The organism is Actinomadura graeca, from assembly GCF_019175365.1.
GTDB lineage: Bacteria > Actinomycetota > Actinomycetes > Streptosporangiales > Streptosporangiaceae > Spirillospora > Spirillospora graeca.
In genome coordinates this window covers 2,492,946-2,954,318 of sequence record NZ_CP059572.1, presented here as the reverse complement: position 1 = coordinate 2,954,318, position 461,373 = coordinate 2,492,946, and the positions used below count along the sequence as shown (strand labels likewise).

353 protein-coding genes, 1 tRNA gene, 1 pseudogene, 1 CRISPR repeat array and 2 riboswitches (1 of these 358 cut by a window edge) are annotated in these 461,373 nt (G+C 72.4%); of the genes and pseudogenes, 213 read left to right on the top strand and 142 right to left on the bottom strand.

The window, feature by feature from the left end:
* Positions 1-269 precede the first annotated feature (269 nt).
* Positions 270-662: a hypothetical protein gene (locus AGRA3207_RS13030; protein ID WP_231334881.1), complete on the top strand. Its 393-nt coding sequence runs from the start codon at positions 270-272 to the stop codon at positions 660-662.
* Between the two features lie 364 nt (positions 663-1,026).
* Here AGRA3207_RS13030 and bcp read toward each other — a convergent pair whose 3' ends face one another.
* Positions 1,027-1,494 carry a thioredoxin-dependent thiol peroxidase gene (gene bcp, locus AGRA3207_RS13025; RefSeq protein ID WP_231334880.1) on the bottom strand — a complete coding sequence of 156 codons (468 nt, stop codon included), beginning with the start codon at positions 1,492-1,494 and terminating at the stop codon, positions 1,027-1,029.
* A 133-nt stretch (positions 1,495-1,627) separates the two neighbouring features.
* Here bcp and AGRA3207_RS13020 point away from each other — a divergent pair, with 133 nt between their 5' ends.
* Positions 1,628-1,939, top strand: coding sequence for a DUF3618 domain-containing protein (locus AGRA3207_RS13020; protein ID WP_231334879.1), 312 nt, complete (start codon positions 1,628-1,630; stop codon positions 1,937-1,939).
* Here the strand turns inward: AGRA3207_RS13020 and AGRA3207_RS13015 are convergent.
* From AGRA3207_RS13015 to AGRA3207_RS12990, 6 genes are all read right to left on the bottom strand, one after another.
* Positions 1,890-2,165, bottom strand: coding sequence for a zf-HC2 domain-containing protein (locus AGRA3207_RS13015; RefSeq protein WP_231334878.1), 276 nt, complete (start codon positions 2,163-2,165; stop codon positions 1,890-1,892). The genes AGRA3207_RS13020 and AGRA3207_RS13015 overlap by 50 nt on opposite strands.
* Before the next feature lie 31 nt (positions 2,166-2,196).
* Complete coding sequence (locus AGRA3207_RS13010; RefSeq protein WP_231334877.1) at positions 2,197-2,865, bottom strand: SIMPL domain-containing protein; 669 nt, start codon at positions 2,863-2,865, stop codon at positions 2,197-2,199.
* A 25-nt stretch (positions 2,866-2,890) separates the two neighbouring features.
* Positions 2,891-4,075 (bottom strand): amino acid deaminase/aldolase, encoded by a 1,185-nt coding sequence (locus AGRA3207_RS13005; protein ID WP_231336279.1) that lies wholly within the window; start codon positions 4,073-4,075, stop codon positions 2,891-2,893.
* Between the two features lie 55 nt (positions 4,076-4,130).
* Positions 4,131-5,066 (bottom strand): CE1 family esterase, encoded by a 936-nt coding sequence (locus AGRA3207_RS13000; RefSeq protein WP_231334876.1) that lies wholly within the window; start codon positions 5,064-5,066, stop codon positions 4,131-4,133.
* 63 nt (positions 5,067-5,129) lie between these two features.
* A complete protein-coding gene (locus AGRA3207_RS12995) occupies positions 5,130-5,450 on the bottom strand; it encodes a DMT family transporter (RefSeq protein WP_231334875.1) in 321 nt (106 codons plus the stop codon).
* Positions 5,450-6,097, bottom strand: a complete 648-nt coding sequence (locus AGRA3207_RS12990) for an FMN-dependent NADH-azoreductase (protein ID WP_231334874.1) — start codon at positions 6,095-6,097, stop codon at positions 5,450-5,452. The genes AGRA3207_RS12995 and AGRA3207_RS12990 overlap by 1 nt, the downstream gene beginning before the upstream one ends.
* A 109-nt stretch (positions 6,098-6,206) precedes the next feature.
* Here AGRA3207_RS12990 and AGRA3207_RS12985 point away from each other — a divergent pair, with 109 nt between their 5' ends.
* From AGRA3207_RS12985 to AGRA3207_RS12970, 4 genes are all read left to right on the top strand, one after another.
* Entirely contained in the window at positions 6,207-6,818 is a 612-nt protein-coding gene (locus AGRA3207_RS12985; RefSeq protein ID WP_231334873.1) for a TetR/AcrR family transcriptional regulator, read from the top strand.
* Between the two features lie 177 nt (positions 6,819-6,995).
* Complete coding sequence (gene purU, locus AGRA3207_RS12980) at positions 6,996-7,862, top strand: formyltetrahydrofolate deformylase (RefSeq protein ID WP_231334872.1); 867 nt, start codon at positions 6,996-6,998, stop codon at positions 7,860-7,862.
* A gap of 143 nt (positions 7,863-8,005) precedes the next feature.
* Positions 8,006-8,620, top strand: coding sequence for a DUF6286 domain-containing protein (locus tag AGRA3207_RS12975; RefSeq protein ID WP_231334871.1), 615 nt, complete (start codon positions 8,006-8,008; stop codon positions 8,618-8,620).
* A 21-nt stretch (positions 8,621-8,641) separates the two neighbouring features.
* Complete coding sequence (locus AGRA3207_RS12970) at positions 8,642-9,217, top strand: hypothetical protein (RefSeq protein ID WP_231334870.1); 576 nt, start codon at positions 8,642-8,644, stop codon at positions 9,215-9,217.
* A gap of 115 nt (positions 9,218-9,332) precedes the next feature.
* On the opposite strand, the gene AGRA3207_RS12965 is transcribed toward AGRA3207_RS12970, so the two are convergent.
* Positions 9,333-10,808 carry a cation:dicarboxylate symporter family transporter gene (locus AGRA3207_RS12965; protein ID WP_231334869.1) on the bottom strand — a complete coding sequence of 492 codons (1,476 nt, stop codon included), beginning with the start codon at positions 10,806-10,808 and terminating at the stop codon, positions 9,333-9,335.
* 271 nt (positions 10,809-11,079) lie between these two features.
* Between AGRA3207_RS12965 and AGRA3207_RS12960 the strand changes: the two genes are divergently transcribed.
* From AGRA3207_RS12960 to AGRA3207_RS12915, 10 genes are all read left to right on the top strand, one after another.
* Complete coding sequence (locus tag AGRA3207_RS12960; protein ID WP_231334868.1) at positions 11,080-12,705, top strand: sensor histidine kinase; 1,626 nt, start codon at positions 11,080-11,082, stop codon at positions 12,703-12,705.
* Positions 12,702-13,373: a response regulator transcription factor gene (locus AGRA3207_RS12955; protein ID WP_231334867.1), complete on the top strand. Its 672-nt coding sequence runs from the start codon at positions 12,702-12,704 to the stop codon at positions 13,371-13,373. Before AGRA3207_RS12960 ends, AGRA3207_RS12955 begins: the two co-directional genes overlap by 4 nt.
* A 61-nt stretch (positions 13,374-13,434) precedes the next feature.
* Positions 13,435-13,596: a hypothetical protein gene (locus AGRA3207_RS12950; RefSeq protein ID WP_231334866.1), complete on the top strand. Its 162-nt coding sequence runs from the start codon at positions 13,435-13,437 to the stop codon at positions 13,594-13,596.
* 209 nt (positions 13,597-13,805) lie between these two features.
* Positions 13,806-14,264 carry an Asp23/Gls24 family envelope stress response protein gene (locus AGRA3207_RS12945; protein ID WP_231334865.1) on the top strand — a complete coding sequence of 153 codons (459 nt, stop codon included), beginning with the start codon at positions 13,806-13,808 and terminating at the stop codon, positions 14,262-14,264.
* Entirely contained in the window at positions 14,261-14,569 is a 309-nt protein-coding gene (locus AGRA3207_RS12940; RefSeq protein ID WP_231334864.1) for a hypothetical protein, read from the top strand. The genes AGRA3207_RS12945 and AGRA3207_RS12940 overlap by 4 nt, the downstream gene beginning before the upstream one ends.
* Positions 14,570-14,576: 7 nt before the next feature.
* Complete coding sequence (locus AGRA3207_RS12935) at positions 14,577-14,780, top strand: hypothetical protein (RefSeq protein ID WP_420830883.1); 204 nt, start codon at positions 14,577-14,579, stop codon at positions 14,778-14,780.
* A complete protein-coding gene (locus AGRA3207_RS12930; RefSeq protein WP_231334863.1) occupies positions 14,777-15,163 on the top strand; it encodes an Asp23/Gls24 family envelope stress response protein in 387 nt (128 codons plus the stop codon). The genes AGRA3207_RS12935 and AGRA3207_RS12930 overlap by 4 nt, the downstream gene beginning before the upstream one ends.
* Positions 15,160-15,726, top strand: coding sequence for a DUF6286 domain-containing protein (locus tag AGRA3207_RS12925; RefSeq protein ID WP_231334862.1), 567 nt, complete (start codon positions 15,160-15,162; stop codon positions 15,724-15,726). The genes AGRA3207_RS12930 and AGRA3207_RS12925 overlap by 4 nt, the downstream gene beginning before the upstream one ends.
* Positions 15,726-16,286 carry an alkaline shock response membrane anchor protein AmaP gene (locus AGRA3207_RS12920; protein WP_231334861.1) on the top strand — a complete coding sequence of 187 codons (561 nt, stop codon included), beginning with the start codon at positions 15,726-15,728 and terminating at the stop codon, positions 16,284-16,286. Before AGRA3207_RS12925 ends, AGRA3207_RS12920 begins: the two co-directional genes overlap by 1 nt.
* Before the next feature lie 382 nt (positions 16,287-16,668).
* On the top strand, positions 16,669-16,812 hold the full coding sequence (locus tag AGRA3207_RS12915) for a hypothetical protein (RefSeq protein WP_231334860.1): 144 nt from the start codon (positions 16,669-16,671) through the stop codon (positions 16,810-16,812).
* 360 nt (positions 16,813-17,172) lie between these two features.
* Here the strand turns inward: AGRA3207_RS12915 and AGRA3207_RS12910 are convergent, their stop codons facing one another.
* From AGRA3207_RS12910 to fxlM, 5 genes are all read right to left on the bottom strand, one after another.
* Positions 17,173-17,943: a thiopeptide-type bacteriocin biosynthesis protein gene (locus AGRA3207_RS12910; RefSeq protein WP_231334859.1), complete on the bottom strand. Its 771-nt coding sequence runs from the start codon at positions 17,941-17,943 to the stop codon at positions 17,173-17,175.
* 14 nt (positions 17,944-17,957) lie between these two features.
* Positions 17,958-19,034, bottom strand: coding sequence for a lanthionine synthetase C family protein (locus AGRA3207_RS12905; protein ID WP_231334858.1), 1,077 nt, complete (start codon positions 19,032-19,034; stop codon positions 17,958-17,960).
* On the bottom strand, positions 19,031-21,826 hold the full coding sequence (locus AGRA3207_RS12900) for a lantibiotic dehydratase (protein ID WP_231334857.1): 2,796 nt from the start codon (positions 21,824-21,826) through the stop codon (positions 19,031-19,033). Before AGRA3207_RS12900 ends, AGRA3207_RS12905 begins: the two co-directional genes overlap by 4 nt.
* A gap of 109 nt (positions 21,827-21,935) precedes the next feature.
* On the bottom strand, positions 21,936-22,097 hold the full coding sequence (gene fxlA, locus AGRA3207_RS12895; RefSeq protein ID WP_231334856.1) for an FxLD family lanthipeptide: 162 nt from the start codon (positions 22,095-22,097) through the stop codon (positions 21,936-21,938).
* A gap of 16 nt (positions 22,098-22,113) precedes the next feature.
* Positions 22,114-23,379 (bottom strand): methyltransferase, FxLD system, encoded by a 1,266-nt coding sequence (gene fxlM, locus AGRA3207_RS12890; RefSeq protein WP_231334855.1) that lies wholly within the window; start codon positions 23,377-23,379, stop codon positions 22,114-22,116.
* 1,369 nt (positions 23,380-24,748) lie between these two features.
* Here fxlM and AGRA3207_RS12885 point away from each other — a divergent pair.
* The 7 genes from AGRA3207_RS12885 to AGRA3207_RS12855 all read left to right on the top strand — a co-directional run bounded on the left by AGRA3207_RS12885 (position 24,749) and on the right by AGRA3207_RS12855 (position 33,019).
* Complete coding sequence (locus AGRA3207_RS12885; RefSeq protein WP_231334854.1) at positions 24,749-25,954, top strand: helix-turn-helix domain-containing protein; 1,206 nt, start codon at positions 24,749-24,751, stop codon at positions 25,952-25,954.
* Between the two features lie 90 nt (positions 25,955-26,044).
* The gene (locus AGRA3207_RS12880; protein WP_231334853.1) at positions 26,045-27,259 is read left to right on the top strand and encodes a helix-turn-helix domain-containing protein; all 1,215 of its coding nucleotides are present in this window, start codon (positions 26,045-26,047) and stop codon (positions 27,257-27,259) included.
* A gap of 622 nt (positions 27,260-27,881) precedes the next feature.
* Positions 27,882-29,096 carry a helix-turn-helix domain-containing protein gene (locus AGRA3207_RS12875; RefSeq protein ID WP_231334852.1) on the top strand — a complete coding sequence of 405 codons (1,215 nt, stop codon included), beginning with the start codon at positions 27,882-27,884 and terminating at the stop codon, positions 29,094-29,096.
* A gap of 92 nt (positions 29,097-29,188) precedes the next feature.
* Complete coding sequence (locus AGRA3207_RS12870; RefSeq protein ID WP_231334851.1) at positions 29,189-30,406, top strand: helix-turn-helix domain-containing protein; 1,218 nt, start codon at positions 29,189-29,191, stop codon at positions 30,404-30,406.
* Positions 30,407-30,994: 588 nt separating this feature from the next.
* Positions 30,995-31,180: a hypothetical protein gene (locus AGRA3207_RS12865; protein WP_231334850.1), complete on the top strand. Its 186-nt coding sequence runs from the start codon at positions 30,995-30,997 to the stop codon at positions 31,178-31,180.
* 190 nt (positions 31,181-31,370) lie between these two features.
* A complete protein-coding gene (locus AGRA3207_RS12860) occupies positions 31,371-32,534 on the top strand; it encodes a thiolase family protein (RefSeq protein ID WP_231334849.1) in 1,164 nt (387 codons plus the stop codon).
* 38 nt (positions 32,535-32,572) lie between these two features.
* Entirely contained in the window at positions 32,573-33,019 is a 447-nt protein-coding gene (locus AGRA3207_RS12855; protein ID WP_231334848.1) for a winged helix-turn-helix transcriptional regulator, read from the top strand.
* A 3-nt stretch (positions 33,020-33,022) separates the two neighbouring features.
* Here AGRA3207_RS12855 and AGRA3207_RS12850 read toward each other — a convergent pair whose 3' ends face one another.
* The 4 genes from AGRA3207_RS12850 to gcvT are packed head-to-tail and all read right to left on the bottom strand — an operon-like array spanning position 33,023 to position 37,228.
* Positions 33,023-34,396 carry an L-serine ammonia-lyase gene (locus AGRA3207_RS12850; RefSeq protein ID WP_231334847.1) on the bottom strand — a complete coding sequence of 458 codons (1,374 nt, stop codon included), beginning with the start codon at positions 34,394-34,396 and terminating at the stop codon, positions 33,023-33,025.
* 52 nt (positions 34,397-34,448) lie between these two features.
* Positions 34,449-35,711 carry a serine hydroxymethyltransferase gene (locus tag AGRA3207_RS12845; protein ID WP_420830910.1) on the bottom strand — a complete coding sequence of 421 codons (1,263 nt, stop codon included), beginning with the start codon at positions 35,709-35,711 and terminating at the stop codon, positions 34,449-34,451.
* Entirely contained in the window at positions 35,708-36,112 is a 405-nt protein-coding gene (gene gcvH / locus AGRA3207_RS12840; RefSeq protein ID WP_231334845.1) for a glycine cleavage system protein GcvH, read from the bottom strand. Before gcvH ends, AGRA3207_RS12845 begins: the two co-directional genes overlap by 4 nt.
* Before the next feature lie 21 nt (positions 36,113-36,133).
* The gene (gcvT, locus tag AGRA3207_RS12835) at positions 36,134-37,228 is read right to left on the bottom strand and encodes a glycine cleavage system aminomethyltransferase GcvT (protein WP_231334844.1); all 1,095 of its coding nucleotides are present in this window, start codon (positions 37,226-37,228) and stop codon (positions 36,134-36,136) included.
* A gap of 75 nt (positions 37,229-37,303) precedes the next feature.
* Positions 37,304-37,394: riboswitch (glycine riboswitch) on the bottom strand.
* A 4-nt stretch (positions 37,395-37,398) separates the two neighbouring features.
* Positions 37,399-37,494, bottom strand: a riboswitch (glycine riboswitch).
* A 237-nt stretch (positions 37,495-37,731) separates the two neighbouring features.
* Here gcvT and AGRA3207_RS12830 point away from each other — a divergent pair.
* Positions 37,732-39,030 carry a M50 family metallopeptidase gene (locus AGRA3207_RS12830; protein ID WP_231334843.1) on the top strand — a complete coding sequence of 433 codons (1,299 nt, stop codon included), beginning with the start codon at positions 37,732-37,734 and terminating at the stop codon, positions 39,028-39,030.
* Here AGRA3207_RS12830 and cds1 read toward each other — a convergent pair whose 3' ends face one another.
* Positions 39,031-40,134 (bottom strand): L-cysteine desulfhydrase Cds1, encoded by a 1,104-nt coding sequence (cds1, locus tag AGRA3207_RS12825; RefSeq protein WP_231334842.1) that lies wholly within the window; start codon positions 40,132-40,134, stop codon positions 39,031-39,033.
* 91 nt (positions 40,135-40,225) lie between these two features.
* On the opposite strand from cds1, the gene AGRA3207_RS12820 reads away from it, so the two are divergent.
* Complete coding sequence (locus tag AGRA3207_RS12820) at positions 40,226-41,134, top strand: hypothetical protein (protein WP_231334841.1); 909 nt, start codon at positions 40,226-40,228, stop codon at positions 41,132-41,134.
* A 15-nt stretch (positions 41,135-41,149) separates the two neighbouring features.
* On the opposite strand, the gene AGRA3207_RS12815 is transcribed toward AGRA3207_RS12820, so the two are convergent.
* A complete protein-coding gene (locus AGRA3207_RS12815; RefSeq protein ID WP_231334840.1) occupies positions 41,150-42,727 on the bottom strand; it encodes an ATP-dependent DNA ligase in 1,578 nt (525 codons plus the stop codon).
* Between the two features lie 121 nt (positions 42,728-42,848).
* Here AGRA3207_RS12815 and AGRA3207_RS12810 point away from each other — a divergent pair, with 121 nt between their 5' ends.
* Positions 42,849-43,631 carry a hypothetical protein gene (locus tag AGRA3207_RS12810; RefSeq protein WP_231334839.1) on the top strand — a complete coding sequence of 261 codons (783 nt, stop codon included), beginning with the start codon at positions 42,849-42,851 and terminating at the stop codon, positions 43,629-43,631.
* A gap of 424 nt (positions 43,632-44,055) precedes the next feature.
* On the opposite strand, the gene AGRA3207_RS12805 is transcribed toward AGRA3207_RS12810, so the two are convergent.
* Positions 44,056-44,919, bottom strand: coding sequence for an SDR family NAD(P)-dependent oxidoreductase (locus tag AGRA3207_RS12805; protein WP_231334838.1), 864 nt, complete (start codon positions 44,917-44,919; stop codon positions 44,056-44,058).
* A gap of 62 nt (positions 44,920-44,981) precedes the next feature.
* Complete coding sequence (locus tag AGRA3207_RS12800; RefSeq protein ID WP_231334837.1) at positions 44,982-45,602, bottom strand: TetR/AcrR family transcriptional regulator; 621 nt, start codon at positions 45,600-45,602, stop codon at positions 44,982-44,984.
* 82 nt (positions 45,603-45,684) lie between these two features.
* On the opposite strand from AGRA3207_RS12800, the gene AGRA3207_RS12795 reads away from it, so the two are divergent.
* Entirely contained in the window at positions 45,685-47,145 is a 1,461-nt protein-coding gene (locus AGRA3207_RS12795; RefSeq protein ID WP_231334836.1) for a flavin-containing monooxygenase, read from the top strand.
* 59 nt (positions 47,146-47,204) lie between these two features.
* Here AGRA3207_RS12795 and AGRA3207_RS12790 read toward each other — a convergent pair whose 3' ends face one another.
* Positions 47,205-47,852 (bottom strand): TetR/AcrR family transcriptional regulator, encoded by a 648-nt coding sequence (locus AGRA3207_RS12790; RefSeq protein ID WP_231334835.1) that lies wholly within the window; start codon positions 47,850-47,852, stop codon positions 47,205-47,207.
* An 81-nt stretch (positions 47,853-47,933) separates the two neighbouring features.
* Entirely contained in the window at positions 47,934-48,728 is a 795-nt protein-coding gene (locus AGRA3207_RS12785; RefSeq protein WP_231334834.1) for an NAD-dependent epimerase/dehydratase family protein, read from the bottom strand.
* A gap of 134 nt (positions 48,729-48,862) precedes the next feature.
* On the opposite strand from AGRA3207_RS12785, the gene AGRA3207_RS12780 reads away from it, so the two are divergent.
* Positions 48,863-49,582 carry a hypothetical protein gene (locus AGRA3207_RS12780; protein ID WP_231334833.1) on the top strand — a complete coding sequence of 240 codons (720 nt, stop codon included), beginning with the start codon at positions 48,863-48,865 and terminating at the stop codon, positions 49,580-49,582.
* Here AGRA3207_RS12780 and AGRA3207_RS12775 read toward each other — a convergent pair.
* The 3 genes from AGRA3207_RS12775 to AGRA3207_RS12765 form a co-directional block, all read right to left on the bottom strand.
* A complete protein-coding gene (locus AGRA3207_RS12775; RefSeq protein WP_231334832.1) occupies positions 49,579-50,277 on the bottom strand; it encodes a TetR/AcrR family transcriptional regulator in 699 nt (232 codons plus the stop codon). The two genes, AGRA3207_RS12780 and AGRA3207_RS12775, sit on opposite strands and share 4 nt — an antisense overlap.
* A gap of 55 nt (positions 50,278-50,332) precedes the next feature.
* Positions 50,333-51,085, bottom strand: a complete 753-nt coding sequence (locus AGRA3207_RS12770) for an aggregation-promoting factor C-terminal-like domain-containing protein (protein WP_231334831.1) — start codon at positions 51,083-51,085, stop codon at positions 50,333-50,335.
* Between the two features lie 228 nt (positions 51,086-51,313).
* The gene (locus AGRA3207_RS12765) at positions 51,314-51,850 is read right to left on the bottom strand and encodes a MarR family winged helix-turn-helix transcriptional regulator (protein WP_231334830.1); all 537 of its coding nucleotides are present in this window, start codon (positions 51,848-51,850) and stop codon (positions 51,314-51,316) included.
* Positions 51,851-52,058: 208 nt separating this feature from the next.
* Between AGRA3207_RS12765 and AGRA3207_RS12760 the strand changes: the two genes are divergently transcribed.
* The 11 genes from AGRA3207_RS12760 to AGRA3207_RS12710 all read left to right on the top strand — a co-directional run bounded on the left by AGRA3207_RS12760 (position 52,059) and on the right by AGRA3207_RS12710 (position 63,726).
* Entirely contained in the window at positions 52,059-52,862 is an 804-nt protein-coding gene (locus tag AGRA3207_RS12760; protein WP_231334829.1) for an MlaE family ABC transporter permease, read from the top strand.
* The gene (locus tag AGRA3207_RS12755; protein ID WP_231334828.1) at positions 52,862-53,716 is read left to right on the top strand and encodes an ABC transporter permease; all 855 of its coding nucleotides are present in this window, start codon (positions 52,862-52,864) and stop codon (positions 53,714-53,716) included. The genes AGRA3207_RS12760 and AGRA3207_RS12755 overlap by 1 nt, the downstream gene beginning before the upstream one ends.
* The gene (locus AGRA3207_RS12750; protein ID WP_231334827.1) at positions 53,713-54,744 is read left to right on the top strand and encodes an MCE family protein; all 1,032 of its coding nucleotides are present in this window, start codon (positions 53,713-53,715) and stop codon (positions 54,742-54,744) included. The genes AGRA3207_RS12755 and AGRA3207_RS12750 overlap by 4 nt, the downstream gene beginning before the upstream one ends.
* Entirely contained in the window at positions 54,741-55,820 is a 1,080-nt protein-coding gene (locus AGRA3207_RS12745) for an MCE family protein (RefSeq protein ID WP_231334826.1), read from the top strand. The genes AGRA3207_RS12750 and AGRA3207_RS12745 overlap by 4 nt, the downstream gene beginning before the upstream one ends.
* Complete coding sequence (locus AGRA3207_RS12740) at positions 55,820-56,842, top strand: MCE family protein (protein ID WP_231334825.1); 1,023 nt, start codon at positions 55,820-55,822, stop codon at positions 56,840-56,842. The genes AGRA3207_RS12745 and AGRA3207_RS12740 overlap by 1 nt, the downstream gene beginning before the upstream one ends.
* Positions 56,842-57,918: an MCE family protein gene (locus AGRA3207_RS12735; protein WP_231334824.1), complete on the top strand. Its 1,077-nt coding sequence runs from the start codon at positions 56,842-56,844 to the stop codon at positions 57,916-57,918. The genes AGRA3207_RS12740 and AGRA3207_RS12735 overlap by 1 nt, the downstream gene beginning before the upstream one ends.
* The gene (locus tag AGRA3207_RS12730; protein WP_231334823.1) at positions 57,915-58,955 is read left to right on the top strand and encodes an MCE family protein; all 1,041 of its coding nucleotides are present in this window, start codon (positions 57,915-57,917) and stop codon (positions 58,953-58,955) included. Before AGRA3207_RS12735 ends, AGRA3207_RS12730 begins: the two co-directional genes overlap by 4 nt.
* On the top strand, positions 58,952-60,241 hold the full coding sequence (locus AGRA3207_RS12725; RefSeq protein WP_231334822.1) for an MCE family protein: 1,290 nt from the start codon (positions 58,952-58,954) through the stop codon (positions 60,239-60,241). Before AGRA3207_RS12730 ends, AGRA3207_RS12725 begins: the two co-directional genes overlap by 4 nt.
* Before the next feature lie 22 nt (positions 60,242-60,263).
* A complete protein-coding gene (locus AGRA3207_RS12720) occupies positions 60,264-61,139 on the top strand; it encodes a hypothetical protein (protein ID WP_231334821.1) in 876 nt (291 codons plus the stop codon).
* A 104-nt stretch (positions 61,140-61,243) separates the two neighbouring features.
* The gene (locus tag AGRA3207_RS12715) at positions 61,244-61,723 is read left to right on the top strand and encodes a MarR family winged helix-turn-helix transcriptional regulator (protein WP_231334820.1); all 480 of its coding nucleotides are present in this window, start codon (positions 61,244-61,246) and stop codon (positions 61,721-61,723) included.
* 269 nt (positions 61,724-61,992) lie between these two features.
* Positions 61,993-63,726: a hypothetical protein gene (locus AGRA3207_RS12710; protein WP_231334819.1), complete on the top strand. Its 1,734-nt coding sequence runs from the start codon at positions 61,993-61,995 to the stop codon at positions 63,724-63,726.
* A gap of 62 nt (positions 63,727-63,788) precedes the next feature.
* Here AGRA3207_RS12710 and AGRA3207_RS12705 read toward each other — a convergent pair whose 3' ends face one another.
* The 4 genes from AGRA3207_RS12705 to rpsD all read right to left on the bottom strand — a co-directional run bounded on the left by AGRA3207_RS12705 (position 63,789) and on the right by rpsD (position 66,867).
* Positions 63,789-64,961 (bottom strand): hypothetical protein, encoded by a 1,173-nt coding sequence (locus AGRA3207_RS12705; protein ID WP_231334818.1) that lies wholly within the window; start codon positions 64,959-64,961, stop codon positions 63,789-63,791.
* Positions 64,954-65,535, bottom strand: a complete 582-nt coding sequence (locus tag AGRA3207_RS12700) for an RNA polymerase sigma factor (protein WP_231334817.1) — start codon at positions 65,533-65,535, stop codon at positions 64,954-64,956. Before AGRA3207_RS12700 ends, AGRA3207_RS12705 begins: the two co-directional genes overlap by 8 nt.
* A 141-nt stretch (positions 65,536-65,676) precedes the next feature.
* The gene (locus tag AGRA3207_RS12695; RefSeq protein WP_231334816.1) at positions 65,677-66,165 is read right to left on the bottom strand and encodes a GNAT family N-acetyltransferase; all 489 of its coding nucleotides are present in this window, start codon (positions 66,163-66,165) and stop codon (positions 65,677-65,679) included.
* 96 nt (positions 66,166-66,261) lie between these two features.
* Positions 66,262-66,867 carry a 30S ribosomal protein S4 gene (gene rpsD / locus AGRA3207_RS12690; protein ID WP_231334815.1) on the bottom strand — a complete coding sequence of 202 codons (606 nt, stop codon included), beginning with the start codon at positions 66,865-66,867 and terminating at the stop codon, positions 66,262-66,264.
* Between the two features lie 67 nt (positions 66,868-66,934).
* Between rpsD and AGRA3207_RS12685 the strand changes: the two genes are divergently transcribed.
* Together AGRA3207_RS12685 and AGRA3207_RS12680 are read left to right on the top strand one after the other, a co-directional pair.
* Complete coding sequence (locus AGRA3207_RS12685; protein ID WP_231334814.1) at positions 66,935-67,723, top strand: DUF2470 domain-containing protein; 789 nt, start codon at positions 66,935-66,937, stop codon at positions 67,721-67,723.
* A gap of 323 nt (positions 67,724-68,046) precedes the next feature.
* The gene (locus AGRA3207_RS12680) at positions 68,047-69,249 is read left to right on the top strand and encodes a trans-sulfuration enzyme family protein (RefSeq protein WP_231334813.1); all 1,203 of its coding nucleotides are present in this window, start codon (positions 68,047-68,049) and stop codon (positions 69,247-69,249) included.
* Here AGRA3207_RS12680 and AGRA3207_RS12675 read toward each other — a convergent pair.
* Positions 69,246-70,412, bottom strand: a complete 1,167-nt coding sequence (locus tag AGRA3207_RS12675) for a DUF5925 domain-containing protein (protein WP_231334812.1) — start codon at positions 70,410-70,412, stop codon at positions 69,246-69,248. The genes AGRA3207_RS12680 and AGRA3207_RS12675 overlap by 4 nt on opposite strands.
* A gap of 50 nt (positions 70,413-70,462) precedes the next feature.
* Complete coding sequence (locus AGRA3207_RS12670) at positions 70,463-71,227, bottom strand: lysophospholipid acyltransferase family protein (protein WP_231334811.1); 765 nt, start codon at positions 71,225-71,227, stop codon at positions 70,463-70,465.
* A 122-nt stretch (positions 71,228-71,349) separates the two neighbouring features.
* On the opposite strand from AGRA3207_RS12670, the gene AGRA3207_RS12665 reads away from it, so the two are divergent.
* Positions 71,350-72,207, top strand: coding sequence for a hypothetical protein (locus tag AGRA3207_RS12665; RefSeq protein ID WP_231334810.1), 858 nt, complete (start codon positions 71,350-71,352; stop codon positions 72,205-72,207).
* A gap of 35 nt (positions 72,208-72,242) precedes the next feature.
* On the opposite strand, the gene AGRA3207_RS12660 is transcribed toward AGRA3207_RS12665, so the two are convergent.
* Positions 72,243-72,920 carry a uracil-DNA glycosylase gene (locus AGRA3207_RS12660; protein WP_231334809.1) on the bottom strand — a complete coding sequence of 226 codons (678 nt, stop codon included), beginning with the start codon at positions 72,918-72,920 and terminating at the stop codon, positions 72,243-72,245.
* Between the two features lie 243 nt (positions 72,921-73,163).
* Here AGRA3207_RS12660 and AGRA3207_RS12655 point away from each other — a divergent pair, with 243 nt between their 5' ends.
* A complete protein-coding gene (locus AGRA3207_RS12655) occupies positions 73,164-74,651 on the top strand; it encodes a WS/DGAT/MGAT family O-acyltransferase (RefSeq protein WP_231334808.1) in 1,488 nt (495 codons plus the stop codon).
* On the opposite strand, the gene AGRA3207_RS12650 is transcribed toward AGRA3207_RS12655, so the two are convergent.
* Positions 74,638-75,693, bottom strand: coding sequence for a hypothetical protein (locus tag AGRA3207_RS12650; protein WP_231334807.1), 1,056 nt, complete (start codon positions 75,691-75,693; stop codon positions 74,638-74,640). The two genes, AGRA3207_RS12655 and AGRA3207_RS12650, sit on opposite strands and share 14 nt — an antisense overlap.
* A 161-nt stretch (positions 75,694-75,854) precedes the next feature.
* Here AGRA3207_RS12650 and AGRA3207_RS12645 point away from each other — a divergent pair, with 161 nt between their 5' ends.
* From AGRA3207_RS12645 to AGRA3207_RS12630, 4 genes are all read left to right on the top strand, one after another.
* A complete protein-coding gene (locus AGRA3207_RS12645) occupies positions 75,855-76,190 on the top strand; it encodes a hypothetical protein (protein ID WP_231334806.1) in 336 nt (111 codons plus the stop codon).
* 190 nt (positions 76,191-76,380) lie between these two features.
* On the top strand, positions 76,381-76,662 hold the full coding sequence (locus AGRA3207_RS12640; RefSeq protein WP_231334805.1) for a peptidoglycan-binding domain-containing protein: 282 nt from the start codon (positions 76,381-76,383) through the stop codon (positions 76,660-76,662).
* Positions 76,663-76,787: 125 nt separating this feature from the next.
* On the top strand, positions 76,788-77,357 hold the full coding sequence (locus AGRA3207_RS12635; RefSeq protein ID WP_231334804.1) for a helix-turn-helix domain-containing protein: 570 nt from the start codon (positions 76,788-76,790) through the stop codon (positions 77,355-77,357).
* 16 nt (positions 77,358-77,373) lie between these two features.
* Positions 77,374-78,669, top strand: coding sequence for an MFS transporter (locus tag AGRA3207_RS12630; RefSeq protein ID WP_231334803.1), 1,296 nt, complete (start codon positions 77,374-77,376; stop codon positions 78,667-78,669).
* Here the strand turns inward: AGRA3207_RS12630 and ddaH are convergent, their stop codons facing one another.
* The 3 genes from ddaH to AGRA3207_RS12615 all read right to left on the bottom strand — a co-directional run bounded on the left by ddaH (position 78,670) and on the right by AGRA3207_RS12615 (position 80,495).
* Positions 78,670-79,506: a dimethylargininase gene (gene ddaH, locus AGRA3207_RS12625; protein ID WP_420830909.1), complete on the bottom strand. Its 837-nt coding sequence runs from the start codon at positions 79,504-79,506 to the stop codon at positions 78,670-78,672.
* 153 nt (positions 79,507-79,659) lie between these two features.
* Complete coding sequence (locus AGRA3207_RS12620) at positions 79,660-79,992, bottom strand: hypothetical protein (RefSeq protein WP_231334801.1); 333 nt, start codon at positions 79,990-79,992, stop codon at positions 79,660-79,662.
* A 23-nt stretch (positions 79,993-80,015) separates the two neighbouring features.
* Positions 80,016-80,495, bottom strand: a complete 480-nt coding sequence (locus AGRA3207_RS12615; protein WP_231334800.1) for an ATP-binding protein — start codon at positions 80,493-80,495, stop codon at positions 80,016-80,018.
* Between the two features lie 247 nt (positions 80,496-80,742).
* Between AGRA3207_RS12615 and AGRA3207_RS12610 the strand changes: the two genes are divergently transcribed.
* From AGRA3207_RS12610 to AGRA3207_RS12600, 3 genes are all read left to right on the top strand, one after another.
* Positions 80,743-82,068: an XRE family transcriptional regulator gene (locus tag AGRA3207_RS12610; protein ID WP_231334799.1), complete on the top strand. Its 1,326-nt coding sequence runs from the start codon at positions 80,743-80,745 to the stop codon at positions 82,066-82,068.
* Between the two features lie 133 nt (positions 82,069-82,201).
* The gene (locus AGRA3207_RS12605) at positions 82,202-83,194 is read left to right on the top strand and encodes an XRE family transcriptional regulator (protein ID WP_231334798.1); all 993 of its coding nucleotides are present in this window, start codon (positions 82,202-82,204) and stop codon (positions 83,192-83,194) included.
* Positions 83,195-83,345: 151 nt separating this feature from the next.
* Entirely contained in the window at positions 83,346-84,338 is a 993-nt protein-coding gene (locus AGRA3207_RS12600) for an XRE family transcriptional regulator (protein ID WP_231334797.1), read from the top strand.
* Between the two features lie 413 nt (positions 84,339-84,751).
* Here the strand turns inward: AGRA3207_RS12600 and AGRA3207_RS12595 are convergent, their stop codons facing one another.
* The 5 genes from AGRA3207_RS12595 to gntA all read right to left on the bottom strand — a co-directional run bounded on the left by AGRA3207_RS12595 (position 84,752) and on the right by gntA (position 90,253).
* Positions 84,752-85,552 carry a hypothetical protein gene (locus AGRA3207_RS12595; RefSeq protein ID WP_231334796.1) on the bottom strand — a complete coding sequence of 267 codons (801 nt, stop codon included), beginning with the start codon at positions 85,550-85,552 and terminating at the stop codon, positions 84,752-84,754.
* A gap of 59 nt (positions 85,553-85,611) precedes the next feature.
* Entirely contained in the window at positions 85,612-86,562 is a 951-nt protein-coding gene (locus AGRA3207_RS12590) for a hypothetical protein (protein WP_231334795.1), read from the bottom strand.
* A 389-nt stretch (positions 86,563-86,951) separates the two neighbouring features.
* A complete protein-coding gene (locus tag AGRA3207_RS12585) occupies positions 86,952-88,205 on the bottom strand; it encodes an MFS transporter (RefSeq protein ID WP_231334794.1) in 1,254 nt (417 codons plus the stop codon).
* A 54-nt stretch (positions 88,206-88,259) separates the two neighbouring features.
* Positions 88,260-89,501, bottom strand: a complete 1,242-nt coding sequence (locus AGRA3207_RS12580) for an ATP-grasp domain-containing protein (protein WP_231334793.1) — start codon at positions 89,499-89,501, stop codon at positions 88,260-88,262.
* Positions 89,498-90,253, bottom strand: a complete 756-nt coding sequence (gene gntA, locus AGRA3207_RS12575) for a guanitoxin biosynthesis heme-dependent pre-guanitoxin N-hydroxylase GntA (RefSeq protein ID WP_231334792.1) — start codon at positions 90,251-90,253, stop codon at positions 89,498-89,500. The genes AGRA3207_RS12580 and gntA overlap by 4 nt, the downstream gene beginning before the upstream one ends.
* Before the next feature lie 1,005 nt (positions 90,254-91,258).
* Here gntA and AGRA3207_RS12570 point away from each other — a divergent pair.
* Complete coding sequence (locus AGRA3207_RS12570) at positions 91,259-91,723, top strand: hypothetical protein (RefSeq protein WP_231334791.1); 465 nt, start codon at positions 91,259-91,261, stop codon at positions 91,721-91,723.
* 455 nt (positions 91,724-92,178) lie between these two features.
* Here AGRA3207_RS12570 and AGRA3207_RS12565 read toward each other — a convergent pair whose 3' ends face one another.
* Both AGRA3207_RS12565 and lpdA read right to left on the bottom strand, forming a co-directional pair.
* On the bottom strand, positions 92,179-92,910 hold the full coding sequence (locus tag AGRA3207_RS12565; RefSeq protein ID WP_231334790.1) for a dienelactone hydrolase family protein: 732 nt from the start codon (positions 92,908-92,910) through the stop codon (positions 92,179-92,181).
* A 607-nt stretch (positions 92,911-93,517) separates the two neighbouring features.
* Entirely contained in the window at positions 93,518-94,921 is a 1,404-nt protein-coding gene (gene lpdA, locus AGRA3207_RS12560) for a dihydrolipoyl dehydrogenase (protein ID WP_231334789.1), read from the bottom strand.
* A 479-nt stretch (positions 94,922-95,400) separates the two neighbouring features.
* Here lpdA and AGRA3207_RS12555 point away from each other — a divergent pair, with 479 nt between their 5' ends.
* Both AGRA3207_RS12555 and AGRA3207_RS12550 read left to right on the top strand, forming a co-directional pair.
* Positions 95,401-96,051 (top strand): hypothetical protein, encoded by a 651-nt coding sequence (locus AGRA3207_RS12555; RefSeq protein ID WP_231334788.1) that lies wholly within the window; start codon positions 95,401-95,403, stop codon positions 96,049-96,051.
* Between the two features lie 130 nt (positions 96,052-96,181).
* Entirely contained in the window at positions 96,182-97,573 is a 1,392-nt protein-coding gene (locus AGRA3207_RS12550) for an MFS transporter (protein WP_231334787.1), read from the top strand.
* Positions 97,574-97,601: 28 nt separating this feature from the next.
* Here the strand turns inward: AGRA3207_RS12550 and AGRA3207_RS12545 are convergent, their stop codons facing one another.
* A complete protein-coding gene (locus AGRA3207_RS12545; protein ID WP_231334786.1) occupies positions 97,602-97,949 on the bottom strand; it encodes an ArsR/SmtB family transcription factor in 348 nt (115 codons plus the stop codon).
* 354 nt (positions 97,950-98,303) lie between these two features.
* Between AGRA3207_RS12545 and AGRA3207_RS12540 the strand changes: the two genes are divergently transcribed.
* The 3 genes from AGRA3207_RS12540 (at position 98,304) to AGRA3207_RS12530 (ending at position 102,673) form a co-directional block, all read left to right on the top strand.
* Positions 98,304-99,695, top strand: a complete 1,392-nt coding sequence (locus tag AGRA3207_RS12540; RefSeq protein ID WP_231334785.1) for a family 2B encapsulin nanocompartment shell protein — start codon at positions 98,304-98,306, stop codon at positions 99,693-99,695.
* 565 nt (positions 99,696-100,260) lie between these two features.
* Positions 100,261-101,631, top strand: coding sequence for a family 2B encapsulin nanocompartment shell protein (locus AGRA3207_RS12535; protein WP_231334784.1), 1,371 nt, complete (start codon positions 100,261-100,263; stop codon positions 101,629-101,631).
* A 16-nt stretch (positions 101,632-101,647) separates the two neighbouring features.
* On the top strand, positions 101,648-102,673 hold the full coding sequence (locus AGRA3207_RS12530) for a family 2 encapsulin nanocompartment cargo protein polyprenyl transferase (RefSeq protein WP_231334783.1): 1,026 nt from the start codon (positions 101,648-101,650) through the stop codon (positions 102,671-102,673).
* Between the two features lie 563 nt (positions 102,674-103,236).
* Here the strand turns inward: AGRA3207_RS12530 and AGRA3207_RS12525 are convergent.
* Entirely contained in the window at positions 103,237-103,563 is a 327-nt protein-coding gene (locus AGRA3207_RS12525) for a hypothetical protein (protein WP_231334782.1), read from the bottom strand.
* Positions 103,564-103,777: 214 nt separating this feature from the next.
* On the opposite strand from AGRA3207_RS12525, the gene AGRA3207_RS12520 reads away from it, so the two are divergent.
* On the top strand, positions 103,778-104,029 hold the full coding sequence (locus tag AGRA3207_RS12520) for a hypothetical protein (RefSeq protein ID WP_231334781.1): 252 nt from the start codon (positions 103,778-103,780) through the stop codon (positions 104,027-104,029).
* 276 nt (positions 104,030-104,305) lie between these two features.
* Here AGRA3207_RS12520 and AGRA3207_RS12515 read toward each other — a convergent pair whose 3' ends face one another.
* Together AGRA3207_RS12515 and AGRA3207_RS12510 are read right to left on the bottom strand one after the other, a co-directional pair.
* Positions 104,306-106,036 carry a glycoside hydrolase family 3 protein gene (locus AGRA3207_RS12515; RefSeq protein WP_231334780.1) on the bottom strand — a complete coding sequence of 577 codons (1,731 nt, stop codon included), beginning with the start codon at positions 106,034-106,036 and terminating at the stop codon, positions 104,306-104,308.
* 92 nt (positions 106,037-106,128) lie between these two features.
* Positions 106,129-107,319 (bottom strand): ABC transporter substrate-binding protein, encoded by a 1,191-nt coding sequence (locus tag AGRA3207_RS12510; RefSeq protein ID WP_231334779.1) that lies wholly within the window; start codon positions 107,317-107,319, stop codon positions 106,129-106,131.
* A gap of 323 nt (positions 107,320-107,642) precedes the next feature.
* Here AGRA3207_RS12510 and AGRA3207_RS12505 point away from each other — a divergent pair, with 323 nt between their 5' ends.
* The 5 genes from AGRA3207_RS12505 to AGRA3207_RS12485 all read left to right on the top strand — a co-directional run bounded on the left by AGRA3207_RS12505 (position 107,643) and on the right by AGRA3207_RS12485 (position 113,431).
* Complete coding sequence (locus tag AGRA3207_RS12505) at positions 107,643-110,153, top strand: sensor histidine kinase (RefSeq protein ID WP_231334778.1); 2,511 nt, start codon at positions 107,643-107,645, stop codon at positions 110,151-110,153.
* 6 nt (positions 110,154-110,159) lie between these two features.
* Positions 110,160-110,537, top strand: a complete 378-nt coding sequence (locus AGRA3207_RS12500) for a DUF742 domain-containing protein (RefSeq protein WP_231334777.1) — start codon at positions 110,160-110,162, stop codon at positions 110,535-110,537.
* Positions 110,538-110,646: 109 nt separating this feature from the next.
* Entirely contained in the window at positions 110,647-111,204 is a 558-nt protein-coding gene (locus tag AGRA3207_RS12495; protein WP_231336277.1) for a GTP-binding protein, read from the top strand.
* A gap of 43 nt (positions 111,205-111,247) precedes the next feature.
* Entirely contained in the window at positions 111,248-112,318 is a 1,071-nt protein-coding gene (gene galT, locus AGRA3207_RS12490; protein ID WP_231334776.1) for a galactose-1-phosphate uridylyltransferase, read from the top strand.
* 159 nt (positions 112,319-112,477) lie between these two features.
* Positions 112,478-113,431 carry a WD40 repeat domain-containing protein gene (locus AGRA3207_RS12485; RefSeq protein ID WP_231334775.1) on the top strand — a complete coding sequence of 318 codons (954 nt, stop codon included), beginning with the start codon at positions 112,478-112,480 and terminating at the stop codon, positions 113,429-113,431.
* A 76-nt stretch (positions 113,432-113,507) separates the two neighbouring features.
* Here the strand turns inward: AGRA3207_RS12485 and AGRA3207_RS12480 are convergent, their stop codons facing one another.
* Positions 113,508-113,651 (bottom strand): hypothetical protein, encoded by a 144-nt coding sequence (locus tag AGRA3207_RS12480; protein ID WP_231334774.1) that lies wholly within the window; start codon positions 113,649-113,651, stop codon positions 113,508-113,510.
* 174 nt (positions 113,652-113,825) lie between these two features.
* The gene (locus AGRA3207_RS12475; RefSeq protein WP_231334773.1) at positions 113,826-115,979 is read right to left on the bottom strand and encodes a terpene synthase family protein; all 2,154 of its coding nucleotides are present in this window, start codon (positions 115,977-115,979) and stop codon (positions 113,826-113,828) included.
* 124 nt (positions 115,980-116,103) lie between these two features.
* Here AGRA3207_RS12475 and AGRA3207_RS12470 point away from each other — a divergent pair, with 124 nt between their 5' ends.
* The 9 genes from AGRA3207_RS12470 to AGRA3207_RS12430 all read left to right on the top strand — a co-directional run bounded on the left by AGRA3207_RS12470 (position 116,104) and on the right by AGRA3207_RS12430 (position 126,790).
* Entirely contained in the window at positions 116,104-116,478 is a 375-nt protein-coding gene (locus AGRA3207_RS12470; protein WP_231334772.1) for a phage holin family protein, read from the top strand.
* Between the two features lie 196 nt (positions 116,479-116,674).
* Positions 116,675-117,232, top strand: coding sequence for a 2Fe-2S iron-sulfur cluster-binding protein (locus AGRA3207_RS12465; RefSeq protein WP_231334771.1), 558 nt, complete (start codon positions 116,675-116,677; stop codon positions 117,230-117,232).
* Positions 117,229-118,203 (top strand): FAD binding domain-containing protein, encoded by a 975-nt coding sequence (locus AGRA3207_RS12460; RefSeq protein WP_231334770.1) that lies wholly within the window; start codon positions 117,229-117,231, stop codon positions 118,201-118,203. The genes AGRA3207_RS12465 and AGRA3207_RS12460 overlap by 4 nt, the downstream gene beginning before the upstream one ends.
* The gene (locus tag AGRA3207_RS12455; protein ID WP_231334769.1) at positions 118,200-120,257 is read left to right on the top strand and encodes a xanthine dehydrogenase family protein molybdopterin-binding subunit; all 2,058 of its coding nucleotides are present in this window, start codon (positions 118,200-118,202) and stop codon (positions 120,255-120,257) included. Before AGRA3207_RS12460 ends, AGRA3207_RS12455 begins: the two co-directional genes overlap by 4 nt.
* 91 nt (positions 120,258-120,348) lie before the next feature.
* Positions 120,349-122,298, top strand: coding sequence for an nSTAND1 domain-containing NTPase (locus AGRA3207_RS12450; protein WP_231334768.1), 1,950 nt, complete (start codon positions 120,349-120,351; stop codon positions 122,296-122,298).
* Positions 122,299-122,418: 120 nt separating this feature from the next.
* Positions 122,419-122,892: an STAS domain-containing protein gene (locus AGRA3207_RS12445; protein WP_231334767.1), complete on the top strand. Its 474-nt coding sequence runs from the start codon at positions 122,419-122,421 to the stop codon at positions 122,890-122,892.
* Between the two features lie 118 nt (positions 122,893-123,010).
* Positions 123,011-124,081: an ADP-ribosylglycohydrolase family protein gene (locus AGRA3207_RS12440; RefSeq protein ID WP_231334766.1), complete on the top strand. Its 1,071-nt coding sequence runs from the start codon at positions 123,011-123,013 to the stop codon at positions 124,079-124,081.
* 63 nt (positions 124,082-124,144) lie between these two features.
* A complete protein-coding gene (locus AGRA3207_RS12435; protein WP_231334765.1) occupies positions 124,145-125,542 on the top strand; it encodes an SPFH domain-containing protein in 1,398 nt (465 codons plus the stop codon).
* Positions 125,543-125,812: 270 nt separating this feature from the next.
* Positions 125,813-126,790 carry a LysR family transcriptional regulator gene (locus AGRA3207_RS12430; protein WP_231334764.1) on the top strand — a complete coding sequence of 326 codons (978 nt, stop codon included), beginning with the start codon at positions 125,813-125,815 and terminating at the stop codon, positions 126,788-126,790.
* Positions 126,791-126,879: 89 nt separating this feature from the next.
* Here the strand turns inward: AGRA3207_RS12430 and AGRA3207_RS12425 are convergent, their stop codons facing one another.
* From AGRA3207_RS12425 to AGRA3207_RS12410, 4 genes are all read right to left on the bottom strand, one after another.
* The gene (locus tag AGRA3207_RS12425) at positions 126,880-127,692 is read right to left on the bottom strand and encodes a hypothetical protein (RefSeq protein WP_231334763.1); all 813 of its coding nucleotides are present in this window, start codon (positions 127,690-127,692) and stop codon (positions 126,880-126,882) included.
* Entirely contained in the window at positions 127,689-128,261 is a 573-nt protein-coding gene (locus AGRA3207_RS12420; protein WP_231334762.1) for a papain-like cysteine protease family protein, read from the bottom strand. The genes AGRA3207_RS12425 and AGRA3207_RS12420 overlap by 4 nt, the downstream gene beginning before the upstream one ends.
* Positions 128,262-128,492: 231 nt before the next feature.
* The gene (locus AGRA3207_RS12415; RefSeq protein ID WP_231334761.1) at positions 128,493-129,764 is read right to left on the bottom strand and encodes a sensor histidine kinase; all 1,272 of its coding nucleotides are present in this window, start codon (positions 129,762-129,764) and stop codon (positions 128,493-128,495) included.
* Positions 129,761-130,417: a response regulator transcription factor gene (locus AGRA3207_RS12410; RefSeq protein ID WP_231334760.1), complete on the bottom strand. Its 657-nt coding sequence runs from the start codon at positions 130,415-130,417 to the stop codon at positions 129,761-129,763. Before AGRA3207_RS12410 ends, AGRA3207_RS12415 begins: the two co-directional genes overlap by 4 nt.
* A 183-nt stretch (positions 130,418-130,600) precedes the next feature.
* On the opposite strand from AGRA3207_RS12410, the gene AGRA3207_RS12405 reads away from it, so the two are divergent.
* From AGRA3207_RS12405 to AGRA3207_RS12385, 5 genes are read left to right on the top strand one after another with little or no spacing between them, the layout of a single operon-like run.
* Entirely contained in the window at positions 130,601-131,113 is a 513-nt protein-coding gene (locus AGRA3207_RS12405) for a hypothetical protein (protein ID WP_231334759.1), read from the top strand.
* Between the two features lie 14 nt (positions 131,114-131,127).
* Positions 131,128-132,177, top strand: a complete 1,050-nt coding sequence (locus AGRA3207_RS12400; RefSeq protein WP_231334758.1) for a peptidoglycan-binding protein — start codon at positions 131,128-131,130, stop codon at positions 132,175-132,177.
* On the top strand, positions 132,174-132,869 hold the full coding sequence (locus tag AGRA3207_RS12395; RefSeq protein ID WP_231334757.1) for an ABC transporter ATP-binding protein: 696 nt from the start codon (positions 132,174-132,176) through the stop codon (positions 132,867-132,869). The genes AGRA3207_RS12400 and AGRA3207_RS12395 overlap by 4 nt, the downstream gene beginning before the upstream one ends.
* Positions 132,869-134,101 carry an ABC transporter permease gene (locus AGRA3207_RS12390; RefSeq protein WP_231334756.1) on the top strand — a complete coding sequence of 411 codons (1,233 nt, stop codon included), beginning with the start codon at positions 132,869-132,871 and terminating at the stop codon, positions 134,099-134,101. The genes AGRA3207_RS12395 and AGRA3207_RS12390 overlap by 1 nt, the downstream gene beginning before the upstream one ends.
* A 47-nt stretch (positions 134,102-134,148) precedes the next feature.
* Positions 134,149-134,727, top strand: coding sequence for an antibiotic biosynthesis monooxygenase (locus tag AGRA3207_RS12385; protein WP_231334755.1), 579 nt, complete (start codon positions 134,149-134,151; stop codon positions 134,725-134,727).
* A 4-nt stretch (positions 134,728-134,731) separates the two neighbouring features.
* Here the strand turns inward: AGRA3207_RS12385 and AGRA3207_RS12380 are convergent, their stop codons facing one another.
* From AGRA3207_RS12380 to AGRA3207_RS12370, 3 genes are all read right to left on the bottom strand, one after another.
* Complete coding sequence (locus AGRA3207_RS12380) at positions 134,732-136,612, bottom strand: choline/carnitine O-acyltransferase (protein ID WP_231334754.1); 1,881 nt, start codon at positions 136,610-136,612, stop codon at positions 134,732-134,734.
* 36 nt (positions 136,613-136,648) lie between these two features.
* Positions 136,649-137,455: a class I SAM-dependent methyltransferase gene (locus AGRA3207_RS12375; protein ID WP_231334753.1), complete on the bottom strand. Its 807-nt coding sequence runs from the start codon at positions 137,453-137,455 to the stop codon at positions 136,649-136,651.
* A gap of 71 nt (positions 137,456-137,526) precedes the next feature.
* The gene (locus tag AGRA3207_RS12370) at positions 137,527-138,294 is read right to left on the bottom strand and encodes a HalD/BesD family halogenase (protein ID WP_231334752.1); all 768 of its coding nucleotides are present in this window, start codon (positions 138,292-138,294) and stop codon (positions 137,527-137,529) included.
* Positions 138,295-138,737: 443 nt separating this feature from the next.
* On the opposite strand from AGRA3207_RS12370, the gene AGRA3207_RS12365 reads away from it, so the two are divergent.
* A complete protein-coding gene (locus AGRA3207_RS12365) occupies positions 138,738-140,567 on the top strand; it encodes a serine/threonine-protein kinase (RefSeq protein WP_231334751.1) in 1,830 nt (609 codons plus the stop codon).
* A gap of 143 nt (positions 140,568-140,710) precedes the next feature.
* Positions 140,711-141,949 (top strand): PP2C family protein-serine/threonine phosphatase, encoded by a 1,239-nt coding sequence (locus AGRA3207_RS12360; protein ID WP_231334750.1) that lies wholly within the window; start codon positions 140,711-140,713, stop codon positions 141,947-141,949.
* A 101-nt stretch (positions 141,950-142,050) separates the two neighbouring features.
* On the opposite strand, the gene AGRA3207_RS12355 is transcribed toward AGRA3207_RS12360, so the two are convergent.
* The 3 genes from AGRA3207_RS12355 to AGRA3207_RS12345 form a co-directional block, all read right to left on the bottom strand.
* Complete coding sequence (locus tag AGRA3207_RS12355) at positions 142,051-143,400, bottom strand: hypothetical protein (RefSeq protein WP_231334749.1); 1,350 nt, start codon at positions 143,398-143,400, stop codon at positions 142,051-142,053.
* On the bottom strand, positions 143,397-143,651 hold the full coding sequence (locus AGRA3207_RS12350) for a hypothetical protein (protein ID WP_231334748.1): 255 nt from the start codon (positions 143,649-143,651) through the stop codon (positions 143,397-143,399). The genes AGRA3207_RS12355 and AGRA3207_RS12350 overlap by 4 nt, the downstream gene beginning before the upstream one ends.
* A gap of 99 nt (positions 143,652-143,750) precedes the next feature.
* A complete protein-coding gene (locus AGRA3207_RS12345; protein ID WP_231334747.1) occupies positions 143,751-144,044 on the bottom strand; it encodes a hypothetical protein in 294 nt (97 codons plus the stop codon).
* A 283-nt stretch (positions 144,045-144,327) separates the two neighbouring features.
* Here AGRA3207_RS12345 and AGRA3207_RS12340 point away from each other — a divergent pair, with 283 nt between their 5' ends.
* Entirely contained in the window at positions 144,328-144,864 is a 537-nt protein-coding gene (locus tag AGRA3207_RS12340; RefSeq protein WP_231334746.1) for a ferritin-like domain-containing protein, read from the top strand.
* Between the two features lie 49 nt (positions 144,865-144,913).
* Complete coding sequence (locus AGRA3207_RS12335) at positions 144,914-145,882, top strand: TIGR03557 family F420-dependent LLM class oxidoreductase (RefSeq protein ID WP_231334745.1); 969 nt, start codon at positions 144,914-144,916, stop codon at positions 145,880-145,882.
* Positions 145,883-146,134: 252 nt separating this feature from the next.
* On the opposite strand, the gene AGRA3207_RS12330 is transcribed toward AGRA3207_RS12335, so the two are convergent.
* Positions 146,135-149,809 (bottom strand): caspase, EACC1-associated type, encoded by a 3,675-nt coding sequence (locus AGRA3207_RS12330; RefSeq protein WP_231334744.1) that lies wholly within the window; start codon positions 149,807-149,809, stop codon positions 146,135-146,137.
* Positions 149,806-150,195 (bottom strand): effector-associated constant component EACC1, encoded by a 390-nt coding sequence (locus tag AGRA3207_RS12325; RefSeq protein ID WP_231334743.1) that lies wholly within the window; start codon positions 150,193-150,195, stop codon positions 149,806-149,808. The genes AGRA3207_RS12330 and AGRA3207_RS12325 overlap by 4 nt, the downstream gene beginning before the upstream one ends.
* A gap of 310 nt (positions 150,196-150,505) precedes the next feature.
* Here AGRA3207_RS12325 and AGRA3207_RS12320 point away from each other — a divergent pair, with 310 nt between their 5' ends.
* The 3 genes from AGRA3207_RS12320 (at position 150,506) to AGRA3207_RS12310 (ending at position 153,248) form a co-directional block, all read left to right on the top strand.
* Positions 150,506-151,753, top strand: coding sequence for an alpha/beta hydrolase (locus AGRA3207_RS12320; RefSeq protein ID WP_231334742.1), 1,248 nt, complete (start codon positions 150,506-150,508; stop codon positions 151,751-151,753).
* Positions 151,754-151,797: 44 nt separating this feature from the next.
* Entirely contained in the window at positions 151,798-152,307 is a 510-nt protein-coding gene (locus tag AGRA3207_RS12315) for a hypothetical protein (protein WP_231334741.1), read from the top strand.
* Positions 152,308-152,393: 86 nt separating this feature from the next.
* Entirely contained in the window at positions 152,394-153,248 is an 855-nt protein-coding gene (locus tag AGRA3207_RS12310; RefSeq protein WP_231334740.1) for a VOC family protein, read from the top strand.
* Positions 153,249-153,317: 69 nt separating this feature from the next.
* On the opposite strand, the gene AGRA3207_RS12305 is transcribed toward AGRA3207_RS12310, so the two are convergent.
* Positions 153,318-154,148 (bottom strand): helix-turn-helix domain-containing protein, encoded by an 831-nt coding sequence (locus AGRA3207_RS12305; protein ID WP_231334739.1) that lies wholly within the window; start codon positions 154,146-154,148, stop codon positions 153,318-153,320.
* Between the two features lie 273 nt (positions 154,149-154,421).
* On the opposite strand from AGRA3207_RS12305, the gene AGRA3207_RS12300 reads away from it, so the two are divergent.
* The 3 genes from AGRA3207_RS12300 to AGRA3207_RS12290 all read left to right on the top strand — a co-directional run bounded on the left by AGRA3207_RS12300 (position 154,422) and on the right by AGRA3207_RS12290 (position 158,736).
* Positions 154,422-156,029: a carboxylesterase/lipase family protein gene (locus AGRA3207_RS12300; protein ID WP_231334738.1), complete on the top strand. Its 1,608-nt coding sequence runs from the start codon at positions 154,422-154,424 to the stop codon at positions 156,027-156,029.
* An 89-nt stretch (positions 156,030-156,118) separates the two neighbouring features.
* The gene (locus AGRA3207_RS12295; RefSeq protein ID WP_231334737.1) at positions 156,119-157,105 is read left to right on the top strand and encodes a LytR/AlgR family response regulator transcription factor; all 987 of its coding nucleotides are present in this window, start codon (positions 156,119-156,121) and stop codon (positions 157,103-157,105) included.
* Positions 157,106-157,146: 41 nt separating this feature from the next.
* A complete protein-coding gene (locus AGRA3207_RS12290) occupies positions 157,147-158,736 on the top strand; it encodes an outer membrane protein assembly factor BamB family protein (protein WP_231334736.1) in 1,590 nt (529 codons plus the stop codon).
* A 214-nt stretch (positions 158,737-158,950) separates the two neighbouring features.
* Here AGRA3207_RS12290 and AGRA3207_RS12285 read toward each other — a convergent pair whose 3' ends face one another.
* The 3 genes from AGRA3207_RS12285 to AGRA3207_RS12275 form a co-directional block, all read right to left on the bottom strand.
* A complete protein-coding gene (locus tag AGRA3207_RS12285) occupies positions 158,951-161,617 on the bottom strand; it encodes a glycosyl hydrolase family 28-related protein (RefSeq protein WP_231334735.1) in 2,667 nt (888 codons plus the stop codon).
* Positions 161,618-161,774: 157 nt separating this feature from the next.
* Positions 161,775-162,290, bottom strand: a complete 516-nt coding sequence (locus tag AGRA3207_RS12280; RefSeq protein WP_231334734.1) for a cupin domain-containing protein — start codon at positions 162,288-162,290, stop codon at positions 161,775-161,777.
* 49 nt (positions 162,291-162,339) lie between these two features.
* Complete coding sequence (locus tag AGRA3207_RS12275; protein ID WP_231334733.1) at positions 162,340-163,182, bottom strand: SAM-dependent methyltransferase; 843 nt, start codon at positions 163,180-163,182, stop codon at positions 162,340-162,342.
* Between the two features lie 250 nt (positions 163,183-163,432).
* Between AGRA3207_RS12275 and AGRA3207_RS12270 the strand changes: the two genes are divergently transcribed.
* The 3 genes from AGRA3207_RS12270 to AGRA3207_RS12260 all read left to right on the top strand — a co-directional run bounded on the left by AGRA3207_RS12270 (position 163,433) and on the right by AGRA3207_RS12260 (position 166,390).
* Entirely contained in the window at positions 163,433-163,762 is a 330-nt protein-coding gene (locus tag AGRA3207_RS12270) for a hypothetical protein (RefSeq protein WP_231334732.1), read from the top strand.
* Positions 163,763-163,901: 139 nt separating this feature from the next.
* Positions 163,902-165,854 carry a hypothetical protein gene (locus AGRA3207_RS12265; protein ID WP_231334731.1) on the top strand — a complete coding sequence of 651 codons (1,953 nt, stop codon included), beginning with the start codon at positions 163,902-163,904 and terminating at the stop codon, positions 165,852-165,854.
* The gene (locus AGRA3207_RS12260; protein ID WP_231334730.1) at positions 165,851-166,390 is read left to right on the top strand and encodes a hypothetical protein; all 540 of its coding nucleotides are present in this window, start codon (positions 165,851-165,853) and stop codon (positions 166,388-166,390) included. Before AGRA3207_RS12265 ends, AGRA3207_RS12260 begins: the two co-directional genes overlap by 4 nt.
* Before the next feature lie 4 nt (positions 166,391-166,394).
* On the opposite strand, the gene AGRA3207_RS12255 is transcribed toward AGRA3207_RS12260, so the two are convergent.
* Positions 166,395-167,135 (bottom strand): TetR/AcrR family transcriptional regulator, encoded by a 741-nt coding sequence (locus AGRA3207_RS12255; RefSeq protein ID WP_231334729.1) that lies wholly within the window; start codon positions 167,133-167,135, stop codon positions 166,395-166,397.
* A 111-nt stretch (positions 167,136-167,246) separates the two neighbouring features.
* Between AGRA3207_RS12255 and AGRA3207_RS12250 the strand changes: the two genes are divergently transcribed.
* Positions 167,247-168,782 carry an MFS transporter gene (locus tag AGRA3207_RS12250; protein ID WP_231334728.1) on the top strand — a complete coding sequence of 512 codons (1,536 nt, stop codon included), beginning with the start codon at positions 167,247-167,249 and terminating at the stop codon, positions 168,780-168,782.
* A 36-nt stretch (positions 168,783-168,818) separates the two neighbouring features.
* Here the strand turns inward: AGRA3207_RS12250 and AGRA3207_RS12245 are convergent, their stop codons facing one another.
* Both AGRA3207_RS12245 and AGRA3207_RS12240 read right to left on the bottom strand, forming a co-directional pair.
* Positions 168,819-169,646: a pentapeptide repeat-containing protein gene (locus tag AGRA3207_RS12245; protein ID WP_231334727.1), complete on the bottom strand. Its 828-nt coding sequence runs from the start codon at positions 169,644-169,646 to the stop codon at positions 168,819-168,821.
* 121 nt (positions 169,647-169,767) lie between these two features.
* Positions 169,768-170,397 (bottom strand): DUF4360 domain-containing protein, encoded by a 630-nt coding sequence (locus tag AGRA3207_RS12240; protein WP_231334726.1) that lies wholly within the window; start codon positions 170,395-170,397, stop codon positions 169,768-169,770.
* Between the two features lie 1,350 nt (positions 170,398-171,747).
* Between AGRA3207_RS12240 and cas3 the strand changes: the two genes are divergently transcribed.
* Genes cas3 through cas7c form a run of 4 tightly spaced genes read left to right on the top strand, consistent with a single transcriptional unit; the run spans position 171,748 to position 177,289 of the window.
* Positions 171,748-173,937: a CRISPR-associated helicase Cas3' gene (cas3, locus tag AGRA3207_RS12235; RefSeq protein ID WP_231334725.1), complete on the top strand. Its 2,190-nt coding sequence runs from the start codon at positions 171,748-171,750 to the stop codon at positions 173,935-173,937.
* Positions 173,934-174,617 (top strand): type I-C CRISPR-associated protein Cas5c, encoded by a 684-nt coding sequence (cas5c, locus tag AGRA3207_RS12230; protein ID WP_231334724.1) that lies wholly within the window; start codon positions 173,934-173,936, stop codon positions 174,615-174,617. The genes cas3 and cas5c overlap by 4 nt, the downstream gene beginning before the upstream one ends.
* 3 nt (positions 174,618-174,620) lie before the next feature.
* Positions 174,621-176,399 (top strand): type I-C CRISPR-associated protein Cas8c/Csd1, encoded by a 1,779-nt coding sequence (gene cas8c / locus AGRA3207_RS12225; RefSeq protein ID WP_231334723.1) that lies wholly within the window; start codon positions 174,621-174,623, stop codon positions 176,397-176,399.
* Positions 176,400-176,413: 14 nt separating this feature from the next.
* Positions 176,414-177,289: a type I-C CRISPR-associated protein Cas7/Csd2 gene (gene cas7c / locus AGRA3207_RS12220; protein WP_231334722.1), complete on the top strand. Its 876-nt coding sequence runs from the start codon at positions 176,414-176,416 to the stop codon at positions 177,287-177,289.
* A gap of 222 nt (positions 177,290-177,511) precedes the next feature.
* Here cas7c and AGRA3207_RS12215 read toward each other — a convergent pair whose 3' ends face one another.
* Positions 177,512-178,093, bottom strand: a complete 582-nt coding sequence (locus tag AGRA3207_RS12215) for a CGNR zinc finger domain-containing protein (protein WP_231334721.1) — start codon at positions 178,091-178,093, stop codon at positions 177,512-177,514.
* Between the two features lie 119 nt (positions 178,094-178,212).
* Between AGRA3207_RS12215 and AGRA3207_RS12210 the strand changes: the two genes are divergently transcribed.
* Positions 178,213-178,674: a VOC family protein gene (locus AGRA3207_RS12210; protein WP_231334720.1), complete on the top strand. Its 462-nt coding sequence runs from the start codon at positions 178,213-178,215 to the stop codon at positions 178,672-178,674.
* Between the two features lie 29 nt (positions 178,675-178,703).
* Positions 178,704-179,603 carry a pyridoxamine 5'-phosphate oxidase family protein gene (locus AGRA3207_RS12205; RefSeq protein WP_231334719.1) on the top strand — a complete coding sequence of 300 codons (900 nt, stop codon included), beginning with the start codon at positions 178,704-178,706 and terminating at the stop codon, positions 179,601-179,603.
* Between the two features lie 1,081 nt (positions 179,604-180,684).
* Here AGRA3207_RS12205 and AGRA3207_RS12200 read toward each other — a convergent pair.
* From AGRA3207_RS12200 to AGRA3207_RS12165, 8 genes are all read right to left on the bottom strand, one after another.
* Positions 180,685-181,134 (bottom strand): NUDIX hydrolase, encoded by a 450-nt coding sequence (locus AGRA3207_RS12200; protein ID WP_231334718.1) that lies wholly within the window; start codon positions 181,132-181,134, stop codon positions 180,685-180,687.
* 93 nt (positions 181,135-181,227) lie between these two features.
* Positions 181,228-181,596, bottom strand: a complete 369-nt coding sequence (locus AGRA3207_RS12195; RefSeq protein ID WP_338028297.1) for a DUF6879 family protein — start codon at positions 181,594-181,596, stop codon at positions 181,228-181,230.
* A 67-nt stretch (positions 181,597-181,663) separates the two neighbouring features.
* Positions 181,664-181,960 carry a hypothetical protein gene (locus tag AGRA3207_RS12190; RefSeq protein ID WP_231334716.1) on the bottom strand — a complete coding sequence of 99 codons (297 nt, stop codon included), beginning with the start codon at positions 181,958-181,960 and terminating at the stop codon, positions 181,664-181,666.
* A 793-nt stretch (positions 181,961-182,753) separates the two neighbouring features.
* On the bottom strand, positions 182,754-182,915 hold the full coding sequence (locus tag AGRA3207_RS12185; protein WP_231334715.1) for a hypothetical protein: 162 nt from the start codon (positions 182,913-182,915) through the stop codon (positions 182,754-182,756).
* Between the two features lie 314 nt (positions 182,916-183,229).
* The gene (locus AGRA3207_RS12180; RefSeq protein WP_231334714.1) at positions 183,230-183,541 is read right to left on the bottom strand and encodes a hypothetical protein; all 312 of its coding nucleotides are present in this window, start codon (positions 183,539-183,541) and stop codon (positions 183,230-183,232) included.
* Positions 183,542-183,628: 87 nt separating this feature from the next.
* Positions 183,629-184,066, bottom strand: coding sequence for a hypothetical protein (locus AGRA3207_RS12175; RefSeq protein WP_231334713.1), 438 nt, complete (start codon positions 184,064-184,066; stop codon positions 183,629-183,631).
* The gene (locus AGRA3207_RS12170) at positions 184,063-184,488 is read right to left on the bottom strand and encodes a hypothetical protein (protein ID WP_231334712.1); all 426 of its coding nucleotides are present in this window, start codon (positions 184,486-184,488) and stop codon (positions 184,063-184,065) included. The genes AGRA3207_RS12175 and AGRA3207_RS12170 overlap by 4 nt, the downstream gene beginning before the upstream one ends.
* Positions 184,485-184,748, bottom strand: a complete 264-nt coding sequence (locus tag AGRA3207_RS12165; protein WP_231334711.1) for a hypothetical protein — start codon at positions 184,746-184,748, stop codon at positions 184,485-184,487. The genes AGRA3207_RS12170 and AGRA3207_RS12165 overlap by 4 nt, the downstream gene beginning before the upstream one ends.
* A 524-nt stretch (positions 184,749-185,272) precedes the next feature.
* Between AGRA3207_RS12165 and AGRA3207_RS12160 the strand changes: the two genes are divergently transcribed.
* Together AGRA3207_RS12160 and AGRA3207_RS12155 are read left to right on the top strand one after the other, a co-directional pair.
* Positions 185,273-186,601, top strand: coding sequence for an NsdA family TPR-like regulatory protein (locus tag AGRA3207_RS12160; protein ID WP_231334710.1), 1,329 nt, complete (start codon positions 185,273-185,275; stop codon positions 186,599-186,601).
* Positions 186,602-186,642: 41 nt separating this feature from the next.
* A complete protein-coding gene (locus tag AGRA3207_RS12155) occupies positions 186,643-187,170 on the top strand; it encodes an NUDIX domain-containing protein (RefSeq protein ID WP_231334709.1) in 528 nt (175 codons plus the stop codon).
* A 974-nt stretch (positions 187,171-188,144) separates the two neighbouring features.
* Positions 188,145-189,291: direct repeats of the CRISPR family, unit length 37 nt; unit sequence GTGGCGCCCGCCTTCGCTGGCGGGCGAGGATCGCAAC.
* A 145-nt stretch (positions 189,292-189,436) separates the two neighbouring features.
* Here AGRA3207_RS12155 and AGRA3207_RS12150 read toward each other — a convergent pair.
* The 3 genes from AGRA3207_RS12150 to AGRA3207_RS12140 form a co-directional block, all read right to left on the bottom strand.
* A complete protein-coding gene (locus AGRA3207_RS12150) occupies positions 189,437-190,816 on the bottom strand; it encodes a hypothetical protein (protein WP_231334708.1) in 1,380 nt (459 codons plus the stop codon).
* 178 nt (positions 190,817-190,994) lie between these two features.
* On the bottom strand, positions 190,995-192,035 hold the full coding sequence (locus AGRA3207_RS12145; protein WP_231334707.1) for a methyltransferase domain-containing protein: 1,041 nt from the start codon (positions 192,033-192,035) through the stop codon (positions 190,995-190,997).
* 151 nt (positions 192,036-192,186) lie between these two features.
* The gene (locus AGRA3207_RS12140) at positions 192,187-193,113 is read right to left on the bottom strand and encodes a DUF5954 family protein (RefSeq protein WP_231334706.1); all 927 of its coding nucleotides are present in this window, start codon (positions 193,111-193,113) and stop codon (positions 192,187-192,189) included.
* Between the two features lie 201 nt (positions 193,114-193,314).
* Between AGRA3207_RS12140 and AGRA3207_RS12135 the strand changes: the two genes are divergently transcribed.
* Positions 193,315-194,319, top strand: coding sequence for a glycosyltransferase family 2 protein (locus tag AGRA3207_RS12135; protein ID WP_231334705.1), 1,005 nt, complete (start codon positions 193,315-193,317; stop codon positions 194,317-194,319).
* Between the two features lie 2 nt (positions 194,320-194,321).
* Here AGRA3207_RS12135 and AGRA3207_RS12130 read toward each other — a convergent pair whose 3' ends face one another.
* Entirely contained in the window at positions 194,322-195,155 is an 834-nt protein-coding gene (locus AGRA3207_RS12130) for a glycosyltransferase family 2 protein (protein ID WP_231334704.1), read from the bottom strand.
* A gap of 44 nt (positions 195,156-195,199) precedes the next feature.
* On the opposite strand from AGRA3207_RS12130, the gene AGRA3207_RS12125 reads away from it, so the two are divergent.
* The 11 genes from AGRA3207_RS12125 (at position 195,200) to AGRA3207_RS12075 (ending at position 210,690) form a co-directional block, all read left to right on the top strand.
* Entirely contained in the window at positions 195,200-195,811 is a 612-nt protein-coding gene (locus AGRA3207_RS12125) for an acyltransferase (RefSeq protein ID WP_231334703.1), read from the top strand.
* A gap of 202 nt (positions 195,812-196,013) precedes the next feature.
* Positions 196,014-200,873: a DUF4082 domain-containing protein gene (locus AGRA3207_RS12120; protein ID WP_231334702.1), complete on the top strand. Its 4,860-nt coding sequence runs from the start codon at positions 196,014-196,016 to the stop codon at positions 200,871-200,873.
* Between the two features lie 16 nt (positions 200,874-200,889).
* The gene (locus AGRA3207_RS12115) at positions 200,890-201,945 is read left to right on the top strand and encodes a Gfo/Idh/MocA family protein (RefSeq protein WP_231334701.1); all 1,056 of its coding nucleotides are present in this window, start codon (positions 200,890-200,892) and stop codon (positions 201,943-201,945) included.
* The gene (locus tag AGRA3207_RS12110; RefSeq protein WP_231334700.1) at positions 201,942-202,973 is read left to right on the top strand and encodes an NAD-dependent epimerase/dehydratase family protein; all 1,032 of its coding nucleotides are present in this window, start codon (positions 201,942-201,944) and stop codon (positions 202,971-202,973) included. The genes AGRA3207_RS12115 and AGRA3207_RS12110 overlap by 4 nt, the downstream gene beginning before the upstream one ends.
* Positions 202,970-204,160 carry a glycosyltransferase gene (locus AGRA3207_RS39800; protein ID WP_273700032.1) on the top strand — a complete coding sequence of 397 codons (1,191 nt, stop codon included), beginning with the start codon at positions 202,970-202,972 and terminating at the stop codon, positions 204,158-204,160. Before AGRA3207_RS12110 ends, AGRA3207_RS39800 begins: the two co-directional genes overlap by 4 nt.
* On the top strand, positions 204,157-205,275 hold the full coding sequence (locus AGRA3207_RS12100; RefSeq protein WP_231334699.1) for a DegT/DnrJ/EryC1/StrS family aminotransferase: 1,119 nt from the start codon (positions 204,157-204,159) through the stop codon (positions 205,273-205,275). The genes AGRA3207_RS39800 and AGRA3207_RS12100 overlap by 4 nt, the downstream gene beginning before the upstream one ends.
* Entirely contained in the window at positions 205,272-206,495 is a 1,224-nt protein-coding gene (locus tag AGRA3207_RS12095; RefSeq protein WP_231334698.1) for a glycosyltransferase family 4 protein, read from the top strand. Before AGRA3207_RS12100 ends, AGRA3207_RS12095 begins: the two co-directional genes overlap by 4 nt.
* Entirely contained in the window at positions 206,492-207,949 is a 1,458-nt protein-coding gene (locus tag AGRA3207_RS12090) for a lipopolysaccharide biosynthesis protein (RefSeq protein WP_231334697.1), read from the top strand. Before AGRA3207_RS12095 ends, AGRA3207_RS12090 begins: the two co-directional genes overlap by 4 nt.
* Positions 207,942-208,604, top strand: a complete 663-nt coding sequence (locus tag AGRA3207_RS12085) for an acetyltransferase (protein ID WP_231334696.1) — start codon at positions 207,942-207,944, stop codon at positions 208,602-208,604. Before AGRA3207_RS12090 ends, AGRA3207_RS12085 begins: the two co-directional genes overlap by 8 nt.
* Positions 208,601-209,707 (top strand): DegT/DnrJ/EryC1/StrS family aminotransferase, encoded by a 1,107-nt coding sequence (locus AGRA3207_RS12080; protein ID WP_231334695.1) that lies wholly within the window; start codon positions 208,601-208,603, stop codon positions 209,705-209,707. The genes AGRA3207_RS12085 and AGRA3207_RS12080 overlap by 4 nt, the downstream gene beginning before the upstream one ends.
* A gap of 14 nt (positions 209,708-209,721) precedes the next feature.
* Entirely contained in the window at positions 209,722-210,690 is a 969-nt protein-coding gene (locus AGRA3207_RS12075; protein ID WP_231334694.1) for a right-handed parallel beta-helix repeat-containing protein, read from the top strand.
* Here the strand turns inward: AGRA3207_RS12075 and AGRA3207_RS12070 are convergent.
* Both AGRA3207_RS12070 and AGRA3207_RS12065 read right to left on the bottom strand, forming a co-directional pair.
* Positions 210,681-212,057 carry an O-antigen ligase family protein gene (locus AGRA3207_RS12070; protein ID WP_231334693.1) on the bottom strand — a complete coding sequence of 459 codons (1,377 nt, stop codon included), beginning with the start codon at positions 212,055-212,057 and terminating at the stop codon, positions 210,681-210,683. The two genes, AGRA3207_RS12075 and AGRA3207_RS12070, sit on opposite strands and share 10 nt — an antisense overlap.
* A gap of 7 nt (positions 212,058-212,064) precedes the next feature.
* Positions 212,065-213,237 (bottom strand): hypothetical protein, encoded by a 1,173-nt coding sequence (locus AGRA3207_RS12065; RefSeq protein WP_231334692.1) that lies wholly within the window; start codon positions 213,235-213,237, stop codon positions 212,065-212,067.
* Positions 213,238-213,376: 139 nt separating this feature from the next.
* Here AGRA3207_RS12065 and AGRA3207_RS12060 point away from each other — a divergent pair, with 139 nt between their 5' ends.
* Entirely contained in the window at positions 213,377-214,006 is a 630-nt protein-coding gene (locus tag AGRA3207_RS12060) for a hypothetical protein (RefSeq protein WP_231334691.1), read from the top strand.
* On the opposite strand, the gene AGRA3207_RS12055 is transcribed toward AGRA3207_RS12060, so the two are convergent.
* The 4 genes from AGRA3207_RS12055 to AGRA3207_RS12040 form a co-directional block, all read right to left on the bottom strand.
* Positions 213,957-214,772 carry a WecB/TagA/CpsF family glycosyltransferase gene (locus tag AGRA3207_RS12055; RefSeq protein ID WP_231334690.1) on the bottom strand — a complete coding sequence of 272 codons (816 nt, stop codon included), beginning with the start codon at positions 214,770-214,772 and terminating at the stop codon, positions 213,957-213,959. The genes AGRA3207_RS12060 and AGRA3207_RS12055 overlap by 50 nt on opposite strands.
* Positions 214,773-214,774: 2 nt before the next feature.
* Positions 214,775-215,962 carry a hypothetical protein gene (locus AGRA3207_RS12050; RefSeq protein WP_231334689.1) on the bottom strand — a complete coding sequence of 396 codons (1,188 nt, stop codon included), beginning with the start codon at positions 215,960-215,962 and terminating at the stop codon, positions 214,775-214,777.
* The gene (locus AGRA3207_RS12045) at positions 215,959-216,501 is read right to left on the bottom strand and encodes a class I SAM-dependent methyltransferase (protein ID WP_231334688.1); all 543 of its coding nucleotides are present in this window, start codon (positions 216,499-216,501) and stop codon (positions 215,959-215,961) included. Before AGRA3207_RS12045 ends, AGRA3207_RS12050 begins: the two co-directional genes overlap by 4 nt.
* Positions 216,502-216,847: 346 nt before the next feature.
* Complete coding sequence (locus AGRA3207_RS12040) at positions 216,848-217,876, bottom strand: TolB family protein (RefSeq protein ID WP_231334687.1); 1,029 nt, start codon at positions 217,874-217,876, stop codon at positions 216,848-216,850.
* Positions 217,877-218,233: 357 nt separating this feature from the next.
* On the opposite strand from AGRA3207_RS12040, the gene AGRA3207_RS12035 reads away from it, so the two are divergent.
* From AGRA3207_RS12035 to AGRA3207_RS12025, 3 genes are read left to right on the top strand one after another with little or no spacing between them, the layout of a single operon-like run.
* Complete coding sequence (locus AGRA3207_RS12035; protein WP_420830882.1) at positions 218,234-219,556, top strand: sugar transferase; 1,323 nt, start codon at positions 218,234-218,236, stop codon at positions 219,554-219,556.
* A 44-nt stretch (positions 219,557-219,600) separates the two neighbouring features.
* Positions 219,601-220,677 carry a non-hydrolyzing UDP-N-acetylglucosamine 2-epimerase gene (gene wecB / locus AGRA3207_RS12030; RefSeq protein WP_231334685.1) on the top strand — a complete coding sequence of 359 codons (1,077 nt, stop codon included), beginning with the start codon at positions 219,601-219,603 and terminating at the stop codon, positions 220,675-220,677.
* A 2-nt stretch (positions 220,678-220,679) separates the two neighbouring features.
* Positions 220,680-221,939 (top strand): nucleotide sugar dehydrogenase, encoded by a 1,260-nt coding sequence (locus tag AGRA3207_RS12025; protein ID WP_231334684.1) that lies wholly within the window; start codon positions 220,680-220,682, stop codon positions 221,937-221,939.
* Between the two features lie 22 nt (positions 221,940-221,961).
* Here the strand turns inward: AGRA3207_RS12025 and AGRA3207_RS12020 are convergent, their stop codons facing one another.
* From AGRA3207_RS12020 to AGRA3207_RS12005, 4 genes are all read right to left on the bottom strand, one after another.
* Positions 221,962-222,420 (bottom strand): universal stress protein, encoded by a 459-nt coding sequence (locus tag AGRA3207_RS12020; protein WP_231334683.1) that lies wholly within the window; start codon positions 222,418-222,420, stop codon positions 221,962-221,964.
* Positions 222,421-222,423: 3 nt separating this feature from the next.
* Complete coding sequence (locus tag AGRA3207_RS12015; protein ID WP_231334682.1) at positions 222,424-223,080, bottom strand: response regulator; 657 nt, start codon at positions 223,078-223,080, stop codon at positions 222,424-222,426.
* Positions 223,059-223,862: a sensor histidine kinase gene (locus AGRA3207_RS12010; RefSeq protein WP_231334681.1), complete on the bottom strand. Its 804-nt coding sequence runs from the start codon at positions 223,860-223,862 to the stop codon at positions 223,059-223,061. Before AGRA3207_RS12010 ends, AGRA3207_RS12015 begins: the two co-directional genes overlap by 22 nt.
* Before the next feature lie 358 nt (positions 223,863-224,220).
* Positions 224,221-225,648 (bottom strand): sensor histidine kinase, encoded by a 1,428-nt coding sequence (locus tag AGRA3207_RS12005; RefSeq protein ID WP_231334680.1) that lies wholly within the window; start codon positions 225,646-225,648, stop codon positions 224,221-224,223.
* Positions 225,649-225,780: 132 nt separating this feature from the next.
* Between AGRA3207_RS12005 and AGRA3207_RS12000 the strand changes: the two genes are divergently transcribed.
* Entirely contained in the window at positions 225,781-227,943 is a 2,163-nt protein-coding gene (locus AGRA3207_RS12000) for an MMPL family transporter (protein ID WP_231334679.1), read from the top strand.
* Positions 227,944-228,057: 114 nt separating this feature from the next.
* Here AGRA3207_RS12000 and AGRA3207_RS11995 read toward each other — a convergent pair whose 3' ends face one another.
* Complete coding sequence (locus AGRA3207_RS11995; protein ID WP_231334678.1) at positions 228,058-228,768, bottom strand: response regulator transcription factor; 711 nt, start codon at positions 228,766-228,768, stop codon at positions 228,058-228,060.
* Positions 228,769-229,010: 242 nt separating this feature from the next.
* Between AGRA3207_RS11995 and AGRA3207_RS11990 the strand changes: the two genes are divergently transcribed.
* The 17 genes from AGRA3207_RS11990 to AGRA3207_RS11905 all read left to right on the top strand — a co-directional run bounded on the left by AGRA3207_RS11990 (position 229,011) and on the right by AGRA3207_RS11905 (position 243,254).
* Positions 229,011-229,754: an SDR family NAD(P)-dependent oxidoreductase gene (locus AGRA3207_RS11990; protein ID WP_231334677.1), complete on the top strand. Its 744-nt coding sequence runs from the start codon at positions 229,011-229,013 to the stop codon at positions 229,752-229,754.
* The gene (locus tag AGRA3207_RS11985; protein WP_231334676.1) at positions 229,754-230,092 is read left to right on the top strand and encodes an antibiotic biosynthesis monooxygenase family protein; all 339 of its coding nucleotides are present in this window, start codon (positions 229,754-229,756) and stop codon (positions 230,090-230,092) included. Before AGRA3207_RS11990 ends, AGRA3207_RS11985 begins: the two co-directional genes overlap by 1 nt.
* A complete protein-coding gene (locus tag AGRA3207_RS11980; RefSeq protein ID WP_231334675.1) occupies positions 230,089-230,412 on the top strand; it encodes an antibiotic biosynthesis monooxygenase family protein in 324 nt (107 codons plus the stop codon). The genes AGRA3207_RS11985 and AGRA3207_RS11980 overlap by 4 nt, the downstream gene beginning before the upstream one ends.
* A complete protein-coding gene (locus AGRA3207_RS11975) occupies positions 230,409-231,629 on the top strand; it encodes an FAD-dependent monooxygenase (RefSeq protein WP_231334674.1) in 1,221 nt (406 codons plus the stop codon). The genes AGRA3207_RS11980 and AGRA3207_RS11975 overlap by 4 nt, the downstream gene beginning before the upstream one ends.
* Before the next feature lie 13 nt (positions 231,630-231,642).
* Positions 231,643-232,101 (top strand): anthrone oxygenase family protein, encoded by a 459-nt coding sequence (locus AGRA3207_RS11970; RefSeq protein ID WP_231334673.1) that lies wholly within the window; start codon positions 231,643-231,645, stop codon positions 232,099-232,101.
* A gap of 33 nt (positions 232,102-232,134) precedes the next feature.
* On the top strand, positions 232,135-232,497 hold the full coding sequence (locus AGRA3207_RS11965) for a SchA/CurD-like domain-containing protein (protein ID WP_231334672.1): 363 nt from the start codon (positions 232,135-232,137) through the stop codon (positions 232,495-232,497).
* Positions 232,494-233,462 carry an amidohydrolase family protein gene (locus AGRA3207_RS11960; protein WP_231334671.1) on the top strand — a complete coding sequence of 323 codons (969 nt, stop codon included), beginning with the start codon at positions 232,494-232,496 and terminating at the stop codon, positions 233,460-233,462. Before AGRA3207_RS11965 ends, AGRA3207_RS11960 begins: the two co-directional genes overlap by 4 nt.
* A gap of 230 nt (positions 233,463-233,692) precedes the next feature.
* Positions 233,693-233,995, top strand: coding sequence for a TcmI family type II polyketide cyclase (locus tag AGRA3207_RS11955; RefSeq protein ID WP_231334670.1), 303 nt, complete (start codon positions 233,693-233,695; stop codon positions 233,993-233,995).
* Positions 233,974-235,701, top strand: coding sequence for an acetyl-CoA carboxylase carboxyltransferase subunit alpha (locus AGRA3207_RS11950; RefSeq protein ID WP_231334669.1), 1,728 nt, complete (start codon positions 233,974-233,976; stop codon positions 235,699-235,701). Before AGRA3207_RS11955 ends, AGRA3207_RS11950 begins: the two co-directional genes overlap by 22 nt.
* Entirely contained in the window at positions 235,694-236,239 is a 546-nt protein-coding gene (locus tag AGRA3207_RS11945; protein WP_231334668.1) for an acetyl-CoA carboxylase biotin carboxyl carrier protein, read from the top strand. The genes AGRA3207_RS11950 and AGRA3207_RS11945 overlap by 8 nt, the downstream gene beginning before the upstream one ends.
* Positions 236,236-237,636 carry an acetyl-CoA carboxylase biotin carboxylase subunit gene (locus AGRA3207_RS11940; protein ID WP_231334667.1) on the top strand — a complete coding sequence of 467 codons (1,401 nt, stop codon included), beginning with the start codon at positions 236,236-236,238 and terminating at the stop codon, positions 237,634-237,636. The genes AGRA3207_RS11945 and AGRA3207_RS11940 overlap by 4 nt, the downstream gene beginning before the upstream one ends.
* Positions 237,627-237,875 carry an acyl carrier protein gene (locus AGRA3207_RS11935; RefSeq protein ID WP_231334666.1) on the top strand — a complete coding sequence of 83 codons (249 nt, stop codon included), beginning with the start codon at positions 237,627-237,629 and terminating at the stop codon, positions 237,873-237,875. The genes AGRA3207_RS11940 and AGRA3207_RS11935 overlap by 10 nt, the downstream gene beginning before the upstream one ends.
* 38 nt (positions 237,876-237,913) lie before the next feature.
* Positions 237,914-238,747 (top strand): cupin domain-containing protein, encoded by an 834-nt coding sequence (locus AGRA3207_RS39795; RefSeq protein WP_273700031.1) that lies wholly within the window; start codon positions 237,914-237,916, stop codon positions 238,745-238,747.
* Positions 238,744-240,000, top strand: a complete 1,257-nt coding sequence (locus AGRA3207_RS11920) for a beta-ketoacyl-[acyl-carrier-protein] synthase family protein (RefSeq protein WP_231334665.1) — start codon at positions 238,744-238,746, stop codon at positions 239,998-240,000. Before AGRA3207_RS39795 ends, AGRA3207_RS11920 begins: the two co-directional genes overlap by 4 nt.
* Positions 239,997-241,223, top strand: a complete 1,227-nt coding sequence (locus tag AGRA3207_RS11915; protein WP_231334664.1) for a beta-ketoacyl synthase N-terminal-like domain-containing protein — start codon at positions 239,997-239,999, stop codon at positions 241,221-241,223. Before AGRA3207_RS11920 ends, AGRA3207_RS11915 begins: the two co-directional genes overlap by 4 nt.
* Before the next feature lie 13 nt (positions 241,224-241,236).
* Positions 241,237-242,607 (top strand): alpha/beta hydrolase family protein, encoded by a 1,371-nt coding sequence (locus AGRA3207_RS11910; protein ID WP_231334663.1) that lies wholly within the window; start codon positions 241,237-241,239, stop codon positions 242,605-242,607.
* A complete protein-coding gene (locus tag AGRA3207_RS11905) occupies positions 242,607-243,254 on the top strand; it encodes an NAD(P)-dependent oxidoreductase (RefSeq protein WP_231334662.1) in 648 nt (215 codons plus the stop codon). Before AGRA3207_RS11910 ends, AGRA3207_RS11905 begins: the two co-directional genes overlap by 1 nt.
* Before the next feature lie 165 nt (positions 243,255-243,419).
* Here AGRA3207_RS11905 and AGRA3207_RS11900 read toward each other — a convergent pair whose 3' ends face one another.
* Complete coding sequence (locus AGRA3207_RS11900; protein WP_231334661.1) at positions 243,420-244,064, bottom strand: superoxide dismutase family protein; 645 nt, start codon at positions 244,062-244,064, stop codon at positions 243,420-243,422.
* A 230-nt stretch (positions 244,065-244,294) separates the two neighbouring features.
* Between AGRA3207_RS11900 and AGRA3207_RS11895 the strand changes: the two genes are divergently transcribed.
* The gene (locus AGRA3207_RS11895) at positions 244,295-244,816 is read left to right on the top strand and encodes a DoxX family membrane protein (protein ID WP_231334660.1); all 522 of its coding nucleotides are present in this window, start codon (positions 244,295-244,297) and stop codon (positions 244,814-244,816) included.
* Between the two features lie 48 nt (positions 244,817-244,864).
* On the opposite strand, the gene AGRA3207_RS11890 is transcribed toward AGRA3207_RS11895, so the two are convergent.
* From AGRA3207_RS11890 to AGRA3207_RS11860, 7 genes are all read right to left on the bottom strand, one after another.
* Positions 244,865-245,827, bottom strand: coding sequence for an NAD(P)H-dependent flavin oxidoreductase (locus tag AGRA3207_RS11890; RefSeq protein ID WP_231334659.1), 963 nt, complete (start codon positions 245,825-245,827; stop codon positions 244,865-244,867).
* Positions 245,824-247,434 carry an AMP-binding protein gene (locus AGRA3207_RS11885; protein ID WP_231334658.1) on the bottom strand — a complete coding sequence of 537 codons (1,611 nt, stop codon included), beginning with the start codon at positions 247,432-247,434 and terminating at the stop codon, positions 245,824-245,826. Before AGRA3207_RS11885 ends, AGRA3207_RS11890 begins: the two co-directional genes overlap by 4 nt.
* Positions 247,431-248,306, bottom strand: a complete 876-nt coding sequence (locus AGRA3207_RS11880) for an enoyl-CoA hydratase/isomerase family protein (protein WP_231334657.1) — start codon at positions 248,304-248,306, stop codon at positions 247,431-247,433. Before AGRA3207_RS11880 ends, AGRA3207_RS11885 begins: the two co-directional genes overlap by 4 nt.
* A gap of 2 nt (positions 248,307-248,308) precedes the next feature.
* Positions 248,309-249,496, bottom strand: coding sequence for a CaiB/BaiF CoA transferase family protein (locus tag AGRA3207_RS11875; protein ID WP_231334656.1), 1,188 nt, complete (start codon positions 249,494-249,496; stop codon positions 248,309-248,311).
* Positions 249,493-250,248, bottom strand: a complete 756-nt coding sequence (locus AGRA3207_RS11870) for an enoyl-CoA hydratase/isomerase family protein (protein ID WP_231334655.1) — start codon at positions 250,246-250,248, stop codon at positions 249,493-249,495. Before AGRA3207_RS11870 ends, AGRA3207_RS11875 begins: the two co-directional genes overlap by 4 nt.
* Positions 250,241-251,185: a hydroxymethylglutaryl-CoA lyase gene (locus tag AGRA3207_RS11865; RefSeq protein WP_231334654.1), complete on the bottom strand. Its 945-nt coding sequence runs from the start codon at positions 251,183-251,185 to the stop codon at positions 250,241-250,243. Before AGRA3207_RS11865 ends, AGRA3207_RS11870 begins: the two co-directional genes overlap by 8 nt.
* Positions 251,186-251,291: 106 nt before the next feature.
* Entirely contained in the window at positions 251,292-251,783 is a 492-nt protein-coding gene (locus AGRA3207_RS11860) for a MarR family winged helix-turn-helix transcriptional regulator (protein ID WP_231334653.1), read from the bottom strand.
* A gap of 183 nt (positions 251,784-251,966) precedes the next feature.
* Between AGRA3207_RS11860 and AGRA3207_RS11855 the strand changes: the two genes are divergently transcribed.
* The 12 genes from AGRA3207_RS11855 (at position 251,967) to AGRA3207_RS11800 (ending at position 271,088) form a co-directional block, all read left to right on the top strand.
* Positions 251,967-253,430, top strand: coding sequence for an NAD-dependent succinate-semialdehyde dehydrogenase (locus AGRA3207_RS11855; RefSeq protein WP_231334652.1), 1,464 nt, complete (start codon positions 251,967-251,969; stop codon positions 253,428-253,430).
* Between the two features lie 10 nt (positions 253,431-253,440).
* On the top strand, positions 253,441-254,757 hold the full coding sequence (locus AGRA3207_RS11850) for an aminotransferase family protein (RefSeq protein ID WP_231334651.1): 1,317 nt from the start codon (positions 253,441-253,443) through the stop codon (positions 254,755-254,757).
* Between the two features lie 48 nt (positions 254,758-254,805).
* Positions 254,806-255,855 carry an ABC transporter substrate-binding protein gene (locus tag AGRA3207_RS11845; RefSeq protein ID WP_231334650.1) on the top strand — a complete coding sequence of 350 codons (1,050 nt, stop codon included), beginning with the start codon at positions 254,806-254,808 and terminating at the stop codon, positions 255,853-255,855.
* A gap of 8 nt (positions 255,856-255,863) precedes the next feature.
* Positions 255,864-256,742, top strand: a complete 879-nt coding sequence (locus AGRA3207_RS11840; RefSeq protein WP_231334649.1) for an ABC transporter permease — start codon at positions 255,864-255,866, stop codon at positions 256,740-256,742.
* Positions 256,735-257,598 (top strand): ABC transporter permease, encoded by an 864-nt coding sequence (locus AGRA3207_RS11835; protein WP_231334648.1) that lies wholly within the window; start codon positions 256,735-256,737, stop codon positions 257,596-257,598. The genes AGRA3207_RS11840 and AGRA3207_RS11835 overlap by 8 nt, the downstream gene beginning before the upstream one ends.
* Positions 257,598-258,737, top strand: coding sequence for an ABC transporter ATP-binding protein (locus tag AGRA3207_RS11830; RefSeq protein ID WP_231334647.1), 1,140 nt, complete (start codon positions 257,598-257,600; stop codon positions 258,735-258,737). Before AGRA3207_RS11835 ends, AGRA3207_RS11830 begins: the two co-directional genes overlap by 1 nt.
* A 58-nt stretch (positions 258,738-258,795) precedes the next feature.
* Positions 258,796-261,798 (top strand): aminotransferase class III-fold pyridoxal phosphate-dependent enzyme, encoded by a 3,003-nt coding sequence (locus tag AGRA3207_RS11825; RefSeq protein WP_231334646.1) that lies wholly within the window; start codon positions 258,796-258,798, stop codon positions 261,796-261,798.
* Positions 261,799-263,445: an amidohydrolase gene (locus AGRA3207_RS11820; RefSeq protein WP_231334645.1), complete on the top strand. Its 1,647-nt coding sequence runs from the start codon at positions 261,799-261,801 to the stop codon at positions 263,443-263,445.
* Between the two features lie 152 nt (positions 263,446-263,597).
* Positions 263,598-264,275, top strand: coding sequence for a nucleotide exchange factor GrpE (gene grpE, locus AGRA3207_RS11815; protein WP_231334644.1), 678 nt, complete (start codon positions 263,598-263,600; stop codon positions 264,273-264,275).
* The gene (locus AGRA3207_RS11810; RefSeq protein ID WP_231334643.1) at positions 264,272-265,942 is read left to right on the top strand and encodes an Hsp70 family protein; all 1,671 of its coding nucleotides are present in this window, start codon (positions 264,272-264,274) and stop codon (positions 265,940-265,942) included. Before grpE ends, AGRA3207_RS11810 begins: the two co-directional genes overlap by 4 nt.
* Entirely contained in the window at positions 265,939-268,062 is a 2,124-nt protein-coding gene (locus AGRA3207_RS11805) for an Hsp70 family protein (RefSeq protein ID WP_231334642.1), read from the top strand. The genes AGRA3207_RS11810 and AGRA3207_RS11805 overlap by 4 nt, the downstream gene beginning before the upstream one ends.
* A complete protein-coding gene (locus tag AGRA3207_RS11800; protein WP_231334641.1) occupies positions 268,059-271,088 on the top strand; it encodes a fibronectin type III domain-containing protein in 3,030 nt (1,009 codons plus the stop codon). Before AGRA3207_RS11805 ends, AGRA3207_RS11800 begins: the two co-directional genes overlap by 4 nt.
* Here AGRA3207_RS11800 and AGRA3207_RS11795 read toward each other — a convergent pair.
* The 4 genes from AGRA3207_RS11795 to AGRA3207_RS11780 form a co-directional block, all read right to left on the bottom strand.
* Positions 271,078-271,578, bottom strand: a complete 501-nt coding sequence (locus AGRA3207_RS11795; RefSeq protein ID WP_231334640.1) for a hypothetical protein — start codon at positions 271,576-271,578, stop codon at positions 271,078-271,080. The two genes, AGRA3207_RS11800 and AGRA3207_RS11795, sit on opposite strands and share 11 nt — an antisense overlap.
* A gap of 1 nt (position 271,579) precedes the next feature.
* Complete coding sequence (locus AGRA3207_RS11790; protein WP_231334639.1) at positions 271,580-273,295, bottom strand: hypothetical protein; 1,716 nt, start codon at positions 273,293-273,295, stop codon at positions 271,580-271,582.
* Between the two features lie 189 nt (positions 273,296-273,484).
* The gene (locus AGRA3207_RS11785; RefSeq protein ID WP_231334638.1) at positions 273,485-277,555 is read right to left on the bottom strand and encodes a tetratricopeptide repeat protein; all 4,071 of its coding nucleotides are present in this window, start codon (positions 277,553-277,555) and stop codon (positions 273,485-273,487) included.
* 203 nt (positions 277,556-277,758) lie between these two features.
* Positions 277,759-278,178 (bottom strand): hypothetical protein, encoded by a 420-nt coding sequence (locus tag AGRA3207_RS11780; RefSeq protein ID WP_231334637.1) that lies wholly within the window; start codon positions 278,176-278,178, stop codon positions 277,759-277,761.
* 211 nt (positions 278,179-278,389) lie between these two features.
* On the opposite strand from AGRA3207_RS11780, the gene AGRA3207_RS11775 reads away from it, so the two are divergent.
* A complete protein-coding gene (locus tag AGRA3207_RS11775) occupies positions 278,390-280,357 on the top strand; it encodes an ATP-binding protein (RefSeq protein WP_231334636.1) in 1,968 nt (655 codons plus the stop codon).
* Positions 280,358-280,672: 315 nt separating this feature from the next.
* A complete protein-coding gene (locus AGRA3207_RS11770; protein WP_231334635.1) occupies positions 280,673-281,251 on the top strand; it encodes an LOG family protein in 579 nt (192 codons plus the stop codon).
* Between the two features lie 162 nt (positions 281,252-281,413).
* On the opposite strand, the gene AGRA3207_RS11765 is transcribed toward AGRA3207_RS11770, so the two are convergent.
* From AGRA3207_RS11765 to AGRA3207_RS40225, 5 genes and pseudogenes are all read right to left on the bottom strand, one after another.
* A complete protein-coding gene (locus AGRA3207_RS11765) occupies positions 281,414-282,409 on the bottom strand; it encodes an XRE family transcriptional regulator (protein WP_231334634.1) in 996 nt (331 codons plus the stop codon).
* Positions 282,410-282,878: 469 nt separating this feature from the next.
* On the bottom strand, positions 282,879-283,427 hold the full coding sequence (locus AGRA3207_RS11760; RefSeq protein ID WP_231334633.1) for a UTRA domain-containing protein: 549 nt from the start codon (positions 283,425-283,427) through the stop codon (positions 282,879-282,881).
* A gap of 103 nt (positions 283,428-283,530) precedes the next feature.
* Complete coding sequence (locus AGRA3207_RS11755; protein ID WP_231334632.1) at positions 283,531-283,854, bottom strand: hypothetical protein; 324 nt, start codon at positions 283,852-283,854, stop codon at positions 283,531-283,533.
* A 378-nt stretch (positions 283,855-284,232) separates the two neighbouring features.
* Positions 284,233-285,117, bottom strand: a complete 885-nt coding sequence (locus AGRA3207_RS11750; RefSeq protein WP_231334631.1) for an XRE family transcriptional regulator — start codon at positions 285,115-285,117, stop codon at positions 284,233-284,235.
* A 255-nt stretch (positions 285,118-285,372) separates the two neighbouring features.
* A pseudogene (locus AGRA3207_RS40225) lies at positions 285,373-285,522 on the bottom strand (helix-turn-helix domain-containing protein); the annotation flags it as partial.
* 275 nt (positions 285,523-285,797) lie between these two features.
* Between AGRA3207_RS40225 and AGRA3207_RS11745 the strand changes: the two are divergent.
* The 5 genes from AGRA3207_RS11745 (at position 285,798) to AGRA3207_RS11725 (ending at position 288,172) form a co-directional block, all read left to right on the top strand.
* The gene (locus AGRA3207_RS11745; RefSeq protein WP_231334630.1) at positions 285,798-286,160 is read left to right on the top strand and encodes an ATP-binding protein; all 363 of its coding nucleotides are present in this window, start codon (positions 285,798-285,800) and stop codon (positions 286,158-286,160) included.
* Positions 286,157-286,396 carry a hypothetical protein gene (locus AGRA3207_RS11740; protein WP_231334629.1) on the top strand — a complete coding sequence of 80 codons (240 nt, stop codon included), beginning with the start codon at positions 286,157-286,159 and terminating at the stop codon, positions 286,394-286,396. Before AGRA3207_RS11745 ends, AGRA3207_RS11740 begins: the two co-directional genes overlap by 4 nt.
* The gene (locus AGRA3207_RS11735) at positions 286,383-286,949 is read left to right on the top strand and encodes a MerR family transcriptional regulator (RefSeq protein WP_231334628.1); all 567 of its coding nucleotides are present in this window, start codon (positions 286,383-286,385) and stop codon (positions 286,947-286,949) included. The genes AGRA3207_RS11740 and AGRA3207_RS11735 overlap by 14 nt, the downstream gene beginning before the upstream one ends.
* Before the next feature lie 222 nt (positions 286,950-287,171).
* Complete coding sequence (locus tag AGRA3207_RS11730; RefSeq protein ID WP_231334627.1) at positions 287,172-287,525, top strand: hypothetical protein; 354 nt, start codon at positions 287,172-287,174, stop codon at positions 287,523-287,525.
* A 146-nt stretch (positions 287,526-287,671) separates the two neighbouring features.
* The gene (locus AGRA3207_RS11725) at positions 287,672-288,172 is read left to right on the top strand and encodes a hypothetical protein (RefSeq protein WP_231334626.1); all 501 of its coding nucleotides are present in this window, start codon (positions 287,672-287,674) and stop codon (positions 288,170-288,172) included.
* A 167-nt stretch (positions 288,173-288,339) separates the two neighbouring features.
* Here AGRA3207_RS11725 and AGRA3207_RS11720 read toward each other — a convergent pair whose 3' ends face one another.
* A complete protein-coding gene (locus tag AGRA3207_RS11720; RefSeq protein WP_231334625.1) occupies positions 288,340-289,479 on the bottom strand; it encodes a PQQ-dependent sugar dehydrogenase in 1,140 nt (379 codons plus the stop codon).
* A gap of 647 nt (positions 289,480-290,126) precedes the next feature.
* Here AGRA3207_RS11720 and dpgA point away from each other — a divergent pair.
* The 6 genes from dpgA to AGRA3207_RS11690 all read left to right on the top strand — a co-directional run bounded on the left by dpgA (position 290,127) and on the right by AGRA3207_RS11690 (position 296,940).
* The gene (gene dpgA / locus AGRA3207_RS11715) at positions 290,127-291,296 is read left to right on the top strand and encodes a 3,5-dihydroxyphenylacetyl-CoA synthase DpgA (protein ID WP_231334624.1); all 1,170 of its coding nucleotides are present in this window, start codon (positions 290,127-290,129) and stop codon (positions 291,294-291,296) included.
* Positions 291,293-292,012: an enoyl-CoA-hydratase DpgB gene (dpgB, locus tag AGRA3207_RS11710; RefSeq protein ID WP_231334623.1), complete on the top strand. Its 720-nt coding sequence runs from the start codon at positions 291,293-291,295 to the stop codon at positions 292,010-292,012. The genes dpgA and dpgB overlap by 4 nt, the downstream gene beginning before the upstream one ends.
* Positions 292,009-293,322, top strand: coding sequence for a (3,5-dihydroxyphenyl)acetyl-CoA 1,2-dioxygenase DpgC (gene dpgC, locus AGRA3207_RS11705; protein WP_231334622.1), 1,314 nt, complete (start codon positions 292,009-292,011; stop codon positions 293,320-293,322). The genes dpgB and dpgC overlap by 4 nt, the downstream gene beginning before the upstream one ends.
* Positions 293,323-293,338: 16 nt before the next feature.
* On the top strand, positions 293,339-294,145 hold the full coding sequence (dpgD, locus tag AGRA3207_RS11700; protein ID WP_231334621.1) for an enoyl-CoA-hydratase DpgD: 807 nt from the start codon (positions 293,339-293,341) through the stop codon (positions 294,143-294,145).
* A 656-nt stretch (positions 294,146-294,801) separates the two neighbouring features.
* Positions 294,802-295,704: a ParB/RepB/Spo0J family partition protein gene (locus AGRA3207_RS11695; protein ID WP_476692279.1), complete on the top strand. Its 903-nt coding sequence runs from the start codon at positions 294,802-294,804 to the stop codon at positions 295,702-295,704.
* Positions 295,705-295,941: 237 nt separating this feature from the next.
* On the top strand, positions 295,942-296,940 hold the full coding sequence (locus AGRA3207_RS11690) for a VOC family protein (protein ID WP_231334619.1): 999 nt from the start codon (positions 295,942-295,944) through the stop codon (positions 296,938-296,940).
* A 70-nt stretch (positions 296,941-297,010) separates the two neighbouring features.
* Here AGRA3207_RS11690 and AGRA3207_RS11685 read toward each other — a convergent pair.
* Positions 297,011-297,083 (bottom strand) — tRNA-Leu (locus tag AGRA3207_RS11685).
* Positions 297,084-297,320: 237 nt separating this feature from the next.
* On the opposite strand from AGRA3207_RS11685, the gene AGRA3207_RS11680 reads away from it, so the two are divergent.
* From AGRA3207_RS11680 to AGRA3207_RS11670, 3 genes are all read left to right on the top strand, one after another.
* A complete protein-coding gene (locus tag AGRA3207_RS11680) occupies positions 297,321-299,783 on the top strand; it encodes an aminotransferase class I/II-fold pyridoxal phosphate-dependent enzyme (RefSeq protein WP_231334618.1) in 2,463 nt (820 codons plus the stop codon).
* Between the two features lie 336 nt (positions 299,784-300,119).
* A complete protein-coding gene (locus AGRA3207_RS11675) occupies positions 300,120-301,067 on the top strand; it encodes a ParB N-terminal domain-containing protein (protein WP_231334617.1) in 948 nt (315 codons plus the stop codon).
* 242 nt (positions 301,068-301,309) lie between these two features.
* The gene (locus tag AGRA3207_RS11670; RefSeq protein ID WP_231334616.1) at positions 301,310-301,777 is read left to right on the top strand and encodes a cold-shock protein; all 468 of its coding nucleotides are present in this window, start codon (positions 301,310-301,312) and stop codon (positions 301,775-301,777) included.
* A 203-nt stretch (positions 301,778-301,980) separates the two neighbouring features.
* On the opposite strand, the gene htpG is transcribed toward AGRA3207_RS11670, so the two are convergent.
* The 3 genes from htpG to AGRA3207_RS11655 form a co-directional block, all read right to left on the bottom strand.
* The gene (gene htpG / locus AGRA3207_RS11665) at positions 301,981-304,041 is read right to left on the bottom strand and encodes a molecular chaperone HtpG (RefSeq protein WP_231334615.1); all 2,061 of its coding nucleotides are present in this window, start codon (positions 304,039-304,041) and stop codon (positions 301,981-301,983) included.
* A 118-nt stretch (positions 304,042-304,159) separates the two neighbouring features.
* Positions 304,160-306,100, bottom strand: coding sequence for an ABC transporter ATP-binding protein (locus AGRA3207_RS11660; RefSeq protein ID WP_231334614.1), 1,941 nt, complete (start codon positions 306,098-306,100; stop codon positions 304,160-304,162).
* A gap of 96 nt (positions 306,101-306,196) precedes the next feature.
* Complete coding sequence (locus AGRA3207_RS11655) at positions 306,197-306,532, bottom strand: acyl carrier protein (protein ID WP_231334613.1); 336 nt, start codon at positions 306,530-306,532, stop codon at positions 306,197-306,199.
* A 267-nt stretch (positions 306,533-306,799) separates the two neighbouring features.
* Here AGRA3207_RS11655 and AGRA3207_RS11650 point away from each other — a divergent pair, with 267 nt between their 5' ends.
* Entirely contained in the window at positions 306,800-313,309 is a 6,510-nt protein-coding gene (locus AGRA3207_RS11650) for a non-ribosomal peptide synthetase (protein WP_231334612.1), read from the top strand.
* Positions 313,310-313,531: 222 nt separating this feature from the next.
* Here the strand turns inward: AGRA3207_RS11650 and AGRA3207_RS11645 are convergent, their stop codons facing one another.
* The 3 genes from AGRA3207_RS11645 to AGRA3207_RS11635 all read right to left on the bottom strand — a co-directional run bounded on the left by AGRA3207_RS11645 (position 313,532) and on the right by AGRA3207_RS11635 (position 315,386).
* Positions 313,532-314,017 (bottom strand): hypothetical protein, encoded by a 486-nt coding sequence (locus AGRA3207_RS11645; protein ID WP_231334611.1) that lies wholly within the window; start codon positions 314,015-314,017, stop codon positions 313,532-313,534.
* A 59-nt stretch (positions 314,018-314,076) separates the two neighbouring features.
* The gene (locus AGRA3207_RS11640; protein WP_231334610.1) at positions 314,077-315,054 is read right to left on the bottom strand and encodes a TauD/TfdA family dioxygenase; all 978 of its coding nucleotides are present in this window, start codon (positions 315,052-315,054) and stop codon (positions 314,077-314,079) included.
* 119 nt (positions 315,055-315,173) lie between these two features.
* Complete coding sequence (locus AGRA3207_RS11635) at positions 315,174-315,386, bottom strand: MbtH family protein (protein ID WP_231334609.1); 213 nt, start codon at positions 315,384-315,386, stop codon at positions 315,174-315,176.
* Positions 315,387-315,751: 365 nt separating this feature from the next.
* On the opposite strand from AGRA3207_RS11635, the gene AGRA3207_RS11630 reads away from it, so the two are divergent.
* The 4 genes from AGRA3207_RS11630 (at position 315,752) to AGRA3207_RS11615 (ending at position 380,448) form a co-directional block, all read left to right on the top strand.
* Positions 315,752-317,344, top strand: a complete 1,593-nt coding sequence (locus tag AGRA3207_RS11630) for an MBL fold metallo-hydrolase (RefSeq protein ID WP_231334608.1) — start codon at positions 315,752-315,754, stop codon at positions 317,342-317,344.
* 12 nt (positions 317,345-317,356) lie between these two features.
* Positions 317,357-318,160, top strand: a complete 804-nt coding sequence (locus tag AGRA3207_RS11625) for an alpha/beta fold hydrolase (protein WP_231334607.1) — start codon at positions 317,357-317,359, stop codon at positions 318,158-318,160.
* Between the two features lie 219 nt (positions 318,161-318,379).
* Positions 318,380-353,911 carry a non-ribosomal peptide synthetase gene (locus AGRA3207_RS11620; RefSeq protein ID WP_273700030.1) on the top strand — a complete coding sequence of 11,844 codons (35,532 nt, stop codon included), beginning with the start codon at positions 318,380-318,382 and terminating at the stop codon, positions 353,909-353,911.
* Positions 353,911-380,448: a non-ribosomal peptide synthetase gene (locus AGRA3207_RS11615; RefSeq protein ID WP_273700059.1), complete on the top strand. Its 26,538-nt coding sequence runs from the start codon at positions 353,911-353,913 to the stop codon at positions 380,446-380,448. The genes AGRA3207_RS11620 and AGRA3207_RS11615 overlap by 1 nt, the downstream gene beginning before the upstream one ends.
* A 66-nt stretch (positions 380,449-380,514) precedes the next feature.
* Here AGRA3207_RS11615 and AGRA3207_RS11610 read toward each other — a convergent pair whose 3' ends face one another.
* From AGRA3207_RS11610 to AGRA3207_RS11595, 4 genes are all read right to left on the bottom strand, one after another.
* Positions 380,515-381,471 carry a cyclase family protein gene (locus tag AGRA3207_RS11610; protein ID WP_231334606.1) on the bottom strand — a complete coding sequence of 319 codons (957 nt, stop codon included), beginning with the start codon at positions 381,469-381,471 and terminating at the stop codon, positions 380,515-380,517.
* 231 nt (positions 381,472-381,702) lie between these two features.
* Positions 381,703-381,924, bottom strand: a complete 222-nt coding sequence (locus AGRA3207_RS11605; protein ID WP_231334605.1) for a helix-turn-helix domain-containing protein — start codon at positions 381,922-381,924, stop codon at positions 381,703-381,705.
* Positions 381,924-382,409, bottom strand: coding sequence for a DUF2975 domain-containing protein (locus tag AGRA3207_RS11600; RefSeq protein ID WP_231334604.1), 486 nt, complete (start codon positions 382,407-382,409; stop codon positions 381,924-381,926). Before AGRA3207_RS11600 ends, AGRA3207_RS11605 begins: the two co-directional genes overlap by 1 nt.
* Before the next feature lie 93 nt (positions 382,410-382,502).
* Positions 382,503-383,795, bottom strand: a complete 1,293-nt coding sequence (locus AGRA3207_RS11595; protein ID WP_231334603.1) for a serine hydrolase domain-containing protein — start codon at positions 383,793-383,795, stop codon at positions 382,503-382,505.
* A 289-nt stretch (positions 383,796-384,084) separates the two neighbouring features.
* On the opposite strand from AGRA3207_RS11595, the gene AGRA3207_RS11590 reads away from it, so the two are divergent.
* Positions 384,085-384,894 carry a methyltransferase domain-containing protein gene (locus AGRA3207_RS11590; RefSeq protein WP_231334602.1) on the top strand — a complete coding sequence of 270 codons (810 nt, stop codon included), beginning with the start codon at positions 384,085-384,087 and terminating at the stop codon, positions 384,892-384,894.
* Positions 384,895-384,989: 95 nt separating this feature from the next.
* On the opposite strand, the gene AGRA3207_RS11585 is transcribed toward AGRA3207_RS11590, so the two are convergent.
* Together AGRA3207_RS11585 and AGRA3207_RS11580 are read right to left on the bottom strand one after the other, a co-directional pair.
* Positions 384,990-386,219 carry a sensor histidine kinase gene (locus AGRA3207_RS11585; protein WP_231334601.1) on the bottom strand — a complete coding sequence of 410 codons (1,230 nt, stop codon included), beginning with the start codon at positions 386,217-386,219 and terminating at the stop codon, positions 384,990-384,992.
* Positions 386,216-386,869, bottom strand: coding sequence for a response regulator transcription factor (locus tag AGRA3207_RS11580; protein WP_231334600.1), 654 nt, complete (start codon positions 386,867-386,869; stop codon positions 386,216-386,218). Before AGRA3207_RS11580 ends, AGRA3207_RS11585 begins: the two co-directional genes overlap by 4 nt.
* A gap of 123 nt (positions 386,870-386,992) precedes the next feature.
* Here AGRA3207_RS11580 and AGRA3207_RS11575 point away from each other — a divergent pair, with 123 nt between their 5' ends.
* The 7 genes from AGRA3207_RS11575 (at position 386,993) to AGRA3207_RS11545 (ending at position 394,408) form a co-directional block, all read left to right on the top strand.
* A complete protein-coding gene (locus AGRA3207_RS11575; protein WP_231334599.1) occupies positions 386,993-388,120 on the top strand; it encodes a peptidoglycan-binding protein in 1,128 nt (375 codons plus the stop codon).
* The gene (locus AGRA3207_RS11570) at positions 388,117-388,821 is read left to right on the top strand and encodes an ABC transporter ATP-binding protein (protein WP_231334598.1); all 705 of its coding nucleotides are present in this window, start codon (positions 388,117-388,119) and stop codon (positions 388,819-388,821) included. The genes AGRA3207_RS11575 and AGRA3207_RS11570 overlap by 4 nt, the downstream gene beginning before the upstream one ends.
* Positions 388,818-390,011, top strand: coding sequence for an ABC transporter permease (locus tag AGRA3207_RS11565; RefSeq protein WP_231334597.1), 1,194 nt, complete (start codon positions 388,818-388,820; stop codon positions 390,009-390,011). Before AGRA3207_RS11570 ends, AGRA3207_RS11565 begins: the two co-directional genes overlap by 4 nt.
* A 139-nt stretch (positions 390,012-390,150) precedes the next feature.
* Positions 390,151-390,807, top strand: a complete 657-nt coding sequence (locus AGRA3207_RS11560; RefSeq protein ID WP_231334596.1) for an SIMPL domain-containing protein — start codon at positions 390,151-390,153, stop codon at positions 390,805-390,807.
* A 214-nt stretch (positions 390,808-391,021) separates the two neighbouring features.
* The gene (locus AGRA3207_RS11555) at positions 391,022-392,185 is read left to right on the top strand and encodes an alkaline phosphatase PhoX (RefSeq protein ID WP_231334595.1); all 1,164 of its coding nucleotides are present in this window, start codon (positions 391,022-391,024) and stop codon (positions 392,183-392,185) included.
* 441 nt (positions 392,186-392,626) lie between these two features.
* Positions 392,627-392,785 carry a hypothetical protein gene (locus AGRA3207_RS11550; protein WP_231334594.1) on the top strand — a complete coding sequence of 53 codons (159 nt, stop codon included), beginning with the start codon at positions 392,627-392,629 and terminating at the stop codon, positions 392,783-392,785.
* A gap of 738 nt (positions 392,786-393,523) precedes the next feature.
* Positions 393,524-394,408 (top strand): hypothetical protein, encoded by an 885-nt coding sequence (locus AGRA3207_RS11545; RefSeq protein WP_231334593.1) that lies wholly within the window; start codon positions 393,524-393,526, stop codon positions 394,406-394,408.
* A 12-nt stretch (positions 394,409-394,420) separates the two neighbouring features.
* Here AGRA3207_RS11545 and AGRA3207_RS11540 read toward each other — a convergent pair whose 3' ends face one another.
* Positions 394,421-396,037, bottom strand: a complete 1,617-nt coding sequence (locus AGRA3207_RS11540; RefSeq protein ID WP_231334592.1) for a PucR family transcriptional regulator — start codon at positions 396,035-396,037, stop codon at positions 394,421-394,423.
* Between the two features lie 186 nt (positions 396,038-396,223).
* Between AGRA3207_RS11540 and AGRA3207_RS39790 the strand changes: the two genes are divergently transcribed.
* From AGRA3207_RS39790 to AGRA3207_RS11525, 3 genes are read left to right on the top strand one after another with little or no spacing between them, the layout of a single operon-like run.
* A complete protein-coding gene (locus tag AGRA3207_RS39790) occupies positions 396,224-397,513 on the top strand; it encodes a hypothetical protein (RefSeq protein ID WP_273700029.1) in 1,290 nt (429 codons plus the stop codon).
* Positions 397,510-399,150 carry an amidohydrolase gene (locus AGRA3207_RS11530; RefSeq protein WP_231334591.1) on the top strand — a complete coding sequence of 547 codons (1,641 nt, stop codon included), beginning with the start codon at positions 397,510-397,512 and terminating at the stop codon, positions 399,148-399,150. Before AGRA3207_RS39790 ends, AGRA3207_RS11530 begins: the two co-directional genes overlap by 4 nt.
* 37 nt (positions 399,151-399,187) lie before the next feature.
* Positions 399,188-400,546, top strand: coding sequence for an amidase (locus tag AGRA3207_RS11525; protein ID WP_231334590.1), 1,359 nt, complete (start codon positions 399,188-399,190; stop codon positions 400,544-400,546).
* A 70-nt stretch (positions 400,547-400,616) separates the two neighbouring features.
* Here AGRA3207_RS11525 and AGRA3207_RS11520 read toward each other — a convergent pair whose 3' ends face one another.
* Positions 400,617-402,236, bottom strand: a complete 1,620-nt coding sequence (locus tag AGRA3207_RS11520; protein WP_231334589.1) for a carboxylesterase/lipase family protein — start codon at positions 402,234-402,236, stop codon at positions 400,617-400,619.
* Positions 402,237-402,545: 309 nt separating this feature from the next.
* Between AGRA3207_RS11520 and AGRA3207_RS11515 the strand changes: the two genes are divergently transcribed.
* Positions 402,546-403,724: a 4-hydroxybenzoate 3-monooxygenase gene (locus AGRA3207_RS11515; protein WP_231334588.1), complete on the top strand. Its 1,179-nt coding sequence runs from the start codon at positions 402,546-402,548 to the stop codon at positions 403,722-403,724.
* 89 nt (positions 403,725-403,813) lie between these two features.
* Here the strand turns inward: AGRA3207_RS11515 and AGRA3207_RS11510 are convergent, their stop codons facing one another.
* Positions 403,814-405,736, bottom strand: a complete 1,923-nt coding sequence (locus tag AGRA3207_RS11510; protein ID WP_231334587.1) for a substrate-binding domain-containing protein — start codon at positions 405,734-405,736, stop codon at positions 403,814-403,816.
* Between the two features lie 288 nt (positions 405,737-406,024).
* On the opposite strand from AGRA3207_RS11510, the gene AGRA3207_RS11505 reads away from it, so the two are divergent.
* The 3 genes from AGRA3207_RS11505 to AGRA3207_RS11495 all read left to right on the top strand — a co-directional run bounded on the left by AGRA3207_RS11505 (position 406,025) and on the right by AGRA3207_RS11495 (position 408,931).
* Positions 406,025-406,507, top strand: a complete 483-nt coding sequence (locus AGRA3207_RS11505) for a luciferase domain-containing protein (RefSeq protein WP_231334586.1) — start codon at positions 406,025-406,027, stop codon at positions 406,505-406,507.
* A 160-nt stretch (positions 406,508-406,667) separates the two neighbouring features.
* Positions 406,668-407,495, top strand: a complete 828-nt coding sequence (locus AGRA3207_RS11500; protein WP_231334585.1) for an SAM-dependent methyltransferase — start codon at positions 406,668-406,670, stop codon at positions 407,493-407,495.
* Between the two features lie 98 nt (positions 407,496-407,593).
* Positions 407,594-408,931, top strand: a complete 1,338-nt coding sequence (locus AGRA3207_RS11495; protein WP_231334584.1) for a condensation domain-containing protein — start codon at positions 407,594-407,596, stop codon at positions 408,929-408,931.
* On the opposite strand, the gene AGRA3207_RS11490 is transcribed toward AGRA3207_RS11495, so the two are convergent.
* Genes AGRA3207_RS11490 through AGRA3207_RS11440 form a run of 11 tightly spaced genes read right to left on the bottom strand, consistent with a single transcriptional unit; the run spans position 408,912 to position 420,083 of the window.
* On the bottom strand, positions 408,912-409,802 hold the full coding sequence (locus AGRA3207_RS11490) for an SAM-dependent methyltransferase (protein WP_231334583.1): 891 nt from the start codon (positions 409,800-409,802) through the stop codon (positions 408,912-408,914). The two genes, AGRA3207_RS11495 and AGRA3207_RS11490, sit on opposite strands and share 20 nt — an antisense overlap.
* Before the next feature lie 13 nt (positions 409,803-409,815).
* Positions 409,816-411,432: an AMP-binding protein gene (locus tag AGRA3207_RS11485; RefSeq protein ID WP_231334582.1), complete on the bottom strand. Its 1,617-nt coding sequence runs from the start codon at positions 411,430-411,432 to the stop codon at positions 409,816-409,818.
* A gap of 57 nt (positions 411,433-411,489) precedes the next feature.
* Positions 411,490-412,485, bottom strand: a complete 996-nt coding sequence (locus AGRA3207_RS11480; RefSeq protein WP_231334581.1) for an acyl-CoA desaturase — start codon at positions 412,483-412,485, stop codon at positions 411,490-411,492.
* Complete coding sequence (locus tag AGRA3207_RS11475; protein ID WP_231334580.1) at positions 412,482-413,891, bottom strand: MFS transporter; 1,410 nt, start codon at positions 413,889-413,891, stop codon at positions 412,482-412,484. Before AGRA3207_RS11475 ends, AGRA3207_RS11480 begins: the two co-directional genes overlap by 4 nt.
* A gap of 2 nt (positions 413,892-413,893) precedes the next feature.
* Entirely contained in the window at positions 413,894-415,153 is a 1,260-nt protein-coding gene (locus AGRA3207_RS11470) for an aspartate aminotransferase family protein (RefSeq protein ID WP_231334579.1), read from the bottom strand.
* Positions 415,141-416,754: an AMP-binding protein gene (locus AGRA3207_RS11465; RefSeq protein WP_231334578.1), complete on the bottom strand. Its 1,614-nt coding sequence runs from the start codon at positions 416,752-416,754 to the stop codon at positions 415,141-415,143. Before AGRA3207_RS11465 ends, AGRA3207_RS11470 begins: the two co-directional genes overlap by 13 nt.
* The gene (locus AGRA3207_RS11460) at positions 416,744-417,010 is read right to left on the bottom strand and encodes a phosphopantetheine-binding protein (protein ID WP_231334577.1); all 267 of its coding nucleotides are present in this window, start codon (positions 417,008-417,010) and stop codon (positions 416,744-416,746) included. Before AGRA3207_RS11460 ends, AGRA3207_RS11465 begins: the two co-directional genes overlap by 11 nt.
* Positions 417,007-417,969 carry an alpha/beta hydrolase gene (locus AGRA3207_RS11455; protein WP_231334576.1) on the bottom strand — a complete coding sequence of 321 codons (963 nt, stop codon included), beginning with the start codon at positions 417,967-417,969 and terminating at the stop codon, positions 417,007-417,009. The genes AGRA3207_RS11460 and AGRA3207_RS11455 overlap by 4 nt, the downstream gene beginning before the upstream one ends.
* Positions 417,966-418,751, bottom strand: a complete 786-nt coding sequence (locus AGRA3207_RS11450; RefSeq protein WP_231334575.1) for a hypothetical protein — start codon at positions 418,749-418,751, stop codon at positions 417,966-417,968. The genes AGRA3207_RS11455 and AGRA3207_RS11450 overlap by 4 nt, the downstream gene beginning before the upstream one ends.
* Positions 418,748-419,848, bottom strand: a complete 1,101-nt coding sequence (locus AGRA3207_RS11445) for a ferritin-like domain-containing protein (protein ID WP_231334574.1) — start codon at positions 419,846-419,848, stop codon at positions 418,748-418,750. The genes AGRA3207_RS11450 and AGRA3207_RS11445 overlap by 4 nt, the downstream gene beginning before the upstream one ends.
* 10 nt (positions 419,849-419,858) lie before the next feature.
* Complete coding sequence (locus AGRA3207_RS11440) at positions 419,859-420,083, bottom strand: acyl carrier protein (RefSeq protein WP_231334573.1); 225 nt, start codon at positions 420,081-420,083, stop codon at positions 419,859-419,861.
* 250 nt (positions 420,084-420,333) lie between these two features.
* On the opposite strand from AGRA3207_RS11440, the gene AGRA3207_RS11435 reads away from it, so the two are divergent.
* The 5 genes from AGRA3207_RS11435 to AGRA3207_RS11415 are packed head-to-tail and all read left to right on the top strand — an operon-like array spanning position 420,334 to position 423,708.
* Positions 420,334-420,921: a GNAT family N-acetyltransferase gene (locus AGRA3207_RS11435; protein WP_231334572.1), complete on the top strand. Its 588-nt coding sequence runs from the start codon at positions 420,334-420,336 to the stop codon at positions 420,919-420,921.
* Entirely contained in the window at positions 420,918-422,639 is a 1,722-nt protein-coding gene (locus AGRA3207_RS11430) for a hypothetical protein (protein WP_231334571.1), read from the top strand. The genes AGRA3207_RS11435 and AGRA3207_RS11430 overlap by 4 nt, the downstream gene beginning before the upstream one ends.
* On the top strand, positions 422,639-422,881 hold the full coding sequence (locus tag AGRA3207_RS11425) for a Rieske 2Fe-2S domain-containing protein (protein WP_231334570.1): 243 nt from the start codon (positions 422,639-422,641) through the stop codon (positions 422,879-422,881). Before AGRA3207_RS11430 ends, AGRA3207_RS11425 begins: the two co-directional genes overlap by 1 nt.
* Positions 422,882-422,905: 24 nt before the next feature.
* Positions 422,906-423,157 (top strand): indolepyruvate ferredoxin oxidoreductase subunit alpha, encoded by a 252-nt coding sequence (locus tag AGRA3207_RS11420; protein WP_420830881.1) that lies wholly within the window; start codon positions 422,906-422,908, stop codon positions 423,155-423,157.
* A complete protein-coding gene (locus AGRA3207_RS11415) occupies positions 423,154-423,708 on the top strand; it encodes a cupin domain-containing protein (RefSeq protein ID WP_231334568.1) in 555 nt (184 codons plus the stop codon). Before AGRA3207_RS11420 ends, AGRA3207_RS11415 begins: the two co-directional genes overlap by 4 nt.
* Positions 423,709-423,768: 60 nt before the next feature.
* Here AGRA3207_RS11415 and AGRA3207_RS11410 read toward each other — a convergent pair whose 3' ends face one another.
* Positions 423,769-424,446 carry an AfsR/SARP family transcriptional regulator gene (locus AGRA3207_RS11410; RefSeq protein WP_231334567.1) on the bottom strand — a complete coding sequence of 226 codons (678 nt, stop codon included), beginning with the start codon at positions 424,444-424,446 and terminating at the stop codon, positions 423,769-423,771.
* Positions 424,447-424,848: 402 nt separating this feature from the next.
* Positions 424,849-427,980 carry an AfsR/SARP family transcriptional regulator gene (locus AGRA3207_RS11405; RefSeq protein WP_231334566.1) on the bottom strand — a complete coding sequence of 1,044 codons (3,132 nt, stop codon included), beginning with the start codon at positions 427,978-427,980 and terminating at the stop codon, positions 424,849-424,851.
* Between the two features lie 299 nt (positions 427,981-428,279).
* On the opposite strand from AGRA3207_RS11405, the gene AGRA3207_RS11400 reads away from it, so the two are divergent.
* The 7 genes from AGRA3207_RS11400 (at position 428,280) to AGRA3207_RS11370 (ending at position 436,925) form a co-directional block, all read left to right on the top strand.
* Positions 428,280-429,467, top strand: a complete 1,188-nt coding sequence (locus AGRA3207_RS11400) for a hypothetical protein (RefSeq protein ID WP_231334565.1) — start codon at positions 428,280-428,282, stop codon at positions 429,465-429,467.
* 338 nt (positions 429,468-429,805) lie between these two features.
* Positions 429,806-430,546, top strand: coding sequence for a hypothetical protein (locus AGRA3207_RS11395; RefSeq protein ID WP_231334564.1), 741 nt, complete (start codon positions 429,806-429,808; stop codon positions 430,544-430,546).
* Positions 430,547-430,559: 13 nt separating this feature from the next.
* On the top strand, positions 430,560-431,789 hold the full coding sequence (locus AGRA3207_RS11390) for a copper amine oxidase (RefSeq protein ID WP_231334563.1): 1,230 nt from the start codon (positions 430,560-430,562) through the stop codon (positions 431,787-431,789).
* A 433-nt stretch (positions 431,790-432,222) separates the two neighbouring features.
* Positions 432,223-433,692, top strand: coding sequence for a peptidase inhibitor family I36 protein (locus tag AGRA3207_RS11385; protein WP_231334562.1), 1,470 nt, complete (start codon positions 432,223-432,225; stop codon positions 433,690-433,692).
* 1 nt (position 433,693) lies between these two features.
* On the top strand, positions 433,694-434,308 hold the full coding sequence (locus tag AGRA3207_RS11380) for a helix-turn-helix transcriptional regulator (RefSeq protein WP_231334561.1): 615 nt from the start codon (positions 433,694-433,696) through the stop codon (positions 434,306-434,308).
* Complete coding sequence (locus tag AGRA3207_RS11375) at positions 434,308-434,922, top strand: Pvc16 family protein (RefSeq protein WP_231334560.1); 615 nt, start codon at positions 434,308-434,310, stop codon at positions 434,920-434,922. Before AGRA3207_RS11380 ends, AGRA3207_RS11375 begins: the two co-directional genes overlap by 1 nt.
* Positions 434,919-436,925 carry an ATP-binding protein gene (locus AGRA3207_RS11370; protein ID WP_231334559.1) on the top strand — a complete coding sequence of 669 codons (2,007 nt, stop codon included), beginning with the start codon at positions 434,919-434,921 and terminating at the stop codon, positions 436,923-436,925. The genes AGRA3207_RS11375 and AGRA3207_RS11370 overlap by 4 nt, the downstream gene beginning before the upstream one ends.
* 94 nt (positions 436,926-437,019) lie before the next feature.
* On the opposite strand, the gene AGRA3207_RS11365 is transcribed toward AGRA3207_RS11370, so the two are convergent.
* A complete protein-coding gene (locus AGRA3207_RS11365; protein ID WP_231334558.1) occupies positions 437,020-438,498 on the bottom strand; it encodes a COG1470 family protein in 1,479 nt (492 codons plus the stop codon).
* Between the two features lie 293 nt (positions 438,499-438,791).
* On the opposite strand from AGRA3207_RS11365, the gene AGRA3207_RS11360 reads away from it, so the two are divergent.
* From AGRA3207_RS11360 to AGRA3207_RS11345, 4 genes are read left to right on the top strand one after another with little or no spacing between them, the layout of a single operon-like run.
* Complete coding sequence (locus AGRA3207_RS11360; protein WP_231334557.1) at positions 438,792-440,348, top strand: phage tail sheath family protein; 1,557 nt, start codon at positions 438,792-438,794, stop codon at positions 440,346-440,348.
* Positions 440,349-440,389: 41 nt separating this feature from the next.
* Entirely contained in the window at positions 440,390-440,842 is a 453-nt protein-coding gene (locus AGRA3207_RS11355) for a phage tail protein (RefSeq protein ID WP_231334556.1), read from the top strand.
* 35 nt (positions 440,843-440,877) lie between these two features.
* Positions 440,878-441,246 (top strand): hypothetical protein, encoded by a 369-nt coding sequence (locus AGRA3207_RS11350; protein ID WP_231334555.1) that lies wholly within the window; start codon positions 440,878-440,880, stop codon positions 441,244-441,246.
* The gene (locus tag AGRA3207_RS11345) at positions 441,243-441,386 is read left to right on the top strand and encodes a DUF6760 family protein (RefSeq protein WP_231334554.1); all 144 of its coding nucleotides are present in this window, start codon (positions 441,243-441,245) and stop codon (positions 441,384-441,386) included. Before AGRA3207_RS11350 ends, AGRA3207_RS11345 begins: the two co-directional genes overlap by 4 nt.
* Positions 441,387-441,613: 227 nt before the next feature.
* Here AGRA3207_RS11345 and AGRA3207_RS11340 read toward each other — a convergent pair whose 3' ends face one another.
* Positions 441,614-441,787: a hypothetical protein gene (locus AGRA3207_RS11340; protein WP_231334553.1), complete on the bottom strand. Its 174-nt coding sequence runs from the start codon at positions 441,785-441,787 to the stop codon at positions 441,614-441,616.
* A gap of 1,025 nt (positions 441,788-442,812) precedes the next feature.
* On the opposite strand from AGRA3207_RS11340, the gene AGRA3207_RS11335 reads away from it, so the two are divergent.
* The 16 genes from AGRA3207_RS11335 to AGRA3207_RS11260 form a co-directional block, all read left to right on the top strand.
* Entirely contained in the window at positions 442,813-443,295 is a 483-nt protein-coding gene (locus tag AGRA3207_RS11335) for a hypothetical protein (RefSeq protein ID WP_231334552.1), read from the top strand.
* Between the two features lie 1,958 nt (positions 443,296-445,253).
* Positions 445,254-445,391: a hypothetical protein gene (locus tag AGRA3207_RS11330; protein WP_231334551.1), complete on the top strand. Its 138-nt coding sequence runs from the start codon at positions 445,254-445,256 to the stop codon at positions 445,389-445,391.
* Between the two features lie 10 nt (positions 445,392-445,401).
* Entirely contained in the window at positions 445,402-445,827 is a 426-nt protein-coding gene (locus AGRA3207_RS11325; RefSeq protein ID WP_231334550.1) for a phage tail protein, read from the top strand.
* Positions 445,827-446,543, top strand: a complete 717-nt coding sequence (locus AGRA3207_RS11320) for a CIS tube protein (protein ID WP_231334549.1) — start codon at positions 445,827-445,829, stop codon at positions 446,541-446,543. The genes AGRA3207_RS11325 and AGRA3207_RS11320 overlap by 1 nt, the downstream gene beginning before the upstream one ends.
* Positions 446,540-448,324: a VgrG-related protein gene (locus AGRA3207_RS11315; RefSeq protein ID WP_231334548.1), complete on the top strand. Its 1,785-nt coding sequence runs from the start codon at positions 446,540-446,542 to the stop codon at positions 448,322-448,324. Before AGRA3207_RS11320 ends, AGRA3207_RS11315 begins: the two co-directional genes overlap by 4 nt.
* A gap of 13 nt (positions 448,325-448,337) precedes the next feature.
* Positions 448,338-448,760, top strand: a complete 423-nt coding sequence (locus AGRA3207_RS11310) for a GPW/gp25 family protein (RefSeq protein WP_231334547.1) — start codon at positions 448,338-448,340, stop codon at positions 448,758-448,760.
* Positions 448,760-450,712 carry a putative baseplate assembly protein gene (locus AGRA3207_RS11305; protein ID WP_231334546.1) on the top strand — a complete coding sequence of 651 codons (1,953 nt, stop codon included), beginning with the start codon at positions 448,760-448,762 and terminating at the stop codon, positions 450,710-450,712. The genes AGRA3207_RS11310 and AGRA3207_RS11305 overlap by 1 nt, the downstream gene beginning before the upstream one ends.
* Positions 450,709-451,260 (top strand): phage tail protein, encoded by a 552-nt coding sequence (locus AGRA3207_RS11300; protein WP_273700028.1) that lies wholly within the window; start codon positions 450,709-450,711, stop codon positions 451,258-451,260. Before AGRA3207_RS11305 ends, AGRA3207_RS11300 begins: the two co-directional genes overlap by 4 nt.
* The gene (locus AGRA3207_RS11295; RefSeq protein ID WP_231334545.1) at positions 451,257-452,510 is read left to right on the top strand and encodes an NADase-type glycan-binding domain-containing protein; all 1,254 of its coding nucleotides are present in this window, start codon (positions 451,257-451,259) and stop codon (positions 452,508-452,510) included. Before AGRA3207_RS11300 ends, AGRA3207_RS11295 begins: the two co-directional genes overlap by 4 nt.
* A 343-nt stretch (positions 452,511-452,853) precedes the next feature.
* On the top strand, positions 452,854-454,938 hold the full coding sequence (locus AGRA3207_RS11290) for an FAD-dependent monooxygenase (RefSeq protein ID WP_231334544.1): 2,085 nt from the start codon (positions 452,854-452,856) through the stop codon (positions 454,936-454,938).
* Positions 454,939-454,961: 23 nt separating this feature from the next.
* Entirely contained in the window at positions 454,962-456,497 is a 1,536-nt protein-coding gene (locus AGRA3207_RS11285) for an AMP-binding protein (protein ID WP_231334543.1), read from the top strand.
* Positions 456,494-457,939 carry an MFS transporter gene (locus AGRA3207_RS11280; protein WP_231334542.1) on the top strand — a complete coding sequence of 482 codons (1,446 nt, stop codon included), beginning with the start codon at positions 456,494-456,496 and terminating at the stop codon, positions 457,937-457,939. Before AGRA3207_RS11285 ends, AGRA3207_RS11280 begins: the two co-directional genes overlap by 4 nt.
* Before the next feature lie 20 nt (positions 457,940-457,959).
* Positions 457,960-458,415 (top strand): PaaI family thioesterase, encoded by a 456-nt coding sequence (locus AGRA3207_RS11275; RefSeq protein WP_231334541.1) that lies wholly within the window; start codon positions 457,960-457,962, stop codon positions 458,413-458,415.
* Between the two features lie 73 nt (positions 458,416-458,488).
* Positions 458,489-458,734: an acyl carrier protein gene (locus AGRA3207_RS11270; RefSeq protein ID WP_231334540.1), complete on the top strand. Its 246-nt coding sequence runs from the start codon at positions 458,489-458,491 to the stop codon at positions 458,732-458,734.
* Complete coding sequence (locus AGRA3207_RS11265) at positions 458,731-460,299, top strand: class I adenylate-forming enzyme family protein (protein ID WP_231334539.1); 1,569 nt, start codon at positions 458,731-458,733, stop codon at positions 460,297-460,299. The genes AGRA3207_RS11270 and AGRA3207_RS11265 overlap by 4 nt, the downstream gene beginning before the upstream one ends.
* Positions 460,296-461,373 carry the 5' portion of a beta-ketoacyl-[acyl-carrier-protein] synthase family protein gene (locus AGRA3207_RS11260; RefSeq protein WP_231334538.1) on the top strand. The gene runs 134 nt beyond the window's last position, so the window shows 1,078 of its 1,212 coding nt (coding positions 1-1,078); it begins with the start codon at positions 460,296-460,298; its stop codon lies off the right edge, out of view. Before AGRA3207_RS11265 ends, AGRA3207_RS11260 begins: the two co-directional genes overlap by 4 nt.

Below are 461,373 nucleotides of genomic sequence, written 5' to 3'. Positions count from 1 at the left end.
ATGTACCGGTGCTGCCCCGCCCCCGTGGCGCTGGGGCCCGTTGATACTCCACCGCCCGTCCGGCGGCGCTGACGAAGTGTCATGAGGCACACGTGGTCCAGCGCGGTACCTGTGGACTCTGTTACCTGACCACCGATCTGTGGATGGCGAGCGGTACGCGTCGGCGTCACCCAGGAGTTACTAGCTGTTCATCACCTATGACAGCTAGTAATTAAAGTGCCCTACGGGCCGAGCCCCCCGATTCCGGGGACGACTGGGAAGGATCCCGCATGTCCGCACTTCGCTTCACCACGAAACTGCTCGCCACAGCGGCGGCCGCCGCCACCGCCGTCACGCTCCCGGCCGGCGCCGCCCTGGCCGACAGCGACGCCCCTTACGCCCGGGCCGCGGCCTCCGTCCGCGCCAACGGAACCCTGGAGCACGGCAAGAACATCGTCTCCAGCTACAAGGCGGGCACCGGCAGCTACTGCGTCCAGGTCGGCAGCGACATCAAGCTGGGCAACGCCGTGGTCCTGGCCACTCCAGGAAGCTCGCGGGCCATTCTCGGGGTCGTCGCGGGCCCGACCGGCACCTGCCATAGCAGGACCGACACCGTGACGGTCTACTCCTGGGCCTACAACGCGGCCATGCTGGACACCTCCTTCCACCTCAGCATCCCCTGACGCTGATGCGTATGCGGGCAGGGCAGGCGATCTGCGGATCTGCCGCAGCTGGTTTGACCACTGCCCGGATGTGATTCCCGGGGCTGCGGCAGACCGCGGCCAAAACGACAATCGACCGGCGTAGGAACGGAGCGTCTCGTTATTGGGCCTGGTGGGGGCGACGGTGACGGGCACGGGACCGGCCCGGCCGCATCACCGTCCCCCTCCAGGCGACCCGTCATCGGGAGACGTCCGGCCCGAAGACGACGAGAGGCCGCCGGTCGTGCTCGGTCCGGAGGTGTCGAGTCGTACGCCCGGTCGGGCGGGTTCGAGTTCCCCGCCCGCACGCAGGAGCGCCGCGTCCCGAAAACCCCCGGCGTTCCCCCTAGACGGCGAGGTCCCGGCGGAGGCGCTCTACGTGGCCGGTGGCCTTCACGTTGTAGTACGCCTTCTCGACCTTGCCCTCCGGGTCGATGATGAAGGTGGAGCGGATCACGCCGACGACCACCTTGCCGTACAGCTTCTTCTCACCGTACGCGCCGTAGGCCCGCAGGACCTCGGTGCCGGGGTCGGACAGGAGGGGGAAGCTGAGGCCCTCCTTCTCGCGGAACTTGGCGAGCTTGGCGGGCGCGTCGGGGGAGACGCCGACGACGGTGGCGCCGGCGGCCTCCAGGTCGGCGAGGCTGCTCTGGAAGTCGACCGACTCCTTCGTGCAGCCGGGCGTCATGGCCGCCGGGTAGAAGTAGAGGATCACGCGCTTCCCGCGCAGCGAGGCCAGCGACACCGGGGAGGCGTCCGCGTCGGGAAGCTCGAAATCGGGGGCGACGTCGCCCGGCTGAAGCCGCTCGGACACCCTGTTCCGCCTTTCGCTCGGTTGGTGGATCCAACGGTACCGCTCGGGACGGTGGCCGGTGCGGACGGGCGCCGCGGGGGAAGACCTGCAAGACTGTTCGGATCATGCGTCGCCCGACACGATAGGACACGGCATGGCTGACAGGGCCCGCGACCCGGAGGCGCTGGAGCGGGAGATCGAGCGGACCCGGCTGGAGCTCGCCCGCACGATCGACGAGCTCGCCGACCGGGTCAACCCGCGGAACGTCGCGCACCGCGGTGCCGAACGGCTGAAGGAGGAGGCCGCCCAGGTCGTGCGGGCCGCCCGGTCGATCGTGCAGGACGACGGCGACGACGGCGAGGGCGGGCCGGGTCAGCTCGACAAGCGGCTGCTGCTCGCGGGGGTCGGCGCGGCGGTCACCGTGACCGCCCTCGTCCTCTGGCGCCGTAGGCGCAGACGCCGCTGAGCCTGGTCGACCGCTCGGCGGCGCGTGTCCCCCGTGTGGCGGTCCGCCGTACCGGGAGGGTCCGCGCGAGCACGTCGGCGACGCCGCGCAGCTCGGCCAGCTCGGCGCGGCACCGCGGGCAGCCGGTCAGGTGGTCCGACAGCGCGTCGGCCTCGGCGCCGGCGAGCCGCCCGAGGGCGTAGACGCCGAGGCCGAGACGGTAGGCGCCGCAGTCCGTTGGTCCCACGTCCTCAGTACGGGGACGGGCGCGGGCCCGTTCAGTCCAGCGCGGGCGCGGTGGCGGTGAAGCGGGCCTCCACGGCGGCGCGGACGATCTGTGAAGCCGGTTGCAGGTCGATCGCCTCGGGCTGGTCCGGGGCCGAGCCGGGCACGGCGCCGTACGCGGCGGCCAGCGTGACCGGCCCTCCGGCGTCGGTGCTGGTGAGGCCCTCGTCCGCGAGCTCGACGAGGCCGGTGAGGCGGGCGCCGAGCGCCTCGGCGTAGCTGCGGGCGCGGGCCACGGCCTCGTGCGCGGCCTGGCGGGCGGCCCGCGCGTAGACCTCGCTGTCGCGGCGCAGCGCCCACTCGGGGCCGTTGACGGCGGTGCGCTCCAGGTCGCCGAGCCGCGTCACCAGCTCGCCGAGCACCGCGAAGTCGCTCACCGTGACCTTGATCCAGGTGGTGCCCTGGTAGGCGCGGACGTCGCCCTCGCGGCGGCGGTGCCGCAGCAGCGGGGTGATGGACAGGCCGCCGGTCTCCAGCTTCTCGACCGCGTCGCCGTAGGACCTGACGAGGTCCAGGCACTGCTGGTTGCGCTCGACGAGCCGGTCCAGCGCGGCGCGCCTGTCGTTCTCCTGCGACTGGACGTACACCGACAACCGGGCGATCTCCGGCTCGACCTCAAGGACGGCCTCGCCGCGGACACTGATCAGGGGAGTGTCGCTCATGCGCCCCAACCTAGCCGCCCGGGCGTCAGAGGAACGTGTGGCCTTCGCCGCGGTAGGTGGGGACGGTCCGGACGAACCGGTCGCCGTCGATGAGGTGCAGCGCGGCGAACCGCTCGCACAGCTCGCCGGCCTTGGTGTGCCGGAACCAGACGCGGTCGCCGAGGTCCAGCAGGTCGGCGGCGCGGCCGAGCAGCGGGGTCTGCACCTCGCCCGCGCCCTCGTCGGGGTCGTAGCCCAGCCCGGCCGGGAGGTAGGGCTGGGGCAGCCGGGCGTCGTCGGCGGGGCCGGAGGCGAGGTAGCCGCCGCCGAGGCAGGTGACGGTGCCGGGGCGGGGGCGGCGGACGACGGGCAGCGCGAACAGCGCGGCGGGCCGTCCGGTGAAGCCCGAGTACTGGTCGAACAGGTGCGGGTGGTAGAGCCCCGACCCGGCGGCGACCTCGGTGACGGCGCGCTCGGCGGCGGTCGACTCGACGCTGCCGGTGCCGCCGCCGTTGACGAACTCCAGGTCGGTGAGGTCGCGGACGGCCTGGACGATCGCGGCGCGGCGCCGGGCCAGCTCGATCCTGGACCGGCGCTGCATGGCGCGGATGGCGAGCGCGCGGGCGGGACGGCCGGGCGGGAGGTCCCCGACCCCGGCGATCTGCGACTCGTAGGCCATCAGCCCGACGAGGGCGAGGGACGGGCGCGCGAGGATCCGCTCGACGAGGGCGCGGACGTCCGCGGGCGTGTGCAGCGGGGAGCGCAGGGCGCCGATCCTGACGCGGCCGCCGAGCGGGCGGTAGGAGGCGTCGATGTCGATGCACACCCGGATCGGGTGGGCGCCGGCGGCGTCCTCGATCAGGTCCAGGTGCGCGGGGGAGTCGGCGGTCAGCGTGATCGCGCGGGCGGCGGCGGGGTCCGCGGCGAGGGCGGCCAGCGCCGTGCGGTCGGTGGTGGGGTAGGCGACGAGGACGTCGCCGGTCACCTTCTCCCGAACCAGCCAGAGCGCCTCGGGGAGGGTGAACGCCATGATCCCGGCGAACCCGTCCATGGCGAGGACCTCGTCGAGGACGGCGCGGCAGCGCACCGACTTGCTCGCCACCCGGATGGGCTTTCCGGCGGCGCGGCGGACGAGCCCGGCGGCGTTCGCGCGGAGGGCGGCCAGGTCGACGACGGCGAGCGGCGCCTCAAGGCCGCGGGTCGCGGTGTCGTAGCGGTCCCGGAGGGTCATGGCGGTCACCCCGCCAGCCTAGCGGTAAATATGAAAAGATCTCATATCTTGGCGGTCAGCGGTCACGCGGGTGCGCGGCGAAGAAGTCCCACAGCGCCGCGGCCGCCCCGGACGGCCAGGAGTGCCCCCCGCCGTCGATCCGGCAGAAGACCACCTCCGCGCCGCCGCGCCCCTTGCCCGTGCCGCCGCACTCGGCGCCGCGGACGCGGGAGCGCACCCTCCGGTCCGGTGCGGGCAGGCCCCCGACCTTGCGCCAGAAGCCGACGGCGGACGACACGGGCGGGAACGGCCGCCCGTCGTCGATGTCGCGCCGTCCCCCGCCGTCGAACGGGACGCTCCGGTCGGCCGTCCCGTGGAAGATCATCACCGAGACGGGGCGGCGCGGGTCGCAGCGGGTCGCCAGCGCCCCCTCGACCACCCCGATCGCCGCGACCTCGGCGGGCCGCTCGCAGGCCAGCCGGTAGGCCATCCCCGCGCCGTTGGAGAATCCGGCGACGTACACGCGGCGCGGGTCGGCGAGCCCCGCGCGGGTCAGCTCGCCGATCATGCGGCTCAGGAAGCCGACGTCGTCGACGTGCCCGATCTTCGCCGGGCCGCAGCAGTCCCCGGCGTTCCAGGTCGTCATGAACCCGTCGGGGTAGGCGGCCAGGAAGCCCTTCCCGTCGGCGAGGGCGTCGAAGCCGGTCAGCTCGCGCATCCGCCCCATGGTGGCGAGCCCGCCGTGCAGCGCGACGACGAGCGCGGGCGGGTCGGCGGGCCTGCCGTCCCGCCACTTCCCGTCCGCCACCGCGGGCGGCACGTGCAGCAGGTACTCGCGGTGCCCGATGGTGCCGACGTCCAGCTTCCGCTTGTGCGTACCCGCGCCTGTCGGGATGCCGTCGATCTCGGCGGGCCGCCCGCCGTCCGGCCGTCCGGCGCCCCCGGATCCCGGGCCCTCGCAGCCCGCCAGGACGAGGCCGCCCGCCAGCGCCAGGCACAGGAGTCGCCGCATCGCAGAACGGTAACCCCGGCGGCCGCCGCCGGGCTACCCGCCGGTAGGACGAGGGGGCCGCCGTCACTCCGGATTGGTGGCGCGGGCGAGGACGATCCCGGCGATGATCAGGCCGAGCGCCGCCGCCCGTCCCGCCGTGACCGGGTCCTTCTGCACCACGACGCCGAGCGCGATGGCGCCGACCGCGCCGATCCCGGTGAACACCGCGTACGCGGTGCCGACCGGCAGCGTGCGCATCGCGTGCGACAGCAGGTAGATCGAGAGGGCGCCGAGCGCGAAGCAGGCGAGCGTGGGCAGCGGGCGGGTGAAGTTCTCCGTCGGGCGGATGCTCTGCGAGAAGGCGATCTCGACGAGCCCCGCCAGCCCGAGCACGGCCCAGCCCATCAGTACCCGCCCCCGAGCGTGCGCGCCGTCCGCAGCGCGTCCGCGTACGACTGCTCGTGGACGGCCCGCAGCCGCTCCAGCGCCGGGTCGAGGCGGCTGTTGACCAGCTCGGCGGCCACCGCCGCCACGTCCTGCACCCCGAAATGCCCGGCGATGAAGTCGCGCAGGAACCGCTCCTGGTGGTCGTAGGGCTCGCGGGGCGCGCCGGGCTTGTACGAGCCGCCGCGCGCGGAGGCGATGACGAACCGCCGCCCGGCCAGCGACATCCGCGGGAACGTGACCTGGTCGATCCACGCCTTGAGCGACGCGGGGACGGAGAAGTTGTACATCGGCGTGGCGATGAGGACGACGTCGGCGGCGACCAGCTCGTCCAGCAGCGGCTCGACGATCCCCCACGCCTCGGCCTGGGCCGGCGTCCGGACCGCCTCCTTGTACCGGGCGATCTCGGTGATCTCGTGGGCCAGGACGTGGTCGCACAGCTCCGTCCACGCCTCGCCGATGAAGGGGACGGGATCGGCCGCCAGGTCGCGGTGGACGTAGCGGCCCTCCGGGTTCGCCTCCCGCCAGGCGCCGGCGAAGGCGTCCCCGAGCTCCCGGCTCACGGAACGGCGGCGGGCGCTGGAGTCCAGGTGCAGCAGCGTGGTCATGGATCCTCCCCATTCAAGTGGACATGATGTCCGGTTAGTGCCGTCGCCGACTCTAGCCTGCATGTGGACGGCTTGTCCACTTATCGGAGTGTCGGTTACAGTCGGCGGGATGGAACGCCGCACCGACCTGCTCACCGGCCGTCCGGCGGGCGGAGGCGCCCGCCCGCGGGAGCGCGCCGACGCCGCCCGCAACCGGATCCGGGTCCTCGACGCCGCGGCCGAGCTCTTCGCCGCGGGCGACCCGCGCGCCGTCACCATGGACGACATCGCCAAGGCGGCGGGCGTCGGGCGCGGCACGCTCTACCGCCGCTACCCCGACACCACCTCCATCGCCCTCGCCCTGCTGGACGAGCACGAGCGCCGCCTCCAGGAGCGGCTGCTGCGCGGTGACCCGCCCCTCGGCCCCGGCGCGCCGCCGGACGAGCGCCTCGCCGCCTTCTACGCGGCCATGGTCGAGCTGCTCGAAGGCCACATCGACCTCGTCCTCGGCGCCGAGGCGGGCGGGACGCGGCTGACGACCGGCGCGTACGGGTTCTGGCGGGCCCACGTCCGGATGCTGCTGGCCGCCGCGGGCGTCCCCGGGCCGGACACGCTCGCCGACGTCCTCCTCGCCCCCCTCGCGTCCGAGCTCTACGCCCACCAGCGCGCCCAGGGCCGTACCCCCGCGGAGATCACCGCCGCCCTCACCGGGCTCGCGCGGGCGGTACTCGCCGGGCGATAGGCCCGGATATGGCCGCCGCGACCGGAAGGCCGGTGCCGCCGGCGGCGCGGAACGGGCGCGGGAGGACGTGCGGCCACGTAAGCTCGTACCACTCCTCCCGGGCTTCCACCGGGCTCTGAGCTGCGGCTCCGTGCCCGGCCGACCCGGGCCCACCACCGACCGCGCGAGAGGGACACCGTGAACGACTATGTGCTGACCCTGTCGTGCCCCGACCGGCCGGGCATCGTCGCCGCCGTCTCCGGGCTGCTGGCCGAGCGCGGGTGCAACATCCTGGAGAGCCAGCAGTTCAGCGACCGCGAGTCCGACACGTTCTTCATGCGCGTGCAGTTCACGGGGGCGCCCGGCCCGGGCGGCGGCGCGGTCGCCGGCGCCGACGAGCTGCGCGGCGCGGTCGCGTCCCTGGCGTCCGACCTCGGGCTCCAGTGGCACCTGCACGACCTCGCGTCCCGCCCGCGCATGATGATCATGGTGTCGAAGGGCGGGCACTGCCTGAACGACCTGCTCTACCGGCAGCGGTCCGGGCTGCTCGACATCGACATCGCCGCCGTCGTGTCCAACCACCCGGACCTGCGGCCGCTCACCCAGTCGTACGGGATCGACTACCACCATCTCCCGGTGGGCACGGGCGGCAAGGCGGCGCAGGAGGCCGAGATCCTCACCCTGGTCGAGCACTACCGCGTCGACCTCGTCGTCCTCGCCCGCTACATGCAGATCCTCTCCGACGGCTTCTGCGCCAAGCTCCCCGGCAAGATCATCAACATCCACCACTCGTTCCTGCCGAGCTTCAAGGGCGCCCGCCCCTACCACCAGGCGCACGCCCGCGGCGTCAAGGTGATCGGCGCGACCGCCCACTACGTCACCGCCGACCTGGACGAGGGTCCGATCATCGAGCAGGAGGTCGCGCGCGTCGACCACGCCCACAGCCCCGAGGAACTGGTGGCCGTCGGACGCGACGTGGAGTGCCTGGCGCTGGCCCGCGCCGTCCGCTGGCACGCCGAGCACCGCGTCCTGCTCAACGGCGACCGGACGGTCGTCTTCCGCTGAACGTCTTCCGCTGAACCGGGCCCCGCCCCGCGTGGATCCGGCGGCGGATGTGCCGGATGTCGGCATGGCGTGTTTCACTCCGCGTGACGATGCCTCACCATGGGTAGCGATGTCCGGACGTGCCGATGCCCACGGGGGTGGCGATGGCCGAATCTCTGGTCAGAGACCTGATCCACGAGACGCAGAGCAGGCAGCAGGCGCGGCGGCTCGCCGCACGGGAGCTCCGGCCGCGCCGGATCGTCGCGGGGCTGGCCGCCGCGCTGCTGGTGACCGTCGCCGGAGGGGCCGCCGCGATCGAGCTGCTGGCCGCCGCGATCGGCTCCGGCGTCCATCCCGTCCCGGGCGCCGGGCGCGCGGTGGACGTCCTCGGGCGGCTGCCGTGGCGGCATCCCGGCGTGCGGGCGGGCGCCGTCGTGCTCGCGGTCACGGGGCTCGCGCTGCTGCTGGCGGCGGTGCCGGGCCGGATGCGCGGCGTGCCGCTGGACGGCGCGGACCCGCGCCTCGCGGGCGTGCTCGGCCGCACCGCGCTCCGCCGCTCCCTCGCGGACGCGGCGCTCGGCGTCCCCGGGATCGAGCGCGCCCGGGTCCGGGGGGCGGGCCTGTTCCGCCGCCGGGTCCTCGTCCGCGCCGCGACCCGCTACCGCAACCCGGCGAACATGGAGGAGCTCGTCCACCGCGCGGTCGACGAGCGGCTCGACGGCATCGAGCCGATGTACCGGCCGCCCGTCGACGTCCGGCTGAGCTGGCGGAAGGACTGACATGCCGGCGGAGGGACTGACATGAGGGCCGTGCTGGCGGTGACCGGGGCGGCGCTGTTCACCTGCGGGGCCGCCGCGCTCGTGCTCGGCCTCGGGGGTTTCGACGGGCTGCCGGGCGTGCCGGGCGGTCTCGCGGCGCGCCCGGCGCTCGATCCGGCGCTCGCCCGGTTCGCGGGCGGCAGCGACTGGTTCCTGCCGGCCGCCGCGGCGGTCACCGAGCTGCTGTCGCTCGCGGGGCAGATCTGGCTGGTGGTCCAGGCCCGCGCGCTCGTCCAGCGGTGGCGGCCCGACCTCGACCCGCGGACCCGTGACCTCGCCCGCACCGCCGCCGCGGACCTGGCGCGCGACGCCGCGGCGCTGCCGGGCGTCAGCGAGCCGCGCGTCCGCCTCACCGGCTCGCTCACCCGGCCGCGGCTGCTGGTGACCGTGACGTGCGACGGCGGCGCCGTCCTCGGCGAGGTGTACGGGGAGCTGGGCGCGGGGCCGGTGGAGCGGTACCGCCGGGCCGTCGGGATGCCCGATCTGCCGGCGGTGGTCCGGCTCCGCCCGGAGTTCCCCCGGCCGCGCCGCCGGGGGCCGCGGATGGAGACCGCCTAGCGCCGGGAGCGGGGGGCACCGGCGCTAGGCGGTCGGCTCATGGCGGGCGGCTCATGGCGGTCGGCTCGCCGCGCGGCCCGTGGCGCGGGCCGTCGCGTGGCCGTCGCGCCGCGGGTCAGGCGGCCGCGGTGGCCCTCCCGTCCGCCCGTCCGCCGGACGTGCCGTCCGGCGCGGTCGTGTCGTCCAGCAGGGTGGACTCGTTGAAGGGGTCCTGCCCGGACAGGACGTGCGCGGCCCTCGCGGCGTCGAACCCGCCCGTCCAGTGGCCGATCACCACGGTGGCGACGGCGTTGCCCGCGAAGTTGGTCAGCGCGCGCGCCTCGGACATGAAGCGGTCGATGCCGACGATGAACCCGACGCCGTCCACCAGCGAGGGCTTGTGCGACTGGAGGCCGCCCGCGAGGGTGGCGAGCCCGGCGCCGCTGACGCCCGCCGCGCCCTTGGACGCGATGATCATGAAGAGCAGCAGCGGGATCTGCGCGCCGAGCGACAGCGGCTCGTCCTGCGCGGACGCGATGAACAGCGTCGCCATCGTCAGGTAGATCGCGGTGCCGTCGAGGTTGAAGGAGTACCCGGTCGGGACGGTGATGCCGACGACCGGGCGGGCGACCCCGAGGTGCTCCATCTTGGCGATCAGCCGCGGCAGCGCCGACTCCGACGACGAGGTCGACAGGATCAGCAGGAACTCGCGGGCGAGGTAGCGCAGCAGCGGCAGGATGCCGATCCGCGCGGTCAGCCACAGCACCGGGCCCAGCACGGCGAACACGAACACCACGCAGGTGAGGTAGAACCCGAGCATGATCACCGCGAGGCTGCGCAGCGCGGACCAGCCGCTGGAGCCGACCACGGCGGCGATGGCGCCGAACGCGCCGGCGGGCGCCGCCCACATGATCATCGCCAGGATCCGGAACACCAGCCGCTGCGCGTGCCCGACGGCCTTCAGGATCGGCTCGCCCGCGGGCCCGAGGCTCTGGAGCGCGAACCCGGCGAGCAGCGCCACGAGCAGGGTCTGGAGCACCTGGCCGCCGGTCAGCGCCGACACCAGCGTGGACGGGATGATCCCGAGCAGGAAGTCGGTGGTGCCCTCGGCGTCCTCGGCCTGCTCGTGGGCGGCGGCGACGGCGGACGGGTCCAGGTGGACGCCCGCGCCGGGGTGCAGGACGTTGCCGACCGCGAGGCCGATGGCGAGCGCGAACGTCGACATCACGAGGAAGTAGGCGATCGTGACCAGGCCGACCCGGCCGACCTTCGCCGCCTGCGCGACCGAGCCGATGCCGAGCACGATCGTGCAGAAGATGATCGGCGAGATCATCATCTTGATCAGGTTGACGAACGCGGTGCCGAGCGGCTTGAGCTCGACGGCGGCGTCGGGCGCGGCGATCCCCGTCGCCACGCCGAGCACGACGGCCACGACGACGGCGAGGTAGAGGTAGTGCACGCGGTCGGCCCGTCCGGAGCCGGTGCGTCCGGAGCCGGTGCGCGGGGAGCCGGTGCTTGGAGGGCCGGTGCGCGGGGAGCGGGGGGAGCCCGGACGAGGGTGATCGGGACGGGAGGGGTCCGGTGTGGCGGCGCTATCGGACACGTCGGACACGTCGGTCTTCCTGTGTTCGGGCCACCCGTCTGGGATCCGCGCCGCTGGCGGGCGCGCGGATCCCAGACGGGCCTGCGGCTTGGCAGACGCCCATGCGCCGGCGGGGGACAAGCGCATGCACACTTCGGGCGCCTGCGCCAGTGGAGGCCGCGCAGGGGTGAAAGCATGGTCGGCGGGCTTGCTGTGCATCAGTGACTATGCGCGGTCCTGTGACCGTGGTCACGCTTGTGTACATTTCGTTCACGACGTGGTGGAGACGAGAGGTTCGAGAGTGCGGCGTCCCGCATGGACGGTGCCCGACCGCTGGAGCCTGGCGCGGCAGCTGCTCGCGCTCCAGGCGGTCATCGTCGGGCTGCTCGTGGTGGTCGGCGTGACGCTGGCCTACCTCGACGCGGGCAGGACGGTCGACGACCGGGCCACGCAGACGGTGACGGTGGTCGCCGCGACCATCGCCGACGCGCCCGACGTCCGCGGCGCGCTCACCAAGCGCTCCCCCAGCCGGGTGCTCCAGCCGTACGCCGAGCGGGTCCGCCGCGACACCGGTGTGGACTTCATCACGATCATGAGCCCGGAGGGGATCCGCTACACCCATCCGAACCCGGCCAGAATCGGCCAGCGGTTCATCGGCAACACCGCGCCCGCGCTCGCGGGGCACGCGTTCACCGAGACCTACACCGGCACGCTGGGCCCGTCCGTCCGCACCGTCACGCCCGTCTTCGGGAAGGGGCGCCGGGTGGTGGCGCTGGTCGCGGTCGGCATCACGATCGAGGCGATGTCGGCGGAGCTGCGCCAGCGCCTGGTCCTGCTGGTCGCCATCGCCGCGGCGGTGCTGGGGGCGGGCATGGCCGGCACCTACCTGGTGTCCGCGCGCCTGCGCCGGCAGACCCGGGGCGTCGCGCCCGGCGAGCTGCGCGAGATGTTCGAGTACTACGAGGCCATCCTGCACTCGGTCCGCGAGGGGCTGGTGCTGCTCGACCGCTCGGGACGGGTCGTGCTGTGCAACGACGCCGCCCGCGACCTGCTCGGCCTGCCCGCCGACCCGCGGGGGCGCCCGGTCGCCACGCTCGGGCTGCCGCAGGAGCTGGCCGCGGCGCTCGCCTCCTCCGAGCCGAGGCCGGACGAGATCCACATCGGCGACACCCGCGTCCTGGTGGTCAACACCTCGCCCGTCCGGTCGCGGGACCGCGCGATGGGCAACGTGGTCACCCTGCGCGACCACACCGAGCTCCAGGGCCTGACCGGCGAGCTGGACACGGTCCGCGGGTTCGCCGAGTCGCTGCGCTCGCACGCGCACGAGGCCGCGAACCGGCTGCACACGGTGGTGTCGCTGGTCGAGCTCGGGCGTCCCGAGCAGGCCGTCGGGTTCGCCACCGCCGAGCTGGAGACCGCGCAGCGGCTCACCGACCGCGTCGTCGGGTCGGTGACCGAGCCGGTGCTGGCCGCGCTGCTGCTCGGCAAGTCCGCCGAGGCGTCCGAGCGCGGCGTGGAGTTCGTGATCACCGACGACACGGCGGTCGAGGGCGCCGTCGAGGCCCGCGACCTCGTCACGATCCTCGGCAACCTCATCGACAACGCGGTCGAGGCCGCCATCGAGGGCGGGCACATCCGCCCGCCGCGCGTCTCCGTCACGGCGCGCGCGGAGGGGCGCGAGCTCGTGCTGGAGGTCTCCGACAGCGGGCGGGGCGTCGATCCCGGCGCCGTGCCGGAGATGTTCCGGCGCGGCTGGACGACCAAGTCGTCCGGCGGGCCGGTCGGGCACGGGCTCGGGCTCGCGCTGGCGGGCCAGGCCGTCCGCAGGCACGGCGGCACCATCGAGGTGCGCACCGGCGCGGGCCGCGACGCGGGCGCGGTGTTCACCGTCAGGCTCCCTCTGGATCGGCGAACGGAGCCGCGATGATCAGAGTCCTGGTGGTGGAGGACGACCCGGTGGCCGCCGAGGCGCACCGCACCTACGTCGAGCGCGTCGCCGGGTTCACGGTCGCCGGGGTGGTGCACTCCGGCGCGGACGCGCTGCGGTTCTGCGAGCGCAACGGCGTCGACGTCGTCCTGCTCGACTTCTACCTGCCCGACACCCACGGCCTCACCGTCTGCCGCGCGCTGCGCGCCGGCGGGAGCGATGTGGACGTGATCGCCGTGACGTCGGCGCGGGACCTCGCGGTGATCCGCACGGCGGTGTCGGTCGGGGTCGTCCAGTACCTGCTGAAGCCGTTCACGTTCGCGTCACTGCGCGACAAGCTCGACCAGTACGCCCGGTTCCGCGAGCAGGCGGCCCGCACCGGCCAGGTCGCCGGGCAGGCCGACGTGGACGGCATGCTCGCCACGCTCCGCACCCCCGGTCAGCTGTCCCTGCCCAAGGGGATGAGCGGGGAGACGCTCCAGGCCGTCACCGAGGCCCTCGCGGGCGCGCCGGACGGGCTGTCGGCCGCTGCCGCCGCCGACCTCACCGGGGTCTCCCGCGTCACCGCGCGCCGCTATCTGGAGTACCTGGCGGAGAACGGGCTGGCGCGCCGCCGTCCCCACTACGGCCAGATCGGGCGGCCCGAGGTCCGTTTCTACCCCGGGTAGACGATCACCGGCCGGGGTACCTATGGGACGAACGATTCGTCAGTGACACGGGGGAGTTGTCGTGAACGACAAGGCGGACCGCGAGACGGAACGGGTTCGGGCCGAGGCCGTGGAGCCGGAGGGCGAGAACCGGAGCGAGGCCCGCACGAGGAAGAGGCCCGGGGACGACAAGCGGAAGCTGAGCGACGCCGCCAGGAAGATGCGGGCGATGTTCGAGAAGTGAGCCGCGATCCCGGCCGGGGAGGGGCCCGCTGAGGTCCCGTCCTCCTGGCCGGACGTCCGGCGGGGCCGCCTCGGCTTCGTCCCGCCGGACGGGGGGCCGCTTCCGAACGGGCCGGTCGTTACCGGGCAAAGCGGTGTTGACCTGATGTTTGGTTTCTTTCCGCTCCCTCCGAGCATTTAACGCACAGCGCATGAGCATCGGGGGGTGCCGTGAACGAGGAGCGGAAGAGCACGGGGGCCGGGGCCGCACCGGCACCGGGGGGAAGCACGGGCGGCGGGCTCGTCACGTCCGGCGGCAAGACGCACATCGCCGACGGCGTGGTCGCCAAGATCGCGAGCAGGGCCGCCAGCGACGTCGGCGGCGTGCACTCGATGGGCGACGGCGGCGCCTTCGGCAACGTCCGGGAGCGGCTGCCCGGCGCGGCGGGCGCCAACCGCGGGGTGTCCGTCCAGGTCGGCGAGCGGCAGGCCGCGGTCGATCTCGACCTGGTCGTGGACTACGGGGTGTCCATCCCCGAGCTGGCCAACGCGGTGCGCGACAACGTCATCGGCGAGGTCCAGCACATGTGCGGGCTGGAGGTCGTCGAGGTCAACATCGACGTGGAGGACATCTACGTCCAGGGCGAGAACGAGCGCGAGTCCGACTCCGACCAGCCCCGGGTGCGATGACCGCGCCCGCGCGGGCGCCGGGCGAGGAGCGCGCCGCCGCCAGGTCGCAGGCCGAGCGCATCGCCGACGCGGCCCTGTCCTGCCCCGACGTCCCGTCGCTCACCGCCGGGCCGATGGCCCGCATCGTGACCTACCGGGCCGGGCTGCCGTTCACCGGTGTGGCCGTCCACCCGGACCGCGTCGAGGTGGGCATCGTCGCCCGCGCGAGCCGCCCGTTCCCCGAGACGGCCGAGGACGTCCGGCGCCTCGTCCGTCCCGTCGTCGGCGACCTGCCGATCGACGTCCTCGTCGGTGACATGGAATGAGGCGATCATGATGAGACTCCAGTTGTGGCCCCTCGTCGGGCTCGCCTTCGGCACCGCCCTCGGCTTCGCGGGCGCGTTCGGCGGCTTCGGCGCCTTCTTCATCGTCCTGTTCCTGGGCGCCCTCGGCTTCCTCGTCGGCCGCGCCGTGGAGGGCGACCTGGACATCGGCCAGCTGCTGTCGCCGCGGAACACCGGCAAGCGCCCGCGATGACGGACACCGAGCAGGAGGACGCGCCCGCCGCCGCCCTGGACACGGGACGCGGGAAGACGACCATCAGCGACCGGGCGGTGGCGCGGATCGTCTCGAAGGTGGTGGACGAGGTCGAGGACACCGGCGGGCTCGCGCGGACCGTCCTCGGCGTGCCGGTGCCGGGACGCCGCCCGGCCGCGACCGACGTCCGGGTGGACGCCGGGATCGTCACCGTCAAGATGGCGATGTCGGTCGCCTACCCGAAGCCGGTGCGGACGGTGGCCCACAGCGTCCGCGAGGGCGTGCGCGGGCGGGTGGAGAGGCTGACCGGGCTGTCCGTCCGGCAGGTGGACATCGAGGTCGCCGAGCTGCGCCGCCCGGTCAGTGAGAGGACCGTGTCGTGATCGCGCGGGCCGACCGGGCGGCGCGGCACGCGTTCCGCCCCCGCAGGGTGTGGCCCGCGCTGATCGCCGCGCTGCTGCTGACCGCCGCCGGTGTGATCACCGCCATCGAGATCGTCTCCGCGTGGGCCGGGAGCCCGGCGCACATCGTCCCCTACGGGAGGGTCCGGGACTGGGCGGAGGACACCGCCTGGGAGGACACCGCCTTCCTCGCGGCCGCCGCCGGGCTCACGCTGCTCGGGCTGCTGTTCCTGCTGGCCGGGCTGCTGCCGGGCCGGACCCGCGTCGTCCCGCTGCACGGCGACGACCCGTCGCTGCTGATGGGCGTGACCCGGCGCGGCCTGAAGGGCGCCGTCGCCTCGGCCGCCGGGGACGCCCCGGGCGTGTCCGGCGTGCGCCGGGTGAAGCTGCGCCGCCGCCGCGTGCGGGTGGTCGCCGAGACGCCCGTCCGCGAGTCCGCGGACCTCGGCGGCCGCGTCGGCGCGGCCGTCGGCGAACGCCTCGACCGGCTCCGGCCGGTGCCCGACCGCTCGGTGTCGGTGCGGGTCAAGCTGCGGGAGGGCTGATGGACCGCCGTCCCGCCCACCTCAACCGGACCGGCCTGATCCTCTTCGGCCTGCTCCTGGCACTCCCGGGCGCCGCGGCGCTCGCACGCGGCCTCGGCGCCTTCGGCGACCGCCGGGCGTCGTCCGCGGTGCTCAGCGACCGGGTGCGCGACTACGCGGGCGACCACTCGTGGTTCTGGCCCGCCGTGACGGCCGCGGCCGTCGTGCTCGCCCTGCTGGGGCTCGCCTGGCTGCTGGCCCAGGCACGTTCGTCCAGGCTGCACGCCCTCCGGCTGGAACCGGAACCCCGCGAAGGCGGCACGCGCCTCCCGGCCAAGGCGGTGACCGACGCGCTGGAGGCGGAGATCGGGGACTACCCGGGCGTCCGGAACGTCCGCGCGCGCCTGCTCGGCACGTCCGGAAGGCCGAGGCTGCGCCTGAACGTCGCCTACGGCCGCCACGCCGACCTCTCCGACCTGCGGCACCGCATCACGGACGAGGCGCTCCGCCGCCTGTGCACCGCCCTGGAACGCGAAGAGGTCCCGGCGGTCGTCCGCCTCCGCCTCGTCTCCGACGAGTAGGACACGATTGACAACACCTTTGATGCTATTTGGGCGCCTATATCGCCTTACATGGCTAGTGTCCGAAGTGACCCTGACGTCAAGCCCAGCGAGGAGGCGGCTTTGGCCGACCATCAGACCCGGGCGGCTCCACCGAAGGGGCTCTTCGACGCATGGAGGGAACCAAGACACCACGGCACGGGCCCCTGAGCAGCCCGAACGACATCGCGCAGCATCGCGCGGGACCATCCGATTCGAAGTGACGAAGTACCCCGGATGAGCCCCGCCCCGGTGCTGCGCGGTGCTGTGAACGGCGAAAGGCTCGTCAGTGACCTGTCGAAGGCAGCGCAGCGTCACCACCAGGCCATGGCCGCGTCCGCCCTTGCCCCTTAGTGTCGCTTCCGTGTCCCAGGAGCGAGACCGCCGTCCCCGCAAATGCGCCGCCGGCGGCCACTACGCCGAGGTCAACGGCCAGAGCAACGAGACGGCCCGCGTCGAGCGCCCGTGGGTGACGTGCACCGCCTGCGGCGGGGGAGGGGCGGTCTGATGGACGACTGGGATGCCCCCGCCTGCAAGCACTGCCGCGGCATCCGGCGGCTGGTGATGACCGGCCGCGCGTCCTGGATTGAGGTGGGCTGCTGGCACTGCGAAGGCACCGGCAACCGCGACGGCACAACCGACCCGCCCGCCCCACCGGACCCAGCCGCCCCGCGTCCTCCCCTGGGGCAACACGCCGCCGTCACCGAGTCGGGCCTGTGCCCGGCATGCCTGGGCGCGGGCGAGGTCGTGAGCCTCCAGGAAGGAATGCGCGGCCGAGCCCCCTGCCCCCGCTGCACTACTCCACCCCCATGACATAGGCCAGCTCACTCCCGGCCAGCATGATGTGGGGCACTGATCGAAGTGCGGGTCAGTGAGGGGGGAGGGTCGCTTCTTTTGCGGCCTGTGCGAGTGCCGCCTGTGCGGGGCCGGTGATGCCGATCCGGTTCCAGTGAAAGATCACGTGGAGGGTGGTCACAGCGCGGATCCCCCGTGTGAGCCGGCCGCTTTCTCGCAGGGCTCTCAGTTGTCTGCCTGTCTTCTCGAATGCGGTGAGCCAGTCGTTTCCGATGTCGGCCGGCCGGGGCCTGCCGAGGAGGAGCCGCCGGACGTCGTCGGTGAAGGAGGCCCAGGTGTCGGGGGCTGGTGGTGCGCCGCGCAGGGCGGAGCGTTGTTCGGCGATGCGGGCCCACACGTCGCCTTGCTCACCGAGTTCCAGGCCCGAGGCCCGCATGAGTGCGGTGAGCAGGATCAGTGACCGTTCTCTGCGGTCGCTGGGCGCGCCGTTGAGGAACGTGAGGACGTGACGGCTGTCGGCGTGGAACAGGTCGTGCGTGCTGTCCATGCTGGCGGGGCCGCCGAAGGCGTGGATTTCGGGCTCGTAGATTTCGCTGGTCCAAGCGACGCCCTGGGTGAGCAGAGAACGGACCGAGCGGTCGCCGGGTTCTGCGGGAAGGTAGCGGACGCGCCAGCGGTCCTTGCGGACGAAGAACCACGAGGTGATGAGGCCATCGGCCTCGGCGGCGGGAAGGATCCGCGCCAGGTGGGCGGCGGCCTGCCGTTCACGCTCACGGGCGTCCTTGCCGGGGAAGGCGATGTTCACCTGGTTCCAGGAAGAGCGTTCGCAGGGGATCTCGTCCATGATCTGGCCCTTCGTCAGCACAGCAGGAGGCAGGCGTCCCAGGAGGTCGTGTTTCCCGCGACGGTCACCTCGGCTCCGGCCGTCCCGTCGAGGAAACCGGGTGCCTCGTCGGGTGCGGGGGTGGTTTGCCGGTGCAGGTTCAGCAGTGGGGAGAGGGGGATCGGCGTGCGTGCGTCGGCGACGATTCGCCGTGCGATCGCCACGAGCCCACCTGTTCCGTGGCAGAGGCCGCGGCAGGTGAGGCGGGCCAACTGCCCGGGGTCGTTCACGCACGCCGCGAATGCCGCTTCGGCCTTGAGCCGGCGCGCGGTATCGCCGAGGGCGCGGGCGGCGAGTTGCTGGGCTCGGGCGATGCCTGGAGTGCCGTAGCACCACGACGGCCGCAAGGGGCCCTGTTGCCGGGTGGTGCCCCGATGTAACTCGTCCAGCGTGATGATCTCCGGCCACCACGCGTGGCCGCGGTCGGTCTGACGTTCCCAGTGATCAAGCCACTGGCAGATGCGGACGAGGGCCGCTGGCTGTCCGTCGGCTTGGACGCCATCGCTCATCGTCAGTGCCATCAGCGCGAGGGGCCCGGCGATACCGTGAGCCATCCCGTGGTTGCCGTGGCCTCCGGCGGGACCGGGCTTGGCGTATTCGGGGCCGGTCGGGCACCACCAGCCGGGGAGCCCGTCGAGCGGCTCGGTGAGCCGGACCAGGTAGGCCAGCACCTCACCGAGCAGGCCGAGAGCGCCGATGCGGCGAAGGGCGACGCCGAGTCCGGTCAGCCCGCGGATGAGATCGAATTCGGCGTAGACGGGGCGCCGGCGTTGGTCGATGCGCCGGTGGGCGGCTTCCAGGCGACGGCGCGTCACCGTCGCGGTCCCTGCGGCGGTGACGGCCTTGGCGTGGGCGAGGCCTGCCTGGTCGGACGCGGCGAGAACGAACGCGAGGGCGGGCGCGCCGTAGTAGAGGCTGGCTCCGGCGGCGATGCTCACGCCTTCGGAGGCCGCCTCCTGCAGTGCTGCGTACGCGGCTTCCCAGTCGCCGGTTTCCAGGTGGAGGAGGGCGATGCCGGCGGCTCCGTCGGCAAGGTTCTGCCCTCTGCTCATAACGCCCTGCTTGTGGAGCCTCGGTCGCGGCGTCCGGTGTGGCGGTCGCTGTTGGCGATGGCGCGGGCCAGCCGGAGGCAGTGCCATTCGGACGAGGTGTCGATGCCGATCATCCGGGCGTGGTGCAGGTGCAGCAGGTCGGCCAGGATTTGGTCGGTGTCCAGTCCGTCGCAGTGGGCGAGCGCTCGGTAGGTGGCCAGCGTCCCCGCTAACTCCGCGTCGTGGTCTGGGTAGGCGCGGATGCGGGCGAGCTGGGCTGGATCCAAGCGTGACCCGGTGCGGTGCGGCACGTGATCGACGAGCCACTGCGCGCCGTCGCCGCCGGTGAACCCCTGAGCGATAGCGATCATCCCAGCGGCTGTGGCGGCCTCCCGATCACCCGCCAGCCGCCCGAGGACGGCGCGGGAGTCGGCGGCGAAGACCGCTTCGGCCGCGGTCAGGGTCGGGCCGGTTCCGTGGCGGGTCTCAGGCCGGTAGGTGGCCAGGGCATAGTCGGCCATCAATCCGTCGTGGTGCAGCTGATCGGCCCAGAGGGCGAGGTCCTGGGCGGTGCCCGCGAATCGGCTCGTGTCGCACAGCGGTATCCGGAGGCGTAGGTGGGGTGCCGGGTCGGGGTAGCGCAAGAACCACCAGCCTGCGGGGAGTTCCGGGAGACGGGCGAGGATGTCGGTGAGGACGGCCTGGGATCGGCCGAAGAGCCGGGCGTCCAGCCACCGCGACCGTCCGGGACGGTGCTGGAGGGTGCTGACGGGACGGGCGGGCCGGGCGGGTCGCCGCGGGCCCGGCGGCGTCGAGGTGAGGGTGAGCAGGAGCTCGGCCGGTCTGCCGCCGATCCAGCCGGACGATGCGGCGGCCTCGGTGAGGGCGGCGCCACGGTGCCGGTGAAGGTGGCCGCGCAGTACCGCCAGGTGGGCGGGCTCGTCCAGATCCAGACGTAGCCGCATGTCGTCGAATCCCCGGCTCTGACTGATCAGCACCTCGCGCGGCACCTCATGCCGTTCGCGGTACCGCTGCCACGCGGCCCGCCAGTGCGGCCACGGCGCGGCGCGGCCGGGCAACTCGGCCTTGGAGACGGCCCAGCGGGCCGGGTGCAGGACTGAGCGGCCCCGCCGGATCCTCGGGAGGAAGGGCAAGCCGCTCGCGTGCCCCCAATCGAACCGGGCGCACGGGGCGGTCCACGCCGTCCAGATCTCGGTCAGGAATCGGACCAGGGGCTGCTGGGCGTTCGGCAGCCGCACGCAATTGAGCAGCAACGGTTCGACCGGTCGGCCGGTGATGCGGGATACCAGCCACAGCCGCTGCCCGTCACCGGCCACTGCCAGGTCTGCGAGGGTCAAGGGCGGATCGGGGTGGAAGTCCCCGACGGGCAGGACGGGGAGCAGCTCGGGCGCGCGGGCGACGGTGGCCAGGCGGGCTCTGAGCGGAGGTCCCGACAGTTGGACGGTGTCCGCGCCGGCCATGGCGGTGGGCAGGTCCGCGTAGACATCGCGGAAGCGCTCCAACTCCTCTGAAGTAAGCAGGTGCAGGAACCGGGCGGCCGAGACGCCGGCGTGGCGGGCACCGCTCACCACGGTCAAGATGAACGCGCCCCGGTCCAGGTCGTGGAGCGTGCGGGCGGCGAGGGTGAAGCGGAGTTCGGTGTGGGGGATCGGTGGCCGGTCGTCGTCGCCGCGCAGCGACGCGATCAGATCGTCATCGAGGACGACCTCTGTGCAGCCGCCTAACGCCGATCGCTGGGCGAGGTCGGCGAGGAGCGCGTCGCGGGACGTGAAATCCGCGGAGGCACGATGATGTGAGCCCCGGTACCCGGCGGGAAACCCGAGGATCGTCACCACTTCGCCCAGCGGCACGGCTGCGCCCGGCCCCCACCGTTCGATGAACGCGCGATGGTAGGCGGCCCAGCCGGGCAGGCGCGGCGCCACCGCGGTGAGCGCGCCCGCCGCGTCCTCGGCTGCGGCCACCACCGCGGGAGGCAGGGTCGCCGAGCAGCCGACACGCAGGTCGACCGCGATCCGGTCGCCAGGGTCGGGCAGATCCATGTGGCGGCTCAGATGCGCGGACGGGTCGGTCACGGTCATCGGCGCCCGGATCGCCGATAGCAGCACCCCGGCGTCCACCAGTGCGGCCAGTAGCCGCTCGGCCTCGGCCATACCGCCTGGCAGAGTGTCGGCGACCCTGGCGGTCAGGTCCCCGAACGGGATCGCGGAGACGGCCGTCTCGACCGCCGTTCGCACCGGAGCGGTCAACTCGATCTCAACGTCCCACAGCCTGTCGTGCTCGGTGCGGGCGCACGGCAGCACCCACCTGCCACCACGGGCGTATCCGAGGGAGTTCGTCATCACCGCGACCGTGCGCAGCACCGGTAGTGTCCGCTCGGCCAGCGCGGTTCGCTCGGCGATGAAACCGTCGTCGGGACGGGTCACGGCATGATGCCGCCCGCTCCAGCGGACCGACGCGCGTGAGCCGAGCTCGACGGGCGCCACACCGGCGAAATACCCGAACGGGGTCGCCCGGGTCGTCCACCTCAGCAGGTAACGGACCGTGGCCTCCACCAGGCGCCGCAGCCGGCGTGTCCTGACCGGTTCGCCAGCCAGAGCGCGCGTGATCTGGGCCGCGAACTCGGGAGCGGCAACTGTGACGGTCGTCGCGAACCCCGGCAGCGTCCACGCCTCCCGCAGCCACTCCAGCCACTGTCCGGGCCGGTCGGCGGACAGGTCAGGCCAAGCGGGCAAGACCAGATCATCGGAGTAGGCGGCGGCCCTGATGAAGGCCACGTCCGCCGCGTGGAACACGGGTCGCTCACCGTACCGAAGGTTGGAAGGGCAGCCGTGCGACAGGCCGGGACCCGGCCCTCAGCACGCGAGGCCGCGGGTAGCAAGCCCCGCCAGGGTGAGTCGGGCGTCAGCGCCTGTACGTGTCGACCTCGTCGGCGTTGGTGGTGCAGGCGTCCGAGCCGGTGTTGCCTGAGCCGCAATCGTCATCGGTGCTGGTGGCGTGGCCGCTCATGGTGTCCCCAGAGTCGACCAGACGGACGTTCAGCTGGTACTGCTCATCGTGCTCCATCAGGGGCTTTCCCTTCTCATCGAGAGGTGACGGTGGGGAAGTTCAGAACCATGCGGCTGTGCGGCTTGTCCAGGACGGTCCCGCCCGGCAGGTCGCCCTCGGGAGTGCGTGCCGGCAGGACGTTCAGAATCGGGGATGGACCGTCGGCCTCCAGCCACGCACGCATGTGCTCGACCATCTGCCCGGCCGCCGCAGCGGCGCGGGGCCCGTGGGCGATCGCGCCCAGATCAAACAATCTGCCGGTCCAGCGCAGTGCTGACCGGTAGGAGAACGCGCCCCCATCGAGGATGGCGGGGGCTCCGAACCGCCACGACGGCGCGACGATGCCGGACTCGACGGCCGCCGCCTGCGCCGTCAGAACCACGAACTCACCCGCCTCGGCGGCGAGGCGGGCGGCCAGCCACAGATCCAGGTCGGACAGCACGGTGCGGGGCGGGAGGCTCACACCGGCCCATGCCTGCTCGCGGGGCTGGGTGAGCAAGTCGGCGGCCATGCCACCCAGCGCCTCTGGGGCCATGTGTCGGCCCTCATCGAGCCGCAGGTGGACACCAGGGGCGATATCGACGTACCGCATCCGGTGGGCTCCGTCGCCCTGCATCGAGACGAACCCGCACTGGCGGTGGCTGTGACTGGCCAGCCGGTTCCCCGAGCGTTGCAGCGCCCACGACCGGGTCATCCCGAATGTGCGCAGCGGGACCACCAGCACGCCATCTGGGGTGAGCTGTTCACGCCACACCGCCGGGATGTCCCAGGCCGCTGCGGTGACGATGATCAGGTCGTAATGGCGGCCCGGTTCGACCGGGTGCTCGGCGTCCGCGCACACAATGGTGACGTCGTTGTAACCTGCCCGCTTAAGGCAGGAGGCCGTCCGATCGGTCACCTCGGGGTCGATGTCGACGGTCGTGACCGACCCTGCCGACCCGACGAGTTCCCGTAATAGCGACGCGTTGTAGCCGCCGCTCCCGATCTCCAGAACATCGCGGCCCTCCAGGCCGCCGAGCGCGTCGACCGCCTGACCGAGCATTTCCGCGATCAAGTACGGCGCCGACACCGAGCCGGTGGTCTCTTCACCGCGCCTGCTGGTGATGACCGCGGTGTTCGCGTACGCCTTTTCGAGCGGGACGCCTGGAGTGAACACCTCGCGGGGAACCTTCCGCATCGCCCGCTCCACAACGGCGGGCATCTTCAGGCCCTTGGCCGTGTGGTCGACGATGATCGTGTCGACAAGGGCGTTACGGAGCTCCTCGGCCCGTTCGGCGCTGCTCGCGGTGTCCACGCCCACGACACCTCCTGGGGACGGTGAGAACCGGTTTGTGAACCGGCCACGATGCGATGTCATCGCGGGAGAGCTTCCTTGCCGTACCCGACCACATGCGGCGCGGCCAGAAGGGATCTTCGAGGGTGCTGGATCCGGTCGGTCATGGCGCTCTTCGATGACGACGGTCGTCTTAGCTTCCGGTGAAGTCGGACTGAAGTCGACCTAGGAGCCGCCACATGTTTTGCTCTCTGCCGACACTGCCCGGCGAACGATGAGACGTGACAGTCGATCATCGCCGCCGAGACCTGCTCCGAGGACTGGGGCTGGGAATCCACACCTTCGCTCGGTTCGTCGAGTGAACGGCCTTGAGTAGCCGAATCATCGATGATCTCGGCTTCACATGTGACCCAGTGAACCCGGTGGCCTCTCATCCGAACGGCAGCGCCCCCGGCGGCTGGCAGCGACCATGGGCAAGTTTGGCAGAGGAACGTCAGCACAATCAACGATCTTGTCGGTGCCTTCGGCGCAGTCGCAGTACCCGCGTCGACTTCCGATGAACGGACCCAAGATCTGTCTCGTGATCCTAAATTGTGCATAATTCTCCCTGACCGACATGCCAGCATAAGCATGGATCTCAGCGCTAGTCTGGTTGGCAAAGGTCACGTCCGTCCGCAGCCTCCAGCTGGCTCGACGCTATCCACATTGTGACCCTTGCCGCTGAGGTTATCCACGATTGCACCTCGCAAGGTTGGCCGTACCCTCGCTGGCCTAGATCGGCCTGGCCCAGGCATCTTCGAGCTCGGCGGCTCGGCGATCCGGCCTTGCGCTTGGGACGTGATTGATGAATTGTCGACCGGTTGATTTCGTGGTATGTGCGGGCCAGGGCGCCTTTGGGGTCATTCGGTCGTTCTTCGGGCTCACGAGAGACCGTGAACCTTGTGGGGTGCAGGCGATTACAGACTCACTATGTGCGATCAAGGTGAGCGACCAGCGGTGCGAACTGACGGGCCGAGGGTCGGCGAAGCGGAAGGTCCATTGATCAAATGCCACGTGCTCCAGTTGTCACTGTTAATGACCTTTGTTCATTGGTCAAGAACACCAGCCGGAGGCGGGCAGAGGGTAAGGAGAGGTGGGATCCATGCCGGGTACTGAGGAACCGCCACCACGACGGTCATCGTCGGCACCGTCTCCTTCGGTGTCTGCGGTGGGGCGTCAGGCGGTCGGCGCGGTGCCCGTTGACGGGTCTAATACGGCGCTTTTGGAGGGTCCTGGGTGCGTCGCCATGGATGGGCCTTGACTGAGGAAGTAGTGCTGCTCGTGCAACGGCCCTGACGAGGTAGGGCCTTGCGCCGTAGCCTGTGGTTGTCGAGACGCTCTGGAAGGGTGCAGGCCGATGTATGACGAGGCCACCATCGGGGCCCGACTCCGGGCGCTGCGCCGCTGGCGCGGGATGACGCTGGACCAGCTCGCCGGGCAGGCGGGGCTCAGCAAGAGTTTCCTGTCCCGGGCCGAGCGTGGCCATCGAGCGCTCGATCGCCGCTCGCACATCTCCGCCCTCGCAAGGGTGCTCCGTGTCTCGGAGACCGATTTGGTGGGCGCTCCGCACCTGACCACCGACCCGGCTCAAGCCGAGCCGCACACTACGGTCCCCGCCATCCGCGCTGCGCTGACGACCAATACCCTGACCGCACCGGTGGCCGACCGGGCGCGCCCCTTGCCCGAGCTGGTCGCCGAAGTGGTGCGGATCGACCGTCAGAACCATCTCGTCGAGGTCGGACGGGAGCTGCCCGCGGTCATCGACGAGCTGCACGTGCACGCGTGCGCCCCCGCCGATGAGGCCGCTCATCGGGTCGCGCTTGAGGCGCTGATCGAGGCGTTCCAGAGGGCCGTCTTCACCAGCAAGGATCTCGGATACAGCGACCTCGCCCATATCGCTGCGATGCGCGCAGCCGAGGTGGCGGGCATCCTCGACACCCCCGTCACCACCGGCAAGGCCGCGTCACTGCGCATCCACACGATGCCCACGACCACCCGAGAGCTGAGCCTCACCGCGGCCGAGGACGCGGCGGACGCCCTTGAACCTCACGTCCACGACGACCTCGGCGTGCAGGTGCTGGGGATGCTGACGCTGGCGGCCGCCCTCATGGCCACGGTGCTCTACAAATACGACCGGGCGGAGCACTGGCTCGATCAGGCCGCGGAACTCGCCGCATGTACAGCCGACGACCCCGGCGGGAACTGGGGGGCGTTCTCCCTGACGAACGTCGGTGTCTGGAAGGTCAGCCTGGCGACCGAGCGCGGCGAAAGCGGGAGGGCGTTGCTCGACGTGGCCAAGGCCGTCGACGAGGAGAAGCTGATCCCACGTCGGGGGCGTCACGCCACGTTCCTCGCCGATGTCGGCCGTGGGCTGGCACGCGAGCCTCGTTCGCAGCGCGACGCCATGCAGTGGCTCCGCCGCGCGGAAGCCGTCGCACCCCACAAGATCCGCAACTCGATGCCCGTCCGGGAGACGGTCGGGGCGATGCTGGCCCGTGCCGCGGACGCCGCCGGTGGTCGTGAGCTGCGCGGGATGGCGGCGCGGATGGGCGTCCCGCATTGATGATCTCGCGGGCCGTCGCAAGCGGCCTTACGAGAACGGCAGCGCGCCGTAGCCTGTGGTTGTCGAGACGCTCTGGAAGGGTGCAGGCCGATGTATGACGAGGCCACCGTCGGGGCCCGACTCCGGGAGTTGCGCCGCTGGCGCGGAATGTCCATGCAGACGCTCGCCGATCTGGCCGGGCTCAGTCAGGGACATCTGTCCAAGCTGGAGAACGGGAAGGTCGCGCTCGACCGCCGGTCCCATATCGCCGGCCTCGCCGCGGCGCTGAGGGTATCGGAGGTCGATCTGGTCGGCGGTCCGCACCTCACACCTGATCCGGTGCAGTCGGCTCCGCACGGTCACATCCCCGCCTTACGCGCAACCCTTCAGGCGAACGCCCTCATGTTGCCGACGACGGATTGGGCCCGGCCGTTGGCGGATCTGACCGCCGCAGTGCTGGACGAACTGGAGCCGCTGCGGCGGGCCTGCGACTATACGGCGATCGGTGAGCGACTTCCCGACGTCCTGGACGAACTGCACGTCCATACTGCCGACCCGCACGACGAGCAGGCACAGCGGATCGCGCTGCGCGCCCTCGTCGAGGCGTGCGTCTGCGCGACCTTCACCGCCAAGAACCTCGGGTACCCCGACCTCGCCTACGCCGCCGCAGCCCGTGCGGCGGAGGCCGCGCACCGCTTGGACGAGCCCGTGCAGGTGGGCAAGGCCGCCTTCCTGAAGGTGCAGACCATGCCGAAGACGTCGCAAGAGCGGACACGCCTGATGGCCGGGCACGCAGCGGACGCCCTGGAGCCGTATGCCGGTCGGCCGGGAGCGCTGGAGACGCTCGGCATGCTGACCCTCTCCGCGTCGCTCGCCGCCGCGACGCTGCGCGACAAGGCGGGCGCTGAGCACTGGCTTGCCGAGGCGGCGCGCCTGGCGAAGCGCGTGCCGGACGAGCCCATGACGAACTGGCAGTCCTTCAGCACCACGAACGTGGGCGTCTGGCGGGTCACGATCGAGGTCGAGCAAGGCGCCGCAGGGGCGGCGGTCCTGGAACTGACGAAAGGGATCGACGAGGCGAAGCTGGGGCGGTCGAGCCGCAAGGCTTCGTTCTTCGCCGACGTCGGCTGCGGGCTGGCCCGGGACCGGCGGACGCAACGCGAGGCCCTGCACTGGTTCGGCCGGGCCGAGAAGGTGGCGCCGCAGCGGATCCGCAACAGCCCCACCGTCCGCGAGGCCGTCGCGGTCATGCTGGCGCAGGCGAAATCCGTGGCTGTCGGCCGTGACCTGCGGAGGATGGCGGCCCGGATGGGCATCCCGCACTGACATTCATCTCTGCATAACCCTCTGTCATCACACGATTACCGTCCTGTCTCATGGAAGCGACGACGGCCGCGCATTTGGAACGGTTAGGGACTGAGCTGCGGGAGCGTGGGTGGCACGCCACTGTGTGCACCGGGGCTGGTGGTAGGCAGGCGCTCAATGACGAGATCGTGGCTGATGAGGCCGTCTTCCGGTGGGGCTGGGGGCAGGGCATCGGCCCGCTGACGGAGACGCCGGGTGTCGCCGATCGCATCATGCACGTCTTGCGTGGGGCGGGCGTATGAGCGTGGGCGCGGTGTCGCGGGCGCGATAGGACGCCGCATCCACTCAACTGTCGTGCAGCTGGACGCCTGGGCGGACTGGGAGGCACCCGCGAGCGAGGCTGCGCGACCGGCACGGGTCTCCTGCCGAGGCGGTGATGGATCCGTGCTCGCCGCCCGGCCGACACCGCCCCCGTCGGCCGGGCGGCTTCTTGCTCCGGCGCGTCCGGCAGGACGGGGTGCCCGGGGCGCCACCATGGAGGAGCCCTCGGCTGAGGGAGAACTGCTCATTTGACGGTCCTGACGAGAACGGCAGCGCGCCGTAGCCTGAGGTCGTCGAGACACTCCGGAAGGGTGCGAGGCCGATGTACGACGAGACGACCATCGGTGTCCGACTACGAGCGCTGCGCCGCTGGCGCGGGATGTCCATGCAGGCCCTCGCCGATCTGGCCGGCCTCAGCCAGGGGTTTCTGTCCAAGGTGGAGAACGGCAAGGTCGCGCTCGACCGCCGGTCCCATATCGCCGCCCTCGCCACGGCGTTGAAAGTGTCGGAGGTCGATCTGGTCGGCGGTCCGCACCTCACTCCCGACCCGGTCCAGTCGGCGCCACATGCCGCCGTTCCCGCGCTGCGGGCAGCGATCCAGACCAACTGGATCGGAGACGCGGCGGTCGAGCGGGCGCGTTCGCTGGCCGAGTTGCTCGCCGAGATCCGGTCGCTCGACGCGGTATTCCACTCCTGCGACTACCTCGCGCTCGGCGCACGCCTGCCCAGCGTCATCGACGAGCTGCACTGGCACATCGCGGAACCGGTGGACGAGGCCACGGAGCGCGGCGCGCTGACCGCGCTCGTCGAGGCTTACATGTACGCCACGTTCCGGACCAAGGACCTCGGCTACGCCGACCTGGCTCACCAGGCGGCGTCGCGTGCGATGGAGGCGGCCCGGCTGACCGGCGATCCGGTGACCGTGGGCAAGGCCGCCTATCTGCGGGTGCAGACCATGCCCCGCGAGTCCTCGTGGAGCCGAGCGCAGGTCACCGCCGAGCGGGCGGCGGGGGTGCTGGAGCCGCACGCGACCGAACCGCTGGGCCTTCAGGTGCTCGGCATGCTGAGCCTGTCGGCGGCGATGGCATCGGCGGTGCAGCACAAGACGGCTGCGGCTGAGGGCTGGATGGGCGAGGCCCGAACGCTTGCCGCCCGCGTGCCCGACGACCCGGAAAACTGGTCGGCGTTCTCCGCCACGAACGTCGGCGTCTGGGACGTCGCCATCGGCGTCGAGGTCGGTCAGAGCGGGGGCGCCGTCCTGCGACTCGCCGAGGCGGTCGACGAGGAGACGATCAGCGTGAGGCGGTCTCGGCATGCGGCATTCCTCGCCGACGTCGGCCGGGGCCTGGCACGGGACCCGGGCTGCCAGCGGGAGGCCACCGGGTGGCTACGCCGGGCGGAGGCGGTCGCACCGCAGAGGATCCGCAACTCGACCGCGGTCCATGAGACCGTCGGCGTGATGCTCGCCCAGGCCAAGGCCGCTGCCGTCGGTCGTGAGCTGCGCGGGATGGCCGCGCGGATGGGCGTCCCGCATTAGTGATCTCACGGGCCCTCGCCTAGCAGCCTGACGAGATGCGAACGCGCGCCGTAGCCGAGGTTGTCGAGACGCTCTGGAAGGATGCGGGGCCAATGCATGACGAGGCCACCGTCGGGGCCCGACTCCGGGAGTTGCGCCGCTGGCGCGGAATGACGCTGGACCAGCTCGCCGGGCAGGCGGGGCTGAGTAAGAGTTTTCTGTCCCGGGCCGAGCGTGGCCATCGCGCGCTCGATCGTCGTTCGCACATCTCCGCTCTGGCGTCCGCGCTGCGGGTGTCGGAGACCGACCTTGTCGGCGGGCCCCATCTTGGTGCCGACCCGCTTCAGGCCGACCCGCATACCGTGGTCCCCGCGATCCGGGTCGCCCTCCAGACCAACACCCTTGCCGCGCCTGGCGTCGAGCGCGCCCGGCCGATCGAGGACCTGGTCACCGAGATGCACCGCATCGAGCCCTACCACCAGGCATGCGACTATCTGGAGGTCGGAAGGTCGCTGCCGTGGCTGCTGGACGAACTCCATCACCACGCCTGCGATCCCGCCGACGAGGCGGTCTACCGGACCGCACTGGAGACCCTCGTGGACGCGTGTGTCGCCGCGACGTTCACGTGCAAGGACCTCGGTTATCCCGATCTGGCGCACCTGGCCGCCGTCCGGGCCGAGGAGGCCGCGGGGATCCTGGACGATCCGGTGCGGCGTGGGCAGGCCGACTTTCTTCGCGTCCACACCATGCCGCGGGCGGGCTCGTGGGACCGGACGCTCCTCGCCGCCGAGCGCGCCGCTGATCGCCTGGAGCCGCACGCGGATGGTGGGAGCGGACGTGAGGTCCTCGGCATGCTGACCCTGTCGGCCTCGCTCGCGGCGGCGGTGAACCGCGACCCGGACCGCGCCGTCGACTGGATCGGCGAGGCTTCACGCCTGGCCGCGCGGCTGCCGGACACTCCCGACGACAACTGGATGAGTTTCTCGGCGACGAACGTCGGGGTGTGGAACGTCGCCGTGAACGTGGAGTGCGGGCAGCGTGGCGGCGCCGTCCTCGATCTGGCCCGCGAAGTGGATGAGTCCAAGCTCGTGCACAAGAGCGGTCGGCACGCGGCCTTCCTCGCCGACGTGGGCCGTGGGCTGGCCCAGGAATCCAAGACCAGAGCCGAGGCGGTGCGGTGGCTGTACCGCGCAGAGGCCACCGCCCCGCAGTGGATCCGCAATAGCAAGCCGGTACGCGAGACCGTCGCCGTCCTGCTGAAGCAGGCCCGAGCAGCCGCCGGAGGCCGTGAGCTGCGCGGAATGGCCGCGCGGATGGGCGTCCCCCACTAGTGATTTCGCAGTCTGTTGTCACTTGGCAACCCAGCGTGTTCAGTGGCCCATACCGTTCTGACCCATGGAAGCGACGACGGCCGCGCATTTGGAGCGGTTAGGGACCGAGCTGCGGGAGCGTGGGTGGCACGCCACTGTGTGCACCGGGGCTGGTGGTAGGCAGGCGCTGCATGTCTGCAACCCCCGCGCGCCTGGGCTCAATGACGAGATCGTGGCTGATGAGGCCGTCTTCCGGTGGGGCTGGGGGCAGGGCATCGGCCCGCTGACGGAGACGCCGGGTGTCGCCGATCGCATCATGCACGTCTTGCGTGGGGCGGGCGTATGAGCGTGGGCGCGGTGTCGAGGGCGCGATAGGACGCCGTGCCCACCCCTTCGTCGCATCGCTGGACGCCCGGGTGGAGTGGAAGCCCCCGTGGGCGAGGCTGTGCGACCGGCACGAGCGCTCTGGCGGCACCGGCGCCTCGTGTCCGCCGCCCGGCCGGCATCACGTTGTACCCGCCCCCGCCGGCCGGGCGGCCCTTCTGCGACGCGGCGGTGCGTGCTTCTTCCCGTGCCACGCGCCGCCGCGTCCAGGACGGGAGGTGACCGGTGCCTTTAGGTCCCGAGCGTGCCCGGCGCCTTGGTGAGGCGCTGGCCGCCTACAACCTCGTCCTGGACAACATGCTGACCGCCCGCCGCCACTTCCAGGGCGAGCGCGTCGAGTCGTCCGGGATTCGGGTGTGGGGCGACATCGTCGAGCGTGCCGCCGCCCGGCAGCGTGAGGCCGAGCGGTAGAAGCCGGGGCGGCGCCGCCGGGGCAGGTGACCACCGGCGGCGCCGCCCCACCCAGCGGCATTGTGCTCAGACGGCGCTGACCCGGTGGGCGGCGATGGCGGTGCGCCCGTCGGTGTTGCCGAGAGGGGAGGGTTGTTTTCTCGAACTTGCTCAGCGCATACTGAGTTGGAAATACAGACGGAGGTGGGTCGTGCGGGACGCGGTGATCGTGGAGGCGGTGCGGACTCCGGTGGGACGGGGCAAGCCGGACGGGGCGCTGCACGCCGGGCATCCGGCGGACCTGCTGGCGCGGACGCTGGCGGTGCTCGTCGAGCGGGCGGGGATCGACCCGGCGCTGGTGGACGACGTCATCGGCGGCGTCGTGACCCAGGCAGGGGAGCAGGGGGCCAACATCACGCGGACGGCCGTCCTCGCCGCCGGGTTCCCCGAGCACGTGCCCGCCATGACGGTCGACCGGCAGTGCGGGTCCTCGCAGCAGGCGCTGCACATCGCCGCGCAGGGCGTGCAGAGCGGCGCGTACGACGTCGCCATCGCGTGCGGGGTGGAGTCGATGTCGCGGGTGCCGATGGGGTCGGCCGTGCCTCCCGGTGTCGATCCGTACGGGACGATGCTCGCCGAGCGGTATCCGGGCGGGCTCGTGCGGCAGGGCATCAGCGCGGAGCTGATCGCGGCGCGGTGGGACCTGCCGCGTGAGGAGCTCGACGCGTACGCGTACGAGTCGCACCAGCGGGCCGCGGGGGCGTGGAAGAACGGCGAGTTCGACCGGGAGGTCGCCTGGACGGGGTGGCGGGACGAGTCCGTCCGCCCGGGGACGTCGCCGGAGGCCCTCGCGGGGCTCCCGCCCGCCTACCGGGACGAGCGGGTCGCGGAGCGGTTCCCCGAGATCGGCTGGCGGATCACCGCGGGCAACGCCTCCCCGGTCAACGACGGCGCCGCCGCGGTGCTGGTCGTGGCCGCGGACGTCGCCCGGCGGCTCGGGCTGCGTCCGCGGGCCCGGTTCCACGGGTTCGCGGTGACCGGCGACGACCCGCTGCTGATGCTCACCGCGATCATTCCCGCCACCGGGAAGGTGCTGGCGCGCTCCGGCCTGGACCTGGACGACATCGACCTGTTCGAGGTGAACGAGGCGTTCGCGCCGGTCGTCCTGGCCTGGCAGCGCGAGACCGGCGCCGACCTCGCGCGGGTGAACGTGCGCGGCGGCGCCATCGCCATCGGCCACCCGCTGGGCGCCAGCGGCGCGCGCCTCATGACGACGCTGCTGCACGCCCTGGAGGACCGCGGGGGACGGTTCGGGCTCCAGACCATGTGCGAGGCCGGGGGGCTCGCCAACGCGACGGTGATCGAGCGGCTGTGACGGTGAGCGGGGCGGGTCCGGCGGCTAGGCTTCCCGGTATGCCGAAGGACGCCGATCCGCGCGAGTGCTCCATCGCCGACACCCTGGACCTGGTCGGCGAGCGCTGGAGTCTGCTGGCGATCCGCGAGCTCAGCTATGGTGTGCGGCGCTTCGACCAGATCGTCCACAACACGGGCGCGTCCCGCGACATCCTCACGGCGCGGCTGCGCAAGCTGGAGTCCCACGGGGTCATCCGCCGCGAGCGCTACAGCGACCATCCCGTCCGGCACGAGTACCACCTGACTGCGGCGGGCGCGGAGCTGTGCGACGTCCTGCTCGTGCTGATGCGGTGGGGCGACCGCCACCTGCATCCCGACGACCCGCCCGTCCGGTGGCAGCACTCCTGCGGCGAGACGGTCAGCCCGCAGGTGGTCTGCCGCCACTGCGGCAAGGAGGCGCGGGAGGGCGCCCACTCCCCGACGGGACGGGGCGCCCGCGTCGGCTGACCGTCAGCACTCGATGACGTTGACGGCGAGGCCGCCGCGTGAGGTCTCCTTGTACTTGTCGAGCATGTCGCGGCCGGTGTCGCGCATCGTCTTGATCGCCTTGTCGAGCGAGACGAAGTGGCGGCCGTCGCCGCGCAGCGAGATGCGGGCGGCGCTGATGGCCTTGATCGCCCCGATCGCGTTGCGCTCGATGCAGGGGACCTGGACGAGGCCGCCGACGGGGTCGCAGGTGAGGCCGAGGTTGTGCTCGATGCCGATCTCGGCGGCGTTCTCGACCTGCTCGGGGGTGCCGCCGAGGACCTCGGTGAGCCCGGCGGCGGCCATCGAGCACGCGGAGCCCACCTCGCCCTGGCAGCCGACCTCGGCGCCGGAGATCGAGGCGTTCTGCTTGAACAGCACGCCGATCGCGCCCGCGGTGAGCAGGAACCGGACCACGCCCTCGTCGTCGCGGCCGGGGACGAACCGGTCGTAGTAGTGCAGGACGGCGGGGACGATGCCCGCCGCGCCGTTGGTGGGGGCGGTGACGATGCGGCCTCCGGCGGCGTTCTCCTCGTTGACGGCCAGCGCGAAGAGGGTGACCCAGTCCATGGCGTGGAGGGGGTCGGACGCCTTCTCGGCGGACAGCTGGCGGTGCAGCTGCGGCGCGCGGCGGCGGACCTTGAGGCCGCCCGGCAGGAGCCCCTCGCGGGTGCAGCCGCGGGTCACGCAGGCGCGCATCACCTCCCAGAGCCCCAGCAGGCCGTCGCGGATCTCCTGGGACGAGCGGCCGAACGCCTTCTCGTTCTCCAGCATCAGCGCCGAGATGGACAGGCCCGTCTCGTGGCAGCGTTCGAGGAGCTCGGCGGCGGTGTCGAACCGGTGGGGCAGGACGGTGTCGTCCGGTTTGATGCGGTCGGCGCCGGTGGCGTTCTCGTCGACGATGAAGCCGCCGCCGACCGAGTAGTACACCTTGGCGCGGATCTCCTCGCCGGACTCGCCGAGGGCGGCGAACCGCATCCCGTTGGGGTGGCCCGGCAGTGACTCCTTGCGCTCGAAGACGAGGTGGTCGTTCACCACGAAGGGGACCTCGTGGTCGCCGAAGAGGCTGATGACGCCGCGTTCGCGCATCGCGGCCAGGCGCTCGTCCACCTTGTCCACGTCGACGAGCTCGGGCTTGTCGCCTTCGAGGCCCAGCATGACGGCCTTGTCGCTGCCGTGGCCCTTCCCGGTGAGGCCGAGGGAGCCGTAGAGGACCACCCGCACGGACGCGGTCTTCGCCAGGAGCCCGTCCTCGTGCAGGCCGCGCGCGAAACGGTGCGCCGCCGCCATGGGGCCGCCGGTGTGGGAGGACGAGGGGCCGATGCCGATCTTGAAGAGGTCGAAAACGCTGATGGCCATGGCTACCTCCGTGTGGCGCCCCCTCCGCGGGCGCGGAGGGGGCGGAGGGCGCTTACAGGTCCGGGTACAGAGGGTGCGCGTCGGCGAGCGCCTTCACCCGGGCCGCGAGCGCGTCACGGTCGGGGGAGGGCTGCAGGGCGAGCGCGATCACGTCCGCGACCTCGGTGAAGTCCGCGGCGGTGAAGCCGCGGGTGGCGAGGGCGGGGGTGCCGATCCGCAGGCCCGAGGTGACCATCGGGGGACGCGGGTCGTTCGGGACGGCGTTGCGGTTGACGGTGATGCCGATGCCGTGCAGCAGGTCCTCGGCGTCGCGTCCGGTCAGCTCGGAGCCGACCAGGTCGACCAGGACGAGGTGCACGTCGGTGCCGCCGGTCAGCACCTTGACACCGGCCTTCGCCGCGTCCTCGGCGAGCAGGCGCGCGGCGAGGATCCGCGCGCCCTCGACGGTGGCGGCCTGCCGCACCCGGAACTCCTCCGACGCGGCGATCTTGAGGGCGACCGCCTTGGCGGCGATCACGTGCTCCAGCGGGCCGCCCTGCATACCGGGGAACACCGCGGAGTTGATCTTCTTGCCGTACTCCTCGCGGGCGAGGATCAGGCCGCCGCGCGGTCCGCCGAGCGTCTTGTGGGTGGTGGTCGTGACGATGTCCGCATGCGGGACGGGGGAGGGGTGCAGCCCTGCGGCGACCAGCCCGGCGAAGTGCGCCATGTCGACCATGAGCAGCGCGCCGGCCGAGTCGGCGATCTCGCGGAAGGCCGCGAAGTCGAGCTGCCGCGGGTACGCCGACCAGCCCGCCACGATCATCTTCGGGCGGTGCTCGGCGGCGAGCGCGGCGACCTCGTCCATGTCGACCAGGCCGTCACCGGCGCGGACGTGGTAGGGCACCACGTTCAGCACCTTGCCGGAGTAGTTCAGCCGCATCCCGTGGGTGAGGTGCCCGCCGTGGGCCAGGTCGAGGCCGAGGATCGTGTCGCCCTGCTGGAGCAGGGCGAAGTAGACGGCGGTGTTGGCCTGGGCGCCGCTGTGCGGCTGGACGTTGGCGTGCTCGGCGCCGAACAGGGCCTTGGCGCGGTCGATGGCGAGCTGCTCGGTGACGTCGACGTGCTCGCAGCCGCCGTAGTAGCGCCGGCCGGGGTACCCCTCGGCGTACTTGTTGGTCAGGACGGAGCCCTGCGCCTCCAGGACGGAGACGGGCGCGAAGTTCTCCGACGCGATCATCTCCAGCGTGCCCTGCTGGCGGCGCAGCTCGGCGTCCAGTGCCGCGGCGACCTCGGGGTCGGCCGTGGCGAGCGGGTCGTGTAGGCCCACGGTCAGCCCTCCTCGATCAGCTTGCCGTACTCGGCGGCGTCGAGCAGGTCGCCCGGCTCGCCCGAGACGCGGACCTTGAAGATCCACCCCTCGCCGTACGGGTCGTCGTTGATGATCTTCGGCTCGTCCACGACCGCGGCGTTGACGGCCGTGATCTCGCCGCTGACCGGGGCGTACAGGTCGCTGACGGACTTGGTGGACTCCACCTCGCCGCAGGGCTCGCCCGCCTCGACGGCGTCACCCTCGGAGGAGTGCAGCTCGAGGTAGACGATCTCGCCGAGGGCGTCGGCGGCGTGCGCGGTGATGCCGACGGTGACGATGCCGTCCTCGGGGACCTGCTGGGCGGGGCCGAGACCGGCGACCCACTCGTGCTCTTCGCTGTAGCGGAGCTGCTCCGGAACGCTCACGTTTCTTCTCTCTCCAGGGTTTCAGGAACGCTTGTAGAACGGCAGGGCGACCACGTCGACCGGCTCGTGCCTGCCGCGGACGTCCACGGCGAGGCCGTCCTCCCCGACACCGCTGTCGAGGTAGGCCATGGCGATCGGCCTGCCCAGTGTGGGCGACGGGGCGCCGCTCGTCACGACACCGCACGGCGTGCCGTCCGACGTGACGACCTGGTACCCCTTGCGCGGCGCCCGGCGCCCCCGGGCCACCAGGCCCACGAGCCTACGGCCCGGGGGCGTCTGCGCCTGCGCCGCCAGGGCGGCCTTCCCGACGAAGTCGCCGGGCTTGTCCAGCTTGACGACGCGGCCGAGGCCCGCCTCGAAGGGGGTCGTCTCGGCGGTCAGCTCGTTGCCGTACAGCGGCATTCCCGCCTCAAGGCGGAGCGTGTCGCGCGCCGACAGGCCGGCGGGGACGACACCGCCGGCCTTCGCCAGCGCCTCCCACAGCCGGACGGCGTCGGAGGCGTCGACGAACAGCTCGAAGCCGTCCTCGCCGGTGTAGCCGGTGCGGGCGACGAGCGCGTCGATGCCGGCGACCGCGGCCGCGAGGATCGCGTAGTACTTCAGCCCGGCCAGCGGCGCGTCGGTGAAGCCCTCCAGGATCGCCTGGGAGCGGGGGCCCTGGAGGGCGATCAGCGCGTAGTCGCCGGAGCGGTCCCGCACGGCGGCGTCGAAGCCCGCGGCCCGCTCGGTCAGGGCGTCGAGGACGACCGCGGTGTTCGCGGCGTTCGCGACGACCATCCACGTCTCGTCGGCCAGCCGGTAGACGATGAGGTCGTCCAGGACGCCGCCGTCGGGCGCGCAGATCATCGTGTAGCGGGCCTTGCCGACCGCCATCGGCGACAGGTTGCCGACCAGCGCGTGGTCGAGCGCGGCGCCCGCGCCCGGCCCGGCGAGGAAGATCTCCCCCATGTGGGACAGGTCGAACAGCCCGGCGCCCTGCCGGACGGCCTGGTGCTCGGCGGTCTCGCTCGCGTAGCGCAGCGGCATCAGATAGCCCGCGAAGTCGACGAGGTTGGCGCCGAGATCCTGGTGGACGTCGTGCAGCGGCGTCTTTCTGGCGGTGGAATCGGCGGACATGGGTTCGGCTCCTTCGTCGCGGGCGCGCGTGGACCCATCGTCCCACCCGCGCACCGGGCGTTTCCGGTGCCTCCCCCTCTGTCATCGGCGCCTGAGAGCTTCACCCGCGCCGTGCGCCGCGGGCTTGCACCTTCGGCGGGGGACGGACGTCCCCGCTTTCCAGAGGTCGCCTGGTCCGTGCGGTCCGTGGGCCTGAGAGGTTCCGGGGAGGATTTGCTCCTTCGGCGTCCCCCGCTGGCGGCCGGGGACTCTCCCGCACGGGATCATCGGCTCCGGCCAGGCTAGCAGCGGCCCAGCTCCGCGACCAGCGGGGCGGGTGCGCCCGGTCGCGGACGAAGGGGCCGCCCACGGCGCCGGAGCGCGATTGCGGGCCGTCCGGTAAGGACGGTCCGCCGCGTCCCATGATCACGTCAAGACTCAACGAAACGCACGCCCGTGACGTACCCTTTGGGGACTGCTGGATACCACCCCCCGGTGCGGGGTGCACGACCGGAGGGGCATGCATGGGCTGGCTGGCGGGAGTGCTGATCCTGTTCTTCGGCCTGCTCGCGTCCATCGCGCTGCACGAGCTCGGGCACTTCTCGTTCGCCAAGCTGTTCCGGGTCCGGACGACCCAGTTCATGGTCGGGTTCGGGCCCACGATGTGGTCCCGGCGCAAGGGCGAGACCGAGTACGGGCTGAAGTGGATCCCGCTCGGCGGCTACATCCGCATGATCGGGATGCTGCCGCCCCGCAAGGGCGACGCCCCGGGCCAGGTCAGGCGGATCAGCACCGGGCCCTGGCAGGGCCTCATCGAGTCCGCGCGCGGCGCGGCGCTGGAGGAGGTCAGGCCCGGCGACGAGGACCGCGTGTTCTACGCCAAGAAGTGGTGGCAGAAACTGCTGATCATGTTCGGCGGCCCCGCCATGAACCTGATCCTGGCCGTGGTCTTCTTCGCGATCCTGCTGATGGGCCTCGGCGTGCAGCGCGCGCAGCCGGTGATCCAGGAGGTCTCGCCCTGCATGGTCCCGGCGAGCCAGTCACGGCTCGACAGCTGCCCCGCGGACGCGGCGCCGACCCCCGCGCAGCAGGTCGGGCTGAAGGCCGGCGACCGGATCGTGTCCTACGACGGCAGGCGCGTCGATGACTACGCCCAGCTCCAGAAGCAGATCCGCGACTCCGCCGGGCGCACGGTCCCGATGGTCGTCGACCGCGGCGGCCAGAAGATCTCGCTGAACGTGCCGATCACCCGTAACAAGATGCGCGACCTCGACAACGAGAACAAGATCGTGGACGTGGGGTTCCTCGGCATCACCCCCGCCAGCGCGCTGGAGCGGCAGGGGCCCGGAGCGGTCGCGAGCACGATGGGCGACCTCACCAAGCACACCGCGGGCGCGCTGGTGCGGATGCCGCAGAAGATGGTCGGCATCTGGAACGCCGCGTTCAGCGGGGAGAAGCGCGACCCCAACGGCCCGATCGGTGTCGTCGGCGTCAGCCGGATCGGCGGGGACGTGGCCGCCTCCGACAAGCTCACCGGCGGCGAGAAGGTCTCCTACTTCGTGATGCTGCTCGGCTCGCTGAACCTCGCGGTCGGGCTGTTCAACCTCGTCCCGCTGCTGCCGCTGGACGGCGGGCACATCGCGGGCGCGCTCCTGGAAGCGATCAAGAAGGGGCTCGCGCGGGTGTTCCGACGCCCCGACCCGGGCTACGTCGACGTCGCCAAGGCCCTGCCCGTCACCTACGTGATGGCCGCCGTGCTGATCGTCATGGGCGGGCTGCTGATCTACGCCGACCTGGTCAACCCGATCCGCTTCTCCGGCTGATCAGAGAAGGTCCGTCGGGGGCATCTCGCCGGTCTTCAGGAAGCACTCCAGCGCCGCCAGGTAGGGGCCGATGTCCAGGCCCTGCCCCTCCAGCCACGCGTCCGAGCCGTAGGTCCCCGCGTACCGCTCGCCGCCGTCGCAGATCAGCGTGACCACGCTGCCGCGCTCCCCGTCCAGCCGCATCCGCGCGATCAGCTCCGCCGCGCCCCACATCGCCGTGCCGGTGGAGCCGCCGACGCTGCGGCCGGTGACCTCGGCCGTCCAGCGCATCGCCGCGACGGACGCCGCGTCCGGCACCTGGATCATCCGGTCGATCACCGTCGGCAGGAAGGACGGCTCGACGCGCGGGCGGCCGATGCCCTCGATCCGCGAGCCCGCCGCCGTCCGGGACGGGTCGCCGTCGGCGAACGAGCCGAAGAACGCCGAGCCCTCCGGGTCGACGACGGCGAGGCGCGTCTGGAACCGCCGGTACCGGGCGTACCGGCCGATGGTGGCGGACGTGCCGCCGGTGCCCGCGCCGACCACGACCCAGGACGGCTCGGGGAACCGCTCCAGCCGCAGCTGCTCGAAGATCGACTCGGCGATGTTGTTGTTGCCGCGCCAGTCCGTCGCCCGCTCGGCGTAGGTGAACTGGTCCATGAAGTGCCCGCCGCACCGGGCCGCGAGCCGCCGCGACTCGTCGTAGATCGCGGACGGGTCGTCCACCAGATGGCAGTGCCCGCCGTGGAACTCGATCAGCCCGATCTTCTCGGGACTCGTCCCCGCCGGCATCACCGCGACGAACGGCAGGCCGAGCAGCCGCGCGAAGTACGCCTCCGACACCGCCGTGGACCCGCTGGACGCCTCGATGATCGTCGTGCCCTCGCGGATCCAGCCGTTCGCCAGCGCGTACAGGAACAGCGACCGCGCCAGCCGGTGCTTCAGCGACCCGGTCGGGTGCACCGACTCGTCCTTCAGGTACAGGTCGATGCACCACTCGGGCGGCAGGGGGAACACGTGCAGGTGCGTGTCGGCGCTGCGGTTGGCGTCGGCCTCGACCTTGCGGATCGCCTCGGAGATCCACGCGCGGCACGCGGGATCGCAGCGGTCCACGGTGCGGCTCACGGCGGCATTCCCCCTCGATCACGGACTGATCACCGGTATCCCTACGATATCCCCGCATGTCACAGGGCATGATGGGGCCCACGGGGGGTAGATGATCGACCTTTTCAGGCAGCGCATCGTGGACACCGGACGGCTGCCGCTGTTCGGCTTCTTCGTCGCGTTCATCGTCACGTTCGTCCTGACGCGGGTGAACGTGCGGCTCATCAGGGCGAACGTCCGCTGGTGGTTCCGCAACGTCACCACCGGCGACCTGCACATCCACCACGTGGTGTTCGGCGTCGTGCTGATGCTCGTGGGGGGCGTGTCGAGTCTCGCCGTCCCCGACCCCTATGTCGGCCTCGACCTGCTCTCGGCCGTGGTGTTCGGGATGGGCTCCGCCCTCGTCCTGGACGAGTTCGCCCTGATCCTGCACCTCAGCGACGTCTACTGGACGGAGAAGGGCCGCACGTCCCTGGACGCCGTGTTCGTCGCCATCGCCGTCACCGGCCTGCTGCTCCTCGGCATCCGCCCGCTCGGGTTCGAGGGCGTCACCCCCGACCCGGGCGACTCGACGCTCACCGGCCTGTACGCCGCCTCACTCGCCATCAACCTCGCGCTCGCCGTCCTCACGCTGCTCAAGGGCAAGATCTGGACGGGCCTGATCGGGCTGTTCGTGCCCGCGCTGCTGATCCTCGGCGCCATCAGGCTGGCGCGCCCCGGCTCGCCCTGGGCCCGCTGGCGGTACACGCCGGGCTCGCGCAAGCACACCCGCGCCGTCCGCAACGAGGAGCGGTTCCGGCGGCCCCTCATCCGCGCCAAGATCTGGGTGCAGGAGTTCATCGCCGGACGCCACGACCTCATCCCGCCCGAGCTCCGCCAGCGCGGCACCGCGGCCGAGCGCACCCGCCGCCGCAAGGCCGCCCGCGCCCAGCGCAAGGCCGTCTCCCGTGCCCGCCGCCGCGCGTTCTCCGGCCAGCGCCGGAAGAACACCGTCCATTTCCCCAGAAGCCGCCGGAAGTAGCCGCCGCCCGAGCGGTCAGCCGCCGGACGGGTCGGTCTCGGACGGCTCGGTCTCGGCCGGAAGGGTCGGAGACACCGACCGGACCGTGTCGATGGTGTCGGCCTCGGCGGCGGACTTGTCGGGGCGGTAGCGCAGGACGCGGGCGAAGCGCAGGGCGATGCCCCCGGGGTAGCGGGGGCTGTGCTGGACGCCGTCGAAGGCGATCTCGACGACGAGCTCGGGACGGACGTGGACGGTCCAGGCGTCCTCGCGGACGGCCAGCTCGCGGAGCCGCTTCGTCTGCCAGGCGAGCAGCTCGTCGGTGAGGCCCTTGAAGGTCTTGCCGAGCATGACGAAACCGCCGGTCGCGGGGTCGCGGGCGCCGAGGTGCAGGTTGGACAGCAGGCCCCGGCGGCGGCCGTGGCCCCACTCGACCGCGAGGACCACCAGGTCGAGGGTGTGCCGGGGCTTGACCTTGATCCAGCCCGCGCCGCGCCGCCCGGCGGTGTAGGGCGTGTCGAGCGACTTGACCATGACGCCCTCATGGCCCCGCGCGACGGCCTCGTCGAAGACCTCCTTCGCGCGCGCCGGGTCGCCGGTGACGACGCGCGGCATGCGCAGCTCCGCCGGGACGACGCGGGCCAGCGCGGCGTCCCGCTCGGCGCCGGGCGCGTCGAGGAGGTCGGTGCCGTCGAGGTGCAGGACGTCGAACAGGAACACCGCGAGCGGCACCGGCGTGACGTTCCTGGCCGTCCTGGTGGCGGTCCGCGCGGCGGTGACCTGGAACGGGTGCGGGTGCCCGTCCGGGCGCAGCGCGATCAGCTCACCGTCGAACACCGCGTCGCGGACGGGCAGCCCGCGCACCGCCCCGGTCACCTCGGGCAGCCGGGCGGTGATCTCGTCGAGCGTCCGGGTGAAGATCCGGACCTCGCCGCCGGAGACGTGCACCTGCGCGCGGATGCCGTCGAGCTTCCACTCCACGGCGACGTCGGTGCCGGACCCGGCGGTGAGCTTGCCGAACGCCTCGTCCAGCGACGGGGCCGCCGCCGCCAGCATCGGCTTGATCGGGCGCCCGACCTCCAGGGTGAAGGCGTCCAGCCCGGCGGTGCCCTCGGCCAGCGCCGCGGCGGCGACCGGGCCGAGCGAGCCGCGCAGCATGACCGCGCGCCGGACCCGCGCCGCCGGGACCTCCGCCGCGGCGGCTATCGCCTCGGCCATCACGCCGTCCAGCGCGCCCTGCCGCAGCTCGCCCGCCAGCAGCCGGATGAGGAAGTCCTGCTCGGGACGGGTGGCGCGGCCGAGCACCGCGGCGAGCAGCTCGCGCCGCCGGGCCACCGACCCCGGCCCGGACACGCCGCCGATCCCGGTGAACGCCGCGTCCACCTCCAGGACGGTCAGGGACGCCCCGGACGCGGGCGGCGGCACGTCGCGCAGCGCCGCGTAGCCCACGCCGATCTGCCGCTGGGGCAGCTCACCGGACAGGTAGGCGACCACGACGGCCGCCTCGCCCGGTTCCGCCGCGCGCAGGCACCCGGCGAGGGCGGCCACCTTGGCCTTGCGGCCCGGGGTGCCCGCCACCGCCGCCGACGTCGCGGCCAGCTCGGCGATGCGCACCCTCCCATTGTGACCACCCGGTCTGACAATTGATCCCGCCGGGGGGTTGGTCGGCGGCGGCACGCCTGACTACCGTGACGGTGAGGGCCATGAGAGCGGTCGGAGGAGTGAGGAGCGGGGTGTGGGGCTTCCGCGTCCGCAGGAGTCGTTCGAGCGCCCGTACTCGGCGCCGGATCCGCCGTCCGCGGCCCGCCGGCCGAAGCTGCTGGCGCTGCTCGTCGCGCTCGTCTCGTTCGCCGTGGCCGCCGTCGTGGTGTTCCTGGTGATGCCCATGGGCGGGGACGGGAAGCAGGCCCGCACACCGCCCCGCGACCTGACCGGCGGGACGCCGGACGCCTCGTCCGAGCCCACCTCAGGCGCCTCGTCGGAGCCCACGCCGGGGGAGTCGCCCGCGCCGGGTCCGACGCCGGCCCAGCCGATTACCTCGCTGCCCAAGGCGTGCGGGACGGTGTCGAAGGGCACCATCGGCCAGATCATCCCGGGCGCGCGGCCGCGGGAGAGCGCCAACTCGACACTGACCACGTGCACGTACTCCGCGACGGGGCGGGCGTTCCGCTGGCTGCGCGTCGAGGCCCACCTGTATGCCCCGGGCAACTCCGACGACCCGGTCAAGGACGCCCAGAGCTATTACGAGACGCAGTGGACGCAGGCGCACAACGCCCCGCTGGTGCGGACCATCAGGCTGGAGCCGCAGGCGGGCATCGGCGACCAGGCGTACCGGTGGTTCAAGGCCGACAAGGGGCAGCCGACGGTCGTCGGGCAGGTGACGGCCCGGTTCCGCAACGCGGTCGTCACGGTCAGCTACAGCGAGGACGCGCCGCGGGGCGGGCAGGACGGGCGGGAGCGGTCGTGCCTGGCCAACGCGGCGCGGGTCGCCCGGGAGACTTTGGGTGCACTGCGCTGACCCATTTCTGACCTGAATCGGCCGATCATGGCATAATTTCTGTCAACAGCTCCTAAGGTGATGACGGAAAAAAGGGGAGGAGTGCGCCGGTCATGCTCCCGCTCCATGATCGGTGATCGGCGTGCGAGTGCCTGGGAGGAGGAGGTCGACACAGTGACCGTGCCATCGGTTGGAGTGTCCTGGGTGAGGTGAAAAGCCCAGGTCAGAACAGGCTCTCACCTGCGGGCCGCGAAGTGGACCCCGCTTCGCGGCCCTTTCCGTCTCCCCCGGGCGGGCCATCGCGTCCGCGATTTACCGCCCTCCGTCGAACAGATTTAACAATTGACGTATGCGAGATCGTATATATGAAGTTCGACATCGTGACAAAAGGCGGGGGAGGAAAACCCGGCCACCGTTCCGCGGCCCGTCCGGCGGCCGGGAGTGCCTAACCCTGAGGTATTGGAATTCTGGCCAGCAGGCGCAAGGACGATGGCGACACCCGTGACAGCGTGTGCAGCAGGCGGCCCTCGAAGTTGACCGGGACCACGGCCCGGTTCTTGATGATGGCGCCGACGATGTGCTCGGCGACCTTCTCGGGCGGATAGTGACGCAGCGCGAGGGCCTTGTTGCCGCGCCGGCGGACCCGCTCGCGTCCGTCCTCGTCGATGCCCACATAGGTCGCGTGGTCGACGATGCCCGTCCCGGAGAAGCCCGGGCAGACGGCGGTGACGCCGATCCGCGACCCGGCCAGCTCGGCGCGCAGGCACTGGCTCAGCATCAGGACGGCGGCCTTGGTGGTGCAGTAGGCGGGCAGGGCGCGCCAGGGGGCGTACGCGGCGGCCGACGCGATGTTGACGATGTGCCCGCCGAGGTTGGGCTTGTCGGGCTTGTTGGGCAGGGCCTCCACGCGGTCCGCCATCTGCTTGCCGAACAGGCGCGAGCCGTGGACGACGCCCCAGAGGTTCACGCCGAGGATGCGCTCCCAGTCGGCGACGGCCGTGTCGAGGAACGGCCCCGCGACGGCGATCCCGGCGTTGTTGACCACGATGTCGGGCACCCGGTGCGCGTCCTTCACCTCGGCCGCGAACCTCTCCATCTGGGCGGCGTCCGACACGTCCACCCGGTAGGCGGCGCCGCCCGGGCCGACCGACTTGGCGAGCGTGACGGTGCGTTCCGCGGCGGGCAGGTCGACGTCGGCCGCGACCACCGTCGCGCCGCGCCCGGCCAGTGCCAGCGCGGTGGCCCGGCCGAGCCCGCCGCCTGCTCCGGTGACGACGGCGAGCGCTCCGTCGAAGTGCGCGAGGGGCATGGACACCTCCGTGAGTGCGATGATCCAGTGTTTACTACAACCCCGGTCACTCGAACCACGACCTAGGGTGCCGAGACGTAGAGGCTCAGGCCGTTCCAGCAGAAGTCGGTCATGTAGCGCGCCGCGTCCTCCGCCGAGACCTCGGGGCGATGCGTGCACCACTGCGCCAGCCGCTCGCTCGCGCCGATGATGATCTCGGTGAACGCCTCGACGGCGTCCCGCGGCGCCGATGGCGCGAACGTCGTGAGCACCCCCGCGATGAGCGTGCTCTGCTGCCGCCGCGTCGCCTCGATCGCCTCCAGGGTCTGCGGGGACGCGGCGAACGGCTCGCGCAGGAGCATGTCGAAGGACTTGCTGTGGGCGTCGATGAACGAGAAGTAGGCGACCATCCCGCGCCACAGGATGTCCTCGGGCGCCGTCGCCCCGGCCATGGCCTTCTGGGTGACGTCGAGCAGCTCGGCCTTCGACCGGGTGATGCAGGCCAGGAGCAGGCCGTCCTTGGAGCCGAAGTACTCGTACAGCATCGGCTTGGACACCCCGCAGCGTTCGGCGATCTCGTCCATCGAGGCGGCCTGGTAGCCGCGGTCCCCGAAGACCTCCTCCGCCACGTCGAGCATCTGCCGTTCGCGCTCGGCCCGGGACATCCGCCGCCGGCGGGGCGGTGGCGATGTGGCGCCACTCACAGGAGATCCTCCCTGTTGGACCTACCGTCAGTAACCTACTGCCGGTAACTTACCAGGAGTAGGTTACGTGGAAGGACGGGTCATGGGCGAGCGCACCGCGTCGATCGTCATCATCGGCTCCGGTTTCGCCGGCCTCGGCATGGCGATCCGGCTCAAGGAATCGGGTTTCCACGACTTCGTGGTGCTGGAGAAGAGCGAGGCCCTCGGCGGGACGTGGCACGACAACACCTACCCCGGCTGCGCCTGCGACGTCCCCTCGCACATGTACTCCTTCTCGTTCGAGCTGAACCCCGGCTGGTCGCGGATGTTCGCGCCGCAGCCGGAGATCCGCTCCTACATGGAGCGCACCGCCGACAAGTACCGCGTCCGCGAGCACATCCGCTTCGGCAGCGCCGTCGACGCCATGGAGTACGACAACGGCGCCCGCCGCTGGAACGTCACCCTCGCGGACGGGACGGTCCTCACCCCGAAGGCCGTCGTCTCCGGCATCGGTGCCCTGCACATCCCCTCCTACCCGGATCTGCCCGGCATCGAGCGGTTCCAGGGGACCACCTTCCACTCCGCCGAGTGGGACCACTCCTACGACCTCACCGGCAAGCGCGTCGCCGTCATCGGGACGGGCGCGTCCGCGATCCAGTTCGTCCCGCGGATCGCCGGGCAGGTGGAGGAGCTCGTCCTGTTCCAGCGGACGCCGCCGTGGATCCAGCCCAAGCCGGACCGGCCCATCCCCGCGTCCCTCCGCAAGGTGTTCGAGAGGGTCCCCGGTGCCGCGCGCGCGTTCCGCAACGGCATCTACTGGGCACTGGAAGCGCGCGCGGTCGGCTTCACCATCGACCCGCGCCTGTCCCTCCCGCAGGAGAAGCTCGCCCGCTGGCACATCGCCAACCAGATCTCCGACCCCGTCCTGCGCGCCAAGGTGACGCCCGGCTACACCATCGGCTGCAAGCGCGTCCTGCTGTCCAACGACTACTATCCGGCGCTCGCCCGCCCCAACGTCGAGGTGGAGACCTCCGGCATCGCCGAGGTCCGCGAGAACTCCGTCGTCACCGAGGACGGACGCGAGCACGAGGTCGACTGCGTCATCTACGGCACCGGCTTCAAGGTGACCGACGCGCTCACCGACCTGCGCGTCACCGGCCGCGGCGGCGTCAAGCTCCAGGAGATCTGGGCGGACGGCATCGAGGCGCACCGGGGCACCACGATCCCGGGGATGCCCAACTTCTTCATGCTGCTCGGCCCGAACACCGGCCTCGGCCACAACTCGGTCGTCTTCATGATCGAGGTGCAGATCCGGCACGTCCTCAGCTGCCTGCGCCTCCTCCAGAAACGCGGCGCCGACGCGATCGAGCCCAGGCCCGAGGCGTCCCGCCGCTTCAACGACCGGATCCACAAGCGCCTGCGCCGCGCCGTCTGGAGCGAGGGCGGCTGCCAGAGCTGGTACCTGGACGAGCACGGCGTCAACCGCACCCTCTGGCCAGGCCACACCTTCGAGTTCTGGTCCGCCACCCGCAAGGCCGACCCCGACGAGTACACCTTCTCCTAGCCGCGTCCGCCTCATGGCCGGTCAGGACGGCGACGCGCGGCCCCAGGACCGCGCGTGGGTCACTTGGCCGGGGCGAACATCGGCTTGACGCCGGCGACGATCTGGCGGATCACGGGCCGCTGCTCGGCGGGCGTGCGGCCCCGCAGGTCGTGGATGGGGTCGAGGCCGTCGTAGTAGGGGGCGAGCGCCAGGAACGGCAGCAGGGTCAGGATCAGCGTGGCGAGGACGTCGAGGTCGGCGTCGTCGCGGATGTCGCCGTGCTCCTGCCACAGCCGCAGCGTCGGGTGGATGACCTGGAGGTAGTGCTGGTTGGCGGTGTCGCGGACGACGGAGCGGACGCCGTTGTCCAGCTCGAAGTTCGTCGCGGCGGTGACGGCCCGCTCCAGCGGATGGTCGGCCATGTACTCGGTCCAGTCGCACAGGACGTCGAACAGCCACTCGTCGAAGGGCTGGTCGAAGTCCAGCCGGGAGATGCGCCGCTCCATCTCCTCGCGGACGCCCCGGGACGCCTCGTCGCACACGAACGCGAAGAACTCCAGCTTGTCGCTGAAGTACTGGAAGAGCGAGCCCTTGGCGATGCCCGCCTCGCGGGCGATGGTGTTCAGGCTGCCGGTGGAGTACCCGTGCTCGCCGAACTCGCGCATCGCCACCTCGAGGACCCGCTCGCGTTTGGCGACGTTGAGCCGGAACCACGTGGACGTCGGCATGAACCCCTTCGACTTTCCGTCAGGAAGCGGTAACCCACAGGTCAGGATAACGGTCCGGGGCGTCCCGTGTGACCTGAAACATCACCCGCGTCCGGCCGCCCCGGGCAGGTGCCGGAGCGTGAACCCGGCCGACGCGAAGCCTCCGCCCTGCGGGGTGCCGACGGCGACGAACGTGTCGGGCAGGCCGTAGGAGGCGGCGTCGTCGAGCGGCTCGTAGCCGAGGCGTGTGTCCAGCTCCCAGAAGCGGCGCGCGTTGGCCGACACCGCGTAGGCGGCGAGGAAGCCGGGCGACGGGACGGTCAGCGCCGCCTGCACGAAACCGGCGCAGTCGCGATGGCTGAGCCAGGTCGCCAGATGGCGCGGCTCGGACGGGTGGAGTTCGAGGCTGCCGATGCGCAGGCACACCACGTCCAGGCCGAACTTGTCGGCGTAGAGTCGGCCGAGGGCCTCGACGGCGACCTTGCTGGCGCCGTACATGCCGTCCGGCCGGGGCGGCATGGCGGGGGAGACGCTCTCGGTGGAGGGGTAGCAGCCGGTGACGCGATTGCTGCTGGCGAGGACGACCCGGGGGACCCCGGCGAGCCGGGCGGCCTCCAGGATGCGGTGGGTGCCGAGGATGTTGCCCTCGACCAGGTCGGGGAACGGCGCCTCGTCGGGCACCCCGGCGAGGTGGACGATCGCGTCCGCGCCCTCGGCGATGCGCACCGCGTCGGGCAGGCCGAGGTCGGTCCGGTGGACGGTCTCGTTCGGCGCCTCGACGTGCAGCGGCGCACGGTCGGCGAGCACGAGCCCGGCCGCCGCGTCGCGCAGCGGGGTCCGCAGCGCGGTGCCGACCCGGCCCGCGGCACCGGTGAGGACGATCGTTCCCAGGAGCATGCCGTCAGTCTCTCGTACGCGAGAATGGCTCCCGGAGGGTGACTGTTAACTGACAATCCGTCCGGCTGGGGTTGAACCGTCCAATCAATGCATGTTTCCTTTTTGTGACATACCGGATGGCGGAGGTGACGGCGGTGCGAGCAGCATCGGGCGGCAGGGTACTCGCGGGGGCCGGTGTGGCGGCCGTCCTCGCCGTCTCCGGGGCGGCGCCCGTGGTCGCCGAACCCACCCCTACATCCAGCCCGGCGGAACCGTCCCCCACACCGACGGAAACGTCGAAACCCACGCCCACCCCTACGCCGACACCTACCCCCACTCCTACGCCGACTCCCACGCCGACTCCCACCGCGACCCCGACGGCGACGAAGCCGCCGAGCAAGTCCCCCGGCAAGAAGCCCACCAAGTCGCCGACCAAGGCGCCCAGCAAGACGCCCAGTAAGACGCCTGGCAAGACGCCGAGCAAGACGCCCGCCAAGAAGCCGGGCAAGTCCCAGGACAAGACGCCCGGCAAGCAGCCCGCCGGTGTCCCGGCGCCGAGCGCGCTCCCGTCCGGCGTGAACGCGGGCCCGATGCCGGCCGCCGCGTTGAGGCCCGCGAGCACCGGCTCCCTCCCGGAGGCGAGGGGACCGCAGGTCGCGCCGCCGGTCGCCGCGCCGCGCGTCGCGTCCCAGCCGATGGCGCCGGTGCCGATGTCCAACCTGCGCCACGTCCCCGGCCGGGAGCCCGTCGTCGACGAGCTGACCGCGCTGCACGCCGGGGCGCTCGCAGGGCTCGGGTCCTCGGTGACGCTGCTGCTGTTCCGGCTGCGTCTCGTCCGCCGCGCGAGAAGCCGCCACACCCACCGGCCTGGCTAGCCCGCCAGGCGGATGAGGATGCGGCACACCTCGTCGATGATCTCGGCGGCGTCGGTGCCGCCCTCGGCGGTCGCGATCTCCCGTCCGGCCTCGCCGATCACGGTGGTGAGCACCAGGCTCAGCACCTGGCCCGCGCGTCCCGCCTCGGCCGGGCCGGACGCGCCGTGCAGCAGCCGGGTGTTCTGCGCGATCCACCGCTGCGCGCGGCTGCGCCGCATCAGCGACGAACCGGGCGGGCCCTCCCCGCCGTGGAACAGCCGCGCCGCCTCACGCCGCTCCCAGCACACCCGCAGGTACGCGCGGGCGCCCGCGATGAACAGCGCGATCGGGTCGGTCTCGCCGTCCCTGCGCGCGTCGGCGACGGCCTGCGCCGCGCTGCGCTCCTGCTCGGCGGTGAGGTCCTCCCACAGCGCCACGTACAGCCCGGCCTTGCCGCCGTAGTGGTGGTAGAGGCTGCCGACGCTGATGCCGGACCGCTCGACGATCTCGGCGATGCCCGCGCCGTCGTACCCCCGGTCGGCGAAGACGCGCTGGGCGGCGCGCAGCAGCGCCTGCCGGGTGGCGTCGGCGCGCGCCCACTGGCGCCCTCCGCCGGTCCCGGTGCCCACGCCTCCGCCGGTCCCGGTCCCGCCGCCGGGACCGCCTGCCGTGCCGTCGTCCCGGTCGTCGTCGGGGCGCCGTCCGTTCGTCCGCATCCCGCCATCGTGTCAGGTCAGGGGTGGTGGACGCCGCCCGGCACCGGCCGGCGGCTCAGTACCAGTTGTGCGCCTGCCACCAGGACCAGGCGCCGCACGGGTCCTTGTAGCGGGCCTTGATGTAGCCGAGGCCCCAGGCGATCTGGGTGGGGGAACTGGTGCGCCAGTCCGCGCCGGCGCTGGCCAGCTTGGAGCCGGGCAGTGCCTGTGGGATGCCGTACGCGCCGCTGGAGGGGTTGACGGCCCGCTCGTTCCAGCCGCTCTCGTGGTTCCAGAGCGTCAGCAGGGACGGCCAGCAGCGGCCCCAGCCCTTGAGCGCGTTCATCTTCTTGCCGTACGCCTTGTTCTGCCCGGCGCTGGGGTTGGACTTGGCGAGCCGCTCGCGTTCCTGCTCGGCCTTGAGCTTGGCGCGCGCCGCCGCGTCGCGCTTGGCCTTCTCCTTCAGTGCCTTGAGCTCGCGGACGTGCTGCTCGTAGGCGCGCTTCTTGGCGGCCGCGATCGAGTCCGCCGCGATCGGGTCCATGTCGGAGCCGGTCAGCTTCGCCAGCATGTCGTTGGCGGACAGGCCCTCCGCGGCCATCTTCGGCGGCTCGTTGGTCCCGCCCATCCGGTTCAAGTCCACCAGGACGAGCGCCGCCGCGAGCCCGCAGATGGCGACGATGGTGATGGTGACGTTGCTGGTGAGCACCCGCCGCAGCCGCCGCCGCGGGACGGGCGGGGGCCCGCCCCCGTACGGGTCGCGCGACGCGTGCGGGCCGTACGGATCGGGCGGATCACCGGAGCCGGACGCCGAACGCGGGGGCGGCACCCGGCCGTCGCCGCGTCCCGTCCGGGCGCGTTCCCCGCTCCGCCTCCGTCCGGATCCTCGCCGATCGGAACGGGTGCGCTTCGAGGGGGCCGGGGGTCGACCGCGTGTGCCGTGGCTCTGTGGCATAGGAGAAGACTGCCTTATCGGCCGGGATTGGTGTCGTCTCGGACGATGTACGTGCGCCAGGTGGCCCGTGGTTCACGCTCCGGCACGTCCGGGGCCCGGATTCTAGAGCTCCACGTCGCCGGCCGCCAGCCTCGCCGGCTGGAGCGCCTCGAACAGCGCGCGGTACATGCCGCCGAGCCCGGCGAGCGCGCCGTCCGGCGCTTCGAGGGCCTCGTTCGCCGCACCCGCGCGTTCGCGCCCGCCGGGGGTGATGGCGACGAGGGTCGCGCGGCGGTCGCGGGGGTGCCGGGCGCGGGTGACGAGCCCCGCCGCCTCCAGCTGGTCGACGGTGAGCTTCACCGTCGTCGGATGCATCATCAGGATCCGGGCAAGGGTGCTCAGCCGGGCGTGCCCGTTCGCGGTGAGGGCGAGGGTGGTGAGAAGGAAGTACCCGGTGCGGCCTAGACCGAGCCTTTCCAGCTCGGCGTCCAGCCCCTTCTTGAGAAGCTGCTGGAGCCGCCCGACCGAGCAGATCGCCATGAACGGCCACGGCCCGCCCGGCAGGCCCTGCCCTTCCCAGCGGTCCCTGATGCCTGTGACCAGCGGGTCCACGCTGCCTGCCGTGTCCGCGCCGGTGTCGTGTCGAGCCTGGGTGTGCACGTGATGATCGTAACCGCGGAAAGGAACGATGTAAGTACTCGCTTTTTAGAGCTTCCTGCCCTAGAGTGCTCCAGATCACACGTGGGGCCGGTGTCGCCGGGAGGGCGGCCGGGGCCGCGTGTGATCGATCGGATGAGGGCCGACGTCCGAGCACGGAGGAGGCTGGAATGGCCCTTCGCCCCACCCTCGCCGGGGAGGTCCCCGGCTGATGATGCCGAGCCTGGCCAGGGCCCCGGGCCTGGCGCGCAGACGGGTCGAGCGCTCGCTCGACGAGACCGGCCTGCTGTGCGTCACCTTCCTCGAAGGGTTACGCCGGACCTGGGACGTGCGACGGTGGTGGGGCGAGTTCGTCGGGCAGTGCTGGTTCCTGGTGCGGGTGACGGGCCTCCCGGTGATGCTCATCGCGGTCCCGCTCGGCGCCACCATCTCCCTCCAGGTCGGCGACATCGCCCGGCAGCTCGGCGCGCAGTCGGGCACCGGCGCGCTCCTGGTCGCCGCCATGGTCCAGCAGGTGGCGCCGCTCGCCGCCGCGCTCCTGGTCTCCGGCGTCGGGGGCTCGGCGATCACGTCCGACATGGGCGCCCGCAACATCCGCGACGAGCTCGCCGCCCTGGAGGTCATGGGCATCAACCCGGTCCACCGCCTGGTCACGCCACGGCTGTGGGCCGCCAGCACCGTCTCCGCGCTGCTCTGCCCGGTGGTGATCATGGCGGGCGTGCTCGGCGGCTACTACTTCAACGTCATCGGGCAAGGCGTCAGCCCCGGCGCGTTCTTCGACGGCGCCACCGCGCTGCTCCGGTTCCCGGACCTGCTGATCACGCTGTTCAAGGCGTGGGTGTTCGGCTTCATCGCCGCCGCCGTCGCCTGCCACACGGGTATGACCTGCGGCCACGGGCCCGTCGGCGTGGGCCGCGCGGTCAACCGGGCGGTGGTGGTCACCTCGGTCGTCGTGTTCGCCGTGAACTACGTCCTCACGATGATCTACCAGGTCCTGGTCCCGCCGAGGTCGTGATGGCCGCCTCCGCCCCCGCCCGCATGCTGGGCCGCGCCCTGCGGGGCCGGGCCGCGGGCCTCACCGCGTCCACCGGCCTGCCGGTCTTCCTCGGCCGTGTCCTGTACCACCTGCTGGTCGACATCATCATCCGGCGCAGGTACGGCCGGACCCTCGCCCGGCAGGTCAGCGACATCACGGTGGGCGTGGGCGCGCTGGTGATCGGCGGCGGGATGATCTTCGTGATCGCCACGATGTCGCTGGCCACCGGCGCGATGGTGGGGCTCCAGGGCTATCCCGGGCTGGAGCGCATCGGCGCGGAGGCGTTCACCGGGCTCGTCGCGAGCTACTCCAACGTCCGCGAGGTCACCCCGATCATCGCGGGGGTGGCGCTGGTCGCGCAGGTCGGCACCGGGTTCACCGCGGAGATCGGCGCGATGCGGATCTCCGAGGAGATCGACGCGCTGGAGGTCATGGGCGTCAATTCGCTGGCGTACCTGGTGTGCACGCGGGTCGCCGCCGGGGTCGTCGCGCTGGTGCCGCTCTACCTGGTGTCGCTGTTCATGGCGTTCTTCGCCACCCGGTTCATCACGATCCGGTACTTCGGGCTCTCGCCCGGCGTCTACGACTACTACTTCCACCTCTACCTGCCGCCGATCGACGTGTTCTACAGCGTCGTCAAGGTCGCGGTGTTCGCGTTCATCGTCATGTTCGTCCACTGCTACCGCGGCTTCTACGCCTCGGGCGGCCCGGTCGGCGTGGGCGTCGCAGCGGGACGCGCGATCCGGGAGTCCACCATCCTGATGATCTTGATGAACCTCGTCCTGTCCTACGTCTTCTGGGGTCACGGCGGCACGGCGGGGCTGACCGGATGAGCGACGAGACGATCTCCGCGCGGGCCCGGCTGCTCTTCGGGCTGGCCGGCACCGGGGTCATCGCCGCCGCCGCGGCCCTCGTCGCGGTCGGCGCGGCGCCGTCGCACCCCGGCTCGACCCACTACGACGCGACGTTCGGACGGGCCGGCCAGGGCCTGGACCCCGGCAGGTCGGACGTGAAGATCCGCGGCATCGCGGTCGGCGCCGTCGACGCGCTGCGGCTCGGGCGGGACGGACGCGTCACCGTCCGGTTCCGGCTCGACCGGGGCGTGCGGATCCCGGGCACGACCGTCGCGACCATCGAGCCGGTGTCGGTGTTCGGGCCGAAGGACCTCGCGCTGGACCTCGGCGAAGACGAGGCGACCGGCCCGTTCCTCCGGGACGGCGGGCACGTCGCCCGCACGCGCGACCCCCGGGAGCCGTCCGACGCGGCCTGGCCCGCCTACCGCCTGACCAGGGCCATCGACCCCGACGACGTGGCCACGGTCCTGCGCGTCTTCGCGGCCGGCCTCTCCGGGCAGGGTCCCGCGCTGCGACGCACCGTCGACAACGGCGCCGTCGTCGTCGACGCGACGTGGCGCGACCGGCAGGCGATCCGGGCGCTGCTGGACGACATCAACGGCCTGTCCGGCACGCTCGCCGACCGCGGCGGCACCCTCACCCGGCTCACCGCCGACTTCAACCGGCTCTCGGCCGTCATCACCGCGAGGCCCGACCAGGTCGGCCGGCTGCTCGACCGGTCCGCTGAGCTGGGCGAGCGGGTCGGCGGCACCCTCCGGCGGGAGGGCGCGGACCTCGGCAGGATCATCGACGGCGCGGGCGACGCGGCGGCGGTGCTGAACGGCCGCCGCCGCGACATCCCCGTCCTGCTGGACGGCCTGAACGGCTTCTTCGCACTGCTCGCACGGATCATCCGCGTGTCCGGCCCGGAGGGCACGCTGATCGCGCAGGTCGTCAGCACGCTGCCGCTGGGGCTGTGCGAGATCTTCGTCGACGTGTGCCCGTCCCCGCCCGGAGGCCCGCGGTGAGCCCGCGTGCGGGCGCGGGGTCCGCGCGCGGACCCGGGTACCCGACGCTCCTGAAGTTCCTGGCGTTCGTGGCGGTGACCGGGCTGCTCACCTTCTTCATCGGCCAGCAGATCCTCGGCACCGCCTTCCACGGCCGGTACCGGCTGACCGCGACGTTCGACGACGTCACCGGGCTCGTCGAGGGCGACGCGGTGAAGGTCGCGGGCGCCCCGGTCGGGCGGGTGAGCGGCATCGAGGTCGTCCTCGGCAGGGCCGTCGTGCGGATGGACGTCGACGACGGCGTCCGGCTGCCCGACGACTCCACCGCGGCGATCCGCTGGCGCGACGTCATGGGCCGGCGGGTCGTGTACCTGGAGCCGGGACGGAGCCGGGGCAGGCTCGGCGACGGCGGCCGCGTCCCGCGCACCCGCTCGGCGGTGGACCTCGGCGACATCGTCGACAGCCTCGGCCCGCTCACCCGCAACCTCGACCCGGACCAGATCAACAGGATCCTCCTCGCGTTCTCGCAGGCGCTGGACGGCAACGAGCGGAACATCGGGCGGCTCACCGACGACCTCGACGCGCTCCTCCGGACCTTCGCGGCGCGCCGCGAGACGATCCGGAAAATGATCGGCGACTACGAGACGATCGGCCGCGCGGTCGCCACGCGGGACCGGCAGATCGCCGACAGCGTCACGAACCTGGAGTCGCTGAGCCGGGTGTTCGCGGGCAACCGGCGGCTGCTGGAGGACGCCGTCGTGGAGATCTCCGGTGTCACCACGAACCTCGACCGGGTGCTCGGCGGGAACGACGCGCAGCTCGCCCGCATCATCGCCAACCTCGCGCGGCTCAGCGGGACGTTCCGGCTGAACGTCGACCGGCTGGAGCGGATGGTGCGGAACCTTCCCCTGACGCTGCGGCAGCTGTTCGCCTCCGCGAACGGCGGCCACTTCCTGCGGTCCAACGCGCTGTGCATCAACCTCGCCCAGGGGCCGTGCCCGTTCCCGATGCGGCTGCCGAGGTCGCCGGGCGCGGGACGGCCGTCCGGGCCCGACCTCGCCAGGCTCAAGGCGATGCTCGCGGGAGGCGGCCGCTGATGGCGCTCGGATCGCTGCGGGACGCCGACCACCGGGTCGTCGCGATCGTCACGGTGGCCGTCCTCGCCGCCGCGTGCGCGGGGGCGTTCGCCGTCGGGCGGTTCCACCTGCTCGACCGCGGCTACACCATGAGCGGCGAGTTCACCGACACGGCCGGGCTGAAGAAGGGCCAGGACGTGCGGGTCGCCGGGGTGCGGGCGGGCCGCGTCACCTCCGTCCGGCCCGACTTCGCGCACGGGCGGGTCGTCATCACCTGGCACGTCGACGCCGGGATCGACCTCGGCCCCGCCACCCGCGCGGAGATCCGGACGACGACGCTGCTCGGCGGCCGGTACCTGCGGCTGAGCGGGCCGGTCGCCCGCCCCTACATGGCGAGCGTGCCGGAGCCGCGGCGGCGGATCCCGCCGACGCGTACCGGCGTCCCGTTCACCGTCCCGGACGCGCTGGAGGGCACGCAGCACGTCGTCGGCAGGCTGGACAAGAAGAGCGTCGACCGGCTGCTCACCGAGGTCGCCCGGATCAAGGCGCCGGGGTCGGCGAAGCTGCGCAGCGTCCTGGCCGACGTCCAGAGCCTCTCGCGGATGCTGAACGACAGCCATCCCGACGTGCAGAGACTGATCGAGGACAGCAGGACGATCACCGGGACGCTCGCGGGCAAGGACGACGAGCTCCGCGGCATCATCGACTCCAGCCAGGTGCTGCTGCGGACGCTGGTCGAGCGGCGGGACGAGCTGGCCGCGACGATCGGGAAGGGCAGCCGCACCGTCCGGACCCTGTCCGACGTGATCTCCCGCAACCAGCGGCGCCTCGACGACCTGCTGGACGACCTGCACCTGCTCACCACCAGGCTGGCGCCGAACATGGACGCGCTCAACACCGACTTCTCGCTCCTCGGACCCACGTTCCAGCAGGTCGCGACCCTCAAGGGCAACGGGCCCTGGATCGAGGGGATGCTGACCGGGCTCGGCCCGATCCAGCCGCCCGGCCCGATCTCCACGCGCCGCCCGCCGGGAGGCGGCTGATGCGCGGGTTCCGTTCCGGCAAGGGGAGGACGAGGGCGGCCGTCCCGGCACCCGGCCTCGCCCTCGCGGTGTTCCTCTCAGCGTCTCTCGCGGTGTCCCTCGGCGGCTGCTCCCTCGTGCCGTCCGGAGGCGGCGAGCGCACGATGGTGGTGTACGTGCCGAAGGCCCGCTCCTTCTACAAGGAGTCGAGGGTCAAGGTCATGGGCGCGGACGTCGGGCTCGTCGACGACGTCCGGAGCGAGGGCGACAAGATCAGGGTGACGTTCCACATCCGCCGCGACGTCCCGCTGCCGAAGGGCGTGCAGGCGTCGATCGTCCCGCTGAACCTGGTGGGGGAGCGGAACCTGGTGCTGCATCCGGTGTGGCGGCCGGGGCAGCCGAAGGAGACCTCCGACACCATCCCGATCGAGCGCACGCACGTGCCCGTCGAGGTGGACGACGCGCTCAGCTCGTTCACGCAGCTCGCCCGCGCGCTCGACCCGCAGACGACGCGGACGGCGCTGGACCGCGCCGCCGGCACCGTGCGGGGCAACGGCGGCGAGTTCAACGCCACGCTGGAGCAGGGCGCGCGGCTGGTCGAGAACGTCGCCGGGCAGGACCGGGAGCTCATCCAGGTCGCGCGGAACCTCGACCGGCTGGCCGGGGTGGTGCGCGGGCGGGAGCGGATCCTCGGCACGATGATCCGTGACTTCGGGCAGGCGGCCCGGGTGCTCGCGTCCGAGCGCGGCGATCTCCAGCGGCTCGTCACCGGGATCCTGGACCTGTCCCGGAACGGCGGGAAGCTGCTCGACAGGTACAAGGGGCGGCTTCCCCACGACCTGGCCGTGCTGACGCGGACCGCGCTGATGCTGAAGGGCGATTCCGCCCAGATCGCCCAGCTCCTGGACGCGCTGCCCGGCGTCAGCGAGGCGTTCATCGGCGGCTACGACCCGAAGGACAAGGCGCTGCACATCCGCTTCGCCACCGATGCGTTCCTGCGGACGTGGCTCAAGGGCCTGACGAAGGACGACGGGGTCGGCTGCCCCCTGCCCGCGCCCAACTCCAACTGCCCCTGGCAGAACGGAGGAGGCCGATGAAACGGGTCCTCGCGCTCGCCGCCGCCGTCGCCCTGGCCGTCCCGGGCTGCTCCTACAAGACGGCGGGCGCGCCCAAGGGCGACCTGACGCTGACGGCAACGTTCGACGACGCGCAGGGCCTCGTCGCCGGGCACAGCGTGAAGATGTCCGACATCACGGTCGGCAGCGTCACGAAGGTGGAGCTGGACGGCTACCGGGCGAGGACGACCCTGTCGATCGAGGACGGCGTCCGGGTCCCCCGCGGCACCAGCGCGGAGATCAGGGTGACGTCGCTGCTCGGCGAGAACTACGTGGAGTTGCGGCTGCCGCCCGGCGGGATGGACCGGGGCCCGTTCCTGGCGAAGGGCGCGGCGATCGCGGGCACGTCCGTGCAGCCGGCGTTCGAGCAGGTCGTCGGGCAGGCCGGGCCGCTGATCAAGGCGCTGGCCGGGGACGACGCCGCGACCGTCGTCAACGCCGGCGCCACCGCCCTGGACGGCGAGGGCCCGAGGCTGAACACGACGATCGCCAAGGCCGCCGACCTGCTGAGGATGTTCGCCGAGCAGCGCCGCGAGCTGGGCGAGTCCGTCGACCGCTTCGCCCGGCTCGGCCGGTCCCTCGCCGCCGGGGACGCCACGCTGCACGAGGCGCCCGCCCGGCTGGCGCGCACCACGCGGCTGCTCGACGACGACAAGGAGAAGATCCTCAGGACGGCCGACCGGCTCACCCGGATGGCCGCCCAGCTGAACGACAAGGTCCTGGAGGGACGCGTCCTGCGGTTCCGGAGGCTGCTGGACGACGTCGACCCCGTCCTCCAGGAGCTCGGCGGCAACCGCAGGCGGCTCACGGACCTGGTGAACGGCCTGGTCTCCTTCACCGACAAGCTGCCGCGCGCCAGCTACGACGGCCAGATCCTGCTCTACCCGCTCCTGCGCATCGTCTGGCCGGACGGCACGCCGGTCCTCCCCGGCGCGCCCCCCGCGAAGAACGGGCCCAGGGCGCCGGGCGGCCTGGAGGGCGCCCTGCCGGATCTGGACCGGCTCCTGGGGCGACGATGACGGGACGGGTGGCGGTCAACCTCGCGGTCTTCGCCGCGCTCGCCGTGACGATGGTGGTCTGGGCGTTCGGCAACGTCGTCCGGTTCGACTTCATCGACCGGCCGTACCACGTCACGGTCGAGTTCGCGTCCTCGCCGGGCCTGCACCCGGGCTTCGAGGCCGACTACCTCGGCCTGCGCGTCGGCAAGATCGACTCGGTTCGGCTGGAGCGGGGGCGGGTCATCGTCCGGCTGGACATCGAACGCGGCGTGCGGATCCCCCGGAACGCCACTGCCGCCGCCGCCCGCAAGTCCGCGGTCGGCGAGCCGGTCGTGGAGCTGTCCCCCGGCCCGGGCGGGGCGGGCGCGCCGCCGCTCGGACCCGGCGCCCGCATCCCGGTGTCGCGGACGACGGTCCCGCCCAAGTACGGCGACCTGTTCGGCTCGGTCGTGGACGCGCTCAAGGCCGTCGACCCCGGCGACGCCAGGATCCTCACCCACGAGCTGGCCGCGGGGTGGGCGGGCCGCGAGAACTCCCTCCGGAAGATCGTCGACGGGGGCGACCAGCTCACCGGCACCTTCGCCGCGAACACCGAGCTGCTCGACAGGCTCACCCGCGACCTCGGCCGCGTCACCCGCGTCCTGAACCGCAACCGCGCCGCGCTCGGCTCGGGCGTGGACGACCTCGCCGCGCTCGTCACCGCCCTCGCCCAGGTCCGCGGGCGGATCGCCGACCTGCTCGACGAGGGCCCCGGCCTGCTCTCCACCGTCGACACGCTCCTGGCGAGGACGGGCCCGGACGTCGAATGCGCCGTGGACGCCCTCGGCAACTGGGGCCTGCGCAAACACGATCCCGACGTCCTGGCCGACCTGCGCAGGACGCTCGCGCTGGCGCCGCAGCTCAAGACCGTCCTGGACAACGTCATCGGGATGGACCAGGGGCGGCCCATCCTCAACGTCGTGTTCCTCGTGACGCTGAGGAAGCTCGCGACACTGGAGTACAAGTACCCCCTCCCGCAGCCGGGCGTGACCAGGACGCCCACATGCGCGGGCGGACGCATGCCCGCCCAGACCGCGCAGAAGCCCTACAAGGCCAGGAACCCGGGCGACACGATCCCCACCCACGACCCGTCGGTCGGCGGGCGGGACGTCCGCGCCGGGAAGGCCGCGAACAGCGGCGGGGAGCCCGCGGGCGGACCACCGGCGTGGCTGGTGTACGTCCCCCCGGTCATCGCCCTGCTGGTGCTGATCAGGGTCGCGACGGGCTCGGTGCCCGTGGTGTCCCGCCTCCGCCGGAAGAAGGACTGACCCCGACCCGAGGAGTACCGACGTGACAGCCAGGACCGGCAAGGACGAGGCCGAGGCGGTCCCCGACACGCAGCAGGAGCCCGCCGCCGCGGAGGAAACCGCCGCCGCGGAGGAGCCGCCGGCGCGTCCCGCCAAACGCAGGCGCCGGGTGCGGGTCATCGAGGTCATCGACGACGAGGACCTCGACGAGGTCCTGGAAGCCCTGGACGCCGAGGACGAGGAACCGCCCGCGCCTGCTCGTAAGCCCTTGCCCGCTCGCAAGCCCGCGGCCGCCCCCAAGCCCCGTCCCGTCCCTGCGAAGGACGAACCCGCGGAACGCCGCCCGGGGCTCCTCGGCCTGGGCCCTGCGCAGGCCGCCGCCGTCGCCGTGGTCGTGGCGCTGCTGGCCAGCGTGGCGATCTGGCAGTGGCGCAGCGCGAGCGGCCTGTCCTCGGAACAGGCCGACCGGGACGCGGTCGAGAAGGTCGCCCGCGCCTACGGCGACGTGGCGTTCAACTACAACGCCGCGAACTACCGGTCGCAGAGCGCCAAGGCCGAGGCCCTGATGGCCGGCGACCTCCTGGAAAGCTTCAAGGGCGACACCGTGGCGAGCCTGGCGGGCGCGTTCAAGACCGACCCCCAGGTCGGCCTCACGTCCCGGACCGACCAGGTCTTCGTGGGCGGCGTGGACGGCCGGTTCGCCACCGCCGTGGTGATGGTCGACGTCGGCTACAAGACCAAGGACGGCTCCGTCTCCTCGCCGTCCACCCTGCTGCGGCTGGCCCTCGCCAAGATCGGCGGCAAGTGGAAGATCACCCGGCAGTACCCGTCCGGCGTCAACGACCAGAACCGGGACCAGGAGGGACGGCTCCCGGCCGTCCCGTCGGCGACCCCCAAGACCGGCAAAACGGGCGATTAACGGGTCACGGACGGCCGATCGGCCCCCGCGCGGGCGGAAGCCGTGCGGGATGTCGCGCGTTGCACGGATGACGGGGCAGGTAGAAGGCGGGGATGATGTCGGCGGTGACGGAACACGACGGCGCGGTGGTGCCGGACGAGCTGGTCAGGGAGTTCGGGGAGCTGCTGGCCGCCGCCGAGCTGCTGGAGCGGATCGCGGGCCGCGAGCTGGAGCGGCGCTGCGGCATCCGCCATGCCGTCTTCGAGGTGCTGCTGCGCCTGTCCCGCGAGGGCGAACGTTCGTGCTCGATGGGCGGCCTGGCCGGTGAGCTGATCCTCACCAGCGGGGGCATGACACGGCTGGTCGACCGCATGCAGGAGGCCGGTCTCGTCCGCCGCGAGCCCGCCCCCGGCGACCGCCGCCGCCAGATGGTGGCCCTGACCGACGCGGGCCGCGCCAAGCTGGACGAGGCCCTCCAGGTCCACGCCGAGACCCTCCGCCGCCACTTCGCCGCCCCCCTCACCACCGAGCAGCGCCACGTCCTGGTGGACGCCCTCAGCACCCTCCGCACCACCGCCCGCCAAGAACTAGGCGACCTCCACTGACCGAGCCGTCCCAGCCCGCCGCACGGCCGATCGGCACCAGGGGATATCGGAGTGGTGACGGCCCGTCACGCGGCGCATTCCCCATTCGGACAGTGTGATCCCGGCTTCTCCATCTCGCAGTAAAAGTCAAGAGTGATCCATGTCTCAAAAAGGGACGATCTCGGAAACTTGCCTGGAACTCTGCCCAAGGTGAAACTTTATTCAGCCTTTACAGAATGGCAGGAAGGAGCTTCCCGCACTCCCAGTGCCATCGCGAGAAGAGGGGGAATGTGAGCTACAGCGGAACACATTCAGCCTGGCGTACCACCATCGCACTTCCGGTCGTCATCGCCTGCGTGGCGGCGCTTTTCACAGTGCTGTCGGGGGTGCCCGGACCTGCCGCCACCGCCCACGCGGACACGGCCGACGCCCAGTTCCACACCATCACACCGTTCGTGCTGGCGGACACGCGCAACGGGACGGGCGGGGTCCCCGTCGCCAAACTGCCGCCGGGAGCCACGATCACCTTCCAGGCGGCAGGGGCGGGCGCCATTCCGGCGACCGGGGTCTCCGCGGTCGTGACCAACCTGTCGGTCTACGGCGCGAACGCATTCGGCTGGATCAACGCCTATCCCTCCGATGAGCCGACGACGGTCAGCACCCTGACTTACGCCGCCAACGAAACTACCAATACGGAAGACTTTACGAAACTGACCGGTACCGGCCAGATCACCGTGAAGAACAACGGCAGCGGGACGGTCGATATCGCCGTCAGCGCCCGGGGATACTTCCTCGACGCCGCGTCCTCCACCGCCGGAAACGAGTATTACCCCGTCGACACGGCCTTTCTGTACGACACACGGGTCGGCAAGGTCACGGGATCGCCCGCCCACGCCGCCGCGCCCATTCCGGCGAACTCCTCGGTGACCGTCGATGTCGCCGGGCAGCTGGGCATCCCCGCTACCGGCGCCACCGCGGTCGCTCTCAACGTGGCCGCCCTCAACCAGACGGCGCAGGGCGCGCTGACGGTGCGCCCCTCGGACCAGACCGACACCAATCTTCCGGTGGTCAACTACAACCCGAGCGAGACCGACAGCAGCTTCGTGGTGACGCAGCTCACCGCGACCGGGAAGCTCATCTTCCGCAACAGCGGCACCGGCCCGGTGGACCTCGCGGTCAGCGTGCGCGGCTACTTCAAGGGGGCGGCCGACGGAGACGGCTCGACCTACACGCCGACCGCCACGACACTTCTCCTCGACACCATCGCGGGCCTCAATACCAGCGGGGGGAGCACGGCGGCCGTCGCGGCGGGCCAGACGCTCACCTTCGACGCGATCGACGCCGCCGGTCTCGGCAGCGTGGACCAGAACAACCCCGTCCTGGCTCTGAACATCGATGCGCGGCAGCCGACGCACCAGGGATGGCTGGCCGTCTACCCGACCGAGGACGGCGACCCGCTCGTCAACAGTGTCAACTTCGACAACGGCGGTGAGAGCACCAACGGGTTCGACCTGGTCAAGCCGGACTCGCACGGCAAGATCTCCATCACGAACCACAGCGGCGGCACCGTCCACCTCCAGGTCTCCCTGCGGGGATACTTCACGATCCCCGCACCGGCCGAGGAGACCACCGAAGGCATCGACGACGAATCGAACGAGGTCCCGGACGGCGGCGCCTCCGCCGACGGGGGCCGTTACATCGACATCGTCAGCATCGTCCTCTGGCAGCAGCGCGGCGAGGGATGGGGCTGGCTGTACTGGGCCGGCTCGGCGCCCTACAGGGTCTCCACCAAGTTCACCGTTCAGGACGAGAGTGCAGATAGTTACTGCATTGCGATGGTCATCTACGGGGATGGAAAGAACCTGACCAACAAGGAATGGGCCATCTGTGGCGCGGCGAACCATAGGACGCTGAACTACACGCTCAGCCGTCGGCTCTACAACGCCAAGATCAGGCTCTGCCGGGCCAAGTGGAGCAAGAGCATCGGAAACTACAAGTACAGCGGCTGCACGGCACCCGAATAGCCGCATGAAGCATCTGTCCGCCCGGTTCCCGCCCTTCGCAGGGAGGGAACCGGGCGGCTCGTCTATTCGACCGGGCTTTCCTCGACCCCGGTCTCGATGGGGGAGGAGGACTTCGGCAGGAGTTCGGCGACGGGAGTCGTGGTCCAGTCCGCGTTGCGTATCACCTCGTAGTACCAGCGGACACCCGAGGGGAGACCGGCGTTCAGCCGTCCCGGGGTGGCGATGATCTGCTGGCTGGCGATGAGCCTCCCGTTTCGCGGGTCGATGATGAGCTGGATGTCCAGGGTCCCCGACTCCTCGGACACCTCGCGCATCGACACGCCTTGTCCGCTGCGTCCCATGGCGTCGGTCGTGGTGACGGCCCGGACGTTCTTCAGGCTCGCGAGAAGCCGGTAGGTCGCGATCCGCACCTTGTCGCTGACCGGTGCGTCCACCAGCAGGAAAGAGGCGCTCCTGAAAAGGTAGAGCTCCGGGTCGGGTAGCCGCTTGTGGTCGAATCGGGTGGCGTAGTTCAGCAGCCATGCCCGCAGTTCGGCGGGGTCGGTGGGAAGCCGGCGTGCCGTGTCGTCGCTGAAATCCAGCACCGGCCCTCCGCCCATTTCGGGGCCGACTGACGCGCCGGGCGAGTCGATGTGCAGGTCTTCGGCTTCCGGCCGTAGGTCGGTCTTCCATTCCGTCCGCGCGGCGGGCGTCGCCGGGCGCACCCTCAGCCGATCGCCGGGCCATTCGAGATGCCGTGTCGGGTGGGAGGAACCGTCGGCGGTGAACGGCTTCCGGGTCGAGGCGAGGAGGAAATCGTCTCGTTCGACCTCCATCGGGTAGGTGACGCCGGCCCGGTAGGGCGACTTCGCCATGACGGTCCCGCCGACGGCGGCACGCCGGTACCACAGCTGCCCGTCCCCGGCGTTGCGCGCGCGTGCGTCGGCCGCGGCGAGAAGGAACGTCGCGGCGGGCCCGCTGTATCCGGCCAGCGGCTCCGGAGAGTAGAGCGGACGAGTGTGCCACGACCAGAATCCCCAGCCGCCCGCGACCAGCGCGGCGGCCGTCGCCCCCGCGATGAGGGACACCCGCCATCTGGCCGCCCGCGGCCGCACGTTCTTCAGGCGGCCCCGTCGGGGCTTCGCGGTCGAGCCCATCTCGGAGATCAGCGCACTGCGCGCCGCGGCGGTCGTCTCCGCCGACGGTGGCCTGGTCGCGGTGTGCAGCCCGGCGATCCGGTCATCGAGGTCACGCATGGATCCCTCCCTCGTCGGGTGACGTCGTCGCCGTGTCCGGCAGTGCCGCCTTGACCTGGCGTCGTGCACGATTGAGACGCGAGCAGACGGTGCCGTAGGCGATCCCCAGCGCCTGTGCGACCTCGGTGTAGCTCAGGTCGCCCAGGGCGACGAGGAGCAGGACGTCCCTGTCGCCGTGTCCGAGCGCGGCCAGCGCCTCGCTCAGCGGTCCGTCCACGGCGTGATCGCCACCGGGTGCCCGGTCGTCGCGCTTTTCCGCCGGGGCCCGCGCCTGGAGACGCGTGATGGCCTTGTACTTCCGCATCTCGCTTCGCCGGTGCCGGCTCACGAGCTTGGTCGCGATGCCGTACAGCCACGGCCGCGCCGATCCGCTCTCCGGCTGGAACCTGACGCGGGACCGGAACGCGACCAGGAACGTCTCGGCCGCGATGTCGTCGGCGATGTCCGGGCCGAGCCGCCGGTCCACGTACCGGTGGATCTCCGCGTAGTACCGGTCGAAGATCGCCGCGAAGTCCTCCGGCCGCCGCCACGAGCCGACGATGGTCTCGGCGTCCGGTGGCGGCTCCGCGGTCACATCCGATCCATGACTGACCCACTGCCGATCATCGACACTCCTTGCGAGGCTACGGGGGTTGGGCACACTGGTGATTGCCCGCTGCGCCCTCGATCCTTCTCGCTGGGCGCGCCTCGGCGGCCGGTGTGAGGCACGTCACGCTCAGAGGCGCTGGTACATGATGTGGAGGCCGACGTAGCCGTGGGTGGGGTGGAGGTAGCCCTCCGGCAGGGTCGTCATCACCTCGAAGCCGAGTGACTTCCACAGGGCCACCGCGCGGGTGTTGGTCTCCACGACGGCGTTGAACTGCATGGCCCGGAAGCCGTCCCCGCGCGCCTGCTCCAGGACGTGCCGGCCGAGCGCGCGTCCGACGCCGCGTCCCGAATGCCGGGGGTCCACCATGAAGCTCGCACCGGCGATGTGCGCCGCGCCGCCCATGTGGTTCTGGACGCTGTTGGCCGTTCCCAGGACGGTCCCGCACTCGTCCACGGCGACGAACGTCCGGCCCGGCGGCTTGGGGAACCAGAACTCCTTCGCGAGGTCCTCGGGGGTGTCGCGGTCCCAGGAGAAGGTCTCGCCCGTGCGGACGATGCCCTCCATGAACGCCCATATCGACGGCCAGTCGCGGGACGTCGCCTCTCGGATCACCATGCCCGCCAGCATGGGTCGGCGCGGTCGGCGCGGCAACCGGAATTCCGGGCGCCGCGCCCGACGTGCCCGGCCGGGGCGATGCGCTTCCCGTCGCCGTCAGCGGGAGTAGTGCTCCACGACGAGCTGCTCGTCGCAGATGACGGGGATCTCTCTGCGCTCCGGCAGGCGGGCGAAGCGCGCCGCGAGCGCGTCGTGCCGCACCTCCAGGTACGGCGGGACCGTCTCGGTGTGCCCGCCGGCGGCCGCGACCTGGAACGGGACCATCGCGCGGCTGCGCTCGGCGACCGTGATGACGTCGCCCGGGCGGAGCCGGTAGGACGGGCGGTCCACGCGCCGGCCGTTGACCAGCACGTGGCGGTGCACGACGAACTGGCGGGCCTGGTAGATCGTCCGGGCGAAGCCGGAGCGCAGGACGAGCGCGTCCAGGCGGCGCTCCAGGTCCACGATCAGCGCCTCGCCGGTCTTGCCCTCGACCTTGGCGGCCTTCGCGAAGGCGTTGCGCAGCTGCGCCTCGCGGATGTTGTACTGCGCGCGCAGCCGCTGCTTCTCCCGCAGCCGGACCTTGTAGTCCGACTCCTGCTTGCGGGCACGGCCGTGCACGCCCGGCGGGTAGGGGCGGGCCTCGAAGTACTTGACGCTCTTCGGGGTCAGCGGGATGCCGAGCGCTCGGGACAGCCGCACCTTGGGCCGGGACTTGTTCATTCCGCTCCTCAATGGTTAGGTGATCCTAAGTTAGGTAAGCCTAACCTGAGACGTCAAGGAGGTCAGGGTGCAGGCGGAGACGACGGAGGGGCAGGCGGGCGGGCCCGGCGCGGCCGAGCGCGCGCGCACGCTCGCCTATGGCATCGCGGACGGCGTCCTGGTCGCGCCGGGAGTCCCCCACGCGCCCGTCCCGGCGCACACGACGGACCGCGACGGCCGGCCGCTGCTGCTCGTCCGCGCGGACTCGCCGATCGTGGCCGCGCTGACGGGGGAGCCGGACCTGCCCGCGACGCTGCGCGTGGCCGACGTCTCCCCGGTCGCGCTGCCCGACCGGGTCCGCGGGCGGGCCTGGCTGCACGGCTGGCTCACCGAGCTGCCCGCGGGGGAGCTGCGCGCCGCCGCGATCCGGCTGTCGCGGCCGCATCCGCGTCCCGAGCTGCTCGACCTCGCCGACGGCGACCGCGACGACCGTGAATGGACGGTGCTGGCCCTGGAGGTCGCGCAGGTCGAGGTCCAGGACGCGTGGGGCGGCGCCACCGTCGAACCCGAGGAGTACGCCGCCGCCGCGCCGGACCCGTTCGTCGCCATCGAGGCGGGCATCCTCACCCATCTCGACTCCTGCCACCGCGAGGAGCTCACGCGGCTGCTGCCCGAGGCCGTCGCGGCCGAGGACGCACCGGCGCCCGCCGTCCGGCCGCTGGCCCTGGACCGCTACGGGATGTGGCTGCGCTGCTCCGCGGCACCGTCGCAGGCACCCGGCTCGTTCGATCTGCGCCTCGCCTTCGCGAAGCCTGTCAGTGATCTCCACCAGCTTCGGTGCGTGTACCGGCACCTGTTCGCCCACGCCACCCCGTAGCCCCTAAGGGTGCGGGTACGGGGAACCGGCCCGGAAGCCAGTGATCCCCCGGATGGTGGAACCACCTCCCGGCGGGCGATGCTCATGACTGCCGGTCGCGGGACGCCGAAGCGCAGCGTCCGGAACGGGACCTGATCGCCGGCCCGCCCTCGCGGGGTGGGTGGGCCGGTGACGGGGACCGTACCGGACGGGAGGGCATCGGCGACCCCGGCCGGGCCGGTGGTCCGGCCGCGGTGTTGAAACACTGACGCGGGGGGCGTGGTCCGGGCCACTGGTCGCGATTGGATATGCCCGCCCGGGGGAACACATCGCAGGCTGGGAGCATGACCCGACAGCACCCGCACGACCGCGACGTCCATCCGCAGACCCGGGCCGTCCACCCGCAGGTGATCACGCCCGCCACGAGCCGGCCCCTCGGGGTGCCGATCTACCAGGGACACCTGTTCGGGTTCGACAGCGCCGACACGCTCGCCCAGTCCTTCGCTTCGCCGGACGAGGCGTTCATGTACGCCCGCACGGGCAACCCGACCGTCCGCTCCTTCGAGCGGGCCGCCGCGGAGCTGGAGGGCGGCGCGGGCGCGCACGCCACCGCGTCCGGCATGGGCGCCGTGAACGCCGTCCTGATGGCGCTGCTGCGCTCCGGCGACCACGTCATCGCGCAGAGCTCCCTGTACGGCGGGTCGTACGCGCTGCTGCACGACCTCGCCGACCGGTGGGGCGTCGAGCTGACCCACATCCCCGGGGACGACCCGGACGAGGCGCGCGCGGCCCTGCGCCCGAACACCCGGCTGCTCTACCTGGAGACCATCTCCAACCCGGTCACGCACGTGACCGACATCCCGGCGTTCGCCGGCGCCGTCCGAGACGCGGGCGTGCTGACCGTCGTGGACAACACCTTCGCGCCGCTGTTGTGCAGGCCCATCGAGCACGGCGCCGACGTCGTCGTGCACTCGGTGACCAAGTTCATCGGCGGGCACGGCGACCTCATCGGGGGCGCCGCCGTGTTCGCGGACGCCGACGTCCACCGGCGCGTGTGGAAGCACGCGGTCGAGCTCGGCGCCACCGCCGACCCGTTCGCCGCGTGGCTCGCGATCCGCGGGCTCGCCACGCTGCCGATGCGCGTCGCCCGGCAGAGCGCGAGCGCCCTGGACATCGCCCGGCGCCTCGCCGCGCACCCGGCCGTCGCCCGCGTCCACTACCCGGGACTTCCCGGCCATCCGCAGCACGACCTGGCGCGGCGGCTGCTGCCGGACGGGAGCGGCGGCGTCATGGCGTTCGACCCCGCCGGCGGGCGGGAGGCCGGACGGGTCTTCACTGAGGCCGTCCGGCTCATCGCGCTCGGCCCGTCGCTCGGCGCGGCCGCCACGCTCGTCATGCACCCGGCGAGCACCTCCCACCGGCAGCTGGACGCCGCGTCGCTCGCCGCCGCGGGGGTCGGCGAGGGCACCGTCCGGCTGTCGGTGGGCCTGGAGCATCCCGACGACCTGTGGGCCGACATCGAGCAGGCCCTCTCCAAGGCCGCCTAGAGGTAGAAGCCGGTGGCGGTGGCGGGCGCCGCGCCGCCCTCCGGACGCTTCTCTCCCTTGCGGAGCGCGGCCAGCTCCGCCAGCGTCGCACCGTCCGGGCCGATCTCGTCCGCCGCCGCACCGGCGCCGGCGGTGTCCGGCTCCGCCAGCCAGGCGGTCGCCTCGTCCCTGGTCAGCGGGCCGACCTCGATCTGCGCCAGGCACCGCCCGGGACGGACGACGGCCGGGTGCAGCATCGCGAGGTCCTCGTTGGTGGTGATGGCCACCAGCACGTCCCGGCCCTGCCCGAGCATCCCGTCGGTGAGGTTGAGCAGCCGCGACAGGCCCTGGCCCGTCGACTGCTTGGCCTCGCCGCGGATCAGCTCGTCGCAGTCCTCCAGGATGAGCAGCCGCCAGCGGCGGGCCTCGTCCTCGTCGTCGCCGACCGCGACCTCCATCAGGTAGCTGGGCGTGCCGAACAGCGCCTCGGGGTCGAGGACGCAGTCGGCCTGGCACCAGCCGTTCCAGGCGCGGGCGAGCGCCCGCAGCGCGGTGGTCTTGCCGGTGCCGGGCGGGCCGTGCAGCAGCAGGAGCCTCCCCGACACCTGCTCGCGGGTGAGGTTCATCACCTCGTCCAGCGCGTCCGCGACGGGCGCGGTGTAGTTGCGGCGGATGTCGGCCCACGAGTCGGCGGAGATGGCGCGCTCGGTGCGGACGGGCCCGTGCGAGCCCATGTGCCAGAACCCCATCTCGACGTTGGTCTCGTCGGTCTTCGGCGGCTCCGTCGCGTCCTTGACCGACTCCTCCAGGACGCTCTCGGCCAGCTCGTCGGACACCGCCGACACCGCGAGGTAGGCGGCGCCGTTCTTCCACCGGTTCGTCAGCAGCGTCCAGCCGTCGCCCTCGGCCAGCACCGATTCCTTGCCCTTCTCGTGGGCGACGCGCACCAGCCGCGCCCCGTCCGGGCGGAGCGGCGCGTCCGCGCGGACGTGCTCCAGCCGCGTGGACCGCGACCACGGCTGCTCCCCGGACGCGAACGGCCGCAGCGACAGCACGTCCATCACGTCCGCGGGCGAGTTGTTGTCGCTGAGGTTGAAGACCACGGGCACGGGCGAGCCCGCCTCGATGTCGGTCACGCTCTCCCGAGGCTCGATGAGGTGCAGGACGTCCTGCGGCATGGTCATGACGTCGATGATCAGACGCGGCGCGCGGCGGCGTCCACCGAATTAGCCGTTCAGGCCCCGGACCCCCGGGCCGCCTTGCGGGCCTCGGCCTCCTGGAGGTCGAGCTTCTCGGCCTCGCCGGGCGTCGGCGCCGATCCGCCCAGGTAGGCGGGCTGCCACCACGTCTCGCCCGGGCGCGGCACGTCGGGGTACTCGCGCTGCGCCTTCTCCAGCAGCGCCGACATCGCGGCCCGCAGGTCGCGGGTGACCTGGTCGTAGTCGTCGCCGCGCTTGGGGTACAGCGGCTCACCGACGAGGACCGCCACCGGGACGTTGCGCTGGAGCAGCCGACGCTTGCGGCCCTTCGTCCACATCCGCTGCGGGCCCCACACCGCGACGGGGATCAGCGGCACCTTCCCCGCCACCGCCATCCGCACCGCGCCGCTCTTGATGTCCTTCACCGTGAACGAGCGGCTGATCGTCGCCTCGGCGAACACGCCGACGATCTCCCCGCTCTTGAGCGCCTTCAGCGCCGCCGCGTACGACGACGCGCCCGCCTCCCGGTCCACCGGGATGTGATGCATCCCGCGCATCAGCGGCCCGCCCACCCGGCTGTCGAAGATCTCCTTCTTGGCCATGAACCGCACCAGCCGCCCGGCCGGGTACGCGGCGAGCCCCGCGAAGATGAAGTCCAGGTAGCTGACGTGGTTGCTGACCAGCACCGCGCCGCCGGTGCGGGGGATCTGGTCGGTCCCCTCCAGACGGACCCTGATGTTCAGGGCCTTGAACACTCCGAGAGCCGTCTTGATCACCGGCGGGTACACGATTTCGGACATGGAAGCACCGTACTTGAGCCACCCCTGATCAGCGAGCGGGGCGCAGGATCGCGATGGATCACACAACCGGCCGGAACTCTGAGAAGGTTGGGGGGTGACGTGATCGGTGAAAGGGGATGAGCATGGAACCGTTGGACGCCGCGGCGGACGTGCACGCGCTCATCCGTGACGTGCTCCCGGACCTCGCGCCGACCGCCTGGTTCGACTCCGGCACCTCGGAGGTGGTGCTGCCCGTCGGGAGGTCGGAGGCGCGCGCCTCCAGCTGGACGGTGCTGGAGCGCTGCGCCCGCGAGCCGCGCTCGGCCTGGCCGAAGGTCGTGGACGAATGGGTCCGCGAGGTCGGCGACCGCGCGTTCCTCGCCGTCGGCGAGATGGAGCTGTTCGGCGACGTCCGCGAGCTGCTGCGGCTGCGGATCGTCCCGAAGCTCGCCCCCCGCGACCGCGAGGGCCTGGTCGTGGTGCCCGCCGGCGACCACTTCGACGCGATGGTGATGATCGAGCACCCCCGCTACGGCGGCCCCCTCACCAAGGCCCGCGCCGGCCTCCTCGGCCTCCGCAAGCTCGGCTACGTGATGACCAACACCCACGACCGCGAGCTGGCCGACGTCGCCGTCCGCGATCAGCCGCTGCTCCCGGGACGCAACGTCCGCGTCGTCACCAAGCCGGGCAGCCGCTACGTGTCGGCGCTTCTCAGCGAGGTCGACCAGTTCCTCCCGGGGCCCAACCGCCATGGCGCCCTGGTCGGCGTCCCCTGCCACAGCACGCTCCTGCTCTACCCCATCACCTCGACGGCCGTCCGCGAGGTGCTCCCCGTCTTCGCCGACGTCGTCCAGGAGATGCACGAGGCCGCCGACGACCCCTGCGCCCCCGGCGTCTACTGGAGTCACGGTGAGCGCCGCCTGACCCCCCTCCCCGCCACCAGCCTCCCGGAGGGCTCCGACGAGTTCGCCGCCCTCCTCCGCCGCCTCCCGCGCGATTAGGACCCGGGGCTGGGCTAGGGGACTTTCCAGTCGACTTAGGGGAGTTTCCAGTCGACGGGGTGGGCGCCCTGTTGTTCGAGGAGCTGGTTCGCGCGGCTGAAGGGCCGGGATCCGAAGAAGCCGCTGTCGGCGGAGTAGGGGCTCGGGTGGGGTGACTCGATGCAGGGGACGCCGCCGAGCATCGGCCTGAGGTTGCGGGCGTTGCGCCCCCAGAGGATGGCCACCAGGGGACGGCCGCGGGCTGCGAGGGCGCGGATGGCCTGCTCGGTGACCTCTTCCCAGCCCTTGTCGCGGTGCGAGTTGGGCTTGCCCGGCATCACGGTGAGGGCCCGGTTGAGCAGCAGCACGCCCTGCTCGGCCCAGGGGGTGAGGTCGCCGTTGGACGGCTGGGGATGGCCGAGGTCGTCGCAGTACTCGCGGAAGATGTTGATCAGGCTGGCGGGGAGCGGGCGGACGTCCGGGGCCACCGAGAAGCTGAGGCCGACGGGGTGGCCGGGCGTCGGATAGGGGTCCTGCCCGACGATCAGGACGCGCACATCGTCGAAGGGCTGGGTGAACGCCCTGAGGATGAGGTTCCCGGCGGGGAGGTAGCGGCGCCCGGCGGCGACCTCGGCGCGCAGCCAGTCGCCCGCGGCGGCGATCGTCCCGGCGACGGGCGCCAGCGCCGTCGCCCAGCCCGCCTCGACGATCTCGGAGAGTGGTCGTGCGGTCATGGAGGACCACCCTAACGGGGTGATCTTGCCGCCGTTCCCTGATCGGGCCTGTGAAGTTCCCTGACCGCATGAGGCCGGAAGAGTGACGGAAATTTTCAAGGTCATCCGAAATTTGTGGATTAACAGGGTGAAACGCCTCGTTAAGTCGGCGTAACTTCTGGGCCCAGCCGTTGACCGTCCGCAGCAGCACCACATACCACCTAGAAAGGTAGGACAGGAACAAAGCCACCGGACGGGACGAGAATGAGCCAGCTGACCACCGTGGACGCCACCTTCCTCAACGCCGAGACCGGCAGCACCCTCGCCCACATCGCGGGCCTGTGCGTTCTCGACACGTCCTCCCATCCGGGCGGGAGGCTCACCGCCGAGCAGGTGACCGAGCTGGTCAGGGCCCGCGCGCACCTCGCCCCGCTCCCGCTGCGGCGGCGGCTCGTCCAGGTGCCGCTCGGCCTGGACCTCCCCTACTGGGAGGACGACCCGGACTTCGACCCCGCGCGCCACGTCCACGAGATCGAGCTGTCCCCGCCAGCGGACGGGACGCGGCTCGCCGACGTCGTGGCGCTCCTGCACGAGCAGCCGCTCGACCGGTCGCGTCCGCTGTGGGAGATGGTGCTCATCCACGGGCTGGAGGGCGGGCGGACGGCGCTCTACGCGAAGGTGCACCACGCGGCCGTCGACGGGGTGATGGCCGCCGAGGCGCTCGCCGCGCTGCTGGACCTGTCTCCCGAACCGCGCGATCTGCCCTCGGACGAGCCCGCTCCCGCGCGCGCCCCCGCGACGGCCGACATGCTCGGCGCGGGGTTGCTGAAGGCGGTGACGTACCCCATCCGGACGGCCGTGTCCGTGGCGCGCACCGTCCCGCAGCTGGACGACATCCCGGGCATCGCGGCCCTTCCGGGTGTCGGGCCGCTGGCGTCGGCGGTGCAGGGCGTCCTGCGCCGCGGCGGCGTGCCCCGCGCGCCCCGGCCGAGCGCGCCGTCCACCCTCTTCAACCGGCCGATCGGCCCGCACCGCTCGGTGGCGTGGGGCGGGCTGCCGCTGGCAGAGATCAAGGAGATCCGGCGGGCGCTCGGCGGCAGCGTCAACGACGTCGTCATGGCGCTGTGCGCGGCGGCGCTGCGCCAGTGGCTGGACAAGCGCGGCGACCTGCCGGGCCGTCCGCTCGTGGCCGGTGTCCCGGTGTCGCTGCGCCGCGGGGCGTCCGGCGGGGCGTCCGGCGGGGCCTCCGGCGGCGCGTCCGGCGGGGCCTCCGGATCGGGGAACCAGGTGTCGCTCATGACCGTGCCGCTGGCCACCCACGTGCCCGACCCGGCGGACCGCTTCGCGGCGGTCCGGCGCGATATGGACCTGGCCAAGCGCCGGTTCACGATGTCCTCGGGGGACTGGGTGCGGGAGGTCAGCGGGCTCCTGCCCGCGCCGGTCGCCGGGCCCGCCACCCGTCTCGCCCTGCGCGCGGCCCCGTCCCTCCCGCTGCGTCCCCTCAACCTGATCGTCTCGAACGTGCCGGGCCCGCAGTTCCCGCTGTACATGTGCGGCGCCCGGGTGCTCTCCTACCACCCGCTCTCACTCGTCAGCGACCTCAGCGGCGGCCTCAACATCACCGTGTTCTCCTACGACGGCACGGTGGACGTCGGCGTCGTCGCCTGCCGCGACCTCGTCCCCGACCCCGGGGAGATCGTCGACCATCTCGTGGACGCGCTGGACGAGATGAAGGCGCTCACCCGGGCGTGATCCCCAGGGCCGCCCGATGCCGCCACGCCAGCCGGAGCGCGGCGGCACCGGCGGGCTGCATGGGCTCGGGGACCGTCCCGTCGAACGGCGCGGTCGAGACCGTCCCCTCGTCGTTGACGTCGACGAGCCCGCCGAACAGCGCGCCGAACGCCGCGTCCTCGAACACCACGGCGGTGAGGAGGTCCAGGGCGAGCGTCAGCGGATCGACGCCCAGGCCGAGGAAGTAGGCACGGACTGCGTCGGACGCCCGGGCGGCGGTCAGGTCCCTGTGGAACGGCCACTCGTCCTGGACGAATCCGGGCGGATAGTCCTCGCCCGCACCGAGGAGCTCCTCGGCGTACTCGCGGACCATGCACCGCCACAGGTCGAGGTCCCGGTGCCCGTCGTCCCGGCGCTCGCCGTCCAGGGGTTGGAAGACCCCCACGGGCATGACCTGGTGGAGCCCGCCCGCGTGCGCGACCTTCGCCGGGTCACGCCAGTGCAAGACGTAGGAGCCGGACACGGTGACGGTCAGCGTGGTGATCGCGGTCAGCGCCGCGCGCTGCCCCAGGTCACAGGGGTCACCGATCCGTTCCCGCAGCGGCAAGCCGTCGCGGTCGCCGTCGCCGTCGGTGGCGTCGTCAGTGGCGGTGGCGGCGAGTTCGTGGGCCACGGCCTCGCCCACGTTGACGCCGTCGAAGTAGCGGGCCGGGCCGAACCGCAGCACCGGTGGTGCCGCGCCGATCAGGCGGTAGCTCGGACGGTCCTCGAAGACGGCGGGCGGGGCGAGCGCCGCCATGGCCTCGGCGTACGTCCGGTGACCGCGGGGGAGCCCGTCGGACGGGCCCGCGACGGCGGCCGGGGCGGGATCGGCGTCCCATTCCAGCCGGACGTCCTCCAGCGGGATCGGAGCCGCCGGGATCCAGCCTTCCCGGCACATCAGCGGCGTGCCCTCGACGCGCGGCACGCCGGGGTACAGGCCGGTCGCGATCCGCCCGAGGCGGTCACGCCCGGAGTTCAGCGCGGCCCGCCTCTGCTGCCACTCCCGCTCGCTGGTCCCCATGCCGATCACTCTCATCGTTGCCGAGAAATCGCTGATTCCTGACCTGGACGGAACTGAACACTCACGGGGACGCCACCCCCCTCGCCCGGCGACGCCGAGGAACAAACTGAAGAGTATCGGAGAAGATAAAGGACCGTCACCCCTTAGGAAAGGGCGCTCCCATGACGATTTACCCGACCGTCCGTCCCTTATCGGCGGCTCTGCTCGCCGGAACAATGATCGCCGTCTTCGGCCCGGCGTCCGGCACCGCGAGCGCCGGGACGGCGACCGTCGGCACGGTGTCCGCCGGTGCCGCCGCCGTCCCCGCTTCGCCCTCGCAGCGCGGGGAGTGCGCGTTCGGGGTGCCCCCGGGGTATCGATCCGTCACCTTGCTCTTCACCTGCGGGTGGTGCGATCTCACCGGTCAGGCCGGTGTGACCAACGGTGACTGGCGGGAGTACCGGTGTGTGCCCAAGTCCGTCGGCCTGGACCTCTTCTACGAGCTCTGGGTCCGCTGAGCCGCGCGCGGGGGCGACCCACACGGAATATGTGCGAGCGGCGCCGGTGAAAAGCCATTGAACTTTCATCGCAAAGCGTTCGCTTTAAGGGGAGGGGTGCACTTTTACCCCCTACTTCCCTGTGGGGTGTTGTGGGATCGACCTGGCCTTATGGATTCTGGGATAAGAAGTCGTTCGAGGAGTGATTGACATGACTGAAGCAAGTGCCACAGAAGCCACAACGGGTCATGCGCCGCCCTACCCCGGTCACCCGCTCAAGCAGCCGCCGCCGACGAAGGGCGAGCAGGTGCGCACCTGGCAGAAGCAGATGGTCAAGCGTGGGTTCGACCTCAAGGTCGACGGCATCTACGGGCCGAAGTCCGAGGACGACGCCAGGGACCTTCAGAAGATGGCAGGTCTGAAAATCGACGGGAAGGTCGGAGAGAAGACCTGGAAGTGCACCTGGGAGTGCAACATCACACTGCCGAAGTAGCGCTCCCCGGAGGCGTGCCGGTGCCCCCGTGCCGGCACGCCCGCGCTTGCGCCGGACAGGTACGGGCCTGGCCTTCATCACCTTCCTGATTTGACAAACGACATTGCCGTTCCTGCAATGAACGCATGGACACGACGGAGGATGTGCTCGCCGGTGTCGGGCCGAGGCTCCGGCGGCTGCGGCAAGAACGGGACGTGACGTTGGCCACGCTCGCCGAGGCCACCGGGATCTCGGTCAGCACCTTGTCCCGGCTGGAGTCGGGCAAGCGGCGCCCCAGCCTGGAACTGCTGCTGCCGCTCGCGCAGGCGCACCAGGTGCCGCTGGACGAACTGGTCGGCGCCCCGGCGGTCGGCGACCCGCGGATCAGGCCGCGGGCGCAGCGGCGGGGCGACATGATCGTGCTGCCGCTGACCCGCCGTCCCGGCGGCGTGCAGGCGTTCAAGATGATCGTCCCGGAGCGGGCCGAGACCGACCCGCGGACCCACGAGGGCTATGACTGGCTGTACGTGCTGAACGGGCGGCTGCGGCTCATCCTGGCCGGGCGCGACATGGTGCTGGAGCCGGGCGAGGCCGCCGAGTTCGACACCCGGCTGCCGCACTGGTTCGGCGGCGCGGGCGGGCCGGTCGAGCTGCTCAGCCTGTTCGGCCCGCAGGGGGAACGGATGCACCTGCGCGCGGCCCCCCGAGGCAGATGACATAACTTAGTTATCCGTGCAAACCGTCCAAAACCCCCAGGTCTCCCGGGAGGCACGGAAACAGGGCGCCGCGCCCCTCGCCTGGGCGCTGTGGTCCGTGGGCGTCCTCGCCTACGTCGCGGCGATCCTGCATAGGACGTCCCTCGGCGTCGCCGGGCTCGACGCCGTGCACCGCTTCGACGCGTCCGCCGGGATGCTCGCGTCCTTCACCGTCCTGCAACTGCTGGTCTACGCGGGACTCCAAATCCCCGTCGGCCTCATGCTCGACCGCGTCGGCCCGCGCCGCATGATCGCCGGGGGCGCGCTGCTGATGGCGGCGGGGCAGGCGCTGATGGCCGTCTCCACCGGCATCGGCGGCGCGGTCGCCGCCCGCGTCATGGTCGGCGCGGGCGACGCGATGACGTTCATCAGCGTGCTCGCGATCGTCGCGTCCTGGTTCCCCGGACGGCAGGTCCCCGTCGTCACGCAGCTCACCGGGCTCCTCGGCCAGCTCGGGCAGGTGCTCAGCGCCGTCCCGCTCGCGGCGCTCCTGCACGGCCCCGGGTGGGGCGCCGCCTACGGCTCCGCCGCCGCGCTCGGCACCCTCATCGGCGTCCTCGCCCTCGCCGTTCTGCGGGACGCGCCGCGCACCACCCGGCCCGCGCCGCCGTCCCTCCGCGAGATCGGCCGCGACGTGCGCGCCGCCTGGCGCCGTCCGGGAACCCGGCTCGGCCTCTGGACGCACTTCGTCACCCAGTTCTCGTCCAACACGTTCGCGCTGATGTGGGGATTTCCGTACCTGGTGTCCGGCCAGGGCATGAGCCCCGCCGCGGCGTCCACCCTGCTGACCCTGTTCGTCCTGGCCAACGTCGTGTCCGGGCCCCTCGTCGGCAGGCTCGTCGCCCGCCGTCCGCTGCGGCGGTCCCGGCTCGTCCTCGGCATCGTCGCGGTCAACGTCGCGGCCTGGGCGGTCACCCTCGCGTGGCCGCCGCCCGCCCCGTCCTGGCTGCTCGTCCTGCTCGTCCTCTGCGTCGCGCTGGGCGGCCCCGGCGCGATGATCGGCTTCGACTACGCCCGCACGTTCAACCCGCCCGGGAAGCAGGGCACCGCGACCGGCATCGTCAACGTGGGCGGATTCACCGCCGCCCTGGTCACGATCCTGCTCATCGGCCTCGTCCTGGACGCCCTGTCGCCCGGCCGGGACTTCACCCCGGGCGCGTTCCGCGCGGCCTGGACCGTCCAGATCCCCATCTGGACGATCGGCGTCGCGGGCGTCCTGCGCACCCGCCACCTGGTCCGCCGCGAGCGCGCGGCGGACCAGGCCGTCAGCTGATCACGGACGGAGCTCCAGCGTGCAGCACTTGGGCCCGCCGCCCGCCTTGCGCAACTCCGACAGATCGACGGGAACGGGCTCGTATCCGTGGCCCCGCAGCGTGCCGATCAGCTCCACCGCCCCGGCGTCGACGACGACGTTGCGCCCGTCGCACACGGCGTTGAGCCCGAGCACCGCCGCGTCCCGCTCCCCGGCGAGGACCGCGTCCGGGAACAGTCTCTCCAGCACCGCGCGGCTGCCCGGCGAGAACGCGCCGGGGTAGTACGCCACATTGTCGCCACCGAGCGGGAACAAGGCCGTGTCCAGGTGGTAGAAGCGCGGATCGACCAGCCGCAGCGTCACTACGGGCCGTCCGAGGAACTCCTGCGCCTCCTGGTGGGCGGCGATGTCCGTCCGGAAGCCCGTCCCGGCCAGGATCACGTGGTCCAGCGTGAGGAAGTCGCCCTCGCCCTCGTTGGTGTGCTCCGGCTCCAGCACCTCGGCGAACCCGTTGCCCCTGAGCCAGTCCGCGTACGCGGGGCCCTCCGCCCGCCGCTGCGGATACCGGAACCGCGCGCCGTACGCGCGTCCGCCGACGACCAGCGCGCCGTTCGCCGCGAACACCATGTCGGGCAGCCCCGCGATCGGATCGATCAGGCTCACCTCGTGACCCAGCGCGACGTACGCGGCCCGCAGCGCCTCCCACTGCTCCACGGCCCGCCCCGCGTCGGCGCCCGCCGCCGGATCCATCCACGGGTTGATCGCGTACGTGACGGCGAAGTGCTCGGGACGGCACATCAGGTAATGCCGCCGCAGCGCGGTCCGCGCGGGGACGGTGCTCGGCTCCATGGCCGGCATGACGGACATGCGTGTCTCCAGGAGTGTCCGAAGAAGAGGGAACGATCGCAAGCCTAAGAAGAGAACCGCTGTAAACCAATGCGCCGAACTTGCGCTGAGCTGGTATTTCGTTGCTTCTTCAAGGCTCTTCGCGAGGATTCGTTGCACACGGCGTCACCGCTGCCTGGACGCCGACAGCGCCCTCGCGATGAGCGGCGTGAGAAGGACGCAGATCCCCTCCTCGGCCCGCGCCGGCTCGGAGCACGGGGCCAGCAGGACGCCCGTCGAGGACCGGAACCACGGACCCCGGTTCCCCGTGGCGTCCGAGACGAGCGTCACCACGACGCCCTCGCCCACCGTCGGCGCCCGCAGGTCGGTGACCCGCAGCACGGGCAGCGTGCCCACGCGGGTCAGGGAGACCGCCCACCCGTGGGCCTTGAGGACGTCCGCCAGCCGCGCGAGGTACAGGTCCGCGCGGATCGAGGGCGCGTGGACGGGACCGCGCACGTCACGCCTGCGATGGCGGGCCATCACCGGCCTCTGGCCAGCAGGACCAACACCGCGCGGCCGCACCCGTGGATCAGCCGCCGACCCGCCCGCCGGCCGCCGCGCGTCACGTCCTGCGTCCACCAAACGGTCTTGCCCCCGCCCGGCCCCGGCCGCCACCCCCACCGGCCCGCGCACGCCGCGACCACGATCAGGCCCCGGTGCCCCTCGTCGTTCTCCCCGGCCGCCCCGAGCCGGGGACATCCCGGCTCGGGGTCGGTCACGTCCACCCTGAGCCGCCCGCCCGTCACACGCACCCGGACCCTCACCACCCCGCCGTCCCGCAGCTCGCGCCGCACATGCCGCACGGCGTTGGTGACGACCTCGGACACCAGCAGCACCACGTCGTCCGCGTCGGCCTCCGCCACGCCCCACCGGTCCAGCAGGCCCGCGACGGCCCGCCGCGCCGCCCGCGGCGTCCGCTCGTCCAAAGGCCACACATATATCTGGCTTTTCGGACGCACCCCGGCAATGTCCGGCCGCCGCAACGGCCGGGCTTTCCGATCGCCCACGATCCGGCCTCCGCTTTCTGGATCAAGAACCCGGCCCGGTGCCGAATAAGCACCGAACCCCGCTCGGCTTCAAAGGACGGGCGAGAATTCCCGTCTTTACTCAGTGAAATCGAGTGCGCACGGACCGAGAAAGGCGACACTGGCGGTGTGAGAGGGGTCCCGGGTCCCCTCCGTCTCCCCGGCCGAAGGGCGTCAACCGATGACTGACCAGCAGCTTCCCGCCTGGGCCGTCCGCATCCGCCGCGAACGGCTCGCCCGCGGCTGGGGCCCGTTCAAGACGGCCCGCCGCATGTACGCCGCCGTCGGTATCGATCATCCCGACACGAGCCAGGTCAAGCACCTGGCAAGGCAGAACAACCGCCACGAGAAAGGCGAGGTCTTCCCCGCCGACTGGGGCCACGCCTACGCGATCGTGTTCGAATTGACAGAAAAGGAGCTGTTCGGACAGGAGTCCATCGATCAGGCCATGGGTACCGTATCGGGAAGCCATGCTCCCGACGACAGGGACCACGACGTGAAACGCCGCGCCGCACTCCGGTTGTTCACCGCAACCAGCGCCGGGACCGCCGTCCCGGCCGGGGTCATGGAGGAGATCTTCTCCGGTGTCGATCGGGCCCTCGACCACACCGTGAACGTGGACGAGTGGGACCAGGCCGTCCACGAGTACGGACAGCGAATCACGGCCAGGTCGGCCGGTGCGCTGATCCAAAATCTGGTGGCCGACGTCATTACCGTCGGACAGCTACTCGAACGGACACACGTGCCCTCGGACCGCGCCGGGCTCATGCGGGTCAGCGCAGGGTTGTCGGGCCTCCTGGCCGTCGAACTCGATGATGTCGGAGATGATCGTGCCGCGCGTATCTCCTGGAACATCGCCCGCCGGGCGGCGGACGCCTCAGGTAACCGTGACGTGCGGGTATGGATACGCGGCAGAGCGGCACAGGCTGGCTATCGGGTCGAGCGGTCTGATCAGGCTGTCATCAACCTGACCGACGAGGCCATTAGGATCGCCGATGGCAGGCCATCGGCGGGACTTGCCCGGGCCCACGCGGCGCGGGCCTGCCTCGCGGCTGAGCGTGGGGATGGTGAAGGCGCGCTCGCCGCGATCGAGAAGACAAGGGAGACGTTCGAAACCCTTCCGCAGGGAACGGACGGACAGACCACCCTTTCCTTCAGTGAGAGCCAACTGCTTGGGGCGGAGACCTTCGTCTTCGTCCATTTGGGGGATAAACGAGCTTCAGCAGCGCTTGAGCATGCATTGGCCCTCTACCCGCCGAAGGCCCAGACGTCGATCACCAGCCTGCAGATGATGCGGGCGGCGTCCTTGGTGAAGGCGAGGGACATCGACTCTGGCCTCCAACATGCGGTCACGGTCATCCAGGATCGCCGCGATGCTGTGAAGGCAGGCACCAGGCTTTTGGCGCGCCAAATCCTGCACATGCTCCCCGACCAGGCACGCGCGCTCCCAGCGGCCCGCGAGCTCCGCGCCCTCATGTCCGCCGCGCCGGCCCCAAAAGGCCTGTGACGAGCTGTTATAGGGATGGGCTACATCGCGGTAGTCATCAGGGAGCAGAAGACGGACTCGTGGGCCAGTAACTGCGGGCTTGACGGTCGGTACCGTAACTTCGAACCCTGTTCCCGGTGGTGGGGAAGTCGACGTGAAACGGCGTGCCGCACTCCAATCGGTCGCTGCGCTGGGAGCTGGCGCCGTCGTCTCGGTGAGCCTGTCCAGCGAATCCTTCTCCGGTGTCCACAAGGTTCTGGATCACACCGTAGACGTGGACGAGTGGGACCAGGCCGTCCACGAGTACGGACAGCGGATCATGACCCAGCCGACCGGGGCCCTCGTCAACAATTTGACCGCTGACATCCTACGCGTGAGTCAGTGTCTTGATCGAACGCAGGACCTGCGTGATCGCGCCGGGCTCATGCGGGTCAGTGCCGGGTTGTCGGGCCTCCTGGCCATTGAAATGGGTGACGTGGGCGATACGAGGGCCGCTCGGGTCTCGTGGTCCGCCGCGCGCCACGCGGCGGACGCATCGGGTGACTGCGCGCTCAGAGTCTGGGTTCGTGGCAGAGCGGCCGAGGATGCCCACTGGGCAGGCCGAACTGATCAAGTAGTCACCGACCTCGCGGATGAAGCCATCGGCATCGCCGCGGGGAAACCTTCCCCCGGCCTGGCCCGCGCCCACGCGGCGCGGGCCGCCGTGGCGGCGAGCAGAGGCGACGACAAGAGTGCAATAGCCTCCATCAGGAGGATCAACGAGACATTCGAGCGACTCTCGCGTCCGACGGATGAGCAAAGCGTCCTCTCCTATCGCGAGAGCCAGTTGCGCTGGGCGGAGTCCTTCGTCTTCACGCGCTTGGGCGATCGTCGGGCTGAGTCGGTGCTCGCACAAGCCTTGGCGCTTTACCCGGTAGACGCTCAAGGGCCGATCACCAACCTGAAGCTCATGCAGGCCGCAGCGCTCGTGAGAGAGGGGGACGCTGATTCCGGGCTACGACATGCGGTCACGATCATCCAGCATCGTCCCGACGCGGTGACCGCAGGCACCAGACTCCTTGCGAGGCAGATCCTCCGAGCGCTTCCCGATCGAGGCCGGACGCTTCCCGCGGCCCGCGAGCTCCGCGCACTGACGTCCGTCGCCTGAGTGTCGAAGGTGCCGTGACGCCTTATGACTGGGGCGGACTACATTGCGGTAGTCATCTGGGAGCGGAAGGCGGGCCGTTTGGTCAGAGCCTACGGACTTGATGGTCGGTACCGTGAGTCCGAGCCCTGTTACCGACAGTGGGACGGATGACGTGAAACGGCGTGCCGCGCTCCAGTTCGTCACTGCTCTAGGCGCCGGCGTCGCAGTCCTTCCCGGCGTATTGGATAAGGTCCGTTTCAGCGCCGACAAGCATTTTGATCGCGCCGTGGGCTTGGACGATTGGGAGCAGGCCGTCCACGAGTACGGGCAACGGGTCATGGGAAGGCCCGCCGGGTCCTTGCTCAACGATTTGGCGACGGACGTCATCGCAGTGGGGCGGCGGCTCGACCGGCCGCACGCGCCCTTGGAGCGAGCGGGGCTGCTGCGGACCAGCGCCGGACTATCGGGCCTGATGGCCATCGAGCTGGGTGATATAGGTGACACGCGTGCCGCACGGGTCTCCTGGAGCATTGCGCGCCGTGCGGCAGACGCCTCAGGTGACAAGGTTCTGCGGGTCTGGGTTCGGGGCAGAGCCGCACAGGACGCTTACTGGGGGCAGCGGTCTGACCAGATCGTCTCCGACCTGACGGATGAGGCCATCGGCATCGCTGGGGGGAAGCCGTCTGCCGGACTGGCCCGAGCGTATGCCGCTCGGGCCTATCTGGCGGCAGGGCAGGGCAACCGCAACGAGGCGCTCGCGTCCATCGAGAAGACCAAGGAGACGTTCGAGCGGCTGACACAGGGAACGGACGGGCCAACGGTCCTGACCTACCGCGAGAGCCAATTGCGGTGGGCGGAGTCCTATGTTTTCACCCGTCTGGGGGACGATCGAGGAATGACGGCACTCACGCGTGCCTTGGATCTCTTCCCGCCGGACGCCAGAGGGGCGGTCGCCAACCTGAACCTGATGCGGGCGGCCGCTCTGGTGAAGGCACGGGACGTCGATGCCGGGCTCCACCATGCGGTCACCACCGCTCAGAAGCTCTCCGAATCGACGACCGTCCGCACACGGCTTCTGACCGGCCAGATTCTCCGCGCACTACCCGACCAGGTGCGCGGGCTTCCGGCGGCCCACGATCTGCGCGCCCTCACATCCGTCGCCTGAGCGTTGGAGGCGCGGTACGCCGTACATCCCGGTAGTCATCGGGAATCGGAAGGCGGACTGTTTGGCCAGGGTCTGCGGATCTGATGGTCGTCGGTACCGTGACTCTGAACCTCGTTCCCGATCGCGGGGGACGACGAAAGGGAAACGGCGTGCCGCGCTGCGTTTGTTCGCGGCGATCCGTCCCGGAAGAGCGTCCGGCGCAAGCCCGTGCAGGATCCCTTCTGGCATGGACGAGGGTGGCGATCGCCAGGGCTTGCTCCGCTCCTCTGACTCTCTCGCGGTAGACCGCCGGTAACCGGCGATCGTCCCCTCGAACCGTCGCAAGTCCACTATGTCGCTCGGCGCAATTCCGCGCACAGGTCGTCCGCATACTCATCACCTGCCCACGGCGCTCACACCGGGCGCCACAGTGGTCACCGGGCCAGCAAGCTGTGCGCGAGCCGGTCAAGGGGCTCGGCCAGGGCACCGATGTCAGCGTGGCGGCGTAGCTGGACGCACACGCACAACTGCGCGATACGCCCATCGGGGGAGTCCAGTACGTGCCGGTATCGCCGGTGGACATCTGCGGCCATCTCCGCGGCCAGCAGGCTCGTGCAGTACAGCGTCGCCGCGTCCGCGCCGGCCGGGGCCAGGCCCCAATGCTCCCAATCCAGCAGGTACGGCGTGCCTGCGGTGACGTTCGTCCACCGCAGGTCGCCGTGCTGGGTGACCCATCGCCGGACCGTCGAGGGGACGTCGGGGCCGTAGGCGTTCCGCATCGCCGCAGTGATCTGCTGCTGCGTGCGGGGAACACGAGTGGTGTCGTAGGCCGCCAGACGGTTCAGTGACTCGTCCAGGCTCCGCCACCATCCTGGGCCGAGGTGCAGTGCGCGGGCCTGCGCTGGGGTGAGTTGCTCGTGGCTGGAGCAGACCGGCTCGTCGACCAGTTCCCACAGCTCGGCCCGTACCACCTGACCGGCGTCGTCCCGCGGCCTCCACGTACCCCAGGTCAGAAGCTCGGGACGGCGTAGCCCGGCCAGCGTGGGCGCCGCTATCGGACCGTCCCAGATCGGACCGTGCGCCCGACTATCGGGCAGTGCGAGGACGCGCAACCAGCGCGGAACACCGTCTTCGACGACGCGGCCGCTTCGGGTCCGGTCGGCGACACCGCGCACCGTCTCGCCATCCGGCCGCGCCGTCAGGAGACGGGCAGCCCGGTCGAACTGGACACTCATCCACCAGGCACGGTCGACTCCAATGCTCCGGTCAGGCACCGGCGCTGCGGTCGGCTCGGTCACGGGCGGCAGATGTCCTGTTCGGTGTGGGCGCGGCGGGCATCCAGAGTCTCGCAGCGCAGCACCATCCGGTAGCGGACGCCGCGCCGCCGGTACACCGGAAGCGGCGGTCCCGCCAGCTCGTCGCCGGGCCGCAGCCACCCCGAATGCCCCGCCCGGTACGACAGCAGGACGCTGCCGTCGCTGAGTGTGTAGCGGGCGGGGAAGAACACCCCTGCCCGCGCGTCCAGCACCCACAGGCCGGTGAGCGGCTCGGGCGCCTGGGCGGTGTACTCGCCGCGCACCAGCGCCGCAGTGATGGCGTGCTCGCCCACCAGGTACCGAGGGTCGAACGTGACCTGGCTGCCCGGCAGCCGGAAATGCGGGGTGTGCGGATGGTCCAGGTGCCGAGGCGGCGTCGCGCCCGCCGCGCGGGCGTGGACGCGCCGCGACGCCGCCCACCCATAGATGACCACGTCGAGGTCTCCCTGCGCGGCACGATCCTTGTAGGCCGCCGAACCGTACACGCCGATCTTGGCGGAGCAGATGCCGGCGCTGGCCGCGAGCTCGTCCAACGCCGTCGAGTGCTCGGCGAGCAGCGCGGGGTCCCGGGTGGACACCGTTGCCACGAGTGTGGCCGGGTCGATACGGGCGATGCGGCCGAGCGCGGGCACCAGCGCGCCGGGCTGCCGCGCGGCGACGAGGGGAGCGTACGCGTCGTAGGACATGTTCAGGGTGCGCAACCAGTCCCGGCCCGAGAATGCGACCCGCGCCGCCTTTGCGGTCGCATCCCCGGCGTCGACGACGTAGCCGACGAGGCCGTATGAGCTCCCGTCCACGCTCGCGACCTTCGCCGCGAGCAGCCCGCCGCGTGTCAGCACCATCGAGCACGACGGCAGGTCCTCATGCGGCGGCGGCCGCCGCCACAGACGCCCGCAGAGATCCGGCCCGACGTCCACACAAATGTCCATACGATCCCTCCGGTCGGACCTCAGTGTGAGTGCCCCATCACCCCACGTCAACGATAATGCCGACGGCCTGGGCTGCCGAGCCTCCCGGTCAGCGTCGATGACCCGAGTCGCCCAGCTCCGCGTCTCGAACTCTCGGACATCGTCCTCGCTTACGCCCAGGTGTAACGCCGGTTCCGAGCATCCGGTAGGGCATGATCAAGGGCTAGGCAGTGAGCCGACGACGATGCTTCCGATGAACGCCGTCGGCGATGGCGACGTTGCGACGTCTGCGGCGATTTGTGGATCAGTGCCGCCCGCTGGCACGCGCAGTACCGCTCGCTCACCCCCGTCTCTCCTGTGCGGTGACGGCGTTTTTCCTCGTCGGTGACCCACGCAGTCGCCTTTTACTCTTAGGGGACCAAGGCGCGTGCCTTTCTCTTCTCCTCCAGCGGGTGGAGGTCCGGGCACGCTGCTACCAGCGGACGTAGGCGCCGCATCAGCAGGGCGAGTGAGACGAGGGTGACCAGGCCGATCGTCGGGATGACGATTCCCAGGGGCACCCGTCCGTCGGCCGCGGCGAGGATCAGCCCGACGAGCGGTACCGGGGCGAAGTTCAGCATGTGAATCGCCGCGACCGTCCGGCCGAACTCGTCGGGTCTGACCACCGTGATCCGGACGATCCTGATCACGACGGTGAACATCGAGTCGCCGATCATGAAGACGGCCACGAGACCGGCGAACACCCAGAACAGCGAGGCCGATGTCAGCAGGGTGAACACGACCGCCTGGGTGAGCGACGCGGCCGCGGCCACCGCCAGCAGGCCGAACCTGCGGATCAGGCGGTTCATCGCGGGCATCGCCGCCATCGCGGCGATCCCGGCCACCGTGTACATGGTGCCGAGGACGCCCTCGGAATGCCCGTACGACCGGACGACCAGGTCCGGCGCGGCCGTCTGGATGGCGCCCAGCAGCAGGTTGACCAGCATCGTCGCCACCACGATCCCCAGCAGCACGGGGATCCGCCCGATCGTCCGGAGACCCGTCGCCAGTTCGCCCGCCAGGCTGGAGAGAGAGCCGCTGATGGGGCGGTCCGGCTTCTCGGTCCTTCTCCCTTCGGGGAGGCTGAAGGCGATCGCCAGGCTTACGAAGAAGAGCATCGTGATGACCAAAGCGGTCCAGACCGTGTCGAGGAGGACCAGCCCGCCGCCGATGGCCGGTGCTAGGAGCAACGCGCCTTGCTCCAGGGAACCCAGCAGGCTCTGGGCACCGGGCATGATCTCGGGGGGGATCAGACGTCCCGCCAGTTTCTCCCCCGCCACGAGGGTCTGCTCGCAGCAGACCCCCGCGACGACGGAGAAGACGATGACGGTGGCGCCGGCCTCGTCAGGGAACAGGATGATCGCGAGGACGCCCGCGAGCCCGGCCATGCACCTGACCAGATCGTTGACCACGTAGAAGGCGGTCACATCGAAACGGTCGGCGAGCAGCCCGCCGACCGGCAGGGCGATCAGCCGGGGCGCCCATTGCGCCGTCAGGGCGATGCCCGACCACGCGAGGCTTCCCGTGAGCTTGAAGGCGAGGACGGGCACCAGGAAGAGCAGCAACTGATCGGCCAGCCAACCGATCGCCCTCAGCGCGTAGTAGCGAGAGCGAGGACCGCGCATGGACGGCTCCAGAAACGGTGTGAATTCGCGGACAGGTCGACTTGCCGGACGGGCTCAGATGACACGGATCGCGTCTCCGAGCTCCCGCCATGTCCGCTCCGCTTGCCGGGCGGAGTCCGCGGTGAAGATGGCGTAGCCGATCCGTCCCCGGAAGTCCTCCAGCGAAGGAATGTCATCGCCCGGACGGAAGCTCAGGCCCGTCTCGACGACATCGGGGCGCGCACCCAGTTCCGCCCAGCCTTCGAGCCTGGTGAAACTGCGTTTCCCGTTCGCGTCGAAGAACCTGATGCCGGCGCACTTCGCCTGCGCCGTGCCGAAGGCGTCGGCGGATTCCGGTGGGAGACCGAGGTAGCAGGCCACCATGACCCGCGACAGGGAAACGCCCGTGGCCATCTCGATCAGATCCGTGATCCGGTCACCCGGCAGCCTGGCCCCGATCTCGATCAGGATCGGCCCATCGGCGGAGAGCCGCAGTTCGCAGTGGAAAGGACCGAACGAGATCTGCAGCGCCTCCAGCACCTGCCGCACATACCGCTCCACCTGGTCGATGACCTCGGGTGACGCGTTCTCGGACGAGACGATGTGCCCCAGCTCGACGAAGTAGGGCTCGGGACCGAGGAATTTCCGGGTAAGCGAGCAGAGCGAGACACGGCCGTCCAGGACATATCCGTCCGCGCTGTATTCCGGGCCGCAGACGTATTCTTCGACCACGACATGGGAACCGGCCGTGCGTCCGAGATCCAGCCGCCGATCGTGCTCCATCCGCAGATAGGACCACCGCAGCTCCGACAGGTCGTCGGCTCGGCTGACATGGACGCTTCCCGAGGAGTCGACCGGTTTGAGGACGCAGGGAAATCCCACCTCCGCGGCGGCCTTCTCCAATTCGTCGACCGAACGGGCCTCCGCGAAGCGGGGGACCCGCACTCCCATCGCCGCGGCCCGGCTGCGCATCAGCGCCTTGTTCCTCACCCATGCCGCCGTCTCCGGCGACAGGGAGGTCACTCCCAGCCGGTGGCCGACACGAGCGGCCGCGGGAATGCCGAGCTCGACCCCGGGCAGGACCGCGTCCAGCGGCAACGCCCGATCGACCGCCCGCACGAGCGCTTCCTCGTCGTTGGTCTCCACCACCAGGACCTGGTCCGCGAGGTCACGGAGCCCATCGGAGAGGAGCCGGTCCCCGCTGTCGGCGGAGGCCACCACGACCTGCGCGCCGAGGGCACGGCAGTCCTCGACGAGCCTCGTGCCGGACGAGACGGGCTCGACGATCAGGATCCGTGGCGGACGCTCGCCCATCATCGGTCGCCCCCAAGGCTCCCGTGCTCGAACGGGCATTTCCAGTCCTCCTCGACTGCACGGCCCGAGTACTGCCGTGCTTCGGATTGCTCGCCGAATTCGGCGAGATTCGGATTGACGGAACCCTGCAACCGCATCTCGCGCTGACGGATGCGACGCTGCAGCCCGTCGTAAAGGCCGCTCTCCTTGAGGCGGTGGAACTGACGGTGCGAGTTGAACGCCATCGCCGGCTTGGAGAACCGTCGCGAGACGCGGGAGGCGCCGGGGTGCAGGCCCACGACGAAGAAGGGGTGACCGGCGACGCTGAAGGCGAAGGTGGCCGAATCCGGGTCGGAATCGACCCCCTGCGCCCACGGGTACCGGCTCCGGTCGAATTCGCGGAGCGCGGACAACTGGGCCCACAACGCCGCCTCGAACTGATCCTCCGTCAGCCCGCCGGGCCCGTCGAAGACGGCGACGAACGTGGTGAAGTTCTCACTCTCGGTGAGGGTTTCCGTGACGAAATGCTCCAACCCGCGATGCAGCTCCGGAACGGTCCGTTGTTCCCCCAGGCCACCGACCGCGACCTCGGTGACCAGCCCCCGGCGTTCCGCCGCCTTCGCACCGAGGCAGGAGAACTCCGAGCCTCTGATCCAGCCCGCGATAGCGGATTCGGCGGCACCGGCAGATCTATGTGTTTTCGGCTGACGCATGAAGTCATCCCCCGAAGACGGCCCGCCATCGGCACTGTCACACTGAAGGGTCCAGCCCCCCACGCGTTCCTCCTACAGAACCGGGACGAGGATGTATTGCAGGACGAAGTCGCCCTGGGTCATGGAAACCAGCCGATGGGCGGCAGCGACCTCAGGAATTCCGGCCGGAGGCACCAAGCCATAGCCGTCGCCGCGACAATGGGCACCGTCACGGCGCCCGCCGCAGAGTGCTTCCCCACTGGTGACTGCGTGGGCCTGCCTTCCTGATGTGAAGGGGGAAGCCGGCTGGTTTTGCGGGGTATTCGTCATGCGACCGTGCCTGGATGACAACTAATTTTCGGGAGCCCCCGTGGACGTGGATGAGCAGGGCAAGCCGTCCACGGGCGCGGGCAGCGGCTCACGGCCCAGTCGACCGGGGTCATCGTCGACGAGATGACCGCCGGCCCTCGGCGGAGTCACTCCTTGATCGCATGCCCGTTCCGCGTGATCGCGCCGGACTCGTCCGGCTCGGCCTCGTGAACCGCGCGCCGTCGCGTCCGTCGCCCCTCGAATCCCTCCCCGGAGGTCGTGAGGCGGCGAGACGGGCGTGCGCGCCCGGGGCGGACACCCGCCGGGATGCCCCGGGGCCGGATCCTCTGCGCTCGCCGAACCGGGCTGGACGCTTCCGGCGGCACGCAAGTTCAACGGCCTCACGTCCGTCGCCTCATCCTCCTGAGCACCAAATGCGTTGCCTCATGTCCCTTATCGGTGGCGATGGTCGGCCGGTTTTCCAGAGTCCACTCCGCCCCGTGATCACTTGTGAGTCCGGCGTAGGCGAATCGGTGCCGGGAACGGCCCCCGCCGCCATTGGGCGCGAATGGAAAAATTGGACTGTTCAGACAGGGGTCAGTGGACCCATGCGCGGGTACCGTTGCTCCAAGCCCTGCTCCCAACAGTGGTGACGGCCATGTAGAACGCTGCGCTGCGCTCCCATTACCGGCTTCTCGCGGATTGCAGGTCCATCGGTCCGCGACTTTGTCATGCCCCGTTTCGTGCGCAATTCGGCGTGCCCGCAGAAAGGGAGAGAACATGCTGGTCAGGCGGATTCTGTTCGTGTCGCTCGCGGCTCTTGCGGCGGGTATAGGCGTGGTACCCGCCGGGTCGGCCCTGGCCGATGAGGTGATCACGTCCAGCTTCGACACGATGGAGCCGCGTCCGGGTACGACGGTGAACTTGAAGGTGACCTTCAAGAATCCGGAGACCTACGATGTCATGTTCACGTTCCTGACGGTGAACATGACCTACGACACCATCACCGATGGCACGAAGTTCAAGAAAGGGGAGTGCACAGGCGAGATCGTCGATTGCGACCACTACACCACGCCGATCCCTCCCGGCGCGACGCGCACCTTGACGATGCCCATCCAGATCGAGGCCGACTCTCCCTGCGGCACGAACATCAACCTCGGATTCTTCTTCTACAACTACCGTGAGTCCGCGGCAGGTGCCTTCGACCTCGTCGCGTATTCACCCGTCGCCACCGTCATCTGCTGACGTCCCACGGCGGTCCGGCCGGGCCCCTGGAATCCCCGGCGGAGACCCCTTGACAGCGGGCCCGGCCTGGCCGGTGCCGACCAGGCCGGGCCCGCTCCTCGTAGTTGGGCAAGCGGGAGGGGATGTTCGGGCACACCGCACGGTGAGGTGAGAGGAAAGGCGCTGAAGGTGACGGCCTTGCCTGCGGTCAGCGTGACGGGTCCGTCTAGGCGGGTGTGCAGGAGTAGCAGGAGGACGTCGTCGACGAGGTGCTCGACGAAGCGCCCCGCCATGCCGACCGCCTGCTTTCGTTGCGCTACGGTTGCTTATCGAAAGTGGTCCGTGTCGGCGCGAGAGGTCGATCACGGCCCGCTGCCCATGGCCCGGCCTCTGCAGATATACCGCCCCGACCGGGGAGGTAGCGGCCGTGGCCGGTACCGCCGCGATCGGGGCGGCGAGGCATCTGGGGGCTGACCTTACTTCAGGTGCCGGTTGAAGAACGCGGTTGCGGCGTCTCCCTCGAACTGCGGGACGCCGGTGTGCCCGCCCATGTTGGCGTGCAGCGTCTTCTCCTTGGCGCCGAAGGCGTCGAACAGGTCCAGGGCCGCTTGACGGTCGTTTCCTTCGTCGTCCCACTGCAACAGGACGTGCAGGGGAATGGTGACCTGGCGGGCGTCCTCGAATGTGGCGCGAGGTACGAAACTTCCCGCGAACAGAACGGCGGCCGCTATACGCGGCTCGACGAGCGCGAGCCGGACACCAATGGCGATGACTCCGCCCGAGAAGCCGACCGGGCCGCCTATCCCGGGCAGTGAAAGAAGGGCGTCCAAGGTGGCCTGCCATTCCGGAACCGCCGTGTCGACCAGGGGCAGGACGAGCCGGTCGATGATCTCTTCGTCGACCGGCCCCCCGGCCTCCAGCGCCCGGCGCAGGTCGGCGCGGGCCTGCTCGGCTGCGGCGGAGCGCGGCCGGTCACCGACCCCGGGGAGTTCGGTGGTGGCCGCGGCGAAGCCGTGCTCCGCCGAGTGCCGGGCGCGGGCCGTCAGCCGGGGGCGCATCTTGTCCAGCCCGCCGGGGTGGCCCAGCAGGATCAACGGGGCCGGTGCGGATGCGGACGCGGGCGTCCACAGGATTCCGGGGATCTCGCCGAGGGTGAATTCGCGTTCGAGGACGCCGTCGTCGAGGCGCTGCTCGGAGGTGAATTGCATGGTCGTGCCTTTCGGGAGTGCTCTGGTCGGCGCTCCCGGACGACCTACCGCCCGACCGTGGCCCCAGAGGGGAGCACCCATGTCGATACTGCGTTCACGGGTACCACCTCCTCGTTCTCTTGCACGGCCTCCGGAAAGGTAGCAGTGGTCACCGTGGTCCGCCAACAGGTTTGTGCGGAGGCCCCGTGGGCGGATGCCGCCGAGCCGCTCGCAGCCGGAACGGGCGGTGTTCGAGGGACGCCTGGCGAAGGCGTCGCGTCCGGGCTCTGTGCGTGTTCACGCGGTGGAAACACGCGCTCGTGTTTCCTGGTCCGCGACCGGGGAGGGCCTCCGGGGCGGCGGCAGAAGGCGAGACCAGGTATGGCGTTCGCGTGGGTGGATAACGACCCTGACGCACTCTTCAAGGACGGGAGGTTCGGGCGGTTCGGGTTCGAGACGCTCGCCGATTTCACGCTGGAGTTCGTCAAGCGTTCGCGCTCACCTTCGACTTCGTCAATATGGACCTCTGCCTTTCCCGCAAATAGGCGGCCGACGGCGTGTGGAGAAGGGAAGGAGAGCGGTCTGACAACGCCGTGGCGTGTCCGCCGGGGCGGACACGCCACCGGGGTCAGAGGTTGATCATGTGGCCGGCGAGGCCGTGGACGGCCTCCTTGACGGCCTCGCCCAGGGTGGGGTGGGCGTGGACGTTGCGGGCCACCTCGTGGACGGTGAGGTCCCACTGCTGGGCCAGGGTCAGCTGGGGGAGCAGCTCGGTCACCTCGGGGCCGATCAGGTGGGCGCCGAGGATCTCGCCGTACTTGGCGTCGCTGATCACCTTGACGAAGCCGTCGCCCTCGCCCATGCCGAGCGCCTTGCCGTTGGCGCTGTAGGGGAACTTGGCCGTCTTGACGTCGAAGCCCTGCTCCTTGGCCTGCGCCTCCGTCCAGCCGAAGCTCGCGACCTGCGGCTGGCAGTACGTGGCGCGGGGGATCATCACGTAGTCGAGCTCCATCGTCTCGGCGTCCGCGATGGTCTCGGCGGCGACGATGCCCATGGCCTCGGCCGCGTGCGCCAGCATCAGCTTCGCGGTGACGTCGCCGATGGCGTAGATGTGCGGGACGGACGTCCGGCAGCGGCCGTCCACGTCGATCGCGCCCCGGTCGGTCAGCGCCACGCCGGTCTTCTCCAGGCCGTAGCCCTCCACGTTCGGCTGGAAGCCGATCGCCTGGAGCACCTTGTCGGTCTCGATGACCTGCTGGGCGCCGTCCTTGCCGGTGACGGTGACCTTGACCTTCTCGCCCGAGTCGTCGATCGCGTCCACGCGGGTGGAGGTCAGGACGTCCACGCCGAGCTTGCGGTAGCGCTTGGCCAGCTCCTTGGAGACGTCCGCGTCCTCGTTCGGGACCATCCGGTCGAGGAACTCGACGATCGTGACCTTCACGCCGTAGTTGTGCAGGACGTACGCGAACTCGACGCCGATGGCGCCCGCGCCCGCGATGACGATGCTCTCCGGCAGCTCCGAGCTGAGGATCTGCTCCTCGTAGGTGACGACCCGGTCCGACAGGGACGTACCGGGCAGCAGCCTGGTGTGCGCCCCGGCGGCGATGATGCAGTGGTCGAACGTCACCGTCTCGCCGGACCCGTCCGGCCGGGCGACCTGGAGGGTGTTCGGGTCGGTGAACGTCCCGCGCCCGTCGAAGGACGTGATCTTGTTCTTCTTCATCAGGAACTGGACGCCCTTGACGAGCTTGTCCGAGACCTGGCGGCTGCGCCGGTACGCCTCGCCGTAGTCGAAGGACACCTGCCCCTCGACCTTGATCCCGTACGTCTTCTGCTCCTGGGTGAAGATGTGCGCCAGCTCGGCGTTGCGCAGCAGCGCCTTCGAGGGGATGCAGCCCACGTTCAGGCACACCCCGCCCCAGTACCTCTCCTCGATGATCGCCGTCTTCAGCCCGAGCTGCGCCGACCGGATCGCGGCGACATATCCACCCGGGCCCGCGCCCAGGACCACGACGTCAAAGTGTTCGCTCATATCCATGGACGATATTCGGCGGCGCCCCGTGCTCGCATCCCGGGGCCGCAGCGGTACACGCCGGGGTCGTGGCGAGGCCGCGCTCGGGTCGTGGCGGGGCCGCGCCCGGGTCGTGGCGGCGCGTCTCGGGGACGCGGCGGAGGGCGCTTCGGGTCGCCGGTCACATCCTGTTAGGGTTTCGAGCGGTCTCCCGCCGGTGACTTTCAGCGGGGAAGGGGCGGCGCGCGCGGCGCGCCCCGGGCCGGAAGGCGCACGGGCTTCCGGCGCCCCTGCCCGGGCGGACGGCGCGTCTCCCGAACACGGCGCCGGTCCCCGGAGAGCACAATGCCGCCCCGAGGACGGGGCCGGTTCAGAGCACGGGCCGCTTCCGAACACGGGGCGTTTCAAATCAGGGGGCGGTTCGGAACACAGGGCCCCGCCGCGATCGTTGTCGGCAGATCGGCCCGTTCCGTCATGAGGGAAAGCGGAGGAGAAGGCGAGTGAGGATCCCGAAGCGCGTCAACGCCGTCCTGGACTGGATGGAGAAGCACTTCGTCGCGCTCGCGGTGGTCGTCGTACTGATCGCCGTCGCCCTGGTGGCCACGCTCGCGCCGCCGGTCATCGGGCTGCCGGCCGCCGGATTCATCGTCGGCCTCGCCGCCGGAGGGTTCCCCGTGCACGTCCGGATGAGCCGGCGGGTGACGCGCACCCGCGCCGAGGTGGACGACCTGCTCCGCGAGAACGGCGCGCTCCGGCACCGCAACACCGTCCTCGCCAGCGGGGTGATCACCCGGGAGGCGCAGGAGACCCAGGCGCTCGTCGCCATCCCCGAGGCCGAGCACATCCTGGACGGCGACCCGCAGCGCACCGCCCGCCTGCCCCAGCTCACGGACGAACTCCTGAACAGCGTCGTCGCGGTCGCGGAGCCCGTCCCCGTACCCGTCGAGCCCGAGCCTGAGCCCGAGCCTGAGCCCGAGCCTGAGCCTGAGCCCGAGCCTGAGCCCGAGCCCGAGCCCGAGCCTGAGCCCGTCTTCGACGCCGCTGCCGACGACGACGAGAAGGACGCCGACGCCCTCGTCGATGAGAAGGAAGAGGACGAGAAGGAAGAGAAAGAGGACGAGGACACCGCGGCGAAACGTCGCGAGGCTTAGCGGTAGAGGCGCCGCCCCAGCACTGTGCTCCGCAGGGCGATCGGACCGTCGGTGCTCCATGGTGTCACCGGTCCGATCCGTCGCGTTACCTTCGTCGATCTTCGGGCAGACCGGAAGCCGGAGGTGGCGGATGAACGCTGATTCCGGCGCGGATCCGAGGCCGGCCCAGGCGGGGGCCGGGACGGAGGCGGGCGAGGCGGACCTGCCGGCGGTGCACAAGGCCGTCGTCGCGTCCGCCATGGGCAACTGCATCGAGTGGTTCGACTTCGGCGTGTTCAGCGCCGGGGTCATGACCTCGATCATCGGGACGGTGTTCTTCCCGCCCGACGAGTCGGGCAGCGCGACCCTGCGCTCCTTCGCGCTGATCGCGGCGGCCTTCCTCGCCCGTCCGTTCGGCGGGCTGTTCTTCGGCCCGATGGGCGACCGGCTCGGCCGCAAGAAGGTCCTGGCCGTCACGATCCTGCTGATGTCCGGCTCGACGTTCGTCATCGGGATCCTGCCCGGTTACGGCACGATCGGGGTCGCGGCGCCGCTGCTGCTGCTCGCGGTACGGCTGACGCAGGGGTTCTCGACGGGCGGCGAGTACGGCGGCGCGGCGACGATGATCGCCGAGTACGCGCCGACCAACCGGCGCGGGTTCTTCGGCAGCTTCCTGGAACTGGGCACGCTGACCGGCTACATCATGGGCGCCGGGCTCGTCCTGCTGGTGGACCTCGCGCTCTCGGACGACCAGATGCACGGCTGGGGCTGGCGCATCCCGTTCCTGATCGCGCTGCCGCTCGGCCTCGTCGGGCTCTACGTCCGCACGCGGATCGAGGACACCCCGTCGTTCCAGCACATGGAGGAGCGGGGCGAGAAGCTCCGGTCGCCGCTCAAAGAGACCCTGGAGCACCATTGGCGGCCGATCCTCATGCTGATCGGGATCGTCGTGCTGCTGAACGTCGCGGACTACACGCTGCTGACGTTCATGCCGTCCTACCTCGTCGACTTCCTGCACATGGACGACGTGACGGCGCAGCTGATCACCATCGGGGTGGAGGCGGCGATGATCGTGGTGATCGTGCCGCTCGGCGCGCTGTCGGACCGGATCGGCCGCAAGCCGCTGCTGGCCACAGCCGCCGTCGGCTACATCGTGCTGGCCTGGCCCGCGTTCGCGCTGATGCAGACGAACCACCCGGCGGGCGTGGCGGCGGGCTACGCGATCATCGGCGGGCTGCTGGTGCTGATCCTGGCGGTGATCGGGGCGACGTTCCCGGCGATGTTCCCGACGCGGGTGCGGTACGGGGCGTTCGCGATCGGCTACAACGTCTCCACATCGCTGTTCGGCGGGACCGCGGCCGTCCTGGTGGGGTCGCTCATCAAGGCGACGGGCTCCAACTACGTCCCGGCCTACTATCTGATCCTGGTGGCGGTCGTGGCGCTGGTCCCGATCGTCATGATCCCCGAGACGGCCCGGGTGCCGATCGACAAGATCGGGACGAAGGAGGCCCCGGAACCGGCGGGTTCCGGGGCGCGTTCCTAAGCCCTCCTGATGCGGGCGCCCGCCCGGGTCAGTCCACGACGTCGAGACGCCCTTCCCGGACGTCGAGATGTTCTTCTGCGGCGTCGAGATGTTCCTCTAGGGCGTCCAGGCGGGAGGCCCAGGCGCGCCGGTACTTGGACAGCCAGGCGTCCATCTCGACCAGCGGCTCCAGCCGCACCTCGTAGACGCGCCGCTGTGCCTCCTGCCGCGCCCGGACCAGACCGGCGTCGCGCAGCACCCTCAGATGCTTGGACGTCCCGGGCTGGCTGAGGCCGATCCGCTCGACGAGTTCCCCCACCGGGCGGGGCCGCTCCAGGAGGAGGTCGAGAATGCGGCGGCGGGCCGGCTCGGCGAGCACGGTGAACGGGGAGGGCATGGAACTGATGATAACCCGCCATTCATATATCTCATCGGGCATGTTCGATGGCGCCCCCAGTGGGCTCGCGATCATGTTCATGCAGGTGGGGGGCTTGTGGGGCGAGTGGGATTGAAGACGACTTTCGTCCGCTATCGCGCCGAGGTTGGTCTTGTGTAGCGAAAAGGCAAAGAAGAGGTGAGGGAGATCGCCCGTTGCGATCAAGCGATTACCGTGTGTAGCGTCACCTCTGGCAAGGCGATCGGCCGCAACGGAACGGCATCGTCGAACATCGGTGCTTTCTCCTTTGCCTCCTCCTCGTCTTTCGTGCGGCACATTCCTGGAAGAAACCGGCGATGAATCGGTGGTGTGGACGTGACGGATCAGCAGTTGAGCCTCGGTACCGCGGCGGCACGGAACCTGGCGACCACGACCAAGTCCGTGCCCCAGATGCAGGGCATCAGCTCGCGGTGGCTGCTGAAGTTGCTCCCCTGGGTGCAGGCGTCCGGCGGTGCCTACCGCGTCAACAGGCGCCTCACCTACACGGTCGGTGACGGCCGGGTGACGTTCGTGACCACCGGTGCCGACGTCCGGGTCATCCCCCGTGAGCTGGGCGAGCTGCCGCCGCTGCGAGGCTACGACGACGACCTCGCGCTCGACGCGCTCGCGGGCCGCTTCACCCAGCACGAGTACGAACCCGGGGACGTCATCGTCGAGCGCGGCCGCCCGATCGACCAGGTGATCCTCGTCGTGCACGGCAAGCTCAGCAAGGTCGGCGCCGGCGAGTTCGGCACCGAGGCCGTCCACGGGACGCTCGCCGACGGCGACTTCTTCGGCGAGCGCACCCTCGTCGGCGGTGACGAGCCCGGCGAGTGGGAGCACACCGTCAAGGCCGTGACGGCGGTGACGATCCTCAGCATGAGCGAAGCCGACTTCCAGGAGACCCTCGGCCAGTCCGCCTCCCTCCAGGCCCACCTCGAAGAGTTCCGCAACAGCCCCGACCGCGCCGTGAACCCGTACGGCGAGGCGGCGATCGAGCTGGCGTCCGGGCACGACGGCGAACCCGTCCTGCCGGGGACGTTCGTCGACTACGAGGGCGCCCCGCGCGAATACGAGCTGAGCGTCGCGCAGACCGTGCTGCGCGTCCACACACGGGTCGCCGACCTCTACAACGAGCCGATGGACCAGATCGAGCAGCAGCTCCGGCTGACGATCGAGGCGCTGCGCGAGCGCCAGGAGGACGAGCTCGTCAACAACCGCGACTTCGGGCTTCTACACAACACGGACCTGTCCCAGCGCATCCACACCCGCAGCGGCCCTCCCACCCCCGACGACCTGGACGAGCTGCTCACCGTCGTCTGGAAGGACCCCGCGTTCTTCCTCGCCCACCCGAAGGCCATCGCCGCGTTCGGACGCGAATGCAGCGCGCGCGGCATCTACCCCGAAAGTGTGGACGTCGGCGGCAACAAGGTCCCGGCCTGGCGCGGCGTGCCGATCTTCCCCTCCAACAAGATCCCCGTCAGCAAGACCAAGACCAGCTCGATCCTGCTGATGCGCACCGGTGAGGCGTCCCAGGGCGTGATCGGCCTCCACCAGATCGGCCTGCCCGACGAGTACCAGCCCGGGCTGTCGGTCCGCTTCATGGGCATCGACGACAAGGCCCTCCTGTCCTACCTGGTCAGCGCCTACTACTCGGCCGCCGTGCTCGTGCCCGACGCGCTGGGGATGCTGGAGTCCGTCGAGATCGCGCACGGCGGAGCGGCGTAGTGCAGGCGTTCGACCCCCCTGGGTCCTCCACCCCCCACCCCGCGTGGCCGGACCCGCATGCCGACCGGGCCCACAGGCATGTGTGGGCCTGGCCGCATGAGGTGGGCACCTCGGGCCCGGACGACCCCGGGCCCGGGACAGGGGACGAGAACGACGCCCACGACTTGAGTGTGCCCACCGCCTCCCCCCACCCCGACGCCCCCGGTACCGGCCCTGACCGCGTGATCGACCGGTACGCGGGAACGTCGCCCTTCGACCACTCTGCAGAGAGGTACAAGCGGCCCCGCGCTCTCGCCGGGGCCGACGGGTGCCTCGCGCGGCTCCCCGCCTTCATGCCTGTGGAGGCGGGGGCCGCCCCCGGCCCGTCCGTTCTGGAGGCGATCAACGCCCCGCACGGCGCCCGTGGTGTCCTGGGCCGTCCTCGGCTCCGGGCCCCCGCCGCGACACCGCCTGCGGACACGTCAGGCATTCCCACCATCCTGCTGGTGGCCGGTCCGGCCGGGCCGGGCGCCTCGGCCGCCCGTCCCAGGCCGTCCCGCCGGCCGAACCACGGAGGCAGCCGCCCATGACCGAACAGCAGTTGAGCCTCAGCACCTCCGCGGCGCGCAACCTCGCGACGACGACCAAGTCCGTCCCGCAGATGCAGGGCATCACGCCGCGGTGGCTGCTGTCGGTGCTGCCCTGGGTGCACGTGGAGGCGGGCACCTACCGGGTCAACCGCAGGCTGACCTACCGGCTCGGCGACGGGCGGGTGCCGTTCGTCAACGACGGCGCCGACGTGCGGGTGGCCCCGCCCGGCCTGACGGAACTGCCCGCCCTGCGCGGCATCGACGACACCGAGATCCTGGACGCGCTCGCCGGGCGGTTCGTCCAGCGCGAGTACGACACCGGCGAGGCGATCGCGGAGGCGGGCCGTCCCGTCGACCACGTGTACCTGATCGCCCACGGCAAGGTGGCTCCGACCGCCGCCGGGCGGTATGACGCCGCCGTCGAATACGACGTCCTGGACGGCGGGCAGTTCTTCGGCGACCGGGCGCTGCTCGGCGCGGCCGGCGAGTGGGAGCACACGTACCGCGCCATCACCCCCTGCACGGTCCTGGCGCTGCCCCAGGAGGCGATCGACGAGCTGACCGGCCGTTTCGACTCCCTGCGCGGCCACCTGGAGCGGTACCGCGACGCGCCCGTCCCGCCGCGGACCCGGCATGGCGAGGCCGCGATCGAACTGGCGTCCGGGCACGACGGCGAACCCGTCCTGCCCGGCACGTTCGTCGACTATGAGCCGTCGCCCCGCGAATACGAGATGGCCGTCACCCAGACGCGGCTGCGCGTCCACACCCGCGTCGCCGACCTGTACAACAACCCGATGAACCAGCTGGAGCAGCAGCTCCGCCTCATCATCGAGGAGGTCAGGGAGCGGCAGGAGCACGAGCTGATCAACAACCGTGACTTCGGCCTGCTGCACAACTGCGACGTGCAGCAGCGCATCCAGACGCGCGGCGGCCCGCCCACCCCCGCCGACATGGACGGGCTGCTCGCCCGCCGCCGCAAGACGAGGCTCTTCCTGGCCCACCCCCGGACCATCGCCGCGTTCGGCCGCGAGTGCACCCGGCGCGGCGTGTACTTCTCCGGCGTCGAGCGGGACGGCCGCCGCCTTCCCGCCTGGCGCGGCGTGCCCATCTACCCGTGCGACAAGATCCCGATCAGCCCGCGGGGGACCAGCTCGATCCTCGCGCTGCGCACCGGCGCGGACGACCAGGGGGTCGTCGGCCTGCGCCAGACCGGCGTCCCCGACGAGGTCCAGCCCGGCCTGTCGGTGCGGTTCACCGGCATCGACGACCGGGCGATCTCGACCTATCAGGTCAGCGCCTACTACTCCGCCGCGGTGCTGGTGCCCAACGCCCTCGGCGTGATGGAGAACGTCGAGATCGCCCGCTGACGAGAAGGACGACGACATGTCCGTGGAGACCTCCGCCCGCTCCGGCCGGGACATCCTCGACTGGAGCCGCAGCCTGGTCGACCCCGCGCTCCGGCATGCCGTCGACGGCATGCCCGGCACGATGCGCGGCATCGCCGCGTTCCACTTCGGCTGGCGGGACGAGCGGGGCCGCCCCATCGCCGGGTCGGGCGGCAAGGCCGTCCGCCCCGCGCTGACGCTGCTGGCGGCCGAGGCCGTCGGCGGCACCGCGGACGCCGCCCTGCCCGCCGCCGTCGCGGTCGAGCTGGCGCACAACTTCTCCCTCCTGCACGACGACGTGATGGACGGCGACCTCACCCGCCGCCACCGCCCGACCGCCTGGACCGTCTTCGGCCGGAACGCCGCGATCCTCGCCGGGGACGCCCTGCTGGCCGGTGCCGTCGAGGCCCTCGCCGGCGGCTGCGCCCCCGCCGCGGGCGTCCGCGTGCTGAGCCGCGCCGTCCTCGACCTGGTCGAGGGCCAGTGCGCCGACGTCGCGTTCGAGAGCCGCTCCGACGTCACGCTCGACGAATGCCTGACCATGGCCGCCCGCAAGACCGGTGCGCTGCTCGGCGGCGCCTGCGCGCTCGGGGCCGTCCACGGCGGCGCCGACCCCGCCCGCACCGCCCGGTACCGGGCGTTCGGCGAACGGGTCGGCCTGGCGTTCCAGCTGGTGGACGACCTGCTCGGCATCTGGGGCGACCCCGAGGTGACGGGCAAACCCGTCCACAGCGACCTGCGCAACCGCAAGAAGTCCCTGCCGGTGGTCGCGGCCCTCGCCTCCGGCACCCCCGCGGGCGACGAACTGGCCGCGCTCTACCTGCGCGACGCCCCCCTCACCGGCGACGACCCCGACCGCGCCGCCGCGCTGATCGACGCGGCCGGCGGCCGGAGCTGGGCGTCCGCCCGCGCGGACATCCTCCTCACCGAGGCCCTCGCCGAACTGGACGCCGGCGAGCCCACCCCCACCGCCGCGGCCGAACTGAGAACCCTCGCCCACCTCATGACCCACCGCGACCACTGACCCCGCACGGCCCAGACGCGCCCCCGCCCTGACCTACCGACCCCGACGGCCCGGTGCCGACCTGCCTCCCGGCGGCCGGCCCGTGGCGGCCAACTTGTCTTCTGCCCCGGACAGGGCGAGGAGGGCACGCCACCCGCGTCGACCAATCCCGCGCAGCCTCCGGCGCCTTCACCCGCAAACGGGGGGCCGCCGAGAGACCGCACGTTCCGCCCACCCGCAACGCCCGGCGCGACGACCCGACGCCGAGCCGACGGATGTCTTGCCTGCGGTTCCCCGCGGTCGTGCGTGGCCGCCTGCTGCCTGGCCGTCGTGTCCGTCGCCGGGACGTCACGCCATCGTCAGGGCGTCGTGTTCGGCGTCAGGACGTGTCGCCCGGCGTCGGGTCGTCGCGGACGCAGCGCGGACGCAGCGCGGACGTCGTGGTCTGCGACGGGTCGTCGCGCCGGGTGTCGGGGCGGTGCGGATGTTGCGCGGCCGTCGTTCCCGGAGACGAAGTGGGCTGGAACGTCGACGGCCCCCGGGGGTGCGTCCTCCGCGCCGGTCCCGGGGGCCGTCGGGGGTTCCTACTTGAACGCCTCGCGGCAGGCGGCGATGGCGTGGTACTGGCCCACTCCGATGTGGATCAGCATGTCCCGGCACTGCGCCCCTCGGGCCGGGCCGTTGTTCGGGTTGGCCGCCCAGGTGCAGGCATGGGTGGACCTCGGTCCGACGGTGTAGCCCTGCGACCTCAGGTACGCCTGGCAGTGAGCGACGTTGGCGTGTGCCGGAGCCGCCGCGATCAGCGGTACCGCGGCGGCGGCCAGCACGACGCCGGTCACACGCATGGCGGCCTTGCGCGTTCGCCGTGTGGTCTGCTTGCCGGCCGTCGCGAGCGGGACACGAAGGTGCATGTGTTCCTCCGAACGTGGTGATCAGAGCGTGAGGGATACGGTCTGTAATCGCCTCCGTGCACAACCGTGAACCGCCCGGTGCCCCGGGCGCATGGGGCACACGCCCCATCGCCGCCTGAGGGCGAGGGCGGGGCATCGGCGCGATGTGATGGCGGACGGCCGCCTGAGGAGACCGGCCCGAGGTCGATCGTATGTTCGAGTAGAGTGTCGTGTCGTGCAGGCGAACCCGGCGGGGCCCACCCGCGAACACGTGCCTTTCCTGTGCCCGCGGGGGCACCGGCTGGAGCCCGGCCGGGTCATCGTCGGCTGGTCGCCGTGCACGTGCCCGCCGTGCTCCGGGCGCGGGCGGGGGCTGCGGGGGCACCGCACGTACCTGTGCCTGGACTGCCGGGACCAGCACGTGACGAGCAAGTGCTACCAGCCGCACCACGTTCCGGCCGAGGGCACCGCCTACCGGTGGCCGTGACTCAGTACGGCAGGATGCGGCCGGACGGCGTCCTGAGGTCGAGGTCCACGGGTCTCTCCCGGCGGACGGTGGGGCGTTTGCGGACTCTGATGCGGGTCTGGCGTTCCATGGCGTCCTCCTCAGTGTGGTGTACGGCACCATCACCCTGATTCGCCTAACGCCACCCTTGCGGATACCTCCGACAGCGCGCATCCCGCCATGGGCGTGCATGCGTCTCAGCCTTCCGGCGCGGGTCCGGGGGTCGGTGTACGCCCAGCGAGGTAGGGGACGGCGCGGTCAGTAGGACAGGCCGTGGCCGTAGGGGTAGAGGCCGGCGATGGTGACGGGGAGACGCCCGCCGGGTCGCCTGCCGAAGACGACCTCGGCGGCCGCCTTGTGCATGGTCAGGTCGACGCGCTGGATCCGGGCGGTCGTCCCGTAGGTGGCGATGTAGGCGGGGACGTCCGGGTAGGAGGCGATGTCGTAGGGGAGGCCGATGCCGATCGCGGCGACGGGTTTCCCGGTGGCCTGGAGGGCGCGGACGAGCTTCGCCTGACCGGCGGGCAGCGGGCCGGAGGAGTAGGTGGCGACGAGGATCCGGTCGGCGTCCCCGGCGCGGCGGACGGCGTCGGCGATCTCGGCGTCGGTGGGCGCGGTGGTGGCGGACTGCCAGGCGGTCACCGGGCCGTGGGACGCGGCGTCCACGGCCTTGGCGAACGGCTCGACCTGGGCGGCGCCCGCGACGAGTGTGCGTGCGCCGGAGGCGGGGTCGAAGGGGAGCGTGCCGCGCTCGTTCTTGACGAGGGTGGTCCCGGCGACGCCCATCGCGAGGGCGCGGCGCTGGAACGCGGCGTTCCCGGAGAGGCGCCCGGCGGCCCGGGGATCGACGTACCGGGCGCCCGCCACGTCGTATTCGCACTTCAGCGCAAGGACGCGGCGCACCGACTCGTCCACCCGCGCCTCGGTCAGCCTGCCGTCGCGCAGCGCGTCGAGCAGCGCGTCCACGGCGTCCACGTGCGTGGAGTACTCGCCGGTCGACATGATGACGTCGGCGCCCGCGTTCACCGCCATCACGGTCGCCTCGCGGGTGCCCCAGTTCTTGGCGATCGCGTCCATGTCCATGGCGTCGGTGACGATGAGCCCCGTGAAGCCCATCTCGTTGCGGAGGACGCCGGTCAGCACCTTCGGGGAGAGGGTGGCGGGCAGGTCCGGGTCGACGGCCTTCACGACGACGTGCGCGGTCATGATCGAGTCGACGCCGGCGGCGATGGCGGCGCGGAACGGGGGCAGGTGGACGCGGTCCAGCGTCGCGCGGTCGTAGTCGACGCTGGGCAGGCCGAGGTGGCTGTCGGTCTTGGTGTCGCCGTGGCCGGGGAAGTGCTTGGGCGTCGCGATGAGGCCGGCGCGGTGGTAGGCCCGCACCTGCGTCTCGACGAGGTCCCGGACGAGGTCCGTCCGCTCCCCGAACGACCGGACGCCGATGATCGGGTTGGCGGGGTTGGTGTTGACGTCGGCGACCGGCGCGTAGTTCCAGTGGAAGCCCATCGCGCGGGCCTCGGCCGCGGTGATGACCGCCGCCTCCCGCGCGTACCGGGGGTCGCGCGCGGCGCCGAGGCCCATGGCGTTGGGCAGGGGCGTGGTGCCCTCGCGGACGTTGTGGGTCGTCCCGAACTCGAAGTCGCCCGACATCAGCACCGGCAGCCCCAGCCGGGTGTCCCGCGCCCACCGCTGCACCTGGTTGGAGTAGCGGGCGGCGAGACCCGGGGTCCGCGGCTCGGACGTGATGACCGAGCCGATCTTCAGGTCCTGGAGGGAGCGGCGCGTCAGGTCGTCGGGCATGCCGTCCGGGCCGTCATGGGTCACGGCCATGACCATCTGGCCGACCTTCTCCTCGGCGGTCATCCCGGCGAGGCGGGCTTCGCACGGCCGCGGTCCCGCCTGCGTGTCCGCGCCGGCCGCGGGGGCCGCCGCGAGTCCGAGTGCCACGGTGGTGATGCCGGACACCACGATCCGCCGTCCGATCCTCATGCCGCCTCCAAAGCCGGTCGCCTTCTGGTCTAGACCAGTTGACGCGGGCTCCGAAAGCAAGGGGGAAACCTGCCAAGATCGGCGGGTTCGGATCAGCCTTTGATCTCCGTCCAGGCGCGGGCCCAGCGGGCGTACTCCACGCATGCGCCGCCTCGGTCGTCGCCGCAGTCCTTGACCGGCGTCCGCCAGAACGCCAGGCGCCCGTAGAACGCCGGGTCGCCCACGTGGTAGGTCGAGCAGAAGCCCTTGGGGGTGTGGGCGCACGCCTTCGGGTTGGCCGGGGCCTCGCCGAACCACTGGGCGACCTGGGCCTGGACGCGCGGCGTGGTGATCCAGCCCATCCACTTGTACATGCAGTGGGGATGCTTCGCCCGGGACGCGATCATCCAGGTGTCGGACCAGCCGGTGGCGCCCTCGGACGGGAGCGTGGTGGCGACCGGCGCCTTCTCCGCCAGCGCCATGTTCGCCGTCACCTGCCAGGCGGTCCCGGCGTAGTTGTCGGCGCTCTTGAACGACTGGAGCTCGTCGAGGTAGTTGGCCCAGTACTGGTTGACGTTGGGGCGCTGGCGCTTGAGCAGGTCGACCGCGGCGTCGAACTGCTCGTCGTCCAGGGCGTAGACGTCGCGGATCTTCAGGTCGGGCCGGTGGGCCTTCAGGTAGAGCGCGGCGTCGGCGATGTAGATGGGGGAGTCGTAGGCGACGACGTGCCCGGCGGCGGGGGAGTCCTTCTCCCAGACGACGTCCCATGAGGTGGGGCGCTGCTGGAGCTTGTCGGTGCGGTACATCAGCATGTTCGCGCCGTAGCCGTGCGGGACGCCGTACATCCGGCCGTCGACGGAGTTGTACGGCTGGTTCTTCAGGTAGGGGGCGATGTCCCCGTATCCACTGATCAGGCCGGTGTTGACGGGGGCGACGGTGCCGCCGTAGATGAGCCGCAGGCTGGCATCGCCGGAGGCGGACACGCCGTCGTAGCGGCCCGTCTTCATCAGCTCGACCATCGAGTCGGACGTGTCGGCGACCTTCGCCTGGACGCGGCAGCCGGTGGCCCGGGTGAACGGCGTGACCCAGTCGACCTGTTCGTCGGTCGACCCGTTCTCGGCGTAGCCCGCCCACACGACGAGATCGAGGCGGCCCTCTCCGGCGCCGACGTCCTGCTGCATCGGGACGTCCGGAACGACGACCGCCTTGTCCGTTTTGTCGTTACATCCGGCCACCGCGGCGGCCACGAGCGCGGAGGCGGCGAGGGCGAGCGCAGGGCGGGAGCGGGGCCCGGTCCAGGTCACACGCGGGTCCCTTCTTGGTTTGAAATTTTCCGCATTTTCGGACACTGATGATCTGCTCTGCTTTCGCGTACGGATGATCACGTAGGGGGATGGTAGGGGTATTTCGGGCATCCACGTATACATAATGTGATGATCTGGAAACTGTCGACACGTGGTGGCGCGCGGTCCTAGGCTCTCCTGCATCCCCCGCCCCCGTCCACCCGCCGAGTGAAGGTTTTCACGAAGTGCCAAATCGAGGCCGCCCCATGGACTCAGACCCCGGCCGCAGGAGAGCGGGCCCGAAAGCCAAACGATTCAGATCCATCAGATTCAAGGTCGTCCTGATGGTCACCGTCTCGGTGATCTCACTGGGTGTGCTGTGGGCTTTCGCGGCGAGCATCGCGCTCGGCGAAGGGCTCAACCTCCGGCACGTCGAGACCGTCCAGGACCACTACGGCTACCCGTCCGGCGCCCTTGGCAGCGCCTTGCAGAACGAGCGCCGATTGTCGCTGGTGTACCTCGGCGGCCACGCCGAGGGCGACCGCGCCGCGATGGAGTCGGGGCGGCTCGTCACCGACCGGCAGGCCGCGCTGTTCCGCTCCCTCGTCCGCGACCCCGGCGCCCGGGACGCGGCGCCCCCGCCGACCCGCCGGTTCGCCGACAAGATCCTCGGTGCGCTGGACGCGCTGGCGGGCGGCCGCCGCTCCATCGACTCCGGCGCGACCGGCAGGGCCCGCGCGTTCGCCGACTACAGCGCGCTGCTCGCCGACGTCGGCTCCCTGCAGGGCTCGCTCGCCACCCTCGACCACTCCGAGGTCGCCAAGGACGCCCGCAACCAGGCATCGCTGACCCGCGCCCGCGAGACGCTCGCGCAGGAGGACGCGCTGCTCGCCGGGGCCCTCGCCGCCGGCCGGATGACCCCCGCCGAGCACGCCCAGTTCGTCAAGCTCGTCGGGACGCAGCGCTCGCTGTACGAGTTCGTGGCGGCGGAGCTGCGCCCCTCCGACCTGGCCTACTACGGGCGTATCGCCGAAATGCCCGAGTACGGGCGGCTCCGCTCGCTGGAGGACCGGTTCGTCGGGTCCGCTCGCCTGGTCAAGGCCGGTGGCGCGCCCGGCACCCTGTGGAAGACCACCGCCGACTCCAACCTCACCCGGCTGCGCGGCCTGGAGCTCGCGGTGTCCGCCGGCGCCGAGCGGCGCGCCGAGCCGATCGCGGACGGCATCATCCTGCGGGTGGTGCTCGCGGGCGTGCTCGGCCTGGTCGCCGTGGCGGCGTCCCTCGTCATCGCGGTCTGGGTCGCCCGCTCGGTCATCCGGGACCTGGCCCGGCTGCGCCGCGAGGCGATCGACCTGGCCGACGCGCGGCTGCCCGGGGTGGTCCGCCGGCTGCGCCGCGGCGAGGAGGTCGACGTGGCCGCCGAGGCGCCGCCGCTGGCGTTCGGCGCCCGCGAGATCGACCAGGTCGGCGAGGCGTTCAACGCCGCCCGCCGCACCGCGATCCAGAGCGCGGTCGAGGAGGCGGCGCTGCGCCGCAGCGTCAGCGACGTGTTCGTCAACCTCGCGCGGCGCAGCCAGACGCTGCTGCACCGCCAGCTCAAGCTGCTGGACGCGATGGAGCGCCGCATCGAGGCCCCCGACGACCTGGAGGACCTGTTCCGCGTCGACCACCTCGCCACCCGCATGCGCCGGCACGCCGAGGGCCTGATCATCCTGTCCGGGCAGCCGCCCGGCCGGGGCTGGCGCAGCCCGGTCGCGATCGTGGACGTGGCGCGGGCCGCCGCGTCCGAGGTCGAGGACTACACTCGCGTCAACGTGACGCCGATGGGCCGCGCCGCGGTCGTCGGCCCGGCCGTCGCCGACGTCATCCACCTGCTCGCCGAGCTGATCGAGAACGCCACCGCGTTCTCGCCGCCGCACACCACCGTGCAGGTGCAGGGGCAGGCCGTCTCGCACGGCTTCACGCTGGAGGTCGAGGACCGCGGCCTCAGCATGGACGAGGCGGGCCTCGCCGCCGCCAACGAGCGGCTCGCCACCGCCGCCGAGTTCGACCTGTCCGACAGCGCGCAGCTCGGGCTGTTCGTCGTCGGGCGGCTCGCGCGCAGGCACGGGATCAGGGTCACGCTGCGGACCTCGCCGTACGGCGGGATGACCGCGATCGTGCTGCTGCCGGCGGCCCTCGTCGTCCGCGCCGAGGGCGAGGAGCCGCCCGCCGACGCGCGCGTGCTCACCACCCGCCGCGCCGAGGAGGCGCTCGTCCCCGCCGGCGCGATCGCCGCCGACCGGGGGCACGCCGTGCCGTCCGAGGGCGGGCAGGGCGGCTCGGTGCTGCGGCTCCCCGCCGGACGGCACGCCGCCGCCGGCCCCGTGGGGTCCCCGCCGGCCGGGCCTCGGCGGGACGGCGGCTGGTCCGACGGGCCGCCGCCGGACGGCGCGTCCGCGGCGACGGGCCCGCGGCCGGTGTTCCAGGAACCCCTGCACGGGCCGCCTCCGGCGCACCGGGACGTGCCCTCGGCCTGGGGCGGGCCGCCGGCCTGGGGCGGGCCGCCGGGGCCCGGTCCTGTCAACGGGACGGAGCAGGGCCCGCCGTCCACGCCGCAGCGGCTCCCGCGATCACCTCGCGAGGTGAGGCGGCGGCCCCCCGGCGCCGCCGCGGCCGACCGGCCGGCGCTCCCGAAGCGCGTCAAGCAGGAGAACCTCGCCTCGCAGCTGCGGGAGGAGCCAGCCGCCCCCGCGGCCCCGGCCGCCCCGCCGCGCGCGGACCGCTCGCCCGAGGAAGTGCGGGCCATGATGTCGTCGATCCAGCAGGGCACCCGGCGCGGACGCGCCGAGTCCCTCGACACCGAGGACTCGTGACGGGCGATGAACGGTCCTGGCAGCGAATGGATCGATGAGGACGCCGGGCCGATCGTGCGGTCGTACGCGCTCACGCGCGGGCGCGCCCGGCCGTCCACCGGCGAGCCCTTCGACATGATCACGATCATCGCGACCTCGGCGCGGCCCCGCTCGGGGCCGCCGGGCATCGGCCCCGAGCATCTGGAGATCCTGGAGATGTGCCTCCAGCCGCAGCCCGTCGCCGAGATCGCGGCCCGGATGGGGCTGCCGCTGGTCGTCGTCCGCGTCCTGCTCGGCGACCTGCTGCACCATCGGCTCATCGCCGTGACCCGTCCCCAGCCGGAGAGCACGCTCTCCACGGAACACCTGCTCAGGGAAGTGCTCCATGGACTCCAGGCCCTCTGACCCCGGCGCGGCCGCCGCGGGCCCCGCCCCGGCCGCGGATCCCGCCGTGGCCGGAGACCCGGCCACGGACCCGGGCGCCGTCGCGGACCCGGCCGCCGTGCCGGTCGCGATGAAGATCCTCATCGCCGGCGGGTTCGGGGTCGGCAAGACGACGCTCGTCGGCGCCGTCAGCGAGATCCGCCCCCTCCAGACCGAGGAGCTGCTCACCGACCGGGGCACCGGCGTCGACGACATCGAGGGCGTCGAGCGGAAGACGACCACCACGGTCGCGATGGACTTCGGCCGCATCACGATCCGTGACGGGCTCGTCCTCTACCTGTTCGGCACGCCCGGGCAGGACCGCTTCTGGTTCATGTGGGACGAGCTGTCCGTCGGCGCGCTCGGCGCCGTCGTCCTCGCCGACACCCGCCGCCTCGCCGACAGCTTCCCCGCCGTCGACTACTTCGAGAACCGGCGGCTGCCGTTCGTCGTCGGCGTGAACCGCTTCGACGACGGCTATGACTACACCGGCGACGAGATCCGGGAGGCGCTCGACCTCGGCGAGGGCATCCCGGTGGTCGTGTGCGACGTGCGGGAGCGCGCGTCCGGGAAGGAGCTGCTCACCACCCTCATGCGGCACGTCCTCTCCGCCCGCCGCGCGCGGAGCCGCGACGTCCCGGCCGTCTAGGCTGGGCGGGACCGACGGCGGCGGAGGTGATGTGCTCTCCAAGGTGACGCGCACGCGCGCGCGGCTGTCGGACGGCCGCGAGATCGTCTACTACGACGAGCGGCCGGGCCGGATGCCGGTGCCCGACCCGCGCGGCCTCCCGCCCGTCGAGCCGCTGTGCGAGACGCGGCGCGACCCGCTGACCGGCGACCACGTGACGATCACCGCGCACCGCAACGCCCGGACGTTCCTGCCGCCCGCCGGGGAGTGCCCGCTGTGCCCCGGCGGCCCCGCCTCGGAGATCCCCGACGCCCGCTACGACGTCGCGGTGTTCGAGAACCGCTTCCCGGCCTTCGACGCCCGCACCCCCGGGGTCCCGCCGGCCGTGGACGGCGCGGCGGTGTTCGAGCGGGCCCGCGGCGCGGGACGCTGCGAGGTGGTGTGCTTCACCGACGACCACTCCGCGATCCTGCCGCGGCTGCCGGTGTCCCGGTTCCGCACCCTCGTGGAGGCGTGGGCGGACCGCACCGCCGACCTGTCCGCGCTGCCCGGCGTCGCGCAGGTGTTCGTCTTCGAGAACCGCGGCGTCGAGATCGGCGTCACCCTGCACCACCCGCACGGGCAGATCTACGGCTACCCGTTCGTCACCCCGCGCACCGGGCGGATGCTGGAGCAGGCGGCCCGGCACCGCGCGTCCACCGGCGGCGAGCTGTTCGGCGACGTCCTCGCGGCGGAGCGGGCGGGCGCCCGGGTCGTCCTGCCGGGCGAGCACTGGACGGCCTTCGTCCCCGCCGCCGCGCGCTGGCCCGTCGAGGTGCATCTGATGCCGCACCGGCACGTCCCCGACCTGGTCGCCCTCACCGACGCGGAGCGCGAGGAGGTGGCCGCGCTGTACAAGGAGCTCTTGCGCCGCTGCGACGCCCTCTACGACACGCCGCTCCCGTACGTCGCGGCCTGGCACCAGGCCCCGATCGGCGAGGGCCGGGGCCTCGTCCGCCTGCACCTGGAGCTGTTCTCCGTCCGCCGCGCCGCCGACAGGATCAAGTACCTGGCGGGCTCGGAGTCGGGCATGGCCGCCTGGATCAACGACGTCCCGCCGGAGCGGCAGGCGGCGCGGCTGCGTGACGTGGGCTGACCGAGGCCGGGCCGCGTGCGCCCCCTCCCGCGTGCGGGTGTCGTCGAAACCTAGGCGAACGGAGTGACACCCCGCCGCCTGCACGGCGTCCGCCGCGGCCCGGCGGCTTTTCCGGCACAAGCCAGAACGATCGCGAACCGGTGCCCTAACCTCCCACGCATGCTCCAAAGCGTGCCGGCCGGCCCGTCGGCGCCCGGAATGTTCGACGGTGTCGCCGTGACGGCGGCCGGGACACCCCGCGCCTTCACCTCCCAGGCCGGGACGGGGGCGAACCTCGGCCAGGCGTGGGACCTCGCGTCCGGCGCGCCCGCCGGCCCACCCGTCCCGGACTTCCCCGACGACCGCGCCGACTGGGCGTTCGGCCTCCCGGACGGGGCGCCCGTCGTCGCGTGGACGCGCCGCGACCGCATCCACGTCCACGACCTGCGCACCGGGGGCGAGGTCACCCTCGAACCGGACCGTTCCGCCCCTCCCGACCTGGTGGGGCTGTCCGCCCATCGCGGGCGGGGCGCCGTCGTCGCCGTCTTCGGCCCGGCGCACGACGCCGAGGTCGTCGTGTGGGACGCCGCCACCGGGGACCGACTGGCCGAGTTCGGCGTGTGGCTCGGGCACTCGTCGGCCATCGGCCGCCGCCTGCTGCCGGTGGCGGGCCCCCTGGTCGCCCTCATCCGCGACACCGGACGCGCGGACGGCGCCGACGGCGCGGCCGGCTGTTCCGTCGGCGTCCTGGACGTCGAGCGCGGGGAGGAGGTGGCCTGCCCGCCGTCGCTCGGCTCAGGCCGCGCGGCGTTCGCGGAGTGCCCGGGCGGGCCCGTCCTCGTCCAGCCCGGCTCGACGGGCCTGGTCGCCCGCCACCTCGACGGCACGCGGTTCGCCGTGCTGCCCGCCCCGCTCGCCTGCGACCAGGTCGCCGCCGCGTCGGCGTCCGGCCGCCTTCTCGCCGCCGCCGGCGTCTCCGGCGGCACCGTCCTGGTCTGGGACGCCGCGGACCCGGGCCGTCCCCGGCGCATCCGGATCCCCGCCCCCGTCAACGACCTGGCCCTGTCCCCGGACGGCACGCTCGCCGCCGCCACCGACGACGGCCTGTACACGGTCCGGCCCGGCGACTGGTGACGCTCCCGAAGTGGCCTCGTCCACGCAAAACGCCGGGGCCCGTCCGGAATACGGACGGGCCCCGGCGAAGCCGCGGTCAACGAGCGGCGAGTTCGTCCTCGGCCGCCGAGGACTCCGCGTCGGCGGGCCGTCCCGCGTGGTCGGCGTCGGAGTCGGCCTGCCGCCGCGACGGCCAGGCGTCGAGCTTCGTGCGACGAGGGTTCGCCAGAGGGTTGTCCATTGCTGCTGCTGTCCTCCCGTAATCCAGACGGCGGTTCCGGATCGCGCGGCATCCGGCCCGCCCGAAAAGGAGATCTTCCCCGATGACCCACCCGGTTTAGCAACTTGGTCTAGACCTGGGCTCTTCGACCAGTGATAACGCGGGCATCCATCGTTCCATTCCGGGTCGCGCGGCCTACCGCCCGGAGAAGAGGCGGAGCGCGGAAGTGCCCAGGCCGGTGGGCTTCAGGCGGTGCGACAGCGCCGTCGGGGACCGGCGTTCGTCGTAGCGGCGGGTCTCGTGGTGCCACTTGTGGACGCCGGCCATCCAGTCGCGGAGCTCGCCGGCGTAGGCGGCCAGCGCGGCGCGGACCGCGCCGTCGAGGCCGAGCTCGTCGGCCAGGGCGGGGAGCTCGTGCGCGACGAGGTCCTCGAACTGGCGGCGGCGGGCCGTCATCAGGTCGTTGACGATGGGCAGGGCCTCGTCGCGGCCGCAGCCGAGGAAGTGCTCCACCGCGAGGACGCCGTTGCTGAGCTCTCCTTCGTACTCCAGTTCCTTCTGATAGGAGAAGACGTCGTTGAGCAGGCAGCCGTAGTCCATGACGGACGCCTCGATCTCGCGCAGGATCCGGGTGCGGAAGACGTGCTCGGGCACCGCGGCGGCGCGTTCGATGCGCGCGAGGGACAGGGTGAGCTCGGAGCCGAAGGTCCGGCGGCGCATCTCCAGATAGTCGACCGGGTCGGGCACGCGGGACTGGAGGTGGTTGCCCAGCTCCCACAGCCAGCTCTCGACCATGTGCTCGACGGCCTGCCGGAACTCGCGGCGTCCCCGCCGGTCCATGGGGGACGCGGTGCGGTGCCACAGGTCGGCGAGGCCCGCCTCGAAGGGGTTCTCCGGGACGGGGGTGGCGCCGCAGTCCAGTGGCATGAAGGCGGGGACGCGGGCGTGGAACCGCTTGGCGCCCGGGATGTCGCGGTCGCGGTGGAAGACGGCGGGGAAGTAGTCGTCGCCCCAGGTGCCCCAGGCCAGCCACTGGGTGCCGAGGTCGAGCGCCTCCGCGCCGGCGTCGGGGACGAGCGAGGCGGCGCAGACGGCGAAGTCGAATCCCGCGAGCAGCTCGGGCGTCCAAAGGGGGGCCGGGTGGCGCGGCTGCGGCCCGTACATGCCCATCTCGCGGCACCAGGCGTCGACGTTCCGGCGGGCCCGGCCGAGGTGCGCGTTCACGCGGGCGGTGTAGGGCATGTCGAACGCGGGCAGCGGTGTCGGGCCCACCCGCCGGAAGGGGACGTGCGGGCGGCTGAACCTGGCGGACCGGAGCAGGCCGGGGATGCGGCCCGCGGACATGCCGCGGGGGACCGCCTTGTTCATGTAGCGGCTGGAGCGCAGATGCCATTCGTGGCCGCCGGACTGCCAGTCCTGGAGGCCCTTGACGTAGGCGGAGACGTCCGCGCGCTCGGCCGCGTCCAGCCCGTGCTCCTCGTACAGCGCGGGCAGCTCGGCGAGCGCGGTGTTCTCGAACTGGCGCAGGCGCGAGGTCAGCAGGTCGTTGACGGTGTCGGCGGCGGCCTGCGGCGTGAGGCCGAGGAACTGCTCGACGACGAGGACGCTGTTGTTGATCTCGCCCTCGGACTCGGTCTCGCGCTGGTAGGAGAAGATGTCGTTGCGCAGGTGCACGCCGTCGGAGAACGTGTCCTTCAGGACGCGCAGCGGGCGCGTCCCCACCAGGCGCCCGGGGACCTCGGCCCCGGCGGCGTGCTCGACGAGGTCCGCCGACCAGGGCGCGCCGCCGACCTTGCGCCGCATCTCGACGTACTCGACCGGGTTCGGGACGCGGCCGCCGGTGATGTTGGCCAGCTCCCACAGCGACTCGCGGAGCAGGTTGCCGGTGCTCTCGGCGAACCGGCGCCGCCACGCGGCGGAGCGGGAGGGGACGGTGCGGGCCCACAGGTCGGCCAGCCCGCGCTCGACGGCGTTGGCGGGGTCCGGCGGCGCGTCCGCCATGAACAGGGGGAGCCGGTCGAGGTACATCCTCGCGCCCGTCTGGTCCTGGGTCCGCTTGAAGACCTCCAGGAAGTGGTCGTCGAAGTAGAACACCCACACGTACCAGTCGGTGATGAGGTCGAGTTCGGCGGCGTCGCAGTCGGGGTGGGTGTAGGCGCACAGGAGGGCATAGTCCATGGCGGCGAGCGCGGGCCCGTCCCAGATCTCGGGGGTGCCCGGATCGCGCGTGTCGTCGAGCATGCCCATCGCGCGGGCCCACGCCGTGCTGTGCGCCCGTGCCCCCTCCAGGTGCGGGTTCAGCCGGGCCGGATACGGAACGTAGAAATCGGGCAGCTCGAACGGTTGCATCGGAGCGGTCCGGCCTTTCGTCGCGAGGGGCGTCTGCTTCCGCAACGTACAGCAAGAGCAAAGTGACCAAGGGTGACAACGTCCTGGCCCGAATCCTTTGCCTCATGGTGGGTAAAGCGTGGTCATGACGGAGTCACGCGAGGCGGCCAGGGTCGAGGACGACCCGGTGTCGCAGAACCTCGCGCTCGTCCGGCACGTGGTCGAGGCGGCGCAGGAGGAGATGCTGGCCAAGGCCAGGCAGCGCATTCCCGCGGTGCGGCTGGGAGCGCTGGCGGGGGCACTCGGGCTGTGCGCCACGGCCGCGACATACCGGATGAACGTGCAGTTGCTGGAGCGGAAGCTTCCGCCCGAGCTGGCGTCCTTCGTCACGGCGCTGGCGTACGGCGGCGGGGCGGGCGCGGCGGCGCTCGCGGCGTCCCGCAAGTGGCGCGGGCTGCCCGCGCCGCTGCCGACCGAGACGGTGCGCAAGGTCACCGAGATCCTCACCGACGACGACTGAACGCCCGCGGGCTGACCGCTACCGGTCGTCGCGCCAAAAGGGGACGGCAGGGCCAACCACCAACACAGGCGTACACTCCGGACATAGCGGCCGGACCCTCGGCCGCGCGGGTCATCGCCCCCTGCCCGGGGCCCGCGTCCGGCCCCCGCCCCGTGGGGGCCGGGTGCCGTCCGTGATCCGGGGTAGGGATCGCCTCATGGACTCCGAAGCCACCCCGGTGCACGCCGACATCACCCTCACCGTGAACGGGCGGGAGCACCGGCTCAACGTCGACACCCGCGCGTCCCTCCTGGACGTGCTGCGCGAGGACCTCGGGCTGACCGGCTCGAAGAAGGGCTGTGACCACGGGCAGTGCGGCGCGTGCACGCTCCTGCTGGACGGGAGGCGCGCGAACGGCTGCCTCGCGCTGGCGGTCGCCCATGACGGCGCCGAGATCGTCACCGTGGAAGGGCTCGCGCGGGGCGGGCGGCTCAGCCCCGTCCAGGAGGCGTTCGTCGAGCACGACGGTTTCCAGTGCGGCTACTGCACGCCCGGCCAGCTCTGCTCCGCGACGGCCGTCCTCGACGAGGCGGAACGCGGCTGGCCCAGCGCGGTGACCCGGGACCTCGGCTCCGACCCCGACCTGGACGACGAGGAGATCCGGGAGCGGATGAGCGGCAACCTGTGCCGGTGCGGCGCGTACGTGGGCATCGTCGCCGCGGTCAAGGACGCGGCGGCGCGCGGCAAGGCGGCCAAGGAGGCGGCGGAAGCATGAGGCCCTTCGCGTACGAGCGCGCCACGAGTGTGGAGGACGCCCTGGCCCGGCACGGTGACGGGGCCCTCTACCTCGGCGGCGGGACCAACCTGGTGGACCTGATGCGGCTGGGCGTGGAGGAACCGTCCCGGCTCGTGGACGTCACGCACCTGCCCTACGACCAGATCCAGCTGAAGCCGGACGGCGGCCTCGTCATCGGCGCGACGGTGAGCAACAGCGACCTCGCCGCGGACCGGACGGTGCGCGAGGGGCATCCCGTCCTGGCGCAGGCCGTCCTCGCGGGCGCGTCCGGCCAGATCCGCAATCTCGCGACGGTCGGCGGCAACCTTCTGCAACGCACCCGCTGCTCCTACTTCCAGGACGCCTCGAAGCCGTGCAACAAGAGGGACCCCGGCAGCGGATGCCCGGCCAGGGAGGGCGAGCACCACAACCTCGCGATCCTGGGCCATTCGGAGGCGTGCGTGGCGACGCACCCGTCCGACATGGCGGTGGCCTTGGCCGCGCTGGACGCGGAGGTCCAGGTCCAAGGGCGCGCAGGAGAGCGGAGCATCCCGTTCGAGGACTTCCACCGGCTCCCGGGCGGCGAGCCGCAGCGGGACACCACCCTCGCGCCGGGCGAGCTGGTCACGGCCGTGGAGGTGCCGCCGCTGGAGATGCCGTCCCGCTACCGCAAGGTCAGGGAACGCGCGTCGTTCGCGTTCGCCCTCGTCTCGATCGCCGCCGCGCTGCGCGTGGAGGACGGCCGGGTGGAGGACGTCCGCATCGCTTTGGGCGGCGTGGCGCACAAGCCGTGGCGGGCCAGACGCGCCGAGGACGCGCTGCGCGGGGCGCCGGCGACGGAGGAGTCGTTCCTGCGCGCCGCGGAGGCCGAACTGGACACGGCCGAGCCGCTGCGCGACAACGCCTACAAGGTGCCGCTGGCGCGCAACCTGATCGTCCGGACGCTGATCGAGCTGGGGGAGGGCACATGACGGACCGGCTGGAGAGCCGCGAGAAGGTCACCGGGGAAGCGCGCTACGCGGCCGAGTACCCCGTCGAGGGCGTCGCCTACGCGGCGGCCGTCCAGGCGGGCGTCGGCCGCGGCGAGGTCGTCTCCGTCGGCACGGACGAGGCGTCCCGGCTCCCCGGCGTGCTGGCCGTGCTGTCGTGCGAGAACGCGCCCCGGCTGAACGGCGTGGACGACGGGGAACTCGCCCTCTTCCAGTCCCGGAAGGTCTCCTACCGCGGCCAGTTCGTCGCGGCGGTCGTCGCCGAGACGCTGGAGACGGCGAGGGAGGCGGCCAGGCTCGTCCGCGTCGACTACAGGTCCGAGCCCCCGGACGTGCGGCTCGGCGCCGACCGTCCCGACCTGTACGAACCCGGCTCGGTCAACCCCGGCTTCCCCGCCGACACCGGCAAGGGCGATCCCGATGGCGCGTTCGCGAGGTCGGCCGTCCGCGTGGACGCCACCTACACGACCCCCGCCGAGCACAACAACCCGATGGAGCCGCACGCCACGATCGCCCTGTGGGACGAGGACGGAACCCTCACCCTCTACGACTCTAACCAGGGCTCGTCGATCGTCCAGACCACGCTCGCCAAGGTTTTCGGCCTGGACAAGGACCGGGTGCGCGTCGTGGCGCCGCACGTGGGAGGCGGATTCGGCGCCAAGGGGACGCCCAGGCCGAACGCCGTCCTCGCGGCGATGGCCGCGCGCGCCGCCGGGCGTCCCGTGAAGTTCGCCGTGCCCCGGCAGCAGATGTTCGCCACCACCGGCTACCGGACACCGACCATCCAGCGGGTCCGGCTCGGCGCCGACGCCGACGGCCGGCTCAACGCGATCCTCCACGACGCGATCGGGCAGACGTCCGTCGTCCGGGAGTTCGCCGAGCAGACCGCGACGCCCACCCGCGTGATGTACCGGGCCGAGCACCGCCGGACGTCGCACCGGCTGGTGCGCCTGAACGTCCCCACGCCGTCCTGGATGCGGGCGCCCGGCGAGACGCCCGGCATGTTCGCGCTCGAATCGGCGATGGACGAGCTGGCCGTCGCGGCCGGGATCGACCCGGTGGAGCTGCGCGTCCGCAACGACACCGACCGGGACCCCGAGAGCGGCGTGCCGTTCAGCTCCCGCAACCTCGTCGCGTGCCTGCGCGAGGGCGCCGGCCGGTTCGGCTGGGCGGCGCGCGACCCGGAGCCCGGCGTGCGCAGGCAGGGCCGCAGGCTCCTCGGGACGGGCGTCGCCGCGGCCACCTATCCCGCCTACATGCAGCCCAACCGGGCGACCGCCCGCGCCGAGCCCGACGGCACGTTCACCGTCCGGATCGCCGCGGCCGACATCGGCACCGGCGCCCGCACCGCGCTCACGCTGATCGCGGCGGAGGCGCTCAAGGCGGACCTCGACCGGGTCCGGGTGGAGATCGGCGACAGCGCGTTCCCGCGGGCGTCCGTCGCGGGCGGCTCCGCCGGGACGTCCAGCTGGGGGACGGCCGTGGTCCGCGCCTGCGAGGCGCTGCTCGGCAGGATGAACGGCACCGTCCCGCCCGGGGGCCTGGAGGCGTCGGCCGACACCGGCGACGAGGTCAAGGGGCGGGAGGAGTACGCGCGGCACGCGTTCGGCGCGCAGTTCGCCGACGTCGAGGTGGACGTCGACACCGGCGAGGTCCGCGTCCGCCGGATGCTCGGCGTGTTCGCGGCCGGGCGGATCATCAACCCGAAGACGGCCCGGTCCCAGTTCATCGGCGGCATGACGATGGGCCTCGGCATGGCGCTGCTGGAGGAGAGCGTCATGGACGCCGAGTTCGGCGACTACCTCACCCGCGACCTCGCCCAGTACCACGTCCCGGCCTGCGCGGACGTGCGCGACATCGACGCGGTCTGGGTGGAGGAGTCCGACCCGCACCTGAACCCCATGGGCACCAAGGGCATCGGGGAGATCGGCATCGTCGGGGCCGCCGCGGCGGTCGCGAACGCCGTCCACCACGCCACCGGCGTCCGTGTCCGCGACCTGCCCATCACCCCGTCCCGGCTTCTCCCCGAGCTCTGAGGAACGACCGGCGAAAGGGGCGGCGAGTCGGTTATCATCCACTCTCCGGAACGTCGAGCGCACCCCCGCCGCCGGTGACCGAGGACCGTCGTTGACCACACAGATAGAGGCGCGACCCCCGTTCATGGGAGCGCGCCCCTTCGCCGCGTGCGACGAGCGGCGGTTCTTCGGGCGGACGGGCGAGACCGGCGCGCTGGCCGGGCTCTGGGAGGACCACCGGCTGACGATCCTGCACGGCCCGCCCGGCGTCGGGAAGACGTCGCTGCTGAGCGCCGGCGTCATCCCGAGGCTGAGGGCGGGCAACGCGCGGGTGCTTCCGGTGGGCCGCGCGGCCTACCGGCCGACGCTCCCCATGGGCTACCAGCCCGACCCGAACCCCTACGTGCTGACGCTGCTGCGCGGCTGGGACCCCGCCGAGGCCGTCCGCCGCCGTCCCGGCCTCTCGCTCGCCGAGTTCCTGCACGACTACACCGCCCGCGGCCGGGACGGCGGCCGCGCGCCCACGTTCGCCGTCATCGACCAGGCCGAGCTGGTGCTGCGCGTGTCCCGGGCGCACGAGGACCGCAGGCGCCGCTTCCTGCGGCAGCTCCGCGACGCGCTCGTGTCCCGCCCGGACGCGCGCATCCTCCTCGCCGTCCGCACCGAGGACATGGGCGAGGTGGCCCGGCTCTGCGCGGGGCTGGGCGACGTGCCGGTCGCCGAGTTCCCGCTGGACCCGCTCGGACCGGGGGCACTCACCGAGGTCGTCCGGCGCACGCTCGGCGTCACGGGCCGGGAGCCCGCCGCGGACGAGCCGCGGCGGCTCGTCGACGAACTGCGCGCCGGGCCGGGGCGGGGCGGCGGCGCGGGGCCGTCCGCGGACCTCACGCTCCTCCAGGTCGCGGGCACCCGCCTGTGGGGCGGTGAGTCCGCCGAGGACACGCCCCCGGAGCGGCTGCGAGCCGAAGTGGACCGGGCCATCGGAGACTACTGCGCGGGCGTGCTGTCGGAGACGGCGGCCGTCCACGACGTCCCGCGCGGCCAGGTGGCCGCGTGGATGCGCGACCTCGCCCGCTCCGGCGTGACCATGCCGTCCGGGCGGGCCGGGGCGGTGATGCGCACGCTGGAGGACCGGCACCTCGTCCGGCCCCGTCCCGCGGGCGGCGCGACCGTCTACGAGCTGCAGCATCCCCGGCTCGCGGGGCCGCTGCTCGGCCTCGGCCGCTGGCCCGATCCCGACCTCGGCGTGCCCGGCCACCTGCGCGCCGCCGCGGTGGCCTTCGCCGACGGCGACCTCGACCTGGCCGCCGACCACGCCCGGCGGGCCGCGGGGGCCTGCGACCCGGACGGCACGCGGCAGGCCGCCGAGGTCGAGACGTTCCTCGCGGACATCGCCTACGAGCGGGCGGCGGCGCATCCGTGCCCGCACGCCGCGCTGGCCGAGGCGGAGCACCGCTACCGCACCGCCGCCGCCATGCGCGAGGCGCTCGGCGACGGCACGGCCGCCGGTCGCCTGTACGCCGCGGCCGGGCGCGGCCGGCTCCGGCGCGACGGGAAGGGCACGGCGCTGGAGGAGTTCCAGGTCGCGAGCGTGCGCCTGCCCCACGACCCGACGATCCGGATCGGGCTCGCGGAGGCGCTGTGGCAGGCGGGCCAGCCGCGGTACGCGATCGACCGGCTGAACGAGGTCATCGACCGCGACGGCGCGATCCCGGAGGCGCTGCGGCTGCGCGGGGAGATCCGCGCCGACCAGGGCCTCGCCGAGTCGGCGCTGCGGGACTTCGCCCGGATGGGCGACCGGACGCCTTCCCCGTCCACCGCGGCCGCGCTCGCGCTCGCGCTGGCCACGCTGTCGCGGACCGAGGCGGCGATGCGCGAGCTGGACGGCGCCGACGTGGACGGCACCGACGACGGGCCGGTGCTGCTGCGCGCCGCCCGCGTGCGGCAGCTGAGCGGCGACGCCGAGGGCGCGGTCCGGCTCGCCGACCGGGCCGTCTCCGCCCGGCATCCGTCGCTGCCGCCCCACCAGGTCCCCGCGGCCGAACGGCTGCGCCGCCCCTGACCGTCAGCGGACGACGTGGTCAGGTCCGTCCGTCATGGCTGAACAAGCTGGGCTTGGAACGCTCCCTATTGTTGCCGGACGTCGGTTTTCCGCGCGCGGGCCTCCAGAAGGTGGGCACAGATGAGAACCTGGCCTGGACGGAGCGCCGCCAGGGCGCCACGGCCGGAGGGCGAGGAGCGGATGACGGTCTGGCGGATCACCGGCGGTGAGGGCGGCCCGGTGCCGCGACCGGCTCCCCGGTACGACCGGCTCGAACTCGACACCGCGCTCCTGCGCATCGCGTCCGCGAGCGGGTCCTCGTGGCTCCGGCTCACCGGCGACGTCGACGTCTCCAACGCCCCCGCCCTCTCCCGCGCGCTGCGGGCGGCGGAGGCCCGCGCCCCCGGCGACGTCCACCTCGACCTGGCCGGCGTCGATTTCATCGACGTGGCCGGGCTGCGCGCGATCACCAAGGCCGCCCGCGACCTGGACGAACGCGAGTGCATGCTCGTCCTGCACTCGGTCTCCCCGCACCTGGACAAGCTGGTGCGGCTCATCGGCTGGGACGCCACCCCGGGCCTGCTCACCCACTGCAGGGCCCGCCAGTCCCCGTGACGGCGGCGCGCCCGGTGACGGCGGTGCGCCCGGAAAGTTGCGAATCGGTCGCCGGTGGCCGCGGGGCACGACCGAAATCCACGGCGGACGCGGGGCGGGGTTCACTAGGCTAACCGGCATGCCGGAACTGTCCGAATACCCCGACCCGGAACGGCTGCTCGGATGCCTGCTCGGCGGGGCGATCGGGGACGCGCTCGGCGCCCCCCTCGAAGGGCTCTCGCTGGACGTCATCCGCGACCGGTACGGCCCGGACGGTCCCGGCGGCTTCGTGGCGGAGCGGTTCGGGGCGGGCGCGGTCACCGATGACACGCAGCTCACGATGTTCACCGCGTACGCGCTGGTCCAGGCGTCCGCGCGGGCCAGGGCGAAGGGCATCGGGGGCGCCGCGCCCGGCATGCTCCAGGTCGCGTACCTGACCTGGCTGCGGGGCCAGGGGGAGGAGTTCCCCGAGCAGGACATGGTGGGCGGCGGCTGGCTCGTCCAGGAGCGGGCGCTGATGACGAGGCGCGGGCCGGGACGGTCCACCCTCGGCGCCCTGCGGAAGGCCGCGGAGCGGCGGCGGCCGGGAGTGCCGCTCGGCACCGTCGGCGAGCCCATCAACGACTCGAAGGGATGCGGCGGCGTCATGCGGGCCGCGCCGTGCGGGTTCGGGTTCTCCGAGGCCGCGCACGCGTTCGACATGGGCTGCCAGGCCGCCGCGATCACCCACGGCCATCCGAGCGGATACCTGCCCGCCGGGGTCCTCGCCGCCATGGTGTGGGCACTGCTGCGCGGCGCCGAGGTCCGCGACGCCCTGGAACTCGCCCGCGGGCACCTCCAGGGACGTCCCGGCAACGGCGAGACGGCGGACGCGCTGGCCAGAGCCGTGCGGCTCGCCGGTGAGGGCCCGGCGACGCCGGAGCGGCTCCAGACGCTCGGCGGCGGCTGGACCGGCGAGGAGGCCATCGCCATCGCCGTGTACGCCGCGCTCGCCCCCGGCGGGGCCGGCGCGCGGGTGCGGCTCGCCGTCACCCACGGCGGGGACAGCGACTCCACCGGCGCCATCTGCGGCAACATCCTCGGCGCCCGCCACGGTGCCGGGGCCTTCCCCCAGGCGTGGCGGGACGGGGTGGAGGTCCGCGAGGCCGTGGAGCGGCTCGCCGCGATGTGCTCCGCCGAGTGCGGCCCGAACCCCCCGGACACGCGGTGACCACCTCCGGGTGAGCCCCCCGAGCAACGATCCGCCCAGCGAGAACCCGGCAGTGAGGAACCCATGAGCAGCCCGGACAAGGGGAACACGTATCTGGAGAAGGTCGTCGCGCAGCAGGCGGTGCTGGAGGACGACCTGCGCTCTTCCCGCCGCCCCGCGGCGCCGGCCCCGCCCGGCGCCATGCCGCCCCCGCCGCCCAGCCCGATCGCCAAGCGCAGCCGGGCGCTCGGCGCGCCGCCCGGCGAGGTGTCCCGCCCCGGGCACGTGGAGGTGCGGATCAGCGGGTTCTGGCGGTGGAAGAACGTCCTGGTCCCGCCGAACGCGTTCGTCGTGCACACCCGGCGCGGGCGGGTGGAGCCGCTGCACGTCGGGCTCGGCGTGTCGTTCCGGTTCAACCCGTCCACCGACTCGTTCCTGGTGGTGCCGGGCGCCACGCAGACGATCCTGATCAACGCGTACTGCATCTGCCGCGAGCTGCAGGGCGTGCTCGTCCAGGGCTACGTCCAGTGGATCATCCAGGATTTCGGCACCGCCTACCGCAAGCTGGACTTCGGCGCCGAGGACGACCCGATGCGGCTGGTGAACGTCCAGCTCAGGGAGCAGGCCGAGGCGGCGATCAAGGACAAGGTCTCGACCATGGGCGTCCGGGACGTCCTGAGCGACAAGCAGCCGATCATCGAGGAGCTGACGGCCCGGCTGCGCGCGGTCGCCGAGGGGCAGGACAACGGCGACCAGGGTCTCGGCCTGCGCATCGTCACGGTCCAGATCAAGGAGGCGGTGGTCAGCTCGTCGCGCCTCTGGGAGAACCTCCAGAAGCCCTACCGCGCGGAGCAGGGCCAGATCGCCCGGCTCGCCGAGCTGGAGGCGCAGGAGGTCGTCGAGCAGCGCGAGATGGCCGCCGCGCGGATCAAGGAGACGCAGCGGCTGGAGCACGAGCGGGAGCTGGCCGAGCTGCGGGCCCGCAACGAGGCGGAGCTGTTCGACACCGAGGTCGCGGAGCGGCTGCGCCGCACCAAGCGCGAGCACGACGACTCCCGCGAGGTCGCCGAGCTGCAGACCGAGACCACGCGGCACGCGCTGCGGATGGAGCGGGAGCGGCACCAGGAGGAGGCCGAGACGGGACGGCTGCGCGCCGAGCGCGAGCAGGAGCTCAGGCGCATGGAGCTGGACGCGGAGCTGGCGATGTCCGCCGCGCGCGCCCGCTCGCGGCACGAGCAGGAGCTGCTGGAGCTGGAGCGGGAGCGGGCCCGCGCGGAGGTGGAGAACGGGCGCACCCCGGCCGCGCTGCAGGGGCAGCTCGTCCGCACGCTCCCGGAGATCATGTCCCGGCTGCCCAAGCCGGACGAGCTGCGGACCGTCACCGTCAACGGCGCCGACCAGGCGAGCGTCGCCGGGCTCGTCACCCAGCTCGCCGCCGTGATCACCGCGCTCCGCGCCGCCGCCGGGGCGCCCGGCGAGTGACGGCCGGAGAAATCTGGGAGAGGGGGCTGCCACGGTGTGGCAGGGGGAGCGGCGATCGCCGTGGAGTGAACCGAGGGTGAAGAGGCAGGTCACGGGGTCTGTGTGAACCGGGAGGCGGGCGCGCTCGCCCGGCTTCCCGACAGTGCCGGACGTAACCGGCGCACGGGAAGTAACCGGAATGGCACGCATTTCTATTCTGCGAGGGCCTCCGCGGGGTTAATATTCGCTTGATTCCAGTCGACGGGGCAGAGGCACGGTCAGGAGACGCGCGTGGATCTCGGTCCCCATCACCTCAGGATGATCGAGGCCGTCGCCGCGACGGGCAGCATCAGCAAGGCCGCGGCCCGGCTCAACCTGACCCAGCCCGCGGTGAGCACGATGCTCCGCAGGGTCGAGGGTCACCTCGGCGTGCAGCTTTTCGTCCGCTCCCCGGAGGGGGTGGTGCCGACGCCGGTCGGCGAAGAGGTGGCGACGCGGGCCCGCGCCGCGCTGGCCTGCATCGACGACCTCAACGCGGCGCTCGCGCACCGGCGCAGCGATCCCTCGCCCCTGCCGCTGCTGCGGATCGGGGTGCAGGCGTGCCCGCCGCTGACGGGGCTGAGCGACCACCTTGACGGGCTGGCCCCCGGGGCGCGGCTCCAGTTGCGCGTCGACCAGGGGGGCGGGCGCATCCCGGCGCTCCTCGCGTCGGGCGCGCTGGACATCGGGCTGTTCCAGGAGCCGGTGGACTACACGGCCCCGGTGCTGGAGGGCCTCGAACGGCTCGTCCTGGTGGAGTGCGAGCCCGCCCTCGTCGGCATGTCGACCGCCAGCCCGCTCGCGGCGTCCCCGACCATCGACCTGGCGGACCTGGCCGATCAGGACTGGCTGGACGATCCGCTCGACGACGGCCCGTGGCCGGCGTACTTCCGCGGGGTGTGCGCCGGCGCCGGCTTCCAGCCGCGCGTGCGGTTCTGGTCCACCGACTGGCAGATCGCCACGTCGCTCATCCGGTCGGGGCGCGCGATCGGCATCTATCAGCCGACCGCGGCCCCGCGCGACGGGATGGCCTTCCGTCGCATAACCGGCGACCCGCTGGGGCAACGGGTCGTCCTGGTGTGGCGGCCGGAGGTGGAGCAGGCGGCGGGCCGCCTGCGGGGATACTTCAACGACGTCTACATGGATCTCGTCCGCGCCCAGCGCGTCTACGGCGAATGGTGGGACGAGCATCCCGAGGCACACCCGGCTTTGCCGGTCGCCACGTCCTGAAGCGCTCCACCCCGGCCACCTGGGCCAGGGGGGGGCGGCGGGTCCCGGGGCAGCGGTCCCCGGGACCCGCACGTTCATCGGCCGGACCCTCAGCCCTGCACCCGGCGGCGCCGGGCGACGACGATGCCGGCCGCCGCCGCCGCGGCGCCACCGGCGCCCAGTGCCATCAGGGCCGGTGCCGGGCCCCGATCCGGCGCCGGCTTGCTGACGCCGGTCGAGGGCGAGTAGCCGCCCAGCTGCCCGGACTTCTGGTACTGCGAGCCCGGGAGTTTGTCGGCGTACCGCGTGTGGACCATGCGCTGGTACGCCGCCACCGTCACGCCCGACTTTCCGACAGACGAGACGGCGGTGTCATTGAGCCCGGTGACCCGGCCATCGGCCAGGCGGTACCAGGCGTGGATCTGCGGTTCGGTGAACACCGTGCCACCCGCCGCCTTTGCCGGGTACACGGCCTCGTCCAGGCCGGACGCGATGTTCCACACGTTCCAGCTCTTGCCGCTCTTGCTCAGCCACATGGTGGCCTGCTGGCCGGTCGCCGACTTCGCGCCGACGGCCATGTAGGCGAACGTCGCGACGGGCGCGTTGGCCTCGCCCTTCACGAACGCCGGGCTGAGCGAGTAGACGGCCTGGGCGGAGCCTTCGAGGCGGGGGGCCTTGGCCGCGGCCTGGGCCTTGGTGACGGTCTTGTCCGTGACCAGCTGGCCCTGCTGCTGCCGCTCGTAGCGGACGAAGAAGGAGCCCAGCTGCTGCTGGACCGCCTGCGACGACGCGGCCTTGGTGGCGGCCGCCGAGTCGGAGGGCGCGGGGCCCGCCGCCATCGCGTTGCCGCCCATGAACATCGTCACGCCGAGACCGGCCGTGAGGGCCGCCGCGGAGAGCTTCACAGTGCTACGCATCGTCACGCCCCCACCTTGTAGAGAGCCTGTCCCCAGCGGAACTGACTGTTGTTGGTGTAGCTGCTGTGCGACATCTCCGAGTAGCGGGGGCTCGCGGGCCACGGGTCGCCGTAGGCCAGCGTCTGGCCGGTGTAGCCGTAGATGACCTGGGCGTGTCCGCCGCCGGCCGTCCAGTAGATGCCGGTCTCGATCGGGCGCTTGCCGTCGATCTCTTCCTTCACGGCGTTGTAGGAGAGCGGGTTGCTCACCTGACCGACGGAGAGGCCGAGCTTACGGAAGGCCGTCTGGTCCCATTCGAGCTGACCGGGCTGGTTCGGGCACTGGGTGCCCGCGGTGCGGTTCCGCGCGAGGTTGCAGAACTCGTTCTGGCTGACGTTGCCCTTACCGTGGAACTTGGCGATCGTCAGGCCGCTCGCGGCCCAGCACCACTGGTTCTGTTCCTGGACCTCCTGATTGATCTTCAGGTTGTCCGCTGAGGCGATCCCGGGGGACGCCGCGACGGTGGCTGCTGCCAGCCCCGCGACTCCGCACGCGATGCGCCAACGTGCCCGGGCGGGTCGGGTACGCGTTGCCATTCGCTTCCGCCTATTCTCCCGGCCTTGCGGCATGGAACCTCACGCACGGGGATCAGGGAGCAATTCCCCACCGGTGCCGGGGGAATTCCGGGTGGGGTGGCCCGTGCGAGAGATCGAAGGAACGCCATAACAGTCTCATTTGCCGCAAAAGCCAGGTAATGCCAGCAGGGCATAAGCGGGGTGAATGGCCCAACGACGGGTAAACGCCGCAGGTCAGGCGATCAAGACGGGCTACGGCGACGGCAGGCGGACGGTCACGCGCAGCCCGCCGTCCCGTCCGGGGTCGGCGGTGACGGTCCCGCCGTGCGCGCGGACGATCGACTGCACGATCGACAGCCCGAGCCCCGCGCCCTTGGCGGTGACGACCCGGTCGGAGCCGAGCCGGCGGAACGGCTCGAACAGCGCCGGGATCTCGTACGGCGGGACGGCCCGGCCGGAGTTCACCACCTCCAGGACGGCCCGCCCGCCGCCGGTGCGGCTGCGGACCCGGACCCAGCCGCCCGGGCCGGAGTTGTGCCGGATGCCGTTCTCGACCAGGTTCTGCACGACCCGTTCGAGCAGGAGCGCGTCACCGGACGTGACGGCCTCGCCCGGCTCCGCCCGGACGTCCACCCCGGCCTCCTCCGCCTCCGCGGCGGTCTGCGCCGCCACGTGCCCGACGACGTCGGCGAGGTCCACCGGCGCCCGGCCGGTGATCTCGTTCTCGGACCGGGCGAGCAGCAGCAGCCCCGCGATCAGGCGCTCGTGCCGCGCGTTGATCTGCAGCAGCGTCTCGCCGAGCTGCAGGACGTCCGCGGACGCCGACCGGCGGTGCATGGCGACCTCGACCAGCGCCCGGCCGAGCGTGAGCGGGGTGCGCAGCTCGTGCGAGGCGTTCGCGACGAAGCGGCGCTGCCCGTCGAAGGACCGGTCGAGCCGCTCGACCATCGTGTCGAAGGTGTCGGCGAGCCGCTTGACCTCGTCGTCGGGCCCGCTCAGCGCGATCCGCTCGTGCAGCCCGCGGTCGGCGGCGGGCGCCACCGCGATCCGCCGCGCCGTCTCGGTCACCCGGTGCAGCGGCGCGAGGACCTGCCCCGCGATCAGCCAGCCGAAGCCCGCCGCGACGCCGCCGACGAGCAGCAGCGCGATCGACCCCTGCGTGATCAGCGAGGTCGTCGCGGCCTCGCGCACGTCCTTGCGCTGCCCTTTCATCCAGCCTTCCAGGTCGTCGATGGCCCCGGGCCCCTCCTGGCCGGACGGTGTCGTCCCGGCCGGGACGGGCCGCCCGGTGCCCCCCGTCCCGCCGGTGTTCCCGGTGTTCCCGGTGCTTCCGGTGGCGCCCGGCGAGGGCAGGGAGGTCCGCGCGAGCACCTTCGTACCCTCGCGGGACATCTGCTGGTCGAACAGCGCGTAGGTGACACCGAGCAGGACGAGGCCCGCGACGAGGAACAGCCCGCCGTAGGTGAGCGTCAGCCGGGCCCGGAGCGACGGGTGGCGCAGCGTGATCCGCCGAGGTCCGATCATGGGATCCGGTACCCCGCCCCCTTGACGGTCTCGACGACCGGCGGCTCGGCGAGCTTGCGGCGCAGCTTCAGGACGGCCAGCCGCACCGCGCCGGTGAACGGGTCGGCGTGCTCGTCCCACGCCTTCTCCAGCAGCCGCTCCGCGGAGACGACCGCGCCGTCCGCGAGCAGCAGCTCGGTGAGCACGGCGAACTCCTTCTTCGCCAGCGGCACGTACCGGCCGTCCCGGAAGACCTCGCGGCGTGCCGGGTCCAGGGTGATCCCGGCGCGGCGCAGCACCGGCGGCGCGGCGGGGCGCGCCCGCCGGCCGAGCGCGAGGACGCGGGCCGCCAGCTCCGGGAACGCGAACGGCTTGGTGAGGTAGTCGTCGGCGCCGAGCCCGAGCCCCGCGACCCGGTCGGTGATCTCGGCGGCGGCGGTGAGCATCAGCACCCGCGCCGCCCCGTCCCCGCGGACCAGCTCGCGGCAGACGTCGTCGCCGTGCACGAGCGGCAGGTCCCGGTCCAGCACGACGACGTCGTAGTCGTGGACGCCGGCGCGCTCCAGGGCCGCCGCCCCGTCGTAGGCCAGGTCGACGGCGTGCGCGTCGTCGCGCAGCCACTCCGCTATCGCGTCGGCGAGCAGCCGCTCGTCCTCCACCACCAGTACCCGCATCTCTGTCCTCCCGGTGCACGGTCCTCACACGTGCCCTGACCGGCGATGCTGCCTTACGGGCCGTTTCCTCGCCGTTAGGAGATCCGGGCGGCGGCGCGGAAACGCGGGGGAAACGCGCCGTCGCGTTGCATCGCCTTCCGTCCGGCCGGAACCGATCGGCCGGGGACGAGAGGAGACGGTCGGATGCGACTGCGGATCCTGGCGGCACTGCCGCTGGTGGCGGGCCTGGCGCTCACCGGATGCGGCTCGGACGACGGCGACGGCGGGAAGGTGGCCTCGGTCAAGGGCGCCGGAAAGAGCGGGCCTGCCGCCGCCAAGAGCCTGAGCCCCGACGAGATGGGCGTCAAGTTCGCCCAGTGCATGCGGCAGAACGGCATCCCGATGGAGGACCCGAAGCCCGGCGGCGGCGTCCAGCTCAGGCTCGACGGGCGGACCAAGAAGGAGACGGTCGACAAGGCGATGCAGGCGTGCCGCCAGTACGACCCGCAGGCGAACGGAGCCGGGAAGGACGACCCGAAGCGCCAGGAGCGGGGCCGCGAGTTCGCCGAGTGCATGCGCGAGAACGGCGTGGAGAAGTTCGCCGACCCCAAGCCCGGCCAGCAGGGGATCATGATCGACGGCAACGTCGCCGAGGACCCCGAGTTCAAGGCGGCCCAGGAGAAGTGCCAAGAGATCATGGCGGGCGGCCGCAAGTGAGGGGCCGCCGGCGGGTGGCCGTCGCCGCCGCGGTGGTCGTCGCGGTCGGCGGTGGCGGCACCGTCGCGGCGCTCGGGTCGGGCGGCGGTTCCGGCGGCGGCGCCGCGTCCGCGCTGCCGCCCAACACCACGAGGGTGGCGCGGCAGACGCTCAAGGACACCCAGACCGAGGACGGCCGGCTCGGCTACGGCCCGTCCTCGACCGCGACGAGCCGGCTGCGGGGCACGATCACCTGGGTCCCCGAGAGCGGCGACGAGATCACCCGGGGCCGCCCGCTGTACGAGGTGGACGGCGACCCGGTCATGCTGATGTACGGGTCGCGGCCCTCCTACCGCCCGCTGCGGGCGGGGACGGAGGGCGCGGACGTCCGCCGGTTCGAGAAGAACCTGGCCGCGCTCGGCTACGACGGGTTCACCGTCGACGGCGCCTACACCTCCGCGACCGCGGACGCCGTCCGGGAATGGCAGGACGTCCACGGGCTGGCGGAGACGGGCGTCGTCGAGCTGGGACGGGTCGTGTTCGCTCCGGGTCCCGTCCGGGTGGACGGGCTGCAGGCAGGCGCGGGCGACCCGACCGGCCCCGGGCAGAAGGTGCTCACCTACACCGGCACCGACAAGGCCGTGACGGTGGAGCTGGAGACCACCGACCAGCGGATGGCGAAGAAGGGCGCGGCGGTCGAGGTCACGCTCCCCGGCGACGAGACCGTCCCCGGGAAGATCGACGAGGTGTCCACGGTGGTCGAGCCGGGGTCGGCGCAGGGCGAGGACCCGACGACGAAGGTGGAGGTGACCGTGTGGCTGAGGTCGCGGAAGGCGCGCAAGGCCGCCGCCGCGTACGCGCTCGCGGCGGTGGACGTCACCTTCACCGCCGGGCAGCGCGGGAACGTGCTGACCGTGCCGGTGGCGGCGCTGGTGGCGCTGGAGGAAGGCGGCTTCGGCGTGGAGGTCGTCAAGGACGGCGCCTCGTCCTACGCGGCGGTCACGACCGGGCTGTTCGCGGACGGGAAGGTGGAGGTCTCCGGCCAGGGGATCGCCGAGGGCACCGTCGTGGGGATCCCCAAATGATCACTTTGCGGGAGGTGACGAAGCTGTACCCGGGCGGTGTCCGCGCCCTCGCGGGCGTGTCGCTGCACGTCGAGGCGGGGGAGCTGGCCGCGATCGTCGGGCCGTCCGGCTCGGGCAAGTCGACGATGCTCAACGTCCTCGGCACCCTGGACCGGCCGACGTCGGGCGAGGTCCGCATCGACGGGCATGACGTCGGCCGGCTCTCCGACGCCGGGCTGTCGGCGCTGCGCGCGAGCCGGATCGGCTTCGTGTTCCAGCAGTTCCACCTGGCGCCGGGCACGCGGGCGCTGGACAACGTCGCCGACGGGCTGCTGTACACCGGGCTGCGGCCGGCGGCGCGGCGGCGGCGCGCCGCCGAGGCGCTGGACCGGGTCGGGCTCGGGCACCGGATGGGCCACGAGCCGCACGAGCTGTCGGGCGGCGAGCGGCAGCGCGTCGCCATCGCCCGCGCCGTCGCGGGGGAGCCGCCGCTGCTGCTCGCCGACGAGCCGACCGGCGCCCTCGACTCGGCGTCGGGGGACGGGGTGATGGCGCTGCTGCGCGGGCTGCACGCCGCCGGCACCACCGTCGTGATCATCACGCACGACCGGGAGATCGCCGCGAGCCTGCCCCGCCAGGTCCGGATGCGGGACGGGCTGGTCGTCTCCGATTCCACGCAGGCGTCCGGCGCCACGCCGACGGAGGTGCGGTGATGGCGGCCTCCGTCCCGTCCGCTCCGGCGGCCGGCGAGGGGCTGCGGCCGGCCCGGCTGTCGCCGCGCGACGTGCTCAAGGTCGGCGCGGTGGGGCTGCGGACCCGTCCGATGCGGGCGTTCCTGTCCGCGCTCGGCATCGCGATCGGGATCGCGGCGATGGTCGCGGTGGTCGGCGTCTCCTCGTCCTCGCGGGCCGACCTCGACCGTGCGCTCGCCGCGCTCGGCACCAACCTGCTGACGGTCGCGCCCGGCAGCACCCTCACCGGCGGGAAGGCCCAGCTGCCCCTTGAGTCCGAAAGCATGGTGGGACGTATCGGACCGGTCCGGGAGGTGTCGGCGGTCGGCCTGGTCGACGAGGCCAAGGTCTACCGGACCGGCAAGGTCCCCGAGACCGACACCAACGGCATCGCCACCTACGCCGCCCGCACCGACCTGCGCGACGCCACCGGCGCCGAGCTCCGCAGCGGGACGTGGCTGAACGCCGCCACGGGCACCTTCCCCGCGACGGTGCTCGGGTCCTCGGCGGCGGAACGGCTCGGGATCGGCCACGCGGGACCGGACGTCCAGGTGCTCGTCGGCGGGAAGTGGTTCACGGTCGTCGGCATTCTGAAGCCGGCGCCGCTGGCCCCCGAGCTGGACGCCGCCGCGCTCGTCGGGTGGCCGGCGGCGACGTCCCGGCTCGGCTTCGACGGGCATCCGACGACCATCTACACCCGGTCGCGGGACGCGAGCGTCGAGCAGGTCCAGAGCGTGCTCGGCGCGACCGCCAACCCGGAGGCGCCCAACGAGGTGGAGGTGTCGCGCCCGTCGGACGCGCTGGCGGCGCGGAAGGCGGCGGGCGAGGCGTTCACCGGGCTCCTGCTCGGGCTCGGCGCGGTCGCGTTGCTCGTCGGCGGCGTCGGGGTGGCCAACACCATGGTCATCTCGGTGCTGGAGCGGCGCTCGGAGATCGGGCTGCGCCGGTCGCTGGGCGCGACGCGCGGGCAGGTCCGCACGCAGTTCCTGGCGGAGTCCCTGCTGCTGTCGGCGCTGGGCGGCGCGGGCGGCGCCCTGCTCGGAGCGCTGGTGACCGGCGTCTACGCCCTCTACCAGGGCTGGCCGGTCGTCATCCCGGCGTGGGCCGTCCTCGGCGGCGTCGCCGCCACCCTGCTCATCGGCGCGGCGGCGGGACTGTACCCGGCGATCCGCGCGTCCCGTCTCAGCCCCACCGAGGCGCTGTCGGCCTCCTGAGCGGCACGCCCGTGCATGGACATGGTGTTTCGGGTGAGAGATCCGGTATGCCGGAAAATGAGGAATCCGAGCCCGTTACGGTCGTGTTCACCTGGGACGTCAAGCCAGGGCGCGAGAACGACTTCGAAGAGTGGGCGGAGGGCATCCACCGGACGGCGAAACGTCACTCGGGCCACGAGGGGGCGACCTGGCTGCGCGCCGAGGGGTCCAGGCACCGGTACTACACCGTCCTGAACTTCGCCGATCAGGAGCGGCTCGACCGGTGGCTGGACTCCCCGGAGCGCAAGGCGTGGCTCGACCGGGTCGACGGGATCGCCCGCGAGCACCGGCAGGGCACCAGCGGCATGGAGACCTGGTTCAGCCTCCCCGGCGAGGCCGTGCCGGCACCCTCCAAGATCAAGATGATCATCGTGACGTTCGGCGCGGTCTACCCGCTCAGCCTCGTGTTCCAGGGGCTCCTCGCCCCGCAGACGCAGGCGTGGCCGCTCGCGCTGCGTGCCCTGACCTTCCCGGTGATCATGGTTCCGCTGCTCACCCTGCTGGTCATGCCGGGGCTGAGCCGGATGTTCCGCCGCTGGCTCTACCCGCCGGGCCGGTCCCAGCGCCCCGCCCGTCCGGGCCGCTGACCCCTCACGCCTTCGGCTCCAGCAGCTCCTGGAGCTCCCGGATCGCCACGCGCAGCTCGCGCGCGAAGTCGTGCATCGCGTCCGCGACGGGCGCGGGGGTGCTGAGGTAGACGTTGAAGCTGTCCGGCAGCAGGACGTAGGCGACGCCGATGCACTGCTCGCTCGTCGACCCGAACCCGAAGTACCGGATGCTGGCCGACGGTGCGGAGCTGGTGCTCAGGTAGTCGTCGCGCATCGTCACCCAGCCGGGCGAGTCGAACAGCGGCAGCGGGCCCGTCACCCCGAGCTCCGCGCCCCGCCTCTTCTGGATCAGCTGGAGCTCCCAGAGGTGCTGCTCGGGCGCCTCGCCGGCCTGGCACTGCTTCGCGCGCCGGACGTGCGCCAGCGCCGCCTCGCGGAAGGCGGCCGCGCGGCCCGCCGCGTCCGCCGCCGGATCGTCCATGGCCGCCACGAAGCGCAGCACCTCCGGGGTGACGACGCGCATCGCCTCGGTGCGGCCGTTGCGGTACTGGCGGGTCGCGATCGACTCGTAGGTCGTGCCGACCAGGCCCTTCGCGCGCTTGTGCGCCAGCTGGTAGGCCATCTGCACGAACGCGTCCGGGGACATGCCGAGCGCCTTGGCGCGCGCGGCGCCGAAGTCGTCGAACCCCACGGCGCGCGTCGCGGTCGCGGCGGCGTAGGCGGCGAAGGACGCGGCGGCGTCCCGGATGTCGGCGCGCAGGCCGTCGTCGAGGACGAACCGGACCGGCTCCGTCACCGGCAGCCCCTGGGGCCGCGCACCGGACTCGCGGGACTGCCGCTCCGCGGGCGTCCCGAGTACCGCGTCGACGAAGGAGAGGACCGTCGTGCCGTCCAGCTCGCAGTGCTCGACGTTGATCCCGGCGCGGCCGTCGCCGAACACGACGAACGACACCGCCTTGTCGAACCACCGCCCGGCACCGTCGCCGTACAGGAGCTGGTCGCACGCCTCCTGCGTGTCCGCGGGCGCGAAGTCCTCCAGGCAGACGCAGAACAGCGCCGTCTCGACCTCCTCCAGCGCGGCCCTGTTCCCGGGGTCGAGGGCCAGGAGCGCCTCCCGGCTCGCCGCCCACTCCGCGCGGGCCTTGGTGGTGAGATGCCCGACGGACGGCTCCAGCGCCGGCTCCGCCTTCGTGATCGCGCTCAGGGCGCTCTGGAGCTCGTCGAGGGTGTGCGGCCGCCCGTCCGGGCCCACCACGTCCATCCGGATCATGTTGCCGCGGAAGAACACGAGGATGTGCCGGGCCGTGGACGGGCCGGGCTCGTCCGCCGAGTACGGCGCGCGCACGGTGTCCTGCTCGGCGCCCGGGATGCGCGTCGTGGAGAACAGGAACCGGTTCTGCTCCATCGACAGCGGGCGGCCGCGCTGGACGGCGGGCGGGATCTCCTCGGCGTCCAGCCGCAGCTTGTAGGCCACGGCCCCGGCGATGAGCCCGGCGGCCCGCTCCACCTGGTCCTCGCCGGTGTCCTCGAAGAGGAAGAAGAAGTTCGCGTTCAGCGCGATCCGGTCGCGGCGGCCCAGGTACCGGTAGGGCCAGAACGTGTCGAGCCAGCTGCGGACGCCCTCGCCCGCCTCGTAGCGTTCGAGGGCGGCGTGCAGCGTGCGGCCCGGCCCGCCTGGGCGCAGGAACGAGGCCAGCGCCGCCCGGGTCCGCTCCAGCCCGGCGGCCGAGAGCAGCGGCGCGCACCACTCCAGGAACCGCTCGCCGGTCGCGTCGAGCGAGGGGAGCGGCACGCGCGGCAGCCCGTCGTCGTTGCCGAAGGTGCGGGGGGAGGGCTGCCGCTGCGCGGTCTCCCCGGGGTCCTCCCCGGCGGCCTCACCGCTGCCCTTCTCCGCCGTCCCTCCGTTGCTGTGGCTCGTGTTCACTGCGTCCCTCGATCTCTGGGGTTCCGGTGCGGCCTCTCAGCCGGGCCGCGAAATGTAGAGCTGCGCGTACAGCCAGCCGCCGGTCTCCAGGCCGCTCGGATCGACGCCGACGTCCGACAGCCGGTCCAGGACAAGGGCCTTCTCCTCCAGGGTGGCGAACCGCCGCTGCCGGAACAGGCCGTCGCGGCGGACGGTCCGGTATCCCGCCTCGGCGAGGCGGTCGGCGACCGGGTCGAACGGGAACATGCGCAGTACGAAATGCGCCATCCACGGCCGCCGCGCGCCGCGCGACTCGATGATGCGGGAAATGGTCTTCTCCGTGACGTATCCGAGGCAGCCGGTGGAGATGACGAGATCGGTTTCGGCGATCCGTTCGCGTTGTTCGCCGGTCGGGTCGCCGTCCTCCAGATCCGCGTGGACGGCGCCGTCCAGGAATCCCGCCTCAAGGGCATACGAAAGGGCGTTGTCGGAGGCGTCCAAGCCGAGGAACCGGACGCGGTTCGCAGGTTCACCGGAACGGACCAGCTCCCGGTCGAGGGCCAGCAGGGTTCCGCGCGTCTGCCCGTGCGCGGCGGGCCCACTGTAGCGATCGTAGAGCTGGGCCATGGTCGCGCCGTATTTGAGCAGGGCCGCATTGATACCGTAGGAGCAGCCGATATCGAGAACGGTGGGAGCTGTGATGCCGTGTGCCTCGCGATATTCCGTGATGAGCCGTGAGAAGTGCGGTTTGGCCAGTTCTGGAATGTTGTAGTCGAGGTCGCGCAGCGTGGTGAAGTACGCGCGGGGATCGGGCCGCGTGTAGATGTGGCCGAGGGAGATCTTGCCGGTCGTGTCGACGCGCACGGTCGCGTTCCTTCCTGGCGGGGCGAAGGGTGGATCGACGTGGCTCGGACGCTCAGGTCGTCGGCGGCCCCCTAGTCCAGCAGCGCGTCGACCCGGACGGCACGCCCCTCGGCCGCCAGGTGCTCGGGCAGCACGCGGCCGAAGAGCTGCCGCGTGCGCTCCACGCTGCCGATGACCCCCGGGCGCTCGCTGTAGGCGAGGATCGCCGTGTGCCGTGCCCTCCCGCCGCGCACCGGGGTCACCCGGTGCAGCGAGTAGCGGCCCTTGAACAGCTGGAGGTCCCCCGGGCGCAGCGCCAGCCGCCGCACCAGATGCCCGCCGTGCCCGGTCAGGACGCTCCGGACGTCCGCGAAGTTCTCCGCCTCCGCCGACCTGATGTTCGGGCAGTACTCGAACACGCCGCCGCCGTCCGGCTCCTGCGTCACCACGGTCACCGTGAACTCGTTGGTGTCGAAGTGCCAGGGGTGCCCCATCCCCGGGGCGACGACGTTGAGGCACAGCCCCGACAGCGGGTCGCCGAGCTCGTGCACCCGCACCAGCCCGAAGCAGCTCGCGACGAAATGCTGGAACAGCGGGCTCGAATACAGCCGCTGCACGATGAAGTCGGCGGGAATGTCGTCGCGCGCCACGAAGGCGTTACCGCGCTTCACGGTGATACGCCCGGGATGATCGTCCGGCAATGGAGAACGCACATCGATGTTGTAGGCGTTGACCGTTTCCACGTCGTAATGCGCCAGCGGCGCGACCTTCGCGCATTCTTCTCGCAAGGCGCCGAGCAAGGAAGGGGCGATGAAGTCGGGCAGCACGCTGCATCCGGAATCGGCCAGGTCGTCACGCACGCGGGAAACGGCACTCGCCCACGCGGCCCCCTCCGGTTCCGCGAGCGGATACCGAGCCGCGTTGATCATCTGTTCGACCGCCCGAGCCTGCGCCGCGACCATGAAGATCCTTCCGCGTGAGCGAACCTCAACCGGGTTTTAGCACAGTCCTCCGGACAATTCACGGTGGTGTTCTCGGACACGGCCCTTCGCGCACGGATAAGCCGCGCCCGTGACCTGTGACTTCGAACGTTCCCGCGCGGACGGCCGGTCTCCTCGCGCGTTCACGGGATGTGTCCCATCTCACGCGCCCGCCACGGGACGCCGCCGTCCCGTCACACGGCGGCGTCCCCGGCGCGGCGGTGCCCGCGTCCGAAGACTGATCGACTTTCTGCGAACCTTCCCTTACGCGGCGGCGTCACCCTCTGGTGGAATGCCTGGTCGAGGACGAATGAGGGGCGGACGTGGCGGACTGGCGGCTGTCGGAGTTCATCGAGGTGCGCGAACTCGGGCGCGGGGCGCAGGGACGGGTCGTCCTCGCCCACCACGCCGAGTCGCGCACACCCGTCGCGATCAAGTACCTGGCGCGCGGCGACGCGCAGGCCCTCGCCGGGCTGCGCGCCGAGGCGCAGATGCTCGGGCGGCTGACCAGCCCGTACGTCGCGCGGCTGTACCGGTTCGTGGAGAGCGGGCACGGCGCCGCCATCGTCATGGAGGCCGTCAACGGGGCGTCCCTGAAGGCCGTCCTCGCCGAGCACGGGGCACTGGCACCGGAGGCGGCGCTGCTCGTGCTGAAGGGGTCGCTGCTCGGCCTCGCGGCGGCGCACTCGGTCGGCGTCGTCCACCGCGACTACAAGCCCGCCAACGTCGTCGTCCAGCCGGACGGGCTCAGCAAGCTCGTCGACTTCGGCGTGGCCGTCCTCGCGGGACAGGGGTCGTTCGCCGGGACGCCCGCCTACATGGCTCCGGAGCAGTGGCGCGGCGAGCCCGCCACCCCGGCCACCGACGTCTACGCCGCCACCTGCGTGTTCGTCGAGTGCGTCACCGGGCGGCGGCCCTACGCGGGCGACGGGCGGGCGGAGCTGCGGGACCGGCACCTGACCGCGCCGGCCGACGTCGCGGACGTGCCCGGGCCGCTGCGCCCGCTCGTCCTCCAGGGCATGGCGAAGGGCCCGGAGGAGCGGCCGCCGGGCGCGGCGGCGTTCGTCGCGCAGCTGGAGAGCGCGGCCGTCGACGCGTACGGGACGGACTGGGAGCAGCGGGGCGTGCGCACGCTCGCCGCCGCGGCGGTCGCGCTGGCCGCGCTGTTCCCGCTCGGCGCGCTCACCGTCGCCCCGGGCGCGGCGGGCGCCGCGGGCGCGGCCGGTGTCGGCTCGGCGGGCGCCGGCTCGGCGGGCGCGGGCACGGCGGGGGCGGGCTCGGCCGCGGGAGGCGGCATGGGGACCGCAGGGACCGCCGGGACGGGCGTCGGCAAGGGCTTCCTCGCCACCGCCGTCGGCAAGGGCACCGTCGCGGTGGCCGGCGCCGCCGTCGTCGCGACGTCCGCCACCGCAGCCGTCTACGCGGCCAAGGACTCCCCGCGCAAGGATCCGCCGCCCGTGGCGCTCGTCAACGTCGCGTCCCAGACCCAGACGATCGGCGACGTCCAGGTCCAGAACGCGAAGTACGTGACCGTCGGCGGCCTCGGCGACCCCGCCCTGGAAAAGCGCGTCAACCAGACGCTCCGCGCGCCGCTGGACCGGCTCATCCAGATCGGGACGAGCAGCGCCGCCCAGTCCCGGTGCGCGGGCAAGCCCACCAAGGTCCTCACCCAGGCGCAGGCGGGGCTGCGCGGCCCGCGGCTGGTGTCCGTCCGCTACTTCATGCTCTCCGACTGGTGCCAGCAGGCGGACGGATCGCCCGGCGGCGAGGTCGTCACCGTCGACCTGCGCACCGGCCGGCGGCTCACCGCCACCGACGTCTTCCGTCCCGACGCGCTGACGTCCGCGGGCGTGGCCCGGCTCCAGTCGCTCGTCACCCAGCGCGACACCGGACGGGCGCGGCGGTGGGCGGACTGCTCGCCGGGCGGCAGGTTCACGCGGGCCGACTTCTTCCCCGTGAAGTCCCAGGTACGCACGATCAAGGGGATGGAGGTCGACCCGCCGCGCCTCAGCGCCTTCCTGACCCCCGCCGAGTTCCGGCTGTCGTGGCTGCACGGGGGCAGCGACGGCTGCGGCGACCTGGACTTCGGCGCCTCCTACGCGAGTGTCCGTCCGCTGCTGAAGCCGGAGATCGCGGCGCTGCTGCCCCGGTGACCGGCCGCCCGCCGCCCCGGGCGACGCCCCTGGACGCCGCGGTCCGGGCGGGCCGGCCGGAGGCGCGCCGGTGATGGGGGCGCCGTGCTGGGTAGGGGTCCTCAGCGAGGCCCGTGACCGGCGGACGCGACAGGGGAAGGGCGATGGGGCAGGGCCGCGGTGAGCGGATGCTGGGAAGGCTGCTGGCGGCGAGCCACCTGATGGCGCTGGAACAGCTTCCGACGGTGGTGGCCGAGCACGCCGCCCGCGCCGGGATAGACGACGTGCTGATCTACGTCGTCGACCTTCAGCAGTCCGTCCTGCGCCTGCTGGGGGCCCGCGACTCCGCCCGCGACTTCGCCCGCGACGAGGAGCCGGAGCTCCGCGTCGACGGGACGCTGGCCGGCCGCGCCTTCCAGAACGTGCAGGTCGTGACCGGCCAGTCCTCCGACGGCGGCACCCGCCAGTGCTGGGTGCCGATCCTCGACGGGACCGAGCGGATCGGCGTGCTCCGCGTCAGGCTCCGCCGCGACGACGCCGAGGCGCTCCGGGACGCCGAGGACCTGGCCGGCCTGATCGCGCTGATCATCGTCAGCAAGGGGCCGTCCAGCGACTCCTTCGCCCGGCTGGTCCGGCGGCATGACATGACGGTGTCGGCGGAGATGCAGTGGCGGCTGATGCCGCCGATGACCTTCGCCACCGACCGGGTGGTCATCGGCGCGGCGCTGGAACCCGCCTACAAGCTCGGCGGGGACACCTTCGATTACGCGCTCGCGGGCGACATCGTCCGCCTCGGCGTCTACGACGCCATGGGCCACGACACCTCCGCGGGCCTGACGTCCAACCTCGCGGTCGCCGCCTGCCGCAACAGCCGCGTCCAGGGCGCCGGCCTGACAGAGGCCGGACGGGCGATCGAGGAGGTGCTGATGGAGCAGGACTCCTCCGGCCGGTTCGTCACCGCCGTGCTCGCGGACCTGGACCTCGGCACGGGCATCCTGACCTGGGTCAACTACGGCCACCCCGCGCCGGTCGTGATCCGCGGGGGCCGCTGGGTGGCCACCCTGGACAGCTCCCCGGGCACGCCGCTCGGCACCGGTCTCGGCATCGAACCGGAGACCTGCCGTGAGCAGCTCGAACCCGGCGACCGCCTGCTGCTCTACACCGACGGGATCGTCGAGGCGCGCGACCCGGAGAAGCAGGAGTTCGGGCTCCAGCGCTTCGTGGACTTCATCATCCGCCACAACGCCGACGGCCTGCCCGTCCCCGAGACGCTGCGGCGGCTCATCGCCGGGATCCTGGAGCACCACGCCGGGCGCCTGGACGACGACGCCACCGTCCTCGTCCTGGAGTGGCGCGGCCCGGCACCGCCCGGCAGTGCCGCGGAAAGATTGGCGCGGCTGTAACGATCTTTTTGCCCGCCCTTGTGCGAACACGCGCCGGACGCCTCTCCCCGGGGCGTCCGGCGCGTGCCCGCACCGCGATCGGATGTTCCGCGTTCCGTGCCCTACCGGGCATCGGGGACCGGCTCGGTGGCGGGCCCCTGGATGTAGCGGACGGCCAGCCGGACCAGCAGGCGCCCGAGCTGGAAGAAGATCAGCGCCAGCCCGACGAGCGGGAGCGCGAGCAGCAGGATCTGCAGGCCCGAGGTGATCAGGTCGAGCGCGCCCGCCCCGGCCGAGGCGGCCGTCCACAGCCGCTGCATCATCCACCAGTCCTTGGCCACCAGGTTGGGGACCTGCATCGTGATCAATCCGAGCTGGAAGAGCAGCACCGGGATGATGGTCAGGACCCAGAGGGTGACGAACAGCTGCGGCCAGCGCTTGAGGTCCTGGAGACGCTCGTCCGCGGGGCGCCTGAGGACGGCCCGGCGCAGGATCGGCCCGATGTACTTGAACAGGTCCGGCACGCCGACCAGGTCGGACATGATGTAGTACCCGTCGAACCGCAGCGTCGGCAGGAGCTGCTGGATGATCTCGATGTTCACGTACAGCACGGCGACCAGCAGCGGCTCGTAGCCCGTCCGCAGGTACAGCAGGGTCAGCGCGACGATGAAGATGCCGTTGAAGTAGACGCCCGCGAGGTCCGCGCGGAGCCGCCCCCCGCGCCCGAGGCGGTAGGACTCGGTGATGTCGGTGTAGAACGCCGGCCAGACCAGGTAGATCCCGCAGCCCATGACACCGGGGCGGACGCCGCCGTAGCGGCAGGCCGTCGCGTGCCCGATCTCGTGGAACGCGCACGACGCGACGCCCAGGGCCATGATGAGCAGGATGCTCTCGGGGTTGTAGATCACGTGCTGGAGGGCGTTCACCAGTGACCGGGTGGTGAGCAGCCACGCCTCGCTCACCAGGATCGCCGCCACCGCGAGGATCAGCATCACCGGCCGGAACAGCCAGCCGAACACGCCGCCGATGAACCAGGTGACCGACTCGGGGAACACTGCGAGCTTGAACCGCAGCGCGAGGAACGGGTCGGCCCTGACCAGCGGCGGTGAGGTGCCGTCGCTGTAGGTCGTGACGCCGAGCGGCGCGAGCTTGCGGTCGACGAGGTAGACGACCTGCTCGCCGGTGAGCCGGGCGCCGGCCTGCTCGCTGACGGTGGCGGCCACCCGGTCGAGCGCCGTCTCGACGTCGGTCCCGGCGAGGTGCCGGTGCTCGTGCAGGGCCTTCGCGACGAGGAACAGCAGGGGCGGGAGCCGCACGAGCTGCCGGTTGGGCAGGCAGACCAGCTGGGGTTGTTCGCGGTACCCGGAGTTCTTGAACTCACCGACGAACTCGGTGCCCTCCACGAGGGCGGGAAGGGTGAGGGCGGAGGGAGGCTCGGCGCCGTCCACGCCCGGTGTCGCCGTCGTGCTCATGAGTGGTGCTGCACCACGGTTCCGGGGACGCAGGTCAGGGAGGAGTACGCCGGCTGGGCGAACAGGCCCGTCCCGAGCAGCCCAGTGGTCCCCGGGGAGCTGGTCGCCTGGCAGGCGTAGACGATCGTGGTGTCGGACCCGCCGCCGTCGGTGGTGGTGGCGGCCGACAGCAGCAGCCTCTGGGGGAGGACCTCGGGGACGAGCCCGTCGAGATCCGCGTAGCTGAGCGTGCGTGGGTGTGTGTGGCGCATCGGTTCGCTTTCGCGTCGTCCGGAAAGAGGGGGAAGGGCTGGCGGGAGAACGCCAGCCCTTCCCAAGCGGGCCGGAGCCCGCGGTCATGCCCGATCGGATCAGTGACCCGAGACCACCGAGCTGCTCGCGCAGGTGAAGGAGGTGCTGGGGTTCTCCGAGCTGAGGCCCAGGGCCCCGATGAGCCCACCCTGCGAGTGGTTGATGTTGCTCTGGCAGTTCGGCACGACGGCGGTGGTGCCGCCGTGGCCGTGGCCGCCGCCACCGTGGTTGAAGTTGAGGTTCTCGTTGTCGTTGTCGCTGCCGCCGCCGACGAGCAGCGTCGACAGGACGGCGCGCTCGGGCAGGATCTCGCCGGCCAGCTTGTCGAGCTCGGTGTAGCTGAAGGACTTCATGTGGTTCCTTTTCTTCCTTGTCACGCCCGGATCTCAAGGTGGATACCGGATGTCCCATCCCCCGCCCCGGGTCGAAGCGAGGTAGCTCTACGTATAGCAGATGTGACGGACGGTGGCCATATTCGGGTGGCGGGACGCGCCGTGTCGGGCGCCGCGACGCCCGATGCGGTGGGGGTTGAGGGCCTGCCATGCCCTTTTCGGCACCGCCCGCACCGTTCGCGGGCGCATGGCCCGTCCCCAGTGGGTAGGCACTGGTCGCAGCGGATTGATCAGGAGGCACGGTATGTCCGACAGCAGCTTCAGCATCGACGTCGCGGCGATCCGGCAGCGGGCCCGCCAGAAGATGGCCGACGGCCCGGTGACCGAGGGCTACCGCAGGAGCACGGGGGAGGTCATCGGCGTCCTCAACGACGTCCTGGCCACCGAGATCGTCTGCTGGATGCGCTACAGCCGGCACGCGATCAGCGCGACGGGGATCGACCGGGCCCAGGTCGCGGCGGAGTTCGCCGAGCATGCCGACGAGGAGCGCGACCACGCCATGCGCGCCGCCGAGCGCATCAGCCAGCTCGGCGGCGACCCCGACTTCGACCCCAAGACCATCGCCGAGCGCGCGCACACGACCTACGAGACGTTCGACGACGGTGACCTGCGCGGGATGCTGGAGGAGAACCTCGTCGCCGAGCGGATCGTGATCGAGTCCTACCAGGAGATCATCCGCTGGCTCGGCGACGGCGACGTCACCACGCGCCGGCTGATGGAGCACATCCTCGCCGAGGAGGAGGAGCACGCCGACGACATCATGGACCTGCTGGGCAACTGACCTGGCGTGTCGTGAGGGTTCGCCGCGGACCGGCGGGTATGCGGCCATCATGGAATTCGGATACACACTGCTCTGCGAGCAGACACCACCGAAACAGCTCGTCACCGACCTGGTGGAGGCGGAGGAGTCGGGGTTCGGCTTCTCGGTCATCTCCGACCACTACTTCCCGTGGCTGGAGGATCTGGGCCACTCGGCCTACGCCTGGTCGGTGCTCGGCGCCCTGGCCCAGGCGACCGACCGCATCCCGCTGATGACCTTCGTGACCTGCCCGACCATGCGCTACCACCCCGCCGTGGTGGCGCAGAAGGCCGCGACCATGGGGGTGCTGTCGGACGGGCGCTTCACGCTCGGGCTCGGCGCGGGCGAGAACCTCAACGAGCACGTCATCGGCCGGGGATGGCCCTCCGTGGACGTCCGGCACGAGATGCTCACCGAGGCCGTGGAGATCATCAAGGCGCTGTTCGGCGGCGACTACGTCAACTACCGGGGACGGCACTTCACCGTCGACTCCGCCAAGCTGTACGACCTGCCCGAGCAGCCCGTGCCCATCGGGATGGCCGCCGCCGCCCCCCGCGCCGGCCGCCTCGCCGCGCGGCACGCCGACGCGTTCATCTCCGACCAGCCCGTCGGTGACGTCGTCCGCCTGTTCGCCGAGGAGGGCGGCGCGGGCAAGCCGGTCTACGGCCAGATCCCCGTCGCCTACGGCACCGACCACGAAGAGGCGAAGGAGCGCGCCTACCGCACGTGGAAGTTCTCCGCCCCGGGCTGGAAGGTGATGTCGGAGCTGCCCGGCCCGGTCAACTTCGAGGCGGCGTCCGGCACCGTCCGCCCGGACGACATCGCCGAGTCCGTCCCCTGCGGCAACGACCTCGGCCGCTACATCGAGGCCGTCCGCGAATGGGCCGACGCGGGCTTCACCCACATCTCGTTCTGCCAGTCCGGAGCCGAGCACCAGAAGGACTTCCGCACCTGGGCGGAGTACGACCTCCTCCCCGCCCTCCGCGAGCGCTTCCCCTGAGAGGGACGCGTCCGAAAGAGCCGTTGGCAGCTAGACCTGGAAGCGACATGGTTCGGAGAGCGCGACTTCGGCGCCTCGCAAGTCGGCAAGCCGGGCGGACAGCGTCGCCTCGGCAAGGCGATCCGGCAGGGCCTCGTTGAACTTGAGTCCCCGCAAGGCGTTGATGTCGACCGAGGGGAGGCAGAGGCGCTCACGGGCTTCGGAGCGGGCGGCCTTCCAAGCACCGGGCGCGGCTTCGCCGCGGATCTCGGATCAGTGCTCGAACAGCCTCCACGCCGGCAGGCGGACGGCGCGGCCGTGCCCGGTGTCGACCAGGTCGCGGCGGCGCAGGATCAGGCGGAGGTGGCGGGCGGGGTCGGTGTTCGGGGCCGCGCCGGGATCGAGCAGGACGGAGATGGAGTCCGTGTCCGTGCGGACCACGGCGTCCACAAGGTGACCGTTCGCGGTCAGTCCCAGCTCGACGGTCCCATCCGGATGCCGACCGGACAACGTCTTGTAGAGGCGGGCCAGCATGTCCGGGTCCTGCTCGGACGCGGCCGTCTCCTCGGATCTGGACGAGGCGAGCAGGGCGGCTCCCAGACCCGCCCGGCGTTGCCACAGCCCGGCGTCGCCGACGACGATCAAGTGGGAGCGGGCGCGGGTGACCGCGACGTTCCACAGGTTCAGCCGGCTCTCGGCCCAGCGGATGGTGCCGGAGCGCATGCCCCTGCCCGCGACCAGGGAGAAGATCATGACGTCGCGTTCGCCGCCCTGGAAGGTGTGCACGGTGCCGACCCGGACGCGGTCCCGGCCGACGCGTCGTTGAATGGCGTCGGCCTGTGCCTTGAACGGGGTCACCACACCGATGGTGGCGTCGGGCGGCAGCTGCCCCAGCAGGTAGGCGACGGAGTCCACCACTTTGCCGATCTCGGTGCGGTTGACCCATGAGGAGCCCTGGCGCTCGGCCTGGCCCGGGACGTCGGACCAGAGGAGGGCCGGGCGGCCGGGCAGGGCGGGACGGCCGCGCACGTCGGTCAGAATGTTCAGCCCGCCCCCGTAGAAGCGCTCGTTGGCGAAGGCTGCGATCTTCGGGTGGCAGCGGAAGTGCTCGTCGAGCAGGAGACTGCCGCCGGTGGCGCGTTCGGCGGCGTGGAAGGCGGAGTGTCGCCGGAAGGCCAGGCGGTACTTCTCCAGCCACTCCGGGCGCAGGCCATGCTCGCTCCGGAGCATCGCCTCGCGTTGGGCCCCCACCATGGTGATGTGCGGTAGCTGCATGACGTCGCCGATGATCAGCGCGCGCCGGGCACGGAACAGCAGGGGGAGGACCTGCGGGATACCGCATTGGCTGGCCTCATCGATGATGACGAGGTCGAACAGTGCGGCGTTCGGTGGGAAGCGGCGTGCGGAGAGGCAGGTCACGGCCCAGCCGGGCACGGCGTGCAGGGCCTGGGCGAGGGCGGACCAGTCCGAGCCGTTCGCGGCCTGTGCCTTGATGAGAGCGGTGATGAGCGCGCGCCTGTCGCGGGCGGAGGTGCGCACGGTACTGGAGAGAAGGGCGGAGGAGGCGTCCTGCACGCCGGTCTCGGCGGCGGAGAGCGCCGCCGCGAGGGCATCGTCGTCGAAGGCGGCCGCCATCCGCGCCATCTCGTCCCGCCAGCCGGCCTCGGCCCGGCCGAAGCCCGCGAGTGCGGCACAGGCGGAGGCCGTGCCTGCCGGGGGAACCGGCACGCCGACGCGGCGCAGCAGCCGGGCGCGGCGCCATTCGCCGAAGAACCTGGCCGAGGCGGCCTGTTCGGCTCGCCGGGCCAGGTCGGGTGGGACATGGCCGGTGAGCCGGTCGACCGCGACTCCCAGTGCGGCGGCGTGCCGTTCCCGGGCCTGCCCGTGCTCAAGGAGCCTTCGTTCCGCCGTTGCCCTGCGGGCGAGGTCCGCGCGCGCGGCCGCCATTGCCTCTTCCGCGACCGTGAGGCGGACGCGCGCCGTCTCCGGGTTGCACTCGGGCGGCGCGACCGAATGCAGTGCCTGGAGCGCGGCTGGCTCCGTCCTGCCCTTGTGCTCGGACGACCCCGTGCGGACGAGGCTGCCCGGGACGAGCTTTTCGCACCGCTCCCACACCTCGTCCACGGCACGGTTGTTGGTCGATGCCACCAAGACCTTCTCCCCGGCGGCCTCGGCGGTGGCGACCAGGTTCGCGACCAACTGGCTCTTGCCGGTGCCAGGCGGGCCGGTCGCCACCGTGAGGCGGTGTGTCATGGCCGACACCAGGACCTTCTGCTGGGACTCGTTGCAGGGGAGCGGCGTCACCAGCCGGACACTCTCCTGCGCGCGCATGGGAGGCGGCTCGGCCCGTTCTCGGGCATCGGGTGAGAGGGCGGCCAAGGCGGTGGTCGTGATCTGGCCGGCCTTCTCCTCGATGGCGTCCAAGTCCTTGAGCAGCTTCTTGGTGGCCACGATGTCGCGCGGGACGAGGAACAGGACGGAGGCGTTGCGGGCGCCATCGCCGGGGCTGGTGATGTCGATCTGTCCGGCGAGTGCGTCGGGGCGGGGCTCCTGGACGCAGGGCAGCTCGTACTCCTGGGTCAGCAGGTGCCGCACGTCCACCGCCATGCGGTCGTGCTGGCCCGCATGCCATGAGGGCTGGTAGGTCGCAGCGAGATCCTCGGCCGCCTCCTCACCGAGCTTTTCCTTGGCGAGCTGCGGATGGGGCAAGACGGGACCGTACGGCCTGAGGCGTATCTCGTCCCCGTCGACCACGGGCTCGACCGCGCGGATCAGCAGCGGCGCGAACCTCGTCGTCCCCCGATGCCGCGTGCCGGCGGCGCCTTGCAGGACCACGGCGGGGTAACCCGCCCACAATTCGGCGCCGCCCTCCTCGACGGCCTTGATCAGTGGCGCGGCCTTCGCGGGCATGGGGATGCAGAGGTCCTCGTCGAGCTCCCCGGAGAGCAGGCGCTCGGCACCCTCCAGGCATACGTAGGAACGGTGGTCGGTGACCGACAGCAGCGGCGGCTCGCTCACGTCCGAGAGGACACAGTCGCGGTAGTACCCCAGAAGATCCTTCCACCTTGGCTGGGAACGCGGGGACGTGTTCGGCGGCGTACGCGGTGTCCTGCCGTCGGCGACGACTCCGGGTGCTGTGGTGCGGGTTAGCGGCGCGAGCTGGGGGGCTGTACCCAGTGGGCAGCCGGCGATGACGATCCGGTCGTCGACGCCCTGGGCCGAGTGAACCGGGACCTGCTTGGAGCCGGTCGTCCGCATCCGCCGGTTGACGTACTCGAACAGATCGGCGACGGAGACCTCTCCGGTCCCGTCCCGGCCGACCTTCCCCGTCCGCAGGGCCTGGACCACCTCGTGAGTGAAAACCGATGGCTCGGGACCCTCCGGGCGATCGGCACCCGAATAGGAATCCTCGCCTGCCCTGGACGAGGAGAGTACGTACACGCCGCGGCTCGTGAGCAAGGCGGCTTCACCGGATTTGGCCGTCGGCGGGGGGACCGTGTCCGTTGTGCGCAAGCCGACGGCGAAGCCGCCGCTGCGGCAACAGTCGATCATCACGACCTTCTGTGGCGCCGCGCACTGCTCGAGCAATTCGTTGACGAACCCCGCGCTCACCGCCGTCTCGGCGACGTGGTCGAAGTCGGTGTCCACGGCGATGAAGTGGAACTGGCCGCCGGCTTGGACGAGCCGCGCCCCATGGCCCGATACGTAGAGCAGGGCCAACTCGTCCTCGCCGCAGTCGTCGAGGAACTCGGCGATCTCGTAGCGCATCTGGTCGCCGGTGAGATCGATCGCCGACCTGACTTCGAGGAACGCACCGATGTTCCGGTGCTCCAAGACCTGCTGCATCTGCCAGACGTCCGCGCGTGCGGACGGCAGCTTGGCGAAGCGGGCGTCCTCATGGTTCTCGTTGCCGATCAGCAGCGCCCTCCGGCGCGTCGGCGCGCTCACTCCGTCCTGTTCCGGCGGTCGATCCGGTCGAGGAACTCGCGGACCAGCCGCTCTTGCGCATCGTCCGGGCGCCCGGTGAGGGTGACCTGGTCATCGCCGTAGGAGATCTCGACCCTGCGGTGCCGTTCCCGGGTACTCCACTCCTTGATCAGAGTGATCAGTACCTGGGACGCCGGCCTGGCGGTCGCGGCGCCGAGCACCCACAGCGCCACCTCGCCCCCCGCGCCCTTGCGCCCCTCGCGGTCAGGGCCGGCCTCCTCCAGGAAGCCGGTCTCCAGCGCCGGGGATTCGAGCAGCTCGGCGTGAAGATCTCGGGTGAGGCGCTCCTGCCGCAGGGTGTCGCCGTTCGTGAGTACCTTCAGGTGCCATTTCTGCTGCTCACCCATTGCTTCCGCCCTCTTCGATCCTTGCTGATTACGGCTTTCTGTTGATTCAGCACACTCCGTAGCTGATTGTTTCGCAACAGATGGTTTGCGGAGGCTGACTCCGGTAGTTGGAGCGTGGCCGCAGTCGGCCATGCGTGGCGCCGAGGTCGGAGGCCACCGCGGCGAAAATTGAAGATCATCCCGAAGGATTGCGGGGTGTCGGGCGCTATTGCACTGTTTGGCAATACTTGCGGGTAGGGCCTACGGGACAGTAGTTTCGACGGGCGTCTGGAGTGTCTGGCCGGGGCCGGCCCGACCGGCTGGAGAGCCCATGAAGAAGCGCACGGACAGGAAGATCGCCATCGCGGGCTCCGCGGCCGCGGCCGTCCTGCTGCCCGCCGTGATGGTGGGGCTCGTCCAGTCCGGTGTGGGGACCCCGGCCGGGAGGAACGAGGCGGCCGGGCAGAACGAGACGGTCCCCTCCTTCGGGCCGCTGGACGAGCCGGACCGCCCCGGGGCGCCGTCGCCGTCGCGTTCGGCGTTGCCGAAGCTGCCGGCCCGCGCGTTGAAGACGAACCCGTTCCAGACGGGCGGCGGCGCGCCGCTGCCGACCGATCCCGACCGCGACGTGGGACAGCACGGCAGGAAGCCGCACCTGCCGGGCGGCGTCCGGCCCGGGAAGTACAAGAAGGCCGACGACGGCGCGACCATCACCGGCGTGAAGAAGGTGAACGCCGCGCAGTTCGATGTGTCGATCGCCTCCCCGGCGCTGGGCGCCACCGTGCGGACGCGGGTGATGGTGCCGAAGGGGTGGAAGGCGTCGTCCGCGCGCACGTGGCCGGTCGTGTACGCCTACCACGGCGGCAACAACCGGTACACGTCCTGGACGAAGGACTCCGACATCGAGCGGGTGGCGGGCCCGTACGACGCCATGGTCGTCATGCCCGAGGGCGGCTGGAACGGCTCGTACACCAACTGGTGGAACGGCGGGCGGGGCGGCATCCCCGCGTGGGAGGACTTCCACATCGGCGAGGTGATCCCGCTGATGGAGCGCAACTTCCGGGCGGGCACGCGCCGGGCCGCGATCGGGCTGTCGTCCGGCGGGCAGGGCGCCGTCACCTATGCCGAGCGGCACCCGGGGGTGTTCCGGTACGTCGCGTCCTACAGCGGGCCCCTCAACATCACCGCGCCCGGCATGCCGGCGATCCTGACCGTGATGAACAGGGACGCGGGCACCGCGATCTGGGGCGACCCGATCGCCGACCACGAGAACTGGCGCGCGCACGACGCGGCGGTCATGGTGTCCAGGCTGAGGGGCACCGGCGTCTACGTCTCGTCGGGTGACGGCCGGCCCGGGCCCTACGACCCGCCCGGCACGGTGCCCTGGCACGCGGGGCGGATCGGCGAGCAGCTGTCCGGCGTCATGAACGGCAACTTCGTCCGGGCCGCGCGGGACGCGGGCATCCCGATCACCGCGAACATGTACGGTCCGGGCATGCACAACTGGAAGTACTGGAAACGCGAGCTCGCCAGGAGCTGGCCCGCCATCGCCGCCTCCGTCGGCGCCCGCAGATCCTGAACGGGTTCGCGAGGCGGGAGTTCCAGCTGGTCCTGCTGCGGCGCATGGCCGACTACCAGCCCGCCATGGCGGAGGACGCGGCCCGCGCGCTCGGCGCGTCCCGCACGGAGATGCGCGAGGTGAACGCCCGCTGGCAGCGGATCCGGCGGTCGCGGACGTTCCCGCGCGGGCGGCGCCGGTACGAGGCCGTCCTCGGCCCGGCGGCGGACGTGGAGCGGCGGGCCGTCGGCGACGTGTCCTGCGAGGTGGCGTGGTGGCCGCCGCTGCCGCTGTGGCCCGGGCTGCGCTTCGAGATCGTGATGGCGCCGGACGGGTCGGTGATGCAGGAGTGGCTCGTCCGCGACGCGGGTGTGCCGGTGCCGCGGCTGGAGTCCGCCGCCGACCTCGTCCCGTGGTCGTGCGTCATCGGCGACCTGGAGGCGCGCTTCGGGACGGTGGCCCACCAGGACGGCGACGCGCCCGGCCGCTGGCACGTCACGTTCACCACACCGGACGGTTCGTCCTATGTCGCCCATTTTGTGTGGGGTCTGCTGCAGGCCGTGGCCGCCGTCTGATTTGGCCGATGATTGGAAGAGCGGGACCGCTGCTATTGCGTCCGCCTTCGTAGCGTGGTGTCCATGTGCGCTCTGGAGGACCGCCCATGCCCACGGTGACCGGGTATCTCGCGGGTGACCCGTGCTGGGCGGATCTGGCCACCCCGGACCTCGGCGCGTCCATGGCCTTCTACTGCGAGCTGTTCGGCTGGAGCTCCTACACCCTGACCGTCGGGACGCTCGGCGACTACGAGATGTTCACCCTGGGCGGGACGCAGGGGCCCGCGGTGGCGGGCATGCAGGTCCTGGACGACGACACCCAGCCGCCCTCGTGGACGTGCTACGTCCACGCGGACGACACCGACCTCACCCACCGGGCCGTGTTGGACGCGGGCGGGGGCACGCTCATCGAGCCCACGTCCGTCGCCAACCTCGGGCGCATGGCGGTGTGCGCGGACACGCAGGGCGCGGACTTCGGGATCTGGGAGGGATGGGACCTGCCGGGCGCCGATGTGACCGACGAGCCCTCGGCGATGTGCTGGTTCGAGCTGTGCTGCGTGGACACCGGGGAGGCCAAGCGCTTCTACGACGAGGTCTTCGCCTGGAAGGGCGTCGACCGCGTCTACGACCGCTGGAGCGCGTCCGAGCAGGGCTACCACCCGGCCGTCTACACCGACTGGATGCACGGCGACCGTCCGGTGGGGGGCATGTTCTTCATGGACGAGCTGTGGCCCGAGCGCAGGCCCGCGTACTGGATCCCCTACTTCTGGGTCGCCGACTGCGACGCCTCCGCCGCCGCGGCCCTCGACCTCGGCGGCGAGATCGCGATCCCCCCGAACGACGCCGTGCACGGCCGGTTCAGCATCCTGACCGACCCCACCGGCGCCCGCGTCGGCATCTTCACCCCGAGCGCGGCCGTCCTGGAAGACGTCCGGACACGCCCGCGCCACATGGAGCCCTAGCGGGAGCCGCCCCCTCCGGCCCTGTGACGCGTTCGCCGATCTCGGTGAGCACCATCGCGCCCGCGCAGGTCAGAGGTAGCCGTTCATGGCTGTGCGGATCATGTCGCGGGTGTCGGCGGGGGAGAGCGCCACGTCCTCGATGAGGGACCAGGTGCGGGACAGGTCGCGGCCCGCCAGGTCGATGCCGAGGGCGGTGTGGACGAAGGAGATCTTGTCCTTGATGATGGGGAACTCCAGCACGTCGAAGGAGCCCTGGAGACCGGCGTGGGCACCGGCGTCGAAGGGGATGACGCGGACGCTCGCGTGCTCGTCCTCGGACATCTCCAGCAGATGGGCGCACTGCCCGTGCAGGACGTCCGGCGGCCCGTTGCGCAGTGCGGCCTCGCAGAAGATGACGTCGAGGGTGCGGGGGCGGCCGCCGGGCCGGTGCCGCTGCCGGTGGTCGAGCAGCTCCCATTCCTCGTCCGCGTCGACCTCGGGGATGCTGTGCTCGAAGCCGAGCCGGGCGTACCGCTCGGACCGGACCAGCTCGGGCATCACCGGGATGCCGTAGGTGTGCACGACCGTCGCCTCGGACTCCAGCGTGTACAGGTCGCGGACCAGCGCCTTCAGCCGTGCCGCGTGCGGGGCGAGCCACGGCGGACCGGACGGGCGGGACGCCAGGTCGATCACCACGGTCCGCATGGCGTGCGGCGGGACCCCGTAGCCGTCCAGCACCTCGCGGGCCTGCTCAGGGGTGACCCGCTCGAATCCGGTCTCCAGCCGGATGAGCCAGTCCGCGTCACGGCCGAGCCGTGCCGCCGCGGCGTCGTAGGACAGTTCGAACGCCTCGCGGATCTGCCGGAAGTGCAGACCCAGCCTCCTGGCGTTGATGTTCGGTGCGCGATAGTCGACCGGCATGCCTCTATCGTGCGCCACCGGCGGACGCTCTGCGCACCGAATCGGTAACACCGCGTGAGTGGATCTCATCCGGAGGGAGGCGCCGCGAGACCGATCCGTGGCGCCTCCGGCGCGCCAATGGTCCATTCGGAACCCGCCCGGCGGTGCCGTTCGGCGGTGCCAGCGTGCCGGTTGGCGAGTGGATGGTGCCGCTCGTCCGCAGGCGCCCTGGCCGGGAACGGCCGCCCGGCTTACGTTTCGGGCCTCTGATGTCGGGTGTGAAAGGCGTTCATCATGAAGCCGAAAAGGTGGCGGCTGGTACTGGCCGCCGTCGCGTCGGCCGGAGCGGCCACGGTGGCGTTCGCGGTGTCGGCGCCCGCGGACGGGACGGAGCTTCGGGCGCCCGCCTGCGCGGACGGCACGGTCGTGCAGACCGATCGCGGGCCGGTGTGCGGCCTGACCGCGGACGGCCTCAGCTCATGGCTCGGCGTGCCGTACGCGGCGCCGCCCGTGGGCGCGCTCCGGTGGGAGCCGCCCGCGCCGGCCCCGCAGTGGACGGAGACGCGCCAGGCGACGGAGCGGGGCAGCCAGTGCCCGCAGCCGCAGGGCCTCGGGCCGGGGTCGGTCAACGAGGACTGCCTGAAGCTGAACATCGTCCGGCCGCAGAAGGTCGACGCGCCGCTGCCGGTGATGGTCGAGCTGCACGGCGGCGGGTTCCGCCTCGGCGGGCCGTCCGACGGGACGCATCTCGTCAAGAACGGCGGCGTCCTGCACGTCGGGGTCGGCTACCGGCTCGGGCTCTTCGGATTCCTGGCGCATTCGGGATTCGGGAAGAACGCGGGCAACTACGCGATCCAGGACCAGCAGGCCGCGCTCAGGTGGATTCAGGCCAATATCGCGAAGTTCGGCGGCGACCCGAAGAACGTGACCATTTACGGTGCGTCCGCCGGTGGGTCGAGCGTCTGCGCCCACACCGCTTCGCCGACGTCCAAGGGACTATTCCACAAGGGCATCGCGCAGAGCGGTGAGTACAACTCGCTGCGCGGCGTCGACACCATGTGGCAGCCACAGGACTGCAAGGCGAAACTGCCCACCGAAGCGGAGGCCCAGGCCGCCGGCGAGCGTTTCGCCAAAGCGCTCGGATGCGCGGACGCGGCATGTCTGCGCGCACTTCCCGTGCAGAAGCTGCTCGACCAGGGCGGCAATGGGATCGGCCCCGACCGCGGCACGCAAGGGCCCGTGGTGGACGGCAGGACCCTTCCCCTCGCGCCCGGTGAGGCATTCGCCAAGGGCCAGGTCAACAACGTCTCCATCATGCACGGGGTCGACCGCGACGAGGTGCAGCTGAGATTGGCGAACACGCCGGCGGAGTACCAGGCGCTGGTCCGTGAGCAGTACGGGAACGTCGCCGACGAGGTGCTCAAGCTGTACCCCCTTGAGCGGTTCCCCGACCCGGCGCCGTTCATCGCCACCCGGACGATCGTCGCCGATTCCAACTCCGTGTGCCCCGCGCTGCTCAACGACAAGCGCCTGGCGCGTCATATTCCGGTGTTCGCCTACCAGAACGACAACCCGGACCCGCCGCCGATGTTCTTCGTCGACGCGACGAAGCCGAACGGCTCGTATCACATCAACGAGGCCATGTTCCTGTCGCCCTTCCCGAACGGCCCTGCGCTCACCGCCAACCAGAAGGCGTTCGGCGTTCAGGTGACGGCGCAATGGACCGGTTTCGCGCGAACCGGAAATCCGACGGTGGACGGAACGCCGCTCTGGTCGCGGTTCACCGACACCGACAACGCGGTGATGTCGCTCGTTCCCGCAGGTGACAGCCAGCTTACGCGGGAGATCGCCGAGCAGCACCACTGCGGATTCTGGGACCGCTACACCCCCTTCAAGCGCTGAATTGTCGGGGAACGTCCAATGTTTTGCCCTACGTGCCAGAGCAGCGGCGGCCCATTGAACAGTGGCGGGCGCATGGATTCCATGAGTGCATGCACGCCACAGTGGTCGCCGGCGCGTGCGGCCTCGCCGCGATGATCATCGGCATGCGGTCCGCCGCCCGCCACCGCCCTCCCGCCCCGCCTCCGGGCGGGAGGGCCGCGCCCCGCCCAGCGGTCAGGTTCGCGCCCGTGCCGGCGCACCAGCGCCGCGAGCCCGCCTGGACCGCGGGGTCCGACGCGAACCGGGACGCGGCGCTGCTCGCCGTCCGCGGTGTCGCACGGGCGGCGGACGCGCTGCGCGGCGGGCCGGCGGCCGGAGGACCCGAGGCGGCCGCGCGGCATCTGCGGCTGGCCCTCGGCTGCGCCGCTGTGGCGCTGACGGACGGTGCGCGCCCGCTGGCCTGGGACGGGGCGGGCGCGCATCACGCCGCCGACGCCGTCGAGCACATCCGCACCGGTGAGGTGCGCTGCGAGGACCCCCGCTGCCCGGTGCGCCAGGTGGTGGCCGTGCCGCTAGGCGACGGGACCCTCGCGGCGTACGGACCGCCGGTGACCCGCGATGTGCTCGGCGACGTCGCGCGGCTCCTCGCACCGGAGCGGCGGCCCCGGCCGCCGGTGTCCGAGCAGCGGACCCGGCCGCCCGGACGGCCGCCGGAGCGCACGCCGATCCGCCCGCCGGGACGGCCGGCGGCGGGCGCCGAGGTGATCCCGGCAGCGGTGGGCGGCGTCATCCGCTTCGTCCGGCGTTCGGACGTGCGGTACGCCGAGGCGCACGGCGATTACGCGCGGCTCTACACGCAGGCGGGCAGCCACCTCGTGCGGGTCTCGCTCGCGGCGCTGGAGGAGGCGTGGGGCGACGCCGGCTTCGTGCGCATCCACCGGTCGCATCTGGTCGCCCTCGCCCATGTCGACGAGATGGTCCTGGACCACGGACGGTGCACGCTGCGCGTCGGAGGCGCGCGGCTGACCGTCAGCCGGCGCAACACGGGCGCGCTCCGCGACCGGCTGGTCCGCAACGTCCGGCCGGGCCCGCTCTGAGCGTCCGGCCGGGGCTCCCCGCCAAGTGAAAGGGATCGACGATGCAACCGATGGGACGCGGCCGCCTGCTCAAGGCGGCCGCCGCACTCGCCGTGGCGTGTACCGCCGTGGCGTCGAGCGTGACCGGCGCGTCGGGTGAACCGGCGTCCGGGGACTGGCCGACCTGGACGAAGGACCCGCGGGGCTCCCGATACAACCCGCAGGAACGCACGATCACGCCCGAGAACGTCGGCGGGCTGAAGGTGAAGTGGGCGTTCGGTTTCCCCCGGCAGTCCGGGCCGCCGCACAGCCAGCCCGCCGTGATCGGCGACACCATCTACTTCGGCGGGCCGAACGGGCTGTTCTACGCCCGCGACGCCAAGACCGGCGCGGAGAAGTGGCAGTTCGACCTGTCCACCGTCGGCACCGGGTTCGCGCAGGTGCGCGACGGCGCCTCGGTGGCGGACGGACGGGTGTACTTCGGCGACACCCGCGGCTACCTCTTCTCGCTGGAGCAGGCCACCGGCAAGCTCGCCTGGTCGCAGCGGATCGACGACCACGTCAGCGCCGGTGTGACCAGCTCCCCGCACGTGTTCGGCGGCCGGGTGTACGTCGGCGTGTCGAGCGGCGAGAACCTGATGGGCAAGGACCACGCCTGCTGCACGTTCCGCGGCCACCTCGACGCGCTGGACGCCAAGACCGGCAAGCTCGAATGGCGTTACTACACCGTCCCCGAGCCGAAGCAGGACGGGACGTGGCCTAACGGCGTGCCCCGCTACGTGCCGTCCGGCGCCGGGGTGTGGAGCTCGCCCGTCATCGACCCGGACACCAAGACGGTGTACGTCGGTACCGGGCAGAACTACAGCGGCAGCGGCGGTGACTTCGACTCCGTCCTCGCGCTGGATGCCGAGACCGGCAAGGCCCGGTGGACGCGCAAGATGACCGACGTCGACACCTGGCGCCGGGAATGCAGCAGCCCCACCCCCGAGGACCAGAAGTACTGCCCGAACCTGCCCGACGGCACGGCCCTGGACTTCGACCTCGGCGCCACCGGGAACCTCTTCACCGCGGACGGCAAGCGGCTGATCGGCATCGGCCAGAAGGCCGGCGTCTACCACGTCCTGGAGGCCGACACCGGCAAGATCGTGTGGCAGCGGCAGCTGTCCACGCCGCGGCCGGGCGGCGGGCTCAGCGGCATCCAGTGGGGGAGCAGCTTCGACGGCCAGCGCCTCTACATCGCGACGTACCAGGGCAACCCCGGCACCCTGTACGCCCTCGACCCGGCCAACGGCCACGTCATCTGGACGACCCCCAACCCGGCGGACGGCTGCACCACCGGCGGCGCGGCCCAGTACCCGAACGTGTGCAAGCTCGGGCACCCGACCGCGGTGACCACCACGCCCGGCCTGGTGTGGGTCGGCAGCATGGACGGCAAGGTGCGCGCCTACTCCGCCACCGACGGCAAGGTCCTGTGGGCCCACGACACGATCGCGGACGTGCAGACCGTCAACGCCGGCGTCGCCCGCGGAGGATCCATCTCCGGCGGCGGCGGTGTGGTCGTCTCCGGCGGCATGGCGTACGTGTTGACGGGCGACATGTTCACCCCCTACCCGAACGACAAGGGCTACGCGCTCCTGGCCCTCGGCCAGTAACAGCCCGTGGCTCCTCCGGTGACCGGTGACCCAGTGCCCTCGTGACCCGGTGTTCCGGCAGTTCCCCAAGACCGGGCGGCCCGCTGAAGAAGCTCTCCCAACAGGCGGGCCGCCCACTCTTGTCCGGGTTCGTACCGCCGCCACTCTTGTCCGGCGTCGTGCCGCCGTCCACTCTTGTCCGGCGTCTTGTCGCCGTCCTCCCCGTTCGGCTGGATCAAGACGGGCTCAGTCCTTCCGTTGCCCGGAGCTTGACCGTGTAGGCCAGGGTCAGGCCGCGGGGCGGTGTGCATTTCACGGCGGCGTCCGTGCCCGATCGGATGATCTCCGGAGGATCCCACCCGTCCGGCACCGAACCGTCGTCGGAGCCGAACGCGTCGACCACCCGCGGTTCGGACGACCACGGGGTGACCGTTCCGCCGATGTTGCTCAGGCCCTGTTCGATGACCCAGGTCGCGGCGCGGCCCGTCGTGTCGGCCGCCATGACCTCGGCGCGGTAGCGGCTTATGCCCGCAGCCACGGGGACGGCGGCCAGCGTGATCCCGCTGGACGTCGTGCCGCTGCCCTGGGTCTCGCGTTCGCGGGCACCGATGCGTCCGGTCGCGGTGTCGAAGGCGAACACCCAGTCGCGGCCGCCCAGCCACTGGGTCTGGCCGCCGTCGGTGGTGGACACGCAGCCGCCGAGGTGGGACACCCTGTGCGCGTCCTGGGGCGGCGTCCACGGTGTGTCGAAACCGGTGGTGCAGCCGATGATGCGGACCGGTGCCGGGCCCCGGCGTCCGCTGAAGACGATGTTCGCGCGCGTGCTCACGCTCGGGACGAACTCGCAGTTCATGAACGTCGACGCGGTGGGAAGCTCCAAGGGCGGCTTGGGCGGCTCCTGGCCGACGAGGAGCACCGAGTTGTCGATGATCACCGGCGGGCAGTCGAGCCGGTCGAGGAAGCCGGTCTCCAGCACCGAGTTCTCCAGGGTGAAGTGGTGCAGATCGGACGTCGCCACCGCGCACCGCCAGGTCTGCGGGTGGCCCTGGGTCCCCTCGGAGCTGATGCTCACCCCGACGCCGTGGAACGAGCCGTACGGCGCCGCCGAGGTCAGCATGATCGGCATGATCGAGCGGTGGCCGCCGATGTACCAGTCGCGGGCGGTGACGCCGACGGCGTCGGTCGCCACGAAGTCGTACTGGGTGCCGATGATCTGCAACCGGCCGACCCTGGCGAGCCCGCTGCCGCCCAGCGCGAGGCCGAGCCGGGTCGCGCTGACGTAGAGGTGCTCGATCTCGGAGAGGTAGGAGTTGTTCCGCAGCCTCATCCCGTCGCGTGCGGCGGTGACGCGGAGATGGCCGAACACCGAGCCGTTCGAGAGCTGCCCGTGGATCCCCGCGCCGAAGGGGCACTGGAACTCCAGGCGCCGGACCGTCGTGAACGACCCGGCGACGGGCGCCCCGGCCCACTGGTACATCAGATAGACCGGTGTGGGGTCCGCGGACGGGCCGCCCGGCCGGTACCAGGTCGAGCCGACGGTGAACGCGTCGACGTCGCGGTCGAAGTTGATCAGCATCCTGGTGTACAGGGGCTTGTCCGGGTCGGCGGGATTCGGCCGGACGTTGGTGCGGAAGTCGGCGGGGAACTTCGCCGTGGGCGCGGTGAGCTCGCGCGACGTGGCGTCCCGGTCGATCACGAAGTCGCTGATCCGGATGGAGTCGATGCGGCCGCTGAACGGGCGTGTGAAGTCCGCGTACTCCGGCCAGCGCTGCTGGCTTCTGGCGCCGAGGTAGATGCCTTCTTCGACGGGCATGGTCAGCTTCGCGCCGGGTGGAGGACGATGCGCCGCCGGTGGCTCGGCGGGTTGCAGGACTGTGCCGGGCGGCCCGGCGTAGAGGTCGAGGTGGGTGCCGTCCCAGACGAGGGAGAGGTGGAACGTCTGCCCGACGGGGAACCCGCGGGGATGGGTGATGCCGTAGTCCTCGCCGTTGAGCCGGGCGGTGGCGGTGACGGTGATCTGCCCCGTCCCCGAATCGCCGAGGAACATGCCGAACGCGCAGGTGGCCGCCTCGCTGTTCAGCCGCCGTCCCGAACTGGAGATGACCGGCTCACCGCCGCCGCCGGGGAGCGCCTCGGGGCGCACCGTGCACGAGACCGAGAAGGACGCCGCGCCGTCCAGGTCGTCGAACGCCGGGCTGTCCCGCAGGTTGATGGTGCTCCTGTTGTCCTTGCTGAGGAGACCGGCCTTGCCCGGTCCGGTGAGCAGGGCGTCGGACGTGGGCAGGTGCCCCAGCGACCCCGGCGAGATGCACAGCGCGGGGCCGTGCCCGGCGAAGAACCTGATGGTGGTGGTGTGCTCGCTCGCGCCGAGCAGCTCGATCTTGCCCCTCTCGCGGTCGATGACCAGCGGGCGGCGTATCCGGTAGTAACCCGCCGGGAAGTAGACGACCCCGGGCTGCAGCGGGTGAAGGGAGCGCATGGCACGCGTGATGGCGTCCCAGTCGTCGCTCTGGTCGTCGCCCTTGGCGCCGAAGTCGAGGACGTTCGCGAAGTCGTGTTTCGGCGCGACGGTCACGTTCCCCTGTGCGTCGCACTCGCCGACGATGAACGCGCCTCGCGACACCGGGAACTCGCGCGCGCACCGGCCCTGCCCGTCGGCCACCACGGCGGCCGGCAGCCCGGCACCGAGTCCGGCGGTCTGAGCGGGCACGACCTCCGTCTGCGCGAAATAGCGCACCGTCCCGCCCGCCGCCGCGGCGGTGGCCGCGACACCGGTGACCATCGTGCCCGCGGTGAGCGCTGCGGGCACCGCCTTGGTCAGCGTCGCCGGTTCCTGCGGATCCAATGCGGAGCAGAGCACGTCACCTGCGCGGACCTCGACCGCGACGACCGCCGTCTCCATGGACCCTCCCGCCTCGGGTAGGGCGGCCGGCGCGGTGTGCGCGTGACCGGTGGGCTCCCAGTGCCTGGAGCGACCACCCTAACAGGACTCTATGTAGCTGAATGGTGACATCTTGCGGTCGCCGGGGGAGGGGTCCTGGGGCGGTGGCGCCCCGGCGTCAGACCATGTACTGGTCGTGCCGGCCGTAGATGTCGGCCCACTCCTCCTCGCTCGGCGTGCGCCCGGACGCGGCGATCTCCGCCAGCTCCTCGAAGTACCCCTCGCGCGGCGCGCCGGGCGTGAAGAGCAGCAGCATCGAGGCGGGCTCGCCGGACTCGTTGCGGAACCCGTGCACGCCGCCCTCCGGGACGAACAGGAAGTCGCCCGGCACGGTGTCCTTCCAGCCCGTCCCGTCGTGGAGCCTGACCGTGCCGGACAGGATGTAGAACGACTCGGTGATCGTCCGGTGGAAGTGCGGCATCGGCCCCGACGGCTCCGCGCCCATCTCCCACCGGTACAGCCCGAACGCCCCGTTCGTGGTGCCGCCCGTCCCCAGGTAGGTGACGCGCGTGCCGCTGTGGACGCGGCCGGCGTCGCTCGCCCCGATGTCCAGGTCGGGCGGGGTGCCGGCGGGCCGGAGCACGGCGCTGCTCTCCCCGCCGTCGCCGAGGTAGCGCGGTTCCGGATACGACATGATCTCCCCCTTACGTTGCCAGGAATCCTAGATCAGCGCCTGGGAGGGATCAGGGGAGCCGCGCGACCCCGCAGAAGGCGTCCACCCGCGGCGGCTCCCCGAACGGCGAGGGCTCCGCGCGCCAGCGCGACACCGGGACGACGCCCGGCTCGACCAGCTCCATCCCGTCGAAGTACGCGGTGATCCGCTCGGGCGGGCGCAGGTGGTAGGCGGTCCCGCCGGCCTCCACGTAGCGGGCGATGGCGCGGGCGCGGGCCGTCTCGTCCACACCGCCGCCGTCGTTCCCCCCGTCGTCGCCGCTTTCGGATTCGTCGCCCCGCGCGCCGAAGACGTCGGTGCCGTCGTTGATGACCACGAAGCTGCCCGGCGAGAGCGCCGCCACCAGCCTCGCGAGGACGCCCTCGGGGTCCTCGTCGTCGGAGAGGTGGCCGAGGATGCCGAGCAGCAGCAGCGCCACCGGACGGGAGAGGTCGAGCGTGCTCCCGGCCCTGGCGATGATCGCGTCCGGGTCGCGGATGTCGGCGTCGAGGTAGGCCGTGACGCCCTCCGGGGTCGAGGTCAGCAGGGCGCGGGCGTGCGTGAGCACCAGCGGGTCGTTGTCGACGTACACGATCCGCGCGTCCGGCGCGACACGCTGGGCGACCTCGTGGGTGTTGTCGACGGTCGGCAGCCCGGTGCCGATGTCGAGGAACTGGCGCACCCCCGCCTCGCCCGCGAGGTACCGGACGGCCCGTCCGAGGAAGGCCCGCGAGTGCCGGGCGATATCGACCTGACCCGGGAAGATCTGGACGAACGCGTCGCCGACCGCGCGGTCGATCGGATAGTTCTCCTTACCGTTCAGCCAGTAATTCCAGATCCGCGCGGAATGCGGAACGGACGAGTCGATCTCCATGGGGGCCTCCGGCGGCCGTCGGGGATCTCCATCCTCGCGTGCCCGGCGGCCCGGACGGCACGAATGGCCGCGGGCGGACGGCCGGGCCCCCGAAGCGCCGGCTTGGGGCCCTAGGGCCCTAGGGCCGCGACGCCGCCGTTCCTACCTTTCTTACATGGGCGCGATCACGAATGGCGCCCGGCCGGAAAAGGGACCGCGATGGGCCGACGCCCTCCCCTTCGATCTCGGCAACGGCAAAGGAGATTCCGACATGTCCTTCCTCGCGCGATGCGCCGCGAGCGCCCTGGCGGTGGTCGTCCTCACCGCGGGCGGCTCCCAGGCGTGGGGCTACACCGCCAAGTACGGCGCCAACCGTGCCTACACCAAGAACAAGGACCGGCAGGTCGTCATCTGCGACGGCAGCCAGAACAAGGCCGACGTCAAGGTGCAGTACGAGCGCAGCAGCGGCAACGGCGGGTCCAAGTGGAACCGCGGCGACCGCGGCTGCAGCGAGACCGGGCCCGGCAAGACGATCACCCAGATCCGGGTCTGCGAGGCGCACTGGGGGCCCGACCCCTGCGGCCGCTGGAAGTACCGGTAACCCGCAGGAACGCACGTCACGCAGGTCATCCGCGTCACGCAGGTCATCGCGTCGCGCAGGTCATCCGCGTCACGCAAGGAACGCCCGGTGCCCGCGCCGACCGGCGGGGCACCGGGCCACCCCACCTCGAGGAGGCACCGTGGACGCCGTCCCGCGCGGGCTCCGCTTCCTGGCCCTGGTCCTGGCGTCGGCCGCGCTCGCGCTCGCCGCGTCGGCGGGGCTCGCGGTCGCCGCGTCCTACGACGGCCGCGCGGACCGCGACCGCCAGCGCAGCCCCCGGCTCGCCGTCCGGCATCCGGACGAGCAGGTCACCGCGCTGTGGTCGGGACGCTTCGACGCCGTCGGCGACCGCCAGCACTCGGTGGTCCACGTCGTCCCGCTGGTGTCGGACGCGGCGCCGCCGCCGGGGCTGTCACGCTGGCCGGCGCCCGGGGAGGCCATGCTGTCCCCGGCGCTCGCCGAGGCCGGACGGGACGAGCGGATCACCACCCGGTACGGGCGGTTCGCCGGGCTCATCGGGCCGAAGGGCCTGGCGTCCCCGTCCGAGCGGCTCGCCTACGTCCGCCCGGCGGCGGACACCGGCGGGCACTGGCAGCGGATCACCGGCTTCGGGGACCCCGCGGCGGTGCGGTTCGGCGAGTCCATCACCGTCGGGCCCGTCGGCGAACCGCTCGCTGCGGTCGCCCTCCTCATCGGCCTCCCGGCCGCCGCCCTGCTGGTGGTGGCGGTCCGGACGCCGGGACCGGCGCGCCGGCACCCGGTGGCGATCGGCACCGCGCTCGGCCTCCTCCCGGCCATGGTGGCGCTGGTGACCGACCTCCGGGTGCCGGGGACGGGACACGTCCTGTCGGCCGCCCACCTGCGCGGGGCGGCGTGGCCACTGCCGTTCGTCGCGGTGGGCGTCCCGCTGCTGGTCGCCGGCGCGGGGGCGACGCGCCGGGTTCCCCGGCCGACCGTCCGGCCGGGGGCGCGCCGCGCCGCCTGGCCGGCCGGGGGCTCGGCGCTCGTCGCCCTCACCGCCGGGGCCGCCGGGCAGTCCCGCGCCGCCATCGCCCTCTTCACGCTGGGCGCGGCGGGCGTCCTCGCCGCGCTGCCCTGGGCGGCGGGCGGGCTGGCGGGGCTGCTGCGCACCCGTCCCGTGATCATGACGAGGCTCACCGCCGCCGCGCTCCTCGGGCTCGCCCCGGCCGCGCTGCTCGCGGTGTGGGCCGGCCATCCGGGCGACCAGGCCGCCCAGGCGCGGCGGACCTTCGCCCGGGTCGGCACCTCCGTCCAGCTCGTGGACGCCCGAGGGCTGACCGCCGACCGGATCGCCGCGTTCTCCCGGAGGCTCCCGCCCGGGCCGCGCCTGCTCACCCTGCGCGAGGACGGGAGCGGGGACCCGGTGCTGCGGGGCGGCTGCCCGGCGCTGCGGGACCTGGGCCTCGGCTGCCCGTCCGCGCCGTCCGCCATCCCGGCCGGGCACGCCGCCGACCCCCGCCTCCAGGAGTTCCTCTTCTGGGCCGGCGGCCCCGGCGGCGCGCTGGTCCAGCGCGACGACGCCCGCGCCGACGCCCGCGCCGACGCCCGCGCCGACGCCCGCGCCGACGGCCGCACCGACGGCCGCGCCCCCGAGCCCGACGCGCTCGTGGTGGTGACGGACGTCCGCGACCCCGTCCCGGAGTGGGTGGTCAAGGCCGCCGCGTACGCGACCCTCCCCTCGGACGTGAAGGTCGAATCCCTCGGCGCGGAGTGGCGCACGTCCGGCGGCCCCGGCCCCTGGGTGACGGTCCTCGCGCTGCCCGGCACGGTCGTCGCGCTCCTCGCCGGGCTGGTCGGAGCGGCGGCGGCGCTGCCGCACCCCGCCGACGTCCGGCGGCTGGCCGTCCCCATGCTGCCGGCCACCACCGTCGCCGCCGCCGCGGCGTGGTGGCTCGCGGGCCTGCTCAACGGCCGCCTCGGCGGAGGCGGCACACCCCCCTGGCCGATCCTCGCGGGCGGCGTGGCCTCGGCCGCCGTCCTCGCCCTGCTCGCCACATGCCTCGGCGAGCTCCACCGCAGGGTCTCCCGGCCGCCGGGAGCCCGCACCCATGAGAGGAAGACCCCCCGATGAACCTCAGGACCAAGCTGGCCGGAGGCGTCCTCGCCGCGACCGCCGCCGTCTCCTCGGGCACCGCGCTCACGGCCGCCGCGGCGCAGGCCGAACCCGCCCAGCCCGGACCCGTCCAGGCCGCGCCCGTCCAGGCCGCGCCCGCCGCCGCGACGCGGGTCCAGGCGCCCGACCAGACGATCACCGTGGCCGGTTTCAACTGCGAGGGGAAGAGCCCGCAGCGCATCCTCGCGAGGTACGGCCACGTGAGCACCAAGTACGGATACCCGGTCGCCCTGCGCTGCGGCAATTCGAGCTGGGGCTACAAGCACTTCTACAAGCGCTGGAGCAACAATTTCGAATCGCACCTGGAGCGGACGCTGAACTATCCGACGGCGGTCAAGCAGGGCGGCAACAAAGTGATCGTCTGCCGCAAGGTCAGTCGCAGCGGCGCGAAGAAATGGTTCAAGGTCGTCCACACCACCTTCTACAGCAAAAAGGAGATCGGCATCATCACGGCGGTCTGGGAGAGCAAGACCGGCACCTGCGAGAAGTGGTGACCTCTCACCCAGAGGCGGCGGAGCGTCCGAGCCAGGACTCCAGGCCGTCGAGCACGCGCTCCAGGCCGAACTCGAAGCCGGCGTCCAGGTTCTTCCCCATGCTGACGTCGCCGTTGTCCCGCCACCACGCGGCGAAGTCGGGATAGTCGGCGCCGATGCGCGCCACGTAGTCCCGCATCTGCTCGATCATGTCGTCCGCCGGCCTGCCCGTCCGGGCGGTCATCCTCCGCATGGCCGCCTCGGACGTGGCGGTGCCGATGGCGTGCGACATCAGCAGCGAGCTGGCCCACGCGATCTCCTGGCCGGTGAACCCGGCCGCGGACAGCACCCCGATGGCGCGGTCGCTCGCGCGCATCGCGTTGGGCCCGATGTTGGGCTGGACGCCGAGGAGCCCGAGCGTCCACGGGTGCCGCAGCATCATCGCCCGCATCGCGCGCGCGAACCCGGCCGCCGCCTCCCGCCACCCCGCCTCGGAGGCGGCGGGGAACTCCAGTTCGCCCATGATCTGGTCGACGGCGAGCTCCAGCAGCTCGTCCTTGTTGGCGACGTAGAAGTACAGGGACGTCGCGCCCGCGCTGATCGTCGCGCCGAGGCGGCGCATGCTGAGCCCGTCCAGGCCCTCGGCGTCGAGCAGCTCGACGGCCGCCGACACGATCTCCTCGCGGCTGAGCTGCGGCCTTCCCCGCCGTGACCGGGGCGGACGCACCCAGACCGAGTCGGCGATGGGGTCGGTGTCGCGGGACATGCGGGTCCTCGGGGCAGACGGAGGCGTGGCCCCCCAGCCTACCGTCTTGCGAACACTGTTCGAAGATTAGTACAGTGTGCGAAAATTCGCCCGCTGTACCAATGGAGTGCCATGTCGGCCCCGCACCCCCGCCGGTGGTGGATCCTCGGCGTCCTCTGCCTGAGCCTGCTCGTCGTCGTCATCGACAACACCGTCCTCAACGTCGCGATCCCGTCGCTGATCCGCGACCTGCACGCGAGCAACTCCGACATCCAGTGGATCCTGGACGCCTACATCGTGGTGTTCGCGGGCCTGCTGCTCACCGCGGGCGCGCTGTCCGACCGTTTCGGCCGCCGCCGGGGCCTGGTCATCGGGCTGATCGTGTTCGGCGGTGCCTCGGTGCCCGCCGCGCTCGCCGACTCGCCCAGCCAGCTCATCGCGGCGCGCGCGCTCATGGGAGTGGGTGGCGCGTTCCTCATGCCGGGCACGCTGTCGATCCTCACCACGGTCTTCGACGACAAGGAGCGCAAGAAGGCCATCGCCATCTGGAGCTCGGTCCTCATGCTCGGCGCGCTCGGCGGCCCCATCGCCGGCGGCCTGCTGCTGGAGCACTTCTGGTGGGGGTCGGTGTTCCTCATCAACGTCCCGATCACCGTCCTCGCCGTGATCGCCGCGATCGTCGTCATCCCGGAGTCGCGGGGCCCTGCGGCCCGTCCCGACCTGGTGGGCGCGCTGCTGTCGACCGTCGGCATGACGGCCCTGGTGTGGAGCGTCATCTTCATCCCGCGGGACGGCACCGGATCCGCGCAGGTGCGCGTCGGGTTCGCCGCCGCCATCCTGGCGCTGGCCGGGTTCGCCTTCTGGGAGCGGCGCGTCCGCGAGCCCATGCTCCCGGTGAAGCTGTTCCGCGACCGCGACTTCACCGGCGCGAGCCTGTCGATCGTGCTCCTGTCGTTCTCGTCCGCCGGCCTGATGCTCGCGCTCACCCAGTACCTCCAGTTCGTCCTCGGATACGGCCCGATGAGGACGGGCGTAGCGCTCATCCCGCTGCTGGTCGCCGCGATGGCCTTCAACGGCGTCGGCGTCGTCGTGGACAAGAGGTTCGGCGCCCGCGTGGCCCTCGCGAGCGGCCTCGCGCTCCTCGGCGGCGGCTTCGGGCTGCTCGCGACCCTCTCCCCGGGCGACGGCTACCCCCGTCTCGTCCTCGCGCTCGTGGTGCTGGGCGTCGGCAGCGGCATCGCGGGCCCGGCGGCATACGGGACGCTGCTCGGCGCCCTCCCGCCCGAGCGCGCGGGCGTCGGCTCGGCCGTGAACGACACCGTCCAGCAGGTGGGCCAGGCGCTCAGCGTCGCCGTCCTCGGCAGCGTCCTCACCGCCGCCTACACCGACGCCATACCGGACGACGTCACGGGCACCGCCCGCGAGTCCATCGGCGACGCCCTGGCCATCGCGGCGGCGAGGCACGACCCGGCCCTGGCGTCCACCGCGAAAGACGCCTTCGTCGACGCGATGTCCCTGACCGCGATCGCCGGCGTCTTCGGAGGCATCGCCGCCGCCGTCCTGGCCTACACCGTCCTCCGCCCACCCGCGCCCCTCATCTCCGTCTCGGCCTCGGCCTCGGCCGAGCCGGAGACCGCGCCGAACGCGGAGGAGCACACCACCCCCTGACGCGCCACGCCCGTCCACCGCGGCCTGCGGGGCTCCTCAGCTTCGCACCTGGTACAGCTCCGGTGTTCGCGCCGTCACCATCGACCGATGAAAGATCCTGGTCGCCCAGCCCTCCGGCCACACCGTCCCCGCTCCGGCCGATGACATCGGCCGTGACCAGAACATTTCCGCGAGGACGGCGCCGTCCAGGGACGCGCCGTCCAGATTCGCCGCAGCCAGATTCGCGCGGGTCAGGTCCGCGCGGGTCAGGTCCGTCCCCGAAAGGTCCGCGCTGTGCAGGTTCGCGCGCGCCAGCCTCGCGCCGTGCAGGTTCGCGCCGGCGAGGCGCGCCCAGACCAGCGTCGCCTCGCGCAGATCCGCACCGACCAGGTTCGCGCGGTTCAGGCGTGCGCCGCTCAGGTTCGTATTGACCAGCTTCGCATTGATCAAGGTCGCGCCGTCAAGGTTCGCGCCGTCCAGGGACGCGTGGGACAAGGTGGCACCGTTCAGATTCGCCTCGCCCAGGTCCGGGCTGTTCACGGACGGGCCCGTCGGATCTGAGTCGACCGGGCTCGCGTGGGTCAGATCCGCGCCGGTCAGGTCTGCGCCCCGCATGTTCGTGTCGATCAGCCGCGCGTTGACCAGCCGCGCTCCGACCAGGTTGGCGCCGCTCAGCCGCGTGCCACTGAGATCCGCCTCCGTCAGGTTGGCGCCGCTCAGGTTGGCGCCGCTCAGCTCCGCGCCGACCAGAAGAGCGCTGGTCAGATCGGCAGCGTTCAGGTTCGCGTGACTCAGGTCCACACCGGTCAGGTCCACGCGCCTCAGATCCGCGTAGGGGTGGAGCCGGTCGCGGGTGATGCCGGGTGCGATCTCGATCTCATCCACCGGCCGCCGCCTGCCTCGTCCACGCCTGCATACGACCAACCGTAGAACCCCGCGTCGTCACCCTGTCCAAAGCAGCCGCAGATCGATACCGGTCTGCGGCTCGCCCAGCGGGGGCCGACCGTCAGCAGCGCTCCCAGTGGAAGTGATAGCTACTACCCGGGTTGCGGTCGATGTCGTCCAGAGCCATGTAGCTGACCGTGGACGGGTCGGACGCGCCCTCATCGGCCTTCAGTTCGGTGAAAAGCCTGTTGGTGCTGGGCTTGTCGCACGGCTTGATACGAACTTCGGATATATCGCTCTTATCTGACAATTGCCATGATCCGCGGTACGGGCCGCGAGCCAGGTGCTTTGCCCCCTCGGGCAGGTCCTCGCCCAAGAAGGCGAAAGACGACCTCATCGAGGCGGAGGCGCCGTCTTCCAACTCGCCGGATCCCCTGTGTTCGACCTTGATGATGCCGTAAGTGAACTCCGGCGGATGTGAGACCTTCACGTCGACCCAGCAGTTCTTATGGGAGTCCCTAGGCGTCTGATCTCGACCGGCCGTCACGATGTACTCGGCGTAGTGGACGGTGAAGGACTCAACGTTCGAGCCGAGCCAAACACGCCCTGGCAGGCACCCCGAGCCGTAGAGGGCCGCCACCTCGACAGAGACGCTCCCGGGCGGCGGGACGTCCGGGTCCGCGGCGGCGGGGGAGGGGTTCAGCAGGAAAGCGGCACCCAGCACCGCGATCGTCGAACGTCCAGCGTTCATCATGCGAGCCTTCCAGGTGAGATGAAGTCCGTGCCAAGGCACGGCGACGACGATCCTGGCGGGCCCGCGAAACCCATCATTATGCTAAAACCGAAAAAGAGGACTCGTCAATGTCTATCTCCTTCTGTCCTTAGTCAATTTCAACTTTGTGACGAGTTCCGGAAGTCTCCTGGTGAGTGCCCATATCGCACTCTGGTGGACGTCCATTTCAGGGGCACTGCTAATTCGGCACCGGTGACGCGGTCGTGGACTGGACCTGCAACGGCCACGCCCACCAGACATGGGAAACCTGCTGACCAGGTGACCGGCGCCCCACCAGTCGGCGGCCCTAGGCAAGATTCTCTCCAGGAGCCCTACCGTGGGTGCTGGGAGCAGCGTGAAGAGCGGCCCCGACGCCTCGCTCCAGCCGCCCGTCCGACCGGCCCGTGCCCGGTCAAGAAGCGCGTGGAGATCTGTCTTGCGGGGGTTGTGGCGGTGCCCACCTCGGACGCCTGCAAAATCGCTCGTCCAGCATCGGGGCACGGCTCGCCTTCCACGCGAACGGCGTTGGCGGCGGACTTGGTCGTGCTGGAAGCGGACCTCGGGTAGGCACGGGGAAGAAGGAAGCCTGCGAGCGAGAATTGCAACGTCCAGGCGCCGCACGTCGGTGACGACCTCGGCTGGGCGGCGTCCTCCCTCGCCGACGGGCGGGGACAGCGATGCTGTTACGTCGCGAGGGCACCGTCTCTGGGGTCGTGGCGCTCGCCATCACCAGCAGGCCCAGATCAGAGTGTGCCTTGACTCCCAGAAAACGCTGCGTTGTTGTAGGTGACCGATGTGGCCATTTGATCACTTTGATGCACACGGTGATCGTGAGTAACAGTGCGCACAGGCGACCGGTGCGGGGTGTGTCTCTAAGGGTGTCTGCGACCGTCTGCTCAAGCTCGTCCGCCAGTCGGTCCGAGTTGATCACGTCGGGCTCACCTTCGCGGGGAATGTCGCTGAGAGTTCATCCTTGCCGCTCTTGGGCGCGTCTGTGCCCTTGTAGATCCTCAAAGTTGTCTCGCTAGGGAGCTCGGCGATACTTTGGAACAACACAGCATGTGTTGCCATGTCTGAGTTGGGAGGAAATCGCCCTCGTTGAGCATGGTGATCGCTGTGTCCGTCGGCGCTCTGCTTTGAGCTGGGCGAGGGTCGCAATCATGGGCTGGTGGTCCGCGAGCGTGTGGCTTGGGCGTGTCTGCCTGAGCCATACGGCTCTCGCCTCTCTGGCGCAAGCTGGCCAGCGTCTTCCGATGACGGTGCGGTGAATGTCGGTCCCAAGTCGTATGGTCTCGTTGCGTCGGCCGTACGAGACCTTGGGAGCAGGTTGTGGACCATGAATTATGGGCACATAGTGCGAACCCTGCGGGTGTTCGTCATGGGCTCGTAGATCATTTACGTGGCACAGCCGCCCGTGCGGTCAAGTTCGCTTCGGTGTTCGGGGCGGGAGAGCTGGCTGGCGGTTTGGGCATTTTGCACGATATAGGCAAGTCAGTGTGTGTCTGGCAGGAAGGTCTGAAATGGGCTGAAAGCCGCGGTAGTCGGGTCGTCGATGCAGGTGGGGCCAGCATCGATCACAAGCTGGCTGGTACGTGGTTAGCGGTTCGCAAGGCGAATCTCGGGCCCTTCGCGTTATCGATTCTGGGACATCACGGCGGTCTTTCGTCGCGCCGAGCCTTGAAGGACGCAATGTCTTCTGCCGAGGCGGAGGCGGCTGATCGCGTGCAAGAGGCGGTGCGTCGGGTCTCTGGCCTGATCCCAGAAATTCTGGACGACCGGAGATCGGCTGTCCCTGCCTGGGGCTGCTCCAGTGATGATCCCTATGCGGCCGAGCTTCTGTTGCGCATGACCTTCAGCGCCCTTGTCGATGCGGACTTCCTGGACACCGAGTCACATTTTACGGGCGAGCGGTCGGCCGTGCCTTCGCTGGCTTCGATGGTGGAGACGTTCGAAGGGGCTCGGGACAGCTACCTGGGAGATACGCGTTCACCAATCGATCTGATCCGTTCGGAGGTCTATGACCAGGCGGTTCAGGCAGCCGGAGGTCCGGTCGGCATCTTTCCGTTCCCGGCGCCGACCGGGGCGGGCAAGACCATCGCGGCCGGCGGATTCGCGGCGCATCACGCGGCGCGGCATGGCCTGCGGCGTGTGATCGTGGCGGTCCCGTTCCTGTCAATCACCGAGCAGAACGCACAGGTGTACCGCACGTTGTTCGGCGCTGACAACGTGTTGGAGCACCACAGTGGTGTAAACCTGGACGAACTCCCGGCGGCCTTGCGTTGGCAACGGCTTGCTGCGGAGAACTGGGATGCACCGGTGGTCGTGACCACGACGGTGCGCCTGTTCGAGTCGCTGTTCAGCCGCAAGCCGTCGGCGATGCGGAAGCTGCATCGGCTCGCAGGAGCGGTCATCGTCCTCGACGAAGTCCAGTCGCTACCGGACGGCATGTTGCCGCCGATCCTGTCGGCGCTGCGTACCCTGACCGAGCACTTCGGGACGAGTGTGCTGCTGGCTTCGGCGACGCAGCCGGAGTTCTTCTCACTGGGGGTGTTCGCGGGCCTCCAGGCACGCTCCGTGATCGTTGAGCCGAAGCCGCTGTACAAAGGTCTGCGGCGAGTGAAGTACGAGTGGCGGATCGACCCCAGGCCCACGTTCGCGCAGGTGGCAGAGGAGGCCGCGCAGAAGCCGCAGGTGCTGGCGATCGTCAACACCACCAAGGATGCAGCCACTCTCCACGAGTATCTGGAGAAGATGATCGGGGAGGACGTTCTGCACCTGTCGACGCGGATGGCGGGTGGGCATCGGCGGAGTGTGCTGCGAGAGATCCGGTCCCGCTTGAACGAAGGACTACCTGTCACCGTCGTCAGTACCCAGCTGGTGGAGGCGGGGGTCGACTTGGACTTCCCGGTGGTGTTCCGCGCATTCGCGCCAGCCGAAGCATTGCAGCAGGCAGCGGGACGATCCAACCGCAACGGCCTGCTCGCTTTCGGCCGTGTGATCGTGTTCGACCCGGCGGACGGCAGTGTCACTGGTGCGCGCCGGGTATATGGCGCCGCGCTCGACACGACTCGGGTTTTCTTCGGCCCTGGACTGGCCGACCCTGATGATCTGGATGCTCTCAGTGCCTATTACCAGGCGCGATACGCCTTGAAGGACATCGAGAAGGTCGGTCCTGGGGCGGAGATCCAGCGTTATCGAGCCGAGTTTGACTTCCCCGAGGTGGCCGAGCGCTTCAAGCTGGTCGATGAGCAGACCGTCCCGGTGCTTGTTCCTTACGGTGACGACGCCGAGCGGGAGCGTCTTCGTGGATTGCTGATGAGCCCTGGTGGTGCGGATCCGTGGGTGTTTCGCAAGCTTCAGCCGTATTTGGCGACTCTGCCGCGAAGGCGGGCTGCTCAGGCCGTGAAGGAGGGGCTGGCCACCGAACTGCTGGGTGGTCTGATCGAATGGCATGGCGAATATCACCGGCGCCGCGGTGTCGAATTCACCGATCCGAGCGGAGAGGACTTCGTCTGGTGAGCTCTCACCCCTACTACCCCAATTCCCCTCTGACGGTGGAAGTGAGCGGAGAGTTCGCCTGCTTCACCCGCCCGGAGTTGAAGGCGGAGCGGTTCAGTTATGAAGTGATGACTCCGTCCGCCGCCCGTGGTGTCCTCGAATCGATCTTCTGGCGTCCAGAGTTCGAGTATGTGATCGTGAAGATCGAGATCCTCAAGCCGATCGCCTGGTTCTCGATACGCCGCAACGAGGTCAAGTCACTCGCCTCTGACGAGTGGATCCGGCGGATGATGGCGGACACCTCGGTGCGCTACGACGTCGAGACCGACCGGGACCAGCGCAACACGATCGCGCTCCGCGATGTCGCCTACCGGATCTTCGCGCAGGTTCGGCTGCGCCCGCAGGCGACGGGTAATGAGGTCAAGTACCGCGAGCAGTTCCGACGCCGCGTGGACAAAGGCGCATGCTTCTCCCAGCCGTTCCTAGGGACCCGCGAGTTCTCAGCGCGCTTTGGGAAGGCCAGCCGCCTTGAGCCGATCCGCGAGACGCGTGCTCTCGGTCCGATGCTCCACAGCATCCACTACCAGGATGGCAAGGAGACCTACCACTGGTTCATGGCCGAGCTGAGCAACGGAGTGCTGGAAGTACCGCCCCGGGGCCTCGAACTCCCCGCCGCAGGCCCTGCCGGCTCCAGGAGTTGAGCGATGCTGATCCAGCGACTGGTCGAGCATGCCGCAACGACGGACGGCACCGCGGCTCCTCGATATCACCGCAGCCGCGCCGTCCGATGGACGGTTCGGATAGACGAACACGGAACCGGGTCACTTATCGATCGGGCTGACTCGAACAACAAGGCGGGCGCCCAGGAGGCCACTCCCTATCTCACCCGCACCAGCGGGATCGCGGCGATGCTGCTGGTCGACACCTTGGAATACGTCTTCGGGATACCCAAGGATGAGACGGATAAGGCTAAGAAGGCAGCCCAACGACGCAACGACGCGTACTTGACGATGCTGCACGAATGGCGCGACGCTACCGCTGATCCGGTGGCGGCGACAGTCTGTGACTTCTTCGATGCGAAGCGTCATATCACGCTTGCGGCCCAGCTACCTGCCGCTGCCGCTGCGTCCGAGATCGTTGCGATCATGGTCGGGAACGAATTCGTACATCGGCGTTCGTCGGCCATTGATCACTGGAGTGGAGTGGCGCGTCGGCGGAAGGGTTCGGGGGACGAGGGGATCTGCCTCGCGTGCGGCTCGATTGGGCCTCTGCTCAAGACCGTGCCAGACATGGTCAAGAGTTCCTTAATCCCAGTCGGCATCGATACCTCCGGGCGCTCGAAACGCGGTCGCGATGCCGCGCTCATTTCAGTTAACACGGGAGCACAAGGCCGTGGGGGCGTGCTGCAATTGGCCAACACTCCCCTCTGTGAGACGTGCGGCTCCCAAGCCATGGCCGCACTGAACCATCTCCTCGGCAACGAGCGGCATCGACGTCGTGGCGATGACAGCGTTCTCACCTGGTGGCTCCGCGAACCGGCCGAGTTCGATCTGATGGTGATCGACAGACCGGAATTGGCAGACGTCAAGGCGCTGCTGAATGAGGTCAGTAACGCGAGGCCCGGCACTTCTGTAGACCACAACGCCTTCCACGCTCTCACCCTGTCGGCCAACCAAAGCCGGATCGTGGTCCGCGACTGGATGGACATACCAGTCCACGACATCAGAGCCCGCCTCGCGGCCTGGTTCAACGACCACGGCTCGACCGATCACTGGGCCGATGGCGTGCACTACGTCCCGCTCTGGAAACTCGTCCGGGCCAGCGGCCGTTGGAACCGCTCCGCCCAGCAGTACGTCCCTGGAAGCGTCGCGCATGGTCTTGAACGGGACCTACTTCGTGCCGCGCTCCACGGAGTCCCGCCACCGCCGCACCTTGTTCCCCGACTGTTGCACCGCATCCGGAACGACCACCACGTCGATCTTCCCCGGGTCGCCCTGCTCCGGCTTGCGCTGACCCGGCCTCCCTACAAGGAGAACGTCATGTCCGGCCTCGACGAGACCGAAGACGACCCCGCATATGTGTGGGGACGGATTTTTGCTGTGCTAGAAGCGATCCAGCGCCGCGCCCTGCCCGATGTCAACGCCACCATCCGCGACCGCTGGTTCGGGCTGGCTATGACTCAGCCCGGAGCGACGCTGTGCATGCTGAGCCGCAATGCAATTGGGCACATCAAGAAGCTCGTCGGTAAGGATGAGACCCGCGCCGCCGGTCGCGCCCTCGACGCGCGGCTAGCGGACCTCATCAACCCCCTCAACTCGAAAACAGGGCTGCCCTCACATCTGGACGTTCGTGGTCAGGTGCGATTCATCATCGGCTACAACCACCAGCGCTCGGCCGACCTATCCGCTGCGCGGGCGGCCAATGCGGCCAAGAAGGCCAAAGAGGGCGATGGCTCCGCCGACGGGCCGTCCGCAGATCAGTGACCAAGGAGATCTTCATGACTGACGCAGTACATCTCAACCCCGAGCGCAAGCACGACTTCGCTCTCCTCTTCGACGTCAAAGACGGCAACCCCAACGGGGACCCGGATGCCGGTGGTATGCCGCGTACCGATCCCGAGACCATGCAGGGCCTGGTCACCGACGTCGCCATCAAGCGAAAGATTCGCAACATGGTGGCCCTTCTCGGCAAGGACAAGCCCGGTTACGACATCTACGTCGAGGCCGGGGTTTCCTTGAATTCTCAGCACGAACGCGCCTACACCGCCCTCGGCATCACAAAGACCAAGGAGAAGAGCAAGGACGTCTCCGCCGAGACCCGGGCGCGAGAATGGATGTGCAAGACCTTCTTCGATGTTCGGGCGTTCGGTGCCGTCATGACAACGGGCAGCCAGCAAGCCGGTCGAGTCCAGGGGCCGGTCCAGTTCACCTTTTCTCGGTCCATCGACCCGGTCATCCCCCAGGAGCACGGCATCACCCGCGTCACCCGCACCAAGACTGAGGACACCAAAGAGACAGAAATGGGAGGCAAGCACGCCGTCCCCTACGGCCTCTACCTCGGGTACGGACACTTCAGTGCGCCGCTCGCGGCCCGTACTGGCGTGAGCGGGGACGACCTCGCCATGCTGTGGCGCTCCATGGAGCTGATGTTCGAGCACGACCGCGCCTCCACCCGCGGTGAGATGGCGCTGCGCGGCCTCTATGTCTTCACGCACGCCGATGGCTTCGGGTCCGCGCCGGCCCACACCCTTTTCGATCTCATCACCGTCCGATCCCAGGTCGACGGCCCCACCCGAAGCTTCGGCGACTACAGCGTCAAGATCGTCGAGGAGGCGATTCCCCAGCAGGTGACCCTCACTCGAATCATCGGATGACACCCGAACCGGACCGTACTCCCGCTCTCGGCGCCCAGGTTCCTGCTGCAGTGTCCGAATGCTCGGCATCGCTCAGCCGCTCCCGCACGATGATGCACTGATCATGTAGCAAACCTGGTATCTCAGCGGCTGACCGGTCCGCACGCTCGGCGGTGTGACGTCGATTCCAACATCGGTGAGCGCGGATCGTCGCTTCTGGAGCTGGGTATCGCGGTGGCCGGTTCAGTTCGGCGGCTGGACGTTTGTTCTCGTCCGGTCATAGTGGCGGGCGGCTTTGGCGCGATTGCCGCAGATGGCCATGGAGCACCAACGGCGGGTGCCGTTCTTGGTCGTGTCGTGGAAGTGCAGCACGCAGGCGGGGTGCGCGCAGGACTTGACGCGGTCGGGGCTAGCAGTCATGAGCCGCAGGTAATCGGTGGCGGCCAGCCAGGACGGGAGCCAGGCGGGCGAGTCGGTTCGCGGGTGCTCTTCCGAACCGTCGGGGCCGAGCCGGTAGTGCAGCGCGCCATGTTCGAGGACCCGGTTGAGCGCGTCCATCGTTTCGGGGGAGGGCGCCTGATCGAGAAGCGCCAAGAGGATCTCGCGGGTCTGCACAGTTGCGTCGAGCGTCTCCCGGTCGGCCGCCGCCTGATCGTCCAGCCCGGCCGAACGCAGCCAGATGGCCAGACCGCCGGTGGAGTCGAGCAGGTCGCGGAGGACGCCGTCGTGGACCCACCGCGTATTGAGCAGGTCGAGGAACAGCGGCTCCCCGACGAGCGGACGGGGATCCACAACCTCCTGCTGCGACGGATGCTCTGACTGCACACCGCGAGTCTACCCGGCTATCACGTCTTAGCCGGTTGACGATCATGCCTTAACCGCTTATCTTCAAATAGCCAGTTAGGACGATGCCGGGCGGGATAGCCCCGGGTTGCGAGGTAGCCATGGAAACGTCCACCATCAAGGCTCTTCAGACGGGACACGTCGGACTGAACGTGACCGATCTGGACCGGTCACTGTCCTTCTACCTGCGCGTCTTCGGGCTCGACGTCCAAGCCGAAGGCAAGGAGCCCGATCGCCGCTGGGCCTTTCTGGGGCGCGACGGGCGGCTGCTGCTGACCCTGTGGCAGCAGAGCGACGCCCCGTTCGCGACCGGATCGGCGGGCCTGCACCACCTGTCGTTCCAGGTCGAGTCGATCGAGGAGGTCCAGGCCGCCGAACGGGTGCTGCGTGACCTGGACGCCGAGTTCGCCCACGACGGCGTCGTACCGCACGGCGAGGGCGTCTCGTCCGGCGGGATCTTCTTCACCGACCCCGACGGGATCCGCCTGGAGATCTACGCGCCCACCGGCGCCGACACCGCGCCGGCTCCCAGCGGAGCGGCGCCGACCTGCGGCTTCTTCTAACCTCACCGGTCTATCGAAAGGAGGCCGCTGTGGCGGCCGACGTCTACCACCAAGGCGAGCGAGCCGCCCGGCGGCGTGCCGGCCTGGGCGATCAGGGTGAGGTGTCCGCCGGCGCCGTCCGCGCGCAGATCCCCGAGGTGGCGCAGAGGTTCCTGCTTCAGCAGCCGATGCTGGTGCTCGGCGCCGCCGATGACCAGGAGCGGATGTGGGCCACCCTGCTCACGGGACGGCCCGGTTTCCTGCGCGCCGAGAACGGCGGCATTCTCACCGTCGAATCTCGCCCCGGGCCCGGTGACCCGCTGCACGACCGGCTTTCCAGGCCCGCTCCGGTCGGCATGCTCGCCATCGAGCCCGCCCGGCACCGCCGGATGCGCATGAACGGACGTGCCGTCCCGACCGCGCATGGCATTCGCGTCACACTCGATCAGGTGTATTCAAATTGCTCTAAGTACATTCAAAAGCGCGAACAGAAATGGGTGCCGACTACCGCGGCCCAGCCGAAACGCACCCGCGCGCTGACCGGCGACCAGGAGCGGTGGATCACCGGCGCCGACACCTTCTTTATAGCCACCGCTGACCGCGATGGCAATGCCGACGCCTCCCACCGCGGCGGCAACCCCGGATTCGTCCAGGTGATGTCACCGACTTTGCTGCGCTGGCCTGACTACGTCGGCAACGCCATGTTTAACACCCTGGGGAACCTGGAGATCCATCCCCAAGCCGGACTGCTGTTCTGCGATTGGCGAACCGGCGCCGTTCTGCACCTGTCTGGCACCGCGCGTACCGACTGGGACCCTGCGCACGCTGCGGCGGTGCCCGGCGCCCAGCGGCTGGTCGAGTTCACCGTCACCGAGGTGATCGAAATTCTCGGCGCCAGTCCACTGCGCTGGAGTGAGCCTGTCGTGTCCCGTTTCAATCCGCCTGCGTAGCCCGTCAACGAACCCGTGTGAGGCTCGCCGTCCACAACGGCGTCATTGTGGGGGTAGACGGGAGGGCAGGAGCGCGCTCAGCGTCGTCGGCCGTCTCATCGGCTACTACCAGGGGTGTGCTGAGCCGGTGGAGGATTGAGGTCGGTGACGGTGGTGCTGGCGATGGCGGTTCGTCCTTCCCGCTTGTCGGCTCCGTGGACACCGCAAGAGCTTGAACGACACAATCATCTCCAGGTCACCTCCTCCTCCCTGGCCGTTAGGCTCACACCGTGCCAAGGGCCACTGGATCTCCGTCGCCGTCGGTATCGCAATGCTTCGGAACCCCAATAAACATATGATTCCTGGGAGGTTCCGACTGCTTTTGGAGTGCTTTGCCGGTTTTGTGAACTTCAGGAAGATGTTGCGCAGAACATGTTCAGTAGTTCCTGCCGGTCAAGTGCCGTGGCGCCCGCCTTCACCGGTGGACGAGGATCGCAACTGGATCACCTGGTACTTGTCGGAGACCACGCCGAGGTGGCGCCCGCCTTCACCGGTGCACGAGGATCGCAACCTGATCACCAGCCGGCTGCGGGAGGGCTGGCACGACATGTGGCGCCCGCCTTCACCGGTGGACGAGGATCGCAACGTCACGATCGGCGGCCGTGACCTGCCGGTGCTGACGGGTGGCGTCCGCCTTCACCGGTGGACAAGGATCGCAACTGCAACCCCGAGGACGGGTGTCGCTCACGCGGTGGCGTCCGCCTTCAATGACGGGCGAGGACCACGTCTTACCGGCAGGCCCACCCGGCCGCCGCCTCACGGCCGCACGCCCGCCACAAAGTTGCCTGCTCCAAGCAGGCCACGTAAAGGCCGAGGCACCGCAGCGGTATGTCCGCGAGGACCGCACCCGCGGCGCCGCCGGAAGCCGCGTCTAGGGGCTCGACCTGTGCAGCGTGGAGGCCACGCCGACGCCATCACGCCATCGAACGCGATGGAACCCGTTCAACATGCCGCCCGCTGCGACAAGTGCGAACACCACGCCACCTGCGCCGCCGCTTACGACGCCCAAGGTCTCCGCGAACTGGTGCACGGCGTCCAATCCCTAGCATCGCGCGGCGGCCACGGGAACGGTCACGTTGTCGATGGAGCCGCCGATGTGTGCGGCTCCCCAGTGCGCCAGCTTGGCGGCCAGCTTCGGCGTGGGGGCCTCGCTGACGGGCCGCCAGCCGTAGCCTTCGACCTCTTCTGCCTGGAGCACCACCTTGGGCCCCTGGACCCAGAGAGCCCAACGAAAGTCGGCGTGCCAGTGTTCGGGTTCGTCCTTGGCTGGGTTGGCGGGGATCGTGTGCACGTCGATGTCGACCGGGGTCACGTCGTGGCCGGGTGGGGCGACCGCGCCATGCCAGGAGATCCCGGTCTCCTCCTCCAGTTCACGCAGCGCCGCGTAAGGCAACGTGTCGTCGCCCGGCTCCAGGTGCCCGCCGGGCAGGAGCCACCGCTGAAGCGCGATGTGCTGGATGAGCAGCAGGCGCCGGGTGCCGTCGATGACCACCGCACCACATGTGGCGTGACATCGGCCAACCGCTGCCGGGCGGCTTGCGCGGACGACGAGGGCGAGGTGGTCACAGGATCGGCTGAGCGGTGGTTAGGGGCGGTAATCCGCGTGGTCGATCCCGCGACCCCAGGCCGCCGCCACAGCATCGACACAGCGAGACACGATCGCCGGGTGCGTGCTTGCTTGGGAGCCGACCGGCTCACCGTCCGGGGCGAAGAAGTAGAACAGGGCGGTCTCGTCATCGACCAGCCACAGGTCACAGCCTGGGAGCAACAGATCCCACGTACGTGCGCGGGAAAGCCACCTAATTCGTTCGCCGCCCGCGACGTTTACGCGCTCAGTCACCGCGTGCTCGAAACGGATGTAGTCGCTTACCGGCTCGGACACGACCCGCACGCGTCGCACGTCCAGTCCGCGGGCTACCGCATTGCGGACCGTGTCCGTCCAAGGCGAGTACAGCCGGTAGGTCTCCTCCGGCTCACCTTTCTGTCACGCCAGGTAGGCCGGATCGTTCGGCAGATAGACGTCACGCAGCTCCAGCTTCAGAGCCGACCGCTTGCACACCTTCAACAGGTCGCTGAACGACTTCGGGGTGGGCTGCGAGGAACTCACGGGCGGCCTCCATGATGATCGCCGCCATGTGCGGCGGCAGGGCGACGACGGCCTCCCCGGGCAACATCGGGCTGTGCGAGGTGCTCTCGTCCAGGAGCTTGGGTTCAGTCACCTTGTCACCTTGGAAGTAGATCCGCTCAGGCGCCGGATGCCAGAACACCGCCGGACACTGATCCGTCTTGTTGCCTTTGCCGTAGAACCGTAAAGCCATCAGCCCCTCCACGGGTGGGGGTTCGCCTTGGGGTGCCCATCAAGCGTTGCCTGCCCGCGCGGGGCCGCAAGAGGGATGCGAACGCTCTGTCATCCGAGTGTCGGTACCGGTCCGACGGTGGTGTGACCATTACACCCGCCGCTGCGCAGCCACGTTGATCCGTGGACACCCCGGTTTGCGTTTACGTGAGCCCTCGGCAGCTCCAGCCCGGCCCGGGGCCAGCCCGGCGGTAACTGTGGATAGCCGTGGGGCGATGACGGCCGGTGGCGTGGCGTCCGCCCTCGCCAGCGGACGAGGATCGCGACGAGGTGATCTCCATCGACCTCGCCGCACTCTTGGGGGCGTCCGCCTTCGCAGGCGGGCGAGGAATGTAGCAAGGTCAGACGGTTTAGGATGGCAAGCGGGTTATCGGGTCCATCACTCCAGGTCAACCATTCCTTCCTGGCCGTTAGGCTCACACCGCGCCAAGGGACACTGGAAGTCCGTCGCCGTCGGTATCTCGATGCTTCGGAACCTTCAATGGACATAGGATTCCTGGGCGGTTCCGAACTTCTTTTGGGGTACTTTGCCGGTCCTGTGAACTTCAGGACGATGGTTCGTGGAACACGCTCAGTAGTTGTTGCAGGTCAAGTCCGGTGGCGTCCGCCCTCACAGGCGGACGAGGATCGCAACTCTGTGTCCTCCACCACCCCCACCACGTGGCCGAAGATGGCGTCCGCCCTCACCGGCGGACGAGGATCGCAACGCCATAGAGGCGATCTTCGCGCCAATCTCCTCTGGGTGGCGTCCGCCCTCAGCGGCGGAGCGCTACGGCCGATGAGGTGGCGTCCGGACGCCCCGCCGCTCGCGACTCCAGGTAGGTCAGCGCGTGATCGGGATCGGCGAACGCCGTCCCGCCGATCAGTGCCAGCGCCACCGGTTCCGGGGACAGCGGAGCGAACGGGGTGGCGTACACGGCGCCGTGAACCAGGGCGGGCCACCAGCGCTCGACCTTGCTCTTGGCAATCCAAGTCGACTGAGGAGGTCGTCACCGACAAGGTGGGCGAAGATCGCCAAGTTCATGATGTTTGGTGTGCGGGCGCACCTCAATGGTGGATCGCCGGCCTCAGGAGGCGGCGCGGCCAACCGCAGCGGTTGGTATCGCGGCCGCGCCGCCCCCGGCACTATTCGCGCCCGTAGGACGTCTCGTCCGACTCGGGCACGAGGATCCCTGACATCAGGCCATGGCCCCGGGCGGATGCTCACCCGGCCGCCCCGAGGCCATGGGGTCTAGCGCTGGAGTCGCCGGACGACGTCCAGGTGCAGATTGGGCAGGTGCGCCGGGACGAACAGGCGGCGGACCCGGCCGTGCAGGATGCCGCGCCACCACCGCGGGTCGTCCTCCTCGGAGTAGGCGGCGCCCACTACATCCCCGGTACGGGCGTCCACGACGATGATCATCGTGGTGTCGCCGATGACCTCGTAGCCGCCGCTCACCGGGCCTGCTCCTGCGGGAGGGTCGCGCGGCGGCGGGAGGAGGGGTCCTCCCGCCGCGACGCCGTCGTACGGCTGGCTGCGGCCCCGCTCTGCGGCGTCGGCCATACGACCATCGGGTAGACGTGTCGGGGGGTGCCCAGCAGCCACCACCACGTCCAGGCTCCCGCTACCGGGTCTTCCAGGGGTCCGGCCTCATAGACGCGCACCAGTGCCCCCTGCGGTGACGGGGGCCGCGCCGCGCGGCGCCGGGACCGGGGCCTGGGGGTGGTGGCCCGGCCGGGCGCCGCGCGACGGCCCGGGTGAGCAGGCCGCGACGGCCCGGGCCCCGTGCCCGGTGGGAAGGGGCGGCGCGGCTGCTGCGGCGCCGCCCCCGGCTCCTGGCACGCCGCCGCCCCGCGCGGCGATGCTTTCCAGCAGCTGCTCGACCTGTTCGGCCAGGTCGTCCAGGGTCACGCCCTCGACCAGCCGGTAGCCCACGTCGTTCCAGGGCCAGGGCACCAGCGCCCAGTAGCGGCCGGTGGCCTCGCCGCGCCAGTGCCGCACCCGGCCCGGGAACCGCGTCGGCGCCTGATGGCCGGACGTCAGGGCGAGCGGGGTGAACGGGGCGTCCGGCGGGATCGGCGCGCTCACGACGAGCCCGCCTTCGCGGCGTCGGCGACGTCCTGCACCGCGCGGTCCATGCCGGTGACGGGCCCGATCTCCTCGCCCATCGCCCACCTGAACACCGCGCGCCCGCAGATGACGATCAGCTCCCGCTCGTCCGGCCCGGTGACGATCAAGTTGGCCTGGTAGGTGCGGACGGTGACGCCGCGCTCGCCCAGCCTGGCGGCCAGCGTCCGCACCGCCAGCCGGTGGTCGCGGTCCTGCGCCGCCTCCAGCAGTTTCCGAAGCACCAGGAGGCTGTCGGCGTAAGTCGCGACGATCCCGCCGTGGTCCGGCGCCGGCGGACGGCCGGCCTGCCAGTCGATGCCGAGCGCGTCGTCACTGCCCTCGATCTGCCAGCCGGGGAACTCCCCGCCCATCGCGCGGATGACCGCCTCGTGCCCGCTCACCACGCGGGCCTCCCGTCGGCCTCGGCGTCGGTGACCTCGCGCAGGTTCTCGCGCAGCCCCTCGGCGGTGTCGGCGTCCAACTCGCTCGCCGGCCGCCCCCCGAAGGGGCCGCGTCCCTCGGTACGCCCGGTCGGCCGCGTCGCCCACCACCGGCCGGTGTCGGTGGTGTGGATGATCGACCAGCCCGGGAACTCCTCCCGCAACGCCGCCTTCCACTCCCGTACGGCGTCCGCTCCCGGCGGCTGCTGTACCTTGCCCATAGCCGAAGTGCCTTTCGGTCAGGCCCCGGCCGGTGGGTGAGATCACCGCGTCCGGAGCCGCCCTATTGATTGCTGCGTTTGCGGGTCACGTGACCCGCACGACTGCTGTCTCGCTGGTTCGAGGATCCGAGCGGCGAGGATCTCCTGCTCATCAAGCTGAGCGCGTAGCCCCCGCCTCGGTAGCCGCGCGAGGTGTGTGAACCAGGCCCGCGCATCTCTGACTTGGTCAGGAACCTGAGGCGTGTCGCCTAGAGTGTCTGAGCTTCTCCTGGCCGGCCTTCCGCTGGCCGGCCTTCCGCCCAGAGCGACCACCCCGTGCGTCGGATGTCTCGTCGAGAAGCAGCCATGTCCTCCCTCCAAATCGGGGGTGGATCCAGGAAAGCCGCTTCTAGTGCCAGCGGGCAGGTGTGAACCGAGGTGCTCCCTGACACGCGTTTCACACGGGGTGTGAAACAAAATTCGGCGAGCGCTTCAACACGCACAGAGGTCGCTCCTACACTGCCGGTGACGAGGGAAGGTATGTCGTGGCAGAGGCCAACTTGCTTCTAGACGCCCTGATCGACGAGGCCGGCATGTCCTACGCCGGTCTGGCCAGTCGCTTAAACCAGGGCCGCTCCACCCGCTACGACCATGCCTCTGTGCGACGCTGGGTGCGAGACAACGCCATCCCGCGTGGCGAGGCGCCTCGCCTTATCTGCCAAGTGTTGGGCTCGGCGGTCGGCCGGACGCTCACCTTCGCCGACATCGGCATGGACCGTGGCGGTTACCGAGACCTCTCGGATACGCCACTCCGGGCGGCGATCGACCAGGCCACCGCGCTGTGGCGCGGGGACCACCTTCGCAGCGACGCGGTCGAGCGGACTCGGCCTCTCGTCGGCCCCGCCTCGACGGCCCCTGTCTTTGCATGGGAGAACCCACCCGATGACACCGATGTGTCACATCACGGGCCGCGCGCTGTCGGCCGAAGCGATGTGGCACGGGTGCGTGCCGCCCGCGACCGCTACGAACAGATGTACCGCCGGGTCGGCGGCATCCCGGTACGGCCTCGGATCGTCGCCTACCTGCACGACCAGGTCGGACCACTAATCCGTGGTGGCTACAGCGACAGCACCGGCCGCGAGCTGCTACGCGCAACCGGCGGACTCGTCGCACTCGCCGGCATCTCCGCCTACGACGCCGACCGCCAGGCCCTTGCGCAGCGGTATTTGCTGTTCGCGCTGCGGATGGCCAAAGCTTCAGGACGCCGTGGGTTCGGAGGTTACTGCCTGGCCCTGCTGGCGAACCAGGCGATGTACCAGGGTGAGTATCGACGCGTCCTCCAGTACGCCCAGACGGCGCTGCGCGGCGCTCATGGTCATTTGTCCCCCGCCCTGGCCGTGGACCTGCACACGTTGCAGGCCAGGGCATATGCGCGGATTGGCGATACCTCCAGTAGTCACCAGCACATGACGAAGGCAGAGCAGATCCAGATCAGGCCGGAGGACGAGCCGCCGGAGACCGGCTACGTCCAGCCCGGCCTGGTGGAGACCCAGCACGCCGATGTCCTGCGTCGCCTTGGGGACCTGGCTGCCGCGCAGACCTACGCGGAAGAGTCGGTTCGAGCCTCGGAAGGGACGCATCTGCGGGGGCAGGCGCACCGGCTCGCGACCCTCGCGCACGTCCAGGGGGAGCGCGGCAACGCCGAGGGGGCCGCCGCGACCGGGCATCGAATGCTGGACCTCACCGAGGGTATGGAGTCTGGCCGTATCCATGACCGCGTGACCGGCCTCGCTCGCGCGCTCGCCCCCTATGACACTAGTGACGTACGCGCCTTTCGGGGACGCGCCCAGCTTCAGACACAAAGCGAGCAGTAGCGTACGAGCGAGCCGCGCCATCGAAATGAGGGAGCTCGCCTGTGCGCTGGAAGGTCCACTCCGAAAAGCCGCTCTACACCGATCCGTGGCTCGACATACGCCTCGCCGACGTAGAGATCACCGGTGGACGGCATCTGGAGCACCGGGTCATCCGGTCCCGCACCGGCGGCGCAGGCGCCGTTGTGCTGGACGCTCAGCGGCGAGTGCTCCTGGAGTGGCGGCACCGCTTCATCACCGACGCCTGGAGCTGGGAGATACCGATCGGCGGGATCCGCAACGAGGAGACTCCCGCGGCCGCCGCTGCGCGTGAGGTCGAGGAAGAGACCGGCTGGCGTCCCGGCCCCCTGCATCCCTTGACGGTCGTGCATCCCACACCAGGGATCTCCGACTCCCGGCACCACATCTTCTGGTCCGCCAGCGCCACCCACGTCGGTCCTCCAGCCGAGGATTGGGAGGCCGAACGCATCGAGTGGATTCCGCTTAAAGAGATCTCCGGCCTCGTCGAGGCCGGAGAGATCGTCAGCGGCACCAGCATGGCGGCCCTGCTGTTCGCCGCCACACGCCTGTAGCCCGGCAGGCGAAAGTATTTCGGGGCCTGCCAACCGCATCCCCAAGAGTTCCCGAAGCCATCCCGGCAGGGCACATCCAGGGCACTTCAACCCGGGGCCTCGCATGGCAGACACCTATCCACCGCAACTCTGCTCACTGGCGCCGTTCTGCACCTGTCCGGCACCGCGCGTGCCGACTGGGACCCTGCGCACGCTGCGGCGGTGCCCGGCGCCCAGCGGCTGGTCGAGTTCACCGTCACCGAGGTCATCGAGATTCTCGGCGCCAGTCCACTGCGCTGGAGTGAGCCTGTCGTGTCCCGTTTCAATCCGCCTGCGTAGCCCGTCAACGAACCCGTGTGAGGCTCGCCGTTCACAACGGGGTCATTGTGGAGGTGGACGGGAGGGCAGGAGCGCGCTCAGCGTCGTCGGCCGTCTCATCGGCTACTACCAGGGGTGTGCTGAGCCGGTGGAGGATTGAGGTCGGTGACGGTGGTGCTGGCGATGGCGGTTCGTCCTTCCTGCTTGTCGGCTCCGTGGACACCGCAAGAGCTTGAACGACACAATCATCTCCAGGTCACCTCCTCCTCCCTGGCCGTTAGGCTCACACCGTGCCAAGGGCCACTGGACCTCAGTCGCCGTCGGTATCGCAATGCTTCGGAACCTCCAATGGACATAAGATCCCTGGGAGGTTTCGAACTGCTTTTGAGGCACTTTGCCGGTTTTGTGAACTTCAGAACGGTGTTGTATGGAGTGCGTTCGGTAGTTCTTGCAGGTCAAATGCCGTGGCGCCCGCCTTCGCTGGCGGGCGAGGATCGCAACACTTGGCACCCTGCCCAAGGCACACCGGGCACGTGTGGCGCCCGCCTTCGCTGGCGGGCGAGGATCGCAACTTGAGTGAGAGGTGGGATTATCGTCCGGGGGAGCAGTGGCGCCCGCCTCGCTGGCGGGCGAGGATCGCAACCCGCACCCACGTGATGCCGTGGACGGTCACTCCCGGTGGCGCCCGCCTTCGCTGGCGGGCGAGGATCGCAACCTGCGGGGGATCTATCTCCTGGTGGAGGCGACGGGGTGGCGCCCGCCTTCGCTGGCGGGCGAGGATCGCAACGCCAGGTACGCCGCCGCCCGATGCGGATCGGCCACCGGTGGCGCCCGCCTTCGCTGGCGGGCGAGGATCGCAACCTGATCAGCTCCTGGATTTCGGGGGTGGCGTAACTGAGTGGCGCCCGCCTTCGCTGGCGGGCGAGGATCGCAACGCCCACGGTGACCAAGCGCGCGGTCACGCAGGGGCAGTGGCGCCCGCCTTCGCTGGCGGGCGAGGATCGCAACGCCGACACCGACCTGTCGACGGTCGTCCCGCCGGGCGCCGGTGGCGCCCGCCTTCGCTGGCGGGCGAGGATCGCAACTCCACCAGCATCAGCACCACTGCCTGCCCGTCGTCCAGTGGCGCCCGCCTTCGCTGGCGGGCGAGGATCGCAACCTCGTCACCGAGGTGGAGAGTCGGTGGCAGGTCGCGGGGTGGCGCCCGCCTTCGCTGGCGGGCGAGGATCGCAACGTGGCGGCGGGGGGTGGCCTGCTGGCGTGGCTGGCCTTGTGGCGCCCGCCTTCGCTGGCGGGCGAGGATCGCAACTTCTTCGAGCCGCTGGAGAGCGGCGGCCGCGAGGGTGGCGCCCGCCTTCGCTGGCGGGCGAGGATCGCAACGGCGCGTTGCAGGGCCAAGGTCGGCTCCGGGCCCAGCGTGGCGCCCGCCTTCGCTGGCGGGCGAGGATCGCAACTTCGTGCGGGTCGGGTCATGGTAGCGGCCGTGTGGGGGTGGCGCCCGCCTTCGCTGGCGGGCGAGGATCGCAACCGCTCCGAGGGTGCGGCTCGGACCCGGGCGGACGAGTGGTGGCGCCCGCCTTCGCTGGCGGGCGAGGATCGCAACCGCACAGCCGATCTCGCAGGCCGGACACGGCCGCCAGTGGCGCCCGCCTTCGCTGGCGGGCGAGGATCGCAACCATTGGTCTATGGGGATGGGCTTGAACTGACGCAGGGTGGCGCCCGCCTTCGCTGGCGGGCGAGGATCGCAACGGGTTCAAGACCACCGGCGTCGGCAAGTACGCCGACCTGTGGCGCCCGCCTTCGCTGGTGGGCGAGGATCGCAATCGCAATACCGGCCGGTGCGTCCCAATGGTCGTCAACAGGTGGCGTCCGCCTTTCCCCCGCGGGCGAGAATCGCACTATGAGAATGCGGTTGAGGACGGTACCCGCGAATGCAGTGGCGCCTGACTTCTAGCCGCCCCCCGGTTGACTACGCGTGCCCTGCCGTGTGGACGGTGTCATGCTGGTTGGGGCGGTTTTGGTTGAGGAGGGCGTGGAGGTCTTGTGCGGCGGGGCGGGTGCGTTGTTCGCGTGGGATGGCTTGCAGGATCGCTCGGCCGGTGTCGTTGATCATGTGGCTTTGCTGGGTGGACGGGAGGGCGTCGAGGATTTGCGTGGCCTGGCGGGCGCCGGTGTCGGTTCCGCCGTTGACGACGGTGCATAGCGCCTCGTGAAGCCGGACGTTGGCGCCGTATTGGTAGTCGCGGGTCCGTGACAGGACGAGCTCACGGGCCGCGTCCGCCTTGGCCTGGTCTCCCTCGTGTGCGTAAACCCAGCTCTCGGCGAATGGTGCCTGACTTCCCGTTGCGAGTCCGGGGAGGATGCTGGTGCGGGCGTCGTCGCCTTCGTATCCGACGAAGGTGTTCAACGCCTGCTTAGCCTCAGTGAGCCTGCCGAGTCGGGCCAACGCCTTGGCCCTGGTACCTGAGAGGTCGGCCAGCCAGAAGGACGGGGTGGCACCTGCGATCCGCTCCGCGTCCTCGATGAGACAGAGCACCCCCTCCATATCGCGCTGGCCGTAGAGCCCGTAGGCGGCCTCCTCGCAGCGGACCATCAACCGCAGGTCGAGGTCGCCGGACATATCGGCTGCAGAGCGCGCTGTTCGGGACCAGTGGATCGCGGCGCCCTGGTCGCCGAGACGGGTGAGCGCGTTCGCGTGGAGTATCGACAGCGCGGCGATGACCCGCCGTAGGTCTGTTGCATCATCATTTCCGTCGTGCAACTGACGCTGGGCGGCGATGAGGTCGATCATGAGACTGGTGCTGACATGTGCGGGCGCCCGGGTGCGGAGGGCGTGCAGGTGGTCGGAGACCGTCAGGTGCCAGTCGTGAAGGTCGCGCGATTCGCTGTCGAGCGCTTGGGCGAGCAGTTGCCGGACGGGTTCTCCGGTGGAGCCGAACGCACCGGCGCCGATGCCAAGTGCGGCCAGTTGCATGAGGGCGCGACGCTCCATCTCGTCGTCTCCCGCGTGGAGGGGGGTTGATATCTCCACGTTTACGTCTGCTTGGGCGAGTGTGTCCAGCTTCTTCTTGTTGAGTCTTTCGGACTGCCGCGGGGGTGGTTCGGGGTAGAGTTCGTGCAGGGGGATGCCGAAGGTCTCGGCGTAGACCGGGGCCCAGGTGCCGGGGTAGTTCTCGCCGTTCTCCCAGCGCAGGATCTGGCGGTACATGTTCCTGACCCGGCTGAGGGAGGGGTTCTCGACGCCGACGGTGCGCAGGAGCTGGCGGGCCATGTCGAAGGGGCCCCAGCCCCGCAGTTCGCGCTCCTCCTGGAGCCGGATGGCCCAGGCGGGACGTTGTGTCTTGAGCATGTGGACCTCTGCCTTCTGCCATGCGACGGTCCGGGGGTGCTTGGGACACCCCCTTCGGATGTCAACTCATTGTCCGCGTTCTGTCACGCATTGTGCAGGGCTTTGGTTCAAGTCGCACGCATATGGAGGGGCGGCTCCTCGATGTCCTCGGCTGAGTGCTTGAGGTGCGGCGTGTGGTTCAGGGCACTGGGGTGTCTGGTGAATTCAGCCAGATGGTCTGTGTTTCGGGGGTCACCGTCAGGCCGAATCGCGTGGGTTTCGGCTTTCCGGCGTAGAGCCACCACGCGTGGGCCTGCTGGAGCTCGTCCCAGAGTCGGCGCGGGCCGTGCTGGCGCACGACGTGTTCACCGGACGAGGGGGTGAAGGCCGCCCAGGACCCGGTCAGGTGATGCGACAGCCGGTAGGTCTCACCACCGTCGCGGTTCCTTGTCCTGCCGTCGGTCACGCCGGGGAGCGCTGCTCCCACCGCGAACCTGGCGTCCGAGCCCGGTGTGAAGACCTCATGGGGGAATTCGCTCGCGGTGCTCTGGGTGTAGTCGCCGTCCCGCTCGTCGTCGAGCCATGGCACATGCCTTGGCCGCTGCTCCCGTAGGCGCATGAAGGAAACGGGCCTGGTGAACCGGCCGGTGGCGGTGCCGTCGGCAAGGACGGTCAGGGGGAGCAGAACGCCGCCCGAGTAGAGATCACTGCCCCACGGCATCAGGATCCGGGCGTGAGTGACGCTCTGCGCCACCCAGGCATAGGGGACGTCCCGCACCGAGGCCGTCACGATGACCCGGTCGTACAGTGCGTTCTCCGGACTGCCGAGGGCGCCGTCTCCGGTGATCACCGTCACCGGGAACCCTGCTTTCTCCAGCGCGCGCCCGGCGTGGTCCGCGATCTCCGGATCGACCTCGATCGTCGTCACGTTGCGGGCGCCGGTGATCCTCGCGAGCATCGCCGCGTTGTAGCCGGTTCCCGTGCCGATCTCCAGCACGCGCATCCCCGGTTCCAGGTCGAGCGCATCGATCATGTGCCGCATGATCGACGGAGCACTGCTGGAACTCGTCGGCTGCGCGCCCATTTCCGCAGCGCCGTCGTCCACCTGCGTGACGATCGGGTCATCGCTGTCACAGAGGCGGGCCCACCCTTCCGGGTCGTCCTCGCGGTGGAGAGGGATCATCCAGCCGTCGGCAGAACGGACCCACACCGTGTCCGGGATGAACTGCCGCCGATTCATGCCTCTCCAGTCCCTCCGCACCCCGGGCAACTTCTTGTTTCCTGGCTTCGGCTGTCCTTGCCATCCGAATCGACGACGATCGTGCCAGACCCGCCACAGCGTCGACAGGTCTCCTTCGTGCTGTGCTTTCCCATGACCGGAGCCTCTTTCTTCAGTCGGAGGGGCGGGGGGCTTCGGGGCCGTCTTTGCCGAGGCGGAGCATTCTGGAGATGCGCAGGATGCGGAACTCGCGGTCCATGATCGTGAAGGTGTGGTCGGTGGTGGCCTCGATGTGCTTGGACGCCTCCGCCCACCGGGCGCGTTCGGCCGGTGGGACGGGGTCGCCCTGGAACTCGCGGAGGCGGGGGAGGACGTCGCAGAAGTGGCGGGCCAGGCGGCGGCGGGCCTCCTCGGGGCGGTCGCCGCCGGTGAGGGGGCGCCAGGTGTCGCCCTCGACCTCCACCACCGTGAAGGAGGGCGGGAGCAGGACGACGCCGGGGTGGGTGAGGATGGCGTGGTGGGTCTCGGTCCGGGCGGCGTCGGAGGCGGTGCTGGGGAGGGCGGTGAAGCCGACGAGGTTGAGTCGCAGCTGGGCCTCCCAGTGGCCGGCGGGGGCGCGGGGGTCGATGAGGTGGCCGGCGAGGGGGTCGTCGCCGCGGAGGGTGTCGTCGCAGCCGCGGGGTGGTTCCATCGTGCGGTCGCCGATCAGCGCGAAGCGCTCCATGCGGATCACGCGGTAGCGGCGGTCGCCGATCTCCCATTCGTCCTTGGGGAGCTGCTCGCCGTCCTCGGGGTCGAGCCGGTCGGCGGCGGCGCGCATGGCGTGGGCGGTGGGGTCCTCCCCGAGGTCCGCCGCGTCCCGCCTGAGGTCGAACGCGAGGGAGTAGCGGGCGGAGGACGGGTCGGACGAGCCGGACGAGCCGATCCGCCATTCGGTGCCGGTCTGCACGGCGTGGCCGAAGTCGGGGGAGCCGGCCGGGAGGAGCTTGGGGTAGTCCCGGATCCGCTCACCGAGCTCGATGTCCCGCAGTGCCGCGCCGGGGTCGAGGTCGGCGACCACGTTGATGTGGTCGTAGCCGGGCATCAGGGGGAAGGGCATGACCCATCCTGGACACACCGGGGGCGCGCCGAGCGGGGAGTCCGGGGATCTGCGGACGGAATCTCCGCAGCTCAGATGGACATGAGGCGATAAGTTACGACAAGGTTGGTCACTCTGACCACGACCGGTCAGCATCCGGGTCGCGGCGGGTGCGATGGTGCACGCTGTCAACCAGCTTTGGACGGTCCGGGGGAGGATGCGGTGCGGCCCGATCTCAGCGGTACCACGTTCCTCGGCGCGGACGCCCCCGTGCCGGAGGGCGAGGGCGTCTCGATCATCGTCCTGACCTACCGCAGCGCCCGCTACATCGGCGACTGCGTGGCGGCGCTGCGGCACGCGGCCGGGCGGTATCCGGCGGAGCTGATCATCGTCGACAACGACTCGGGCGACGAGACGCCGGACGTGGCGCGGGCGGCGGCGCCGGACGCGCGGGTCATCGAGACCGGCCACAACGGCGGGTTCGCGCACGGCTGCCATGCCGGCGCCGAGCGCGCCCGGTTCCCCTGGCTGATGTTCGTCAACCCCGACACCGTGCCCGCGCCCGGCAGCGTCGAGGCGCTGCTGGACTGCGCGCGCTCGGACCCGGCGATCGGGATCGCGGGCGGGCGGTGCGTCGGGCGCGACGGCTCGGCCGATCCGCGGTCGTGGTGGGGGAGGCCCGGGCTGTGGCCCGCGTTCTGCTTCGCGTTCATGCTGTCGTCGGTGTTCCCGGGCAACCGGATCTTCGACCCCGAGTCGCCGCGGCCCTGGACGGGGGAGGACCAGGTCCGGCGCGTCCCGGTCGTCACCGGCGGGTTCATGCTCGTCTCGCGGCGGGCCTGGGACGAGACCGGCGGGTTCGACAAGGGCTTCTTCATGTACGCCGAGGACGCCGACCTGTGCCTGCGGGCCGCGGCCCGCGGCTACCGGCCGACGGTCACCGGGCGGGGCGTCTACCAGCACGACGTGGGCGGGTCGTCCAGCAGCATCGGCAAGCTGGTGCTGCTGTTCACCGGCAAGGCCACCCTGCTGCGCCGGCACCTTCCGCCCGGCCTCGCCCAGGCCGCCGTCGGCCTGCTCGCGCTCGGCGTCCTCGCGCGGGCGACGCTCAGCCGCCTGCTGTCGGCGCGGCCGGAGCGGCAGGGGCGGGCGACCGCGCGGGGCGAGGACTGGCGCCGCCTGTGGGCGGCACGGCGGGAGTGGCTGCCCGGGTGGCCGCGGCGGTGAGGTCAGGTGCGGCTGCTCTCGTCCCGCTGCCAGGTGCCGTAGTCGCCCTTGCGGCGGGACCTCCGGGCGCGGGCCAGGACCGTCACCGACAGGAAGACGGCCATGTGCGGGGCGAGGCGCGGCTCGTGCCGGACCATCGCGACGAGGTCGGACGGGCGGGTGCGGGCCGATCCGCCGGGCTGGCCGAGCTCGGCCTCCTCCAGCTGCTCGACGCCCGCGGCGGCGCGCTCCCTGCGGCGCAGCAGGTCACCGAGGGTGCGCGGGGGGTGCACGACGACGACGGCGGAGTCGACGACGGCCCGCTCGGAGGCGCCGAAGGCCAGCGAGGACGCCAGGTCGTCGGCGATCACGCGGGGGAGCGCGGCGAGCCGGGCGTGGCCCGCCTCGGTGACGCCGACGACGCCGCGGCCGAACAGCCCGCGGCGCACCTCGGGCAGCCGCGTCCACACCCGGTAGTAGGAGCGGACGGGCCAGGCCCGGCCCGTCATGTCCAGGCGGCGGGACGGCGCCGCCGCGGCCACTTCCGGCCGGTCGAGGGCCTGCGCGAGCGCCCGCACGTCGGCGGTGCGCAGCTCCACGTCGGCGTCGACGTACAGGCGGGGGAAGCCGCGGGCGGCCTCGTCGCCGAGCCGCAGCGCCGCCGCCTTGGACGCCTCCGGCGACTCCACCACCCGGACCGGAGGGCCGTAGGAGCCCGCGACCTGGGCGGTCTCGTCGGTGCAGCCGTTCGGCACCACCACGATGTCGAACTCGCCGGGCTCGGCGGCCTCCAGCAGCCCGTCCAGCAGGCGGCCGATGACGCGGGCCTCGTTGTGCGCGGGGATCACGATGCTCACCACAACGGCAGAGTATGAACCAGTCACCTTCCGGAGGCACCTTGATGGGCGAAGCCCGCATCCTTCCCAGCGCGGACGTCGACGAGCGCGCGACCCTCGGCGGCGGCACCACGATCTGGCATCTGGCGCAGGTGCGCGAGGACGCGGTCCTCGGCCGTGACTGCATCGTGGGGCGCGGCGCCTACGTCGGCCCGGGGGTCCGCATCGGCGACCGGGTCAAGCTCCAGAACCACGCGCTGGTCTACGAGCCCGCGGTGCTGGAGGACGGGGTGTTCATCGGGCCCGCCGCCGTGCTGACCAACGACCTGTACCCGCGCTCGGCGGACGTGGACGGCGGCCTCAAGCGCCCCGGCGACTGGGACGCGCTCGGCGTCACGGTCCGGGAGGGCGCCTCGGTCGGCGCGCGGGCCGTCGTCGTCGCCGGGCGGACGATCGGCCGCCACGCCCTCGTGGGCGCGGGCGCGGTGGTCACCCGGGACGTCCCGGATTTCGCGCTCGTGGTGGGCAGCCCCGCGAAGCGGATCGGATGGGTCGGCCGCGCCGGGGAGCCGCTGAAGCCCGAAGGCGACGGCCGATGGCGCTGCCCGCGCACCGGAGAGGAGTACGCCGAAAAGGACGGAGCCTCCGGCGGACGCCTGATCTTGCTGAACAGGTGACGCAGGTGTACCGCCGAGGCCACCACCGGCCAATCCGGCATCGCCCCGTGCGGCCCACCTTATAGTCGGAGTGCTTTCGCCGGGCCGGCTATTTGCCGGCCTGTTTCATCGAAAGCGGGCCGGGGGTCTCGTTCAGGGGAGCCCCGGTTCTTGTGGCGGGGGCGGAGCCTTGAGGGGCACTAATGGTCTGGTCGAGGGTGTCGTGAATCGGGGCGGGAAGCAGCGGGCGAGCCGGGTGACGGTGCTGTTGCTGCTCGTGTCCGGGCTGGTGGTGACGGGGCTGGCCGCGCTGGGCCAGCCGGCCGTGCTGGCGGCCGCCGGTCCGTGCGACAGCGGCGGAAATCCGATCGCGTGCGAGAATTCCAAGCCTGGTTCGCCGTCGTCGGAGTGGGAGAAGATCTCCGGTGGCGGGCAGACCATCGAAGGTTTCTCAGCGAACTTCAGTGTCAATGTCGGTCAGCAGGTCCAGTTCAAAGTGAACACGCCCGCGAGCCGGTACTCGATCGACATTTACCGGATGGGCTATTACGGCGGCAACGGCGCGCGGAAGGTCGCCTCGGTGACGCCCTCGGCCGCGCTGCCGCAGCGCCAGCCGTCCTGTCTCACCGACGATGCCACCGGTCTCATCGACTGCGGCAACTGGGGCGTGTCGGCGAGCTGGCAGGTTCCGGGCGACGCGGTGTCCGGCGTCTACTTCGCGCACATCTCCCGCACCGACGGGGCCAACGACGACAACCACATCATGTTCGTCGTCCGCAACGACGCGAGCCATTCCGACGTGCTGTTCAAGACGTCCGACACGACCTGGCAGGCGTACAACAGGTGGGGCGGCAACAGCCTGTACTTCGGTGACAGCACCGCCGCGCCGGGACGGGCCGTCAAGGTCAGCTACAACCGCCCGTTCGACACGCGCGAGGGCACCCCGTGGGGGCGTGACTTCGTCTTCGCCAACGAGTACCCGATGATCCGCTTCCTGGAGTCGAACGGGTACGACGTCAGCTACATGGCCGGCGCCGACGCCGACCAGCGCGGCCCGCTGCTGAAGAACCACAAGACGTTCCTGTCGGTCGGGCACGACGAGTACTGGTCGGGCGCCGAGCGCGCCAACGTGGAGGCCGCCCGCGACGCGGGCGTCCACCTGGCCTTCTTCAGCGGCAACGAGGTGTTCTGGAAGACGCGCTGGGAGAACGGCACCGGCGGCGCCGCCTACCGGACGCTGGTGACCTACAAGGAGACCCGCGCCAACGCCAAGACCGACCCGACGAGCACGTGGACGGGCAGCTGGCGCGATCCCCGGTTCAGCCCGCCCTCGGACGGAGGACGTCCCGAGAACGGGCTGACCGGCACGATCTGGACGGTGAACTGCTGCGGCGTGGCGCTCAAGGTCCCCGAGGCGGACGGCAAGATGCGGCTCTGGCGCGGCACACCCGTCGCGGAGCAGGCGTCGGGGACGACGATGACGCTCGCCGACCAGACCGTCGGGTACGAGTGGGACGAGGACCTCGACAACGGCGCCCGCCCGGCGGGCCTGTTCCGGATGTCGACGACGACGGCGGACGTCCCCGAGAAGCTCATCGACTACGGCCTCAACGTCGCGCCGGGCAGGGCGACGCACTCCCTGACGATGTACCGGGCGCCGAGCGGCGCGCTGGTGTTCGGCGCGGGGACGGTCCAGTGGTCGTGGGGGCTGGACGCCGAGCACGACAAGCCGTCCGAGGCGCCCTCGTCGCCCGACCCGCGGATCCAGCAGGCGACGATCAACCTGTTCGCCGACATGGGCGTGCAGCCGTACCAGCTCCTCGACAGCAGCCTGAAGCGCGCGACGGCCTCGACCGACCACACCGCGCCGGTGTCCACGGTCTCCTCGCCGGTGGCGAACACGCAGATCGTGAACGGCCGGACGGTGACCGTCACCGGGACGGCCACCGACGGCGGCGGCGGGCGGGTCGCCGGAGTCGAGGTGTCCACCGACAACGGCGCGTCGTGGCATCCCGCGACCGGCCGGGCGAGCTGGACCTACAAGTGGGACGCGACCGGCAACGGCCCGGTGGCGATCAAGACGCGCGCGGTGGACGACAGCGGCAACATCGAGACCCCGGGCGCCGGGACGGCGGTGGCCGTGGGCTGCCCCTGCCGCCTGTTCGGGGACTCGGTCGTCCCGGCGACGCCCGCCGACAGCGACACGGTGTCGCTGGAGGCCGGGGTGAAGTTCAAGTCGGCGGTGTCCGGCTGGGTGACCGGCGTCCGGTTCTACAAGGGCACCGGCAACACCGGGACGCACACCGGGACCCTGTGGAAGGCCGACGGCACGAAGCTGGCCTCCACGACCTTCACCGACGAGACCGCGACGGGCTGGCAGACGGCCATGTTCCCGATCGCGGTGCAGATCGACGCGGGCGCGACGTACGTGGTGTCCTACTTCGCGCCGAACGGCCACTACGCGGCCGACGGCAACTTCTTCGCGATCAACGCGCTCGAACGTCCGCCGCTGACCGCGCCGAAGGCGGAGCCGGACGCCGGGAACGGCGTCTACCGGTCGGGCAGCAGCGGCTTCCCCACCTCGACCTACAGCGGCGGCAACTACTACGTGGACCCGCTGTTCGTCACGGTCAAGCCGCCGGACACGATGGCGCCCACCGTCGTGGACAACACCCCGTACGCGGGCTCGTCCAGCGTCAAGACCTCGACGAAGCCGACGGTGACGTTCAGTGAGCCCGTGCAGGCCGGGAGCCCGGTCTTCACCCTGAAGAACGGCACCTCGACCGTCGCGGGGACGGCGAGCCTGGACGCCTCCAGGACCGTCCTGACCTTCACGCCGTCCGCGCAGCTGCCCGACAACACCAAGCTCACGGTGACCGTCACCGGGGGCAAGGACGACGCGGGCAACACCATGCAGGACTTCACCTACTCGTTCACGACGGCCAAGCCGACACCGCAGCCGGGCGCGTGCCCGTGCAGCATCTGGAACGACTCCACGACGCCCGCGGTCGAGGGCGTCAACGACCCCAACGAGCTGGAGCTCGGAGTCCGGTTCACCGCCGACGCCGACGGGTTCGTCAAGGGCGTCCGCTTCTACAAGGGACGCAACAACGACGGGACCCACATCGGCACCCTGTGGACGGCGGGCGGGCAGCAGCTCGCGTCCGCGACGTTCTCCAATGAGTCCACGCTCGGCTGGCAGGACGTCACGTTCTCCACACCAGTCCACGTCACCGCCGGGACGACGTACGTCGCGTCCTACCACACGACCAAGGGCTGGTATTCGGCGAACTACGGCGGCCTGAGCAGCGCGGTCGACAACCCGCCGCTGAAGGCGCTCGCCAGCAGCGACGGCGGGAACGGCGTCTACAAGTACGGCGCGCGCGGATTCCCGAACCAGACGTCCGGCGCGACGAACTACTGGGTGGACGTCGTCTACGACCCGCCGCCGGACACGACGGCCCCGTCCGTCACCGCCAAGCGGCCCGGCAGCGACGCCACCAGCGTCCCCACCGGGAGCAAGATCACCGCGACGTTCAACGAGCCGGTCCGGTCCGGGTCGCCGGTGTTCACCGTGGCGGGTCCCGGCGGGCAGGCCGTCTCCGGCACGGTGGCGCTCGACTCGTCCGGGCGGGTGGCGACGTTCACGCCGTCCTCCGGGCTGGCGGCGGCGACCACCTACACCGCGAGCGTCAGCGGCGCCAAGGACATCGCGGGCAACACGATGTCCGGCACCACGCAGTGGTCGTTCACCACGTCGGGCTCGTGCCCGTGCACGCTGTTCCCCAGCGACGCGGCGCCCGCGACCCCCTCGTCCGGTGACGGCAACTCCCTCGAAGCGGGCGTGAAGTTCACCGCCGACCAGAACGGCTGGATCTCCGGCGTCCGCTTCTACAAGGGCCCGGGGAACACCGGGACGCACACCGGATCCCTGTGGAAGACGGACGGCACCCGTCTCGCCACCGGGACGTTCACCGGCGAGACCACGTCCGGCTGGCAGCGGCTGACGTTCTCCGCTCCGGTGCCGGTGAGCGCCGGCGTCACCTACGTCGCCTCCTACTTCGCACCGAAGGGCAACTACTCGGCCGACGGCGGCTTCTTCGGCAACGCCTACGACAACGCGCCGCTGCACGCCCCGTCCAACGACGCCGCGAGCGGCAACGGGGTCTACGTCTACAGCGCGACCTCGCGGTTCCCGAACCAGACGTACGGCGCCGCGAACTACTGGGTGGACCCGGTGTTCTCGGTCGTCGCGCCTGGCGACACCTCGCCGCCGACCATCGACGTGGTCAGCCCCGCGGACGGCGCGACGAGCGTCCCCCGGGCGGTGCACCCGTCCGTGACGTTCGACGAGGCCGTCCAGGGCGCCACGGTGCAGTTCACGGTGACCGGCCCCGGCGGCGCCGCGGTGCCGGGATCGGTGGCCTACGACCCGGCGACCCGCACGTCCTCCTTCACGCCGGCGTCCGCGCTCGGCTGGCGGACGAAGTACACGGTGAAGGTGGAGGGCGCCAAGGACCTCGCGGGCAACACGCTGGCGTCGGCGCGGACCTGGTCGTTCACCACGGCCAAGCAGACCACGCCGGGCACGTGCCCGTGCTCGGTCTGGGCGGACGAGAGCGCGCCGCAGGTCCCGAGCGTGGACGACAACGGGTCGGTGGAGCTCGGCATGAAGTTCCGCGCCGACTCGGGTGGCTGGGTCACGGGCGTCCGCTTCTACAAGGGCGCGGGCAACACCGGGACGCACACCGGGTCCCTGTGGAAGCCCGACGGGACCAGGCTCGCCACTGCGACGTTCTCGAACGAGTCCGCCGAGGGCTGGCAGGAGGTCACCTTCTCCAGCCCAGTGCAGGTGACGGCCGGGACGACCTACATCGTGTCCTACCTCGCGCCGAACGGGCACTACTCGGCGAACATCGGCGGCTTCGCGAACGCGGGCGTCGACGCCCCGCCGCTGCACGCCCTGCGCGCGGGGGAGGACGGCCCGAACGGCGTGTACGCCTACGGGTCCGGCGGGTTCCCCGGCAACGCGTCCACGTCCAACTACTGGGTCGACGTCGTGTTCACCACCACCCAACCCTGATGAGGAGAACGCCCTGATGGAACCCATCGGCCTGGCGGTGGTCGGCGCCGGATACTGGGGCCCGAACCTCGTCCGGACCGCGCAGGCCACTCCGGCGCTACGGCTGGAGTGGCTGTGCGACCTGGACGAGGAGCGCGCCCGCGCCGTCCTCGGGCCGTACACGACCGTCCGGGCGACCTCGTCGTTCCAGCAGGTGCTGGACGACCCGGACGTGGCGGCCGTCGCGGTCGCCACCCCGGCGGCCACGCACTTCGACCTCGTCCGGGCCGCGCTGGAGGCCGGCAAGCACGTGCTGGTGGAGAAGCCGCTCACCCCCAGCGCCGACGAGAGCGCCAAGCTGGTGGACCTCGCGGAGCGGTCGGGGCTCGTGCTGATGTGCGACCACACCTACTGCTACACCCCGGCCGTCCGGAAGATCCGCGAGCTGATCCACGGCGGGGAGATCGGCGACGTCCAGTTCGTGGACTCGGTGCGGATCAACCTGGGCCTCGTCCAGCCGGACGTGGACGTCCTGTGGGACCTCGCCCCGCACGACCTGTCGATCCTGGACCACGTCCTGCCCGAGGACGTGCGGGTCGAGGCGGTCGCCGCGCGGGGCAGCGACCCGATCGGCGCGGGACGGCTGTGCGTGGCACACCTGTCGGTGCAGCTGTCCACCGGCGTCATGGCGCACGTCCACGTCAACTGGCTCAGCCCCACCAAGATCCGCACGACGGTGATCGGGGGATCGCGCCGCACGATCGTGTGGGACGACCTGAACCCCGTCCAGCGGCTCGCCGTGTACGACCGCGGCGTCGACCGGGCCCCCGCGGGGACCCTCGGCCCCGACGAGCGGCACGCCGCGCTGATCTCCTACCGTGTCGGTGACATCCTCGTCCCGGCGCTGCCCGAGCGGGAGGCGCTGCGCGAGGTCATGGCCGAGCTGGCGGCGGCGATCAGCGAGGGCCGCCCGGCGATGACCGACGGCGGCGCGGGCCTGCGGGTCGTCGCGCTGCTGGAGGCCGCCACCCGCAGCGCCGAGGAGGGCGGCGCGCTTGTTCCCGTGCAGGACGTCACGAAAGGACGCACATGAGCGAAGCGAACCGGGGGGCGCGGGGCCCGGGCCCCGCACAGGCGGGCCACGCGATCGCGGGGACCCGCTGCCTGGTCACCGGCGGCGCGGGGACCATCGGATCCACGGTCGTCGACCAGCTCGCCGCGGCGGGCGCCGCCGAGGTCGTGGTGCTGGACAACCTCGTCCGGGGGCGCCGCGCCAACCTCGCGGCGGCCCTCGCGCAGGACGGCCCGGGGACGGTGCGGCTCGTCGAGGGCGACATCCGCGACCGCGGGCTCGTCCGCTCCCTCATGGACGGGATGGACCTGGTCTTCCACCTGGCCGCCATCCGCATCACCCAGTGCGCGGAGGAGCCGCGGCTGGCGCTGGAGGTCCTCGTCGACGGGACCTACGAGGTGGTGGAGGCGGCCGCCGACGCCGGTGTCCGCAAGGTCGTCGCGTCGTCGTCGGCGTCGGTGTACGGCATGGCGGAGGACTTCCCCACGGCCGAGGACCACCACCCCTACGCCAACGACACCTTCTACGGCGCCGCCAAGACGTTCAACGAGGGGATGCTGCGCAGCTTCCACGCGATGCGCGGCCTGGACTACGTGGCCCTGCGGTACTTCAACGTGTACGGGCCGCGGATGGACGTCCACGGGCTCTACACCGAGGTGCTGATCCGCTGGATGGAGCGGATCGCCGACGGGCGCCCGCCGCTCATCCTCGGCGACGGCGAGCAGACGATGGACTTCGTGTTCACCGAGGACATCGCCCGCGCCAACCTCCAGGCCGCCGAGGCCGACACGACGGACGCGGCGTTCAACATCGGCAGCGGCACCGAGACCAGCCTGCGCGGGCTGGCCGAGGCGCTGCTGCGCATCATGGACGCCGAGGACCTCGGGCTGGAGTTCGGCCCCGCCCGGGCCGTCAACGGGGTGACCCGCAGGCTCGCGGACGTGTCCGCCGCGCGGCGCGACCTCGGCTGGAAGGCGCAGGTGGACCTGGACGAGGGCCTGCGCCGGCTGGTCGAGTGGTGGCGGGCCGCCCGGCGGGAGACCGAGTGATCGTTTACTTCGCGGGGACGCCGTACGACGGCGTGGCCGGCACCGACCGGCAGCTCGCGGACCGGCTGAACGCGCTGCACCCCGTCCTGTACGTCGACCCGCCCGTGTCGCTGCTGACGCCGCTGCTGCGCCCGCATCTCGCGGGAGCGTTCCGCCCGGGGATGCGGCTGCGGCAGGAGCCGTCGGGGGTGTGGCGGATCCGGCCGCGGGTGCTGCCCGGCATGTACCGGCCCGGGATGCACCACGTGACGGCGGCGCTCGTGCGCCGCGCCGCGCGGCGCACCGGGCGGCGCGTGGCGCGCGGGGCGGGCGACCGGGTCGCGGCGGTGGTGGTCGCGACCCACACCGACCTGCTGGACGCGGTGCCGGGCGCGCGGCGGCTGCTGTACGTCACCGACGACCTGGTCGCGGGCGCCGAGCTGATCGGGCTGCCGCGGCGGCGCCTCGCCGCCGCGCGGGACCGGATGGCCGCCCGCGCCGACACCGTCGCGGTGGTGTCGCCGCTGCTGCGCGACCAGTTCGAGGCCCGCGGGATCGACGCCGAGCTCCTCCCGAACGGCTGCGCCCCCGAGGCGTACGAGGGGATCGGCGCCGCGCCCTGGCCGGACGACGTCCCGCGCTTCGACCGTCCCGCCGCCGGGTTCGCCGGGCACATCAACGCGCGGATCGACCTCGGGCTGCTGGAGGCCGTCGCCGGCGAGGGGCACCCGCTGGTCCTCATCGGCCCGCACGACCCCGGCCACCACCCGGCGCGGTTCCGGGCGCTCGTCCGCCGTCCCAACGTCTGCTGGACGGGCCGCAAGAGCTTCGCCGAGCTCCCGTCGTACCTCGGCACGATCCGGGTCGGGCTCACCCCGTACCTGCTGGACGACTTCAACCGCGCGAGCTTCCCCATCAAGACGCTGGACTACCTGGCCGCCGGCCGCGGCGTGGTCTCGACCGACCTGCCCGCGACCCGGTGGCTGCGCGCGTTCCCCGGCGGCCGTGAGCTGATCAGGTCCGAGTCCACCCCGCGCGGGTTCCTGCGCGCGGTGGGGGAGGAGCTGGCCGCCGGGCCCGCGCCGGACCTGGTCGCCCGGCGCCGCGAGTTCGCCGCCGGGCACGACTGGTCGCGGCGCGCCCGGTCGCTGGCCGGGCTCGTCGACCGCGACCCCCTCTCATGCGCTCAGGAGGAACCCGCACCGTGATCCCCGTCATCAAGCCCGTGCTGGGCGAGGAGGAGGCCGCGGCGGTCGCCGAGGCCGTGCGCTCGGGATGGGTGGCCCAGGGGCCGCGCGTCGCCGAGTTCGAGGCCGCGTTCGCCGCGCGCGCCGGGACGGCGCACGGCGTGGCGGTGTCGTCCTGCACCACCGCGCTGCACCTGGCGCTGTTGCTGGCCGGGGTCGGCCCCGGCGACGACGTGGTGGTCCCCTCGCTGTCGTTCATCGCCACCGCCAACGTCGTCCGGCACGCCGGCGCCCGCGTCGTGTTCGCCGACATCGACCCCGCCACCGGGAACATGGACGCCAAGAACGTCGAGGCCGTCCTCACCCCCCGGACCCGCGCGGTGATCCTCGTCGACCAGGGCGGGATCCCCGCCGACCTCGACGCCGTCCGCGCGCTGTGCGACCCGCTGGGGATCACCGTCGTCGAGGACGCGGCGTGCGCCGCCGGCTCGACGTACAAGGACCGGCCGACGGGCGCGGGCGCCGAGCTGGCCGCCTGGTCGTTCCACCCGCGCAAGCTGCTGACGACCGGTGAGGGCGGGATGCTCACCACCCCCGCCGACGCGCTGGCGCGCCGCGCGCGGCGGCTCCGCGAGCACGGCATGAGCGTGAGCGCCGCCGACCGGCACGGCAGCGCGAAGGTCGTCATCGAGGAGTACGACGAGACCGGCTTCAACTACCGGATGACCGACATGCAGGCCGCGATGGGGCTCGTCCAGCTGACCCGCCTCGACGGGGTCGTCGCGCGGCGCCGGGAGCTGGCGGCACGGTACCGGCGGCTGCTCGCCGACCTGCCCGGCGTCGCCTGCGCGGGCGACCCGGCCCACGGCACGACCAACTACCAGTCGTTCTGGATCACGCTGCCGGACGGGTTCGGCGCCGGCCGCGACGAGCTGCTCCAGCACCTGCTGGACGCCGGGATCTCCGCCCGCAGGGGGATCATGGCGGCGCACCGCGAGCGCGCCTACGCCGACGTCGAGGCGGACCTCCCGGCGACCGACCGGTTCACGACCCGGTCGCTGATCCTGCCGCTCTTCCACGACATGACCCACGCCCAGCAGGACCGGGTGGTGGAGGCGGTGGCGGCGCACGCATGAGGATCCTGGTCTACCCGCACGCCATGGAGATCGGCGGCAGCCAGCTCAACGCGATCGAGCTGGCCGGGGCCGTCCGCGACCTCGGGCACGAGGTCGTGGTCGCGGGCGAGCCCGGTCCGCTGGTCGAGCGGGTGCTGGACGCCGGGATCGAGCACGTGCCGCTCGACGCGGGACGGCGCCGCCCGTCCCCGTCGACCGTCCGCTTGCTGGGGCGGCTCGCGGAGGAGCGCGGGTTCGACGTCGTCCACGGCTACGAGTGGCCGCCCGGCGTCGAGGCGTTCTACACCGCGCGGCGCCGCGCGGGGACGGCGGCGGTCTGCACCGTCATGTCGATGGCCGTCGCGCCGTTCCTACCGCCGTCGCTGCCGCTCGTCGTCGGGACCGAGCAGATCCGCCGGGACGTGCTGGCGCGGCGCGGCCGCCGGCCCGGCTCCGTGCACCTGATCGAACCGCCCGTGGACGTGCGCGCCAACGCCCCCGGCCACCCCACCGCCGCGTTCCGTGAGCGGTTCGGCCTCGACAAGGGCCCGCTGGACGTCGTGGTCGTCTGCCGCCTCGTCGCCGAGCTGAAGCTGGAGGGGCTGCTGACCGCCGTCGACGTCGTCGGCGACCTCGCCGCCGGCCTGCCGCTGCGGCTCGTCGTCGTCGGCGACGGGCCGTGCCGCGACCAGGTCGAGGCCCGCGCCGCCCGCGCCAACGCCCGCGCGGGCCGCCGCACCGTCGTGCTCACCGGCCAGCTGGACGACCCGCGCCCCGCCTACGCCGCCGCGACGATCGCGCTCGGCATGGGCGGCTCCGCGCTGCGGGCGCTGGCGTTCGGCCGGCCGTTGATCGTCCAGGGCGAGCGCGGCTACTTCGAGCCGCTCACCCCCGGCACCGCCCCGACGTTCCTCGCGCAGGGCTGGTACGGCGTCGGCGGCGGGGGCGCGGAGCGGCTGGCGGAGATCCTGCGCGACCTGGCCGCCGACGAGGTCCGCCGCAAGGAGCTGGGCGAGTACGGCCGCCGGCTCGTCACCGAGCGGTTCAGCCTCGAACGCGCCGCCCGCGTCCAGGAGGCCGTCTACCGGGAGGCGCTGTCGGCGCCCGGCCGGGCCCGCCGGGACGCGGCGGCCACCGCCGCGCGCGTCGCCGGATACAAGATCGCCCGCAAGGCCCGCAAACTCCGCGGGCCGGTCGCCCGCGACGACTTCAACGCCGTGGCGCGGGGGGAGACCCGGTGACCAGGCTGACCGTCGGCGACGAGGACTCCCTGTTCGGCAAGGCGTCCCGCGCGCTCGGCTGGAGCCTGGTCAACACGGCGGTCGGCCGCCTCGGCACCCTCGCCATCGGCGTCGCGCTCGCGCGGCTGCTCGGCCCGGCCGAGTTCGGCGTGTTCGCGGTCGCGATGGTCGCGCTGCTCGCCGTGCTCAGCTTCCACGAGCTCGGGGTGAGCCTCGCCATCGTCCGGTGGCCCGGCGACCCCCGCGAGATCGCCCCCACCGTCGCGACGATCTCCGTCGCGTCCAGCGCCCTGATCTACGCCGGCTGCTACCTCGGCGCGCCCGCGTTCGCCTCGGCGATGGGCGCGCCCGCCGCGTCCGGCGTCATCCGGCTGCTCGGGCTCAGCGTCGTCGTCAGCGGCCTGGTCGCCGTGCCCGCGGCGCTGCTGCAACGCGGGTTCCGGCAGGATCGCAAGATGCTCGCCGACCAGGTCAACAACTGGGGCGGCGCGATCGTGTCGATCGCGCTCGCCGCGACCGGCATGGGCGCGATGAGCCTCGCGATCGGGCGGCTCGTGGGCTCGGCCGCGTCCGCCGTCCTGCTCGTGCGGGCCTCGCCCGAGCCGCTGCGGTTCGGGTTCGACCGCGGGCGCGCGCGGGCGCTGCTGCGGTTCGGGCTCCCGCTCGCCGGGTCGAGCATCGTGGTGTTCGCCGTCGCGTCCGTCGACCAGCTGGTCGTCGGGAACGTCCTCGGCGCGACCGCCCTCGGCTTCTACGTGCTGGCCTTCAACCTGTCCAACTGGCCGGTGACGATGTTCTCCCAGCCCGTCCGCAGCGTCGCGCCCGCCGCGTTCGCCCGGCTCCAGCACGACCCCCCGGCGCTGCGCGGCGCGTTCCTGTCGACCGCGGGCCTGCTCGCCGGGCTGACGCTGCCCGTCTGCCTGCTGCTGGCGGGCGCCGCCGAGCCGCTGATCCGGCTGGTGTACGGGGACCGGTGGGGCCCGGCGGCGGACGCGCTGCTGTGGCTCGGCATCCTCGGCGGGCTGCGGATCATGTTCGAGCTGGTGTACGACTACTTCGTGGTCCTCGCCCGCTCCCGCGCGGTGTTCACCGTCCAGCTCGTCTGGCTGGTCGCGCTCGTCCCCGCCCTGGTCGCCGGGGCCGAGCTGCACGGCATCCCCGGCGTCGGCGCCGCGCACGTCGCGGTCGCCGCGCTCGTCGTGCTCCCCCTCTACCTGTGGGAGCTGCGCCGGTCCGGGGTGGGCGCGCGGGCCGTCCTCGCGCGGACCGCGCCGCCCGCGCTGATCGCCGCGGCCGTCGGGCTCACCGCCGCCGCCGCGCACGCGACCATCTCCCTGGACATCGCCGCGCTCGCCCTGGCCGGGCTCACCGCCCTGGCGGCGATCGCGCTGCTGTTCCACCGCTCCCGCGGCGCCCTCGGTGGTCTGCGGAACCTGGAGGGCGCCGATGCCTGACATCCACGACCTGGTGATCTACGGCGCGGGCGGCTTCGGCCGCGAGACCGCGCAGGCCGCCACCGCGCTGCCCGGCCGGCGGGTCCTCGGCTTCGGCGACGACGACCGGGGCCGGCTCGGGGAGCTCGTGGACGGGCTGCCGATCATCGGCGGCACCACGGAGGTCGCCGGCATGGAGGCCGGTGTCGTGGTCTCCACCGGCAGCCCCGCCGACTACGACAGCCGCCGCCGGATCGTCGCCCGCCTCGGCCTGCCGCCGCGGCGGTACGCGACGCTCGTCCATCCCGCCGCGTGGATCGCGCCGTCCTCGCGGATCGGGCACGGCACGGTCGTGCTCGCCCAGGCCGTCCTCACCGCCTCCGTGCACGTCGGCGCGCACGTCGCGATCATGCCGCACGTCACGCTGACGCACGACGACGTCATCGACGACTACGTCACCATCGCCGCGGGCGCCCGGCTCAGCGGCGGCGTGCACGTCCGCGCGGGCGCCTACATCGGCACCGGCGCCATCCTCCGGCAGGGCGTCACGATCGGGCCCGGCGCGCTCGTCGGCATGGGCGCGGTCGTCCTGCGGGACGTGCCCGCCGGAGAGGTCTGGGTCGGCTCGCCCGCGCGCTACCTGCGTCCCGCACCGCACCGGAAGGAAGTCCGATGACCGAGGTCCCCTTCGTCGATCTCGCCGCCGCGCACGCCGAGGTCGAGCGCCAGGTCCGCGCGGGGTTCGACCGCGTCATGGCCAAGGGCGCGTTCGTCCAGGGCCCCGACGTGGCCGGGTTCGAACGCGAGTACGCCCACTTCAGCGGCGCCGTGCACTGCGTCGGCCTGGGCAACGGCACCGACGCCCTCGAACTGGCCCTGCGCGCCCTGTTCCACGAGCGGGGGGCCGACGGGCCGGGCGCCGCCACCGACGTCGTCATGCCCGCCAACACGTTCGTCGCGACCGCCGAGGCCGTCGTGCGCGCGGGCGGCCGTCCCGTCCTGGTGGACGTCGATCCCGACGACCTGCTGATCGACCAGGACCTGGCCGCCGCCGCGACGGGCCCGTCCACCGGCGCGATCATCCCCGTCCACCTGTACGGGCGGCTGGCGCCGATGGAACGGCTCCTGGAGCTCGGGCCGCCCGTCCTGGAGGACGCGGCGCAGTCGCAGGGCGCCGTCCGCGACGGGCGGGGCCTCGCCGGCGCCATCGCCGCCACCAGCTTCTACCCCGGCAAGAACCTCGGCGCCTACGGCGACGCCGGCGCCGTCATCACCGGCTCGGACGAGCTGGCGCGGACGGTGCGGCTCATGCGCGACCACGGCAGCGAGCGCAAGTACCACCACGAGATCCTGGGGTTCAACTCACGCCTGGACACCCTCCAGGCGGTCGTCCTGCGCGCGAAGCTGCGCCGCCTGGACGGCTGGAACGAGCAGCGCCGCGCGGCCGCCGCGCGCTACGCTGAACTGCTCGCCGGCATCCCCGGCCTGGTCCTGCCCCGCCCGGCGGGCGGCGAGCACGTCTGGCACCTGTACGTCATCCGTGTCCCGCGGCGCGACGAGGTCGCGGCGCGGCTGGCGGAGCTGGGGATCCGGACGGGCATCCACTATCCGGTCCCCGTCCACCTCCAGCCCGCCTTCCGGCATCTCGGCCACGGCCCCGGGGACTTCCCGGTCGCCGAGGCCGCCGCCGGGCGGATCCTGTCGCTGCCCATGTTCCCGCAGATCACCGAGGAACAGCAGCGCAGGGTCGCCGACGCCCTGCGGAAGATCCTCGGATAGAGGGAGAGACCCCCATGGCTCTGCGCAAGGTCGTGCTCGCGTTCACCGTCGCCGCACTGTGTCTCGGCGCCTGCTCGAACGGCGGTGAGAACAAGCGGGCGGGCACCGCCGCGGCCGCGCGGCCCACGGTGTCCTCACCGGCGGCGCCGTCGGGGCCGACGGTGTCGGTGCCGCCCCTGAAGCTCCGGTCCGCGCCGCCCGCCGGCGGCGAGGGCGCCAGGATCACCTGGCCGAACCTGAAGACGGTCGGGGTGCCGGCCGGGCGGAAGCTCAAGCCGAGCGGCCCCATCACCGTCCGCAAGCGCGGCGCGGTCATCGACGGGCTGCTCGTCCGGACGGAGATCAACGTCGTCGCGAGCGACGTCACCATCCGCAACACCCACCTCATCGGCGCCGGGCAGTGGGGCATCATCCAGCGCAAGGGCGCGTCCGGGCTGCGGGTCGAGAACAGCGAGATCAACGGCGACGGGCGCCGCAAGGTGCAGTACGGCATCGTCAACCAGGGCGGGATGCTCACCGTCCGCAAGACGCACGTCCACACCGTCGCCAACGGCGTCAACACCGACCACGGGCTCATCGAGGACTCCCTGATCGACAAGCTCAAGGAGTTCCCCGGCGACCACGTGACCGGCGTCCAGTCCAACGCCGGGCCCGCGGCCGGGCTGCGCCTCGTCGTCCGCCACAACGTGGTGCTGAACCCCGTCTCGCAGACCTCCGCCATCTCGGTCTACCAGGACTTCGGGCGGGCGCACGACGTGACGATCGACGGGAACCTGCTGTCGGGCGGCGGCTACGCCCTGTACGGCGGGAAGGGCCGCTTCGGCCGCTCGACCAACATCAAGATCACGCGGAACGTCTTCAGCCGCGCGATGTTCAAGAAGAGCGGCTACTTCGGGCCGGTCACCGCGTTCGAGCGGTCCGGCACGGGCAACGTCTGGAGCGGCAACATCTGGGCCGAGACGGGCAAGGCCGTTCAGCCCTGATCTCCGGGGGCGCCGCCGGAGACGGCGGCGCCCCCGAGGGCCCCGTCCTCCCCGTCCTCGCGGGTGAGGCGCCACAGCGCGCCGCAGCAGCCGAGCACCAGGAACGCCAGGGTCGCGACCATCGGGAAGCTGAACGCGTCGAACGTCCCGAACGAGAACAGCGCCACCGCCATCGACGCCGCGAAGCACTGCGCCATGTGCGCGGTCTCGCGGTCGCCGGTGGCCAGGCAGGCGCGGCGCGCCGACCGGGCCAGGATCCAGCCCGAGACCAGCACGACGACCAGCGCGGTCACCCCGACGACCCCCGTCTCCACCAGTGACAGCAGGTACTGGTTGTCGAGGATCCGGTACGTCTGGGGCAGGTAGGTCCCGAAGCCCTGCCCGAACCACGGGCGGTGCGCGAACGACTGGTTGATGACGATGTAGTCGTTGGTGCGGGTGACGGTGCTGGAGTCCGAGCCGATGTCGGACACCAGGCTGGTCAGCGTGCCGATCAGGCCGGGGACGAGGGCGCGCAGCGCGACCATGAACACCCCCAGCACGAGCAGCGCCGTCACCCGCCACACCGCGGGCCAGATCGGCAGCACGACGATGCACACCACCGCGAGCCCCAGCACGGCCGACCGCGACACCGTCATCGGCAGCACCAGCAGGATGACGGAGGCCAGCAGCCAGCGGCGCCCGCGCCGTCCCTCCCCGGCGTACACGGCGCCGTGCAGGGCGAGCGGCAGCAGCATCGCCAGCACGACCCCGAACTCGATCGGGTGGGTCGCGGTCGCCATCGGCCGGTTGAACTCGTCGCGGCTCAGCAGCGAGGTGTAGGACGTGCTGGTCGACAGCCCCGGGAACGCCAGGTGACCGGCGAGGTCGAGGCCGGTGAAGAACTGCACGCAGCCGAGGACGGCGATGAACCCGCCGCCCGCCACGAGCCGCCGCCGCACCGCCTCCAGCCGGTCCAGCCGGGGGATGCCGTCGGCGGCCAGCAGCGCGACCCCCGCCCAGCCCGCCGTCAGGATCAGCCCCCGGTCGGCGGCGTTGGCCTCCAGCCCCGGGAGCTGGCGCTGCATCGCCGCCGCGTAGGAGGCGAGCATCGTGCAGGAGAACAGCACGATGACGCCGCGGACGGGCTGGCGGCCCCGGATCGGCGACGTCCGCGCCGCGATCATGGAGCTCAGGTACCAGCCGAGGCAGAGCACCGCCATGATCCCGGCGGGCGTGCCCGCCGCGCCGAGCGGGCCCACGACGAACCGCGCGGGCACCACCGTGAGCACGAACACGAAAAGGCTGAGCACGGTGACGACGTCCACCTGGCGGATCAGGGGGCGCGTCCCGGGCGGGCTCTCGTCGGGGGCGGTGAGCAGGGCCATCAGCGGTTCAGGCGTCCGGCTCGGACATCTCGGACACGTCGGGCCGCTTGTGCGGGCCGCCGCCGTTGGGCGCGGCCGGCGCCGGGGAACCCAGCAGGCCGTAGGTGTCCGGGGTGTCCGCACCCGTCGCCTTCGGCCTGGCCTTGGGCTTGCGGGCGGGCACCGGCGCGGCCGAGTCGGGGAGGGTCTCGTCGGGCCGCCCCACCGCGCTCATCCGCGGCAGCGCGCCCCGCTTGACCGGCCGGGGCGCGGCCTCCCGGGTGCTCGGCTTGGGCGTCTCCAGCGCGCGCGTCCCGCCGGCGGGCGCCTCCGATGCCTGCGGCTCACGGGTGCGCGGCCCGGTGGGGTGCGGGCCCGAGGACCGCGTTCCGGCGGGGTGCGGACCGGAGGACCGCGTTCCGGCCGGGTGCGGACCGGAGGACCGCGTGGCCGGGACCGAGGGGTCGGGGGCCTGGGATCCGGGGGCCTGGGATCCGGGGGGGCGTTGTGATCCCGGGCCATGCGTGCCAGGGCCCTGCGGGCCGGAGGCCCGCGGTTCCGGACGGTCCTTGGGCGCGTCCGCCCCCGGCCGGCCGCGGCGGCGGCGCTCGGAGAACACCTCGGCGAACAGCGGGACGGCCACGGTGACGACGATCCCCAGGAACAGCGTCATCACCACCAGGCGGATCTTGTCGGTGGCGACCATCGCGGCCTTCGGGCTGGCGCTGATCACGTTCATCTTGATCTGCGCGCGCGGGGCCACGGCCTCCTGTGCCTGGAGCTTCGCCAGCCGCTCCGGGACGGTCGCGAGCAGCGCGTCCAGGGTCGCCTTGGTGCCGGCGGCGTCCGTCCCGGTGACCTCGATGGCCAGAACCGGCCCGGTCGAATCGGGTGCGACCCCCACCATGTAGGTGGCGTTCAGGCCCTTGGCGTGCAGCGCGGCGGCCGTCCGCTCGTCCATCATCTCGCGGCCGACCACCTCGGCGGTGACCGTCAGCGAGCTGTCGAACACCAGCCATGGGTTGCCGCCGGCCTCCTTGGCCTGCACGGGCGAGGCGAGCAGCACCGCGGTCGCCTTCGCCTCGTACTTCCACGGCGTGACCATGGCGATCGCGCCCGAGCCAGCCAATGCCACGAGAAGGAGGGGCACCGTCAGCCACCATCTCCGCAGCAGGGTCCCCACCCAGTCGAGCAGATCCACCGATCCCCCTTCACGACCCTGTCGTCCGGTCAGTCCCGCCGTCCCGGCCGCGCCGCCGCGTGGCCACACCCGGCGAGCACGTTCTGCCGCACTCTGTTACATGCCACCATGTCACGGACATGCGGGAATGGAGTGGTTTGTGGCCATACGAGATTTCGGGGCGGCGCTGCGGCGTCACCCTCTGGTGACGGCCGTCGCCGTGGTCCTGACGGCCCTCGCCGTCCTGCGCGTGCAGACGGCGCCGATGCGCTACGAGGCCCGGACGGTCGTCACGTTCCTCTCGCCGCAGTCGCCGTTCCCCCGCAACTCGTTCGCCAGCTTCACCCCGTCGCTGGTGACGATGGCCGAGGTCTCCAGCCGCTGGCTGGACTCGTCCGCCGGGCGGCGCGCCGTCCGGTCGGCGGGCGGCACCGAGGCGTTTCAGGTGCTGCTCGCCAACCGCGGCAACCAGGAACAGCCGATTCACGACCAGCCGTACCTCACCCTGTCGGTGACGGCGGGGACCCCCGCCAAGGCCCGCGGGACGCTGCTGAAGGTGCTCGCGGTGCTGCGCGAGCGGCTGCGCCGCCAGCAGGCCGTCCAGGGCGCGCGCCCCGGCTCGTACATCTCCTGGCAGGTCGCGGCGGGCAGCGACCGGGCGGTGCCGGTGCTCGGCCGCCCGTCGCGTGCCCTCCTCGCCGTCCTGCTGATCGGGGGGATCGGCGGGACGTACGCCGCCGTCACCGCCGATCGCCGCCGGAACCGGAAGAGCGCGGCCGCCCCCGCGTGAGCCCGCGGACGAGCTCACGGGCCACCAGCAGGACGAACGCGAAGTTCGTGGTGAAATAGCGCGGCCCGAGCCGCATCGGCTCCTGGAGGCAGCGGTAGAGCCACTCCAGGCCGTGCCGCTGCCACCACTCCGGCGCCCGGCGCACCTCACCGGCCAGGACGTCGAACGTCCCGCCGACGCCGTGCACCACCTGCGACCCGGTCCGGGCCGACCAGTCCTGGACGAACAGCTCCTTCATCGGCGACGACACCCCGATGAACAGCAGGTCGGCGCCGCTCTCACGGATCTCGTCGGCGACCTCCGGGGCCTCGGCGGACGAGAAGTACCCGTTCCGCGACCCGGCCACCTCCAGCCGCGGGAACCGGCGGAGGATCTCCGCCACCGTCCGGTCCAGCACCTCCTGGCGGGCGCCGAGGAAGAACACCCGGTGGCCGCGCCGCTCCGCCTCGGGCAGCAGCGACAGCATCAGGTCGATGCCGGCGACGCGCTCGGGCAGCGGCCGGCGCAGCAGCCCGGCCGCCCACACCACGGACTGGCCGTCCGCCAGCACCAGGTCGCAGCCCAGCACCGCCTTGCTCAGCCGGGGGTCCTTGCGGAGCCGCACGATCTTCGCCGCGTTCAGCACCCCGATCGTGATCGGGGACCGCTCCTCGACGGCCTTCACGCAGCGGGCGACGGTCTCGTCGATCGTCAGCGGGTCGAGGTGGACGCCGAGGAAATGGGCCCGCTGGAGAGGGCGGTTGGGCTCCGAACGCTGTGCCTTCATCGTCACTCCCTTGAGGTGGGGGCGAGCCAGGTGTGCAGCAGCCACCCGAGCTCGTAGGGGCGGCACTCCCGGTCGACCACGACCGGGGGGAACCTTCTGTCAAGGGAGCCGATCCGCCATCCGGGGCGCAGCCTGGTGGTCGCCGCGCGCACCCCCCGGACGGCCTTGCGCGGGTCGTTGCGGGCGACCTTCCTCCATGTCATGACCGGTTCGCCGGGCTCGGCGCCCGGCAGCATCGACGCGCCCGTCTCGGCCGTCCCGGCCAGCCAGCGCACGCCCTTGGCCACCGCGAGGTGGTGGGCGGTCCCGCCCGCGTCGGCGAGGTCGAGCAGCGCCATCGGCGCCATCGCGTGCTGGTGGACGCTGTAGACCGGGTAGCCCTCGACGACCTCGCCGGTACGGGCGTCGTAGTGCCACCACCACTGGCCCTCGGCGCCCTGCACCGCGCAGATGCCGTTCGCGACGGCGTCGGCCGCGGCCACCGCCCGGTCGTCCCCGACCCTGGCCAGCGCCTGGACGGGGTACACCTGGTCGGCGAAGCAGCCGACGTGCGCGCGGTAGCGGGGGACGAGGCCGGTGCCGCCCACCTCGTGGGCGTACAGCGACCGTCCCCTGAGGCCGTCGAGCAGCCGGTCGCGGGCCCGGCCGAGATGCTCCTCGGCCCCGGGCGCGCCGCCCGCGTCCCGTACGGCCGCCAGCGCGGAGGCGACCCACGCCGCGTCCACGGTGAAGACCGGGCCGCCGCCCGCCGGGTCCGCCGCGGCGAGCCGGGCGAGCGCCAGTTCCAGCTTCCCGTGCCCGGCCTCCGCGGCCGCCCAGCAGATCAGCGCCACGTCGCCGAGCGAGGTGACCGCGCCGGGGCCGGTGTCCTCCAGCCGGTTCACAAGGGCCCCGACCAGCTCGTCCACCGTGTCGCCGCCGAGCGCGGCGCGTTGCTCGTCGGGCGCCAGCAGCCGGGCGCCGAGGGCGACGATGGCCGCGTAACGCAGGCTCGTGCCTTCGGGCGCGACGGCCAGGTCGACGCGCCCGTCCGGGGCGGTCCCGGCGCGCATGGTGAACACGAACCCGCCGGGCGCATCGGTCCGCATCCGCGGCAGGCCGCGCACGGCCCGCCCGATCAGCCGGGCGATCAGGTCGCGGGCGGCGGGGTCGGTCTCCGCCAGCCGCCGCATGCGGGGGGAGACGCTCACGAGCGCTTCACCGCGATCAGCGACTTCGTCAGCCCGGCGACCTTCTCCGAGCGGATCGAGGAGTGCGGGAAGTAGGCGCGCATCTCGGTGCGGCTGAGCAGCTCCACGTCCAGGACGGTCCGCAGCGCCTCGGCGCGGTCGGCCGGGGGCGTGTGCACCAGCGGCCAGTGCCGCGCCACGGTCACCCGCGCTGCGGCGGGCAGGAACTGCATCCCCGGGCACACCCAGTGCGGTTCCACCGGGAAGTAGCGGTACGGCGTCTGCACCCAGTGCCGGTCGGCGAGCTCGTGCACCGCGTCGGCGAACATGCTGCGGCGCGCGTGCCCGCCCACGTGCTCCAGCACGGAGTTGGAGATCACCACGTCGTAGTCGCCCGCGAGGATCTCCGCGGGCAGCTCACAGGCGTCGGCGTTATCGGAGCGCAGCCACGACGGCAGGTCCGGCGGGGGCTTCTCCAGGTTGACGATGTGCACCCGGGCGGGCTGGACGGGCGCGCGCCGCCACGCCTCCGCCGTCCCGCCGAGGTCGATCACCGACATCTGGTCGAGCTCGGGAAAAGTCGCGCGCAGCCAGTCCCACCGGCGCGACCGATAGCGCGCGCCAAGGGAACCCGGCGCGTCAACGAATTTGTTACGGAAAGTGTGCAGCCGAGTCAATCGTTCACCCCGTCCAATGATTCGGCTCATTATTGTTCGGAGAACCACTGAAAACGCCAGGGTTCACCGTGGCCGACTTTGGACATGGGGTGCCGGTAAACTTACCCCCAGGGTCCGGAGACCGTCCGCGAAAGTGAGGGCGGTGTGCCGCAAGCGCTGCGCCACAAGGGGATACCGACTGGTAACAAATGGGGCTCCGGACACCCGGAGGCGAGATTCGGTCGCCGCGTCATCGGATTGCGGCCGGAGAGAAGGCGTCGGCGAGCAGCAGGCGTGGCGCGCCCGATCCGTCCGCGGGCACCGTCCACACGTCGGTCCCCGTCTTGGCCGCCCCCTTGCGCAGCAGCCCGTAGGCGACGGTCCCGTCGTCGATCCAGACCGCCTGGTCGTCCACCGACGCGGTCTCGGCCAGCGCCGTCTCGCGCATGGTGCGCAGGTCGAGGGTGTGCAGCCGCCAGGGCCGGGACGGGTCGCCCGTCGCCTTCTTGAACGCCAGCCGCGTGCCGTCGGGTGACAGCGACGGGCACTCCAGGTTCGTCCTCAGCGTCCGCATCGCGCGCGTGCTCACCCGCCCCTCCACCAGGTAGGTCTTCTCCTTGGTACGCACGGTCGCATAGAAACGATCATCGTCGCGGGTGAAGGTGACGCCCCAGTAGTTGAGATCGCGCGACCAGTTGCGCCGCCCGTCCTGGACCAGCGTGAACTTCTCCAGGTCGAGCCAGAGCCGCCCGGTCTTCCTGTCGAAGACCCCGGTGCGCGTGGACAGGTTCTTGCTCTGGTAGTTGTGCCCCTCGACGAACGTCGTCCACGAGACCATCCGGCCGCTCGCCGACACCTGGGCGCGGCTCGGCACCCCCTCGATCGGGAACAGGTGGGAGCGCCGCCCGTTCCCGTCCAGGATCTCGGCCGACGTCTGCGCCACGGCCTTGCGCTCGACCGTCAGGCACACTCCGGTGCCGCCGGCGGCGTGCACGCGGACACAGGACGTGCCGGTGATCGTCCGCTTGTCCGGGGCCGTCACCACGGGCGCGCCGGGCGGGCCGGACAGCCGGACGGCGGCGAGCCTGCCCGCCGACGGGCCGGTCCCACCCTGGCGGAACACCAGCTGGCCCGGCCGCCGCAGGTCGAGCGCCACCGCGCCGACCGGGGCCGCGGGGCCGGGGCCACCGTCGCCGTTCCCGGAGCCGCAGGCGGCCGAGAGCAGGGCGGCCGACACCGCGACCGCCGCGGGCGTGAGGGTCCTCCAGAGGTGGGGCACGGCGTCAGGGTAGGTTCCGGTCACCCCCCGGCCCGCCGTACGACCGATTCCGGCCATCTGGGTGGTTCAACGTTGAGGCGGCCTCTTACGGCCAGGGGTAACCTTCGTGCATTACCTTCCCTTTAACCGTGGAAACTGGCACCTTAACTGTCGTGTCAGTCCTGCCATTCGTTCCTTGGAGGGGGAGCGGGGCGGGACCTCGGGGAGGGGACGGGGGATGCCCGCATGAGTGTGGTCGATCGTTCGGAAACGGCCGCCCCGCTGTGGCGGCGCCGACGATCGAGAAGCGTCGGCTGGGTTTCGGATCATGTTCGCCTGGCCATTACCGTAGATTTCTGCTGTGCTCTCGCGGCCGGTGTGGTCGGCTTCCTGTTCCGGTTCGGCGACGACACGGCCGCGCCCCGGCCGGACGCGATGCTCGCGGCGGCGCTGCCGCTGATCTGGGTGGGCTGGGTCGCCGCGACCCGCGCCTATGAGTCGCGGTTCTTCGGCGCCGGCTCCGAGGAGTACCGGCGCATCCTGGACGCCGGGATCAGCCTGACCGCCGCCGTCGCGATCCTTTCCTACGCCACCAAGGCCGAGGTCGCCCGCGGGTTCGTGGTGGTGACGCTGCCGACGGTGACGCTGCTGAGCCTGCTCGGGCGGTACCGGCTGCGCAAGCACCTGCACCTGCGCCGGGCCCGCGGCCAGGGCATGCGCCGCGCGGTCGCGGTCGGCCACCGCGAGGCGGTGACCGAGCTGGTCCGCGAGTTCGGCCGCGCCCGCCACCACGGCATGCAGATCGTCGCGGCCTGCCTGCCGGCCGACGGCGGCGCCGACCGGGTCGGCACCGTCCCGGTCGAGGGCGGGATGTGGGAGGTCGCCGACGTGGTACGGCGGTGCGACGCCGACGCGGTGGCCGTGCTCGCCTGCCCCGAGCTGGCGGGCGTCGAGCTGCGGCGGCTCGCCTGGAAGCTGGAGCGGACCGACACCGAGCTGCTCGTGGCGTCGGCGCTGCTGGACATCGCGGGCCCGCGCACCTCGATCCGCCCCGTCGCGGGGCTGCCGCTGATGCACGTGGAGCACCCGCAGCTCGCGGGCGTGAGGCGGATGCTGAAGGCCGTGTTCGACCGGACGGTCGCGGCCTTCGCGCTCGTCCTGCTGTCCCCCCTGTGGGCCGTGACGGCGCTGCTCATCCGGCTGGACGACCCCGGCCCCGCCTTCTTCTCCCAGGAGCGCGTCGGCCTCGGCGGGCACGGGTTCCGGATGCTGAAGTTCCGCACGATGGTCGTGGACGCCGAGCGGCGCCGCCGCGAGCTCGCGGCCCGTGACACCTCCGGCAGCGTGCTGTTCAAGCTCAGGGACGACCCCAGGATCACCCGGATCGGCTCGCGGCTGCGGCGCTGGTCCATCGACGAGCTGCCGCAGCTCGTCAACGTGCTGCGCGGCGAGATGTCGCTGGTCGGCCCGCGCCCGCCGCTGCCGGACGAGGTGGACCGCTACGGCGAGGACGTGTTCCGGCGCCTCGCGGTGAAGCCCGGCATGACCGGGCTGTGGCAGGTGAGCGGGCGCTCCGACCTGTCGTGGGAGGAGTCGGTCCGCCTCGACCTGCGCTACATCGAGAACTGGTCGCTGGTGCTCGACATGCAGATCCTCTGGAAGACGCTCGCCGCCGTCTTCCGTGGTTCGGGGGCATACTGACGGCTCCCGCCCACGGAATCCATGGACGGCATCGAAGGGACACAATGATCACCTCGCTGACGCACGTGCTCGGCACGCGGCCGAACCTGGTCAAGGCCGCGCCGGTGGTCGCCGCGCTCGACGACCTGGACCAGACCGTCGTGCACACCGGGCAGCACTACGACGAGAAGATGTCGAAGGTCTTCTTCGACGACCTGGGCATGCCCGAGCCCGATGTGAACCTGGGCGTGGGCTCCGGCGGGCACGCCGAGCAGACCGCCGCGGTGATGGTCGGGCTGGAGCGCGAGTTCCTCCGCCGCACGCCCGACCTGGTCGTGGTGTACGGCGACGTGAACTCGACGATCGCCGCCGCGCTGGTCGCGGCCAAGCTGCACATCCCGGTCGCCCATGTGGAGGCCGGGCTGCGCAGCTTCGACATGACCATGCCCGAGGAGGTCAACCGGCGGCTCACCGACCAGCTGTCCGACCTGTGCTTCGTGACGAGCCCGGAGGCGATCGGGCACCTGGCCAACGAGGGCGTCCCGGTGGCCCGGGCCCACTTCGTCGGCAACCCGATGATCGACACGCTGCTGGCCAACCTCGACCGGTTCGACACCGGCCGCGTCCGGGCCGCGCACGGGCTGCCCGAGCGGTACGTCCTGGCGACGATGCACCGCCCCGCCAACGTCGACGCGCCCGGGACCGCCGCCGCGCTGGTCCGGCACCTGCACGGCGTCGCCGACCTGGCCGACCTGGTCATCCCCGTCCACCCGCGCGGCCGCGCCACCCTGCTGGCCGCCGGGCTCGACGAGCACCCGCGCGTGCACGTCCTGGAACCACTCGGCTACATCGACTTCATCGCCGCCGTCCGCGGCGCCGCCGCGGTCGTCACCGACTCCGGCGGCCTCCAGGAGGAGACCACCATCCTCGGCGTGCCGTGCCTGACCGTCCGGCCCAACACCGAACGGCCCATCACCATCACCCACGGCACCAACCGCCTCGTCACCTTCGAGGAACTCGTCCCCGCGGCGGCCAAGGCGCTCGGCGGGACCGAGCGGCCCGACCGGACCCCGCCGCTGTGGGACGGGCACGCCGGCGTCCGCATCGCCGACGTCGTCCGGCGCTGGACGGGGGTGGCGTAGTCATGGACGTGGTGGTCATCGGGCTCGGCTATGTCGGGTTGCCGCTGGTCCGCGCGGCGTGCCGGGCCGGTCTGAAGGCCGGGGGGCTGGACCGCGACGCGCGCGTGGTCGCCGGGCTCGACGCCGGGCTGTCGCACATCGACGACGTCTCGGCCGCCGAGGTCGGCGAGATGCTGGCCCACGGCTTCACGCCGACCCTGGACGAGGGCGTCCTGGACGGCGCGCGCACGGTGGTGATCTGCGTGCCCACGCCGCTGTCGGAGGAGGGCGGCCCGGACCTGACCGCGGTCCGCGGCGCCGCCGAGACCGTCGCCCGCCACCTGGAACCGGGCATGCTGGTCATCCTGGAGTCCACCACCTACCCCGGCACCACCGACGAGGTCGTCCGCCCCATCCTGGAGACCTCCGGCCTGGCCGCCGGCGAGGAGTTCCACCTGGCCTTCTCCCCCGAGCGCATCGACCCCGGCAACCCCGTCTACGGCATCCGCAACACCCCCAAGATCGTCGGGGGGTTCACCCCGGCGTGCGCGTCGGCGGCCTCGGCGTTCTACGGCAAGTTCGTCGACCGGGTCGTGGAGGCCAAGGGCACCCGCGAGGCCGAGATGGCCAAACTCCTGGAGAACACCTACCGCCACGTCAACATCGCCCTGGTCAACGAGATGGCCGTCTTCTGCGACGAGTTGGGCATCGACCTGTGGGACGCCATCGACTGCGCCGCCACCAAGCCCTTCGGCTTCCAGCCCTTCCGCCCCGGCCCCGGCGTCGGCGGCCACTGCATCCCCATCGACCCCAACTACCTGTCCTACAAGGTCCGCTCCCTGGGCTACCCCTTCCGCTTCGTCGAACTCGCCCAGGAGATCAACGAACGCATGCCCCGCTACGTCGTGGAGCGCGCCCAGCAACTCCTCAACCGCGAAGGACGCGCCCTCAAAGGCGCCAAAGTCCTGCTCCTGGGCGTCACCTACAAAGCCGACATCGCCGACCAACGCGAATCACCCGCACGCCCCGTCGCACGCCGCCTGATCCGCCTCGGCGCGGAACTGACCTACCACGACCCGTTCGTCGCGTCCTGGCAGGTGGACGGCACCGACGTGCCCGGCGCGGGGCCGCTGCCGGACGCGCTGGAGGCCGCGGACCTGACGATCGTCCTCACCGGGCACAAGACCTACGACCCGGCGACGCTCACCCGGCACGCCCGGCTGCTGTTCGACGCCGTCGGCCACACCCGCGCGACACCGGACGACACCACCGAACTCCTCTGACGCCCCCGGCCGGGCCCCCGCCTCACACGATCAGGAGGGGGAGCCCGTGCCGGGAGCGCAGGACGGCCGCGAGGCGGCGGCCGCCCGCCCGCGGAAGCGGGCGGCGCGGGCGCGGCACCAGCACCCAGTCCGGCGGATGCCGCCGGGCGAGGCGGACGATGCCCCGGGCCGGGTCGCCGTCGACCACCGCCATGCGCCAGCCGACCCCGGCCGGGTCGAAGATCGCCGACAGCCGGATGAGCGCGGCGATCTCCAGGTCGCCGTTGCGCCAGCACGCCATCGCCGACGGCTCGAACGCCGCCGCCCAGGGCGGCCGGGTCAGCAGCGCCATCGTCACCGTGCCGCCGGAGGCCGCCGCGAGACGGGCCGCGCGGTGGGCGGCGGCCATCCCGCAGCGGCCGTCGGCGACGGCGACGGCGATCAGGTGGTCCCGCGTCCGTGCCGGGACGGGCGGGGACGGGGCCTGGTCGGGATCCGGCATCGGCTACACCAGCCCGTTCTCGTAGGCGTAGATCACGACCTGGACCCGGTCACGCACGCCGAGCTTCTGGTAGAGGTGCTTGACGTGCGATTTCACGGTGCTCGCGCCGAGGGTGAGCAGCTCGGCCATCTCGTCGTTGCTGTGGCCCCGCACGAGCAGCTTGAACACGTCCAGCTCGCGGTCGGTCAGCTCGGGCAGCTCCACCGTGCGGACGGTGGACAGCGTGGGCCGGCGCGCGAACTCCCGGACGAGCCGCCGCGTCACCGACGCCGACAGCAGCGCCCCGCCCGCCGCGACCTCCTGCACGGCCTCCACGAGCGTGCGCGCCGGCGCGTCCTTGAGGATGAAGCCGGTCGCGCCGATGCGCAGCGCCTCGAAGAGGTGCTCGTCCTGGTCGAACATCGTCAGGATGATGACCTTGGCGTCGATCCCGGAGCCGGGCGCGCAGATCTCGCGCGTCGCCTCCAGCCCGTCCATCCGCGGCATGTGGATGTCCATCAGCACGAGATCGGGTTTCAGTGAACGGACGCCGCGGACCGCCTCGACCCCGTTGGCGGCCTCGCCGACGACCACGATGTCGGGTGCGCCGTCGAAAGTGGCCCGCAGCCCGTTGCGCACCAGCGGCTGATCATCGACGATCAGGACGCGGATCTCATCCATCTGCCTCTCCTGCTCTCCCAGCGGGCCGCGGATTCGACCATCGGAATGCGCGCGCGGAGCAGGAATCCACCGGTCGGCGGCGTTCCGCATTCGAAGGAGCCGTTGACCGCGTCGACCCTTTCCCGGAGCCCGGCGAGGCCGTGGCGCACATTCTGGCGGTGCTCGGTGAAAGGGACGATCGGCAGCGCGTGGATATCTCCGCCGGTGCTGCTGGCCGCGCCGCTGGCGACGCAGAGATGGAGTTCGTCGCCGAACCGCAGCGAGGCGCGGACCGGTCCACCGTCGTGCTTCACCGCATTGGTGAGCCCTTCCTGCACGATGCGGTAGGCGGTGTGCCGCACCTCGTCCCTGAGCAGGTGCTGGACGCCGGCGTTCTCCAGCGCGACGCTGAAGTCCGCGCCGAGCGTCCGGACGCCGAGCTCGGTGATGCCGCCGGCGAGGGTGGGCCCGGGTCCGGGCTCGGCGGCGCCGTCCCACGCGTGCCCCCGCACGCGCCCGGTGCCGGTGCCCGGGCCCTCACGTAACTCGCCGACCAGGCGGCGGACATCGTTCATCGTCGTGTGGACGGCGTCGTCGATCGCCTCGGCGACCGGCTTGGCGCGCGGGGCCGCGAGCGGCAGGCGCCGCGCGCTCATCGAGATGAGCAGCATTCCGTGGCCCACCGTGTCGTGCAGTTCCCGCGCGATCCTCCTCCGTTCCCCGTGGACCGCCGCGCCCACCTCCCGTGCGGTGTGCTGGCGCCGCGACCAGACGACCCCGGCCAGGACCGAGGCGCCGACCACGAAACCGATCAGAAATTCGAGATCTACCGCGAACTCCCACGTCAAATGCGGTGTCACTGTATAGGGCATCACTTTCCCCCATGGCCCCGAGGACATCTGACAATTGGTGCAGGTAGTGCGGGGATTGGGAGTGACCGATGTCACAGATCGCTTGCTACCTCGCTAGGAGGCCACCCCGTCGCCGCCGACTCTATACCGGTGCACATTGTTCTGCAAGAAGTTTGTAAGTTTATCCTCAGTATCGGCCACCGGTTCGTTGGGCCATTGCTACACTCTGATCAAGTCGCCTTACTGGCCGTGAGAAATGCGGAAAAGGTGAATCGGGCTCATGAGCGTTTACTAATAGGCAAATCCGGCGTTATTGTCGGGCACCGTCCAGGGGAAGCCGAATCCGGACGAGCGTGCCGCCCGCCGGCGCGGCCTCCAGGCGGACCTCGCCGCCGTGCGCCGACACCACCGCGTCCACGATCGACAGGCCGAGCCCCGCGCCGCCCCGGTGCCGTGAGCGGGCCGCGTCCGCCCGGTAGAACCGCTCCAGGGCGTGCGACCGCTGCTCCGCGGTCAGGCCGGGCCCCTCGTCCTCGACCTCCAGCACCGCGCCGCCCTCGCGCTCGCCGTACCGCACGACCGCCGGGGTCCCCTCCGGGGTGTGCTGGCGCACGTTGGCCAGCAGGTTCGCCAGCACCTGGCGGAGCCGGTCGGCGTCGCCGCTGACCACGAGCGGGCCGTCCCCCCTGAGCTCCACCGGACGGTCCGGCGCGACGGCCCGCGCGTCCGACACCGCGTCGCCGGCGAGCGCGCCGAGGTCCACGGGCTCGCGCTCCAGCGGCCTGCCCTGGTCGAGCCGGGCGAGCAGGAGCAGCTCGTCCACCAGCACGCCCATCCGCTCGGCCTCGGACTCGATACGCGCCATCGCCTTCGCGAGGTCCTCGGGACGCTGCGCCGCCCCGCGCCGGAACAGCTCGGCGTACCCCCGGATCGTGGCGACGGGGGTGCGCAGCTCGTGCGAGGCGTCGGCGACGAAGCGGCGCAGCCGGTCCTCGGCCGTCCGCCGCTCCCGGAACGCCGCCTCGATCTGGGCGAGCATCCCGTTCAGGGCCTGGCCGAGCCGCCCCACCTCGGTCCGCGGGTCGGCCCGCGTCACCCGCCGGGTCAGGTCGCCCGCGCCGATGGCCGCGGCCGTCGCGCCGAACTGCTCCAGCGGGCGGAGCCCGCGCTTGACCACCGTGCCGGCCACCAGCGCCACCCCCAGGAGCGCCAGAAACCCGAACACGGCCATCGAGCCGGTGGTGCGGCCCTCGAACTCCTCCGACTCGATGCTCTGGACGCCGATGACGAGGAAGCGGGAACGGTCGGGCAGCCAGGCCACCCGGACCCGGAAGCTCGAGTCGCCGCCGGTGTCGATCGTCCTGAACCGCTCGCCGTCGGGATTGTCCGCCGTCACGCGGCGCGGCGCCAGGCCGCGGGGCAGCTCCGGCGCCGGGCCGTAGTTCACCGTCTGCAGGATCGTGCCGTCCGCCGCCCGGATCTGGAACAGCGACGGTATGCCGCCGTCGGCGGCGAGCGCGCGCCACAGGGTCGTCACGTCGTCCGGCGCGGACGCGACCGCGAGTTCCCGGCGCGCCCCGATGACCTCCGCGGCGTGCCTGCCGGGGGAGGCGAGCATCCGGTGGTCGCGCTCGGACGTCCAGTCGCGCACCGCCGCGAACGTGGCCAGCCCGGACAGGAGCAGCCCCAGCGCCGCCAAGGCCACCGAGGACAGGATCAGCCGTCTTCGCAGTGACACGTCTGTGAGTCTCCCGTCGCGTTCTGGCCTGACGCTGTGCGGACCCTTAGAGAACGGTGTGATTCGCGATTCTCTGCGTTTTCTATGAGCACCCGGACGGCGGCTGAAGTTCGGTCCGCTGCACTGGGCCTCATGGAAACATTCTCCAGGTTCGTGCTACGGCACAAGTTGTTCGTGGCCATGGTCTGGCTCGCCGTCACGGCCGCCGGAGCCTTCGCGGTCACCAAGGTCAGCGACCGCCTTGTGGAGGACTTCGCGCCGGCGGGCTCGGCCGCGCGCGACGCCAACCACGCCATCGACGCCACCTACCGGAGCGGCGGCGACAGCGCGCCCACGGTGCCGGTCATCGTCCTGCCCCAGGGCAAGACGGTGGACGACCCGGCGGTGCGGGCGGCGCTGGCCACCGCGTTCCAGAACGCCGCGAAACGGCTGGACGCCCGTGTCGTCTCCTACGCCGACACCGGCGACCGCCGGTTCGTCGGCGCCGACGGCCGGACGACCTTCGGGTTCGTCTACCCGCGGCATCCCGCCGGCAAGCCGGTGGACGAGGGGCCCGATCTCAGCAAGCCACTGACACAGATCATCCAGCCGTCCCTGCCCACGGGCTCCACCCTGCGCGTCACCGGGATGGACCTGCTGTCGGAGGGCGGCGGCGAGGAGGGCGTCAGCGTCCTCACCGAGACGCTCGTCGGCGGCGTCGGCGCCCTGCTGGTGCTGGCGTTCGTGTTCGGCTCGTTCCTCGCGTTCGTCCCGCTGCTGATCGCGATCGTGTCCATCCTCGGCTCGTTCCTCGCCGTCTACGGGCTGACGGAGATCGGCGAGGTCAACTTCCTGGTGCAGTTCGTCGTCGCGCTGATCGGCCTCGGCGTCGCCGTCGACTACTCCCTGCTGCTGGTGACCCGCTGGCGGGAGGAGCGCGCCCACGGCCACGACGGCGAGGAGGCCGTCCACCGGGCCATGGCCACCGCCGGGCGCTCGGTGGTGTTCAGCGGCGTCGCGGTCAGCATCGGGCTGATCGTCATGCTGGTGCTGCCCGTCCCGTTCCTGCGCAGCATCGCCTACGGAGGCATGATCATCCCGTCGGTCAGCGTGCTGGCCACGCTGACGCTGCTGCCGATCATCCTCGCGACCGCCGGTCCCCGCCTCGACTGGCCGCGGCTGCGCAAGGACTCCCACGCCAGCCGCGCCTGGGCGGCGTGGACCCGCGGCGTCATCCGGTTCCGCGTCCCGGCGGCGCTGGGCGCGACGCTGGTGCTGGTCGCGCTGGCCCTCGGCGGCCTGAACATCCACCTCGGCGAGGCGGGCAGCGGCGCGCTGGCCAAGTCGGGCCCCGCCTACGAGGGCGTCGCCGCGCTGAAGTCCGCGGGCGTCACCTCGGGCGTCCTCACCCCGGTCGACGTCATCGTCCCGCCCGGGACGACGCCCGGTACGGCGGCCGCGCGGCTCGCGGGCGTGGACGGCGTGCGCACGGCCGTCGCCCCGTCCGGCGAGGCGTGGCGGCAGGGCGGGACGGCGCTGCTGACGGTGATCCCGGTGGACGAGGGCGGCACCAACGCCGGCCACGACACCGTCCGGCGGATCCGCGACGCCGTGCCGTCCGGGTCCCACGTGGGCGGCGAGGCCGCGAGCGACATCGACTTCATCAGCCAGGTGTACGGGGTCTTCCCGTGGATGCTCGGCCTGATCGCCCTGCTCACCTTCGTGCTGCTGGCGCGGGCGTTCCGGTCGCTGGTGCTGCCGCTCAAGGCGGTCGTGCTGAACCTGCTGTCGCTCGCCGCGGTGATCGGCTCGGTCACGCTGATCTGGCAGGAGGGGCACGGCAGCGACGCGGTCTGGGGCGTGCCCGCGACCGGCGCGATCGGCGCCTTCATCCCCTGCCTGATCTTCGCGTTCCTGTACGGGCTGTCGATGGACTACGAGGTCTTCATCCTCGCCCGGATCCGGGAGGAGTACGAGCGCACCGGATCGACCCGGGAGGCGATCGTGGAGGGCCTCGGCCGGACGGGACGGCTCGTGACCAGCGCCGCGCTCATCCTGTGCCTGGCGTTCGCCTCGATGGCCGCCGCGCCGATGACCGAGGTCAAGATCTTCGCCACCGGCCTCGGCCTCGGCATCCTGCTGGACGCCACGATCATCCGGGGCATCCTGGTGCCCGCGCTGATCTCGCTGTTCGGTGACTGGAACTGGTGGCTGCCCGGGTGGGCCGCGCGGATCCTGCGGGTCGCGCCGTCCTCGGCGGTCAAGCCCCAGGCGGTGCCGGAGCTCGTCCGCGTGCCCGACCCGACCGGTACCTGATCCCGCCGGTACCCGATCCGGCCGGTGCCCGATCCCTCCTGGTAAGCGAAAGGCCCGGGATGCCCTCCCCCCGCATCCCGGGCCTTTCCGCGTCCCCGCCGTGAGGCGGGGCCGTCAGTGCTCTTTCGACGCTTCCTTGGGCAGCCGCAGGACGTACCCGACCCGCGGGATCGTGTGGATCAGCGGCGGCTCGATCGCGTCGACCTTGCGGCGCAGATAGCTGACGTAGGTCTGCACGACCCCGTCATTGCCGCCGTGGTCGTAGTTCCACACGTGGTCGAGGATCTGCCGCTTGGTCAGCACGCGGCCCGCGTTGATGACGAGATAGCGCAGCAGCTTGAACTCGGTCGGCGTCAGGTCCAGCGGCTCGCCCTGGCGCCGCACCTCGTACGCCTCCTCGTCGATCACCAGGTCGGCGAACGACAGCCGCGCCTCGGCCGGCTCCGCGCTGCTCGTCCGCCGCAGCACCGCCCGGATCCGGGCGATCAGCTCCTCCAGGCTGAACGGCTTGGTGACATAGTCGTCGCCCCCCACGGTCAACCCGGCGATCTTGTCCTCGGTGGCGTCCCGCGCGGTGAGGAAGACGACCGGCGCCGCGCATCCCTCGCGCCGGAGCCGGTGGCAGGTGTCCAGGCCCGACCCGTCCGGGAGCATCACGTCGAGCACGATCAGATCCGGCCGGAAGTCGGTGACCCTCGCTGTCGTCTCGGCGCACGTTCCGGCGACCTCTGCGGTGTACCCCTCGTACCGCAGGGCCGTGGCGACCAGATCGGCGAGATAGGGCTCGTCGTCGACGACGAGAACGCGCTGTGCGGACTGATTCATGGCTCCAAGTGTGAACGGTGGACCTTGGAGAACGCAGAGAAAGCTGTGTGAGGGGTCTCTGCGTGCACGGGGACCTTATCCGCGTGCACGCCGGGCGGCTCCGGGCGGCGCGCCTCCCCCGCCGGTATCCCGACCGGCCTGAAGGGGGACGAAGGGCCTCGCCCCGCAGGTGGAAGACGATGCGCTGTCCGTTCCGTAGCGTGCCTTCCGATCCGACGGAGTTCCGACGGAAGGTGCGGTTCATGAAATCCGAATTCGACCTGTCCGGTGAGCACATCCTGGTGACGGGCGGGACGCGGGGCATCGGCCAGGCGGTCGTCCTGGCGCTCGCCCGGGCCGGCGCGCGGGTCACCGCGTCCTACGTGACGGGCGGCGAGGCCGTCTCGGCCCTGGACAAAAGGCTCGCCAACCTGGGCGCCGACTACCAGCTCGTCCGCGCGGACGCGGCGAAGGCGGCCGACGTCTCCGCGCTCGTGGAGCGGGCGCACGAGCGTTTCGGCGGCCTCGCGGGCGTCGTCAACAACGCCGGCGTCGTCAGCCACCGCACCATCGAGGACCTGGAGCCGGAGGAATGGCACCGCGTCCTGGACGTGAACCTCACCGGCATGTACCTGACGGTCCAGGCCGCGCTCAAGCGGCTGGAGCCGGGCGCGTCCATCGTCAACGTCACCTCGGCGGTCGCGTTCCGCGGCATGGCCGGGCGGGTGCACTACACGGCCGCGAAGTCGGGCGTCACCGGGCTCACCCGCTCGCTCTGCAAGGAGCTGGGGCCGCGCGGCATCCGGGTGAACGGCATCGCCCCCGGGCTGGTGGAGACCGACCAGATGAGCGGCGTCCCGCAGGCGGCGCGGGACCGCTACTCCGGCATGATCGCGCTCGGCCGGATCGCCGACCCCGGCGAGATCGCCGGGCCGGTGCTGTTCCTGCTCAGCGACGCCTCCCGCTACGTCACCGGCGCCACCCTCCACGTGGACGGGGGGATCTGATGATCAGGGCCACGCTGCGGATGCGCGTCCGCCCCGGCGGGGAGCGCGCGTTCGAGCGGGCCTTCGACGCCGTCGCCGCCGCGACCAGCCGGGAGCCCGCCAACCTCCGGCAGTCGCTGCTGCGCGGCGACGAGCCGGACACCTACGTGATCACCAGTGACTGGGAGAGCCTCGATGCGTTCCGCGCGTTCGAGCGCAGCCCGGACCAGGACCGGCTGACGGCGCCGCTGCGCGAGCTGCGGGTGTCGGCCGAGATGCGCGTCGACGAGATCGTCCGGCACGTCGACGCCGACGGGACCGGTACCGGCCGGACCGAGCATGAGAGGGAGTCGAGATGACCGTACGGGTGATGGTGTTCGCGTCCGTCAAGGAGGACCAGCGGGGGCCGTTCGAGGCCGCCTACACCGAGGTCGCGGCCAAGGTCGCGGGCACGCCGGGCCATGTCCGCGACGAGCTGCTGCGCGACGGCGACCGTCCCGGCGGCTACATCCTGCTCAGCGAGTGGGAGAGCGAGGAGCAGTTCCTCGCCTGGGAGGACGCGCCCGTCCACCGGGAGGCGACGACGCCGATGCGGCCCTACTGGGCGGGCCGGGTGGAGCGGAAGATCTACCCGGTGCGGGCCACCGCGGACGGGGTACGGCCGGGCGGCGGAGCATGACCGACGGTGGTTCCGGTGGGGACCCGGGCGACGCCGCGCCGCCGCCGGGCGACGGCGGGGTCGCGATCGTGGGCGGGGGCATCGGCGGGCTGACCGCCGCCGTCGCGCTGCGCGGCGCGGGCGTCCGCGTCACCGTCCACGAGCGGGCGTCCGACCTGGACCGGATCCAGGCCGGCGGCGGCCTGATGCTGTGGCACAACGCCGTGCGCGCCCTCGGGCTGCTCGGCCTCCAGGACGAGCTCGCCAAGATCGGTCACGAGATCCGGGTGCAGGAGTTCCGGTCGTGGCGGGGCCGGCGGCTGGCGCGGTGGCCGGTGAGCGAGGTCAGCGAGCGGTGCGGCGTGCCCGTCTACGCGGTGAGCCGCCCGGAGCTGCACCGGATGCTGACCGGGCAGGTCGGCGCGGACCTGCGGCTCGGTGCCCGGTGCGCCGGTTTCGCCGCCGACCCCGGCGGCGTGACGGTGACGCTGGCGAGGCCGGGCGGGAGGCGGGAGGAGATCCGGCGCGACCTGCTCATCGGCGCCGACGGGCTGCGCTCGACCGTCCGGGCGGCGCTGATGCCGTACGAGCCGCCGCCTCGCTACGCCGGGTACACCGCGTGGCAGGGCGTCGTCCCGGACCCGGGCGTGCGGCCGGGGACGTTCGTCAACATCTGGGGGCGGGGCCGCCGATTCGTCTACTACCCGCTCGCGGACGGCCTCGTCTACTGGGACGCCATCACCAGCGACCGCATCGGCCACGGGCTGGACGCGCTCGGCAGCACCGGCGGGCAGATCGTGTCCGAGCAGTTCGCGGGCTGGCCCGACCCGGTCGCCGCGCTCATCGGCGCCACCCCGCCCGCGGAGATCACCCCCATCGACATCTACGACCGCACCCCCGTCCGCCGGTGGACCGCGGGCCGGGTCACGCTGCTCGGCGACGCCGCCCACCCGATGGCCTTCAACCTCGGGCAGGGCGGATGCCAGTCGATCGAGGACGCGCTGGTGCTCTCCCAGTGCGTGGGCGCGGCGTCGTCGGAGGGCGAGGCGCTGGAGCTGTACGAGCGGCGGCGGCTCGGCCGCACGACCACGATCGTCCGGCGGTCGCGGGCCATCGGCTCGCTCAGCCGCTGGGAGCATCCCGCGCTGTGCCGGTTCCGTGAGGCGTTCATGCGGGTCGCCTTCAGGCGCGTCGTCTACCGCAAGACCTTCGACCTGATCACCGGGACCGACTTCTGAGGAGGGGACCGCCATGCTCGCGAGGACGCTGTCCATGGTCGTGCTGCTCGGCAGCGGCACGGTGGCGGGCACCCTGTTCGCCGTGTGGCGCGCGATCGTGCCCACCCTCGTCGCGCTGCCGGGCGACCGCTACGCGCAGGTGCACCAGCTCCTCGACCGCCGGTTCGACCCGCTGCTGCCGTGGGTGACCCGGGTGACGATGGCCACCGCCGTCGTCCTCGCGCTGCTGCCCGTCGGGCTGCACGCGCGGCTGCTGTGCTGCGCGGGGCTCGCCATGTCCGTCCTGGTCGCGGTGGTCTCCGACACCCGCAACGTGCCGATCAACCGGACGATCTCCGCGTGGGACCCGGGGGAGGTCCCCGCCGGCTGGGCCGAGCTGCGCGCCCGCTGGTGCCGCGCCAACTCCGTCCGCACGGCGTTCGCGCTGGCCGGGTTCGGCCTGTACGCGCTCGCCGCACTGTCCATCGACTGAGGAACCGCCACCCGAGGGAAAGGACCGACCACCGTGGAACGCCACGCGATCATGTTCAGGATCAGGCCCGGCACGCAGGACAAGGTGAAGGAGCTGCTGGCCGGGTACGCGCCGCCCGAGTGGACGGCGCCGGACGGCACCCGCCTGGTCAGCACGTCGGTGTTCGTCAAGGACGACCTGGTCGTCCGGATGATCGAGATCGACGGGAACCTGCCCGGGCTGATGGCGCACCTGTCGTCCCAGCCCACCATCCAGCGGGTCGAGCGGGAGATCGCGCAGTACCTGGCCGACGAGCGCGACACCAGCACCCCCGAGGGGACCCGCGACTTCTTCATCAGCTCGCTCATGCAGCACGTGACGACCCGCCGCTCCGACCCCGCGGAGACGCCGGCATGAGCCCGGCCGGGACGGTTCCGGCCGGGACGACGATCGACGTCCACGGGCACCTGGCCGCCGAGGGCGCGGGCGGGCTCGGCCCGCCGAGCCTGTTCGACCCCGAGGGCTCGATCGAGGCCAAGCGCGAGCAGGGCGTCGGGCTGACGGTGATCGGCAGCCCGTGCGGCGCGGGCTCGATGCTCCCCGGCGCGGCCGCGGAGAACTACGCCCAGCCCGTCGCGAAGGTCCGCGCGTACAACGAGGCCATCGGCGGCCTCGTCGACCGGTTCCCGGACGCGCTGCGCGCCTACGCCTACCTCGACCCGCTCGGCGGGGACGCGATGCTGGAGCAGGCCGCCGAGCTGGTGAAGGACCCGCGGTTCGTCGGGCTGATCGTCAACAGCAGCGTCGCCGGGGAGTACCTGAGCACGCCCCGCGCGGACGGCTTCTTCGCGATGGCGGCCGAGACGGGGGCGCCGGTGCTGGTGCACCCGCCGGCCGAGCCGGTCGGCACGGCCGCGATGGGCGGGCACATCGGCCTGGTCGAGCACGCGGTCCGGCCGTGCGACATCACCGCGGGCATCGCGGCGATCGTCTGCGCGGGCTGGCTGGAGCGCTATCCCGCGCTCCGGCTGATCGCCGCCGGCGGCGGCGGGGGGCTGGCGCACCTGCCCGAGAAGCTGGACGCGGCGATGCGCCCGTGGCCGGGGCAGCCGCCGGCCGGTCCGCACGGCTCGCCGGGCACGGCGGTGCCGAGTGAGTCGCTCGCCCGGATCTACGTCGACACGTCCTTTCCGAACGCGGCGCAGCTGCGCGCCAACCTGACCACGTTCAGCGCGTCCCACATCCTTGTGGGAACGGACGCACCGCCATTGATGGACCAGGTGAAGCCCATTATGGACATCATCGCGAGCGAACTGCGCGACCCGGCCGACCGCGAGCGCGTGTCGTGGCGGAACGCGGCGGAGCTCTTCGACCTGTCCTGACCATTCCCCGAATCGACGGCCGCGCGCTCGCCCCCGGAGCGCGCGGCCGTCGGCATGCCCGGCCACATGGGGCTTCTCCACCGCGCGGGGGACATTCCGGCTGCCGGGAGGAGGTCACATTTCACATCGGAGGGGGAAGACCGGCCTGATTCTGACATTTAGCGTGAAGGCGATTCCCAGGGAAACCTAAGGAGAGCCCAGTGACCGACCGGATCCTCATAGTCGCACGAATGCGGCCCGATTCCGCGGACGACGTGGCGGGGCTGTTCGGCGCGTCCGACGAGACGGAACTGCCCCGGGTCCTCGGCGTGACCCGCCGGAATCTCTTCCGGTACCGCGACCTGTACTTCCACTACGCCGAGTTCAGCGGCGCCGCGTCCGAGGCGATGTCCGAGGCGCGCCGCAGGGACGACTTCCGGAAGCTGAGCGACGACCTCGGCGCGCACATCGCGCCGTTCGACCCGGCGACCTGGCGGAGCCCCGCCGACGCGATGGCCGAGGGGTTCTACGAGTGGACGGGGGCCCCGCGATGACCGCCGCCGGGGCCCCGGGCACGGCGCTCGCCGCCGATCCGGAGGACGAGAAGTGGCTGCGGTGCGCCCAGTGCGCCGCGTCCGTCTACGTCCCGCGCCTGGTCCGCAACCAGCACGTGTGCCCCGAATGCGGGCACCACCGCCGCCTCGGCGCCCGCGAGCGGCTCGGCGTCCTGGTGGACGAGGGGTCGTTCCGCCCGGCCGAGCAGGTGCGGGGCGCGGACCCGCTCGGGTTCAGCGACTCCCGCCCGTACACCGAGCGGCTCGCGCAGGCACGGCGCCGCACCGGCCTCGACGACGCGATGCTCTACGGCACCGCCGCCATCGGCGGGCACCCGGTCATGGTCGCCGTCATGGACTTCGGGTTCATGGGCGGCAGCATGGGCTCGGCGGTGGGCGAGACGGTGGCGCGGGCCGCGGAGGAGGCCGAGGCGCGGCGGTGGCCGCTGGTCCTCAGCGCCGGGTCCGGCGGCGCCCGGATGCAGGAGGGCGCCCTCTCGCTGATGCAGATGGCGAAGTCCGCGCAGGCGCTCGAACGGCTCCGCGACGCGGGCGTGCCGTCGGTCTGCGTGCTGACCGACCCGACGTTCGGCGGCGTCACCGCGTCGTTCGCGACGCTGGCGGACCTGCTGGTCGCCGAGCGCGGCGGCCTGATCGGGTTCGCCGGGCCCCGCGTGATCGAGGCCGCGACCCGGGAGCGGCTGCCCGCCGGCTTCCAGACGGCCGAGTACCTCAAGGGCCAGGGCATGCTCGACCGGGTGGAGCCGCGGGACGGCGTCCGCCCGCTCCTCGCCCGGCTGCTGACCCTCCTCGGCGGCGACCGCACGCCGCCGCCCGCCGCGTCCGCCGCTCCGTCCGGGCCTGCCGCTCCGGCGGGCGCCGCGGGACGGGCCGCCCGCGTGCCCGGGCGCAGCGCGTGGGAGACCGTCCGGCTGGCCCGCGACATCGACCGGCCCACGACCCTCGACTACATCTGGCGGATCTGCGGCGACTTCGTGGAGCTGCACGGCGACCGGAACTTCCGGGACGACCCGGCGGTGGTCGGCGGCATCGGCGACATCGACGGCGTCACCGTGATGATCATCGGGCATCAGAAGGGCCACGACACCAAGGAGCTCGTCGCCCGCAACTTCGGGATGCCGGGCCCTGAGGGGTACCGGAAGGCGCTGCGCCTGATGCGGCTCGCCGACTCGCTCGGCCTCCCGGTCGTCACCCTGGTCGACACGCAGGGCGCGGCGCCGGGCGTCGGCGCCGAGGAACGCGGCCAGGCGTGGGCGATCTCCGAGTGCATCGCCGGGATGACGCGGCTGCGGGTGCCGGTCGTCGCCACCGTGACGGGGGAGGGCGGCAGCGGCGGCGCGATCGCGCTGGCCGTCGCCAACACCGTGCTGATGATGGAGAACGCCTGCTACTCGGTGATCAGCCCCGAGAGCTGCTCGACGATCCTGCACGGCGACCCGTCCCGGGGCGCCGCGATGGCCGAGGCGCTGCGCATCACCGCGCCGGAGCTGCTCGGGCTCGGCGTCGTCGACGGTGTGGTGGACGAGCCGGACGGCGGCGCGCAGGCGGCGCCGGCCGAGGCCGCGGCCGCCCTGAAGTCCGCCGTGCTGTCGGCGCTCTCCGGCCTCGCCGGGCTCGGCGCGGACGAGCTGCGGGAGCAGCGGCACGCCAGGTTCCGCCGCCAGGGGGTGGTCGCCGATGTCTGAGCACAACGAGCCCGCCGGGTCCGTCGAGTCGGCCGAGCACGCCCGCCCCGCCGCGCAGCCCCCGCCGGGGCACGAGTCGCTGCGGCTGCTCCGCGAGGAGGTGAGCCACCTCGTCAAGACCGTCCCCGGGCCGGTCACCAGCGTCTCCGCGCGCCTCGGGGAGTGCGTGCTGGAGGTCACCTGGGCGCAGCACGCCCCGGAGGCCCCGCGGACCGTGGTCGCCGCCCCGGCCGCCGCCGTGGCCGGGGTCCCGGCGGCGGGCGAGCCCGCCGCGCCGCCCGTCGACGACACCCTCAAGCGCGTCGTCGCCCCGCTGGTCGGGACGTTCTACGTGGCGCCCGAGCCGGGCGCGCCCCCGTTCGTCCAGCCGGGCGACCGGATCGAGGCCGGGCAGACGATCGGGATCGTCGAGGCGATGAAGCTGATGAACCCCGTCGCGTCCGACTGGTCCGGCGAGGTGCTCCAGGTGATGGTGGCCGACGCCGAGCCGGTGGAGTTCGGCCAGGTGCTGGTCCGGATCAGGACGGACGGGCCATGAGCCGCACCATCGGCACGGTGCTGATCGCCAACCGCGGCGAGATCGCCCTGCGCGTCGCCCGGTCCTGCCGCGAGATGGGCGTGCGGAGCGTGGCGGTGTACTCGACCGCCGACCGCGACTCCGCGGTCGTCCGGTACGCCGACGAGGCGGTGCACATCGGCCCCGCCCCGGCCCGCCGCAGCTACCTGTACGTGCCGAACCTCATCGAGGCGGCGCTGCGCACCGGCGCGGACGCCGTCCACCCCGGCTACGGGTTCCTGTCCGAGGACCCCGACTTCGCGCAGGTGTGCGCGGAGAACGGGCTCGCGTTCATCGGCCCGCGCCCCGAGGTGATGGAGTGCGTCGGCGACAAGGCACGGGTCCGCTCCCTCATGGGCGCCGCCGGCCTCCCGCTGCTGCCCGGCAGCGACGGCAGCGTGCCCACCCTCGCCGACGCCGAGGAGATCGCCGCCGAGATCGGCTACCCGGTCATCGTGAAGGCGGCGGCCGGTGGCGGCGGACGCGGGATCGAGGTCGCCCGCGACCGCGCGGAGCTCCAGGAGGCGTTCCGGCGGACGACGGCGCTCGCGCGGCAGGTGTTCGGGATCGGGGACGTCTACCTGGAGAAGTTCGTCGCCGCCGCCCGGCACGTGGAGGTCCAGCTCCTCTGCGACGAGCACGGCGCGGCCGTCCACCTCGGGGAGCGGGACTGCTCGCTCCAGCGCCGCAACCAGAAGCTGGTGGAGGAGTCGCCGTCCCCGGCGCTGTCCGACGGGCTGCGCGCCGAGCTCGGCCGGTACGCCCTCACCGGAGCGCGGGCCGTCGGCTACACCGGCGCCGGGACGATGGAGTTCCTCGTCGACGACGACGGCGCGCTCACCTTCATGGAGATCAACGGGCGGATCCAGGTCGAGCATCCCGTCACCGAGATGATGACCGGGATAGATCTGGTCAAGGAACAGATCCGGGTGGCCGCGGGGGAAACGCTCGGATTCGGGCAGGACGACGTCCGCCCGCGCGGCGCGGCGCTGGAGTGCCGTATCAACGCCGAGGACCCCGCCGCCGGGTTCCGGCCCACCCCCGGCCGGCTGGAGCTGTTCCGCCCGCCGGGCGGCCCCGGGGTCCGGATCGACTCGGGGTTCGCGCAAGGTGACTCCGTCCCGCCGAACTACGACTCGCTCGTCGCCAAGCTCGTTGTATGGGCTCCGACCAGGCAAGATGCGATCGAGCGCGCCTCACGCGGGCTGGCCGAGTTCGCCGTCGACGGGCCCGGGATCGCCACCACCATCCCGCTGCTCCGGCGGCTCCTCACACACCCGGCGTTCGTCCGGGGCGAGCACACGACCCGGTTCGTCGACGAGCTGATGGCCGGGCGGAGACCGGCCGAGGAAGAGGAAAGGGAACCGCAATGCCTGTAGAGAAGATCACCGACGAGGACGTCCTGGAGCTGCTGGTCGCCGTGGGCCTGGACAAGGCCGCCGGCGCCGAGTCCCTCGCCCGCTCCTTCGAGGAGCTCGACCTGGACTCCCTGGCCCGGATGGAGATCGCCACCCGGATCCAGGACCGCTACGACATCGACGTCGAAGAGGACCTCACCGCCGAGCAGACCCCCGAGGGGCTGAGGCGCATGGTCACCGAACGCCGGCTCGCCGTCTGACCCGCCCTGACCGAGCCCGAACGCCTGAGGGAGCCACCGTGATCGGACACACCGACAACGCCATCGAGATCGACGCGCCCGTCCCGTTCGTCTTCGCGCAGACCAACGACGTGCGGACCTGGCCGGACCTGTTCTCCGAGTACGCCAAGGCCGAGGTCCTGGAGGAGGACGAGGACTCGGTCACCTTCCGCCTGACGATGCACCCGGACGAGCAGGGCCGCGAGTGGTCCTGGGTGTCCACGCGCGCCTGGGACACGAGCACCTGGACCGTCCGGTCCCGGCGGGTCGAGAAGGGCCCGTTCGAGTTCATGAACATCACCTGGACGTTCGAGGAGCTCGCCGCCGACCGCACCCGGATGCGCTGGGTGCAGGACTTCGAGATGAAGGACGGCGCGCCGCTCGACACCGCCGGGATGACCGACCGGATCAACGCGAACACGGCGGTCCAGATGGGGCTGATCAAGGACAAGGTGGAGCGGCGCCGCCGGACGGCCGTCGGGTTCCACGACGTGCCCGCCAACCGCAAGCGCGGCGGCGACGTCCGCACGATGGTGTCGCCCGCCACGGCCGGGTCGACGTCCGGGTTCTGCGGCGCCGTGCGGCTCGCGCCGGGCGAGAAGGTCACCGAGCACTACCACCCCTACTCCGAGGAGTACCTGTTCGTCGCGACCGGCGAGCTGCGGGTCGAGCTGGACGGCGAGCCGCTCGCCGTCGGCGCCGAGCAGGCGCTGCTCATCCCCCGCAACGTCCGGCACCGGCTGGTGAACGAGGGCGACGCGGAGGTCCTCGCGGTCTTCCAGCTCAGCCCGCTCGCGCCGCGCCCCGAGCTCGGCCACGTCGACACCGAGTCCTATCCCGAGGAGGTCTCATGAGGAGGGTGGCGGTCACCGGGATCGGGGTCGTCGCGCCCGGCGGCCCGTCCCGCGAGGAGTTCTGGCAGCGCATCGTCGACGGCAAGCCCGCCGTCCGGCGGATCACCGCGTTCGAGCCGTCCGGTTACCGGTCGCGGATCGCCGCCGAGATCGACTTCGATCCGGCCCGGTACGGGCTGACGCCGCGCGAGACACGGCGGATGGACCGGTTCGTGCAGTTCACGGTGGCGTGCGCGGACGAGGCGCTCGCCGACTCCGGCATCGAGTTCACCGACCGCGACCGGGTCGGCGTGTCGATCGGCTCCGCCGTCGGCGCGACGATCACGCTGGAGGACGAGTACGTCGTCGCCAGCGACCACGGCCGCGACTGGGTCGTCGACCACCGGCACGCCATGCCGTTCCTCTACCAGGCGCTCGTGCCGTCCAGCGCGGCGGCCGAGCTGTCGGCCCGGTACGGGGTGCACGGCCCGGCCGGGGTGGTCTCGACCGGCTGCACGTCCGGGATCGACGCGCTCGGGCACGCCCTCCAGCTCATCCAGGACGGCGAGGCCGACGTGATGATCGCGGGGGCGTCCGACGCGCCGATCTCCCCGATCACGGTCGCGTGCTTCGACGCGATCCGCGCCACGACGCCGTCCAACGACGACCCGGAGGGGGCGTCCCGGCCGTTCGACAACGACCGCAAGGGCTTCGTGCTGGGGGAGGGCGCCGCCGTCCTCGTCCTGGAGGAGCTGGAGCACGCGCGGGCCCGCGGGGCCGAGGTGTACTGCGAGGTCAGCGGGTACGCGGCGCGCGCCAACGGCTTCCACATGACCGGGCTGCGGCCCGACGGGTTCGAGCTCGGCGAGGCGATCGTGGACGCGCTGGACCAGGCGTTCCTGAACGCCGACGACATCGGCTACATCAGCGCGCACGGCTCGGGCACCAAGCAGAACGACCGGCACGAGACCGCCGCGTACAAGCGCGCCCTCGGCGAGGCCGCGCGGGACGTGCCGATCAGCTCGATCAAGTCGGTGATCGGGCACTCGCTGGGCGCGATCGGCTCCATCGAGATGGCGGCGTGCGCGCTGGTCATCGACCGGGGCGTGGTGCCGCCCACCGCGAACCTGCACACCGCCGACCCCGACTGCGACCTGGACTACACGCCGCTGGTGGCGCGGGAGGCGCGCGTCGACCACGTCCTGTCGGCGGGCAGCGGCTTCGGCGGGTTCCAGTCCGCGATGGTGTTCAGCCGGGCGGGGGCGCTGTCATGAGGGCCCGCCGCGCCGTCATCACCGGCCTCGGCGTCGTCGCGCCGACCGGCATCGGCGTCACCGGGCACTGGGAGGCGACGCTGGCGGGCGACTGCCGGATCGCGCCCGTCCGCGACTTCGACGCCTCCGCGCTGCCGGTGCGCCTCGCCGGGCAGGTCGAGGGGTTCGAGCACTCGGAGTTCGTCGAGAACCGGCTCGCCGTCCAGACCGACCGGTGGACGTGGATGGCCCTCGCGGCCACCCAGCTCGGGCTCGTCGACGCCGCGCTCGACCCGGCGAAGGAGGACCCGTTCAAGCTGTCGGTGCTGACGGCGAGCGCGTCCGGCGGCAACGCCTTCGGGCAGCGGGAGATCCAGGCGCTGTGGAAGGACGGCCCCCGCCAGGTGAGCGCCTACCAGTCGATCGGCTGGTTCTACGCGGCGAGCAGCGGCCAGATCTCCATCAAGCACAAGCTCAAGGGCGCCTGCGGCGTGCTGGTGGCCGACGCCGCCGGGGCCGTGGACGCGCTGGCCGCGGCGCGCCGGCAGATCCGCCGGGGGCTCGCGGCGGTGGTGACCGGCGGCACCGAGGCGCCGCTGTCGCCGTACGCGCTGGCCTGCCAGTCCGGCACGGGCGCGCTGAGCGGGGAGACCGACCCCGCCCGCGCGTACCGCCCGTTCGCCGCCGACGCCACGGGCCACGTGCCGGGGGAGGGCGGCGCGATGCTCGTCGTCGAGGAGCAGGCACACGCCCGCCGCCGCGGCGCGCCGCAGGTGTACGCCGAGGTCGCCGGCACCGCCTCCACCCACGACGCGTTCCACGTCACCGACGCCGCGCCCGACCACGGGCAGCTCGCGCGGGCGATGCGGCTGGCCCTCGACCGCGCCGGCGTCGCGCCGGACGGCGTCGGCGCCGTCTTCGCCGACGGCGCGGGCGTCCCCGAGTCCGACCGGCTGGAGGCCGCCGCGCTGCGCGAGGTGTTCGGGCCGCGGCGGGTCCCGGTGACGGTGCCGAAGACCATGACCGGGCGCCTGTGCTCCGGCGGCGCCGCCCTCGACCTGGCCTGGGCCGCGCAGGCGCTGAGCACCGGGATCATCCCGCCCTCGGTGAACCTGGACGGGCGGGACGACCTGGACCTGGTCACCTCCCCGCGGGAGGCGCCCGGGCTCTCCGCCGTCCTCGTGGTGGCGCGCGGCGCCGGGGGCTTCAACTCCGCGGCCGTCCTCAGGACGCCCGATGACTGACGAGAGGACTCGCATGCGGTTAACGGCCATCGGCTCCGCCCTGCTGCTCACCGCGCCGCTGGTCGCCGGCGCGGGGGGCGCGCGGGCCGACACACCCCCCGGCCATGTGGAGGGCACGCTCCCCAGCGGCGCCACCTGGGCCATGGACGTCCCGTCCGGCTGGAACGGGACGGTGCTGCTCTACAGCCACGGCTATGTGGCGGAGGGGCAGCCGAACCCGGCGCGCAACACCACCACCGACGCCGTCCGGGACGCCGCCCTCGCCCGCGGCTACGCCCTCATCGGCTCGTCCTACTCCCGGACGGGATGGGCCGTGGGCGAGGCCGTCCCCGACCAGCTCGCCACCCTCGACGAGTTCACCCGCCGCTTCGGCGCGCCGCGGCGCAAGATCGCCTGGGGGACGTCCTACGGCGGGCTCGTGACCACGGCGCTGGCGGAGCGGCACGGCGGGCGCTTCGACGGGACCCTCGCGCTCTGCGGGCTCCAGCAGGGCGGCGTCGCCCACTTCAACGCCCTCCTGGACACCACGCACGCGGTCAGGACGCTCATCGGCGGCCTCGACGACGTGCCGCTGACCGGCGTCCCCGACCAGGCCACCGCGGCGCAGTGGGCGGCGAAGGCGACGGCCGCGGTGCGCCGGGCGCAGGAGACCCCGGAAGGGCGGGCCCGCGTCTCCCTGGCGGCCGCCCTCTACAACCTTCCTCCCTGGCCGGGCCCGATGGTGCCCGAACCGGCCCCGGACGACTACGACACCTGGGAGGTCAACCAGCAAAGGCACATGGTCGGCCCCTTCTTCAACGTCGCCTACACGTGGCGGGCGGAGATCGAGGCCCGCACCGGAGGCAACGTCTCGTGGAACCGGGGCGTCGACTACCGCTCGCTGCTCGCCAAGTCCTCTGACAAGAAGGAGGTGGAGACGCTGTACGGCAAGGCGGGTCTGTCGCTGAAGAAGGACCTGACGGCCTTGAACAAGGGCGCTGCGGTGCGGGCCGACCCGTCCGCGGTGGCGCGCCTGGCCCGGGGCAGCGTGTTCGCCGGGACGCTGAGGACGCCGATGCTGACCGTCCACACCACGGGCGACGGCGTGGTGCCGATCCAGGTGCAGAACGGGTACCGGCGCCTCGTCGGCGACGACGCGCTGCTGGGGCAGGCGTACGTGCGGCGCGCGGGCCACTGCAATTTCACCACCGGTGAGGTACTGACGGCGATCACGACCCTGGAGGCCCGGCTGGACGGGGCGACCTGGACGCTCGACCCGGCCGCGCTCAACCGCGCCGCGCAGGACATCGACCCGGCGGTCCCGGCGTTCACCGACGCCGACCCCGGCCCCTACCTGCGCCCCTTCGACGCCCCGCACCTGCCCGGCGGCCGGGGAGGGTCGTGATGCGGCTGACGGTGTTCGGCGCGACGGGCAGCACCGGCGGCCCGTTCGTCCGCCAGGCGCTCGACGCGGGCCACGAGGTGACCGCCGTGGTCCGCGGCGACCCGGCGGCCCTGGCCGACCGGATGCCGGAGGCCGGGGGACGGTTCCTCGCGGTCCGCGCCGACGTCATGAACCCGGCCGAGATCGAGCCGTTCGTCTCCGGGCGCGACGCGGTCGTCTCCGTCCTCGGCTCGGCGGGGAGGGCGCCGTCGCGGGTCCGCGAGAAGGCCGCCGAGAGCGTGACCACGGCGATGGCGAGGGCGGAGGTGAGGCGCCTGGTGATCGTGAGCGTCAGCGCCGCCTACACCGAGGCGAAGGACGACCCGTTCGCGCGCCTCGTCGTCAAGCCCCTGGTCCGGCGGATCCTCAAGCATCCCTTCACCGACGCGCGCGCGATGGAGCGGGTCGTGCGCGGGTCCGGCCTCGACTGGACGATCATCCGGCCGCCCCGGCTCACCGGGGGCGCACTCACCCGCGACTACCGCATCGGGGTGGAGGGGGGCCTGCGCGGCGCCTACCGCATCTCCCGCGCCGACCTGGCCGACTGTCTGATCGGGATCCTCGACGATCCCGACTTCCACCGGGCCACCGTCTCCCCGGGCTACTGACCGGGACCGCTCGCGCCGGGCCGGCCCTCGCCGGCCCGGCCTTCCGCCGGGCCGGCCGGCCGGGCCGCCGTCGCCCCGGCATGGCCCGGCACCGGCCCGGCCCTCCGGTCCTCGCCGGACGCGAGGACCGGAGGGCGGTCCCGGGCGGCTCGGCCCCGGGTGGACTCAGCCCTTACCGGACTTGCCCGACTTGCCGGACTGACTGATCACGCCGCACGCGGCGCGGCCGCCGGCGTCGCCCGTGGCGAGGGTGCCGGCGTCCGGGCCCTTCTTGCCGTCGGCGGTGGCGTAGCGGTCAGGGATGTTGGCATGGTTGTCCGGGTTCACGTGGATGATGATCGCGCTGCCGTCGGCGTCCATCAGGTTCTCCGCGGTGAAGCGGTCGGTGATCGCCTCGCCCTGCCCGCGCCCGTCCTGGTTGACCAGCAGGTTGGGCAGGTCGCCCGAGTGCGAGGGATGGGTGTGCGTGGAGTCCAGGTTCAGGTGGGTCCCGGCGGTGAAGAACGGGCTGACCTTGCCGGTGCTGGGGTCCACGGCATTGGGGTCGCACTTGCCGGTGGTGTGGATGTGGAACCCGTGGAAGCCCGGCGCGACGTTCATGACCCGCACGCTCAGCCGTTCCTGCTTGCCCATCGGCGCGACGGTCAGCGTGCCGACGACCTCGCCCTTCACGTCGCGGATCTGCGCCGTCAGGTCACGCCGTCCCGCGTCGGTGGCCGCGTTCACGGCCGCCGAGACCGCCACCGTCCCGGCCAGCCCGCCGAGGGTGGCCAGGGCTGTCAACTGGGCGATCGACACAATCCTCTTCATCTCGTCACCTCTCCAGACCGGCGGGCGGAACGGGGTTAGGCGCCCACCGGGTGCCTTGGTAGCGCCGGGGGCCCCCGCGGGGCAATGCGCCGCGCCGGATCGGGCAGGCAGCGAACAGGGGTTGGCAGCGAAGGTCACTTTGATGGTGGAAAGGTCTAGCCAGAACGGTGAGCCAATAGGAAACTTACCGATCAGATGGCTTACCCTGTCCCCCGCCAATGGGAGCCCCCATGTCCGTCAGGACGCATCCCACGCCCCCCGCCCATCGCACCGCCGACACCCAGGCCCCCTACGCCTGGGCGGCCGGCCGCCTCTGCCTAGGCTGGATCTTCGCCTGGGCCTTCCTCGACAAGCTGCTCGGTCTCGGGAAGCCCGCCACCTCCGGCTGGCTGGACGGGACGTCCCCGTCCAAGGGCTTCCTCAGCCACGTCGAGGGCCCCTTCAAGGGGATGTTCCACTCCATGGCCGGCCAGACCTGGGTCGACGTGTCCTACATGTTCGGACTCGCCGGACTCGGTGTCGCACTCCTCCTCGGCATCGGACTGCGGATCGCCGCGGCAGGTGGAACGATCCTGCTCGCGATGCTGTACGCGGCGTCCCTGCCGCTGGAGACCAACCCGTTCATGGACGAGCACTGGATCTACGCCGCGCTGCTGATCGCGGTCGCCTGGGCCAACGCCGGTGACACGCTCGGGCTCGGCGGCCCCTGGTCCCGCATCGGCCTCGTCCGCCGCTTCCCCGCCCTGCGCTGACCGTCAGGCGTCCGCCGCCGGGCCGGTGCCCGGCGGCGGACGTCCCGGTCAGTCACGCAGGGGGGCGGGCATCCGGGTGAGCGCCGCCGCGTACTCCTCGGCGAGGGTCCGGACGATCACCTCCGCGGGGAGGATCGCGTCGATCAGCCCGGCCGACTGGCCCGCCTCGACCTTGCCGCGGACGACGTCGCCCTCGAAGGCCGCCATCCGCAGCGTGGACGCGGCGAACTCCGCGCGGCGCCGCTCCAGCGCCGCGGCGGTGCGCTCCAGTTCGGTCATGCGGTCGGCGAACTCGTTGGCCAGCAGCCGGATCATGCCGATCTGGTGCCCGACCGTCCGGGTGTCGCCGACCCCGGCGGCCAGCACGGCGGCCTTGTACGCCGGGTGCAGGTCGGACTCCTCGCTCAGCAGGAACCGCGTGCCGAACTGCGCCGCGCCCGCGCCCAGCGCGAGTGCGGCGGCCAGCCCCTCGCCGTCGGCGAAACCGCCGGAGGCGATGATCGGGACCTCCGGCGTGTGCCGGGCCACCGCCCTGACCATCACCAGGGTGGACACCAGGCCCGCGGGCGGATGGCCGCCCGCCTCGGCGCCGACGACGACGAGGGCGTCCACCCCGGCGCCGGCGGCCTTGGCCGCGTGCTCCTCGCCCGCCACGACGTGCAGGCAGAGCGTCCCGGCGTCCTTGAACCGCTCGATGTAGCGCTTGGGGCCGCCCTGCGAGGCGATCAGCACCGGGATCCGCCGGGCGCACAGCAGGTCCATGACCTCCTCGGCGCCCTTGCGGTACAGCGGCAGGTTCACCGCGTACGGCCGGTCGGTGCCCGCCTCGACCTCGTCGATGGCGCGCGCCAGGTCGGGCAGCCGCATCGGCCCCGCGGCGATCACGCCGAGCCCGCCGGCGCGGGACACCGCCAGCGGCAGCGCCGACCCCGACGACGCCCACGACATGCCCGCCTGGACGATCGGGAGGTCCACGCCCAGCAGCCGGGTGACGGGCGTCTCGATCCTCATCGGCCCTCCGACTCCAGCAGCAGCCGCGCGTGCTCGGCGAGGTGCCGTTTCTGCACCTTGGAACTCGCGGTCATGCCGATCTCCTCGAACCCGGCGACGACCCGCAGGTGCCGCGGCGCCTTGAACCCGGCCAGCCGCTCGCGCGCCCAGCCGAGGATCTCCTCCGGCCCGGCCTCGCAGCCCTCGGTGAGCACGACGAACGCGAACGGGACCTCGATCAGCCGCGCGTCGGGCACCCCGACCACCGCCGCCTGCTTGATCTTCGGATGCCGGTGCAGGACGTCCTCGACCTCGGTGGGGGCGACGTTCTCCCCGCCGACGCGGATGAGGTCCTTGGCGCGGCCGGTGAACTCCAGCCGCCCGTCCGGGCCGAGCCTGCCGAGGTCGCCGGTGGACAGCCAGCCGTCCGGCGACAGCGCCTCCGCCGTCTCCTCGGGCATCTCGTAGTAGCCGCGCATGACGTTCCAGCCGCGCACGAGGATCTCCCCGGTGTCCCCGGCGGGGACGTCGAGGCCGGTCCCGGTGTCGCGGATCCGGACCTCGACCCCCGGCTCGGGCAGCATCCGCCCGGAGACCCGCACCTCCTCCGGCTCCCACCAGGCCGACTGCGCCACGTTCGGGGACGCCTCGGACAGCCCGTAGCCGACGACGCACTCGGCCGCGCCGAGCTCGTCGATGATCCGCCGGACGATCGCCGGTGACGCCGCCGCCCACGCCCCCCGAAGCCGCAGCCTCCGCCGGGGCAGGTCCGGATGGTCGAGCAGCATCAGCGCGATCGTGTCGTTGCCGGAGAAGTGGGTGCAGCGCTCGGCCTCCATCAGCCGCAGCGCCTCACCGGCCTCGAACCGGTCCATGGTCACGAGCGTCGCGACGTGCTGGAGGCACGCCAGCACCGACAGCGTGCTGCCCGCCGCGTGGAAGAACGGCCGCGCGCTGTGGAACCGGTCGCCGGCCCGCAGCCCGAGCCGCGTGCCGGAGAAGAACGCGTCCGCGCACATGTTGCGGTGGGTCAGCAGCACGCCCTTCGGGTAGGACGTCGTGCCGGAGGTGTACTGGATCAGCAGCACGTCGTCGGGGTCGGAGCACGGCTCCACCTCGGGCGCGGGCCCGGCGAGGAACGTCTCCCAGGACCGCGCGCACTCCGGCACGTCCTTGCCGAGCACGACCACGTCCCGCAGGTGGGGCAGCGCCGGGTCGGGCAGGGACGAGCCGACGCCGGGGCAGATCCGCCGCAGCATCGCGGTGAAGTCGATGTTGAGGAACCGGTCGGCGGTGAACAGCAGCGTCGCGCGGGACTGCCGCAGGACGTAGGCGATCTCGTCCTCGCGCAGGCGGGTGTTGACCGGCACCGTCACCGCGCCGAGGGAGCCGATCGCCACGAACAGCGACACCCACCGAGGACCGTTCCCGAGGCAGACCGCGACATGGTCGCCGCGCCGCACCCCCGCCGCGGCCAGCGCGGCGCGGACGGCGGTCACCTCGGCGTCCAGCTCCGCGTAGGTGATGTTCCCCTGCCGCGAGACGACGGCCTGCACGTCCGCCGCCACGTCCGCCGCCCGCCGCAGCGCGGCGTCGGCGGTCAGCGGGCACACCCCGCTCAGATTCACAGCCCAGCTCCGTCCACCGGCTCCCACCGCCCTGTAGTTCCTTCCCCGTCCGCCGGCTCCCGCCCCCGGTCGCCGGAGGCGGGACGGCCAGCCGGTGCCGCGCCGCCGTCGCGCGGCCCGGGGCGCGCCCCGGCGTTGAAGGCGCCGACGCCCTCGCGCCAGGCGCCGTCGGCGAGGCAGCGCTCGATCGCGGCCATCTCGATCCTGATCCCGTTGGCCAGGTCGGTCTCCGAGCCCAGGTCGATCGCCTGCTTGGTCAGCGACATCGCCAGCCCGGGCGCCCCGGCGATCGCCGCCGCGAGCTTCTCCCCGGCCGCCGCCAGGTCCGCGGCGGGGACGAGCCGCTGGACGAGGCCCACCGACAGCGCCTCCTCCGCCTCCATCGTCCTGGAGGTGAACAGCAGCTCCTTCGCGCGGCGCTTGCCGATGACGCGCTGGAGCCGCTGCGTCGCGCCGACCGTGCCCCAGTGCGGCTCGGGGAACCGGAACGAGACGTCGTCGGCGGCCACGACGAAGTCGCAGGACATCGCGATCTCGCCGCCCGACCCGACGACGGGGCCGTGCGCGAGCGCGACCACCGGCTTGGAGCACCGCTCGATGGCGTCGTAGGCGGCGAACGAGGCGATCCGGCGGGCGCGGACCCAGTCCTCGTCGCGGCCCTTGCGCTCCCGCAGGTCGGCGCCCGCGCAGAACGCGGGGCCGTTCGCGCGCAGCAGGACGGCGCGGACGGCGGGATCGGCGTCCAGCGCCGCGAACGTCTCGCGCAGCCGGTGGCACATCGCGAGGTTCAGCGCGTTGCGCGCGGCCGGCCGGTTCAGCACGGCGTGCACGACGGCGCCGTCCCGCAGGACCAGTACGGGATCCTCGTCCATGTCTAGATCGTCCCTTCGTCGCGGAGCCGGGAGATCTCCGCCTCTCCCAGGCCGAGCAGCTCGGTCAGAACCGCGTCGGTGTCGGAGCCGAGCAGCGGCGGCGCCGCGGGCTCCGGCCGGTCGTACCCCTCGATGCGCAGGGGTGCGCCCAGCGCGGGGAACCGGCCCTCGCCGGGATGGTCGAAATGCCCGACCATCCCGCGTTCGATGGTGTTGCGGTCGGTGAGCGCCTCCCGGACGGAGTTGACCTCGCCGGCGGGCACCCCCGCCGCGCGCAGCGCGTCCGCCAGCGCGTCCCTCGGCCATGTGGCGAAGGCGCGGGTGAGGCCGGCGGTCACGCGCTCGCGCTGGGCGACCCGCCCGGCGTTGGTGGCGAGGTCGGGGTCGGCGGCCAGCTCGTCGAGGCCGAGCACCGAGCACAGCGGCCCCCAGTGGTGGTCGCTGCCGCTGATGTGCAGGTACCGGCCGTCCGCGCACTCGAACGCCGCGGACGGCACCCGGCCCGGATGCGCGGTGCCGGTGCGCGGCGGGTCCTCGTCCAGCGCGAACAGCCGGGCGGCGGCGACCGCCAGCAGGCTGACCTGGACGTCCATCATCGCCAGGTCGGCGTGCCCGCCGCGCCCGGAGGAGCCGCGCCCGGCGAGCCCGGCCAGCGCCGCGATGACGATCCACAGCCCGGACGTCAGGTCGGCGATGGGGACCCCGGCCTTGGCGGGGGGCGTGTCCGGGTGGCCGGTCAGCGCCATGACGCCGGACAGCGCCTGGAAGACGGTGTCGTACCCCTTGCGGTCGGAGTACGGGCCGGACTGGCCGAAGCCGGTGGCGGACACGTAGACCAGGCGGGGGTTCTCCTCCGCGAGCGCCTCGTAGCCGAGGCCGCGCTTGTCCATGGAGCCGGGCAGGAAGTTCTCCACCACGACGTCGGCGTGCCGGGCGAGGCCGCGGGCGATCTCCTGCCCGCGCGGGGTCGCCAGGTCGAGGGTGATCGAGCGCTTGCCGCGGTTGAAGGCGAAGAAGTAGGCGCTCTCACCGCCGGGCAGCCGGGGCTCGAACCGCCGGGACTCGTCCCCGCCGCCCGGCCGCTCCACCTTGATCACCTCGGCGCCCAGCTCGGCGAGGATCTGGGTGGCCATCGGCCCGGCGAGCACCCGGGAGAAGTCCAGCACCCGGATCCCGTCCAGCGGCCTCACGTGCGGAACCCGCGCATGATCGCGTTGACGTCCCCGCCGGTCCGCATCGCCTCTTCGAAGGGCAGGTCGGCCACCCGGTAGAACAGCCCCTTGGCCGCGCACATCGCGTCCGCGTTCACCTCGGCCCAGGCCGTGGCGATCTCCAGGGCGGCGGCGACCTCCTCGCCCGGCTCGACCACCCGGTTGGCCAGGCCGTGCGCGGCGAGCTCCCGCGCGTCCAGGATCCGGCCGGTGCTGATCAGCTCGAAGGCGAGCTTGCGGCCGAGGTGGCGCTGGAGGCCGGTCATCACGATCGCGGGGACGAGCGAGTGCCGCAGCTCGGGGTAGCCGAGCCGGGTGTCGGACGCGGCGACGACCATGTCGCAGCCGAGGGCGAGGCCCGCGCCGCCGCCCATGGCGTGCCCCCGCACCGCGGAGACGACCGGCTTGGTCAGCTGCTGCGGGAGCATCTGGGTGCGCATGGTCAGCTCCGCGCGCCGGACGACCGCGCCCTGGTCGTCGGGCGTGAGGTCCGTGAACTCCTTCACGTCGGCCCCGGCGCAGAAGGCCCGCCCGGCGCCGGTCAGGACCACCGCGCGGACCGCGCCGTCCGTGTCGGCGGCCCGGAGCCCCTCCAGCAGGGCGGCGGTGAGCTCGGTGTTGAGCGCGTTGAGCTTGGCGGGACGGTTCAGCCGCAGCACCCGGACGGCGCCGTGGTCCTCCGAGACCAGCACGGGCGGGTGCCCGGGGCCGGGTGAATCGTGCTCAGGCATCCTGGAACTCCTTCCGGCCGGCGGGGCCGAAGCCGGCCCGCGCGACCATGCTGTACAGCCGGCGGCCGAGCACCCGCTCGCACATCCGTGACGCGTCCATGAGCTTGCCGAGGTCGAGCCCGGTGCCGACGCCCTCCGACTCCAGCAGGTTGACCAGGTCCTCGGTGCACACGTTCCCGGTCATGCCCTGGCCGTACTGGATGCGCGTGGGGTGGCCGCCCACGCCGCCGAGGGAGCTGTCGAAGTCCCGGCACCCGGCCTCCAGCGCCGCGACGCAGTTGGCGATGCCGGAGCCGCGGGTGTTGTGGAAGTGCGCGATGAACGGGACCTCCGGGTGGGCGGAGGCGACCCGCCCGAACATCGCCTTGACGGTGCTCGGCGTCGCGAGCCCCGTGGTGTCGCCGAGCGTGACCATGTCCACGCCGAGGTCGGCGAACCTGGCCGCGTCCTCGGCCACCACCCCGGGGTCGACGTGCCCCTCGAACGGGCATCCGAACGCCACCGAGATCACGCCCACCAGCCGGAAGCGGCCGCCGGCGAGCCGGACCATCTCGGCGACGGCCGCCCACTGGCGCTCCCGCGTCGTCCGCATGTTCCGCTCGGTGTGGGACTCGGTCGCCGAGACCAGCAGGCTCAGCTCGTGCGCGCCGTGCCCGGCGTCCAGGTCCGCGAGCGCGCGCCGCACGGCGCGCGGGTTCGGGCAGGTCGCCTTGTACGACACGCCCGCCGGCCGGGGGAGCCCGGCCAGCACCTCGCTCGCGTCGCGGAACGCGGGCACCCGCTCCGGGTGGCTGTACGAGGTCGCCTCGACACGGGTGAAGCCGGCGTCGGCGAACGCGCCGATCAGTCCGATCTTGGCGTCCGCCGGGACGTCGGTCTCCTCGTGTTGCAGGCCGTCACGGGCGAAGCATTCGCAGATCGTGACTCGGTCGGTCATGTGCGGCCGCCCTCCTGAAGTGTCGCCACGCGGGTCGTCACTTGCAGGGATACATGGCAGGTGTTGATGATGTCAACACCATCTCACGGCCGGTGGCCGGTGTCACTCAGTGTTCGGCACGCTCCAGTGCCCGTCCGACCGCGGCCAGCTTGCGCAGCGCCGAGTCGAGAACCTCCTGCTCAAGCGGCGTGAGGCAGGCCAGGAACGCCTCGTTGCGGTCGTTGGCGGCGCCGATCAGGCCGCGGTAGAGCGCCTTCCCGCTGCGTGTGAGGCTGAGCTGCGTGCTGCGCCCCGGACCCGGCTCCCGTTCGACCAGCCCGCGCTCGGTCAGCTTGGCGGCGACCCGGCTCATCTGCGCCTTGTCCAGGCCGGCGAGGCGGGCGAGCTGGTTGACCGCCTGTGGCTCGTCCGCGCCGAGCAGTGCTACCGTCCGCCATTCGTGCAGGCTGACACCGTACTCTCGGCGGTAGCGGAGGGCGGCACTGCGGGACAGCGCGTTCGCGACCCGGTGGAGCCGGTAGGACAGCAGCTCCCGGATCGGCAGGAGCGCGGTCGCCTCGGCGGCGGGATCCGCCGAACGGGCGGGATCTGGGTTCATGTGCCCACTGTAAAGCCGGAAACGGATCCGGTGATAGGTGTTGACAAATACAACACTGGCCTCCAAGACTGCTGACCTGTAGCGATTCACCGGCCGGCCATCCGCCGGCCACGGCGCATCCGGGATTCGGCGTTTCCCGGGATTCCCGGGACATCGGCGCGAGCCAGACACGAGGAGGGGCACATGCCCGTAGACCCGTCCACCGCCACCCTGCTGATCGACGGGGACTGGCGAACGGGCGCCGCCACGTTCGAGGTGCTCGACCCCGCGACCCTGGAGGTCGTCGGGCACGCCGCCGACGCCGGGCCGGAGGAGGCCCTCACGGCGCTGGACGCGGCCTGCGCGGCCTTCCCCGCCTGGCGTGCGACGAGCGCGGAGGAGCGCGCCACCGCCCTGCGCGCCGGCGCCGCCGCGATCCGCGCCGCGGCCGGCACGCTCGCGGCGATCATGACGGCGGAGAACGGCAAGCCGCTGCACGAGGCGCGCGGCGAGGTCATGGGCAGCGCCCGGATGCTCGACTGGGCCGCCGAGGAGGGCCGCCGGGCCGGCGGGCGGGTCACCCCGCAGGCCGCCGGAGGCCCCGGGCTGGTCCTGCGCGCCCCCGTCGGCCCCGCGCTCGCGATCACCCCCTGGAACTTCCCGGCGAGCATGCTGGTCCGCAAGGTCGGGCTCGCCCTCGCCGCCGGCTGCCCGGTGATCGTCAAGCCCGCCGAGCAGACCCCGCTGATCGGCACCGAGCTGGTGCGGATCATCGCCGAGGCGGGCGGGCTGCCCGCCGGGGTCCTCCAGTCGATCACCACGACGCGCCCGGCCGAGGTGGTGGGCGCGCTGCTCGCCGACACCCGGCTCCGCAAGGTCAGCTTCACCGGATCCACCGAGGTCGGCCTGAGCCTGATCCGCTCGACGGACACCCACCTGCGGCGGACGTCGCTGGAACTGGGCGGGCACTCCCCGGCCATCGTGCTGGAGGACGCCGACCTCCCCGCCGCCGCCGCTGCCGTCTCCGCCGCCAAGTTCGCCAACGCCGGGCAGAGCTGCATCGCCGTCAACCGGCTGTTCGTCCACCGCACGGTGTACGAGGAGTTCCTGCCGCTGCTGCTGGAGCGCGTCGCGGCGCTGCGCGTCGGGCACGGCGCGGACGAGGGCACCACCCTCGGCCCGCTGATCGACTTCGCCGGCCTGGACAAGGTCGAGCGGCACGTCGCCGACGCGGTCAAGCGCGGCGCCGCCGTCGCGGCGGGCGGCCGCCGCTGGAGCCCGCCGGAGGGCGGCGCCAGGGCCGGGCTGGGCGGCGCCTTCTACGAGCCGACCGTCCTCACCGGAGCAGACGACACCATGCTGATCAGCTCCGAGGAGACCTTCGGCCCGGTGCTGCCGGTCTACGTCTTCGACGACGAGGACGAGGCGATCGAGCGCGCCAACACCACCGACTACGGGCTGGCGGCCTACGTCTTCGGCTCGGCCCTCGCCCGGCTGTGGCGCGCCGCCGACCGGCTGGACTTCGGCATCGTCGCCGTGAACGACCCCGCCCCCGTCCGGCCCGAGCTGCCGTTCGGCGGGATGAAGAACAGCGGCCAGGAGCGCGAGGGCGGCAGCGAGGGCATCGACGCCTACCTGGAGACCAAGTCGATCTCGATGAAACTGTGAGGGCGGTGTCATGACGCTGGAACAGCAGGTCGCGCAGGACCGGGCCGGGGCGGACCGCACGCGGGAGCTCGCCGAGCTGGACGCGCGGACGATCGTCCATCCGCACAGCGTGATCGGGGCGCCGGCCGAGGCGCTGGTCCTCGACCGCGGCGAGGGCGCGATCGTGTGGGACGTGGACGGCCGCTCCTACATCGACGGCACCTGCGGGCTGTGGCAGTGCCCCGTGGGCCACGGCCGCCGGGAGCTGGCCGAGGCCGCCGCCGGGCAGATCGCGAAGCTGGAGTTCTACTCCTCCTTCGGCGACTACTCCAACGAGCCCTCGATCCGGCTGGCCGAGCGGCTCATCGGGCTGGCCCCGGCCGGGCTGTCGCGGGTCTTCTTCACCAACGGCGGGTCCGAGGGCAACGAGACGGCGATCAAGCTGGCGCGGCTCGCGCAGCACCACGCCGGGCACCCCGAGCGGACCGTCGTCCTCGCCCGCTCCGCCGGGTACCACGGGATGGGCGGCGGCTCGCTCGCCGCCACCGGCATCGACCGGCTCCGCGAGGGCTTCGGGCCGCTCGTCCCCGGCATCGAGTTCCTCGGCAAGCCGCACGCGCTCGCGGACGATCCGGGCGCGGCCGACCGGCTGATCGCCGAGCTGGAGGAGCGGATCGAGCGGATCGGGCCCGAGCGGATCGCCGCCTTCATCGGCGAGCCCGTGCTCGGGGTCGGCGGCATGGTCCCGCCCCCGGACGGCTACTGGCCGCGGGTGCAGGAGATCCTGCGCCGGCACGGCATCCTGCTGATCGTCGACGAGATCGTCACCGCGTTCGGACGCACGGGCCACTGGTTCGCCAGCGAGCGCTACGGCATCGAGCCCGACATGATCGTCATGGCGAAGGGCCTGTCCAGCGGTTACATCCCGATGGGCGCGGTGCTGATCGGCGACCGCGTCCTCGACCTGGCCGACGGGGCGGCGTTCCTGCACGGCTTCACCTACAACGGCCATCCGGTCGGCGCGGCGGTGGCTCTCGCGAACATCGAGATCCTGCGCCGCGAAGGGCTCCTCGAACGGGCCGACAGGCTCGGCAGGCGGCTGCTGGACGCGCTCAAGCCGCTGGAGGAGCTCGACCACGTCCTGGAGGTGCGCGGCGTGGGCCTGATGCTCGGCATCGAGTTCGCCCGCGGCGACACCTCCGGCGTCCAGGCCGGTGCACGGGCCGAGGGCGTGATCGTTCGCGCCTCCGGCACCAGCATCGTGCTCTCCCCACCTCTGGTGATCACCGAGGAGCAGGTGGACACCCTTGCGCGGATACTGAACGAGCAGGTCAGAGCCGCGCACTAGCAAGACAAGATCCGTCGGGGATCCATTTACCGAGCACTGGAGGAGACCGTGCGTCGGAACAGAGGCATCAGGACCAGGGCCACGGCCGCCGGTCTGGCCGTGGCACTGGTCGCGGCCTGCGGGATCGGCAACCCGTCGAGCAAGAGCGACGCGTTGACCTTCGTGTCGACCGGGAGCCCCTTCCAGGACTACCAGAACAAGGCGTGGGCGGAGCCGTTCACCGCGCAGACCGGGGTGAAGGTCCGCAACGACGGCCCGGTGGACGAGGCGCGGATGAAGACCATGGTCGAGGCGCGCAAGGTGAGCTGGGACGTCGTGGACACCAGCGCCGCCGCCGCCGTGCAGTACTGCGGCAAGTACCTGGAGAAGCTCGACTTCTCCGTGATCGACAAGAACGTCTTCCCGAAGGGGACCGTCGGGGACTGCGGCGTCCCGGCGTACAACTACAGCCTGATCTTCATGTACGACAAGGAGAAGTACAAGAACGACCCGCCCACCAAGATCGGCGACTTCTTCGACGTGAAGAAGTACCCGGGACGGCGGATCGTGCCGCCCGAGATCGCCGTGGGGCTGCTGGAGGCCGCGCTGATGGGCGACGGCGTCCCCGAGAAGCAGCTCTACCCGCTGGACCTGGACCGCGCCTTCCGCAAGCTGGAGCCGATCAAGAAGTCGACCACCTTCGCGAAGACGTACGGGCAGCAGCAGCAGATGATGGTGGACCGGCAGGTGGACATGGCCCTCGTGCTGTCCGCCCGCGCCTACCAGTCGCTCAAGGCGGGGGCGCCGTTCCAGCCCGTCTGGGACAAGACCGTCGTGAACTGGGACGACCTCGTGGTGCCCAAGGGCGCCCCGAACAAGGAGCAGGCGATGAAGTTCATCGCCTTCGCGTCCCGGAACGACCCCTCGGCCAAGCTGGCGCAGCTGGCCTCCGTCCAGCCGATCAACGAGAGCATCGTGCCGAACTACGACCCGATCCAGCAGCGGGTGAACCCGTTCACGCCCGACCGCAAGCACTCGATCGTGCGGTCGGACGCCGAGTGGTGGGGCCAGAACTTCGACGCGGTCACCAAGCGCTACACCACCTGGCTCGCGGGGTGAGGTAACCCATGACGACGACGATCACGGCACGGTCCCGGGGGCGCGAGGCGGCACGCCCCCGGGGGCGGGCGGCCTGGTTCGTCCTGCCGGCGACGGCGCTGTTGCTGGTGTTCTTCTTCTATCCGATCGCCACCATCGTGTGGCGCAGCTTCACCGAGCCGGCCGCCGGTTTCGGCAACTACACCGGCCTGCTGCACGACGGCCTGTCGGTGAAGGTGCTGGTGCGGACGCTGGTCACGGCGCTCATCGTGGCCTCGGTCACGCTGGTGATCGCCTACCCCTACGCCTACGCGATGACGCGGGTGAAGCCCCGGACCCGGGGCGTGCTGACGGTGATCGTCCTGCTGCCGTTCTGGACGTCGCTGATGGCCCGCAACTTCGCCTGGTACATGCTGGAGCAGCGCGGCGGGCCCATCGACCGGTTCCTCGGCCTGATCGGGTTCGACGGCGTCGTGCTGCTCGGCACCGTCGCCGGCGTGACGGTCGCGATGGTGCAGGTCATGCTGCCCTTCATGGTGCTGCCGCTGTACAGCGCCATGGAGCAGATCGACCGGCGGCTGCTGGACGCGGCGGGCAGCCTCGGCGCCCCGCGCTGGCGGGCGTTCGCGCGGGTCCACATCCCGCTGTCGGTGCCGGGGATGCTCTCCGGCTTCTCGCTGGTGTTCATCATGACGCTCGGCTTCTACATCACCCCGGCGCTGCTGGGCTCGCCGCAGAACTCGCTGATCTCCCAGGTGATCGGCGAGCGGGTCAGCAAGCTGCTGGACTTCGGCGGCGCCGGGGCGCTCGGCACGGTCCTGCTCGGGGTGACGCTGCTGGTGCTGTTCATCGTGTCGCGGTTCGGCGGCCCGGCGAAGGCCCTCGGAGGGGCGGTGACCCATGAGTGAGCAGGTGATCGACCAGGTGGAGGGGCACACGGGCGGCTCCGCGGCCGAGCCCGCGAGCCCGGTGAAGGTCCAGCGGGACGGCGGGATCGGCTGGGGCCTGCGGACGGCGGTGGCGCTGACCGCGCTGCTGCTGATCGCCCCGACCGTCGTGGTCATCCCGATGAGCTTCTCCGGCGCGTCCACCTTCGAGTTCCCGCCGAAGTCGTGGTCGCTGCGCTGGTACAAGTCGTTCTTCGGCTCCGAGAAGTGGATGTACGCGCTGCTCACCTCGGTGCAGATCGGGCTGCTGGTCGCGGTCACCGCGACCGTCCTCGGCGTCGCGGTCGCGCTCGGCCTCACCCGGTCGCGGTTCCGCGGGCGGGGCGCCGTCCGGCAGCTGATGATGGCGCCGATGATCATGCCGGGGATCGTGGTCGCGATCGCGATCTACGGGGTGTTCATCCGCTGGCAGCTCAACGGCACCGCCATCGGGTTCGTGCTCGCGCACACCGTGCTGGCGCTGCCGTTCGTCGTGACGGCGGTGTCGACCAGCCTCGCCGGCTACGACCGGACGCAGGACATCGCCGCCGCCACCCTCGGCGCCACGGCGTGGACGACGTTCTTCCGGATCACCGTCCCGCAGGTCGCGCCGGGCGTGCTGTCCGGCTTCGCGTTCGCGTTCGTCACCTCGCTCGACGAGGTCGTCGTCGCGCTGTTCCTCCAGACGCCCGACATCCAGACCCTTCCGGTGCAGATGTACAACTCCATCACCCTGGAAATCGACCCCACCATCGCTGCGGCGTCGAGCGTGATGGTGGTCGCCACCACCCTCGTCCTGCTCATCCCGCAGTTCGTTCGCCGCGAGCGGAGGACATGATGAACCCGACCAGCAAGGACGCCTCCCGCGGAATCCGGATCAAGGGGGTGTCGAAGCACTATGCGGGGACGCCGCGGCCGGCGGTGGACGACGTCTCGCTCGACATCGCCGACGGGGAGTTCATGACGCTCCTCGGGCCGTCCGGCTCGGGCAAGACGACGATCCTGTCGATGCTCGCCGGGTTCGTGTCGGTGTCCGCGGGGTCGATCGAGATCGACGGCCAGGACGTGTCCCGGCTGAAGCCGCACAAGCGCGACCTCGGCGTGGTGTTCCAGCAGTACGCCCTGTTCCCGCACCTGACGGTGGCGAAGAACGTCGCGTTCCCGCTCCAGCAGCGCAAGATGCCCAAGGCCGAGATCGCGGCCAAGGTCGCCGAGACGCTGGACCTGGTGCACCTCGGCGACTACGCCGACCGGCTGCCCCGGCAGCTGTCCGGCGGGCAGCAGCAGCGCGTCGCACTGGCCCGCGCCGTGGTGTACGAGCCGCGCGCCCTGCTGATGGACGAGCCGCTCGGCGCCCTCGACAAGCGGCTGCGCGACCAGCTCCAGCGCGAGATCGCGCGGATGCACCGCGAGCTGGGGATGACCTTCATCTTCGTCACCCACGACCAGCACGAGGCGCTCACGCTGTCCGACCGCATCGCGGTGTTCAACGAGGGCGGCATCGAGCAGGTCGGCACCCCCGCCGACCTGTACGAACGGCCGGAGACGCTGTTCGTCGCGCAGTTCCTCGGCGAGTCCACCGGGTTCCGCGGGACGGTCGACAAGGCCGCCGGGATCCTGCGGTGCGGCTCGCACGCCCTGCGGGCGCCGCGCCTGGACGCGGGCCTCGACGGCGCCCCCGGCGTCGCGGTGGTCCGCCCCGAGCGCCTCGTCCTGCACGCGGAGGCGTCCGCGGTGGCCGCCGACCACAACCACATCGGCGCCACCATCACCGAGATCGTCTACGTCGGCGACCGGCACCAGGTGGGGCTGCGCTTCGACGACGGGACGCAGGGCGTCGCCTCGCACCCCGTCGGGCCGTCGCTGCCCGCGATGCCGGGGGAGCGGGTCGCCGTGAGCTGGGACCCGCGCCACCAGGCGATCGTCCCCGACCGTCCCGGCGGCGCGGCCACCGAGGTCGTCCCGGCGGGCGCATGAAGCACGACCGACCGAGTCCGGTCATCCGAGTCCGACCACCGCGAATGGAGTTCTGTCCGTGGCACCGCACACCGACGACGGCACCGTGACCGACGCGCGCTACGAGCGCATCACCGCCGGCCCACCCGAGGTGAGCGACGCGTTCCTGCGGGACGTCCTGCGCGAGGGCTTCGGGCTCGACCCGGTCACGCTCCGGCCCCTGGCCGGCGAGACCGACCGCAACACCCATGTCGTGGACGGCGCGGGCGCCGAGTACGTCCTGAAGGTCACCGGGCCCGCCGAGCGGCGGGCGGCGGAGTTCCAGACGGCGCTGCTCGGCCACCTCGCGGGCCAGGACCTCGGTTTCGCGGTCCCGGAGGTCGTCTTGGACCGTTCCGGGGCGCCCTCGCGGGACGTGGACGGGCTGCTCGTCCGGCTGCTGACCTACGTGCCGGGCCGACCGCTCGCCGAGGTGCCCCGCAGGTCGGCCGAGCTGCTCGCAGACATCGGCGCGGTCGCCGGCCGGCTCGGCGCCGCCACGGGGACGTTCGCCGCGGCCGAGCCGCCGCCCGCCCACTACTGGGAGTTCGCGCACGCGGGGACGGCGCTCGGCGCGTCGCTGCCGCACGTCGGGGACCCCGGGCTGCGGGCGGCGGCCGGGCTGATCCAGGCGCGGTACCTGCCGCTGCTGGACGAGCGGCTCGGCGCGCTGCCGGTCGCGGTCGTCCACCACGACCTCAACGCCTTCAACCTGCTTGTCCGGCGGGACGGCTCCCGCACCCGCGTGTCCGGCGTGATCGACTTCGGGGACGCGGCGCCCGCGCCGCGGATCGCCGACCTCGCGGTGCTGGCCTCCAGCGCGATGCGCGGCGCGGACCGCCCGCTGGCCGTCGCCGCCGCGCTGACCGCCGCCTACCACGCGGCGTGCCCGCTCACCGAGGCCGAGATCGACCTGCTGTTCCCGCTGATCGCCGTCCGGTCGGCGGCGGTCGCGGCGACCACCGCCCGGCTCGCCGCCGGGCGGCTGCACGGCGACCCCCGGCACCGCTCGTCGGCGGCCGCCGGCCTCGTCCGCACGCTCGCCGACGTCCCCGCCGAGGTGGGCGCCGCCGCCGTCCGGCAGGCGTGCGGGCTGCCCCCGCACGCCGCCACCGCGGCCGCCGCCGCCTGGCTCGCCGGGCACGCCGGGCAGGCCACCGCGCCGGTCGCCGGACGGCTCGGCCCCCTCGACCTCGCCATCACCGGCGACTGCTACGACGGCGCCGACCCGCGCGAGCCCGACGAACTGCGCGCCGCCGCCCGCGAGGCCGTCCTCCACCACGGGGACGGGACGCCGGTGGGCCGCTACGGCGAGCCGAGGTTCCTCGTCCCCGCGCGGCGCGGCGCCGACGTCACCCTCGGGATCGACCTTTTCGCCGCGACGGACACGCCGGTCCTCGCGTCCCTCGCCGGGCGCGTCGAGGCCGTGGGCGCCGCCGGGACGGACCTGATCCTGCTCCACGAGCCGGCCGAGGGCGTACGCTTCCGCACCCTCTACACCGGCCTGACCACGGTGCCGGCGCCCGGCACGGACGTGCCCGCCGGCGGACGGCTCGGCGAGGTCGCCGCTGACGCCCGCGACGGCCTGCCGCCCCGCGTGCGGATCCAGGTCACGGCCGTCCCCGTCGCGGACGGCGCCGCCACGTCCTGGACGGCCGTCCCGCGGGAGGCGCCCGGCGACGAGCAGGAGCTGTGGCGGGCGCTGTTCCCCGACCCGACGCCGCTGCTCGGCGACCAGGACGCGGTCACCGCCTGGACGCCTGCCGGGGACGGGGCGCTGGCCAAGCGCCACCGGCACCTGCCGAACAGCCACCCCACCTACTTCAGCCGCCCGATCACCATGGTCCGGGCGCGGAACTGCCGGTTCTACGACGAGCACGGCCGGTCCTACCTCGACGCGCTCAACAACGTCACGCTCGTGGGACACAGCCACCCGCGCCTGGTCGAGGCCGCCGCGCGCCAGCTCGGCAGGCTCAACACCAACACCCGGTTCGTCTACGACGTCCTGTCGGAGTACGCCGAGCGGCTCACCGCGACGCTGCCGGACGGCCTCGACGTCGTCTACTTCGTCAACTCCGGCAGCGAGGCCAACGACCTGGCGCTGCGGATGTCCCGCTACCTCACCAAGCGGGAGGACGTCGTCATCATCGACGACGCCTACCACGGGTACACCTCGGTGGTCGCCGACGTCAGCCCGTCCCGCTACCGCCACTACGGCAAGCCGGACACCACCCACCCCACCCCCAACCCCGACCGCTACCGGGGACGCTACGGCTACGACGACCCCCAGGCGGGCGCGCACTACGCCGCGCACGTGACGGAGACCTTCGACCGCCTCGCCGCCGAGGGCCGCGCGCCCGCCGCGTTCCTGTTCGAGGCGCTGCTGGCGGGCGGCGGCCAGGTCGTCCTGCCGCCCGGCTACCTCGCGCCGATCTTCCAGACGGCGGCCCGGCACGGCGCGATGACGATCGCCGACGAGGTCCAGGTGGGCTTCGGGCGGCTCGGCGAGGCGTTCTGGGGGTTCGAGACGCAGGACGTCGTCCCGGACTTCGTGACCATGGGCAAGGCGATGGGCAACGGGTTCCCGGTGGCGGCGATGGTCACCACGCGGGAGATCTCGCAGGCGTTCGACCCCGCCGGGCGGTTCTTCTCCACCTACGGCGGCAACCCGGTCGCCTGCGCGGTCGGGCTGGAGCTGCTGAACGTCGTGGAGGAGGAGAACCTCCAGGACAACGCCCTGAGGACGGGCCAGTACCTGCGGGACGTGCTGGCCGCGCTGGCGCCCCGGCACGAGATCATCGGCGACGTCCGCGGCCAGGGCTTCTACAGCGGCGTCGAGTTCGTCCTGGACCGGGAGACCAAGGAGCCCGCCTCCGAGGAGACGCTGATCATCTGTGAGCGGCTCAAGGACCGCGGCGCGCTCGTCTACCCGACCGGCCCGGCGTGGAACATCCTCAAGCTCAAGCCGCCGCTGACGTTCACGCCCGCGCACGCCGACGAATTCGCAGCGGCGCTGGACGCCGTGCTTGAGGAGGGATGGTAGATGACCACGGCGACGACCCAGGCCGACCTCGTCCTGCACGGCGGCAATGTCGTCACCCTCGACGGGGCCTCGCGCACCGCGACCGCCGTCGCGGTGGCGGGCGACCGGATCCTCGCCGTCGGCGACGACCGGCACGTCCGCTCCTTCGCGGGCCCGTCGACGTCCACGCTCGACCTGGACGGGCGGACGGTGCTGCCGGGGATCAACGACGCGCACCTGCACCTGGCGATGTTCGGGCTGTCCGGCTACGCCGTCGACCTGAACGGCGTCGATTCGCTCGCTGCCCTGCACATCGCGCTCGCCGGGGCCGGCGCGGGGCCCGGCGGCGGCGACTGGCTGGTCGGCGAGGGCTGGCGCGAGGCGAACATCGCGGAGTTCGACCCGACCCCGCACCGCACCCACCTCGACCCGGCCACGGGGGGCCGCCCCGCCGTCCTGCACCACGCCTCGCGGCACTCGGTCCTGGTCAACACCGTCGCGCTGGAACTCGCCGGGATCACCCGCGACACCCCGGACCCGCAGGGCGGCGTGATCGTCCGCGACCCGTCCGGCGAGCCCACCGGCCTCCTCCTCGAAGCCGCGAAGGACCTGGTGACCCGGTACGTCCCGGAGCACTCGGAGGAGGAGCGCCTGGACGCGATCGTATCCGCCATGAGCACGCTCAACTCCCTCGGCATCACCAGCGTCACCGACCCGATCGTCTGGCCCGGGCTGCTGCGCGACTACATCACCCTGCGCAGGCAGGGCCGGATGACCGTCCGCGTCAACACGCTGCTGCACTGGGACTGGCCGTCGCCGTCCAGTACGTCCGAGGGTCTCGCGAGGGCGCTGTCGTACGCGGGCCTGTCCACCGGGCTGGGCGACGACTGGCTCCGCGTCGGCGGCTGCAAGCTGTTCGCCGACGGGGTCCCCACGCAGTGCACCGCCTGGCTGCACCAGCCCTATCCCGAGGGCGGGACGGGCCACCTGGTCACCCACGGGGACGACGAGGAGGCCCGCTACGACGAGCTGATGCGCATGATCGAGCTGGCGCACCGCAACCGCCTCCAGGTCCAGGTGCACGTCACCGGCGACCGCGCGGCGGACGCGGCGATCGACGGGCTGGCCAGGGCGCTCAAGGCCGACCCCTGGCCGGACGCGCGGCACGCCCTCATCCACGGCACGCTCCTCACCGAGGACTCCTACGCCCGGCTCGCCGAGCACGGCATCGGCGTGATCACCAGCTCGCTGATGAAGTCGCACAGCGGCGCGTCCATGACCCGCTCCATCGGGGCCGGCCGCTGGTCGCGGGCGTTCCCCGCCGGAGCGCTGCTCGCCGCCGGGGTGCACGTGGCCGACAGCTCGGACGCGCCGGTCTGCTTCCCCGACTGGCGCCGCGGCGTCGCCACCTTCACCGGCTCCCCGCCCGGCCCGTACGCCGACGTCCCGGACGACCTGCGGCTCACCCGGGAGCAGGCCCTGCGCCTCTGGACGACGGACGCCGCGCACTTCGAGCACGCCGACGACCGCAAGGGGGCGATCGTCCCCGGGTACCTGGCGGACCTGGTCGTCCTGGACGGCGACGCGATGACCGTGGACGCCGGACGCCTCCAGACGCTGACGCCGACGCTCACCCTCGTCGGAGGCCGCGCCGTCCACTCACAGTGATCATTTTTAATGCGCCATAACGGGTGGGAAACAGGTGGCTTGGCCGGAATACCGGCCAAGCCGCTTGTGGCCAAACGTGCCGATCCGACCGCCGGGATCGCCCGTCCGGCCCGATAATGTGACCCGTTACTCGGATACCGCAGGGTGGGCAAATGACCGATGGTGCTCCGGAGCGGGACGGCACCGACGTTCCGGTGGACGGCGGTGCGGGTCCGGCGATCAGGTCCTTAGCGGAGGAGCTGCGCGGGCTCCGGAAACTGTTCGACTCCAAGATCCGCTATGACGAGGTCCGGGAACGCCTCGTCGAGTCGATGAGCGACGAGCTGGACCGGCACCGCCAGGGCTTCCACCAGACCCTGCTCCGGCCCGTCCTGCTCGATCTCGTCTCGCTCCACGACGATCTCACGCAGGTCATCGACGCCGCCGAGACCCCGTCCCCCACCGCGGGCACCCTCGCCTTCTTCCGCGACACCGTCGAGCAGATCCTCGTGCGCAACGGCGTGCGGCGGTTCTCCGTCGACGGCGACGCCCTGGACCGTGCCCGCCAGCAGGTCGTGAGCACGGTCGACACCTCCGACCCGGCCCTCGGGCGCACGGTCGCCCGGCGTCTCCGGGCCGGTTTCTCCTGGGACGAGAACGTCCTGCGCCCCGAATGGGTGAGCGTCCACCGCCATGTCGCCGCGGCGCCCGCGAACGGCGCGCCGGAGCCGGACGCGCCTACGCCCGCGCCCGCGGGCACCGATGCGGGCACTTCCGCGGGCGAGGACGCGGACGTGGGGTCCGGTAACACCGCATTAGCCGACCACACAGAAAAAGGAGCTCCCAGTTGAGCGAGAACCGTGTCTACGGCATCGACCTGGGAACGACCTACACGTGCATCGCCCATGTCGACGACACCAGCGGCCGTCCCATGGTCACACCGAACATCGAGGGTGAGCTCACCACCCCTTCGGTCGTCCTTTTCGAGGACGACGAGACCCGCGTCGTCGGCCGGGAGGCCAAGAACACCGCGCTCCTTGAGGCCGACCGCGTGATCGAAATGATCAAACGCGAGATCGGCAAGCCGAACTGGCGGCGGGAGTTCTTCGGCCGGGAGGTCTCCCCGGAGGAGATCTCGTCCTACATCCTCCGCAAGGCCGTCGACGACGCCGAGCGGCACGACCGGGTCCGCCCGCAGAAGGTGGTCATCACCTGCCCGGCCTACTTCGACGTCCCGCAGCGGGAGGCCACCGCCACCGCCGGCCGGATCGCGGGCCTGGACGTCCTGGAGATCATCAACGAGCCCACCGCCGCCGCCATCACCTACGGGATGCAGGACAAGGGCGACCAGACGCTCCTGGTCTACGACCTCGGCGGCGGCACCTTCGACATCACGGTCATCGAGATCAAGGACGGCGCCATCCGGGTCGTCGCCACCGGCGGCAACGACCAGCTCGGCGGGCGGGACTGGGACGAGGAGATCGTCAAGTACTGCGCCGCGCAGTGGGAGGCCGAGTACCCGGGCGCCGACGGCGGGGTCCTCTCCTCGCCCGACACCGTGCAGGCCCTGTGGCTGCGCGCCGAGAGCAGCAAGCGCACGCTCACCGCGATGCCGCAGGCCAGGATCCCGGTGGTGCACGACGGCAAGCAGGTCGCGGTGTCGCTCACCCGGGAGAAGTTCGAGGAGCTGACCGCGCCGCTGCTGGAGAACACCGTCACCTACACCAAGGCGGTGATCGAGACCGCGAGGGAGCTCGGCAGCCCGAGCATCGACCGGCTCCTGCTGGTCGGCGGCTCCACCAAGATGCCGCAGGTCGCGGCCCGTCTCCAGAAGGAGTTCGGGATCGAGATCGAGAGCTTCGAACCCGACTTCGCGGTGGCCAAGGGCGCCGCGATCTACGGCCAGAAGCTGGCGATCAACGAGCGCATCCGGCACGAGATCGGCAGGCGGACCGACACCAGGCCCGAGGACGTCGACGTCGAGACGACCCCCGACGTCGTGCGGGAGGAGGCCGAGGAGGTCGTCGCCGACACGATGGGCCTGCGGCTCGGCACCGTCAAGAAGATCGGCGGCATGGCGGTGACGAACGTCTCCAGCCACAGCTTCGGCGTGCTCGCCTTCCTGCCCGACGACACCCAGGTCATCGCGAACCTGGTGCTGGCGCAGCAGGCCCTGCCCGCCGAGAGCACGATGACCTTCGGCACCAAGGACGGCGGCGCGCCGCTGATCGAGCTGAAGATCTTCGAGAACACCTCGGGGGAGAAGATCGTCCGGGATCTCGACACCGGCGAGGAGGTGACCAGCGCCGTGCTGGAGATGCAGGCGGGGCTGCCCCCGAACTCGCCGATCGACGTCACCTTCCGGCTCGACGGCCAGGGGCGCCTGCACATCACCGGCCAGGACAAGGCCGAGGGCGGCAACATCGTGCGCGCCAGCGTCGAGACCGACCGGGTGCTGTCCGCCGAGGAGGTCGAGCAGGCGATCGAGTACGGGCGCGGCATCCGCGTCATCGGGTGACGGGCCCGGCCGCGGTGGAAGGACGGCAGGCGGAGGTCGCGGTCGGCATCGACCTCGGGACCACGTACTCGGCGGTGGCCTGGGTCAACGGCGACGGCGACCCGGAGATCATCCCGGACGTGCTCGGTGACCCGCTGACGGCCTCGGTCGTCGGCCTCGGCGCGGACGGCCGCCCGGTCGTCGGCGGGGACGCCAAGCAGGGCCAGGCGGACGGCGCGGACGAGGTCGCGCACCTGTTCAAGCGATGGATGGGCAACCCGGCCTTCCGGTTGCCGCTCGGCGGCCGGGAATGGACCCCGGCCGAGCTGTCGGCGCTGGTGCTCGGGCACCTGAAGGCGCAGGCGGAGGACGCGCTCGGCCGTCCGGTGACGCGGGCGGTCGTCACGGTGCCCGAGTACTTCACCCACCCCGAGCGCGCCGCCACGCTGGAGGCGGGCCGTCTCGCCGGGCTGGAGGTGCCGCGCCTGATCAGCGAGCCGACCGCCGCGGCGCTCGCCTATGGGCTGCGCCCCGCGCCCGGCACCCGCCGGGTGCTGGTGTACGACCTCGGCGGCGGCACCTTCGACATCTCCCTCGTCGAGATCGGCGAGGAGGAGATCACGGTCGTGGCCGCCGAGGGCGACCACGAGCTCGGCGGGCGCGACTGGGACGACCGGCTCGCGGGCGAGGTGCTGCGCGGCCTGCCGCGCGAGGACGCCGCGGCGCTCGGCGCCGCGCCCGGCGCGCTGCTGGTCGAGGTCGAGCGGGCCAAGCAGGCGCTGTCCGCGCGGCGGTCGGCAGAGGTCCGCGTCACCGCCCGCGGGCGGACCGTCCGCGCCGAGGTCACCCGCGAGGCGTTCGAGGAGGCCACCCGGGACCTGCTGGAGCAGACCGGGCAGCTCGCCGCCAAGCTCCTGCGGGAGACCGGTCTCGACTGGGACGGCATCGACGGCGTGCTCCCCGTCGGCGGCTCCACCCGGATGCCGATGGTCGGCCGGTGGATCGAGCGGACGTCGGGCCGGCCGCCGATGGGCGGCATCCATCCCGACCACGCCGTCGCGCTCGGCGCCGCCGCCCAGGCGGCGATCCTGCTGGAGGAGGAGGCGGCGGCCCGTCCGCGCCTGCCCGGCCCGGCGGGGGATCGGGCCGCGGACGCGCCCATCCTGCGGCTCGGCGCGCCGCGCCGCATCAGCAACGTCGTGGCGCACAGCCTCGGCATGATCGCCGAGAGCGCGGAGGGCGACCGGTACCTCAACAGCGTCCTGCTCCCGCGCAACCAGCGCATCCCCTCCGTCGCCACCCGGCCGTACCAGTTCGGGCTCAAGGGGGACGGGGGCGACGAGATGGAGGTCTTCCTCACCCAGGGCGAGACGGAGGACGTCGAGGACTGCGCCTACCTCGGCCGGTACGTCGTCACCGGCTTCCCCGCCTCCCGCGGCGGGCGCAGGACCGTCGTCGACGTCTCCTACGCCTATGACGACAACGCCCTGGTCGGGGTGACCGCGAGGGAGCGGGGGACGGGCACCGATCTGGAGGTGACCGTCCACGACCTGCCCCCCGACGTCCCCGACCGGTTCCTGGAGGCCCCGCCCCGCACCGCCTCCCGGGAGCCGATGACGGTCTACCTGGCGTTCGACCTGTCCGGGAGCATGGCGGGCCATCCGCTCTCGGAGGCCCAGCGCGCCGCCAGGACGTTCGTCGGCCAGCTCGACCTGACCACGACGGCCGTCGGGCTCATCGGCTTCTCCGACCGGGTCGACGTCGCGCTGCGGGCCACCAACAACGGCGCCGACGTCTCCCGCGCCGTCAAGCGGCTCGAGGTCGGCACCACGGGCATCGGCAACGCCGCCGACCCGTTCGACACGATCCTGGAGCTGCTCGGCGGCACCGGTGGCCGGCGGTTCAGCGTCGTCCTCGCCGACGGGGTGTGGGCGTACCAGCGGCAGGCGACGGAGCGGGCGCGGCGCTGCCACGAGGAGGGGATCGAGATCGTCGCGGTCGGGTTCGGCGGCGCCGACCACGAGTTCCTGAAGGGGATCGCCTCGTCCACCGAGCAGGCGCTGTTCACCCGGCTCGGCGAGCTCAGCACGGTCTTCGGGACGATCGCGCGGGAGATCACCGAGACCGGCGGCGGGCGATGACCGCAGGCGGGGAGCGGCCGAACTACTTCGTCCTGCTGGAGATCGACCCCGACGCGCCCTGGGACAGGATGGTGTTCGAGCGGACGCTGTCGGAGGCGCAGAAGCAGTGGACCCGCCGGTCGATGGGCCTCCAGTCGCTCCCCGCGACGGCCGAGGCGAAGCGCCTCCTGGGGCTCCTCAAGGACATCCGCCAGGTCATGGGCGACCCCGAGCAGCGCAAGGCGGAGGGCGACCGGGCCAGGAAGCAGGCCAGGGCGGCCCGCCTGGCGCGGCGCAAGGAGTTCAAGGCCAGGTTCGCCCTGATGGCCAGGCGCGGGTTCGTCCTCCAGACGGAGGTCACCGTGCTCTACGAGGACTTCGGGGACATCCTGGCCGCCGACCCGGGCCTGCGGGAGCAGCTCGACGGCGCGCCGGTCCGCCCCGTCCAGGACGGCCCGGCCGGGTCCCGGCTCGACGAGCGGACCGAGACGCAGCTGCGCGATCTGCTGGAGAGCGCGCGGGAACGGTCGATCTACGACGTGCTCAAGACGGCGGATCCCGCGGTCAACGAGCAGAGCCCCCGGGAGACGCTGCTCGCCGCCGCGGACATGCTCTACCTGAGGCAGCACCACCGCAAGAACAAGCAGGACCCCGCCATCAAGGCGCTGGAGCGGCTGAGCGGCCTGGCCAAGACGAGCCTCTTCCAGTCCGACGAGCAGCGCGCGCGGCTCGACGCGTCGATGCGCCTGGAGAAGCTCCGCGAGCTGGTGGAGTGGTTCCTCGACGTGCTCGGCACCGCGAGGTCGGTGAGCGGCGGCCAGGTCGAGGCGTTCCTGGAGGAGGCGCGCACCCGCGGCGTCGACGACCTCTCGGTCGCGCTGGGATACCTGCGCGAACGGCTGGCGAAGGACGGCTGGGCCGTCGAGCTGCCCGCACCCGAGGACGAGGACCGGGTGCGCGGCATGGTGCAGTGCCCCCGCTGCGCCGGCCTCAACGGGACCGACGCGGAGACCTGCTTCGTCTGCGCCTTCCCGCTGCGCGAGCCGTGCCCGAGCTGCGGAGCGGTCGAGCCCCGGTTCGGCGGCTGCCGCTGCGGCTTCCCCATCGGCCAGCGGGACGTCGTCGACGACCTCGCCGTCCAGGCGAGCGAGGCCCTCGACGCGCACCGGCTGGCGCAGGCGGAGACGTACCTGGACCGGGCGGAGCGCATCTGGCGGCTCCCCGCCCGCTCCGAGGACCCGGTCTCGGTCAGGCTCGCGAAGGTCCGCACCCGCTGGACCGCCGCGACCCGGGAGATCGAGCGGCTGCTGGCGGCGATCGAGCCCCTGATGGGCACCCGGCAGTACGTCGCGGCGGCCGGCCTGCTGCGCGCGGCGCCGGACGGGCTGCCGCGCCGCCGGGAGATGCTCGCCCGGGCCGAGACGATGATCGGGGAGGCGCGGGAGCTGTGCGAGGTGGCGCGGCGGCAGGCCACGCCCAAGGCCCGCAGCATCGAGCTGTACAGCGAGGCGCTGCGGTTGTGCGCCGACCTGGAACCGGCGCGGGTGGAGCTCGCGGGCATCCCCCCTGACCCGCCCGCCGGGGTCCGCGCCACCGTCGCGGGCGAGGCCGCGGAGGTCCTCGTCACCTGGGAGAAGTCACCCGACCCCGACGTCTCCTACGTCGTGGTCCGGCGGTCCGGCCCGGACGCGCCGGAGTCGGCGGACGACCTGCCCGGCCAGCGTCGCGTCGCCGAGGACGCCGAGCCGCCGCTGCGCGACCGGTCCGCGGCCGAGGTCGCGGGGCGGCCGCTGACGTACGCGGTGTTCGCCGTGCGGTTCGGCGCGCGCTCGGCGCCCGGCGTCGCCGCCACCGTCCTCGCCGCGCTCGACGCGGAGGTGCGCTGCGAGGCCGGCGACGGCCGCATCACCCTCACCTGGGAGCCGCCGCCGCGGGCGGTGCGGGTCGAGGTGACGAGGCGGGAGCCGGGCGGGACCGGCCCGCCGGTCGTGCTGGAGCCCACCGGGCCGTCGCGGCTCGTCGACACCGGCGTCCGCAACGGCGTCCGCTACGAGTACACGGTCCGCGCGGGCTATCCCGGCCCGGACGGGCTGTGCTGGTCCGCGGGCCGCTCGGAGCAGGCGACGCCGACGCCGCGGCCGGCCCCGCCCGGCCCGCTGCTGCTCACCGGGTCGAGCGCGCGGTACGGGCTGTACGCGCACAAGACCGACATCCGGTTCCCGCTGCCGGAGCGCGGCGAGGTCCGGATCGTCCGGCAGGACGGGGCGGGGTCGCTGCGCGAGGGCGACGAGGGGCCGCGCGACCGGCTGCGCCTCGACGGGTTCGTCCTGTCCGGCGAGCCGCCGCTGTCCGACCCGATCTTCGACCGCGGGAGCGAGTTCCTGTCCTACGTCCCGGTCCTGATGCTGGACGGTATGGCCTACGTCGGCAGGCCGCGCCGGTACGCCATCCGGGAGGAGGTGGTGGACCTGCGGGGCGAGTTCGCGGGCCGGACGCTCGCGCTCGGCTGGTGGTGGCCGGAGGGGAGCGGCCGCGCGCTCGTCGGCCACCGCACCTCCGGTGAGCTGCTCGACGTGACGGCCGTGGACCGGCCGCTGACCGTCACGCGGGCGGCCGGTGAGACCACCGGCGGATGCGCCGTTCCCGTCCCGGCCGGTGAGACGGCCGTCAACGTCATCGTCGCGCTGGTCGTCCAGAAGGACGGCCTGGACTTCGTGACCGGCGGCGTGCGGCGGGAGTTCACGCGCCCGGAGACCCGCGTCGAGTACCACGTCCGCCGGTCGGGCGGGCGCAGGCCCGTCCTGGTGCTCACCGCGTCCGCGCCGGTCGACCTGCCCGCGCTGGTACTGCGCGGGCGGTCCGGCGGGGCGGTGTTCACCCGGGAGGACGGGGACGTGGTCGCGGCCATCGGCCCGGTGCGCGTGGACGGCCACCACACGGTCCCCCTGCCGAAGTCCGGCGCCCAGGACATCGACTACCGCCTGTTCACGGCCTCGCCGGGCGCGGCGTCGTCCGTGGAGCTCGTCCTCCGGACGGTCACTGCCTGAGCAGGTAGATGTCCAGCGTCAGCGTTTCCGGTGCGCTGTTGAAGCTGACGAAGGGCCGGTACACCGTGCCCTGGAACACGAAGCGCTGGTCACCGAGCTCCCGGAGGGCGGCGTCCGCGCCCCTGGCGATCCGGGTGCCGTTCTCCAGGCCGCCGCCGAACGACAGCACCAGCCCGGCCTGCCGCCCGTTGAGGGAGGCCGTCGCCCGCACCTTCTTCTGGACCTCGGCCTTAGCGGACGTCTTCTCGGACATCAGCCCCTGCCAGTCCACCCGCATGGTGATCGTGACGGGATCGCTCTCCAGCCCCTTCCGGAACGTGGGGGACGGCGTGGGGGAGCGCCCGGCCTTGGCCGGGACGGACTGCCCGAAGGTCGTCGCCACCAGGAACGCCATCGCCAGGGCGAGCATCAGGTCGGCGAACAGCCATCCGATGGTGCCGAACACGAGGTTGCCCGGGTCCTTGCCCGGCACGTTCCTGCGGCGCCTCATCTCATGCACCGAACATGCGCCTGAACCGGCTCCGGCGCGGCGGCGCGGCGGGGCCCGGGGGCGGGGCGCCAGGCCCCGGAGCGGCCGAGGCACCGGGTCCCGGCGGAGGGGTTCCGGGACTCGGCGGAGAGGCGCCGGAACCCGATGCGGGCGGGGTGCCGGAGCCTGAAGCGGACGGGGTGCCGGGGCCCGATGCCGACGCAGGTGCAGGGCCTGGCGGCGGCGTGGGTGTGGAAGCGGGGGACGGCGGGCCCCCGCGGCGCGAGGACAACGGGCCGCCACGGCCGAAGCGGCTCCGGCGTGGCGGCGCCGCACCGGCGGCCTTCCCGATCTGGGTGGCCGCCATCGCCACCGACGCGGCGGCGCTCGCCAGGTCGGCCGCGGTGGACTGCATGGTGTGGGTGACCGCGGAGAGGGACGTGCCGGCCGCGGCGAGGTCGCGCTGGACGGCGACCAGGCTGGCGCCCGCGTCGACGACGTTCCTGGTGAGCTCCTCCAGGCCGCCCTTCATGTCGCCGGCCACCAGCTCGGCGACGCCGCGCAGCTCCGTGGTCGCCGCGGCCAGGCCCTCGGAGTGCTCGCCGATCCTGTCGACGAGCCCGGTCTGCGAGGTGCCGATCACCTTGAGCCGCTCGTCGATCGACGCGGCCGCCTCGGTGAAGCCGCCGACGCCGCCCGCCAGCCCCGCGGCGGCGGCCGTGAGGTCCTTGACCCCGCCGGACAGGGCCGCCGCGCTGGCCCGGTACACCTCCTGGTCCCCGCGGTAGTCCGCCAGCGCGTCCTTGAAGCCCTTGAACAGCGGCACCATCTGCTGGTCGATGAGCTGCCGGTTGGCCTCGCCGGCCTGCCGGAGGACGGCCGTCGCCTCCGCGCCGACCCGGGTGGTCGTCTGCTCGCCCTGCATCTGGAGGGCCGACAGGACCTCACCGGTCTCCTTGCTGACCCCTTCGAGCAGCTTCTTGGCGTGCACCTGGAGCTCTTCGAGCCGGTCCGTCGCGGCCTTGGAGACGGCGCCGTTGTTCTCGGCCAGCCGCGCCGTGTCGCGCACCGCCAGCCTGATCATCTCCTGGGTCTCGGTCAGGACGCGCTGCGCCGCCTCCGCCCATTCCCTGGCGTTCTCGGGCGGTTTGACGTCGCCGCTCTCGACGGTGAGGCCGAGGTGGTCCAGCGCGTCGTCGGCGAGGGCGCCGACCTCCGCCAGCTCCGCGTTCGCCGCGCTCTCCAGCCGGTGCGCCCAGACCGTGAGGGCGAGCACGGCGAGCAGGAGCACGAAGGACAGCAGGGCCGTCTCCGCGAACGTCGGCAGCGGGCTGCCGTCGAAACGGCGCTGCCACAGGACGAGGAACGGCTGCGTCGTCAGCTCGGGGTGCGCCCTTACGGTCCGTTGGTAGTCCCAGCTGGCGACGGCCAGCGCGATCCACGTGATCATCAGGGGGAGCAGCGCGGTGGCGTTCCGCCAGCCGACGATCCGCCGGACCCTGGCGTGCTGGACCTTCGCGAGCTCGTGGAACGTGAACCCCGCCGCCGCGTACCGGCCGAGCATGGCGAGATCACGTCGTCCGGCGGCCTTGTCCACGGCCGCGAGGCGGGCCGCGTCGTCGTGCGCTCCGAGCCGTAGCAGTTCCTCCTGTAACTCCGCCAGTTTCCCGGCCGCCTCGCCGCCGTGCTCTCCCAAGGCCGCGACATGGGGGAAGCCGGTGGCTGGCGCTGCGATCATGGTGTTCCTCCGATGATCTTCGAGAGCCCGCGGCGGAGCCCGGTGGCGGGGGAGGGCGGCGGGCGACGGCGGCGCGCGGCGTGCCACGGAGGGCAGCCGGAATCCAGGCGGTTCCGGCCAGGGTTTCTCCCTGCCTATTTTAGTCGGGATAGGTGCCGCTCATAAGCGCGCCCACTGACCTGATTTGGTCTACGGCGCCGTTCCCGACTCGCCGCGCAGCGCCTCCAGGACGGGATCGTCGGGCGGGAGCCGCTTCTCGGCGATCCTCAGGGCGCGCTCGGCGAGTTCCCGCGCCCGCGCGTGCCCGCCGTCCATGCGGTGGCTGGCGGCCAGGTCGCGCAGCCACGGGATCAGCTCGGCCGCGTGCGGCCCGTGCGTCCGCTCGGCCAGGGACAGCGCCCGCGTCTCCACCGGGATCGCGTCCTGCGGCCGGTCGAGCTGGTAGTACAGGTTGCCGACGAGCCCCAGCGCCCCCGCCACCTCCATGTCGTCCGGCTCGGGTCCGGCCTCGATCAGCTTCAGCGCCCGCACCCGCAGCGGCAGCGCCTCCTCGTACTCCTCCAGCGCGTAGTGGCTGGCCGCGAGGTTCTGGAGCCGCAGGACGACGTCGGGATGGTCGGGGCCGAGGAGCGTCTCGGTGAGCTCCAGGCAGCGGCGTTCCACGGGCACGGCCTCCTCGTACCGGCCCGCCGAGAAGTAGTTGTTGCCGAGCGCGCCGAGCTGCCCGGCGACGTCCGGATGGCCGGGCCCGTGCACGGCCTCGGTGATGGTCAGCGCCCGCCGCCACGGGGGGATCGCCTCCTCGTACCGCCCGGCCTCCCGGCAGGTCCCGGCGAGCTGCTCCAGCGCCGGCACCAGGGCGATGCCGGAGGCCCCGACGACGTCCTCGGCGGCGGCCACGGCCCGCCGCAGCAGCGGGACGGCCTCGTCGAACCGCCGGAGCTCGCGGTAGGTGGTGGCGAGGTTCTCCAGCCTCAGGCGGAGGTCGGGGTGGCCGGGGCCCGCCGCGTCCACGAGGGCGAGCGCGCGCCGCTCCAGGGGCGCCGCCTCCTCGAACCGGCCGAGGCGGAAGCAGGTCGTCCCGAGCGCGCCGAGCCGGTCGGCGACGCGGACGTCCCCGCGGCCGTACTCGGCCTCGGCGACGGCGAGCGCCCGCCTGCGCAGCGGCACCGCGTCCTCGTGCCGGTCGAGGTCGCGGTAGGTGGCGGCCAGGTTCTCCAGCCGCAGGAGCAGGTCGGCGCCGCCGAGCCCGTCCCGCTCCGCGGCGGCCAGCGCACGCCGCTCCAGCGGTGCGGCCTCCTCGTGCAGCCGGAGCTCGCGGTAGGTGGCGGCGAGGTTCTCCAGCCTCAGGAGCAGGTCGGGGTGACCGGGGCCCGCCGCGTCCACGAGGGCCAGCGCGCGCCGCTCCAGGGGCGCCGCCTCCTCGAACCGGCCGAGGCGGAAGTACACCGTGCCCAGCCTGCCGAGGCGGTCCGCGACCCGCGGGTCGGAGGGGCCATAGGACTCCTCGGCGATCGACAGCGCCCTCTCCAGCAGCGGCACCGCCCTGGCGTGATCCTCCGCCTCGCCGTAGGCCGCCGCGAGCGTCTCCAGCTTCGGCAGCAGCTCCACCGACCGCGGACCGTGTTCCAGGTCGACGACGGCGAGCGCCCGGCGCAGCAGCGGCAGCGCCGCGTCCGGACGGTCCAGCCGCCGGTGCGCCCACGCCAGGCTCATGAGCCGCGCCACCACGTCGGAATGGTTCGGGTGCAGTGCCTCCTGGGCGATCCGCAGCGCCCGGCGTTCCAGCTCGACCGCCTCTTCCAGGCGGCCGAGGTTCTGGTACGCCGTCGCGAGGTTCCCGAGCCATGTCGTGATGGTGAGGTGGTCGGGGCCGTAGGTCAGCTCGGCGATGCCGATCGCCCGCCTCAGCTTCGGCGCCGCCTCCTCGTGGCGCTCCAGCGCCATCAGGCTGCTCGCCAGCCCGACGAGCCGGCGCGCCACGTCCCGGTGGTCGAACGGGTAGGCCCTCTCGATGACGTCCAGCGCCCGCCGGTCCAGCGGCAGCGCCTCGTCCGGGCGGTCCAGGTGCCGGTAGACGGCCGCGAGCGCGCCCAGCCGGAACGCCACGTCCGGGTGGCCGGGGCCGTGCGCGGCCTCGACGATCCGCAGCGCCCGGCGCTCCAGCGGCAGCGCCTCCTCCGGGCGGCCGAGGTCCAGGTAGGTCGCGGCGAGGTTGCCGAGGGCGGTCGCCAGGTCCGGATGGTCCTCGTCGAGGACCTCCTCGGTGATCCGCAGCGCCTCCTCCTCCAGCTCCAGCGCCGTGTCGAGCTCGTCCATGTCGCCGTGGCTGCCCGCGAGGCCCCCGAGGAACCGGGCGACGTCCGGGTGGTCGGCACGCAGCGCCTTCTCGCCGATCGCGCGAGCGCGCCGGTTGAGCTCCAGCGCGTCGGCGACGCGTCCCAGCTCGCGGTAGCTCGCCGCCAGCGCGCTCGCCCGGTACGCCACCGCGATGTGCTCGGGGCCGTGGACGGCCTCCGTGATCGCCAGGGCCCGCTCCTGGAGCGGCGCGGACTCCCGCGTCTGCCCGAGCTCGCTGTAGAAGGCGGCCAGGTTCGCCAGCGGCAGGGCCACGGACTCGTGCGCGGGGCCGCTGGCCGCTTCGGCGATCTCCAGCGCGCGGGTCTGCAGCGGGATCGACTCCGCGGTCCTGCCGAGCGAGCTGTAGGTGGTCGCGAGGTTGCCGAGCGCCGTGATCAGGCGCACGTCCCCGGGCCCGCCCGTCCGCTCGATGAGCTCCAGCGTCCGCAGCTCCAGCCCGACGGCGTCCTGGGGGCGTCCCAACGCCGAGTACGCGGCGCCGAGGTTGCCCAGCAGCGTCGCGAGGCCCCTGTCGTCGGGCCCCAGGAACCGTTCGCCGACGGCCAGCGCCGTCCGCGCGAACCGCAGCGTGACGTCGTGCCGCCCCTGCGCGGAGCTGAAGAGCCCCGCCTGGTTCAGCAGCCGGCTGAACTCCCCGTCGGAGTTGCCGTCGCCGATGTTGCCGGCCAGCGCCTCGACGTGCGGCAGCAGCCTCCACCAGCGCGGCCAGCCCGCCATGTTGGACGCCGGGTCGGGCGGCGCCGCCCCGGCCAGCAGGTCCACCGCCTCCGCGGCGTACACGCCGAGCCCCGACGAGGTCGTCTCGGACCCGCCCATCCGCAGCACCGCCTGCACGAGCCGGTGGACGCCGACCGCGTCCTCGGTGAGCGTGATCATGCTGTAGGACCGCAGGAGCGCGAGCATCCGGTTCGCGGTGACGTCGTCCCCGGCGTGGGCCTCGACCAGGTCGCGCGGCACGTCGTCGGGTCCGAGCCACGCCAGCACGCGCAGCAGGTCCACCGCGCCGGGGTCGGCCGCGAGCAGCGCCTCCAGCGTGATGTCCCACACGCGGGTGATGGCGCGTTCCTGCGCCCCGTCCGGGTCGACCTCGCCCAGGATCCGGCCGAACCGGTCGACGAGCCTGGACTCGTAGTGCGCGATGCCCTCGCGGTTGCGGTTGATGTAGGCCGCCGCCTGCTCCAGCGCCAGCGGCAGCCCCCCGAGCGCCTCGGCGACGCGGCGCGCGGCGTCCCGGTCGTCCTGCCCGGTGCGTTCCAGGAGCATGTCGGCGGCGCGCTCGGTGTCGAGCATCCCCAGCTCGACCGGGGCGAGGCCCCGCCTGCGCCAGTCGATGTCGCGCCGGGTCGTCACCAGGACGCGGCCGTCGTGGCCGGCGCCGAGGAAGTCGCCGATGGCGTCGGGGTCCTCGACGTTGTCCAGGACCAGCAGCCACCCGCCGTGGACCAGCAGCCAGTTCAGCGCCCACTGCGCCGCGAACTCCGGGTCGGTGATCTTGAACAGCGGGTTCAGCCTGCGCGCGATGTCGACCAGGCCCGCGGCGATGTTCTGCTCGGTGTCGGCGGTGATCCACCAGACCGAGGAGTACCGGTCCCGCTTGGCGTACGCGTAGTGCAGCGCCAGCTCGGTCTTGCCGACACCGCCGAGCCCGGCGACGCTCTGCCCGACGACCCCGGCGCCCGCGTCCATCACCCGGTCGAGCCTGTCGAGCTCGTCCTCCCGCCCGACGAACACGTGCGAGCGGACCTGCCGCACGCCGAACAGCCCCGACGGGCGGACGGAGCGGACGTCGGGCAGCCTGCCGCCGAGGTTGTAGTAGTTCGTGATGTTCCCGGTCAGGACCGTGCCGCTGATCTCGCGCGCGGCGACCGAGCGGTCACCCGACGCGGTCGGACCGTTCATCGCCGAACACCACGTCCCCGTATTCCGGAAATCACCGAGCGCCGGAGCGGAGGGGCGGCCTCGGAATGGAAGATCGGCGCCGTCAAAGGGGGCAGGGACCCCCGCGCCGGTTATGCCGGTAAGTCTATCGCCATGGACCTCTCGGGCCGGAAAGCCAAGCGGTGGCCGATTCCGGTTGGCCTCGCGTCACGGTGAATTCCCGATCACCGGGTGATCTCCGCGCCGTCCCCCGTGGACGCGACACCGGAAATCGTGTGCGCCGCGATCGACCGTTCTCCGCTCGCGGTCACGCTCACCGCGCCCGCCGCGGGGGCCTCGTCGAGAATGGCGCGGATCCGCCCGGCGAGTTCCCCGTCGGCGGCCAGCGCCTTGCGTATGCGCACCCGTAAGACGGCCTGGAGGTCCTCGTCGTCGGGGCTTTCCGCGAGGTCGGCCAGCGCCCGGGGGGCGTCCGCCTCGTCCCGGACCCCGAAGACCTGCCGGAGCAGCCGCCGCCCGACCCGTGCCGCCGGGCCCGCGTCCCCGTGCCCGGCGTCCTGTTCCGGGGCCAGCACGGCGGTGCCGTAGGCGTGCACGGCGGCCGCCACGTACGGCCGCGCCCGCGGATCCAGCTCAGCGCTCATCGTCATCGCCCTCCGCCTCGCGGGACCGCCACGGGGCGCGCGCCCGCGGTCCTCCGCACCGCGACACTAACCCGGCCTCCGCAGCGCGTTCTGTGAATTCCAACCGGTAACGGCACGCGAATCGCGCGTCCCCGGCACCGCCCCCATCCATGGACCGGCGTGCGGCGAACAGTAAGGGCCGGCCACGAACCCTTTTTCGATGGAGACGACCATGAGCGAAGCCGCCGCCGGGACCGGTGTGAGGATCCGGCTGGCAGGGGTGTTCCGGGTCGAGCGGGACGGCGCGCGGCTCGACGACCGGGCGATCCGCGGCAAGTCCCGCACGCTGCTCGGGCTGCTCGCCGCCGAGCGCGGCCGTGTCGTGCCGATCCACCGGATCGAGGACGTCCTGTGGGCGGGCAGCCCGCCGAAGCGGCCCGTGAGCAACGTCGCGACGCTGGTGAGCCGGCTGCGCAGGCTCCTCGGGCCCCGCGTCATCCTGGGCGGGCGGGTCGGCTACCGGCTCGGCGCGCCGCCGACGGTGAGCGTGGACGTCGACGAGGCCGCCGCGCTCACCGCCGAGTCCGAGGGACGCCTGGCGGCGGACGAACCTGCCGTCGCCGGGGCCGCCGCCGCCCGGGCGCTCGACCTCCTCGGCGGCGGGACGGCGCTCGAAGGGGAACCCCGCGCCGAATGGGCCGAGGCCACCTCCCTGGAGGTGGCCGACCTGCTCCGGCGGGCACGCCACGCGGCGGCGACGGCGGCCGTCCTGGGCGCCGAGCCCGAGGTCGCCCGCCGGGCGGCCGGGGCGGCGGTGGCGGCCGACCCCTTCGACGAGACGGCGCACCGGCTGCTGATGAAGGCGCACGCCGCGGCCGGGGAACCGGCCCGCGCGCTACAGGTCTACGAACGGCTCCGCGGCGCCCTCGCGGACGAGCTCGGCGCCGACCCCGCGCCCGAGACGCGGAACCTTCACGTGGCGATCCTCCAAGGCCGCCCCCGGCATCCCCAGCCGCAGCCGTCCACGCCGCGCCTGTCCGTGCCGGCCGCGCCCGCGCCGATCGCGCCTGCGGGAGGCGTGTTCGTGGCGGCGGGGGACGGGGCGCTGGTCGGCCGTGAGGGGGAGATGGTCCGCATCGCCCGCGCCTGGTCGGAGGCGAGGGAGGGGCGGCCGGTCGTCCTCGTGGTCGCCGGGGAGGCCGGTATCGGCAAGTCCCGGCTCGCGGCGGAGGCGGCCCGGCACGCCGCGTCGACCGGGGGCACCGTCTTGCAGGCGGCCTGCCATGAGACGGAGCGCTCCCTGTTCCTCCAGCCCTTCGCGGACGCGTTGGCCCCGCACATCGCGGGGCTCGCCCCGTCCGTCCTGGGGGAGGCCGTCGGCGTACATGCGTCCGCGCTCGGCCTGCTCGTACCGGACGCGGCGCGCGCGCTGGGGACGTCGGGCGGGCTGGATCTGGGGGAGTTCGGGCGGAACCGCGTCTACCAGGCCGTGGCCGCGTTCCTGCGCGGCGCGGGGGCGCGCGCGCCGGTGCTGCTGATGCTCGACGACCTACACAACGCCGGGGAGCCGACGGTCGGACTGGTGGCCTACCTGGCGCGCCGGGCCGCCTGGTCGCGGCTGCTGTGCGTCGCCACGGTCCGCCTGGAGGAGGGAGAGGACGTGCTCCCGGCACTCGACGGCGTGGCGCGGCGGATCGACCTCGGGCCGCTGGCTCCCGCGGCCGTCACCGCGCTCGCGGCGGCGGCGGGGAAGGACGGTCCGGCGGACCGGGTCTTCCGGCGTACCCGCGGGCACACCCGTTCGGTGGTCGAGATCCTCAGGGGCCCGGGCGACGAGTCCGTCGTCCCGGACGCGGTGCGGCGGGACGTGCTCCGGCGAATGCGGCGGGCGGGGGAGCCGGCCGACCGGCTGCTGCGTGCGGCGGCGGTCCTCGGCGAGGCGTTCGACCCCGTGGACCTCGCGGCGCTGGTGGACCTGCCCCCGCACGAGGTCGCCCGCCACTGCGAGCGCGCGCTCGCCGCCCGCCTGCTCGTGGTGTCGGGCCACAGGTACGAGTTCGCCAGCGAGCTGACACGGCAGGCCGTGCACGCGACGACCCCCGAGCCGACGCGGCGCGTCCACGAACGGCGCGCGTCGGACGTGCTCGGAGGACCTACCGGCCCGACCCGCTCCCGCATTTCGCTTCCGTGCCCGCTGTGAATGGCGGCGGAGGGCCACCGGAATGGCGTGCGCAGAAATCCGGTCAATGGCGTTGCAGGACGGTTGCAAGGCGGCTCGTCCCGCCGGTTCCGCGACGTCGCCGGGCCGCCGGGCGCTGCAACGCCCGTGCAATCCCCCTTGGCAGAGTTCTGATCCACCTCGCGAAGGATTCCCTGGCGGAATCGGGGGAGCGGGTCATGTCCGAGGTGGGAGCGCGTGCACGACCGGAGCCCCAAGGGCTCCTTTCTCCGCGTCCATCGGCGTGATCTCCGGTGCTCCGGCTCTGACCCGGACCGACGGACGGACGGAGAGACCATGCTCGACGAGCCCCGGCAGCCCAGCCGGATCGGCGTGTTCTGCGGCGCCCGCCCCGGGGTGGACCGGCGGTACGTCGACTTCGCCACGGACTTCGGCGCGGTCCTCGCCCGCCGGGGCGCCGGGCTCGTGTACGGCGCCGGTGGCGTCGGCATCATGGGGGCGGTCGCCGCGGCGGCCGACGCGGGCGGCGCCGCGGTCACGGGGGTGATCCCGCACCGCCTGCACGAGCGTGAACGCGGCACCGACGCCCGCGGGAGGATCTTCATCGTGCGGTCCATGCACGCCCGCAAGGCCCTCATGTACAGGCTGTCGTCGGGCTTCGCCGTCCTGCCGGGCGGGTTCGGCACGCTGGACGGGCTGCTGGAGGTCGCGACCTGGAACCAGCTCGGGCTGCACCGCAAGCCCCTGGTCCTGGCCAACCACAACGGCTTCTTCGATCCCCTGCTGGAGTTCTTCGACCACATCGTCCGGGAGGGGTTCCTCGCCCCCGCCGAGCGCACCCGCATCCAGGTCGCCGACGACCCCGAGGACGTACTGGACCGCCTGACCGGCGAGACCCAGTCGGACCCCCCATGACGCCCAAGACGTGACCGCGCTCGGCGGAGGAGAGGGGGGCAGGGGGGAGGGGGCGTGAGCCCCCTCCCCCCGCCTGCGCGTGAGCGCCCCCCGGCAGGCGCGTGGCGGGCTGCCCGCGGTGGGCGGGCGGGCCCGCCCGTTTTTACCTGGTAGGGAAAATCCTCACACACCGGTCACGGGGGCGGCCGTCAGGGCTCGTAGCTCGCGCGCTGGAGGCAGGGCACGTGCGGCGCGGGGAAGGGCGGTGAGCAGCGCCTTGGCGATGAACCTTCCCCCGGCACTGCCGCGCTCTTGGGCCAGTACCGTTTCCAGGGCCTGGTCCAGGCCGGCGGTGTCGTGGGTCTTGACGCGGACCAGGGCCTCCATCAAATTCAGATTGGCGCGCGCTGCGAGTGCATGCGGCGGGTACAGGCTGCGGGTCTGGTCCAGGACGGTGAACGCGTGCGGGTTTCCGCTGAACGAATAAGCGAACGCCTCGGACCACCCCAGCTGCGTCTCACGGTAGGTGAAGCAGGATTGCGCGGTTTCCGGCTCGGGGAGGCGTTCGGCCGCCCTGTGGAGGTCGGCGAGGGCCTCGGTCACCCGGTGGCCCTGGATCGCGGCGAGGTCGGCGCACGCGGCGTACGCTCTCGCCAGTCCGTGCACGGGTGCCTTGCCCGCCAGGCTGATCGCTTCGGCCGCGAGGTTGGCCACCACCTGCGGAGCCCGCCCAGCCCAAAGGGCATCCTCAGCCGCTCTGCCTCGTGTCCATGCCCGCATCGCGAGATCGCCCGATGCGTCGGCGGCGCGCATTGCGGTATCCCACGCAATCCGGGTCGCGCGATGATCCCCGGCGTCGCCCAGTTCGATGGCCAATAGCCCCGCGAGCGCAGCGCTGATACGAAGGAAACCTGCTTTTTGCAGCGGGGAAAGCTGACGCTCGAAAACGGCGCCCATCGCGATGATGTCGGTGTTCAGATCGTCGATAAGTGCGCCTGCCGGTGCGGAGTGGATACGGTGATCGTAGTCGGCGACTGTTCTTTCCCATTCGGGGAGGTCATCGTCTCTGCCGCCGAGCGCATCATCGATGCCGGACAACACCGTTTCGACGGCTCCGGGCGGGACTGCGGCACCTGCGCTGATAGCGGTGATGATCTGGAGTGCGGCGCGTCGTTTCACGTTGTCGCTCCCCTGGTCGGGAGTTGGACTCTGGTCCACGGTACTCGTCCCGCCCGCTGGTGGCTTGCGCCTGGTGCGTGGGGGAGAGCGCGACTAACCGGCCGTCCGCGCCGAGTGCCTCTCCGGCGTTCCCGATGGTGCGAGCGTGCCCCCGCCGTCGCCGACCCGTAGTAACCGACGGTCGCGCACTCGGCGGCGACGCGCGGCCCGCGCCGCGCGCGAGCGACGCGAGGCGTCGCGGCGGGGGGAGAGGGGCAGGGGGGAGGGGGCGTGAGCCCCCTCCCCCCGCCTGCGCGTGAGCCCCCCGGCAGGCGCGTGGCGGGCTGCCCGTGGTGGGCGCGGACCTCGACGACATTTGCCCGTCCTCCCTTTGGGGAGGCGAACGCCCGTCAGGGCGTGAGCCGTGGGCGGGTGGGCCCGTCTTGACCTGGTTGGGAAAATCCTCACACAGGTCGTTTCTCCGCCCTGGTCAGTCCCTCTTAATCTGCACGCGATAGACGAAGTTGCCCCAGAGATGGACCGGACCACGGTGCCATGACACTTCGACGACCCGGTCAGTGGCGTCGTACGCGACGTGGTACATCTCGAATACAGGTTGATCGTCTTGGATGTTGAAGTAAGCCTGCTCGTCGCTCGTAGGCGGCCTGGATAGCGTGAGGTACTCGTCGGCGTAGACCTCTTCGTACCCAAGCTCTTTCATGCGCGTGAGCATTCCGCCTTGGGGCTGGGTGAGATCTTCCAGCTGAGTGCCGAACGCGATGTCGGCGGGGATGTAGCTGGGTGCACGCTGTACGAGCACGTCATCCGCGTACATGTCCCGATCGCGAACGAGTACCTCGGTGTTCGGCTCGCTGCCGAGTAACTCGGCGATTCGGGCGGGCGGGACCTCCCTCCGCACAGTAGTTTCGGAGCGCGGTGTCATGCCTTGGCGACGGACTTCGGCCGCGAAGCCGCCACGGTCCTCTGCGCGTTTAGCCGCACTGTACCGGTCGCGGGCGTCTCGGGTGATCTGTGGCATGTAGGTCACCTTCGTCTTTCTTCCTTGTCAAGCCCTGTCTGCGAAGCCCCTGTAAGGATCTGTTGATCGTATTGTCGGAGACGCCGAACTCAACGGCCAGTTTTCACTGGCTAGGAAAGTCTGACCCTCGGGGATACGGCGAATCCTCTCTGAGGATGCGATCAAGCAAGATCGCTGCGATGCCGTTAGCGCTGAGGGTCCCACCCACGGCGATGATGTCGGCGGTGAGATCGGGGATGAAGGCGCCCCACGGCTGCGTGTCGATCGTGTGGTGGTACTCCTCGACCGCTTTTTCCCAGTCGGTCACGTCAGCCGGGGCATCCAGCGTGTTAACCACGTCGGACATGATGCGCTCTAGTCCACCTGGCGGGATCATTTGTCCTGCACCTAGCGCGGTGAACATTCGGGTCGCGGCGCGGCGCTTCACCTCATCGTCCCCCCAATCGAGAGGAGTAGGACTCGGCTCCGCGGTACCCACGCTGTCATCCTCCGGGCGACTGCGGACCTTGATAGGGCGTGGCCGTGGAGGACAGCGGAGACGGGCAAGTGTCCCCGCCGCCCCAAGTGCCTCATCCAACGCCTTGCGCGAGCGACGCGGGGCGTCGCGGCGGGGGGGAGGGGGTAGGGGGCGTGAGCCCCTACCCCCGCCTGCGCGTGAGCGCCCCCCGGCAGGCGCGTGGCGGGCTGCCCGTGGTGGGCGGCGGGCCTGGACGACGGCTGTCCGCTCTCTGTGGGAGACGCACGTCCGTAGAGCGTGAGCCGTGGGCGGGCGGGCCCGCCCGTCCTTACCTGGTAGGGAGAATCCTCACACAGTGAGTCCGGCTGCGAGTGCCCTGACGTCCCGGGCTTCGGGGAGCCTCCGGTCCTGGCTGGGTAGCATCGCCAAGAGCTCGGCAGCTAGGCGGCGCTGCGTGGTGTTGGGCTTAGCACCATCGAGGCTGGCGAGAGCGTGGCGGAGCCCCTCCCCGGATGTCCCCTGCCGGACCAGGACCAGCGCGCGGATGACCTGGAGATTGACCACTGGAACGAGGGCATTAGGCGGGGAAAGCGCGAGGGCGCGATCGAGTATTGCCCCGGCTCGCGGATCATTGGTCAGCGCATAGGCGTACGCTTCCCACCAGCGGAGCACCCATTCCGATGTGGCTCCGGACTCGGCCGTTTCAGACAGGCGCTGCACAGCGGCCTGTGTGGCCGCTCCATCACGTTTGCGGGCTGCCAGCGTCAGCTGCGTGATCCCTGCCATTGCGGCGGGGGCGGAGGGCTTCTCTCCCGCGAGGTGGGTGACCCGATCTGCTAGTGATGTGATCGCATCGTCGGCACGGGATGTCCACAAGGCGACCTTGGCCTCCCTGCCGATCACCCACGCCAACAGGTTCCGGTCTCCCGACGCGTGGGCCGCCCGGCGGGCGACGTCCCATGACGTCCGTGCGGCCCGGCGCTGGCCCACGTCATCGAACTGGACAGCCAACAGGGCGGATAGTCTGGCGCTCACGCGTAACAAGTCCGCCTGAGCGGCGGGAGGGTAACGCTTTCGGCTGAGGATCCCACCCACGGCGATGATGTCGGCGGTGAGATCGGGGATGAAGGCGCCCCACGGCTGCGTGTCGATCGTGTGGTGGTACTCCTCGACCGCTTTTTCCCAGTCGGTCAGGTCAGGCGGGGCATCCAGCGTGTTAACCACGTCGGACATGATGCGCTCTAGTACGCCTGGCGGGATCATTTGTCCGGCACCTAGCGCGGTGAACATTCGGGTCGCGGCGCGGCGCTTCACCTCATCGTCCCCCCAATCGTGAGGAGTAGGACTCGGCTCCACGGTACCCGCGCTGTCATCCTCCGGGCGACTGCGGACCTTGATAGGGCGCGGCCGTGGAGGACAGCGGAGACGGGCAAGTGTCCCCGCCGCCCCAAGTGCCTCATCCAACACTTTGGCCAGCTTGACGGAGGGTCGCGCCCCGTTGGAGACGCGTGAGAGGTGTCCCGCATCGAAGGACACGCGCTCGGCCAACTCCCGCAGCGAGATGCCCCTTTCGCTCCGAAGTGCACGGAATCGTTCAGCGAAGGCCGTCTCGGTGATCTCTTCTGGGCTCGGGGGCATGCGATTCCCGTCTGTCGCCAACAGTTGCGTTTCCCTGCCGCGGCCTTGCGGAGCAACACGGGGCAACACCTTCACGGTAACAGCTGGGGAGCGTTTACATGGGGCCACTCAAAATAGAGCGGCCCCGGTCCCGACGTTCGAGCGTCGGGAGGGTCCGGGGCCTAAACCCGACGCTGGAGGTCGGATCTTATGGGCAATCCTAGGGGCATCCCGTCAGGGGTGAGGCGGTCAAAGGTCACATATCGGCGTAGGTCTCTCGCGGCGGGGGGCCGGGGATGTCGGGTGTGATCCTCGCTCATGAGCCGGAAAGCAGCGCGGCGGCTCGGGAGTTCGTCCGGAAGGCTGCGGCTGATTGGCCCGTCGATTTCGACGATCTCGTCATCGTTGTCGGTGAACTGGTCGGGAACGCGGTACTTCATACGCGGGGCGAATCGATCGTGGTCCGGGCTTACGAGTTGCCTGCGTGGTACGTGGTGGAGGTCTGGGACTACTCCCCCCGGATGCCTGAGCCCCGGACGCCGGATCTGGCCTGGGAGTCGGGGCGCGGGCTGGTGGTGGTGGCGGAGCTTGCGGGCGAGTGGGGCGTGCGGCGGCTGCCCGCTGGTGGCAAGGCGGTCTTCGCGCGGTGGGCGCGGTGACCACGCCCGAGGAACGGGCCGTGGACGCCCTGTATCTGCGGGCGGTGATCCGGGTCTATGAGCGGTGGGCGCGGGGCGCGGCGGGGCCGGTGGTGCCCGACGGTGAACGGCTGCGGGCCGAGCGCATCGTCCGCAGCGCCTCCGAAATCCTAGAAATGCGTGAATCGGATGGCGGGCCGGACGACGGTGCCGCTCTCAGCAAGGAATGGAAAAGGGAGGCAAATGAGGAAGGCTGAGATTCCGGCTGAATGGGCGGCGCTCGATTGGTTTTGCGAGGGGGCCACGCTGACTCCGGGTGAGGCGTCCGAAATTCTGGGGTTGCCGACTCGGACGGTGCGGCGGTGGGCGGTGCTCGGTCACGTGCGTGGCACCGGGCTGGAGCCGGACCGGGCCCCCTGGTCTCACACGCTGTACTCGGGTGCGGACGTGCAGGCGCTGGATGCGCTGCTGGAGGGGGCGAGGGAGTCCAGGGGCCCGGCGTCGCCGGTGACCTTGCGGGATGTCGCGCGGGTGCATGTGCCGTATCAGATGTACGAGCCGGTGGACGGTGCGGCGCCCGGCGGTGGCCGGGAGGGCGTCCGCCACCAGTTGGAGGCGGCTGTCGCGCTGGTCTGCGATGTGTACGCCGGGGTGCTGGAGGCGAAGCTGGACGATGCCCAGCGCGCGGAGATCACGGCGGCGGCTGAGACGGCGTTGCAGCGGGTGCTGCGGCGGGTGCCTCACGGCCCGGCGGGCAGCGCGGGAAGTGACCAGATCGCGGGGAGTCAGGCGACGGACGGTCAGAGGTGAGAAGGGCGACGCTCCCGATTTCCAGCGTCCGCAGATTATGACCCGGATTCGCGAAAGGGGATGAAAGGACAAGTGGAAGAGGCGGAGGCGCCTGGGGCTCGGGCGCTCAAATGGCACTCGCTTGAGTGGTATCGCCAGGGGGATTTCCTCAACTCGGGGCAGGCGGCCGAGCTTCTGGGGGTGTCGCGGCGGAAGGTTCGGCGGTGGGCGTTGCACGGTCACGTGCGCGGTCTCGGGGTGGTGGACGAGGGGTGCCGGACGAGCTATTCGGGGGAGGACGTGCGGGCGCTGGCCGCGCTGCTGGGGGTGGTCCGGGTGCTCAAGGGCGACCCGCCGCCCACCTTGCGGGATGTCGAGCGGGTCCACCTGGCATATGAGCTGTACGGGCCGGGGGACGTCCAGACCGGCAATAGCGGGGGCTGGCTGCTGATGGAGGCGATCCGGGTGGTCTCGGCCGCCTATGCCGGGGCTCTGGAGGAGGCGGGGCTGGACGCGGCGCTGCGCCGTCCCATCACGGGATCGGCTGATGCTGCGGTGCGGCGGTCGCTGCGGATGCCCGGCAAGGACGCGTGGTGAGGGCGGCGCGGGATGGCCATGGCGGGGGCGCGGTGAGCGGGGAGGTACCCGGCCCGGGTGCTGCGGATGGTTCGGCAGGCGGGGTGCCGGTGCCGGTGGCTGGGGTCTGTCCGGGCTGCGCACCGCTGGGTGGGGCGTGCGGCGCGGTGGGCTCGCATGCGGCGGCGTCGGTCCTGGAGGGTCTGCGCGAGGTGTCGATCCGCCTCGATGCGGCGGTTTCGGCGTCGGGGTCGGGCGTGCCGTGGCTGACGCTGGGGCAGATGTGCGTCTTCGTGGAGATCGTCAATGACGTGTTGCTGTCGGCCTGGCAGGCGCTGGGACTGGCGGCGGACCGGACGACGGGCATCCGCCAGTGCGAGGTGCGCGACGCTGCGCGGGGGCCGGTGGTGGCGCCGGGGACGAACTTGGCCGCGAAGCTCACCGCGCCGCGTGGAATCGAGGGTGACCGGCTGGAGGAGACGGATGCGGCGCTGACCCACCTGGGAGCGGCTCAGGATGGGCTGGAGGTGGCGCGGCACGTGGTGAACATGGCCACGGGGGTGCTGTTCGATCTGCCCGGGGACACCGGCCGCGCAAGTCCTGGGCGGATGGGCGACCGGGGAGTGTGCGCTGTGTGCAGGGTGCCCTGGTGGACGCCGTCTGGGTGAGACCGCGCTGCGGGTGTGAGGGGGCCGTTGCCTGAAAGGGCCGCGGCCCCCTTTTTCGGCGTGCGTGAGGGCTGGGCGCCGGGAGGGAGGACGCGATCAGGCCCCCGGGCGGGGCCCGCCGGGGTGCCGGCGGGCCGGGGTCTCCGCCCGGGGGCCTGTCCGCGGTCTCAGCGACCCGCGGGCTTGACCTGCGGGAAGCGGAGGATGCGGTCATCGCTCGCGTCGGGCCTGCCGCGCCCGTCGCGGTTGCTCGTCGTCACCCAGAGGAAGCCGTCCGGGCCGAAGGCGACCGTCCGCAGCCGCCCGTTGGTGCCCTGGAGCACCGCGGTGGGGCTGCCCTTCGTCCCGCCCTTGCCGTCCAGCGGGACCTGCCACAGCCGCCGTCCGCCGAGGCCGGCGACGTACAGGGTGTCGCCCGCGACGGCCGCGCCGCTCGGCGAGGCGTCCTTGGTCGCCCAGGTGGCGATGGGGGCGCGGAACTTCGGCTCGCCGCCGGGGCCCTCGACCTCCGGCCATCCGTAGTTGCCGCCCGCGACGATGTAGTTGGCCTCGTCCCAGGTGTCCTGGCCGAATTCGGCGGCGTACATCAGCCCGGCGCTGCTCCAGGCGAGCCCCTGCACGTTGCGGTGCCCGAGGGTGTAGATCACCGTCTTCGGGTCGGGGTTGCCGGGGGCGGGGGACCCGTCCGGCTTCATCCTCAGGATCTTCCCGGACGGGCTGGCCGGGTTCTGGGCGTTCGGCTTCTGCCCGGCGTCTCCGGTGCCGGCGTAGAGCATTCCGTCGGGGCCGAAGGCGATACGGCCGCCATCATGGAATGAGTTCTTGGGAATTCCGGAGTAGACGACCTCCTGCTGCGGGGAGGCCGCGAGCTTGAAGCGGACGATCCGGTTGTCGGAGGCCGCGGTGTAGTAGGCGTAGACGTAGCCGTCCTGCGCATAGGTCGGCGAGACCGCGATGCCGAGGAGCCCGCCCTCACCGGCGGGCTGCACCCCGGTGAGCTTGGCCACCTCGACCGGCTGCGAGCCCGGGACCACCTTCAGGATGCGGGCGCTGTTGCGCTCGGACACCAGGGCACTGCCATCCGGCAGGAAGGCCAGCCCCCAGGGGACCGTCAGGTTGGACGCCGCGACCTGCGGGGCGGAGAAGTCGAACGCGGGGTCCGCGGCCGTCCGCTGTGCCGTCCGCGTGAGGGCGGCCTGCGGCGTGACGGCGGCCTGCGGCGCGGGGGACGCCGGGGCGATCACGACGGACGCCGCGGCGAAGACCGCGGCCGGGGCCAGCGAGCGCATCGTCAGGGGCATGTTCATTCCCAGTCACCTCGAATCAGTTCGTGCGCCCGAAAGAACTACCGGGCTGAATTCGCGACCGTTGAGGGACTGTCCGGCGGGGTGGTCCGGCGGGACAGATGTTCTCCCGGGTCTGTCGGCGGCATAAAGCCTGCTGAGGGACGGGACGGCACTGGGAGCCTCACTGCTGTGCCTTTTTTTGTGGCGGGCAGGGCGCTTGGGTCGCAAGATGTTGGAGCGCTCTGTATCGCCTCGTAAGGTACCCGCCACATCGTCCGATGTGAAGACTCCAGTTTTTCACCTTTCACATGCGGCCATCCTGTGATAATCGAATATCGGCGTGACCTGGAAACTCTGGCGGTCGCGGCACAGATCGCGGCCGGTGCCGTCACGCCCGCCTTTCGAGGCCCCTGGAGGGCGGCCCGCGCCCGCGCCGCGGACGGCCGGGAACTCTGCAGTTGGACGCGCGCCCGGCGTCGGCGCTGGTCACCGCCGTCCCCCTTGGACGCTCGTTGGCCGCGCCGAGAGCACCGGGTTACCGTGACCCGGCCCCGCCGCGGGGCCCGTGGCTCCGCGGCAGAACCCCCCGAAAGGCGGCAAAAGGTGCCGGAGATCAGAGTCAAGCGATTAACCAGGAGCAAGACCCGGATGTGGGGGTGGACGTTCCGATGACCATCAGCATCGAGCGGCCGGAGACCGCGCCCGCGCGGCCCCTCGCCGTCCCGCGCCGCCGCGGCGCCGCCGTCCCCGCCCGGATCGCCGGCGTCGGGACCGCCGTCACGGCCACCTCCTACGCCCAGGACGAACTGCTCGACCTGCTCCAGATCACCGACCCGAAGATCCGGTCGGTCTTCCTCAACAGCGCGATCGACCGCAGGCACCTCACCCTTCCCCCGGACGGCGGCGGGGGCGCGCGGGAGCCCGAGGCACAGGGCGACCTGCTGGACAAGCACAAGAGGCTGGCCGTCGAGATGGGCGCCGAGGCGCTCGCCGCCTGCCTGGAGCGGGCGGGCGCCGGGCTGGCGGACCTGCGCCACCTGTGCTGCGTGACCTCGACCGGGTTCCTCACGCCCGGCCTGAGCGCCCTGCTCATCCGCGAACTCGGCATCGACCGGCACTGCGGCCGGACCGACATCGTCGGGATGGGCTGCAACGCGGGCCTCAACGCCCTCAACGTCGTCGCGGGCTGGGCCGCGGCGCACCCCGGCGAACTCGCCATCGTGCTGTGCGCCGAGGCGTGCTCGGCCGCCTACACCTTCGACTCGACGATGCGGACGGCCGTCGTGAACAGCCTGTTCGGCGACGGCGCCGCCGCGGTGGCCCTCATCGCGGACGCCCCGGACGCCCCGGATGCCCCGGATGCCCCGGACCCACGTCCCCTGCCTTCCGGGCGGCCGGGACCGCGGATCCTCGACTTCGCGAGCTGCATCATCACCGACGCGGTCGACGCCATGCGCTACGACTGGGACCGCGACCAGGGCAGGTTCAGCTTCTTCCTCGACCCGCAGATCCCCTACGTGGTCGGCGCGCACGCCGAGATCGTCGTCGACCGCCTCCTGCACGGCAACGGCCTGCGCCGCAGCGACGTCGCCCACTGGCTGGTGCACTCGGGCGGCAAGAAGGTCATCGACGCCGTCGTGGTCAACCTCGGGCTGAGCCGCCACGACGTCCGCCACACCGTCGGCGTGCTGCGCGACTACGGGAACGTCTCCAGTGCCTCGTTCCTCTTCTCCTACGAGCGCCTCCTGCTGGAGGACGCGGCCCGGCCGGGCGACTACGGGGTGCTCATGACGATGGGTCCCGGTTCCACGATCGAGACGGCGCTGGTCCAGTGGTGAGCCCGGCGGGATCGGACGGCCGCACCGTCCTGCGGATCGATGGCGCGCAACCCCTCTCCGCGAGCACCGTGCAGATGGTGACCGCGGTCTGCGACCGGGTCGAGGACCACGGCCGTCCCGGCGTCGTCGAGGTGCACGTGTCCGGCGCGCCCGGCCCGCACTGGACGAGCGGCCTCACCGCGCCCCTGGTGACCAAGTGGGAGCGCGCGGTGCGGCGCCTGGAGCGGCTGCCGATGACGACGGTCGCGGTGGCGTCCGGCGACTGCGGCGGGACGGCGCTCGACGTCCTGCTGGCCGCCGACCTGCGCGTCGCCGAGCGCGGGACGCGCCTCCTGGTCGCGACGGACGGGTCGGTGACCTGGCCGGGAATGGCCCTCTACCGGCTCGTCCAGCAGGCGGGCCCGGCGGCGGTGCGGCGCGCGGTGCTGCTCGGCGCGCCGATCGAGACCGGGCAGGCGCTCGCCCTGAACCTCCTCGACGAGGTCGTCGACGACCCGGCCGGGCAGGTCGCGGCGCTGGCCGCGTCCGGGCTGGTGTCCGAGCGGGAGCTGGCGATCCGGCGGCAGCTGATGTTCGAGGCCGCCACCACGAGCTTCGAGGACGCGCTGGGCGCGCACCTGGCCGCCTGCGACCGGGCCCTGCGCCGGGGCGCGGACGGGCCGCCGCGGCCGGGCGTCGCGGCCGGGGCCGCCGGGGCCGCGGGAGCGGTGTCGTGAGCGCCGCGGTCACGGCGCCGCCGGGGGAGGACCTCCGGCGCGCCGCCGCCGCGCTGGCGGCCGCGGCCGAGCGCGTCGACGAGCAGCTCGTCTCACTGCCGCCCCCCGGATCGCGGTCGCCGCGGCAGCGCGCCGCCGCCGCGGCGGCGCACGACGGGGCGCGGGCGCTGCGCGTCCGGTTCATGGAGGAGCACGGGACGCGGGTCTACGACCGGCTCACCGACGGGCGCGCCCGCCGGCTGCGGCTGGCCGAGCTGGTGGAGGCCGCCGCGACGGCCTTTCCCGGGCTCGTCCCCACCTCCGGGCAGCTCGCCGCCGAGCGGAGCCGGGCGCAGGCGGGCAAGGAGGGCCTGGAGATCGACCAGGGCATCTTCCTGCGCGCCGTGCTGCGCTCGCCCGTCGCCGGTCCGCACCTGCTCGACTCCATGCTGCGGCCGACGCCCCGGGCGCTCGGGCTGCTGCCCGAGTTCACCCGCACCGGCCTGGTCGAGATGGAGTCGGTGCGCCTGGAACGGCGCGACGGCGTGGCCCGGCTGACCCTGTGCCGCGACGACTGCCTGAACGCCGAGGACGAGCGGCAGGTCGACGACATGGAGACCGCGGTCGACCTGGCGCTGCTCGACCCGGGCGTCCGGGTCGGGCTCGTCCGCGGCGGCGAGATGAGCCACCCCCGCTACCGGGGCAGGCGGGTGTTCAGCGCCGGAATCAACCTCAAGAGCCTGCACGCCGGGGACATCTCGCTGGTCGGCTTCCTGCTGCGGCGCGAGCTCGGCTACATCGGCAAGCTCGTCCGGGGCGTGCTGGTGGAGGGCGACGGGAGCTGGCACGCGCCCACCGTCGAGAAACCCTGGACGGCCGCCGTGGACACCTTCGCGATCGGCGGCGGCGCGCAGTTGCTGCTGGTGTTCGACCAGGTCCTCGCCGCCTCCGACTCCTACTTCAGCCTTCCGGCCGCCCGGGAGGGCATCGTCCCGGGCGCGGGCAACCTCCGCCTCGGCCGGGTCGCCGGGGCGCGGCTCGCGCGCCAGGTGATCCTGGGAGGCCGCCGGATCTGGGCGACGGAGCCCGAGGCGCGGCTGCTGGCGGACGAGGTCGTCGAGCCCGAGCTGCTCGACGGCGCGGTCGAGGCGGCCGTCCTCCGGCTCGACGGCGAGGCGGTCGTCGCCAACCGGCGGATGCTGAACCTCGCGGAGGAGCCGCCGGAGGAGTTCCGCCGGTACATGGCCGAGTTCGCGTTCCAGCAGTCGCTCCGGCTGTACGGCGAGGACGTCCTGGAGAAGGTGGGGCGCTTCGCGGGGCGGCCGCGATGAGCGGGAGGCGGCCGCGATGAGCGCGGCGGACGGCGTCCGGGTGCGCTACGAGAAGAAGGACCACGTCGCCCGCGTCACCCTGGACAGGCCCGAGGTCCTCAACGCGATGGACCTGCGGACGCACGAGGAGCTCGCCGCGGTCTGGGACGACGTCGAGTCCGACGACGCGGTCCGCGTCGCGGTGCTCACCGGCGCCGGCGACCGGGCCTTCTCGGTCGGGCAGGACCTGAAGGAGCGGGCCCGGCTGGACGGGCGGGGCGCGCCCCCGACGACGTTCGGCAGCCGGGGGCAGCCCGGCTGGCCCAGGCTGACCGAGCGCTTCACCCTGTCCACACCGGTGATCGCGCGGGTCCACGGGTACGCGCTCGGCGGCGGTTTCGAGCTGGCGCTGGCGTGCGACCTCATCGTCGCGTCCGAGGAGGCGGTCTTCGCGCTCCCGGAGGCGGGGCTCGGCCTCGTCCCGGGGGCGGGCGGCGCGTTCCGGCTGGCGCGGCAGCTGCCCCTGAAGGTCGCGATGGGGTACCTGCTCACCGGACGCCGGATGACCGCGGCGACGGCCCTGCGGTTCGGGCTGGTGAACGACGTCGTCCCGTACGAGGACCTGGACCGGTGTGTGGACGAGTGGACCGGCGACCTGCTCAGGAGCGCCCCGCTGTCGGTGCGGGCGCTCAAGGAGAGCGTCCTCCGGTCGGTCGACATGCCGCTGGAGGAGGCGTTCTCGTCCCGGTACGTCTGGGAGGAGCGGCGCCGGGCCAGCGCTGACGCGGTCGAGGGGGTGCGGGCCTTCGCCGAGCGGCGCGAGCCCGTCTGGTCCGGACGCTGACACCGGCGGCCCGGCGTCCCGAATGGGCGTTCGCCTCCGGCCGGGAACACGCGCCCGCGATCATCCCCGCGGGAACACGTCCTCCCTGGTCGCCATTGTTTCGACCGTTCCGATTGCAGTGATCGTGATGTCCGCCGGGACGACGCGGCAAGACCGCGTCACTCACCGTGATTCGCTAGAGAGGGGCAATTTGCCCTGTTCATTCACTCTTCGCACCCGCCAGGCCCCTGGAGTGCGACGATGGCCGAAATGACCGCATCCGGCCGTCGTCTATGTCCCTTAAGGAGGGATCGAATAGCATTAACTTCTGTTAAAAGCGATCGGGGTAATCCGTTGAAAATTGTACAACGGGTGATCGCGCTGTTTCTGGCCGTCATTTCCGGACCGTAGTTAAAGGGGGATATGTTCTGCGCCGTACACGCTGATCAGCCAAAATGAAGATAGTTCAACTTTGTGCGACCGAGGAATCGGTACCGATGGCCACCGCCAACGGTGTGTACCCCGATCCCTACAACCCCCGCTGTCTGTTGTCATCAGCCCACAAGGCGCGATTCAGATGCTGAGGAGTTGACTTGCAGTCCGCACCGAGTCAAGTTGACCTACATTCGGTGGAAGAAGTCGAAATAAGCTCGCTTTCGGCGGGTGGTTCTCCGCGAATGGCGGGGGAGAGTCCCGCACACGTGGAGACCCTCGTCACCTGTGCGGCGCAGCTTCCACCGATCATCGTGCACCGCCCCAGCATGCGCGTCATCGACGGCATGCACCGGCTCCGCGCCGCGGAACTGCTCGGCCGGCGGAAGATCGCCGTCCGGTTCTTCGACGGGCCGGAGGAGGACGCGTTCGTCCTCGCCGTCCAGTCGAACATCGCGCACGGTCTCCCGCTGTCCCTGGCCGACCGCAAGCACGCCGCGGAACGGGTGATCGCCTCTCATCCCCAATGGTCGGACCGGATGATCGCGTCGGTCACCGGGATCTCGGCCAAGACGGTCGCCGAGATCCGCAAGAGCGCCGGCGCCGACTCCGCCGGAGGGGCCGGGCGGATCGGCAAGGACGGGCGCGTCCGGTCCAGCGACGTGACCGAGGGACGGCGCCTCGCCCACGAGATGATCATCAAGAACCCCGGCCTCTCCCTGCGCCAGGTCGCCCGGGCCGCCGGGATATCGCCCGAGACCGTCCGGGACGTCAAGAACCGCGTGATGCGCGGCGAGGACCCCCTGCCCCAGGGGCGGTCGAGAGAGCTGCTCGGCCAGGGCGCCGCCGGAACGCTCGCCACCTCGGCGGCCCTGCCCGTGACCCCCGCTTCCGCACCCGGCTCGGCGCCGCCGTCCTCGGCGGTGATCGAGCGACTGCGGGCCGATCCGGCACTGCGATTCAACGAGAACGGCCGCGACCTCTTACGGCTGCTGAACCTGCACACCCTCCGGACGGAGGATTGGAACAAGATAGTCGACAGCGTGCCTCCGCACCGTAAGGAAGCGGTGGCCCATCTCGCGCGCGACTGCGCACGCAAGTGGCTGGAACTCGCTTCACTGATCGAACGAAATGTGGTCCAGGCCTGACGCCGTCCGGCGAGCCGCCGCCCCGCCGGCCCGCCCCTCCGGCCCGGCCCGCCGAGGGTCACCTGAATGTAATCCGGCCGATCCCCTGACGCCGGTTCGACATATTTCCCCCGCATGTCCAAGTGATGGGAACGCTCAGTTGGGCGGCCGCGACTTCGAGGGCCGTCCGCATGAATTGACCGATCCGCAGCGATGGCGCCCGGCCCGGCCGCCGGGCGTCACCACGGAGGTGGCACATTGGAGATCCGGTCGGTGGACCACATCGAGGTGTTCGCCGGGGACGCGGACCGTTCCGCGCGCGAACTGCGCGACTGTTTCGGTTTCGCCCTCGCCGGCCGGGGCGGCCCGGACACCGGCCTGCGGGGCTGTGAGTCCGTGCTGCTGCGCCAGCGCGACATCACCCTGCTGCTGACCTCCCCGACCGACGCCCGCCACCGGGCCGCCGAGTTCGTCCGGGCGCACGGGGACGGGGTCGCGGTCGTCGGCATCGGCGTCGACGACGCGCGGGACGCGTTCGCCGAGGCCGTGGAGCGGGGCGCCGTCCCGGTGTCCCCGCCGGAGACCTCCGGGCCCGCGGGCGCCCGGGTCACGTTCGCCTCGGTGATCGGATTCGGGGACGTGGAGCACCGCTTCGTCTCCCGGGACCGGCCGGAGGCGCCCTTCGCGCCCGTCGTCGACGAGATCGGCTGCGGCCGGTCCGGTGGCGGCCTCCTCCGGTCGGTCGACCACTTCGCGGTGTGCGTCCCGGCGGACGCGGTGGAGGAGACCGTGCACCGCTACCGGGAGGCGTTCGGCCTCATCGAGACCTCCTGCGGCCGGACGGTGCCCGGCCGCCGGGTGGTCCGGAGCGCATCCGGGGAGGTGACCTTCACCATCGCCGGGCCGGTCCGCGGTGCCGACAGTCCCGGTGCCGACAGTCCCGGCGCGTTCGTCGAGTCGCACGGCGGGGCCGGGATCCAGCACGTCGCCTTCCTGACCGAGGACATCGCCGCCGCCGTGCGCACCGGCATGGAGCGGGGGACCCGGTTCGTGCCCGCGCCGCCGGGCTACTACGACGCGCTGACCGCTCGGCTGGGCCCGATCGGCGTGCCGGTGGACGACCTCCGCGGGCTCGGCATCCTCGCCGACCGCGACGCCTCGGGGGTCCTGCTGCAGGTCTCCTCGCGGTCGGTGCACCCGAGGGGCACCCTGTTCTACGAACTGATCGACCGCCGGGGCGCCCGTGTTCACGCATGATCGTTCATGGACGCCGGAAATAGACCCGGAACGCGTGTGCGGACAGGTCCGCCACCGCATCGCCGACAGGTACCCCCCATCGGATTCGAACCGACAACTAATCCCTTTTAAGGGGACCGCCTCTACCATTGGGCCAAGGGGGCTTTGATGGTCTGATCCTAACCACGGGGCACGGTGTATATCGACCATTTTTCGGTCGATCGTTGGACGCTTGCGGGTGAGGCCGTGAACGCGGGACGGCCTGCGGGGAGGGCGTTCCCGCATGCCGGAATTCGGCGGAGTTTTGCGTGCTTCCTGCCTCCGGAGGCCCCTCCGGGCGTCTCTTGGAAATGGAGTACCTTCATGTCCGTGTATTCTTGATCGGCTGCGGAGGACAGGCGATGGAAATAACGCTGAGCGGTATCGCGCGGCTGGCCAGGGAAGGGCTCGACCCCGTGGCCTGGGATTTCATCGACGGCGGCGGGGACCGCGCGCTCGACGCCAATATCGAGGCATTCGACAGGATCCGATTACGGCCGTCCGTACTGCGCGGCACGGCATGTCCGGAGACCGCGACGACGCTTTTCGGCCGCGCCTGGGACGCGCCGGTCGCGGTCGCCCCGCTGGCCCACCAGACCCTCGCGCACCCGCTGGGCGAGGTCGGCACCGTGCGCGGGACCGCCGCCGCGGCCACGGTCCCGGTCGTCGTCAGCGCGCTCGCCGGCCGCGACCTGGAGGAGATCGCCGGGGAGTCCGGTGTGCCGCTCTGGCTCCAGCTCTACTGCCTGCGCGACCCTGCGGTCACCCGGAGCCTCGTCGAGCGGGCGGCGGCCGCGGGCTTCGAGGCGCTCGTCCTCACCGCCGGGTCGCCGCCCCCCGGTCCCTGGCCGTCCGGCGACGGGCACGGACCCGATGGGCCGGGCACGCGCGCCCTGGCCGACACCGACCCCCGCGCCGACTGGTCGGCGGTCGGGCGGCTGCGCTCGATCAGCCCGATGCCGGTCCTGGTCAAGGGGATCATGACGGGCGCCGACGCCCGGCGCGCGGCCGACGCCGGGGCGGACGGCGTCGTGGTGTCCAACCACGGCGGCGGACGGCTCGACGGCGTCTGCGCGTCCCTGGACGCGCTGCCGGAGGTCGCGGCGGCCGTCGGCGGCCGCGTCCCCGTCCTCCTCGACGGAGGGGTGCGCCGGGGCCGGGACGTGGTCGCCGCTCTCGCGCTCGGCGCGGACGCGGTCCTGCTCGGCCGTCCCGTGCTGCACGGCCTCGCGGCCGCCGGTGCCGAGGGCGTGACGAGGGTGCTGGGCCTCCTGCTGGAGGAGCTGGCCGGCGCGATGGCGCTCGCGGGGATCGCGGACGTGGCCGGCATCGGGCCCGAGACCGTCACGACGGTCCCGCCGCCCCGGCCGGAGATCCGCGGTGCCCGTCCCGCCGGACAGGGCGTCCGCCCCCTCACCCGTCAGGCACCGGCGACCGGCGCGCAGCGTGCCAGCGAGGTGGAGCGTGCCGGTGCGGAGCGTGCCGGTGTGGAGCGTGCCGGTGGGACGGGCGGTGTGGTGCTGCACAAGGAGGACCTGCACCCCAGTGTCGCCGACCCCGTCATGGACACGATGAACTTCCTGAACGAGGTGACGCTGCGCTATCCGGACGCGGTGTCCTTCGCGCCCGGGCGCCCGTACGACGGGTTCTTCGACACCGGGATGGTCTTCGCCTACGTGCGCCGCTACCTCGACCATCTGGCGGAGAGCGGCAACACGCCGGAACAGGTGCGCGACGCGCTGTTCCAGTACGGCCCCTCCGCGGGACGCATCCGCGATCTCATCGCCACGTCGCTGCGCCTGGACGAGGGGATCGACGTGCCGCCGGAGGCGATCGTCGTCACCGTCGGCTGCCAGGAGGCGATGTTCCTGGCCGTCCGCGCGCTCATGTCGGGGCCGGACGACGTGCTGCTCGTCTCCAGCCCCTGCTACCCGGGCGTCACCGGCGCGGCGCGGCTGCTGGACGTCGGGCTGACCGCCGTCCCCGAGGGGCGGGACGGCCTGTCGTGCGCCGACCTGGAGGCCGCGGTCCTGGCCGAGCGGGCGCGCGGGCGGCGGCCGAGGGCCGTGTACGTCATCCCGGACCATTCGAACCCGTCCGGTGTCACGATGCCGCTGCGGGCCCGGCACGAACTGCTGGAGCTCGCGGGACTCCTCGACATCCTCATTCTGGAGGACAGCCCGTACCGGCTCGTCAGCCCGGGTGCGCAGGTGCCGACGCTGAAGTCCCTCGACCGCGAGCGCAGGGTGGTCCACCTCGGCTCCTACGCCAAGACCATCTTCCCCGGCGCGCGGGTCGGCTACGCGGTCGCCGACCAGCCCGTGGTCGCGCCGGACGGCCGGACGGGCCTGCTGGCCGCCGAGCTCGCCAGGATCAAGAGCATGGTCACGGTGAACACCTCGCCGCTCAGCCAGGCGGCGGTCGGCGGCGCGCTGCTGGGCGCCGGCGGCCGCGTCTCGGAGCTGAACACCGAGACGGCCGCCTACTACGAGGACACGATGCGGCACACGCTCCGCTGCCTGGAGGAGGAGTTCCCGGCCGAGCGCCGGGCCCGGCTCGGCATGGGCTGGAACGAGCCCGGCGGCGGCTTCTTCCTCACCCTCCGGGTCCCGTTCCGCGCCGACAACGCCGCGCTGGCACGGTCCGCGCAGGACTTCGGGGTCATCTGGACGCCGATGGCGTACTTCTACCCGGAGGGCGGCGGCCACCACACGGTGCGGCTGTCCACCAGCTACCTGACGCACGCCGACAGCCGCGAGGGCGTCGCCCGGCTGGCCGGCTTCATCGAGGCGGAGGTCGCCGCCGCCGCACGCGCCCCCGCGTGAGGCCGCATTACCCGGAATGGCACGGATGGCGAATGTCCAAGTGCCCAAGTCCGCGCTTGGACAGATGATGGCAGATGGCGGTCATTTTCCGCGGTCCCGCAATGGGATAACCGGCGTGATCGCGGCCGTGCGGAGATCGCCACTTGTCAACGGCCCTTGATATTTGTCAAGTGCTAACTTAAATTACGAGGCGATGGGTTGAACTTTGCGGCAGTGCCGGCCGTGACCGAGGGTCCGGGCGGGGGGAGAGGTCATGTCGCGCTCTTACGTACGGGAGTGGCATTGGAAAGCCCAGGTCAGAACCAGTTATGCCTTATTTCTCAAGATGAACCGGTAATGGTGCCGGTCGACGTGCTTGAGCGGGCGGACTCTCCCCGCCTTGAGGGCGAGAACACCGAGCACATTCGTGCGCTCGCCGATATGGACTCCGCCCTGCCGCCGATCCTCGTGCACCGCAGGACGATGCGCGTGGTCGATGGAATGCACCGGCTGCGCGCGGCCGTTCTCAAAGGACAGCGCGAGATCAGGGTGCGCTACATCGACGGCGCCGACTCCGATGTGTTCGTCGCCGCCGTCCGGGCCAACATCGGGCACGGGCTCCCGCTGTCGCTGTCGGACCGGGAGGCCGCGGCGGCGCGCATCCTGACCACGCACCCGCAGTGGTCGGACCGCGCCATCGCCGAGGCCGCGGGCCTGGCGTCCACGACGGTCGCCCGGATCAGGAGCCGCACGACCGACAAGGACTCGCAGCCCGACATGCGGATCGGCAAGGACGGGCGGGTCCGCCCGATCAACGGCGCCGCCGGGCGGCGGCTGGCCGGGAGGCTGTTCGCCGAGCGTCCGGGCGCCTCGCTCCGCGAGATCGCCGAGATGGCGGGCATCTCCCCGGCGACGGCGAAGGACGTCCGCGAACGCCTGCGCCGCGGCGACGACCCGGTGCCCGCCAAGCTGACGCTCGCCGAGCGCAAGAGCGAGGCCGCGGCCCGCGGCGACGGGCGGGAGCCGCCGGTCGTCAGCACGCTGCGCAAGGGGCGCATGCCGGACGCCGACCAGATCCTGCGCAAACTGCTCCGCGACCCCTCCCTCCGCCTGAACGACAACGGGCGCCTCCTGCTGCGCTGGCTGAGCGCCCGTTCGGTGAACACCCAGGAATGGGAGGGCATCGAGGACGAGATCCCGGCGCACTGCGTTCCCCTCGTCGCCGATCTGGCCCTCGGCATCGCCTATGAGTGGGAAAGGTTCGCCGAGGTCCTGAAGAGAAGGGCGCGTGCCGAGATGGCGTAGCGGACCCTTACCGGGCCCGGCCGGCGCCCGTCACCCACTCACCGGCGGCGGCACGGGTCGGGCGGCCGCCGCCGGTGCGGAATGCGCCGTACCGCACCGAGATCAAGGGCGCCGGGGTTACCATCGCAGTGTTCCCGCGGGCCGGAAGTTGAAATCTCCGCATTGTTCCAATCCGGTGTCCGGTGCGTGGCGGGGATTATCTCGTTGGACGAGGCGCGCTGTTTGTTTGTGGAGGGGTGGGCATGGCGAAGACCGGTAAGATTCTGCGGTTCGATGACTTGCGCGGATACGGGTTCATCGTTCCCGATGGCGGCGGCGAGGACGTCTTCGTCCACGCCAACGACCTTCTGGACGAGAAAGTGGCATTCTCGCCGGGAACGCCCGTGGAGTTCGAGGTGACCCAGGGGGAGCGCGGCCTGAAGGCGTTCGCCGTGCGCGTCAAGGAGGCGGAGCGCCCGCCGGGCGCCGAGAGGACCGCGCCCGTGAACGGCCACGCCGACACGGCGGGGAAAGGCGCGGACAGAGGCGCCCTCGCGCACAGGCACGACGAGGACGACGGGCTCTGCGACGTCCTGTCCGAGCGGGAGTTCGTCCAGGAGCTGACCGAGCTGCTGCTGGCGGAGGCACCCGAGCTGACCGGAACGCAGGTCACGCACCTGCGCCGGAAGCTCCTGGACTTCGCGCAGAGGTACGGCTGGGTCGAGGGCTGAGAACACGCCCGCACGACACGTCCGTAAGACACTCCCGCGGGACACGTCGGCCTCTCGGCCGTCCGGGGACACGGTTCAGGGCGGGGCCCCGCAAGGCCCCGCCCATCCGTTGAATCGCCCGCGCGTGATCCGCCCGCGCGCCGGGATGCGCGGACCGTCCCGATCACGCCGGATCACCGCGGGCCGGGACGTCCTGGCACCTCCTACGCGCCTTCCGCCTGCCGGTCACCCTCGGCGTCGCCGCTCGTGCTCTCCGCGTCAGCGGCCGAGGCGTCCGCGGGACCGTCCTCCCCGGACGGCGCGTCGCCGGCCAGCGCCACCAGCAGGTCGTTGAGGTGGCCGACGAACGACGCCGGGTCGTCGATCCGCGCGCCCAGCGTGAGGACGGCCTGGTTGAACAGCACGTGCGCCCAGTCGGCGAGGCGCGGGTCGTCCTGCCGCCGGTTGAGCCGCTCCACCAGCGGATGCTCCGGGTTGATCTCCAGCACCGGCTGGTTCGGCAGGCCCGAGCCCCGCATCCGCTGCGCGAGGCCGAAGTCCGTCACGGCCTCGTTGGCGACGATGCAGGCCGGCGAGGTGGTGAGGCGGCTGGTCACCCGGACGTCGTACGCCTGCCCGGCCAGGATCGCCTTCAGCTTGCCGAGCAGGGCGGCGTACTCGGCGGTGGCCTTCTCCGCCGCCTCCTTCTCCGCGTCGTCCTCCAGCCCGCCGAAGTCGGGGACGCCCTGCGCGACCGACTGGAGCCGCTTGCCGCCGAACTCCTGGACCAGGCCGGTCACCACCCAGTTGTCCACGGCCTCGCCGAGGAGGAGCACCTCGATGCCCTTCTTGCGGAACGCTTCGAGGTGGGGGCTCGCGGAGGCGGCGGCGAGGGTCGGGGCCAGCAGGTAGTAGATCTTGTCCTGGCCCTCCTTCATCCGGTCCACGTAGTCGTGGAGCGAGACGTCCGCGTCCTGCGTGGAGGAGTGCGTGGACGTGAAGCGCAGCAGCTCGGCGATGTCCTCGCGGTGGTCGTAGTCGTCGGCGATGCCCTCCTTGAGGACGGCGCCGAACTCCTTCCAGAACGCGGCGTACTTCCCGGGGTCGTTCGCGGCCAGGTCCTTGAGGAGCCTCAGCACCTTCTTGACCGCGCTCGACCTGATGTGGTCGACGGCGCGGCTGCTCTGGAGCATCTCCCGGGAGACGTTCAGCGGCAGGTCCGCGGAGTCGATGACACCCCGGACGAACCGCAGGTACCGCGGCATCAGCTGGCCCGTGTCCTCCAGGATGAAGACCCGCTGGACGTGCAGCTTCACGCCGTGGCGGGACTGCTGGATCCACAGGTCGTAGGGGGCGCTGGAGGGGACGAACAGCAGCATCGTGTACTCGTACCTGCCCTCCACCTTGGCGTGCAGGTAGGCGAGCGGGGGCGCGAAGTCGTTGCTGATGTGGCGGTAGTAGTCGTGGTAGTCGGTCTCGGACAGCTCGCTCTTCGGGCGGGTCCACAGCGCCGACGCGCGGTTGACGGTGGTCTCCGCGACCGCCGTGCCGCCCGCGTCCGCCGCCCCGCCCGCGTCGTCCGCGCCGCCCTCCGCGCCTGCGGCGTCCGCGTCCGTCTTCGCCGCGCCGCCCCCGTCCTCGGACGGCATGACGATCGGCAGGCTGATGTGGTCGGAGTACCGCTGGATGATCGTCCTCAGGCGGTACCCGTTCAGCAGGTCGTCCTCGCCCTCGCGGAGGTGGAGCACGATCGTGGTGCCCCGCTCCGGCCGCTCGACGGACTCCAGGGTGTACTCGCCCTTGCCGTCGGACGTCCAGCGGACGCCGTCGCCCGCGTCCAGCCCGGCGCGCCGGGTCGTCAGGACGACCCGCTCGGCCACGACGAAGGCGGAGTAGAAGCCCACGCCGAACTGCCCGATCAGCGCGGCGTCGCTGCGCTGGTCGCCGGTCAGGGCCTTCAGGAACTCGGCGGTGCCGGACTTGGCGATGGTGCCGATGTTCTCGATGACCTCGTCGCGGCTCATGCCGATACCGTTGTCGGAGATCGTGATCGTGCCCGCGTCCTTGTCGTGGTCGACGCGGATCTGGAACCGTTCCCCCTCGTCGGCCAGTTCGGGCCGGGAGAACCGCTCGAAGCGCAGCCGGTCGATCGCGTCGGAGGCGTTCGAGATCAGCTCGCGCAGGAAGATCTCCTTGTTGCTGTAGAGCGAATGCGCCATGAGGTCCAAGATCTGCGCGACCTCGGCCTGAAAGGTGAAAGTCTCTTCATCCGCCTGTACGGTCACCGGCTACCTCATCGTGATGTCGGACAGCTGGCCCGCGGCCCCCGGGAATCAGGCGGGCAACGCCGGCCATTGATCGGGCCAAGCCTAAAATTGGGGCGTTTGGCCGGTCAACCGTCCTTCACGGCGTGCCGGGGGAATGCGCGGCCGAGCCGATGTCCGCGCCGTTCACCGCCTGGCCGGCGAATTGCGTCCGGTATAGGTCGGCGTAGAGCCCGCCCGCGGCGAAGAGCTCACCGTGCGTCCCGCGTTCCCGGATCCGGCCGCCGTCGAGGACGAGGATCTGGTCGGCCTCGTGGATGGTGGAGAGCCGGTGGGCGATGACCAGGGAGGTCCGCCCGGCGAGCGCGGTCTTGAGGGCGCGCTGGATCGCCGCCTCGGACTCGGAGTCCAGGTGCGCGGTGGCCTCGTCGAGGACGACGATCGGCGGGGACTTGAGCAGCAGCCGCGCCAGGGCCACCCGCTGCTTCTCCCCGCCGGACAGCCGGTAGCCGCGGTCGCCGACGACGGTGTCGAGGCCGTCGGGGAGCGCGGAGATCGTGTCCCAGATCCGCGCCGCGTCGCACGCCTCGACGAGCTCGGCCTCGGTGGCGTCCGGGCGCGCGTACAGCAGGTTGGTCCGGATCGTGTCGTGGAACAGGTGCGCGTCCTGGGTGACGACGCCGACGGCGTCGTGGAGGGACCGCATGGTCAGGTCCCGCACGTCGTGGCCGCCGATCCGGACGGTCCCCGAGGTCGGGTCGTAGAGCCGGGGGACGAGGTGGGTGACGGTCGTCTTCCCGGCGCCCGACGGGCCGACCAGCGCGGTCAGCCTCCCGGCGGGGGCACGGAAGCTCACCCCGTCGAGGACCTGCGGGCTGCCGTGCTTCTCCGGGACGGGCAGCGCGATCGACTCCAGCGAGGCCAGGGACACCTCCTCGGGCCCCGGGTAGCGGAAGGACACCTCGCCGAACTCGATGTCCGGCGCCGTCGCGCCGTCGTCCTCCGGGGCGGGCAGCGGGTGCGCCGCGGGACGCTCGGCGACCAGCGGGCGCAGGTCCAGCATCTCGAAGACACGGTCGAAGCTGACCAGCGCGATCATGACGTTGACCTGCATGTTCGATAGCTGGTTGATGGGTCCGTACAGCCGCAGCAGCAGCGTGACCATCGCCACGAGCGTGCCGATCTGCAGCGTGCCGTCGATGGCGAGGACGCCGCCGAGGCCGTAGACCAGGGCGGTGGCGACGCCGGTGATCAGGGTGGTGATGATGAAGAGCATCCGCCCGAAGACGGTCGTCGAGACGGCGATGTCACGGACGCGCGCCGCCTTGCGGGTGAAGGTGCCGGTCTCCTGGTCGGTCCGGCCGTACAGCTTCGCCAGCATCGCGCCGGCGACGTTGAACCGCTCGTTCATCATCGAGCTCATGTCGGCGTTGAGCTGCATGCCCTCGCGGGTGAGCCGCTGGAGCCTGCGCCCGATGACCTTGGCGGGGAGGAGGAAGAACGGGATCATGACCAGGGCCACAAGGGTGATCTGCCATGACAGTAAGAACATTGTGGCGAGGACGAGGACCAGCGTCAGCAGCGTGGACACCGTCTGCGTGAGCAGCGTCGTGACCGCCTGCTGCGCTCCGACGATGTCGGTGTTGAGCCTGCTGACCAGGGCCCCGGTCTGCGCGCGCGTGAAGAACGCGAGCGACTGCCGCTGGACGTGGGCGAACACCTTGCAGCGCAGGTCGTAGACGATCCCCTGGCCGACCCGTCCGGAGAACAGCGTCTGGACGTAGATGGCGCCCACGTCCACCAGCGCCAGGCCGGCGATGACCAGCGACAGGCCCACCACGACGTCGTCGTGGCGGGGCATGATCCCGTCATCGATGATCATTTTGAGCAGGACGGGGCTGGTGGCGACGATGACCGCGTCCAGCACCGTCATCAGCATCAGCACCACCAGCGACCAGCGGTAGCGCATCGCGTAGGGCACGATGCGCCGCACGGTGCCGGGTTTGATCTTCTGGCGGGTGATCGATCCGTCGACCCCCGGCCGCATCGGACCCATGCGCGGGCCACCCATCATGGCCATGGAAACCCCACTTTCGCGCCGTCGCGATCCGTTCGGCGGACGGCTGGTCGGTGTCGGGGAACGCCGGTCCCGCGCAGGCGCGGCCGGCCGCCCGCGCTATCCGGCGGCCCGCGCCGTCCCGGTGAGCGGACCCGTCCCGGTGAGCGGACCCGTCCCGGTGAGCGGGCCCGTCCCGGTGAGCCGCCCGATCAGCAGGTCGGTGAAGGCGGCCACGGTGGGGAAGTCCCACAGGGCGTCGGGGTCGATCTCGAAGCCCACGCGCTCCTCGGCGTCGGCGAGGAGCATGATCGCCCTGACCGAGTCCAGCCCGTAGGCGGCCATGGGCTGCGCCGGGTCGATCGACCCGGCCGGGATCCTCAGTTCCTCGGCCAGGTAGCCGCAGATCCATTCTTGGAGTTCGGCGCGGAGGTCGCTGCTCCCCGAAACGTGCATCGCTCTCCTCGGGTGGGACGGGAAAAGGATGAGGATTCCCGAATGCCGTGAAATCCGTCTGCGGAGGTCACGATTCAACGCGCGGCCCCGGTCGTTCAACCTCATCGGAGCAGCAGTTGAACAGCGGGGCGGGCGGGGCGGGCGGCGCGGGCGCCCGGTTGACGGTCCGGACGGCCACTGGCGACGATGACGGCCTATTTCACCCACCCGAGAGGACGGTCCGTGCCGATTCCATTCGGGCTTGCCATGGAACAGGACTGAGGGCCGATGACCGTCACCGAATCCATGCCGTGGGACTTGACATCCGCGCAGCAGGGCATCTGGTACGCCCAGCAGGTCGCGCCGGAGGGCACGGTTCTCAACATCGCCGAATGCCTGGAGATCGGCGATGTGGACGTGGACGTCTTCGTGCGCGCGCTGCGGCACGTGCTGGCCGGAGCCGAGGTCTTCCGATTACGCTTCCGCATGGCCGGCGGGGAGCCCCGGCAGTTCATCGACGAGAACGCCGACGTCCCCGTGCAGTACGTCGACGTCAGCGGCGAACCCGACCCGCGGGCGGCGGCGGAGCGGTGGATGCTCGCGGACCTGCGCCGCCCGGCCGACCCCCACGAGGGGCCGCTGTTCACCTGCGCGGTGTTCCCGCTGGGCGGAGGCGGGCTGCTCTGGTACAACCGCGCGCACCATCTGATCCTGGACGGGCACGGCGCGGGCCTCCTCGCCGTCCGCGTCGCCGAGGTGTACTCCGCGCTGGTGACGGGCGAGGACCCCGGCGGGCACGGCCTCGAACCGTTCTCGGTGCTGCTGGAGTCCGAGCGCGCCTACCGGGAATCGCCGGACTTCGCCGAGGACCGGGCGTTCTGGCTCGGCACCCTGGACGGGCTGGGGGAGCGGCCAGGGCGTGGCCGCCGCGGCGCCCAGGCGGGGCCGAAAGCACAGGTCCGGGACTCCGCCGACGTCGGCATGGACGGTTCCGTCCGGCTCCGCGAGGCCGCCCGCCGGATGAGGTCGGCCTTCGCCGTGCTGGTCATCGCCGCCGCCGCCGTGCACGAGCACCGGACGACGGGCGCGCGCGACATCGTCCTCGGGATCGCGGTCCACGGCCGGGCGGGATGGCGGGAGCAGCGGACCCCGGGCATGACCGCGAACATCATGCCGATCCGGGTGGAGGTCACCCCGCGGACGACCGTGGAGGAGGTCGTCCGGCGCACCGGCCGGGCGATCGGCGCGGGCCTGCGGCACCAGCGGTACCGCTACGAGGACATCGCCCGCGACCTCAAGATCGTCGGTGGTGCCCCGCTGTGCGGCCTGATCGTCAACGTGCTGGGCTTCCCGTACCCGGAGTTCGGCGGCGTCGAGGCGCGGGGCCGCAACCTCGCCCTGCCCCCGGCCGAGGACCGGCGGATCACCGTCCACGACCGGTCGCCCGGGTCGCCGGTCCTCCTCGACGTCGACGTCGACCGGGCCCGGCACGAGGCGTCCGCGGCGGCCGGGCTGTCGCGGCGCTTCCGCCGCGTCCTGGACTGGATGGCGGACGCCGCGCCCGGCGATCTCGTCGGCGGGGCCCGGATCCTCGGCGACGACGAATGGCACCGGGTGGTGCACGGCTGGAACGGCACCGGGCCGGGCGGCGCGGGGAACGGCGCCGTGGACCGCGTCCCGCCCGCGGGCGTGCCCGAGCTGTTCGCCGCGCGGGCGGCGGAGGCCCCCGGCCGGGTCGCGCTCGTCGCGGACGGCGCCACGGTGTCCTACGCGGAGCTCGACGCGCGCGCCGGCCGGATCGCGCGGCGCCTCGGCGGAGCGGGGATCGGGCCCGAGTCGGTCGTCGCGCTCTGCCTGCCGCGCGGCGCGGAGATGGTCGCGGCGATCCTCGGCGTCTGGCGCGCCGGCGCCGCCTACCTCCCGGTCGACGCCCGCCAGCCCGCCGAGCGGACCGCGTTCATGCTCGCCGACGCCCGCGCCGCGCTGCTCGTCGCGCCGGACGGGACGGTGGACGGCACCGCCGCCGGGCGCGTGCCCGTCCTCTCCCCGGACGACCTCCTCTCCCCGGACGACCCCGCCGACTCCGGTGCCCTCCCCGCGGCGGCCCGGCCCGGCGGGCTGGCGTACGTCATCTACACCTCCGGGTCGTCCGGCGCGCCCAAGGGGGTCGCCGTGACGCACGGCGCGCTGGCCGCCTACGTGGCGTCGGTGCCCGAACGGCTCGGCTTCGGCGGGCCCGGCGCCCGGTACGCGCTGCTCCAGCCGCAGGTGACCGACCTCGGCAACACGACGCTGTTCTGCTCGCTGGCCACCGGCGGCGAGCTGCACATCCCGGACCCCGGCAGCGTCCTCGACCCGGACGCGGTCGCCGGGTACCTCGCCCGCCACCGGATCGACCACGTCAAGGCCGTCCCCTCGCATCTGGCGGCGCTGTCCGCGCGCGCCGGGGCCGGGGGCGTGCTCCCGGCGCGGTCGCTGGTGCTCGGCGGGGAGGCCGCCCCGCCCGGCTGGGTCCGCGGGCTGCTGGAGGCGGCCGGGGACCGGGGGGTCTTCAACCACTACGGCCCCACCGAGACCACCATCGGCGTCACGACCACCCGGCTGACCCTCCGCGACGTCGAGGACGGCCGGGTCCCCATCGGCGCGCCCATCGGCGGCGCCCGCGTCTACGTCCTCGACGGCGCGCTGGCGCCGATGCCCGCCGGGGTCACCGGCGAGCTGTACGTCGCGGGAGCGGGCCTCGCGCGCGGCTACGCGCACCGGCCCGGCCTCACCGGCGAGCGGTTCGTGGCGTGCCCGTTCGGGTCGGGCGAGCGGATGTACCGGACCGGGGACCTGGCCCGCTGGGGCGACGACGGGCGGCTGGTGTTCGCGGGCCGGGCCGACGACCAGGTCAAGATCCGCGGCTTCCGGGTCGAGCCCGCCGAGGTCGGCGCGGCGCTCACCGCGCACCCGGAGGTGGAGCGCGCCGCCGTGGTCGTCCGGGACGACGTGTCCCCGGAGCCGTGCCTGGTCGCCTACGTCGTCCCCGCCGGCCGGGGCGGCGACGACCGGGACGGCGACGGCCACGACCGGGACGGCGACGGCGACGCTCTCCCCGAGCGGGTCCGCGCGCATCTGGCGCGCCTGCTGCCCGCCCACATGCTTCCGTCCGCGGTCGTCGTCCTGCCGGACCTGCCGCTGACCGGGAACGGCAAGCTCGACCGCGCGGCCCTTCCCGTCCCGGACCGCGTCACCGGCGCGGGCTCCGGCCGGGCGCCGGGGAGCGTGCAGGAGGAGATCCTCTGCGAGGAGTTCGCGGAGGTGCTCGGGCTGGACGCCGTCGGCGTGGACGACGACTTCTTCGCGCTCGGCGGGAACTCCCTGCTGGCGGTGCCCCTCGGGGAACGCCTCCGGGTGCGCGGCGTGTCCATCTCGGTGCGGGCGCTGTTCACGAACCCGACCCCGGCGGGCCTCGCCGCCGTCGCCGGCCCGGAGCCGGTGCGGGTGCCGGAGAACCGGATCCCCGAGGACGCGACCGAGATCACCCCCGCCATGCTGCCGCTCGCCGACCTGGACGAGGCCGAGATCGCGCGGGTCGTCGCGAGCGTCGACGGCGGCGCCGCGAACGTCGCGGACGTGTACCCCCTGGCGCCGCTCCAGGAGGGCATCCTCTTCCACCACCTGGCGCGCACCGGAGGCGACGCCGACGTCTACCTGAAGTCGGCGGTGCTGGAGTTCGACTCGCGGGAGCGGCGGGACGCCTTCCTGGACGCGCTGCGCCAGGTGGTGCGGCGGCACGACATCTACCGCACCGCGATCGTCTCCGACGGGCTCCGCGAGCCCGTGCAGGTGGTGTCCCGGCGGGTCGGGCTGCCCGTCGAGGACGTCGCGTTCGACCCCGCCCGGGACCCGATGGAGCAGCTGCTGGACGCGGGCGGGGCCCGGATGGCGCTGGACCGGGCCCCGCTGCTGCGGGTGCACGTCCTCACCGAGCCCGCCGGCGGGCGGTGGCTGGCGCTGCTGCTCGTCCACCACATCGTGCAGGACCACCTGGGAATGCAGGTGCTGACCGAGGAGGTCCGCGAGATCCTCGCGGGCCGCGGCGAGCGGCTCCCGGCCGCGCTGCCGTTCCGGGACTTCGTGACGCAGGCCCGCCTCGGCACGCCGCGCGAGGAGCACGAGCGGTACTTCGCCGGGCTGCTGGGCGACGTCACCGAGCCCACCGCCCCGTTCGGGGTGCTGGACGTGCACGGCGCGGGCGCCGCGGTCGTCCACGCGGGCGGGCCGTTCGGCGACCGGCTGACCGGGCGGGTCCGCGCCCTCGCCACGACGCTCGGGGTGAGCCCGGCGACGCTGTTCCACCTGGCCTGGGCGCGGGTCCTCGCCGCGGTGTCGGGACGCGACGACGTCGTGTTCGGCACCGTCCTGGCCGGCCGGATGAACGCCGGCGCGGGCGGCGACCGGGTGCTCGGCCTGTTCCTCAACACCCTGCCGATGCGGGTGCGCGTCGACGGGAGCGGCGTCGGCAGGGCGCTGTCCGACCTGCGCCGCCGCCTCGGCGAGCTGATGGAGCACGAGCACGCCCCGCTGTCGGTGGCCCAGCGGGCGAGCGGCGTGCCCGCCGGCGTCCCGCTGTTCACCTCGATCGTCAACTGCCGCAGTGACCGCGCCATCGAGGAGGTGGACGGCGGGGGGATCCCGGGGATCCGGCTGCTGCTGGCCCTCGAACGCAACAACTACCCGGTGACCCTGATCACCCGCGAGACCGCGTCGGGATTCGACGTGACGGTCGACGCGCTGCCGCCCGCCGACCCCGGGCGGATCCACGCGATGCTGCTCACCTGCCTGGACAACCTCGTCACCGCCCTCGGCGACGCCCCGGGCACCCCGTTCGCCGCCGTGGACGTCCTCGACCCGGCCGAGCGCCGCCGCATCGCCGAGGCCGGGAAGGGGACCGCGGCGCCGGTGCCGGACCGGACGGTCCCCGAGCTGTTCTCCGAGCAGGCCGCCCGCACCCCCGGCGCCGTCGCCCTCGTCGGCGGGGACGACGAGATCGGCTACGGGGAGCTGGAGGCGCGCGCCAACCGCCTGGCGCACTACCTGCGCGGCGTCGGCGCGGGACCGGAATGCGTGGTGGGGCTCTGCCTGCCGCGCGGCACCGAGATGATCACCGCGATCCTCGGCGTCTGGAAGGCGGGCGCGACCTACCTGCCGCTGGACCCCGCCTACCCCGCCGCGCGGACCGCGTACATGCTCGCCGACAGCCGCGCCATGGTGGTCGTCGGGACCGCCGAGGCGCTGGAGGAGATGCCCGCGACCGGGCGGATCCGCATGGTCACGGTCGATGACCCGATCATCGCGGCGACGCTCGGGACGCAGCCCGCGACGGCGCCGCGGGTCGCGGCGGACCCCGGCCGGCTCGCCTACGTCATCTACACCTCCGGGTCCACCGGCCGTCCGAAGGGCGTCGGGGTCACCCACGGGAACCTGGCGAACTACGTGGTCCACGTCCCGCCCCGGGTGGGGCTCGGGGCGCCCGGCGGGCGGTACGCGCTGCTCCAGCCGGCGGTGACCGACCTCGGCAACACCTTGGTGTTCGCCGGCCTGACCACCGGCGGGACCCTGCACGTCCTGGACGGCCGGGAGGTGGCCGATCCGGCCGCCGTCGCCGATCACGTCGCCCGGCACCGGATCGACTACATGAAGGTCGTGCCCTCGCACCTGGAGGCGCTCGGCGCCTCGGGCGACCTCGGCCCGCTGCTGCCGGGGCGGGCGCTGGTGCTGGGCGGCGAGGCCGCCGACGCCGGCTGGGTCCGGCGGCTGCTCGACGCGGCCGGTGACCTGCCCGTGTTCAACCACTACGGCCCGACCGAGGCCACGATCGGCGTCGTGACGGGACGCCTGGACGCGGGCGTCGTCCACGGCGGGACGGTGCCGATCGGGACGCCCGCCGCGAACACGGCCGCCCACGTGCTCGACGACGCCCTGCGGCCGGTGCCCGACGGCGTCGCCGGTGAGCTGTACGTGGCGGGGGCCCAGGTCGCGCGCGGCTACGTGCGCCGCCCCGGCCTGACGGCGGAGCGGTTCGTCGCCTGCCCGTTCGCGCCCGGGGAGCGGATGTACCGGACGGGCGACCGGGCGCGCCGTCGTCCCGGCGGCGACCTGGAGTACCTCGGCCGCGCCGACGAGCAGGTGAAGATCCGCGGGTTCCGGGTGGAGCCCGGAGAGGTCCGGGCGGCGCTCGCGGCGCATCCCGGCGTGGCGCGGGCCGCCGCCGTCGTCCGCGAGGACGCGCCGGGCGGCAGGCGCCTGGTCGGCTACGTCGTCCCGGCCGGGCAGGACGCCGCCGACGGCGGGACGGCCGGGCCGGCGGAGCTGGCCGAGCTGGTGGTCTCGGTGCGCCGGCACGCCGAGGAGACCCTGCCGCCGCATCTGGTGCCCGCCGCGATCGTGCCGCTCGCCTCGCTGCCGCTGACCGGCAACGGGAAGCTCGACCGTGCCGCGCTGCCGGCGCCGGAGCGCGCGGCGGCGGGCGCGGGCCCGGAGCCGTCCAGCGAGCGCGAGAAGGCCCTGTGCGGGGCGTTCGCGGAGATCCTCGGGCTGCCCGCGGTCGGCGTCGAGGACGACTTCTTCGTGCTCGGCGGGCACTCGCTGCTCGCGACGCGGCTGGTCAGCCGCGTGCGGGTGGTCATGGGCGAGGAAGTGCCGATCCACGAGCTGTTCGACAAGCCCACGCCCGCCGCCCTGGCGGCCTGGCTCGCGGGCCGCGCCGGAAACGGGCAGGAGACGAGACCGTTGCTGCGGCCGATGCGGTAGCACGCGTCCTCCGGTGATCGGTCTGGGGCCCGCCCGCGCGGCGGCCCGCCTCCGCGTCGGGTCCGCCTCCGCGTCGGGTCCGCCTCCGCGTCCGGTCGGCCTCCGCGTCGGGCCCGCATCCGGGCCCGGCCCGGCCCGCCTCCGCGTCCGGCGCACGGCCGCCCGGCGTGCCGGGCGGCCGCGCCGCCGGACGCGTGGCGCGGGGGTCGTTTGGCGCGGCGGTCAGTTCGGCGCGGGGACTTCCTTGTTGCAGGTCGCGTACGCCTGCACGAGCTTCTGCTCACTGACCGGGGTGCCCTGGTCGATCGTCACGTCCGCCGTCCCCGTCGCGGGGTCCTTGGCGGCGATCCCCTGCTTGCGGAGGCACTCGGCCATCTTCAGGGCATGGTCCTGCAACGCGGAGGAGATCTTGTCCTCGCCCTCCAGCTTCGGGACGAGATGCGCGCACGCCGCCTGGGCCGCCTGCACCTTCGGGTCCGCGGGCCCGGTGGCCTTGACGTTCTCGCCGGACTGGCGCGGCGGAAGCTTGCCGCGCAGGCCGTGCTGCTCAAGGCAGTGGGCGTACTTGACCATCTGGTCCTGCACGTCCTTCGGGGGTGTCTTCCCCGCGGTCGGCACCCCGCTGGAATCGCCGCCGCCACCGCATCCGGTGAGACCGAACGCGGTGACGGCGGCCAGGGCCACCGCGGCCATCGAAAGGGTCTTCATATGTTCAGGTTGGCCGTCACGAGGTTCCCTCACGGTGACCGCCGACGTTAACCCGCGCCTTATCTGCGATCGGCCCCGGCGGACTCGCCCGCACCGACATCGGACATCGCCACCAGGACCCGGCGCGTCCCCTCGAACGGCCGCCGGCCATGGGCGACGAGCACATTGTCGATGAGCAGGACGTCACCGTTTCTCCAGTCGACGTCACAGGCGCACTCAAGGCCCCGGTCGCGGATCTGCTCGACATATTCGTCGGGGATCGGCGACCCGTCGGCGAATGTCACGTACTGGGGGAACTCCTCGGGCGAGAGGATCTGGTAGAGATCCGCGGACGTCCGGTCGCCGAGCCCGGCCGGGTGCCATTGATCGGCCTGGTTGAACCAGACCTCGGCCCCGGTCACCGGATGCCGGATGGTGGCGGGACGGAGCTGGCTGATGCGCAGCCCGTCCGGACCCCACTCCCATTCCGCCCGGGAATCCCGGAGAAACGCCTCGACGGGTGCGCGGTCCTCGGTCTCGAACGTTTCCTGCCAGCTCTTGCCGAACCCGTACCCGTCATGCAGATTCTGCACGTAGCGGATTCCTCCGGCGAACGCCTCGCGTATCTCGGCGTCGAGTGATTCGAGCCACAGCCCGCCGTCGAGCACCGATGTCGCGCCGCCGCTCTCCGCCGCCTTCTCACAGTAGAAACCGAGCCGCGTCGGCCACCGGTGGGCGTAGCTCAGCTCGTTGTGCATCGAGATGGTGTACTCCTGCGGGTACTCGGTCGAGGTGTAGAGGTTCTCGCTCACCCGGGTGCGCGGCGAGTTGCCGTGCACGTACGGCAGCCGGTCCGGCACCAGCCGGTCGAGCACCGGCACGATGCCCTCCGGCGTGACGCCGAAGCCCCGGAACACCAGCGCCTTGCGCTCGGTGAGCAGGCCGGCGAGCCCCTCGGCGCCCAGGGCGTCGAGCCGGGCGGCGAGGTCCGGCGCGCCGGCGCCCTCGTAGACGATCTCGTGCGGCCGCCATCCGCGGCCGGATCCGGCGGTGTCCATCGCGTCCTCCTGTTCGGCGTTCGCGGTCCAGGGCGGGCGGCCACGCGCGGACGTCGAACAGGCCGACGGCCGGGAGGGCCGTCGGCCTGTGCACAACGCCGCGGGGGGCGCGTCCGCCGCTATTTTCCTTCCATCGCCTCGATCAGGCTCCTGGGCCGCATGTCGGTCCATGACTTCTCGATGTACTCCAGGCACTCATTGCGCGACGCCTCCCCGAACACGGTGTTCCAACCGTCGGGCACGTCCACGAAAACGGGCCAGAGAGAATGCTGATTCTCGTCGTTGACCAGGACCAGGTAGCTGGCGTCGGGATCCTCGAACGGGTTTGGCACCGGACTGTCCTCACAAGTAGACGGCAAGGGCAAGGCACAGCTGGCCGGCAATCAGGCGCCGTGGGCACCGCCGCGGTCAGAGGCGAATCCACTGTGGCGCCGGGGACGCGGCCGGTCAAGGCATTGTCCGGCCGGTCCGCAACGGCTTGCCGATAAGGCCGGACGGCCCCGCCGTTCAAGTGCGCGCGCGCTCCAGTCGCACACCCCGCCCATCACGGCGTTGACGTTCCGAGCGGCATTGTGATGCCTTGTAGTCGCGCATGGAGCAGGCATATCGCGCGTGCCCGGGAACCGGGCGCGGAATGGACCCGCGACGATCGGCGCCGCGGCGGCGCCGCAGGACGATTCCGAAAGAGAGGGACGAGATGCCCGACGGTCAGGAGCGGATCTTTCTGCGCTCGAATGCGATCATCGAACCGCTGGTCGACAGGTTCTACGCCTGGATGCACATCGTCGCCCCGGCCCAGGCCGCCCTGAACCTGGCGAACGTGCAGGTTCCGCTGCTGGAGTCGTACCTGCACTCGCCGCAGGTGCACATCGCCGCGAGCACCAACCCGGCGCTGCGCGGCGGCTACTTCGTCGGCGTCGGCCAGGACCGCGCCACCGAGGTCGGCGACCTGCTCGACGGCATCAAGCGCGACCGCGCGGACATGCTGGCCTTCGCCGCCGCCGTCGCCGAGGCCGACGAGCTGCTCCGCCAGAACGCGACGGGATTCGACCTCACCCCGCTGTACCCGAAGCTGCCCGCCGCCCTGAACGGCCTGGTGGAGCTGGCCTACGACACCGGCAACCAGGCGTCGCTGCGTCTCATCGAGCCGCTCCTCTACCACAGCCCCGTGTACGACGAGGGCCGCCAGTCCGTCCAGCTGTCCCTGGACGACGGGGTGGAGCGCCCGTTCATCCTCAGCACCCCGCGGCTCCCCTCACCGGACGTCCTGGACCTGCCGATCCCGTTCCGCCACGAGGGCCTCGACGAGCTGTTCACCGCGCGCGTCGCGGGCACGACCGCCGCGCGGCTGCGGGAGGCGCTCGGCCTCGACGACGCGCAGGCGGCGTGGCTGGACCGGCTCTTCACCTCCGAGCCCAGCCTGTCGCCGGACCGGCATGTCGAGGGCGGCGGCCGGATCCGCTACTTCGGGCACGCGTGCCTGGTGCTGCAGAGCCCCGAGGCCGCCGTCGTGGTGGACCCGTTCATCAGCACCGACAACCGCCACGGCGACCGGTACACCCTCGACGACCTGCCCGACCACATCGACCTCGCGCTGATCACCCACGGCCACCAGGACCACATCGTCCTGGAGACGCTGCTGCAACTGCGCGCCCGCACCGACGCGGTGGTCGTGCCCCGCGCGTCCCGCGGCAACCTGTGCGACCCGTCCATCGGCCTCTACCTCAAGGCCATGGGCTTCACGGTGATCGAGGTCGACGACTTCGACGAGATCGCCCTGCCGGGCGGCGGCGCGGTCGTCGCCACGCCGTTCCTCGGCGAGCACTCCGATCTGGACATCCGCGCCAAGTCCACCTACGTGGTGCGGATCGCCGGGCGGTCGGTGTTCATCGGCGCGGACTCCTCCGGCATCGACCCGGCGCTCTACCGGTACATGCGCTCCCACCTCGGCGACGTCGACATGGCCTTCCTCGGGATGGAGTGCGACGGCGCCCCCCTCACGTGGCTCTACCAGGGGCTGCTGACCCGCCCGGTCACCAAGAAGATGAGCGACTCGCGCAAGCTGTCCGGCTCGAACGCCGAGCAGGCCGCGGCCATCATGACCGAGCTCGGCACCGACCAGGCGTACGTGTACGCCATGGGCGAGGAGAGCTGGCAGGGCCACGTCATGGCGACCACGTACACGCCCGACACCTACCAGATCAAGCAGATCGAAGAGTTCCTGACCTGGTGCAAGGACCACGACGTCGCCGCGGAGCACCTGTTCAACAAGCGCGAGTGGCGCTGGTAGCGGGCCCCGGCGATGCCGTACGCGCGCGCCAACGGGATCCGGCTCGCCTACCGGCGGTCGGGGCGGGGCGAGGACGTCCTGCTCGTCATGGGGTCGGGGGCGTCCGGCCACCAGTGGGACATGCACCAGGTGCCGGCGCTGTGCGAGGCGGGGTACCGGACGGTCACCTTCGACAACCGCGGCGTCCCGCCGTCGGACGCCCCGCCGGGCAGGTACGCGCTGGCGGACATGGTCGCCGACACCGGCGGGCTGATCGAGGCGCTCGGCCTGGCGCCGTGCCGGATCGTCGGGACGTCCCTCGGGGCGATGATCGCGCAGGAGCTGGCGATCGGCGCGCCGCACCTGGTCCGCGCGGCGGTGCTCATCGCCACCCGGGCCAGGCCGGACGCGCTGCGGCGGGCCCAGCAGGCGGCGGCCCTGGCGCTGCGGCGCGAGGGCGTCCGGCTGCCGCCCGCGCACCGGGCCGTCGACTCCGTCCTGCACATGCTCTCCCCGCGGACGTTCAACGACGACAGGGCCGCGGCGTCCTGGCTGGAGATCTTCGAGCTGGCCGCCGCCGGTGAGCCCGTCGCCGCCGGCCAGGACTGGATCGACACCGGCGCTGACCGCCGCGCCGCGCTCCAGGGGGTCACCGCGCCGTGCCGGGTCATCGCGTTCGCCGACGACGTCATCGCCCCGCCGCACCTCGGCGCGGAGGTGGCCGACGCCATCCCGGACTGCGACCTGGTGGAGATCCCCGACTGCGGTCACCTCGGATACCTGGAGCGCCCGGAGCCGGTGAACGAGGCGATCGTGGAGTTCTTCGGCAAGGTCTGAGCCCGTGCGGGCCCTGTTCAACCGCGGCGTTCCGGCAGTCGAACGGCGGGGGCGGCGGCGGATCCCGATCCGCGGCCGCCCGCCCTTGTTACCGGGCCGGTGATGGGTTGGAATTGCGTGGTCCGCGGGGCCGACGTGAAAGGCTTCCAGTAAATGGCTTCCAGCGAATGGCCCGGACGGCTCTTCGGTGCGGCGTCCGCCGCATAAGGAGACACTTCGATGATCCCGTTGTCGTTCGCACAGCGCCGCTTATGGTTCCTGGCCCAGCTCGAAGGCGCGGGCCGCGCCTATAACAGCGTCATCGCCATGGAACTGCGCGGTCCGCTGGACGTCGTGGCGCTGGGCACCGCGCTGCGGGACGTCCTGGAGCGCCACGAGTCGCTGCGCACGGTCTTCCCCGCCGTGGACGGCGAGCCGCACCAGCGGATCCTCGCGCCGGGCGAGCTCGACTGGGACCTCCAGCTCCGCCAGGCCGCGCCGGAGGACGTGCCGGACGCCGTGGCCGCGGCGGGACGGCACGTCTTCGACCTGTCCGCGGACGTGCCGATCCGCGCGTGGCTGCTCCAGACCGCCGCGGACGAGCACGTCCTGCTGCTGGTGCTGCACCACATCGCGACCGACGCGTGGTCGCACCGGCCGCTGGGACGGGACCTGGCCGTGGCGTACGCGGCGCGGCTGCGGGGCGACGCGCCGGGCTGGGAGCCGCTGCCGGTGCAGTACGCCGACTACACGCTGTGGCAGCGGGAGCTGCTGGGGGAGGAGTCCGACCCGGGCAGCCGCTCGTCGATCCAGCTGGCCTACTGGCGGCGCGCCCTGGACGGGATACCGGAGGAGCTGACGCTGCCCGCGGACCGGCCGCGTCCGGCGGTGGCGGGCCACCGCGGGCACCGCGCGCCGTTCGAGGTGCCCGCGGAGACGCACCGGCGGCTGGTGGAGCTGGCGCGGGACGAGAGCGTGACCCCGTTCATGGTGCTCCAGACGGCGCTGGCGGTGCTGCTGTCGCGGCTGGGCGCCGGAACCGACGTCCCGATCGGCTCCGCGGTCGCCGGGCGCACCGACGAGGCGCTGGACGACCTGGTCGGGTTCTTCGTCAACACGCTGGTGATCCGTGCGGACCTCTCCGGCGACCCCCGGTTCCGGCTGGCGCTGGCGCGGCTGCGCCGCACGACCCTGGACGCCTTCGCGCACCAGGACGTCCCGTTCGAGCGGCTGGTGGAGGAGCTGGCGCCGGCCCGGTCGCTGGCCCGCCACCCGCTGTTCCAGGTGATGCTCGTCCTGCAGAACGCGGGCGAGGCGTCGCTGGACCTGGCCGGCGTCACCGCCCGGCCGCTCCCGTCCGGCATGCCGGTGGCGAAGTTCGACGTGGAAGTGGCGGTGGAGGAGACGTTCGACGGCCGGGGCCGCCCCGCCGGGCTGCGCGGGACGGTCATCGGCGCCGCGGACCTGTTCGACCCGCCGTCCGCCGCCCGGATCGCGCGGTGGTTCGCGCGGGTGCTGCACGTGGTGACGTCCGTCCCGGACGTGCGGCTGCACGCGGTGGACGTGCTGTCGGAGGACGAGCGGGCGCAGGTCGTCGCGGACTGGAACGACACGGCGGCGGAGATCCCGCCGGGGACGCTGCCGGACCTGTTCGAGGCCCAGGCGCGGCGCTCCCCGGACGCGGTGGCCGTCGTGTTCGAGGGGACCGGGCTGACCTACGCGGAGCTGGACGCCCGCGCGGACCGGCTGGCCCGGCACCTGACCGGCCGGGGGGTGGGGGCGGAGTCGGTCGTGGCGGTGGCGCTGGACCGCGGCGTGGAGCTGGTCGTGGCGCTGCTGGGCGTGCTGAAGGCCGGGGCCGCGTACCTGCCGGTCGACCCGGGGTACCCGGCCGACCGGGTGGCGCTGCTGCTGGAGGACGCGGCGCCCGCGCTGGTCCTGGACGACCCGGACACGGTGGCGCGCTGGTCGGTCCCCGACGGCGGCGGACGCGCACGCCGGAGCCTCGACGGCCGGTCCGCCGCGTACGTGATCTACACGTCCGGGTCGACGGGACGGCCGAAGGGCGTGCTGGTCGGCCACCGCGCCATCGTGAACCGCCTGGAGTGGATGCGCGGCCATTACGAGATCGGCCCCGGGGACCGGGTCATGCAGAAGACCCCCACCGTCTTCGACGTTTCCGTCTGGGAATTCTGGTGCACGCTGATCTCGGGTGCCACGCTGGTGGTCGCGCGGCCCGGAGGCCACCGGGATCCGATCTACGTCGCGGATCTGGTGCGCGAGCAGCAGGTGGGCATCCTGCATTTCGTGCCGTCCATGCTCGACGCGTTCCTGCTGGATCCCGGCGTGGGCGGGCTCCCGAGCCTGCGAAAGGTGATGTGCAGCGGCGAGGTATTGCCGCTGGAATTGCAGACGCGTTTCTTTGACGCGTTCGATGGTGTCGAACTCCACAACCTCTATGGACCGACGGAGGCCGCCGTCGACGTCACCGCCTGGCGGTGCCTTGCCGGGCAGGACGAGGGGCCCGTGCCGATCGGCGCGCCGGTGGCCAACACCCGCGTGCACGTCCTGGACGGCCATCTGAAGCCGGTGGGGCCGGGCGTCCCGGGTGAGCTGTACCTGGCCGGAGTGCAGCTCGCCCGGGGCTACGCGAACCGCGCGGGCCTGACGGGCGAGCGGTTCGTGGCCTGCCCGTTCGGGCCGTCCGGCGAGCGGATGTACCGCACCGGCGACGTGGTGAGGTGGACGGGCGGCGGGCAGCTGGTGTTCGTGGGCCGCGCCGACGAGCAGGTGAAGATCCGCGGGTTCCGGGTGGAGCCCGGGGAGATCGAGGCGGTCCTGCGCGCCCACCCGGCGGTGGCGCGGATCGCGGTGGTCGCGCGCGAGGACGTCCCGGGCGACCGGCGGCTCGTCGCCTACGTCGTCCCCGCCGAAGCGGGCGCCGACGGGGGAGCGGACGGCGGCCCGGCGGTCGACGGCGCCGCGTTGCGGGAGTTCGCGGCCCGGCGGCTGCCGGAGTACATGGTGCCCGCCGCCGTCGTGGCGCTGGCCGAGCTGCCCCTGACCGCCAGCGGGAAGCTCGACCGCGGGGCCCTGCCCGTCCCCGACCACACGGCCGATGCCGGGACGGGCCGCGCTCCGGCGACTGTGCGGGAGGAGATCGTCGGCGGCGCGTTCGCCCACGTGCTGGGGCTCGACGCGGTCGGTGTCGACGACGGCTTCTTCGACCTCGGCGGGCACTCCCTGCTCGGGGCCCGGCTGGTCGCGCGGCTCCGCGCGGCCCTGGGCGTGGAGCTGCCGCTGCGGGTGCTGTTCGAGAGGCCGACGGTGGCCGGGCTCGCCGCGGAGATCGCGGAAGCGGACACCGGCCGTACCCGCCCGCCGCTGGCGGCCGGGGCGCGCCCGGATCGTCCGCCGCTGTCGTTCGCGCAGCGCCGGCTGTGGTTCGTCGACCAGCTGGAGGGCCCCGGCCCGACCTACAACATCCCCGCCGTCCTCCGGCTCACGGGGCCGCTGGACGTCGCCGCGCTGCGCGCCGCGGTGCGGGACGTCATCGGGCGCCACGAGTCGCTGCGGACCGTCTTCCCCGCCGCCGACGGCGAGCCCTACCAGCGGATCCTCGCCCCGGAGGACGCGGGAGGGGACGTGGCGCTCCGCCGGGTGGACCCCGCGGAGCTGGACGGCGCCGTCGCCGAGGCGGCCCTGCACGCGTTCGACCTGGCCTCCGAGACGCCGATCCGGGTGTGGCTGTTCCAGACCGCGGACGACGAGTACACCCTGGTCCTGGTGCTGCACCACATCGCCGCCGACGGCTGGTCGATGACCCCGCTCGGACGTGACGTGTCCGCCGCCTACGCGGCGCGGGCCCTCGGCGAGGCCCCGGGCTGGGCACCCTTGCCGGTGCAGTACGCCGACTACGCGCTGTGGCAGCGGGACCTGCTGGGCGAGGAGACCGACCCGGAGAGCCTGCTGTCCACGCAGGTGGAGTACTGGCGCCGGGCCCTGTCCGGCGCGCCCGAGGAGCTGGCGCTCCCGGCGGACCGCCCGCGCCCGGCGGCGGCCGGCCACCGCGGGCACCGGGTGCCGTTCCAGGTCTCCGCGGGGACCCACCGGCGGCTCGTCCGGCTGGCCGGCGCCGAGGGCGTGACCCCGTTCATGGTGGTGCAGGCCGCGCTGGCGGTGCTGCTGTCGCGGCTCGGCGCGGGCACGGACGTGCCCATCGGGATCCCGGTCGCGGGACGCGCCGACGAGGCCCTGGAGGACCTCGTCGGGTCCTTCGTCAACACGCTGGTGATCCGGACGGACCTGGCCGGCGACCCGGAGTTCCGGCGGCTGCTGGCCCAGGTGCGGGAGACGACCCTCGACGCGCTCGCCCACCAGGACGTGCCGTTCGAGCGGCTCGTCGAGGAGCTGGCCGTGACACGCTCCCTCGGCCGGCATCCGCTGTTCCAGGTCATGCTCACCATGCAGAACACCGAGACGGCGGTGCTGGAGCTGCCCGGCGTCGACGCCGTGACCCCCGCGTCCGCGCCGGGTGCCGCGACCGGGTCGGCGGCCCGCTACGACCTGCACGTGACGATCGGGGAGACGTTCGGCGACGAGGGCCGCCCCGCCGGGCTCCGCGCGTTCGTCACCGCGTCCGCCGACCTGTTCGACGCCGCGACGGCCTCCCGGCTCGCCGCCTGGTTCGTCCGCGTGCTGGAGACGGTGACGGCCGACCCCGGGACGCGGCTCCACGCGGTCGGCGTCCTCGACGCCGAGGAGCGGGACCGGGTGCTGCGCCGGTGGAACGACACCGCGCTCCCCGGCGCGCACCCGCCGGTGACGCGCCTGTTCGAGGAGCGGGCCGCCGCGGCGCCCGACGCGACGGCGGTCGTCGCGGGCGGCACCCGCGTGACCTACCGGGAGCTGGACGACGCCGCCGCCCGGCTCGCGGCGCGGCTGCGCGGCACGGGCGCCGGACCGGAGTCGGTGGTCGGGCTGTGCCTGCCCCACGGCCTCCAGATGATCACCGCGATCCTGGCGGTGTGGAAGGCGGGGGCCGCCTACCTCCCGCTCGACGGGCAGGCGCCCGCCGAGCGGATCGCGTTCATGCTCACCGACAGCGGCGCGCGGGTGGTCCTGGCGGACCGCGGCGCCGGGGACACGCCGCCGTGGTGCCCGCCCGGCGTCCCGGTGCTCCGGTTCGGTGACCCCGCGGCGGAGGAGCCGCCCGCCGCCGCGCCGCCGCCGACGCCCCCGTCCTCGCCCGCGGCGGACCGGCACGGGCTGGCGTACGTCATCTACACGTCCGGATCGACGGGGACGCCGAAGGGCGTGGCCGTCACCCACGGGTCACTCGCGAACTACGTCGCCTCCGTGTCCGGCCGCCTCGGATGGGGCGGCGCCGGGGCACGGTACGCGCTCCTGCAACCGCAGGTGACCGACCTCGGCAACACCGTGGTGTTCATCAGCCTGGCCACCGGCGGGCAACTGCACGTCCTGGACCCCGACGCCGCGGTGGACCCGGACGCGGTCACCGGATACCTGCGCGCGCATCGGATCGACTTCGTCAAGGGCGTGCCGTCGCACCTGGCGGCCCTGTCCGCCGGCGCGGGCGCGGGCGCCGTCCTCCCCGCGCGCTCGATGGTCCTCGGCGGGGAGGCGGCCCCGGCCGCGTGGGTGGACGGCCTGCTCCGCGCCGCCGGGACCCGGCGGGTGTTCAACCACTACGGCCCGACCGAGACCACCATCGGGGTGGCCACCGCCGAGCTGTCGCCCGCCACCACGTCCGAGGGCGTCGTCCCGATCGGCACGCCCATCGCCAACACCCGGCTGTTCGTCCTCGACGACGTCCTGGCCGCGGCGCCGGTCGGGGTGCCCGGCGAGCTGTACGTCGCGGGCACCGCCGTCGCCCGCGGCTACGTGGGACGGTACGGCCTGACGGGCGAGCGGTTCGTGGCCTGCCCGTACGGCTCCGGCGAGCGCATGTACCGCACCGGGGACCTCGTCCGGTGGACCCGCGACGGGCAGCTGGTGTTCGTCGGCCGCGCCGACCAGCAGGTGAAGGTCCGCGGATTCCGGGTCGAGCCCGGCGAGATCGAGGCCGTGCTGCTCACCCACCCGGGCGTGTCCCGCGCCGCGGTGGTCGTCCGCGAGGACCGTCCGGGCGAGGGGCGTCTCGTCGCCTACGTCGTGCCCAGCGGCACCGAACCCCTCAACGGGGGGCTGCGGGAGTACGTCGGACGGCGGCTCCCCGACCACATGGTCCCCGCCGCCGAGGTCGTCGTCGCGGACCTGCCGCTCACCGCCAACGGGAAGCTCGACCGCCGCGCCCTGCCCGCCCCGGAGGAGGCCGCGGGCACCGGCCGGGAACCCGCCGACGAGACCGAGGCCGCCCTCTGCGGCATCTTCGCGCAGATCCTCGAACGGGACGCGGTCGGCGTGGACGACGGCTTCTTCGACCTGGGCGGCCACTCCCTGCTCGCGATCCGGCTGCTGTCGCGGATCAGGACCGAGCTCGGCGCCGAACTCAAGATCCGCACACTGTTCGAGACGCCGACGCCCGCCGGACTGGCCGCCCGGATCGCGGCCCCCGGGAAGGACCCCGTCCGCGCGGCCCTACGCAAGGGGCACCGCCCGGAACGGGTGCCGCTCTCGTTCGCGCAACGCCGGATGTGGTTCCTCAGCCAGCTGGAAGGGCCGAGCCGCACCTACAACGTCCCCCTGAGCGTCGCGATCGAGGGGAACGTGGACGTGGCGGCCCTGGACGCGGCGCTCCGGGACGTCATCGGCCGCCACGAGGCGCTGCGCACCGTCTTCCCGGCCGTCGGCGGCGAGCCGTACCAGCGCATCCTGGACGCCCGCGACCTCGACTGGGAGCTGATCGTCCGCTCCGTCCCGCCCGGCGGGCTGCTCCAAGCCGCCCAGGAGGCCGCGCGCCACACCTTCGACCTGTCGGACGAGATGCCGATCCGCGCGTGGCTGTTCCTGACCGGCGCCGACGGCCCGGACGAGCCCGGACCCGCCTCCTCCGGGGAGTCCCTGCTCGTCGTCCTCGTCCACCACATCGCCGGTGACGGCTGGTCCATGGCGCCGCTCGCGAAGGACGTGTCCCTGGCGTACGCGGCACGCGCACGCGGAGAGGAACCGGACTGGGAACCGCTGCCCGTCCAGTACGCCGACTACACGCTGTGGCAGCGGGACCTCCTGGGCGAGGAGTCCTCCCCGGAGAGCCTGCTGTCGGCGCAGGTGGAGTACTGGCGGCGCGCCCTGGCCGGGACGCCCGAGGAAGTGCCCCTGCCGGTGGACCGGCCCCGCCCGGCCGTCCCGGCCCACCTCGGTCACCGCGTGCCGGTGCTCGTCCCCGCCGACGTGCACGAACGGCTCACCGGCCTCGCCCGCGCCGAGAACGCCACGACGTTCATGGCGTTGCAGGCGGCGCTGGCCGTCCTGCTCTCCCGCCTCGGCGCCGGAACCGACGTCCCCGTCGGCGCGGGCGTCGCCGGACGCACCGACGAGGCGCTGGACGACCTCGTCGGCTTCTTCGTCAACACCCTGGTGATCCGGGCGGACCTGTCGGGCCGTCCGCCGTTCCGCCAGGTCCTGGCCCGGGTCCGCGACGCGAGCCTGGGCGCCTTCGAACACCAGGACGTCCCGTTCGAGCGGCTGGTGGAGGAGCTGGCACCCGAGCGGTCACTGGCACGGCATCCGCTGTTCCAGGTGGGGCTGACCGTCCAGAACACCCGCCGCGCGGCGCTCGAACTGCCCGGCCTGCGCGTCTCCGGCACGACCCCGCCCACCGGCGGACCCGCCACGGTCCCGGTCAAGTTCGACATCGACGTGGTCGTCCGGGAGACGTTCGACGAGCAGGGCCGCCCGGCCGGGATCCGCGGCTCGCTGACGGCCGCGTCGGACCTGTTCGAGCCCGCCACGGCCGAGGCCGTCGCCCAGAGGTGGATCCGGGTCCTGGACGCGGTGACCGCGGCCCCCGGCATCGCCGTCCACGCGGTCGACGTGCTCGGGGCCGGCGAACGCGACCAGCTCCTGCGCGACTGGAACGACACCCGGGCCGACGTCGGCCGCGCCTCGGTGGTCGAGCTGTTCGAGCGGCAGGCGGCCCTCACACCCGGAGCGGAGGCCGTGGTGGCGGACGGCGCCGGGCTGACGTACGCCGACCTGGACGCCGCCGCGAACCGTCTCGCGGGCTACCTGCGCGACGTGGGGGTGGGTGCCGAGTCGGTCGTGGGGCTGTGCCTGCCGCGCGGCGCGGACGCGGTGGTCGCGATCTTGGGGGTGCTGAAGGCGGGCGCGGCGTACCTGCCCGTCGACGTGCGGCTGCCCGCCGAGCGGGTGGCGTTCATGCTGGCCGACAGCGGGGCGCGGCTGGTGCTGGGTACCCGGGACGCGCTCGACGGTCTCCCGACCGGGAACGTCCGCACGGTCGCCATCGACGACCCGACGACCGCCGTCCTGCTGGGGGCCTATCCGGATGCGTCCCCGACTGCTGCGGTGGACCTGTCGGGTCTGGCGTATGTGATCTATACGTCGGGTTCGACGGGGACGCCGAAGGGTGTGGGGGTGACGCATGGCGGTGTGGTGAATCTGGTGGTCGGGCAGTCGCGGCATTTCGAGGTGGGGTGGGGTTCGCGGGTGTTGCAGTTCGCGTCGGCGGGGTTCGATGCGGCGGTGTCTGAGGTGCTGGTGACGTTGTGCTCGGGTGCGGCGCTGGTGATGGCGTCGGCGGATGAGCTGATCCCGGGTGCGGGGCTGGCAGGGGTGGTGGCCGGGCAGGGCGTGACGCATGCGACGCTGCCGCCTGCGGTGCTGGGCGCGTTGGACGAGGCGGATCTGGGTTCGGTGGAGACGCTGGTGTCGGCGGGTGAGGCTTTGGATGCGGGTCTGGTGGGGGTGTGGGCGCCGGGTCGTCGTCTGATCAATGCGTATGGTCCGACGGAGACGACGGTGTGCGCGTCGATGTCGGCGCCGCTGGTGGCCGGGGATGATCCGGTGATCGGCACGCCGATGGTGAACACGCGTGTGTTCGTCCTGGACGACGCCCTCAATCCGGCTCCTGTCGGTGTGGTGGGTGAGTTGTATGTGGCGGGTGGCGGTGTGGCCCGGGGGTATGTGGGACGGTCGGCTCTGACGGGTGAGCGGTTCGTGGCGTGCCCGTGGGGTGCGTCGCCGGGCGAGCGGATGTACCGGACCGGTGACCTGGGCAAGTGGACGCGGGACGGCCGGTTGATGTTCGTCGGGCGCGCCGATGACCAGGTGAAGATCCGGGGCTTCCGGATCGAGCCGGGCGAGGTCGAGGCCGTCCTGCGGAGTCACCCGGATGTCGCGCAGGCGGCGGTGGTCACCCGGGAGGACACCCAGGGGGACAAGCGGCTTGTCGCCTATGTCACCCCCGCCGACATCGACACGTCCGAACTCCGGGAGTTCGCAGGCGAGCGCCTGCCGGAGTACATGGTGCCTGCCGCGATGGTGCTCCTGGCGGATCTGCCTCTGACGGTGAGCGGCAAGCTGGATCGCCGGGCCCTCCCGGCGCCGGACTACGCCGCCGCTGCGGGAGCGGGCCGCGGCCCGGCGACCGCACAGGAGGAGATCCTCTGCGGTGCGTTCGCCGACGTCCTGGGCTTGGACGCGGTCGGGGTGGACGACGGCTTCTTCGACCTGGGCGGCCACTCACTGCTGGCGGCCAGGCTCGTGTCGCGGATCAGGTCCGCGCTGGGCGTGGAGATCGGGGTCCGGGCGCTGTTCGAGGCGCCGACGGTCGCGGGGTTGGCGGCGCGGCTGGCGGGGCCGGATGTCGGACGGGCGCGTGCGGCGCTGCGGGCGCGCGTGCGTCCCGAGCGGGTGCCGTTGTCGTTCGCGCAGCGGCGGCTCTGGTTCCTGGCGCAGCTGGAAGGGCCCAGCCCGACCTACAACATCCCCGTCGTGGTCCGTCTGACGGGCGAGCTGGACGTGGCGGCGCTGACCACGGCGTTGCGGGATGTGATCGTCCGTCACGAGTCGTTGCGCACGATCTTCCCGTCCGCCGAGGCCGAGCCCTACCAGCGGATCCTCGACCCGCAGGAGCTGGAATGGGACCTCCAGGTGTCCGAGGTGGAGGCCCGGGACCTCGCGCGGGTGGTGGGCGAGGCGTCGCGGTATGCCTTCGACCTGTCGGCCGAGATCCCGATCCGGGCGTGGCTGCTCCAGTCCGGGCCTGATGAGCGGGTCCTTGTGGTGGCGATGCACCACATCGCGGGAGACGGATGGTCGACCGGCCCGCTGAGCCGGGACGTGTCGTCGGCCTACGCCGCCCGGCGACGCGGCGAGACGCCGGAGTGGGAGCCGCTGCCCGTCCAGTACGCCGATTACGCGCTGTGGCAACGCGAGCTGCTCGGCGACGAGTCCGATCCCGGGAGTCTGCTGTCGGCACAGATGGATTACTGGCGGACGGCGCTGGCCGGGGCGCCCGAGGAGCTGGCGCTGCCCGTGGACCGGGTCCGTCCGGCGGTGGCCGGTCATGTCGGTCATCGGGTGCCGTTGCGGGTCCCGGCCGAAGTGCATGGGCGGCTGGTGGAGCTGGCGCGGGCCGAGGGTGTGACGGCGTTCATGGTGGTGCAGGCGGCGTTGGCGGTGACGTTGTCGCGGCTGGGTGCGGGCACCGATATCCCGATCGGGACGGCGGTGGCGGGACGCGCCGATGAGGCCGTGGACGATCTGGTGGGCTTCTTCGTCAACACGCTGGTGATCCGTACCGACCTGTCCGGCGATCCGGAGTTCCGGCGGGTCCTCGGGCGGGTGCGCGAAGCGGGCCTGGAGGCGTTGACGCACCAGGATGTGCCGTTCGAGCGCCTCGTGGAGGAGCTGGCGCCGTCACGGTCGATGGCGCGGCATCCGTTGTTCCAGGTGATGCTGACGGTGCAGAACACCGACCGGGCGGTGCTCGAATTGCCGGGCGTCGGCGTAGGCGTGCCGTCGTACGACCGGACGACCGCGATCGCGAAGTTCGATCTGGACGTGTCGGTGGGGGAGGAGTTCGACGGGCAGGGCTGTCCGGCGGGTCTGCGGGGCGCGGTGGTCGCGTCCACCGACCTGTTCGACCGCGCGACCGCGGAACGGCTGACCGGATGGTTCGCCCGCGTGCTGGAGACGGTCATCACCACTCCGGACGTTTCCCTCCACTCGGTGAATGTCCTTACCGAGGACGAACGGTCCCAGATCCTCGACGACTGGAATGACGCGGCAGCGGACGCCGGCGATTCGGAATCGACCATTGTCGACCTGTTCGAGCGATGGGTGGCGGCCGACCCGGACGCGGTCGCGGTGGTGGCGGAGAACGACGAGCTGACATACGCCGAACTCGACGTCGCGGCGAACCGGCTGGCACGTCATCTGCGCGTTTCGGGAGTGGACGCGGAGTCGATCGTCGCGGTGATGATGGAACGCGGAGCGGACATCGTGGTCGCGTTGCTCGCGGTCCTGAAGGCCGGGGCGGCGTATCTGCCGATCGATCCGCGCTATCCGTCCGAGCGTGTGCGATACGTGCTGGGCGATTCCGGGGCGGCCTGTGTGCTGACCTCGGTGGAATGCCTGCCGCAGGTCAGCGGCCAGGTGCCCGCCGATGTGCCGGTGACCGTCGTGGACGACCCGGGATCAGCGACGGAATCAGCCGCCCTGGACGCCACGCCGGTGCCTCGGAACACGCGCCCCGACCACCCGGCCTACCTGATCTACACCTCCGGCTCGACGGGCCGGCCGAAAGGTGTGATGGTCAGCCACCGCAATGTCGTGGGCCTGTTCGCCTCGACGCGGGAACTGTTCGGCCTCGTCCCGTCCGACGTATGGAGCTGCTTCCATTCGTTCGCGTTCGACTTCTCGGTATGGGAACTGTGGGGCGCCCTGGTGCACGGGGCGCGGGTCGTCGTGGTCCCGTTCGAGGTCTCCCGCTCGCCGCAGCAGTTCTCCCGGTTGCTGGAACGCGAGCGGGTAACGGTCCTCAGCCAGACCCCGTCGGCGGTGTACCAGCTCCTCGCCACGGAGGAGTTCAGCCCGGCCGCCCTGCGGCTGGTCGTGTTCGGCGGCGAGGCGCTGGACCCGTCCCGCCTGGACGGCTGGTGGACCCGCCACGACGGCGGCACCTCTTTGGTGAACATGTACGGGATCACCGAGACGACCGTGCACGCCACGCACCGCCGACTGGGCCCGGGCGACGGACGGTCCGGGAGTGTGATCGGCCGCGGGATCCCGGGCGTGCCGATGTACGTCCTGGACGATGCGCTGAGCCCGGTGCCGCCAGGCGTCGTGGGCGAGCTGTACGTGTCCGGCACCGGAGTGGCACGCGGATACGCGGGCCGCCCGGCCCTGACCGGGGAACGGTTCGTCGCCTGCCCCTTCGGCCCGGCCGGGACGCGGATGTACCGGACCGGTGACCTGGTGAAATGGGCCGCGGACGGTCAGCTGGTGTTCGCGGGCCGCGCCGACGCGCAGGTGAAGATCCGCGGATTCCGCATCGAACCCGGCGAGGTCGAAGCCGCCCTGCTGGCCCATCCCGTCGTGTCCCAGGCCGCCGTGCTCGCCTGGGAGACCGCCCCGGGCGACGAACGGCTCGTCGCCTACGTCGTCCAGGCCGACACCGCCACCGGCGCCCCCCACAGCGGTGAGCTGCGGGAATTCCTGGCGCAGCGGCTCCCCGACTACATGGTGCCCGCGGTTGTCGTCGCCTTGCCCGTTCTCCCGCTGACCGCGAACGGCAAACTCGACCGCGCGGCCCTGCCCGCACCCGCCGTCACGTCCGGCGCCGGGACCGGACGGCCCCCGGCCACGGTGCACGAACAAATCCTCTGCGGGGCGTACGCCCAGGTGCTCGGGCTGGACGCGGTCGGGGTAGACGACGGCTTCTTCGACTTGGGCGGCCATTCCCTCCTCGGGGTCAGGCTCGTGTCGCGAGTGCGCGCTTTGCTGGGCGTGGAAGTCCCCTTGCGGATGCTGTTCGAGACGCCATCGGTCGCCGGGCTGGCCGCGCGTCTCGCAGGACCCGAGGTGGGACGGGTCCGGGTGCCGTTGCGCGCCGGCGCCCGCCCCGCCCGCGTCCCGCTGTCGTTCGCTCAGCGGAGGCTCTGGTTCCTGGCCGAGCTGGACGGCCCGAGCCCGACCTACAACATCCCGCTCGTCCTCCACCTGACCGGCGACGTGGAGCCCGGCGCCCTGAACGCGGCGCTGCGGGACGTGCTCGTCCGGCACGAGTCGCTGCGGACGCTGTTCCCGTCCACGGACGGCGAGCCGCACCAGCGGATCGTCGACCCGCAGGATCTGGAATGGGACCTTCAGGTGTCGGAGGTCGATACCGCGGAATTGGAGGATCTCGCAGACCAGGCCGCGCATTACGCGTTCGACCTTTCGGAGGAATTGCCGATCCGCGCGTGGCTGCTCCGAACCGGCCCCGCCGACCACGTGCTGATCGTGGTGATGCACCACATCGCCGGCGACGGATGGTCCATAGGGCCGCTCGGCCGGGACCTGTCGACGGCGTACGCGGCGCAGCTGCACGGCGAAGCCCCGGCATGGGAGCCGCTGCCCGTGCAGTACGCGGACTACGCGCTCTGGCAGCAAGAACTGCTGGGGGAGGAGTCCGATCCGGACAGTCTGCTGTCGGCCCAGATCGGCTACTGGCGGACGGCACTGGCCGGCGCCCCGGAAGAACTGGCACTACCGGTCGACCGGCTCCGACCTCCGACCGCGACCCATCGGGGCCACCGGATTCCGTTGCGCGTCCCGGCCGAGGTCCATGGGCGGCTGGTGGAGCTGGCGCGGGCCGAGGGTGTGACGGCGTTCATGGTGTTGCAGGCGGCGTTGGCGGTGACGTTGTCGCGGCTGGGTGCGGGCATCGATATTCCGGTTGGTTCGGCGGTGGCGGGGCGTACCGATGAGGCTGTGGATGATCTGGTGGGCTTTTTCGTCAACACGCTGGTGATCCGTACTGATCTGTCGGGTGATCCGGAGTTCCGTCAGGTTCTTGGGCGGGTGCGTGAGGCGGGTTTGGGTGCGCTGGCGCATCAGGATGTGCCGTTCGAGCGGCTGGTGGAGGAGCTCGCGCCGTCGCGGTCGATGGCGCGGCATCCGTTGTTCCAGGTGATGCTGACGGTGCAGAACACCGACCGGGCGGTGCTCGATTTGCCGGGTGTCGACGTGGGCGTGCCGTCGTTCGACCGGGCGACCGCAATTGCGAAGTTCGATTTGGATGTGTCGGTGGGGGAGGAGTTCGACGAGGAGGGCCGTCCTGCCGGTCTGCGGGGTGTGGTCGTCGCGTCCTCGGATCTGTTCGAGCGTAGGACGGCTGAGCGGCTGGCGGGCTGGCTGCTGCGTGTGCTGGACACCGTGACCGCGACTCCGGACGTTCGGCTTCACGCCGTGGACGTCCTGGACGCGGATGAGCGCGACCTGGTACTGAACGGCTGGAACGACACTGCGGTCGAGGTTGCGGGTGTTTCGGTGGTGGGGTTGTTCGAGCGGTGGGTGGCGGCTGGGCCGGGTGCGGTGGCGGTGGTCGCCGATGGTGTCGAGGTGACTTATGGCGAGTTGGATGTGGAGGCGGGTCGTCTGGCGCGGTATCTGCGCGACATGGGTGTGGGCGCGGAGTCGGTGGTGGCGTTGTGCCTGCCGCGCGGTGCGCAGATGGTGACCGCGATTCTGGGTGTGTGGAAGGCGGGGGCGGCGTATGTGCCGATCGATGCGGGCCTTCCGTCCGAGCGGGTCGGGTTCATGCTCGCCGACAGTGGCGCTGAGCTTGTTCTGACGGTTCGGAGCGAGGGAACGGTTGACGGTTTCGCGGGAGTTCCGGCCGTGTGTGTGGACGAGCCGGGCCTCCTTCCGGAGGGGGCTGGGGTTTCGTCTTCGGTGGCTGTGGGTGGGTTGGGTTTGGCGTATGTGATTTATACGTCGGGGTCGTCGGGGGTTCCGAAGGGTGTGGCGGTGTCGCACCGCTCGCTGGTGAATTTGGTGTCGGTGTTTGGTCCGGTGATGGGTGCCGGTCCTGGTGTTGGGGTCTTGCAGTTCGCCTCGTTCAGTTTCGACGCCTCCGTTCTGGATGTGGCGGTGGCGTTGTCGCAGGGTGCGGCGTTGTGGGTGGCGGGTGATCGTGAGCGTGCCGAGCCTGGGCTGCTTCGCACCTTCGCCGGGGTGGGGACGGCGAGTGTGGTGCCGTCGTTGCTGGGGGTGGTGGAGCCAGCGGATCTGGCGCAGGTTGAGACGCTGCTGGTGGGTGCGGAGGCGATCAGCGAGCAGGCGGCGCGGGTGTGGTCTGCGGGTCGGCAATTGGTGAACACCTACGGGCCGACCGAGGCGACGGTGATGGTCGCGGCGGCTGAGGTGGATCCCGACCGTCCCGGCCCGGTGCCGTTCGGCCGTCCGATCTCCAATACCCGGTTGTTTGTGCTGGACGGATCGCTTGGTCCAGTTCCTGTGGGCGTGGCCGGGGAGTTGTATGTCGCCGGTGCCGGGCTGGCGCGTGGTTATGCAGGACGTGCGGGGTTAACCGGGGAGCGGTTTGTCGCCTGTCCGTTCGGGGCGCCGGGTGAGCGGATGTATCGGACTGGGGACCTGGCCAAGTGGGCTCCGGACGGGCAGCTGGTCTTCGCGGGCCGGGCGGATGAGCAGGTGAAAATTCGAGGGTTCCGCGTCGAGCCCGGCGAGGTCGAGGCCGCGCTGCTGGCGCACTCGGACATCACCCAGGCCGCCGTGGTGGCGCGCGAAGACGACCCGGGAGACAAACGCCTTGTCGCCTATGTCGTCCCCGCCGACCTCCAGGCTGCCCCCGACCATGAAGAGCTAGGTCGGTTCCTGGCGGGGCGGTTGCCGGACTACATGCTCCCGTCCGCGCTGATGGCGATACCGGAACTGCCGCTGAACGCGAACGGGAAGCTGGACCGCAAGGCATTACCCGTTCCGGAATACACGGAAAGGGTGGGCGGCCGGGGGCCTGCATCGGTGCAGGAGGAGATCCTGTGCGGCGCGTTCGCCGACGTCCTCGGATTGGACGCCGTCGGGGTGGAGGACGACTTCTTCCGGCTTGGTGGGCATTCGTTGTTGGCGGCGCGGTTGGTGTCGCGGGTTCGGGTTCTGCTTGGGGTGGAGGTGGAGGTTCGGGCGTTGTTCGAGGCTCCGACGGTGGCGGGGTTGGCTGCTCGTGTGACCGCAGGCGGGGATGGCCGGGTTCGTCTGCCGTTGCGGGCGGGGGTGCGTCCCGAGCGGGTGCCGTTGTCGTTCGCGCAGCGTCGGTTGTGGTTCCTTGGCCAGTTGGAAGGCCCCAGTCCGACTTACAACATCCCACTCGCGATCCAGTTGACCGGCGAAGTGGACGTCGTTGCCCTGGAGTCCGCGCTGCGGGACGCGGTCATCCGTCACGAGTCGCTGCGGACGCTGTTCCCGTCTGTGGAGGGTGAGCCGTATCAGCGGATTCTCGAGCCGCAGGAGTTGGTGTGGGATCTGCGGGTGTCGCGGGTGGAGGCGGGGGATTTGCTGCGGGTGGTGGGTGAGGCGTCGCGGTATGCCTTCGATCTGTCGGCGGAGGTTCCAATCCGGGCGTGGTTGTTCGAGGCCGGTCCGGATGTGCGGGTGCTGGTGGTCGTGGTGCATCACATCGCTGGTGATGGCTGGTCGATGGTGCCGTTGGGACGGGATGTCGCGGTGGCGTATGCGGCGCGGCTTGAGGGCCGGGAGCCGGTCTGGGGTTCGTTGCCGGTGCAGTACGCCGACTATGCGTTGTGGCAGCGCGAACTCCTCGGTGAGGAGTCCGACCCCGAAAGTCTCCTCTCGGCACAGGTGCAGTTCTGGCGGACGACCTTGGCAGGGATCCCGGAGGAATTGCTGCTTCCAACGGATCGGGTTCGTCCTGCGGCGGCCGGCCATGCCGGTCATCGGGTGCCGTTACGTGTATCGGCCGAGGTCCATGGGCGGCTGGTGGAGCTGGCTCGGGCCGAAGGCGTGACGACATTCATGGTGTTGCAGGCGGCGTTGGCGGTGACGTTGTCGCGCCTCGGAGCGGGCACCGACATTCCGATCGGTTCGGCGGTGGCGGGGCGCACCGATGAGGCCGTGGACGATCTGGTCGGCTTCTTTGTCAACACGCTGGTGATCCGTACCGACCTGTCGGGCGATCCCGAGTTCAGGGAAGTTCTTGGGCGGGTGCGTGAGGCGGGTTTGGGTGCGCTGGCACATCAGGACGTGCCGTTCGAGCGCCTCGTGGAGGAATTGGCTCCCGAACGAGCACTGGCGCGGCATCCGTTGTTCCAGGTGATGTTGACGGTGCAGAACACCGATCGCGCAATGCTCGATTTGCCGGACGTGGTCGCTGAGGCGCTGCGTTCGGACGGCCCGGAAACGGTGGCGAGATTCGATCTGGATGTGTCGGTGGGGGAGGAGTTCGACGGGCAGGGCTGTCCTGCGGGACTGCGGGGCGCGGTCGTCGCCTCCACGGATCTGTTCGACCGCGCGACCGCTGCACGGCTGGCCGAATGGTTCGCCCGTGTGCTGGAGACCGTCACCACCACCCCGGACGTTCGGCTTCACGCGGTGGACGTCCTGGACGCGGATGAGCGCGACCTGGTGCTGAATGGCTGGAACGGCCTCGTGACGGACGTGTCGGGGTCGTCAGTGGTGGGGTTGTTCGAGCGGTGGGTGGCGGCTGAGCCGGGTGCCGTGGCGGTGATCGCCGACGGCGTCGAGGTGACCTACGGCGAACTGGACGCGGAGGCGGGTCGTCTGGCGCGCTACCTGCGTGGTTGTGGCGTGGGCGCCGAATCGGTGGTCGGCCTGTGCCTGCCGCGCGGGGCGCAAATGGTGACCGCGATCGTGGCCGTATGGAAGGCGGGCGCGGCATATCTGCCGATCGATGCGGACCTTCCACCCGAGCGGGTCGCGTTCATGCTCGCCGACAGTGGTGCGGAGCTGGTACTGACGGTTCGGGCCGAGGACGCCGTCAGCGAAGAGGGCTTGGCCGGAGTGCCAGCCGTCCGATTGGACCAGCCCTATCCGTCTACGGAACACCCTGCATTCGAGGCGTCAACCGAGGTACACCCGACCGGCCTTGCGTATGTGATTTATACGTCGGGGTCGTCTGGGATCCCGAAGGGCGTGGCGGTTTCGCATGGGTCATTGCTGAATTTGGTGTCGGTGTTCGGTCCGGTGATGGGTGCCGGGCCGGGTGTTGGGGTGTTGCAGTTCGCCTCGTTCAGTTTCGATGCGTCGGTTCTGGATGTGGCGGTGGCGTTGTCGCAGGGTGCGGCGTTGTGGGTGGCGGGTGATCGTGAGCGTGCGGAGCCTGGGTTGCTTCGCGCCTTCGCCGGGGTTGGGGCGGCGAGTGTGGTGCCGTCGCTGCTGGGTGTGGTGGACCCGGTCGATCTGGCGCAGGTGGAGACGCTGCTGGTGGGTGCGGAGGCGATCAGTGAGCAGGCGGCGCGAGTGTGGTCTGCGGGTCGGCGGCTGGTGAACACCTATGGGCCGACGGAAGCGACGGTGATGGTCGCTGCTGCTCCCGTGGATCCTGACCGTCCGGGCCCCGTGCCGTTCGGCCGTCCGATCTCGAACACCCGGCTGTATGTGCTGGATGGGACGCTCAGCCCGGTGCCGATCGGCGTGGCCGGGGAGTTGTATGTCGCCGGTGTGGGGTTGGCGCGGGGTTATGCGGGACGCCCGGGGTTGACGGGGGAGCGGTTCGTCGCCTGTCCGTTCGGGACGCCGGGTGAGCGCATGTATCGCACCGGGGACCTGGCGAAGTGGGTTCCGGACGGTCAGCTGGTGTTCGCGGGCCGGGCGGATGAGCAGGTGAAGGTTCGAGGGTTCCGAATCGAGCCTGGCGAGGTAGAGGCGGCGCTGCTGACCCATTCCGACGTGTCCCAGGTCGCCGTGGTAGCGCGTGCGGACGGTCCCGGCGACAAGCGTTTAGTCGCCTACATCGTCCCCGACGATCCTCAGGCTGCCCCTGCTCCCGAAGAGCTACGTCGGTTCGTGGCGGCGCGGTTGCCGGAGTATATGGTCCCGTCCGCGCTGGTGGCTTTACCGGAACTGCCGCTTACCCCCAATGGAAAGCTCGACCGCCGCGCGTTACCGGCGCCCGAATACAGCACCGGTGAAGGCCGCGGGCCGAACAGCGTCCAGGAGGAGATCCTTTGCGGCGCGTTCGCCGATGTCCTAGGTGTGGACGCGGTGGGGGTGGAGGACAACTTCTTTGATCTCGGTGGGCATTCGTTGTTGGCGGCGCGGTTGGTGTCGCGGGTTCGGGTTCTGCTTGGGGTGGAGGTGGAAGTTCGGGCGTTGTTCGAGGCTCCGACGGTGGCGGGTTTGGCTGCTCGTGTGGCCGCAGGCGGGGATGGCCGGGTTCGTCTGCCGTTGCGGGCGGGGGTGCGTCCGGAGCGGGTGCCGCTGTCGTTCGCCCAGCGTCGGCTATGGTTCCTCGGCCAGTTGGAAGGCCCCAGCCCGACCTACAACATCCCTGCTGCGATTCGACTCACAGGCGAGATCGATGTCGGTGCTCTCGGAGCGGCTTTGAGGGACGTGGTCATCCGTCACGAGTCGCTGCGGACGCTGTTCCCGTCTGTGGAGGGTGAGCCGTATCAGCGGATTCTCGAGCCGCAGGAGTTGGTGTGGGATCTGCGGGTCTCGCGGGTGGAGGCCGGGGATTTGCTGCGGGTGGTGGGTGAGGCGTCGCGGTATGCCTTCGATCTGTCGGCTGAGGTTCCGATCCGGGCGTGGTTGTTCGAGGCCGGTCCGGATGTGCGGGTGCTGGTGGTCGTGGTGCATCACATCGCCGGTGATGGCTGGTCGATGGTGCCGCTGGGGCGGGATGTCGCGGTGGCGTATGCGGCGCGGCTTGAGGGCCGGGAGCCGGTCTGGGATTCGTTGCCGGTGCAGTACGCCGACTATGCGTTGTGGCAGCGCGAACTCCTCGGTAAGGAGTCCGACCCGGAGAGTCTTCTGTCGGCGCAGATGGACTACTGGCGGACGACACTGGCCGGCGCTCCCGACGAGTTGTTGCTCCCGGCGGATCGGGTTCGTCCTGCGGCGGCCGGTCATAGCGGTCATCGGGTGCCAGTGCGGGTCCCTGCCGAGGTCCATGGGCGGCTGGTGGAGTTGGCGCGGGCCGAGGGTGTGACGGCGTTCATGGTGTTGCAGGCGGCGTTGGCGGTGATGTTGTCGCGGCTGGGTGCGGGCATCGATATTCCGGTTGGTTCGGCGGTGGCGGGGCGTACCGATGAGGCTGTGGATGATCTGGTGGGCTTTTTCGTCAACACGCTGGTGATCCGTACTGATCTGTCGGGCGATCCGGAGTTCCGTCAGGTTCTTGGGCGGGTGCGTGAGGCGGGTTTGGGTGCGCTGGCGCATCAGGATGTGCCGTTCGAGCGGCTAGTGGAGGAGCTGGCGCCGTCGCGGTCGATGGCGCGGCATCCGTTGTTCCAGGTGATGCTGACGGTGCAGAACACCGACCGGGCGGTGCTCGAATTGCCGGGTGTGGTCGCTGAGGCGCTGCGTTCGGACGGCCCGGAAACGGTGGCGAAGTTCGATTTGGATGTGTCGGTGGGGGAGGAGTTCGACGAGGAGGGCCGTCCTGCCGGTCTGCGGGGTGTGGTCGTCGCGTCCTCGGATCTGTTCGAGCGTAGGACGGCTGAGCGGCTGGCGGGCTGGCTGCTGCGTGTGCTGGACACCGTGACCGCGACTCCGGATGTTCGGCTTCACGCCGTGGACGTCCTGGACGCGGATGAGCGCGACCTGGTGCTGAACGGCTGGAATGACACTGCGGTCGAGGTTGCGGGTGTTTCGGTGGTGGGGTTGTTCGAGCGGTGGGTGGCGGCTGGGCCGGGTGCGGTGGCGGTGGTCGCCGATGGTGTCGAGGTGACTTATGGCGAGTTGGATGTGGAGGCGGGTCGTCTGGCGCGGTATCTGCGCGACATGGGTGTGGGCGCGGAGTCGGTGGTGGCGTTGTGCCTGCCGCGCGGTGCGCAGATGGTGACCGCGATTCTGGGTGTGTGGAAGGCGGGGGCGGCGTATGTGCCGATCGATGCGGACCTTCCGTCCGAGCGGGTCGGATTCATCCTGGCCGACAGCGGTGCGCAGCTCGTTCTGATGGTTCAGGAAACCGGGGGCGTGGTAGATGCGTCGGCCGGATTGCCGGTCGTGTTCCTGGACGACCCTCAGGTGACGGAGGAGCCTGGGGATTCGATTTCGGTGGCTGTTGGCGGGTTGGGTTTGGCGTATGTGATTTATACCTCGGGGTCGTCGGGGGTTCCGAAGGGCGTGGCGGTGTCGCACCGCTCGCTGGTGAATCTGGTGTCGGTGTTCGGTCCGGTGATGGGTGCCGGTCCTGGTGTTGGGGTCTTGCAGTTCGCGTCGTTCAGTTTCGATGCGTCGGTGTTGGATGTGGCGGTGGCGTTGTCGCATGGTGCGGCGTTGTGGGTGGCCGGCGCCGAGCAGCGAGATCATCCACAGAGATTGCGGGAGTTGGACGGTGTGCGGGCGGCCAGTGTCGTGCCGTCGCTGCTGGGGGTCTTGGAGCCGACCGATCTGGCGCAGGTTGAGACGCTGCTGGTGGGTGCGGAGGCAATTAGCGAGCAGGCGGCGCGGGCGTGGTCTGCGGGTCGGCAATTGGTGAACACCTACGGGCCGACCGAGGCGACGGTGATGGTCGCCGCGGCTGAGGTGGACCCTGACCGTCCCGGCCCGGTGCCGTTCGGCCGTCCGATCTCGAACACCCGGTTGTTTGTGCTGGACGCATCGCTTGGTCCAGTTCCTGTGGGCGTGGCCGGGGAGTTGTATGTCGCCGGTGCGGGGCTGGCGCGGGGCTATGCGGGACGCCCGGGATTGACCGGGGAGCGGTTCGTCGCCTGTCCGTTCGGGTTGCCGGGTGAGCGGATGTATCGGACCGGGGACCTGGCCAAGTGGGCTCCGGACGGTCAGTTGGTGTTCGCGGGCCGGGCGGATGAGCAGGTGAAGGTTCGTGGGTTCCGCGTCGAGCCGGGCGAGGTCGAGGCGGCGCTGCTGGCGCATTCGGATGTCGCGCAGGCCGCCGTGGTGGCGCGGGAGGACGACCCGGGTGACAAGCGACTCGTCGCCTATGTCGTGCCCGCCGACCTCCAGGCCGCTCCCGAGCCCGAAGAGCTACGGGAGTTCGTCGGCGACCGGTTACCCGACTACATGGTCCCGTCCGCACTGGTGGCTTTACCGGAACTGCCACTAACCGTGAACGGGAAGCTCGATCGCAGGGCATTGCCCGCTCCGGAATACACGTCCGGGGCAGGCCGGGCGCCGTCATCGCTGCGTGAAGAGATCCTGTGCGAGGTGTTCGCCGATGTCCTCGGGTTGGACGCGGTCGGGGTGGAGGACGACTTCTTCCGGCTGGGCGGGCATTCGCTGCTGGCGGTGCGTTTGGTGGAGCGGCTGCGGGTTCGAGGTGTGTCTGTTCCGGTGCGGGCGCTGTTCGCGTCGCCGACCCCCGCCGGTCTGGCGCGCGTGACGGGCACCGATTCGATGGTGGTGCCGGAGAACCTGATTCCTGAGGATGCACAGGTCATCACCCCGGACATGCTGCCGTTGGTGGAATTGTCACAGCCGGAGATCGATCGCCTCATCGCCGGGATCGATGGTGGCGCGGCGAATGTCGCGGACGTGTATCCGCTGGCGCCGATCCAGGAGGGCATGCTCTTCCACCACCTCATGGCTGGTGAAGGCGCGGACGTCTACATGACGGCGCGCGGCCTGGAATTCGATTCGCGGGATCGCCTGGAGAAGTTCGTCCAAGCGATGCAACTGGTGGTGGACCGCCATGACATCTACCGGACGGCTGTGGCCTGGGACGGTCTGAGCGAGCCGGTCCAGGTCGTGTGGCGGCGCGCCGTCCTGCCGGTCGTGGAGCACGAGATCGGCGCCGAGCGTCCGAAGACGGCGGAGGCGTTGCTGGCCACGGTCGGCTCGGCGATGGACCTCGGCCGGGCGCCGCTGATGGACGTCCACACCGCCGAGCTGGACGACGGCCGCTGGGTCGGGCTTGTGCGGATGCATCACATGCTCCAGGACCACATGGGCATGGACGTCCTGCTGCGCGAACTGAGAATGGTCCTCGCCGGGCAACTGGAGCAGCTGGCGCCGGCGTTGCCGTTCCGCAATTTCGTGGCCCAGACGCGGGGCGTGCCGCGGGCCGAGCATGAGCGGTTCTTCGCCGATCTGCTGGGTGACGTGACCGAGCCGACCGCGCCGTTCGGGCTGATGGACGTCCGCGGCGACGGCGGCGGTGTCATCTCCGACTCCCTCCTGGTGGACGCCCGGATCGTCGCGAGGCTGCGCGAGGTGGCGCGGCACCTGGGAGTGAGCACGGCGACGGTGCTGCACGTGGCGTGGGCGCGGGTCCTGGCGACGCTGTCGGGACGCGGCGACGTGGTGTTCGGCACCGTGCTGTTCGGCCGGATGAACGCCGGGGCGGGCGCCGACCGCGTCCTCGGCCCCTTCATCAACACCCTGCCGGTACGGCTCCGGACGGCCGGGACGGGAGCTCGCGCGGCCGTCGAGGAGATGCACGCACAACTGGCGGGACTGCTGGAGCACGAGCACACGCCGCTGGCGGTCGCCCAGCAAGCCAGCGGAATCGTCGGCAACACACCGCTGTTCACCTCCCTGTTCAACTACCGGCACAGCGACCAGCAGGCGGGCGAGGACCAGCGGCAGCCGATCGACGGAGTCCGCAGTGTCCTCGCCCGCGAGCGGACCAACTATCCGCTGACCGTCGCGGTGAACGACCTGGGACCGGACCTGCTCAGCCTCACCGTGGAGGCCGTCGCGTCCATCGACGCGAACGCGGTCGGGGAGCTGCTGCGGACTACGGTGTCGAACCTCCTCGACGTCCTGGCCGGGACCCTGGACGGCGGCCAAGACGTCGCCCTCCTCACGATCGGCATCCTCGGCGCCGAGGAACGCCACCAGGTAGTGGACGGCTGGAACGACACTGCGGCTGAGGTTGCGGGTGTTTCGGTGGTGGGGTTGTTCGAGCGGTGGGTGGCGGCTGGGCCGGGTGCGGTGGCGGTGGTCGCCGACGGCGTCGAGGTGACTTATGTCGAGTTGGATGCGGAGGCGGGTCGTCTGGCGCGGTATCTGCGCGACATGGGTGTGGGCGCGGAGTCGGTGGTGGGGTTGTGCCTGCCGCGCGGTGCGCAGATGGTGGCGGCGATTTTGGGTGTGTGGAAGGCGGGGGCGGCGTATGTGCCCATCGATGCGGACCTTCCGTCCGAGCGGGTCGGATTCATGCTCGCCGACAGTGGCGCTGAGCTCGTTCTGACGGTTCGGAGTGAGGGTGCGGTCGATGGTTTCGCGGGGGTTCCGGCTGTGTGTGTGGACGAGCCGGGTCTTCTCCCGAAGGAGCCGGGGGATTCGGTTTCGGTGGCAGTGGGTGGGTTGGGTTTGGCGTATGTGATTTATACGTCTGGGTCGTCGGGGGTTCCGAAGGGTGTGGCGGTGTCGCACCGTTCGTTGGTGAATCTGGTGTCGGTGTTCGGTCCGGTGATGGGTGCCGGTCCTGGTGTTGGGGTGTTGCAGTTCGCGTCGTTCAGTTTCGATGCGTCGGTGTTGGATGTGGCGGTGGCGTTGTCGCATGGTGCGGCGTTGTGGGTGGCCGGCGCCGAGCAGCGAGATCATCCACAGAGGTTGCGGGAGTTGGACGGTGTGCGGGCGGCGAGTGTGGTGCCGTCGTTGCTGGGGGTGTTGGAGCCAGCGGATCTGGCGCAGGTTGAGACGCTGCTGGTGGGTGCGGAGGCGATCAGCGAGCAGGCCGCGCGGACGTGGTCTGCGGGTCGGCAATTGGTGAACACCTACGGGCCGACCGAGGCGACGGTGATGGTCGCGGCGGCTGAGGTGGATCCCGACCGTCCCGGCCCGGTGCCGTTCGGCCGTCCGATCTCCAATACCCGGCTGTATGTGCTGGACGATCTGCTGAGTCCGGTGCCGATCGGCGTGGCCGGAGAGTTATATGTCGCCGGTGCCGGGCTGGCGCGGGGTTATGCGGGACGCCCGGGATTGACCGGGGAGCGGTTTGTCGCCTGTCCGTTCGGGGCGCCGGGTGAGCGCATGTACCGGACCGGAGATCTGGCGAGGTGGGCTCCCGATGGCCAGCTGGTCTTCGCGGGCCGGGCTGATGAACAGATCAAGATCCGTGGGTTCCGCGTCGAGCCCGGCGAGGTCGAGGCGGCGCTGCTGGCGCATTCGGACATCACTCAGGCCGCCGTGGTGGCGCGCGAGGACGACCCAGGCGACAAGCGACTCGTCGCCTATGTCGTCCCCGCCGACCTCCAGGCCGCTCCCGATCCTGAAGAGTTGCGGGAGTTCGTCGGCGACCGGTTACCCGACTACATGGTCCCGTCCGCGCTAGTGGCTTTACCGGAACTGCCGCTCACCCCCAATGGAAAGCTCGACCGCCGCGCGCTACCGGCGCCCGAATACAGCACCGGTGAAGGCCGCGGGCCGACCACCGTCCAGGAGGAGATCCTGTGCGAGGTGTTCGCCGACGTCCTCGGATTGGACGCGGTCGGGGTGGAGGACGACTTCTTCCGGCTGGGTGGGCATTCGCTGCTGGCGGTGCGTTTGGTGGAGCGGCTGCGGATGCGGGGTGTGTCGGTTCCGGTGCGGGCGCTGTTCGCGTCGCCGACCCCCGCCGGTCTGGCGCGCGTGGCGGGCACGGAATCGGTGGCGGTGCCGGAGAACCTCATCCCGCGAAACGCCGACCGGATTACGCCGGACATGCTGCCGCTGGTGGAGTTGTCGCAGCCGGAGATCGATCGCCTCATCGCGGGGATCGAGGGTGGCGCGGCGAATGTCGCGGACGTGTATCCGCTGGCGCCGATCCAGGAGGGCATGCTCTTCCACCACCTCATGGCCAAGGGCGGCGATGACGTCTACGTCACCGCGCGGGTGCTGGAATTCGACTCGCGGAACCGTCTTGACGGGTTCGTCCACGCGTTGCAGCAGGTGGTGGACCGCCATGACATCTACCGGACGGCGGTCGTCTGGGACGGTCTGAACGAGCCGGTCCAGGTCGTGTGGCGGCGTGCCGCGTTGCCGGTGACCGAACACGCCCTTCCCGTCGAATGTCCAGGTGAGGGCGTCGGCCTCCCGGGTGCGGTCGACGCGCTGATGGCCGCGGCCGGGACGGCGATGGACCTCGGCAGGGCACCGATGATGGACGTCCACATCGCCGAGCTGGACGGCGGCCGCTGGCTGGGCCTGGTGCGGATGCATCACATGCTCCAGGACCACATGGGCATGGACGCCCTCCTGCGGGAGATGCGGGCCGTGCTCGCGGGCCGTCCGGAGGAGCTGGCCCCGGCGCTGCCGTTCCGCAACTTCGTCGCCCGGTCCCGGGAGGTGCCGCGGGCCGAGCACGCGCGGTTCTTCGCCGATCTGCTGGGTGACGTGACCGAGCCGACGGCGCCGTTCGGGCTGATGGACGTCCGCGGCGACGGCGCCGACGTCGGTTCCGAGCTGGTCCCGGTCGACGACGAGGTGGTCGCCCGGCTGCGTGAGGTGGCGCGGCTGCTGGGCGTCAGCCCGGCGACGGTGCTGCACGTGGCGTGGGCGCGGGTCCTGGCGACGCTGTCGGGACGTGAGGACGTGGTGTTCGGCACCGTGCTGTTCGGCCGGATGAACGCCGGGGCGGGCGCCGACCGCGTCCTCGGCCCCTTCATCAACACCCTGCCGGTGCGGCTGCGGACCGGCGGGACGGGGGTCCGGGCGGCCGTCGAGGAGATGCGCGTCCAGCTGGCGGGGCTGCTGGAGCACGAGCACACGCCGCTGGCCGTGGCGCAGCAGGCCAGCGGGATCGCCGGTGACACGCCCCTGTTCACCTCGCTGTTCAACTACGTCCACGCCGACCAGGTCCCCGGCGGGCAGGCGGGCGCGGCTGCCATCGACCAGGAGCCCGCCGACCGGGCTTCCGACGGCCGGGCGGCGGACGCGGCGCGGGAGCTGCCGGTCGAGGGGATCCGGAGCCTGCTCGACCGGGACCGGACGAACTACCCGCTGACCGTGGGCGTCAACGACGACGGCACCGCGAAGATGAGCGTGACCGTCCAGGCCGTCTCGTCCATCGACGCCCCGGCGGTCGGCCGCCGGCTGGGCATCGCCGTCCGCGCCCTGGTCGAGGCCCTGGCCGGGACGTTGCGCGGCGATCCGGACGTCCCGCTGCGGACGATCGACGTGCTCGGCCCGCGCGAGCGGGAGCGGCTGCTGACCGGCTGGAACGACACGGCCGCGGCGCTGCCGGACTCCTCGGTCACGGGGCTGATCGAGCAACGGGCGGCGGTCGCGCCCGACGACGTGGCGGTGGTCGCGGGCGGCGCGGAACTGTCGTACGGGGAGCTGAACGCGCGGGCGAACCGGCTGGCGCGGTGGCTGATCGCGTGCGGCGCGGGACCGGAGCGGTTCGTCGCGGTGGCGCTGCCCCGCTCGGTGGACCTGCCGGTGGCGCTGCTGGCGGTGGCCAAGTCGGGCGCCGGCTACCTGCCGGTGGACGTGGACCACCCGGCCGAGCGGCTCGCGATGATGGTCGCGGACGCCGCGCCGGTCGCGGCGGTGACCTCGGCCGGCCTCGCCGGGCTGCTGCCCGCCGCCGGGACGGCCGTGGTCGTGGACGACCCTCACACCTCCGCCGCGGTCGCGGCGTGCCCGGCGGCGGACGTGACCGACGCCGAGCGGCTCGCGCCGGTCACCGACGCGCACCCGATGTACGTGATCTTCACGTCCGGGTCCACCGGCCGTCCCAAGGGCGTGGTGGTCTCCCGGCTGGCGCTGCTGAACCTGCTGACCGGCATGCAGGAGCAGGTGCGGATGCGGGTGGGCGAGCGGCTGCTGGCGGTGACCACGGTCGGGTTCGACATCGCCGGGCTGGAGCTGTTCCTGCCGCTCGTGCGCGGAGGCACGGTGGTGCTGGCGGACAAGGACGTCCTGTACGAACCGGACGCGCTGGGACGGCTGGTCGAGGACGCGGGGATCGGCGTCGTCCAGGCCACACCGAGCCTGTGGCGGTCGGTGCTGGCGGGCACCGGAGCCGACCTGGCCGGGCTGCGGGTGCTGGTCGGCGGCGAGGCCCTGCCCGCGGACCTGGCGGCGGCGCTCACGGCGTCCGCCGGTGAGGTGCTGAACGTGTACGGGCCGACGGAGACGACGATCTGGTCGACGTCGGCGTCGCTCGCGCCCGAAGCGCCCGAAGCGCCCGAAGCGCCCGAAGCGTCCGGGGCGGGCAAGGCACCCGGTGCGGCCGGAGACCCGCCGATCGGACGGCCGATCGCCAACACCCGCGTGTACGTGCTGGACGCGGCGCTGCGGCCGGTGCCCGCCGGTGTCGCCGGGGAGCTGTACATCGGCGGCTGCGGGCTGGCCCGCGGGTATCTGCGCCGCCCGGGCCTGACCGGGGAGCGGTTCGTCGCCTGCCCCTTCGGGCCGTCCGGGACACGGATGTACCGCACCGGTGACCTGGTCCGATGGGACGCCGGGGGCCTGCTCACGTTCATCGGCCGGGTCGACGACCAGGTCAAGATCCGGGGTTTCCGGATCGAGCCCGGCGAGATCGAGGCCGTCCTGCTCACGCATCCGTGCGTGGCGCGGGCGGTGGCGGTCTCCCGGGAGGACACGCCGGGCGACAGGCGACTCGTCGCCTACGTCGTCCCGGACGGCGGCGGTACCGGGGCCATGCCGGACGGTGGCACCGCGGAAGGCGACCTGCGGGGGTTCGTCGCGCGGTTCCTGCCGGAGTACATGGTCCCGGCCGCCGTTGTCGCCCTGCCGGAGCTGCCGCTGACGCCGAACGGGAAGCTGGATCGCCGGGCGCTGCCCGCGCCGGAGTACGCCGCGGGGGAGGGCCGGGGCCCCTCGACGGTCGAGGAGGAGCTGCTGTGCGGCGCGTTCGCGCAGGTGCTCGGCGTGGAGTCGGTCGGGGTGCACGACGGGTTCTTCGACCTCGGCGGGCATTCGCTGCTCGCGGTCCGGCTGGTGTCCCGCCTCCGGACGGTGCTCGGCGTGGAGGTCGAGGTCCGGACGCTGTTCGAGGCGCCGACGGTGGCGGCGCTGGCCGCGCGCCTGGCCGGTGACGGCGCGGGACGGGCGCGGACGCCGCTGCGGGCGGCCGCGCGGCCCGCGCGGGTGCCGCTGTCGTTCGCGCAGCGGCGGCTGTGGTTCCTGGCCCGGCTGGAGGGCCCCAGCCCGACCTACAACCTGCCGATGGTCGTCCACCTGACGGGCGGGCTGGACGTCGCGGCGCTGTCCGCGGCGTTCCGGGACGTGATCGCGCGCCACGAGTCGCTGCGGACGGTGTTCCCCGTGGCGGACGGCGAGCCCTACCAGCGGATCCTCGACGTCGAGGACCTGGACTGGGCGCCCGAGACGCGGCGGGTCGTCCCCGGGGAACTGCCGGACGCGGTGGCGCGGGCGTCGGCGCACGCGTTCGACCTGGCGGCGGAGGTGCCCATCCGGGCGTGGCTGTTCGAGACGGCCGCGGACGAGCGTGTGCTGGCGGTCGTGGTGCACCACATCGCCGGTGACGGCTGGTCGATGGGCCCGCTGGCCCGGGACCTGTCGGAGGCGTACGCGGCGCGGCTGGAGGGCGGGGGGCCGGGCTGGGAGCCGCTGCCGGTGCAGTACGCCGACTACGCGCTGTGGCAGCTGGAGCTGCTCGGCGAGGACGACGACCCGGACGCGCTGCTATCGGAGCAGGTCGCGTACTGGAGGCGGACGCTCGCGGGCGTCCCGGAGGAACTGGCGCTGCCCGCCGACCGGTCCCGTCCGGCGGCGGCCGGCCACCGCGGGCACCGGGTGGCGACGCGGGTGCCGGAGCCGGTGCGGGAGCGGCTGGCGGAGCTGGCCCGCGCCGAGGGCGTCACGCTGTTCATGGTGCTCCAGGCGGCGCTCGCGGTGACGCTGTCGCGGCTCGGCGCCGGAACCGACGTCCCCGTCGGGACGGCCGTCGCGGGACGCACCGACGAGGCCCTGGACGACCTGGTCGGCTTCTTCGTCAACACGCTGGTGATCCGCACGGACCTGTCCGGCGACCCGGAGTTCCGGGAGGTGCTCCGCCGGGTCCGCGAAGCGGGCCTGGACGCCCTCGCGCACCAGGACGTGCCGTTCGAGCGGCTGGTGGAGGAGCTGGCGCCGTCCCGGTCGCTGGCGCGGCACCCGCTGTTCCAGGTGATGCTCACCGTCGAGGACATCGGCCGCGCGGCGCCGGAACTGCCGGGGGTGCGGGTCGGCGGCACGTCCCCTGCTGCGGAGGACGGGTCCGCGGAGGACGGGCGGGTCTCCAATAGAACGGTCGCCCGGGCCGAGCCGGAGCCGGTGCCCGCGAAATTCGACCTCGACGTGGTGCTCGGCGAGGCGGTCGGCGGCGACGGCCGGCCGGACGGGCTGCGCGGGTCGGTCACCGGGTCGGCGGACCTGTTCGACGCGGCCACGGTCGAGGACCTCGCCCGCCGCTGGACACGCGTCCTGGAGATCGTGGCGGAGGCCCCGGCGGTGCGGCTGCACGCCGTGGACGTCCTGGACGCCGACGAGCGGGACCTGCTGCTGACCGGGTGGAACGACACCGGGCCGCCCCGCACGGACACGCCGGTGCACGTGGCGTTCGAACGGCGGGCGGCCGAGGTCCCGGACGCGACGGCGGTGGTGGCCGACGGCGCCGGGCTGACGTACGGGGACCTGGACGCCGACGCGAACCGGCTCGCGCACTTCCTGCGCGGCCAGGGGATCGGCGCCGAGTCGGTGGTGGGCCTCTGCCTCCCCCGGGACGAGCGGATGATCACGGCGGTGCTGGGGGTGTGGAAGGCGGGGGCCGCCTACGTCCCGGTCGACGCCCGGCACCCGGCCGAGCGCGCCGCCCTCGTCTTCGGCGACAGCGGCGCGGAACTGGTGCTGAGCACCCGGGACGTCCTGGACGGCCTGCCGCCCGGCCGGGCGCACGCGGTGGCGCTGGACGACCCGGACACCGCGGCGGCGCTCGCCGCATGCCCCGCGACGAGGATTCCCGACGTCGGTGCCGGTCCCGCCGCGCTCGCCTACGTGATCTACACGTCGGGGTCGACGGGCACGCCGAAGGGCGCGGCGATCACCCACGGCTCGCTCGCGAACCTGGTGTCGGTGTTCGGCCCGGTGATGGGCGCGGCCCCCGGCGAGGGGGTCCTGCAGTTCGCCTCGTTCGGCTTCGACGCGTCGGTCCTGGACGTGGCGGTGGCGCTGGCCTGCGGCGCGACCCTGTGGGTGGCCGGTGAGCGGCAGCGGACGCAGCCACGGTCGCTCGGCGGGCTGTCCGGGGTGACGGCGGCGAGCGTGGTGCCGTCGCTGCTCGGCGTGCTCGACCCGCCGGACCTCGCGCACGTGCGGACGATCCTGGTGGGCGCCGAGGCGATCGGCGAGCGGGCCGCGCGGACCTGGTCCGCGGGGCGACGGCTGGTGAACACCTACGGGCCGACCGAGGCGACGGTGATGGTGGCGTCGGGGCCGGTGGACCCGGACCGTCCCGGCCCGGTCCCGTTCGGCCGCCCGATCGCGGGCACCCGCCTCTACGTCCTGGACGAGACGCTCCGGCCGGTGCCGGTGGGGGTCGCCGGAGAGCTCTACATCGCCGGGGCCGCCCTCGCCCGGGGCTACGTGCGCCGCCCCGGCCTGACCGCCGAGCGCTTCGTGGCGTGCCCGTTCGGGCCCGGCGGCGAGCGGATGTACCGGACGGGTGACTTGGTCAGGTGGTGTCCCGACGGTCAGCTGACGTTCGCGGGCCGCGCCGACGAGCAGGTGAAGATCCGCGGGTTCCGGATCGAGCCCGGCGAGGTCGAGGCCGTCCTGCACGCGCACCCGGACGTCGCGCAGGCGGCCGTCGTCGCCCGGGAGGACACGCCCGGCGACAGGCGCCTCGTGGCCTACGTCGTACCGGCGGCCACCGCCACCGTCCCAGGCTCCGGGGCACCGGATCCCGGGGAGACGGAAGACGGCGGCCTCGGCGCGCGGTTGCGGGAGCACGTGGCGCGGCGGTTGCCGGACCACATGGTCCCGGCCGCCGTGGTGGCCCTGCCCGGGCTTCCGCTGACGTCCAACGGCAAGCTCGACCGCCGGGCGCTGCCCGCCCCCGAGTACGGGGCGGGCGCCGGACGCGCCCCCGAGACGCCGCGGGAGGAGATCCTGTGCGCGGCGTTCGCCGAGGTCCTCGGGCTGCCGTCGGTGAGCGCGGACGACGACTTCTTCCGCCTGGGCGGCCACTCGCTGCTCGCGGTGACGCTCGTGGAGCTGCTGCGGACGCGCGGGGTGACGGTGTCGGTGCGGGCGCTGTTCGAGTCCCCGACCCCGGCGGGCATGGCGCGCGCCGCCGGTGCCGCGCCGGTGGAGGTCCCGGCGAACCTCATCCCCCCGGACGCCGGGCGGATCACCCCGGACATGCTGCCGCTGGTGGACCTCACCGACGACGAGGTCGCCGTCATCGTCGAGGGCGTCCCGGGCGGCGCCCCGAACATCGCCGACGTCTACCCGCTCGCGCCGCTCCAGGAGGGCATGCTGTTCCACCACCTGCTGGCGGGCGGCGGCGCGGACGCCTACCTGACGGTGTGGGGGCTGGAGTTCGACACCCGCGCCCGCCTCGACGGGTTCGCGGCGGCGTTGCAGCAGGTCATCGACCGGCACGACATCTACCGCACGGGCGTGACGTGGGAGGGGCTCCGCGAGCCCGTCCAGGTGGTGTGCCGGAGGGCGGCGCTGCCGGTGCGGGAGCACGTCCTGGACGATCCCGGCGTCGGCCCGGTGGACGCCCTTGCGGCGCTCGCGGGTCCGAGCATGGACCTGGGCCGGGCGCCGCTGCTGGACCTGCACGTCGCGGGGCTGGGCGACGGCCGGTGGCTCGGCGTCGTGCGGATGCACCACATGGTGCAGGACCACCAGGGCATGGACGTGCTGATGGGGGAGCTGCGGCGGGTGCTCGCCGGCGGGGAGGAGCGGCTCGCGCCCGCGGCGCCGTTCCGCAACTTCGTCGCCCAGGCCCGTGAGGGCGTCTCCCGCGCCGACCACGAGCGGTTCTTCGCCGCGCTGCTCGGCGACGTCACCGAGACGACCGCGCCGTTCGGCCTGATGGACGTCCACGGCGACGGCAGCGGCCAGGTCAACGAGCTCGTCCGGGTCCCCGCGGACGTGGTCGCGGGGCTGCGCCGCGCCGCGCGGCGGCTCGGGGTCAGCGCGGCGACGGTCCTGCACGTCGCGTGGGCGCGCGTGCTGGCGACGCTGTCGGGACGTGACGACGTGGTGTTCGGCACCGTGCTGTTCGGGCGGATGAACGCCGGTGAGGGCGCCGACCGGGTGCAGGGCCCGTTCTTCAACACCCTGCCGGTGCGGGTCGGGACCGCCGGGACCGGCGTCCGCGCCGCCGTCGAGGAGATGCGGACGCAGCTGGCCGGGCTGCTGGAGCACGAGCACGCCCCGCTGGCGGCGGCGCAGCAGGCCAGCGGGATCACCGGGAACACGCCGCTGTTCACCTCGCTGTTCAACTACCGGCACGCGGGCCACGAGACGGACGGCGCCGGACGGGACGCCGTCGAGGGCATCCGGCAGGTCTTCACCCGGCTCCAGAACAGCTATCCGCTGACCGTGTCGGTGAACGACCGTGGTGAGGACGAGCTCAGCTTCAGCGTCCTGGCCGTGAAGCCCATCGACGCGCGCGCCGTCGGCCGCCTCATCCGCACCGCCCTGACGAACATGGTCGGGGCGCTCACCGCCGCGCTCGACGGCGGGCCCGACACGTCCCTGCGGACCCTGGACGTCCTCGACGCCCGGGAACGCCGCCGCCTGCTGCTGGAGTGGAACGACACCGCGGCGGCGGCGCCCGCGCCGAGCGTCCTGGCGCTGTTCGAGCGGGCGGCCGCCGCCGCCCCGGAGGCGGTCGCGCTCGCCGACGGCGGCACCGCGACCACGTACCGGGAACTGGACGAGCGCGCGGACCGGCTCGCGCGCCGCCTGCGGCACGCGGGCGCGGGCGCGGAGTCGGTCGTCGCGCTGTGCCTGCCGCCCGGAGCGGAGACGATCACCGCGATGCTGGGCGTGTGGAAGGCCGGCGCGGCGTACCTGCCGGTCGACGGGCGGCTGCCCGCGGAGCGGATCGCGTTCATGCTCGCCGACAGCGGGGCCCGCGTGCTCCTGTCCGGCGGCGCGGACACCTCCGCCCTGACCGGCGCGGAAGCCTTCGCCCTGACCGGCGTGGATACCGGCGGGCCGACCGGCGGCGCCGGGACCGGAACGGGCGCCGGGAGCGTCGCCGGTGTGCCCGTCCTCCCCCTTGACGGCCCGGACGCGCCCGACGGCGGCGCCGCGCTCCCGTCCTCGGCGTCGGCGGACCCGTCCGGCCTCGCGTACGTGATCTACACGTCGGGGTCCACGGGGACGCCGAAGGGCGTGGCGGTCACGCGCGGGTCGCTGGCCAACTACGTCGCCTCGGTGTCGGACCGGCTGGGCTGGTCCGGCGAAGGCGCCCGGTACGGGCTGCTGCAACCCCAGGTGACCGACCTGGGCAACACCGTGATCTTCATCGCGCTCGCCACGGGCGGGCGGCTGCACGTCCTGGACCAGGCGGCCGTCATGGACGCCGACGCCGTCGCCGGATATCTCGCCGAGCACCGCGTCGACTTCGTCAAGACGGTCCCCTCGCACATGGCCGCCCTGGCCGCCGCGGCGGGCATGGAGCGGATCGTCCCGCGCCGGTCGGTGGTGATCGGCGGGGAGGCCGCCCCCGTCGCCTGGGTCCGCGACCTGGTCCGCGTGGCCGGGGACCGGCGGGTGTTCAACCACTACGGGCCGACCGAGACCACGATCGGCATCGCGACCGCCGAGCTGTCGGCCGCCGCGCTCGCCTCCGGCGCCGTCCCGATCGGCACGCCGATCGGCGGCACCCGCCTGTACGTCCTGGACGACGCGCTGATGCCCGTCCCGGCCGGGGTGGCCGGGGAGCTGTACGCCGCGGGGACCCCGGTGGCCCGCGGCTACGTCGGCCGCCCGGGGCTCACCGGGCAGCGGTTCGTGGCCTGCCCCTTCGAGTCCGGGCAGCGGATGTACCGCACCGGCGACCTCGCCCGGTGGACCCAGGACGGGCAGCTGGTGTTCGCCGGGCGCGCGGACGACCAGGTGAAGATCCGCGGGTTCCGGATCGAGCCCGCCGAGATCGAGGCGGCCCTGCGCGCCTGCCCCGGCGTCGAGCAGGCCGCCGTCGTCGCCCGCGACGACACTCCGGCGGGCACGCGCCTCGTCGCCTACATCGTCCCCGCCGACGGATCCGGTGACGGGTCCGACGAGGGGGCCGGAAACGGGTCCGTCGACGGGTCCGCCGACGCCGCCTTGGGGGTGCTGCGGGAGGAGCTGGCCGGGCGGCTGCCCGAGTACATGGTCCCCGCCGCCATCGTCGCGCTCCCCGAACTGCCCCTGACCCCCAGCGGGAAACTGGACCGCAAGGCCCTGCCCGCGCCCGGCCACGCGGCCGACCGGCACGCCGCACGGGAGCCCGCGAACGAGAACGAGGCGGTCCTCTGCGAGGTCTTCGCGGAGGTGCTCGAACTGGAGTCCGTCCGGGTGGACGGCGACTTCTTCGACCTGGGCGGGCATTCGCTGCTCGCGATCCGCCTGCTGTCGCGCATCCGGTCCCGGCTCGGCGCGGAGGTCAAGATCCGGGCGCTGTTCGAGGCGCCGACCCCGGAACGGCTCGCGGCGAGACTCGGGACCACGAGGAAGACACGACCGGCACTACGTCCGATGCGTAAGGAGGATCAGTGATGATTCCGTTGTCGTTCGCGCAGCGCCGGCTGTGGTTCCTGAACCAGCTGGAAGGCCCGAGCCCCACCTACAACCTCCCGCTGATGATCTCGCTCTCCGGGGACCTGGACCCGGCGGCGCTGAACACGGCGCTGCTCGACGTGATCGTCCGGCATGAGGCCCTGCGCACCACCTTCCTGGTCGCCGACGGCGAGCCGTACCAGCACATCCTCCGCCCCGAGGAGCTGGACTGGGCGCTGGAGGTGCGCCATGTGGCGCCCGGCGAGCTGCACGCCGCCGCCGAACGCGCCGCGTGGTACACCTTCGACCTCGCGCGTGAGGTGCCGATCCGCGCCTGGGTCTTCCTCACCGATGACGGCGAGAGCCTGATCGTCATCCTCGTGCACCACATCGCCGGGGACGGCTGGTCGATGGCGCCCCTCGCCCGCGACGTCTCGGCGGCGTACACGGCGCGGCTGGAGGGTCGCGAGCCGGGCTGGGAGCCGCTGCCCGTCCAGTACGCCGACTACGCGTTATGGCAGCGTGAGCTGCTGGGCGAGGAGTCCGACCCGGAAAGCCTGGTGGCCGAGCAGGTCGAGTACTGGCGGCGGACGCTCGCCGGCGCGCCCGAGGAGCTGGCCCTGCCCTCGGACCGGCCGCGCCCCGCGGTGGCCACCCACCGCGGATACCGGGTGCCGTTGCAGGTCCCGGCCGACGTGCACGAACGGCTGGCGGAGCTGGCGCGGGCCGAGGGCGCCACCACGTTCATGCTGGTGCAGGCGGTGCTGGCCGTCCTGCTGCGGCGCCTCGGCGCCGGAATCGACATCCCCATCGGCGCGGTCGTCGCGGGACGCACCGACGAGGCCCTGGACGACCTGGTCGGCTTCTTCGTCAACACGCTGGTGATCCGGGCGGACCTGTCGGGCACCCCGGCGTTCCGGGAGGTCCTCGCCCGCGTCCGGGAGGTGAGCCTGGATGCGATGGAGCACCAGGACGTGCCGTTCGAGCGCGTCGTGGAGGAGCTCGCCCCCGTCCGGTCGCTCAGCCGGAGCCCGCTGTTCCAGGTGGCGCTGACCGTCCAGAACACCCGGCGCTCGACGCTCGCCCTGCCCGACGTCAGCGCGGGCGGTGGCGCCTCGGTCGCGGACAGGCACGTGATGGTGCCGGTGAAGTTCGACCTCGACATCGCGGTGTGGGAGGTGCACGACGAGCAGGGCCGCCCTGCCGGGCTGCGCGGCTCGATCGCCGCGGCGGCCGACCTGTTCGACGTGGAGTCCGCCGAGACGTTCGCGCGGAGGTGGGAGCGCGTCCTCGACCTCGTGACCGCGGCGCCCGACGTCCCGGTGCACGCCCTCGACATCCTCGACGCCGGGGAACGCCGCCGGATCCTCGGCGACTGGAACGACACCGCGACTCCGGAAACCTCGGCTCCGGACACGGCGCCCTCCGTCGTGGAGCGCTTCGAGCGGCAGGCCGCCGCGTCCCCCGCCGCGGACGCCGTCCTGGCCGGCGACGCCCGCGTGTCCTACGCGGAACTCGACGCGTCGGCGAACCGCCTGGCCGGTCACCTGCGCGGGCTCGGCGTGGGCGCGGAGTCGGTCGTGGGCGTGTGCGTGCCGCGCGGCCCCGAGCTGGTGACCGCGATCGTCGCCGTGCTGAAGACCGGCGCGGCGTACCTGCCGATCGACGTGCGCCATCCGGCGGAGCGGATCGGGTTCATGCTGGCCGACGGCCGCGCCCCCGTGGTGCTCGGCACCGGCGACGTGCTCGACGAGCTGCCGCTGCGCGGCGTCCTGCCCGTCCCGATGGACGACCCGCACGTGCGCGCGCAGATCGCGGCGTGCCCGGACACCGCGCCGGACGTGACGATCCATCCCTTTGGCACGGCCTATGTGATCTATACGTCGGGTTCGACGGGGACACCGAAGGGCGTGGCGGTCACGCACGCCGGGGCGGCGAACCTGGTGGCGGCGCAGGCGCGGCATTTCGAGGTGGGGCCCGGCTCGCGGGTGTTGCAGTTCGCTTCGGCGGGTTTCGACGCGGCGGTCTCCGAGGTGCTGGTGACGCTGTGCTCGGGTGCGGCGCTGGTGATGGCGTCGGCCGATGAGCTGATCCCCGGCGCGGGGTTGGTGGGTGTCGTGGCGGACCATGGGGTGACGTGTGCGACGTTGCCACCTGCGGTGCTGTCGGCGTTGAGTGCTGATGACCTGGCCTCGGTGGAGACGCTGGTGTCGGCAGGCGAGGCTTTGGACGCGGGTCTGGTAGGGGTGTGGGCGCCGGGTCGTCGTCTGATCAATGCGTATGGTCCGACGGAGACGACGGTGTGCGCGTCGATGTCGTCTACGCTGGCCGCCGGGGACGCCCCGACGATCGGCACGCCGATGGCCAACACGCGCGTGTTCGTCTTGGACGACGTCCTCAACCCGGTTCCGGCGGGTGCGCTGGGAGAGCTGTATGTGGCGGGCACCGGCGTCGCCCGCGGATATGTGGGACGGTCGGCCCTGACGGGTGAGCGGTTCGTGGCGTGCCCGTGGGGTTCGTCGCCGGGTGAGCGGATGTACCGGACCGGTGACCTGGCCAAATGGACTCCGGACGGCCGGTTGATGTTCGTCGGGCGCGCCGACGACCAGGTGAAGATCCGCGGCTTCCGCATCGAGCCCGGCGAGATCGAGGCCGTGCTGGCGGCGCGTCCTGACGTGGCCCGGGCGGCGGTGGTCGCCCGCGAGGACACCCCGGGGGACCGGAGGCTCGTCGCCTACATCGTGCCCGCCGGTCACGACCCCGGCCCGGGCCGCGGCCCGGACTCCGGCTCCGATTCCGGTCCCGGCTCTGGTCCCGGCTCCGACTTCGGTGATCTGCGGGACTTCGTCGCGGAGCGGCTGCCGGAGTACATGGTCCCGGCAGCGGTGGTCGTGCTCGCCGAGCTTCCCCTGACCGCCAGCGGCAAGCTCGACCGCAAGGCCCTGCCCTCGCCCGACTACGCCTCCGGAGCCGGGGCGGGCCGCGGCCCCTCGACGGCGCAGGAGGAGATCCTCTGCGGGGCGTTCGCCGATGTCCTGGGCCTCGACTCGGTGGGCGTTGACGACAGCTTCTTCGAGCTGGGCGGGCATTCGCTGCTGGCGGTCCGCCTGGTGTCGCGGATCAGGACCGTCCTCGGCGCCGAGGTCGAGGTCCGCACGCTGTTCGAGGTGCCGACGGTCGCGGCCCTGGCCGCCCGCCTGGCCGAGGGCGACGTGGACCGGGCCCGTGTTCCGCTGCGCGCGGTGGAGCGTCCGGAGCGGGTGCCGTTGTCGTTCGCGCAGCGACGCCTCTGGTTCCTCACCCAGCTGGAAGGACCGAGCCAGACCTACAACGTCCCCACCCCGATCCGCCTGCCGGACGTGGACGTCGCGGCGTTGCGGGCGGCCTTGCGGGACGTGATCGGGCGCCACGAGTCGCTGCGGACGATCTTCCCGTCCAGCGACGGCGAGCCCTACCAGCACATCCTGGATCCGCAGGATCTCGACTGGGACCTGGAGGTCGTCCCCGTCGAGGCCGGTGACCTGGCCGACTCCGTGAGGTGGACGTCGCATCACGTCTTCGACCTGTCGGCGGAGATCCCGATCCGCGCATGGCTGTTCCAGGCCGGGGACGGCGGTGACGCCGGGGAGGTCGGTGAGGCCGGGCGGCCGGACGAGCAGGTGCTGGTCGTGGTCATGCACCACATCGCCAGTGACGGCTGGTCGCGCGGTCCGCTGGGCCGGGACGTGTCGGTGGCGTATGCGGCGCGGCTCCAGGGCCGGGCGCCTGAGTGGGAGCCGTTGCCCGTCCAGTACGCCGACTATGCGTTGTGGCAGCGCGAGCTGCTGGGGGAGGAGTCCGACCCTGACAGCTTGCTGTCGGCGCAGGTGGAGTACTGGCGGCGGACGCTCTCCGGGGCACCGGAGGAGTTGACCTTGCCGGCGGACCGGCCGCGTCCGGCGACGGCGAGTCATCGCGGTCACGCGGTGCCGTTGCGCGTTCCGGCCGGGATCCATGGGCGGCTGGTGGAGCTGGCGCGGGCCGAGGGCGTGACGACGTTCATGGTCGTCCAGGCGGCGCTCGCGGTGACGCTGTCGCGGCTCGGCGCCGGAACCGACATCCCGATCGGGTCGGGTGTCGCCGGACGTACCGATGAGGCGCTGGACGATCTGGTCGGCTTCTTCATCAACACCCTGGTCATCCGCACCGACCTGTCCGGCGACCCGGAGTTCCGGCAGGTGCTGGGGCGGGTCCGTGAGGCGAGCCTGGGCGCGCTGGCGCATCAGGACGTCCCGTTCGAGCGGCTGGTGGAGGAGTTGGCGCCCGAGCGGTCGATGGCGCGGCATCCGCTGTTCCAGGTCGTGCTCACGTTGCAGAACGTCGAACGCGCCGTCCTGGACATCCCCGGCGCGCGGACGGGCGCGGGAGCCGTACGCGGCCTGGAGACCGCGGCGGTGGCGTCGGTGAAGACCGACGTGGACGTGATGGTCGGGGAGGTGTTCGACGAGGACGGCCGTCCGGCGGGGTTGCGCGGCTCGGTGACGGTGGCGGCGGACCTGTTCGACGCACCCGCCGCGACGCGGCTGGCCGGGTGGTTCACGCGTGTCCTGGACGTGGTGACCGCGGCTCCGGGCATCGCCCTGCACGCGGTGGACGTCCTGGACCCGGAGGAACGCGATCAGGTCCTCGCCGGATGGAACGACACCGCGATGGCGGCGGCGGGCACGACCGTCCTCGACCTGTTCGAGCGGCGGGTCGAGGACGCCCCGGACGCCATGGCCGTGGACGGCGCGTGCACCGGGCTTACCTACGCCCAGCTGGACGCGTCGGCGAACCGCCTGGCCGGTTACCTGCGCGACCTGGGCGTCGGCGCGGAATCGGTCGTGGGCCTGTGCATGCCACGGGACGCGCGGCTGGTGACGGCGATCATGGGCGTTCTCAGGGCGGGCGCCGCGTATCTGCCGGTCGACGTGCGGCTGCCCGCCGAGCGGGTGGCGTTCATGCTGGCCGACAGCCGAACCCAGCTGGTGCTCGGCACCCAGGACGCGCTCGGCGACCTGCCGGCCGGGCGCGTCCGCATGATCGCGATCGACGACCCGGTGAACGCCGCCGTCCTGGACGGGTACGCCGACACTCCTGTGGACGGCGCCGTGGACCCGTCCGGCCTCGCGTATGTGATCTACACGTCCGGCTCGACCGGAACGCCCAAGGGCGTCGCGGTGACGCATGGCGGCGTGGTGAACCTGGTCGCGGCGCAGTCACGGCACTTCGAGGTGGGGCCGGGTTCCCGGGTGTTGCAGTTCGCGTCGATCGGGTTCGACGCGGCGGTGTCCGAAGTGCTCGTCACGCTGTGCTCCGGTGCGGCGCTGGTGATGGCGTCGGCTGACGAGCTGATCCCCGGAGCCGGGCTGGCAGAGGTGGTGACCGGTCAGGGCGTGACGCATACGACGCTGCCGCCCGCGGTGCTGGGCGCGCTCGGAGCCGACGATCTGGGTTCGGTGCAGACGCTCGTGTCGGCGGGTGAGGCCCTGGACGCGGGCCTGGTGGAGGTGTGGGCGCCGGGCCGTCGTCTGATCAACGCCTATGGCCCGACGGAGACGACGGTGTGCGCGTCGATGTCGGCACCGCTGGCCGCCGGGGACGATCCGACGATCGGCACCCCGATGGCCAACACCCGGCTGTTCGTCCTGGACGAGGCGTTGAGCCCGGCACCTGTGGGCGCGGCGGGCGAGCTCTACGTCGCGGGGACGGGCGTGGCCCGCGGCTATGTGGGCCGGCCCGCTCTGACGGGTGAACGGTTCGTGGCGTGCCCGTGGGGTTCGTCGCCGGGCGAGCGCATGTACCGGACCGGTGACCTGGCCAAATGGACGCCGGACGGCCGGTTGACGTTCGCAGGCCGCACCGACGACCAGGTGAAGATCCGCGGGTTCCGCATCGAGCCGGGCGAGATCGAGGCCGCTCTGCTCACCCACACCGACGTGGCGCGCGCGGCCGTGATCGCCCGCGAGGACACCCCGGGTGACAGGAGGCTCGTCGCCTATGTCCTCCTCGACGGCACCGGCCTGGACGGTACCGGCCTTACCGGCGGCGGCGCCGAGGCCGGTGAGCTGCGGGAGTTCGTGGCGGGACGGCTGCCGGACTACATGGTCCCGGCCGCGGTGGTCGCCCTCGCCGACCTGCCGCTGACCCCCAACGGGAAGCTCGACCGCCGCGCGTTACCGGCTCCGGAGTACAGCGCCGGTGGAGGCCGCGGCCCGGCCACCCCACAGGAGGAGGCCCTGTGCGGGGCGTTCGCCGATGTCCTGGGCCTCGCTTCGGTGGGCGTTGACGACAGCTTCTTTGAGTTGGGTGGGCATTCGCTGCTGGCGGTCCGGCTGGTGTCGCGGATCAGGTCGTTGCTGGGTGTGGAGGTCGAGGTCCGGACGTTGTTCGAGGTGCCGACGGTGGCGGGGCTGGCCGCCCGTCTGGCCCTGGGCGATGTGGACCGGGCTCGTGTTGCGTTGCGTGCGGTGGAGCGTCCGGAGCGGGTGCCGTTGTCGTTCGCGCAGCGACGGCTCTGGTTCCTCGCCCAGCTTGAGGGCCCGAGCGCGACCTACAACGTCCCCACTCCGATCCGGCTGCGGGGAGTGGACGTCCCGGCGTTGCGAGCGGCGTTGCGCGACGTCATCGGGCGCCACGAGTCGCTCCGCACGGTGTTCCCGTCCGTGGAGGGCGAGCCCTACCAGCGCATCCTCGATCCGGACGAGCTGGAGTGGGACCTGACGATCAGCGAGGTGGAGCCCGGCGATCTGGCCAGGGCCGTCGAGCGGGCCACCCGGTATGAGTTCGACCTGTCGGCGGAGATCCCGATCCGCGCGTGGCTGTTCCAGGCCGGGGACGCCGGGAAGGCCGGAGACGCCGGGCAGGCGGACGAGCAGGTGCTGATGGTGGTCATGCACCACATCGCCAGTGACGGCTGGTCGCGCGGTCCGCTGGGCCGGGACGTGTCGGTGGCGTATGCGGCGCGGCTTGAGGGGCGGGCTCCGGAGTGGGAGCCGTTGCCCGTCCAGTACGCCGACTATGCGTTGTGGCAGCGTGAGCTGCTGGGGGAGGAGTCGGACCCGGAGAGTCTGCTGTCGGCGCAGGTGGAGTACTGGCGGCGGACCCTGTCCGGGGCGCCGGAGGAGTTGGCCTTGCCGGTGGACCGGCCGCGTCCGGCGGTGGCGAGTCATCGCGGTCATGTCGCGCCGCTCCGGATTCCCGCCGAGATTCATGGGCGGCTGGTGGAGCTGTCCCGGGCCGAGGGCGCCACGACGTTCATGATCGTGCAGGCGGCGCTCGCGGTGACGTTGTCGCGGCTGGGTGCGGGGACCGATATCCCGATCGGGTCGGGTGTGGCGGGCCGTACCGATGAGGCGCTGGACGATCTGGTCGGCTTCTTCCTGAACTCCCTGGTGATCCGGACGGACCTGTCGGGTGACCCGGAGTTCCGGCAGGTGCTGGGGCGGGTCCGTGAGGCGAGCCTGGGCGCGCTGGCGCATCAGGACGTCCCGTTCGAGCGGCTGGTGGAAGAGCTGGCGCCCGAGCGGTCGATGGCGCGCCACCCGCTGTTCCAGGTCGTGCTCACGTTGCAGAACGTCGAACGCGCCGTCCTGGACATCCCCGGAGTGCAGGCCGGAGCCGTGTCCGGCCTGGACGCCGCGGCGGTGGCGTCGGTGAAGACCGACGTGGACGTGATGGTCGGGGAGGTGTTCGACGAGGACGGCCGTCCGGCGGGGTTGCGCGGCTCGGTGACGGTGGCGGCGGACCTGTTCGACGCACCCGCGGCGGAACGGATCGTCGGCTGGTTCACGCGTGTCCTGGACGTGGTGACCGCGGCTCCGGGCACCGTCCTGCACGCGGTGGACCTACTGGACCCGGACGAGCGCGATCGCGTCCTCGTCGGATGGAACGACACCGCGGCGGCGGTGGCGGGCGCGACCGTCCTCGACCTGTTCGAGCGGCAGGTCGCGGAGGCCCCGGAGGCGGTGGCCGTGGCCGGCGGGCACGCCGGGCTGACCTACGCCGACCTGGACGCGTCGGCGAACCGCCTGGCCGCTCACCTGCGCGGGCTCGGAGTGGGCGCGGAATCGGCCGTCGGCCTGTGCATGCCGCGCGGCGCGCGGCTCGTCACCGCGATCCTGGCGGTGCTGAAGGCGGGCGCCGCGTACCTGCCGATCGACGTCCGGTACCCGGCGGAGCGGGTCGGGTTCATGCTGGCCGACAGCCGCACGCTCGTGGTCCTCGGCACGAAGGACGTCCTCGACGAACTGCCGCTGCGGGGCGTCCTGCCGGTGGCGGTGGACGATCCGCGCGTCCGGGACCAGGTCGCGGCCCACCCGGGCACCTCGTCCGGGCTCGCCGTGGACCCGTCCGGCCTGGCGTATGTGATCTACACGTCCGGTTCGACCGGAACGCCCAAGGGCGTGGCGGTCACACATGCCGGTGCGGTGAATCTTGTGGCGGCGCAGGCGCGGCATTTCGAGGTGGGGCCCGGCTCGCGGGTGTTGCAGTTCGCGTCGGTGGGGTTCGACGCGGCGGTGTCCGAGGTTCTGGTCACGCTGTGCTCGGGTGCGACCCTGGTGATGGCGTCGGCGGACGACCTCGTCCCGGGCGCCGGATTGGCGGACGTCGTGACCGGCCAGGGCGTGACGCACGCGACGCTGCCCCCGGCTGCGCTGAGTGCGCTCGACGCGGGCACCGTGCCGTCGCTGGAGACGCTGGTGTCGGCGGGTGAGGCCCTGGACGCGAGCCTGGTGGAGGTGTGGGCGCCGGGCCGTCGTCTGATCAATGCGTATGGCCCGACGGAGACGACGGTGTGCGCGTCGATGTCGGCTCCGCTGGCCGCCGGGGACGCCCCGACGATCGGCACACCGATGGCCAACACCCGCGTGTACATCCTGGACGGGGCGTTGACCCCGGCGCCCGTCGGCGTGGCGGGCGAACTGTATGTGGCCGGTGACGGGGTGGCCCGCGGCTACGTGGGTCAGCCCGTCCTCACGGGTGGGCGGTTCGTGGCGTGCCCGTGGGGTGCGTCGCCGGGTGAGCGGATGTACCGGACCGGTGACCTGGCCAAATGGACTCCGGACGGCCGGTTGATGTTCGTCGGGCGCGCCGACGATCAGGTGAAGATCCGGGGCTTCCGCATCGAGCCGGGCGAGGTCGAGACCGTCCTGCGCACCCACCCGGACGTCACGCGGGCCGCCGTGGTCGCCCGCGAGGACACCCCGGGTGACAGGCGCCTCGTCGCCTACATCGTGCCCGCCGACGCCCGAACCGGAACCGACATCGACACCGGCGGCCTGCGCAAGTTCGTGGCGGGACGGCTGCCGGAGTACATGGTCCCGGCCGCGGTGGTCGTGCTCGCCGGGCTTCCCCTGACCGCCAGCGGCAAGCTGGACCGCAAGGCCCTGCCCGCCCCCGACTACGCCTCCGCGGCCGGGGCGGGCCGCGGTCCGTCGACGGCGCAGGAGGAGATCCTTTGCGGGGCGTTCGCCGATGTCCTGGGCCTCGATTCGGTGGGCGTCGATGACAGCTTCTTCGAGTTGGGTGGGCATTCGCTGCTGGCGGTGCGTCTGGTGTCGCGGATCAGGTCGTTGCTTGGTGTGGAGGTCGAGGTCCGGACGTTGTTCGAGGTGCCGACGGTGGCGGGTCTGGCCGCCCGTCTGGCCCTAGGCGATGTGGACCGGGCCCGGGTCGCGTTGCGTGCGGTGGAGCGTCCGGAGCGGGTGCCGCTGTCGTTCGCGCAGCGGCGGCTCTGGTTCCTCGCGCAACTGGAAGGGCCGTCTTCGACCTACAACATCCCCGCCGTGCTCCGACTGGCGGGCGAGGTGGACACCGATGCCCTCGCCACGGCCCTGCGGGATGTGATCGGGCGCCACGAGTCGCTCCGCACGGTGTTCCCGTCCGTGGACGGAGAACCCCACCAGCACATCTCGGACGTGCGTGACCTTCAATGGGACCTGGAAGTGTCCCGCGTGGCGGCCGGGGAGCTGGCCGAGGCGGTGGCACAGGCCGGGCGGTACGAGTTCGACCTGTCGGCGGAGATCCCGATCCGCGCATGGCTGTTCCAGGCCGGGGACACCGAAGAAGCCGGGGACGCCGGGCGGCCGGACGAGCAGGTGCTGGTCGTGGTCATGCACCACATCGCCAGCGACGGCTGGTCGCGCGGCCCGCTGGCCCGGGACGTGTCGGTGGCGTATGCGGCGCGGCTCCAGGGCCGGGCCCCCGAGTGGGAACCGTTGCCCGTCCAGTACGCCGATTACGCCTTATGGCAGCGCGAGCTGCTGGGGGAGGAAACCGACCCTGACAGCTTGCTGTCGGCGCAGGTGGAGTACTGGCGGCGGACCCTGTCCGGGGCGCCCGAAGAGCTGACGTTGCCCGCGGACCGGCCACGCCCCGCAGTGGCGAGCCACCGTGGCCACGCGGTGCCGTTGCGGATACCGGCGGAGATCCACGAGCGGGTGGCCGAGCTGGCGCGGGCCGAGGGCGCCACGACGTTCATGATCGTCCAAGCCGCGCTCGCGGTGACGCTGTCACGTCTCGGCGCCGGAACCGACATCCCGATCGGGTCGGGTGTGGCGGGCCGTACCGACGAGGCGCTGGACGATCTGGTCGGCTTCTTCATCAACACCCTGGTCATCCGCACCGACCTGTCCGGCGATCCGCGGTTCCGGCAGATTCTGGGACGGGTCCGCGAGGCGAGCCTGAGCGCGTTCGCGCATCAGGACGTCCCGTTCGAGCGGCTGGTGGAGGAGCTGGCGCCCGAGCGGGCGATGGCGCGCCATCCGCTGTTCCAGGTGATGCTCACCTTGCAGAACGTCGAGCGCACGGTGCTGGACGTGCCCGGCGCACGCATGGGAGCCGCCCCCGACACCGCCCCCGGCGCCACCGTGGCCGCGTCGGTGAAGACCGACCTCGACGTGATCGTCGGAGAGGTGTTCGACGATCGGGGCCGCCCGGCGGGACTGCGCGGATCGGTGACCGCCTCCGCCGATCTTTTCGACGCACCCGTGGCGGAGCGGATCGCCGACTGGTTCGTCCAGGTCCTGGACGAGGTCACCGCCGCCCCCGACATCGCCCTACGCGCGGTGGACCTGCTCGACGCCGAGGAGCGCGAGCGGCTGCTCGTCGCCTGGAACGACACCGCCGCCGCATTGCCCGCGGCGACGGTGCTCGACCTCTTCGCGCGGCAGGTGGCGGAGGCCCCGGACACGGTGGCGGTGCTGGTCGGCGAGACCGCGACGACCTACGCGGAGCTGGACGCGGCGGCGAGCCGTCTGGCCGGTCACCTGCGCGGCCTGGGCGTCGGCGCGGAGTCGGTCGTGGGGCTGTGCCTGCCGCGTGGCGCGGGCCTGGTGGCGGCGATCTTGGGGGTGCTGAAGGCGGGCGCCGCGTACCTGCCGATCGACATGCGCCACCCGGCGGAGCGGATCGGGTTCATGCTGGCCGACAGCCGTGCCCGGCTCCTGCTTGGGACCCGCGAGTCGCTGGACCATCTCCCGCCCGTGGACGTCCCGATGATCGCCGTCGATGACCCGGAGACCATCGAGGCCCTCGTCGGCCAGTGCGGCACGGCCGCCGCCGACGTGGTGGACCCGTCGGGTCTGGCGTATGTGATCTATACGTCGGGTTCGACGGGGACGCCGAAGGGTGTGGGGGTGACGCATGGCGGTGTGGTGAATCTGGTGGTCGGGCAGTCGCGGCATTTCGAGGTGGGGCGGGGTTCGCGGGTGTTGCAGTTCGCATCGGCGGGGTTCGATGCGGCGGTGTCCGAGGTTCTGGTGACGTTGTGCTCGGGTGCGGCGCTGGTGTTGGCGTCGGCGGATGAGCTGATCCCGGGTGCGGGGCTGGCGGGGGTGGTGGCCGGGCAGGGCGTGACGCATGCGACGCTGCCGCCTGCGGTGCTGGGCGCGTTGGACGAGGCGGATCTGGGTTCGGTGGAGACGCTGGTGTCGGCGGGTGAGGCTTTGGATGCGGGTCTGGTGGGGGTGTGGGCGCCGGGTCGTCGTCTGATCAATGCGTATGGTCCGACGGAGACGACGGTGTGCGCGTCGATGTCGGCGCCGCTGGTGGCCGGGGATGATCCGGTGATCGGCACGCCGATGGTGAACACGCGTGTGTTCGTCCTGGACGACGCCCTCAATCCGGCTCCTGTCGGTGTGGTGGGTGAGCTGTATGTGGCGGGTGGCGGCGTGGCCCGGGGGTATGTGGGACGGTCGGTCCTGACGGGGGAGCGGTTCGTGGCGTGCCCGTGGGGTGCGTCGCCGGGTGAGCGTATGTATCGGACCGGTGACCTGGGCAGGTGGACGCGGGACGGCCGGTTGATGTTCGTCGGGCGCGCCGATGACCAGGTGAAGATCCGGGGCTTCCGCATCGAGCCGGGCGAGGTCGAGGTCGTCCTGCGAAGCCACTCGGACGTCGCGCAGGCGGCGGTAATCGCCCGCGAGGACATTCCGGGAGACAAGCGGCTCGTCGCCTACGTCACGCCTGACGACATCGACACGTCCGGGCTCAGGGAGTTCACGGCCGGGCGGCTGCCCGAGTACATGGTGCCCGCCGCCGTCGTGGCGCTGGACGGGCTGCCTCTGACGGTCAGCGGCAAGCTCGACCGCCGGGCCCTGCCCGCACCCGACTACTCCACCGGCGCGGGGGCGGGGCGGGCGCCGTCCACTCCCCAGGAGGTGGCGCTGTGCGCGGCGTTCGCCCAGGTGCTGGGCCTGGAGTCGGTGGGCGTGGACGACGGCTTCTTCCAGCTGGGCGGGCATTCGCTGCTGGCGGTCCGGCTGGTGTCGCGGATCAGGTCCGCGCTGGGCGTGGAGATCGGGGTCCGGGCGCTGTTCGAGGCGCCGACGGTCGCGGGCTTGGCGGCGCGGCTGGCGGGGCCGGATGTCGGACGGGCGCGTGCGGCGCTGCGGGCGCGCGTGCGTCCCGAGCGGGTGCCGTTGTCGTTCGCGCAGCGGCGGCTCTGGTTCCTGGCCCAGCTGGAGGGACCGAACCCCACCTACAACGTCCCGATGCCGATCAACCTGCCGGGCGTGGACGTCGCGGCGCTGCGGGCGGCGTTGCGTGACGTGATCGGGCGCCACGAGTCGCTGCGGACGGTCTTCCCGTCCGTGGACGGCGAGCCCTACCAGCTGATCGTGGACATGGACGACCTGCGCTGGGACCTTGAGGTCGTCCCGGTCGAGGCCGGGGAACTGGCCGGGGCCGTGGGCCGGGCGTCGCGGCACGCCTTCGACCTGTCGGCCGAGGTGCCGATCCGTGCGTGGCTGTTCCAGGCCGGTGCGGACGAGCAGGTGCTGCTGGTGGTGATGCACCACATCGCCAGTGACGGCTGGTCGATGGTGCCGATGGGCCGGGATCTGTCGGTGGCGTATGCGGCGCGGCTTCAGGGGCGGGCTCCGGAGTGGGAGCCATTGCCCGTCCAGTACGCCGACTATGCGCTGTGGCAACGCGAGCTGCTCGGCGAAGAGTCCGATCCGGAGAGCCTGCTGTCGGCGCAGGTCGCCTACTGGCGGCGGACCCTCGCCGGAGCGCCGGAGGAGCTGACGCTGCCGGCCGACCGTCCCCGCCCGGCGGTGGCCGGACATCTCGGGCACCCCGCGCTCATCGAGGTGCCCGGCGAGGTGCACGAGCGGGTGGCGGAGCTGGCTCAGGCAGAGGGCGCCACGACGTTCATGGTGTTGCAGGCCGCCCTCGCGGTCACCCTGTCGCGGCTCGGCGCCGGAACCGACATCCCGATCGGGTCGGGTGTCGCCGGACGTACCGACGAGGCGCTGGACGACCTGGTCGGCTTCTTCATCAACACCCTGGTCATCCGCACCGACCTGTCCGGCGATCCGGAGTTCCGGCAGGTCCTGGGACGGGTGCGCGAGGCGAGCCTGGGCGCGATGGCCCATCAGGACGTGCCGTTCGAGCGGCTGGTGGAGGAGCTGGCGCCCGAGCGGTCGATGGCGCGGCATCCGCTGTTCCAGGTCGTCCTCACCCTGCAGAACATCGAGCGCGCGGCGCTGGAGCTGCCCGGCGTGCGCGCGGGAGTCGCCTCCTCTGGAGGCGGCGCCGCCGCGACCCCGGTGAAGACCGACATGGACGTGATGATCGGGGAGGTGTTCGACCACGACGGCCGTCCGGCGGGCCTGCGCGGGGCGGTCACGGTCGCCGCCGACCTGTTCGACGCCCCGGCCGCCGTCACGATCGCGGACCGGTTCGTCCGCGTGCTGGACATGGTGACCGCCGCCCCGGACCTCGTCCTGCACGCCGTGGACGTGCTGGACCCGCGCGAACGCGACCAGGTGCTCGTCGAATGGAACGACACCGGCACCGCGCTTCCGGAGATCTCGGTCGTGCGGCTGTTCGAGCGGCAGGTGACGGCCACCCCGGATGCGGTGGCGGTGGTGGGCGACGGCGTCGAGTCGACCTACGCCGATCTGGACGCTCGTGCGAACCGGCTGGCCGGTTACCTGCGTGGGCTCGGCGTCGGCGCGGAGTCGGTCGTGGGGCTGTGCCTGCCGCGCGGCGTGGACTTGGTGGCGGCGGTCCTGGGCGTGCTCAAGGCGGGCGCGGCGTATCTGCCGATCGACGAGCGGCTGCCCGCCGAGCGGATCGCGTTCATGCTGGACGACTGCCGCACGCTGGTGGTGCTGGGGACCCGTGACGTCCTGGGCGAGCTGCCGCCGCACGGCGCGCGTCCGGTGGCGATGGACGACCCGGGGGTCCACGAGCAGATCGCCGCCTGCCCGGATACGTCCCCGGGAATCGCGGTGGATCCGGCGAGCCTGGCCTACGTCATCTACACGTCGGGTTCGACCGGGACGCCCAAGGGCGTGGCGGTCACGCACGGCGGCGTGGTGAACATGGTGTCGGCGCTTTCACGGCACTTCGCGACAGGGCCGGGGGCGCGGCTGTTGCAGTTCGCGTCCGTCAGCTTCGACGCGGCGGTGCCCGAGATGCTGGTGCCGCTGTGCTCGGGCGCGACCCTGGTGACGGCGTCGGCGGACGACCTGACTCCGGGCGCGGGCCTCGTGGACCTGGTCGCCGGCCACGGAGTGACGCACGCGACGCTCCCCCCGGCGGTGCTGTCCGCGCTCGGCGCCGACGATCTCAGGTCGGTGTCCACGCTGGTGTCGGCGGGCGAGGCCCTGGACGCCGGCCTGGTGGAGGCGTGGGCGCCGGGCCGTCGCCTGATCAATGGCTATGGCCCGACGGAGACGACCGTGTCCACGTCGCTGTCCGCGCCGCTGGCCGCCGGGGACGCCCCGACGATCGGCACGCCGATGGCCAACACCCGCGTGTTCGTCCTGGACGGGGCGTTGACCCCCGCCCCGGTCGGCGCGGTGGGCGAACTGTATGTCGCGGGCGCGGGTGTGGCCCGCGGATACGTGGGCCGACCGTCCCTGACGGGTGAGCGGTTCGTGGCGTGCCCGTGGGGTTCGTCGCCGGGCGAGCGGATGTACCGGACCGGTGACCTGGCCAAATGGACGCGGGACGGCACGCTCATGTTCGCCGGGCGCGCCGACGACCAGGTGAAGATCCGCGGCTTCCGCATCGAGCCCGGCGAGATCGAGGCCGTCCTGCGGACCCATCCGGACGTCGCGCAGGCGGCGGTGGCCGCCCGCGAGGACACCCCGGGAGACAAGCGCCTCGTCGCCTACGTCACCCCTGCCGCGACGCCCCCGGGCACTGGCGCGGCCGTCGACACCGCCGGGCTGGCGGCCGTAGACACCGCCGGGCTGCGGGCCTTCCTGGCCGGGCGGCTGCCGGCGTACATGGTCCCGGCGGCGGTGGTCACCTTGGCCGAGCTGCCGCTGGCGGCCAGCGGCAAACTCGACCGCCGGGCACTGCCCGCCCCCGACTACGCCTCCGGCGCCAAGGAGGGCCGGGCCCCGGCGACCGCACGCGAACACGCCCTGTGCGCGGCGTTCGCCAGCGTGCTCGGCCTGGAGTCGGTGGGCGTCGACGACAGCTTCTTCGAGTTGGGCGGGCACTCGCTGCTGGCGGTCCGGCTGGTGTCGCGGATCAGGTCCGCGCTGGGCGTGGAGATCGAGGTCCGGGCGCTGTTCGAGGCGCCGACGGTCGCCGCTCTGGCCGTCCTCCTGGAGGGGACGGCGCCGGGGCGGACCCGTCCGGCGCTCCGCGCGGGCACCCGCCCGGAACGGGTGCCGCTGTCGTTCGCGCAACGCCGCCTGTGGTTCCTCGGCCAGCTGCAAGGGCCGAACCCCGCCTACAACCTCCCGATGCCGATCCGGCTGACCGGTGTGGACGTCGCGGCGCTGCGTGCGGCGCTGCGGGACGTGATCGAGCGCCACGAGTCGCTGCGGACCGTCTTCCCGTCCGTGGACGGCGAGCCCTACCAGCGCGTCCTCGACCCTCACGAGCTGGACTGGGACCTTGAGGTGCGCCACGTGGAGGACGGGGGACTGGCGGAGGCCGTGACGGAGGCCGCGCGGTACCCGTTCGACCTGTCGGCCGAAATGCCGATCCGGGCGTGGCTGCTCCAGACCGGGTCGGACGACCAGGTGCTCATGGTGGTGATGCACCACATCGCCAGCGACGGCTCGTCGATGGTCCCAATGGGCCGGGACGTGTCCGCGGCGTATGCGGCGCGGCTTCAGGGGCGGGCTCCGGAGTGGGAGCCGTTGCCCGTCCAGTACGCCGACTATGCGCTGTGGCAGCGCGAGCTGCTGGGCGAGGAGACCGATCCGGACAGCCTGCTGTCGGCGCAGATGGAGTACTGGCGCCGGACCCTCGCCGGAGCGCCCGAGGAACTGACGCTCCCGGCGGACCGTCCGCGCCCCGCCACGTCCGGCCACGTCGGATACGCCGCGCCGCTGCGCGTGCCCGCCGAGGTGCATGGGCGGCTGGTGGCGCTGGCGCGGGCCGAGGGCGCGACGACGTTCATGGTGTTGCAGGCCGCGCTCGCGGTCACGCTGTCGCGGCTCGGAGCGGGAACCGACATCCCGATCGGCTCGCCGATCGCGGGCCGCACCGACGAGGCGCTCGACGACCTGGTCGGCTTCTTCCTGAACACGCTGGTGATCCGGACGGACCTGTCCGGTGACCCGGGATTCCGGCAGGTGCTGGGACGGGTCCGCGAGGCGGGCCTGGGCGCGCTGGCGCATCAGGACGTCCCGTTCGAGCGGCTGGTGGAGGAGCTGGCGCCGTCCCGGTCGATGGCGCGGCACCCGCTGGTCCAGGTGGTGCTCACCATGCAGAACACCGGTGACGCCGCACTGGACCTCCCGGGCGTGCAAGTTGGCGCGGGTGCGGGTGCGGGTGCGGAGTCGGGGGATGGCATGGGCGGTCGCGGCCCGGCGCTGACTCCCGCCAAGTTCGACCTGTACGTGGCCGCCGAGGAGGTCTTCGACGACCAGGGCCGCGCCGCAGGAGTGCGCGGGTCGGTGACGGCTGCCGCGGACCTGTTCGACGCGCCCGCCGCCCGCCGCATCGCGGGCTGGTTCGAACGCGTCCTGGACTCGGTGGCGATGGACCCGGACCTCGTCCTGCACGCGGTGGACGTGCTGGACCCGCGCGAGCGCGACCAGATCCTCCTCGAATGGAACGACACCGAGACCGGCACGGCGAGCCCCACCGTCCTCGAACTGTTCGGGCAGCGCGTCGTGGCCGCCCCCGACGCGGTGGCGCTGGCCGCCGACGGGGACGAGACGACCTACGCGCAGCTGGACGCGCAGGCCGACCGGCTGGCGGCCTACCTGCGCGGCCTGGGCATGGGCGCGGAGTCGGTGGTCGGGTTGTGCCTTCCGCGTGGTGCGCAGATGGTGGCGGCGATCCTCGGGGTGTGGAAAGCGGGCGCGGCATACCTGCCGATCGACGGCCGTCTCCCGGCCGAACGGCTGGCGTTCATGCTCGCCGACAGCCGCACCCAAGTGGTCCTGGGAACCCAGGACGTCCTGGACGACCTGCCCGCCGGGCGGGTCCGGCTGGTGGCCGTCGATCACCCGGCGATGGTCGCGTTGATCGAGGCCATGCCCGTCTCGGCGCCGGAGCAGGTAGTGGCTTCGTCGGGGCTGGCGTATGTGATGTACACGTCTGGGTCGTCGGGGACGCCGAAGGGTGTGGCGGTGACGCAAGGTTCTCTGGCGAACTATGTGTCGTCGGTGTCGTCCCGGCTCGGGTGGACGGCTGTGGGTGCGCGGTATGTGCTGTTGCAGTCGCAGGTGACCGACCTGGGCAACACGGTGGTCTTCGCCAGCCTGGCGACAGGCGGACGGCTGCACATCCTCGATCCGGACGCGGTCACCGACCCCGAGGCCGTGGCCGATTGTGTGGAGGGTCAGCGGATCGACGCGTTCAAGGTGGTCCCGTCGCATTTGGTCGCCTTGTCGGCTGTGGCGGGTGTGGAGCGGGTGCTGCCTGCGGTGTCGGTGGTGCTGGGTGGTGAGGCCGCTCCGGTGGAGTGGGTGGGTGAGCTGGTGGAGGCGGCCGGTGACCGGGGTGTGTTCAATCACTACGGTCCGACCGAGACCACGATCGGGGTGGCGACGACGCGGGTCACCGCGCAGGACGTGGCGTCCGGTGTCATCCCGGTGGGCACGCCGATCGCCAACACCCGGCTGTTCGTCCTGGACGGTGGGCTCGCCCCCGTCCCGGCGGGTGTGATCGGGGAACTCTACGTCGCCGGTGCGGGTGTGGCGCGCGGTTATGTGGGCCGTCCGGGGTTGACCGGTGAGCGGTTCGTGGCGTGCCCGTTCGGTGCGCCGGGGGAGCGGATGTACCGGACCGGTGACCTGGCCCGCTGGGGGTTGGACGGCCGGTTGGTGTTCGCCGGGCGCGCGGACGAGCAGGTGAAGATCCGCGGGTTCCGTATCGAACCCGGCGAGATCGAGGCCGCCTTGGTGGCGCATCCGGGTGTGGCGCACAGCGCCGTCATCGCCCGCGAGGACACCCCGGGTGACAAGCGTCTGGTCGCCTACCTCATCCCGGAAGCGGAGAACCCGGCCGACGTCGCGGACCTGCGGGAGTTCCTCGCCCGGCGGCTGCCCGACCACATGATCCCCGCCGCGCTCGTCCCGCTCGCCGAACTCCCTCTCACCGCCAACGGCAAACTCGACCGCAAGGCGCTTCCCGCCCCCGACTATGCGGCGGGCACCGGTGCCGGAACGGGCCGCGGCCCGGCGACGGCGCAAGAGGAGATCCTCTGCGGGGCGTTCGCCCACGTGCTCGGGCTCGACTCGGTCGGAGTCGAGGACAGCTTCTTCGATCTCGGTGGGCACTCGCTGCTCGGGGTGAAGCTGGTGTCCCGGATCCGGGTCACGCTCGGCGTCGAGGTGGACATCCGGACGCTGTTCGAGGCGCCGACGGTGGCGGCGCTGGCGGCCCGCATCGCCGGTCAGGATGCCGTCCAGGCCCGGACGGCGCTGCGGGCCGGGGAACGCCCGGAGCGGGTGCCGCTGTCGTTCGCGCAGCGGCGGCTCTGGTTCCTGACGCAGCTGGAGGGCCCGAGCGCCACCTACAACATCCCCGTCGTCGTCCGGCTGACCGGGGCGGACGCCGATGCGCTCGCCGCGGCCCTTCGCGATGTGATCGGGCGCCACGAGTCGCTGCGGACGGTGTTCCCATCCGTGGACGGCGAGCCGTACCAGCACGTCCTCGACGTCCAGGATCTGGACTGGGAGCTGAACGTCTCGGAGATGGACGCCGGGGACGTGGTGGAGGCCGTGAGGCAGGCGTCGCGCCACACCTTCGACCTGTCGGCGGAGGCGCCCATCCGTGCGTCGCTGTTCCAGGTCGGGACGGACGAGCAGGTGCTGGTGGTGGTCATGCACCACATCGCCAGTGACGGCTGGTCGCGCGGTCCGCTGGGCCGGGACGTGTCGGTGGCGTATGCGGCGCGGCTTGAGGGGCGGGCTCCGGAGTGGGAGCCGTTGCCCGTCCAGTACGCCGACTATGCGTTGTGGCAGCGTGAGCTGCTGGGGGAGGAGTCGGACCCGGAGAGTCTGCTGTCGGCGCAGGTGGAGTACTGGCGGCGGACCCTGTCCGGGATCCCGGAGGAACTGGCGCTTCCGGCGGATCATCCGCGCCCTGCGGCGGCCGGCCATCGCGGTCACGTCGCTCCCTTGCAGGTTCCGGCCGAGATCCACGGGCGGCTGGTGGAGCTGTCCCGGGCCGAGGGCGCCACGACGTTCATGATCGTGCAGGCGGCGCTCGCGGTGACGCTGTCGCGGCTGGGTGCGGGGACCGATATCCCGATCGGGTCGGGTGTGGCGGGGCGTACCGATGAGGCGCTGGACGATCTGGTCGGCTTCTTCCTGAACTCCCTGGTGATCCGGACGGACCTGTCGGGTGACCCGGAGTTCCGTCAGGTGCTGGGACGGGTCCGTGAGGCGAGCCTGGGCGCCCTCGCCCATCAGGACGTCCCCTTCGAGCGGCTGGTGGAGGAGCTGGCGCCCGAGCGGTCGATGGCCCGGCATCCGCTGTTCCAGATCGTGCTGACCTTGCAGAACGTCGAACGGGCGGCCCTGGAGTTGCCCGGCACGCGGGCGAGCGGCGTGTCCGGCCTGGACGTCGCCACGGTGGCCGTCGTGAAGACCGACATGGACATCATGGTCGGGGAGGCGTTCGACCGCGAAGGGCGCCCGGCCGGTCTGCGCGGATCGGTGACCGTCGCGGCGGACCTGTTCGACGCGCCGGCCGCCGCGCGCTTCGCGGGCTGGTTCGTCCGCGTGCTGGACGTGGTGACCGCGTCGCCCGGCACCCCCCTGCACGCGGTGGACCTGCTCGACCGGCAGGAACGTGACCAGGTGCTCGTCCGCTGGAACGACACCGCGGCGGCCGTGCCGGACGCGACCGTCCTCGACGTGTTCGAGCGGCGGGTGGCGGAGGCTCCGGATGCGGTGGCCGTGGTGGGCGACGGCGTCGAGCTGACCTTCGCCGATCTGGACGCTCGCGCGAACCGGCTCGCCGGTTACCTGCGTGGGCTCGGCGTGGGCGCGGAGTCGGTCGTGGGGCTGTGCATGCCGCGCGGCCTGGATCTGGTGGCGGCGCTCATGGGCGTCCTGAAAGCGGGCGCGGCGTATCTGCCGGTCGATGAGCGGCTTCCTGCCGAGCGGGTCGGGTTCATGCTGGACGACAGCCGCACGCTGGTGGTGCTGGGGACCCGGGACGTCCTGGACGAGCTGCCGTTGCGAGGCGTGCTCCCGGTCGCGGTGGACGGCCCGCAGGTGCAGGAGCAGATCGCCGCGTACCCGGATGCGTCGCCAGGAGTGGCGGTGGATCCGGCGGGCCTGGCCTACGTCATCTACACGTCGGGTTCGACCGGTACGCCCAAGGGGGTGGCGGTGCCGCATGGCGGCGTGGTGAACCTGGTCGCGGCGCAGGGCGAGCGTTTCGAGGTGGGGCCGGGTTCGCGGGTGTTGCAGTTCGCGTCGGCGGGGTTCGACGCGGCGGTGTCCGAGGTTCTGGTCACGCTGTGCTCGGGTGTGACCCTGGTGATGGCCTCGGCGGACGAGCTGATCCCGGGTGCCGGACTGGCGAACGTGGTGACGGGCCAGGGCGTGACGCACGCGACGCTGCCCCCGGCGGTGCTCACGGCTCTCGAAGCCGACGATCTGACGTCTGTGCAGACGCTGGTGTCGGCGGGTGAAGCCCTGGACGCGGGTCTGGTGGAGGTGTGGGCGCCGGGCCGTCGTCTGATCAACGCCTATGGGCCGACGGAGACGACGGTGTGCGCGTCGATGTCGGCGCCACTGGTGGCCGGGGATGCCCCGACGATCGGCACGCCGATGGCCAACACGCGCGTGTTCGTCCTGGACGGGGCGTTGACCCCCGTGCCCGTCGGCGTAGTGGGCGAACTGTACGTAACCGGTGCAGGAGTGGCCCGTGGCTATGTCGGGCGGCCTGCCCTGACGGGTGAGCGGTTCGTGGCGTGCCCGTGGGGTGCGTCGCCGGGTGAGCGTATGTACCGGACCGGTGACCTGGCCAAATGGACTCCGGACGGCCGATTGCTGTTCGCCGGGCGCGCCGACGACCAGGTGAAGATCCGCGGCTTCCGCATCGAGCCGGGTGAGATCGAGATCGCCCTGCGGACCCACCCGGACGTCGCGCAGGCGGCGGTGGTCGCCCGGGAGGACACCCAGGGGGACAGGCGGCTTGTCGCCTATGTCACCCCCGCCGACGTCGACACGTCCGGGCTCAGGGAGTTCGCAGGTGAGCGCCTGCCCGAGTACATGGTGCCCGCCGCCGTGGTGGCCCTGGACGAGCTGCCGCTGACGGTCAGCGGCAAGCTCGACCGCAAGGCCCTGCCCGCCCCCGAGTACACCGCCGGCGCCGGGACGGGCCGGGGCCCGTCGACGCCGCAGGAGGAGATCCTCTGCGCGGCGTTCGCCGACGTGCTGAAGCTGGAGTCGGTGGGCGTGGACGACGGTTTCTTCGATCTCGGCGGCCACTCGCTCCTCGCGGCGCGGCTGGTGGCGCGCATCAGGTCCGTCCTCGGTGTCGAGGTCGAGGTCAGGACGCTGTTCGAGCTTCCGACGGTCGCGGGCCTGGCCGCGCACCTGGCCGAGAACGGAGGAGACCGGGCACGTCCGGCGCTGCGGGCCCGGCCCCGTCCGGAGCGGGTGCCGCTGTCGTTCGCGCAGTGGCGGCTGTGGTTCCTCAGCCAGTTGCAGGGGCCGAACCCCGCCTACAACATCCCGATGCCGATCCGGCTCTCGGGCGTGGACGTCGAGGCGCTGACCGCCGCGCTGCGCGACGTGATCGGCCGCCACGAGTCGCTGCGCACCGTCTTCCCGTCGGTGGACGGGAGGCCCTTCCAGCGGATCCTCGACCCCGAGGATGTGGAATGGGACCTCCAGGTGTCCCAGGTGGACCTGGCGGGGCTCGCGGACGCGGTGGAGGAGGCGAAACGCCGTCCGTTCGACCTGTCGGCCGAGGTGCCGATCCGGGCGTGGCTGTTCCAGACGGGGGCGGACGATCAGACGCTCGTGGTCGTGATGCACCACATCGCCAGTGACGGTTCGTCGATGGCTCCGCTGGGACGCGATCTGTCCACGGCGTATGCGGCGCGGCTCCAGGGCCGGGCTCCGGAGTGGGAGCCGTTGCCCGTCCAGTACGCCGACTATGCGCTGTGGCAGCGCGAGCTGCTCGGCGAGGAATCCGATCCCGAGAGCCTGCTGTCGGCCCAGCTCGCCTACTGGCGGCAGACGCTGGCGGGTGCGCCGGAGGAGCTGACGCTGCCGACCGACCGTCCCCGCCCGGCGCTCGCAGGCCACGTCGGGTATGCCGCGCCGTTGCGTGTGCCCGCCGAGGTGCATGGGCGGCTGGTGGCGCTGGCGCGGGCCGAGGGCGCGACGACGTTCATGGTGTTGCAGGCCGCGCTCGCGGTGACGCTGTCGCGCCTCGGCGCGGGAACCGACATCCCGATCGGATCGGGCGTCGCCGGACGCTCCGACGAGGCCCTGGACGACCTGGTCGGCTTCTTCATCAACACGCTGGTGATCCGGACGGACCTGTCCGGCGACCCGGACTTCCGGCAGGTCGTCGCCCGCGTGCGTGAGATGAGCCTGGGCGCGCTGGCGCATCAGGACGTCCCGTTCGAGCGGCTGGTGGAGGAGCTGGCGCCGTCCCGGTCGATGGCGCGGCACCCGCTGTTCCAGGTGCTGCTGGCCGTCCAGAACGTGGAGCGCGCGACACTGGACCTCCCCGAGGCGAAGGCCGCGGCGGCGCGGCTTGAGCGCGGAGCGTCGGGCGCCAGATTCGACCTGGACTTCACCCTGGCGGAGACCTTCGACTCCGACGGCCGCGCGGCGGGCCTGCACGGATCGGTGACGGTCGCGGCGGACCTGTTCGACGCGCCCGCCGCCGGACGGTTCGCGGGCTGGTTCGCGCGGGTGCTGAAGTCGGTGACCGCCGCGCCCGACCTCGTCCTGCACGCGGTCGACGTGCTGGACCAGCAGGAACGCGACCAGGTCCTCCTCGCGTGGAACGACACCGGGACCGCCACCGAGGCCGAGGCCGTCCTGGACGGTTTCGAGGCACGGGTCGCGGCCGCCCCGGACGCGGTGGCGCTGGTCGCCGGCGACGTCGAGATGACCTACGCCGAACTCGACACGAGCGTGAACCGGCTGGCGGCCTACCTGCGCGGCCTGGGGGCCGCCGCGGAGTCGGTCGTGGGGCTGTGCCTTCCGCGTGGTGCGCAGATGGTGGCGGCGATCCTCGGCGTGTGGAAGGCGGGCGCGGCGTACCTGCCGATCGACGAGGCGCTGCCCGCCGACCGGATCGCGTTCATGCTCGCCGACAGCGGCGCCGACCTGGTGCTCTGCACCCAGGACGCACCGGACGGCCTCCAGGCCGACCGGGTCCGGCTGGTGGCCGTCGACGAGCCGATGACCGCCGTCCTCCTGGCCGGAATGCCCGACTCGGCGCCGGAGCGCGCGGTCGCCTCATCGGGGTTGGCGTATGTGATGTACACGTCTGGGTCGTCGGGGACGCCGAAGGGTGTGGCGGTGACGCAAGGTTCGCTGGCGAACTATGTGTCGTCGGTGTCGTCCCGGCTCGGGTGGACGGCTGTGGGTGCGCGGTATGCGCTGTTGCAGTCGCAGGTGACCGACCTGGGCAACACGGTGGTGTTCGCCAGCCTCGTGACCGGCGGGCGGCTGCACGTGCTCGAAGCGGACGCGGTCACCGACCCCGAGGCGGTCGCGGAGCACCTGCTGGACCGGCGGATCGACGCGTTCAAGGTGGTCCCGTCGCATTTGGTCGCCTTGTCGGCTGCGGCGGGGATCGAGCGGATGCTGCCTGCAGCCTCTGTCGTTCTGGGTGGCGAGGCCGCTCCGGTCGAGTGGATGGGTGAGCTGGTGGAGGCGGCCGGTGACCGGGGTGTGTTCAATCACTACGGTCCGACCGAGACCACGATCGGGGTGGCGACGACGCGGGTCACCGCGCAGGACGTGGCGTCCGGTGTCATCCCGGTGGGCACGCCGATCGCCAACACCCGGCTGTTCGTCCTGGACGATGCCCTCGCTCCCGTCCCGGCGGGTGTGATCGGGGAACTCTACGTCGCCGGTGCGGGTCTGGCGCGCGGCTATGTGGCCCGTCCGGGGTTGACCGGCGAGCGCTTTGTGGCGTGCCCGTTCGGCGCGCCGGGGGAGCGGATGTACCGGACCGGTGACCTGGCCCGCTGGAATCTGGACGGCCGGTTGGTGTTCGCCGGACGCGCGGACGAGCAGGTGAAGATCCGCGGGTTCCGTATCGAACCCGGCGAGATCGAGGCCGCCTTGCGGGCACACCCGGACGTCGCGCAGGCGGCGGTCATCGCCCGCGAGGACACCCCGGGTGACAAACGCCTGGTCGCCTACCTCGTCCCCGAAACACTGGAGGCGATCGACGTCGGAGACCTGCGGGAGTTCCTCGCCCGGCGGCTGCCCGACCACATGATCCCCGCCGCGCTCGTCCCGCTCGCCGAACTCCCTCTCACCGCCAACGGCAAACTCGACCGCAGAGCACTGCCCGTCCCCGACTACGCCGGGGCCGCGGGCGCGGCAGCCGAACGCAACCCCGCAACGGGCCTGGAGGAGATGGTCTGCGAGACGTTCGCCGAGGTCCTCGGGATACCGGAGGTCGGGGTGGACGACGACTTCTTCCGGCTCGGAGGGCACTCACTGCTGGCGGTCACGCTGCTGAAGAAGCTGAAGGACAGGGGCGTCACGGTCTCCGTGCGCGACGTGTTCGCCACCCCGACCCCGTCGGGGATCGTCAGCAGGCTCGGCCTGTCGTCCCTGGGCGACTCGCTCGGCAGGATGCTGCCGATCCGGGCCGAGGGGACCCGGCCGCCGTTCTTCTGCATCCACCCGGCGGGCGGGCTGAGCTGGTGCTACAGGCCGCTGGCCAGGGTCGTCCCGGACGACGTTCCGCTGCTCGGCATCCAGGCCGCCGGGTTCGACGGCGGCGACCTGGCCGGGAGCATCGAGGAGATGGCGGCGGAGTACATCGAGCGGATCCGGGCCGTGCAGCCGACCGGCCCCTACCACCTGCTGGGCTTCTCGTTCGGCGGGATCCCCGCACACGAGATCGCAGTGCAGCTCCAGGCCGCCGGGGAGACCGTCGCCGCGGTGGTCATCCTGGACACCTACCCGTCCGTCAAGCGGGACGAGGACCCCTCCGGGCAGCCCCCGCCCGGCGGGGCAACCGGGCCGCCGGACGCGGACGGCGACGTCCACGACCACGGCGCGATGACCACGGAGGACCACCAGCGGCGCATCGCCGGGATGTTCCGGGAGGAACTCGGCGAGGTACTCGGCGGCATCTCCGACGAGGAACTGCTCCTCGGCGCGAAGATCTTCCACAACAACCTGCAGATCAAGAGGACCCATCGGCCGGGCGTCTTCGACGGGGACATCCTGCTCTTCATCGCCGACGTGCGCGGCGGAGGCGGGAACCCCCCGGACGGCGGCCTCTGGGAGCCCTTCGTGCGCGGAGAGGTCACCGAGGTCAGGCTCCCCTGCCGGCACAGGGACATCGTGCAGCCGGAGATGCTGCGGCAAACCTGGCCCGCAATAGCCACATGGCTGGAGTCCCAAACCTGAACCACAACACCGCGAACCGGCGCGCCGCGTGCGGCAGTGTCCGGCCGTCAGGCGCGGGTCCCGGGGTCAGAAGGTGGCGATGGGGTTGACCGGGCTGCCGGACGTGCCGGCGAAGCGGACCGGCGCGACCGCCAGGTGGAAGTCCCACTGGCCGAGTTCGGCGGCCGTCGTCGCGCACGCCTCCAGGTCGCAGTTGTCGAGCAGCCACAGGCCCATCGCGACGAGGCCCACGGCGTGAACCGGCATCAACACGTCGTCGTACCCCGACGGCTGGACGTCCTGGGGCGTGTCGGCGCCGATCAGCGCGACCCCCCGTTCATGCAGCCACGGCAGGCAGGACGCATGCCAGCCGGCCTGCGTGAAACCACCGCTGTCACCGGCCTCATGCCGGACGCGGCCGTAGCCGGTCCGCAGGAGCACCGCGTCACCGGATCGCACCCGCACACCCTGGCGGCGCTCGGCCTCCTCGAGATCGTCGGGGAACACACCCTGCCCCGGCTCCAGCCACGGCACATCGCGGACCTTCGCGACGTCCAGCAGGACACCTCGCGTGATGATCCCGTTCGCCGCAGCCGTCACGGCCGCCCACGCCGATCCCGTGGCGGCATCGACCAGCGAGTGCGACCGCCCGTTGTACATCGTGCCGTCCCAGTAGAGGTGACACGGTGAGTCGACGTGGGTGAGGGTGTTGCCGTGGAACGTGATGCCGAGCCGCTCGGACGAGAAGCCCCAGCGCCGGTCCTTGTGGAACGCGGGCACCGGCATGTTCTCGGCCCCCGGCATGTCGGCGGCGCACGGGCACGTCGTCGTCGACCGCTCCATGTCCCCCGGGACGGCGACCTCCCACGCGCACGACACGCTCCTGCCGTGACGCACCGCCCGCGCCGCCGCCAGACGGACGTCGTCGGTGATGTGGTTCAGGGTGCCGCGCTCGTCATCGTCGCCCCACCGTCCCCAGTTCGACAGCGTGTCGAAGTATCCGAGCACGTCGTCCTGGGTGGGCATCGGTCGCCCTGCCGTCATCCTGGCACTCCTCCGGTCACGTGATAGAGGCACCAAGCCCCGCTGAACTGGCATGACCTTAGATCACGGGTCCGACAGCCGGCCACCGTCGACTGGGTCGTCCCGACAGGCGGCGGCTATTTCTTCACGCCGTCGATCAGTGCGCTGCGCACCGTCCTGGGCGGTTCATAAGCGGCCGGTGTTTCCATGGGCCGGTGACGCCGGGCGTCGTCACTCCCGCCCTCGGGCACGTCATCCGCCCGCGGCGTCGTCGGCTTCCCAGCGCAGCAGGTCGCCCGGCTGGCATTTGAGCACCTCGCAGAGCGCGGCGAGGGTCGTGAAGCGCACGGCCCTGGCGCGGCCGTTCTTGAGCACCGCCAGGTTGGCGGGCGTGATCCCCACGCGGTCCGCGAGCTCGCCCACGGACATCTTCCGCCTGGCCAGCATCACGTCGATGTCGACGGCGATCGGCATCAGATCACCTCGTCCAGCTCGGCCCGCATCCGCGCCGCCTCGACGTCGCGCGCGACGGCCTGGGCGAGCAGCATCCGCAGCACGAACACGAGGAGCGCGCCCCCCAGGATGGCCACGCCGACCCCGCCCATGATGACGGTGACGCCCGGGTCGTCCCGCTGGTCCGGCGCGTTGATGGCCGTGACCGTGAACCACACGAGGGCGGCCGCCACGATCGCGCCGATGATGATGTCCACGTACCGGAAGGCGGCGTGCGAGAACACGGTGCCGCGTCGCACCATCGTCACCAGCCGCCAGATGCAGACCAGGGCGACCTGGACCGTCCCGATGCCCAGGATCGTGATCACGCGCAGCGGGGTCAGCGGGAGCGAGCCGTCCTCCGGGTCGGTGGCCAGCGCCCACACCATCAATGCCTGTACGAGCACGGTGCCTGTGAGCACCACCGCGAGCACGGCGCGCAGCCCGCGCACTGCCAGCTCTCCCATGAGTCGCCCTCCTATCGAGTTACGATGACAATCTATCGATCCTCGATAGGAGTGGCAAGAACTGGGACGTTGATCGTCCGGTGGAGCGAAGGTTCAGGCTTCGGTTCGTCCAGGGGCGCGAACGTCGGCTCTGCCCGTGTGCAGGTAGCGCGCGCGACCCTCACCGTCGTCTCCCAGGAACGCGACGGGGCCGTGGCCGGGCTTCGCGGGCAGCAGGGAGTTTCCGCGCCAGCCGAGCAACTCCGTCCGGTACGGCTCACTGCCGATCTCCACCGCGAAGCCGAGGGGGACCTTCTCCAGCCACAGCCGTCCCCGTTCGTCCTCGCTCACCGTGGTCTCGCTGGTGCTCGACAGGTAGACGCCCGCGCAGCGCCGGGCGTCGGGACGCGCCGCGCGATCCGGGACGGGCTCGGCGGGCGACTCCACGACCCTGCCGAGGATCTCCTTCATCAGCGCCTTGCCGTCGCCGCCGTTGACGCAGATCGCCACCGCGAGGTCGCGGCCGGGGTCGATGCGCAGGACGGCCGACTGCCCGATGCTGTTGCCCTTGTGGCCGAACACCGGGCCGCCCGGCAGGTCGTGGAGCTCCCAGCCGAGGCCCCAGGCCGTCCCCCAGCCGATGTCCGGCAGGACGACCTGCGGCTCCCGCATGGCCCGCAGCCCCTCGTCGGTGAGATGCGCCCGGGCGAAGGTCACCAGGTCGCGCGGGGTCATGGCGAGCATCGACCCGGCGGGCGCCTCCGAGCGCGGCCCCGACCAGACCGGGACGGGCCGCCCTCCTCGGTGCCCCACCGCCGCGCGATGGAGGATCGCCTCATACGGATCGTTCGCCGCGTGCGTCATGCCCAGGGGCGTGAACAGGTGGTCCCGCATGCACCGGCCGAACGGCTCGCCCCGCGCGACCTCGACGATCCGTCCGAGCACGCAGTAGCCCGCGTTGTTGTAGGAGAACATCTCCCCGGGCGCGAAGATCTGCGGCATGTCGGCGAGCAGTTCCACGTATTTCTCCAGGCAGTCGTCCCCCTTGCCCGTGTCGGTGAACACGTCCCCCTCGAACCCGGACGTGTGGCACAGCAACTGCCGGACGGTCGCCTCCCGGAACCCGGGAACGTACCTCGCCACCGGCGCGTCGAGCTCCACCAGCCCCTCCGCGACGAGCCCCATCACCAGCGTCGCCGTCAGCGCCTTCGTGATCGACCCGATCTGGAACACCGAGTCGGCCGTCGCCTCGACCCCGGTCGCCGTGCTCAGCACCCCCGCCGCCGCCTCGACCACCCGCCCCTCGACGCCGACGGCGACCGACACCCCCGGCACCCCGTGCTCCTCCGCCAGCCCCGGCAGCCGCTCCCGCAGCCACCCCTCGACCTCAGCGAGCTCCACCCTCATCCGCCCACCGTAAACGGCCCCGACAACACCCACGCGCAGCCGTGTTCCCGAGGAGCCTGACCACAGGGCAGGGAGAAACACGTCCGGCTAATAGAACTGAATTGCTAAGCGACCACGAAGTGGTGCTCGATAGCATGACCTCCACCCGAGTGGAAGGTTGCCGTCTTATGGGCAAGCACGGCAAAAAAGTTGTTTGTGGCATGTGTAATGGAACTGGTAAAATTCAGACCGGCGGTAACGGAAAAGGGAAGAAGCAAGAGGTCGTGTGTGTCGGGTGCGGGGAACAGGGATGACCCCAGAGGACATCCGCCGCGCCGTACCCCGCGAGGCGTTCGTCCCCGATACCCTCTGGATTCGCCAAGACGACGGCTGGGCGGTCCCCATCACCCGCCAAGAGCACCCAGAGGAATGGACGCGGCTTGTCTGCGATGACGAGCAACCGGTGATCACACAAGTGGACGACGGGGTGGCCGACAAGGGGATATGGCCGACCTCGTCCGGCAGTTCCCCGGAGATCATGGCCGACATGATCGACGCGCTCGACGTCCGGCCCGGCCTGCGCGTCCTGGAGATCGGCACCGGAACCGGGTACAACGCGGCCGTGCTGGCGACCGTCGTCGGAGCCGGCAACGTCACCACGGTCGAGATCGCCCCGGAGATCGCGGCCCATGCCCGCGCGGCGCTCGGCAGGGCCGGATATCCGGTGAACCTGGTGATCGCCGACGGGGTCGGCGGATACGCGCCTGGGGCGCCCTATGACCGGATCATCGTGACCGCCGCCGCCCACCGGATCCCGGCCGCCTGGATCCGGCAGACCAGGCCCGGCGGCGTGATCGTCGTGCCCTGGGCGCCGACCTTCCACCCCGACTGGCCGCTCTGCCGCCTGACCGTCCGGCCGGACGGCACGGCGGCCGGGCGGTTCCTCGGTCCCGCGTCGTTCATGCCGCTGCGCGGCCAGCGCCTCCCGCAATCGGTCATCCACGACACCGAGCGACGATGGCGTCAGGCCGGGGAACCCGCCTGCACCCGCTACGGGATCACCGTCACCGACCGGGAACAGCGGATCTGGCTCGACGTCCCCGACAACGTCGTCGCCTGAGGGGCGCGCGAGAGCCGCTGGTCGCCCGTGATCTCGTCGCGTACCTGGGCGGGGCGGCGGCCGGTCTTCGACTTCCTCGACGACCGGCGCGGCGTTCACGGGGCGGGAGGGTTGTGGCGGTGCAGGGCGGCCGGGACGGCGATCAGGGTGGGCAGGGTGACGGTGACGGAGAGGCCGCCGTCCGGGTTCGCGGTGGCGTGGACGGTGCCGTCGTGGGCCTTGGCGATGGCGGCGACGATGGACAGGCCGAGGCCGGCGCCGTCGGACGAGCCGGTCCTGTCCCGGTGCAGCCTGCGGAACGGCTCGAACAGCTCGTCCACCCGGTCGGGCGGGACGTGGGGGCCTGTGTTGCAGACCACCAGGCCGGTGTCGGGGGACAGTTCGACCAGCACGTGCCCGCCCGGGTGGTTGTGCCGGATCGCGTTCTGCACGAGGTTGGCGACCAGGCGGGTCAGCAGCACCTCGTCGCCGGCGACGGTGACGGGGTGGGCGGCGACGGCGACGTCCACCTCCCGGGGCTCGGCGAGCGGCATGTGCTCGCCGACGACCTGGTCGACCACGACCGCGAGGTCGACCGGCGCCCGCGCGTCCAGGCCCCGCTCGCCCTGCGCGAGGACGAGCAGGCCCTCGATCAGCCGCTCGGACCGCTGCGTGGCCCGCAGCAGCTCGGCCCGGATCCGCGCCACCTTCGCGGGCGAGGGGTCGGACAGCCCGATCTCGATGGCCGTCCGCTGGATGGCGATGGGGGTGCGCAGCTCGTGGGAGGCGTTCGCGACGAAGCGGCGCTGGCTCGCGATGGCGTGCTCCAGCCGGTCCAGCATGGCGTCGAAGGTGTCGGCGAGCTTCTTCAGCTCGTCCTCGGGGCCCGTCATGGCGATGCGCTCGTGCAGTGTGGACAGCGACAGCCGCTGGGCGGTGGCGGTGATGCGGTTCAGGGGCCGCAGCAGCCGCCCGGTCAGCCACCAGCACACCGCGAACGCCAGCACCGCGATCACCGCGAAGGCGATGACGGTGGTGAGGCGCTGCGAGTCGAGCAGGCTCTCCCGCAGCTCCGTCCTCCGCTCGGTCGGGACGATCCCGCCCCCGGTGGCGTCGGACGGGCACGGCGGCGCCGGGGGCCTCCGATCGCAGACGCCCCCCTCCGTGCCGACGTTGGCGAAGTTCGCGAGCTTCCGGACGACCACGCTCTGCTGGAACTGCTGCGCGGCGATCAGCACGCCCAGGCTGATGACGGTGAAGACCCCGCCGTACAGCAGTGTCATCCGCGTCCGCACCGAGCCGCCGAACCGCAGCCGAGGGCGGCGGAGGGAACGCGCAGCCGTCATAATCTGTACCCGCTTCCTGGGACGGTCGCGATGACGGGCGGGTCGCCGAGCTTGGCCCGCAGCTTGCTCATCGTCACCTTGACCACGGTGGTGAATGGGTCGGTGTGCTCGTCCCAGGCCCGTTCCAGGAGCTCCTCGGTGCTGACGACCGAGCCCCTGGCCTGCATCAGCACCTCCAGCACCGCGTACTCCTTGCGGGACAGCGGCAGGTAGCGGCCGTCGCGGTGGGCCTGGCGCCGCGCGGTGTCCAGGGTGATCCCGGCGCATTCCAGCACCGGTGGCAGCGGCGGCCCCGCCCGCCGGGCCAGCGCCCGGATCCGCGCCACCAGCTCGTCGAACGCGAAGGGCTTGGCCAGGTAGTCGTCCGCGCCCAGGTTGAGCCCGGACACCCGCTCGTGGACCGCGCCCGACGCCGTCAGCATCAGGATGCGCACCTGGTCCCCGCGCTGCGACAGCTCCCGGCAGATCTCGTCGCCGTGCACGAGCGGCAGGTCACGGTCCAGGACGAGGACGTGGTACTCGTTGACGGCCAGGCGCTCCAGCGCCGCGGCGCCGTCGTAGGCCACGTCGACGGCCATCGCCTGCTCGCGCAGCCCCTCGGCCACCAGGTCGGCGAGGAAACGCTCATCTTCGGCCACCAGAATCCGCATGCCTTCATTGCCGCAGATCCACGATAAGGGCGCGGTTAACACATGCGGTCACCGCCGGGAAACCGGCCGCCGTCCACGCTGATCGCCATGAAGTCATTCTCACGGAATGACCGGAGGACGACCATGCTGGACTCTGACATCGACCAGCCCGTCCGGGACGGGCCGCGGGCGCCCCTGCTGCGAAGGCGGCGGGTCCAGGTCCTGCTCGGCGGGGCCGCCGTCCTCGCGGTCGGCTCGGTCGGCGCGGCACTGGCGCTCCGGGACGGCGGCGGCTCCGCGTCGGGCAAGACCTCGACGCTGCCGACCGTGGCGGTGGTCCGCGCCGACGTGACCAACACCACCGACGTGGACGGCACCCTCGGCTACGCCGAGAGCTACACGGTGCTGGCGGGCGGCAAGGGGCGGGTCACGTGGGTGCCGAAGGCCGGAGACGTGATCGAACGCGGAAAGCGGGCGTACGGCGTGGACGGCCACCGCGTCCCGCTGCTGTACGGGAGGACGCCGTTCTGGCGCGACATGGAGCAGGGGACCAAGGGCTACGACGTGCTGGAGCTGGAACGCAACCTCGACGCGCTCGGCTACGGCGACGACATGACCGTGGACCGCTCGTTCACGTGGGCGACCGAGCAGGCGGTGATCGACTGGCAGGACGACCTCGGGCTCTCCGAGACCGGCGTGGTCAAGGCCGACGACGTGGTCGTCCAGCCGGGCGCGATCCGGGTGACCAAGCTCCAGGTGCTCCTCGGCGGCAGCGCCCGCGGCGCCCTCTACACCGCCAGCAGCACCCGCCGGCTGATCACCGTGAACCTGCCGGTCAGCCAGCAGGAGATCGTCAGGAAGGGCGCCAAGGCGCGGGTCACCCTGCCGGGCGGCAAGACCACCACCGGGCGCGTCTCCTCGATCGGCTCGGTCGCCACCGCCGGGTCCACCAACTCCCAGTCGCAGGCCGGGCAGGGCACCGAGACCGCGACGATCCCCGTCTACGTCACCCTGGACGACAAGGGCGGCGCCGGCGGCCTCGACGGCGCGCCCGCGACCGTCGGGTTCTCCAGCACCGAGCACAAGAACGTGCTGACCGTCCCGATCAACGCGCTGCTGGCGCACGCGGACAACAAGTACGCGGTGGCGGTGGTGGACGCCTCCGGGAACGTCCGCGAGGTGCCGGTCAAGCTCGGCATCTTCGACGGCGACAACGTCGAGGTGTCCGGCGACCTCACGGCGGGCGCGAAGGTGCAGGTGCCGAAGTCATGACCGATCTCACGGCCGGGGACGGGCCCGCCGTCGTCCAGGTGGAGAAGGCCGGCAAGGACTACCCCGGCGGCGTGCGGGCGCTCCGGGAGGCGTCGCTGACCGTCCACGCCGGGGAGCTGATGGCGGTGATCGGGCCGTCCGGGTCGGGCAAGTCGACGCTGCTCCAGCTGATGGGGACGCTCGACACCCCGACCACCGGCCGGGTCCTGCTCCGCGGGCACGACGTCGCCGAGCTGCCCGACCGGCTGCTGGCGGCGGTGCGGGCCCGCTGGATCGGGTTCGTGTTCCAGCAGTTCTTCCTCACCGCGCACCTCACGGCGCTCGACAACGTCGCCACCGGGCTGCTCTACCACGGCGTCCCGCCGCGGCAACGCCGCCGCCAGGCCCGCGTGGCGCTGGAGCGCGTCGGCCTCGGCCACCGCCTGCACCACCTGCCGCACCAGCTGTCCGGCGGGGAGAAGCAGCGCGCCGCCATCGCCCGCGCGGTCGTCGGCGACCCGCCGCTGCTGCTCGCCGACGAGCCGACCGGCAACCTCGACTCCGAGTCCGGCGCGGGCGTGCTGAGGCTCCTCACCGAGCTCAACGGCGACGGCACCGCCGTCGTGATCATCACCCATGACCGGGACGTCGCGGCGGCGCTGCCCCGGCGCCTGGAGATCCGCGACGGCCAGATCCGCGCCGACACGGGGGTCCCCGCATGATCGCGCTACCGGAACCGGCCCGCCTCCGCGCGGGCGACCTCGCCGTGGTCGGCCTGGACGGGCTGCGCGGCCGCCCGCTGCGGGCCGTGCTGTCCGCGCTCGGCATCGCCATCGGCGTCGCCGCCATGGTCGGGCTGGTGGGCATCAGCACCGTCAGCAAGGCCGGGCTGATGGCCGAGATCGACGAGCTCGGCACGAACATGCTCACCGTCACGCCCGGGACGTCCCTCGTCGGGAAGAGCTCCCACCTGCCCGAGGGCGCGGAGGGCCGCGTCACCCGGATCCCCGGGGTGACGGGCGTGTCGGCGATCGGCCTGGTGCCCGAGGCCAGCGTCCGCCGCACCGACAAGATCTCCTCGGCCACGACCGGCGGCATCGCCGTCCAGGCCGCCCGGACCAACCTGCTCCGACCCCTCGGCGGGACGGTGCGCTCCGGCGCGTTCCTCAACGAGGCCACCAGCCGGTACCCGTCGGTGGTGCTCGGCTCCGTCGCCGCCGAGCGGCTCGGCGTCGACCGCGCCGGACGGCACGTCTACATCGCGGGCCGCTGGTTCATGGTGACCGGGATCCTCAACACGCTCAAGCTGTCCCCCGACCTCGACCGGTCGGCGTTCATCGGCTGGCACTACGCGATGGGACTCGGGTTCGACGGGCACGTCACCACCCTGTACGAGCGGTCCACCGACGCGACCGTGAACTCGGTGCGGGACGTGCTGGCCAACACCGTCAACCCGCAGCACCCCGACGAGATGGAGATCAGCCGCCCGTCGGACGTCCTCACCGCCGAGGCCGCCGCCAACCGCGCGTTCAACGCGCTGTTCTTCGGGCTCGGGGCGGTGGCGCTGCTCGCCGGCGGCGTCGGCATCGCCAACATCATGGTGATCTCGGTGCTGGAGCGCCGCCAGGAGATCGGGCTGCGCCGGTCGCTGGGCGCGACCCGCGGGCAGATCCGGCTGCAGTTCCTCACCGAGTCGGTGTCGCTGTCGGCGCTCGGCGGGGCCACCGGGGTCGTCGTCGGGCTCGTGGTCTGCCTCGGCTACGCCGGGTACCGGGGCTGGCCGCTCGTCCTGCCCGGGCAGGCCATCGCGGGCGGCGCGCTGGCGGCCGTCCTCATCGGCGCCGTCGCCGGCCTGTACCCCGCTCGGCGCGCGTCCCGCCTCACCCCCACCGAGGCGCTCGCCACCACCTGACCCGGGAGTGCCCCCGTGCCTGCCGGGGAAGGGGGGGCGGGGGCACTCCCGCTTGTACGGCGGACGTCCGCACGCGGCCTCATCGGGCCACCTGCGGCCCGCCTCCGCGGCTATATGATCTTCATTCCGGGGTCAGCCGATGGAGGCCGCGTTGCTGCACGATCCGAAGATCTCCGAGCCGTGGGGCATCGCGACGTTCGGGGCGGCGACCGTGGCGGCCGAACCCGACGTCGCGCGGGTGATGGTGCGGCTGGCCAGCGTCGAGGAGGCGCCCGCCGAGGCGTTCCAGTCGGCGCGGCGGCTGATCGCCGGCTTCCGGGCGGTGCTCCGCGCCCACCGGGTCCCGGTGGAGGGCGTGTCGCCGTCCCGTCTCAAGCTCGCCACGCACTACGACTACGACCCGGCCGGCAACGTCCGGAAGAAGGACGGGTTCGCCTGCGAGGCGGACTACGAGATCGAGACCACGTCGATCGGCACCCTCCAGCAGCTGCTGATCGAGGTCGTCGACGCCGGTGTCGACCAGATCAACGGCATCGAGTTCGACGTGCGGGCCAAACGCGCCCTGCGCGCCCAGGCCCGCCGCGACGCCGTGGGCGCGGCGCGCGCGAAGGCGGCGCTGTACGCAGACGCGGCCGGGGTCAGGCTCGGCCGGGTGCTGCACATCGAGGACGTCGACCCCGAGCGGCTCAGGGCCCACGGGCACGGCGGGGTCCACGGCGGCATGGAAGAGGACTTCGCCCCCGGCCAGATCGTGATCTCCGCCGCCGTGTCCATGGGCTTCGCCATCGCCCACTAATGCTCCGATAAAACGGACCATGGCGTGTGCGCCGTCGCCGCGCGTCTTCTTTCCGGGTGAGACCGGACCAGTCATTATTGACGGTAAGTAATCAGCTTCTCATTCCCCGTTCAGATCCCTTACCGCTGACTGTCCGGCTCTCTACCTAGCTTTTACATCGGTTGTGACGGCCATCACTCCTCCGAGTTCCAGCCCAGCTCAGAGAGGTTCGCCCGTGGAACGCCGTACTTTCCTCCGCGCCTCGGTGATCGGCGCAGGCACCGTCGCCTTCTCCGGAAGCCTGTGGCGCGAGGCCGCGCTCGCCGCACCGGCCCAGCTCGACCCGGCCCCGCCGTACGGGGCGCTCCAGCCCGCCGACGCCAACGGCATCCAGCTGCCCGCCGGGTTCACCGGCCGGGTCGTCGCCCGGTCCGGCCAGACGGTGCCCGGGACGACCCACACCTGGCACGACGCCCCGGACGGGGGCGCGTGCTTCGCCGACGGCACGGGGTGGATCTACGTGTCCAACGCCGAGGTCGGATCCGGCGGCGGCGGCGCCTCGGCGCTGCGCTTCGGGTCGGGCGCCACCATCACCTCGGCGTACTCGATCCTGTCGGGGACCAACCGCAACTGCGCGGGCGGCGCGACGCCGTGGAACACCTGGCTGTCGTGCGAGGAGGTCGACACCGGCTACGTGTGGGAGACCAGTCCGTGGGGCGGCGCGGCGACCCGCCGGGACGCGATGGGCCGGTTCAACCACGAGGCCGCGGCGGCCGACCCCGTCCGCCAGGTCGTCTACCTCACCGAGGACAAGACCGACGGCGGGTTCTACTGCTTCGTCCCCACCACCTGGGGCAACCTGTCGTCCGGGACGCTCCAGGTGCTCAAGGCGGGCACCGGCACGTCCGGGTCCTTCACCTGGGGAACCGTGCCCGACCCCGACGGCTCGCCCAAGGCGACCCGCAAACAGGTCCCGGGGATGAAGGTCTTCAACGGCGGGGAGGGCTGCCACTACGCCGACGACACCGTCTGGTTCACCACCAAGGGCGACAACCGGGTGTGGCAGGTCGACCTCGCCGCGGGCACCTACGCGCTCGCCTACGACGACGACCTCGTCAGCCCCGGCCCGGCGCCGCTGACCGGCGTGGACAACATCACCGGCTCCGCCTCCGGCGACCTGTACGTGGCCGAGGACGGCGGCAACATGGAGATCTGCATGATCACCCCGGACGACAGGATCTCGGTGTTCCTCCGCGTCAACGGGCAGAGCTCCTCGGAGCTGTGCGGCCCGGCGTTCAACCCCGCGGGGAACCGGCTGTACTTCTCCTCCCAGCGCGGCACCAGCGGGTCGTCCTCCGGCGGCATCACCTACGAGGTGACCGGGCCGTTCCGCACCTGACCCCCGCACGGGGTGCCGGCCGGGGCGCGGGCCGGCACCCCACCCGCGGGCGGACGCGGGGCCGGCGTCCGATAGGGCGGCCGTGGCGGCGAGGGGCGTGCGGAGGACGCGGCGGTGGAGGAGGCCGCGCAGGCGCCGGTGGACTGCCGGGCCGCGGCGGGCAAGGTGGGCGTAGTGGGCGTGGCGGGCAAAGCGGGTGTGGTGGGCGTGGCGGGCAAAGAGGGTGTGGTGGGAGGTGGCGGCGTCGGCGGGCATCGGGTGGGGCGGGGTTCCGGCGGGTGCGCGGGACGGGTTGGGGACGCCGGGGGAGAAGGAGCTCTGCTCGTCCGCGCCGGTGGGCGGAGGTGGTCGTCGGCCCAGAAGTCGATGAGCGCGTCAGCCGGGAGGTCGTGCAGGAGCGGGACGCGGCCGGTGGGGTACGGGTGGGCCAGCCCGCGTCCGGTGAAGAGCATCCACTGGACGGTCAGCGCCGTCGCCATGACGATCTCGTCGGCCGAGCGCGGGCCGTGGGGCGGGGACGCGCGCGGGGACGTTCCGGGTGGCGCGTGCATCGATGACTCCCTGCGTGCGGGGGGCGGTACCAGGGGCGAGTACCTGTAGTCATCATCCGATTACGGGGCGAGGTGCCCTGGGCGGCGGAACGAACCCGGCCAGAAAAGTCGGATCGTGGCCGTGCGTGAACAGTTCAGGCCATCCGCCCGGCGGCGTCCGAAGTATCCGGAGGCACGCGGCGGGCCGACGGCGCCCTGCCGCCAAACAGGGCTACCGCCGCCGACCCGCCTGCGTGGTCAGGGTCGCCCGGTCGGTGGACCAACCCATAGGAGAAATATGCCGCGAATGTGTCATATGACGCGGTAGTTCTCTCCGGTTCGCCTCCGGATTATCGCGGGAATCGACGGGCCCCCGCCGACAGAACAAAAGTGAACGGTTCCCGAGGTGAGGGAACAGTGGCGGCGGGACGACGTCCGAACCCGCTTGGCGGAGTTCAAATCCCGGACGGTGTTCTGTTTTGCACATACGGCGACGAGTCGGGCCGAACGTCCGTACAGTCCGGATCCCATGGGTCATGATGCTCACAAGCCGCCGCTCGTTCACCGCCAATCGACGGTGGCGACACGAAGAACCGAACAAAGCCCCGGTCGAACTTTGGACCCCCGTTTCGGAGACGACACATTGAACAGCGCGCTCACCTGCGTAGCCATGCCCACCTTGCAGCCCGCCGAGCCGCCGCGGGCCGCCCCGCCGCGGCCGGCCGCGGGCAAGGGCGCCGATGACGGCGGTTCCCGCGTGCCCGGGTGGCCGGCTCCCGGGCCGCGGTCCCTCTGAGCCCGGCCGATCATGGGACTGACGCCCTGGCGCCGCCGGCCCGTGCCGCTCCTCCGGGGCAGGCGCCACGCCCGCACGCGCGAGAAGCTGGAGCGGTTCCTCGACGGGGTCTACCCCGGTGGCGTCTCCGACGCCGGGGACAAGCTCAAACTGATCATCCTGGGAATCCTCCTCCAGCATCCCGACCACGACCGGGTCATCGCCTGCGCGCGCCGCCGCGGCCTCGACGACCAGCGGACCCGGCGGTTCCTGCGCGGGGAGGTGGCCTCCGGGTTCCGCCACCAGACCCTCGCGGGGCTGCTCGGCGACTGCGACGCCGACCCGGTGACCATCGAGGTCGCGATGGAGTTGTTCGAGGTGGTCATCCGGGAAGAGGCCGGGCCGCGCCGCCCGGTGCGGCCCGGCCCCGCGCCGCCGTCCGCGCCGTCCGCGCCGTCCGCGCCCGCGTCTTCCGCGGCGTCCGACGCGCCGTCCGCGGGGGACGGCGAGAACGGCGCCGCCGAGCCCGCCGTGCGTGATCGCGTCCCCGGTGGCCCGCCGGAACCCGAGCCCGACGAGCCCGGCCCGCCCGCCTCGAAACCCGATCCGGGCACCGCCGCCACCGCCTCCGAACTGATGGCCCTGCTGCGGGCGTACCGCCTGTGGACGGGCAAGCGGAGCTACCGCAAGATGTCCGCGGCCATCGACCATCGCTACGCCCACACCACCCTGTCCGGGCTGCCGCGCCGCACGACCCTGTCCACCCTCGACATCTTCCTGGCCTACATCGAAGGCTGCGGCGGCGACCCCGCCGACCTCGGGCAATGGAAGGCCGCCTGGCAGCGCATCGCCGTCAGCGACGCCTCCCCGCCCGAGGACGGCGAGGACGGCGACGGCGTCCCCGGCCCGCCCGGCTGAGGAGGGGAGGGGTCAGCGGCGCGAGGGCTCGGTGGAGTCGAGGCTCATGATGGCGGCGTGCAGGGACGTGCGGACGTCCGCCGACTCCAGGCCGACCCCGAGGACCCGCTCGATCGCCGCGAGACGCTGGTAGAGGCTCTGCCGGGACAGATGGGCGGCGGCCGCCGCCTCCGACTTGTTGCCCCCGTGCGCGACGTAGGCGCGGAGGGTGTCCAGCAGCCCGGTGCCGTGCCGGCTGTCGTGGTCGAGCAGCGGCCCCAGGGTGCGTTCGACGAACGCCTGGAGCCTCGGGTCGTCGCCGAGGATGAACAGCAGGCCGCGTAGCTGGATGTCGGGAAGCTCGTAGTACGGCCGGTGGTGGGCGTTGCGCGGCGGCGGCGCCGCGTCCGCGATCTGGTGGGCCTCGGAGAACGAGCGCCGGACCTCGGCCACCTCCCGGGCCGTGGTCCCCGCCGCGACGGTGGCGGGACGGCCGAGCCGTTCGCGGACGCCGCGGGCGAACCGCTCCAGGACGCGCGGACGCTCGGCCGGGTCCTCCAGCGCCAGCAGCGCGCCGACGCGCCGGTCGTCCAGGGCCCCCACCAGGGCGCCCGCGCCGGCGGCGCGGGCCGCGGCGGCGACGGGCTCGGCGGCCCCGCCGGGACCCCCCTCCGGCTGGACGATCACCGCGATCAGCGCGGACTGCGCGATCGGGACGCCGAGCGCGGCGGTGCGCGCCTCGATGTCCGGCGCGGAGGAGTACCGGCCGTCGATGATCTCCGAGAGCGTGGAGCGGTGCGCCTGGCGCTCCAGGGTCTCGCGGTTGCGCTCCAGCAGCCGGTTCAGGGTCAGGGCCGTGGCGCCGCGTTCGAGGATCAGCAGCTGGGTCGCCGTGGGCTCGCCGGACGGCAGCAGGACGAGGCGCCCCCAGGTCTCGCCGCGGGCCTCGACGGTCGTGACCGCCCAGCGCTCGGCCCCGCAGACCGCCGTCCGCGCGTCCGCGCGGGCCATCCGGGACCGCGCCTCCCAGTTGCGCAGCAGGTCGTCGACCGGCATGTCCGCCGCCGCGTGGCCGACCACGCGGTGCATGAGGTCCTCGAACACCACCGGGCAGCCGGTCATCCCGGCGACCGCGTCGACGATCTCCGCGGGCGAGGCACCGCGGACGCTGAGCGCCGTGAACGTCTCGTGCGCCTGCTCGGACGCGCGCAGGGCGTTGAACTGCTGCTCGACGATGCACGTGTGGATCGCCTCGGTGATCTTGACGTACCGGACCTCGCGGTGCAGGGCCACCAGCGGCAGCCCGCCCCGCTCCATCGCCGTGACGAGCGGCGGCGGCAGGCTCCGGAACCGGCGGCCGAGCTCCACCACCAGCCCCGCCGCGCCCGCCTCGATCAGCTCGGCGGCGTAGCGGCGCAGGTCGTCGCCGTCGGGCAGGGCGATGCCGGTGGACAGGATCAGCTCGCCGCCGAGCAGCAGCCCGGCGATGTCGGGGATCTCGCTGACATGCACCCACCGCACCGGCCGGTCGAGGTGCTCCCGCCCCGCGAGCACCTCGGGGCGCCCGACCCGCACGGCGGGCAGATCGAGCACCTCGGCGACGGTCGGCAGGGCCACCTGGACGAGGGGGTCGTCGGTCTCGGCTCGCATCTGCGTGCTCCTTCCACCCGCGTCTCCGAACAGCCTGCTCAGGACCATTGTCGACGAACAAAGTGTCACTAGAGAACACCGAGCGTGGGCACTCTGTTCGTTGTGGCGGCCGTCACTCCCCACGCAGACTCGAAAGCCAGCCGTCCGGCGGACAACCCCAGGTCACGGGGGTGCGAAGGGAGGCCCATGACGGTGACGGCCGAGGCCGGCGTCACTCGGAGGTCGCATCCGGTTCCGCAGGTGCTGGTGCTGTGCGCGGGCGCCGTGCTGCTCAACCTGGCGATGAACGCGGCCGAGGACCACCTGTCGGCGCTGGGGCCCGCGGCGGCCACCCCGAACGGACGGGGCGCGGCCGCCTGGCTCGACTGGATCCTCGGCGACACCACCGAGGCGCAGTTCTACCAGGCGTGGCTCGCGGGCGCGGGCCTGCTCGGCGCCGCCGCGGTGGCGCATCTGGCGGCGCGGCGCCGGTGGCGGGGCCGGGGATTCGACATCGCCTACGGGACCGGCCTGTGGCCCTGGGTCCTGCTCGCCGCCGGGACCGGGCTGCTGCTGTCGAACGCGCTGTGGGGCTGGACGATGGCGGACGGCGAGTGGCAGCCGACGTTCGTGCCGTTCGTGTCGGTGCCGCCCGCGATGGTGCTGGTCTACGGCGGCGGGACGCGGATCGCGCTGACGGCGGGCGCGCTGGGCGCCCTGCTGGTCACCCCGGCGTCGCTGCTGATCTGGCACCACGTCTGCCCGCCACTGGACCTGCCCGCCGTCGTCGCCAACGTGGGCGGCATGTCGGCGGGCGCGCTGCTCGCCTTCCTCGTCGCCCGCCACCTGCCCTGGATGCCCACCCCGCCGCCGCCCGACGACCCGCGCACCGAGGCGGCCGACGAGACCCCCGGTGAGACCGCTGCCATGGACGGGCCCGCCGCCATCGACGGGCCCGCCCCGTCCGGCACATCCGGCACGTCCGCCGCGTCCGGTGCCGTGGACGGTGTCCCCGCGCGGCCCCGGATGTGGGTGGCGCGGCGGGCGCTGGCGGACTTCAGCGAGGCCCAGTTCTACGGCAACGAGTGGGCCTCGGCCGGGCTCCTGGCGGGGCTGCTGCTGGCCTGGGTGATCGACCCGCTGGGGCCGTCCTACGGCAGCGGCCTCGTCCCCGACCTGCTCACCGCGCAGATCCTCACCGCCGTCTGGGGGGTATGGCTGCACTCCGGACGGTGGGAGCGCCACGGCTGGTACCCCACGTTCGTGCCCGTGGTGTCCCTGGCCCCGGCGGCGGTGCTCGTCACGGGCGGCGGCTGGCGGGTGATCGTCCTGGCGGCGGCGGCGGGCGCCGCTGCCGGGCCGCCGCTGGCGAGGGCCGTCGCCGTCCGGCTGCCCTCCGACTTCCATCCGTTCATAGGGAGCGTCATGTCGATGACCGTCATCAGCGCGCTGGGGATCCCCGCGCTCAAGCTGCTCGACTCGGCGGGCCTGGTATGACCCGGGCCGAGGAGGGGCACCGGCCGCAGGTGGTGCGGGCACGCCGGGTCGTCACCATGGGCGGGCACACGGGCGGCGCGGCCGACGCCCTCGTGACGCTGGGCGAGCGGGTGATCGCCGTGGGCGCCGCCCCGGAGCTCCTCGACCGTTTCCCCGGCGCCGACGTGGTGGACCTCGGCCGGGGCGTGGTGGTGCCGGGCTTCAACGACGCGCACGCCCACCCGTCGGTGCTGGCCGACGGCGGGCTGTACGTCGACCTCGCGCCCACCGTGACCGGCAGCGCCGAGGAGGTGCGGCGGGCGCTGGCCGAGCGCGCGGCCCGCACGCCGGACGGCGCGTGGGTCGTCGGGCACAACTTCGACGTGTCCCGCACCGAGGACGGCGGCGCGGTCGGCCGTGACCTGCTGGACCGGGTCTCCGCCCGTCACCCGGTGCTGATCATCCACTACTCCTACCACGGCGCGGTGGCCAACTCCGCGGCGCTCGCCGCCGCCGGCTACGACGAGGGCACGCCCGACCCGGTCGGCGGCGAGCTGGTGCGCGACGGCGGGCGGCTGACCGGCGTGGTGTGGGAGCGCGCCTGGACGGAGGGCTTCTTCGGGCACGGCGCCAAGCCCGCGCTCGTCCCGGTGCCGACGGCCGAGGCGCGGGTGGAGTCGCTGCGCCGGATCGTCGGGGAGATGAACGCCGCGGGCATCACTTCGATCTGCGACGCCATGGTCCACCCCGCCGACTGGGAGCTGTACCAGCGCGCCCGCGACGGCGGTGCGCTCACCGCCCGGATCGGGATGCTGCTGTGGTACGAGCACTTCGACCCGGCGCCCCGGCTGGGCCTGGGCACCGGCTTCGGCGATGAGTGGCTGCGCTTCACCGGCGTGAAGATGATGGCCGACGGCGCGGTCTCCGGCGGCACCTGCCTGTGCTCGCGCCCCTACAACGGCGCCCAGGGCGAGCCGACCGGCGGCATCCAGGTCATGCCGGACGAGGAGATCACCGAGGTCGTCCACCGGGTGCACGCCGCCGGAGGCAGGCTGGCCGTGCACGCCAACGGCGACCTGGCCATCGGCAAGGTCCTGGACGCGATGGAGGACGCCGCCGCCCGCGTGCCCGCGCGGCCCGGGCAGGCGCACCGCATCGAGCACTGCTCGGTGGTGGACGAACGGCTCGTGGAACGCATCCGGCGGCTGGGGGTGATCCCGGTGCCGTTCGGCGCGTTCGTCCGCTACCACGGCCGCAACCTGGTGGCCCACTACGGCGTCGAGCGGGCGGCCCGGATCAGCCCGCACCGCACGTTCCGGGAAGCGGGGATCACCGTGGCGGGGTCGTCCGACCACCCCTGCGGCCCGCCGGAACCGCTGTACGCGCTCCAGTCGATGACCACCCGCCGGAGCCTGGACGGCACCGTCCTCGGCGAGGACGAGCGGCTGACCCCCTACGAGGCGCTGGAGGTGTACACGGCCGGGTCCGCGGCCGCCTCCGGTGAGGAGCACTTCAAGGGACGCCTCCTGCCCGGGTTCCTGGCCGACTTCACCGTCCTGGCCGAGGACCCGCTGCGCGCCGACCCCGAGGGCCTGGCCGGCATCCCCGTCACGAGCACCTGGGTCGGCGGGCGCCCTGTCTGGGAAGGACCCGCCTGACGTGATCGACCACGACCCGCCCCGCGGAGGAGCGACGATGCCGAACGACGCGGTCCTGGACGGCTCGATCCGCGGGCTGCGGACCCTCTACGACGACGGGAAGGCGTCGCCGGTGGACGTCGTCGAGGCGGCGCTGCGCCGCGTCGCCGGCGACCGGCTGCGGGCCGTCGCGCATCCGCGCGCCGGCCGCGCCCGCGCCGAGGCGGCCCTCGCGGCGGAGCGGCTGTCCGCGGGGCGGGCGCTCGGCCCGCTGGACGGCGTGCCGGTCGCCGTCAAGTCGATGATCGCCATGGAGGGCATGCCGCAGGACGCGGGCTCGCGGGTCCTCTCCGGGGCCGTCGCGTCCGGTGACGCCTCCGTCGTCGCCGCGCTGCGGCGGGCGGGCGCGGTCGTCGTCGCCTCGACCACCCAGGACGAGTTCGCCCTCACCACGCTGGGCCCGGCGCGGAACCCGTTCGACGCGACCCGCACCGCGGGCGGCTCCAGCGGCGGCTCGGCGGCCGCGGTGCGCGCCGGGATGTGCTTCGCCGCGCTCGGCACCGACACCGGCGGCAGCGTCCGCATCCCGGCCGCGTGCTGCGCGGTCGTGGGCCTCAAGCCCACCTACGGCCTCCTGCCGACGGACGGGATCGTCCCGCTCGCCTGGTCGCTGGACCACGCCGGGCCGATCGGCCGCACCGTCGAGGATGTCGCCGTGACGCTGGACGCCCTGCTCGCCGGGACCGGCCGAGGCGGCGACGCCGTCCGCGCCGGTGATGCCGTCTCCGGAGCACCCGCGCGCCTGGCGGGCATGCGGATCGCCGTCCCGTCCGAGGACTACCTCGACGTTGTGGACCCCCACCTGCGTGAGGAGTTCACCGCCGCGGTGGACGCCGCCCGCGCCGCGGGCGCGGAGCCGGTCACGGCGGACCTGCCGGACCAGGAGGACGTCAAGGCCGTCCACTGGCCCGTCCTGTCCGCCGAGATGGCCGCCTACCACCTGCGCCGCTTCGGCGAGCCCGACGACCGCTACGGCCCGGCGATGCGGGACGGGATCCTCGCGGGCGCCGAGGTCGGCACCGGCGCCTACCTCGCCGCGCAGCGGGGCCGGATGCTCCTGCGGGCCCGGCTCGACGAGATCCTGGCGGGGGCCGACGTCATCGCGCTGCCCACGATGGCCGTCGACCCGCCACCGCTGGGACGGACCGAGGTGGAGCTGGCCGGGCGCCCCGAGGACGCCGTGGCGGCCATGGTCCGGCTCACGTCCCTGGCCAACCACACCGGCCACCCCGCCCTGTCGGTCCCGCCGGGCACCGCGCCCGCGGACCGCCCGGCGGGGATCCAGCTGATCGCCCGGCACTACGCCGAGCACGACCTCCTCGCCGCCGGCGCCGCCTTCGAGTCCCTGGGACGCTGAACCCGGGCCACCGCACCCGCGGGGCCCGGGCCGCCGCGTCACCGGGTCATCGCGTCACCGGGTCATCGCGTCACCGGCCGAACGGCGCGAGCCGGTTCCAGAACGCGCAGTTGTGCTGCCGGGCGATGTCGAAGTTCATCTGGCTGTCCCCGGCGGGCAGCAGCGACATCACGGCCTTGTCCTTGGACGAGAACCGGGTCCACAGCGGGGTGCCGTCCACGGTGGGGTCGCCGGTGCGGGCGAAACCCGACCACTGCGCGGTGAGCTGTTCCAGGAACGGCCGCTGGTTGGGGTTCAGCGGGGGCTGGCCCGGGAACGTGCCGTGGAACAGGTAGCCGAACTCGCCGACATGCAGGGCGCCGGCGGGCTTCGACGAGTCGACGAACGGCAGCGGCGGCGGGTTCGTGTCGTCGAACTGGTAGGCGTAGACGGGGACGTGCTCGGCCAGGCGGCGGTCGTTGAGCAGCGCCGGGCAGACGGAGTTGGCGTCGGCGAGGATCGTCCGGGACGCGATGTACGCCGCGGGCTGCGGGAACCGGGCCAGCGGGTAGCGCTTCAGCACCTCGGGCGCGTGCTCCCCGTATTGGCGTCGGACGAGCTCCTCGTACGCGGCGGGCGTCTCGGCGGGGAGGATCTGCGTCTCGTCCCTGGCCACGCCGTGGATGACCGGGACCTTGTTGAACGTGCCGGACGCGAACGCCTTGCCCGGCGACGTGGTCAGGGTCTTGCCGTCGACGATGGGCGCGATCGTGCCGCTGTCCGCGCCGAGCCCGTTGCCCGCCTTGTCGAGCAGGGTCTGCACCGGCACCCCGCGCAGGCAGGCGGCGACGTCCGCGGCCGTGCCGCACCCGACGGCGGCGGCGAAGCGGGCGCCCGCGCGCTGCGCCTCGGCCCGCGTCGGCAGCCGGGTCGCGCAGTCCTGCGGCTGCCAGGTCGTGTCGACGCCGCGCAGCGAGCTGTACTCGCCGCTCTCGATGATCCCCTTGTCGAACAGCCCGCGGGCGGTGGGGGACGCCATGTTGGCGCACACGCTGGAGCCCCCGGCGGACGGCCCGAAGATGGTGACGTTGCGGGGGTCGCCGCCGAACCGGGCGATGTTGCGCCGCACCCAGCCGAGCGCCGCCTGCTGGTCCTGGAGCCCGTAGTTCCCGGAGTTCGCGCCGAGGCTCGCGTGGGACAGGAACCCGACGATGCCCAGCCGGTACTCCATCTCCACCTGGATCACCTGCCCGGCCTTGGCGAGACGGGTGCCGTCGGAGGGGGTGCCGAGGCGGAACCCGCCGCCGTGCAGCTGCACCATGACGGGCAGCGGCCCGCCCCCGGAGACCGCGGGGACCCGGACGTTCAGCTTCAGGCAGTCCTCGTTGGTCGACCCGGGCCTGAAGTCCGACGGCTGCGGGCAGGCGCTGCCCGGCTCGGTCGCCTGGAGCGGCGACGTCCAGCCGGGATGCCGCGAGGGCGGCTTCCACCGCCGGCCCGCGACCGGCGGGGCGGCGTACGGGATCCCCAGCCAGTTCGTGATCCGGTCTCCGGCGGTGCCGCACACGGGACCGGCGTCGGTCTGGACGAGCGTGCCGTCCGAGCACGCCGGAGCGGCCGCCGGGGCCGCAGCCGCCGCGCGCGCCGCCGTCATTCCGGTGGCGGCGACGGCGACGGACAATATCAACTTCAGGGTGATACTGGACCTCATCTGGTCCTCCGGTCGAAACCATGCGGATATGGGGCTTCTCCGATCATTGCAGCGGCGCCGGGCGCAGTGAAATATTGAATGGACAATTTGCGCGCGTTTGTTTCCTTGTCAACGTCCGCGCGGCCGGATCGCATTGACGGAGCCGGGCCATTGCGCCCCCCAGGAGCCGCTCATTGACTTCCCGGTCCAATTGCGGGGCACCGCGCCTTGGCCCATCATCATGGGGTCCGGAACGGCATCGGCCGGGACGCCGCGCGACGCGGCGGGACACCGGGCATCAGGCCGCCGAACAGCAGGAGGAGACCGTCCATGCCGAGCGTGCGCGAGAGCAGCGAGGTCGTCGTCATTGGAGCGGGCCCGGCCGGGCTGACCCTGGCCTGCCTGCTGCGGCGGGCCGGCGTGGCGTGCGTGGTGCTGGAGCGGCGGAGCCGGTCGTATGTGGAGCGGCGGCAGCGCGCGGGCGTCCTCGACCACGCCGGGACGCGGATCTTCGAGGAGGCGGGGCTCGGCGGGATCCTGGCGGGCGCCCCCGGCGACGGCACCCTGGAGATCCGCGTGGACGGGGAACCGCGCCACCTCGACGTCCCCGCGCTGTCGGACGGCAGGACGGGCCGGATCGTCCCGCAGCAGGTGCTGGTCGGGCGGCTCATCGCCGCGTTCCTTGAGGACGGGGGAGACCTGCGCTTCGACGCCGCCGAGGTCACACCGCACGACCTCGGCGGCACCGCCCCGCGGGTGACCTACCGCGACCCCGGCGGGACCGTCCGCGAGATCGCCTGCGCGTACGTCGCCGGATGCGACGGCCAGCACGGCGTCAGCCGGGCGTCGGTGCCCGCCGGTGCCCTGACCGCCTTCTCCTACGACCACGGCATCGGCTGGCTCACCGTCCTCGCCGACATCCCGCCGCCCCGCCACCCGCTCTTCGCGATCACCTCGCACGGCTTCGCGGCGCAGTTCCCGCGCGGGCCGAGGGCCAGCCGCTTCTACCTCCAGTGCCCGCCGGACGACGGCCCCGGCGACTGGGACGACGAGCGGGTCTGGGCCCAGCTGCGGCTGCGGCTCGCCGACGGGGACCTGCCCGCGGGGCCGATCACCGAGAAGGGCGTCGTGGACATGCGCAGCCTCGTCGTCGACCCGATGCGGTACGGCTCCCTCTTCCTGGCCGGGGACGCGGCGCACATCGTCACCCCGATGGGCGGCAAGGGCATGAACCTCGCGATCGGCGACGCGGACGTGCTCGCCCGGGCGCTGCGCGCGGCCGTGCGCGACGGCGACGGCTCACTGCTCGACGCCTACTCCGCGACCTGCCTGCGGCGGGTGTGGAACTACCAGGAGTACTCCTGCTGGATGACGGAGATGGTCCACGAGGCGGGGGACGCCTCGCTGGCCGGGACGTTCCGCCACCGGCTCGCGCGGGCCCGCTTGGACCGGCTGTTCACCTCCGAGCCCGCGGCCCGCGCGTTCGCCGACCTGATGGCGGGCGGCTGACCCGCCGGCCCGATCCTGGAACGCCCCCGGCGGCGGACGCGCACGGCGGACGTGCGCGGCGGACGTGCGGCGGACGTGCGCGGCCGCCGTCAGGCGGGCGAACCGGGCTGGCAGGCCAGGGAGAGCAGCGAGGCCGCCGACAGGCAGGGGATGGCGCCCGCCCGTTCGAGCAGTCTCCGCGCGCCGTCCCCGGCCATGAAGGTGAGGAACGCCGAGGCCGGGGCGCCGTTCGCCGGCGGCCCGTAGGTGTAGAGGACCTCGGGGGCGGCGAACGGGTAGCGGTTCTCCACCGAGGAGATCGCCGCCCGCCTCCCGTCGAGCGTGAGGATGCGCACGTTGGGGTAGAGGCGGGCGTTCGCCGCGGCGTGCAGCTCGGCGTAGCCGATCGCGCCCGGAAGCTGGTCGACGGTGCCGAGGACCTGCGCCTGGCTGCTGCGCTCGCAGCGGATCACGTGGGCGGCGGCGCGGATCTGGTCCTTGCGCCGGCAGTCCCGGGACGACAGCTCCGGCTCGGGCTCGTCGAGCACCTGCTCCTCGAAGATCGTCCGGGTTCCCGAGCCCTCGGTCCTGCTGACCATCCGGATCGGCACGTCGGCGCCGCCCGGGAACCGCTTCCAGCTCGTGGGCCCGCCCCGCGGGGAGTAGACCGACCGCAGCTGCTGGACCGACAGCCCCGTGATCTTCGTGTCCTTGTGGACGACGACGGCGAACGCGGTCAGCGCGACCGCGTAGCCGCGGAAACCCCGTGACTTGACCTCGTCCGAATCGGCCGCGAGATACCCGTCGTGCATCGCGATCGTCGTGGCGGCGTTGCCGAGGGTGAGGGCCCGCAGCCCCTCGTTGGAACCGATGGCCCGCACCTCGACGGCCGCGTCCGGGCACGCGGCCTCGTAACCCCGCGCGATGGCGTCCGCCGTCCGTTCGAACGCGGTGGAGCCGATCAGCCGGAGCCTGCCGCTGAAGCACTCCGGGTCCTGCGACGCGGAGCCGTCCCCGAACGCCGCCCCGCCCACCCCGACGCCACCGGCGAACAGCAGCACGGCGGCCGCCGCGGCCAGCGGCCCCCGCGTGCGCGGCCGCCACCCGCGCGGCCCCCTCTGACCCGGCGCGGGCCCGCCCGGTTCTCGTCGTCCCGCCTCCGGTGGAGCGCCCAGGGTGCCCGGCGCCCCCGCGGGCGTCCGTGCCTCTCGCGTGCGTTCCCGGCCCTCGGCCGCGGCCAGGCGCCCGCGCAGCTCCTCGGCCGTCGCCTCGGACTCGGCGAGCCGCAGCCGCAGCGCCGCCGCCTCGGCGCGGGCCTGCGCCAGGTCGTCGGGCGGCGCGACGTGCCGGAGCCGCTCGTACGACTCGGCCCAGAGCGCCGCCTCCGCCTCGGGGAGCCCGCACGCCGCCGCGAAGTGGCCGATCCTGACGCGCTCGCGGTCGCTGGTCGTCCGCCAGCGGTCCTTCTGGAGCATCGCGCTGATCGTGGCGTCGGGCAGCGTGCCCCACGAGCGCCTCTCGATCTCCGACTGCCGCGGCGAGCCCGCCCAGACCTTCAGCTCCGCCAGTAAGCGGTAGAAGTCCCGGATGTCACGGGCCGCGGACGGATCGGGCAGCTCACGCTCGGCGGTGAACGCCGGCATGGCCCACGGCTCGAACACCACGGGATGCCGCGAGGTCAGCCGCCGCCACGGCACCTTCGCCCGGTACGTCTCGACGATCTTGGCGGGCTTGCCGTTCCGGTTGCGTTCGAACGCCGCGAGCAGGCCGGCGCCGCGCTCGTCCCACAGGGCCCGCTCCGCCGCCGCCCACCGCTCGCGCACCACCCCGGCCGCGGTGCCGCCGGCGCCCGCCGCGGCCAGGCACGCGCTGACGACCTCCCAGGACGGCAGCCCACCGTCGCCGGCCAGCAGCGCCCGGACGGTCGCCTCCCGCAGCCCCGTCCGCTTCGCCAGCACGGCCGGACCGTTCCCGCCCAGCTGGACGACCAGCTCGCGGGTGAAGTCCGCCAGCCGGTCGAGATAGGAGTCCACCGCCCGCTCCGTCCCTCTCCCGCCGTCCCCCCGTTCGGGCGCCCGACCCGGCCCCCGAACGGGCGCCCCGCCACGGGGGAGACGATCCAGCATGAAGGCGGAACGGGTGCGGGCTCCGCGAGTTGTCCCAAAGTTCGCGTACTGGTGCCCATCTGGACGATCGGCGGCCCCTCCCCGGACGCTTCCAGGAACACCCGGAGGCTTCCTGGAAGGCACCAGGAAGCCCCGGAGCCGACCAGGACGCCCGCGGGCCGATCACGCGGGGCGGGCTTCCACCACGCTGGAGCCATGAGCCGAGGACGCAGCCACCGCTCCGTTTCCTACGCCGACCTTGCGGTCGACCGCTTCGCCAACTGGCCGCTGAAGGCATGCCGGGCCGCCTGCCCGCCCGGCCGTGCCCTGGCGCTTCCGGGGTTGCAGATCGTCCACTTCCACCAGGGCGACCTCGCAGAAGTATTCCTCACCCCGGACGTGATCGGCCGCCTCACGGCGACCCTCAGCGGCTCCGAGCGCATCGACGTCTTCCCCGACATCGGCTGGGTCCAGGTCCATCTGGACACCGACGGCGACCTCTTCCTCCTCCAGTCCCTGGTCAGCCTCGCCATTCAGGCCAACGACCCCGCCGGCGGACCCTCGCGCCGCGCGGCGGCGGACTGCCCGCGGACCGCCCCGGGGACGGCCGCCCGGTTCGTCTCCCGGGCGGCCGCCAGGTCCGCCGCCGAACACGCCGTCAGGACGGCCACCAGGACCGCGTCCCTGCTCGGCCGCTGACCCCGCCCGGCACCGCCCGCCACCGCCCGCCCTCCGGTCGTCCGCGATCTTTCCGGCTCGGCCCGCCCCCTTTACGGCGCGCGGCTATAGTGCTCCGCTGGAGGGGCCGGGAGCCGGGGCGGCGGCTCGTGGTGCCCGCGAGCGAAAGGCAGGACCGCGCATGTCGGATGCCCCGGACGGTACCGACCACGATCCCCGGGAACCGCTCGACCAGATCGACCTCCAGACCGACCGGCCGCACTCGGCGCGGGTCTACGACTTCATCATGGGCGGCAAGGACAACTACGCCGCCGACCGGGACACCGCCGCGCAGGTCCTGGCGGACTGGCCCGGGCTGCGCACCTCGATGCTCGCCAACCGGGCCTGCATGCACCGGATGGCCCGCCACCTCACCGGCCTCGGCATGCGGCAGTTCATCGACGTCGGGACCGGCATCCCGTCCTCGCCGAACCTGCACGAGGTCGTCCAGGAACGCGCGCCCGGCGCCCGGATCGTCTACGTCGACAACGACCCGATCGTCCTCGCCCACGCGCGGGCGCTGCTGACCGGCACCCCCGAGGGACGCACCGCCTACATCCAGGCGGACATGCGCTCACCCGGGTCGCTGCTCGGCGACCCCGTCCTGGAGGACGTCCTCGACCTGTCCGAGCCGGTCGCGCTCACCCTGATCGCGGTGCTCCAGTTCGTCGAGGACGCCCAGGCCCTGGTGGAGGCGCTCGTCGAGCCCCTCGCCCCCGGCAGCCACGTCGCCCTCACCATCCCCACCGGCGACCTCGCCCCCGAATCCCGGCGCCTGGCGGCGGAGTACACGCGCAGGGGCATCCCGATGTACCTCCGCGACCGCTCCGAGGTCGAACGCCTCCTCACCGGCCTGGAGATCCTCGACCCGGGCGTCGTCCCCATGCCGCGCTGGCATCCCGCGCCCGGGGACAGGCCGCTCCCCGACACCGCCACCAACATGTACGCCGCCGCCGCCCGCAAACCGTGACGTCCCGAAGATGACCATCAGGAATGGAAGGGTCCCGCAGTGGCCATTCCGTTCTTGTGGCCTGGGCATTTCCTATCCGGGTGTCTATCCTCGGTCAGGTGGCTGACGAGCGTACGGTCGAGGATCGCGCCGAGAAGGCCCCGCCGATCTCCGCGGTCCAGTACTCGGTGACCGGCCCGACGATAATCACGGACGCCACCGTGACAATGGACGGTCCCTACCATCTGGATCTGCTGAGAACGGCGGCGGAATCCGTGTGCCGCGCGCACGGGGCGGCGCGCACCACCGTCGATCTCGACGAGGGCCGGCAGGCGGTGCACCCGTACCGGGACGAGGCGGTCGGCTTCGAGGTCCACCGGGCGGCCCCCGGCACGCTCATGGCGATGGTCGACGATCTGGCCCGGCGGCCGATCGACCCGGCCGCGCTGCCGGTCTTCCGGGTGGTGGCCGTGGTCGAGTCGCCGCGCAGGCTGGCCGTCCACCTCGCGCTGCCGCACGCCGTCGCGGACATCGCGTCCATCGGCGTCGTCGTCAGGGACTTCCTCAACGCGTATGCGGCGCTGGCCAGGGGGGACGTCCCGGCGCTGCCGGAGGCGCCGCAGTTCGCCGACCACATCGCGCACCGTCAGGCCGTCTGCGACGACGAGCGCACCTGGCGGGAGGGCGGGCCCGGCGCGCGTGCCGCGGCCTTCTGGGCGAAGAAGCTGCGGGGGGCCGCGCCGCCGCCGTTCGAGCGGCCACGGCGGGGCGGCGCGTCCGGTGAGCGGATGGTCTTCCTGCGGGAGCGGATCGACCCCGGCACCCGCCGGCTGCTGGAGGAGGTCTGCGAGCAGCAGCGCTGCTCCCTTTTCCACGCGACGCTCGCCGCGTTCGAGGAGACGGTCGCCGGGCTGACCGGAGAGGCCGACGTGACCACGATGTGCATCGTGCACGGCCGGGGCGGCGGCGCGTTCGAGGACACGGTCGGCCTGCTGATCTCCGACGTCGTCTTCCGCCGCACCGTCGGCGCGCCGAGCCGCCGCGCCGCCCTGTCGGCGGTCGCCGCCGACGCGTGGCTCACGCACATGCACCAGGACATCAGGATCTCGGAGCTGCCGTCGCGCGTGGAGGAGGTCGCGCGGCTCTACCGCGAACGGCATTTCCGGGCCATGTTCCTGCAATTCCGGCCGCAGCGGACCGGAGCCGGGATGCGGGACGCCGTCGAGGGCGTCCGGCTCTCCTTCCCGCCCGGCCAGCGCGCCATGCGGGCCTGCGTCTGGCCGGGGAGCGCGCTGTGCAACGTCGACCTCGTCGCGGACGGCCTCGACGTGGAGCTGATGTTCGACCGGCTCCGCTGGGCCGAGACGGAGATGCGGGAGCTGCACGGCAGGTTCACCCGCTGCCTGCGGGCCTACGCGCGGGAGCCCGACGCGCCGGTCAGACCCGTTCGAAGATGATCCTCGCCAGCCCGAGGTCACGGCGCTCGAACTGGCGCACGCAGGCCGACAGGTAACGCAGGTAGTCGGCGACGACCTCCGTGCCCACCTCCCGCTCCGCCTCCGCGCGCCGGGCGGCCAGCGCGTCGTGCCACGCCCGGCACGTGCGGGCGTAGTGGTCGGGGTCGTTGCGGACGGTCACCACGTCGAACGACCGCTCGGCGCCCTCGACGACCTCGCTGAGCGGCGGCATCACCGACTCGGGGAAGATCTTCTCGATGATGAACATCATGTCCCCGACGGCCCGCCGGTCCAGGGGCCGCGCCCGGCCCGCGACGTTCGTCTGCAACGCCAGCCGCCCGCCCGGCGGCAGCCAGCCGCGGCAGCGCCGGAAGAACGCCCGGTACGCCTCCAGCCGCTCCGCCCGGCTCATCCCATGCCGGGCGAAGTGCTCGAACGCGCCCAGCGAGACGATCGCGTCGTAGCCGCCGTCCTCGTGGTCGGCCCAGTTCTGCACCCGCACGTCGTACCGGTCGTCGGCCCACTCCTCGATGGACGACCGCTGCGACGGGCTCAGCGTGAGGCCCACGACCCGGCCGACGCCCTGCTCCTCGACCAGGTGCCGCAGCATGCCGCCCCACCCGCAGCCGATGTCCAGGACGCGGCCGGCGCCGGTGGCCCGCGCGCCCTCGGCCATGTAGGCGAGCTTGCGCCGCTGCGCGGAGGCCAGGTCGTCGCCGGGGCCGTCCCACAGCGCGCACGAGTACGTGCGGCTCTCGTCCAGCCACAGCTCGTAGAAGGCGTTGCCGAGGTCGTAGTGGTGCCGGATCGCGGTGTCGGACGCGCCGCGGTAGCGGTCGCCGTGCAGCGCGGGCTCGGACGGTGGTGTCACGGCCGGTCTCCCGTCAGGCGGTCGAGTCGAGGCTGATGGTGGCGATCGTCGGGAGCTCCTCGGCGAGCAGGAGCTGCCGGGCGCGGTAGCGCTGGATCTTGCCGCTGGGCGTCTTCGGCACCGCGCCGCGGCTGAGGAACACGCATTCGTGCAGCGCGATGCCGGCCTTCGCCATCGCCACCGCGCCCGCCGCGCCCGCGACGGCGCGCAGGTCGGCGCCGTGCTTGCGCAGCTCGGTGACGAGCACCAGCCGTCCCACGTCGAGGACGGCCGAGCAGCCCGGCCGGATCGGCGCGAGCCCGTCGACCGCCAGCTCGATCTCCCGGGTGTTGACGTTGCGCCCGCCGACGGAGATCACGTCGTCCAGCCGCCCGACGGGGAACAGCTCGCCGTCGTGGCGGAAGCCGAGGTCGCCGGTCCGGAAGCCGTCGGCGGTGAACCGGCTGCGGGTCAGTCCCGGGTCGCCGTGGTAGCCGTCGGCGAGGCTGGGCGACCGCAGGACCAGCTCGTCCACCGTCCCGTCCGGGGGCGCGGCGACCTCCACGCCCGGGCACGGCGTCCCGCAGCCCACGAGCCAGGACGCCGCGGGCGCGTCCGGGTCGGCGGGAACGACCTTCCCGTCGGCGAGCTCGATGCCGTCCACGGGGAGGAACCGGGGTTCGGCGCCGGGGGCCGTCGCGGACACGGCGAGGGTCGCCTCCGCCATGCCGTAGGCGGGCACGAGGTCCCTCAGCGCCAGGCCGCTCGGCCCGAAGGCGTCGACGGCCGCCAGCAGTGCCTCGCGCTCCACCCGCTCGGCGCCGACGATCGCCGTCCGGACGGCGAGCCGCCGTGCCAGCGGCCGTCCCCGCTGCGCGCGGGCGGCGAGGCGCAGCGCCGTGTTCGTGCCCGCGGTCATCGTGCCGCCGAACTCGGCCAGGTCCGCGAACCAGCTCCGCGGGCCGAAACCGAACCGCTGCGGCGTGGACAGCACCAGCGGCATGTCGAACGCCCACGGGAACATCAGGCACCCGAACATGCCCATGTCGTGGGAGAGGGGGAGCCACGACACGACCGTCTCCCGCCCGGGGACGGCGCCGGTCATCTCCCGGATCATGCCGAGCTGCGCGGCGATGGCGCGGGGTGTCAGCACGCAGCCCTTCGGGCGGTCGGTGCTGCCCGAGGAGAACTGGACGAACGCGGGCTCGTCGTCGCCGGGCGGCCGCGCGGGGACCGTCCCCGCGCCCACCGAGTCCCACGCCGTGGCGCGGACCCGCGCCCGCACCTTCTCGGGGATCGTGCCGGCCGTCTCGCCGTCGGTCAGCAGGAGCGGCGATCCGACCAGCTCGACGAGCGTGGCGATCTGCCCGGCGTACTCGTCCGGGCTCATGCCCCGGGCCGGGACGGGCAGTGACACCACCGTCCCTCCCGCCAGCCACACCGCCAGCACCCCGCGGACCGCCTGCGGGGAGTTGGTGAGGACGGCGGCGACGTGCACGCCCGGCCGCACGCCCAGGCGGCGCAGCCCGCCGGCCATCGCGCGCGCGTCGGCGGCCACCTCGTCCCAGCCCGCCGTCACGAAACCCTGCCCCGTCCAGCAGTGGAGCCGGCCGTGCCGCGCGCCGAGGACGTGATCCCAAAGTGAGTCCATAAGCCTGCTCGAATCCCTCGGGTCCTGTGGAACTTTCCGGTCTGGTGCTGTGCGCGCCTACTCGATGTCACCGGCGTCACCGGGATCCGGCTCCCGGGAACGCGGGCGCTCGGCGAGCGGCACCGGCGGGGTGAGGGGGGCGTGCCGCCCGGATCCGGCCCGGACGAGCCCGGCGGCGCGCGCGTCCTGCCGCGCCCGGTCGATGGTGATCACGTCCCAGGCCAGGTTCGCCCGGGCGAGCGCGAGGATGAACAGCCCGCTCAGATCGGCCTCGTACCAGCGCATCCCGTGGCCGGCCGCCCGCGGGAAGGCGTGGTGGTTGTTGTGGAAGGAGTCGCCGAAGGTGGGGATCGCCAGCCAGCCGATGTTGCGGGACTCGTCGGCGGTGCTGAACCGGCGCCTGCCGTAGACGTGCCCGATGGAGTTGACCGCGTACGTCGTGTGGTTGAGCAGGAACAGCCGCACCAGCCCGCCCCAGACGAAGCCGGTGGCCGCCCCGGCGGGGCCGCCGGTCAGCAGGAATCCGAGCACCGCCGGGGCCGCGAGCCCGGCGAGCAGCAAAGAGACGAAGTGCCTGCTGATCCAGCGCAGGTGGCGGTCGCGCACCAGGTCGGGGCAGTACCGCACGGGGTCGGACGTGAGCCTCTCGTCGAGCAGCCATCCGAGGTGGGCGTGCCACAGGCCCCTGAGCACGGCCGTCCGGGTGCGCTCGCCCTGGAAGTACGGGCTGTGCGGGTCGCCGTCGCGGTCCGCGACCCGGTGGTGGCGGCGGTGGTGCGCGACCCAGGTGATGGCCGGGCCCTGGCCCGCGATCGTCCCGGCGACGGCCAGCGCGTCATGGACGGGCCGGTACGTCCGGAAGGACCGGTGCGCGAGGAGCCGGTGGTAGCCCGTGCTGATCCCGATCCCGGCGACCGTGTACATCACGGCCAGCGCGACGAGGTCACCGGGGCCGAACACGCGGTTCCACAGCAGCACCATCGCCGCGGCCGTGCCGACGAGCGGGACGACCGACGCGGTCACGATGAACAGCCGGTGCTCCCTGCCGTTCACGGCGGGTCGCCCCCCGCCCCCCGCCGCCCGCCCAGCGCGACCAGGACGCCCGCGACCACGCTGACCAGCGACACCGCCCCGCAGAAGAGGTACACGTCGAGGTAGTCGCCGGGCTCGGCGGCCGCCCCCAGGGGCAGGATGGCCGCGAGCGCGGCGATCCCGAGCGCGCCCCCCACCTGCCGCGCGGCGGTGTTCAGCCCGATCGCCGCGGCGAACCGCCGCGGGGCCACGGCCATGGCCGCCGCGCTGGACACCCCGCTCGCCAGCGCGCCCATCCCGACCCCGACGACGAGCCCGGTCGGCAGCCAGAAGGTGAGGAACTGCGGGTGCGGGGTCAGCAGCGTGTGGATCCAGGCCGACACCCCGATCATGATCGCCGCGCCGCCGCTGATCGCGACCCACGGCCCGTACCGGGCCGTCACCCGGGACACCATCAGGGCGCTCACGGCCGCGGTGACCGCGCCCGGGCTCTGCGCGAGGCCCGCCTCCAGCTCCGAGTAGTGCCACACCTCGGTGAGGTAGAGGACGCCCACGAGCAGCCACGGGAACAGCGCGGCGCCGTAACAGAACGACCCCAGGTTCGCCATCGCGTACTGGCGCGTACGCCACAGCACGGTCTCGATCGCGGGCACCGGATGCCGGACGGACCGCAGGAGCGCGAACGCCAGCATCAGCGCCCCGGCGGACGTCGAGCCGACCGTGCGGGCGTCCGTCCAATGCCAGCTCTGGCCCTGGGCGACGCCCAGCACCACCGCCCCGATGCCGAGGCCGAGCAGGGCCGTCCCGAGCAGGTCGGGCCACTTCCCGCCGCCCGCCTCGGACCGGGGGAGCGCCGGGATCAGGCAGAGCAGCACCACCCCGACGGGCAGGTTGACGTAGAACAGCGAGCGCCAGTGCAGGGCGTCGACGAGCACCCCGCCCGCGCTCGGCCCGATGGCGGCGGCGACGGCGCTCGTGGCGCCCCACAGGCCGATGGCGCGGGCGATGCGATCGGGCGGTGTGTAGCGCAGCAGCAGGGCGAGCGACGCGGGCACCATGACGGCCGCCCCGGCGCCTTGCAGCGCCCTCCCGGCGAACAGCGCCGGCAGGTTCGGGGACACCGCGCAGAGCAGGGACGCGACGGTGAACAGCCCCATCCCCACCAGGTACACGGTGCGGTGCCCGAGGACGTCCGCCAGCCGCCCGGCCGGGGCCAGCAGCGCCGCGAACACGACCGCGTACAGCGTGATGGTCCAGGTCAGGTCCGTCACGGTCGCGGAGGTGTGGTCGCGGGCGAGGTCCGGGATGGCGAGGTTGATCACCGTCGCGTCGAACATCGCCAGGAACGCCGCGCCCACCGCGACGAGGGGGACGGCGGCGGCGAAGCGGGAGTCGGGCCGCGGGGCGGTCCGGGTGACCGTGCGCATCCTCAGCACCTTCCGGCGGGACGGGCCGCGGCGGGGACGGCCGCCTGAAGCGCGAACGTGGCGTCCAGGATCTCCAGCGCGCGGCCGATCTCCGCGTCGGTGGCCACCATCGGCGGCAGCAATCGGATCGTTCCCGGTGAGCCGAGGCACGGCGACACCAGCAGGCCCGCGGCGGCCAGATCGGCGATCACGGGCCCGGCCGCGCCGCCGCGCACGTCGACGCCCCAGAGCAGGCCGGTTCCGCGCACGTCCGCCACGATGCCGGGATGCCCGGACCGCAGCGTCCGCAGGCCCGCCTCGACGGCCGCGCCGACCTCCCGCGCGCGCTCCGCGAACTCCTCGATGGCGGTCAGCGCGGCGGTGGCCGCGGCGCAGGCCAGCGGATGGCCGCCGAACGTGGAGCTGTGGTAGCCGGGGTTCTCGGCGAGCGGCTGGAACAGCTCGGACGTGGCGACCATCACCGAGATCGGCATGATCCCGCCGCCCAGCGCCTTGCCGAACAGCACCGCGTCCGGGTTCCAGCCCCGCGCCGTCGCCAGGCAGAAGTCGCCGCAGCGGCGCAGCCCCACCTGGATCTCGTCGCTGATCACGAAGGCGCCCGCCGACCGGGCGTCGGCGGCCCACCGCTCCGCGATCTCCGGCGCGAGCGGCCGGACGCCGCCCTCGCCGCGGATCGGCTCGACCACCAGCGCCGCGACGTCCCCGGCGGCGGCCTCGCGGGCGACGGCCTCCGGATCGTCCTCGGGCAGGTGGGCGACGTGGCGCAGGAGCGGCTCCAGGCCCTCGTGGTACACCGCCGCGTGGGTCAGGGCGAGCGCGCCGAGCGTCTTGCCGTGGAAGCCGCCCTCGACCGCGAGCAGGCGCGTCCGGCCCGTCACCCGCATGGCGAGCTTGGTCGCGACCTCGACCGCGTCCGCGCCGTCGCTGCCGATCCACACCCGGCCGAGGTCCGGCTCGCACCGCTCGGTCAGCCGCCGCACGAACTCCGCCACCGCGGGGTTGGCGAGGGAGCGCGTCGCCGCGGGCATCGTCCGGAGCTGCGCGGCGACCGCCGCGGCCACCGGCGGGCACCCGTGGCCGAGCAGCGTCACCCCGTAGGAGCCGAAGTCGACGACCTCGCGGCCGTCGGCCAGCCGGACGGTCGCGCCCGCCGCCGTCTCCTCGTGCGAGCCGTGGCCGGCGTCCCGGTACACGGCGGCGAGCCCGGGGGACATGTGCCGCCGGACGGTCCTGAACACCGTGGAGCCGCTCACCGCGACCATCGCTCACCCCGGTCCAGGGAGCCCGCGTAGCGGCGTGCCACCGCTCCTCGGTCGATCTTGAGGGTGCTCGTCATGAGGCCGTTCTCTCTGGTGAACTCGTCCCTGGTGAACAGGACACGGTGGATCTCCGAAGCGGCCGGGAGATCGGCGTTGATCCCGGCCACGCGCCTGCCGATCCGGTCGGCGGCCTCGTCGGGCGCGTGCGCGCGGAGCGCCACCACGACGCCGACGTAGCCGAGGTCGCCGCCGCCGAGCAGCACGGCCTGCGCCGCGGCGGGATCGGCGAGGATCCGCTGCTCGATCGGCGACGGCGCGATCTTGTACCCGGCCCGGGTGATGATGACGTCCTTCTTGCGGCCGATGACGTACAGGTACCCGTCGCCGTCGAAGCGCCCGAGGTCGCCGGTCGCGATCCAGCCGTCCGGACGGTACGTCGCGGCCTCGACCTCGGGCGGCTCGCCGAGGTAGCCGGGGCTCTGCGGGCGCGGCCAGCGCACCAGGATCTCGCCATCGGGCGCGATCCGCACCGAGCCGGGGAACACCGGCCGCCCCACCGACCCGACGCGGTTGGCGGCGGGGCTGTTCCAGGCGATGAAGCCGGACTCGGTCAGCCCGTACAACTGGAACAGCGGCAGGCCCGCCATGGCGAACACCTCGGCGGTGGACGCGCGCAGCGGCGCCGACCCGCTGAGCATCAGCCGCATCCGGCCGCCGTACGCCGCGTGCGCCTGGCGGAACACCAGGGCGAGGGCGCGGCGCCGGGCCCCGGCGGGCAGCGTGCACCGGATCACCCGGGACAGGGCCCGCAGCGGCGTCCTCAGGTAGGCCGGGCGGCTGCCGAACCGGTTCTCCAGCAGTTCGTAGAACGCCGGCGGCCCGCCCATGATCGTGGGCCGGGCCCGCTTCAGCACCATCAGCATCAGCGGCGAGGGGTCCACGATGACCGCGTCGAACCCGTACCAGAGCGCGCAGTACAGCATGATCCGCTGCTGGAACGTGGCCAGCGGCAGGCCGACGAGGATCCTGTCGTCGCTCCTGAACGCGTGGTGGCGGGCGAACTCGGCGAGGCAGTCCTCGGTGGCGGCGCGGCTGATCTGGATGGCCTTCACCGCGCCCGTCGTGCCGGAGGAGAACACGACCGAGAACACGTCGGGGCCGAGCGGCTCCGGGCTCGGACGCAGCCGGATCTTGCGGCCGTCCGGCGGGCCGGTCGTCAGCGGTGCCACCGCGTCCCCCGCGCCCGCGCAGCGGTCCTCGTCGGCCAGGAGCAGTTCGAGCCCGTACCGCTCCGCGAGCTCGTCCGCGGGCACCCCGGCGAACTCCGCCGACGGCAGCGTCACCGTCACGCAGCCGAGGTCGAGCAGCGCCAGCTCGTGCGCCACCCAGGCGTAGGAGTTGCCGCCCCACAGCCCGACGCGGGTGCCCGCGGCGACCCCGGCGTCCTTCAGCCGCTCCTGGATCCGGCGGACGTCGGCGTACAGCTCCGGGTACGGCCGCCGGACGAGCTCGGTGCCGACGAGGTGGTGGACGGCGCCGTCCTCCAGCTCCAGCAGCCGGGGCACCAGGTCGGCCAGCGCCCTGGCCCGCGTCTCAGCCGGCATCGGCCAGCTCCTCGACCACCGCGACCAGGTCGTCGATCGTCTCGATCTCGGCGCGCCGCCCGGCGAGGGCGACCAGGTCGATCTCGAACTCCTCGGCGAGGCGGACGGCCAGCGCCGCCGTCGCGAGCGAGTCCATCCCGAGGTCCTGGCCGAGCCGCGCCCCGCCGGCCGCCGCGCGGGACGCCGACTCCGGGCGGACCTCCGCCAGCAGCGCGACCACCCTGCGGCGCGCGCTTCGTTGCGGGAACAGCCTCATCGTGCCTCCGAACCGGATCTCGTGAGCAGCCCGCGGAACGAGCCGAACGCCGTGCGCATCGCCTCGGCGCAGGCGGGGGACAGGACCGGGAGCTCGAACGACCCGTGCACCAGGGCGTCGAACCGGTGCCGCACCACGGGCACCCCGGCGCCGGCGAGGGCCGCCGCGTACGCCTCGCCCTCGTCGCGCAGCGGGTCGTGGCCCATGGTCACCACCACGGCGGGCGGCAGGCCGGCGAGCCGGCCGAGGATCGGCGACGCCAGCGGCGATGCCGCGCCGGGCCGGTAGCACGACCGGAACCAGCGCATCGCGTCGGCGGTGAGCAGGTGGCCGGTCCCGTACGTCCGCCGCGACGGGTAGCCGGCGTCCTCCCGCATGTCGGTCACCGGGTAGGTGAGCAGTTGCGCGCTCGGCCGCGGCCCGCCGCCCCCGGCGCCCACCTGCGCCGTCACGGTCGCCAGGTTCGCTCCGGCGCTGTCGCCCGCGACCGCCGGGGGGCCGGGCAGGCCGCCGAGGGCGTCCACGTTCCGGGCCGCCCACGCGACGGCCCGGACGGCGTCGTCCACCGCCGCCGGGAACGGCCACTCCGGGGCCCGCCGGTAGGCGACGGAGACGACGGCGGCGCCGGTCTCGCGGCACAGCCACCGGCAGTGGTTGTCGTGCGTGTCCAGGTCGCCGAGGACGAACCCGCCGCCGTGGAAGTACACGACGGTCGGGACGGGGCCCTGCGACTCCGGCCTGTAGACGCGGGCGTCCATGCCTTCGACCGAGAGCGGCTCGACGGCGCGCACGGACGCCACGGAGGCGGGCGACCGCGCCGTGACGGTCAGCGCCCGCAGGCCCGCCCGCGCCCGCTCCGGGTCGAACCCGCCCTCACCGGGCCCCTGGGCCAGCGCCAGGATCGCCCTGACCGTGGGGTCGACGGGCACCGCGGGATCCGCCCCGACCTGACCGATCATGAGCCGGGTCCGGACATCCGCACGTGGACGCGGGGACGCGTCCGGTCCTGCGGGGCGAACCCGACCACGAACGCGGCGCCCGCGCGTCCGACCGTGGCGGTGGTGGCCTCGCCCGCCGCGAAGCCGAGGCGGTACCAGCCCTCCCACACGTGCCGGTCCGGCACCGGGATCCCGGCGTCGGCCAGGGCGTTCTCGGCGCGCTCGGCGTAGCTGGGGAAGGAGACGTGGCGGTTGGTCACGTCGGTCTCGCGGGCCGTCCAGCGGAACGAGCCGGTGGCCACCGGCTCGCCCGCCTCCGGGTACGGCTCGATCGGGGGCAGCTCCTCGAACGGGCAGTCCAGCCCGCCGGGCGGCGCCGCGGCGACCTTGGGCGACCCGTCGCGGACGTCGACCCACACGGTGTCGGAGGTCAGGTCGGCGATGACGAGGCCGTCGGCGTCGCGCCGGACGGCCAGGCGGTCCACGAACCCGAACTCCGGGTCCCGGCCGGGACGCGGCCTTCGCCCGTGGGAGATGGCGTGCTCGACCGTCACCGCGTCGCTCGGGCGGCAGCCCCCCTCCAGGACGCGGACGACGGTGTGGCGGGCCATGAGGACGTGCCCCGTGGACGTCCAGAACTCCTCGCGGGTGGTGCCGGAGACCGGCAGCCACCACTGCGGCCCGGTGCGCTCCATGAAGCGGAAGAGCTCCTGGGCCTGGAGGGTGCCGCGGCCGGTGATCCCGTAGAAGACCAGTTCCTCCGCCGACCGCAGGGGGCCGGTGCCGTCGTGCCGCACGGTCACCCCGCACCCCCGCCACCGGTGCCGCCGGCCTCGATCGCCGTGTCGATCTCGCGCTTGCGCTGGGCGAGCTCGATCTCGCGGGCGGCGCGCTCGTCGGCGGCCATGATGTCGTGCAGGTCGCCCTTCGCGAAGCGGAGCAGGCCGAGCCTGCCGAGCCCCTCCTGCATCTTCGGCCCGAACAGGTGGATGCTCTTCAATGCCGGGACGATCCGCGAGAACAGCCGGTAGCGGAAGACGCGCAGCGACGCCGACTCCCTGGTGATCTCGATGCACTCCCGCGTGCCGTAGTCGAGGTTGGACCAGAGCTCCTCGCCGGCGAACCGGTCGTGCAGCACGTGGCACGCCTCCAGGGCGAACTCCTCGCGCTCGCTCCGCTCGGCGTCGGTGATCTCCCGGTAGTACTCGCTCAGCGCGTGCTGGCCGAACGCGACGTGCCGCGCCTCGTCCTGGAGGACATAGGCGTTGAACGCCTTCGCCAGCGGGTCGGTCATCATGTCGCGCTGGATCCCGAAGGACGCCAGCGCCAGCCCCTCGATCAGGACCTGCATTCCCAGGTAGGTGAAGTCCCACCGGCTGTCGCGGACGATCGCCTCCAGCAGCCCCTGGAGCGAGCTCGTGACCCCGTAGCCGACGCCGATCTTCTCCCGCAGGTACCGGCTGAATCCCTCGACGTGCCGCGCCTCGTCCATGACCTGGGTGGAGGCGAAGAATTTGGCGTTGATATCGGGGACCATCTGCACGACCCGGGCGGCGCAGACGAGGGCGCCCTGCTCACCGTGCAGGAACTGCGAATACGTCCAGCCGGCGGTGTGCACGCGCACGTGCGCGCGCTCTTTCTCGGGCAGCCGGTCCCAGAGTTCGGAGTCGGCGATCCAGATCAGCTCGTCGGGCATCCCCAGCGGGTCGGACGGATCGACCTCGTGGCTCCAGTCGAGCCGCTCGTCCGCGTCCCACTGCCGCTGCTTCCCCTTGGTGTACAGCCGCAGGAGCCGTTCTGCCGGACGGTCGTACTCCCATGTGAACAGCGCCTCGCCGCCCGCCGGGACGGCCCAGGTCCCGGCCAGGTCCGCGAGGCCGGCCGCGGTCTGGTGCTCCACCGGTCCCCGCTCACGCCTGGTGTTCGGAGAGGGCCTGGTTCGCGACGGTGACGATGTCGCCGACGGTCTTCATGGCGAGCGCCCTTTCCAGCTCGAACTCGAACTCGAAACGATCTTCCAGGGCGAACACGACGTCGGCGATCTGGAGGCTGGACAGCCCCAGTCCCTCCAGCTCGGTGTCCTGGTCGAGTTCCGCTCCGGCGGGAATCTTGTTCCGCAGCTTCTTCCGGATCATGGCGATCACTTCGTCGGGATTTATCAAGCTGACCTCATTCCAGCGGCTGCGTCACCTACCGACGTTATAAGCGATTCCGTCACCGCCCAACAAGGAGCGGCGACTCGGGTGTACCCACCGTGTACCTTGCGTAGACCTGCCATAGACCGAGTGAGAACCGAAAGAGGACCGTGATGTCGGACTATGTAGGTAATTACAAATGCGCGATCGTGGGGGCGCGCATCGGACGGGAACGGGGGTCACGAACCGGATGGAATTGCTGCGATTCGCGCACGGGGACGGTGAACTGAGCGTCCGCGACATGATCGAGGACGACATCGGGGCGTTCGTCGCGTACTGGCACGACGGAATCGCCGACCTGGACTTCCTCGGCATCGACCGGGCGAGGCTCGGCACCCGGGAGGAGACCCGGGAGCGCTTCCGCGCGATGTGCCGCCGCGACGGGCGGCGCGACGCCGCCCTCGGCTACACCTTCCGCCGGGACGACGACGTCATCGGCTACACCAACATCAACATCCTGGGGCGCCCTTACGGCTACGTCCACGTCCACCTCACCGACCCGGAGGCGCGCGGGCGCGGCTTCACCTCCGCGATCCTGTGGCACAGCCTGCCGGTGATCGCCGATCACGTCCTCGCGGAATACCCGATCGACGGCCTGGTCCTGGAGACCCGGACCCGCAACGAGGGGATCGGCCGCGTCGTCCGGGGGATCGGCCTGCGGCCGCGGTTCACCGGCCATCTGGAGGACCCCGACGGGCTGGCCGGCCCCGGGGAGTTCGCGGTCTTCCACCTGGACGCCGTCACCATCAAGACGCTGATCGCGGAGGCCGGCCGATGATCGAGACCGAGACGGCGCTGGCACCGCTGGACACCGACGTCCGCTACCGGCTCCGCGTCCTGCACGACGACGCCGCCGAGGACGACCGGGCGGTCGCGCTGGGCCTGCTCGCGGCGGGCCGCGCGGGGGGACCGGAGACGTTGGCGGAGCCGGGCGGCGACCGGGCGGCCGTCGCCCGGATCCTCGACCGGGTGGACGGCCGCGACCGCGCGCTGTTCTACGACGCCTGGTACCGGATGAAGATCCCCTACGGGGAGGCCGAGCCGGACTCCTGGTACGTCCTGGCGCTCGCGCTCGGCCGCACGTCCGGGGACCTGCCCGCGGCCCTGGACCTGCACGCCCGCGTGCTCCTGCTGCTGGCGGACGCCGAGGACCCCGCGGCGGTCTTCGCCCGCGAGTTCGGGCTCACCGGCGAACCGGCGGGAACGCTGAAGGACGCCGTCCTCGCCGGGGCCCCGTTCTTGCGGGCGACCCCGAAGCCCTGGCGGGCGCGCCTGCGGGATCGGGCGCTCGCCGTCTGGACGGGCCTGCGGGAGGAGGAGCGCCCGCTGCTGCTGCTGGAGTTCAGGCAGCGCGTCGAGGGCTTGGAGCAGGTCAGGTTCTTCCTGGACGGCCGGACCGAGGACAACCGCGGCGTCGGCGCGGTGCTCCAGCGCTGCGCGAGCACCGACCCGGCGGCGTGGACGGACTCGCAGCTGGCGGTCGCCACCCTCGCGCTGATGTGGCGGGAGGCGGGGTTCTGCCTCCAGGAGCTCAACCAGTCGATCATCTCGCTGCCGCTGGTCGCCGATTTCGTGGTCCGCCGCGTGCGCGCCTACGAGCAGGTGCTCGGCATCCCCCCGGCGCCCCTGCCCGAGGGGATCGCGGACCTCGCCAGGCTGTACGGCGGGCTGCGAGTCCGGATCGAACGGGACCATCTGCGCTGCCTCCAGTTCGACGGCTCCAACTGGGAGCGCCGCGAGTTCCTCGTCCCGCGCCGGTCCTGCGCGGAGGCGCTGCCGCTGCCGGCCACGCTGCGCGGGCGGCTGGAGACGGCGTTCGGCGCGCCGCTGGCCGGGGAGGGCCCCGCGGCGTGGGCGGCCGCCGTGGACAACGCGGTGGCGGCGGGCCTGACGCCCACCGACGTGATCAGGACGCTGGGGGCGTGGGCGGTCGCCGACGAGCTGCTGCCCGTCGACTACGCGATCTTCACCGCGCCGATGTCGAACGCCAAGCTGGCGGCGCCCTGGACGCTCGATTACGAGGACGTGTTCTGCTACACCGCCTTCGCCGGCGGATTCGACTGGTCGGCCGAGGGCGTGCCGTTCGACTTCGTCAGGATCGCCAACGCGATCGGCCAGCGGCTCCGTTACAACGTGGTCAAGAAGGCGCAGAACTACACCCTCGTGCGCCGTTTCAAGGCCCAGTCCTTCAACGTCCCGGACATCGCGGTCGCCGAGGACGCCAACCACGAGGGCCACCGCGCGGCCGGGATCCGGATGAGCTGCCGTGTCCCCACCCACGTGCACCACGAGGGGATCACCTGGAAGGGCCTGGCGGACATCCGGCTGAACCGCACGTTCTACCGCGAGCACCTGGAGTTCCGCCCGTCCGACATTCCCGCCGCGAGCCGGCTGGCGGAATGGCTTGGATGGATCGCGGACGCGGTGTACGAACGGGGCCTGGAATTCGACGCGAAGTACGGGAAGAAGCTTCCCCGGACGGAGGGGGCCGCGTGATGTCACCGGAACGCCTTTCCGACGGCCGGCTGGTCGTCCGGTACGAGGGACGCGAATACGAGATCCCGGAACAGTGCCCGCACCGCGGCGCCCCGCTCGCCGAGGGATATCTGAACGGGCCGTTCCTGCGCTGCGCCTGGCACGGCGCGACATTCGACGTCCGGACCGGTGACCGTCTGCGCGGGCCGGCATGCCCGAAACTGCCGGCCCCCGCCTCCGCCGGCACGGTCGAGAGAAGCTGAGAGGGGATTCCGAGAATGGCGTTCGTGATCACACAGCCGTGTGAGGGAGTGAAGGACGGGGCGTGCGTGGACGTCTGCCCCGCCGACTGCATCGAGACGGACGAGGCGGCCGAGCAGTACTTCATCGATCCGGAGCGGTGCATCGACTGTGACGTGTGCGTCACGGTCTGCCCGGTCGACGCGATCTACCGGGAGTCCGAGGTGCCCGAGGAGTGGCTGCCCTACATCGGGCGCAACGCGGGGTTCTTCGCAGTGGAGGAGGCTGAGGCGTCGTGAAGGCGCCGGTCCGCAAGGAGGAGCTCACGATCCTGCGCTGGGCGGACAGCGAGATCGGCGCGGGCCTGACCACGCTGTCCATCCCGCACCGGGAGTGCCCGGTGACGATGCACGGGGCGGTCGACGCCACGGGGCGGGGCCTGGTCGGGAACGGCCGCATCGGGGCGGACGTGATCCGGCTCGCGGCGGGTGCCGGCTTCGCGCCGCACACCCATCCCGGCCACCACGTCCTCGCCGTCCTCGCGGGCGTCGGGACGATCACCTACGGCGGGCGGGTGCACCGGACCGAGGCGGGCCAGATCTATCTCGTCGAGGGCGAGGTCCCGCACGCGGTCGGGGCCATCAGCGATCATCTCATCCTCGCCGTCGGCGCACCGCACAAGCCGGTCGACTCGGCCGACCGGATGGACCTCGTCCCGTACACCGAGGTGCTCGCGCCCGACGGCGACCTGGACTGCCTGATCTGCGAGATGTCGGCCGCGCTCCCGGACCGCCTGCACGACCGGGGGTGCCCGCACTGCCCGTGCACGGCGTGCGTCAGGACGGCGTGACCCGGTCCGCCCGCCGCCGGGGGGCGGGCCGGGCCGCACCCGTCCCCCGGGCCGGACGTCCTACAGCGGGTCGTCGAGGAGGATGCGGCTGTGGAGGGTCCGCAGGTCGCGGCTGGGCTCCAGGCCGATGCTCTTCACGATGATCGCCCGGAACTCCAGGTAGGCCGCGAGGGAGTCGGCCCGCCGTCCCTCCCGGTGGAGCGCGACCATCAGCAGCGACCAGAGCCGCTCGCGCAGCGGCTCCTCGCAGACCGCCGTCCGCAGGTAGTCGATGGCGTCCCCGTAGCGGCCGAGCCGGATGAGCGCCGCCGCGAGGTCCTGGACGACCGCGAGCCGTTTCTCGTTCAGGCGGGTCGCGGCGTCCCGGATCGGGCCGCCGCAGGGGAGCACGTCCTGGAGCGCCTCGCCGCGCCACAGGGCGGTGGCCCGCTGTAAGTGCTGGACGGCCCGCGCGTCGTCCCCGTCCTGCGCGGCCCGGGTGCCGGCCTGGACCAGCGCCTCGAAGAGCAGCACGTCCACGAGTTCCACGGGCACGAGGAGCCGGTAGCCGCGCGGGACGGTCTCGATCAGGGCCCCGGCCTGGCAGACCTGGGGGCGCAGCACCGAGATGTAGGTCTTGACGTTGCCCTTGGCTGACGACGGCGGGTCGCCCGGCCACATGCCGTCCACGAGCTGGTCCGTCGAGACGGCGTGGTTGGCCCGGAGCAGCAGCAGGGCGAGGAGCTGGCGGTGTTTCACGCGGTTCACCCTGATGCGGCGGCCATTGATGTCCTGGACTTCCAATCCCCCTAGGAGGAAGAACCTCATCGTGAGCCCGCCTTGATCAACTTCGGTCGAAGCCCCTGCCGAGTTGTTCACTCCGCACATGGCTGCGTGGATGGGGGCCGGCGGGTCCCCGCTACCGCGCCGACCGGGAGCTGCCGCCGGCCGTGCGGCGCTGGGGGCCGCGATGGTCCACGCTGGCGACAGAACCATTATGCAGGCGCCCGACAATCCGCCGAGTTGAACCGGCAGCCGACAGTGCCCTCCATTCCGTCCGCTTCCGTACGACGTCGGAGCCGTGACCCACCCGATCGTCCGTCCTGAGCGGCCCGCGCGGGCCGGTCGCGGGCCGGGCCCGCGCCGCATGGCCGGGTACGGTCACCGGCCGGTGCCGGAACGCGAGGCGCCGAGCATCGCCCGCACCTCCTCGGCCTCGGGGACGCCGAGCTCGGTGTAGGCGGCCAGCGCCTGTGTCCACCGCTCGGCGGCCTGGCGCCGGTGCCCGAGCCCGTGGTGGGCGCGGGCGATGCCGTCGAGGGCGCGGGCCCGCTCGTACCGGCTGCCGATCTCGCCCGCGAGCGCGAGCGCGTCCTGGTGGCGGGTGAGGGCACGGCCCGGATCGCCGGTGCGCCGGGCGGCCTCGCCGAGCCCGTTCAGCGCCTCGGTCTCCAGCGGGCGGTTGGCGGTCTCGCGGGCCAGGTCGAGCGCCTCGCGGAGACGCGCTGCCGCCTCCTCGTCGTCCCCGAGGCGCGCGTGGGCGGTGCCGAGCTCGCACAGCGCGGAGCCTTCGAGCAGGCCGTTCGCGGTCTCGCGGGCCAGGTCGAGGGCCCGGCGGAGGTGCGCGACCGCCTCCTCGCAGCGTCCGACGCGCCCGTAGATGGCACCGAGCTCGTACAGTGCCAGGCCCTCCAGGAGACGGCTGGCTATCGGCTGGGCCAGGTCGAGTGCCCGGTTGAGGTGCGCGAACGCCTCCTCGTGGCGTCCGATCCGCCCGTAGACGCCGCCGAGTTCGTTGAGGACGAACGGCTCGCGCCTGCGGTCGCCGATGTCGCGCGCCAGGTCGAGGGCCCGCTCGTAGTGGGAGATGGCGTCGTCATGGCGTCCCTGCCGCCGGTACAGGCTCCCGAGGCCCTCCAGCGCCCCGCAGTGGAGGGCGAAGTCGCCGGTGTCGCGCGCCGCCGCCAGCGCCTGCCGGTAGTGGACGAGCGCCTCCTCGCCGCGTCCCAGGTGCCACAGCGTCGGGCCGAGGTTGCCGAGGATGCGGCCCCGGAGGGTGCGGTCGCCGGTGTCGCACGCCAGCGTGAGGGCCTGCTCGTAGTGGACGAGGGCCTGGTCGTTGCGCCCGTGGTGCCGGTGGAAGAGGCCGAGGTAGTGCAGCGCGTGGCCTTCGAGGTCGCGGTCGCCGGTGTCGCGGGCCGACGTGAGCGCGTGCGTGTACAGGCGGAGGGCCTCGTCGTGGCCGCCCCGGTGCTCGAAGTAGCACCACAGGGTGTTGGACAGGTCGGCGACGTGGGCGGGCCAGCCGTGCTCGGCGGCATGGGTCGCGGCCGCGACCAGGTTCGGCCGCTCGGCCTCCAGCCACGCCACGGCCTCGTCGGGGTCGGCGAACGAGGGGGCCGGGGTCGAGGACGCGGGGATGCTGGGCAGGTACGGCTGGTCGTGGCAGTCGACGGCCTTCACCGCGAGCGCGGCGGTGTGCCGGTAGTGGTCGAGCGTCCGGGTCAGCGCCGCCTGCCGGTCGGCTTCGCTGTCCTCGCCGTCGGACAGGTGGACGGCGTGCAGCCGGAGCAGGTCGTGCAGGCGGTACCGGTCGGCGTGGGGCTGCTCCAGGAGATGGACGTCGACGAGGTGCTCCAGCACGCGGGCGGCCTCGTCCAGCCCGACGTCCGCGAGGGCCGCGGCCGCATGGGCGTCGAAGTCGCCGCCCGGGTGCACGCCCAGCATCCGGAACTGGCGCCGCTGGTCGCGGGTGAGGTGCTGGTACGACAGGGCGAAGGCGGCGGCGACGTCGCGGTCGCCGACGGCCAGCTCCGTCAGCCGCCGCTTCTGCCGCAGCCGCTCGATCAGGTGGGCGAGGTCCCAGACGGGGCGGGCGCGCAGGCGGGCGGCGGCGATGCGGATCGCCAGGGGCAGGTAGCCGCACAGCCGCACCACCTCCTGGACGTCCCGCGGGTCGCCGGGCGGGCGGGTGTCGCCGGCGACGCGGGTGAACAGCGCCGCCGCGTCCTCCGGGGACAGCACGCCGAGGGACAGGGTGCGGGCGGCCTCCAGGTCGGGGAGCCGCCGGCGGCTGGTGATCAGCACCAGGCAGCCGGGCGTCCCGGGCAGCAGCGGGCGCACCTGCGCGGCGCTGGCGGCGTTGTCCAGGACGACGAGGGCACGGCGCCCGGCGAGCTGGGCGCGCCACAGCGCGGCCCGCTCCTCGACCCCCTCCGGGATCTTCTCCGAGGGGACCTCCATCGCGCGCAGTAACGTCTCCAGCGCGGCGGCGGGGCCGAGCGGCTCCTGCTCGGCGGTGTGGGCGAACAGGTCGATGAACACCTGGGCGTCGGGGTACCGGTCCGTCAGCCGGTGGGCGGCGTGCACGGCCAGGGTGGTCTTGCCGATCCCGGCCATCCCGTCGATCGCGCTGATCACCACGGCGCCCGCGGCGTGCCCGTCCGCCGGCAGCGCGGAGCGGAGCCGCTCCAGCTCGGCCGTGCGCCCGGTGAAGTCGGTGATGTCACGCGGCAGGAAATGGTGCGAGCCGCGGGCGGGCGGCGCGGCGAGACCGGCCTCACCGGCGAGGATCTGCTGGTGGGACCGCTGGAGCTCCGCCCCCGGCTCGATCCCGAGATGGTCGACCAGCACCCGCCGGGCCTGCTGGAACGCCTGGAGCGCCTCGGCCTGCCGCCCGGCCCGCGACAGCGCCAGCATGTACAGGCCGGTGAGGCGTTCCCGCAGCGGATACTCCCGCACCCACTGGGCCAGCTCCGTCGACAGCCGGTGGTGCCGGCCGAGGGTGAGCTCCAGGTCGGCGGACTCCTCCAGGACGGTGAGGCGCTTCTCCTCCAGCAGGGCCCGCTGCGGCTCCAGCGCCGGGCTGTCCAGTCCCGCGAGGGCCGAGCCGCGCCACAGCGCCAGCGCGGCGCGGAACCCGGCGACGGCGTCCCCGGTCTGGCGGTCGGCCGCGTGCCGCCGGGCCCGTGCGACCCTGTCGTCGAAAAGGCTCGCGTCGAGCGCGCCGGTGTCGACGCGGAGCCGGTACCCGGTCTGGCCCGCCGACATCAGCCCCGCCTCACCGGTGCCGTTCAGCAGCCGGCGCAGATCGGAAACAATGTTGCGGACCTGTTTCCTGGCGGTCGCCGGCGGATTCTCATACCAGGCGACATCGATCAGCCGGGACACCGGGACCACGCGGTTGGCGGACAGCAAAAAGGCGGTCAGCACCTTTTGGTGGCGTGCCGGTCCCGGATCCAGCAGCTGCCCGTCCTTTCGGATCTCCAGCGGACCCAGGATCCCGAATTCCATCGCCACTCCCCCTCGGGTCATGATCTTCGACCGCGACGCCCCCCAACCCCACACCCCGCCCCATCGCCTCAGCAAGCGATTCGGATGCTTGCGACCGTTTGCAGCCAACATCGATCCAGCGGCGTCCGTCCGGCGAACACCTACTGAAGGTGGCCGTCCGGTGTCCTTGAGGCACTCGGAGTAGCCGCCCGGGTGCGGAGCGCGTGCGCCGTCCCGTCCTTTCGCCGTCCTTCCCAGCTCAGGGTCCCGGGAGGACCGGACAAGGACCGCAGCAGGACCGCGGCCTGGACGCTGTCCAAATGCAGAACACCCTGGACTTTTCCACCCTGCTGCGGCTCACCGCGGGATTGCTGGCCGAGGTCGCCGACGAGGAGTCGGCCCGGACCCGGATCACGAGGGAGATCGAGGCCGGCGAGAGCGCCTACGAGCTGTTCGGCCAGGCGTGCCGGTTCGAGGGGCCTTACGCGGCGAGCTGGGTGCACGGCCCCGGCGAGAAATCGCCGTACCTGTCGCTGGAACTGGCGGCGTCGTCGCTCGACGAGGGACGGTACCGCGCCACGCTCGCCGACATCGTCCTGTCCACGTCGGCCGGCATCCCCTACGACTACCGCGCCCTGGCCGCCGAGGAACTGCTCCTCCTCGGCCCCGGCGACTTCACAGCCGCCCTGCAGAAGGCGGTGGACTCCTTCGAGCCGCTCGGGTACCGCAGCCTGGAGACGAAGGTCGCCGTCCCCACCGACGGCACTGACGACCTCTTCGAGATCCCGGAGACGGTCACGGGCAGGATCGCGGTGCTGACCGCCGCGAGCAGGGCCAAGACGCTGGAGAGCCGGTACCTGCTCGCCCGGCGCGTGCTCGGCCGCGCCCCGCGGGCGCAGGCGCCCGCGACGGAGGCCGAGCGCCTGATCTCCGAGGACGCCGGGACCGAGATGGTCTCGCCGTCGGACTACCTGGTCCCCTGGGACCAGGAGTTCCCGAGAGGGAACGGCGCTGCGCTCACCCTCGCGGAGCTGCTGCGCATCGTCCTGCTGTGCCCGGAGTTCAAGCTCCCGGACGCGCGGGTGCGGCCGATCCTCGTCGACTTCCACCGGTCGGTGCTGCGGACCGGCGGACGCTCGATCATCGGCCTGTCCGCGGGCGTGTTCCACGTCGAGCACGGCACGCTCACCACGCCCTCCTACTACTACCAGGGGCGCGACTCCGTCCTCGGCAAGGGACTGGTGATCGACTGCGTGGGCGGCGCGATCCTGCGGAGCGGGTCGGTGCTCGGCGGAGGGTTCATGCCGATCCTCATCCACACGCACAAGCACATCCGCGAGAGCGGTGAGGCCGGCGCGTCCGAGCGCGAGCGGATCCTGCCGTGCGTCTTCGCCGCCGAGGCCGGCGCCCGGTTCCCGATGGACGCGATCGGCCTCTTCGAGACCGTGGATTATCTGGAGAAGGACACCCCGTTCGAGGGGATCCGCGCGATTCCGCTCAACGACTGACCGTCGGGCACATCGCGGCGCGTGCGGACGGGCCGCCGAATGTACGACGAAAGTCTGACCGGGCCCGCGACCTGAGGTGGATGCCGCGAAGCCGGCGTCCTTCCCGGTCGCGGGCCCGCGGCGGAATGGCGGTCGGCGGGCGGAAAGCAGAAGGTGACGCACGGTGCCCCGGCGTCATAATCGCCGCCGTCCTTATGATCAAGCCCCCTGGGAACGAATCGCGTGGCCGGAAGGAGCCACCACTTCCCGACCCATTTTGACAACCCGGGTCGGAACCCCGGTGATCTAAGCCCTCAGCAGCAAACCGATCACCACGTCCAGGGGGGACCGAGACGATCATGAAGAGGGAACTGTCTCCGGGGGCACGCGCGTGGCGCCGCCCCGGCACGCGCATCGCGGTGGCGCTGGCCGGCGCGGGGCTGGCGGCGCTCGCGTTCTACCAGCTGTCCGACCCGTCCGCACCCGTCAGGGCCGACCGCGACGCGCACGCCCGCGCCGCGCAGGGCAGCGGGCTCGATCCGCTCTCCGACCAGGAGATCCAGAAGGCGCAGCGCGCGGCGCTGGCCGACCAGCCGCGCGCCCAGGGCGTCACCGGACGCCCGCAGGTGGCGTTCGTGAGCGCCAGCCGCCTGGAGGGCCCGGACGGCGGCCCGCGCGTCGCCGACGTCCGGCTGTACGACTACCGCACCGACGAGATGATCGTCCGGCACGTCGACCTGGCCTCGTCCCAGGTGATCAAGACGGAGCGGGCGACCGGGACGCAGCCGATCGCGAGCGTCGACGAGCTGCGCCGCGCCGTCGAGCTGATCCTGGCCGACCGCCGCCTCGGGCCGGGCCTGCGCACCTCCTACAAGGGCGCCGCCGGGCACGAGCCGGCGTCGGCGTCCGACATCCACACCCGGGGCCACATCTTCCGCGCCCCGCAGGCCGCCGGCGCGCGCAACGCCGCCGCGGTCGCCCAGTGCGGCGCCAAGCGCTGCTTCACGGTGGACCTCCAGCTCCCTAACGGGACGTGGATGGACACCGGCCGCATCGTCGTCGACATGTCCGCCCAGCGCGTCGTCATCCTGGACCGGTAGGGGGAACCGAGCCATGACCACCTTCGAACGAGTGCGGGCCCGGCTGCGGTCGGGGATCGGCTTCGGAGCGGCGGCGTCATGCGCCGCCCTGCTGTGCGCGGCCGCACCGGCCGCGTCCGCCGCCCACGCGCCCGCCCACGCCTCCGCCGCCGCGGCGCCGGCCGACTGCGCAGGCCAATACAAGATCGACAAGAGATTCCCGAACGGGGCCCGGTGGCAGATCTGCTGGGAGGCCCGCGACGGCGAGGGCCTGCGCATGCTCAACGTCCGGTACACCCCCAAGGGGAGCGGCGAGGTCAAGGTGCTGCGGGACCTGGCGCTGACCCAGGTCCACGTGCCCTACGACGACGACTCCCAGCGCCACCTCGACATGCCGCTGGACCTGAACTACGCCGCACGGCTCCTGCCGCGCGACTGCCCGGGGGGCGAGATCCGCAAGCACAACGGCCGTCCCCTGGTCTGCGTCAACACCAACGGGCGCGGCTACGGCTACAAGAAGACCGACGTCGACGCGGACAAGGAGAAGCAGCGGCAGTCGAGCGAGCTGGTCGTGTTCGGGGTCTTCGAGGTCGGCTGGTACGACTACATCCTGGAGTACCGGTTCACCGACGACGGGCAGATCACCCCGCGGCTCGGCGCGACCGGCTCGCTGGCGTCCGACCGTACCTCGGCCAAGCACGGCTGGCCGATCGGGCGGGGCAACACCCACTACTCCCCGAACCACTTCCACAACGCGTTCTGGCGCGCCGACTTCGACCTCCAGGGACCGGCCGGCGACAAGGTCGAGCAGTTCGACTTCTCCGGCCAGGGCGCCCTCAAGCGCACGATCCTGCGCAAGACGCTCACCCGGGAGACGGCGGTCAAGCTCGCGCCCGACCGCTTCTGGCGCGTGGTGGACCCGGCCGTCAAGAACGCCGACGGCCACCCCATCTCCTGGCAGATCAGCGACATCGCCAGCAGCCAGTTCCGCGGGCCCGCGTCGGCCGGCGAGCAGTTCACCCTCTCCGACCTCTACGTCACCCAGCGCAAGGCGTGCGAGCGGCTGGCCGCCCAGAACGAGGAGCCGCGCTGCGCCAAGCAGGTCGACAAGTTCGTCAACGGGCAGGCGCTGACCGACCCGATCGTCTGGGTCAGCGTCGACTTCCACCACATCCCCCGCGACGAGGACCACGACCCGCTGCCCGCGCACTGGCAGGGCTTCACGATCAGCCCGCGCGACGTCACCGCCAAGAACCCCTACTGATCGCGTGAGCCGGCGGACGCCCCGGGGAACCGGCCCCCGGGGCGTCCGCCGACCCCACCCGGAGGACACTCATGATCGAGGGAGACGGTGCGCCGCCGGCCCGGCCGGCGCACCGCGCCGGATACCGCCGCGCCCCGGTCGCAGGCGTGCCGGCCAGGGACGATGGCCGGCGGTACAGCAGGCTGTACCGGCGAATGGATAGCGTGCGGCACTGCCAGGCCCGGCGGTCGTCGGCGAAGCTGAACGGCATGACAACAGGTGTGATCTCGGGGGCACGCGCGTCCGGCGCGAAGGGGACACCGGCGTCAGCGTGGACGCGTGCCCGCGCGGGCGGCGCTCCACGGCGGCGGGACGCGGTCCGGCCGGTGCGCGAGGCGGGGGCCCGCGCCGTCACGGCCACGGACGTCCGCGGACGCGGCGGAAGGGGCGTCGCGTGACCTCCGCGCCGCCGCGCCCGCTGCTGAGGGCCGGCGCGGCGTCCGGCGCGCTGCTCGTGGCCGCCGTCGCCACGGTCGCCGCCGTCTCCGTCGCCGCCGTCCCGGCGGACGCGAGGGCCGCCACCGCATGCCGCGACAACAAAGGCTGGTGGTGCCTGTACGGCAAACCGGACCTCCAGGACGGCGGCGGGCTCATCGGCACCAACAACGGTGACACCGACCTCAAGATGGAAAAGGACTGGTCGTTCTTCAACGACGGGACGCGGTCGGCGATCAACCGCACCGACAGCTACGTGGGCCTGTACGACGACATCGAGTTCAAAGGGCTGATCTCGTGCCTGCCGCCCAGGACACGGCTGCGCGAGTTCCGCGGCGGCGTCAGCTCGCTGCGCATCCACCCGAGCCGCGGCGCGGCGTGCCTGGGGTCGGGGGGCGCGGTGCAGCCGGAGCTGCTGGACACCGGGCCGAGCCCGACCGCGGCGCCGAGGAGGTCGCCCAGGCGGGAGCAGCCCGCCCGTCCCACGGCGAAGCCCGAGCCGACCGCGACGCCCGAGACGGGCGAGCCCTCACCCGAGCTCGCCCTGCCGTCGGTGGACGGCCCGGCGTCGCCGCTGCCCAGCCCGCCGCCCGTCAAGATCGCCGTGCCGCGGTCCGCCGCCGGGAAGGACGGTGTCTCGTGGCAGCCCGTGGCCGCCGTCGCGGCCGGTATGACGGGCGTCCTGGCGCTCGCCGTCCTCGGGGTCGGCGGATGGGTGTTCGGCCGCCGCTACCGCGCCGGCCAGGGGCCCCGCACCGCGGCCGACCCCGGCGCGGCCCTGCGCGTCCACCGCGCGCTGCTGCTGCTGGCGGTCGACTGCGAGCAGGACGGGCGGGAGGTGCCGAAGGCGCGCGCGGTGACGATCGACGAGGCGGAGGTGGCCCTGCACCTGGCCGCCGCCGACGAGAACGCCCCGGAGCCCTGGCGGGTCGCGCCCGGCGGGCGGCGCTGGCTGCTGTCCGTCGCCGACATCGACGAGATCACCGGCGACTCCGTCCCCGCCGCGCCCTATCCGCTGCTCGCCCTGGTGCGGCCTGGCATGTGGGTGAACCTGGCGGCGCTGCCGGGGCCGATCGCGCTCGCGGGCAACCGCAAGGCCGCCCGCAAGGCGGCGCTCGCGCTGGCGCGGGGCATGCGGGAGAACCCGTGGCGCGAGGGCGTCCGGGTCCGGACGGTCGGCTTCCCGCCCGAGGCGGTGACCGGGCCGGAGGACGGCGCCGAACGCGGCCGGGTCGTGATCATCGACGACGGCATGCAGGTGCCCGCCAAGACCCCGCCCGGATCGGCCGTCGTGGCGGTCGGGCGGCCGGAGCGCGTCGGGACGACCTGGCGGGTCCGGTTCGACGGGTCGATCGTGCCGCCGGCCGAGGTCCTGGAGAAGGACCCCGCCCCGGCGACGGCCGGCCCCGCGGCGGCGGGAGCGCAGTGACGTGAGGGAGACCATCGCCGTGGCGGTGCACGCGCCCGACCCCATCACCTACGCGGGCGTGGTCGGCGGGCTGCGCCACCACCCGGAGCTGAACCTGGTGGACGAGACCGACGCGGTCGTCACCGTCGTCGTCGCCGAGGCCGTCGACGAGCAGGTCAAAGGGGTGCTGCGGCGCTTCTCGCGCTCGATCGGCTCACGGTCGGTCCTGATCGTCAGCGATCTGAAGGAGGCGCACCTGCTGGAGGTCGTGGAGTGCGGCGTCGTCGCGATGCTCTGGCGGCGCGACGCCGGGCCCGACGGCATCGCCCGCGCCATCGTCGCCGCCGCCGGCGGCCACGGCAGCCTGCCCCCGGACCTGCAGGGGCGGCTGCTGAAGCAGATCGGCCGCATCCAGCGCGGCGCGGGCGCCCACGGCCTCACCGCCGCGGGGCTGGCCGAGCGGGAACGCGACGTCCTCCGCCTCATCTCCGACGGCCTGGACACCTCCGAGATCGCCAGGAAGCTCGCCTACTCGGAGCGGACCGTCAAGAACGTGCTGCACGGCCTGATGACCCGCCTGCAACTGCGCAACCGGGCCCACGCCGTCGCCTACGCCATCCGGGAGGGCTACATCTGATGCTCCACGAAGTGGACGCCGCGCTGCGGACGCTGGTGAGCACCCGGGCGCTGGCCGGCGGCGACGTGCGCCTGGTCTTCGACGCGCCCACCCGCGAGTGGGCGGCGCAGCGCAACATCCCGACCGTCAACGCCTACCTCTACGACGTCCGCGAGGACATGGCGCGCAGGGAGCGCGGGCCGGCGCGGGTGCACGGCAAGGACGGCCGGGTGACCGCCTACCGGCAGCCGCCGCGCTTCTACCGCCTGTCCTATCTCTTCACCGCCTGGACCAAGCAGCCCGAGGACGAGCACCGGCTGCTGTCGGCGGTGCTGGGATGCCTGCTGCGCCACGAGACGCTGCCCGCTGACACGCTGCCAGCCGGGGGGATGCTGGCTTCGGCGGGACTGTCCGTCCCGATCACCGCGGCCGTCCCGCCGCCGGATCCGCGGTCGATCGCCGACATCTGGTCGGCGCTCGGCGGCGAGCTCAAGCCGTCGCTGGACGTCGTGGTGGTCGCGCCGTTCCTCGTGTCGCCCGAGTACCCCGCGGGACCGCCGGTCACCGAGGTCGAGGTCCGGGTGCGCGACAGCGTGTACGCGGTCACCGAGGTCCGCAGGGAGCCGCTCACGTGACCGACTCGACCGGCTACCTGCTGGCCCGCGTCGAACTGCTCCGCGCCCGGGTGCGGCTGCTGGTCGAGGAGCGGGCGGGCGCCGACCCGTCCGCCGGCGACCGGTTCCGCGGGCTGTACGTCGGGCCGGAGACGGCACGGCGGCTCGCGGACGGCCCGGGGCCCGGCGCCGTCCCCGACCCGGGCTACGAGCACGCCGTCTTGGAGCTGGCGGAGACCGTCGGCACCGCGACCCGCGCGCACCGGCTCGCCACGGCGTTCGGGCTCATCGACCTCGACATGGAGATCCTGCTCGTCGCGCTCGCACCCGACCTGGACCGCTCGTTCGAGCCGCTCTACGGCTACCTCAACGACGACGTGAGCCGCCGCCGCGCCTCCGTGGGCCTGGCCCTGGACCTGTGCGGCACCCCCGTGACCTCCGCCCCCGCACGCGCGCGGTTCGCGGCGGGGGCCCCGCTGACCGCGGGGAGGCTCCTCGTCCTGGAGGACACCGACCGCCCCTTCCTGAGCCGTGGCCTGCGGGTCCCGGACCGGGTCGCGGCGTTCCTGCTCGGCGACGACGCCCCGGACGGCGACCTCGCCGGGGTGGTGCGGCTGGACGGCGGCGGTGTCCCGGGACCGGACGTCCCGGGGCCGGACGTCCCGGGGCCGGGCCTGACCGGCTTGGCGGCCCGGCTGCGCGGGGACGATCCGCCGCTGGTCTACCTGCTGGAGGACCGGCCCGGCACGGGTGTCGCGGCGGCCCGCTCCGCGGCGGCGGCCGCGGGGCTGCCCGTGCTGGTCGCCGACCCGTCCCGGCTGGACGCGGCGCTCGTCCCGTCCGTCCTGCGCGAGGCCCTGATGCGGGGGGCGGCCGTCGTGGCCGGGCCCCTGGCGGACGGCGTCCTCGTGCGGACCTTCGCCGGCGCGCCGCTCAAGGTCCCGGTGCTCCTCGCCGGGCCGCTGCCGTTCGACCCCGCGTGGAGCGAGACGCAGCCGCTGGTCCTGGACGCCCCGGCGCAGGCGCCCGCCGCCGGAGTCTGGCGGGCGGAGCTGCCGGGCGAGCTGGGCTTCGACCTGGACGCGGCCACCGCCACCTACCGCTTCACCGCGGGCCAGATCCGCCGCGCGGCCCAGGCCGCGCTCGACCATGCCGCGCTCGACGGCGCGCCCCTGTCCGCGGCGCACCTGCACCGCGGGGCCCGGCTCCAGAACGCCGGGGGCCTGCACAAGCACGCCAGGCGGATCGTCCCCGCCGTGGGCTGGGACGACCTGGTCCTGCCCGGCGAGGTTGCCGGGCGGCTGCACGAGCTCGTCCAGCGGGCCCGCCACCGCGACCGGGTGCTCGGCGAGTGGAGGCTGCGCAGCGGCGGCGGCCGGGGACGCGGCGTGGTGGCGCTGTTCGCCGGGGAGTCCGGCACCGGCAAGACCATGTCCGCCGAGGTCCTCGCCGCCGAGCTCGGCCTCGACCTGTACGTCGTCGAGCTGTCGGCGGTGGTCGACAAGTACGTCGGCGAGACCGAGAAGAACCTCGAACGGATCTTCACCGAGGCCGACCGGATGGACGCGGTGCTGCTCTTCGACGAGGCCGACGCGGTGTTCGGCAAGCGCTCGGACGTCAAGGACGCCCACGACAGGTACGCCAACCTGGAGAGCGCCTACCTCCTGCAGCGGCTGGAGTCGTTCGGCGGCATCGCGGTCCTCACCACCAACCTGCGCGCCAACATCGACGACGCCTTCACCCGCCGCCTCGACCTCGTCATCGACTTCCCGTTCCCGGACCCGGCGCAGCGCCGGGCGCTGTGGGAGCACTGCCTGGCCCCGCCGGTCCCGGTCGGCGGCGACGTGGACCTCGACCGCTGCGCGCGGGAGTTCGAGCTGGCGGGCGGCGCGATCCGCAGCGCGGTGGTCACCGCCGGCTACCTGGCGGCCGCCGCCGGGCACCCGGTCACCATGGACGACCTGCTCGCCGGTGCCCGCCGCGAGTACCGCAAGCTGGGCCGCCTGCTCCCCGGCGACATCTAGACGGTTCCCCGGTGATCCGGCGGTGCGGGCCCGGCGGCTCGCACCGCCGGATCACTCCGCGTCGGATGACTGCGCGTCGGATGACTCCGGTGGGTCATTCCGGGGTCGGCTCGTAGGGGATGCGCAGCGCGGAGATGTTCTCTTGGCCGCGCGGCACGTTCGCCCGCACCTCGATGGGGGAGTTGCCCGACCGGATCCAGAACCCGACGCTCAGCTTGCCGCCGTCGAGGTCGCGGTACTCCTCGCCCTCGGAGAAGTCCGAGCCGACCAGCTCGGTGTACCGCTGCCACTCCTGGTTCGGTTCGAGGCGGAACGCCTTGAAGACCTGGCGCCGCTCCAGCACGTCCTTGCCGTCGAAGGTCCAGTCGAAGATCACGGAGATGCTCGCGTCGGGATCGCCGTTGGAGCGGACCCAGAAGTCGAAGGTGGGCTCGGTCCCCGCCTGGTAGGTGTCGTGCAGGCCGCAGATGGTGAACCGCACGGGACTGTAGGTGCACTTCCACTCGTTGCCCGTCCGGGCGAAGCCGGGGCTTTCGACGGGGATGGTCCGGCTGGTGGGCTGCTCCTCCGCCGGGGCGGCCTCGGGCCAGGGCCCGGCCTTGTTCAGGTAGAGCAGGTGGTGCCCGGGGCCGCCGAGCGGACGTTCGCCGCCGTCACCGTCGCCCTCTCCCTCGCCCGCGCCCGGCTCCTCGTCTCCGCCGTCACCGGGGAGCGGCTCCGCGGGGGCCTGCCGGGGCTCCTGGTCGGGCGCCGGGGCCTTGGCGGACGGCTTGTCGTCGGGGAGGCTGAGCGGGTTCCCCACCGGGACCATGCCGCCCTCGCGGGCCCGCGAGCCGAAGTTGGGCTTGAAGGTGAACCACGCGATGGTGAACGCCAGCGCGGACGTCAGCAGCAGCCCCATCAGGCCCAGCAGCCAGCGCGGCATGACCGCCCGCTGGAGGAAGACGCCCTCGACCTCGACCGGTTCCACGCCCGAGCGCAGCACGTTCACCTTGTAGGGGTGGGACTCGCGGTTCCCGAACCAGGTGATGGCGCCCGGCTTGATCCGCCCCCGGACCCACGCGGCCCGTCCCGGCTCGACCTGCACGTTGGCCGGGGACAGCTCGAAGCCGAGCTGCCCCCCGTTGTCCTTGCCGGTCAGCGACGCCGTCAGCCGGGTGTTGCCGAGGTTGTCGACGGCGAACCGGGGCTTGCCGCGGAACCGTCCCCGCACGGTGTGCGGCAGCAGCTCCGCCCGGACCTCGGTGAACGGCGTGACCGTCAGATGCCCTTCGACGACCGTCTTGTCGCCCGGCTGCTCGGTCGGGATCACGTCCACCGCGAACGGATGCCCGCCGACCGTCGCGTCCGGGGTGCGCGGCGGCCGGAAGGTGATCTCGGACGTGCCGGTCGTCCCCGGGTAGAGCCGCAGCGTCCGCGGCTCCACCTCCGCCCACACCGCGGGCTCGCCCGCGACCGTGATCCGGTACTCCTCCACCAGGTCGGTCGTGTTGCGCAGCCGCAGTGCGACCGTCACGGCGCCGCCGGGATCCACGGTGGCCGACGCCGGATCGAGAGAACTCCAGATACTCACCGATCGGACTCTAGATCGCGGCGGACGCCCCAGGAATGACCGCTCGTGCACCCCGGGGTGCACGCCTCCCTGCCCCAGATCGCGGGGCGCGGACCGCGCCCCCTGCCCGCGTGGACGGGAGCCGGGGCGACGCCGTCCCAGGCGCCGGGCCCGCCGACGGCCGTCCACGCGGTCATGCCCTCACGGGCATCGCACGGTGCCCTCCGGAAGGGACGAACGGACGTTTCGGAGCAGCCGGGCGGAACGGCATCGTTCAGGTGAACTCAGACGTCCAATCGGGGGAGTAGCTGCCCATGCCCACCTATCTGTCGCCCGGCGTCTACGTCGAGGAGGTGGCCAGCGGATCCCGCCCGATCGAAGGGGTGGGCACGTCCGTGGCGGCCTTCGTCGGCTTCGCGCCGGCAGGCCCGCTGAACGAGCCCGTGCTGGTCACCAACTGGTCGCAGTACGTCGCCGCCTTCGGGGACTTCACCGACGGCTACTACCTGGCCCACGCGGTGTACGGGTTCTTCAACAACGGCGGCACCACCTGCTATGTGGTCCGCGTCGGCGGGGCGGCGGACGACGGCGGCGACGCGCCCAAGCAGCTGGACGCCCCCGCGCCCACCCGGCTCGGCGGGTTCCACGTCGCGGCCGTCCCCTCGGGGGCCACCGGGACCGTCACGGTGGAGGTCGCCGACATCGACGGCGGCGACAAGGCCGGGGAGAAGGCCGACGACCGGTTCAAGCTCGTCGTCAAGGTCGACGGCAGCGTGGCCGAGAGCTTCAACGTCTCCACCAAGAAGAACACCCGCACCTACATCGTCACCCAGGTGAAGGAGCGCTCGAAGCTCATCACCGTGACCGAGGCCGCGCCCACCGGGCAGCTTGCCAGGCCCGACAACCAGAGCGTGACCCTGCCCGCTCCGGCGGCGCCCGCCTCGCCCGTCGCCGACGGCCGGACGATCGGCCCCGAGCACTACCTCGGCGACGCCGCCGACCGCACCGGCTTCGGCGGCCTGGAGGCCATCGACGCGATCACCATGGTCGCGGCGCCGGACCTGATGAGCGCCTACCAGCGCGGCGCCATCGACCTGGAGGGCCTCAAGGCCGTCCAGCTCGGCATGATCGCGCACTGCGAGCTGATGGGCGACCGGGTGGCCATCATCGACCCGCCGCCCGGCCTGAACGCCCGCCAGGTGTACGAGTGGCGGCAGGACACCGCCGGGTACGACTCGCGCTACGCCGCCCTCTACTACCCGTGGATCAAGGTCTTCGACCCGTCCTCCGGGCAGACCGGGCTGATCCCCCCGAGCGGCCACCTCGCCGGGATCTGGGCCCGCAGCGACGCCGAGCGCGGCGTCCACAAGGCCCCCGCGAACGAGGTCGTCCGCGGCGCCGTGGACCTGGGCCTCCAGGTCACCAAGGGGGAGCAGGACCTGCTCAACCCGATCGGCGTCAACTGCATCCGCTCGTTCCCCGGCCGCGGCGTGCGGGTGTGGGGCGCGCGGACGCTGTCCTCGGACCCGGCGTGGCGGTACCTGAACGTCCGCCGCTACTTCAACTACCTGGAGGAGTCGATCCTGATCGGCACCCAGTGGGTGGTGTTCGAGCCGAACGACCACGCGCTGTGGGCCAGGATCCGCCGCAACATCTCCGCGTTCCTGGTCACCGAGTGGCGGGACGGCGCGCTGTTCGGCGCCAGCGCGGAGGAGGCGTACTACGTCAAGTGCGACGAGGAGACCAACCCGCCCGAGTCGGTCGACCTGGGCCGCGTGGTCTGCGAAATCGGCGTCGCACCGGTCAAGCCCGCCGAGTTCGTGGTGTTCCGGCTGGCGCAGATCTCCGGCGGCGGCGAGCTGGAGGAATAGCCCCGCCTCGCATTCTTCATCACTAACCAGAAGGAGAGACCATGGCACGTTTCGACAAGGCCGACTCCGCGGCGGCGCACAATTTCGGATTGCAGATCGACGGCGTGATGGTCGAGTACCTGCACAAGGTGTCCGGGCTCGGGCAGAAGCAGGACGTGATCGAGTTCAAGCAGAACTCGGCCCAGGGGCACCCGATGACCGGGAAGCTCCCCGGCGTCTCCCAGGCGGGCGAGTGCCAGGTCGTCCGCGCCACCACGGGCAGCAAGGTGTTCTCCGACTGGATCAAGGAATCCTTCAAGGGGAACATGGGCCAGGCCCGCAAGAACGCCACCATCATCCAGATGGACTACGAGAGCAATCCCGTCCGGCGCTTCAACCTTCGCAACGCCTGGTGCTGCGACCAGCAGTTCGACGATCTGGAGGCCGGCAGCACCTCGCCGGTCACCGAGACCGTCACCATCACCTACGAAGAAATGACGATCGAAGAAAGCTGATGCGCCGTTCCGCCCCAACAGCAGGCTCGGGCCCGATGCGGACGGAGTTCGCCTTCGAGCTCCCGCGCGGGTACGTGGACGAGAGCGGGACCGTCCACCGTGACGGCGCGATGCGCCTCGCCACGGCCAAGGACGAGCTGGTCCCGCTCCAGGACGTGCGCGTGCGGGAGAACCCGCCCTACCTGTCGGTGGTCCTGCTCGGCCGGGTGATCACCCGGCTGGGCACCCTCCCGCAGGTGCACGACGGCGTCGTGGAAGGCATGTTCGCCTCCGATCTGGCGTTCCTGCAGGACTTCTACCGTCAGATCAACGCCGAGGGTCACACCCTGGCCACTGTGGCATGTCCCTCCTGCGCGGAGTCCTTCGAGGTGGACTTCGCCGGGAGCCGCCTGGGGGAATCGTGACGTACCCGCCGGAACGCCTGCACCACGAGATCGCCTACATCGCCTACCACTTCCACTGGTCGCGCGCGGAGATCATGGACTTGGAACACCCGGACCGGCGCCGGTACGTCACCCAGATCGCCTCGTTCGTGAGCGGCTGACCCGTGGGAATCCGTGACCTGTTCTCCCGCCGCCCGGCCGCCTCCGCGGAGGCACCCGGTGCCCCCGGCACCCCGGACGGGCCCGGGACCCCGGACGGGCCCGGCGCCGGCTGGCGCACCCTGCCGGCGTCGGAGCCCCCGTCCCCGATGGGCACGATCTCCAACGCGTCCTTCGGCATGACCCTGTCCACGTGGCAGTCGCCCTCCTTCTCCAAGGAGATGACCCGTCACGTACGCCTGGACGCACCGCGCAGCGTCCAGGACCCGCCGCGTCCGATACAGGCGGGCTCGTCCCCGCCGATGCCGCTGGCCCAGCAGGACACCGAACCGGAGCCGTCACCGTCGGTGTCGCTGCCACCGGCGACGTCCCCGGCGCCCCGTCCCGCGACGCCTCTGACCACCGCCCTCGGCGTCAGCCGACCTGCCCGCCAGGTCCGCGCGGTCAGATCCCGGCCACCGGCGCAGCCCTCCGGCCCGGCGGTCCAGCGCAGCGCGGACGCCGCGGAGCCGAGCGTCCCCGCGCCCGGACCCCGGCCCGCCGAACCTCAGACCACCGGGCGCCAGACGCCCCCTCCAGGACGGCCCGCCCCGCGCCCCGGCCTGAACGCTCCGCTGCCGACGACGCCGGAAGCCCCCTCACCCGAGGATCCGCCGCTGCCCGTCCAGCGCTCCGCATCGGCGCCGGGCGAGAAGCCCGGGCCGCCCGGCCGTCCGGTCATGAGGGGACGCGCCGCCGCGAGGCCCTCGCCACCCCGGCCACCGGTACAGGGTCTCCAGGCGCCGAGTCCGGGCAAACCCGCTGACGGCCCCGCCCCACCCGGCCCGCCCCCGGCGCCGGAAAGCGAGACGCGGGGACGTGGTGCCGAGGGCACCCCGTCCCCTCCTCCGATCCAGCGTTCGGCGAGCAAGCCCACCTCACCGAGCCGTCCGGCGCAGCCTTCGCGGAAGGGAAAGCCAGCGGGCAAGACGGAAGGCGCCTCGTCCACCGGACCTGCGGCGCCGGGACCTGGCCTTGAAGGCGTGCCGCCTCACACGGAGGCCAGGCCGCCTGCCGAACGCCCCGACCAACGCGCCGCGCAGGGCAACGCGCCCGGACGCGATGCCGCACGTCCAACGCAAGCTACGGGCGGCGGGACTCCTGCCACCGGAGCGGGAAACGCCTCGCCTGGACGGCCGGTGGTGCCGGGGCCTGGCACCGAGTCCGGGTTGCCCATCCAGCGCTCTGAGGCCGGATCCGGTACGGGCGCGCCTGCTGGCGACCCCGTGCGACCTGGTCGTACGGCCGCACCGGGCGCTGCGCCGAGACGCGATGTCGTTCGTCCGGCGGCGCAGACTTCGGGCAGCGGGACGCCTACCGGTGGGTCAGAGGGTGCTTCGTCCGGACACTCGGGTTTGCCAATTCAGCGTGAGCCTGGGTCCGGTGTGAGTGCGTCTGGTGATTCTGTTCGGTCTGGACGCGGTGTTGTTCGTCCGGCGCAGGCGCCGTCTGCTGGTGGGTCGGAGGGTGCTTCGTCTGAAGGATCGGTCTTGCCGGTTCAGCGCTCTGAGGCCGGATCCGGTGTGGGCGCGTCTGGTGATTCTGTTCGGCCTGGTCGCGGCGTTGTGCGTCCGGCGCAGGCGCCGCCTCCTGGAGAACCAGGTTTGCCGGTTCAGCATCCTGATGCCGGGTCCGGTGCGGGCGGGCTGGGGCGTGGTGCTGTGCGTCCGGAGGTGCAGGCTTCGGGTGGCGGGACGTCTGCTGGCGGGTCGGAGGGTGCTTCGTCTGGAGGGCCGGGTCTGCCGGTTCAGCGTTCTGATGCCGAATCCGGTGCGGGCGCGTCCGGTGGCAAATCCGTTCGGCCTGGACGCGGTGTCGTTCGTCCGGCGCAGGCGCCGCCTGCTGGTGGGTCGGAAGGTGCTTCGTCTGTAGGACCGGGGTTGCCGGTTCAGCGTCCTGATGCCGGGTCCGGTGCGGGCGGGTTGGGGCGTGGTGTTGTGCGTCCGGAGGTGCAGGCTTCGGGTGGCGGGACGCCTGGCGGTGGGTCGGAGGGTGTTGCGTCTGGAGGGCCGGGTTTGCCGGTTCAGCGTGAGGCTGGGTCCGGTGTGGGTGCGTCTGGTGATTCTGTTCGGTCTGGACGCGGCGTTGTGCGTCCGGCGCAGGCGCCGCCTCCTGGAGAACCAGGTTTGCCGGTTCAGCGTTCTGATGCCGGGTCAGGTGCGGGCGCGTCGGCTGGTGGATCTGTCCGGCCTGGTCGTTCGGCTGGGCCGGGTGGTCCGTCGGGGTCAAAGGGTGCCTCTTCTGGGCGGTCGGGTTTGCCGGTTCAGCGTTCTGAGGCTGGATCCGGTGCGGGCGCGTCTACAGAGGAGCCTGTTCGGCCTGGTGGATCGGTTGCGCCGGGCAATGCGCCAGGACGTGGGGTGGAGGGTGTTTCGTCTGGGCAGTTGGGGTTGCCTGTCCAGCGTTCGGAGACCAGGTCCGGGGAGAGCGCGTCGCCGCCTCGTGCGGAGTCCGGGCTGCCTGTTCAGCGTTCTGTGGCAGGGGCGAGTAAGGGTGTCCCTACCGAGAAGAGTGTTCCGCCTGGACGATCGGAGACGCCCAGCGGTCCGTCGGAAGGGGCGGCGGCCCCTGCTGGAGCCGTGTCGAGCGAGGCGTCGGGTCGTAGTGTTGTGCGGCCTGTGCCGGGGTCGGCTCCCGGTGTGGAATCGGAGTTGCTTGTTCAGCGTTCCGAGACCGCGTCCGGTACGGGCGTTCCTCCTGGCCGACCGGCCGCGTCGAGCGGTTCGCGTGGCGAGGCGTCGTCTGCTGGTGAGGCGTCGTCTGGGGTGCCCGTCCAGCGTTCTGGAGCCGGATCGGGTCCGGGCGTGCCTACGGCAAGGCCCGTGCAGCCTGGTGTGCCCGCGCGGAAGCCCGTTCCGCCTTTGTCGCGGCGGGTCGGGTTGGGGGCGCCGTTGCCTTCGGTTCCGACCGCGGGACGGACGGGCCAGAGCGAGGTCGGGCAGCGTGACGTGACCGGCGGAGTCACGCGTCCGTCCGAGAGTGTGGTTCCGCAGGCGGCCTTGCCCGTCCGGCCGGAGCAGGGTTCGAAGGCGGAGCCCGGCACCGGCCGGTCCGAGCCTCGTCGCCCGGGGCCGGGGCCGGGGGCGCGGGGACGCGTCGCACCGCCGGTGCGGCGTGCGGGGCTGGGCGCGCCTGTCCAGCGTTCGGTGGCGGGGCCGGAAACGTCCGCTATATCTCCGCCGGTCCGGGGTCCCGCGCCCGCCGCGCCGCCGCCTACGGCGACACCGGGGGAGGGGCCCGCGAAGCCGGACGGCCCCTCGGCCGGAGTCCCGGTCCAGCGTTCGACGGGCACGCCCCTGCGGGTGGCGGCGTCACTTCCTGTACTGCGGGCCGGTCACACCGGTGCGCCGCGGCCGGGGCGGCCCGGACGGCGGGGGACCGTCCGGCCCATTCAGCGATCGGCGACGGCCGCCGACCGTCCCGCACGCCGGGCCGATCGTCCCCGTCCGGCCGTCCGGCCCGTGCCGGGCGTTCCGGCCGCCGGATCCGGGACGGGAGGCGGGGCCGGGTCGGCTCCGCGGACGGCCCCTTCCATGACACCTGCCGGGACGGTCTGGCCGACCGTCCCGGCTCCTCCGCCGGTCCAGCGTGCCGTGGCGCCCCCGAGCCTGGCCGCGTCCGCTGGTCCGGTGAGCCGGGCATCCGGGATCCGACCCGTTCCGGAGACGCCCGGCGTCGGCCCGGTGGCCTCCTCTCGCGGTACCGCCGAGGAGGCCACCGGGTCCGTCCCCGCGCCCGTTCCGGCGGTGCAGCGGGCGATGCCTTCACCGCCGAGGCCGTCACCGCCGAAGCCGCCGCCCGCGCGGGCGGCGGCGCGTCCGGAACCCCGGGTGGGGGGACGCTCCGACGACGCCGAGCTGGACGAGCTCGCCCGGCGCCTGGTCGTGCCGCTCTCGCGGCTGCTGCGGGCGGAGCTGCGGATGGACCGGGAGCGGGTCGGGCGCCTGCGTGACCTGCGGACCTATTGAACGGAGTGCGATGACGACGAAGAGGGATCCCGGCTCGACGGTGTTCTTCAGGCTGACCATCGACGGGGAGAGCCTGGGGAACTTCAACGGCTGCGAGGGGCTCGCCGCCCAGGTGGACATCGAGCAGCGCGAGGAGGGCGGCAACAACGGGTACGTGTGGCAGCTGCCCTCCCGGGTCAGGCACTCCAACGTCCGGCTGACCCGGCCGATCAACAAGGAGACGGCCCAGGTGATGGCCTGGATCTCCTCGGTGGCGACCGGGATCCGGCGGCCGACGGCGCAGATCGAGGCGCTGCGGGCGGACGGGTCGCTGGTCGCGCGCTGGGGGCTCCTGGACGTGGTGCCGGTGAGCTGGACGGGGCCGACGCTCGACCCGTCCAGCCCCGCGGTGGCGACCGAGGTGCTGGAGATCGCGCATCACGGGTTCACGGGCTGATGGCGGGCAAGGCGAGCCATGTCCGCGCGTCGCTCAGCATCCACAACCCGCCGGCGGGGAACGGGACCAAGCCGGGCGGGCTGATGAAGAAGATCAGGTTCCAGTTCAACCCGGCGCAGCTGGAGCTGACCAAGTCGGCGAACTGGCGCTACAGCCCCGCGGTCGCGACCAGGGCCGGGGCGCAGGTGGAGTTCCTGGGCAGCGAGCAGCAGGGACTCGACGTGGAGATCTTCCTCGACGCCTCGGACCGTCCCGGGCACACCCGCGTGCGCGACGACGTGGAGACGCTGTTCTCGTGCCTGCGGCCGGCGCCGTCCAGCCTCCCGGACCGGGGCTCGCCCCCGTGGGTGATCTTCGAGTGGGGCGAGTTCACCACCGTCCGGTTCGTCGCGTACGTGCGGCAGGTGAGCGCGTCGTACACGCTGTTCAGCTCCACCGGGGCGCCGGTGCGCGCGACCTGCCGGGTCTCGCTGGAGGAGATCCCGCAGGACACGCCGGGGCAGAACCCGACCTCGGGGGCGCTCACCGCGCGCAGCGTCCACCGGCTGGTGGCGGGCGACACGCTGCACTCCCTGGCCTGGTCGGAGTACGGCGACGCGACGGCGTGGCGGGTGATCGCCGAGGCCAACGAGATCGACGACCCGATGCGCCTGGAGCCGGGGCGGGAGCTCCTGCTGCCCGCGGCCGAGGACATCGGGGACCGGGGGGACGCGTGACGAAGGGCAACTACACCAGCCAGCTCAAGGTGCGCATCGACGGCCGGGTGCTGCCGGTCACCGTGACCAAGAGGCTGATCGAGGCGTGGGTGGACACCAGCGTGAACGTGCCCGCCTCCTTCCAGCTGACGTTCCGGGACCCGTCCCGGCGGCTGCTGGCGGCGATGCGGGTGAAGATCGGCTCCAAGGTGGTGCTGCACGCGCAGGTCATCGGCAAGGACGGCGGCAAGCCGCTGCTGACCGGGGAGGTCACCGCGCTGGAGGCCGACTTCGACGGCACCGGGAAGTACAGCGTGGTGCGGGGTCACGACCCGGGGCACCGGCTGCTGCGCAACCGGCGGGTCAAGGGGTACCAGCAGATGACCGCCTCCGACATCGCCAGGATCCTCGCACGGCAGAACGGGCTGAAGATCGGCCGGATCGACAAGACCCGGACGGTCTATCCGATGATCACTCAGCCGAACGTCACCGACTGGGAGTTCCTGACCAGGCTGGCCAGGGAGAACGGCGTCGACGTCTACTTCTCCGACGAGGGGGCGTTCCAGTTCGTCGACCCGCAGCCGGCGTCGGGCGCCCCGGGCCAGAACGTCACCGCCGCGTCGAGCCCGTACGTGCTGCAGTTCGGGGACAACCTGCTGCGCTGCCGGATGGGCGTCACCGCCTCCGACCAGGTGCGCGAGGTGCAGGTGCGGGGCTGGGACGTCCAGCGCAAGAAGGGCGTGGTCGAGCGGAGCCCGGCCGTCTCGAACCCCGAGCTGCAGATCGGGCTGACCGGGGGGGAGGCGGTCAAGGCGTTCAAGGGGGGCGGGCTGGTCAGGACCGACGTCCCGTACGACACCAGCGCGCAGGCCAAGGAGGCCGCGGCGTCGCTGGCCGCCGATGTCAGCTCCGCGTTCGCCGAGCTGGACGCCGAGGTGCTCGGCGACCCGAAGCTGCGTCCCGGGCTGCCGGTCGCGGTGAACAGGGTCGGACGGCCGTTCGAGGGCAAGTACACCGTCACCGCGGCCCGGCACGTGTTCCTGGCCGGCGACCGCTACGAGACGTGGCTGACGGTGTCCGGGCGCCAGCACCGCTCGCTGTTCGGGCTGGCCTCGGGCGGCGGGGTGTCCGACGCGCCCAGGCTGCACGGGGTGGTGTCCGCGATCGTCACCGACATCCGGGACCCGGACCGCCAGGGCCGCGTCAAGCTGACCTTCCCCTGGCTGGACAAGGACTACGTCAGCGACTGGGCGCGGGTCGTCCAGTACGGCGGGGTCCGCGGCGGGGGCCTGCTCATGCCCGAGGTCAGGGACGAGGTGCTGGTGGCGTTCGACCGGGGCGCCCTGGACCATCCCTACGTCATCGGCGGCCTCTACAACGGCCGCGACAAGCTCCCCAGGTACCAGAGGATGCCGGTGGTCGCGCCGGACGGGCGGGTCAACTGGCGCAGCGTCGCCTCGCGTACCGGCAACCGGGTCGAGCTGGTGGACGCGATGGGCCGCCGGGGCGTCAAGGTGGCCAGCGGCGACGACCGGATGACCATCGAGCTGCAGCAGACCGGCACCCGGCTCAGCGTGCACAGCGACGGGTCCGTGGAGATCTCCGGCACCCGGGCGGTGACCGTCAGGGGCGCGGTGGTGACGGTGAACGCCGCGACGCGGGTCGCCGTCCAGGCGCCGAGCATCGGCCTGACGGCGGCGAACATCACCCTCACCGGGATGGTGGAGATCCTCGGCAAGGCGAACGTCACCCCGCTCCTGACACAGAAGAACGCACCGGTCGTGACGCTGCCACCGGCTTGAACGAGGAGGGGTCATGGGGGAACAGTTCGTCGGCGCGGGCTGGGGGTTCCCGATGCGGGTCAGCGCGTCGGGCGGGATCGTGCTGGTCACCGGGGAACGGGAGATCGAGGAGGCGATACGGCTGGTGCTGGTCACAGCGCCGGGCGAGCGCCCGACCCGTCCCGAGTTCGGCTGCGCGATCCACGACCTGGTGTTCGCGCCCGTCAACGAGGAGACCGCCGGCCGCATCGCCTACGAGGTGCGCGCCAGCCTGGACCGCTGGGAGCCCCGCATCGAGGTCTCCGACGTCCGGGTGACCGGGACGCCCGACGACGGCACGGTGCTGTTCATCGACGTCCGCTACGAGATCCGCGGCACCAACAACCCGCGCAACCTGGTCTTTCCGTTCTATGTGATCCCGTCGCACGACGACCCGTCCCCCGAGAGCGAAGCCTGATGCCCCTGCCCGCGCCCAACCTCGACGACCGCCGCTTCCAGCAGTTCGTCGACGACGCCAAGCGCTACATCCAGCAGCGCTGCCCGGAGTGGACCGACCACAACGTCTCCGACCCCGGCGTGACGCTGATCGAGGCCGTCGCGCACATGGTCGACCAGCTCGTCTACCGGCTCAACCGGGTGCCGGAGAAGAACCACGTGGCGTTCCTGGAACTGCTCGGCATCACGCTGCTGCCGCCCGCCGCCGCCCGCACGGACGTCACGTTCTGGCTGTCGGCGCCGCACGACGAGGACGTGCTGGTGCCCACCGGCGTGGAGGTCGCCACGCAGCGCACCGAGCAGGAGGAGGCCGTCGTCTTCACGACCGTGCGCGACCTGCGGATCGTGCCGTGCGAGCTCTCCGGGATCGCCGTGCAGGCCGGCGGCGGCCCGCCGGCCGACCACACCGCCGACCTGCGCGCCGAGAAGGACTTCGCCTGCTTCTCCGCCGCGCCCCGTCCGGGGGACGTGCTGGCGATCGGGCTGTCGGCGGCGGTCCCGTCGTGCGCGGTGATGGTCCGCATGGACAGCCGCGTCGACGGCGTCGGCGTCGACCCCCGGCAGCCGCCGCTGCTGTGGGAGGCGTTCACCGGCGAGGGCTGGCGGGAGTGCGAGGTCGCCTCCGACGGCACCGGCGGCCTGAACCGGCCCGGGGACGTGGTCCTGCACGTCCCGGACGGGCACGTGATGTCCCGCGTGGGCGTCCAGGAGGCCGGGTGGCTGCGCTGCCGCCTGACCGAGGCCCGGCCCGGGCAGCCGTTCTACTCCGTGTCGCCGACCGTCCGCGCCGCCGAGGTCTTCACCATCGGCGGCACGACGGGCGTCGTCCACGCCGAGACGATCGAGGACGACCTGCTCGGCGAGGCCGCGGGCGTCCCGGGGGAGCGGTTCAGGACCGAGTACGCCCCCGTCGTGGCGGGCGACCCGCCGCTCGTGCTGGAGACCTCCGACGGCGAGGGCTGGCAGCGCTGGGAGGCCGTCGAGCACTTCGCCGCGTCCGGTCCCGCCGACCCGCACTTCCGGCTCGACGCGGCGACCGGCGAGGTCTCGTTCGGTCCCGCCGTCCGCACCCCGGACGGGCTGCTCCGCCAGCACGGCGCCGTGCCGGGCAAGGGGGCGGTCGTGCGGGCCGGCCGCTACCGGACGGGCGGTGGCCGCCTCGGCAACGTGGCCCGCGGGGCGTTGACCGTCCTGCGCACGTCGGTGCCGTTCGTCGCGCGGGTGGAGAACCGGGAGGCCGCCCGCGGCGGCGTCGACGCCGAGACCCTGGAGGAGGCCAAGCGGCGCACGCCGGTCGCCCTGCGCGCCCAGGACCGGGCGGTGACCGCCCGCGACTACGAGGAACTGGCCCGCCGCGCCGCCCCGGACACCGCGCGCATCCGGTGCCTGCCCGTCGACGAGGCGGGCGCGGGCGCGGTGCGGGTCCTGGTGGTGCCGCAGGCGGTGCCCGACCCGGGCGGGCGCCTGCGGTTCGAGCAGCTCGTGCCCGGCGACGACCTGCTCCGCCGCGTCACCAGGCACCTGGACGAGCGCCGCCCGATCGGGATCCGCCTGGCGGTCGGCCCGCCGTTCTACCAGGGCGTCACCGTCGTCTCCACCCTGCACGCGTTCGTCGGCGCCGAGGCCGAGCGGGTCCGTCTCGCCGCCCTGGACGCGCTGTACGGCCACCTCGACCCGCTGACCGGCGGCGCGGACGGCCGGGGCTGGCAGTTCGGCCGTCCCCTCCAGGCGGGCGAGGTGTTCGCCGTGCTCCAGCGGGTGGCGGGCGTCGAGCTCGTCGACGAGGTGCGGCTGCACGCCGCCGACCCGCTGACCGGCAAGCGCGGCGACGCGGTGGAGCGGATCGACCTGGACGCCTCCGCCCTGGTCTTCTCCTACGACCACAAGGTCCGGGTCCTCGGGGGAGCGTCATGAGGGGCGCCATCGACGGACTGCTCTCCCCGCACCCGCTCGGCCCCCGGCTGCCCTCGGTGTTCGCGGAGGACGACCTCGCCCAGCGGTACGTCGCGGGACTCGACGACCTGTTCGCCCCCTTGCTCGCGGTGCTGGACTGCCTGGAGGCGTACTTCACGCCGCATCTGGCCCCCGCCGACTTCGTCGGCTGGCTGGCCGACTGGGTCGGCGCCGAACTCCACGGTGACGAACCCGAGGCGCAGGCCCGCGGCGCGGTCGCCGCGGCGACCGCGCTGCACCGGCTGCGGGGCACCCCGCGCGGCCTGGCCACGGCCGTCCGGATGGCCTTCGGGGTCACCCCCGAGATCGTCGAGAGCGGCGGCGCGTCCTGGTCGGAGCGTCCGCTCGGCGCGATCCCGGGCGAGGCGGAGCCCCGCCTGGAGGTGGTGCTCAGGGTCCCCGACCCCGCGGCGGTGGACGCGCGCCGGCTGGAGGCCCTGGTCGCCGCCGCCCGTCCCGCCCATGTCCCCTATGTCGTTCACATCGTCGAGAGAGGAGCGGGGCAGTGACCTCCGCCGGAACCTGCGCGGACTGCGGGGCCACCGATCAGAGCGGGTCGTTCTGCGACCGCTGCGGCGCGGTGCTGAGCTGGGTGCGCCCCGAGCCCCCCGCCGCCCAGCCCCCGCCCCCGGCCCGTCCCGCGCCCGCCGAGCCGCCCCCCGCCCCGCCCGCCGAGGCACCGCCTGCCCCGCCCACCGGGGCATCGCCTGCCCCGCCCGCCGGGGCACCCCCTGCGCCTCTTCCCAGCCCCCCGCCCGCGCCTCCTGCCGAACCGCCGTCCCCCGCCCGGCGGCCGGCCGGCGACGCCCGGGACACCCCGTTCCAGGCCACCGCGCGGACGGAACACCCGCCCGCGCGGGACGAGCGGGCACGGCGCCTGCTGGTCCCGGTGGCGCCCGAGAGCGAGCAGCGTCCCGCGCCGCAGGGCCCCACGCCGGTTCTTCCCGGCCGTCCGGAGGCCGCCCGCCCGCGCATGCGCGCCACCGAGCACCCGGACTGGTCCGGCGGCGTCCCCTGCCCGTGGTGCGACACCCCGAACCCGCCCGACCGGCACTTCTGCCGCCAGTGCGCGATGCGCCTGGCCGCCGCGGACAAGAACGGGTCCCGCACCCGCACCTGGTGGCAGCGGATCTTCGAGGGCGGCCGGGACCGGGAGGCGCCCTGGGCGGGCGAGCGGCCGAGGCTGCGCCGCACCCCCGGCCGCGTCCTGCCCCTCGTGGCGATGTCCCTGCTGGGCGTCGCGCTGCTCTGGACGGCCATCGTGAAAGTGGACGACGTCGGGAACGGCATCGTCGACCATTTCGTCAGGCGCGTGCCGGTGACGTCCAACGCGTCGGCCGCGTCGCACTCCGACCCCAAGCACGGCGCCAAACTCGCCTTCGACGGGCTGAGCGACACCTTCTGGGGCACCGGATACGCCGGCGGCGGCCAGGGTGTCTTCCTGGAGGCGTCCTTCGTCCAGCCCCGCCGCCTGCTCAACCTCATCATCACGCCGGGCATCTCCAAGCAGCCGGACCGCTACGCCACCCAGGCCCGCCCCCAGATCCTGGACGCCACGGTGATCTCCTCCGACGGCACGGCCAGGACCACCGAGCTGCAACTCGACGACGCCCCGGGCCCGCAGAAGCTCAAGCTCCGCGGGAACAACGTCGTCCGCGTCCGCCTGACGATCCGCTCCGCCTACGGCGCCGCCCCCAACCGACAGGTCTGCATCGCCGAAGTCGAGTTCTTCACCCGCGCCGCCATCAAAACCCTCTGACCCGACCCGGGCGCCGGTGTGGGGCCGTCACTTGGTGTGGGCACCGTCTGCGGACGGGGTCGACGGCGCCCCGCGCCGGGGCCCGTGGCGGGTTGCGATACCAATCATGCCCTTTCTTGCCGACAATTGAGTTCTTGCATTCCGTGAAAGGCATAACCGTCTCGCGGGTGCCGGCGAGCCGTTCAGGCAGGTCAGCATTGTCTCCCCTGGGGATCAACTCGGGGCTAAAGCGGATCCGGCCGATCTCGGGTGCCATTCGGGTGCCGTTCGCCATCGTCATTTGCGGGCGGGACGGGTACTGTGACGAAGGTCCGCGTGGGTACCCGGTGCGCAGGAGGGCGAAGTGCGGATCGCTGTGATCGGTGGCGGGGCAGGGGGGCTGTACTTCGGCATGATGGCCCGCCGGTTCGATCCCGGGCATGAAATCACCGTCTGGGAACGGAATGCTCCCGATGAGACGTTCGGATTCGGCGTGGTGCTGTCCGATCAGACGCTCGGCGATATCGAGCGCGCCGATGCGCGCGTCCTCTCCGAATTGCGGCCTATGCTCGCCCGGTGGGACGACATCGATGTGCGTTTTCGCGGCACCGTCTTCAGGGCCGGCGGTAACGGGTTCGCCGCGCTGAGCCGAGCCGGGCTGCTCAAGGTCCTGCGCGGGCGCTGTGCCCGGCTCGGCGTCGCGGTGCGGTTCGGCGACGAGATCACCGATGTGGACGCCCTCGCCGCCGACCATGACGTCGTCGTGGCCGCCGACGGGGCGAACTCCCTGGTCCGGGCGCGGTACGCCGGGACGTTCCGGCCGCGGGTGCGGGACGGCAGGTGCCGGTACATCTGGCTGGGCACCGACCTCGTGCTCGACGCGTTCCGGTTCTACATCGTGGACACGCCGGGCGGGGCCGTCCAAGTGCACGCCTACCCCGATTCCCCTCGGAGCAGCACCCTGATCGTGGAGTTGTCCGAGGACGCCTGGCGCGCGGCCGGGTTCGCCGACGCGGCGCCTTCGCGGCTCGCGCCGGGGCAGAGCGACGAGCGGTCCATCGGGATGATCGCCGAGCTGTGCAAAGAACTGCTGGACGGCCACCGGCTCGCCGGGAACAACTCGCGCTGGCTGCGCTTTCCCACGGTGCGGTGCGAGAGCTGGCGGCATCGGAACGTCGTGCTGATCGGCGACGCGGCGCACACGGCGCACTTCTCCATCGGCTCGGGCACGAAGCTGGCGATGGACGACGCGTTATGCCTGGCGCAGAAACTTCGGGACCAGCCGGACGCGGAGGCGGCGCTCGCCGCGTACGACGCCGAGCGGCGCCCGGTTGTCGCCGCCGCCCAGCGCGCCGCGGACAGCAGCCGCGCCTGGTTCGAGGACATCGACCGGTACACCCACCAGGACCCGCAGCAGTTCGCGGTGAACATCCTGACCCGCAGCCGCCGGGTCTCCTACGCCGGGTTACGCCGCCGCGACCCGGGCTTCGTCGCGCAGGCGGAGCGGTGGTTCGCCGCCGACAGCGCCGCCGACAGAGCCGCCAACAGCGCCGGCGAAGGCGCTGACGGCCGGGCGGGGCCGCCGGGCCTCCAGCCGTACACGCTCGGCGGCCTGGCACTGGCCAACCGCGTCGTGATCTGGGCCGATGTCCCGGGCCGGGCCCCCGAGGGCGTGCCGGGCGACCTGCATCTGGTGTCCGTCGGCGGGGCGGCGCTGGGCGGGGCCGGGCTGGTGTTGACCGCGGCCGCGTCCGGCGGCGCCGGGCTGCGCACCGAGCGGCAGGCGGACGGGTGGCGGCGGGTCGTGGGCTTCGTCCACGCGCACTCGGCGGCGAAGATCGGCGTCCGGCTCGGCCATCACGGGACCGGCGGCTCCGCCGGATCCCCGGACGAGCTGCGGCGCGAGTACGCCGCCGCGGCCCGGCGCGCCGCCGCCGCCGGGTTCGACCTGCTGGAGCTGGACTGCGCCTGCGACGGCCTATGCCCCCCGCCACCGTCCCAGGCGCCGTCCCCGTCCGGCGGATGCCGTGACGGCGGCACCTCAAGCGGCCTGCTGGACCGCCTCCGCAGGCCGCTTGGGGTGCTCGACGCGATCCGGGAGGTGTGGCCGGGTGAGCGTCCGGTCAGCGTGCACCTCTCACCGGCGCAATGGTTTCCGGACGGCGCCGTCGCCGAGGCCGCGAACGCGTTCGCGGCGCACGGCGCGGCCGGCGTGCACGTCTCCGGCGGGACGCCCGACGGGCGGGACGCGCACGCGGACCGGATCCGCAACCAGGCCGGACGCGCCGGCGGGTTCGCCGTGATCGCGGCGGGCTCGATCTCCGAAGCCGACGTCGACACGATCGTCCTGGCCGGGCGCGCGGACCTGTGCGTGGTTGACCGGCCCGCGGAGGGCCCGCCGCGCCGTCCGCCGCGCGGGACGCCGGACCCCCGGCCCGGCGGAGAGTGATCAGGCTTTTCGAAGGAGGAGACGTGCCCCCCATCGCCGACCTCGGCCTACTGCCGGAAAGCGCCGCCGAGCACCAGGGCGGGACCACGCTGTGCGCGGACGCGCCCTGGGCCTCCGCCTGCCGCGACCCGGACACCGTGGAGGGCTTCGCGGCGGTGGTCGCGGACTACGCCGACCGGCTGTGGGCCGCCGGGGTGCGTCCGGGCGAGGTGGTCGCCCTGGTCAAGGCCAATCACCTCGACATCCAGGCGCTCCAGTGCGCCGCCGTCCGCATCGGCGCGCTGCCCGCGCTGCTGTCGGCGGCGATGGATCCGGCCGATCTCCTGGACTGCCTCAGGGATCTCCGGCGGCCCCATCTGCTGACCGACGCCGTCGGCGCGGAGGTCCTGCGTCCCTGGCGGGAACAGCTGGGCGCGCTCGTCCCGCGCCTCCTCACGCTCACGCCCGGAGCCGGGCTGGACGGGGCGGTGGAGCTCGGCGAGACGGCACCCCACCGGGTCACCCGCCATCACGGCACGGACCCGACCCTCATCACGCACTCGTCCGGCACCACCGGGAAACCCAAGCTCGTCGTCCACACGGTCGATTCGCTGTACGCCCACGTGGCGTCCCAGATAGGCGTCGTGCGGTCGCTCGACCATGCGGGGATCAGCGCGAAATGCCTGTCCTTCGTGCATGTCCGGATGTCTTCGGGGCTCCTCACGGTGCTCAACACGGGGATGCCGTTCCTCGGCATCACCTCTCCCGGCCCGGCCCGGGTGTGCGAGACGCTCCTGCGGTACCGGCCGCAGGCTCTGGAGGCCCATCCGAACATGTTCCTGCGCTGGGAGGCGCTCGCGCACAACACGCCGAACCCGTTCGCCCCGGTCGAGCGGTTCATCAGCAGCTTCGACGCGATCCATCCGCGGACGCTGCGGACGCTCCTGGAGGCATCGGACCATCCGGACCCGGCGTTCATCCAGGCCTACGGGCAGTCGGAGACCGGCCCGGTCACCGTGCTGATGCTCACGCGGTCCGACGTCCGGGGGGCGGGGCTGAGCTCCCGCGACGTCGGCGGGGTGTTCCCCGGCATGACCGAGCTCCGCGTCGTGGACGACGACGGGTCGGCGCTGCCGGACGGCACGCCCGGGAACATCGAGGTGCGCACCCCCGCCCGTGCCGAGTCGATCGTCGGCCGTGCGCCGCTGCCCGGCCGCGACACGTGGTGGCCCATGGGCGACGTCGGCGTGCTCCGCCCGGACGGGCATGTGGAGCTCCACGACCGGCAGGTGGACCGGGTCCCCGGCGTGCCCAGCACCCTCCGCGCCGAGGACGTCCTGCTCGACGAGCTGCCGGAGCTGGCCGAGGTCGTGATCATCGCGGTGGAGGGGACGGTCACGGCGGTGACGGCCACGGCCGGCGGCACGCCGGTCGAGGAGGAGCGGTGGCGGCGCGCCCGCCGGGCGGCGGGGCTGCCGGAGGACACCGCGGTCGACCACCGGCCGTGGGAGGAGTTCCCGCTCACGGGCACGATGAAGGTCCGCCGGAACCGGCTCCCGTCACGCGCGGCGCTCGGGTGAGCGGCCCGGCGGCGCCCGCGTCCCCGCGTCTCCTCGCGGCGGAGAGGAGGGCGGCGGCGCTCGTGCTCGGCGCGGCGTTCATGCTCCTCGCCGACACCTCGATCGTGAACGTCGCCATCCCGAGCATCCAGCGGGACATCGGCGCCACCGTCCCGGATGTGCAGCTGGTGGTCGCGGGCTACGTGGTCGCCTACGCGGTGACGCTCATCACCGGCGGACGGCTCGGCGACCTGTTCGGCAGGCGCCGGATGTTCGTCATCGGCGCGGTGTCCTTCACCCTGGCGAGCCTCGCCTGCGGCCTGGCGCAGAGCCCGATCGCGCTTATCCTCGGCCGGGTCTGGCAGGGCCTCTCGGCGTCCGTGCTGTACCCGCAGGTCATCGCGACACTGCACATCGCGGTGGCCGCGGAACGGCGGGGCCGTGCGTTCGCGCTGCTGGGGGCGGTCGTGAGCTGCGCCACCATCGCGGGCCCGGTCATCGCGGGGCTGATCATCGCCGCGGACCTCGCCGGCACGGGATGGCGCCCGATCTTCCTGATCAACATTCCGGTCGGCGTCGTCCTGATCGCGCTGGCGCCCCGCATGGTGCCGCCGCACAAGGGGACGCGCCTCCGCCTGGACTACGCGGGCTCGCTCACCGTCGTCCTGCTGCTGGTCGCGCTGCTGGTGCCGCTCACCGTCGGACGTGATCGCGGCTGGCCGCTATGGGGCTGGCTGCTGCTCCTGTGCGCGCCCGTGCTGTTGGCCGCGTTCTTCTGGCTTGAGGCGGCGCTCGAACGGCGGGGGAGGTCCCCTTTGCTGCGGCCGGGATTGTGGGCCGATCCGGTCTTCCGGCTGGGCCTGGCCCTTTACCTGGTGTACTTCTCCGGGGTCGTGCCCTTCTTCCTCTACTATTCCCTCACCCTCCAGTACGGCCTCGGGTACGGCGCGCTCGCGACGGCCGCCGCGATGGCGCCCTACGCGGTGGGAAGCACGGTCACGTCCCTTTCATCGGCGCGTATCGTGGCGCGCCTCGACGCGCCCCCCGCCATTCTCGCCGGGTGCGTCATCAGCGCCGCCGGAAGCGTCCTCATGATCGCGACGATCGAGGGGAGCGGCTCGGGACGGCATCTCGGGCCGCTGATGACACCGGCGATGCTGGTCACCGGACTCGGCCTGGGAATGGTCCTCGGGCCGTTGCTGAACTTCGTGCTGGCCAGAGTGCGGGACGACGATTCCGGAGCGGTCGCGGGGCTGCTCTCGACAGCGCAGCAGATCGGCTCGTCGCTGGGCGTCGCCGTGATCGGGCTGGCGTTCTTCCGCGGGTTCCACGGCGATCTGACGACCCTGGGATATCCGGCGCTGCGGACGGACATGGCGCTCGGGCTCCTCGTGGTGGTGACGGCGTTCCTGCTGGCCACCGGGCTCGTCTGGCTCGTCGCGCGCCGTGGGCCGGCCTCATGACAGGGAAGGTGCGAACGGACGTGGACGGATTCCCGCCGTCAGACGCGCTGACGATGCGGCAGAAGATGCTCGTGGAGATAGCCGCAGGCGCCACACCGGTTCCGGAGTACGTCGAGCGCCTTTCACTCCACGTCGTCGCGATGGAGTGGAGTTCGGGGTTCGTCGCGATCGACTTCCACATCCCCTCCGGTTTCTGCGTGGAACCGGGTGTGGTCTTCGGCGGCCATGTCGCCGGCATCCACGACCAGGCCGCCGGGTTCGTGATGTTCGGTCTCCTTGAGGACGACATGGTGTTCGCCACGACCCGGCTGAACGTCGCCTACCTGACGGCGACGCGTCCCGGGGACGTGCGCGCCGAAGCCGAACTCGCATCGATGGACGAGCGCTCCGCCGATGTGCGCGTCCGGCTGACACAGGCCGGAGAGGTGACGAGCGAGTCGCTCGTCACCGAGGCGATAAGGAAGGTCAGGAAATGACCCGGGCCTCCCGCGCGGGCACGTGGCCGGATCGCCGTTGATGGACGAACGTGCGTTGGCGAAGGAGAGAAGGATGCCGATGATGACCGACCGGGATGTGCAGGAGATCGTGGCGTCCATCCTGGACGTCGATGTCTCCGACATCGGGATCGACACATCGTTCTACGTGGACCTGGAAATGGACTCGCTGCACAAGGCGGAGTTCATCGTGCGGTTGGAGCGTGCCTCCGGCGCCGAGCTCGGCCCCGCGGAGGCCGCGGAGATCGACAGCGTCGGCGACGCGATGCGGATGCTCCGCGACAGGCCCCGGGTGTCATGAGCCCTGCCACGGGGATCGCGAACCCGGTCGGGTTACTGCTGCTCGGGCATGCCGGGGACCGGCGCTGCGGCGTGGACCGCCGGGTGGGCGAGGTCACCTACGCGGACATGCGGGACGCAGTGACGGAGTACGCCGGGCGCCTGAGGGCCGCGGGGGTGCGGCCCGGCTGCCGCGCGGCCGTCGTCTCCGACGACTGCGTCGCGGCGGTCACCGCCGTCCTCGCCCTGTGGTGGCACGGGTGCGTGCCGGTGCTGCTGCATCCGATGCTCCGGCCCGCGGAGCTGGCCTTCGTCCTGGAGGACTCCAAGGCGGAGTTCGCGGAGCTGAACATCGCCCCGCAGCGCCGTGCGGCGCTGCGGGCGGAGCTGACCGAGATCGACGAGACGAGACGCGCGGAGGGGCGCGCCGGGCTGCTCACCGGGCTCGGCCCCGGCCGCGCGGTGCGGTCCGCGCCTCCACCGGCCGTCTTCGGGGAGACCGATGAGCTGCTGGTCCAGTACACGTCCGGCAGCACCGGCAGGCCGAGGGGCGTGCGGCATTCCCTGCGGGCCGTCCGCGCGGTCCTGGACGGCGTCGGCAGCCTGCTGGCGCTCACCCCCGACGACGTCGTGCTGTCGACGGCGAAGCTGTCGTTCGGCTACGGGTTCGGGAACTCGCTGCTGTTCCCGTACGCGGCGGGCGCCTGCTCGGTCCTGCTCGACGGGCAGGCGGAGCCCTACAGCGTGGCGGCGGCACTGGCCGAGTACCGGCCGACCGTCCTGTTCTCCGTGCCCCGGCTCTACGCCAGCCTGCTCAGGCTCGCCGAGCAGGGCAAGGCGGTCGACACGACCTCGCTGCGGCTGGCCGTGTCCACCGGGGAGCACCTGCCGGCCGACCTGGCGGCCCGTGTCACCGCGACGTTCGGCGTGCCGCTCATCAACGGCTTCGGCGCGACCGAGGTCCTGCACACCGTCGTCGCGGCGGACGTGGGACGGGACGGGCCGCACGGCCCCGGATCGATCGGCACCCCCGTCCCCGGGGTGACCGTGACCATCCGCGACGACGCCGGGCGGCCGGTCGGCGACGAGATTCCCGGCCGGCTGCACATCGCCGCGGCGTCGGCCGCGCTCGGCTACCTCGACCGGCCGGAGGACACCGCCCGCGCCTTCGCCGACGGCGGCGTCTACACCGGCGACGTCGCGTTCCGCGCGCCCGGCGGCGACATCCGCCATGTCGGCCGCGCCGACGACATGCTCCTGCTCGGCGGATACAAGATCGCGCCGGCCGAGATCGAGCACGTGGTCCGCGGGATCGCCGCGGTCGCCGACTGCGCGGTCGTCGGCGGCGCGGATCCCACCGGGCTCGAACAGGCGACGCTGTACGTCGTGCCGCGCGACCCGGACCGTCCGGACGAGGCACGGGCGGAGGTGCGCGCCGCGCTGCTCGCCGGCCTGGCGCCGTACAAGCGGCCGTCCCGCGTGGAGATCATCGAGAGGCTCCCCGTCACCGCCAACGGCAAGCTCGCGCGTTTCCGCCTCCGTCCCCCGTCGGGCGGCCCCTCCGGCGACCTGGAGGGCACGCCATGAGCTGGGAGGTCATCGGAATGGGCGCGGTGTGCTCGCTGGGCGACACCGTCGCCGGCATCCACGGGGCGCTGTGCGCGGGCCGGTCCGGGCTGGCGCCGCTCTCGGCGTTCGACGCGTCCAGGTACCGCGCGGGGTCGGCGTACGAGGTGCCCGACCGGGCGAGCCCCGGCGTGGACGAGCCGCTCCGGGCGACGCGCTGGCTGATCCGCGTCGTCCGGGAGGCGCTGGACGACGCGGGCCTGCCGGACCCGGACCCCTGGCTGCCGGTCCTGGTCGGCACCACGCACCGGGAGATGCGGACCGCCGAGCTCTGGTGGCGGCGCGAGGCGCCCCTCGCGCCCGCCGATCTCCACTTCACCGCGGCCCTGCGGTCCGCCCTCGGCCTGCACAACGTGCACACCGTCGCGAGCGCCTGCGCGGCCTCGCTGTACGCGCTCGGGATGGCCGCCGACCTGATCGCGTTCGGCGAGACCGACACCGTGGTCGTCGCGGGCACCGACGCGATCACCGAGAGCTCGTTCGGCGGGTTCGACCGGATCCAGTACCCGCCCCCGGACGCGATCCACGCGTTCGACCGGTCCCGCCGCGGCATGATCATGGGGGAGGGCGCGGTGGCGGTCGTCCTGCGGCGGGCCGGCGCGCACACCGGGCGCGTCCACGGACGGGTCCGGGGCGTGGGCATGAACTGCGACGCCTCGCACCCGACGGCACCGGATCCCGCGGGGATCGCCCGGGCGATCGAGGACGCCCACGGCCGCGCCTCGGTCGTCCCCGCCGACATCGACCTGGTGCTCGTCCACGGAAGCGGCACGCCGCAGAGCGACCTGGCCGAGGCGGTCGCGCTGCGGGAGGTGTTCGCGGGCGCCGACCCGGGCCCGCACGTGTCCGCGATCAAAGCCGGCATGGGCCACATCTCCGGCGGCGCCGGGCTCCTGAACCTCGTGGTGGCCCTGGAGGCGATCCGCACCGGCACCCTGCCGGCGGTCAGCGCGCTCATCGACCCCATCGAGGAGGCGGCGGACCTGCGGGTGGTGTCCGGCCCACCGGCCACGGGACGGTTCGGCACCGCGCAGG

What these genes read in the sequence shown, in the direction of transcription:
- AGRA3207_RS13030 (WP_231334881.1), top strand. Translation starts at nt 270, where the DNA reads ATGTCCGCACTTCGCTTCACCACGAAACTGCTCGCCACAGCGGCGGCC.
- AGRA3207_RS13020 (WP_231334879.1), top strand. Translation starts at nt 1,628, where the DNA reads ATGGCTGACAGGGCCCGCGACCCGGAGGCGCTGGAGCGGGAGATCGAG.
- AGRA3207_RS13010 (WP_231334877.1), bottom strand. Translation starts at nt 2,865, where the DNA reads ATGAGCGACACTCCCCTGATCAGTGTCCGCGGCGAGGCCGTCCTTGAG.
- AGRA3207_RS13005 (WP_231336279.1), bottom strand. Translation starts at nt 4,075, where the DNA reads ATGACCCTCCGGGACCGCTACGACACCGCGACCCGCGGCCTTGAGGCG.
- AGRA3207_RS13000 (WP_231334876.1), bottom strand. Translation starts at nt 5,066, where the DNA reads ATGCGGCGACTCCTGTGCCTGGCGCTGGCGGGCGGCCTCGTCCTGGCG.
- AGRA3207_RS12995 (WP_231334875.1), bottom strand. Translation starts at nt 5,450, where the DNA reads ATGGGCTGGGCCGTGCTCGGGCTGGCGGGGCTCGTCGAGATCGCCTTC.
- AGRA3207_RS12990 (WP_231334874.1), bottom strand. Translation starts at nt 6,097, where the DNA reads ATGACCACGCTGCTGCACCTGGACTCCAGCGCCCGCCGCCGTTCCGTG.
- AGRA3207_RS12985 (WP_231334873.1), top strand. Translation starts at nt 6,207, where the DNA reads ATGGAACGCCGCACCGACCTGCTCACCGGCCGTCCGGCGGGCGGAGGC.
- AGRA3207_RS12975 (WP_231334871.1), top strand. Translation starts at nt 8,006, where the DNA reads ATGGCCGAATCTCTGGTCAGAGACCTGATCCACGAGACGCAGAGCAGG.
- AGRA3207_RS12970 (WP_231334870.1), top strand. Translation starts at nt 8,642, where the DNA reads ATGAGGGCCGTGCTGGCGGTGACCGGGGCGGCGCTGTTCACCTGCGGG.
- AGRA3207_RS12955 (WP_231334867.1), top strand. Translation starts at nt 12,702, where the DNA reads ATGATCAGAGTCCTGGTGGTGGAGGACGACCCGGTGGCCGCCGAGGCG.
- AGRA3207_RS12940 (WP_231334864.1), top strand. Translation starts at nt 14,261, where the DNA reads ATGACCGCGCCCGCGCGGGCGCCGGGCGAGGAGCGCGCCGCCGCCAGG.
- AGRA3207_RS12935 (WP_420830883.1), top strand. Translation starts at nt 14,577, where the DNA reads ATGATGAGACTCCAGTTGTGGCCCCTCGTCGGGCTCGCCTTCGGCACC.
- AGRA3207_RS12930 (WP_231334863.1), top strand. Translation starts at nt 14,777, where the DNA reads ATGACGGACACCGAGCAGGAGGACGCGCCCGCCGCCGCCCTGGACACG.
- AGRA3207_RS12920 (WP_231334861.1), top strand. Translation starts at nt 15,726, where the DNA reads ATGGACCGCCGTCCCGCCCACCTCAACCGGACCGGCCTGATCCTCTTC.
- AGRA3207_RS12910 (WP_231334859.1), bottom strand. Translation starts at nt 17,943, where the DNA reads ATGGACGAGATCCCCTGCGAACGCTCTTCCTGGAACCAGGTGAACATC.
- AGRA3207_RS12905 (WP_231334858.1), bottom strand. Translation starts at nt 19,034, where the DNA reads ATGAGCAGAGGGCAGAACCTTGCCGACGGAGCCGCCGGCATCGCCCTC.
- fxlA (WP_231334856.1), bottom strand. Translation starts at nt 22,097, where the DNA reads ATGGAGCACGATGAGCAGTACCAGCTGAACGTCCGTCTGGTCGACTCT.
- AGRA3207_RS12885 (WP_231334854.1), top strand. Translation starts at nt 24,749, where the DNA reads ATGTATGACGAGGCCACCATCGGGGCCCGACTCCGGGCGCTGCGCCGC.
- AGRA3207_RS12880 (WP_231334853.1), top strand. Translation starts at nt 26,045, where the DNA reads ATGTATGACGAGGCCACCGTCGGGGCCCGACTCCGGGAGTTGCGCCGC.
- AGRA3207_RS12875 (WP_231334852.1), top strand. Translation starts at nt 27,882, where the DNA reads ATGTACGACGAGACGACCATCGGTGTCCGACTACGAGCGCTGCGCCGC.
- AGRA3207_RS12870 (WP_231334851.1), top strand. Translation starts at nt 29,189, where the DNA reads ATGCATGACGAGGCCACCGTCGGGGCCCGACTCCGGGAGTTGCGCCGC.
- AGRA3207_RS12855 (WP_231334848.1), top strand. Translation starts at nt 32,573, where the DNA reads ATGCCGAAGGACGCCGATCCGCGCGAGTGCTCCATCGCCGACACCCTG.
- AGRA3207_RS12850 (WP_231334847.1), bottom strand. Translation starts at nt 34,396, where the DNA reads ATGGCCATCAGCGTTTTCGACCTCTTCAAGATCGGCATCGGCCCCTCG.
- gcvT (WP_231334844.1), bottom strand. Translation starts at nt 37,228, where the DNA reads ATGTCCGCCGATTCCACCGCCAGAAAGACGCCGCTGCACGACGTCCAC.
- AGRA3207_RS12830 (WP_231334843.1), top strand. Translation starts at nt 37,732, where the DNA reads ATGGGCTGGCTGGCGGGAGTGCTGATCCTGTTCTTCGGCCTGCTCGCG.
- AGRA3207_RS12820 (WP_231334841.1), top strand. Translation starts at nt 40,226, where the DNA reads ATGATCGACCTTTTCAGGCAGCGCATCGTGGACACCGGACGGCTGCCG.
- AGRA3207_RS12805 (WP_231334838.1), bottom strand. Translation starts at nt 44,919, where the DNA reads ATGCCCCTCGCGCACTTCGACGGAGCGCTCGCCGTCGTCACCGGAGCA.
- AGRA3207_RS12795 (WP_231334836.1), top strand. Translation starts at nt 45,685, where the DNA reads ATGGGCGAGCGCACCGCGTCGATCGTCATCATCGGCTCCGGTTTCGCC.
- AGRA3207_RS12790 (WP_231334835.1), bottom strand. Translation starts at nt 47,852, where the DNA reads ATGCCGACGTCCACGTGGTTCCGGCTCAACGTCGCCAAACGCGAGCGG.
- AGRA3207_RS12785 (WP_231334834.1), bottom strand. Translation starts at nt 48,728, where the DNA reads ATGCTCCTGGGAACGATCGTCCTCACCGGTGCCGCGGGCCGGGTCGGC.
- AGRA3207_RS12775 (WP_231334832.1), bottom strand. Translation starts at nt 50,277, where the DNA reads ATGCGGACGAACGGACGGCGCCCCGACGACGACCGGGACGACGGCACG.
- AGRA3207_RS12760 (WP_231334829.1), top strand. Translation starts at nt 52,059, where the DNA reads ATGATGCCGAGCCTGGCCAGGGCCCCGGGCCTGGCGCGCAGACGGGTC.
- AGRA3207_RS12755 (WP_231334828.1), top strand. Translation starts at nt 52,862, where the DNA reads ATGGCCGCCTCCGCCCCCGCCCGCATGCTGGGCCGCGCCCTGCGGGGC.
- AGRA3207_RS12750 (WP_231334827.1), top strand. Translation starts at nt 53,713, where the DNA reads ATGAGCGACGAGACGATCTCCGCGCGGGCCCGGCTGCTCTTCGGGCTG.
- AGRA3207_RS12740 (WP_231334825.1), top strand. Translation starts at nt 55,820, where the DNA reads ATGGCGCTCGGATCGCTGCGGGACGCCGACCACCGGGTCGTCGCGATC.
- AGRA3207_RS12735 (WP_231334824.1), top strand. Translation starts at nt 56,842, where the DNA reads ATGCGCGGGTTCCGTTCCGGCAAGGGGAGGACGAGGGCGGCCGTCCCG.
- AGRA3207_RS12730 (WP_231334823.1), top strand. Translation starts at nt 57,915, where the DNA reads ATGAAACGGGTCCTCGCGCTCGCCGCCGCCGTCGCCCTGGCCGTCCCG.
- AGRA3207_RS12725 (WP_231334822.1), top strand. Translation starts at nt 58,952, where the DNA reads ATGACGGGACGGGTGGCGGTCAACCTCGCGGTCTTCGCCGCGCTCGCC.
- AGRA3207_RS12705 (WP_231334818.1), bottom strand. Translation starts at nt 64,961, where the DNA reads ATGCGTGACCTCGATGACCGGATCGCCGGGCTGCACACCGCGACCAGG.
- AGRA3207_RS12695 (WP_231334816.1), bottom strand. Translation starts at nt 66,165, where the DNA reads ATGGTGATCCGAGAGGCGACGTCCCGCGACTGGCCGTCGATATGGGCG.
- rpsD (WP_231334815.1), bottom strand. Translation starts at nt 66,867, where the DNA reads ATGAACAAGTCCCGGCCCAAGGTGCGGCTGTCCCGAGCGCTCGGCATC.
- AGRA3207_RS12680 (WP_231334813.1), top strand. Translation starts at nt 68,047, where the DNA reads ATGACCCGACAGCACCCGCACGACCGCGACGTCCATCCGCAGACCCGG.
- AGRA3207_RS12675 (WP_231334812.1), bottom strand. Translation starts at nt 70,412, where the DNA reads ATGACCATGCCGCAGGACGTCCTGCACCTCATCGAGCCTCGGGAGAGC.
- AGRA3207_RS12670 (WP_231334811.1), bottom strand. Translation starts at nt 71,227, where the DNA reads ATGTCCGAAATCGTGTACCCGCCGGTGATCAAGACGGCTCTCGGAGTG.
- AGRA3207_RS12665 (WP_231334810.1), top strand. Translation starts at nt 71,350, where the DNA reads ATGGAACCGTTGGACGCCGCGGCGGACGTGCACGCGCTCATCCGTGAC.
- AGRA3207_RS12660 (WP_231334809.1), bottom strand. Translation starts at nt 72,920, where the DNA reads ATGACCGCACGACCACTCTCCGAGATCGTCGAGGCGGGCTGGGCGACG.
- AGRA3207_RS12655 (WP_231334808.1), top strand. Translation starts at nt 73,164, where the DNA reads ATGAGCCAGCTGACCACCGTGGACGCCACCTTCCTCAACGCCGAGACC.
- AGRA3207_RS12650 (WP_231334807.1), bottom strand. Translation starts at nt 75,693, where the DNA reads ATGGGGACCAGCGAGCGGGAGTGGCAGCAGAGGCGGGCCGCGCTGAAC.
- AGRA3207_RS12645 (WP_231334806.1), top strand. Translation starts at nt 75,855, where the DNA reads ATGACGATTTACCCGACCGTCCGTCCCTTATCGGCGGCTCTGCTCGCC.
- AGRA3207_RS12640 (WP_231334805.1), top strand. Translation starts at nt 76,381, where the DNA reads ATGACTGAAGCAAGTGCCACAGAAGCCACAACGGGTCATGCGCCGCCC.
- AGRA3207_RS12635 (WP_231334804.1), top strand. Translation starts at nt 76,788, where the DNA reads ATGGACACGACGGAGGATGTGCTCGCCGGTGTCGGGCCGAGGCTCCGG.
- ddaH (WP_420830909.1), bottom strand. Translation starts at nt 79,506, where the DNA reads ATGCCGGCCATGGAGCCGAGCACCGTCCCCGCGCGGACCGCGCTGCGG.
- AGRA3207_RS12610 (WP_231334799.1), top strand. Translation starts at nt 80,743, where the DNA reads ATGACTGACCAGCAGCTTCCCGCCTGGGCCGTCCGCATCCGCCGCGAA.
- AGRA3207_RS12595 (WP_231334796.1), bottom strand. Translation starts at nt 85,552, where the DNA reads ATGAGTGTCCAGTTCGACCGGGCTGCCCGTCTCCTGACGGCGCGGCCG.
- AGRA3207_RS12590 (WP_231334795.1), bottom strand. Translation starts at nt 86,562, where the DNA reads ATGGACATTTGTGTGGACGTCGGGCCGGATCTCTGCGGGCGTCTGTGG.
- AGRA3207_RS12585 (WP_231334794.1), bottom strand. Translation starts at nt 88,205, where the DNA reads ATGCGCGGTCCTCGCTCTCGCTACTACGCGCTGAGGGCGATCGGTTGG.
- AGRA3207_RS12580 (WP_231334793.1), bottom strand. Translation starts at nt 89,501, where the DNA reads ATGATGGGCGAGCGTCCGCCACGGATCCTGATCGTCGAGCCCGTCTCG.
- AGRA3207_RS12570 (WP_231334791.1), top strand. Translation starts at nt 91,259, where the DNA reads ATGCTGGTCAGGCGGATTCTGTTCGTGTCGCTCGCGGCTCTTGCGGCG.
- AGRA3207_RS12565 (WP_231334790.1), bottom strand. Translation starts at nt 92,910, where the DNA reads ATGCAATTCACCTCCGAGCAGCGCCTCGACGACGGCGTCCTCGAACGC.
- lpdA (WP_231334789.1), bottom strand. Translation starts at nt 94,921, where the DNA reads ATGAGCGAACACTTTGACGTCGTGGTCCTGGGCGCGGGCCCGGGTGGA.
- AGRA3207_RS12550 (WP_231334787.1), top strand. Translation starts at nt 96,182, where the DNA reads ATGAACGCTGATTCCGGCGCGGATCCGAGGCCGGCCCAGGCGGGGGCC.
- AGRA3207_RS12545 (WP_231334786.1), bottom strand. Translation starts at nt 97,949, where the DNA reads ATGCCCTCCCCGTTCACCGTGCTCGCCGAGCCGGCCCGCCGCCGCATT.
- AGRA3207_RS12535 (WP_231334784.1), top strand. Translation starts at nt 100,261, where the DNA reads ATGACCGAACAGCAGTTGAGCCTCAGCACCTCCGCGGCGCGCAACCTC.
- AGRA3207_RS12530 (WP_231334783.1), top strand. Translation starts at nt 101,648, where the DNA reads ATGTCCGTGGAGACCTCCGCCCGCTCCGGCCGGGACATCCTCGACTGG.
- AGRA3207_RS12525 (WP_231334782.1), bottom strand. Translation starts at nt 103,563, where the DNA reads ATGCACCTTCGTGTCCCGCTCGCGACGGCCGGCAAGCAGACCACACGG.
- AGRA3207_RS12515 (WP_231334780.1), bottom strand. Translation starts at nt 106,036, where the DNA reads ATGAGGATCGGACGGCGGATCGTGGTGTCCGGCATCACCACCGTGGCA.
- AGRA3207_RS12505 (WP_231334778.1), top strand. Translation starts at nt 107,643, where the DNA reads ATGGTCACCGTCTCGGTGATCTCACTGGGTGTGCTGTGGGCTTTCGCG.
- AGRA3207_RS12500 (WP_231334777.1), top strand. Translation starts at nt 110,160, where the DNA reads ATGAACGGTCCTGGCAGCGAATGGATCGATGAGGACGCCGGGCCGATC.
- AGRA3207_RS12495 (WP_231336277.1), top strand. Translation starts at nt 110,647, where the DNA reads ATGAAGATCCTCATCGCCGGCGGGTTCGGGGTCGGCAAGACGACGCTC.
- AGRA3207_RS12485 (WP_231334775.1), top strand. Translation starts at nt 112,478, where the DNA reads ATGCTCCAAAGCGTGCCGGCCGGCCCGTCGGCGCCCGGAATGTTCGAC.
- AGRA3207_RS12480 (WP_231334774.1), bottom strand. Translation starts at nt 113,651, where the DNA reads ATGGACAACCCTCTGGCGAACCCTCGTCGCACGAAGCTCGACGCCTGG.
- AGRA3207_RS12475 (WP_231334773.1), bottom strand. Translation starts at nt 115,979, where the DNA reads ATGCAACCGTTCGAGCTGCCCGATTTCTACGTTCCGTATCCGGCCCGG.
- AGRA3207_RS12470 (WP_231334772.1), top strand. Translation starts at nt 116,104, where the DNA reads ATGACGGAGTCACGCGAGGCGGCCAGGGTCGAGGACGACCCGGTGTCG.
- AGRA3207_RS12465 (WP_231334771.1), top strand. Translation starts at nt 116,675, where the DNA reads ATGGACTCCGAAGCCACCCCGGTGCACGCCGACATCACCCTCACCGTG.
- AGRA3207_RS12460 (WP_231334770.1), top strand. Translation starts at nt 117,229, where the DNA reads ATGAGGCCCTTCGCGTACGAGCGCGCCACGAGTGTGGAGGACGCCCTG.
- AGRA3207_RS12455 (WP_231334769.1), top strand. Translation starts at nt 118,200, where the DNA reads ATGACGGACCGGCTGGAGAGCCGCGAGAAGGTCACCGGGGAAGCGCGC.
- AGRA3207_RS12445 (WP_231334767.1), top strand. Translation starts at nt 122,419, where the DNA reads ATGAGAACCTGGCCTGGACGGAGCGCCGCCAGGGCGCCACGGCCGGAG.
- AGRA3207_RS12440 (WP_231334766.1), top strand. Translation starts at nt 123,011, where the DNA reads ATGCCGGAACTGTCCGAATACCCCGACCCGGAACGGCTGCTCGGATGC.
- AGRA3207_RS12435 (WP_231334765.1), top strand. Translation starts at nt 124,145, where the DNA reads ATGAGCAGCCCGGACAAGGGGAACACGTATCTGGAGAAGGTCGTCGCG.
- AGRA3207_RS12420 (WP_231334762.1), bottom strand. Translation starts at nt 128,261, where the DNA reads ATGGCAACGCGTACCCGACCCGCCCGGGCACGTTGGCGCATCGCGTGC.
- AGRA3207_RS12415 (WP_231334761.1), bottom strand. Translation starts at nt 129,764, where the DNA reads ATGATCGGACCTCGGCGGATCACGCTGCGCCACCCGTCGCTCCGGGCC.
- AGRA3207_RS12410 (WP_231334760.1), bottom strand. Translation starts at nt 130,417, where the DNA reads ATGCGGGTACTGGTGGTGGAGGACGAGCGGCTGCTCGCCGACGCGATA.
- AGRA3207_RS12405 (WP_231334759.1), top strand. Translation starts at nt 130,601, where the DNA reads ATGCGACTGCGGATCCTGGCGGCACTGCCGCTGGTGGCGGGCCTGGCG.
- AGRA3207_RS12395 (WP_231334757.1), top strand. Translation starts at nt 132,174, where the DNA reads ATGATCACTTTGCGGGAGGTGACGAAGCTGTACCCGGGCGGTGTCCGC.
- AGRA3207_RS12390 (WP_231334756.1), top strand. Translation starts at nt 132,869, where the DNA reads ATGGCGGCCTCCGTCCCGTCCGCTCCGGCGGCCGGCGAGGGGCTGCGG.
- AGRA3207_RS12385 (WP_231334755.1), top strand. Translation starts at nt 134,149, where the DNA reads ATGCCGGAAAATGAGGAATCCGAGCCCGTTACGGTCGTGTTCACCTGG.
- AGRA3207_RS12360 (WP_231334750.1), top strand. Translation starts at nt 140,711, where the DNA reads ATGGGGCAGGGCCGCGGTGAGCGGATGCTGGGAAGGCTGCTGGCGGCG.
- AGRA3207_RS12355 (WP_231334749.1), bottom strand. Translation starts at nt 143,400, where the DNA reads ATGAGCACGACGGCGACACCGGGCGTGGACGGCGCCGAGCCTCCCTCC.
- AGRA3207_RS12350 (WP_231334748.1), bottom strand. Translation starts at nt 143,651, where the DNA reads ATGCGCCACACACACCCACGCACGCTCAGCTACGCGGATCTCGACGGG.
- AGRA3207_RS12345 (WP_231334747.1), bottom strand. Translation starts at nt 144,044, where the DNA reads ATGAAGTCCTTCAGCTACACCGAGCTCGACAAGCTGGCCGGCGAGATC.
- AGRA3207_RS12340 (WP_231334746.1), top strand. Translation starts at nt 144,328, where the DNA reads ATGTCCGACAGCAGCTTCAGCATCGACGTCGCGGCGATCCGGCAGCGG.
- AGRA3207_RS12335 (WP_231334745.1), top strand. Translation starts at nt 144,914, where the DNA reads ATGGAATTCGGATACACACTGCTCTGCGAGCAGACACCACCGAAACAG.
- AGRA3207_RS12325 (WP_231334743.1), bottom strand. Translation starts at nt 150,195, where the DNA reads ATGGGTGAGCAGCAGAAATGGCACCTGAAGGTACTCACGAACGGCGAC.
- AGRA3207_RS12320 (WP_231334742.1), top strand. Translation starts at nt 150,506, where the DNA reads ATGAAGAAGCGCACGGACAGGAAGATCGCCATCGCGGGCTCCGCGGCC.
- AGRA3207_RS12315 (WP_231334741.1), top strand. Translation starts at nt 151,798, where the DNA reads ATGGCCGACTACCAGCCCGCCATGGCGGAGGACGCGGCCCGCGCGCTC.
- AGRA3207_RS12310 (WP_231334740.1), top strand. Translation starts at nt 152,394, where the DNA reads ATGCCCACGGTGACCGGGTATCTCGCGGGTGACCCGTGCTGGGCGGAT.
- AGRA3207_RS12305 (WP_231334739.1), bottom strand. Translation starts at nt 154,148, where the DNA reads ATGCCGGTCGACTATCGCGCACCGAACATCAACGCCAGGAGGCTGGGT.
- AGRA3207_RS12300 (WP_231334738.1), top strand. Translation starts at nt 154,422, where the DNA reads ATGAAGCCGAAAAGGTGGCGGCTGGTACTGGCCGCCGTCGCGTCGGCC.
- AGRA3207_RS12295 (WP_231334737.1), top strand. Translation starts at nt 156,119, where the DNA reads ATGCACGCCACAGTGGTCGCCGGCGCGTGCGGCCTCGCCGCGATGATC.
- AGRA3207_RS12290 (WP_231334736.1), top strand. Translation starts at nt 157,147, where the DNA reads ATGCAACCGATGGGACGCGGCCGCCTGCTCAAGGCGGCCGCCGCACTC.
- AGRA3207_RS12285 (WP_231334735.1), bottom strand. Translation starts at nt 161,617, where the DNA reads ATGGAGACGGCGGTCGTCGCGGTCGAGGTCCGCGCAGGTGACGTGCTC.
- AGRA3207_RS12280 (WP_231334734.1), bottom strand. Translation starts at nt 162,290, where the DNA reads ATGTCGTATCCGGAACCGCGCTACCTCGGCGACGGCGGGGAGAGCAGC.
- AGRA3207_RS12275 (WP_231334733.1), bottom strand. Translation starts at nt 163,182, where the DNA reads ATGGAGATCGACTCGTCCGTTCCGCATTCCGCGCGGATCTGGAATTAC.
- AGRA3207_RS12270 (WP_231334732.1), top strand. Translation starts at nt 163,433, where the DNA reads ATGTCCTTCCTCGCGCGATGCGCCGCGAGCGCCCTGGCGGTGGTCGTC.
- AGRA3207_RS12260 (WP_231334730.1), top strand. Translation starts at nt 165,851, where the DNA reads ATGAACCTCAGGACCAAGCTGGCCGGAGGCGTCCTCGCCGCGACCGCC.
- AGRA3207_RS12255 (WP_231334729.1), bottom strand. Translation starts at nt 167,135, where the DNA reads ATGTCCCGCGACACCGACCCCATCGCCGACTCGGTCTGGGTGCGTCCG.
- AGRA3207_RS12250 (WP_231334728.1), top strand. Translation starts at nt 167,247, where the DNA reads ATGTCGGCCCCGCACCCCCGCCGGTGGTGGATCCTCGGCGTCCTCTGC.
- AGRA3207_RS12240 (WP_231334726.1), bottom strand. Translation starts at nt 170,397, where the DNA reads ATGAACGCTGGACGTTCGACGATCGCGGTGCTGGGTGCCGCTTTCCTG.
- cas8c (WP_231334723.1), top strand. Translation starts at nt 174,621, where the DNA reads ATGCTGATCCAGCGACTGGTCGAGCATGCCGCAACGACGGACGGCACC.
- cas7c (WP_231334722.1), top strand. Translation starts at nt 176,414, where the DNA reads ATGACTGACGCAGTACATCTCAACCCCGAGCGCAAGCACGACTTCGCT.
- AGRA3207_RS12210 (WP_231334720.1), top strand. Translation starts at nt 178,213, where the DNA reads ATGGAAACGTCCACCATCAAGGCTCTTCAGACGGGACACGTCGGACTG.
- AGRA3207_RS12190 (WP_231334716.1), bottom strand. Translation starts at nt 181,960, where the DNA reads ATGGCTTTACGGTTCTACGGCAAAGGCAACAAGACGGATCAGTGTCCG.
- AGRA3207_RS12180 (WP_231334714.1), bottom strand. Translation starts at nt 183,541, where the DNA reads ATGGCCGACGCCGCAGAGCGGGGCCGCAGCCAGCCGTACGACGGCGTC.
- AGRA3207_RS12165 (WP_231334711.1), bottom strand. Translation starts at nt 184,748, where the DNA reads ATGGGCAAGGTACAGCAGCCGCCGGGAGCGGACGCCGTACGGGAGTGG.
- AGRA3207_RS12150 (WP_231334708.1), bottom strand. Translation starts at nt 190,816, where the DNA reads ATGCTCAAGACACAACGTCCCGCCTGGGCCATCCGGCTCCAGGAGGAG.
- AGRA3207_RS12145 (WP_231334707.1), bottom strand. Translation starts at nt 192,035, where the DNA reads ATGAATCGGCGGCAGTTCATCCCGGACACGGTGTGGGTCCGTTCTGCC.
- AGRA3207_RS12140 (WP_231334706.1), bottom strand. Translation starts at nt 193,113, where the DNA reads ATGCCCTTCCCCCTGATGCCCGGCTACGACCACATCAACGTGGTCGCC.
- AGRA3207_RS12125 (WP_231334703.1), top strand. Translation starts at nt 195,200, where the DNA reads ATGGGCGAAGCCCGCATCCTTCCCAGCGCGGACGTCGACGAGCGCGCG.
- AGRA3207_RS12115 (WP_231334701.1), top strand. Translation starts at nt 200,890, where the DNA reads ATGGAACCCATCGGCCTGGCGGTGGTCGGCGCCGGATACTGGGGCCCG.
- AGRA3207_RS12110 (WP_231334700.1), top strand. Translation starts at nt 201,942, where the DNA reads ATGAGCGAAGCGAACCGGGGGGCGCGGGGCCCGGGCCCCGCACAGGCG.
- AGRA3207_RS12095 (WP_231334698.1), top strand. Translation starts at nt 205,272, where the DNA reads ATGAGGATCCTGGTCTACCCGCACGCCATGGAGATCGGCGGCAGCCAG.
- AGRA3207_RS12085 (WP_231334696.1), top strand. Translation starts at nt 207,942, where the DNA reads ATGCCTGACATCCACGACCTGGTGATCTACGGCGCGGGCGGCTTCGGC.
- AGRA3207_RS12080 (WP_231334695.1), top strand. Translation starts at nt 208,601, where the DNA reads ATGACCGAGGTCCCCTTCGTCGATCTCGCCGCCGCGCACGCCGAGGTC.
- AGRA3207_RS12075 (WP_231334694.1), top strand. Translation starts at nt 209,722, where the DNA reads ATGGCTCTGCGCAAGGTCGTGCTCGCGTTCACCGTCGCCGCACTGTGT.
- AGRA3207_RS12070 (WP_231334693.1), bottom strand. Translation starts at nt 212,057, where the DNA reads ATGGCCCTGCTCACCGCCCCCGACGAGAGCCCGCCCGGGACGCGCCCC.
- AGRA3207_RS12055 (WP_231334690.1), bottom strand. Translation starts at nt 214,772, where the DNA reads ATGAAGGCACAGCGTTCGGAGCCCAACCGCCCTCTCCAGCGGGCCCAT.
- AGRA3207_RS12045 (WP_231334688.1), bottom strand. Translation starts at nt 216,501, where the DNA reads ATGTCGGTGATCGACCTCGGCGGGACGGCGGAGGCGTGGCGGCGCGCG.
- wecB (WP_231334685.1), top strand. Translation starts at nt 219,601, where the DNA reads ATGATCACCTCGCTGACGCACGTGCTCGGCACGCGGCCGAACCTGGTC.
- AGRA3207_RS12025 (WP_231334684.1), top strand. Translation starts at nt 220,680, where the DNA reads ATGGACGTGGTGGTCATCGGGCTCGGCTATGTCGGGTTGCCGCTGGTC.
- AGRA3207_RS12020 (WP_231334683.1), bottom strand. Translation starts at nt 222,420, where the DNA reads ATGCCGGATCCCGACCAGGCCCCGTCCCCGCCCGTCCCGGCACGGACG.
- AGRA3207_RS12015 (WP_231334682.1), bottom strand. Translation starts at nt 223,080, where the DNA reads ATGGATGAGATCCGCGTCCTGATCGTCGATGATCAGCCGCTGGTGCGC.
- AGRA3207_RS12000 (WP_231334679.1), top strand. Translation starts at nt 225,781, where the DNA reads ATGGAAACATTCTCCAGGTTCGTGCTACGGCACAAGTTGTTCGTGGCC.
- AGRA3207_RS11995 (WP_231334678.1), bottom strand. Translation starts at nt 228,768, where the DNA reads ATGAATCAGTCCGCACAGCGCGTTCTCGTCGTCGACGACGAGCCCTAT.
- AGRA3207_RS11990 (WP_231334677.1), top strand. Translation starts at nt 229,011, where the DNA reads ATGAAATCCGAATTCGACCTGTCCGGTGAGCACATCCTGGTGACGGGC.
- AGRA3207_RS11985 (WP_231334676.1), top strand. Translation starts at nt 229,754, where the DNA reads ATGATCAGGGCCACGCTGCGGATGCGCGTCCGCCCCGGCGGGGAGCGC.
- AGRA3207_RS11980 (WP_231334675.1), top strand. Translation starts at nt 230,089, where the DNA reads ATGACCGTACGGGTGATGGTGTTCGCGTCCGTCAAGGAGGACCAGCGG.
- AGRA3207_RS11975 (WP_231334674.1), top strand. Translation starts at nt 230,409, where the DNA reads ATGACCGACGGTGGTTCCGGTGGGGACCCGGGCGACGCCGCGCCGCCG.
- AGRA3207_RS11970 (WP_231334673.1), top strand. Translation starts at nt 231,643, where the DNA reads ATGCTCGCGAGGACGCTGTCCATGGTCGTGCTGCTCGGCAGCGGCACG.
- AGRA3207_RS11960 (WP_231334671.1), top strand. Translation starts at nt 232,494, where the DNA reads ATGAGCCCGGCCGGGACGGTTCCGGCCGGGACGACGATCGACGTCCAC.
- AGRA3207_RS11955 (WP_231334670.1), top strand. Translation starts at nt 233,693, where the DNA reads ATGCGGCCCGATTCCGCGGACGACGTGGCGGGGCTGTTCGGCGCGTCC.
- AGRA3207_RS11945 (WP_231334668.1), top strand. Translation starts at nt 235,694, where the DNA reads ATGTCTGAGCACAACGAGCCCGCCGGGTCCGTCGAGTCGGCCGAGCAC.
- AGRA3207_RS11940 (WP_231334667.1), top strand. Translation starts at nt 236,236, where the DNA reads ATGAGCCGCACCATCGGCACGGTGCTGATCGCCAACCGCGGCGAGATC.
- AGRA3207_RS11935 (WP_231334666.1), top strand. Translation starts at nt 237,627, where the DNA reads ATGCCTGTAGAGAAGATCACCGACGAGGACGTCCTGGAGCTGCTGGTC.
- AGRA3207_RS11920 (WP_231334665.1), top strand. Translation starts at nt 238,744, where the DNA reads ATGAGGAGGGTGGCGGTCACCGGGATCGGGGTCGTCGCGCCCGGCGGC.
- AGRA3207_RS11915 (WP_231334664.1), top strand. Translation starts at nt 239,997, where the DNA reads ATGAGGGCCCGCCGCGCCGTCATCACCGGCCTCGGCGTCGTCGCGCCG.
- AGRA3207_RS11910 (WP_231334663.1), top strand. Translation starts at nt 241,237, where the DNA reads ATGCGGTTAACGGCCATCGGCTCCGCCCTGCTGCTCACCGCGCCGCTG.
- AGRA3207_RS11905 (WP_231334662.1), top strand. Translation starts at nt 242,607, where the DNA reads ATGCGGCTGACGGTGTTCGGCGCGACGGGCAGCACCGGCGGCCCGTTC.
- AGRA3207_RS11900 (WP_231334661.1), bottom strand. Translation starts at nt 244,064, where the DNA reads ATGAAGAGGATTGTGTCGATCGCCCAGTTGACAGCCCTGGCCACCCTC.
- AGRA3207_RS11895 (WP_231334660.1), top strand. Translation starts at nt 244,295, where the DNA reads ATGTCCGTCAGGACGCATCCCACGCCCCCCGCCCATCGCACCGCCGAC.
- AGRA3207_RS11890 (WP_231334659.1), bottom strand. Translation starts at nt 245,827, where the DNA reads ATGAGGATCGAGACGCCCGTCACCCGGCTGCTGGGCGTGGACCTCCCG.
- AGRA3207_RS11880 (WP_231334657.1), bottom strand. Translation starts at nt 248,306, where the DNA reads ATGGACGAGGATCCCGTACTGGTCCTGCGGGACGGCGCCGTCGTGCAC.
- AGRA3207_RS11870 (WP_231334655.1), bottom strand. Translation starts at nt 250,248, where the DNA reads ATGCCTGAGCACGATTCACCCGGCCCCGGGCACCCGCCCGTGCTGGTC.
- AGRA3207_RS11865 (WP_231334654.1), bottom strand. Translation starts at nt 251,185, where the DNA reads ATGACCGACCGAGTCACGATCTGCGAATGCTTCGCCCGTGACGGCCTG.
- AGRA3207_RS11860 (WP_231334653.1), bottom strand. Translation starts at nt 251,783, where the DNA reads ATGAACCCAGATCCCGCCCGTTCGGCGGATCCCGCCGCCGAGGCGACC.
- AGRA3207_RS11855 (WP_231334652.1), top strand. Translation starts at nt 251,967, where the DNA reads ATGCCCGTAGACCCGTCCACCGCCACCCTGCTGATCGACGGGGACTGG.
- AGRA3207_RS11850 (WP_231334651.1), top strand. Translation starts at nt 253,441, where the DNA reads ATGACGCTGGAACAGCAGGTCGCGCAGGACCGGGCCGGGGCGGACCGC.
- AGRA3207_RS11840 (WP_231334649.1), top strand. Translation starts at nt 255,864, where the DNA reads ATGACGACGACGATCACGGCACGGTCCCGGGGGCGCGAGGCGGCACGC.
- AGRA3207_RS11835 (WP_231334648.1), top strand. Translation starts at nt 256,735, where the DNA reads ATGAGTGAGCAGGTGATCGACCAGGTGGAGGGGCACACGGGCGGCTCC.
- AGRA3207_RS11830 (WP_231334647.1), top strand. Translation starts at nt 257,598, where the DNA reads ATGAACCCGACCAGCAAGGACGCCTCCCGCGGAATCCGGATCAAGGGG.
- AGRA3207_RS11820 (WP_231334645.1), top strand. Translation starts at nt 261,799, where the DNA reads ATGACCACGGCGACGACCCAGGCCGACCTCGTCCTGCACGGCGGCAAT.
- grpE (WP_231334644.1), top strand. Translation starts at nt 263,598, where the DNA reads ATGACCGATGGTGCTCCGGAGCGGGACGGCACCGACGTTCCGGTGGAC.
- AGRA3207_RS11800 (WP_231334641.1), top strand. Translation starts at nt 268,059, where the DNA reads ATGACCGCAGGCGGGGAGCGGCCGAACTACTTCGTCCTGCTGGAGATC.
- AGRA3207_RS11795 (WP_231334640.1), bottom strand. Translation starts at nt 271,578, where the DNA reads ATGAGGCGCCGCAGGAACGTGCCGGGCAAGGACCCGGGCAACCTCGTG.
- AGRA3207_RS11790 (WP_231334639.1), bottom strand. Translation starts at nt 273,295, where the DNA reads ATGATCGCAGCGCCAGCCACCGGCTTCCCCCATGTCGCGGCCTTGGGA.
- AGRA3207_RS11785 (WP_231334638.1), bottom strand. Translation starts at nt 277,555, where the DNA reads ATGAACGGTCCGACCGCGTCGGGTGACCGCTCGGTCGCCGCGCGCGAG.
- AGRA3207_RS11780 (WP_231334637.1), bottom strand. Translation starts at nt 278,178, where the DNA reads ATGAGCGCTGAGCTGGATCCGCGGGCGCGGCCGTACGTGGCGGCCGCC.
- AGRA3207_RS11775 (WP_231334636.1), top strand. Translation starts at nt 278,390, where the DNA reads ATGAGCGAAGCCGCCGCCGGGACCGGTGTGAGGATCCGGCTGGCAGGG.
- AGRA3207_RS11770 (WP_231334635.1), top strand. Translation starts at nt 280,673, where the DNA reads ATGCTCGACGAGCCCCGGCAGCCCAGCCGGATCGGCGTGTTCTGCGGC.
- AGRA3207_RS11760 (WP_231334633.1), bottom strand. Translation starts at nt 283,427, where the DNA reads ATGCCACAGATCACCCGAGACGCCCGCGACCGGTACAGTGCGGCTAAA.
- AGRA3207_RS11750 (WP_231334631.1), bottom strand. Translation starts at nt 285,117, where the DNA reads ATGTCCGACGTGGTTAACACGCTGGATGCCCCGCCTGACCTGACCGAC.
- AGRA3207_RS11745 (WP_231334630.1), top strand. Translation starts at nt 285,798, where the DNA reads ATGTCGGGTGTGATCCTCGCTCATGAGCCGGAAAGCAGCGCGGCGGCT.
- AGRA3207_RS11735 (WP_231334628.1), top strand. Translation starts at nt 286,383, where the DNA reads ATGAGGAAGGCTGAGATTCCGGCTGAATGGGCGGCGCTCGATTGGTTT.
- AGRA3207_RS11720 (WP_231334625.1), bottom strand. Translation starts at nt 289,479, where the DNA reads ATGAACATGCCCCTGACGATGCGCTCGCTGGCCCCGGCCGCGGTCTTC.
- dpgA (WP_231334624.1), top strand. Translation starts at nt 290,127, where the DNA reads ATGACCATCAGCATCGAGCGGCCGGAGACCGCGCCCGCGCGGCCCCTC.
- dpgD (WP_231334621.1), top strand. Translation starts at nt 293,339, where the DNA reads ATGAGCGCGGCGGACGGCGTCCGGGTGCGCTACGAGAAGAAGGACCAC.
- AGRA3207_RS11695 (WP_476692279.1), top strand. Translation starts at nt 294,802, where the DNA reads ATGGCGGGGGAGAGTCCCGCACACGTGGAGACCCTCGTCACCTGTGCG.
- AGRA3207_RS11680 (WP_231334618.1), top strand. Translation starts at nt 297,321, where the DNA reads ATGGAAATAACGCTGAGCGGTATCGCGCGGCTGGCCAGGGAAGGGCTC.
- AGRA3207_RS11675 (WP_231334617.1), top strand. Translation starts at nt 300,120, where the DNA reads ATGGTGCCGGTCGACGTGCTTGAGCGGGCGGACTCTCCCCGCCTTGAG.
- AGRA3207_RS11670 (WP_231334616.1), top strand. Translation starts at nt 301,310, where the DNA reads ATGGCGAAGACCGGTAAGATTCTGCGGTTCGATGACTTGCGCGGATAC.
- AGRA3207_RS11660 (WP_231334614.1), bottom strand. Translation starts at nt 306,100, where the DNA reads ATGGCCATGATGGGTGGCCCGCGCATGGGTCCGATGCGGCCGGGGGTC.
- AGRA3207_RS11655 (WP_231334613.1), bottom strand. Translation starts at nt 306,532, where the DNA reads ATGCACGTTTCGGGGAGCAGCGACCTCCGCGCCGAACTCCAAGAATGG.
- AGRA3207_RS11650 (WP_231334612.1), top strand. Translation starts at nt 306,800, where the DNA reads ATGACCGTCACCGAATCCATGCCGTGGGACTTGACATCCGCGCAGCAG.
- AGRA3207_RS11645 (WP_231334611.1), bottom strand. Translation starts at nt 314,017, where the DNA reads ATGAAGACCCTTTCGATGGCCGCGGTGGCCCTGGCCGCCGTCACCGCG.
- AGRA3207_RS11640 (WP_231334610.1), bottom strand. Translation starts at nt 315,054, where the DNA reads ATGGACACCGCCGGATCCGGCCGCGGATGGCGGCCGCACGAGATCGTC.
- AGRA3207_RS11630 (WP_231334608.1), top strand. Translation starts at nt 315,752, where the DNA reads ATGCCCGACGGTCAGGAGCGGATCTTTCTGCGCTCGAATGCGATCATC.
- AGRA3207_RS11625 (WP_231334607.1), top strand. Translation starts at nt 317,357, where the DNA reads ATGCCGTACGCGCGCGCCAACGGGATCCGGCTCGCCTACCGGCGGTCG.
- AGRA3207_RS11620 (WP_273700030.1), top strand. Translation starts at nt 318,380, where the DNA reads ATGATCCCGTTGTCGTTCGCACAGCGCCGCTTATGGTTCCTGGCCCAG.
- AGRA3207_RS11615 (WP_273700059.1), top strand. Translation starts at nt 353,911, where the DNA reads ATGATTCCGTTGTCGTTCGCGCAGCGCCGGCTGTGGTTCCTGAACCAG.
- AGRA3207_RS11610 (WP_231334606.1), bottom strand. Translation starts at nt 381,471, where the DNA reads ATGACGGCAGGGCGACCGATGCCCACCCAGGACGACGTGCTCGGATAC.
- AGRA3207_RS11605 (WP_231334605.1), bottom strand. Translation starts at nt 381,924, where the DNA reads ATGCCGATCGCCGTCGACATCGACGTGATGCTGGCCAGGCGGAAGATG.
- AGRA3207_RS11600 (WP_231334604.1), bottom strand. Translation starts at nt 382,409, where the DNA reads ATGGGAGAGCTGGCAGTGCGCGGGCTGCGCGCCGTGCTCGCGGTGGTG.
- AGRA3207_RS11595 (WP_231334603.1), bottom strand. Translation starts at nt 383,795, where the DNA reads ATGAGGGTGGAGCTCGCTGAGGTCGAGGGGTGGCTGCGGGAGCGGCTG.
- AGRA3207_RS11590 (WP_231334602.1), top strand. Translation starts at nt 384,085, where the DNA reads ATGACCCCAGAGGACATCCGCCGCGCCGTACCCCGCGAGGCGTTCGTC.
- AGRA3207_RS11585 (WP_231334601.1), bottom strand. Translation starts at nt 386,219, where the DNA reads ATGACGGCTGCGCGTTCCCTCCGCCGCCCTCGGCTGCGGTTCGGCGGC.
- AGRA3207_RS11580 (WP_231334600.1), bottom strand. Translation starts at nt 386,869, where the DNA reads ATGCGGATTCTGGTGGCCGAAGATGAGCGTTTCCTCGCCGACCTGGTG.
- AGRA3207_RS11575 (WP_231334599.1), top strand. Translation starts at nt 386,993, where the DNA reads ATGCTGGACTCTGACATCGACCAGCCCGTCCGGGACGGGCCGCGGGCG.
- AGRA3207_RS11570 (WP_231334598.1), top strand. Translation starts at nt 388,117, where the DNA reads ATGACCGATCTCACGGCCGGGGACGGGCCCGCCGTCGTCCAGGTGGAG.
- AGRA3207_RS11565 (WP_231334597.1), top strand. Translation starts at nt 388,818, where the DNA reads ATGATCGCGCTACCGGAACCGGCCCGCCTCCGCGCGGGCGACCTCGCC.
- AGRA3207_RS11560 (WP_231334596.1), top strand. Translation starts at nt 390,151, where the DNA reads ATGGAGGCCGCGTTGCTGCACGATCCGAAGATCTCCGAGCCGTGGGGC.
- AGRA3207_RS11545 (WP_231334593.1), top strand. Translation starts at nt 393,524, where the DNA reads ATGGGACTGACGCCCTGGCGCCGCCGGCCCGTGCCGCTCCTCCGGGGC.
- AGRA3207_RS11540 (WP_231334592.1), bottom strand. Translation starts at nt 396,037, where the DNA reads ATGCGAGCCGAGACCGACGACCCCCTCGTCCAGGTGGCCCTGCCGACC.
- AGRA3207_RS39790 (WP_273700029.1), top strand. Translation starts at nt 396,224, where the DNA reads ATGACGGTGACGGCCGAGGCCGGCGTCACTCGGAGGTCGCATCCGGTT.
- AGRA3207_RS11530 (WP_231334591.1), top strand. Translation starts at nt 397,510, where the DNA reads ATGACCCGGGCCGAGGAGGGGCACCGGCCGCAGGTGGTGCGGGCACGC.
- AGRA3207_RS11525 (WP_231334590.1), top strand. Translation starts at nt 399,188, where the DNA reads ATGCCGAACGACGCGGTCCTGGACGGCTCGATCCGCGGGCTGCGGACC.
- AGRA3207_RS11520 (WP_231334589.1), bottom strand. Translation starts at nt 402,236, where the DNA reads ATGAGGTCCAGTATCACCCTGAAGTTGATATTGTCCGTCGCCGTCGCC.
- AGRA3207_RS11515 (WP_231334588.1), top strand. Translation starts at nt 402,546, where the DNA reads ATGCCGAGCGTGCGCGAGAGCAGCGAGGTCGTCGTCATTGGAGCGGGC.
- AGRA3207_RS11505 (WP_231334586.1), top strand. Translation starts at nt 406,025, where the DNA reads ATGAGCCGAGGACGCAGCCACCGCTCCGTTTCCTACGCCGACCTTGCG.
- AGRA3207_RS11500 (WP_231334585.1), top strand. Translation starts at nt 406,668, where the DNA reads ATGTCGGATGCCCCGGACGGTACCGACCACGATCCCCGGGAACCGCTC.
- AGRA3207_RS11485 (WP_231334582.1), bottom strand. Translation starts at nt 411,432, where the DNA reads ATGGACTCACTTTGGGATCACGTCCTCGGCGCGCGGCACGGCCGGCTC.
- AGRA3207_RS11475 (WP_231334580.1), bottom strand. Translation starts at nt 413,891, where the DNA reads ATGCGCACGGTCACCCGGACCGCCCCGCGGCCCGACTCCCGCTTCGCC.
- AGRA3207_RS11470 (WP_231334579.1), bottom strand. Translation starts at nt 415,153, where the DNA reads ATGGTCGCGGTGAGCGGCTCCACGGTGTTCAGGACCGTCCGGCGGCAC.
- AGRA3207_RS11465 (WP_231334578.1), bottom strand. Translation starts at nt 416,754, where the DNA reads ATGCCGGCTGAGACGCGGGCCAGGGCGCTGGCCGACCTGGTGCCCCGG.
- AGRA3207_RS11460 (WP_231334577.1), bottom strand. Translation starts at nt 417,010, where the DNA reads ATGAGGCTGTTCCCGCAACGAAGCGCGCGCCGCAGGGTGGTCGCGCTG.
- AGRA3207_RS11455 (WP_231334576.1), bottom strand. Translation starts at nt 417,969, where the DNA reads ATGATCGGTCAGGTCGGGGCGGATCCCGCGGTGCCCGTCGACCCCACG.
- AGRA3207_RS11440 (WP_231334573.1), bottom strand. Translation starts at nt 420,083, where the DNA reads ATGATCCGGAAGAAGCTGCGGAACAAGATTCCCGCCGGAGCGGAACTC.
- AGRA3207_RS11435 (WP_231334572.1), top strand. Translation starts at nt 420,334, where the DNA reads ATGGAATTGCTGCGATTCGCGCACGGGGACGGTGAACTGAGCGTCCGC.
- AGRA3207_RS11430 (WP_231334571.1), top strand. Translation starts at nt 420,918, where the DNA reads ATGATCGAGACCGAGACGGCGCTGGCACCGCTGGACACCGACGTCCGC.
- AGRA3207_RS11425 (WP_231334570.1), top strand. Translation starts at nt 422,639, where the DNA reads ATGTCACCGGAACGCCTTTCCGACGGCCGGCTGGTCGTCCGGTACGAG.
- AGRA3207_RS11405 (WP_231334566.1), bottom strand. Translation starts at nt 427,980, where the DNA reads ATGGAATTCGGGATCCTGGGTCCGCTGGAGATCCGAAAGGACGGGCAG.
- AGRA3207_RS11400 (WP_231334565.1), top strand. Translation starts at nt 428,280, where the DNA reads ATGCAGAACACCCTGGACTTTTCCACCCTGCTGCGGCTCACCGCGGGA.
- AGRA3207_RS11395 (WP_231334564.1), top strand. Translation starts at nt 429,806, where the DNA reads ATGAAGAGGGAACTGTCTCCGGGGGCACGCGCGTGGCGCCGCCCCGGC.
- AGRA3207_RS11390 (WP_231334563.1), top strand. Translation starts at nt 430,560, where the DNA reads ATGACCACCTTCGAACGAGTGCGGGCCCGGCTGCGGTCGGGGATCGGC.
- AGRA3207_RS11375 (WP_231334560.1), top strand. Translation starts at nt 434,308, where the DNA reads ATGCTCCACGAAGTGGACGCCGCGCTGCGGACGCTGGTGAGCACCCGG.
- AGRA3207_RS11360 (WP_231334557.1), top strand. Translation starts at nt 438,792, where the DNA reads ATGCCCACCTATCTGTCGCCCGGCGTCTACGTCGAGGAGGTGGCCAGC.
- AGRA3207_RS11355 (WP_231334556.1), top strand. Translation starts at nt 440,390, where the DNA reads ATGGCACGTTTCGACAAGGCCGACTCCGCGGCGGCGCACAATTTCGGA.
- AGRA3207_RS11350 (WP_231334555.1), top strand. Translation starts at nt 440,878, where the DNA reads ATGCGGACGGAGTTCGCCTTCGAGCTCCCGCGCGGGTACGTGGACGAG.
- AGRA3207_RS11325 (WP_231334550.1), top strand. Translation starts at nt 445,402, where the DNA reads ATGACGACGAAGAGGGATCCCGGCTCGACGGTGTTCTTCAGGCTGACC.
- AGRA3207_RS11320 (WP_231334549.1), top strand. Translation starts at nt 445,827, where the DNA reads ATGGCGGGCAAGGCGAGCCATGTCCGCGCGTCGCTCAGCATCCACAAC.
- AGRA3207_RS11310 (WP_231334547.1), top strand. Translation starts at nt 448,338, where the DNA reads ATGGGGGAACAGTTCGTCGGCGCGGGCTGGGGGTTCCCGATGCGGGTC.
- AGRA3207_RS11305 (WP_231334546.1), top strand. Translation starts at nt 448,760, where the DNA reads ATGCCCCTGCCCGCGCCCAACCTCGACGACCGCCGCTTCCAGCAGTTC.
- AGRA3207_RS11300 (WP_273700028.1), top strand. Translation starts at nt 450,709, where the DNA reads ATGAGGGGCGCCATCGACGGACTGCTCTCCCCGCACCCGCTCGGCCCC.
- AGRA3207_RS11270 (WP_231334540.1), top strand. Translation starts at nt 458,489, where the DNA reads ATGCCGATGATGACCGACCGGGATGTGCAGGAGATCGTGGCGTCCATC.
- AGRA3207_RS11265 (WP_231334539.1), top strand. Translation starts at nt 458,731, where the DNA reads ATGAGCCCTGCCACGGGGATCGCGAACCCGGTCGGGTTACTGCTGCTC.